The sequence below is a fragment of the Mucilaginibacter lutimaris genome, from assembly GCF_042676625.1.
Taxonomy (GTDB): Bacteria; Bacteroidota; Bacteroidia; order Sphingobacteriales; family Sphingobacteriaceae; genus Mucilaginibacter; species Mucilaginibacter lutimaris.
The window spans coordinates 1-426,818 of the sequence record NZ_JBHTIA010000013.1 but is presented as its reverse complement, the minus strand read 5'-3'; the positions used below and the strand labels follow the sequence as shown (position 1 = coordinate 426,818).

Sequence of the window (426,818 nt, the reverse complement as noted above, 5' to 3'; positions counted from 1 at the left end):
TAGGGCGAATATAACCCGTGAGTCAATCGCCCTAAACAGGCTGGCTAACGCCGCCTTAAGAAATCTAAAGTAAAACTTTATTTCATTCTTAACACAGAATCTTTCTTTTGAGAGAAAAGAAAGTGACAACCACAGGCTTGGCAACCTGACACTATCCATTCCTAATGAAACACTAACAAATATGAAGGTTACTCGCTACTTCTCTACAACAGCTTTTAGCCTTATCATTTCAGCGCCTCTATTCGCTCTAACGCAAACTGTAGCTGCTGCTCGGGTGTAAGGTTGGTATTATCGAGTATTACGGCATCTTCGGCACGCACAAGCGGGCTTTCGGCGCGGGTAGTGTCCTGGTAATCGCGGTGTGCTATGTTCTCAAAAATATCCTCTAATGTAACCTCAGGGTTTTTAAGGTGTATCTCGTCGTAACGGCGCTGGGCGCGTACGGATGGGTCGGCGGTCATAAAGAGCTTGAGCGAAGCATGCGGGAACACGGCAGTACCAATATCGCGGCCATCCATTACAATGTTTTTTGATTTGCCCATGCGCTGTTGCTGCTTCACCATTTCGCGCCGAACCTCTTTCAGGGCAGCTACTTCGCTCACCTTTTCGGATACGGGCATCTGGCGGATCTCTTCAGAAACCTCCTCATCGTTTAGGGTAATGTGCGTTTCATAATCGCGCGAGTGAAAGTTTAAGTGAATATTTTTAAGGGCCTCTTCAATCTGCGCGTGATCGCTCATGTCAATGTTGTTCCTTAAAAAATAAAGGGCTACCGCACGGTACATGGCGCCGCTATCAACATAAATATAATGTAGTTTTTTGGCTAATGCCTTGGCTAGTGTGCTTTTACCGCATGATGAGTAGCCGTCAATAGCTACTATAATATTGTTGCTCATTTGGGGGCGAAGTTAAGGTTTTTTGGTGAATGGTGGATAGTTGGTTTGGTGGGTAGTTGTAATACGGACAATAAATTTTTAATAAAAAGCAACCACTCACTATCTTTAGCCATGAATTTAAATAAGGCCGACCTGCAACGCGAAATTTCTTACAAAACATCGCGCAGCGGGGGCAAGGGCGGGCAAAACGTAAATAAAGTATCAACCAAGGTAGAGCTGCTTTTTTCTATTGATGACAGTGCCTTGTTTACCGATGAGGAAAAGCAATTACTGAACGAAAAGCTACTAACCCGTTTTAACAAGGATGGGCTTGTACAGGTAATATGCGACGAGGAGCGCAGCCAGTACTTGAATAAAGAGATAGCGGTAGAACGGCTTGTTGTGTTACTCACCACTGCCCTGCACAAACCTAAAGTGCGCAAACAAAGCAAAGTGAGCCGCGCGGCAAAACTGGCCCGCCTGGGCAATAAAAGAATACAATCGGCCAAAAAGGCCGACCGTAAAAAAAAATTTGATTATTAATTGAACCTATACAACACCGTTACCGATCCCCACTGATGGGTGCTTTTAACCTGCTGTTTAACTTCACGGGTATTAATAACAGCGCCAACATCAAACACGAAGCGGCTGGTGGTAAGCGCCACCCCTAATTGGTTGCTAAACACAAGGTGGTTAATATCGCCAACAATTTCTTGCGTGCCGGATTCGGGGTGGTCTTTAAAGATATTGCCTTGTACGGTAGCGTCATAAATCACCGCGTTAATTTGTGGTTTATAATAAAAGAAAAATTCGTTTTTATGCAGCAAGGTGTTGTTGTTTTTGCTAACTGTACTTTGTGTACTTACCGATTGGAATAACTGGTTAAAATTACCCAAACGTACCATTGGCCCAAGGGCGGCGCCATTGAAGCCTGTACCCGCGTTTAAATAGCCCGAATAGCTAATATCAGCCCATGAACCACGGGCCAAAAGTTTATTTACCTCAAAACTAAGGTTTAACTGCGGCGCATTACGCACCTGGTATTGCCAGGTGTTAAGTTCATAAAAACCGAAAGTATTGTGAATGAATTTTTGTATAGCATAGCCGCCGGCCGCGGGGCCTACTACACCAATTTTTGCAGATAACTTGAGTGAGGTTTCATTTTTATAAATGATGTTTCCTGATAGCCCCAGGTACAGATACCCCGCAACAGGCCTGTCAATTAAGTTTGCCGAAGCTAATTGGCCCGACTGGGCATTATATATTTTTTGGCCTATCTCAAAACCGGCAACATAATTTGCTATTTCATGGTGGTCTTTCATCTTACTGAAATCTATAGCCTTGTTATATTTTATAAAAAAACCGTTGGTATAGTACCTGTCTGAGCCCTGGCCAAGGAAAGAATCGTTATCCGACTGGAAGCCTATTTCGTTTGCGCGGTTTTGCGCGTATGAGTTAGCGACTGCTAAAATGCAAAGTGCTAAAAGGAAAAGTATCTTCTTCATTATGAGATTTAAGGGTGCGCTAATGTAAAAAAAGCAAGGATATTATCCCTGCTTTTTATGTCATTTAAAACGAGTAGCCAAAACTTACATACGGCCACCAGGGGAGGAACCTGTCTTGTGTGAAAACCGGGCTTACGCCGGTGCGAAACGCGAAACCGCCATCAAGCGGCTGGTAGCGATACCCAAAGTTTAGTGTGCCAAGTACGCCATTATGATTTTTCTCCTTAACGTAATATCCTCCGTTAGGGTCTATAACCTCGTAGTACCTGTTATCAAAAAAAACATCGTTAGTGTTAACATTATAATAGGTAATACCCGCGCCTACCTCAAAATATTTGCCGTGTTTCCCGGCAAGATAATTTACCACAAGCGGGGCGGTAAATAAATGTTCGCCGCTTTCTGAGTAGTAACTTAACCCGATACGGCCTCCCCAGCCATCAGGGCGTTTGGCAAAACGTGTATCGTAGTTAACAGAATAAACAGCACCCGGGCCAAGCAACTCAAAAAACACGGTTTTACCCTGTTTATTGGCATATACTTTATTAAGGGAATCTTGTTTGGCGAGGTATTGGTTTTGAGCGGAAGCGGTAAGAGAGCAAGCGAAAACTAAAGCGCATGCTGCGAGGCTTAGTTGTAAAGTTTTAATCATATAAGGTTTAAATCAACCCGAAGATAAACCAATTTATATAAAAGCTAAATTATGAGTTATCTTTTTTACTATAAAGATATTAAACGCAAAAATGGAAAAATAGCCTGTAGCTTGTATTTATTTCCCCTCTTGAGAGGGGGCGCGTAGGGCTGCGAAATGGGAGGGGTGTGTTCACAAACTTTAAAAGCTGGCGAACACACCCCTAACCCCTCTCAAGAGGGGAACTATTTTGTTCGGCCTCTTGAGAGCAGGTGGACGAATGTTGTGTTAAGTAAGCTGCATTAATTTCACTTCTTGAGATGAGGCATCATAAGGTTGCAAAATAGAAAGGGTGTGTTCACAAACTTTAAAAGCTGGCGAACACACCCCTAACCCCTCTCAAGAGGGGAACTATTTTTTGTCCGGCCAGGTGAACGAATGTTGTATTAAGTAAGCTGCATCAATTTCCCCTCCTGAGATAAGGCATAAGGTCGCAAAATAGAAAAGGTGTGTTCACAAACTTTAAAAGCTGGCGAACACACCCCCAACCCCTCTCAAGAGGGGGAACTATTTTCATCAGTATTAATTCACAACCTTCACTTCTTTCTCTTTCACCGTTAAATCAAGCGGCTCGGGTACCAGTTCGGTAAGGAGGGCAAGGTTAATTACCTCGCGCATATCCGTGACGTAATGGAATTTGAGGTCGGTAATGTAATCTTCTTTTATTTCCAGGATGTCTTTCTGGTTCGATTTACAAAGGATGATCTCTTTGATATTGGCGCGTTTGGCAGCCAGTATCTTTTCTTTGATACCACCCACAGGTAACACACGCCCACGCAGGGTTATCTCACCCGTCATGGCCAGGTGTGGTTTTATTTTACGCTGGGTAAATGCTGATACCAACGCGGTAAGCATCGTAACGCCTGCTGATGGACCATCTTTAGGGGTAGCGCCTGCTGGTACGTGTACATGGATGTCCCATTGCTCAAACAGTTTTGGGTTGATGTTAAAGTAACCAGCATGCGCGCGCAGATATGCCAGCGCTATGGTAACCGATTCCTTCATCACATCGCCAAGGCTGCCTGTTAGGGTTAACTTGCCGTTACCGGGGCTAAGGCTGGCCTCAATAAACAGTATATCGCCGCCAACGGATGTCCAGGCCAGGCCTGTTACTACGCCAGCGGTATCGTTGTTTTCATAAAGATCTTTATCGTAAAATGGGGCGCCAAGTATCTTTTCAACCTCTTTTTTGCTTACCAATACATTATATGGTTCTTCCATAGCAATGTTTTTGGCAACGCCGCGTATTACAGAACCTATTCTTTTTTCCAGCGTACGCACGCCCGATTCGCGGGTATAATCTTCTACCAGTTTCTCCAACACATCAGCCTTTACCACAACATCTTTAAGTGTTAAGCCGTGGGCCTCGCGTTGTTTTGGTAGCAGGTGCTTCTTGGCTATTTCAATCTTTTCTTCGATAGTGTAACCGTTCACTTCTATGATCTCCATCCTGTCGAGCAGGGCAGGCTGTATCGTACTCAGTGAGTTTGCCGTAGCGATGAACATCACGTTCGACAGGTCGAAATCCATCTCCACGTAATTATCATAAAAAGTGCTGTTCTGCTCGGGGTCAAGCACCTCTAAAAGGGCTGATGACGGGTCGCCACGGAAATCTATGCTTACCTTATCAATCTCGTCCAGTATAAATACCGGGTTTGCTGCACCGGCCTTTTTAACCGACTGGATGATCCTGCCCGGCATAGCGCCGATGTAGGTTTTACGATGCCCGCGAATTTCGGCCTCGTCCCTTACGCCACCTAAAGCCATGCGTACATATTTGCGACCCAGGGCTTTTGCTATTGATTTACCCAACGATGTTTTACCAACCCCGGGAGGGCCAACCAGACAAAGGATTGGCGCCTTCATATTGTGTTTCAGCTTCAATACTGCCAAATATTCAATAATACGCTGTTTTACCTTGTCAAGGCCAAAATGGTCTTTGTCCAATACCTTTTGCGCCCTTTTAAGGTCGAAATTGTCTTTTGTAAATTCGTTCCACGGCAAGTCAAGTAATAGCTCGAGGTAGTTTATCTGCACCGAGTAGTCTGCCGCGGCAGGGTTGGTGCGGGTGAGTTTTTCAAGTTCCTTGGCAAAGTGGGTTTTAACCTCTTTGTCCCATTTCTTTTTCAGGGCGCGCTGGCGCAGGTTCTCAATCTCCAGGTCGGGAGAGGTGCCGCCAAGTTCTTCCTGTATGGTTTTTAGCTGTTGGTTCAGGAAGTAATCGCGTTGCTGCTTATCCAGATCCACACGTACTTTGGTTTGGATCTGATTTTTCAGCTCCAGCATTTGCAGATCGAGCGTTAAATGCTCAAGCACCATATTTATCCTGTCGCGCAGGCTGGCAGTTTGCAGTAATGCCTGCTTAGCCGCCATATCCGCGTTCATATTTGATGATATGAAGTTGATAAGGAAGGATGTGCTTTCGATATTACGGATAGCGATACCTGCTTCGCTCGGGATATTTGGCGAAAGCTGTATGATGTTCATGGCCATGTCTTTAACAGACGATACCATGGCTTTAAACTCTTTATCCTCTTTTGCCTTTATCTCCTTAAATGGGTCAATAGTGGCTTTTATGTATGGCTCGCTTTGCACCTCTTCCCTTAGCGTAAAACGCTTTTTACCCTGTAGTATCACAGTGGTGTTACCATCGGGCATTTGCAGCATTTTAATGATAAGGGCAATGGTACCAACCTTGTTAAGTTGGTCAAAAGTAGGGTCTTCAATACTTACATCCTGCTGGGCAACAACACCAATGAGGCGGCTGCCTTTGTTGGCGTCGCGTATTAGTTTGATAGATTTATCGCGGCCAACGGTGATGGGGATAACAACACCCGGAAATAATACGGTATTGCGTAAAGGCAGTATAGAAATAATATCGGGTACCTCTTCATTGTTCATTTCTGCCTCATCCTCTGACGACATCAGCGGGAAAAATTCAGAATCTTCATTAATGGAAGGCATGGTATTCTTAAAATCGAACGGATCAAAACTCATTAATCACCTTATTATGTATGGTAACAACGTCATAATGGCAGGTACGGAAACCCCGGCCTTGCAAATACGGGCTATTTACCAATTGTTATATATTCAAATATACAGTTTCAAGAGCTATGCCAATGTATCTTAATTACAGCGGCTAAATGCCATTCAATTGTAATTGATTGATTTTTTGCGATTTGCGTGGATTTAATAAGTGAAGGGAAATTACAACCGCGTTTAAAGAAAGTGGAAAAAAAGTCAGCCCATTATGAGGTTAATTAGAAGGAGATGTAGCAACATAAATTACTGCGCAAAGAGGGTGAGAAAAAAACTTTCAATTTAATTCCGGAAGTTATGGCTACACCCGTGCTTCTTCAACCACTCCTTTATTAGTTTTGCCGGCTTCCAGCTCCTCAAAATATTTTTTCCTTACTACGCTGGTCATTTTATGGTCGCCTGTATGGCTCCAGCCGGGTGGCATAAAAATATACATCACTTTATTTTTGATGCCCGGGGCACGGTAAACATCTTTGGCCAATGCCACAATTTCGCCGAAATAAGCATCCAGGAAACTGTTCTTGATCATGGGGCGGCTTATACCATACTCAATGGGGATGCTGCGGTCTTCGGGGTAGTAGGTGCCAAATACTTTGTCCCAAATGTTAAGCAGGTTGCAAAAGTTGGTATCCATATATACCACATTACGGGCATGATGTACCCTGTGGTGTGATGGGGTAAGGATGATATTATTTAAGAAACCCAGACGGCCATCCTTAATAATGTTTTCGCCAACGTGTATCATGGCACCCCAGGTACCATCAACAAACATAATAACAAACAGCATTGCCGGGTTTACGCCAAGCAAAATACAAATACTGGTGCGGATGAGGTCGGCATAAGGCGCTTCTAAAAAGAAGTGTGCGTAGGTGACCGATAGGTTCATGTCTTCGGGCGCATGGTGGGTAGAATGAAGGCACCACAGCAGGCGCACCTTATGCGCCAGATAATGGTATATAAAGTGCGCGAACTCCCATATCACATAGCCGTAAATGAACCAATACCAGGTAAAGGTGGTTTTAAAAATGGCGACAGGTAAAAACCATTTGATGCAAAGCCCCACCATGGCAAACGAAATTACCCTGCCTACAAAAGAGTTTAAAACATAGGTGAAGAAAGAGATCTTATAATTAATGACGTGGAATTTTTTGTAGAATGCCGCCCTGATAATCTCGAGCAATAACACCAGCGGCGTAAGCGGAACCAGCAAAGAAACGATGCCCTCATAAGTTAAAAACTTATTGTAATTACCGGATCTTATAATATCAAGGAAACCACCCAGGTTCCAAAAGCCTGTAAATTCATTTGCTATTGCCTTTAAAAAATCCATAGGTATAAAACAGATTAAGATATTACGTTATGCAAGTTAAGGTTGTGAAGGGTATAAATCAAGTTTTTGAGCCGAAAATGTGGTTCTGAGGTTCTTAATTAATTGCTCGATTTAAGCTTTAAGAGTAGCTCTGCATGACCTTTTATTAAGATAACTTGCACGCAATTCTAAAATTATTAACAATTTGCAGGCATGGTATAATAAATTAACACATATATAGTTTATGTATTGTTATTGGATAATACCCGCTAATTAAATATGAGGCTGTCGGCTATAATTTCCTTTTTCATTCTAAGCTCGCTCGAAACAGCGTCGGCACAAAACGCCTACGTAAAAATGGGGCAGCAGGCTTTTATGGACGGCAATTTTAAAGCCGCCGTAAAGCAGTTGGAAAAGGCCTGTATAATAGATAGCACCAATGCCAATGCTTACTGGATGCTGGGCTATTCTTATTACCATAGCGAAAACTATCGCAAATCAATTGCTGCATACACCAAAGTTATTTTTATAAACCCTATAGATGCTACGGCGTATTATTACCGCGCACGTGCAAAAGGCTATATGGGTAAAGATACCTTTCTGTCGCCGGCCGAGCGTGAGAAATACCTCTTGGGAGCGATATTCGACTTAACTAAAGCTCTTGCCATTGACCCAAACGATCATGGTAAATGCTTCCAGACCCGCGGTATAGCTTACCGCGAGTATGGGGTGTTTAAACTACAGCCCGGCGCTACTTATGATAAAGTTCGTGGTATTAATTCGTTAAAAGCTTCTATTACCGATCTGGAAAAAGTACTGGCCGATAACCCCGGTAGGGCTGATATATCTTCGCTTATCGAGCTATCTAAAGAGAAACTGGCAACCGCTACCGGGCATCATTAATTAATAAAGCTGCCCTTTATGTGGTAGTTATTTGCACCCATTATTTTAACCCGTTGCATCTTTTCAATTAAATAATACGCTTTGGGGGCGTAAATCAATCTCTCGGTAGTATTGTAAAGGATGTTGTGGGTTCTGTTTACAATGGCTATTTGGGTAACCTGTCCCGCCTTTTTACGGATCACTATCTCGCGTGTTTTTAACTCCGGGAATTTGGCCTTGTAAACAGTGCTGTCGTTATTGCTTTGTACATCGTAGCTTTGTTTCCAGGCAGGTTTGTTAATGTCGCTTTCTATAAACAGGTTTAATTCTTTTTTCCAGCTGCTTATGTGTACGTTTTTGCTTTCGGTAGCGCCGTTATGGTTAACCGTTTTGTTTACGTCGGGGTTTTGTTGGGTAAGCAGGGTATCCTGTTTGCCAAAGTAACCTTTCAGGTCAAAGTATTGCAGTTCGGCGCCGGTCTCTTTTATTTCGGGTTTATTACAAGCGTAGCCGCTGCCTAAAAGCAACAGCACGCCTGCATAAATCGTATATTTTTGGAATGGTTTAAACCAATACATTACCGGTCATTTCTTCGGGGATGGGTACGCCTAAAATTTTAAGGATGGTAGGGGCAATGTCGCCAAGTTTACCGTCTTTAACCTCTTTAACATCATTATCTATAATAATGCAAGGTACCAGGTTGGTGGTATGCGCGGTATTTGGCGAGCCATCTTCGTTTATCATGTAATCGGCGTTGCCGTGGTCGGCAATAATGATGAATGAGTAGCCATTTTTTAAACCAGCCTCTACAACAGCTTTTGTGCAGGCATCAGCGGTTTCGGCGGCCTTAACTACCGCGCTGAACACGCCTGTATGGCCAACCATATCGGTATTGGCAAAGTTTAAACAAACAAAATCGGGCCAGCCGGCTTCCAGTTCGGGGATGATGGCATCGCGGATGCCTTCGGCGCTCATTTCGGGCTGCAGGTCGTAAGTAGCAACCTTTGGCGATGGTACTAAAAGGCGTTTTTCATCTTTAAACTCCGTTTCGCGGCCGCCCGAGAAGAAGAACGTTACGTGAGGGTATTTCTCGGTTTCGGCAATGCGAATCTGTTTTTTACCGGCACTTTCTAAAACCTCGCCCAATGTTTTGCTCAGGTCATCCTTCCGGAAAACAACTTTCACATTTTTAAAGGTCTCGTCGTACGAGGTCATGGTTACGTAGAAGATATCCAGCGGCCTCATGCCATATTCCGGGAACTCCTTTTGAGTAAGCGCCTGCGAAATTTCACGGCCCCTGTCTGTACGGAAGTTAAAGCATATCACCACATCGCCATCCTTTATAACGGCTACTGGTTCGCCATTCTCGTCAACCTTAACAATAGGTTTTATAAATTCATCGGTAACACCTTCGGCGTACGATCTTTCTATCGAGGCTAAAATATTATCGGTAGCATCGCCTTCGCCTTTAACCATCAGGTCGTAAGCCAGCTTTACGCGTTCCCAGCGGTTGTCGCGGTCCATGGCGTAATAGCGGCCAATGGCTGATGCCAGGCGCACAGGCGAATCGGCAATGTGGTTTTCAAGCTCGGTGATAAACTTTAAGCCCGAGTTTGGGTCGGTATCGCGACCATCTAAAAAGGCATGCACAAACACTTTCTCCAGCCCTAATGCCTTTGTAGCATCGGCCAAACCTTTTAAGTGGGTAATGTGCGCGTGTACGCCGCCATCGCTCACCAGGCCAATAAAATGCAGGTCCCTATCGTTCTCCTTGGCATATTTAAATGCATCAAGTATGGTTTCATTCTGTACAAATTCGTTATCAATAACGGCTTTGTTAATACGGCCAAGCTCCTGGTAAACCACACGGCCTGCGCCGAGGTTCATATGGCCAACTTCCGAGTTGCCCATCTGCCCTTCGGGCAAACCAACGGCAAGGCCCGATGCCTCCAGCTTAGAATTTGGATACTGCGCTATCATCGAATCGAAAAACGGCGTATTTGCCGCCACAATAGCGTTTGATTGATCGTTACGGCCATAGCCCCAGCCGTCGAGTATAATTAGAGCAACTTTTTTTTCGTTTTCCACAATGCAAATATAAAAGCAACGTTTATACATTGTAGTTTAAACACGGTTTATTTTTAATAAGTGCAACAATTACTTAGTTTAGTGGTCATATATAACAATGAGACTAAAACATCTGCCTTTACTAACCTTACTTTTTTTGCTGCCCCGCGTAGCAAACGCAGATGTTATTGATAAAATTGCCGACCTGTTAAAAAATGCCAACGCTTCGGAAATTGCCGCATACTTTGGTAGCAATGTAGAAATCAGCATCAGCGATGAGAGTAACACCTACTCTAAAGCGCAGGCAAAAATGATACTCGATAAGTTTTTTAAGGATAACAAGCCTCACTCAGCAAAACTGCTGCACCGTGTAAGCTCTAACCCTAATTATAACTTTGGTGTATATATCTTAACTACCGAGAAGGGTAGGTTCAGGGTATCGTGCACGCTTAAGGAGATAAATAAGGTGATGCAAATCATGGAGTTGCGAATTGAAACGGAAAAACCTAATTAATGCGCAATTGTTCTTACTTTTGAAACTCAAAAAACAAAGGTTTGGACAAAGAAATTATACACAAATTCATCGTAAATGCTTTAAGTGAAGATGTTGGCGACGGCGACCACACATCACTATCAACCATAGAGGCAGGTACGCAAGGCAAAGCAAAGTTATTAGTTAAAGATACCGGCATACTTGCGGGTGTTGAACTGGCTTTAGAGATATTCCGCGAGGTTGACCCTAACCTTAAGGTTACCGTATTTTTAAATGATGGCGCCGAAGTTAAGCCCAAAGACATTGCCCTTGAAGTAGAAGGCGACGCGCAGGCTATATTAAAGGCAGAGCGCCTGGTGCTTAACTGCATGCAGCGCATGAGCGGTATTGCCACCACAACCCACCAAATTGTAGACCTGTTAAAGGGTACCAACACAAAAGTTTTAGATACCCGCAAAACCACCCCGGGCTTGCGCTATCTTGAAAAATGGGCGGTACGCATTGGCGGCGGCGTAAACCACCGCTTTGGGCTGTATGATATGATCCTGATTAAAGACAACCATGTTGATTACTCGGGCGGTATACGCCAGGCAATAGAAAATGCCAATAAATACCTTGCAGATACAGGTAAAAAACTGGCGATTGAAATTGAGGTGAGAAACCTGGAAGAATTGGAGCAGGTTTTGCAAACAGGTAATGTAAACCGTATTTTAATAGATAACTTTAATTTTGACCAACTAAGGCAAGCCGTAGCTATGATACAGGGCCGCTACATTACCGAAGCATCCGGCGGTATCACTATTGATAACATACGCGATTATGCCGACTGTGGTGTTGATTATGTTTCGGTAGGTGCTTTAACACATTCGGTAAAAAGCCTCGACCTAAGTTTAAAAGCGGTAAAATTATAGTTATATATTGCGGTATATAACATCAAATTAATAATATTGCAGGCAGATGCTATCAGTCTACTCGATTTCGGCTCTTATTGCGGCTTATCTTTTCGGATCAATTCCTACTGCAGTATGGATAGGGCAGGCCTTCTACCATATCGACGTTAGAGAATATGGCAGCGGTAACGCCGGTGCTACAAATACATTCAGGGTACTGGGTAAAAAAGCCGGCATCCCCGTAATGCTGCTCGATATTTTAAAGGGGTGGACAGCAACCAACCTGGCTTATATTGTAGGCACAAGTACTACGGGGCCATTCAATTCGGTAGCGTTTGTTAATTTACAGCTTGCCTTAGGTATAGCTGCTGTAATGGGCCATTTGTTCCCGGTTTTTGCGGGTTTTAGGGGCGGTAAAGGTATAGCCACACTTTTTGGAATGATATTAGCTATAAACTTGCCGGCTGCTTTACTTTGCGTAGTTGTTTTTATTACAACGTTGCTAATAACGCGTTATGTATCGCTTTCATCAATTTTAGCCGGTTTTATTTATCCCATCGGGATCACATTTGTTTTCCATGTGAGTGTTAAATCGGTCATTATTTATGGGATGTGTATATTTATACTGGTATTGGTAACGCACCAAAAAAATATAGAACGATTGCTAAAGGGTAAGGAGTCGAAAGTTAATTTATTTAAAAAGAAAACCACCTGACTTACCATGAAGAGAATTAAACCCCTGTTGGCTCTGGCTGTAATAGCCATTGCCGCCTATGCTTGTTCTACTGTACCGCTTACAGGCCGTTCACAACTTAGTTTAGTAAGCGACGACCAGATAAACCCCGCGGCGGCGCAAAGCTACCGCCAGCTTTTATCAGACCCCAGCACAAAAGTTATCAGCACTGGTACCGATGCCCAGCGTGTAAAACGTATTGGCAGCCAGCTTGCAACAGCCATTGATAGTTACTTAAAGGCTAATGGATACGGCAGCCAGTACAACTACCAATGGGAATTTAACCTCATACAAAGCAAAGAAATAAACGCGTGGTGTATGCCGGGCGGTAAAGTTGCTGTGTATAGCGGCATTTTACCGGTTACCGCCACCGATGCCGGCCTTGCAACCGTTATGGGCCACGAAATTGGTCATGCCATTGCCCACCACTCTGCCGAAGCGCTTTCGCAGCAAATGGCTGTACAGGCGGGCGGCGCCGCGGTTGGTGCGGCTACAGGCAATAAATCGCAGGCTACGCAAGCTGTTATTGGCACACTTTACGGCGTAGGCGGCCAGTTGGCTACCTTAAAATACTCGCGCGATAAAGAGAACGAGGCCGATAGGCTGGGCCTGACTTTTATGGCTATGGCCGGGTACGACCCACGCCAGGCTGTTAGCTTTTGGCAACGCATGGCCGCCCAAAACCAGGGCGCGCCGCCGGAATTTTTAAGCACCCACCCAAGCGATGCTACCCGTATAGCCAATATCCAAAAGCTAATACCCGAGGCTATGAAATATTATAAGGGTAAATAAACCATCTGTTTACCACAGAGGGCACAAAGATTTCCACAGGGGTCACAAAGAGTTTTTTCTTTGTGACCTTTTTAGTTTTACGATTTACTCACCCGGTCGTTGGGCTCACTCAAACCCTCTCCAAAGGAAAGGACTTGAAAATACCCTCTTTGCAAAGCAGAGAAGGTCGACCAGCGAAGCGTCGTCGGGGTGAGTAAACTACGCGATAGACTTCTGACAAACAATCACAAATATCTTCCGTTCTACCATCATGGCTACGTCTAAATCCCGCTTCCTTACTGCCCAGTGGCGCAACCTGGTGATGCTCAATTACGAGGTTGACCCCGAAATACTGAAACCTTACCTCCCCGCCGCTACCGAAATTGACCTTTGGGAAGGCAAGGCGCTTGTAAGTATGGTAGGGTTTATGTTTAAGGACACCCGGGTGCTGGGTATTAAATGGCCCTTTCATGTGAACTTCGAGGAAGTAAACCTGCGGTTTTATGTGCGCCATTTTGATGGTAAGCAATGGAAACGGGGGGCGGTTTTTGTGAGCGAAATAGTGCCTAAAAGTATCATCGTTTTGATAGCAAATAACCTTTATAAAGAGCATTACCGTGCGTTGCCAATGCGGCATTCGGTTACCAAATCCGGTGTTAACCATACCCAGTTTTTGTATGAATGGAAGCTAAAAGGCAAATGGAATAAGCTTGGTGCTACTGTACGTAATAGTCTTACGCAAATTGAAGCGGGCAGCCCCGAAGAATTTATTTTTGAACATTACTGGGGCTACAACCGCTTAACCGACCATAAGACCATGCAATACGAGGTTGAGCACATTTCATGGCAAATTGCGGAAGTGAAAGATTTTGTATTTGAAGCCGATATTAAAGAATTGTATGGAGATGCCTTTGTGCCCTACCTTAGCGCAAGGCCTGTATCCGCTTTTTGGGCTAATGGCTCGGAGATAGCGGTCAGGATAGCTGATAAGCTGTTGCTGGACGCGGTTTTACCGGGTTAAGCATTACAGGTCATCTGTGAAATGCCTTTTCTCTTTTTCGTTGCTAAACTTTCGGCTATTGTAATCGGCCGATTTGTTTTTGGGGATAGACAATGATTGCCATTCGGCATCCTTTAACATCTTTGCTATATATACGATCTGGCCCACGTGATACGGGTAATGAGCGAGTTGGCGGTTAATAGCTTCTGTTACGGTATGCCCGTCGTTACGTATAAAAATGATTTTTTCGAGGTCATCTTCAGTTAAGCTACTTAGCGCGTTTATTAAACATTGCCATGCATCGTTCCATTTTTGCAAAAGTTGCTCGTGGCCTTCGGCCGGTGCTTCAAATTCGTTATCTCGGTTACGCCAGGGCTTTTCACCGTCGCTTGTCAAAAAGTCGGTAAAACGGCTCAGCATGTTACCAGCTATATGGTTCATAATAACGGCTATGCTGTTGCTTTCAGGTGCAGGCTGCCAATATAACTTCTCGTTGTTTAACTGGGCAATAGCTCTTTCTGCTAACAACTTATAATACTCAAACTGCTTTATACTGCTTTGCAGGAAACTGTTTTTCATATCTTAACATTTGTTCCTAAAACTTCTAATATGGCCTTTGCTTTCAATAAACATTCATTGTACTCGGCTTCGGCGCCGGCGTGGTAAGTAATAGCGCTGCCAACATGAAACGACAGATATTTTTTAGCGCTATTATATAGCAAAGTACGTATCACCACGTTAAAATCAAAATCGCCATCCGCGCTAAAGTAGCCTACGGCGCCGGAGTATACGCCGCGTTTGCTGCGTTCGTACCGCTCCATCAATTGCATGGCGCTTATTTTGGGCGCGCCCGTCATGCTGCCCATCGGGAAGGTGTTTTTGATGGCTTCCACGGCCGATACATCATCGCGCAGTTCACAAACCACGGTTGATACCATTTGGTGCACCTGCTTAAAACTTTGAATGCCATAAAGTTCCTCTGTTTTTACGGTGCCGGGCACGGCCGAATGAGTGAGGTCGTTCCGCACCAGGTCTACTATCATTACGTTTTCCTGGAGCTCTTTTGGGTGATTGCGTAACTCTTCTATAATGGTCTTATCTATAGCTTCATCAGCGTCCCGCCTTGCGGTACCTTTAATGGGCTGCGAAATGAGTTTATTACCACGCTTAGCCAAAAAACGTTCGGGCGAGGCACACATAATGTAGTTGCCTTTCCATTTAAAAAATGTAGAGAATGGTGTAGGCGATACGCCGTTCAGATTTTGAAAAATCGATAGCGGATCTATCTCAGTATCCTCCGCATAAAACTCCTGACAAAAATTGGTTACATAGATGTCGCCTCTAACAATATGCTGCTGAATTTTTTCTACGGTTTCCACATACTCAGCTCTGCTGAACCTTGGTTGCAAATGTACAGGATTAGTTCGAGTACCCGGTACGAGTTCGAATCTCGTAATTTGCTCAAATATATTCGCTGCATTATCTCCAATTATCTCAATCGCATTTCCTTTGATGCGGATCAATGTTTCGGGCGCAAAAAAGTACAGGTCAGGGAAGTTGAGGTGGTGCGGATTTGTAGAGTGGAGGTGCTCTATTTCGTTTTTCAAATCGTAACTAAAGAAGCCCGTGATCCAGCCGGGGTAGGCGTTCTTAAATTCAGACAGCCGGGCGAACGCTTCGCCAGCATTGGCTGTTAGTTCAGCTTTGGCACCAATGGCGATTATGGTATCAAACTTCCCGTACGGGTCGTTAAAACTATTGCTATCAAGGTAGCATAACGTATCGGATTTCGCCGCCCAGGCAAGCGCTTTTTGTTTAAATAATGCTACGTTGGTTACCTCGGTTATCACATGGCAAATGTAATAGTTATAAACCTTCTTTCTCTTTCATCCAAGTGTCAAAACCCTTTTTTTGATTGTGAAGGGTGATGGTTATAAATATTGCAGGCAGTAAACCTAAAGAAAAGTTGAAGAGGATAAATAATACAAATAATAACATAACACCGTATAAACAATAACCAAGACGTTTACGGTCTTCATCATACAATTCATACCCCGAGAGTTTGATCCCTAAAAAAGAGCAGTAAAGTAGTAATGCCCACGATATAAGCATTAAGTAAATTTGATAGCCATTATTATATGTTAAAGTAAACAAGAGTAATAAGACACCTAACAAACAACATACTAAAGAAATGTATGAAGCAATTTTAAGCGTAGACGGTTTAAACATGATGGTTGGTTTAGCTTTTAAATATAGTAGATTTTTAGTCAAAAGGCCCCGTTTATAGGGGCCTTTTAAATGTTTAATTTTATGCTGATTAGTGCAATACCAAAGTTTGCTTCCTGTCCGGTCCTACAGACAACCATTTGATAGGTACTTGCAGCTCCGCTTCCAAAAACTCTATATATGATTGCAATTTAGCCGGGATCTCGTTCAATTCGTCAATGCCGGTGATGTCCTCGGCCCAGCCGTTAATCTCTTTTAATACCGGTACGGCATCAACCGAGCAAATATCGTACGGCATGTAGTCAATTTGTTCGCCCAAGTAGTTGTAGTGCGTACAAGCATAAATTTTATCAAAACCGCTCAATACATCAGCCTTGGTCATTACCATTTGGGTAACGCCGTTTAGCATAATGGCATATTTAAGAGCCGGCAGGTCTATCCAGCCACAACGGCGTGGGCGACCAGTGGTAGCACCAAATTCGTGACCAATGCGGCGCAGTTCTTCGCCTGTTTCGTCATGCAATTCGGTAGGGAAGGGGCCGCCGCCAACACGGGTACAGTAAGCTTTAAAAATACCGATAACATCGCCAATTTTACTTGGGGCAATACCTAAACCGGTACAAGCGCCTGCGGCTGTAGTGTTTGATGAAGTAACAAAAGGATAAGAACCAAAATCAATGTCAAGCATAGCACCCTGCGCGCCTTCGGCTAATACTTTCTTGCCCTCTTTAATGTAGTTGTTTACCAGGTGCTCGCTATCAACCAGCGGGAATTGTTTAATGTACTCTATAGCTTCAAAAAAAGCTGCCTCACGCTCACTAAAGTCGGCCACCTCGCCGTACATAGCCTGCAGCATAGAGGTATGTTTATCAACCAGTTTCTGGTATTTATCTTTAAAATCAGCCAGGGTTATATCGCCAATACGCAAACCGTTACGGCCGGTTTTATCCATATAAGTTGGGCCGATACCTTTTAAGGTCGAACCAATTTTACCGTCGCCCATTTTCTTTTCAGAAGCGGCATCAAGCAATTGGTGGGTTGGCAGAATAAGGTGCGCCTTTTTGGCTATCATCAAATTCTTTTTAGCCAGCAGGTCGTGGCCTGCATCCTTTAATTTATCAAGCTCTTTTTTTAGAGTGATAGGGTCTATCACAACGCCGTTACCTATCAGGTTCATAGTATTGTCGAAGAAAATGCCCGAAGGGATGGTGTTCAATACAAATTTTTTGCCTTCAAACTCTAAGGTGTGGCCGGCATTAGGGCCGCCCTGGAAACGCGCAATAAGGTCGTAACCTGCGCTTAGTACATCAACAATTTTACCTTTACCTTCGTCGCCCCACTGGAGGCCTAATAATACGTCAACAGCCATTAATTTATCTTTTGAATATATTTATTGAATTTTTTTGTGATCTCTTTTTTTATATGATCCCATTTTAATTTCTTAAAACAGATAGGGTCTGGTTGCATGTCTGCCTCAATAAAATAGGGCACAGACTTAATAACCATCATCAGCGAGTTGTTAGGATACCTTGTTTGATAAAAAGACAACATCTGCTCAAATGAAAAATGGTTTAGTAATTCATATAAGTCCCAAAAGTCTTTTTTCGCACCGCGCCCGGCTATAGCATTAAGTTTCAAAGCTATAATTTCTTCAACAGATGCGAACCTAATATTTTCCACAGAAGGATAGTCGTAGCTAAACTTTTCAAAGGTTTGTACAAAATCAACCTTTACGTTATTGATATATGTAAAAAACAAACGTGGGCTCTTTATTTCTTCGAAACTGAATGTGGGAAAATTATTGGCAATTTTGTCTATTATTTGTTCTCTTTCAAACGGTTGATCAGAGAACAAGTCAAGGTCTACCGAGGCGCGATGACCATATAGTAAAGATAATGCTGTACCCCCAACCAGTCTGAATTGTTTCAGTTCTTCAAAGTTCATCAATTCTGTCAGTAAACCCAAAGTTGCGGGTTCAACTGTTTCTTTATATAACATTTAAAGTCTGTAGGTTCGAGTTTAAATACCGAGCAGCAAAAATAAATTTCCTTATCGCCTATCCAATTTGCATTTACTATTTCTTTTCGGATCTTATTATCACCGTAAAAGTTTCTTATTGATTTAAAGTCCTCAAAAGAGCCTCTATCTATTACCTTTTCAATTACATACAGCGCATTTTTTGTGTAATCGATACTGTTCATATCAACATCCCAAAATGCTTGTTTGCTTAAAATAGGTTTATTCATTTTATTACGATACTTTCCTGTCGCAAAAGCCTTCGCGCAGTTTGGTGCAGTTACCGTAAAGGTTTAAGGAGTGGTGTTTAATATCGAACTTTAAAATATCGCCCATCATGCTCTGGATCTGCTGAATACGCGGGTCGCAAAACTCCACTACCTTACCGCAATCGATGCAAATGATATGATCGTGCTGTTTGTAGCCGTATGATTTTTCGAACTGGGCCATGTTTTTACCAAACTGATGTTTGGTAACCAGATCGCATGATACAAGCAATTCGAGGGTGTTATAAACCGTAGCGCGGCTTACGCGGTATTTTTTGTTCTTCATGTGGATGTATAACGATTCCACATCAAAATGGTCTGTCCTTGAATAGATCTCTTCAAGTATGGCGAAGCGCTCCGGGGTCTTCCTCAGGCTTTTGTTTTCGAGGTAGGCCTCAAAAATCTTTTTCACCAACGCAATGGTTTCCTGTACAGGCATAATGTTAAATTAACATGGCAAAGGTATTAATTATTTTGGAGAATAGAGCCAGGAATCAAGAAGTCAGGAGCTAGGATATAGGTGCTTTTTGTGAACAATCCTTCTATCTTGGCTCTTGACTCTAAATGTCTTGCCTCTTTATTAAGACGCTTTTTCAACCACCGAATCAAACCTGATAACGGATGTGATGCCTTTTACCTGGTTCAGTTTTTTGATCAGGTTATCCAGGTGCTCTGTATCGTTCACATAAACCATTATCGAGCCTTCAAAAATGCCGTTATCGCTATCAACCGTAATAGAACGGATGTTTACCTTAAAGTCGTTTGATATAACGGTGGTAAGTTTGTTGATCAAACCAACATCGTCAATCCCGCGGATGCGTAACCCGGTAAGGAAAGCCAGCTCCAGCTGTTTGGTCCATTTGGCTTTTACAATGCGGTAACCATAATTGGCCATTAGCTTAGCGGCGTTAGGGCAATTGGTACGATGTATCTTAATGCCGTCGCTAACGGTAACAAAGCCAAACACATCATCGCCGGGTATGGGGTTACAGCAATTGGCCAGTTTGTAGTCTATCTTTTGCAGGTCCTCGCCAAAAAGCAGTACGTCGGTATCTTTGGTTTTAATATTTCGTACAATGCTCTGTAGCTGTTCGCTTTCAATTTTATCCTGCGGTTTGTTTTCAATTACTTTTTCTGATGCCTGGTACTCCTTCAGGTCCTTCATATCAATAAGGCCTTTGGCTACATTGTAAAACAGGTCCTGTGTTGAGGGCAGCTTGAAGTAGTAACTTAGTTTATGAATGTTTTCGGAATTATAGGTGATCTTAAGCGATTTCATCTTACGCTCCAAGATCTCCTTACCATCATCGGCAATCTTACGTTTCTCTTCCTTAAGTGCCGATTTAATTTTGGCTTTGGCCTTAGCCGTAACCACAAAGTTTAACCAATCCTCTTTTGGTACCTGCTTGCCCGACGTAATGATCTCTACCTGGTCGCCATTCTGCAGCTTGTAACTAAGCGGTACCAGTTTATGGTTCACCTTAGCGCCAATACAGCTCGCGCCAACATCGGTATGTATCTCAAAGGCAAAATCCAGCGCGGTAGCGTTAAGCGGCAATTGTATTAAAGCACCTTTGGGGGTAAAGATGAAGATCTCGTCGCTAAAAAGGTTCATCTTAAAATCATCCAGGAAGTCCAGCGCGTTAGAGTCGGGGTTCTTTAACATGTCCCTAACCTTTTGCACCCATTGGTCTAAACCGCTGTCGGTAGATGATTCTTTATATTTCCAGTGCGCCGCGAAGCCTTTTTCGGCAATCTCGTTCATGCGCTTGGTGCGTATCTGCACCTCTACCCATTGCCCGCGTGGCCCCATAACCGTGGTATGCAACGATTCGTAACCGTTTGCCTTGGGCGATGAGATCCAGTCGCGCAGCCTGTCGGGGTTTGGCCTGTACAGGTCGGTAACTATCGAGTATGCTTTCCAGCAATCGGCCTTCTCATTTTCGGGCGTGCTGTCTAATATGATCCGGATGGCGAAAAGGTCATAAACTTCCTCAAAAGGGATGGCCTTTTTTTTCATCTTGTTCCAGATGGAATGGATGGATTTTGGGCGGCCAAACAGTTCGCCATGCAGATCCTGCCCTTCGAGCACTTTTTGCACCGGCTCAATAAAATCGCGGATAAACTTTTCGCGCTCTGTCTTTTTCTCGTTCAGTTTATTTTTGATGAACTGGTAAGTTTCGCGCTCCATGTATTTCATGGACAGGTCTTCCAGTTCGGACTTTATGGCGTATAAGCCCAGGCGGTGGGCCAGCGGCGCATACAGGTAAACCGTTTCTGAAGATAGTTTAAGCTGCTTATCGCGCGGCATAAACTCCATGGTGCGCATGTTGTGCAGCCTGTCGGCAAGTTTTATCAGTATCACCCTCACATCATCGGCAAGGGTAAGCAGCATCTTACGGAAGTTTTCGGCCTGTAAAGAGCTGTTGGTATCAAACACGCCCGATATTTTGGTTAGGCCATCAATAATTTTGGCCACTTTTTTACCAAATTCCAGCTCAATATCTTCCAGCGTAACATCGGTATCTTCTACAACATCGTGCAGCAGGGCGCATACAATGGATGTGGTACCCAAACCTATCTCTTCGGCAGCTATCTGGGCTACCGCTATGGGGTGGTATATATAAGGCTCGCCGCTTTTACGGCGCATATCTTTATGGCTTTCCAAAGCCATCTCAAAGGCCTTGCGTATCATGCGTTTATCGCCCTTTTGCAGGGTAGATTTACTGGCGCGCAGCAATGCCCGGTATCTTTTCAGGATCTCTTTTTTCTCGGCTTCCAGGTCAATCACTAAATCTTTCATGTATCAGTATGGCGGTATTACTATATTTAACCCGCAAACATTAAATTTTATTGCAGGTTTGTATAAAATAACAAAATAAAATGCGTTAATTTTGTATCAAGTAAAAATATGAAATTTATTGTTTCTCTGTTGATGTTTTGTTGCGCGCTTGGGAGCTTAAAAGCCCAGGACGAGAAACCCGCGCCACCTGTAACGTTAGGCAAAAATGATACCATTAAGGTATACATGACTAAGCTTGACGGTGAACTGGTTCCATGGATAGTTGCGCGCGAAGTACGCATTGTTGATACACGTATTTTTGCCAGCGAGCAGGACAGGCTTAACTACCTGCGTTTACGCTATAACGTGAACAAGGTAATGCCTTACGCGCGCTTTGCCGGCCAACGCTATCGCCAGTTACAACGGGACCTTGCCCTTACCGGCGATAAAAAGAAGCAGAAGGAATTGATGAAGGCCTGCGAAAGTGACGTTAAAGCGTTGTTTAATAAGGAAATTAAAAATCTGACAATTAGTCAGGGTGAGGTGCTTATAAAATTGGTTAGCCGCGAAACGGGCAACTCGAGCTTTGCCCTGGCCAAAGAACTTAAAGGTGGTTTTAACGCCTTCCTCTTCCAATCGGTAGCCCGCATATTTGGGCATAACCTTAAAGAAACGTACGACCCGATCGAGCAGCGCGACATTGAACAGATACTGCGCGACGCCGGATACGTTTCGAGCTATAACTAAATGAATAACGACAGCATTTACCAGTTTACAGTTGAGAAACTGAATGGCGAGCATATAGGCCTCGCCGACTATCGCGATAAAGTTTTAATGATCGTGAATATCGCATCGCAATGCGGTTTTACCCCGCAATTGAATGATCTGGCCGAACTTAAGAAAGAGTTTTCCGGTGAAGACTTTGATATACTGGCCTTCCCATCAAACGATTTTGGAGGACAAGAGCCTTTACAAGGTGAGGAGATCGCGGCTTTTTGCCACAACTATGGCAGCGATTTTACCATTTTTGAAAAGAGCAGGCTGCGCGGTGAGTTTGCCATACCGCTTTATAAGTACTTAGCAAAAACATCAAAACCCCGCTGGAATTTTCACAAATACCTTATTGACAGGAACGGTAAGGTTGTTGATTTCTTTTACCCCTTTACTAAACCAACCTCATCTAAAATAAAGAAAAAGATACAGCGCCTGCTGGCCGCTGTATCTAAATAGCGTTCTGTTTATGAAATTAGATATTTTAGTTTTACCTGTACATCCCGACGATGCCGAACTGGGCTGCGCGGGAACCATATTAAAGCATATTAGCCTTGGCCATAAAGTTGGTATTGTTGACCTTACCCGAGGCGAACTGGGCACCCGCGGCACCGCCGAGATCCGCGATAAGGAAGCCGCCAAAGCCGCCGAAATTTTAGGCCTTACCGTGCGTGAAAATCTTGCACTACCCGATGGCTTTTTTACTAATACCCAGGAGTATCAGCTGAAGGTTATTGCCGCTATACGCAAGTTTAAACCCGAAATTGTGATCACCAATGCCTACCACGACCGCCACCCCGACCATGGCCGGGCCAACGAGTTGGTAGAGGCTTCGGCATTTTTATCGGGCCTGCGCCGGATAGAAACTTTAGATGCTGATGGCAACGCGCAAGAACCCTGGAGGCCAAAGCAATTGCTGCATTTTATACAAGACAGGTATATTAAACCGGATATTATTGTTGATGTTACCGGTTTTTGGGATAAGAAGATAGAAAGCGTTTACGCCTACAGCTCGCAATTCCACAGTTTGGAATATAACGAAGATGAGCCTCAAACCTACATCTCATCCCCCGAGTTTATTGACCAGATAAATGGCCGCGGCCGCGAGTTTGGCAAAAGCATCGAAGCCAAATACGGCGAAGGTTTTACATCAAGAAAGATCTTAGGGGTAGATAATTTAATGGAATTGAGGTGAAATTGCCTGTCGGTCTGACCTTATCGAAGGTCTCTACGTGCGACCAATGGTTTGACAGGCTGATCATGACAACAGCAAAGAACAAAGGATATTACACAACAAAGGCCGCTCTCTCAAGCGGCCTTTCTCTTTTTCCATTCAACCTTTAAACGCCAACATATTCAAAACGGTTGTTCTCGTTGCTTCGTTCGCGCTTTAGACGGTTCTCTTTGGCAAGCTTTAGCAGAATGCCCGATAATTCAGATGTTTTAAAATCCGAATCGAATTTTTCTTTGCAGTACTCTGCAATTGAAGATATTGAATGCGGTGTTTTAAAATAATCGCTGTTTAGCAACTGGTTTAACACCTTTGTAGCTCCTGGTTTTTTACGGCCGTGGTCCTCATTTAACTCGTTCTCTCTTGCCGTTCTGCGTCCTCTTCTATTGAAAATTTCAGATCCTTCCGCATCCCCCCGCTCTGTTTCCATAATCTCGTCTAAAAGCCTGTCAACCACTCTCACTTGTACAGCTTCAGACTGGAAAGAATTAACAACCTCAGCGATCTCTGTAAGCTGTTTTTTTAATTTTTCAATTTGTCTGTTCATCCTATTTCGTGTCCTAAAAGTATTTCAATAACGTGTTTTATATGTTACGTATACAGGCCTCCATTAATAACAACAGCGGCCCAATTATTTATATAAATATTATAATAACGCTATTTCGCAATTATAGTATTTGATAAATAAAAAAAGCGCCTGTTTGTGTCAAAACAGGCGCTCGTAGCAATATTATTACAGTAGAGTTATAGTTGCGGCAATATCTTTTCAAGCATATGCATGCCTTCGTCAATATGGCTGTTATCCATAATAAGCGCCGGTCTGAAACGGATGCTGCGCTTGCCACAGCCCAGGTACATGATATTATTTTGCAAGCCAATATTAATAAAGGTGTTGCGGGTGTTGGCATCGGGGAAATCGAAGGCAGTTAAAAGGCCTTTACCACGCACGTTGCTTACCATGTTATTTTTTGAAGCGATATTTTTTAAGCAGGTTTGCAGGTATTCGCCCGTTTTAGCGGCTTTTTCGCAAAGGCCGTCTTCTTCTATGATCTCCATAATTTTAGATGAGCGTACCATATCCACCAAACTGCCTCCCCAGGTAGAGTTGATGCGCGATGATACGTTGAACACATTATTCTCCACCTCATCAACCTTTTCGCCGGCCAGTATGCCGCAAACCTGCATTTTTTTACCGAAGGCCAAAATATCGGGGCGGGCGTTTTCGCCAAAGTGCTGGTGCAGCCAATACTTACCGCTAAGCCCAACACCGGTTTGCACCTCATCATAAATAAGCATCACATCGTTCTCATCGGCAAGCAGGCGCAATTGCTCTAAAAACTCCTGCCGCACATGTTTGTCTCCACCTTCCGATAACACGGGCTCTATGATAATAGCGCATACATCATCCGGGTTATCTGCAAAGGCCTGTTTAATTTGTGCTATCGACTTTGCTTCGCGGGCTTTCAAATCTTCAATATTTGCATCCGTTAGCGGGAAATGGATCTCAGGCAACGATATCCTTGGCCAATCGAACTTGGCAAACCACTTGGTTTTAACAGGTTGGGTATTGGTTAAGCTTAGGGTGTAACCCGAGCGGCCATGAAAAGCATTTTCGAAATGGATCACCTTAAAGCCCTTTTCGGTAGTGTGGCCTTTAGCAAAGTTTTTTTGAACCTTCCAGTCCATGGCTACCTTAAGCGCGTTCTCAATTGCTAACGACCCGCCGGCAATAAAAAAAGCGTGCGGCAAATATTCGGGTATGCCAACGCGGCTAAAGGTATCTACAAACTGGGCGTACTGCTCTGTATAAATATCTGAGTTTGATGGGTTGGTTAATGCTGCCAGCATCAGGTTTTTTTTAAAGCCTTCGTCGTTAAGCATTTTAGGGTGGTTGTAGCCCAACGGAACGGATGCAAAGCAGGTGAAAAAGTCTAACAGTGTACGGTTGTTTTTAGCGTCATAAATATGAACGCCCCGGCTCTTTTCCATATCAAAGGTAAGGTCGAAACCATCGGCCAGAATATGTTTGCTAAGGGTAGCCTGAACGTTCTGCGGAGTTACTTGCAATTGGTACATAAAGTAGATTAGTTGGTTACACAAATCTAACAAAATGGCCTAAATAACAATATTTTAAAGGTTTTTATACCAATTACCCCAAAAGTAACTTTAAATGAACTAAACCTATTTTTTGTACCCGACATGCTTTTGGTATGCGATGTTTTTTGTGTTGGATGACAGAAAAAGCATCTGAATGTGATGTGATTTAGGGGGTGTAAGCGAGCACTTGTTAAATGAAGAAGGCTAACCTTAGTGGGTTAGCCTTTCTATTTTCTTTAGCAGCTCATCCATTTCAAATGGCTTGGCCAGGAAATCGTCGGCGCCGGCGGCCAGGGCCGATGAGGCAATATCATGACTGGCAGATATCATGATAACCGGTATATTTTTAGTAAGGGTTTCTGATTTTAATTTGCGGCATATATCGCGGCCATCTTCGCCGCTCATCCAAATATCAAGCAGCAGCAGGTCGGGCAGTTCTTGTTTCATATCAAGCACTGTGGCACCGTCAACGGTGGTAGTTACGCTATAACCCTCAAACTCCAGGATCATCTCAACCGCGTCTACTATACCCGGGTCATCATCAGCTATCATTATTTTCTTAGACATCGGCTTATCTGCTATATTAATTTGAGCAATAAATGATATAGTGGTTTAACTGTTTGTTAAATTTTTATTTCGTATCACTTATATCAACAGGAAGTGAGAAGCAAAAAGTAGACCCTTTTCCTTCAACGCTGTTTACCCACATTTTACCGCCTTCGCGCCTGATTATCTCGTTTGAGATGTACAATCCCAACCCCAAACCGGGGAAAGTATGCTGCTTACTGCCACTTACCCTGTAAAACTGTTCAAATACTTTTCCGCACTTATCATCAGGGATGCCAATCCCAAAATCTTCTACACAAACGGTTACCATTTTGTCATCGCGCTCGGTACTTATGATAATGCGGTTGCTTTGCGGCGAGTATTTAATGGCGTTTGAAACCAGGTTGGTTATCACCTGCCCAATGCGCTCTTTATCAGAATAGATGTTACCGGTATCTTTAAAATCCATTACCAATATGTGCCTGTTGGTGGTATGCTGCAGGTCCTGTATGCAATCCTCAACAGCCTGGTTAAAATCAAACCAGGTTTTATTGAACATTATGCGGCCCGAATTTATTTTGGTTACATCCAGCAGGTCGCCAATTAAATTGGTAAGGCGGTTAAGTTGAGCATCCATTTTCATAACCATGGCGGCCTTTTTCTCTTCACCCTCTTTACTTAGCATCGCGCCAAGTACCTGCGCGTAGGCCTTTACGCTGGTTACCGGGGTTTTTAACTCGTGGCTGGCAATACCCAAAAAGTCGTCTTTTTGGCGCTGCATTTCTTTTTGATCGTGTATATCGGTATTGGTACCAAACCAACGCACAATTTCGCCATCTATAATAAATGGCAGCGCACGCGCCAGGTGCCATCTGTAGTTCCCTGCTTTATCGCGCAGCCTAAACTCGTATTGGTAGATCCTGCCGGTAGCTATCGCGTCCTGCCAGGTGGCAAGGCAGCCTTCGCGGTCGTCGGGGTGCAGTTTATTGGGCCATTTGTCGCCCGTAATATCCTCCATCGGAGTGCCAAAGAAATCAAGCGCCTGCTGGTTCACATAATCAAGTTCGCCGTCGGGTTTGGCCATCCACAACTGCACCGGCATAAAATTGGTAACAAATTCAAACTGCTTTATCTGGTCGTTAAGTTCGGTGTTTTTGTGTTGTAACTCAATTTCTGTTGTGGTTTTTTCGGTAACATCGGTACAGGCGCCTATGTATCCTTTAAATACGCCGTTATGGTTGTATTGCGGGTTGCCTGTAACTATGCACCAGCGCACGCTGCCATCCTTATGCCTTATCCTGAAATCGACCTCGTAGGGCCGCTGTGCCTTTAAGTCCTCAACAAATTTTTCGGAGGCGCGGTCGCGGTCTTCACCTAAAATAAATTTGAGCCAGCCGCGGCCTAACAGTTCATTGTTGGGCTGCCCTGTCCAATCGGTCCAGGTTTTATTGGCGTATATGATGCTGCCATTATGGTCAGACATCCAAAGCGCCGTTGGCGACGCGCTTGTAATATTTTGCAGTAAATGTTCGCTATCTACAAGTGCCTGTTTACTTGCTATCTCGCCCCGCAGGTCGCGCGCAATTGAAGCGCGCCCCTGTGGCTTGCCGGCCCTGTCATATATCAGCATAGAGGTTGCATGAACAGGGATAGATTCGCCGGTTTTAAAATTACGATAACAAACCTCGCCGCTCCAGGTTTTATATGTATTAATGGCTATATCGATAGCGTTTAGTTTATCCTGTTCGCCCGGCATTATAAATTCCCGGTAGTTTGGTAAATTGACGGTATCATCTAATCCCAGCATTTTGCGGCCAACAGCATTTACATACGTAACATTGCCATCAGTATCACACAAACTGATAATATCTGACGTGTTGTCTATCAGCGTCATTAGCTTGCGCTGTTCCTCTTTATCGTGTATGTCGCAGGTAATATCCTGGGTGGTGCCCGCAAAGCGGATGCAGGTGCCGTTATCATCAAAGTAAGCCTTACCCTTGCTGCGCAACCACTTCACTTCTCCCGTGGTGTTGTTTATGGTACGATAAGTTTGGTCGTAAGAACCGTCACTATTTGAGTCGAGCGATTTAGCAACGTTTTTATTGATATTATCCAGATCATCGGGGTGAATGTTTTTTAAAACATCCTTATAAACGGCCACTTCTCCATTTTTGAAACCATGCAGGCTATTGCAGCGTTCATCCCAGGTTATACGCTCGTTAACCGGGTCCATATCCCAGGCCCCAAGTTCGGCAGAGTTAAGGGCGAAGCGGGAGCGCTCTTCGGCTTCGGCCAGCTTTTTACGGGTTAGTACCAGTTCGGTCACATCTTCGGCCGTGTTAAGGATGCCAAAAACCTCGCCCTGCTCGTTCTTTATGGGCTGGTAAATAAAATTGAAGTAAAAGGTTTGTAACTGACCGCCTACAAGCAGGTCTACATGCGCTGCCTTAGCCTCGTAGGGTATGCCTGTGGCGTAAACCTCATCAAGTATGTCAAAAAAGGGCTGGCCCTCCAGTTCGGGCAGGGCCTGCCTAAAAGTTTTACCAATTACGCTCCTGTCCCTGTCCCAAACCTTTAGTATGGCATCATTAACCAGCGTAATGGTCATATCCTTACCCACATACAGCCCAACCGGCGACGGCGATTGGTCTATAATGAGTTTAAAGATATTTTGGGTTTGGGTGCTCACATCATCTTTATTTTTCATTCTCGAGGGTAGAAAACTATTGGTTAAGGGCAAGTTTATCGGCTAAAAAGCTGCCGGGCAATGTTATTACAATATTAATTTTTTTCTTTTTTATTACAGCCACGGTACTATTATAAATTTTGCCTTATAAAATAAACGATAGCATGGTACAAGCCTTACAACCATCAGCTATACTTTTAAATTGAATGTTAAAGTTTTTATTTATTGGTTATGGTTTTTAGGTGCATCGTAAATAAAATAGTATAAATCAAACAATTACAATTCCTTTAAGTTGAAATTTCATGTTTTTTACGCTGGCATCATTAATATTTAGTATAGCTTAACAGCATAAATGGTACCCATGCTAATGCAGTGTTTTGCTTACTAAGGGATAATTTATACTTTTATGACAATTACTGAACAATATTAATACGATGAGTAAAACTCAAAGGAAAAAAGAGCCTAACATTTACGGAACGCTGCCAAAGGCGTTAACCGGTATTACCGGGCTCGATGAAATAACAGGCGGAGGCTTACCATTGGGCCGCCCAACATTAATTTGTGGTGAGGCCGGTTCCGGCAAAACCTTAATGTCGATAGAATTTATTGTACGCGGGGCTGTAAATTACAACGAACCCGGCGTTTTTGTAGCATTCGAAGAAAAGTCTGAAGAACTTGCTACCAATGTAGCTTCCTTAGGTTTCGACCTGAAGACACTGCAAGCCGAAAAGAAAATAAAGATAGACCATATACATATTGACCGGAGCGAGATAGAAGAAACCGGCGAATATGATTTGGAAGGCTTATTCATTCGCCTTGGTTATGCTATAGATAGTATCAAAGCCAAAAGGGTAGTGCTTGATACGCTGGAGAACCTGTTTTCGGGCCTTGATAACCAGGCTGTGCTGCGTACCGAGTTGCGCAGGCTTTTTACCTGGCTTAAAGAAAAAGGCGTTACAGCCATTATAACCGGCGAGCGTGGCGAGGGATCTTTAACCAGGCAGGGGTTAGAGGAGTATGTGAGCGATTGTGTTATCCTTTTAGATAACCGCGTTACTAACCAGATAACTACCCGCCGCTTGCGTGTAATAAAATACCGCGGCACGGTGCATGGTACTAACGAATATCCCTTCCTAATAGATGAAGAAGGTATATCGGTTTTACCGGTAACGTCATTAAAAATGGCCAACCAGGTATCATCAGAACGAATTTCTACCGGGATCAAAGCTTTAGACGTTATGTTGGGTGGCAAAGGCTTGTTCCGTGGCGGCAGCGTGCTGGTATCGGGCACGGCAGGCACGGGTAAAACAAGTTTGGCGGCATCATTCGCTAACGAAACCTGTAACCGTGGCGAGAAGTGCGTTTATTTTGCGATGGAAGAGTCGCCCAGCCAGATCATCCGCAACATGCGTTCTATAGGGGTCGACCTTAAAAAGCATGTAGATAGCGGTCTGCTTGTTTTTAATGCCTCAAGGCCAAATCTTTACGGCTTAGAGATGCACCTGGTGGCCATGCATAAGCAAATAAAGAATAACAAACCAAGCGTTGTTATTATTGATCCTATTACCAACTTTATCAATATAGGTTCGGTAAGCGAGGTGAAAAATATGTTGGTGCGACTGATAGATTTTTTACAGGAGGAGCAGATCTCGGTAATGTTTACAGCCTTATCGTTAAATACCATTGTAAACGAACAAACCGACGAGGGCGTATCGTCATTAGTGGATGCCTGGTTTTTGGTACGTGATATTGAATTTAACGGCGAGCGTAACCGTGGCCTTTATGTTATGAAATCGCGCGGAATGAAACACTCTAACCAGGTACGTGAATTTGTAATTACAAATAACGGGCTCGACCTGATAGACGTTTACCTTGGCCCGGATGGTATCCTTACAGGCTCGGCCCGCGAACAGCAAATGCTACTTGAAAGAACCGGCGAAGCTATTCGTACCAACGCGGTTGGCCGTAAAGACCGTGAAATATTGCGCAAGCGCCAGGTGCTTGAAGCTAAAATTGCCAGCCTTAACAGTGAGTTTGAATCGGTTGAGGAGGAACTTAATAAGGTTTATATGGAAGAAGAACTGAAAAAACAAATATTAGAAAAGAACCGCGAAGAAGTTACCAGGCTAAGGAGAGGAGAGCAGGCGGAAGAAGAATCAAAAACATCCCGCAAAAAATAATGGTAAAAGTTGATAAGAAATGGGAGCTTAGGCTATATGTAGCGGGTAAAACGCCAAAAAGTGTTACCGCGCTAAGCAACCTAAAAAAATATTGTGAAGAGCACTTAAAAGGACAGTACCGTATAGAGGTTATTGACCTGTTAGAGCAACCTCAGCTGGCCGAGGGCGACCAGATATTGGCCATACCAACGCTGGTGCGCAAGGTACCTGAGCCCATACGCAAGATCATAGGTGACCTTTCTAACGAAGAAAAGGTGCTTGTTGGATTAAACATTCGGCCTGCCTAATTGTATTAACTGTAAGTTATGGCCGATCAGGACGAGAGTTTAGAAACATACGATGACAATACCGGGGCGGAGCCTTATGTATTGCGTTTATTTATCATAGGGGCATCCCCCAACTCTATCCGCGCGGTAGAAAATGTAAAATCTATTTGCGATGAATATCTTAAAGATGGTTACGAACTCGAGATCATTGATATTCATCAGCAACCACAACTTGCCGAGGGCGAGGATGTTATAGCAGTGCCATTGATGATCAAGAAATCACCCTATCCCGAGCGCAGGATGATTGGCGATATGAGCGATACCCAACGCGTATTAAAAGGTCTTGGCCTTGCCAACAACAGTTAAATTATGGAGCAGCAGAAACAACTCTTAGAAGAAATTCGGGAACTGCGCTTTCAACTGGAAGAAGCGCAGGAAACCATTAACGCTATACGTACCGGGCAGGTTGATGCCCTGGTTGTAAAAGATACCGACGGCCACCAGCTTTACACCTTAAAAACCGCCGACCAAACTTACCGCGTTTTTATTGAACGCATGAGCGAAGGCGCGGTTACTATAAACCGGGAAGGCATTGTTTTGTACTGTAATACCCGCTTTGCCGAAATGGTTAGTACCCCTCTTGAAAAAGCAATAGGGGGGCATTTAAGATCCTTTGTACCCGAAGAATCGCAGGAAGTGCTTGAACATGTTATCAGCAGTAGCTGGGAGGAAGATTGCCGCCAGGAAATATTGCTTAAAGATGGCCACGGGGCAGATATGCATTGCCTTTTCTCCTGCAATACTATCGAGTTAGATAGCGGCACGGCGTTAAGCATTATTATAACCGACCTGAGCGTACTGAAAGAAACCGAAAGACAGCTTCAGGTAAGAAACGAACAGTTAGAGGAGTCGCGCGCCAATACCGAAAAGTTGAACGACTCGTTAGAAGCTATTGTAAGGGAACGCACGCACGACCTGCTGATAAGCCGCGAGCACTTTAAGCTGCTTACCAACAATATTGTACAAATGACCTGGACCAACCTGCCCGATGGCCGCATAAATTCTTATAACCAGCGTTGGTACGATTATACCGGTTTGGATTTTGAAAATACAGGCGGTGGTTTTGGATGGAAAGAACTTGTACACCCCGATGACCTGGACGAAACGCTGACCAGGTATAACACATCGTTAAAAACCGGAGAGATGTTTGAGGTTGAGAACCGCTACCGCCGGCACGATGGCGTATATCGGTGGCACTTGAACCGCTCAAGGCCATTAAGGAACGATGCCGGGGAAATAATTTACTGGGTTGGTACGGCTACTGATATTGAGGACCAGAAACGCGAAATGGACCGCAAGGATGAGTTTATTGGTATTGCCAGCCACGAGCTTAAAACGCCTTTGACCAGCCTTAAAGGTTATTTGCAATTGATAGATAGCTATAAGCGTGAGGAACTGCCGCCAATTGTTAAGCAGTATATTGGTAAGGCCGGCGTCTCTATTAATAAACTACAAACCTTAATAAACGACCTGCTTGATGTAAGCAAAATTAAGGCGGGCCGTTTGGAGTATGCGTTTGAGAATGTAAACATTACCGAGCTGATAAACCAAAGTACGGATAACTCACTGCACGTATACCCCTCATATATTTTCATAAACAACGCTGATGGGGTGTATTATGTAAAAGGTAATTCCGAACGCTTAGAACAGGTTTTCATGAACTTTATAAGCAACGCCGTAAAATATTCTCAAACCAATAAAACCGTCATAATCAATACCGAAAAGCGCGGCAATAATGTACGTGTATCTGTTACGGATAACGGCATAGGTTTATCAAAAGACCAAAGCAGCCGCATATTTGAGCGCTTTTACCGGGTAGAAGATAAAAAGAACATGACGAGCGGCCTGGGCATGGGCTTATACATTTCGCACCAGATCATTACAAACCATAACGGCATTATAGGGGTTGATAGCGAACCGGGCAAAGGTTCAACCTTTTACTTTGAATTGCCGCTGGCATAGCTTTTTAGCCATTTGTTTAGAGGCTGTAATTTGCAGGTACGCATAAAATGCGGATATTGCGGGGTATTTATATTAGCTGCATGATCACAGATAGCAACAACGGAAACGTAATATCTATAACAACAGCCGAGGGCGTAACTACCATAGGCTTTTACCATCCTGCCCAAAACTCGTTACCTGCCATTTTGCTGCAGGAACTTACCAATAAAATAAACGAAGCAAGCGCCAACCCTCAAACCAAAATAATTGTATTGCAAAGCGCAGGCGAACGTACATTTTGCGCGGGTGCCAGTTTTGACGAACTGCTGCAAATAAAAGATAAAGAAGCCGGGGCTAAATTCTTCTCCGGCTTTGCCAATGTAATTAATGCCTGCCGTACATCGCCCAAAATTGTGATAGCCCGCGTACAGGGTAAAGCCGTTGGCGGGGGCGTAGGCCTTGCTGCCGCTGCTGATTACTGCCTGGCTACCAGCGCGGCTTCTATAAAACTAAGCGAACTGGCCATAGGTATTGGTCCGTTTGTTATATCACCGGCCGTTATTCGTAAAATAGGGTTGCCTGCTTTCTCGCAGTTAACCATTCGCGCGGTCGATTTTCAATCTGCACAATGGGCAATGGAAAAGGGATTGTATAACGAGGTGTATGAAGATACCAAAGCTTTAGATGAAGCTTTATCACTACTAACTCAAAGGCTTGCATCTTACCACCCCGAAGCCCTCTTAGGCCTCAAAAAAATACTTTGGGAGGGTACCGAAGATTGGGATAAGCTGTTAACAGAACGTGCTGCAATAAGCGGAGAACTGGTGCTATCCGAGTTTACACAAGCCGCGCTTAATGGTTTTTTAAAGAGATAAGATACTCCTCGCCATGCGCTAAACTACAGCAAGCTGTACTAAAACAAAGGATCGGCCTTGCCCGAATTAGGGATTAATATCTTGCTTAAGTTATATTCCCTTTCCGGTTCATCGTCACCTTTTATCAGGCCTTTGTTAAATAAGCCTTCTAATACTTCGCGTGTTTGCTGCAAGTGGGTGGCTTTGTCGGTTTGTGGTTCAAGCTCATCCAGTTTTGCGGCTACATGCGGCGCGGTAGCGTACTCTAACTGCGCGAGGGCAAAAACTACATTATCCTGCAAAGATGCCCCGGCATCGTACTTATGCGGTACGTGCAGGGGTTTGTAATCTTTCAAAAAGTCCTGATCGGGGCTGTCCATAATTAGGCTACTTGTTTATAAGTGTCGCGTAAGGCTTTAATAGCATCGTGTGCTATTTTTAAACCATTTAAATGGTTGTTAAGAAGGGCCACCACTTTTTCATCTTCCCAAATTAATTCTTTATCATCCAATGCTTTGCGGTAGGCGCTTTTTGCAACGTCCTCGCCATACTCGCAATCAGAAAGCACCGAGTGGTTATCTTTTTTTACAAACGCCGATTTTACGTCCATCCAGGCATGATAAAATTTGCCTGAGAGTGTAGTACCATCTGTTGGCGAACCACCCAGCAGGTGAATATAATCATTTAATTCGTTAACGTAACCGCGGCTTTGATCAGCATATCCTTCAAAAACCGTTTTTAATGAAGCGTCTTCCGTTGCTTCAATGCCTTTTTGATAACCCGCTATGCGGTCGTTATTTATTTTTATCAGATCGTTCAATGCCGAGATCTGGTGTTGTATATGTTGTAATGTTCCCATGTAAGTAGATGTTTATACAAGTTTGAACATATTGCTCAAGTTAAATGTTTTACGTTTGTGGAAAATAAATGTTGGCGCTGTAAAAAGAAAATTGTCATGCTGAACGTAGTGAAGCATCTACTCGCCGCCATGTATTGCTGTTGCACAGTTCAATATAAAATACTTCGCTATCGCTCAGGATGACAAGTTGTTTAATGCACACTGAGGCCATTACTCAAACAACTCCTGCTCCCCGGTATAATATGTCTTCCGCGATTTTTCATCAATAAGAATTGGCGCGCCTTTGGGGCTATGCTTTTTCTTCGAGTTGTGTATCAGCATAAAATCGCGCACTTCGCCGGCAATAATATCCGGGTTAGCTTTTATGATCTCTTTTTCGGCATTCTTCAGTACATCATGAATGGACTTTACCAGGTCTTTAACTTTATCCTCCGGGATCTTGTTACTTACCGAAAAGGGCGAAATGCCCGCATCCCACAGTATTTCATCAGCATAGGCGTTGCCAATGCCGCGTATTATTTTTTGGTCTAACAGTACAGTTTTAACATTGGTTTTCTTTTTGCCCAGGATGCCTTTCAGGTAATTTAACCCTGCATCTTCAGATAGCGCGTCTGGCGCTTCTTTAGCTTCGGGGTTAAGGGTAGGGGCGGCAATCCCCTGGAAATCGGTTAGCACCAACCCCGTATCATCGGTAAATAAAAGTTCTATTATGGGGTATTTGTTATCGCTTTTGCCTTCAAACAAAAACAGCTTGCCGTGCAGCATCAGGTGCAGGCCAAGCACATCGCCCTTGCTAAATTTAAAAAAGAGCTCTTTGCCATCGCGGTAAACCGATGATAGCTTTTGGCCGTGCAAGGTATCCTGCAAAACTTTATGGGTAACATTTAGCTTTGGCGCCTTGTGTACAATAACTTCTTTAAGGGTTTTACCGCTTAGGTTCTTATGCAGGTTTTGGCTAAAAACTTGCAGATCGGGTAGTTCGGGCATGGCGTTGTTGTTTGAGATGCTAATGTAAAAGCTTAGTGGCAAATAAAACAATAGTGTTTATTAAAAGTTGTCAACCAAAGCCGGTTTTAAAACGTAACTCTTATAAAGCTTTACCAAAATAAAATGCCACATATATCAGCAGTATCTAAAATAGATTTACCGGATAAAACAAAGCAACAGGATGTAAAGGAGCAGGCAAGCCAGATGTTCAGCGCTAATTTCCCCCAGGCCCACCGCCTGATGCCCGCGTTTGATAATACAGGCATTGTTACCCGCAATTTTGTAAAACCCTTAAGCTACTACGCCGAAACTACTACATTTAAGCAGCGTAACGATGAATATATCAGGCTCTCGGTGCAATATGCTGTACAAGCGGTTGAGGATGTGATAACCAAAGCCGATATCAGCAAAGACGATATTACAGACCTGATCTTTATATCTACCACAGGGTTAGCTACCCCGAGTATTGATGCGCTTATAATTAACCAAATGCACTTAAACCCGCACATTAACCGTACGCCGGTTTGGGGTTTGGGCTGCGCGGGCGGCGTAGCGGGTGTGGCTAAAGCAAATATGGCAGCAAAGGCAAACCCCAAAGCGGTGGTGCTTTTGGTAGCTGTAGAGCTTTGCTCGCTCACACTCATTAAAAACGACTACAGTAAAAGCAATTTTATAGGGTCGAGTTTATTCTCCGACGGAGTGGTAGCCTGTATTGTAAAAGGCGATGATCATCAATTGGCCGGGCAGCAGCTGAGTATCAAAGCTGCAAGCAGTAAACTTTATTATGATTCGCTTGATGTGATGGGCTGGGATTTTAGCGAGGAAGGTTTTAAGGTGGTGTTCTCTAAAGACATCCCTACATTCATCCACCAGAATATAAACGCGGACGTAAATGAATTTTTAGATAGACAGGGTTTAAAGCTGAGCGATATTAAAAACTTCATCTTTCACCCGGGCGGTACGAAGGTGCTGGATGCTTATACCGATGCCCTGCAAATACCCGGCGATTTCCTAAATAACACCCGCCAGGTAATGACCGATAACGGCAACATGAGCAGCGTTACGGTACTGTATGTACTGGAAAAATTCCTTACAACTGGCTTTGAAGACGGTTACGGCCTAATGCTGGCGATGGGCCCGGGCTTTAGCAGCGAAATGGTATTATTAGATATGAAAAACTAAACCGATGGTATTTATTGTATTTATCCTGTTCCTGATATTACAGCGCCTGGCCGAGCTTTACGTATCATCTAAAAATGAAAAGTGGCTGTTGAAGAATGGTGCGGTAGAGTATGGTAAAGAACATTACCCGTTTATGGTAAGCATGCACACGCTTTTTATTATATCCGTAATAGCAGAATACATCTGGCGGGATGATACCATTGCAAGCTACCCGCTTATTATATTATTCTTTGTATTGATCGTTATAAAAGTAATTGTAATATCTACCCTCGGCCATTACTGGAACACCAAAATTTATAAAGTGCCCGGCACAATACCTGTTGCAACAGGTATTTACAAATATGTTAAGCACCCCAATTATATAATAGTTGTATTAGAGATAGCCATTATCCCGCTGGCATTTGGATTGTATTACACCGCCATGATTTTTAGCCTGCTTAATGCGGCCATGCTTTATGTGCGCATTAAAAAGGAGAATGAAGTTTTGGCGATGTGAATTTTCGTTTAGAAGATTAACCACCACGAAAAATATTTGATATGTTTGTGTAACAAAGCGATAACTCGTCCATCCAAACAAACACAAACTAAATAAAATGAAACTAAAAGTATTAACCGCGGTAGCAGCAACCGTTTTTCTATCTGCCTTTACCATTTCAACTTCCGAAAAAGACCTTGTTGGTTCATGGAAAATTGACGATTCGAGCGTGAACAAAGTAGTGAAGCTGGTAATTGAAAAAGCCGTTGAAGCTAACCCGGCCGTTGAAGACCAGATCAACGCGCAAAAGGACATGATAGTAACGATGATAAAAGGCGTAAGGCTAAACATCAAAGCCGACCATACTTACGAAACCGTTAGCCCGCAAGGTACCAAAACCGGCAAGTGGACTTTGGCTGCCGATGGTAAAGCGATAGATTTCACCAAAGAGGACGGCTCTATACGTAAAGATGCTGTACTGGAGTCATCAGCAACCCGCCTTAAAGTAATTAACGGCGACATGAAAGATACCGTAGTTTACGTACACCCTTAAGCGCAAACTACACTACCAAAAAAGCCTCCTGTAATTAAATTGCAGGAGGCTTTTTTGCTTTCGGCTTTAGTCTTTCAGCTTTTCGCTTCTAAGCTTAATTTTGGCCCAATATAGGGGCAAATTTGCTTTCGTAATCTTTTAGCTGTGCATCAAGCTTATTGCTAACATCTGTTTGTTTAGCTGTTTTGGCATAGTCGCTCATACCGTTTATTACCTGCATGCCAATTTGCACATCGCGGGTGTTTACCCTGTTAACGTCGTCTTTTAGCAGGTGGTAGTTGTAATCTAACTGGTCTACCAAAAATTTATCTACGTTGTTTACAAATTTGTTGCCCAGCTTCACATCGCCCAACTGGTAGGCCAGCTGCGCTAAAAACATTTTGCGGGCAGTAACATCAATGTACGGATACAGGTCCTCGGGCAATTCGTCGTCGCATTTATGTAGAACTTTCAATGCCATATCGGGGTGGCCTTCTTTAACCAGGTTTTGTGCAAGGTCTAAAAACGTGGTCATCATTACCGGGAAAAACATATTGGTCGACTCATGATCCAGGTATTTAGCCTTTTTAAAGTTGCCGTATTTAAACTTGTTCATCATGTTATCGTACATCACCAGGCTGTTGGTTTTGCTTAACTGATCATGATTGGCGGTGTCGGCCTTTAAGGGTAACAAACGGTAAGTAAAACCCTCTTTGTAAAGGTATTGCTGTAGCCCTATCAGGTTACTGTTACCAATAGTGGTGGTAAAGCAAATAGGCCTTTTCCAGTTATTATGCGCTAAAATATCCAGCAAGGCAAGGTTGTCTTTGGTAACATAGTTAGAGGTATATTTCCATGTTATCGCATCGGCAAGCCGGCTTTTTTGTTCAGGTGTAATTACCTTGTTCTTCATCACATCATCGGGGTTAACCGTGATCTTGAAGTTTTTAGTGGGCAGGTAATTAGCATAGTTGCCGGCCTGGTTTTGCCCCTGCATATTCTTATCGTCAGATGTCAGGAAATCAAAAACCTCTTTCAGTTCAACAGGGTCTTTGATATTGCCATCGTTGTAATAAATTACATCCCGCACACCATCCTTATATTTATCGTAAGGCATGGTAATAGGCAATGGTTCCGAATCGTTCATTTTCTTCTGCATCTGGCGGATGTACCAGTCGCCGCTAAACAGGCTCAGGTTAACAATGCGCACATCAGGGCGTATGCCCTCAACTTCCTGGTCGTACCATAACGAATAGGTGTCATTATCGCCATAAGTAAACAAAATAGCGTTTGGCGGGCAGGAGATAAGGTAATTGTAAGCCATATCATGCGGCGTCATCTTGGTAGAGCGGTCGTGACCGGGCCATTCTTTAAACGCCATTAGCACCGGTACAGCCAGTAAACAAATACCGGTAGCGATGTAAGCGGCTGTGCGGACCTTAACCTTGCGGCTTATACCGTCGGCAAGGGCAATAACGCCAAGGCCTATCCATATGGCAAAGGCGTAAAACGAGCCTACATACGAGTAGTCGCGCTCGCGCGGCTGCACGCTTGGCTGGTTTACATAAAGCACCACCGCAAGGCCTGTAAAAAACCAAAGCAAGGCAATAATAAGCGCGTCTTTCTTTTTACGCTCAAAATGGTAAATCATCCCAATTACACCTAAAATGAAGGGTAAGGCGTAAAGCGGGGTATAGGTTGGGCTATCTACAACAGATTTTGGCAGATGCCTGCCGCCGTCAAGAATGCCGCTGGTCCAGTTACCGTCAATGCTTTCGGTACTTTGCTGGCCGTCCTGGTCGTTATAGCGGCCTACATAGTTCCATAAAAAGTAACGGAAGTACATCTGGTAAATTTGCCAGCTTGCCATCCATTTAATATTATCTACAAAGGTTGGTTTTTGTCCCTCGGGCAGTTGCAGCCAGCCGCGGTAAAAGCCCACATCGCTTGGATCGGTGCTGTACATGCGGGGCAAAAAGGTGGTATGGTCGTAATCATAGGTCATACGCTTACCTGCAATCTCATATTTGGTAGCGCCTTTGCGGTAAATGGTGCTGCCCTCGTGCTGGTCGGTAATTTGAGCGTCGAAATATGGGCCGCTTAACAGCGGGTTTTCGCCGTACTGAATGCGGTTAAGGTAACCGTATAGGATAAAGGCATTATCGGGGTGCGAGTTATTTAAATTGGTGTTTGCCGTAGCTCTGATAGGGATGTAAGCGAATGAACCATAACCAAAATAAATAAACGCGATACACAGGAACGCCAGGTTTAAAGTAGGCTTGTTTTTGCGGATGCTATATATAATGCCCGCCACAATGCAGGCTATCAACAATATAAAAAAGAAGAATGCGCCGCTGCCAAAACCAAGGCCAAGGGTATTTACAAAAAACAGATCAAAAAAGGCGGCGAACTTAATAGTGTACCCCCTGATGCCGTACTGCACAAAACCAAGTATGGCTATGCTGATAAAGAATGCTATGAACGCGCTTTTAGTAGTTACGTTTTTATACCTGCGGAAGTAATATACCAGCGCGATAGCGGGGATAGTTAACAGGTTTAGCAAGTGGATACCAATAGAAAGCCCCATTACGTAAGCGATAAAAACTATCCATTTATCGGCGCCGGGTTCATCTGCATGGGCATCCCACTTTAATATCGCCCAAAATACTACCGATATACAAAGCTGCGACAGCGCGAATACAATGGTTTCAACAGCCGAGTACCAAAAAGTATCGGTATAGGTAAAGGCCAGAGCGCCAACAAGGCCGGCCCCCATAATAACGGTAGTTTGCGCATCGCCAAAAGATTTTTCGCGGCCGGCAAGCAGCTTTTTGGCAATGGCGGTTATGGTCCAAAATAAAAACATGACCGATGCCCCGCTTGCAATGGCCGAGCCCATATTGGTAAAATAAGGCACTTTGGTATTATCGCCCAGCGATAGCAGCGAAAAAACCTTGCCCAGCATGGCAAACAACGGGTAACCCGGCTGGTGCGATACCTGTAGCCTGTAAGCGCACGAAATAAATTCGCCGCAATCCCAAAAACTTACTGATGGCTCTAATGTTAAGATGTAGGTTGCTGAAGCTATAACAAAGCAAAGCCAGCCCAAAAGGTTATTAATTTTATTGTATTGCATTCCTGAAAAGGTAAAATTAAGCGGGGCAAATATCTGTATTTTTTTGTAGCCTGATAATTTATAACACATAGGCAACAACAATTTAACAGAAATTAACGGTTTAAACCTGTCATCGGCTGCTTAAAAGCAGGGGGTGCAACGGATTTAATGCTTTATTCTATGGAGTTGGGACGGGTGAGCGGGAATTTAACGTTTTAGATTTTAAATAAATAACACTTATTTTGCTACGTATGCAAAAAAACTATACTAAGCTGGCGGGTAAAGTTGCTTTACTGTTGTGCGCATTTGGCTTAACGGCCACGGCAGTTAAGGCCCAATCGGTTTATTTACCGCAATCTTACCAACTATACCAAAAGTTTAATGCCGATGTATATTCAAAAGGCAACAGCATGCACACCTCGCTGCGCCCATTCCTGATAGATAGCACCCTGCAGGGCCGTTATAACCAATTAATGAATGTTGGGGTTGACAGCAGCCGCAAAAATTGGTTCCTGCGCAAAATAATTAACGAGCACCTTATTGATGTTAAAGCCAAAGACTACACCTTTTACGGCGATATCCTGTTAGAGAACACCTTTGGGCACGATTTTAACGATAAAACAAACCAAAAGGTAAACTTTAAGCCCATTGGCTTTGGGCCAAACGCAAAAATTGGCTTAAACACGCGCGGTTTCCAGTTTGGCGGTACAGTGGGTACAAAGTTCTCCTTTTATACTAGTGGGTATGAGAACCAGGCGGCCTTCCCTAATTATTATACCGACTATGTTAAGCTAACCGGTTTTGTGCCGGGACAGGCTTATGACCGTTCAGCCACTAAAAGCTATCGCGATTTCTCGTATGCCACCGCCATACTATCATACACGCCGTCAAAATATTTGAACTTTACGCTGGGGCAGGATAAAACCTTTATTGGCGATGGTTACCGGTCGATATTGCTGTCAGATTACTCTGCACCCGCGCCGTTGCTGCGTGTAACCGCCAACATTGGCAGGGTGCAATACATGATGATGTGGACTTACATGCAGGATATCACCCTGCCCCAGTTTGATACCTTTGGCAGTAACCGCCGCAAATGGGGCTTGTTCCACTATTTAGACTGGAATGTGACCAACAGCTTATCGCTCGGTTTCTTTAATGCTTACATTGTTCCCGAAGCCGATGATAATGGCAACCGCCGTGGTTTCGACGTAAACTTTATTAACCCCGTACTTTTCTCGAGCAGCCTGGGCCCATCCTCGCAGCCCGGCAACGCGTTGGTAGGCTTTACCGGTAAATATAAAATATTTGACAAGACAGCCCTGTATGGCCAGTTTTTGATAGATCGTTTTAAGGCAAGCAGCTTTTTTGATAGCAAAGGCGGCGAAAATACTAACGGTGTGCAACTGGGTATCCGTGGGGCCGATATTTTGGGGGTTAAAGATCTAAACTACCTGTTAGAATATAATGCCGTTAAACCTTATACCGGCTTCACCAATAGCGTAATAAGCAATTACAGTTATTACAGCCAGCCCCTGGGCGACCCATTCGGGGCGAATTTTAGGGAGGTAACAGGTTTGCTTAACTATACTAAGGGCAGGTTCGATTTTCAGGGACAGTTGATGTATGCCAGGTATGGCTCAGATGGACTAAATCAAAACTTTGGTAAAGATATTATGAAACCCATCCCGCCCGGGCCTATTACCACCAACATAGGGCAAGGCATCACCAGCAACCTGTATTACGCCGAAGGTACGGTATCGTTCCTCATTAACCCAAAATACAATATGCGTTTTGAACTGAGCGGCCTGTATCGCCAGGAAAAGAACGATTTTACCAATAAAAAAGCGGCTATCATTTCCTTCGGGTTAAGAAGCAGCTTTAGGAATTTATATCACGATTTTTAGGCCTCACCCTCCCCTCTCCAAAGGAGAGGGTTCTATCAGATGATTTTTATAGTTTTTTAAGTTCTCTCCTTGGAGAGGGCAGAAGAGAGTTCTTTTTTGTCCTCATAGGTCTTCTGAAAGAGACCCTCCGTACGCAAAGTTTACCCATTATGAAAGCTACTGTAACAGTACTGTCTCTGCTTTCCCCTTAAAAGGGGAAGACCACTGCCGGTAAGTTTAGCATAACCGTTGATAAGGGGTAAAATCTACATGACAAACATTTTTGAAACCTTTACTTAGGAGAGGCATGGAGGTTCTTGATTTCCTTAGATCCTCTCCCTTGGAGAGGATTTAGGTGAGGCTACTATGGCAGAAAGGCCCTTAACTTTCTTAAGTCCTCTCCCTTGGAGAGGATTTAGGTGAGGCCTCTATGGCAGCGAGAGGCTATTTTCCCTATCTTTGATATTCATTAATTATTTATGGCTACAGAAGTTAAGTGCCCAAGCTGCGGACATGGTTTCCCTATTGAGGAGGTTATGGCCGAGGAGTATAAAAAGCAGTTAAGGCTTAAAATGCAGGATTATACCCGCCAAAAAGAAGAAGAGTTTCAGCGTAAAGAGGCGGAATTTACAAACCGGGAAAAAAAGCAGCAGGAGGCATTTGACCATCGCCTTGCCGAAGAAAAGAAGGCCCTGCAGTTGGCTTTGGAAAGTAACCTGCGCAAATCTATCGCCAGCGATTACGAGCATGAGATGAAGGTGCTTCAGGATTCGATCAACAGCACGGCCGAAAAGCTAAAGGTATCGCGCCAGAAAGAACTGGAATTTTTACAGCGCGAGCAATCCCTTAAACAAAAAGAAGAAGAGATGGAACTCGCCCTGCAACGCAAATTGCAGGAGCAGCGTGCCGAACTAAGTGAGCAGATCCGCAAACAGGAGAACGAAAAGCACAGCATAAAAGATACCGAGTACCAATTAAAGGTAAAAGAGCTTGAAAAGCAGCTTGACGACCAGAAAAAGCTTGCCGAAGAGATGAAACGCAAGGCCGAGCAAGGCTCGATGCAGTTACAGGGCGAGGTGCAGGAACTGATATTGGAAGAGCAGCTGCGCAGCTACTTTCCGTTTGATATTATAAGCGAGGTGGGCAAGGGCGTGCGCGGGGCCGATTGTGTGCAGACCGTGCGCAACCAGTTTGGGCAGGAATGTGGCCGTATCATTTACGAAAGTAAACGCACAACCGCGTTCGGCGGCGATTGGATAGACAAGCTTAAAAAAGATATGCGCGCCCAGGGCGTTGATGTAGCCGTGATAGTTACGCAATGCTACCCTAAAGGGATGGACTGCTTTGGCGAAAAGGACGGTGTTTGGATCTGTAGTTTTGATGAATTGAAAGCCGTATCATACATCCTGCGCGATGGCGTTGTAAAGCTGGCCAACATGGCTAAGGCCCAGGATAATAAAGGCGATAAGATGCATCTGCTGTACGATTACCTTACCAGCAGCGAGTTTTCCGAACAATGGAAAGCCATTCGCGAAGGGTATATGAGCATGCGCCTCTCCATCGTAAAAGAGCGCGACGCGATGGAACGCCTATGGAAATCGCGCGAGAAACAACTGGATAAAGTATTATTGAACGCAGCCGGCATTAAAGGATCGATAGAAGGTATAGCGGGTAACGATGTGATACAACTAAGCCTTGATGATGACGATGAGCAGTTTTTAATTGAGTGATCTTGAATCCGTGTGTAAGTGCTTAGTATGGTAAGCATTTGTAAGCTATTGAATGATTTAAGTGAATATCTAAAAGTGTAAATGCAATTCAGGATCACACACATGGAAAGCTAATTTGTGTAAACCTATTTTAGTACTTAACTTTAAAGTGTAAATCAACCCCAGTATTAACAACCAATAGTGTAAACTTTTTTCAGGACGGGTCAATAAATAGGGTGTCCCATTCCGTCCCGTTTTTAAACAAGTGGGACACCCTGTAAAATTCATAACAATATAATAATCAAATATTTATATTTTTTATTTGACTATTTTTAGTCATTGGTCAAAATGTTAAATAGCTGGTATTTAACATTTTGTGTATTTGTTTCTCGTTTGTGTTATAAATAGTGGGACACCTGTGGTTATTTAAATAGAGTCTGCGGTTTGTAGGCCTCTGTTACGAACCCTCCTGTAGCTACATTCCTTTGCTACCTTACACCAAAAGCATTACTTTTGCCGTTCACTATCTGCGTAATATTCGCAATATCATATGGCCGATATATCAGCATTATCGCAACTGGCTTTACAGCTTTTGCAGCAATTGATCTCAATACAATCTTTCAGTAAAGAAGAAGACCGCACCGCCGACCTGATAGACCAGGTTTTACAGCAGCATGGTGTTAAAACCCACCGCAAACTCAACAACATCTGGGCGTGGAACAGGCATTTTGACGAGAGCAAGCCAACTATTTTACTTAACTCGCACCACGATACTGTAAAGCCCAACAGCGGCTACACCCGCGACCCATACGACGCCAAAATCGAAGATGGTAAACTTTACGGTTTAGGCAGTAACGACGCAGGCGGTTGCCTTGTGTCGCTCATAGCTGTATTTTTGTATTATCACGATCAGGAGAACCTCAAATATAACTTTTGCCTGGCCACCACTGCCGAAGAAGAGATCTCGGGTATAAACGGCCTCGAACTTATTATACCCGAGCTTGGCAAACTGGACTTTGGCATTGTTGGCGAACCCACCTTAATGGACCTTGCCATTGCCGAACGCGGACTGATGGTATTAGACTGCACAGCCTATGGCAAAGCAGGCCACGCCGCCCGCGAGGAAGGCGACAATGCCATTTACAAAGCTTTGGCCGATATTGAATGGTTCCGTAACTTTAAGTTCCCTAAGGAATCTGAAGTGTTTGGGCCGATAAAAATGTCGGTAACCATTATTAATGCAGGTTCGCAGCACAATGTGGTGCCCGCCACCTGCACTTTTACGGTTGATGTACGTGTAACTGACGCCTACCGCAACGAGGAGGTGCTCGAGATCATCCGCCAGCATGTAAGCTGCGAAGTAAAACCGCGCAGCATCCGCCTAAAACCATCATCGATAGATAAGAACCACCCATTTGTACAGGCAGGTGTGTCGCTTGGCCGCAAAACCTACGGCTCACCAACCACGTCAGACCAATCGTTGCTGGATATTTCGTCTATCAAGGTTGGTCCCGGCGATTCCGCCCGCTCCCACATGGCCGACGAGTTTATCTATGTTGATGAAATAGGCGAGGGGATAGAGTTGTATATTGAAATGCTATCGAAGATAGTGTAATATCAACCGCTTCAGGGAGCGTGGCTAAACTTATTGAGGGTTTCTTTGTTAAACCATCATAACCCGATACAATTATGAAAACGATTAAAATTGACGGCAACCCTGCAGACCTTACAGCTGTTATGGTACCCCAAACCGACGAATATCACGACCACGAAACCGTACGACTCGAATCATCTATCGATGGTGCATCTGTAGAGAAAACTATTTTCCGCGTGGTTGATGGCGGCGAAGATCAATGGGAGTTGCAGTTTGAGTAACAACATTTTGCCATGATGAGCTTGTAAGGCCATCTGCTCCTACAAGCTCATCATTAACAATTACTTCTCTTCTTTTACAAACACATATTGCCCGCCGCCTTGTTTTAAGGTAAATTCACCTTTATCCGGCCTAAATTCCATTACAATTCCGGCGGCATCAAACTCAAACGTGTCAGCAGCTTTTGCGGCATCTAACGGGAATGCCGATTGCCCTGTTGCCTGCGCCAATAACGTTCCGCCATCTTTGGTGATAGTAATTTTAATAGGTATCTGTTTACTGGCGTAAACACCTACATATTTATCAAGCCCTTTTACATCCGCGAAGCTGGGGATGGTGTACGGCTCGTTAAAACAAATGCTTAATACACCATCCATAATTTTAGCTGGATCGTAACTGCCGCCGTTAGCTGTATAGCTAATGGCCAGCGTCTGGGCGGGGAAGAATTTCAGTTCCGACCGGTAGGCGTCAATTGCACCACCATGACCATAACTGTTTCTACCTTTAAATGACGTCATGAACATAGCCGTTCCATAATCGTCCTTTATGGTTTTCATTAACTCAAGGGTAGCCGGTTTAACCAGTTTACCCGCAAATAATGCTTCAATAAACCTATCCAGATCGGCCGGGGTTGATACCATAGATCCGGCACCTGTCGGGATGCTCATATCAGTTTCTAAAAACTTTTTCCACTTGCCATCATATCTGTATGACAACGCCTCGTTATTGGCCGTGTTGGTTTTAACGCCGTAGTAAGTATCCTTTAATCCAATTTTATTTATAACGCGTTGTTTTACCAGGTCGGCATATGGTATGTTAGTAACCTTTTCAATAATATAGCTTAACAGAACAAAGTTTGTGTTGCTGTACTGGCCTTTGGTGCCCGGTTCAATATCCGGTTTCATGGCCGCTATCCTCGCCAGCATTTGCTCGTGTGTTTGAGGGGAAAGCATGTAGGTCATATACGCCGGGTCGTTGGTGAAATTATGCAGGCCGCTATGGTGGCTCAGCATCATACCTATATTTATTTTAGCCGCGTTTGGTACTTGGGGGTAAAATTTATCAAGCGTGGTTTCTAAGGTAAGCTTGCCCTCCTCTACCAATTGCATTACCATAACCCCTGTAAACATTTTGCTGATAGAGCCTATACGGTATTTGGTTTTAGCCGATGCCGGAATGGTTGCCGGGCTATCAATAGCCGCGTAACCAATGCTTTTTTGATAAACAATTTTCCCGTTTTGCGATATGGCCAAACTGCCCATGCTTTTGTTATGAGCGGCAAGAACATTCAGCAGGCTATCTAAACGCGGTTTGTTAATATTTTGGGCATGAATGGATGTTGCAACACCAGTTGACAGTATGGCCAGTAAAAGTATTTTTTTGATCATGGGTAATGGGTTTGGATATTTGAGTGACTATTCCGCAAGATGTTACAATTATCAGATCATTAATCTCTTACAAGGTTGCTAATTCTCCAGTATTTCCGCTATCTCATCAAATCCCTTTTCGCGGGCCAGGTCGGAGGGGAGTTTGCCGCCTTCCATCCGGATGTCTACCCGGGCGCCTTTCTCCAATAATAATATGATCAGCTCGAGGTTACCGTTTTGCGCGGCAAAGTGCAGCGGCGTGGAGCCCTTTTGCTGCTTTACATTGACATCGGCACCATTTTCTATCAGCATAGTAGCTGTACTTGTAAAATTGCCGGCAATGGCCGAATGCAGGGGATAAACGTTAAAACCATTGTCGCTTGGGCGGTTTACATCAGCACCTTTTAGCACCAAATATCTTGCAATATCATAACGGCCAAAGTAGCAGGCAAGGCCCAAAGCGGTAAAGCCATCGTCGGCATAAAAATCAATCCGTTCGGGGTGTGTGGCAATTTGGTAGGCCACATCATCAAAACGGTCGGCAGCGGCGGCTTCAAAAAGGCTGAGGCCATGGGTATATTTTAACAGGAGCCTTGTAACATCCGGCTTATTATAATAGCACGAGAGCATTAAGGGAGATACGTTAAGACTTGTTTTTTCGCCGGCCAGTTCGGGGTTGCGGGCAAGCAAAGCCTCTAAAGCCGCGGTATCGGCATTCGCGATATATTCTTCCAGATCGTTTAGGCTCATTTAAGGTGAAAATACAAAAAATAAATAGAAGTTGTTGAATAACACTCCGGCTATTCAACATTCAAATAACTTTTGTTAAATAAAGTTAAAAGGGTTAAATAACGTTAAAAAGGGCATAATCAGAGCAATTTTTTAAGCCGGTAGCGTTTGTAGCTACATCAAACATAAAACAAATGATGAAAACAAAAACAAAACTCCTCGCAGTAGCTTTAACGGCTTTTATTTTATTTATCGGTGTAAATGCAAACGCGCAATCGTTCCAGAAAGGCAAACTACGTTTCGGTATCGGGGCCGACGGCTTGATTCCTGTCGGTAACTTTAGCAAGAGCGCAAATTTCGGGCTGGGCATAACCCCACGTTTGCAATACGGGCTTTCAAAAAAAGTTGCACTCACGTTTACTACCGGCTTCTATCACTTTTTCCCAAAAGACCAGGTGTATAACGATGGTACATTATCGTATAAATACAAGTGGGATCTGGACCTCATCCCGGTAAAGGCGGGGTTTAAAGCATTTGTAACATCAAATATTTATATTGGTGCAGAGGCAGGGATAGGTTTCCAGGTGGATAACGGCGGGGGCGATTCAAAATTCATGGCTTCGGGCGGCGCCGGCTACGTAACCAAACACTGGGATTTTGGCGTCCGCTACGAAAACTTCGCGGGCAACGGTTACCGGAATGGCCTCATCGGGCTGCGTGTAGCTTATGGTTTTGGGTTGTAGGCGAAACGTTTAATAAATATAAACCCCGCACGATTACGTGCGGGGTTTATATTTAAACCACCTTAATATTCTAACTTCCTGACTTGCGCGGTATACTATATTCCTAAAAAATTAAAAAATATCTCTTTAATCTAATAACTTTATATTTGCAATTAAACGTGTAATTTTCAGGAATGCCGATCAAAGGAAACCAGTTCAAATCAAATAGTTTTAGGGAAGAGCCACAGGCAGGGAAATCTGGTTCAAGATCTTCGCAGGGCAGCGCTAAACAAGAGCGTGAAAGGCCTGTAAAACAACTGGCCGAGCGCATGCCATTATTTGATCTTCGCGACGGAAGGATCATCAAAATAGCGGGCCTGTTTTGCCTGGTATTATCCGTGTTCTTCCTTATAGCGTTTACCTCATACCTTTTCACCTGGCAGCAGGACCAAAGCTACGTATCTAAAGCTAATGGCGGCTGGGGCAACCTGTTCAAAACCAGTAAAGAATTGTTAGAGAATGGTGTTAACAACCCCATGGTTGATAACTGGCTGGGCAAATTTGGCGCGTTGCTTTCTAACCAATTCATCTTTGAATGGTTCGGCGTGGCGTCGTTCCTGTTCGTGTTTGTGTTCTTCATAATTGGCTACCGTTTGTTGTTTAAAATAAAGCTGTTTTCGGTTAGCAAAATGCTGGCCTACACCCTGTTTTCCATTGTGTTTTTATCGGTAACGCTGGGCTTTTTTCACGCTTTTATATTAGACTATCCACACTATTTGGAGGGCCAGTTCGGCTTTTGGACCAACCGCCTTTTGGTTGCGCAGATAGGCCAGTCGGGCACCGGTTTCGGGCTTATATTTTTGGCGCTTACCGTTCTTGTAATTGCCTACAATATCGACTTTAAACTTCCCGAACGCAAACCAAAGCCCGAGCCTGTTATTGCCGGAGATGAAACCCAGGCGGAGCCGGTTGAGTTGATACAAGAAGAGATCTCGTTACCTGTAGAATGGCCGCGAAATGACGGCAACCGCGTTAAAGATATTCTTGCGGCGCAAGGTGCAGCCGCGGCGGCCGAGCCAATGCAGCAGGAACGTTTGCAGCAAACACCGCTACAGCAAACCCCTGTTTTTCATGAGCCGGTAGTGCTTAAGCCAGAGGTTAGCCACGAACCCGAAGAAGAAACTGAAATACCGCTTACCATTGATGTAGAGCGCCCAATGCCAATCCTCAACATCGAAAAAACCGACGATGATAAAGCTAAAAGCCTGGTTGACCAGTTTGGCACCTACGACCACAAGCTGGACCTGGCTACCTATAAATACCCAACTATCGACCTGTTAGAAAACTACGGTTCGGCCAAAATAGCGGTAAACTCTGAGGAGTTAGAGGCCAACAAAAACAAAATTGTTGAGACGCTGAACCATTATAATATTGAGATAGATAAGATAAAGGCTACCATTGGCCCAACGGTTACGCTGTACGAAATTATCCCCGCGCCGGGTGTGCGCATCTCCAAGATCAAAAACCTGGAGGATGACATCGCGCTAAGCCTTGCGGCTTTGGGTATCCGTATCATTGCCCCTATGCCGGGCAAGGGTACCATTGGTATTGAGGTACCGAACCAAAACCCCGAGATGGTTTCCATGCGCTCAATACTGGCTACCGAAAAATGGCAGAACAACGCCATGGACCTGCCTATCGCTTTGGGTAAAACCATTTCTAACGAGGTATTTATTGCCGACCTTGCCAAGATGCCCCACTTACTTGTGGCGGGTGCTACCGGTCAGGGTAAATCTGTTGGTATCAACTCCATCCTGGTGTCGTTGCTTTACAAAAAGCACCCTGCCGAGCTTAAATTTGTATTGGTGGACCCTAAAAAGGTGGAGCTTACACTGTTCCGCAAGATAGAGCGGCACTTTTTGGCTAAACTGCCCGATGAGGCCGACGCCATTATCACCGATACCAAAAAGGTGGTGAACACGCTTAACTCTCTGTGTATTGAGATGGACCAGCGCTACGACCTGCTGAAAGACGCGCAGGTGCGTAACCTAAAAGAATACAACACCAAATTTGTTAACCGCAAAATAAGCGACCCCGAGAAACACCGCTACCTGCCATTCATTGTATTGGTGATTGATGAGTTTGCCGATTTGATGATGACCGCCGGTAAAGAGGTGGAACAACCTATTGCCCGTATAGCACAGCTTGCCCGTGCGGTGGGCATCCACCTGGTTATTGCTACGCAAAGGCCATCGGTAAACGTTATAACGGGTACTATTAAAGCCAACTTCCCGGCTCGTTTAGCGTTCAGGGTTTTATCTAAAATAGATTCGCGTACCATATTGGATGCCGGCGGTGCCGACCAGTTAATTGGCCGTGGTGATATGCTGCTTTCTACAGGCAGCGATCTGATACGCCTGCAGTGTGCCTTTGTGGATACTCCAGAAGTTGAGCGCATATCCGATTATATTGGCAACCAGCGCGGCTATCCATCAGCCATGTTCCTGCCGGAGTATGTTGGCGAAGGTGAAGCAGGCAGTAGCCCCAAGGATTTTGACCCGGACGACCGCGACCCAATGTTTGAGGATGCTGCACGTTTAATTGTATTACATCAGCAAGGTTCTACATCGCTCATTCAGCGCAAAATGAAGTTGGGTTACAATCGTGCAGGGCGCATTATTGACCAGTTGGAGGCCGCAGGTATTGTTGGACCTTTTGAGGGTAGCAAAGCTCGCGATGTACTTTACCCCGACGAGTACAGCCTGGAACGCGCACTGGAAGAGCTGCAAAAGCCACGCGATTAAACTAATTTAGTTCACAACACTCTAAACCATTATAGGCCATAATGGTTATTGCCTGTGAGCTTTAAAATCGACCCAAAACATGAAAAGATTATTTTTATACCTGATATTATCTGCAACTACCATAAGTGCTGTATTTGCCCAAAAAGATAACGACGCTAAGTTGATCTTGAATAAGCTTAGCAAGCAATACCGCAGCTATGATGCTGTAAAAACAGACTATTCGTTAACCATAGATAACCAGCAAGCCAACGTCAAGGAAACTTACACAGGCACGCTTATCACCAGGTCAAAAACCAACAAATACAAAGTGATCGCTTATGCTGCAGGTACCAAAAAAGTAATGCAGGACATCATCAGTGATGGTAAAAACCAGTGGACATACCTTAAGGATGCCAACGAAGTGCAGTTAAGCGCTGCCGATAACAGCGAGGAGGGCTTTAACCCCGCCAAGATCTTTACGCTTTACGAAAAAGGATACAAGTACATTTACACTGGCCAACAAAAACTTGCAGGCAAAACTTACCAGGTGATAGACCTTACACCCGAAGACAGTAAGAAAACATTCTTTAAAGTGCGCCTGATGATAGACAAATTAAAGAACCAGCTGTACAGCGCCCAGATATTTGATAAGAACGGCAGCAAATACACCTACACTCTGCGCGCCTTTACGCCCAACTATAAAGTAGCAGAAAGCGCCTTTATTTTCGATAAGAAAGCGTATCCGGGTGTTGAGGTAGTGGATTTGAGGTAGGGGTGGAAAATAAGTACTGTCATTTCGAACGACGTACGAGGAGAAATCTTGTTCGTTAAGCGAAGTCGCTATTTATTTCGAACAAGATTTCTCGTCGCTGCGCTTCCCTCGAAATGACAGCGTATAAAGAAAGAGCGACGCTGGTTAGCATCGCTCTTTCTTTTACCTCCCTCTCCTTTGGAGAGGGCCGGGGTGAGGCCCTACACCCTTATATATATTCTTTTATTATCCAACACTTTACCCACGCTCCAGCATACCAGCATATAACTTATGGCGAAAAGCAGGGAGCCAATTGCACCGGGGGCTATTTTTTGATAAAGTACATCATTTATCCAGCCATAAAAGTTTTTATCACCAACCTTTATCATCCAGAAAGCGATCACCAAAATCTCCGACAGGATGTAAATAGCCAGGGGGTTTTTACCTACGGTGGTGAAGAACGACGTCCAGTTATATTTGTTCCAGGCGCGCACCTCTACTACATAAATAAAGGCCGATATCAGCACCATATCTATTCCGGTTGTAAGCAGGGTAAACGGGCTGCTCCATAGTTTTTTACCTATCGGGAAGCTAATATTCCAGGTTAATGCCACAAAAATGAATACGCAACCCATTAGCGCAAGTCGGGCAATGGTCTCGTAACCTTTACCTTTTTCCTGAATGAATTTACCGGCGTAATATCCAACAATAACATTCACAATGGCAGGCAGGGTACTCAGGATACCCTCGGGATCAAAAGCAACGCCCTCGCCGTGGTAAAGGTGACTATCTCCTAACAAAAATTTATCTAAGTAAGTGCCGGCATTCGTAAGCATGGCATACGGGGCAGATGGGTCGCCAAAAGCCAGTAATATAACCTGGTAGCCAACTAACATCAGTACACTTAATACCACAACCGCTGTTTTATTGCGTACAAAATAGATGATAAGCGATGCAAAAATATAGCAAAGGCCAATACGCTGCAGCACGCCCATAATACGTGTACCACTTATTGGGCGCAGCACCCAACCTGCATCGGTATGGTCTACAAACGGGAACCAATACATTAAATACCCTATCAAAAATATAAGCAAACCGCGTTTAAGAATACGGTACACAACCGCGCCGCTGCTTAGCCCGTCGAACTTTGCCATGGTAAAGCTCATGGCATTACCAACGGCGAACAGGAATGAAGGGAAAACAAGATCGGTAGGTGTAAACCCAAACCAGGCGGCATGCTCAAGCGGTGCAAAAGGCTGCGCGCCGCTGCCGGGTGTGTTTACAATGATCATAAAACAAATGGTTAGTCCGCGAAAGACATCAAGCGACAGGAACCGTTCGGCTTTTTGGTTCATAATGGGTACAATTGGTTATAATTATTATGGAGATTGAGAGCACCAATATAGTAATTTAAGAATGTGAAATGCAATAGCTTGCTTAACTTTATAAATTATTTTAAGAAGTTTTAATGTATGGATAACAGAAATCTATTTACAACATTTTAACGCCTTAATGTTAAATGTTACTATTTTTGAAAGATGCTCACCATGACCAATCATACGCTCGAAAAATTGGAGCTGCTGCTTAAAGCGGCCGGTTACCGGGTTAGGTATGAAAAAGGTAATTTTAAAACAGGTGCTTGTATGCTGCTAAGCAGCCGGGTAATAGTTGTTAATAAATTTGCCAATCTGGAGAGTAAAATAGCCGCCGTTGCCGAACTGGCCCGCACGGTTGATATAGATTATAACCTGCTTGATGATAAACAGGCTGCATTTTTGCATCAGCTTAAACAAACAACACTGCAGCTGTGACCATAACATTTTTAGGAACCGGGACCTCGCAGGGCGTGCCTGTTATTGCATGCACCTGCCCTGTTTGCTTATCAACCGACAAGCACGACAAGCGCCTGCGCACTTCTATTTTAATTGAGGGAGAGGAGAAAGTTATCGTTATTGATTCGGGGCCCGATTTTAGGTACCAGATGCTGCGCGAAAAAGTAATGCACCTGGATGCTATAGTTTTTACCCACGAGCATAAAGACCATGTTGCCGGCATGGATGATATACGCGCATTTAACTACAAACAGCAGGCCCCCGTGGATATTTATGCCGACGAGCGTGTGCAAACTGCACTACGCCGCGAATTTCCATACATTTTTGATAATAAGGGCTATCCGGGCATCCCGCAGGTTAACCTTCATACTGTTACGTTAGCGCCGTTTAATATTGGCGATGTACACTTTACTCCAATAGAGGTAATGCATTACAGGCTACCCGTAAAAGGTTACCGTATAAAAGATTTTACCTATATCACTGATGCCAAAACACTATCTGAGGTAGAAAAGGACAAGATCCGCGGGACGAAAATATTGGTAATAAACGCCCTGCAGAAAGAAAAACATATTTCGCACTTTACTTTAGCCGAGGCCATAGCATTTGCCCGCGAGATAGGGGCTGATAAAACTTACCTTACACACATTAGCCACCGCCTTGGCAAACATGCCGATGTTTCTAAGGAACTACCCGAAGGTATAGAACTGGCATATGACGGGCTTAAGCTAAAAGTTTAATATTCTTATTTTGTTTATTTAAACGAATAACTTTATCTTAAAAGTAAATTGCATACATTGCAGATGTTAAATATCTGCATGAAAAATATTGTTTACCTAAGTACCGCCGTAACGTTGTTAAATGATGATCAATTGATCGATATTTTAACGTCTGCCAGAAAAAATAATGCTGAGCGCAATGTGTCGGGAATGTTGTTGTATAGCGAAGGCACATTCATACAAGTACTTGAAGGTGAAGATACCCAAGTAGATGCCATTTTCGCTAAGATTGAAACTGACCCCAGGCATAAAAATCTCATAACGCTAATCAATGGCAGTATTGTTCACAAAAATTTTGCAGAATGGGCTATGGGCTTTACAACTGTTAATACTGCAAAAGTGGCCGATTTATTAGGGTACTTAAAATCTATGGATAGCGTGCATGAAAAAAGCGACAACAACGCGGCTATTATCACGCTTAAAACTTTTATCGAAACCAATAAACTGGTTATAAGATCCTAATCCAACTCCAGGTAGCTTACCTGGTTAATGGTTGCGCGGTAAGTGTTTTTATGCCCTTTCTTTTGTAGTTCTACACGGCCGCGTATGGTCATTTTACGGTTGTTTATTTTGTTGTACTCCCCGTCTTCAGTCTCGAACAGGCCGGTGTGTTTGCCTGTAAGATACAACGGGCAATCCTGCGTAAAATTCACCCATAAAGAGCGACTGTTGCCATGGTCGGTAAAAGTGCTGTCGTTAACTAAAGCCGACTGATTTTTTCCTTCGATATACTTACCGGTCACCTCTACATTTTGCTTGTCATAATACTTAATGCTATCAATAAGGTGGCTAAAACTTACCTTTTTAAACGTTACATCTACATCGCACTCGCTGGTATATATCTTGCGCTTTTTTGTATTACACGCCATAAGGGCCAGTGTAATTAAAAGTATAATATGTACCCTGCTTTGCGCCATAAATAAATGTACGTGTTTTAACATACTTAATTATTGTGGCACAACAATTTTACGAAACGGATACAACTCCAACATTAATATTATCTACACGGCATGTTAACCTTAAATCTGTATTTTTAGCCATCAAAATATAGCATGAAAAAACTAAGCGTACTGCTGCTTATTATACTGTCCATATCATTTAAAAGTTTTAGCCAGGATACCACCCAGCATATTGTCCCCAACCGTAAAAACAGCGCGGCGCAGCAAAATAAGCCCTATGTAATTTTAATTTCTGCCGATGGTTTCCGGTACGATTTTGCTAAACGCTATAACGCGCAAAACCTGCTGAGGCTGGCTAAGGAAGGCGTGAGCGCGCCTTACATGATGCCTTCTTACCCCTCGGTAACCTTTCCAAATCATTACGCTATGGTGAGCGGTTTGTATCCGTCGCACTCTGGTTTGGTGAATAACACCTATTACGACCGTGAACGTAACGACAAATACTCGATGAGTAACAAAGCCAAGGTTGCAGATAGCAGCTGGTATGGGGGCGCCCCGCTTTGGGTACGTGCCGAGCAGCAAAAAATGCTTTCGGCAAGCTTTTATTGGGTGGCATCAGAAGCGGCCATACAGGGTGTACGGCCAACCTATTATTACATCTACAACGAAAAAATTGACATGCATAACCGCATTGCCGCCGTTGTTAACTGGCTTAAGCTACCACCCGCTCAACGTCCCCACCTCATAACTTTTTACCTGCCCCAGGTTGACCACGAAGCACATCTTAACGGCCCCGAATCGCCCGAGGCTGAAAAGGCAGTACACTTTATAGACTCGACAGTTAACGAACTGCAAAAGGCGGTTAAAACAACCGGCTTAAAGAACGTCAACTTCATTTTTGTATCAGACCATGGCATGACCAGGGTTGATAACAAAAACCCAATTGGTATCCCGGCGGCTATAGATACATCTAAGTATGTAATATCCGGCGACGGCATCCTGGTTGAGCTATATGCCAAAGAGGGTGCTGATGTACAAAGCACTTATACCGAACTTAAAAAAGAAGCTAATGGCTACAATGTTTATCTAAAAAGCAACGTACCTGCCCACATGCACTATGGCACTGCCGACGACTGGCACAACCACATTGGCGATATTTTACTGATACCACATTACCCAAAAGTGTTTAACCTTTGGAACAGCAAGAAAATAAATCCCGGCTGGCACGGATATGACCCAACCGTTATTGCAGATATGCGCGCAAGCTTTGCGGCATGGGGCCCTGCCTTTAAAAAGCATTTAGTTGTAACTCCTTTTCAGAATGTTTCGGTTTTTAATTTAATTAGTGAGATATTGGGCATTAAACACACCGACAAGATTGACGGCACTAACCAGTTGGCCAATAAGATCCTGGTAAAAAAACACTTAAAAAATAAACAATGAAATTAGCCCTTAAAGTACTTGTCCTTTTTATACTTCCTGTTTCTGCTTTTGCGCAAAACCCGACTGTTGTAAAACAACAGGCGACTGTAGTTGCCAACGCCCTGCTAAAAAGCGACTACAAAACCGTTGTAGACCATACTTACCCTAAAGCCGTTGCTATGGCAGGCGGTAAACAAAAAATGCTGCAAATGATAACTGCGGGCATTAACCAAATGAAAGCGCAAGGTTTTGTATTTGAGAAGGCCACAATAGGCGAGGCCGGTAATTTTTATAAAGCCGGTAACGAGATACACTGTTTAATACCCGAAGCCATTGTAATGAAAACCCCTCAGGGGCGCTTTGCTTCAAAAAACAACCTCCTTTGCGTAAGCGCCGATGGCGGCAAAAACTGGAGTTTTCTTGATTTGAACCAGGGTACTATTAATTCTGTTAGAACCTTATTCCCCAATTTTAACAGCAACCTTATTATTCCAACCCCGCAGGCGCCTGTAAAGCTTTGATAACAATTTTTTCAGCAAAATCACGTTAAAAGCTACCAACACATAATAGGCTCACCTTTCTAATTGATGCACTGTTTTAAGAGATACATCCTGTTTTTATTTATCATACCATTTACCGTTGTAGCGCAGGATACAACTTTAGTTAAAAAACAGGCTACCCGTTTTGCAAAGGCAAGTTTTAACGGCGATTATAAAACTGTTATAGACCTTACCTACCCTAAATTGGTAGAATACTCGGGCGGCAGAGATACCATGCAGAAACTTATTAGCAGCCGCATAGAGGGGCTAAAAAAGCAGGGCGTTATCGCGTTTGACGGTTATGTTGATTCGCCGGGTAAAATACACGATGCCGGCGGGCAGCTCCATTGCATTATACCCGAAGTTATTACCATGAAAGTGTTTAACGGGCGCTATGTTAACCGCACCTACCTGTTGGCCATCAGCGATAATAACGGCAAAAACTGGACGTTTATGGATGTTGGTAAAATGCCTTTAAGCCTATTGCAAAGGCTTGTTCCTAAATATAATCTGGGTCTGAATATACCCTCCGCCGGCAAACCGATGTTCTTTGCAGATAAGCTTTAACAGCATTGTTAACCGTATAAAATATCTGCCCTATTCGCCTTGTTATAAAAACATATAAAACGTTTATCTTTACAGCGTTATGCCAACTCCCATCCCCAAAAAAATATTTAGCCGCCGGCACGAGATCTTTGCCGACTTCCTGAAAGAAGTTGACAAGCACCTTGATGATATTATGCACGAGCGCGTTACCGAAATGTTCGAGATCAGGGACATCGCGGGGATCCTGCACATTCACCCCACCCATTTAACCAATACCATTAAGCAAACCACGGGCAAATCGCCCTGCTTTTATTTCGAGGAAAAAATAATGCTGCTGGCTAAGGAAATGCTGCAACAAAATGTTTCTATTAAACAAATAGCTTTTAAACTCACTTTCGACCCATCCAACTTCACTAAGTTTTTTAAACGTTTTGAAGGTGTAACACCTAAAGAGTACAGGGAAAAGATATTATCTGATTCGGAATTAATAGAATTAGAAAATTAACAGAATATTAATCACTATTATCTTAATCAACTTATTATAAAGCATTAATGAGCGTTGGCCCAAACGTCAAAGTGGGCGGGCCGGGTGTATGGCGGGAATGACGGTTTAGCGTCGAAGTCTGCGTATGCGGCGAGAAAGCGTTAAGAACCGGCAGGGCGCGCGGAAGCTTCGCTTTGACTTGGCCTTTTCTTGGTTCGTTTTCTTTGTGGCTAAGACAAAGAAAATGAACATCCACAGGCTTGACCCTTGCCTACTGCCGATCCTTATTAAGAACTGACCGCCTGCTTTATACAGCAAAGAATTGCTCCTCACCACCTATGACAGTTTAATAAAATACTGTAACTGTCACCATTTTATCTGTACCTGTCACCTTTTTTTAGCAACGTTTCGCCCTCATCTTTGTATTGTATTAAACACATAACAACATGAGCACAAATAAAATAGCATTGATAACAGGCGGAAGCAGGGGCCTTGGTAAAAACGCTGCCTTAAAAATTGCCGGCAAGGGTATAGACGTAATTGTAACCTACCGTACTAAAAAAGATGAAGCCGATGAGGTAGTGAACCAAATAGAGCTGGCCGGCCAAACTGCCGCCGCCCTACAGCTGGATACTTCAAAATCAAACACGTTTGCCGAGTTTAAAGAACAGCTCACCGCTGTGTTAAAAGAAAAATGGGGCCGCGACAGCTTCGACTTTTTGGTGAATAATGCCGGTATTGACGCGGCATCTCCATTTGGACAAACCACCGAAGAAGATTTCGACAACCTGTTTAATGTGCACTTTAAAGGGGTTTACTTTTTAACCCAAACATTGGTGAATACCATTGCCGATGGTGGCCGCATCATCAACTTATCTACCGGTTTAACCCGCTTTGCCACCCCCGGTTACGCGGCTTACGCCTCTATGAAGGGTGCCATTGAGGTATTTACAAAGTACTTAGCTAAAGAATTAGGCAGCCGTGGGATTGCAGCCAACCTGGTTGCGCCGGGTATAGTGGAGACCGATTTTACCAAACGCGCGTTTGAAAGCCACCCTAAAATGCACGAATTTATTTCAGGCATTACAGCGTTAGGCAGGCCAGGCCAGCCGGATGATATTGGTGGTGTAATAGCATTCCTTTGTACTGAAGATGCGCGTTGGATAAATGCCCAACGTATAGAGGCATCAGGCGGGATGTTTTTGTAGGTTGATGAATAGAGCGTGGAGTAGTTGCCTCTCTCCTAAAATAAAAGCGGGATAGTTCGATATGAACCGTCCCGCTTTTTATTGGGCTATTTGCTATCTTGCTGCCTAATATAATTGATATGGAATTTGGCCGCGTAGCTGATCATGAATTGCCTTTGGTAGATTTTACACTGCCACCCGACCCCGCTTTTACCCTCCAAACACTTGCCGCTGCCAACAACAAACAGCCTTTGGAGGTGCATGTAGGCTGCGCAAAATGGGGGCGCAAGGAATGGGTAGGCCAGATCTATCCGCCTAAAACTAAAGACGCGAATTTTCTGGATGAATATGTAAAGCATTTTGACTGTATTGAGCTAAATGCCACCTTTTACCAGGTTTATGGCCCCGATACCATTGCCAAGTGGAAACAAAAAGCGGAGGCTAATCCTAATTTTAAATTTTGTCCCAAATTTTCGCAAAGCATCAGCCATATCCGCAGGTTAAAGAATGCTGAGGATATTACCACTACCTATTACGAGGGCATCATGGCCTTCGGCGATAAACTGGGGCCGGTATTTTTGCAGCTAAGCGATAATTTTACACCCAAAAGCCTGCCCGAACTTACTGCCTACCTGGAACAGCTACCAACCGATGTACCCGTTTATGTAGAACTAAGGCATAAGGATTGGTTTGCCGTGCCTGAAAACAAAGAGGCCGCTTTTAGCCTGTTTAAGCGATTAAATATCGGATCGATAATAACAGATGCTACGGGCCGCCGCGATTGTGTGCACATGATGCTACCTACCCCTCATGCGTTCATCCGCTTTGTGGGCAATGGATTGCACCCTACCGACTATGCCCGCTGCGATGAATGGGTTGACCGCATTGCCAGTTGGAAAGACCAGGGGCTGCAATCTGTTTGGTTTTTTATGCACCAGCACGATGAACGCTACTCGCCCGAGTTATGCGATTATGTGATAGATAAACTAAACAAAAAGCTTGACATGAACATTCACCGCCCGCAATTTATTGGCAAAGAGAAAGGGTTGTTTGATTAGTAAGTGGAGTAAACTTTCAACTTACGCAAACTCGTTAAAAAGCTATGTCATTTCGAACGCGCGATAGCAAGGAGAAATCTTGTTATAATAAAAGTCTGCGACTTAGTGCTTCGTTAGGTTCGGCATTAAGTTAAGTTTAGCCTGTGGATGTTCATTTTCTTTGCCTTAGCCGCAAAGAAAACGAACCAAAAGAAAAGGCCAAGTCAAAGCGAAGCTTCCGCCCGCCCTGCCGGTTCTTAACGCTTTCTCGCCGCATCCGCGGACTTCGAAAGCTAAACCGTCATTCCCGCCAACTGCCGGCCCGCCCGCTTTGACATTTAGGCCACCGCTCGTTTTGATAACGCTGAAAATTTAAATCAATTTTTTAACTATATAAATTTATAGATACCAAGCTGTGGCGCTGTTTTGTTGGTACTAAAAAAATGCAAATTGCCGAAACGCTAACCTACATATCCAGCGCGCGTGAGCGTTTGCGCTTCACAAAATTGCGGATATCCAGCACTATGCCCGCGAAAAAGTAGAATATAAGCGGGAAGCCAACAGCAAGGAATGATGAGTAGATAAAAAACAGCCTGATCTTGGCAATAGAAATATTAAAACGTTCGCCCAGGTAGGTGCATACCCCAAAAGAGTAGCGCTCGAAAAAGGTGATGATCCGTTGTAACATATCAGCTGGGTTTTAATATTTTAATACCAACGCCGCATTGCAGGCATTTCTTATAATCGCAATAACTATTTTTAAGTTCCAGCAGCGCCTGCGACTCAAAAGCGGTTTTTATATCTACTCCTAAGTTAGCAAAATCTGCGGTAATATTGTTTTGCTCTGCCGGGATATTCTCCAGCAATTTTAATGCCCGGCTTACAAAGTGCTGCAATTTCATATGCCTGCCATAACTAAACAGAAACAATACTACAGTATTAAGCAATATGGTATCGATAGACCCGCTACCCAAATTTTTGCCCGCCGGGGCCGATTCTTTATCAAACCGGTAATGCGTTTCCCAATATGAGTTAACCCTAATGTTCGCGAAAAGTTCGCGCAGGTGCTTTACATCCTGTATGTCTAATATTTTGGAGAATAAGTGGTTGGACTGCACCACCAGTGATGCGAATTGCGCCAGCCTTATGGTAGGGAAATTCTGCGGTCGCATCCGCATGAACTTCCACAGATGGTTCTCAATAGGTTGCAGCGAATATTTTTTAGCAAGGTAATTGTACTCTTTTTTCAGCAACCGCGGATAATCGTCCTGCAATTCATCCGTCAGGAAACCCGCCTGCCCAAATATGAGTGCCTCTATTTGCATGGCGTTATTCTTATTTTTGGCCAGGATGCTTTGCGGCAGCGACTTCGCCATCAACTCAAACGGGAGGGCATTCGTTTTAAAGCCAAAGTTTGCCGCCAGGAATTGGTAAAAGGTTTCTTCCCAGTCGCCACGGTTAAGGGCTAAAGCCCCGATAACCGCTTCAGAACGCTTTTCCAAACGTTCTACCAAAATCCTCGTAAGCCAGTTTTGCATGGTTAGGCCGTCCACAGTAGCAATAGTTCCCTCGCAGGGAATAATTTGCTGGTTGCCAAAAACCAGGTTATGGTAACGGTTGTAAAGCTCTGCCGAAATGCGGTCTTTCAATTCCAGCGTCGGTACGCGTTTACCATCAGTACGGATAAGCGGTTCATCGTCGCGGTAAACTACATGTAGTATTACGTTATCGTAAGCGTTATCTGTAGTATGGCCGTGCTTATGCCAGTCAGAAGAGGAGATGTGCAGTTCAGCATTCCCCGCCCAGGTAGTTTCGCCTATGCGGATGCGCGCGTTTTGAAAATCGGCACCTGCATGGCTGTTATGGATACCCACCGAATATATCTCCAGTTCCTCACCCTCGGTAGTACGCAGGTTTATCCTGTCGAACAGTCGGAACTTCCAGATGTAATGTAAAAAGTCTTCGGTGATAAGCATAGGGGAAGGTAAGAAATTTATACCTGGATTGAACAAATTTTTCGATTTTGGGTCTGTAGTCTTTTTCATTGTCAGCAGAACAGCTTCGTCCGAAATCGGGAATAACAATGGTGGCCTTGTGCGCGGTATGGGCATTGGAAACTTTTGCAGTGGGATGGATTTAGCGCAAGGGCAAAAGATTTCCGGCCCGCGGTTATGAGCGATTTGCGGGGCAGGGTTTGTGCGGCAAAGAAGCCTTTTTGCTGACTTGATTTTTGGTTACTTTGTGTCAAGACAAAGTAACAGCCCTCCGCGGCAATTGAGCTGGCTGGCGTTGATAGATGCACACAAAAATCAAAAGCACATCACCAGCATAACACACCCCTAACCCCTCTCAAGAGGGGAACTATCTTGTTAATTTCATTATCTTGCACTAAATCCAACTACATGAACAGCACTACTATCATCCAACCTGTTACAACCCAAAGCCGCGTTTGGTCTATCATTGGCGGTTCGCTGGGTAATTTGGTGGAATGGTACGATTGGTATGTTTACTCCGCGTTTTCATTATATTTTGCAGGCTCATTTTTCCCGAAGGGTAATTTAACCGCGCAGCTTTTAAACACGGCAGGCATCTTTGCTATCGGCTTTTTAATGCGCCCTATTGGTGGCTGGCTGATGGGCACTTACGCCGATAAACATGGCCGTAAAAAGGCGCTCACGGTTTCGGTATTGCTGATGAGTGCCGGGTCGCTGATAATAGCCATTACGCCAAGCTACAAATACATCGGCATCGCCGCGCCTATCTTACTTGTACTTGCACGCATCATCCAGGGGTTAAGTGTTGGCGGCGAATATGGTACCAGCGCCACTTACCTCAGCGAAATGGCCACCAAAAAAGACCGCGGCTTTTACTCCAGCTTCCAATACGTAACCTTAATAATGGGGCAGTTAGTAGCCCTGGGTGTGCTGATATTGCTGCAAAGAGCGTTCCTTACCGAAGAGCAACTGCATTCCTGGGGGTGGCGCATTCCGTTTGGCATAGGCGCAATGCTGGCCATTATTGTTATGTATTTACGCCATAGTTTGCAGGAATCTGCTACGTTAAATAATAAGGAGGAAGGGGTTAGTAAACACGCCCGCGGATCGTTACGTGCGCTGGCCGAACACCCTAAAGCGGTGTTTACCGTTATTGGCCTTACCATGGGTGGCACAGTTGCCTTTTACACGTTTACTACGTATATGCAAAAGTTTTTGGTGAACACAAATGGGTTCACCAAAAACGAAGCTACACTCATATCCAGCCTTACACTTTTTGTTTTTATGCTGATACAGCCGGTTTACGGCTTAGTATCCGATAGGATAGGCCGTAAGCCCATGCTTACCGCTTTTGGCGTATTGGGTACGCTAACAACTATACCCATATTCACTTATTTAAGCGTAACGCATAGCTTTTGGGTTGCATTCGGCCTCATCATGTTCGCGCTGCTTGTAGTAAGTAATTATACCGCTATAAACGCGGTAGTAAAAGCCGAATTGTTCCCGGCGCACATCCGCGCTTTAGGGGTAGGTTTCCCTTATGCCATAGCGGTATCTATTTTCGGCGGCTCGGCAGAGTATATTGCCCTGAGCTTTAAAGAGCACGGTCATGAAAATTGGTTTTACTGGTATGTAACGGGTTGTATAGTGGTATCGCTGGTGGTTTACGCAACTATGAATGATACAAGGAAGCATTCGAAGATAGAAGAGTAAATAGATGATGGGTTATCCCTTTTTGTGATGTTGAGCGATAGCGAAACATCTGTTAGCCACCATTCACTCTGCGATTGCAACGTTCAATAATAGATCTTTCGCTATCGCTCAAGATGACAAAGCTATAAACGAAAGGGCTTCTATTTCGACACTAACCCCGATATTACATTAATACTTAGGGCAACTATAGCCGTATTAAAGGCGAATGCGATCAACCCGTGCATCCACGCCAGGCGGCGGATCTGCTTGGACGAGATCTCCACGTCCGACACCTGAAAGGTCATGCCGATAACGAAGGAGAAATACACAAAATCGAGATAGTCGGGCTCCTTTTCATCTCCCGGAAATTCGAGCCCACCAGCAGGCGTTTTGCGGCCACCAGGTGTAGAATAGTAAAGGTGCGCATAGCGCATGGTAAATACCGTATGCACCAGCCACCACGATACAACCACAGCGGCCATTGCCAGTAAAACATATCCGGCAACAGTATCATCCGGCTGGTTCTTGGCTGATTTTAACAACAAGTACATTGCTATTAAACTTGCCAGCGACGCCACCATTACAAATAGAAATATCATGGCGCGGCTGCTGTCCTCTAAACTTGCAAGCCTGCGGATGTCTTTAGGGTGAGCCGATAGTATGGCAATCCAATCCAGTATAATAATGCTCATGGCAACAGATATCCAGACCACCAGAGCCATAGCCGGTACAGATTGCATTTGCCTCGTCGCGAAAAAAGCGGCAATGCCAATAAGCAATGCAACATACAGTTTGTAGTGCGCATCCATCCGCAACAGGAAATATTTTCTGGGTTCGTTGACCATTATTTATGTTGATATAATTATGTTTAGCTGCTGAAACTAATCCTCTTCAACTATCTCCGCCACCCGGCCTATCTGCCCGTCTTTCAGCCGCACTTTAATACCGCGCGAATGATAAGAGGCACTTGTAAGCAAATCTTTCACTACGCCGCGGGTAAGTTTACCACTGCGCTGATCTTTCTTCAGGATGATGTCTACTTCAAGTCCGGGATATATGTCTGCTCTGTTTTGTCCGTTCATTGTTTTAATCGATATCTAAATCTGTTGGTAATATCCAAAGAGAATTTTTAATTGGATTATGATTTGCAACTTTAAACTGGTCTAAGTCTTTTTCAAATAAAATTAAAACTCTACCGTTGTAAGTTTCATCGCTTATTATTTCTCCTTTTTGGCCAATCAATTTCCAATAGTCATTGTAAGGCTCAACATTCTTTCCTGGAATTAAGGTTCCTGAAAAAGATTTCAATCTAACGACGATGCCTTTTTTAATCTCCATTGCTCCTTACTTCACCAACCAACTAATAGCATCCTCAACTTTTTTAAAGTCAAAATTGCTAATCACTTTATCCATTGCTTCGGTTATCTGCTGGTTTTGCAGGTTGCCAATGCTGCCTTCGTGTGTATGGTTAACGGTTTTATCCGGGTTAAAGCTGCCTGCCTCAATATCCAAACCTATTTGCTTGTAAGCATCGCGGAACGGCGTGCCGTTCAGTACTGATCTGTTCACTTCCTCTACACTGAACAGGTAGGTATATTTAGGATCTTCGATTATATTTTTATTTACGCTGATGTTTTGCAGCATAAAGGTTGCCATTTGCAGGCAGTCTATCAGGTCGGTAAACGCCGGGAACAGCAGTTCTTTAAGCAATTGCAATTCGCGGTGATAGCCCGATGGCAGGTTGGTGGTCATCATGGCCACATCGTTCGGCAGGGCTTGCAGGCGGTTACATTTACCGCGCATAATTTCCCATACATCCGGGTTCTTTTTATGCGGCATAATGCTGCTACCTGTGGTAAGGTTTTCGGGATAACTTACAAAAGCGAAGTTTTGGCTCAGGTACAGGCACTGGTCCATAGCCATTTTAGCTAAAGTTGCTGCTATAGATGATAAAGCCTGCGCAATAACCCGTTCGGTTTTGCCACGGCCCATTTGGGCGTAAACTACATTGTGGGCTAAACTTTCGAAACCCAGCAAATTGGTGGTCATCGTCCTGTTTAGCGGGAACGACGAGCCGTACCCCGCGGCCGAGCCCAATGGGTTTTTATTGGTGATCTTCCAGGCGGCCAAAACCATTTCCAGGTCGTCAACCAAACCCTCGGCGTAAGCGCCAAACCACAACCCGAACGACGATGGCATAGCTACCTGCAAATGCGTATAGCCCGGTAAAAGCACATCTTTATGCTCTTCGCTCAATTGTATCAGCTGGCGGAAAAGCGTATCGGTTTCTGTAACTACCTGTTGCAATTGGTGGCGGAAGAAAAGTTTCAGGTCAACCAAAACCTGGTCGTTACGCGACCGGCCGCTGTGAATTTTTTTGCCAGCTTCGCCAATGCGCCGGGTAAGCAGCATTTCTACCTGAGAGTGTACGTCCTCTACATCAGGCTCGATATCAAAATTATTGTTCTCTATTTCGATGTACAGGTTTTTCAATTCCTGTTGGACCAGCATCAGGTCGGCGGCATCCATCAAACCAATGGATTCTAACATCTTGGTATGAGCAAGCGAACCCAACACATCAAAAGCCGCCATTTGCCTGTCCAGCTCGCGGTCGCGGCCAACGGTAAAGTTTTCTACCAGCTTATCAACGTTTGTGGTTTTCTGCCATAATTTGCTCATGGCACAAATATAAAATTAAATGTGTTTTGAACCGGGATTGAACAGATTTTTAGAATTTATATGATCTCTAATATTGATCGTAGATGAAGATCCTGCCGTGGTGGGGCACGGTTATTCATATTTTTCCTGGCACAACTCGCAATAAAAGCTCGCCCGCCTGGATTTGCCGGTATCTTTTACCTTAACGGGCACATGGTTACGCGGGCATTCTTTTTTATGATAAATTTGCCAGTGCTTTTTTAGCGTACCCGCCTTTCGTTGTTCAAAAAATTCGAAGCTGTATTTTATAGCTTCATTTATCATTTCTTTAACCTTTTTTGGCGGCATGGCGGCAACCACACTTTCGGGGTGGATGCGGGCGCGAAACAAAACCTCGTTCTTAATAATATTCCCCACGCCCGAAAATATCTGCTGATCCATCAGGGCATCGCAGGCTAATAACTCAGGCTCGGCTTTCATCTTTTTGATGGCATGTTTAGTATCCCATGCCTCGCTCATGATGTCGGCTTTCCAATCGTACACTTGGTTGAGCGGTTCGGTTATTAATTTTAGCTGGCAGGCATAAAAGTTTAATTCGCCATCCTCAAATTGCAGGTGCAGGCGCGGAGGCTTTTCGGTATGTTCGTTTATGCGGTAGGTGCCAAACATCATCATATGGATGCGTACGGTAAACTTGGGGAAGCAGATCAAAAAATGCTTTCCCCAACTTTTAAAGCCGGTAATAGTTTGGTCAACTAAAATATCTGTATCAAGGGTTTTGTTGTTACAACTCGCGGCAATTACTTTATCGCCCTTAAATTGCTGTACCTTTTCTTTCAGTATAAGTATGCTCGGCCCTTCAGGCATGGTAATCGGTTTAAGGGCAGAATGCAAAGATTGAGCCAAGGCTTGAGGGAGTAGCGAGTATTTAGCAATTACGAAGTGTTGCGAGGCGTGGAGAGAAGCGTAAGACTCTAATTTGGTATCAATTTTTTATGCTCTTGTGGTAATAGGTAAATTCTTGTGTATAACAAGCTTTATCTGTTTTAAATATACCTTTCTCGAAGGCCTCCTTATGTAAATTTGGTAGCTTCCTGAATTTTTTCATTCGAAGTTTATCTACTCTGTTTGGAGGCATAAAATCATAACTACCGCTTAACATCATTATAACTTCTACGTCGTTACATTCATCCTCTATTTTGATAGTTGCTGGTTCTAATCCAACCGTCCTTAATGTAATTTTTTTAACTGAAACGGGAATATCGATTTTAAAGAAGCCATCTAAAGCTGTTTTACCAACTTTGATGGTGTCACTTATGAAAATTGAAACGAATGGTAAAGTTTCTAAATTATCATCGATAACTTTTCCTTTAATTGTTTTATTCTGAGCATAAAGGATGCTTGTTGAAAAACATACTACACTAAAAATGATAAATAATTTCTTCATCCTTTGTCTTATATTCCCTTGACTATTATAGTTGAAATCATATTCAAGTGACTTTATTGGGGCTAAAGTTTTTAAAAGCAGCTGCTAATGCCCTTTTTTCCTTTTCAATAACCCGCCCGTAGTATCATCTACACTTTGTTGTACAATAAAGGCCGAAGGGTCTATCCTCAGGATCTCTTTCTTAAGTAATGGCACTTCAAGGCGGGTTGCCACCGTAAAAATGATCTCTCGCGGGTCGTTAATGTGGCCGTCTTTACCGTATCCGCTCTTGCCCTGGTAAACCGTAACGCCTCGGCCAAGTTTTTGGGTGATGGCTATCCTTATTTGTTCGCCCTTAACAGATACGATGGTCATGCCGGTGTATTGCTCCAATCCGTTTAAAATAAAATCAATCATTTTAGATGCGGCAAGGTAGGTAAGTATAGAGTATAAAGCCTTTTCGACACCAAGCTGAAATACCGCCGCGCCAAAAATGATGACATTAAGTATTAGTATAACATCGCTTACACGCACTACCTGCGTTTTTTTACTTACTAATAACGCCGCTATTTCGGTACCATCAAGTACGGCACCGCCACGGATGGCCATACCTATACCCGCGCCAATAAATACCCCGCCAAATACCGCGGTGAGTAGCTTATCCGGCGTAACATCGGGGAAGTGCATAAATGCCAGAGCCAGCGACAAGCCCGCTATGGCTGAGGCGCTTTTAACTGCAAAGCGTAAACCAAGCTTGCGGTAACCCAAAAACAGGAACGGTACATTTATAATAAAGATGAGTACAGAGAGCGGTAAGCCGGTAGCATCGGCCACTAATATAGATACACCGGTAACACCGCCATCAATAAAATGGCTGGGTAACAAAAAACCTTTTAATCCCATCCCGGCAGAAAGGATGCCCAAAATAATAAGTAATGAATCGATAACGATGCCTTTGAATTTCATAGTGCTATTAACAGTAACCATAGATGTGCGGTTAAGATAGCAAAATTTAAGGAAAAGCAGGTTTTACCACCCGCTTTTCAGCCCTTCTTTCAAGGCAGCCTGGTAGTTTTCCAGGTCGAAAGAGTAGAGGTAGGGGGCTTTGTGGGCACCGCCCTTGCGTGTTTCATCAAGCTTATTTAGAATGCCAAATCCCAGCATACGGCGTTGAAAGTTGCGGCGGTCCAGCTTTTTATCCAAAATGGTTTCGTAAAGCTTTTGCAGCTCGGGCATAGTAAATTCTTTGGGCATCAAGTTATAACCAATGGGCTGGTAGTTTAGTTGCAGGCGCAGGGTATCCAAAGCGGTGCGGAATATCAGTTCATGGTCTAACTGAAATTTCGGCAAGTCGTTAAGGTCGCGCCAGGTACATACTTCCGAAAAATCGTCGGGTGTAGGTGTTACGTTAAAAAAATCCACCAAAGCGTAGTAACCTATTGAAATAAAGCGCTGCTCAAAAAAGTTTTGTTGCTGCGGCAGCATATCCTTATACATTTCGTTATGGATCTTTGAGCGGTCGGGGTCGCCAAAAACATGAAACTGCTTTAAAAAGATCTCATCAATACCGGTGCGCTCTTTTAATATACGGTCGGCAGCATTTTCTATGGGTTCCTGCTTATGCACAAAGCCGCCGGGCAGGTACCAGGCGTCCTCATTATTGCTTTTTAGCATTAACACCTTCATTTGTCCCTCATGAAAACCAAATACCACACAGTCTATAGATATATGGTTAAGATATACCTTCCCGGCCTCGGCCCAAAACTCTTCCAGCTGCTGTTTAGTTAACATTTATATACGTTGATAAAAAATACTTTGATTGTTTAAATTTAATATCTACAATTGTGTACCAATTACACCATGTATTAAGCCTGTTTAAAAACCAATTATAACTAATAAGTTTTACAGTAATTTAATATTGATAAAATTAACACAAATTAAATGGTGGTAGTTTTACACCTCTAAACATATCCTTAATGAAAAAATATTTCACAAACAGGCCTTTTGTCATACTCAGCGCAGCCGCGTTATTTTGTATGCCGCTGAATAAAGCTGTGGCCCAAAAGCAAACCGAAGCCGCGAAAATGAATGCTTTTGTGAGCGCCTTAATGAAAAAGATGACCGTTGACGAAAAGATAGGGCAGCTTAACCTGGTAACAGGTGGTATGGCCATCACCGGCTCGGTTACCAATAATGGTATTGCCGATGGGGTAAAGAAGGGTAGCATAGGCGGTATCTTTGGTTTATATGGTACCGATAACGTTCGCAAAATGCAGGAAGCCGCTGTTAAGGGTACGCGCCTGCACATACCTTTAATATTTGGATTAGATGTTATACATGGCCATCGTACCATATTCCCTATCCCGTTGGGGATGTCGGCAACGTGGGATATGGCAATTATTGAACATGCAGCGCACATTGCCGCTAAGGAAGCAACTGCCGAAGGTTTGAACTGGGTATTTTCGCCAATGGTTGATATTGCGCGTGATGCACGTTGGGGCCGCATTTCTGAAGGTGGGGGAGAAGACCCATACCTTGGTGGCAAAATTGCCGCCGCTATGATAAGAGGATATCAGGGCACCAGTATGAAAAATGCTGACGCCGTAATGGCCTGCGTAAAACACTTTGCCCTTTATGGCGCCGCCGAAGCCGGTCGCGAATATAATACTGTTGATATGAGCAAAATTGCCATGTACAATTACTACCTGCCGCCATATAAAGCGGCGCTTGATGCGGGCGCGGGCAGTTTTATGAGTTCGTTCAACGTAGTGGATGGTATACCGGCTACCACCAATAAATGGTTACTAACCGATCTGCTGCGCAAGCAATGGGGTTTTAATGGTTTTGTAGTGTCAGATTATACTTCGCTTAACGAGACCGTTAACCATGGCATGGGTAATCTGCAGGAAGTATCGGCGCTGGCATTAAAAGCCGGGCTGGACATGGATATGGTAGGCGAAGGCTTTTTAAAAACACTTAAAACATCGTTAAAGCAAGGCAAAGTAAGCCAGGCCGATATTGACCTGGCATGCCGCCGTGTGCTGGAAGCTAAATATAAACTGGGTTTATTTGATAACCCCTACAAATCTTTAGACCCTCAGCGCGAAAAAACGGAGATCATGACGGATGCCAACCGTAAGGCGGCCCGTGTTACTGCCAAGCATTCTTTTGTGTTACTTAAAAACGCAAACCAGATCCTTCCTTTGAAGAAATCGGGTGGTAGTATAGCATTAGTTGGCCCGTTGGCCGATAATAAACGCGACATGCTGGGTACCTGGGTAATTGGCGGCGAGTGGGAAAAATCGGTAAGTGTTATGGAGGGTATTAAGCACATTGTAGGTAACGATGTGAAAATAAACTACGCAAAAGGTAGCAACATTACCGATGATACCACCTTTATGAAACGCCTTAACTTTGGCCCGGGAATGGTGTCGTTAGATAAGCAATCGCCCGATGATATGATAGAGGACGCGGTTAAAGCCGCAAAGAAATCGGATATTATTGTCGCGGTTGTTGGCGAATCGCAAAGCATGAGCGGCGAATCATCAAGCCGGTCAGATATCAGCATCCCAGAGAGCCAGCAGTTGATGCTTAAAGCGCTTGCCAAATTGGGCAAGCCTATTGTTATTGTATTATTTAACGGGCGCCCGTTAACCCTAACCTGGGAAAACGAACATGCCGCTGCTATATTAGATGTATGGGCACCTGGTACCGAGGCAGGCAATGCCATTGCCGAGGTATTATTTGGAAACTACAACCCATCCGGTAAATTAACTGCAACGTTCCCACGCTCGGTTGGGCAGATCCCAGTTTATTATAATCATTTAAATACCGGCCGCCCATATTCAACCGGGCCAACTAAATTTAAATCGAATTATTTAGATATCAGTAACGATCCGCTTTATCCGTTTGGTTACGGTTTAAGCTACAGTAATTTTACCTACAGCGATCTTAAACTTAGTAAAGCCAAACTAAAAGGTAACGAAACGCTAACCGCTACAGTTACCGTAACAAATAACGGCCCGTACGCAGGCGAAGAAGTTGTACAACTATATATTGGCGACCCTGTTGCCAGCATCAGCCGCCCGGTAAAAGAGTTAAAGGGTTTTAGAAAGATTAGCCTGCAAAATGGAGAAAAGAAAGAAGTTAGTTTTCCTATCACCACAAACCAGCTGAAATTTTATAATAGCCAGTTAAAATACGATTGGGAGCCCGGCGAATTTGTGATACAGGTTGGAACAAACTCGGCTGATGTTAAAACAGCGAAAGTACAATGGATTAAATAGCTTATATGCCAATAAATCTAAGTTGATAGGTTTATATAAATTTCAATGCAAAATGCCCTGGTAATATTACCAGGGCATTTTATTTTTATATTACTGTTCTATTTAATGTTTAAATCACTTGGTGTAAAACATCCATAAAAAAGTATAGCAATTTAGTGGAATAACTGTAAAATTAACAGGAATTTAACAATCTGTTTAATTGTTAACAGGTACTTATTAAAAAAATAAAAGAAGTTTTTGATTTATTTAAAAGCGAATGCCTGTTTAGGTTTTTAAAAAAGAGTAAAGGGTATTTTTAAACGATAAAAGGCACTCATATCAAAAATTTTACATTGTAATATTGTTAATTTAAATATTCAATTTTTAAGATGCGTTTAATAAAAGGTTTTAAAATTGAAATATTGAAATGATTTGCGCTATGTAAAATAAATAATTTGTAATTCGTATATAGCTGCTTGTGTAACCTATACACTCTATTTATATTAGAGCATTACCAATTATAAACCTTTCTTTTTAAAGTAAGGCAAACGCAATTTAACGAACAAACAGAAATGATGAGCATTATATATCGCACAGCATCTGTTGAACCGAATAAAATTTTTAACAGGATAGTGTAACTATATGATTAAATTTTTACAAAATCTACGTACTGCTAATTATACTCCGGCCAGGGGCGCCCCATAATCAAAAATCTTTTTTGAGTTGGTCACTTTTGTTATCTCACCTAACGTACGTGCCACACTCAATTAATACGATCTTAAATCAAATATATTAATCAACTAAATCTCAATCTCATGTTTAAAAGTTTACTCCTTAAGGGAAGAACATTATGCCTGCTACTATGCTGCATGGTGTCTTCATTGGTAGTTAATGCTCAAACAAAACACACAGGTAAAGTTACCGGCAGCGACGACAAGCTGCCAGTAGTAGGAGCCAGTGTGCGCGTTAAAGGCTCTACCATCGGTACACAAACTGATGTTAACGGACAGTTTAGCATCAATGTTAACCCGGGTGACGTATTGGTCATCTCATACCTGGGTTATCAAACAAATGAAGTTACTGTAGGCGCGAGCGACAACATTACCGTTGTATTGCAAGCCGGCAGTAACGCGTTGAACGAAGTAGTAGTAACAGGCTACACTACGCAACGTAAAAAAGACATTTCGGGTTCGGTTACTACAGTAAACGTTACCGCTGCCAAGTCTGTTCCATCTGTAAGTACCGAAAGTTTACTGCAAGGCCAGGCTGCCGGTGTCAACGTTGTTACAGCGGGTGCTCCGGGTGCTGGTGCGCAGGTTACCATTCGTGGTTTAAGTAACTTCGGTAGTTCATCTCCGCTATATGTTGTAGATGGTTTACAAACAGGTGGCATCTCAAACATCAACCCTAATGATATCGAATCTATTTCTGTACTAAAAGATGCCGGTGCCGCTGCTATATACGGTGTAAGCGGTGGTAATGGTGTTGTTGTTGTTACTACTAAAAAAGGTAAACAAGGTAAAGCAACAATTTCTTATGATGCATTTTACGGCACTACACAACCATTGAGCGGTAACGTATTTAATACCTTAAATGCTGACCAGTATGAGCAGTTATTACTTAAAGCTGATCCGAAAAATGCATTATTACTTAATGGCAAAATTGCTGATTACGGTTACCAGGCTGGATCTGGCGCCAGGGGTGTATTTAACCAGGCAACCGCTGCTAATTTCTTGCCAAATTACCACCTGGATAATGATCCTGCACAGGATTACCTGATCCAAAAATTTGTTAAAGGCGCAGGTACCGATTGGTTCCACGAGATCTTCAAAAGTGCGCCGCTTCAACAACACTCTTTAAGCGCAAGTGGTGCAAGCGACAAGAGCAACTATTACATGTCTTTAGGTTATACTAACCAACAAGGTACGCTTATTAATACTTATTTTAAAAGATACCAGGCCCGTGTTAATACCACCTTTAGTGTTAAAGATCATATCAGGTTAGGCGAAAACATGAGCTTTCACTATATCAGTTCACCAAATGGTGGTGGTGGTTTAGTTGGCGGTGGTAACTTAAATGAGGGTAACCCTATTTCTGAAACCTACCGCGCGCTTCCTATTATACCTGTACGTGATATTGCAGGCAACTTAGGCGGTACCTACGCCGGCCCTGCCGCGTTAGGTAACGCGCTTAACCCGGTTGGTATGCAAGAGCGTCAAAAAACCACTAAGACCAATGAATATGGTTTGCAAGGTACTGTGTTTGCAGAGGCAGACTTCTTAAAACACTTTACTGCACGTACAGCTTACAGTGCAAGCATTTACAACCGTTACTACTACAACATAGGTTACCGCCAGTATGACAGCGGTGAGGCACATGGGGGTAACAACAGCTACAACGAAGGTTCATCTTACGATAGCAACTTTAACTGGAGCAATACCTTAAATTACAAACAAGTATTTGGCAAACATAGCATTGCTGTATTAGCCGGTTTCGAGCAAAGAGGACGCACAAACCGATCTTTAAGCGCGACAGCTAAAAATCTTTTTTCTCTTGATCCATTCTATGCGAATATTTCTAACGGCCAGGCCGGTCAAACTACCGCAAACAGCGGTTTTGGTAACGATGCGAATGGTTTAAGCAGAATCATGTCGTTTTTCGGCAGGTTAGATTACACTTACAACGACAGGTACATCATTGGTGCAACCGTACGTCGTGATGGTAGTTCGTTATTTTCTCCGGGTAACAAGTGGGGTACATTCCCTGCAGTATCTGCGGCATGGCGCGCATCTCAGGAAGAGTTCCTTAAAGGCAATGCCTGGTTAAATGACTTAAAGATCCGTGGTAGCTACGGTACATCAGGTTACAATGGTAACGTTGGTGTCAACAGCGCTTTCGCTGCATTTGGCGGTGGAGCAGGTTCATCATCTTACCCAATCGATGGTTCGTCGAACTCTGTTATCCCGGGTTACTTAGCAAGTTCATTGGGTAACCCTAATACAACATGGGAAACAGATAAGGTATTAAACGTAGGTTTTGATGCATCATTATTCAATCATTTTGATGTTACTGTTGAATACTACAAAAAAACCATTACAGATCTTCTTGTATCGGTACCACTTCCTGGTACGGTTGGTGGATCTGATGCTGCTATACCAACTGTTAATAACGGTAGTGTAGTTAATAAAGGTTTTGATATCAGCGCTAATTACCATGGTGCTACTAATGGTTTTACCTACTCAATTGGTGCCAATATTACTACAATTAAAAATGAGATCACTCAAATTGGTGCTCCGTTTTTCACAGCAGACGTTCGTGGCGGTAACGTAGTTTACAACCAATTAGGCGGTAGCATTGGCCAGTTCTATGGTTACAAAGTACAGGGTTATTGGAATAGCCAAGCCGAGATTGATGCACTTGATGCACAACAAAAGCCAGATTTATTCGGTCAAAAACCCGTATACCAAGATAAAGCAGCTCCGGGCCGCTTCCGTTATGCTGATGTAAATGGCGATGGCCGTATTACTGATGCTGACCGTACCAAAATTGGTAGCGCAATCCCCGACTTTACTTACGGTGTTAACTTAAACCTTGGTTACAAAGGTTTTGACATGAGCGCTGTATTCTACGGTTCGCAAGGTAACGATGCTTACAACACCGTAAAATATTGGACTAATTTTTACGGTTCACAAACCGGTAACAAAAGTTTAGACCTGCTAAACAACTCATGGACTCCAACCAACTTAAATGCTAAGACACCAATTATTGAGGCTACAACCAACTTTAGTACAGCTGACGCGATCAATTCATATTACGTAGAGAATGCGTCATTCTTAAAATTGCGTTCGGTACAAATTGGTTACACATTTTCACCAAGTGTGCTTAAAAGCGTTGGCGTAGATAAATTACGTGCTTATGTACAAGGTACAAACCTGTTCACTGCTACAAAATACACCGGTCTTGATCCCGAGATCCAGGCTTATGACGGTCGTAACAGCCAAGGTATCGATAGAGGTAACTACCCTAACAATGAGCGCAGATTTATATTCGGCGTAAACCTTAGTTTCTAATAATAACTAACATAATTTATAAATAGAATAGTTATGAAAAAAAGTTTAAAGTTAAAAGTCCTTATACCGGCAACACTTGTGTTGCTTGGAGGCTCTTATTCATGTAAGAAGTATCTTGATCAGGCACCTATTAGTGCGCTGATCCCGGAAGTAATTGCAACACGTACAGGTGTTGACGGTATTTTAATTGGTGCGTATTCACTTGTTGATGGCGTATTTCAAGGCCAGGCAGGTAGCCCTTGGGAAACTGGTACAGATAACTGGGTATACGGTAGTGTGGTAGCGGGCGATGCCTTTAAAGGCTCTAACCCTGGTGATCAACCGGCAGCAGCTAACCTTGAGGCGTTTAGCGCAACCGGTGCTAACGACTACTTAGACCATAAATGGCGTGTTTGTTACGCCGGTGTGCAACGTGCAAACGATGTGTTAAGATTATTGGCACAGGTTAAAGATGGTTCCATTACGGCCGACCAAACCAAGCAATATATTGCAGAAGCTCGTTTCCTACGCGGTTTTTACCATTTGGAAGCTGCCAAGCTTTGGAAAAACGTGCCATATATTGACGAAACAATCACATACACTGCTAACAATTATAACGTACCAAATGATGGTCCAATTTGGGGTAAAATAATAGACGATTTTAAAGCTGCTGCTGCTGACCTTCCTGAAACTCAACAACAAATAGGCCGGGCAAATAAATGGGCAGCTTTAGCATTTGAAGCTAAAACATTGATGTTTGATCACAAATATGCCGACGCATACAAGATTTTGACTGATCCTACGACGGGCGTTATTCCTAACGGTAAAACAAGTTCCGGCGCTAAATATGCTTTAGGTAAGTTTGCCAATAACTTTAATCCTTCTACCAAAAATGGCCCTGAAGGCGTGTTTGTTGTACAAACATCAGTTAAAGATGGTGCAAACGGCTTAAACGGTAATGCTGGCCAGGTGTTAAACTTCCCTTCTGGTGGTCCTGCAGGATGCTGCGGTTTCTTCCAGCCAACGTTTGATTTTGTTAACTCGTTTAAAGTTGATGCCAACGGTTTACCATTAATTGATACTTACCAAAACGATTACATTACAAACGACCAGGGTGTAACTGCCGAACAAATTTTCACTCCTGGCGACGAATTACTTGATGCAAGGTTAGATTGGTCTGTAGGCCGTCGTGGTATCCCTTACTTAGACTGGGGTATTTGTCCGGGTGCTGCCTGGGCACGTGACCAGCCAAACGGTGGTCCTTACCTGCCAATCAAAAACGTTTATTATAAAGCCGCGCAATCAACCACTTCTGAATCTTATGATGGTTGGGCTGCTAACCAGGCAACATCAAACAGCTACAACGCTATACGTTATGCCGATGTGTTACTTTGGGCTGCAGAATGTGCTGTAGAAGCTAACCAATTGGCTGCTGCCGAAGGTTATGTTAACCAGGTGCGTGCACGTGCTGCCGACCAAAGCGGTTGGGTTAAAGGTAAGTTAACAGGTTATACCGGTGGCGATGCTACCAAACCAATTGTTGATAACAGCCAGTTTGCTGCAAACTACAAAGTAGGTTTATACACCGGACAGTTTGCCTTGAATGGCCAGGCTTATGCACGTAAAGCTGTTTACTTTGAGCGCAAGCTTGAGTTAGGTATGGAAGGTCACCGTTTCTTCGACTTATCTCGTTGGGATGCTGTTAACGGCGGCCCTGCAGGTAATATCATGTCAACAGAAATTGAGAAATTCCTGAAAAATACTCGTGACTTTGGTGATAAATTTACCTCTGCGGTTATAAAAGTTGCTAAGTTCACTTCAAACAAAAACGAGCTTTACCCGATCCCTCAAAACCAGATAGATATCTCTAACGGTTCGTTAAAACAAAACAAGGGTTATTAATACTTAATGGCCTGTAAAAGAGGGGGAGATATTATATCTCTCCCTCTTTTTTTTGAACAAAATTTCTTAATATCGTTGAATGAAGCCCCTTAAATACCTGCTATTTATTATTGTGCCGTTTTTCGTTTTTTCATGTAAAAAGGCTACCATGTTTGAGCGCATATCCTCATCACACTCGGGTATCACATTTAATAATTTAATTGTAGAAAATGATACGCTTAACCCGTTAGATAAATTAAATATTTATAATGGTGGTGGTGTTGGCATCGGCGATTTTAACAACGATGGCTTGCAGGATATTTACTTTGTGGGTAATGCCGTATCAAACCGGTTATACCTAAACAAAGGCGACTTTAAGTTTGATGATGTTACCGCCAAAGCCGGCGTTGGCGGTAAAGGCGGCTGGGGCCGTGGCGTGGCTGTTGTTGATATAAACAACGATGGCCTTAAAGATATATATGTATGTAATACGCTGCTAAACGATTCTGTTAAAAGGCTAAACCTGCTATACATTAACCAGGGGCCTGATAAAGATGGCGTACCGATATTTAAGGAGCAGGCAAAGGAGTATGGCCTTAATATAAATGTACACTCCACCATGGCATCGTTTTTTGATTATGATAACGATGGCGACCTTGATATGTACCTAACTGTTAACGAGGCACAATCAACAGACAATACCAGCGCCTTTAGGCCGCTTATTAAGGATGGTAGCAGCCGCAACACGGGCAGGCTTTATCGTAACGACTTCAACCCCGCGCTTAAACATCCGGTATACACCAATGTATCTAAGCAGGCGGGTATATTGGTTGAAGGCTACGGCCATGCAACCAGTATTGTAGATATTAACCGCGATGGCTGGAAGGATATTTACGTAACCAATGATTTTTTACCAAACAACATCCTGTACATTAACAACCACGACGGTACATTTACCGACCGTACACAGGAATATTTTAAACATACTGCAACCAGTGCCATGGGCCAGGATGTGCAGGATATTAATAACGATGGCCTTGCCGATGTTTTTGAGCTTGATATGGATCCGGAAGATAACTATCGCAAAAAAATGTTTATGCCGGGTACATCTTACCAGTTATACCAAAACTTTGACTTTTACGGATACCAATATCAATATAACCATAATACGTTACAGCTAAACCAGGGCCCGCGCCTTGGGCAGAACGATTCGGTAGGTGCGCCCGCGTTTGCTGAAGTTGCTTTTATGAGCGGCGTTGCACAAACAGACTGGAGCTGGGGGCCTATGATAACCGATTTTGATAATGATGGATTTAGGGATATTGTGGTTACCAACGGTTACCCGCGCGATGTTACCGATCATGATTTTATTGCCTTTAGGGACGAATCATTTGCGATAGCAAGTAAAACACAGATCCTGAAACAGATCCCCATTGTAAAGATCGCCAACTACGCGTTTCGTAATAACGGCAACCTGCAATTTGAGGATGTTACCAAAACCTGGGGAATGGATGTTCCATCGTTCTCTAATGGCGCGGCCTACGCCGACCTGGATAATGATGGTACATTGGATATGATCATCAATAATATCGACGACGAAGCTTTTATATACAAGAACAACTCCCGCGAAAACGATAAAGCCAATAACCATTACCTGCAAGTGCAGTTTATAGGTAACGGGCAAAATAAAGATGGTATAGGAGCCTGGGCCGATATTTATTACGGCCACGGCAAACACCAGGTGTATGAAAATACTCCATTTAGGGGCTATCTTTCAACTATCCAAAACATCGCGCACTTTGGCTTGGGTAATATAACCAATGTGGACTCGGTGGTTATTAAATGGCAAAATGGCAGGCAGCAAACACTTACCAATGTTAAAGCCGATCAAACCTTAAAGGTTGATATCAACAATGCTAAATCTCCCTATAGTTTCGATCAGCCCCAAATAAACACACAAGCATTATTTACCGAAGTTACCAAAGCAGTAGGCATTAATTACAAACACAATGATGTTGACTTTGCCGATTTTAACGTGCAGAAACTGTTGCCGCATAAATTATCGGAATATGCGCCGGCTATAGCCGTGGGCGATGTTGATGGCAACGGGTTTGATGATATGGTTGTGGGCGGTACGTCAAAATACCCGGCGCAACTATTTTTGCAGCAGGCCGGTGGCAAGTTTACCCAGCGTAACCTGCTGGCATCGGCACAAAACCTAACTGATAAGTATAAAGATGAGGGCTTACTGCTTTTTGATGCTGATGGCGATGGCGACCTTGACCTGTACGCCGCCAGTGGGGGCTATGAGGATGCGCCCGGCTCAAAATCATATCAGGATAGGGTATATGCAAATGATGGTAAGGGTAACTTTACCCTGCAGGCAGGCGCTTTACCGGCCAATTTTACAAGCAAGCTTTGCGTAAAGGCGGTAGATTATAATAAAGATGGTTCGCTGGATCTGTTTGTATCGGGCAGGGTTGACCCCTGGAATTACCCAAAGCCGGTATCGAGCTTTATATTGCGTAACGATAGTAAAAAAGGCCAGATCAAATTTACTGATGCTACCTCAACGGCGGCAAAAGGTTTAAATAATTTAGGCCTGGTATGTGATGCGTCTTTTACGGATTATGATAACGATGGCTGGCCCGACCTGGTGATAACAGGCGAGTGGATGCCATTGACCTTTATGAAAAACGACCATGGCGTGTTTAAAAATGTTACTGCAAATACCGGCCTCGCAGATAAACTGGGTTGGTGGAACACTATTGCCGGTGGCGATTTTGACCATGACGGTGATATTGATTACATAGTTGGCAACACCGGTTTGAATACGTTTTATAAAGCTACCGACCAGTACCCGGCATACATTACAGCTAAAGATTTTGACAATAACGATAGTTATGATGCTATTCCATCGGTATTCCTGAAGGACAGGGATGGGGTAATGAAGGAGTTTCCGGCGCATACGCGCGACGATATTGTGAAACAGATCATTAGTATGAGGGTGAAGTTTCAGAACTATAAATTGTACGCAGTAGCTACAATGGATAGTGTAATAACACCCGAGATGCGCAAGGGTGCTATTCGCTTAAAAGCGAACGAACTTAGATCATGCTATTTGCGTAACGACGGGAACGGTAAGTTTACAATAATACCACTGCCTATAGAAGCGCAAATGTCGCAACTGGCGGGTATTATAATTGATGACTTTGACGGCGATGGAAACCTTGATGTAGCACTGAGCGGTAACGATTACGGTACCGAGGTTAGTACCGGGCGCTACGATGCCTTTAATGGCTTGCTGCTAAAGGGCGATGGTAAAGGCGGCTTTAAGCCTTTAACCATTATGCAAAGCGGCATCTACATCCCTGGCGATGGTAAGGCTTTGGTAAAGCTGCGTAGCGCCAAAGGCGGCTACCTGCTGGCCGCCAGCCAATATAAAGGCGCCATGAAGGTTTTTGAACTTAGGAAGCCTGTTCGTACGGTTAGCCTGCAACCGCTGGATATGTTTGCAACCATTAGATATAAAAATGGTAAAACAACCAAACAAGAATTTTATAATGGAGGGTCATTCTTGTCACAATCCGGAAGGTTTATTAATATAGACCCTTCAATGGCATCGGTTACCATAACTAATAATACCGGCCAAACCAGAGACATTACCCTAAATTAATTAGAGCCGAAACCATGAGATATTATAATTTTTTAGTTGCAGCCGCATTTTGCCTTTTGGCAGTAAGCTGTAAGCAAAAACAAAAAATAGCGCTTAAAAGTGATGCAGATGTATTACATGAAAATGTAGACCAACTTACACAGGTAATTATATACGATGCATTTAGTCCACCAGTGGCCAGCCGTATTTACGGTTACACCAGCCTTGCGCAATATGAGGCCATGCGTTACCAGGACCCTAAATATAATTCGATAACTAACCAATTGCATGGTTTTAAGCAAATGCCTGTGCCTGTAAAAGGGCTTAAGTATAATTTTGCGCTGGCAGCTACAAAAGCGTTTTTTACGGTAGCGCATAAGGTAACCTTCTCGGTAGATACGTTAAAAAAATACGAGGATAAGGTATTTGCCATGTACGCAAGTAACCTGGATGACTCCACCTATGCCCGGTCCGTTGCTTTTGGCGATAGCGTTGGTAAAACTATACTGGCCCGTGCAAAAAACGATAATTATGCTAAAACACGCGGCAAGCCAAGGTTTTTGGGTAGCAGCGATAATGGTAAATGGCACCCAACCGCTCCTGATTATTTAGACGGGGTAGAATTTTGCTGGGGTACAATGCAAACTTTCGCGGTAAAATCATCGTCAGATTTTGCATTGCCGCCGCCGCCGCCATATAGCGAGGATAAGAATAGCGAATACTTTAAGCAAAACCTTGCCGTATACGAAAAAAGTAAGACGCTTACACCCGAGGAGATAACTATTGCCAAATTTTGGGACGATAACCCCTTTGTTATCCAGCATAACGGGCACATGATGTTTGTAAATAAAAAAATAACACCCGGTGGCCACTGGATAGGTATTACCGCAATTGCCTGTAAAAAAACAAAGGCCGACGCTATTAAAACCGCCCAGGCTTACGCCTTAACATCTATAGCCTTGTACGATGCCTTTATATGTGGCTGGCAGGTTAAATACACTACCGAGTATATTAGGCCCGTTACCGTAATTAACGATAAAATTGACCATACCTGGTTACCACTTTTGCAAACCCCGCCTTTTCCCGAATACCCAAGCGGCCATAGCGACATTAGTGGTGCATCGGCAGTAATATTAACACACCTTTTTGGCGATAATTTTGAATATATGGATACCAGCGACCTGCGGTATATTGGTATGCAGCGCCACTTCGATTCGTTTTTAAAAGCGGCTGATGAAACCTCTATAAGCCGGTTTTACGGGGGTATCCATTATAAAAACAGCGTGGATCAGGGTGCTATACAGGGCCGCCAGATAGGAGAGTACATCTGGAATAATTTAAAACTACAAAACTAATAGCGGCATTAGCCATACACATGAAACTAAAGCGAACATTCGTATTTACTTCTCTTATATTATCCGGGGTTGCATTATTATCGTTAAGCACGATATTAGAGGGGTGCAAAAGCAAAACAAACGCGCCGTATAAGCTTACAGGAAACGTTATTGCAGATGGCGAACACCTTGTAAAGATCCATTGTACCAAATGCCACTCGCTTGTACCAGCCGAGGCACTTACTAAGGATGTTTGGCGCATGCATACTATGCCATCAATGGCGCATTATTTTGGTATAGGCACTTATGGGCAATCTTTTTATAAGCAAACCGGTAAAGAAACCGCGGATACTACACTGATGACTATTGTAGAATGGCAGGCAATGGTGGATTATTATCAAAAAATTGCACCCGATACGTTAACACCTGCTAAAAAGCCAAGCCCGTTATTAAATGATTGGGCTGGTTTTACCCTGAAAAGATCTGCCGCCACTAATGATATTGCTTTTACAACCATGGTAGCTGCCAACCCATCTACCGGTAACATTTATACCAGCGAACTGGTGTCAAATACCCTTACTGAGTGGGATAGCCAATTAAAAGTAAAGACTGTAACCAGTCTTCCTTCTGCGGCTGTGCATGCCAATTTTATAAAAGATGCAAACGGTGCCGATAAAGCCATGCTATCGTGCATTGGCCGGATAGACCCGGTAGATTTTGCCAGCGGCAAAATATATAGCGCAAATCTTACCGGTAAATTAAGCACCGATGAGGTAGCCATAGATTTGCCGAGGCCTGTGCAAACCTTAAGTGCAGATTTTGATAAAGACGGAAAGAACGAGTTAATTGTATTAGGGCAAGGCTTTACAAAAGGCGGTGTTTACATGGTGAAGCTGGGCGCTAACGGTAAAGCCGAAAAACAATTTACCGTTACCGATAGGCCCGGCGCGGTACAAGCCGTAGCACAGGATTTTAATAAGGATGGCTATCCCGACCTGATGGTATTGTTTGGTATAGCCGATGAAGGGTTGTCGTTATTTTTAAATGATAAAAAAGGCGGGTTTAAAAGCCGGGAACTATTGCATTTCCCACCTGTGAATGGTTCAACAAGTTTCCAGTTGGAAGATATTGACCATGATGGTAACCCCGATCTGATCTATACCTGCGGTTATAACTTTCGCGATTCGCGTATCCTGAAACCTTACCATGGCCTGTACATCTATAAAAACACAGGCGACTTTAATTTTAAGCAAAGCTGGTTTTATCCTATTAATGGTGCAACTAAAGCTATAGCCGCAGATTTTGATAAGGACGGCGACCTGGATATTGCAACCATAGCCTTTTTTGCTGATATGAAAAACAACCCTGCCGAAGAGTTTATTTATTTTGAACAGACCAAAGCTATGGAGTTTAAAGCCCATGCCGTGCCTGTAAGTAAGTATGGCCGTTGGATGAATATGGATGTTAGCGATATAAATAAAGATGGTAAACCCGATATAATATTAGGGAACTACGCGAGCGGTTTTCTTTTTCAGCCAAATTTTTCACCAAACTGGGATGAGCATCAGCCATTTATTGTGTTGCAGAACGGCATTAATAAGTAACTAAATCTATAAATACACTTAATGATGCTATAAACGTTCAGCGTTTATAAGCATCATTTTTGTTTTAGGTAGGCTGCTATTTTAGTTATGCTATCCGGGTAGATGCCAATATGGTGGCTATGTATCATTACCGATTGATTATTATTGATAATAGCCTTAGAAGGCAAAGCCGGCATATGGCATGAGATGCATTTAGCCTGTAAAACCGCAGCACTAAGCTTGCCGGTTAATTTGCACAGGTTATGATCCTGGGCCTTATGGCAGGTTTGGCACTTACTGGCGAAAAGAAGCGTATTTCCACGTTCGTTTTGATGTGTATTGTGGCAGGTATTGCAATCCATTTTACTGCTGATGTAGCACTTGCTGGTTTTTAGCATATCCAGCTGGTCGCCGTGTACATCCATATGGGCAAGATCTAAAGGCCCGGCAGATGGGGCATGTATCTTAAAGTCTTTTAATTTATCTCCCGGTTTAAAATCAAAGATAGATCTCGCGTTTTGTGTTTGCGTACCAGAATGGCAGGTGCCGCAAAGATCAACTTTTTGCTCACGTGTTAGCTGGCTTATCCGGGTAATGTATTTGGCCGTTTTAACCGCAGGGTTAGCCGTTTGGAAATCAACATGCTGCTTCGCGCCGCCATGGCAGCGTTCGCAATCAATGCTTAAAATAATGGAGTTTTTATCAAAACCGATGGTCTCGCCACCAAAACTGGGTGCTTTACCAGGTTCTGTTTTGGCGTACGAAGCGTGGCACTCCATACAGCGGATGTTAATGATCCTGTCAAAACTGGCCATGGTAGTATCATAGCCCGGGCTCATTATCCAACGGTTATTGGTGTTGTCAAAAGATACGGGTAGCTGAAATAACTCATTCTCTTTCCAATACAGGTAGCTTTCGCCTTTTACGCCACCCATGGCAATGGCCATACGCTCGCTTGCTACTTTTTCACCGTTTATCAAACTGGTTTGAAAAAGCCCGCTATCGGTTTTGGTCATTAACAGTTTAGTATGGTCGTTATAGGTAAGGCTATTTCGGCCTGCCGCAAAACTACCGTGTACGCTGTTAACCGATGCCCATGATGACGCGATACTATGTGCCATATGTGGGTAGGTATTGGCAATATTACTATGGCAGCTGATGCAGGCTTTAGCGCCGGCATATGCCTCGCCACGCGGGTCTGCCACTTCTTTCTTAGTACTTAAGCACTGCGATAGCATTATTACCAGTGGAAAAAGGAACATAGGTAATATAAGCAGTTTCTTGGTCGACATCTCCGGCAGATATGGTTGTATTGAGTGTTAGCATTATACGCGCTAACAGTGCGTAAGATAGGTTATTAATGTTATTGGACAGGGATGATTTTGTAATTTGTTGGAGACAAAAGAAAGAAACATAAAATAAATTAGTACTATGTATTGCATGGTATTATGTAATGTTTATATTTGTATGATAAATTGAAAAAATAATGAAAAAGATAACCAAAACAGTAGGTAACATAGCTATGGCGCTTATTATGCTTGCAGCCAGTAGCGCATGCGATTGGGGCAAGTCAACAACCATTGTAAACAAAACCGATAACTTGTATCAAAAGATAAAGTATTCGGGCAGGGTAGTATTTGCAGAAAATAACAAAGGCATAGAGCGTATTACCGACAATGGCTACCTGGAGTTTGAACAAAACGGCCGCACGTTTAAGGCAAAGGATAACGGCCATGGCAAAATTAGCTACGAATTTGACGGTGGCAGCCCGGTTACGGAATTAGATATTCATCAAAAAGAATTTGTAGCAGAAGCCGTAACAGAAATAGTTAAGGCACGCGGTAAAATGAAAAATTAATGTAATACCGGCAAAAGCTCAATATTAATTTATAGTTCCGCTAACATATCCAACGTCAATTTATCTAATCCGCTTACTACAATTTGTGCTTTAGTAAGTATATCTATAGACCCAATGCCAACGGTTTTCATACCGCCATTTATGGCGGCTTCTATCCCGGCAACGGCATCTTCAAAAACTACACAATGGGCAGGGGCAACGCCCACGGCTTCCGCGCCTTTTAAAAATACCTCGGGATCGGGTTTGGGAGCGCTAACGCTGTTGCCATCTATAATAGCATCAAACAGTTGGGTAAGTTCCAGTTTATTAAGAATGGTAGGGGTGTTTTTACTGGCCGAGCCTATCGCGGTTTTTAATCCTGCGTCGCGGCAGATTTGTACAAACTCACGGGCGCCCGGCAGGATCTCGGCAGGCGTCAGCTGGTTTATCATTTCGATATACCACATGTTTTTCTGCGTAGCCAAAGCGTCTTTTTCCTCGCTGGTTTTGTTGGTGATATTGCCCCAGCCCAGTATCAGGTCTAATGATGCCATGCGGCTTACACCTTTAAGCTGCTCGTTCTGACGTTCGGTGAAGTCAAAGCCCATTTCATTTGCAAGGCGTTTCCATGCTTTGTAATGGTACACAGCAGTATCAACAATCACACCATCCAGGTCAAAAATACAGGCTTTAATATTCATATCAGTAAAGGTATAAGTTGCCTTGTTAATAATCATTATAAATAATTGTTCCACATTATTTGGATTAATTATAAATAATGATTTCATTTGTAGTGTCGAAATGGTTACAACTTTAACAACTCCGCAAAATAATACCTGGGCAGGCGTATTTGCCACCACCAAAGGTGCTGTTTATCAAAGTGATGCAGAGCGTTGCTGGTATATTGATTTCGCCGGAAAAGTTGCCAGATTTGATTACCGATGCTTACTTAAACTTAAGAAAGCGGTTTACAACGTTAACATCGAGGCCAAGCTTTTAAATGCCAAAGACCCGGATGTGGAAATAATTTTCATTTGTGCTTGCGACCACACCTACATCCTTACCCTCATACAAATAATTGCCCTTAAGGAGCTTTTGGAAGGTACATTTGTAATGCTGCAACTGAACCAAATCTTGCAAGACCGCTTGTATCGTATTGCAGTTTAGTAATTTAGACTGAATTCATATTGCTTTTATTTTCGTTAAACCCCATCTTATAGCTATATTATTGTATTAACTATTTAACACGGCACGCTTGTTGTTTTACTAAATAGTTCTAAAAACAGTAATAACATGAAAGATCTTATCCGCATAAAAAGTCTGATCTCTGCTGATGTAGAGGCGCTTTTAAATCAGCAAGTTAAAAAAGAAGCTACATCATCATCTATATATTTAGCCATGGCATCATGGTGTAACCGCAATGGTTTCGATTACTCTTCTGAATACTTTTTTAAACAAGCCGAAGAGGAAAGAGAGCATCAGCTTAAATTTTATAAATACATCCTTGATATGGGCGGTAACGCTATATCACCCGAGGTGACCAGTATTAAACAGGAATATAATTCGTTCCGCGAAGTTTTTGAGGACGCGCTCGACCAGGAAGTTAGCGTAACCCAGTCTATCAAAAACATTTATGCCCGTTGTTTAGCCGAGCAGGATTATGTAACCAACGAATTTTTAAACTGGTTCCTGAGAGAGCAGCGCGAAGAAGAGTACAAAGCCCGCCGCGCGCTTGAATTATTCGAGATCATTGGCGAAGAAGGCACCGGCTCATGGGAAATTGACAAGCACGTTGGTAAAATTAAATACGACAGTGAGGCTTAATCTTTAGCCAGTAACAGCTTTAAAACATCTTTTTCCGAGTATTCCTTTAACCAGATATTACCCGGGGAGAAAGTACAGACCGGTGCCCAATCGCACCGGTCTGTACATTCTATACGTATCACTTCAATATCCTCACTGGCAGATTTAGCGTACCTTTTCGCCGTTTTAAACATATCCTTGCCACCCCGTTTAGCGCATTTGCTTCCTGTACATACAAACAACACTTTATCAGGTACAGTAAATTTTCCCATTAATTCTTTATTTATAATAACTTACAAATATCATGTTTATTTTTGATAGGCGTATCGTTATAAACCATTAACAAGCAAAACCGATAGTTGTATGCAATTTATATCTATAATTTCCATCCCGGTTACCGACCAGCAAGTGGCAAAGGCCTTTTACATAAAGTTTGGCTTTGAGCTGATGATAGAAAATCCTTTTCAAGGCGAATCAAAATGGATCCAGCTTAGCCTCCCCGGTGCGCAAACATCTGTTACGCTGGTAAACTGGTTTCCTGATCTTAAACCCGGCAGCATACAAGGATTCGTTATAAAATGCGACGACCTGGACGCTACAATAGCTGAATTACAAGCTAAAGGCATTACCGTAGGCAATGCCGATAAAACACCCTGGGGCAGGTTTGCTACCGTAAAGGACCCTGACGGCAACAGCTGGAGCCTGCACGGAAAATAATGTGGTGAAAAATAAGCGACGAGGTTTGTAAATGAAAAGTTACATAACCATTCGGCACGCTAAGGGCCCATTTATAATAAATTTGGATATGTACCGAAGCCTTATTCTTTTTTTCCTTTTCATTCCCGCGTCAGCATTTGCGCAAATAACTATTACCGGTAGAGTACTTATCCAGGGGAGTAAAACGCCTGTTGCTGATGCTACCATATTTTTAAGCCAAACCCGTTCGGGCACCAAAACTGACAAGGACGGAGTGTTTGCCCTTTACTCCGTAAAAGCAGGGAAGTACGATGTGGTAATATCCTGTATTGGCTACGAGCCATATTTTGGCGAAGTGTCAATTAAGTACAGCGATGTAAAATTGCCGGATATTAAGTTAGTGCCACGCGTAAACCAACTGGCAGAAGTGAAGATACGCCCAACGAAAAAGATAAAACGCGACTGGAAACGCGAGAATCAGATACGCACTTTTACCGATGAGTTTCTGGGCCATACGTCTAACGCTTCTGAATGTAAAATATTAAATACTCAATTGCTCATTTTTGAGGAGAATGAAGCCGAGCAAAAACTTACTGCTAAAACGAATGACTTTTTGATCATCGAGAATAAAGCCCTAGGGTATCGTATAAAATATCTGGTAAATTCTTTTTTGGTTGACGGGCTAAACGGTATCATTTCTTACACCGGATCGTCAGTTTTTGAGGATTTGCCCGGCAACCCAAACCAACAGGCGGCCTGGAAAGTGAATAGGGAGAATACCTATCGTACCTCCTCCATGAAGTTCTTTCGCTCCTGCATTGCCGACCTCTTACCCCAAAGCGATTTTTATGTTTTTAAATTGATACGTGTGCCAACAAGCCGTTTGCCGGATAGTATAATCAACCTTAAGTTGCGGCAAATGGCAAATTTGCGAAACGATTCGGTGAAGTTTTACAATAATGAATTAAAAATGCCCAAGTATGAGCAAACATCCATACCTAAGCCATTGCCAACCACAGAATTTATTAAACTTACTGGCGAACGCGGCATTTTTGATCTGAATTACCTTGATGGTGAACCGTTGATGATAAGTTACAGAAGCAAAACTGGTGCATCCAACAAGTACACCTCATTCATAACATTTGTGAAGCCCGATGTTTACTTTGATAGCAACGGCATAGTGTTTACACCAAAGAATGCTATTATTGAAGGCTACTGGGCCAAGTTGCGTGTGGGCGACTTATTGCCGGTAGATTACGAGGTGGGCAAATAGCATTTCTTGTTATCTTCGCCCCATGCTCAAAAAGTCCATTCTGTTTTGTCTTTTTATTTTTGTCCTGGCGTTTAGTTGCAACAGGAACGAAATGCTTTACAGGGTGGTGGGCGTAAAGGATGGCGACACCGTGGTGCTGCTATCGCCAGATAACCAAAGCATTACGGTTAGGCTTGCCGAAGTGGACGCGCCCGAGAAAAGCCAGGCCTTTGGGCAAGCGGCCAAACAGTTCACGTCCAACCTTTGCTTTGGCAAAAAAGTAAAGTTGATAGGAAATGACAAAGACCGATATGGCCGTACGGTAGCGCAGATAGAGTTGGAGAACGGTATCAACGTAAACCACGAGATTGTAAAGCAGGGTTATGCCTGGCAGTATCGCGCCTATTCAAAAAGTATGGAGCTTGCCATGCTGGAACAGCACGCCCGCGAAACCCGCCTCGGCCTGTGGCAGGATGCCAACCCAACGCCACCCTGGAATTTCCGTAAGGAAGCCAAAACCCAACGCATTGAAAAGAAGCAAACCAAACCCAAGAGGCCCTACAAAAAGCGCAAACCCCGCAAAAAACGCGACACGGTTGAATTTTAGATTTGCTTACTTATCCGTAACTTGCCTGTAAATATTAGTGGGTTCGGTGATAAGAAATCACTAAATCTATAATTCACTAAATCACTAATTAAAATACATGAAAGTATTTAAGGCGATTTTTTCTATTGTAATTACAGGCGTACTTATCTGGGCGCTCCAAACTAAGTTTGGTGATATACCTCCACTTGGCGGATTTTTAAACCCGTCTACCGGTTTTTGGCAAAATGCCGAAAGCAAGAATATCATCCACGCCGAAACACTTTCTCTTAAAGGTCTGCGGGGTAAGGTTACCGTTAAATTTGATGAGAACATGGTGCCGCATATTTTCGCGCAAAACGACCATGATCTGTACTACGTGCAAGGCTACTTAACCGCCAAAGCCCGCCTTTGGCAAATGGATATCCAAACCCGCAGCGCGGCAGGCAGACTTTCAGAAGTGGTAGGCCCCAAAGCTTTAGAGCTCGACCGTTATCACCGCCGCATGGGCATGACCTATGGTGCCGAACATACCCTGCAAGGCATCATGAAAGACCTTGTAATGAGCCAGGTTATAACCGCTTACAGCGATGGGGTGAACGCCTACATTAAACAACTAAAACCGGGCGGTTACCCTATAGAGTTTAAGCTTTTGAATTACGCGCCCGAGGAATGGAAACCCATAAATTCGGCATACTTATTAAAGCTGATGAGCGAAACACTGGCAGGCGGCTCAAACGAATTGGCCATGACCAATGTACTGGATAAATTTGGCGCGAAAATAACTAATGACCTGTTTCCCGATTATCCCACGCACGAAGACCCTATTATTCCGGTGGGCACTAAATGGGACTTTAAACCTTTGCCCGTACCACAGCCACCTGCCGCTTTTAAAGCGCAGATGCTGGCCAGTATGAAGGATAAGGAAAAAATAGAAGGGATAGGCAGTAATAACTGGGCGGTTAGCGGCAGCAAAACAGCAAGCGGCTACCCAATATTAGCTAACGACCCTCACCTTAATTTAACCCTGCCATCCATTTGGTACCAGATGCAAATGACCGCGCCTGGTGTAAACGTTTACGGCGTTACGTTGCCTGGTGCGCCTTGTGTGGTTATTGGTTACAACCAAAAAGTGAGCTGGGGCGTTACTAATGTAGATGCAGATATTTTGGATTGGTATCAGGTAAAGTTTAAAGATGCCGGCCGAAACGAATATTGGTATAATAACAAGTGGAATAAAGTTGAACGCAAGATAGATACGATCAAGATCCTGGGTCAATCGCCATTGATAGATACGGTTTTGTACACACACCACGGCCCTGTAGTTTACGACAATGCCGCTATGGCTAAAAAAGGCCGCGTAAATGTACCCGTAGGTAACGCGCTACGCTGGATAGCCCATGATGAAAGCGACGAGTTTAAAACCTTTTACCTGCTTAACCGCGCAAGCAACTATGCCGATTACCGCAAAGCGTTAATCTATTACACCGCCCCGGCGCAAAATTTCATCTTTGCATCCGCGGATAATGATATAGCGATAACCCCGAATGGCAAGTTGCCTTTGAAGTATAAAGACCAGGGTAAATTTATTATGGATGGCAGCAACCCGGCTAACGATTGGCAGGGGTGGATCCCATACGAGCAAAACCCAACCATGAAGAACCCGCCGCGGGGATTTGTTAGCTCGGCCAATCAATCCTCAACAGATCAAACCTACCCGTATTACATCAACTGGAAGTTTGAGGGTTATGAACGTGGTAAACGTATTAACGACCGCCTTGGTGCCATGAGCAAAGCCACTGTCGATAGTATGCGTATGCTGCAAATGGATGATTATAGCATCCGCGCGCAGGACATATTGCCAACCATGCTCAAATATTTGGATGCATCTAAATTGGATGAAACCCAGTTAGCCGCTTTAGACACCCTGAAGAAGTGGGATAAATATTATAAAGCGAATTCTGTTGGTGCCAGCATTTTCAACAGTTGGTGGGTTAAATTTTACAACTTTACCTGGCGCGATAATTTTGAAGATAAGAAAAAGCTGCTGTACTTCCCAACTATGGACAGGACAAAAACGCTGCTCACAAAAGAGCCAAACTCTATTTGGTTTGATAATAAACGTACGCCGGTAACCGAAACCGCGCCGGATGTTATTATGGCGTCATTCACAGCAGCAGTTAATGAGTTGGTAAAAGAGCATGGTAATATTGGCAAAACGTGGCAATGGGGCAACGTAAATCAATTTGAGGTTGCCCACCTGGGCCGCGTACCGGGCCTCGGTTCGGGCAATTTTGCATCGGGCGGTAGCGGTTCAACCGTTAACGCGTTGATAGATGGGCACGGCCCATCATGGCGAATGGTGGTGCAACTTGGTCCGCAGGTAAAGGGTTACGGCATCATTCCCGGCGGACAATCGGGCAATCCCGGCAGCTTCTTTTATGACGATATGCTAAAAACCTGGCAAGCCGGTAAATTAAAAGAACTGTTGTTCCTGCAATCGGCTAACGAAAACTCCAACAGAATTAAACGCACTTTAACCTTAAGCAAATAGTATGTTATTCCCGGTTATATTATTACTCTCGTTTATTTGCGGTTACCTGTTCCCATGGTGGGTGGGCTGTATCATGGCATTTGGTGCGGCCATCATCTTCGGCAAAAGATCAAGCTGGGCATTCTGGAGCGGCTTCTGCGGCATTTCACTGGCATGGATAGCCCTGGCATTATTAAAAAGTTTCCCGAATGAACATATCCTGGCAACCCGCGTGGCGCATGTTTTCCACCTGCCCAACTGGGGTTTGTTACTGACAGTTACCGCTTTAATCGGTGGTTTGGCAGGGGGGATGTCGGCGTTATCAGGGTTATTGGTGAAGCAGGCTTTTGAGAAGGGGTGATTAGAAAAGTAATGAAAAACTATGTTCCGAAAGATAAATTTGATTTTGAGGCGGCTGAAATTCTCAAATCACTTCCCTTTGAGACTATAAAATCAGATGTGCCACAACTATTAGAGTGGCTGCAGGATATGAATTGGCCTGTTGCTAGTGAAGTCAGAAATTATTTCATCCCGCATATCAACAAGATCAAAACGAACTGATTGGCATCATGAATAGTGATGATAGTATGTGGAAGTATTGGATTATTTTACTAATAAACATGTCACCTAATAAACCAGTTCCAGAATTAATGTCCGCAATAAAGAGGATTTCTGAATATCCTACAAAAATTGAAGTTGAAGATGGAGTTGACGAAATGGCTGAAGATACTCTTAATAAGTTTTCTGAATGACTTTCCCCATTGGCCGAAGTTTCAACTTCATCTCTAAAATGTATGAGTTTCCAGTTAACAAAAAGCCCCAACCGATCGGTTAGGGCTTCAATTACAATATTATCGTTTATTTATAAAGCGGCTAAAGCAGCTTTTAAACCGGTAACGGCAGGTGTTTTGTCTGCCGCCCTTGCAAAAATGTCTGCAGATGCGGTGGCTTCGCCATAGTAGGCTTCGTTAGCGCTTTTGTTAATAGCCAGGTTTGAGCCGTTGATGCTGATGCCAGCAAATAAACCTTTGCTGCGCGAGTACGAGTAAACTTCGGCTTGCAGCTTATAATCGGTACTGGCAGTGCTGCTGCGGCCAACAGGGCCTGCTGCTGCAGATACGTCGCCACCAATGGTAAAGTCGCCGCTTTCTACCTTAGCCAAAACACCCTTGTTACGGAAAACCAAAACCATATCAACCGATTGTACACCTATCTGGAAGCCTATGCTGCCGCCTGTAAGGGTGATGAATACCGGGTCGCTCCACTTGCCATCGGCCATTTTAACCATGGCAACGCCTTGGCCGCGTTTACCGCCAATACCAAAACCCGCGTTAATCAGTTTCGGGATGATGACGATGCCCTCATATTCTTCTATCAGTTCATGCGGTATACTTTCCTTCATCTTACTGAACTCTTTGATAACCTTAGTGGCATCATTAATTTTTGCGGTGCCTTTTTCGTCGGCAGGTTTGGCAGATGCCATTATAAAAAATGCGCTTAGCAATAATGGTAAGCTTAAAAATTTTAATGTTTTCATGATAGTATCTGTTGTTGAATTTATGTTTCTATAACTCTAATTTAGAATATTTGTTGTAGATGTTTAAGCATAACCAGTCAAAATAATGACATTCAATTGCATATTTAAATATCCGCTCATCGGCCTATTCGCCTTATCTTTGCCGCAGCATGATAAAGCCCGGTAAATCGCAGATATTCGGTATAAACAATAAGGATAGTTTTAATGAAACCGCCCTGCAGGTATTTCAATACCAGGCAGCAAATTGTGGCGTTTATAAGGCGTTTATTAGTGGTTTAAATATTGATCCTGCCGATGTAAAACAGGTTGATCAGATTCCATTCCTGCCGGTAGAGTTTTTTAAAGCGCATAAGGTGACCACATCAATAGGGCCGGCTGACGTGATTTTTACCAGTTCGGGTACCACCGGGATGATCACCAGCAGCCACCATGTAACAGATGTAAGCTGGTACGAAGAAAGTTTTCGCCGGGCATTCCAATTATTTTATGGGGATATAAGGGATTATACGGTGCTCGCCCTGCTGCCGGCCTATCTCGAACGTGAGGGCTCATCGCTGATATACATGGCGCAGGATCTTATTAAGGGATCCGGCAATACCGATAGTGGCTTTTACCTTTATAATCACCAGGAATTATACACCAAACTACAGCAGCAAAAGCAACAAGGCAAACCTACATTATTGATAGGCGTAACATTTGCGCTATTAGATTTTATTGATACCTACCAGATTAATTTCCCGAAACTGATTGTAATGGAAACCGGTGGGATGAAAGGCCGCCGCAAAGAAATGATCCGTGAGGAATTGCATGCATCCCTTTCCGCAGGTTTCGGGGTAGATGCTATTCACTCCGAATATGGGATGACAGAACTTTTATCACAAGCGTACTCAAAAGGAGAGGGGATATTCAATTGTCCGCCATGGATGAAGATCGTTACCCGTGATACTAACGACCCTTTTACGTTGTTAGGCAGGGATAAAACAGGCGGGGTAAACATCATCGACCTTGCTAACATCAATTCATGTTCGTTCATAGCTACGCAGGATTTGGGTAGGGTATATGCCGATGGCTCTTTTGAAATATTAGGGCGGTTTGATAACTCGGACATCCGTGGTTGTAATTTGCTGATCGCTTAAATCTAAATTTACAAGGGTTATATAAATATTCTTATTTTTACCACAATCAAGACATCAATATCATGATAGATAAATTCTTACGCGACGAACAAGACCCTAAAGCCGTTGAAAAAGTATACAGCCGTTTGGTTGACCTGCTTACTACCGGCGAGGAAATTATATACATTGCAGTACAAAAAAAGCCCATTGTAAACCTTTTTCCTGATTGCATCGCTATCACCAATAAACGTATCCTGTTCTTTACTCCGGCAAACCTTGGCTTGTCCATAAAGTTTGTTGATTTTGTATGGAAAGATATTGTTGATGTTTACACAAAAGAGGAAATAATTGGCGCTGTATTTAGTGCCAAAACCACCATTGGTACCGAAATGGGTGTAGATTACCTGCCTAAAGTGCAGGCCCGTAAACTATACCAATACGCACAGGAGCGCAAAGAGGCCGAACGTGAAGCCCGCCGCCTACGCGAGTTGGAAGAAAAACGTGCCGAATCGGGCTCGGTAAATATTGATCATGCAGCGCATACCCCTTACCAGCCACCGGTAGCGCAGCAACCGGCTGTTGCCCCAATGCCTCCTCCAGCACCTGTAGCACCGGTAGAAGAGCCTAAGAAAGATGAGTTAACCGAAAAACTGAAAAGATTAAAAACTCTTTTTGAGAGCGGCCTGATCTCACAGGAAGAATATAACCACAAGAAACTCGAATTGCTAAGCGATTTTTAATTGTTAGAGATTGGAGAGCGGCGATTAGAGATTAGTAAAATAACAGAACTAATCTCTGATCTTTATTAACTAATCTCTTTCTACAAAAGCCTATCATCAAAGCTAAAAGGGTGAGTATTAATAATGCTCACTTTTTTTATGTCGGGGTGCCAGGGGTTAAGCAGGTAGTTATATTCCTCAGGCACAACAGACGATGGTACTTTCATCATCAGGTATTTGGTTTCGCGGATAAACTGGTTGCCCAGGGTTTTCAGTTCTGCGGGTGGTACCGCGTCTTTCCAATTTTCGGGTAAGGTTGTGGCGTCAAGTGTTAATACGCTGTTTTCGGGCACTTTTATTTCGGCAACGCAAAAATTATCGGGCAGTAAAAGCGGCGGTAGGTGTACCAATACTTCCAGCACAGCTAACGCCCGCGATGATGCTAAATAAACCATTGATTTTCCCTCACTGTTCCAGCGTCCACCATACAAGCGTGCGCCGGTGCCGGTAAGGTCTTTAATGTAATTACAGTTAGCAATCCGGTAGAGTATCATTTACGCGAATACACCGTGCTCTATGCGGCCAAGTTCTTTAAAAACCATGTCAAAACCTGCAGAGGTATCTAAAAAATTAACCGGGGCCTCGCCGTTAAACATTAAGCCAGGGGTTTTCATCCAAAGCTTAAATTTATCTATCGAGCCAAAAACCTCTTCGCCGCGGGTGTACAGGCGCACAAGCTCAACGGCCTTTTCGGCATACTCGGTTTTGATGATGGCATCATCCTCGTAACGTTGCAGCGTACGTTCTGATATATGCAGGATGTTGGCCAGCTCCTGAATGCTTAAAGATATTTTTTTAGCCAAAGCAAGCAAAGCCTTTTTAGGGAAACCCTGGCGTGCCAGTTTAATGATGTCAAAATCTGAAGAGGTGGCAGCAGTTTTTGCGCCTCCTAACAAATTATAAAACGGGGTTGATGATGCCTGTGTAATATACATTGCCATAGGTTCATTAACCTCGTTTTTTGCAGTATGTTTTACTTTGTACGACATTTATACAAATGTAATTACCTTTTGTCGGATATTCAAATTATTCAACAACAATTAAAAAATAATTTTTCTTGCCTTTTTGTGCTACTAAGTATTTGTTGTTGATGAGTTTAGCAGTTGCGTAAACATCATCGGCTGTATTCACTTTTTCTTTATTGATGGCTACTCCACCACCCTGTATCATTTTCTTAGCTTCCCCTTTTGACGGGAATACGGTAGTTTTTACAGCTAACAGATCTGATACGTTTATACCTGCCTCCAACTCACTTTTAGCTACGGTAAAGTTGGGCACGCCACTAAATATAGCTAAAAGTTCCTCATCATTCAGTTCGCTTAAAAACTCAATGCCGGTATTGCCAAATAAAAACTCGGTAGATTTGATGGCTTTCTCAAAACCGGCCTCGCCATGTACACGCAGGGTAATATCTTTTGCCAAAGCTTTTTGTAATACACGAGTATGTGGCGCGGCATCATGCTCGGTTTCCATCGCTTCAATGGTTTCGCGGCCAAATAAAGTAAATATACGGATGTAAGCCTTCGCATCAACATCGGTGGTATTTAACCAAAACTGGTAAAACTGGTATGGCGATGTACGGGCAGGGTCAAGCCAAACTGCGCCGCTTTCGGTTTTACCGAATTTGGTACCATCGGCCTTTTTAATCAATTGAGTAGTTAAGGCATATGCTTCGCCCTGGTCCTTGCGGCGAATCAGTTCGGTACCTGTAACAATATTACCCCATTGGTCGCTGCCGCCCATTTGCAGCACGCAGTTGTTATGTTTCCACAAGTAGTAAAAATCGTAACCCTGTACCAATTGGTAAGTAAACTCGGTGAACGACATGCCGGTATCGCCCTCAAGGCGTTTCTTAACCGAATCCTTAGCCATCATATAATTAACGGTAAGGTGCTTGCCCACATCGCGGATAAAATCCAGGAAGGTGAAGTTTTTGAACCAATCGTAATTATTAACCATTTGGGCGCTATTGTCGCCGCTGTTGAAATCAAGAAATTTTTCGAGTTGTGCCTGTACCGATTTGAGATTGTGATTCAACACATCCTCGCTCAACAAATTACGCTCGGCAGATTTGCCCGACGGATCCCCAACCATACCGGTAGCGCCGCCAACCAAAGCATAAGGCTTATGGCCCGCGCGCTGAAAGTGTATCAGCGTCATGATCTGGGTAAGGTGGCCAACGTGCAGCGAATCGGCAGTTGGGTCGAAACCAATATATCCCGAAGCCATGCCTTTATTCAACAGTTCTTCGGTGCCGGGCATAATATCATGCAGCATGCCTCTCCAGCGTAATTCTTCAACAAAATTCATCTTATATATTTTAAAACCGATTTCATCGGGATGGCAAAGATAATAGAATAATTATTTGGTAGAACGGTTGTTAAAATTGAGTTACCAAACCGTCATGATATTATAATTTCTGCGGCGTGGCTGCATTCTTTAGCCCGGTTTTTGTATTTTGTTCAAAATGCACATAAGTGTGGCTTGTATCGTATGAATTTTTTATCGCATTATTATTTCGACCGGGACACCACCAATTGCTACTTTACCTTGGGTACAGTACTCCCCGATCTTTTAAAAAATGCCGATAAAACCATTATTCTTCATCCAGAAAAACTGGTACACCAAAACCCGCAGGTTAATTCTATAATCCAGGGCTGGAATAAACACTTGCTGGTAGATAGGTATTTCCACTCTGCCGATTTTTTCCTTACACATTCGCATACTTTAAAGAATCTGCTGGCACCTGTAATTACCCAATCTCCGGTAAAGCCATTCTTTTTAGGACACATAGCCATTGAACTGATATTAGATAACCTGCTCATCACCACAAATGAAATAAGCGTAAGCCAATTTTATGACCATCTGGATAGCTGCGAAGAGCCGGTTATTCGCGAGTTCCTGCTATTTGCAGGGATGGATAATCCCGACGTATTCTTCAGGTTCTTCGCCGAGTTTAAACGCAGCCGGTACTTAAACACCTATGTTAATATAGAGCAGATAACCTATGCGCTTAAACGGATATGTATGCGGGTTTGGCCTAACCCTTTTACGCCGCAGCAAGAAGCAGATATGACCACTATCCTGTTAACTTATCGACTGGGTCTTATACCCAACTTTATGAGTATTTTTAATGAGATAGGAGAGAAGCTTAATTAACCGTTAATTTAGGTCTTTTCGCAACGTCTATCTTGCAAATAATCAATACTATACCTCTCGCCGCAGGCGGTCATAAAGAAATTCTTAATATTTTTCAATAAAAGTGCTTAAAAGTCAACAATTAACACTAAAAATATTTTTTTGTCTGATAAATATATCCGTACCTTTGCAGTCCCAAACGAGTGTTGGGAAAAAGGAGTAAAATTTATTAATGGCAAAAAAACAAGAAGCAGAAAAAGAATTAAAAGCAAAGGAAGCTGAGCTGGGTACAGTTACGGCAACCGCTGAGAAAGAAACAATTGAGTCAGAAGCTGATTCAATATCAATCGAGGAGATTAAATCTCAGATCGCTGCAACACCTGATCAGGATTTTGACTGGGATGCAGACGACAAAAAATTTGGTAATTACAGCGATAGCGACCGTGAGAAATTAGAGAAACTTTACGACGGAACATTCAGTTCAATCACTAAAGGCGAGATCATCACCGGTACAGTTGTAAATATCAACAACAAAGATGTGGTATTAAACATTGGATTTAAATCTGACGGTTTGGTATCTGTTTCTGAGTTCCGTGATACACCAGACCTTAAAGTTGGTGACACAGTTGAAGTATTTGTAGAGTCGCAGGAAGATGCTAACGGTCAGTTAGTATTGTCTCGCAAACGTGCAAAAACTCAAAAATCATGGGAGCGCATTAATTCTGCACTGGATAACGATGAGATCATTACAGGTTTTGTTAAGAGCAGAACTAAAGGTGGTTTAATTGTAGATATCATGGGCGTTGAAGCCTTCTTACCAGGTTCACAGATCGACATCAAGCCTATCCGTGATTACGACGTGTACGTTGGTAAAACAATGGAATTTAAAGTTGTTAAGATAAACCACGAGTTTAAAAACGTTGTGGTATCGCACAAAGTGCTTATCGAAGACGATCTGGAAAACCAAAAAACTGAAATTGTGGCCAAACTTGAAAAAGGCCAGGTATTGGAAGGTACCGTTAAAAACATTACCGACTTTGGTGTATTTATTGACCTTGGTGGTGTTGACGGTTTACTACACATTACAGACATATCTTGGGGCCGTATCGAGCATCCGAGAGAAGTTCTTGCATTGGATCAAAAGATCAACGTTGTTGTGCTTGATTTTGATGACGAGAAAAAACGTATTGCTTTAGGTTTAAAACAACTTACCCCGCACCCTTGGCAGTCATTAGATGAAAATCTACAGATCGGTTCAAAAGTTAAAGGTAAAATTGTAACCGTTGCAGATTACGGCGCGTTCTTAGAAATTATCCCGGGTGTTGAAGGTTTGATCCACGTGTCAGAAATGTCATGGTCTCAAAACTTACGTAACCCTCAGGAATTCCTGAAAGTTGGCGACGAAGTTGAAGCTCAGGTATTAACCTTAGACCGTGACGAGCGTAAAATGAGCTTAGGTATCAAACAATTGACTCCTGACCCATGGCAAAACGCAGGCGAGAAATACGCCATTGGCACTCAGCACGTTGCTACAGTTAAAAATATGACCAACTTTGGTGTATTTGTTGAACTGGAAGACGGTATTGACGGCTTGATCCACATCAGCGACCTATCATGGTCTAAAAAAGTAAACCACCCTAACGAATTTACTAAGGTTGGCGAAAAATTAGACGTAGTAGTTCTTGAGCTGGATATTGATAACCGCAAACTTAGCTTAGGCCACAAACAGCTTGAAGAAAACCCTTGGGATACTTTTGAAACTATCTTCACTATTGATTCGATCCATGAAGGTACTGTGTTAAAAGTAACTGATAAAGGTGCTATCGTAGCTTTACCTTACGGTGTTGAAGGCTTCTGCCCAACCAAACACCTGGTTAAAGAAGACGGTAAATCTATAAAAGCTGAAGAAACAGCCGAATTTAAAATTATCGAGTTCAACAAAGAGAACAAACGTATCGTTATTTCACACTCACGTATCTGGGAAGAAGCTCGTACCGACGCCCGTGTGCAAGAGTTCGAAAACCGTAAGAAAGAAGCAAAATCTGCTAACAGCGCGGTTAAGAAAGTGAAAGAATCAGTAGAGAAATCAACTTTAGGTGACCTTAGCGTTCTTGCTCAGTTAAAAGAGCAGATGGAAGGTGCAGAAAGCAAAGCCGCTAAAAAACCAGCTGCCCCTGCTGCTAAAGCTGAACCGGAAGCCGATGCTCCAGCTGCTGAAGAAACCGAAGAAGTTTAATCTTTTAAGTTTTATATACAAAAGCCTCCCGATTTATCGGGAGGCTTTTTTTGTGGATTGTATTTTCGACAAACTTAATTTACCGGCTTACTCTCCACCTTTACTTTAATCGTTTGAGCCCCAAACCGCCCTTGTAAATCGGTGCCCTCAATGTTTACAGTATAGGTTGACGGTTTGTCTGCAGCGTAAAAGGATAGGGTCGCTTTACCATTCTCGTCGGTTACCAAATTGGGTTCCCAATGTATGGTTGAGCGGTTTACACTTGCATCATAAGTACTGTTAACCAGGTAGCGTGGTTTATAAAATTGCCGTGCTTTATACAGTGGTTCCGGGCGGTACACATAAATCCCGCCTGGCGATTGCGTTGAAGGCCCGGCACCGCTACGTGTTTGGATAACCAAGTAAGATAGCACGTCTCCCATTTGTCTGTCCCAAACATGATAGATCACCATTTGCTTTACATCAGCGGCTAAAAGCCCGGTCAAGTATGATTTTAGAAAATTAAAATGGGCATTAGGTGCCTGACTCATCATGTTAAACCGGTTGACATTGACACCGTCTATTAATATAGCTAACATCGGGTTGCCATCCATCAAAAAATTGCTATTAGGATTTCCGCGATACCCACTCATTACTTTAAATCCTTTTTTTGTGAGTAAAAGATCATATAATGTTTGGCGGCCTGCTTTTATTAATTGCTTTTCATCAAGGAGTAGGTCGGTATAGTCAATATCGTTACCCTCTTCATCTTTTAAAGTTGTTTTGCGCTTATCGCGGATGGTTACTTCGCTCAGTAGTTTGCCTTTAACATCGGCGAGGTTTATCTTTTCAATCGCCTGTTTGCTGTTGGTGTTTTTGGTGTAATAGGTTAAAAGCGCGTTATCCGTATTTACAAACCAGGGCATCAGGCTGTTGGGGTATGGGGGCATGGTTTTAGCGGGTTTTATCTCATCAACCTCCACCTCACCACCAAAGGTAGATCCTTTTTTATTATTCACTTTTACCGTATATATCGCAGAATCAAGATAGGGGATATTATCAAATATAAATCTCCCATCCTTACCGCTTAATGTATCCATTATCATTGCATTTTCGCGGTTTTGCAATAGCAAAGTTACTTTTGCATTTGGAGCCGGTTTTTTAAACATTCGGGTAAGTTTGCCGCTTAAACTATTGCCAGTTTCCGGCAAAAATTTGGGCTCTTTGCGGGGCTTTAACAAGTTATCCCAATCAAAGCCTGTCCAACCCTGGGTAAGCAGCAGGTCATCGAGCGCTTTGGGGGCATCGGGGTTGCCGGAGGCAAAATACCAGCCGGGTTCTTCAATGGTTCCTTTAAGTTCGGATGCCAGCAGCATGCCACTTAAAATATTATTGCTATAGGGCGATGTTTTTACCTGAGCGTCATCTGTTACCGTTGCCGCGAAGCTCCCGGTAACCGGGTTCCCGTTGGTGTTAGTTACGGCAATTTCAAGAGCGATGCTGTCTTTTGGCTGATAGCTAAGTTTGCCGATAACCGCGCTTATTTTCAGGTTGTCATGATGGTTTATAAATATCTTACGCTCATTCAGGGTATTGCCTGCGTCATCAAGTAATGTGAAATTTACAATACCTGTGGCAAACCTGCTTTTTGGGATACTAAGGTTATAAAAGCCATTGTCGATTTTAAATGATGAGCCGAAATAAACCGTATCAACCCCCTGGCTGATAAGCGAATAGCCTTTATTTTTATCATAAATGTTTGCGCTGATATAAATTTTAAGGCTATCGGGCTGCGAAACGTTATCTATTCTAAGCACTAAGCCCGCTGGTTTAACCGGCGGAAGGGGTATGGTTTTTAAACTGCCGGCATATTTAATTTGAGCCTTGTACATCTCATTAGCCGAAGGCACCATCCTAAAGTTGCCCATGCCGTTATGTGCCGATCTAAATGTAGCAACTTCCTGATTTTTAGTATTGATAATTACTCCACTTACATCAATGCCAAGCCCGTCATCGCCAATGGCTTTAAAGGCTATTTTATTAAGTAACCCGGCCACCATATAGCCGCCTTCGGGCATAAACTGCACATCAATATTTTGTGCCTCCCCGCCGGGATAAAATGGGAAGCTTTGCCTGTTCTTTTTATTGGCACCATCCTGCAAAACCAGTTTAAGGTTACGGGTATCCGCTTTGGCAGGTAATATCCATTTGGTGTTGAATGTGCCCTGGTCTGAGGTAACGAATGTTTTTTTAAATATGGTTTTATTGCCGTTTAGCAACTGCATCTGCACATCGCGGTAGGTAACTAAGGTGTTATCCGGGTTGCTTAAACGTACAGCAAGGTCAACCTCGCGGCCTTCGGCTGTAGATTTTATAGTGTGTTGCTCGCTGATCAACCAGTTGTTTTTACTATCGTCGCCAATGTAAAAACGCTTGTGAAAAAACGCATTCTCGCCAAAATTCTGCATCCAGTTGGTATACGCGCGTAAGGTATATGCCCCATCATTATACCGGGAAGGGCTAAGTGTAAAATCTCCTGTACCCATGCCGTTTTGTGTTGGCATAACCAAGCGGTCTACAACACGGCTGCTATCGTTAAGTAGTTCTACATAAATTTTGGCGCTTATATACGATGGTTTTTTGTTGCCGCTGTTAACAAGGTGAACTTTAAACCAAATGGTATCGCCTGTAAAGTAATTAGGTTTATCGGTAAGCAGGTATAGCTTTTCCTGAGGCATACGGGTGTTTTGCTCCTGTATGCGGGTAACCATTTCTTTTACCCCTCCGGGCTTTATACTTTGTGCATATGCAACAGGTGATACCAGGCAGTTTAAAGTAAATAAAAGGAGAAGTATTTTTATTATGTGGCGCATGGTATAGGTTAGCTGTGTGCTTTAAATTTAGCATTTTGAGATGTGTTTTTCAAGTAAAATATCATGGGTATTCCACAAATCAGCAAAAAAATTTACCTTTGCCCAAATCCACCCTTACGATGCAAAACTTAACGCTGCTCGACGGTCAGAAATTCCAAATTACAATTCAGCGTTTATGTCGTCAGTTAATTGAAAATCATAACGATTTTTCAGGCTCTGTTTTAATTGGCATACAACCCCGCGGTATTTACCTGGCTAAACGCGTAGCCGACGAATTAAGAAAGATCTTACCCGATAGTAATATACAGCAGGGCGACCTGGATATTACCTTTTACCGCGACGATTTCCGCCGCCAGGGTTCGCCATTGGTGCCTAATCAAACCAAGATAGATTTTATTATAGAAGGTAAAAAGGTAATTATGATGGACGATGTACTGTGGACAGGCCGTACCATTCGTGCTGCTATGGATGCCATGCAGGCATTTGGGAGGCCGGAGAAGGTTGAGCTGCTGGCTTTGGTAGACAGAAGGTACTCGCGCCATATCCCGGTATCGGCAGATTATGTGGGTATCGAAGTAGATTCCATCGCATCGCAAAAAGTTGTAGTAAGCTGGAAAGAAACCGATGGCGAGGACAGGATTGTGCTTGTATCGGAAGTAAAAGAATAAAATAGAATATAATCATTGCGGAGAGCTTCGATGAAGTGATCTCGTGGCAATGTATAAACGCTTAACATGCAACGTGATTGCCACGCTATCGCTCGCAATGACATAGCTAAATAAATTTCATAAACAGTATAATGGCAGGACTAAGCACACGTCACTTACTCGGAATAAAAGATTTGAACAGGTCGGATATCGAACTGATATTTGAAACCGCCGATAATTTTAAAACGGTGCTGAACAGGCCTATCAAGAAGGTGCCGTCGCTGCGGGATGTAACTATCGCGAACATCTTTTTTGAGAACTCCACCCGTACCCGTTTATCATTTGAACTTGCCGAAAAAAGGCTTTCTGCCGATGTAGTGAATTTTGCAGCGTCATCATCAAGTGTAAGTAAAGGCGAAACGCTGATAGATACTGTGAACAACATCCTGGCCATGAAGGTTGATATGGTAGTAATGCGCCACCCTTACGCAGGCGCGGGCATCTTTCTGCAAAAACACGTTAAAGCCCAGATAGTAAATGCCGGCGACGGCGCGCATGAACACCCTACACAAGCGCTGCTCGATGCCTTTTCTATCCGCGAACGTTACGGTGACGTGGCCGGTAAAAAAGTGGTAATAGTAGGGGATATTCTGCACTCGCGCGTTGCATTATCAAACATCCTTTGCCTGAAACAATTAGGTGCCGAGGTGATGGTTTGCGGGCCAACAACGCTGATCCCTAAATACATTGGTTCGCTTGGTGTTAAGGTTGAGCATAACCTGGTTAAAGCCCTAAACTGGTGCGATGTTGCCAATATGCTGCGCATTCAGTTAGAACGCCAGGATATTAAATATTTCCCAAGCTTGCGCGAATACACCATGATGTTTGGCCTTAATAAACAAATATTAGATAGCCTGGATAAAGAGATAACTGTAATGCATCCCGGACCCATTAACCGGGGTGTTGAAATAACCAGCGATGTAGCCGACAGCAAGCAATCCATCATCCTGGACCAGGTGGAGAACGGTGTGGCTATCCGTATGGCGGTGCTGTACTTATTGGCAGGGCAGGCGCCTTTGTAAATGATCCGTTAAACTCCAATTCTTTATAATTGATCCCAACTAATTGTGGCATTCATGTTCTCTTGCCCCCAAAAAGTTATGGTACGCAGCGTATTATCTATTGAAATAGACCATAGGTAACGGGTGCCCTTTACATTGAATTGTTTAACGATGTTGCCTTTGCTATCATACGCTACTACGCAAATAAAAAAATCATTGCTTTTATTATCAAATGCCCAATAAGTATGGTCGTTATAAACTAATACAAGAACGTTGTTTTTTTCGTCGTGGCTGTTTGGGCCATATGTCCATTTGTTGCTTAAACCGGCCGGCATAGTTATGGCTTTAACAGGCATCGTTATAAGTCGTGGCTGTATGTATTTCCTTAGGCTGCTATGGTTAGGATCAGTGTCATCAAGTTTAAGGTCGCGCCAGTTAACAGTTGCTTTGGCGCCCGACTGACCCGTAAATGTAACTTGTTTATTGGCATCATCTAATGTCATCTGGTCTATGTACCTCGCTCCGCGTACCTCCCAATCCTTAACAATTGTACCATCTTTATCAAAAGCTATAATGGCGAAAGCAAGGCGGTTATCCGGGTAGATATAGGTAACGTATTTATAATTTTCCCAAAGCAATACAGGTACATCATGGCCTGGGTTAGCGGGGTTGCCGGTCTGTCCGTTTCTCCACAAACCGGCAGGGGTGGGTGGTACCTGCGCCGATGACAAAATCTTTATAACAGGCGGTGGGTTGATACTATCGTCCTGCTTTTTTGAAATGCATAATTCCTGGAGTTTAACAGTGTCGCTTGCACCACCTTGCCCAAAAAAAGTAACGGTTTTTTTTGCAGCATCTATTTCAATATCCCATATATAACGCACCCGCTGCAAGTTCCAACGTTTTACCATCTCCCAATGGTAATTGTAAGCTACAATGGCTGCCTGGCCATTATGCACAAAATCAAACACCCAATAAACATATTCGCCCCAGGCAATAACTTGCGCCCTGTCTTGTTGGTTAGTTGTGTGTGGGCCTGCATAAAAACCAATTACTGCGTCACTCGGTCTCGAGCGCGGCGTTTCCTGTAATGGGAATAATTCAATGTGAGGCTGCATAATTGCGACAGGTTAATTTACAGCAATATAAGAGCCTGCTTTTTGAGGTACAAGTTATTTTCAGCTTTTTATTAACCTTTTTTACACTTTATTTATTATCCTGTTTGCTGCCTCCAACCCACTGCTCAAAGCGGCTTCTACTGTGCCCATAGCGTTACCATCATACAAATACTCTCCTGCAAAGAAAATGGTATCCTCAACAGGGTTATTTAAAACTTTGCGTGCTTTAGGTGTTTGAACGGTGTCATAAGCATACGACCCGCGGGTAAAAGGATCTGCCGACCAGTTCATGACCCGGTAGACTATCAGTTTACCTTTCAATTCCTCAAAATCGCGGTTAAATATCACGGCCAGTGAGCAAAGGCCTTGCTCCATAATTTCAGTATCAGGCAATGCGGCTTTGTCGGCCGCCGCGGGGCCGCCTATCCAGCCGGTAAGCACGGTAGAATGTTCCGGCACCTGTGTCCACCAGGTAGGGATCTCTTCCTCGCTAAAGAGGTAGCCCATCGCCTCAACGTTTTTACCAGCCATGGCGCGTGTTTTCTCATCCAGCCAAAAAGCGGTATCAAACTCAAATAATAGCTTAATTACCGAACCAAACCCCATTTGTTGAATGGCTTCGCTATGGCTTTTTATAGGTGGGTTAAAAGTAATTGCACCTGTTTCACCTATTTTCGCTTTAAGGACGCCCAAAGGCATGGCTATCAATAATTGCGAAGCTTCGTAAATTGTACCATCCTCAGTTATGGCTTTTACTTGCCCCGCTTTCCACTCGATGTTTTTGACTACAGCGTTTAAAAATACCTGTCCGCTTTTGCGTTTGCATTCCGAGGCGAGGTAGTTTATCATGCTGCAATAACCGCACCTAAGCCTGTGTTGTGCCCCCATGTCTTCGTGTTCCCATTCCTTACGCAGGGCAAATGTGCTGGCATCCCGCGGGTCGGCTGTATCATAACCGGAAACATATTCCCAAACAGAATTGCGTAACTCCGCATATTTATCCCCCGGAAATTCCTTTAATAAAAAATCCCAGATGTTAGTGTCCTGTTCCAATTCGTCAAAGCGTTCTATCAGCAAGTCCCACTCCTCAATAACCATGCTGTTCTCTTCGAATTTACCATCGCGATAGCGCCACATTTCGGCGTTGGCGCTATGATATTCAATGCCTGCTTCGTTTAACAAATTGAGGGTAACGGGGAGATCGCCATGTACAAACTCGGCACCAAGCTCGGTATGCTTAAAAAATAATTCGTCGCTTAAACTGTGGATGCGCCCACCCGTACGGTTACGTGCCTCAAGTACGGTTACCTGCCTGCCAGCGTTGCTAAGGGTACGCGCGGCCATCAAACCGGCGGCGCCTGCCCCAATAATTAAGATGTTATTTTTCATACGATAGGTAAGGCAAGGTAAAAGTTATGGGCGGAAGATGCAAGTGGCCTGATCTGCGGGGACAGGTTTACCGGGTTATTTTACTCACCCCGACATCACTTCGTTTGTCGACCCTCTCTTCGCTACGCGGAAAGAGAGCTTAAAAGAATTTTCACCCTCTCTGCGAAGCAGAGAGGGTCGCGCACGAAGTGCCGCGGGGTGAGTGAACTTTCACCAGCATGCTCAACCGCATATCCCTGTGCTTTGGAGAGTGCCGGATACGGGCCGTGTAATTTATACACCTAATTATCCATGTTTCTCTTATTTTAGCGAAAACTATGCAGCCATGCTGTACCCATTAACATGAAACAATATTTTAAGGTTAACGAGTGGAAGATCATTGAAGAAGGGTTCGACCCCTCCTATAACAAGGTTACCGAAAGCGTTTTTAGTTTGGGGAACGGCCGTATGGGGCAACGCGCCAATTTTGAAGAAGCCTATAGCGGCGAAACCCTGCAGGGCAATTACGTGGCGGGCGTTTACTATCCGGACAAAACCCGCGTAGGCTGGTGGAAGAACGGCTATCCAGAGTACTTTGCCAAGGTGTTGAATGCTGCCAACTGGATAGGCATCGACGTTTGGATAGGAGATGAGCAGCTTGACCTGGCCAAATGGGAAGTGATAGATTTTAAGCGCGAACTGAATATGAAGGAGGGCTATCTGCACCGCAATACGCTGGTAAAAAGCCCTCAAGGAAAGATGGTGCGGATAGAAAGCACCCGTTTTTGCAGCATTGTTGACGATGAGATGGGGGCTATCGCTTACACGGTTACCTGTACAAATTATTCCGGCGGAATAAGGCTGATACCTTATATAGATGGCGACATTATTAACGCCGATTCCAACTATGGTGAAAAGTTTTGGGGCGAGGTGAGCAAAGAAATAAGTAACGATACGGGCGTTATACAACTACGCACTAAAAAGACCGGATTTGAAGTGGCTACCGCCATGAAAATAAGGCTATCCCAAGGCGGCAAACCGGTTGATTTTATATCTGAACAAATACAAAAGGAAAAATACATAGGCGCGGAAATAACCGTGAACGCTGTATCGGGACAACCAGTAACGCTTAAAAAATATGTGGTGAACCTTTCATCGCAAAACCACAAAACCGACGAACTTTCTACAAAGGCACTTGCCGAAGTTGAGCGTATAAGTGAAAAAGATTTTGCTCTATTGCTGAATGAACAGCGCCTTGCCTGGGCCGAAAAATGGAAACACAACGATATTATTATAGAGGGCGATGCCGTGGCGCAGCAGGGCATCCGCTTTAACATATTTCAGCTTAACCAAACCTATACGGGCGAGGACGACCGGCTTAATATTGGCCCCAAAGGCTTTACCGGTGAGAAATACGGAGGCTCCACCTATTGGGATACCGAAGCTTATTGTGTGCCATTTTATTTGGCAACAGCCGATCAAAAGGTAGCACGAAACCTGCTGCTGTACCGCTACAAGCAATTGGGTAAGGCAATTGATAATGCCAAACTATTAGGCTTTAAAGACGGAGCGGCACTTTACCCTATGGTTACTATGGATGGCACCGAATGCCATAACGAATGGGAGATAACCTTTGAGGAGATCCACCGTAACGGGGCTATAGCGTTTGCTATTTTCAATTACGTGCGCTACACCGGCGATGAAGCTTATCTGACCGATTACGGCTTAGAAGTGCTCATTGCTATTTCGCGTTTTTGGGCGCAGCGTATCACGTGGTCGGCAGAGCGGCAGCAGTATGTGATGCTGGGCGTAACCGGGCCAAACGAGTATGAAAACAATGTAAACAACAACTGGTACACCAGCACCATTGCGGTTTGGTGTTTAAAATATACTATTGAAGCTATTGGCAAAGTTAAACAGGCCAATCAACATAAGTACAATGATTTGATAACCAAGATCAGTTTCCGCGAGGAATATGAGTGTGAGAAATTCGCGGATATTATTGGCAAGATGTACCTGGGGTATGATGCTCAACTGGGCATATTTTTGCAGCAGGACGGCTTTTTGGATAAGGAACAAATCCTGGTTAAAGATCTGCCTAAGTCGGAATTACCGCTTGTAAAGAAATGGAGCTGGGACAGAATACTGCGATCGGTTTACATTAAGCAGGCTGATGTATTACAAGGACTATACTTTTTTGAGGATGACTATAATTTAGAAACCATCCGCCGTAATTATGATTTTTATGAACCGCGCACGGTGCATGAGTCCTCGCTGTCACCCTGCGTACACGCCATATTAGCCGCTAAGTTAGGCGATATTGACCGGGCTTACCAGTTTTACCTCCGAACCTCAAGGTTGGATATAGACGACTATAACGACGATACCGACGATGGCTGCCACATCACCTCCATGGCCGGTACCTGGATGGCTGTAGTAGAAGGTTTTGGCGGTATGCGGGTGAGGGATGGTAAATTGTCGTTTAACCCTTTATTGCCTGCGGAGTGGAAAGCGCTGTCGTTTAAGGTTGGTTTTAGGGGAATATCACTAAACGTTCGGATAAGCAAAGACGGAGCGGCCATTACTAATTATTCTGATAAAAGTATTACGGTTAAAGTGTATAATGAAGAGTACGCGATAGACGCAAATTCTGAAAAGCAAATCAAAATAAAGTAAACACCTTGTCATGCTGAGGGACGAAGCATCTATTGGCCGATATGCACAGCACATTTGCATAGTCGTTAATAGATCCTTCACTCCGTTCAGGATGACAAACTCTATAAGTATTTAAATGCCCAACAATAAACTGATCATTTACCAACTGCTGCCTCGCCTGTTCGGAAATAAAATCACCAGTAATAAATTCTACGGCTCGGTAGAAGAGAACGGCGTTGGCAAGCTGAATGACATTACCGATAAGGCCCTCGTAGAGATAAAAGCGATGGGCTTTAGCCACGTATGGTACACCGGCATAATTGAACACGCCACCATGACGGATTATTCCTCCATAGGCATTAAGGCCGACGATCCCGATGTGGTGAAAGGCCGTGCCGGTTCACCTTATGCCATTAAGGATTACTACGATATCACTACCGACCTTGCTGTAGATCCGGAGTTCCGTATCTCGGAGTTTAAGGAATTGGTTGGCCGTTCGCACAAGAATGGGTTAAAAGTTATTATTGATTTTGTACCCAACCATGTCGCCCGAACCTACGCTTCGGATGTAAAGCCCGACGGCGTACGCGATTTTGGTGAGGATGACGATACCAGCCTGCACTTTTCGCCCGATAACGATTTTTACTACATTCCCGGGCAGCCGTTTGTGGTACCCGGCGGTTATAATCCTGGTGGCGATGATTTTACTTCGCCGATGAAAGATGGCAAGTTTGATGAGTTTCCGGCGAAGGCCACGGGCAACGATGTGTTTAACCCCGCGCCCTCCATCAACGATTGGTTCGAAACCATCAAGCTAAACTACGGTATCTATTACTTAGATGGTAAGAAAAGCTATTTCGACCACATTCCGCCGCTATGGCACAAAATGTTGCATATTCTAACATATTGGGCTGATATGGCTGTGGATGGTTTCCGTTGCGATATGATAGAGATGGTGCCGGTAGAATTTTGGGCATGGCTTATCCCTCAGTTAAAGGCTAAGTTCACGGGTCTGGTGTTCATCGGCGAAGCATACGATAAAAACCAATACAACAACTATATCCATAACGGCGGGTTCGATTATCTGTACGATAAGGTGGGCCTGTATGATGCTATCCGCAAGTTAACCTGTGCCGAACCCGGCGCATCAACCTGGGAAATAAACGCCGTTTGGAACAACCATTGTAAGGGCATTGATCAGCACATGCTGCGCTTTATGGAAAACCATGATGAACAGCGCATAGCGGGTAAACATTTCGCGGGTGATGCTATGCTTGCCATACCGGGAATGATTGTAAGTGCTACCCTGGCAACCGGTCCGGTAATGATCTATAGCGGACAGGAGGTAGGTGAAGCTGCCGAAGGTGCCTGCGGGTTTAGCGGCGATGATAGCCGTACCACTATTTTCGATTACTGGGGCATACCCGCGCACCAGCAATGGATGAATAACGGGGCGTTTGACGGGGCAGGGTTATCGGCACAACAGCAGGAATTACGTGCATTTTACAGCAAGCTATTGAATGTGTTGAAAAATAGCGATGCCCTAAGCAACGGCGCGTTTTACGAACTGATGATAGCCAATGAGCACCAGCCCGGGTTTGATACCATGCTGTACATTTACATGCGCTATACGGCCACTCAAAAAGTATTGGTAATTGCCAACTTTAACCGTGCCGAACGCGCCATAAACATCCGGATACCTGTGGAATTGCTTACACAGTTTGGCCTTACCGGTGAGGTGGTTTTTACGGATTTGTTAAGCGGCAGCACATTTACCACAGCCGATGTTGCCACCGGTGTACCTGTGGTTGTAGGTGCAAGCAGTGGTTTATTGCTAAATTTGTAATTCTTGCTTTAAAATTAAGGTACAGCGCCTTTTGGCGTAATTATAGCTTGAAACTTTAATGGAATAATCGTTTATTAGCTGTTACCAAAATTAATTAGCTGATATATTAATCGCGCTTTGCAAGCCTTTAGCTGCAGGGCTATTGACTAAAAATAGAACATGGCAGAAAATGTACCTGACCCCAACCCCGAACTGTTAACGGCGAAATTGCTGCAGGTGGAGGATATGATTGTTGATGAAGAAGAATTTCACCATTTAAATAACCCCGCCGACGGCATAAAACCTATTGTAAAGAAGTACCTGGGCATCCCCACGCACGCAGAGCAAGCAGGCAATAAAATATTTTTTACCGATGGCGATGCCAAAGTAGAAGTTACCGTAGTAACCAACGAGATCATTCGGATACGTTTAGCGCCACACAGTGTTTTTTTAGAAGAATTTTCATACGCTGTGCCAAAGCTGCCTCAAAAAGCCGTTAAGTTTACTTTGGTAGAAAATGAACAAGAGTTTCGCGTATCAACTTCTGAAGTTAACTGCCACATCCGCAAACAGGATTTCTTTATCTCTTTTTCAGACAAGAACGACCATGTAACCAGTGCTGACGCCGCACCCATGCATTGGGAAGAAAACACCCAGTTTGGCGGTTACTATGTATTTTGTACCAAAACCTGCGAGCCGCAAGAAAGCTTTTTTGGCCTTGGCGATAAAGCTACCGAGTTTAACCTGCGTGGTAAACGCTTAAAAAACTGGAATACCGATGCCTATTCGTTCGGCTTTAACCAGGATCCGCTTTACCGCTCCATTCCTTTTTACATCAGCGTAAGCGATAATATCGCCCACGGGATATTTTTTGATAACACCTTTAAGGCACACTTCGATTTTGGCGCCGAGGATTCAACCAAAACGAGTTTTTGGGCAGATGGCGGCGAGTTGCAATACTATTATATCCACGGCCCGCACATGATGGATGTGGTGAAGAATTACCACCTGCTTACCGGTACACACCCCATGCCACCGCTTTGGGCGCTGGGCTATCACCAATGTCGCTGGAGTTATTATCCCGAAAATAAGGTAAGGGTAATCGCCAATGGTTTTCGCCAGAACCGCATCCCTTGCGATGGAATTTATCTGGATATTGACTACATGGACGGCTACCGCTGTTTTACATGGAGCCCTAAATATTTCCCTAACCCTAAAAAAATGATTGCCGATCTGGCTGCCAATGGATTTAAAACAGTGGTGATCATAGATCCGGGTATCCGCGTAGATGATAACTATTCGGTGTTTAAAGAGGGGAAAGAGAAGAAATATTTTTGTCGCCGTTGCGACGATTACTTTATGGAGGGCCACGTTTGGCCGGGCCGCTGTCAGTTTCCCGATTTCACCAACCCCGAGGTTCGCGAATGGTGGGGCGACCTCTTCGACGATTTGGTTGAAACAGGCGTTGCCGGTGTTTGGAATGATATGAACGAGCCTGCTGTGTTCGGCTCGGGTACCTTTCCGGATGATGTACGCCACCAATATGATGGCTACCGTGGGTCGCACCGTAAGGCGCACAACGTTTATGGCATGCAAATGGTGCGCGCTACCTACGAAGGTTTGCGCAAGCAAATGAAAAACAAGCGTCCGTTCACCATTACCCGGGCGGGTTACTCAGGCGTGCAGCGCTATTCATCTGTTTGGACGGGAGACAACGTAGCATCGTGGGAGCATTTAAAGCTGGGTAACATACAGTTGCAAAGGCTTTCGGTATCGGGTATCTCATTCTGTGGTACAGATATTGGCGGTTTTAGCGGCGAGCCCGATGGCGAACTGTTTACCCGCTGGATTCAGATGGGTACCTTCTCGCCGTTTATGCGTGCACACTCTGCGGGCGATACCAAGGAGCGCGAGCCGTGGAGCTTCGGCGAGCCTTTTACATCTATCAACCGTAAATTTATAGAGCTGCGTTACAGGCTTATACCATATCTGTACTCGGCATTCTGGGAGCATCACCGTTATGGTTTTCCAATATTAAGGCCTGTGGTAATGCAGGAGCAGGAAGTAGCATCAAACCATTTCCGCCAGGATGAATTTACCTACGGCGATAAAATATTGATATGCCCGGTACTGGAGCCGGGGCAAAAAAGCCGTAAGGTGTACCTGCCAAAGGGTACCTGGTACGATTTCTGGAACCTGGAAACCATTGAAGGCGGTCGTGAGATAACGGTACCCACACCACTGGATCAGTTGCCGATATTTGTGAAAGCAGGTTCGGTAATTCCAGAATATCCGGTAATGCAATACACCGGTGAAAAGGAAATTGAAGAAGTAAAGCTAAATATCTATTACAGCGATTACGAAGTGAATTCGTTCCTGTTTGAAGATTATGGCGAAACCTTTGCCTACGAGCAGGATATTTATCTCGAGAAAAAATTTGTTGTAAAAGGTGATGCCGATAAGCTAGCCATCAAACAAACAATGGAGGGGTTATACACCCCGCGTTACGAGGGCTATCACATTAAATTGAACGGTTTGCCGTTTAAACCAACAAAGATAATAGCCGACGGCAAAGAGATCCCGACCATTAACTCTAACCCCGATAAAACTTACGAATTTAAATTCAGTAAGAACTTTAAGCAGATAGAAATCTTCAAATAATAAGGCTTATGATCAGTTACCCCCCCCCTGCTAATTTGGGGTGGTAACTGATTTAACATTTGTCTTAGAATACTGCCATCCCTTTACATAACCATGACAGGAAGGCGCATTTTGTTTTAACTTATTGACATTCAATTTACACTGTTTGTAACAGTTGTGCTTATCTTTGTACGTTAAAGATTTTTAGAATTCCTTTCTTCCGCAGGCATCAGCAATCCGCTGTTAATATTAGAGAATCAATCTGCTACTCGCGCTTTCTAAGGTCATTAATCTTTAGCATTCATTTAAAAAATATAGTAAAGATGAGGCAACTTAAAATTAGTGAATCGATCACCAATCGGGAGACAGCGTCGTTGAATCAATATTTGTCAGACATTGCCAAGATTCCGATGGTTACTCCACAAGAAGAAGTGATTTTAACACAGAAAATCAGGGAGGGCGACCAGGCAGCGTTAGAGAGGTTGACAACTGCTAACCTGCGCTTTGTGGTTTCTGTTGCAAAACAATATCAAAACTCGGGCCTTACGCTCGGCGACCTGATCAACGAGGGTAACCTTGGCCTGGTAAAGGCTGCGAAACGTTTCGACGAAACAAAAGGATTTAAATTTATATCATATGCGGTTTGGTGGATCCGTCAATCTATACTGGCAGCCATTGGCGAGCAGTCGCGCATGGTTCGTTTACCCCTAAACCAGGTAGGCGATCTGTCAAAAATATCTAAAGCTGCATCTAAGCTGGAGCAGGTATATGAAAGGCCCGCAACGCCCGAAGAATTGGCAGACGATTTAGAGATAAGCGTAGAAAAGGTAACAAACTCTATGGCTAACGCTAAACGCCATGTGTCTTATGATACCCCGTTCTCGGCCGAAGAGGATAGTACCCTGCTTGATGTTCTGCAAAGCGCCGAGCCGGGAACAGATACCGAAGTAATGCACCAATCGTTAAGCATCGAGGTATCTGATAATATGCGGATACTTGGCGAAAAGGAAAGGGAGATCCTGGAACTGTTTTTTGGCCTGAAAAACCAGCATGCACACAGCCTGGAAGAAATTGGAGAAAAGTACCACCTTACCCGCGAACGTGTAAGGCAAATAAAAGACAAGGCGCTTAACCGGTTGCGTGTTAGCTCACGCGCACCTTCGCTCAGGGCGTACCTTAATTAAAATTAAAAAAGCATCGTTAGATGCTTTTTTTTTGGCCCCTGCTTTTGGTTACTTATACTTAGGGTTTTGCAGGTTATGCCGCATCTTAAACCCCCAATAATTTGTTTAATAATAAACATCTGCTGCTATTGTATGTTCAATAATGATATATTTGGTACATCAGGCATAAATTACCTGTAACCAGTGTTACTTACCAACGGCTACCTACTATGGCGAAAAAAACTTTGAATCCCGACACCCAGCTAAAAGAATCTAAACCTGTAAAAACGGTTAAAGAAACCAAGCCAAAAGCCGCTAAAGAAACCTGGCCCGAATCTGATGAGATCTCGGTTTCAAAAAAAACTACTGCCAAAAAAGCTACAGAGAAAGCGTCTCCTACTAAAGCTGCGTCGTCTAAAAGATCAAAGCCGCTCCAGATTATCGAGAATAACGAACTTAAAGCCGTTGAACCATATAGTCGTTTTACCGATTTTGATATTGATCTGTTTAAATCGGGCAAGCATTTTAAACTGTACGAAAAACTGGGTTCGCATGTTGCAGAATACAAGGGTGTTGTGGGTACTTACTTTGCCGTATGGGCGCCAAACGCGCAGTATGTAGCCGTAATTGGTAATTTTAACGGATGGAACAAGGGCTCGCACTCTCTTAATTATCGTTGGGATGCATCCGGCATTTGGGAAGGTTTTATCCCAAACATCGGTGTTGGCGAAACCTATAAATATTTTATCAAATCTTCTACAGGCGAAGACCTGGAGAAAAGCGACCCGTTTGCCTTGCGCTGGGAACTGCCTCCGCGCACCGCATCAATAGTAGCCGATACTTTTTACGAATGGAAAGACCGGGACTGGATGGCCAACCGCCACCAGCATAATGCTTTAGATAAGCCCTATTCGGTATACGAAATGCACCTTGGCTCGTGGGCACGCAGCCCCGAAAGCCCCGAGGAATTTTTAAGCTACCGCCAGGTTGCCGAAACTTTGGTGCCTTACGTTAAGGAAATGGGCTTTACACACGTAGAGTTTATGCCTTTAATGGAGCACCCTTATTACCCAAGCTGGGGTTACCAAATTACGGGCTTCTTCGCGGCATCGTGCCGTTACGGTACCCCGCAGGATCTGATGTTTCTGGTAGAGGAACTCCACAAAGCGGGTATTGGCGTAATACTGGATTGGGTACCTTCGCACTTCCCGGGCGATGTACATGGACTGTACAATTTTGACGGTACGCATCTCTACGAGCATGCCGATCTTAAAAAAGGATTTCACCCGGATTGGAAATCGTACATATTTAACTACGGCCGTAACGAGGTACGCGCGTTTCTAATAAGCAACGCACTGTTTTGGCTGGACCGTTACCACATAGATGGTTTGCGCGTAGATGCGGTGGCATCCATGCTTTACCTTGATTATTCGCGCAACCACGGCGAGTGGGAACCTAACGAATTTGGCGGTAACCATAACCTCGACGCAATCTCCTTCCTGAAAGAGTTTAACGCTACCGTTTACAGCAACTTCCCCGATGTGCAAACTATTGCAGAAGAATCTACATCGTTTGCAGGGGTTAGTCGCCCGGTTTATACCGGCGGGCTTGGCTTTGGCATGAAATGGATGATGGGCTGGATGCACGATACGTTGGATTATTTCGCGCATGACCCTATCCATCGCAAATACCATCAAAACCAGCTTACCTTTAGCATGGTTTATGCCTTTACCGAGAACTTTATGCTGCCATTCTCGCACGATGAAGTTGTTTACGGCAAGGGCTCGATGCTGAACAAAATGCCGGGCGACGACTGGCAAAAATTTGCTAACCTGCGTTTGCTTTACAGCTTTATGTACACACATCCAGGCACTAAACTAATGTTTATGGGCAGCGAGTTTGGGCAGGTTGGCGAGTGGGACTACAAAAAATCGTTGGACTGGCACCTGCTGGAGCATACCAGCCATAATGGTATAAAGGAGGCTGTTAAGGCTATCAATAAACTTTATAAGAGCGAGCCCGCGCTGTATGAAAAAGCTTTCGACTGGAATGGCTTTGAATGGATAGACGCAAGTAATTTGGACGATTCTGTTATTGTTTACATGCGTAAAGGGGTAGTTAGGGATAATGATTTGGTGATTGTATTGAACATGACCCCGGTTGTACACCACAATTATCGCATAGGCGTGCCGGCGGCGGGGCAGTGGCAGGAAATATTTAATTCGGACGAAGAAAGATTTTGGGGTAGCGGGATCGTCAACTTCGATCCTATTACTTCCGAAGAGAAATACTGGCACGGTAAGGATTATTCTATTATAGTGAAGACGCCACCATTAGGTGCCGCGATATTTAAACGTGTTACAGTACCTGCATCAACCCCAACCAAAAAATCTAAAAAGCTTAAATAACATGGCCGGTAAGTTTTTTTATTTATACCTGGTAGGTGGCAGCGTTGCCCTTGCCTTATTGATTTACAGTATTATTGCCGCCTATCCGGATTTTAACGGTAAGGGTGCATTTTTTTATGCAATACCAACCCTGCTTCTTTACTATATGGCCTATAAAACATGGCATGTAAAGAATGATGGAGAGTTGATGTAACCTACTGTCATGCTGAGCGATAACGAAGCATCTAATCGCCGATATACGAGTTGTACATTAGATCCTTCGCTATCGCTCAGGACGACAATTTCCTTAATACCTTTACACTATGTCCGTTTTAACTGCTACCGAAAATTATAAAATACGGAGTTATCCGCTGGTAACTATCAATGGCGGGGAACCCACCATGATAGAGGTGCATGAGGCAAACGGCGTCGATGTGATCATAGAAGATGCATTTCTGCTACCGCACCGTAAAGACTACTATTTTTTCGCCTTTATTGAGCAGGGCGACAGCCGCCACTGGATAGATTTTACTTCGTACACGGTAAAGCCCGGCCATTTTTATTTCACAGTTCCTCAGCAAATTCATTTAAAGGAAGAAAGCAAGCCTGTTAAAGGCTATATAGCAGGCTTTACCGAAGAGTTTTTACTACTTGAGGAGAACCGTATGCTGCGCCGGTTACCCATTATCCAAAACCCGGCAGGCGCGCACGAAATAGTTTTAAGCGCCGAAGAGATCATTTACATAGAGGATGTAATGCGAAAAATGACGCATGAATACAAAACCGGCGGCACCTGGCAAAACCAAATGCTGGCATCGTGGCTGCGGGTGCTTATTATTTACCTTAGCAGAATATACACAGAGCAATTTGGAGAAAGCAGGATCACACAAAACCACTGCCTGCTCAAAAACTTTCAGGAGCTGATAGGGGAGAACCATACCCAACTGCACGATGTAGCGGCTTATGCAAACCTGCTTAACCTTACACCCGGCTACCTCAACGATATAGTGAAACAGCAAAGCGGCAAAACGGCCATCAGCCACATTCATAACCGTTTAGTGGTTGAGGCAAAACGAAAGCTGCTGCATACCGATCTTTCGGTTAAACAAATAGCCGACGAGCTGGGTTTTGAGGATGCTGCTTACTTTAATCGTTTTTTTAAACGCCTGACAGAGAGCACCCCCGCGGCATTCCGCCAGCAAATCCGTGAAATGTACAGTTAATGCCTTGCTATGTGCAATGGTATAGTATTTGCGGCACCGTAGTTTTGCTTTATGGAAAAACAGACAGTATTAATTACCGGCGCCAATAAAGGTATTGGCCTGGAAACCGCCCGCCAACTGGCAAACGCAGGCTACCATGTGTTTTTGGGCTGCCGCGATAAGCAACGTGGCGATGAAGCAGTATCGCTATTACATAGCGAGGGTTTAAAAGATGTTGAATTAATCGTGATAGATGTTGTTAGCGATGAGTCGGTGCAGCAGGCATATAACAATTTATCACAAAAGATCGATTACCTTGATGTGCTGATCAATAACGCGGGTATCCCCGGCAGCATCCCACAGCCGGTTTTAGAAACCCCTATTGAAACGTACAAGCAGGTATATGAGGTTAACGTATTTGGAGTTGCACGTGTAACAAAAGCTTTTGTGCCATTAATGCAAAAAGCACCAAACCCCAGAATAGTGAATGTAACATCAGACCTGGGTTCGCTTGGGCTGCATACAGATAGAAGCTGGAGGCACTATGATGTTAAAACCGCTGCCTACGGCCCGTCAAAAAGCGCGCTTAACGGCTATACCATCGCGCTGGCTTACGAGTTGAAAAACTTTAAAGTGAATGCCGTAAACCCGGGTTATACCAAAACAGATTTTAATAATAACACGGGTTACAAAACCGTAGAGGAAGGTGCGGAGCCAATTGTAAAATATGCTATGATAGACAAGGACGGCCCAACCGCCGGTTACTTTAGCGATTACGGTGTAACGCCCTGGTAAAAAGCTGCCATTGCAAAAAGTAATAATACCGTAGCGGTATAGTAGCTGTGCTTATATATAGACGAAGCCCTCAAACAACAAGTTTGAGGGCTTCGTTATAAAGTATAAGTCTTAATTACCAGATCCTTACCCGCTCGTTTTCTGCTTTGTAATTTTTATCGCCGGGTTTAATGTCGAAGGCCTTATAAAAAGGAGCAAAATTCATTAACGGCCCGTTTACCCGCCACATGGCAGGCGAATGCGGGTTAGTGTTTACATAGGTGCGCAAGAAGGCATCTCGTGTTTTAACCCGCCAGATCCTGGCAATTGACAAGAAGAAGCGCTGATCTGGCGTGAAGCCATCAATCTTTTCATTGCTTTTGCCTTGTTCGGTCATTTTAAACGCGTCGTAAGCTATAGCCACTCCGCCATTGTCTGCTGTATTTTCGCCTAATGTTAGCGGACCTTTAACATGCACCGTATCTAAAACGGTAAATGAACTATATAAGTTAGAAAGCTGTGTGGTTTTTTCTTTAAACTTCTTCAAATCCTCCTTGGTCCACCAGTTTTTTACGTTACCATCTTTATCGTATTGCGCGCCTTGGTCGTCAAAAGCATGCGTCATTTCATGGCCTATAACCATGCCTATGCCGCCATAGTTAATAGCATCATCAGCCGTGAAATCAAAGTAGGGGTATTGCAGGATGCCTGCCGGGAACACAATTTCGTTAACAGGCGGGTTATAGTAGGCTGTAACTGTCGACGGCGTTGTTCCCCATTCTGTTTTATCAACAGGCTTGTTCAGTTTTGCCAGTTCGTACCGGTAACTGTTTTTGTTGAGCGACTGTACATTCTCAAAAAATTTGGTCCTGCTGATCTGCACTTTATCGTAGTCGCGCCATTTATCGGGGTAACCAATTTTTTTGGTGAATGTATATAACTTCTCTATCGCCTTTTTCTTTGTGCTGTCGCTCATCCAGTCCAGTTGGTTTATCCTGTTCTCAAAAGCCTTTTGCAGGTTATTCACCAATGCCAATACGCGCTTTTTGGCATCTTCGTTAAAATAGCGTTTTACATAAAGTTGGCCTAAAGCCTGGCCTAACTGACCATCGACGATCGCCGTCATGACCTGCCTGCGGGATTTTTGTTTGTCCTCGCCGGATAAAACCTTATTGAATGCAAACGACGCATTGATAAACGGCTGGCTAAGCCCGTCGGCATAGTTCTGTAATGTGGAGGCTTTTAAATATGCCTTCCAATTATTGATGCTTACTGATCTGAGCATCGTATTAAACTTATCGTAATAAGCGGGCTGGGCCATATCGATGGAATCTGTAGTGGCACCCAATCTGGCAAGTAAAGCCGGCCATCCTATGTTAGGCTGTGTTTTAGTTATAGAGGCAACTGCCATTTTGTTGAAGTTGGCGTTTACGTCCCTTAGTTCTACATTGGTTTTACTGCCGTTAGCCAATTGCTTTTCTATACTGTAGGCGGCGTCGGCATTTTTCATGGCTGCTGCACGGGTGCTTCCGGTTAACTGAAACAGGGTAGTAAGGTAGGCCTTATAGGCCCGTTGAACATGAAGTGTGGCCGAATCGGTTTTAAAATAGTAACCTTTCTCCGGTAAGCCTATACCACCCTGGTAAACGTGTGCTATGTTGATAGAACTGTTTTTATTGTCCGGCGAGATGCCGAAGCTTATCACCGAGCGGTTGCCGGTAACGGTTTCTTCAGCTATGAATTTAAGCAGTGTAGGCAAGCTATTTATAGCATCAATACGTGCCAATATGGGTTTAACGGGTTCATAACCTCTGCGGTTAATAGTAGCCATATCCATACCGGAAGCATAAAAATCGCCTACCTTTTGTTCTATACTCCCCGCAGTATTTTTGGCTTTTGAGACGCTATCTAAAATATTTTGCAGCAGGCGCTTTTGCGGGATATTTAAAAACGAGTAGGAGCCAACACCTGCCTGGTCGTTATCGATCTTTACGGTGTCGTACCAGCGGCCGTTAACGTACCGAAAAAAGTTGTCGCCCGGTTTTGTGGCAGGATCAAGGCCGTTTACATCTACAAAACTCCTGTGCTGGGCAAAGGCATTTTGGCCCGCGCTAAACAGCGCCACCGATAAACATAACGTAAATAATTTTCTCATAAAAAAGGTTTGTTTAAAGGTAATAATTGTAGTTGAGAGCCCAAATAATAGCTTACAACAAAAAACCCTCCCAACAATTGTTGGGAGGGTTTTAATACCAGGATTAGCTTAACTTACAGTTTGCCAACTTCCTGAACAAGGTCAATCAGTTTGTTTGAGTAACCCCACTCGTTATCGTACCAAGATACAACCTTAACAAAAGTGTCGCTTAAAGCAATACCTGCTTTTGCATCAAAAATAGATGTACGTGCATCGCCTTTAAAGTCTTCAGATACAACCTCATCTTCAGTGTAACCTAAAATGCCTTTCAATTCGCCTTCAGATGCTTCTTTCATAGCAGCTTTAATTTGCTCGTAAGTAGCAGGAGTTTTAAGGCGCGCTGTTAAGTCAACTACTGAAACGTCGGCAACCGGAACACGGAAGCTCATACCTGTTAATTTACCTTTTAACTGAGGTAATACTAAACCTACAGCTTTAGCAGCACCTGTTGATGAAGGAATGATGTTCTGGTAAGCGCCACGGCCGCCTCTCCAATCTTTAGCCGACGGGCCGTCAACTGTTTTTTGGGTAGCAGTTACCGCGTGGATGGTGCTCATTAAACCTTCTTCGATACCAAATTTATCATCTAACACTTTAGCGATTGGTGCTAAACAGTTAGTAGTACATGACGCGTTTGATACGATAGTTTGCTCGGCTTTTAACTGTTTGTGGTTTACACCCATTACAAATGTAGGGGTATCATCCTTTGCAGGTGCGCTCATAACCACTTTTTTAGCGCCGGCATCAATATGTTTTTGTGCAGTATCTATGGTTAAAAATAAACCGGTAGACTCAATAATAACTTCTGCACCTACTTCATTCCATTTAAGGTTTGCAGGGTCTTTCTCGGCAGTTACGCGGATAGTTTTACCGTTTACTACCAGGTGACCGCCTTCTACAGCTATGGTGCCTTTGAACTGGCCGTGGGTAGAGTCGTATTTTAACATGTAAGCCATGTAATCAGGCTCAACTAAATCGTTAATACCTACAACTTCAACATCTGGTCTTTCAATTGCGGCCCTAAAAGCTAAGCGACCGATACGGCCAAAGCCGTTGATTCCTATTTTCATGATTTTCTAATTTTTGTTTGAATAATACGTCAATAAATGGTTTATGGGTTCTTTTATAATATCCGCTATAGTAATGCCGGTGCCTTCGGCTGTTTCGTAAAGATAATCCTGAAAGTTGGCAGCTACCGATCCGGCAAAGTGTACAGAAGCTCCCGGGTGCTGTTTATTCAGAGGTACCAGGTAAGTTTGTATCAGTTTGCTAAAGCCTGTAGTTATAACGTTTTTTATATAAGGGTCTTGTTTATTCTCCAGAAAAAATTCGCTGAACGAGCTCAGGAACAAGGCCGGCTGCTTTTGGCGATACACCTTTTCAAGGAGTGTCTTACGGTCGGCATCGTATTTCTGCACAAATTTTTTGCGGATGTTTGCCGGCAGCGTTTCGTTCATAAAGCCTTTTATCAATTGCCTGCCCAGCCAGTTGCCAGATCCTTCGTCGGCAAGTATGTATCCTAAACCATAATTGTTAGGTGTTACTTTTTTGCCGTCGTACCAGGCGGCGTTGCTTCCGCTTCCGCAGATGCTTACTATGCCTGGTGTGTTGCGGCAGCAGGCTATGGCCGCGGCTTCAATATCGTGCCCAACGGTAATTTTAGCGAATTTAAAAAAAGCAGCGAACGCGTTATAAACAACCTGCTTCAACTCGTCAGACGATGCGCCCGCGCCAAAAAAGTAGATGCGTTTTATCCCTTCGGCGTGGTGTATAAGGTTTATGTTTTTATTGAGTAGTTGTAATATGTGCTTTTCGTCGTTAAAATAGGGATTAATAGCGTTGGTATTGAACGAGGCAACCGTTCTTCCCTTATCGGCTAATCGCCAGCCGGCATTATTAGATCCACTATAAACAACTGCAATCATTAAATTGATAATATATCTGCCATCTGCATCAGGTCGTCCTCTAACTTAAACTGATGCTGGGTTAAGGCCTCTTCAAGGCTTGTTAATTTTATATGGTTAGCTTCAAGCCCCACCATTTTTTGTGTTTCGCCATTAATCATGGCGTTAACAGCTGCAAAACCTAAACGGCTTCCCAAAATACGGTCAAATGCCGATGGGCTTCCGCCGCGCTGCAAGTGGCCTAATATAGTAACTTTTATATCGTAAAACTTTATCTGTTTTCTAACAACTTCGGCAAGGTCATAAGCGCCGCCGCTCTTATCGCCCTCGGCCACTATCACAATGCTTGATGATTTTTTATTATACTGGCCCGCCTTCAGGTTTTCAATCAGGTGCTCAATAGCGGTATCGCGCTCGGGCAGTAAAATAGCCTCGGCACCGCAAGAGATACCGGCACGCAGTGCAATAGCGCCCGAATCGCGGCCCATAACTTCTATAAAGAACAGCCGGTCGTGCGCATCGGCAGTATCGCGTATCTTATCAATAGCCTCTATAACGGTATTGGTAGCGGTATCAAAACCTAAAGTGTAGGTTGAGCCGTAAAGGTCGTTATCAATAGTGCCGGGTACGCCAATAACGGCTATATCCGGGTATTTTTTAGAGAAGCGCAGCGCACCGGTAAATGTACCATCGCCACCAATAACCACAAGCCCGTCTATACCGGCTGCTTTTGCATTTTGGTAAGCTATCTCCATGCCCTCATCGGTACGGAAGGGTAAACAACGTGCTGTTTTAAGTATGGTACCACCAAGGTTTAAAATATTACTAACCGAGCGGGTGTTCATATCATACATATTGTTATCAATAAGCCCCTGGTAGCCCTGGCGTATCCCTGCAACCTGCAGGCCATTATATATTGCGGTACGTACAACAGCCCTTATACACGGGTTCATGCCTGGCGCATCGCCGCCCGAAGTAAGAACTGCTATCTTAGAAATTTTTTGCATTATTTACTTAGGTAAATTTGTAGGTGCGAATATAGTGTGTCAAATTTACACCATTAAATTTATTTATTTATTTTTACATTAAAAATTTAGCAATATATTTAAGCACAATTAACCTAAATACATTTTTCCCTTGGAAGTAAAGTTACCTACATTTAACTCAGTTTTTTCTATAGACTGTGTCATATTTGGTTTTGAAGCCGGTGAGCTTAAGATATTATTAATAGAAAGAAACGAAGAACCTTTTAAGGATTGGCTTGCACTGCCCGGATATATTGTTGAGCAAGATGAGAGTATTGACGACGCTGCAGAGCGTATCTTATATGAGCTAACGGGCCTGCGCGACTTGCACATGCAGCAGTTTCATACCTTTGGCGAAGTTGACCGCCACCCCCAGGGCCGCGTTATTACGGTTGCCTACTACGCGTTGATACGTATTAATGGCCAAAAGGAAGTAAAACCCGTTACACAATATGCCAAAAGCGCTTTTTGGCACCCCGTAAACGAATTGCCTAAACTTGCGTTTGACCACAGCGAAATATTTGAAACAGGCTTTAACAAAATTCGCCGCAGGCTAAACTACCAGCCCATAGCTTTTGAACTTTTGCCCGAGAAATTTACGCTTACCCAACTACAGTCGCTTTATGAAGCGGTGCTGAATAAAAAGCTGGACAAACGTAACTTTCGCAAGAAAATGCTGAGCTACGGATTTTTGAAAGAGCTGGATGAAAAACAAAAGGGCGTATCGTACCGCGCTGCCAAACTGTATAAATTCGACCGTAGAAAGTACACGAAGATCTTCCAGAACGATCTTAACCTTGACAAGTAATAAAGGATTCAGGAGATTAAGAATCAGGAATCAAGATAAAAAAATGTGAATGCACAAAAAAAGCCCTATCGTTTTCGATAGGGCTTTGTAATTACAATAAGTCTTGATTCTTATGTCTTGACTTCTTTACTCTCTTACAATTGGCTTGGCGCCAACTCTAAGTGGTACTTAACCAGGTTGTCTATAGGCGAGCGGATAATGTTGCCAACCGTCATGCCATTTTCGGTACAAACTTCTTCCAGCACATTGCGGAAGTTGTAACCTACAGAGCCTATACAGTTAAAGGTATATTTTTGATAATCGGGGTAATGCGTAACCAGGTTCTTAAAGAAATCTTCGAACGAGGTACGTACCAGATTGCGTGAATACTCGATGTTTACAATGTTGTCATAAACAAATTTGCTAAAGCTTGCGCAGAAACGGTTTGCACGTGGTTGCGTGTAAACAATTTCGTTAATGTCATCGGGCGTAAGCTTAAAAGTATCCCAAAAGTTTTTGCGTACGGCCTCCGGCATGTAACCACGCAGGTAATCAACCAATAATTTTTTACCAATATGGCAACCACTGCCTTCATCACCAAGGATGTAAGCACCCGAGTCGATATTGTTTACCACTTCTTTACCATCGTAAAGGCAGGTATTGGTACCCGTGCCTAAAATAGCTGCAAAACCCTCGTTGTTGCCAAGCAGGGCGCGGGCTGCAGCAAGCAGGTCGTGGCCAATGTAAACTTTAGATTTTGTAAATACTGCCGACATGGCATCCTCTACGATCTTGCGCATCTCGGGGGTAGAACAGCCTGCGCCGTAATAATTTACCTCGGTAATATTGTCTTTCTCAAGATCGGTAGGCAGGCTCTCGTTCAACGATTGAATGATGTAATCTGTGCCTGAAAAATATGGGTTGTAGCCCTCGGTGTTAAAATACACCTTTTTACCATCTTCGGTAACTAAACACCAGTTTGTTTTGGTGGAGCCACCGTCAGCAATTATGATCATAAAATAAGTTTTAGAAAAAAAATTGGTTAAAAGTATGATTAACTTATTGTAAAAAAAACACTTCCTAACTTTAAAAAGTAAAATCGTTGTAAATGCAAAGTTAAATATGTGTATATGTGTACAATACTTAGCATTTTTACCAAAAAAATAATTCGGGCAAAAATGCTAATTAATAAGTTAAATCATAAAATATTACGTGTCAGTTTAACATATAATGCACTATATTATTAGTTCAGCATAGGTTTATAACTGAATGCAATTATATGTAATATTTTAACAAAAAATAATGAGTGGTGTTTTTTGTGACAATAAAATATAATTAATGATCATATTAAGGTTATGCCTGCCGGAAGTACTGCAAATTAAGACCTGTATAAATTGGATACGGACAGGTGACTTAATTAGGCGTGTAATGTTAATGAAGGGCGGCAGATACATAGTTTTGAATTTAACTATTGCCTTTTCAAACCATTTTTAGCATATTTGCACCGCGAAAAATACGCGATGGTCTCATAGCTCAGCTGGATAGAGCAACAGATTTCTAATCTGTCGGTCTCAGGTTCGAATCCTGATGAGATCACAAGCTAAAAAGCCTTCAAGTGCATAACCTTGAAGGCTTTTTTATTGTCTGAATTTAGGCTTTGTTTACTTCATTTATGGTCGCTGGTTATTTCAACCCATAGTTAAGGTAGCCACCGTCGGCAACTAATTCGGTACCGGTAATAAAACTTGCATCGTCAGATGCCAGGAACAATACTGTTTTAGCAATTTCATCGGCATCGCCCAATCGTTGTAAAGCGGTGGCAGAAGCTAAATAGGCTTTTGCTTCGGCAGGTACGGCGTATTCTAAACCGGGTGTTTGTACAGGGCCCGGGCTAACAATGTTAACGCGTATCTTTCTTTCTGCCAATTCATTAGCCGCTATCTGTGCAACCTTATTTAACGCGCCTTTAGTGGCAGAGTACACACTTGTACCCAGGTTTGAAGCTGTTGCCACTGTTGAAGAAGTGAACAATACTGATGAACCATTTACCAAATACGGCAGCAGTTTTTGTAGCGTAAAAAAGTGGCCTTTTACATTAGTGTTAAATTGTGCGTCGAAATCGGCCTCGGTTACCTGTTCAATTGGCGCAAATACCGCTATGCCCGCATTCAGGAACAATACATCTAACTTGCTGCCGCTTTCGGCAATTGCCTTTTCCAAAACAGCAATGCCTGCCAAATTTGATGTATCAGATACCACTGGTTTTAAATTGGGGTTGTTGATCTCTGCCGATGCCTTATCTAAATTTTCGGCTTTGCGGCCTGTTATCCAAACGGTTGCACCCGAGTTTATAAATGCTTTTGCTGTAGCTAACCCAATGCCTGTGGTCCCGCCCGTGATAACTACGTTTTTGTTTTTAAAATCCATTTTGATATATTTTATTTAATGCAAAATTAGAGATGTATATTTATTTTAGTTACTTTGTAACAAAAAGTAACAGTAACTTTTGGGTAACAAAGTAACTTATGGCTAACAACGCGTGTGTTGCAGAACACAAAAAGGAATTACTGGCCGTGCATGACGCAATGGACGTGCTGAGCGGCAAATGGAAAATAAATATTATCTCCTCTATCTGCTATAATAACAAAAGGAGGTTTTCGGACATTTTGAATGATGTAAACGGCATTTCAAATAAAATGCTGAGCAAAGAGTTAAAGGAACTGGAAACTAACAAGCTAATAAAGCGCACAGTTTTGGATACGCAGCCCGTATCTGTTCATTACCAGTTAACCGAGTACGGCAAAACCTTACAAACCATTATCAGCAACCTTGCCGAATGGGGAATTAAGCACCGGCAAGCATTTAAAGATGATTTTAAATAATATGTACAAAAGGCCCTTCTTTTAAATGCTTTACACGGCCATTTTTTGCACCTGCCTGCGTTGCATAATTTTTTGCACCAGTACTTTTAGTTTGTTATTATAGTCTTCTATCAGCCAGTCGCGGTAGTTTTTGGTTACTTTGCCAAGGCATTTAGTGTATTGTTTAACCCGCCAGACGATCTCTTTTTGCAGTTCTTCGGTAAGCTCCATGGCTTCGGTAACCGAGGTCGCGTTTTCTACACACATATGTACGTGTTGTTTAATAGAATCGCGCATAACAGTTTTAGCTTTTTGCCCGTTCGCGATAGCATCATCATAGGCTTGCTGCACATCAAAGGCAATTTCGAGGCTGTTAGGGAATTTCGCGCGCGAATCAGACGGCATACTGTGCGCCTCTTGCGTGGCCCTTGCGCTAAATACCTCATAAAACGCTTCCGGATGGTGAAATACTTCATCCCAGGCAACAGGCGCATGCCATTCGCCAAAGCGGTCGGTATTATTACCCAGGTCAATAATAGAAAAGGTTTTCTTTTGCGGCAGCCTCCTCGATCCGCGGCCTATCATTTGATGATATAGGGTGAGGGAGGTGGTAGCCCTGTTTAAAATAACAGTTTGCACGGTTGGCTCGTCAAAGCCGGTGGTAAGGATAGATACCGAGCTAAGTATGGCACCTTTGGTCTGTTTAAACCATTTTAAAATAGCAAGGCGTTCGGCAAGCGGGGTTTGGTTATCCAGGTGGCGCGCAGGGTAGCCTGCATCTTCAAACAATTTGCAAACGTTGCGCGAGGTAAATATGCCGTTATTAAATATCAGTGTTTTTTTGTTTTTGGAATGCGCTTCGTAAGCATGCAACAATAGGTCGAGCATGGCAGGGGAGGAGTACAACTCGTCTGAAGTACTTACCGTAAAATCGCCGTGGATGCCCGTTTTTAGTGTATTCAATTCTACATCGTAACGCCAGTTGGTAGGTTTGGCCAAATATCCCTGGCTTATGAGGTCGCTAATGCTTTCGCCGGTAATAAGTTCATTATAAAACTTGCGCATAGGCAGGTTAATGTCCGAGCTAAGGGGAGTAGCCGTAACCCCAATAACGCGCGCGTGTTGAAACTTACTAAGCAGTTTCTGAAAGGAATTGTGATGCGCCTCGTCAATTATAACCAAACCAATATCTTCTGTACGAATGAGTCCGTCGCGGATTCGGTTCTTCAAAGTTTCTACCATGGCCACATAGCAGTTTTGCCCGGTGTTACGTGCTATCTTTTTTACCGTACTGTTAATTACCTTGTTGTTAATGCCAAGCTTTTTTAACGTAAGCGAAGTTTGGGTACAAAGCTCCAGCCGGTGGGTTAGTACAATAACCTTTTTATGATAAGTTTTCAAAAAACGATCGGCAATGGCCGAAAATACCCTTGTTTTACCCCCGCCGGTGGGCAGTTGGTATAGCAAGCGGTAGTTGGGCTCCGCATCTTTAAGTTTATCAAATATGTTGTTCAGGTCGCGTTCCTGGTAGTGGTATAAGTTATAATCCATTATTTGTATAACCAACAGGAACCACTATTGTTGCGAAATAAAATATATTAGTAATTAACAAAATTATAAAGGTTTTTTTTCTTCGCTAATTATTAAGCCTTCATAAACCTTTAAATATTACAAACAGGATAACAAGGAATGCGTTGTAAAATAAACCGTTACAAGTAAATGTATAGCCATTTAGGTGAGGTGAAATGACTTTAACAAGTATTGTATGAAAAAGATATTAGTATTCGCTGCACTATGCTTAATAGCCTTTGCTTTGCATGCGCAGACTAAGCAGGAAGTTTTAAAGATATTTTGGCCAACGGAATACCATTGGAAAATTGGCTCTAACCAGCAAACGGCTACCCAGCAAATGGTAGAGATAATCCCCGCGAACCAAACTTTGCAAAACTGGTCTATCATAGGGTCGATGCTGGTGCTAAAGGGTGCAAAGAAGCCGCTTGCCCAAATACCTCCGGTACTTCTGGCTCAAATGAAAAAGCGTGCTAAAGATGCCAAACTGATGGTTATTGAACAAAGCCAGACCAACGGTTACAACTGGATCATGTTTAAGATCCAGTCGCCGTCATTTATAGATAGTACTAAGCCCGAGTCGCAACTCTATTATGTAATACAGGGTAGGTCGGCATTGTTTATAAACTTTGTGGCTATTAAAGAGGCAGCATTGTCGCCTTTGTTCTTAGAAAAATGGGCCGTAATTTTTAAACGAAGTAAAATAACATTGAAGTAAGCATGCGCTTGGTAACCGGTAACGCTAAACCGCAATTTGCAGGTCGTCCAGGTAGGGTAATACAAAAAGGGTATGTTCAAAAGCGCGGAAATGTGTAATGAGGTGGCTGCGGTCGTCAAAAAAAACTTCCACATAAAAGTTGTCGAGGTTATAAAGCCTGATGTAATGATGATCGTTAAGGCGGTCGGCTAAAAATGTACCGTTTAAAACAGCTTCTGTTTTTTCGTGGTATCCTAAAGCGTTAAATTTATCCGAGGTCATCATTGCTGCAATCTTTTATAGTCCGTTCATGGTGAGGATAATACAAAATGCGTGCCTTGTTTATAAATAAACAAATGGGTTTTTAAATAGTTATAAACACATGGAAAGTTATCAGATAGCGGTTACAAAAGATACTGAAACACATCAATTCGAAATTGGGGAATATCCGCACCATGAAGACGGGCGATGCAAGTACCGGGTATTTGAAAATGGCGTTTATGTAGCCAGTTTTGAACCTGATGCACACCACCTTCTGCACATTTGCCAAAACCCCGGCCATGTGGAAGAGGAGATTCTACACTTACTGGCCGATAAAATTGAAGCATATCATCCAAGAACTACATCGGATGATTGAGCGGCGAGTATTTTGTACTTTAATAAGGTGATTTTTTTTGCAGTTGATTATATTTATAAGGTCTAATCTGAACCTTTATGTTTCGCCTCTTTATATCTGTTTTATTAATAATGGCAGTTTATGCCAGCGCTTTTGGGCACTCGTTAACAAAACACGAGCGTAGACATCATCTTAAAATAAAGATCCCATCTAACTGGATCAAAAAAGTTCAACGATATAATTTTAAGGATAACAATGCGATTTTGCTAAGAGAGTTTGACGGATTTTTAAAACCAGATTCTTTATTTATCCCCGATTTTGATGAGAAGATAAATAAGACAGCGTCTGGTTTCTTTAGCCCTCTCTTTGCGGACTTAGATAGTGATGGGACGAGCGAATTGATATGTCTGTTAGCCTGGGACGAAAATTATCCTTCAATAGCTGTTATTAAAAAAATTGGGCCCACCTGGTATTTACTTTACCTCGAAGATTTCTATATGTTCTATTCAAGCCCGGAACTTTATGTAGGGAATAGCTCTTCAAAAAATAAAACATTTTGTGTTAGAAAGGTGTATAACCGTGGTTCGGGCGTTTACGAGGATGGGTATAGCTTTTATAAATTAATTAACAACACAGTGTATCCCTGCCTCGATATTGTAAACGATGCGCATATAGTAGGTTGGGGGTTAAATCTTAATCAAACGGTATCATCCAAATTTAGTTTTAGAGGAGGGAGGAATGATGATATTTGGGTTATGTATAATTATAATTTTTTTGCCGGCCCCATAAACAACGGCGATTGCGGTTGGTGTTCAAATGAAGAGGTTTCAATAGTAAAGGGTGAAAAAGGTGTAAATTACATTTGGGACAATAAACTCCATAAATACAAAAGGGAGGTGTCCAGCTATAGGACATCACTTGAAGATTTAAGCGATCAAAAGATAGCTTGTTTTAGCGATATGGGTAACGATAAGCTTTTTGTACGGGCATTCCGTGATGAAATAAATGAAACACTCAAAAAAGGAACGCGGGAACAGAGAGCAATAACGCGCAAATATCTTTCAATAGTAAAACGGGAAGTTAGGCATAATCAAAAAAGTAAACCAAATAATTAATTATTCCCCTTTTCAGGTGGCAATTCATCCGGTATTTCATCAGGGCTTTCTTCGGGCACTTCCGGCGTTTTCGGGTCGTTTGGTTGTTGTATTTCAGGAGCATCCTTTTTAACCGGCATTTCCTCCGGCTCGTTGGGGATGGTTTGGTGTTTCTTGCTCATAGAGCATTAACATTCCCACACATGGCTTTGTTTGGATTTACCCGGCCCCGCTTACTCAAAATACTTACTTTTGAGCGTGCCTGTTAAAAAGAAAACCACCTCAACTGTTAAGCGGAAACCTGTAGCCAGGAAAAAGAAAAGCAAGGCGCCTTCGCGTTCAAAATATTACCTCATTGCATTGGCTTCTTTGTTGCTTTTATCTCCGTTTTACTATCCTTACATCATTAAAACCATATCGTACACATGGCGGTGGGTAAAAGATATTGGGCAGGATAATAACTACCGCACCTATAAAAATTTCGGCATTAAAATACCATCAAATTACGAGGTTCACGGCATTGATGTATCCTACGCCCAGGGTAAAATAAACTGGCCAAAAGTAGCTGCCATGGAAGAGGATGGCGTGCGCATCCGTTTCGCGTTCATCAAAGCTACCGAGGGCCTGCTTACTGTGGACCCATACTTTAAACGTAACTGGAAAGAGGCTAAGAACGCGGGTATCGCCTGTGGCGCGTATCATTTCTTCCGCCCTAAAAAAAGCGGATTATGGCAGGGGAGGTTCTTCGTTCAAAATTCGTCTATTGAAAGCGGGGGCCTGCCACCAGTTGCAGATGTAGAGAGGCTGGATGGCAAAACACCGGCAGCCATGCGTAAAGAGTTGCAGGAGTTTTTACTTTACGTAGAGAACAAGACGGGCGAAACGCCCATTATTTACACCGGCATCAGCTTTTACAGGGATTACCTGGCCGGATATTTTGACGATTACCCGCTGTGGATAGCACACTATAACCGCGATAAGCTGGATGTTAGCCCGCGCACCAACTGGAAGTTCTGGCAGCACTCGGAAACGGGACGGGTAAACGGCATAAATCATACAGTAGATTTTGATATTTTTAAAGGTGATAGCCTGGCGTTTAAACGCTTTATTACTGGCGGCAATCGCTAATGTGGTTACATATATACTAATACCTATATTGCACCGTATTATATACAATTAAAAACCCCATAATAAATGAAATACGTAGCATCGCGCCTGTCGGAAGGTAACAAGATATTCCCGGCAGAGATCATAACCGAAGAGAACGGCATTACCATTAAAATACCCGGCCTGTTTAGCGGCGACACCACTACCATCGCTTACGACAGCATATCGGCAGTGGAGATTGATACACCGCTTATAGGTTACTCAACCATCAGGTTTTATCACAGCGGTAACAAGGTAGAAGCACATGGCTTCAGCAAAAGCGATGTGAAAGAAATTAAAGCCTTTATTGAGCAGGGGCGGAATCGCTCGAGAGCATAACACAAAGCCCCTTAGTTGATGCTAAGGGGCTTTGTGTTAAAATAACCTATATCTTATCAGCAGGTAGCTCAAACCAAAAGGTAGTGCCTTCGCCAACCTTGCTCTCAAACCCTATTTCTCCTTTATTTTGGTTTACCATATCCTTGCAGAGTATCAAGCCGAGATGGTTGCCCTTTTCGCCTTGGGTGCCGGTGCTTAGAATGTGGCCCAGGTTAAACAGTTTCTCGCCCTCCTCGGCGCTTATGCCGGGGCCATTATCTGTAATGGTTACTATAGTGCGGTTGCCTTTTACTGCTGCATTAAAGGTGATTTTATCGCCAACGTTGCAAAATTTAATACTGTTAGATAGCAGGTTACGGATGATCAAATTGATCATATCCCTATCCGCGTAAGCCATCACATCGGCAGGGGCCAGGTTGCTTACCATAAGTTGTTTTAACGCGATGTTGCTTTTAAACAGGTTGATATTTTGGTTAATGCTATTGCTTATATCAAACTTAACTGGGTTTACCTGCATGCCGTCCAACTGGTTTTTAGACCATTCTAACAAGTTATCTAAAAATTCGCCGGTTGTGAGAATGGTATCCTCCAGCCTTACCAGTAATTCGCCAAGTTCTTTTTCGCCAATATCACCCTCGCGGTAAATACCCAGCAGGTTTTGCAGTGTGCTTAACGGGCTGCGCAGGTCATGCGATATGATGGAGAAGAATTTATTTTTAACATTGTTAAGCCTTTCCAACTCAATATTCTGCGCGGTAGATAACTCCATTTGCGCGTTTATTTCCTTGTTAAGCATAGCCAGTTCCTGATTTATGGCGGCTATTTCTTCTTTTTGTTTAACAAGCAATCGGTTAGTGGCCTGTTTGCTTTTATTACGGCGGTACAGGATCCATAAAAATAATATAGCAGATAGCAGTATAACCGAGGTGGCAATAATTACGGCGGTGTACTTGTTTAATCTTACCAGGTAATCAGAATTTTGTGCCGATATGTCCTGGTTGCTTTTTTCCAGTCCCGCGTTTTCGCTCCGCACCCGGCTCATCTCTATCAGGGTAATGTCCTTTAAGGTTTTTTCTTCCTGCAGGCTATCTTTAGTAAGCACATATTGGGTTTGATACTCGAGGGCGTTTTTAAGGTCGCCTTTATTTTTGTAGGAAATCACCAGTTTTTCCATCGCTTCGTTGGCAACGCCCTTAGCTTTTATAGTGCGGGCTAAGACAAGAGCTTGCAAGGCGTTATCAATGGCTTTATCATATTGTTTGCTGCCGTTGTAAGCATCGGCGATAGAGTTTAACACGTTTGCTTCGATGTATTTATCGCCAAGCACACGCATATTTGCCAATGCACTATCAAGATTGGTCAAGGCGTCGGTATACTTCATTTGTTGTGTAAACGCCCTGCCAAGTCCCATGCGGGCAAGGCCTATACCATTCAGGTCCCCAAGTTTTTGGCGAATGGCCAGGCTGCGATTAAAATGAACAATAGCCTCTTCGTTTTTATGTTCGGCCAGGTAACAGTTGCCTACTGAGTATACTGCAGAGGCAATGCCCATTTCATTTTTACTGATGATATAGCCAGATAGTGCCTGGTTAAAATAAGTGCGGGCAATATCGGTACGGTCCATATCATAATAGATAGAGCCGATGTTAGTGTAGCATTGATTAGCGCCAAGCGGATATTTTTTCTCTTTATAAATAGCCAACGCTTTAAAGTAATTATTTATAGCCTCGCGCGGGTCACCTAACCGGTTATAAGCAAACCCTATATTTGCCATAGCACGGGCGGCGGTTAACTTACATTCATATTTTTGGGCATGATCGTACCCCAGGTTAAAGTAATAAAGTGCACTGTCTATTTTACTGCGGATGCCATATGAGATCCCCATTTGCACATAGGCATCGGCAACAAGTTCCTGGTTGTTTAACTTTTGGGCGAGTGTTTTATAAACATTCGCGTAGTAGAATTTTTTTTGAGGATCGACGCTGGAGTACGCGCTTGCAAGTTTTACAAGTAAGCTTAAGCGCGCTGTATCCGGCATGGTTTGTTTAAGCCGTGCTTGCAACTCATTTACTTTGGTTATTTGAGCAACAGATAGCTTTGCGGAGAGCAACAGCGCCAATAAAACCAGTTTTGCAAGCCTGTTTGTACTTAAAAGGTCAGGCATCAAGATGTAGTTTAATAATTTCAGGTAAATAACAGAGCAGTTACCACTAATTGCTATATTATCATAAGGTAAATATAGTTAAATGCGCATCAACTAACAATACATTCTCATAATTGCATACACATAACCGTAGAGTTTTCAAACTTTATATATGCGGCATTGTAATTATTGATATATATTGTAGCATGAAAAAAATATTCATTCTTTTTGTTGTTTTAGCTGCTTTCTCGCTTAAAACATCAGCGCAAACCTTTAGTGCCGAAGAGTTTAAAGCTAACCTCGGTAAAACTAAAACCTTGTGTGATGTTGTATCATCTGTAAAAATATTTAGCGATACACTAACGCTTATTAATATGGGTGGCAATTATCCAAACCAAAAGTACACCATTGCCGTAAAAGGCAATAAAATAACGTTAGACTGGGCTAATTTGAAGGGAAAGACCATGTGTGTTACCGGCGTTTTCGAGATGCACAAAAACCGCCCCGAAATAGTTGCGGCCCAGCCCGGGCAAATTGAGTTTAAGCCATAAACATCCCTGCGGTTTTTATGTAAATTTTGGCTGTGGCAAATTGTTGCGGATAGGTTTTAACATGCCTGCAAAGTGCGGTTTCATATAAATAGCTGTTGTTTGCCTTAAATGCATCTTGTTAACCATGTGTTATGCGGAATTAGTTGCCAGGCAATAATTAAACCTATGTTTAAATGAGTTTTAGGTGAATTTTTTGCTTAGAGTTGTTAACCTAAAGGATAGAAATTTATATCTTAAAGCCGGGAAAAACGGTATAAATTAGAAAGAGGTTATCGGTAAAGATAGACCTACGAATAAAGTTTAATGGATATTCTTACTGATAATAAGTACAATGATATTAAAGCAGATGATGTGTTTATTCATCATTTGTTTGAGTTGCAGGCATTACATCATCCTGATTCCATCGCGGTGGAATTTGGTTCTGATCAAATCACTTATGCCGGGCTTAATGCCAAAGCCGATGCACTGGCAAATGCCATTGTCGCCTCCTCACCAAACTCTTTGGTTATCGGTGTAAGCGCCACCCGTTCTATTGATACTATAGCGAGTTTGCTTGCTGTTTTTAAAACAGGTAAGGCTTATTTGCCTTTTGATCCAACCTTCCCAACAGAACGCTTACAGGATATTGTTGCCGATTGTGGGATGGATACCATCCTTTCGCCCGCTAAGGACGAGGTTGTTTTTGGCGCGATAGTTCCCAACGTTATTATATCAGATAAACCTGTTGATGCCCCCGCCCGCACCGGCGACTGGCTCAAAACAATGGTTGCTTATATTATTTATACCTCCGGCTCCACCGGTAAGCCAAAGGGTGTTTGTGTGGGCCATTTGGGGGTGATAAACCTTATTAAGTGGCATAACCGAATTTCACCGTATTTGGGTGTGGGCCATAAAACCCTGCAGTTTTCTCCGCTCATCTTTGATGCATCCGTGATGGAGATTTTTTGTACGCTGTGCATAGGCGGTACGCTGGTTTTGGTTGAGGATGAGACCCGCATCGACCCTTTGAAATTATTGAAATATGTGGATGAGCATAGGGTGAATCGTATCAACGTGCCCTTTGTTGCCCTGCAATATTTTACCGAGGCTGCCGATGCTGAGCAGTACTTCCCGCAATCGTTACAGGAAGTGATAAGCGCCGGCGAGCAGTTGAAAATTACACCGCAGGTTTTGCGGTTTTTCCAGGCGCTGCAGGGTTGCGTATTCTACAATATGTACGGCCCAACTGAGGCAAGCGTGTGCAGCACCGCCCTAAAAATGGAAGGCCCCGCCGTAAACTGGCCGCTGCTGCCAACCATTGGCAAAGCCATGGATAACGTAACCATCCATATGCTGGATGAGCAACTAAAAGAAGTTGCCTACGGCGAGCAGGGCGAACTTTGCATCAGCGGCATTAACCTCGCTTACGGCTACCTGAACCGCCCCGATCTTACCGACGAGAAATTCCTGAACTGGACGGATGCCAAAGGCACCCCAATCCGCATATACCGCAGCGGCGATCTTGGCCGCTACCTGCCCGATGGCAATATAGAATACCTTGGTCGTAGAGACACACAGGTGAAAATTCGTGGGAACAGGGTGGAGGTTGGCGAGATAGAAGTGCTGCTGAGTCAATTGGAAGGCATCCAGCAATCTGTAGTGGTTGCCCGCGAGGACGTGCCGGGGCAAAAGCGTTTGGTGGCTTACTTGGTGTCATCGGGTGTGAAGAAGGATATCGCCTCTTTGCGTGATGCCATAGAACAAAAACTGCCCGACTATATGATGCCATCGGCATTTGTTTGGGTGGATGGTTTTGCCAAAACTACCAGCGGCAAGATTGATCGTAATGCACTGCCAGCACCGGATACCCAAAGACCCGAACTATCGGTGCTCTACAAAGCCCCCGTTACCACTGCAGAAAAACACATCGCCCCGCTTTGGGCCGAGCTATTGCAACTAGACAAGGTGGGCATATACGACAACTTTTTTGAGTTGGGCGGTAACTCCATCCTCGCATTAAAAACGGTAGCGGCGCTAAAAAAGCTGCACAACTACCGCTTGCCCATAACCAAGCTTTACCAATATCCAACGGTGAACGGTATCGCCGCGTTTTTAGAGGGCAACAAAGTGGCAGCCAAGATCGCTACGAAAAAGAAAACCAGTAATCAGAATAACGATATAGCCGTAATAGGCATGGCCGCCCGTTTCCCGGGAGCGAACACTATTACCGAACTTTGGGAAGTACTGACCGAAGGCCGCGAAACGACATCCTTTTTTACGGATGAAGAGATAGATCCAAGCGTGCCATATGTAGTAAAGACGGCCCCTAATTATGTAAAGGCCCGGGGTATTGTAGAAAATACCGAAGGTTTCGACGCAGCGTTCTTTGGTGTTAACCCAAAGGTTGCCGAACTGATGGACCCGCAGCACCGCGTGTTTTTAGAACTGGCCTGGGAAGCACTGGAAACAAGCGGCCACCTGCCCGGTAAATATGATGGTACTGTCGGCGTTTTCGCGGGTGTGGGCAACAATACCTATTACACCAACAACGTCATATCCAACACAGATAAAATTGAAAATATCGGCCGTTTTATGACGGCTACCATAAATGAAAAGGATTACGTAGCTACGCGCACTTCTTATGAGCTTAACCTCACAGGCCCTGCTGTAAGTGTTCACTCTGCCTGTTCAACATCACTGCTGGCGATTGCGCAGGCGGCGGATAGCATCCGCAACGGGCAATGTACCGTGGCTTTGGCGGGCGGTGCATCAATTAGTTCGCCTATCAAAAGCGGGCATCTGTACCAGCAAGGCACCATGCTCAGCGCCGATGGCCATTGCCGCTCGTTTGATGCCGATGCCGATGGCACCGTGTTTAGCGATGGGGCAGGTGTTGTGGTGCTTAAAAGTCTGGAAGAAGCCGAGCGCGACGGCGATACTATTTACGCCGTTTTAAAAGGCGTTGGCTTAAATAATGATGGTGGCGGCAAAGGCAGTTTTACTGCCCCAAGTGCCGCAGGCCAGGCAGGTGCAATCGCCATGGCTATCGCCGATGCGGACATTGACCCGGCAAGTATAAGTTATGTGGAAGCCCACGGCACGGCGACTTCCTTAGGCGACCCGATAGAAATTGAGGGATTGAACATCGCCTTTGGCAACCAAGATAAAAAGCAATACTGCGCCCTGGGTTCTATAAAAAGTAACATGGGCCATTTGGTGGCCGCGGCAGGTGTGGCGGGTTTCATAAAAACTACGTTAGCGCTTTACCATAAGCAGATCCCGGCTACGCTGCATTTTAAAAAGGCTAACCCGAATATCGATTTTGAGGATAGTCCGTTTTTTGTGAATACCCAACTTGCCGATTGGCAGAGCGAAGGCAAGCGCAGGGCGGGGGTAAGTTCGTTTGGCGTAGGCGGTACCAACGTCCACGTGGTGCTGGAAGAATATGCATCCGCAAAAAAAGAAACCGCTGAGAGCAAGCCGGTAAGTTTAATTAATTGGTCGGCAAAAACGGCTACCAGTGCATCTAAATGGGCGGATAGGTTGTATTACTATTTACAGGCAAACCTGGATACTAACATAGCCGACATAGCCTTCACCCTGCAAACCACCCGTACAGATTTCAAAGAGCGCAACTTTATACTGGCGACCGACACTGCCGACCTGCTCGAAAAGCTAACCAAATTTAAACGCGATCCATCCAACTCAAAAACGCTTAAAGAAGGGGCAAGCGAGATCGTCTTTATGTTCCCCGGCCAGGGCGCGCAGTATCTGAACATGGGCCGTGAGCTTTATGCGCAGGAGCCTGTGTTTGCGGGTGCGGTGAATGAGTGTATCGCCCTGCTAACAGGCACCGGGCATCAGGATCTGCTTGAAGCAATTTACGCCGATGCATCCGCGGAAGCGACAGAAAAATTAAAGAATACATTTTATACTCAACCCGCAATTTTCATCACCTCTTATGCCATGGCTAAGCTATGGATGAGTTGGGGTGTAGAGCCGTCGGTGTTTGTGGGGCATAGCATTGGCGAGTTTGTGGCCGCGCACTTCGCAGGCATAATTAGCCTTGCCGATGCCATCAAACTGATAACCGAGCGCGCGAGATTAGTAAGCGGGGTTGCCGAGGGCGATATGCTTTCGGTACGCACCAATGCTGCCGAACTGGAGAAGATGCTGCCGGATAATTTATCCCTCGCCGTGGTCAACAGCAACAAGCTTTCTGTTGTAGCGGGCGAGAAAAGCGCCGTTGCCGATTTTGCGAAAGTGTTGGAAGAGAAAGGCATCCCCGGCAGGTTGTTGCAAACCAGCCACGCCTTCCACTCCGCCATGATGGATGATATTGTAGCGCCGTTTGAGGAGATCGTGAAAACAGTCAAACTTAACGCGCCGGTTAAACCTATCGTATCAACCGCCACAGGCAACTGGCTAAGCGCCGCTGAAGCTACCGACCCTGCTTACTGGGCCGCGCACCTGCGTAAAACGGTTCGCTTTGCGGATGCTATTGACACCCTGGCACAGGAAGATGGCAGGCTTTATTTAGAGGTTGGTCCGGGCCGTACGCTGGCAACCCTCGCCGCGCAACAAACTGCAGATAACCCTGTGGCTACCGTTGTAGGTATTGATGTGGCTAATGATCAGCCCGAATATCAATCGGTAATAAAAGCCCTTGGGCAGCTTTGGCTTAACGGGATAGAGCCAAATTGGAAGGCTATTTATAATGGCGAACGTAACAGTTTAAACCTGCCTGCCTACGCCTTTGATCATAAAAAATATTGGGTAGAACCTGTGGTATATAATCAGACAGGAACCGTAAATTACCAACCGGAAGAAATTATGCCGGATGAACCAGAACCAAACACAGCCGAAAATATTATACAGAATAACCTAATGAGAAAAGATTTGCTGGCCGAAAAACTCTACGGGATCTTTGAAGATGCCTCGGGCATTGAAATTGGTAAAGATGCCGCCGACCTGAGCTTCCCCGAAATTGGTTTCGACTCGCTATTGTTAACGCAGATAGCTACCAACATCAAAAAAACGTTTAACGTACCGGTTACCTTCAGGAAACTTTTTGAGGAGTACAATTCTATCAACCTGTTGTCTGATTTCCTGGATAAAAACCTGCCTGCCGGTGTGTTTGAACCAGTTGCCGCAGCGCCGCAACCAAAACCCACTCAGCAATCCGTTTACAACGCGACAATTCCGCAGCCTGTGCCTATGCAGGGTATGTCCTTCGCTCCAACAGGTGGCAGCGAAATGGCACTGAATATGATCAGTCAGCAATTACAATTGTTAGCCACCCAGATAGCGCACTTGCAGGGTGGAGAAGTAAGAACAAAACAGGTTGTTCTACAACCGCCGCCTATACCAAACGGTTTCTCGCCTAACCAGTTAAAAGGCGAAACCGTTGCCCCGCCTGCATTAGCCCAGGAGCCTGACATCAGCCCTGAGGAGTTGGTGGAGATCAAAAAGCCGTTTGGTGCCACAGCCCGTATAGAACGTAAGGTGCAGGAGCTTGATGATAAACAGATGGCGTTTTTGGTTCAACTTACAAAAGATTATAACGAAAAAACTAAAAAAAGCAAGGAGCAAACCCAGCAGCACCGATCATACATGGCCGACCCAAGGGTGGTGAGCGGCTTTAGGCCGTTGACTAAAGAAGTTGTTTACCCTATTGTGATCAACCGTTCTAAGGGCAGCCGCCTATGGGATGTGGATGGCAATGAATACATCGACGCGCTGAATGGTTTTGGCTCTAACATGTTAGGCTATCAGCCGGATATTTTAAAGGAAGCCGTTATCAAACAGATAGATCTGGGTTATGAGATAGGCCCGCAGCATGAGCTTGCCGGCGAGGTTTGTAAAATGATGTGCGAGTTCACCAATCATGATCGCGCCGCGCTTTGTAATACAGGTTCTGAAGCGGTGTTGGGCGCTATGCGCGTTGCCCGTACGGTTACCGGTCGCTCGCTTATAGTAGCGTTCAGCGGCTCGTACCATGGGATTATGGATGAGGTGATCGTCCGCGGGACTAAAAAATTAAAAACCGTGCCTGCTGCCTCAGGGATTTTGCCCGAAAATGTGCAGAGCATGCTGATACTGGACTACGGTACGGATGAAGCCCTGCGCATTATCCAGGAACGCGCGGACGAGATCGCGGCCATATTGGTAGAACCCGTGCAAAGCCGCAGGCCGGAGTTCCAGCCGATAGAGTTTTTGAAGAAATTAAGGGGCGTTACCGAGGATGCCAAAATCTGTTTGGTGTTTGATGAGGTGATCAGCGGGTTCCGGTTCCACCCCGGTGGAACGCAGGCCATCTTCGGCATTAAGGCCGACTTGGGTACATACGGTAAGGTTATTGGCGGTGGCATGCCTGTAGGCGCCATCTGCGGCAAAGCCGAGTATATGGACGCGCTTGATGGTGGTTTCTGGGAGTATGGTGATGAATCGGTGCCCGAAGTTGGGGTAACTTACTTTGCCGGTACCTTTGTGCGCCATCCGCTTGCATTGGCAGCTACCAAAGCATCGCTACAATACATGAAAGACCGTGGCCCGGCGCTTCAGCAAAAACTGGATGGCCTGGCTACCCGTTTAAAAGCCGGCATTGAGGCTACCTGCGCCAAAGAGAACTTGCCGCTTACCGTGGTTGGTTACAGCTCGTTATGGCGTTTGAAGTTCCTTGAAGACATTCCTTACAGCGAGTTGCTGTTCACGCTGATGCGCTGGAGAGGCATCCACATCCTTGATGGTTTCCCTTGTTTTATGACGGATGCCCATACCGAGCAGGATATCGATACCATGATAGCTGCCTTTAACGCCAGCATTGATGATATGATAGCCGCCGGATTTTTCAAAGCGCAAAATGGCACGCCGGTTGTATCTTTAGCTACGCCGGCATCAACGCCATACATCACCAACGCCAGCAACGCGCCTGTTGAAGGTGCTAAACTTGGCCGCGATAAAGATGGCAACCCGGCATGGTTTGTAAAGGACGAAAATAACCCCGGTAGGTACATTCAGATAGATCTCAATATTAAATAGTTGGAGCAAACAGTAACATATATCCCTGAAGTCAACGCTGATGAGTTCGACCCGTTTGCAGGGCCGGAGATACTATTGGTTGCGCCCGCCACCGAGCCGCAGATAGAGATCTGGACATCGTGCTTAATAGGGGGGAATGACGCCAATTGTGCTTATAACGACTCAGCAGCTATTGTTTTGACCGGCGCTTTCGATAAAGCCGCTATGGAAAATGCTTTGCAGGCACTGTCTGACAGGCATGAAGCTTTGCGCACGGTTTTCAGTGCCGATGGCGCCAACATTATTGTTTACAATAACCCCGAGATCAATATAGATTACCACGACCTGTCGGGGCAGGATGATGAGCAGAATAAGCTTTTCATCAAAAATTATAACCGCCAGCTGGCCATCACACCCCTTGACCTGGTGCGTGGCCCGTTGTTCAAGGTTGCAATATTGAAGCTCAATTATGATGAGCACCAGGTGATTATGCTGATGCACCATATCGTGTGCGACGGATGGTCGGTGGGTATCATTATGCAGGATCTGAGTAAACTTTACTCGGCTTTTGCAAAAGGCGAACAGCCCAAACTGCCGCCTGCACCTCAATTTAGTCAGTATGCTATTCAAGAAATTGAGGCATCTTACAGTGCGGAATATAAAGAAACGGAACAGTACTGGTTAGACCAGTTTAAGGGCAGTAACCACCTGCTCGACCTGCCTACGGATAACCCAAGACCATCACCGCGAACCTACAAAAGCACCCGCGCCGATTACAGCCTTGATGCGGATTTGGTAAGCGATTTGAAATTGCTGGCCCGCAAAGCCGGAACAAGTTTTGTCTCCACCGTTATGGCTTCGTTCGAGGTGTTTTTGCACCAGGTAACGGGACAAAACGAGATCATCATCGGTTTGCCGGCCGCGGGGCAATCGGCCACAGGTAACTTTGGTTTAGTTGGGCATTGTGTTAACCTGCTGCCGCTTACGAGTTTCCCGAAAGGTGAGCAATCATTTGTAGAATATCTAAAGGAACGTAAAAGCCCTGTGCTTGATGCCTACGACCATCAGCAATATACTTTTGGCAGTTTGCTTAAAAAGCTGAACATCCCAAGGGACAGCACGCGTTTGCCGCTTATCCCGGTGGTTTTCAATATTGATATCGGGATGGATGATGGTATCAGTTTCCATAACCTGAAGCACCGCTATATCAATAACCCGAGGGAATACGAAACCTTCGAGATCTTCCTAAACATTACCGACCATAAGGGTACATTGACCTTCGAGTGGTCGTACAATACACAGATCTTTGAACCGGAAACCATCAAACGTTTCATGGACGAACTGGAGCACCTGTTGCGCAGCGTAGTGAAAACGCCGGATACCCCGATTGGTAATCTCGAGGTGATGAACGCAGCCGGGATCCGCGAGCAACTCAACAAATGGAACGATACCAAAGTTGATTATCCGAAAGAGAAACCGCTCCACCAGATCATCAGCGAAACGGCTGCTGCTTACCCGAATGCTATAGCGTTAAAGTTTCATAACAAAGAACTTACTTATAACGAGCTTAACCGGCAGGCCAACCAACTGGCGGCTATTTTAATAGAGAACGGAGTAAAGGCAAAAGATAAGGTCGCGGTATCGTTGGATAGGTCGGAGCAATTGGTCGTCGCATTGTTGGCAATCATCAAAGCCGGTGCAACCTATATCCCGCTCGACCCGATTTTCCCCATCAACCGCATCAATTACATGTTGGAAGATTCGGCTGCGGTAGTGCTTTTAACTTCTGAAAATTATCGGGGTAAATACGATTCGAAAGCTAAAGAGCTTATCCTTGATGAGATCTGGGGCAACCTTAATAACTACGCCGATGCAGACCCTGCTGTTGATGTCACAGGTGAGGATCTCATCTATATTCTTTATACCTCGGGCTCAACCGGACAGCCGAAGGGAGTGCAGATAAAGCACCACAACGTGGTGAACTTTTTGTACAGCATGCAAAAGCAGCCGGGTTTAAGCGATACCGATAAACTGCTTGCCGTCACCACCGTCAGTTTTGATATTGCCGGCCTTGAGCTTTGGCTGCCACTGATAACAGGCGCCCAAATTGTACTTGCTGATGCCACTACCGCGAAGGATGGGGTTGCGTTATTGGATCTCATCCGTAAGGAGAAAATCACCGTAATGCAGGCCACTCCGTACACCTGGCGCATTATGTTGGAGGCGGGTTGGAGCGAACGCGAAAAAGTAAAAGTGATTTGCGGGGGCGAAGCCCTGCCGATGGACCTGGCGCAGCGCATCCTTGAAAAGGCCACTTCGCTTTGGAATGTTTACGGCCCTACGGAGACTACCATTTGGTCGACACTTAAAGAAATTACGGCCGACGATGGTTTTATCAGCATTGGTAAACCGATAGATAATACGCAGGTCTATATTTTAGACCAGTACCAGAATCCGCTGATAGCGGGTGCTGCGGGTGAGATTTACATCAGCGGAGAGGGTATTGCCTATGGTTACTTAAACCAGCCCGGACTAACGGCGGAAAAATTCGTTCCAGATCCGTTTTCGGACGAACCGGGGGCGAAAATGTACCGCACAGGTGACCTGGGCACTTTCACCGCGGACGGTAACCTGACGTACCTCTCGAGAATAGACGCGCAGGTAAAGATCCGTGGCTACCGTATCGAGACGGGCGAGATAGAATTTAATCTTGTTAAAGAGGATTTAATAAAACAAGCCGTAGTTGTAGCCCGTGCTGATAACAATGGCGTGGACAAACTGGTCGCCTACATCATTCTCAAAGATGACCTGCCGAAAGACGGCGACCACAGCGAAATGATTCAGCAGTGGCGTAGCAACTTACGTAATTCGGTTCCGGATTATATGGTGCCCGATAACTTTGTTGTGATAGATGCCATGCCGATGACGCCAAACGGAAAGGTGGATAAAAAGGCCCTTGCCGCCCGCGACATCGCGACAGCGGATACCGTTAATTATGTTGCCCCGCGTACCGACGTGGAACAAATGGTAGCCAATATCTGGAAAGAATTTTTAGGCATTGAACAGGTTGGCATCCACGATAACTTTTTTGAGCTTGGCGGCCACTCGCTGATAGCCGTACAGGTAATGGCAAGAATAGAGAAGGAGACCGGCAAACGCCTTCCGCTGGCTATTTTATTTGAAAATTCTACGATAGAAAAGCTCTCGCTAATGCTGGAGCTGGATGGCAAATCCATCACCTGGGATTCGCTGGTGCCTATTAAACCTACCGGGACCAAGATCCCTATTTATATTGTACACGGTGCCGGCCTAAACGTGCTGCTCTTTAATACACTTGCCAAACATATGGACGCCGAGCAGCCTGTTTACGGCCTGCAGGCCAAAGGTTTGAACGGGGTAGATGAACCCCTAAGCAAAATGGAAGACATTGCTGCGCACTACGTATCGGCTATTTTGGCGCAAAATCCAACAGGGCCTTACGCCTTGGCAGGCTACTCGTTTGGTGGGATAATAGCCTATGAAATGACCCGGCAGTTAGAGGCGCTTAATAAAGAGGTTCGCATGCTGGGTATGTTTGATACCTACGCCTATCGTACACCTTATTACGACCCGTGGTTAGTGAAGAATGTAAAACGAGGCCTTTATTTTGGCCGTAAAATATGGCACGCCATGCTTTTTAAAGATGGCTTTACTAAAACTATAACTACACGCGCAAAAGCTGTTGAACGTGGTGCTGTAAGGCTTTTGTGGAAACTAAAATTTGGTACCGAGCAAAAGCAGACCGGCTTTTTTGGTTATGCCAACAAGATAGATGAGATGAACAACCTGGCTCAAAAGCATTACAAAATAATGCCTTATGATGTATCGATAGAGTTGTTCCGCGCGGAAACACGCTCGTTTTACCTGGACGATTATATTTATATGGGATGGAAGCCTTACGCTTTAAAGGGCGTTAATATTCATAATGTACCGGGCGAGCATAACACCATATTTAAGGAGCCTAATGATAAGGAATTTGCCCGCATATTGCAGGAATGCCTTAACAAGATTAACTATTAAGCTTTGGGGACTGTCACTAATCGGTTTTTAGAGGGTGTAAGTTGGGAGGGCACTACAGATGCTTTAGCCATAAGCGGCGCCGAAGTGCATATATTTCGCATTAACATCAGCCAAAGCATAAATCGCTTAGCATATTTTGAAACCCTGCTTTCGTCTGATGAAAAACTGCGTGCCGGTAAGTACAGGCAGCAAAAAGACACCCACAGATTTATTGTGAGCCGCGGGGCCCAGCGCATTATTTTAGGGCGGTATTTGAACCATCCGCCTGCGGAGTTAGAATTTGTTTTGGGGGATAATAAGAAACCTTACCTGATGAGCAGAACTGGTGAGGCAATTCGTTACAATCTATCGCATTCCGGGGATTGGATCGTACTTGCAGCGGCAGCAATGCCGGTTGGTGCGGATGTGGAGCAAATAGATCACGCGTTTCCCTTTCAGGATATTTTGGCTGATAATTTTAGCGGTGAAGAAGCCAAATTTATTGGTACCTCGCCAGAGAGGTTCTTTATGCTATGGACCCGTAAAGAAGCCATTCTTAAAGCTACCGGTCAGGGCCTCGGCGATCATTTATCACTTACCCCGGCGATAGATGGCCAACATTCTCTTGATGCATCGCTCACTGGCGCGCAAAAAAACTGGCAACTAAATAGTTTCGAATTAGCCGATGGTTATATAGCTACCATTGTAGTTGAGGGAGATGGGCAGCGATTTATGTTTTTTGAGGCAGATTTGTAAATAAATGCTTGCAACTCATATAAGCTGTTGGTTCTGAGCCAAACTTATTCAGACAACGTTGGCGATTTTGCAGTGTCTTTCGGCATGGGCTTGTATTGGGCAATCTCCTTTACGCGCAGGCTGTTCTCGGGCCACTTCTTTAAGTCTTTTCTGCTCAGTAAAGTGCTATCGGCTGTGCTGTAAAAATCGAGGATATTTTTTTTAAGCTGCGGGGTAACATTCTTATATTGCTGTTGCTGCAGTTGCTCAAGCAACTTGTCAAATGCTTTATCAGCGAGTTTATATTCGCCCCAGCGGGTGGGGTTACCGGTGTCAAAATCAATATCGGGCAATACCAGTTTGTTTTTACCAACCTGCTCTACAGCTATCTGAAAGTTTTTCAAAATGGCCTCAAAGCTTAAAGCGAAAAGTTTTTGGCCCTGCTCGCCCGGCGATTTAAACTTCAGGGTTTTTAACGGACCTATTTTAGGCAGTATTTTTATCATAAATACGGCGACTTTGGCGAAGAACTTAGACTCATGTCGCTGCTTGCCAAACTCCAGGTTAAAAGCCCGTTTGCTCATTTTATACTGAAACTTACGGGCGGTAATACCGGGGTTCATCTTTTCTATCTCTGCCTTATTTTGTTTGTATGCCGATTTGGTAAGCACCGGGAATAAGTTGCGCACGCCCCAACGCATGGTGTTGATAGATGAGTTGATGTTTGAAAATATCGACCCTAATTCCTGCCCATAAGTTTCATAAAAGGCCTTTTCTAAAACCGGTACAGCAATGTTAAAGCCTATAAAATCATGATAGCCTTCGGATGTGTATCCCTTTAGGCCTATCTGCATTACATCGTAGGCAAATTCCATGCGGCTATGCGAGGTATGGTCGTCGTGATAAGTAACCACGTTGCCAAATTTCTCTTTAAGCTTTGGGTAAACAATGGGCACATTTAAATTAGTAGACATGGAATGCCCGTATTTATCGGCCATGTAATGCGATAGCGCACCCAGTGCAAAGGCATATTCGTTCAGATTTTCTGCACGGGCAATTAATGCTTCAATAAAGTCGCCGCTGCGTACGTAATGCACCAGGTCGGTGAAAAGGCCGTTACCAAAGGGCATATAACCCATATCGGCCACTATACTGCCACCATAAGCGTAGGAATGCGCCAGCTTTATCTGTTCCCCGGTAATGCCGGGATATTTTTGTTTTAGCAAAGGCAACAAACTGGGCTTCCATGAGGCATCAATGATGGCCTCATGAGCCAATATAGAGTAAGCTTTAGACGTAAAGCCAGCGAAGGTAAAGAGCGCAGAGATCAGTAAATATTTTAAAACGGAACGGGAACTGGCTAACATTATAAAACAAAATCAGGATAATTCTGCTCAAACAACGGAAATATACCTTCAATGGTTTTATAATATGGTTTTATAGGTGTAATTGTTACGAAAGGGAGAACCCAAACTTTCTCCTTTGGAGAAGGTTTAAGTATATAGCAAGGTGTTCCCTACCTTCTCTCATTATAAACCCCAAATTCCGCAATAGAAACCTGCCCGGCCGCCTTATCAATGGTTAACCGTAGCTTAGTGCCCCAGACACGGTTAAAGCGGTGGATCTTGACACGGGATGCGGTGCTGCCTTCCAGTAAAGGTTTCCAAACGCCGTTTTGCAGGTACTCTAAATGGTAAGCACTGATGTTAGCTTTTGGCTCGGTTAGGGCAATGGTATTAAATTCGGTATCGTGGCCAAAATCAATTTCGTACCATGGCGTTTTAACCGCGGTGTTTGATGTCCACGAAGTGGTAAAATCATCATCATTGGCAAAATCCATAATGTTCATGTCATCGCTCCAACTGGCGTTGGCCGGCTTGTTTTTAGCCAGGTTGCTTGATATAATAGGCGCACCTGTTGCTGCCGGTTTTAGTGCAGGGCCGTCGTTTTTCCATAGTTTGCCAATCTCTTTTAATGCGGCTAAAGCGTTGTCGTCAAATAAGCCGTCGCGGTTTGGCGCAACGTTTAGGATAAAGTTACAGCCGGCCTGGTTTAATGTATTTAACTGGGCAACCATTTTAGCAGGCTCTTTTACAGGTGTGGTTGGGAAGTTGGATTTCCAGAACCAGCTGCTTTGTAAAGGCAAACAAGCCAATGATGGCATCACATTATCTTTTGTTGAGAGGCGCTGGCCAGCGCCCATCTCGTAAGTTTTAATATCGCTGTAGAAAAGGCCCTCGGCTGGGTATTTGGCGCCATTCAGGTCCATCAGCACACAATCCGGCTGGATAGATTTGATAAGGTGATAAACATCCTCAAAATTAATATCATCATAACTTATCCTCGACCAAGGCGCATCCCAGCCATCGATGATAATGGCCTCAATCTTGCCGTATTTGGTCAGCAGCTCGGTTAGCTGCGCCTTCACCATTTCGAAATGTTTTTGGGTGATTTGATGCGGGCGGAGTTTATGATGCGTATCCAGGATACTGTAATAAAGCATCACCTTCAGGTCGTTCTTACGAAAGGCATCCACATACTCCTTCACCACATCGCGTTTCAGCGGACTGTTCATCACATTATAATCGGTGGTTTTGGTATCCCAGATGCAAAAGCCGCTATGGTGTTTGGTGGTGAGGCATCCGTAGGTCATGTTGGCGGTTTTAGCTGCTTTGGCCCACTGGTCGGCGTTTAGTTTTTTAGGGCTGAATGCAGATGCAGGCGTTTCCGGATCAGGCCAGTCGGCATCCATGTAGGTAGGGATATTAAAGTGAATGAACATCCCGAACTTAAGGTCCACAAATTTTTGCTGTAGGGCGGTGTAGTTAGCTGTGTTTGCATCCACCTCGTTGTTTTGTGCTGATACTTTAAACAGGATACAAGTAAGCAGGAATGCGACCGTAAGTAATTTCTTCATTGGAGTAAACGCTGTTGTTAAACCCAAAGTAAGCAATTATATCAGTAAGAAAAATTAAGGCTAATTGTTAAGGTATTCAGGGAAATTGGCACTCTCCCCAGCCTTCTCTGAACGAGCGGGGAATGCACGACGACAAAAATAGCCATTAGTTATTTTACTCACCCCGACTTCGCTTCGCTGGTTCACCCTCTCTGCTTTGCGAAGAGGTTGAGAACAACAAAGAGTTAACCCTCTTTCCGCTTGCGGAGAGAGGGTCGACCAGCGAAGCGAAGTCGGGGTGAGTGAATCTGTAGCTACTTCTCCCTTGCTTCCAATACCTCATCTATCATTCCAAATTCCCGGGCTTCGGCGGCTATCATCCAATGGTCGCGGTCGGAGAGACGGTAAACGGTTTCGTAATCCTGCCCGGTGTGTTTAGCGGTTATATCGGCAAGTTCCTGTTTCATTTTAGCGATCTGCAGGGCGGCTATCTCAATATCTGAAGCCATACCCTGCGCACCTCCCGATGGCTGGTGCATCATAACGCGGGAGTGGGGCAGGGCGGCGCGTTTGCCTTTTGTGCCTGCGCATAATAATACCTGCGCCATTGATGCCGCCATACCGGTGCAAATGGTTGCCACATCGGGCGAGATGAATTGCATGGTATCGTATATGCCCAGGCCGGCATAAACCGAACCACCTGGTGAGTTGATATAGATCTGGATATCTTTTTTAGCATCGGTAGATTGCAGGAAAAGCAGCTGCGCCTGGATAATGTTGGCCACATGATCGTCTACCGCGGTGCCCAGAAAAATAATGCGGTCCATCATCAGGCGCGAGAATACGTCCATTTGCGTTATGTTCATCTGGCGCTCTTCCATAATGGCGGGCGTCATGCTGGCGGTAACGCGGTGGTTTACCTGCGCTATGTACCTGTCTACATGCAAACTTTGGACATGGCGGTGCCTTACCGCATATTTGCGGAACTCATTTGTGTTCATAAATTAAAATTTAAAGTTTAGCGTTCGAAGAAGCGCAATATTTTTTGCCGGAAACTCAGATCTTCGGGCATGTTAAAAAGCTTTTGATGTACAGCTTCTATTTCGGCACGCAGTTGCTTGCGGCTGTACTGCTGCACCATACCATGAGCTTGTTTGTGCCAGTAAATGTCCTCATGCAGCGCGGGGTTTAAGATAAGATGCGCATCCAGCAACAACTTATCCTGCGGGGTGGCAAGGCCGAGCAAATGGTCGTCCACCAGTTTCAAGTTATTCAATGAAGTCTGCATAGCTTAAGGATTGTTGTTTAACGGCATCGCGTACTTTCTCCAGGCATTTGTATTTTTGTACGGTAACCGAGCGTTCGCCGGAGTAACCAAATTGCTCTGCAACATCTTTCATGCGTTGTTTGTGGTAATAAAATGCGCTCAACAGTTCCATACAGCGTTTGCCCGCGGTTTCGAGGTAGCGGAGTACTTTGTTCGACGAGATCTGGTCTTCAGCTACGTCTGCCATGTTCAGCACATCATCTTGTAATGGCTCAGTGGTATGCTCATCTCTATACTTTCTGAACCAAAGGTTTTTGGCGATGCCCAGTAAATAAGCTTTGTTATTTTCTGCGGATAATTGCCCGGTTACAGTTTTTTCATAATATATAACCAGCGCGTCCTGGAAAACGTCCTTGGCATCATCAAAAGAGCCACCTAAGCGGGCGACGTATTTAGCCACCGCCGGGAAGGCGCTTTTATAAAGCTCCATTAGCATTTGTTGCCTATCTATTGTTTTTGCCATGATAACCGCGTTTTACTATAAGTGTAAGGAATGTGGGAAATATCACCGGAAAAATAGAAAAAAGTTTCTTTAATGGATAATCGTCATTGCGAGCGTAGCGTGGCAATCCCCAACTTGCAGAGCCGATATGTAAATAGGGGATTGCCACGTCGCTATCGCTCCTCGCAATGACGTATTTCATCAAACAAAAAAGGCCTGCCGAAGCAAACCTTTTATTTATTCTGAAAATCCCGGTCTATTTCAACAGGTCCGCTTTTACGGTATCAAGTATCTTGAAAGATTCGGCAGTGGTTGGAGCCTCGGCGTAAACGCGCAATACAGGCTCGGTACCCGATGGACGGATCATTACCCAGGTCTCGTCTTCAAAGAAGAATTTGAAGCCATCCATGTCTTCGGTTTTAGCTACTTTTAGGTTACCAAACGCCTCAACGCCACCTTTACAACGGCTGATGATAGCTTGTTTTTTCTCTTCGGTAACGTGCAGGTCGTAACGCTCAACGGCAAATTTGCCTACAACGTCGTAAATTTCCTGTACCAGTTCTTTCAGGCTACGGCCGCTCTTTGCCATAAACTCCCAAATCATCAGTCCTATCCAAACGCCATCGCGCTCGGGGATGTGGCCGTTAACCGCGATACCGCCAGATTCCTCGCCGCCCACCATAAATGGTTTGCCGCTGTTCACAATAAGGTCGCAAATGTATTTAAAACCGATTTTTGTAACGGTGTTGTTCAAGCCGTATGCATCACAAAGTTTTTGAATTTTACTGGTACAAGAGAAGGTTGAATAAACCTCGCCTGTTTCGCCTTTAACTTTGTGCATGTAATGGATAAGCAATAACAATATATGGTGCGAATCTACAAAGTTGCCATCGCCGTCGTAAAGGCCTATACGGTCGGCATCACCGTCGGTAACCAAACCAGATGCAATTTCACCTTCCGATAGTTTGATTAGTTGCTCAAATTCCTGCAGGTTACGCTGGATAGGCTCAGGTGCCTGGCCGTCAAAGCTCGGGTTATAATCTGCATGCAGGAAAGTAATATCCGGGAACAGGCGGCGCATAACGTTTTGGCCGGCACCGTACATGGCATCGTAAGCCCACTGTAGGCCGCTGTCGCGAATGGCAGGGATGTCGAAGCTGTTTTCGGCATGCTCTACGTACATATCCTCAAGGTTTACGTACTCTACCAAACCATCGGTAACGTAATCGGTAACAGATTTTAGTTCGAGGCTGATGGTATCCGGGATCTGCGATTCTACTTTTTCAATATCGTCCGGGGTAGCAGGGCCACCGTAATGCGCTTTTATTTTGTATCCGTTGTAAGCAGGAGGGTTGTGACTGGCGGTGATGATGATACCTGCCGATGTTTTTAAACGTACGGTACCCAACGAGATCATGGGCGTTGACACGAAAGTATTTTCGGCACGGAATACTTTAATACCCTGCGATGCCAATACGGCGGCGGTGGTATCTGCAAACAGTGGTCCGGCAAAACGCGGGTCGCAGCCTACCAAAGCCGATGGGTTCTCAAAGTTTTGTTTTAGCCACAATGCGGTTGCATAGGCCACTCGTTTTACGTTCTCAACGGTAAAGTCATCGGCAATGATCGCTCTCCAGCCATCTGTTCCAAATTTTATTTTGCTCATTTTAGATATAAGTAGTTTAAAATCCTATTTTTAGCGCCTCAATATTCATACAAGAATATTAATGTTTTATGGTAAACGGAAACAATTAATGAAAGTTTTAAAATTTGGCGGAACATCGGTTGGTAGTGCCGCCCGTATGCAGAAGCTGCTGGACATTGTAAACCCGCAGGAAAGGCAAATTGTTGTGTTATCGGCCATGTCGGGCACTACAAACAATTTAGTGGAAATAGGCCAGGCCTACCTTGCTAACGACAAGGCCAGGGCGGCAAATTTAATAGCGATATTAAAGGATAAGTACAACGCTGTAATAAAGGAACTTTTAAAGAAGCCCGAAACATTTGAACAGGGTAAAGAGGTTATTGATTACCACTTTAGATTGTTAAGCAGCTTTGCCAACGACCTGTTTACCCCTATAGAAGATAAGGTTATTTTGGCGCAGGGCGAATTGCTGTCTACCACGCTATATCATATATATTTAAAAGAAATTGGCGTGCCATCGGTATTATTACCAGCATTGGAATTTATGAAAACCGATGAAGATAATGAGCCCATTGTAGACCATATCACCGCCGAGCTTACGCCCTTGCTGGATGAACACCCGGATGTGAACCTGTTCATCACCCAGGGTTTTATTTGCCGTAACGCGTTTGGCGAGATCGACAACCTGCGCCGCGGCGGCAGCGATTACACCGCGTCGTTAATAGGCGCAGGTATTCGTAGCGAAGAAGTGCAGATATGGACAGATATTGACGGCATGCACAACAACGATCCCCGTATTGTTAGCAATACTAAACCAATTGCACAGCTTTCATTTGATGAGGCTGCCGAACTGGCTTATTTTGGCGCGAAGATATTGCACCCTCAAAGTGTCTTCCCGGCACAAAAGTATAAGATCCCGGTACGCCTGTTAAACACGATGGACCCGCAGGCAGCAGGTACATTGATAACAAACACCAGCGAGAAGGATAAAATTAAATCGATAGCCGCTAAGGATGGTATTACGGCTATTAAGATCCAGAGCAGCCGTATGCTGCTGGCGCATGGCTTTTTACGCCGCGTATTTGAGGTGTTTGAGCGCTACCGCACATCTATAGATATGATCACTACATCTGAAGTGGCTGTTTCATTAACTATAGACGATACTACTTACCTGGGCGAAATAACCGCCGAACTGGGCGCTTATGGCTCGGTTGAGATTGATGTTAACCATACCATTGTATGTGTGGTTGGCGACTTTGGTGCCGAGAAACATGGCTACGCAGCCCGCGTGCTCGAAGCTATTAAACACGTGCCTGTAAGGATGATATCATACGGCGGTAGCGACCACAATATGTCGGTACTGGTAAAAACAGAAGATAAGGTAGAGGTATTGAGGAGCTTGCATAGCAGGTTGTTTTAGGAGGCCTCACCCAACCCTCTCCGAAGGAGAGGGCTTTAAAAAGTTGAGCGAGAATCCTCTCATTTGGAGAGGGCAGGGTGAGGCTTTTGACTTTTGACTTTTTAATTTTGACTTAACATCATGTTCAACAACAATACAATACAGCGCTTTAACAATACAGAAACACCATTTTATTATTATGATATGGATGTTTTGCGCAATACTTTAGATGCCTGCAGGGATGCATCATCAAAATACGGTTTTCATGTGCATTACGCCATGAAGGCTAACTTTAATACCAAAGTGGTTGATGCCATACAATCATACGGCTTTGGTGCCGACTGCGTGAGCGGTAACGAAGTCAGATCGGCCATTGAACATGGTTTCGATAAAGGTAAAGTGGTTTTTGCCGGCGTTGGCAAATCTGATAAGGAAATAAACGCCGCGCTGGATGCCGATATCTTCTGCTTTAATGTAGAATCCATTCAGGAGCTGGAGATCATTAACGAGTTGGCCGCCGCCAAAGGCAAGGTGGCCGGTATCGCTATCCGCATCAACCCAAATGTAGATGCCCATACGCATCATTTTATAACAACCGGGCTCGATGAAAATAAGTTCGGTATCAACACCTGGCAATTAAATGATGTAGCTGAAACGCTGCGTAAATGCGCCAGTCTGAAATTTTTAGGAATCCATTTCCACGTTGGGTCGCAAATTACAGATATGGAGGTTTACCGCAACCTGTGTAACCGTATCAACGAAATGCAGGATTGGTTTGAAGACCACGGCTTCACCGTGAAAATATTAAACACCGGCGGCGGACTGGGGGTAGATTACTATAATCCCGACACTAATGGCATAGCCGACTTTGAAAGCTATTTTAAAGTTTTCAGCAAGTTCCTGAATGTAAAACCGGGGCAGGAGGTTCATTTTGAATTGGGCCGTGCTATGGTTGCGCAATCTGCCTCGCTTATATCAAGGGTATTATATGTCAAGAACGGTCAGAAGAAAAATTTTCTCATCCTCGATGCCGGCATGACGGAGTTGATGCGCCCTATGCTTTACCAGGCATATCATGCTATTGAGAATTTAAGTCAAAATTCAAAATTCAAAATTCAAAAGTTAGAAGAGAACCAATCCGAAATCGTAAATCCGAAATCCGAAATTAAATATGATGTTGTCGGCCCTATTTGCGAAAGTACGGATTGCTTTAGAAAAGATGTTGACCTGCCGCAATCTTACCGCGGCGACCTGATAGCTATACGTACGGCGGGCGCTTATGGCGAAGTTATGGCATCTAACTATAACCTGCGCGATGCTGTGCAATCTGTTTATTCAGAATAAGTTAGCATCCCGGCAAACCATCTGTATCTTTTAAGCGTATATTCAATAAATAATAGCGTTGCTTGATAATAAGATGTAGTCTTATATATAAAGTGGCTAAATAATTAATGTGGCTTTTGTGGTTATAAGCTGTATTAAGGTATTTAGTAAGCTCCGTTGGTGAAAAACTTTCGGGGCTTTTTTATATTGATATTCGTTATAACTGCAAACCTTGCAGGCAGCAATTCCGTATTTTATTTACCCTTGCTAAAATAAATGTACAACAAACGCTTTACTCCGAACAAAATGGTTCATTTAATGTATTATGTAATCGTAAGTTATTAATTACCTGCTATATCTATTCGTATCATAATGAATTACAACGAGCAACAACGCCTTACCGCTGTAGAAAGGTTTAAAAACCTCGATGAAGGCATTGCTACAGATCTTAACGACATTGTTGCCCTCGTATCTCAAATATGCGGAACACCGGTAGCACTTGTTACCCTGCTTGATAACGAAATACAATGGTTTAAGGCAGCCGTAGGTACCGATATTACCAATACACCCGTAGGCATATCTTTTTGTACCACAACCATTCAACAGGATGGGATAAACATTATAAAAGATATGGAGAAGGATGAGCGCCACAGCCAAAACCCCCTTGTTACCGGCAATCCAAATGTTCGGTTTTACGCGGGGGCACCCCTGATTACAAAAGATGGTTACGCCGTTGGCAGCTTGTGTGTAGTTGATATGCAACCGCGAGACTTAAGCCAACATCAGCAAAAAGCCCTGCAGGTGATGTCTAAACAAGTGGTGAACCTGATGGAGCTTAACTGGGGCCTAAAGGTAATGGAAGACCAGCGAAACAAAGAGTTGGAACAGGCAGAAGCCATTGCAGAGTCGGAATTAAAGTTAAAGGCTATATTTGACAGTAGTAAGGATACCCACTTACTTATCGATAAAAACTTTGAGGTGATGGCATTTAATAAATCAGCCTCATCTTTCATACATACAACCTATGGCCATGTATTAATGAATGGCGACAACCTTTTAGACTATTCTGATCCCAAAATTGTAGGGCAGTTAAAAAAGTACTGCAAGGCCGCTATGAATGGCAGATCGGTAAAGCGCGAATGGCATATAATGGCAGGAACCCCTTATTCCTGCTGGATGAACACCACTTTTGTGCCCGTAAGGAACAAAACGGGAGAGGTTATAGGTGTGGCGTTAAACTCTACCGATATTACCCACCATAAAAAGCAGGAAGCTTACATAAACGTGCAAAACGAAGCGCTTAACCGCATTGCCATTATACAATCGCATGAGTTGCGCAGGCCGGTTGCATCGTTACTTGGTATTATGGACCTGATAAAGATGGAAAATGTAGACTTTAATTATTTTGATATGATGGAGCTTACCGTTAATGAACTTGACGAGAAGATACGCGGAATAGTTAAAGATTCGGAGAATACGCTGCATGGCCGCCACCTCGCTGTAGTAGCATAGTAAGCTTTATAGCATTGTTATGACTTGCTTTTATGTAGCATTTGCACTTATGTGGATAATTATGCCTACCTTGCGCACTTTAATAAATAAAATAATGCAAAAAGAAGGAACAGTAAAATTTTTCAATGAGACAAAAGGTTTTGGATTTATCACACCTGATGGTGGTGGTGCCGACGTATTTGTTCATTCAACAGGTCTGATCGACGAGATTCGTGAAAACGATAAAGTTGAGTTCGAAGTAGAAAACGGTAGAAAAGGCTTAAACGCAGTAAACGTAAAAGTTGTTTAATTATATATTAATCTGCTAAATGTTACAGAAAACATCCGCTCCCAAAGGGGCGGATGTTTTTTTTGCGGCCAGATTTTTTGATCAGCAACCTGGGTGTCCCATTCCGTCCCGTTTTTTTAAAAGTGGGACACCTTGTATTTAACTTAATTACCTTAAATCTGATATTTAATATTTTTGTTTGACTATTTATTTAAAATGGTCAACAATGTAAAGTAGTGATTGACAGTATTTTGATATAAATTTCTCACTACTGTAATAATTAGTGGGACAGTAAACCTATAACAGGTTTAACCTAATCATTTCCGCTCATCCAGAATGCCACGGGATGCCAGGGCTATCAAACCCATTAAAACAGGTATAAGTGTATCAAATAAGTGGCGCAATAGCCGGTGCCCGGCATGTTCTTTTCTGTCGAAAGTGGGGAAGAGTTTATATTTAAGTACAATAAGTATAGCTACCAGTACAACGGTTATTAAATAAAATACTTTTCTAAAGTGGCCCGACTTTAATAAATCTGTTGATATTTCCCAGGTTATACTAACCTTAACGCTATAGCCCTTGCTTTGTGTGATGATTACACGCGGATTGCTATTACATTAAACTTAATACGAAAAGTTTAAACACTGCGGCATGGCATTTGTTACTTAAGTACAAAAACATCTACTTAAAAGTAAATTATATGAAAGACCAAGCAAAAATTATAGCAGCACTTTTAGTGGGTGCTGCAGCAGGCGCCGCATTAGGTTTATTGTTGGCACCTGAAAAAGGTGAAGACTTAAGAGGCGATATTGCTGATTATGTGAACGACCTTGTTGACAAAGCAAAAAACAAAGCGCAAAGTACTGCCGATAATGTTAAAGAATACGCCAGCAACACGGTAGATTCTGTAAAATCTCGTTTCAGCGGTGCTGTTAGCGATGCAGAAGGCGCTTATGATAACGCAAAATCAAAAGCTACAGACTATGCTGAAAACGGTGTTGATAGCGCGAAATCAAAAGTGAAAAGTACCGCTAACGACTGGAACAACTCTATCCAGAACGCATAATTCGGTATTAATATACAATAGCAAAGCCCTGCAGACTATAGTCGGCAGGGCTTTCTTATTTGTAATGGCGGTAAGCGATAGCCAACGGAGGGATTTAATATTGATTTGTCATTTAGAACGAGCTATAGCGAGGAGAAATCCTGTTCTTCCATGCAGGTAGGCGACTTGCATGTCTAACAAGATTTCTCCTCGTTCCTCGTTCGAAATGACATTTCAGTATTATTTGATTGTAATATTTACTTCCCCTTAGGCGACCAGGTATTATCCTTGGTATTAGCATCCATGTAAATGCCGTTATCCAACGTGATAGATTTTAGGCTTTTGCCACGGTCATTCGTAAAAGTAACCAACGTTTGTTTTTGGTTTGCTTCCCAAACCGCAGGCGTTTTATGGATGGTTTTTGTTGTGCCGTCGGTATAGGTAACCACAACATCAAACGGTATCGCAAAGCCACCTATGTTTGCTACTGTAATGGTGTAACCATCTTTACCGGTTACGGCGGTTTTTATAGCCAGGTCGGTATAGTAATTGGTAAAGAACCAGTTGTTAAAGAACCAGTTTAAGTTACGGCCCGATACATTGCTCATGGAGTTAAAGTAATCCCATGGTATAGGGTGTTTTCCGTGCCACCTGTCCATGTAACCGTGCAGGGCTTTCTTAAATAATTCATCGCCCAGCATATCTTTTAATGCTAAATAACTTAACGATGGTTTGCCGTAGGCATTGTTACCGTAGCCGGTGGTCAGCTCGCTGGTTTGTGTAATTACCGGGATGTCCTGGTTGCTCGAGCGGTTATTGATCCAGCCATTGATGCGGAACTGCTTGTAAAACTCATCGGCCTTGGCTTTGCCTTTTTCGGCAGTGCCAATTAAGTATTCTAAGGTTGTAGCCCAGCCCTCATCCATAAACGCGTAGCGGGTTTCGTTGATACCCATATAAAACGGAAACCAGGTGTGCGCTATTTCGTGATCCTGCACAAGTTGTGCAAAGCCCGGGTCGCCCATTTGGCTGTCGTTCACCATCATGGGGTACTCCATATCGGCAAAGCCTTGGAAGGCTGTCATCTTGGGGAACGGATAAGGTACTCCCGGCCAGTTATGGCTAAACCAACCCAAGGCGTTGCGACCGTATTGTACAGAGTTCTTAAAATCAGTACCGCTTACAGAATAAGCAGCCTGCATGCTGGAGCGCCTGCCGGTTTTGCTATCGACAATCACGCTGCCCGCGTCCCAAATGTAGTGGTCGCTTATGCCAACGGCTACGTCGCTAATGTCGGTAGCGGTCCAGGTCCAGGTGTTGCCGCCTTTTTGGTTAGTTACCTTATTGCCGGTAACCTCTTCAAGGGTAGCAACATGAATGGTGCTATCGCTTGTGAATGATTTTTGCAAACGATCAGAATATTCCTTTTGTAAAACTTCGGTTGGGTTTTGCAGGGTACCTGTAGCCCAAACAATAAAGTTTTTAGGCACAGTTACATTTAGGGTATAGTCGTTAAAGTCGTTATAAAATTCTTGGGCGTCTGTAAATGCCACACGGTCCCAACCGTTGTAATCATCATATACAGAAACACGCGGGTAAAAATAAGCAAGGTAATAGCTGGTGCTGTCTATCTGCCCTTCGCGGCCACTTTGTTTAGATGCATCAAAATGCCAGGCGATGTTTAGCTTGACAGAATCATGCGGCATTAACGGTTTTGGCAACGCTACCAGTTGGTTAGTAGATGATGCCTGGTCGTTGTTCCACGCCCTTTTTTGGCCGGCAATCATAAAAGTGTCTATCTGCACGCCCGAGGTCAGGTAATCAGGGCTCGCGTCACCCATCCGTGCCGAACCGGGGCGGTGTATGTTCAGGATCAGCTTCATGTTCAGCCTTTTTAGGGTATCGGGGCTGTTGTTGATATAGGTTATTGTTTCGGTACCCTTTACGGTGGTTAACGGCGGCGCGGCAGTAATGTGAATGTTGTAGCGTGCGCGGTTTTGCCAGTATTTTGCACCGGGTTTACCGTCGGGGCTACGGGTGCCGTTATCATACGCTTTTTTAATATCGCGCGGCATGTAAAGGCTTTGGGCCTGCAATTGTAACAGCGCTATGCTGCAGGTTGCAGTTAACAGGATCTTTTTAAACATAATAAATGATTGGTTTTTGTAAAAACACGTAACAAATGTAGAATTTATATAGGCAAATCTTTGAGTATTCAGGTAAACGAATTGTTACAATACTCACTTGTTTGCCGAGATTAAATTATATTCCTTTGTAACAAGTTATTTTAGTAGGGGTATTAAATAACTATACAAAGCCGGACTTTTGGGTCCGGTTTTGTTATTTTATAACGTTATGGTTTGTTTTAATCCGTAATGTATTCCTTTGCTATCAGCGTAAACAACTTATCGTTATCTGCCGACTCATCAAAGTTCTCGGTAAGTAACTGCTTCACTTTATCGTACTTCAATAATTTGGCTATCATAATAAGCATGCGGTAAGATGTTATATTGATATGCTCCAATACTTGCAGGTAAAGCATTAGGTCAAGGTCATTTAATAGCGGGATAGTTTGTTCATGATCCAGGCAAAACTCATCTTTAACAATAGATCTGATGGGGTTACAAACCTCCGGCGAGGGTTTCTCGCCAATCAGTTCATAAATTTCTTCCATCCGTTCTATCTGGTTTTTAACATCGCCGCCAAATTCGCTTACAGCAAGCTCAAGCGCTTTAAACGATGCCAGTTTAATAAGGTCATCGGTACGCTGTTGTAAAAAACGCTTGCCGTTGTATATGCGGGTTAAATGGTGTAGAAAGATCTGCTTTAAAAATGCATCATCGGGGGCGGGGGGAGTATTTGGGGCCATGGCTAATATTAAACTGTGAAAGGGAAAAAACAAATTTAAATAAAAGAACTGTTAATATACATTTAGAGTTTAATTGACAGTACAACTATCATTTTTAGGCCTTTGCTGCTTATTATTGTACCATGAGATATAAGTTAGGGGATTTTGTACGCTTTGTTGACGAGAAACTGGAAGGATACGTAACACGTATTATTGATGAACAGATGATTGGTGTTACCGTTGAAGACGATTTTGAGATCCCGGTTTTGGCCAGCAAAGTAACCTATGTACATGGCCACGGCGCCGAAAGCCACGATGAGGAATACATTGCCGATGTAAAACCTATAGGCGAGTTTAAAAGCAAGGGCGTGCACATTGCCGTTGTTGCAGATGCCAAAGCGCAGGCACTGGTACATTTATACGTTATAAACGAAACCTCATACCAATTGCTTGCAAGTGTAACCGCGCAGCAGCAAAAGGATTTTAAAGGCGAATTTGCCGGTGTTATTGATCCCAACGGTGTGGCAAAGGTATATTCGGCTAAACTGTCTGACCTGCAATTGTGGCCGAAGCTCATCTTCCAGGTATTATTCTTTACTAAGCAAAATCAGCCATCGGTTGCCCCTTTAAATGTTACAGAGCAATTTAAAGCCAAGGACTTTTCGGGAGCTAAGAAGATAGTGCCCTATATTAAACAGCAAGGCTGGATGATACAATTGGACGAGCCTGAGCTGATCATAGATGCCGAAAAACTAAAAGAAAGTTTTTTTAAACCCGCCGAAGAAAAGGCGCAAACCGTTGCCAAACCTGTAAGCGAGCTTGACCTGCATATTGAAAAGCTGCGTGACGACTACCAGTTTTTAAGCAGCAGCGAGATCCTGAACATCCAAACCGACCATTTTAAAAAAGCATTGGACGCTGCCATTGTACACCAAATGCCAGATATAACTTTTATACATGGTACAGGTAACGGCATCCTAAAGCACGAACTGCACAAATTGCTTAGCAAGCACCCTAAAGTGCAAACTTTTATGGATGCCCGTAAAGAAAAATTTGGTTATGGAGCTACAAAGGTAGTTTTGAAGTAAGCTTTAAATTTTTGGAAATGAAATAATTTATTGGTTTATAATAATTAATCGTAATATTGCGATTGATATGGGTGTTACAAAAACAGATATTTTTACCGATGGACAAAACAAGCTGGCTATGCAATTAAAAGCAATTGCACACCCTGCGCGTATCGCTATTCTGCAACACATCATTAAAGCCAATGCCTGTATTTGCGGCGATCTGGTAGATGAGTTGGGCCTGGCACAAGCAACTATATCTCAGCATTTAAAAGAATTAAAAAATGCCGGTCTTATACAGGGTACTATAGAGGGAGTAAGCATATGCTATTGCATCGAACCAATTGCCTGGAAAAACTTACAGAATGAGGTAAATGCCATGTTCGCATCCTACAAAGCTGTGAATACTTGCTGTTAAAAATTTTTTGCTTAAATCAATCGTAATATTGCGATAATAAATCATGGATATGGAAACTTTAAAATGGAACAACTTTAAGCAAATACTGCAGGCAAACCCGCAGTTGACTTTACAATTTCAATACGCTGAAGATAAATGGGTGGATGCATCTTACCACATCACCGAGATTAAGCAGGCGCCTATAACATCGGTTGATTGTGGCGGCGTAATGAATAAATGGACAGAGGTAATTGTACAGCTTTGGGAACCGCAAGATGAGGAAAAGGAAAGTGCTATGCAGGTAAGCAAAGCTTTGTCTATTGTTAACCTTGTTGAAAAAACCTTACCCTTAGATGCCGACGCTATGGTTAAAATTGAATTTGGCAACCCGCAATTTGACACCCGCCAAATGCTTATCAAAGACGTTGTCATAGACGACGATAACCTGGTAGTTGATCTACGCCCGGATGCTGTGCAATGTAAAGCTATAAACCGTGGTGGTAGTTGTGGTACTGATAATAAGGGCGAAGAATGCTGCACGCCGGTAGCAGAAGTTAAACCAAAATTACAAATTAAAAATCTGGCTGCCGAAGCACCTTGCTGCACCCCGGCATCAGGCTGCTGTTAATACAATGAAGAATATTTTAGTACTATGTACCGGCAATAGCTGCCGCAGCCAAATAGCAGAAGGTTATATACGCCATTATGTGGGCCATAAAGCAACAGTTTACAGCGCTGGGATAGAAACCCATGGTGTTAACCCCAAAGCCATCCATGTAATGGCAGATGATGGAGTAGATATTTCGGCACACACCTCTAATAATGTAAGTGAGTATTTGAATATCCCGTTTGATTATGTAATTACGGTATGCGATAATGCAAATGAGGCTTGTCCGTACTTTCCGGGAGATGTAAGACGGTTTCATCATAACTTTCCCGACCCTGCAAAGGCTACAGGAACGCCGGAAGAAGTGATGGCTGAATTTACGCGCGTACGTGATATGATCAAAATATACGCTCATGATTTTGTAAAACAACATATTCTATAATATGACGGCCAACAATTGCGCCCCGGCAGCCAATCGCAAAAAGCTTGGCTTTTTAGACAGATACCTTACCTTATGGATCTTTACGGCTATGGCATTAGGTGTAGCTATAGGCTACTTTATACCTTCTGCACCTGCTTTTATTAGTTCATACTCCAGCGGCACCACGAACATCCCTTTAGCCGTTGGGTTGATATTGATGATGTATCCGCCTTTGGCGAAAGTAAAGTACGAGGATCTTGGCGAGGTTTTTCGAAACACTAAAGTGCTAAGCCTATCACTATTTCTGAATTGGATTGCGGGGCCTATATTGATGTTTGCGTTAGCTCTCATTTTTCTGTACGATAAGCCCGACTACATGATAGGCCTTATTTTAATAGGCCTTGCCCGATGCATAGCGATGGTTATTGTATGGAACGAACTTGCCGAAGGTAATCGCGAGTATGCCGCGGGATTGGTGGCTTTGAACAGTATTTTCCAGGTGTTGCTTTATAGTGTTTACGCCTACGTTTTTATTACGGTGCTGCTGCCCCTTTTTGGCGTAAAGGGCGCAGTTGTGAACATCACCATCGGCCAGATAGCAAGATCGGTAGGCATTTATCTTGGGGTACCGTTTGCAGCAGGCATTTTGAGCAGGTACGCGTTAATTAAATTAAAGGGAGAGGCATGGTTTGGTCAACAATTCCTGCCTGTAATATCACCCATAACACTTGTAGCCCTACTATTCACCATAATTGTAATGTTCAGCCTGAAAGGACAGCTCATCATTCAGATCCCGCTGGATGTAGTACGTATTGCTATTCCACTTATTATCTATTTTGCAATTATGTTCATGGTAAGTTTTTTTGCCGGCAAATATATGGGCGCCGATTATTCAAAGAACGCGTCTATAGCTTTTACTGCTGCGGGTAATAATTTTGAACTGGCCATTGCCGTAGCAATAGGGGTTTTCGGTATTAATTCGGGCGAGGCCTTTGCCGGTGTTATCGGCCCGCTAGTAGAAGTGCCGGCTTTAATTGTACTGGTAAAAGTTGCAATGTGGCTTCGAGATAAATATTATTATAAAATTTAAATGTCCTGATTATCGTTTATCGGCATGGTAATTGTTTTATAGTTAATAGTTATAAACCATTAAATAATATATACCATGAAAAAGATAAGTTTAATAATGGCGACGGCCTTCGCAGCACTTGCTATTAATGCCACTGCCAAAACTCATACCACACCGGCCCATAAGGCATTATTGTTAACAGGCAATTTAACTGCCCAGCAGGATACTGTGCCTAAAAAACAAAAAACAAAAACTACTACACCAACACGTAGCACAACGCCTACCACGCCAATGAGCCCAACCAGCCCAATGACGCCAACAAACCCTACTAACCCAAGTTACCCTACAACACCAACAAACCCTACGGTTCCAACCAGCCCAACTAATCCTACTGTACCAACAGCGCCGGTACCAACCATGCCATCGCCAACAGTACCATCTACAAGTCCAACAAGTCCTACGGTGCCAACACAAAGCCCAACTGTACCAACGCAAAGCCCAACAGTGCCAAGCAGTACATCGCCAACAGCGCCACGTACTACTTCGCCATCAACAACACCGGGCAATACATCACCTGGTAGCACAAGCCCATCGTCTACAGGTACGCCACGTACAACAGGCAGGTAATACATATTATATATAAATGCGAGGAAGGCCGGTAAAGCGAAAGTTCTACCGGCCTTTTTTATAGTTATGGATAAATGTTAAGCTTCCTTCTCTACAAAATTTTTAAGGCTGATACCAAGTATATGGTTCCAGCCTTTTGTAAAGCTATCCACACCAAAATCCGGCCCGTTTTGGGTAAAGCTGTCTAAGCCGGTATGTGTTATGCGCACCAGCGTTTTATCCCCTTCAGGGAACAATTCAAAACTTACTTCAGAGCTTCCGGGAAAACCATCATAAGCCCAGGTATAACTTAGTTTCTTCTCCGGCTCTACAGCGGTAATGCGGCAGTTGTGCGTAAACTTTTCGCCTGTGCTGCCTTGTCCGGCAAAGCTAAATTCAAAACCAATGCGTGGTTCAAAGCTTTCCAGTTTAAAATACCATTGTTTCATTTTCTCGTTATCGGTAAGGGCCTGCCATACTTGGCTAACGGGTGCGTTAAGCGTGCGCTCAACTACTAAAGGTTGGTTTTGCATAATTATGTAGTTTTTGGTTCGTTGTTTAAAAAATCTTCAAGCGCATCCAGTTTGCCGGTCCAAAAGGCGCGGTATTGTTCGGCCCATTTAGCAACCTGCTCCAGTTTTTTAAGGTTGGCATGGCAGTAACGTTCGCGGCCCTGTTGTTTAATGGTAATAAGGCCGCACTCCGTCAGGATCTTTATGTGCTTACTTATGGCCGGTCTGCTAATTTCAAACTTGTCTGCAACAGCGTTTAAATTAAGTTCACGGTGTGCAAGCAAGTTAATAATATCGCGGCGGGTAGGGTCGGCAATGGCCTGGAATACATCTCTTCTCATATTACGTAACCTAATGGTTACGCAAATATATATGTCACCACTCGGTTACGCAAATTTTAATTAAGATTTTTTTGGAAACCATTGTTTACCCGTAATGTTAAAATAACATAACACCAATTAATTCTACCATGGCAGATATAGCTAAACGCTTTCCACAAAACCCGTTAATATCCCCTAAAAATTTACAACCAAGCGCCGAAGGCCTGCACATAGCATGCCTGTTAAACCCCGGCGTATTTAGGTTTGATGGAAAAGTATGGCTGTTGGTGCGTGTTGCCGAGCGGCCCCAGCAAAGCGAGGTACATGTTTCTTTCCCGATACTTACAGCCACCGGCGAAACGACTATCATGGAGATAGCACTTGATGACAGCGACCTGATAGCTACTGATGCCCGTGTGGTGCGGTATAAGGGTGTCGATTATCTGACGACGCTTTCGCACCTGCGTTTGCTTTGCAGCGATGATGGCGTGAGCTTTTATGAACCCGAAGGCTATAAAAAAATGTTTGGAATTGGCCCCCTGCAAACCTTCGGGATAGAGGATTGCCGGGTAACGCGTTTAGAAGATAAATTTTACCTCACCTTTACCGCCGTGAGCGATAGCGGGGTAGGTGTAGGCATGCGTACCACTACCGACTGGAAAACTTTTGAAGCTCATGGTATGATACTGCCACCACACAATAAGGATGTAGCCATTTTTGAAGAAAAAATAAACGGTAAGTTTTATGCCTTGCATCGCCCAAGCAGCGTGGATATAGGCGGCAACTACATCTGGATAGCCGAATCTCCGGATGGCGAGCACTGGGGAAACCATAAATGTATTGTTAAAACGCGCGAAGGTATGTGGGATAGCGCCCGCGTTGGCGCAGGCGCGGCACCCATTAAAACAGATAAAGGCTGGCTGGAAATTTACCATGGTGCCACCAAAGAGCACAGGTATTGTCTGGGTGCCATATTGCTGGACCTTAACGACCCCTCAAAAGTTGTTGCCCGCACTACTGACCCAATTATGGAGCCAACCGAAGCTTACGAAACCACAGGTTTTTTTGGCCACGTAGTATTTACCAACGGCCATGTGGTTGATGGTGATACTGTTACTATATATTATGGTGCTGCCGATGAATTTGTTTGCGGTGCAACATTTTCTATAGCACAAATGCTGGCCGCTATGGGCGTATAACTAAAACGTTTGCGTGCTTTGCAAAAAAATGTATTAAACATTTTTAATACATTGCCTTTTTATTAGCCAATTATGAAGAGCTTTTTAGATGAGGACTTTTTGCTGCATTCTGATACCGCACGCGATCTGTATCACAACCACGCGAAAGACCTCCCCATTATAGATTACCACTGCCACCTGCCGCCCGATCAAATTGCCGGGAATATTAATTTTGCCAGCATAACCCAGGCATGGTTGCAGGGCGACCATTATAAATGGCGCGCTATGCGTGCCAACGGTATAGATGAAGCTTACATTACCGGCAGCAAGCCCGATAGAGAGAAATTTCAGCAATGGGCGGATACCGTCCCTTATACCCTGCGCAACCCGCTATATCACTGGACACATCTTGAGTTACAGCGGTATTTTGGCATAACATCACGCCTGATGCCGGGCACTGCCGATTTTATATACGACGATTGTTCTGATAAGCTGCAAAGCCCGGAGTTTTCGGTACAGCAGCTCATCAAAAAAATGAATGTAGAGGTCATATGCACTACCGATGACCCACTTGATGACCTTAGCCACCACGATCAAATTAAAAGGGATGGAGCAACTTCAAAAGTTTTCCCGGCGTTCCGGCCGGATAGGGCGATGTACATTGAGGATGTGGTAGTGCTAAACGCTTACATCAACAGGCTCGAGGAAGTATCTAATACCAGCATCAATACCTTTGAAGATTATTTGTACGCGCTAAAAAACCGGCACCATTATTTTGCCGCTAATGGCTGTACGGTGGCCGACCACGGTGTTGAGCACATGTATGCCGAGGAATATACAGATGAGGAAATGCGCGACATTTTTGAGAAGGTGCGTACCGAAAAGAAGGTCACTAATACTGAAAAGGTAAAGTTTAAATCGGCCATGTTGTACAACTTCGCGGTATGGAACCAGGAGAAGGATTGGGTACAGCAGTTCCATTTAGGGGCTTTGCGTAACAACAACAGCCGCCTGCTTAGCCAGCTTGGGCCTGACACAGGTTTTGACTCTATGGGCGATTTTAGCCAGGCCCGGCCGCTTGCAAAGTTTTTGAATAAACTGGATAAGGACGAACGCCTTGCCAAAACCATTATTTACAACCTTAACCCGGCTGATAATGAAATGATGGCCGCCATGATAGGTAACTTTAACGATGGCTCTGTTGCAGGTAAAATTCAATATGGGTCGGCGTGGTGGTTTCAGGATCAGAAGGATGGCATGATCCGGCAGATCAACGCCCTCTCTAACATGGGGCTGCTGAGCCGTTTTATAGGTATGCTTACCGATTCGCGCAGCTTCCTGTCGTTTCCCCGCCACGAATATTTCAGGCGCATACTTTGTAACCTGTTTGCTGATGATATTGTGAATGGCGAACTGCCAAACGACATTGAATGGACAGGTAAAGTGATACAGGATATCTGCTACTACAATGCAAAAAACTATTTTAAATTTAAGCTTTAAGCGGGATATATATCGCCACAAGCGTGCCCTTGTTCTGGTCGGATGATATATCAACCGTACCTTTTAGATAGCTTACACGGGTGATGATATTTTTAAGGCCTATGCCCTCAAATTTCATCTTATCCTGTGTGTTAAAGCCAATACCGTTATCTTCAATGGTTACCGAAATATTATCAGCCTCGCGGGTTAGGTTAATATCCAGGCGGTTTGCTTTAGCATGTTTTATAACATTATTAACACACTCCTGCACAACCCGGTAAAGTACTATCTCAACGTTATTGTCAAGGCGTTCTTCCAGCCCGTAGGCCTCCAGGTTTACTTTTAAGTGCTGCGAATCTATCTTGTTCACAAAGTCTTTAATGGCCGATGCCAGACCTATCTTCAACAGGATATTCGGCATCATCTGGTGGGCTATGGTGCGTACTTCCTTACAGCTTTCATCAACCATGGCAAGGGTTTTTTCGGCAAGGGCCTGCTCATCGGCATTCACTAAAACTACGCGGTCCATCAGACTGCTCAGGTTCATACGCACCGCCGAAAACAACTGCCCCACACCATCATGCAGATCGGCTGCTATCCGTTTGCGTTCCTTTTCTTCGGCTTGTATTATACCCTTGGTGGCCATGTCCTGCTGATACAAAACCGCCGCCTGTAAAACGCCGGCTTGTTTCAATTTGTAGCTACGGTAAGCTTGTGTGCCTATAATAATAGCCACCACAAATAATGCCGCTATAATGGCTATGGTAGTATTTCGGCGGGTTATCTCAAACTGTTGCAGCTGTATCAGCTTCTGTTTGCGTTCGGTCTCAAATTTTACGTTCAGTTCCGATAGCTGCCGGGTACTTTCAACATTGATAAATTTGTCTTTAGTGGTGGCATAAAGCTTATGGTAGTTAAAAGCATTTTTATAATCGCCGGCTTTGGCAGCAGCATCGGCCATACTTTCGTAGGCTGCCTCAACAATTTCAATGGCATTTATTTTTTTTGCTATAGCGATGCTTTTGTTGCAGTAAGTAAGCGCGTTTTTATATTCTCCCATTTCGCCATACAGGTTGCCAATGTTGTTATAAGTGGCCGCCATCATCCATTTGTCGCCCGTTTTTTCTGATAGCTTTAAGGCCCTTAAATTATACTCAAGCGAAGAACCGTAATTCTTTTGAAATTTATAAACTATGGCTACATTACTTAGCGCCATAGAGATCTTTGCAGTGATGTTTTTTCGGGTATAAACGTCAAGTGCGTTCTTGTAAGCAACAATGGCTTTATCGTACTTTAACTGCTGCTCGTAAACGGTGCCTTTGTTGTTCTGGCAATCGGCAACCAGTTCTTCATTGTTAATTTCGCGGGCAATAGTTTCGGCCTTTTCATAGTAACTAAGGGCGTCATCAAACTTTTTCCAGCTAATGTATAGCGCGCCAATGTGTTTGTAGATATGAGCTACCAGATCCTTATCATTTATTTGTTCGGCTTTTGTGAAGGCTTGCTGATAATTGCCCAGGGCTTTAATATTTTCGCCCTTATCGGCGTTTATGCGGCCGAGGTTTATGCGGGCTTCAATGTAATCTTTGGCGTTATCGGATTTGTTTGCCAGAATAGCCACCTCTGCAAACAGGATCTGCGCGGTGTCTATATTGCCACTTTTAAGCTGCGCGTTAGCAAGTTTGAGGCGTAGGGTTATGTTGTCCGGAAATTTTTTCAACTCGGCAGCGAGGGTGTCGGTATGACCGGGCTGCGCGATTATCCTGATAGGGGACATCAACAACAAAAGCGCTAAAAATTTAAAAAACGCGGTTGGTTTAAACTGGATTTGGCTTTTATACATATCAATAGGTGTAGGATCGCATCTGCATTCACAAAAGCGGGGGCAGTTTGGCGTAATGCAAATGATGTATTAAAGTTGTACAAAGCCAAGTGCAACCCATATACCGCAAATCACGCATTTTTATGTACGGAAAGTTAGCGGGCATAATATTGGGGCTTTGCGATTCCCTCCCACGGAAGGGTGCAGGGAGGGGTTTCGCCGGCGTTTAATTCGAACTTACCCCTCCCTGCTATCACTCTGGCTCCGCGCCCCTCCCCAAGGAGTGAATAGAAGGACGCGTTAAAAAACTTTTGCAAATTCTTTAAAAAGTATCTTATATTTAAAAAGCAATTATTAACCCGTGCCGGTGGCCTTTGCCGGTTTGTTCACACCCTATCATTCATTATTAAATGACCGAAAAAAAAGCCGAAGAAATTTCTGCATCTGATGGTGTTAATACATCGCCGTTTACCTACGAGCGCCTTTACTCGCTTGATGCCCTACGCGGCTTCGATATGTTTTGGATATTGGGTGGCGAAGAAATTTTTCATACGCTTGCCAAAGCAACTGGCTCGCCTTTCTGGAAAACCATCGCCAACCAGTTTACCCATCCCGACTGGAACGGCTTCCATCTGTACGACCTCATCTTCCCGCTGTTTTTGTTCCTGGCGGGAGTGGCAACGCCTTATTCAACCGGTCGAGAGTTAGAAAAGGGCGCAACCAAAGGTCAGCTGGTTATGCGGGTAATGAAACGCGCGGCCATTTTGGTGCTGCTTGGCCTGCTGGTAAACAACGGGCTGAAAACATTGAAACCTTTCGAAGAGATCCGCTTCGCATCGGTTCTTGGCCGCATAGGTATCGCTTATATGTTCGCCAATATTATTTACCTGTACGCCAACCGCAAATGGCAAATGGCGTTTTTCTGGTTCTTTATAATCGGCTACTACCTGCTTTTAAAATTTACATCCGCTCCCGGTTTTGCCCCCGGCGATCTGACCATGCAGGGTAACTTTGCCTCTTATATGGACAGGCTGATACTGCCGGGCAAACTTTACCTCGGCATTCATGATCCTGAAGGGTTGTTCTCTACCATTCCCGCCATTAGTACGGGATTATTGGGAGTGTTGGCCGGGAGCTTATTAAAAACCGGGCACCAGCATAAAGGCCGCAAAGCGTTTATTTTGGCTGTTGTGGGGATAGTATTTTTGGTGCTGGCGCAAATCTGGAATCTGGATTTCCCGATCAATAAGAACCTGTGGACAAGCTCGTTTGTGCTGCACGTGGGCGGTTTAAGCCTGTTATTGCTTGCGCTGTTTTACTATGTGATAGATGTGTTGGGCTACAAAGCCTGGGCATTTTACTTCAAGGTAATTGGCATGAATTCCATACTTATTTACATTTCCAGCAAATTCATCAATTGGAATTATGCCACAAACGGTTTCTTTGGCTGGCTGGGCGAACTGGTTGGCGAGCCGTACAATATTGTAGTGATGGCCATCTGTTTTGTGATGGTGAAATGGATGTTCTTATACTTCCTCTACCGCAAAAAAACCTTCTTAAAAGTATAATCTACCTGTTATGAAAAATATAAAATACTTGTTCTGTTTACTATTATCTATTGGGCTTTTACAAACCGCATTGGCACAAATGTCTATCCAGATCTTGCCGAAACTGTTGCTGCGTTTGGACGACATCGGCATGAACCATTCTGTAAACATGGCCATGAAAAAAATGGCGGATACCAAAATGCCGTTCTCAGCCTCGGTGCAGTTTGCCTGCCCCTGGTACCAGGAAGCAGTAGAGATATTGAAGAAAAACCCGCAGATAAGCGTTGGCGTACACCTCACCCTAACCTCCGAGTGGAAGAATTATCGTTGGGGGGCAGTTACAGGCCGCGAAGCGGTGCCAAGCCTGGTTGATAAGAATGGCTACTTTTATCAAAGTACTGAGGCATTTGCTAAAAGCGGGTATAAGATAGAAGAGGTTGAAAAGGAATTATCGGCACAAATAGAACGTGCCCTGGCATCCGGCTTAAAAATATCTTATATAGACCCGCACATGGGCATCGCTTTGTCGACCCCGGCATTGAGGGCATTAACCGAAAAGCTGGCAAAAAAATATAAACTGGGTATATCTACCCTAAGCGAACAGGTGTACTTTGGCGAAACCTATAAGGAAATGTGGGGTGAGCCTGTCGCCACAAAAAAGAAAGCGTTTTTAGCTTATATAACCAACAAGTTAAGCAAGACCAGGCCCAACCTTGTAGTGATACATGTTGCCCTGCAAGACCCAGAAATGAACGCCTTGTTTGACATGAACAGCAGTATGATGAACACCAAAGCAGGAAAGCCGCTTACCGCCCTGCACCGCCAAACAGAACTGAACATGCTGCTATCTCCGGAGTTTAAGAAGCTGGTGGGACTAAAATTTGAACTGACCAACTATACCGAACTGATAAAGGAGCGTGGCCTGGATGCCATGAAGCTTGAAACCGTAAAAAACTAACCATGGAACGTAGGTTGTTTGTAAAATTATCAGCCTTCACGGCAATTGCGCTTACGCTGCCTTTTGCTGAAAGCTGTAATAGCGGGTCAAAGGAAATGGCTATAGCGCAACCGCTATTGTTTTCACACTTGGTGGATGCTAAAACCATAAAGGAGGCGGGGGCGGATTACCTGAAAACACATGCCACAGAAAACGACCGGGAAAAATTAGCTCAACTGCTAATGGGTGGCAAAGATGTGGCTAAACTTAGTAAGGATGAGATCCAAACACTGCTTGATAAACAAGTAACCGCCGATTTTAAGACCGGAAGGGTGCTGCAGGTAAGCGGTTGGGTAATGTCGCAAACCGAAGCAAGGCAGTGTGCACTTTATACTTTACTTAAAGCTTAAGCCATGCATATCGACGCGAGAAATATCGAAAATAACAGCATCATCGAGGGCGATATCTGCATTGTTGGTTCCGGGGCGGCGGGCATTAGCGCGGCACTGGAATTTTTGAATACGCCGTATAAAGTCATCCTGCTTGAGGGCGGCGGCTTTGAGTATGAAAAGCAAATGCAGGACCTATACAAAGGTAAAACTACCGGGCAACGATATTACCCGCTCGAGTCGGCAAGGCTGCATTACTTTGGGGGTACTACGGGGCATTGGTCGGGCTTTTGTTCCACCTTTGACGCTATCGATTTTAAGGAACGCGAATGGGTACCGCATAGTGGGTGGCCAATTACGCGCGAAGACCTGGATCCATATTATCCGCGTGCCCACAAAAACCTCGACCTTGGCCCGTACGAATATGATGTAAAATACTGGCAGGGTAAAGACCCTGAGTTAAAATCGCTCCCCTTTGATGGCGATGCGGTTTATAACAAGATGTGGCAATTTAGTAAGCCCACACGCTTTGGTACCAAGTACCGCGATACCATTGTGAAAGCGCCTAACATACACCTGTATACCTACGCCAATGTAACGGATATTACAGCTAATGAAAATGCATCAGCGGTAACGCAGGTAACCGTAAAGAACCTGGCAGGTAAACAGCATACCGTTAAGGCCAAACAGTTTATTATTGCCTGCTGCTCTATACAGAACGCGCGCCTGCTGCTGGCCTCAAATAAGCAAATGCCAAAAGGCCTGGGTAATCAGCATGATAATGTGGGCCGATATTTTATGGAACACCTCGAGATAAAATCAGCAGAGCTATGGCTTGCTAAACCCGATGTATTGAAGCTGTATCATTGGGAGTGGGAGATAACCAAGGCCCGTGCCGAACTGGCAATTAGCGAGAAAATGCAGCGCAAGTATAAAATTTTGAATGGCACGGCATCACTTACACCATTGGATATCGCCAAAAACCAACCCGCTTTTATTGATATGTGGACGGCCGATACCGCCCAAACTAAAAAGAACTTTGCCAAACTTGACCAGGCCAACAAGGATGGCGCGAAAAAAGAAGGACATAGGTCATACCAGCTATTTACACGTTTAGAGCAGGCGCCAAACCCCAATAGCCGCGTTACCTTAGATGTTGAAAAAGATGCACTTGGTGTTCCCCGCGCCATGCTGCACTGGGAACTCACCCCGTTAGAGAAACATAGCCTGCGAGGCATCTATAAAATTATCGGCGAGCAAATTGGCATCACCAACGGCGGGCGCGTTAGGCTGATGGATTACCTGCGCGATGAGAACGATAATACCTGGCCCGAATTTACCGGCGGCGGCTGGCATCACATGGGCACAACCCGCATGGCGGCCGACCCTACAAAAGGTGTGGTAGACGCTAATTGCAAGGTGCATGGTATAGCCAACCTGTATATGGCCGGCGCATCTTGTTACGCTACTGCCGCCGCGCCGAACCCAACGCTTACGTTGGTAGCGCTAACCATTAGGCTGGCAGACCATATTAAACGAAAGGTAAAGGCTGTTTAAAAGCTTATTGTTTAGGCTGCTTTTACTTTCTCTTTACTCATCATCACAATGCCAATAGCTATTACTCCCCATAGCAGCATTTGCCAGGTGCTCATGTTCCATTCACCAAGTTTCCAGCTAAGCAGGCCAAAGTATGTGCCTGCCGAGCCACCAATGAAATAGGTGGTCATATAAATGGTATTTAAGCGGCTGTGTGCATGCTCATCCAGCGCGTAGATGCGGGCAAAGTTGGTTATTTGTGTAGCTTGTACGCCAATGTCTAAAAAGAAAATGGCTACTACAAGTGCAACGATCGAATAAGGGAATATCTTTAAAAGAATAACACTTGCTATGACCATCCCTACAGAAATGAGCAGCGAGCGGTGTGTATTGCCTTTATCGGCCAGTTTACCAAACCATGGGGCAACCAGCGCCCCGCCAATAGCTATAAACCCAAACAACCCAATGGTGCTTGCCGAAAAATTAAGCGGCGCATTGCTGAGGTGAAAAGTGAGGGTGGTCCAAAAGGAGCAAAAGATGCCGAAGGTGAAAAAGCCAAGCAATGCCGCCTGCCTCAATATTTTAAACTCGCCTACTAATGATAGCGCCGACTTCAGTAAACCCACATAGTTACCCTTAAACTTCGGCGGAACGTTGGGCAGGTAAAGTTTAAGTAATATGGCCATGATGAACACCATTCCCGCCGATATACCGTAAACAAAACGCCAGCCCAGCCAGCCGGCAATTAATCCACTAATTACGCGTGCGCCCAATATCCCCACCAGAATGCCGCTAAATACTTTGCCAACCGTTTTGCCCCGGTTAACGCTATCTAAAGTGGCGGCCATAGGCATTAATATTTGGGCGGATGTAGCCAGCAGCCCAACCAGCAAGCTCAGTGCATACACCTGATAAAGTTGTGTGGCAAAACTAAAACCTGCAAGGGCTATCATCAGTAATGTGCTTAATAACAGGATAAGGTTTTTGCGGTTTACCTTATCGCCAAGGGGGATGAGAAAAAACATCCCCAGGCCGTAACCCAATTGTGCGAACATCGATACCTTGCCAATTTCGGCCCCCGAGGCATGTACCGATTGGCCTATATCATTAAGAATGGGTTGGTTATAATATATATTAGCTACCGTAACACCTGCCGCAACGGCCATTAGCGGGATAATTGCCGGGTGTAACTTGCTGGTAGTGTTATTTGTCATGCGGCAAACCTAAGCAAATGGGGTTTGCTATCAAATGCAAACATGTTTTATATAGGTTACAATGTATATTTGTGAAAGTAAATTGACAAATGGGCTCAACCGCCATTATTAAATACTAAATAATGATCAGGATCTGTGTTGTAGAAGACGAGGAAAAGGTTTCATCATTTATAAAAAAGGGGCTGAACGAGCACGGCTACGAGGTGGATATTGCCGACACCGGCGAAACCGCGTTAGAAATGGTATGTGCACAGCGATATAACTTAGTGATATTGGATGTTATGCTGCCCGATATGAGCGGTATAGAAATTTGCAGGCAGGTACGTAAACATCAGCCACAATTGCCAATATTGATGTTAAGCGCCCTTGGTACTATAGATGATAAGGTAAGCGGCCTGCACTCCGGTGCTGATGATTACCTGGTTAAGCCATTCCATTTTAACGAATTGCTGGCAAGGATAGAAGCCCTGCTGCGCCGCAAAAAGTTGGCCGATGATGAAGACCATATCTTAAGTTTTGGCGGGTTAAAGCTAAATACCTGGGACAAAACTGCCGAGCGGGAGGGCAAACAAATAAATCTTACCGCCAAAGAGTATAGCTTATTGGAACTGCTGATGAATAACCCCGGCAAGCTTCTATCGCGCGAGTATATTATGGAGCGGGTATGGGGGATAAACTTTGATACGGGTACCAACATGGTGGATGTATATGTAAATTATCTACGCAACAAAATTCAAAAGGGGTTTGATAAAAAGCTGATCCATACGGTAATAGGGATGGGGTATATCTTAAAAGACTAATGAAATTCAATAAATCGCTAATTCAATAAATCACTAATTGAAAATAAAGACCCGGTTATCGTTATACTTTACGCTCATTAGTTCGGGGGCACTGCTGCTGGTATTGGTGGCATTGTATATAGCAGTGTATTCTTTTTTTACTGCCGATTTTTATAGCCGCCTTACCGATCGTACCAACCTGGCTTCGCAACTATATTTAAAAGCCGATGAGTTGGCGGCAGACAGCATGCTGCAAATTCAGCAAAAATACCTCGAGAAACTGCCGGATGAGGTGATCAGGATCTACGACCAAAATAACCTTTCGGCCTTTAAAATGAATCACAATATTTATTGGACGAGGGCAATAATTGACCAGGTACGCCGCGAAGGTTATATGGAGTATGAAGAGGGCGACCGAAAAGTTGTAGGTAAGTTTTATAAAGATAACCAGGGCGATTTTGTGATACTGGCATCTGCGGTTGATGAAAACTCGGCACGGCGTTTAATGATGCTTGGGAAGATCACCGTTATACTGTTCATCATTTTTGGAACAGGGTTGTTTTTTGCCGGGCGGATGTTCGCGCAAAAGGCCCTGTCGCCGGTAGATAAGATCATTGCGCAGATCAGGAACATCCGGTCCAGCAATCTGCACATGCGGGTAAGCCAGGTCAAAAGCCGCGATGAGATTGCCGAATTGATAGACAATTTTAATAGCCTGCTGGCCCATCTACAAAACGCTTTTGAATTGCAGCAAACCTTTGTTGCCAACGCCTCGCACGAGTTGCGCACACCGTTAACCAGTATTATTGGCGAGGTAGAGTTGGCGTTGGAGAAAGAACGCGACCAAAGCGAATATAAACGCATCCTGGCCTCAATAGCTATTGATGGCGCACGCCTGCAGGAAACCATCACCAGTTTGATGGAGCTGGCTCAGGTTGACCTTAACTACACCCAGGCTAAACTAAGCCCGGTAAGGGTCGACGAACTGGTTTGGGAACTGGAGGAGCAATGGTCGGCAAGGAAAGGGGTGGGCATGCTTAAAATTCAGTTAGCCACCCTGCCCGATGATGAAGAGGTATTAACCATACCGGCCAATAAATCAATGCTTTACATCGCCCTTAACAACATTATTGATAACGCCTTTAAATATTCAGAACCATCCCCTGTTACGTTAAGTTTTGAGGCTAATGAATCGCACATCAAAATTGCCGTGAGCGATAACGGCCCGGGCATTAGTAAAGAAAACGCGGAGAAGGTCTTCACCCCGTTTTTCCGCGCCAATCGCGATAAAAACATCCCCGGCAGCGGTATAGGCCTCTACATCACCAGCAAGATCATCGAACTTTTTAAGGGAACGATAAGGGTGGAATCAGACGGCAAATCGGGGAGTAGCTTTGTGGTAGAGTTTTTGAAAAACTGATCTTCACAACGTTTTTAAAGCTGTTTTGATAGCGGCCAGAAACCTTATAATAGTCGTCACTCGGCAAGAGCCGGGCGACTGCGTAAGGAATGCCTGAAATTCATATTCTGTTAATTCTCAAATTCTGGTCAGACAATTCTAATTGTATTCTAATTCACCTTTAATGTGTCTCTAATATGGGTGCGATAGTTTTGGTACTATCAAACAAGCACTAATGTTACGCACGTATTATAAAATTCTAATGCTTTTTGCCCTGGCAGTTATTTGCGGGCATCAAGCTTCGGCCCAAACCGATACGCTCAGGGTGAACTTTAAAGATGCAGAAAAATTATTCCTGCAAAATAACCTGAGTTTAATTGCCCAAAAGTATAACGTAGATGCCACCCAGGCATTGGTTATACAAGCCAAACTTTGGGATAACCCAACCCTAAGCACCGACCAAAATATTACCGATGCCAATAAGAAGTTTTTTGACCATAGCAATGGCAACGGACAGATATTGGTGCAGCTTAGCCAGGTTTTTAAAACAGCAGGTAAGCGCGGCAAGCAGGTGCAAATTGCCAACGATGATGTGCATATACAACAGGCCCAGTTTAACGATCTGCTACGTAATTTGCACTACAATCTCCTGTTAGATTTTAGCCAGGTAGCCAACCTTATCAATCAGCGCAGGGTGTACCAAACCGAGATAGCAGCCGCTACCAATATGGTTAACGCTACTGATAAATCATACCAGGCGGGTAATAACTCCCTAAAAGATCTGATCCGTTTAAAAGCCCTTTTGTTTGGTTTGCAGAATGACCTGGTGGAAATTGACCGCCAGATAAACGACCTGCAAAGCGAATTAAAGACGCTTTTGGTTGCAGACGCTAACCAATTTATATCGCCACAAATTACATTTAACAACAACGGCACTACTTTTAATGCAACAGAGTTAGCAGAACTGGCAAAGGCTAACCGCGGCGATTATCTTGCTAATAGATACACCCTGGAGCAGAGCAACCACAACCTTTCCTTGCAAAAGGCATTGGCCGTGCCGGATGTTACTATTGGTAGCACTTATGACCAAAACAGCAGCTACGCCCGCAATTTTGTTGGATTAGAAATTAGTTTACCCCTGCCCATTTTTAACCGTAACCAGGGCAATATCAAAAATGCCAAACTTGCCGCCCAAAGCCAGGAATACACGCTTAAGAATAGTGAATTGCAAGTAAAGAATGATGTGTATTCGGCCGTGCAGCAGTATAAGCTAAGCCAGCAATTATTAGGCACGCATGAGAACGATTTTTACAGCAAGTACGATCAGCTGTTCAGGGGGATGAGTAAAGCTTACCAGCTGAAACAGATAAACCTGCAGGAGTATGTAGACTTTTTCGACTCGTACCGCGAAACCAAGATAAAGATCTTACAGCAGCAGTTAAACCTGCAAAAAGCCATAGCAGACTTAAACTTCGCGGTGGGTACAACGGTGGTGACGCCTTTGTAAGAAAGCCTCAACCCAGCCCTCTCCGAAGGAGAGGGAGCTAAAAAACAATATAACACCTAACAATACAGCAATAGCACAATAGATTAATGAAAAAGCATATTATATACTTAGGCCTTGGGTTAATTGGCCTTAGCGCTTGCCAGGATAAAAAAACCGGCACCATGGAAACCAAACAGGTTTGCATAAGCGATTCGCTGCAAAAAATGATAAAAATTGATACCGCCAAAAGCACACCCATGAAGGATGAGCTTACCCTATCCGGCGAGGTGTCGTTCGATGAAAATAAGGTGGTAAAGGTATTCCCCTTTTCAAGCGGGCAGGTAATGGAGGTTAAGGTTTCCCTTGGCGATAAGGTAACCAAGGGCCAAACGCTTGCAATTATCCGCAGCGCGGATGTTGCCGGCAGTTATACTGACCTAAGCGCAACCAAATCTGACCTGGCCATTAACAAGCGCCAGTTAGAGCAAGCCGAGTATCTGTACAAGAACGGGATCTCCAGCGAGCGTGATTACACAGAAGCAAAAGAAAATTATAATAAAGCGGTTGCCGCCAATAGCAAAGTCCGCGACCAGATTGCTATTAATGGCGGTGGCAATACCAGCGCCAGCGGCTCGCTTATTATTAAAGCGCCGGGCAGTGGTTATATCGTCGAGAAAAATATTTCTGCCGGTAACTTTATCAGGCCAGACAATAGCAGCAGTTTGTTCACCATATCAGATATGAAGGATGTGTGGATCTGGGCAAACGTTTTCGAAACCGACATCGCCAAAGTTAAAAAAGGGTATGATGCCAAAATTACCACCCTGGCCTATCCCGATAAAGTGTTTAACGGTAAAATAGACGAGATAAGTTCGGTACTTGACCCTGATAATAAGGTAATGAAAGTGCGTGTGGCCTTAAGCAATGCCGATATGCTCTTGAAACCCGAGATGTTTACGAACGTACTTATCACCAATAAAGAGGGCTCAAGCTCGGTAGCCATCCCGGCTGCTGCAGTGATATTTGACAGCAGCAAGAACTATGTGGTGGTTTACAACAGCAAGTGCGATTTGCAGGTGCGCCCGGTTAATGTGATTAAAACGGTTGATGATGTTACTTACATCGCGTCGGGCTTAAAGGCGGGTGATAAGGTAGTCTCCAAGAGTCAGTTGCTGCTTTACAACGCATTGACGGAAGACTAAGAAAGAGAATCAAGATAACAAGAATCAAGATTCAAGAAAAAAATCAAATGAAATTATAGTATAGAAATCAGGAAACCAAGGCAAGAATGAGATGAATGATCTCAGCATTTCTTGACTCTTGAATTCCTGGTTCTTGACTCTCTGCAAAATGAATAAGCTAATTAAAAATATCATATACTTCTCGCTCAGGCACCGGGCGATGGTATTCTTTTTGACTGCGGTGCTGGCTGTATTGGGCGTCTGGAGCTACTTGAATACCCCTATAGAGACGTTTCCGGACGTTACCAATACGCAAATCATTGTAATTGCCCAATGGCCCGGCCGCAGTGCCGAAGAGGTGGAGAAAATGATCACCATACCGATGGAGACGGTGCTTAACTCGGTACAAAAAAAGGTTAACCTGCGTACAACTTCGTCTTTCGGGTTATCATACCTGCGCATCATTTTTGATGATGATGTAGATGATGCCTTTGCACGCCAGCAGGTGTTAAGCCGCTTGCAAAATGCCGACCTGCCCGATGGTGTTAAGCCCGAGGTAGAGCCGCCTTACGGGCCAACAGGCGAGATCTATCGTTATACGCTTAAAAGCAAAACCGCCTCAATTCATGATCTTACCGCAATACAAGATTGGATATTGGACCGCCAGTTTAAATCCATCCAGGGCGTTGCCGACGTGAACAGCTTTGGCGGCGAAGAAAAAACTTACGAGGTAAGCGTTAACCCGCAATTATTGCAAAAATACGGGCTGACATCATTAGATGTTTACAACGCCATTAACCGCAGCAACATTAACGTGGGTGGCGATGTGATTGAAAAGAACGACCAGGCCTTTGTGGTGCGTGGTATCGGATTGATCAATAACATCAGCGAGATCCAGAACATTATCATCAAAAATGTAAATAACGTTCCCATACTTGCCCGCAATGTGGCCGATATTAAGGAAAGCGGTTTGCCGCGCCTTGGCCAGGTAAGCCGCGACAGGCAAAAGGACGTGATAGAAGGTATCATTGTAATGCGCAAGGGCGAGAACCCGGCGCTGGTGCTTGATAAGATCCGCGATAAGGTAAAGGACCTTAATGAGAACGTACTGCCGAAAGATGTTAAGATAGACACCTTTTACGACCGTACCAACCTGATGGATTTTTGTACCGAAACGGTGATCCATAACCTGTTAGAAGGTATTGTGCTGGTAACCGTTATCGTGTTCCTGTTTATGGCGGATTGGAGGACTACCTTAACCGTAGCTATTATTATTCCGCTGGCGTTGCTCTTCGCGTTTATTTGTATGCGCATAAAGGGCATGACGGCCAACCTGCTATCGATGGGGGCGGTAGATTTTGGTATCATCATAGATGGGGCAGTGGTGATGGTAGAGGGCATCTTTGTAGCGCTGGATCATCGCGCTAAGGATCTGGGTATGGAGAAATTCAACAAAATAGCCAAACTTGGTTTATTTAAGAATGTTGGTGCCGAAATGGGTAAAGCCATATTCTTCTCTAAACTTATCATCATCACTTGTTTGATCCCCATTTTCGCATTCCAAAAAGTAGAAGGTAAAATGTTTTCTCCGCTGGCATACACCTTAGGTTTTGCCTTGTTGGGCGCATTGATATTCACGCTTACGCTTGTTCCCGCATTATCCAGCATCTTGCTTAAAAAGAACGTTAAAGAGAAACATAATGTAGTGGTACTGTTCTTTGAGAATGGTATCCGCAGGATGTTTGGCTTTACCTATAAAAACCAAAAGCTGAGCCTCATCATCGCGCTTGTGTTTATGGCTTTAACTTTCTTTTCGGCTAAGTTTTTAGGGACAGAATTCCTGCCCGATTTGAACGAGGGCGCCCTTTGGGTGGAAGCCGAGCTGCCGATGAGCGTATCGCTTAACCAGGCCGAGAACATCAACCAGAAGATGATGCAGATATTGGAGAAATTCCCCGAGGTAAAGCAAACGCTTGCCCAGGTGGGCCGTACCAATGACGGTACCGACCCTAAGGGTTTCTTTAACGTACAGATCCAGGTGGACCTTAAAAATAAAAAAGAATGGCCAAAAGGCTTATCCGAAGAAGCTTTAATTGATCAGATGGACCAGCAATTGCGTAAACTGCCTGGCATTGTGTTTAACTACTCGCAGCCTATTCGCGACAACGTGGACGAGGCTGTAGCCGGTGTTAACGCCAGTATGGCCGTGAAGATCTTTGGCTCCGATTTCGAGACGCTTGATCACAAGGCCGACGCGGTAATGAAAGTGCTGAAAGATGTTAAAGGTGTAGATGATTTAGGCGTACTGCGCAACCTTGGCCAACCCGAGTTTAGGATAGAATTAAACCAGCAAAAAATGGCGCTGTATGGTGTTGCTACTGCCGATGCAAACTCGGTTATAGAAATGGCCATTGGTGGTAAAGCTGCTACGCAACTGTATGAGGGCGAGCGTAAGTTCGACATCCGCCTGCGTTATCAGAAACAGTTCCGCGATACCGAAGAGAAAATAGAGAACCTGATGGTACCTACCATGAACGGCTCAAAAATATCCATCAAGGAAATATCAACAATTAAACAGCTGACCGGTCCGGCGTTTATCTTCAGGGATAATAACACGCGCTACATCGCAGTCAAATTTAGTGTGCGTGGCCGCGACCTGGGCAGTACTATTGCCGAGGCGCAGCAAAAAGTGAACGCCGCTGTTAAGTTAGATAAAGGTTACGCCTTTACGTGGAACGGCGAGTTCGAGAACCAGATACGTGCATCAAATACACTTGCACGTGTAGTGCCGATTTGTTTGTTGGTTATCTTCCTGATATTATACATCACCTTCGGTAACGCCAAAGATGCCATGCTAACCATCATGAACGTGCCTTTCGCGCTTATAGGCGGAATACTTGCGCTGCATATTACGCATACCAACTTCAGCATTAGTGCTGGTATTGGCTTTATTGCCCTGTTTGGTGTTTGTATCCAAAATGGTGTGATATTGATCTCTGTGTTCCGCAAGAACCTGGAAGAGCACATGCCGCTTGATATGGCCATACTTGAAGGTGTGATATCGCGCGTGCGCCCGGTGGTGATGACCGCCCTGATGGCCGCCATAGGCCTTATGCCTGCCGCGCTGTCAACCGGTATAGGCTCCGAAACCCAAAAACCCTTAGCCATAGTGGTGATAGGGGGCCTGGTTACCTCAACTATTCTTACCCTTTTAATATTACCGGTTATTTATGCTATGGTTTATAAGTTGATCCACAGGCGCGAAAACCGGAAATTATTAAAAAGGATGGGTGTAGTTAGTGCTTAGTTTATTGTTTGAAACATTGCGCCCTAAGATGAGCCGCGAGGGTTTATCTTAGGGAGCGCAATGTTATTTCAATTTTATTTAAGAAGATAGGTTTACACGCCCGATTTAAATATCATCCTGAAAGATTGATCGCGGCTTAGATAGGCTACCGCCCAGTTATAAAGCGTACGTAATTTATTACGATAATTAACCAGTGAAATAAGGTGGATGAACAGCCACATAAATAGCGCTATAATTCCGCCAAAGTGCACTTTGTGTTTAAATAAGTCTACCACTGCGCTGTTGCGGCCAATAATAGCCATATCGCCCTTATCAAAATATTTGAAAGGTTTTAGTGGCCTGGCTTTGGCCATAGCTATAAAATTAGCTGCAAGGGTTTTGCCCTGCTGTATGGCAACCTGTGCAATTTGCGGGTGCCCCTTAGGGTAGGCGCCATCAGTAGTTTGAATGGATGCATCGCCTATAGCATATACATCCTCTAAACCTTGTACCTTGTTATGCTCATCGGTTATCATGCGCCTGCCAATGCCAAGGCTGGTTACAGGGATGCCCTCAAAAGTGTTTGCGGTTATACCCGCCGCCCAAATAAGGGTATTAGATTCTATCACCTCGCCGTTAGATAGCAGTATCTTGCCGTCAACAAAATCGTTAACATGCAGGTTAAGCTTTACCTTAACACCAAGCCCGGTAAGTACTTTATAGGCTTCCTGATGCGTTTTCTCGCTCATGGCGCCAAGCAGTTCCGAGCCACCGTCAACTATGTATATGCCGCCGGGTTGGTTAATCAGTTCAGGGTAATCTTTGGCGAAGATATACTTCTTCATTTCGGCCAACATGCCTGATACTTCCACGCCGGTTGGCCCGCCCCCCGCAACTACTATGGTTAGCAGTTTTTTGCGCTCTGCAGGGTCTTTGGTAATGGTAGCACGCTCGAGGGTTTGCAGTAAAGCGTTACGCATGCGCAGGCCATCATCAATACTTTTCATGGGAATGGCATTCTGCTCGATATTGGTGTTCCCGAAAAAGTTTGTTTTAGCCCCGGATGCAAACACAAGGTAATCATATGTTAGCTCGCCATCTTTTAAGTAAACTATTTTAGATGCGGGGTCAACTTTCACAGGTTCACCCATTCGGAACCGTATGTTATCCTTGCGAAACAATTTACGGAAAGGGTAGCTGATGCTTGATGGTTCAAGGAAACTGGTTGATACCTGGTAAAGCAGGGGAGGGAAATAATTGTAGTTGTTTTTATCTACCAAAGTAACCTGGTAGTTTTTGTTTTTCGCCACGTTTTGTGCAAAGTTTACACCGGCAAAACCGCCCCCAATAACCACAACTTTTTTTGCCCCTACAGGGTTGTACCCCACCTGGGCCGGGTTAGAAAGATCGCTCATTTCTTAAGTTTTTTGTTTGTCACCGTTATAAATGACTATGTAAATATACGCAAAGTGTATAGTGTACACTAATGCGGAATCGGAAATTTACACGGTGTTGATGATGCATATTTACACAAATAACAGGCCACAAAAAAACCGCTTTAAACGTGTTAAAAGCGGTTTATATTCTGCCGGTTTGGGCGGCTACAAGTATGATTGCAGCGCGCCGCTACGCGATGATTGTTTAATGCGTTGCAGGGCTTTATCCTTTATCTGGCGAACACGTTCGCGGGTAAGCACAAATTTTTCACCTATTTCTTCTAAGGTATGGGTATGGTTATCACCAAGTCCGTAAAATAACATCAGTACTTCGCGGTCGCGTTCACCTAATTTTGATAGCGAACGGCTAAGTTCGGTAGCTAACGAATCGTGTATCAAACCACTATCGGTGGTAGGGTCGTCGTTATGCATAACATCAAGCAGGGTACCTTCTTCTCCCTGTTGAAAAGGGGCGTCCATAGATACCTGCCGGCCAGAGTTACGTAACGAATCGGCAATTTTTTCGACCGTTGTTTCCAGGCATTCGGCCAGTTCTTCGGGCGTTGCCTCGCGTTCCAGCTGTTGCTCAAGCGATGATTGTGTTTTGCGGATCTTGCTCAACGTACCTATCTGGTTCAAAGGTAAACGTACCGAACGGGATTGGTCTGATATGGCCGAGATAATAGATTGACGGATCCACCAAACGGCGTATGATATAAATTTAAAACCTTTGGTTTCGTCGAAACGGCGGGCTGCCTTAATAAGGCCAAGGTTACCTTCATTAATAAGATCGCCAAGGGTAATGCCCTGGTTTTGATATTGTTTTGCTACAGACACTACAAAACGAAGATTGGCTTTGGTAAGTCGCTCTAAAGCGGCCTGGTCGCCTTCGCGTATTTTTTGTGCCAGTATAACTTCTTCCTGGGCGCTAATGAGGTCTACTTTACCAATCTCTGTTAAGTATTTATCCAGCGATTGGGTTTCGCGGTTGGTAATGGATTGACTTATCTTAAGTTGTCTCATTTAATAGGGATATGCGGCACGTTAGCCGGCAATTAAATAATAAAATAACTTTAAAAGAGCGTGGGGGTCGGGCGTTTTAAATGCCCTCAAAAAAAATAAAAAGCATCCGTATGGTTAACGGATGCTTCACGATTATTAATATAGTGTATTAAGCTACTTTAACTTTTACCGCGTTGGGGCCTTTTTTGCCTTCTTCTACTTCATACTCTACGGTATCGTTCTCGCGGATGCGGTCAACTAAACCAGATGAGTGAACAAACACTTCTTTGCCACCATTTGAAGGGACGATGAAACCAAAGCCCTTTTCTTCATTAAAAAATTTTACTGTTCCTTGTTGCATTATATTGATTTAAATAGTTACAAATGTACCTTTAATTATTCATTAAATGGTATTAATAATTAATTGATACCTTTTACTTATGATTATAGGTTGTTTTATAGGTAAAACACGAGAATTTTTTTTTGGTGATGTTTAAAATTGATTTGTCATGTGCATATCACAATTGTAACAACGTAACGGTTTGTAGCACTTTTTAAGGCAAATCGAAAATACTTACAACCATTTTTTACGTTAGTTAAGCAACACGGTAAAGCGTGTACATTTAAATTATTTATGAAGAAGATAAGCATCCACATCGTATTATTATTGTTAGCGGGTTTCAGCGCCATGGCAGGTTCGCCGACTAAAGCTGTTGCAGATAAAATTAAATTAGATACTGCCACATTCGCCACCGGCTGCTTTTGGTGTACCGAAGCCAAGTTTCAGCAACTTAAGGGGGTTAAAAAGGTTGTATCAGGTTTTAGCGGTGGTAACATAGCTAACCCAACGTATAAGCAGGTTTGTACAGGTACCACAGGGCACGCTGAGGCATGTAATATTATTTACGACCCCAAGGAGATCACTTACGACGAATTGCTTGAGGCATTTTTTGTAGCGCATGATCCCACCCAGCTTAACCGACAGGGTAATGATGTAGGTACGCAATACCGTTCGGCTATATTTTACCATAACGCCGCCCAAAAGCAAAAGGCCGATTACTACATTGGTAAGCTAAATGCCGAAAAAGCCTACAAAAGCAAAATTGTTACCCAGGTTAGCCCTTACAAGGCTTTTTACAAAGCCGAAGACTATCATCAGAATTATTTTAACCAAAACAAAGGCAGCAACCCATATTGTAAATATGTGATACAGCCGGAGTTGGACAAATTCAAAAAAGTATTTAAAAACAAATTAAAGAGCTAATGAAAGCCATATATATCACCGCCCTGATTATGCTGAGTGCCGTTTGCACATTTGCGCAGCACCTTAAAAGCGATAAGGGCCACGAGAACAATCCGTATTATTCTAATACCGATACCCGCCCATTGAAAGTAACTGATGCCCAGTGGAAAAAGATATTGCCGCCGGCACTTTACGCCACCGCCCGCGAACAGGCTACCGAGCGCCCTTTTACCGGCCAGTTTTGGAACAAAAGCGCTAAGGGCACTTACTTTTGCGCCGTTTGCGGTAACAAGCTTTTTCGTTCTGATGCCAAGTTTGCAAGCGATTGCGGCTGGCCCAGCTTTTATGAACCTTCGCGCAAAAACGCTGTATTGTATAAGCAGGATAACTCTGTTGGTATGCAGCGTACCGAGGTGTTATGTGCCCGTTGCCAATCGCACCTGGGGCATATATTTGATGACGGCCCGGCGCCCACCTACAAAAGGTTTTGTATGAACTCCGTATCGCTGGATTTCCAGCCCGACGGATTTAATAAATAATTTGGAATACAAAAATGCCCCGCCAGTTACAAGCGGGGCATTTTTGTGCGGATTAATTAAGCTTTGTAAGCGCGTGCGAATATGTTGGTGGCAAATTCATCCAGTTTGGTTTTGCTGTGGGTTGGTATATGTTTGTCGTAATCTTCAAACAAAATGCCTTTACGCACTGCAGACCCCATTTCTACGTAATTGCGTGCAATTTCCGGCGGCAACCCTGCCTGCAACAAACCTTGCAATGCCTGCTCATCGTCAAAATTAACCCATTTCAGATCTGGTTTGCCAATGGCCCGGCCAAGCGTAGCGGCTATCTCATCGGTGGTGCGCTCGTCTGATGCAATGTAGCGCACGCTGGTGCCTGTAAATTCGCTTTCCAGTTCCTGCGCGGCAACTTCTGCAATATCACCGGGGTACACCAATACCAGGCGGGCGTGTTCACCATAGTTGGAGCCGATAAAGCCCAGGTGTTTGATCATATCGATATTACCTAAAAGATTGGTGTAGAAAAAGCCGGGACGGAGATGTTTGATAGCTACCCCCTCCAATTGCTTGTAGGTTTCTTCCAAATCGTGGATGCCGGAGATTGGGCCGGTGCCACCATTAATATGCGCGCCTATGCTGCTTAAATTAATAACCTTTTTTACGCCGGAGGCTCTGATAGCTTCGGCGTAGTTTTTACCTATTCCGCCAATAAACTCGCGATAGTTGGTGGCGGCGAAGTTATTTGGTACCATCGTATAAATGGCGTCTGCGCCGGTAAATGCCCTGGTTAAAAATTTAACGTCGTCTACTGAACCAATTGCAGGTATAGCGCCAAGCTTTTCAATTTCGGCGGTTTTATCTGCGCTGCTGCTAATAAGTGTTACAGTATGTCCTGCTTGTACTAATTTAATTGCCAGTGGTTTACTTATGTTTCCCAATGAGCCTGTTAATGTGATTTTCATGATTGTTTATATTTTTTGTTTTTGTTGATGACAAAGGTATATTTGCACTTACTTTTATACAAGTACTTACCCTAAAGTATGTATCTATGATAGCTATTAAAGAAAGCTCCACCCGAAATGAGAATAAGGAAATGGCGATCAACGCCTGCCCTGTAAGTTATGTAATGAGCAAAATTGGCGGGCATTGGAAGCCCATTATATTATATCAGCTTATGAGCGGCCCCAAACGTTATAACGAACTAAAAAGGGCTATACCTACAATTACCGAAAAGATGCTGATACAACACTTGAAACAGTTACAGGCCGATGATTTGGTCACACGCAAATCTGAACCGGTGGTGCCACCGCATGTAACTTACGAATTGAGCAAAACCGGCCAGAGTTTAGTGCCGGTTATAGATGCCATTGCAACATGGGGCTACAAATTCATTGGCAAAAACTAAAAAAAAGCGTTAAAAAAATGTTATAACAAGTATTTGGTTTTTAGCTGGTTGCGGTGCTAATTATACAGAAACGCCATCAGTTTTTTCTTGCCTGTTAAACAATTTTCGTTTTTTGTGCGTTATAGTTGGCAGTTATCCACTTAAAACAAACACTACGATATAGAAAAACTGATACGCTTTAACCAATATTATTAATTGAATTACAAACATGATTAGCATGAAAAGATCCATTTTAATGGTTGGCGCTTTAGTTTTAAGTTTAACAGCCACCAACGTATTTGCACAGGTTCAGGATACCACCAAGAAAACAACCACTACTACCACAACAACGGCACCTGCAGATGGCGCAAGTGATGTAGTTGGCGCATTAGCCAGCAATGCGGATTATTCTACCGCCCTTGCCGATGTAAAAGCGGCCGGACTTGATGCCACTCTTAAAACAGGCGGCCCATATACTATATTCGCGCCAAATAATGCTGCGTTTAGCGCCTTGCCACAGGCCAAACAAGACAGCTTAGCAAAAGATCCTGCCAAACTTGCCACCATTCTTAAAGGGCATGTGGTAACCGGTAAATATGCAAAAGCGGATATTATAAAAGCTTTAAACGCAGGTAAAGGTAAAGCTACCTTAACTACTATTGACGGGCAAACCCTAACGCTATCAGTTACTGCCGATAAAAAATTACAACTGGCAAATGCCGCCGGTAATACTGCACAGGTTATTTTATATGACCTGGTAGGCGCAAACGGTGTAGTGAATGGCCTTAATGGCGTATTGGCACCAACTAAGTAATTTTAATATTTTCACACAGCAAAAACCCTTAACGTAAGTTAGGGGTTTTTTGCTTAGATCAATCCGGACGATATTTTGAAGTATTTTAAAAGATTAAATGCCGGCGTTCGTCTTTGTTAATAGAAAGCACATTAGCTTTCTATAATCAGATGAACAATATCAGATCGAAAAATATAGCCATTATAGGTGCCGGCCCGGGTGGGTTAACGTTGGCAAGGCTTTTACAAATGAATGGCCTTAATGTTAAGGTTTATGAGCGCGATGCCGATAAAGACGCCCGCCCAAAAGGCGCGACGCTTGACCTGCACGACGAGTCGGGCCTGGCTGCCATTCGCGCCGCAGGTTTATGGGATGCCTTTATGCAGAACTACCGCCCCGGTGCAGACAGGTTGCGCATTGTAGATAAGCATACCAAAATATGGCATGAAGATGATGCCGAACGCAATGATGAATTTTGGCGCCCCGAGATTGACAGGGGGCCTTTGCAAAAAATATTGCTCGACTCCTTATTGCCCGGTACCGTAGTTTGGGATAGGCAATTTGCAGCCCTAACGCCCGATGGGGAAGGCTGGACTATAGCGTTTAAAAACGGGCTGACAGAACCGGCCGACATTGTAATTGCGGCAGATGGCGCAAACTCCAAGCTGCGCCCGTATCTAACGGATATTAAACCGTTCTTCGTGGGGATAACCGCTATAGAAGCTTCAGTTTATAACGCTGAAGTAAATGCCCCAAATATGCACAAACTGCTTAATGGGGGTAAAATATTCGCGCTGGATGATAGCAAAAGCCTTATAGTAAGCTCTAAAGGAGATGGCAGCCTGGTGTATTACCCCGGCTTTAAAACCAACGAAAACTGGGTGCAGGAATGTGGTATAGATTTTAGCGATAAGATGCAGGTGCTTGCCTGGTTTAAACAGGAATATAAAGGATGGGATGATGCCTGGGACGAACTTTTTGAGAATACTACCGGCAACTTTATCCCGCGCCCGCAATACTGTATGCCGCTTAACCAAACCTGGGAAGCTAAACCCAACCTTACCATGCTTGGCGATGCCGCGCACCTGATGCCGCCCTACGCAGGCGAAGGTGTAAATATGGCTATGCTGGATGCGCTGGAATTAAGCCGCCATCTGTTAAACCACTACCATCCGGATACGTTATCAGCTATTGCATCATACGAAACCCAGATGAGGAAACGTGCATCAGAAATGGCCGGCTTTACACTCCAAAATACTGACGCCTTGCACGCTGATGGTGCGCTACAATTTATGGTGAGCATGATGCAGGGCGGATAAAGAGAGGAAGTGTGGCGAACATTTGCCGCAATTCACCCGCTGATTTGTCTTAAATAAGGGTTTTAATGTTGGTTACCTGGCCTTACCTTTACTTATCAATTATAAAACTATGAGGGTAAACAGAGTACAGTACACCACCACCGCGGCATTCGCGCCGGTAAACAGCGCTAATATTGCAGCCATTATGTTAGAGGTAAAACAGCTTAACATACCGGGCATTAAATGCAGTTGCTGGCTGCTGCCTGATGGCAAAACGTTTATGCATTTAGACCAATTTGTAGATGATGCGGCGCATGACGTGTTGCTTTCTCTGGCATCTTTTAAAAAGTTTGATTCCGAACTCTGGGCAAGCGGTTTAGAAGTGGATCCGGTTATGATAAACCCAACGCTGGTAGCATCTACACAAGATTATTTTTAACGGCAATAAGTAAAGCTAAACTTCTTTAACCATCGCCATAATATTGCCGTTTTTTTGCTTGCGTATGAGGTGTGCGGTTATAGTTACGCTAATAAGGTTGCCATCTTTTTTGATTTGTTGCCAAGTGCCGCTATCATTCATTCCGGGCTGTAAATGGCGCACTGCGGCGTGCACAGAGGCAAGGTCTTGCGGAGCGCTCAGGTTGAGTAGATTCATATTAAGGAATTCCTCGCGGCTGTAACCGTAAAAAACTATAGCAGCTTCATTCACCGCGGTAAATGCCAGCGTGCGCAGGTCAATTATCCACATAGGGCTGGGGTTATCGTCAAAATAACTGCGGTAGCGTAGTTCGCTTTCGGAGATGCGGCGGGTATGTAATTTTATAAGCTGATAAAGGAATACACCAGTCAACAATACATAACCTATGCCCTTTATACTGCTAAGGAATAATACAAATTCAAGGTCGAAATGATTTTGCATGGCAAGCAAAAGCTTGTCGCTAAGCGTTATCCACAGCACACCTGCAATAACATAAATAGCCGCAATTTTTAAAGCCCCTGCCTTCATCTAATCCGAATATAGGCAATTTGATTTGTAATGCACCTGCTTGCAACACTAAAACAACCTCACCTGTTCGGTTTCCGGCCCTTGCTGGTAAATGCGGATAAGGGTAATAATATCCGCCCCGTGCTGGTTAGCCTTTAGCGGCCCCACACCTTTAATCCCGCTCAGGTTTTTTAGTGTTGCCGGTAGTTTTTCGGCAATAGCGGCTAATGTTTTTTCGGTGAACACCATGCCCGGCATTACTTTTTGATGAGCAGCCGTTCTTTCGCGCCAGGCAAGCAACTCGTTGTAAAGTTCTTCGTTGGGTATGGCGTTCAAGGCTTTAAGGTAATTTCGCTCGTGCGTGATCACTTTATTTTTAACCTGATCGAGGTAAACAGACGTTGCAAACGGGTTGGCCGAAAAGTATTGCAACAGTCTTATCCTGTTCATCAGCCAAATCATGAGCTCATCTGCTTTGGCGGCCTTTTCTTTGGAGCGGTCTATCAGGAATGGCAGGTTATTGTGTAAGGTTTCTACCGAGGCGGTAAGTTTCTCTAAAAAATAGGCCGAAGCTTGCCGGCTGCGTTCAATGTTCAGCTGTCGGTTAAACTTTTCGGCAACGCTAATGATGTCTTTTTCAAGATCGGGCAGCAGGCTGGTAAATTCCTTCAGCTTGGTTTGCAAAGGAACAAAGTTAAACAACTCACTCAACAGGTATTGCCGGTACAGGAACCTGTCGTGTTCGAGCCGTTTTTCGTCAGGTGCTATCTGTGCCGATTGCTCATTAAAGCGGCTGACTGCCGGGTCGCCAATAATGTTGCGTGCAGTAATGGGGTTACGTAAAACCATGCCCGCAAGGCTGCGGCAACGGCTTAGTGCAACATACGCCTGCCCGTGCGCAAACGATTCAGAAACATCTATTATAGCCTTATCGAAACTTAGCCCCTGGCTTTTATGGATAGTGATAGACCAGGCCAGCTTCAGCGGGATCTGCGCGAAACTACCAGAGTTAGTTTCGTTTATCTCATCTCCCTCCATCTGGTATTTAATGTTTGTCCACTCAAGCGCCTCAACTGCAATTTCTTTAGTATCAGTACCGCACTGTACATATACTGTTTGCTCATCAAGGTTGGTGACGGTACCTATTTTGCCATTGTAATACAGCTTTTCGGCCGAGGTATCATTCTTTACAAACATCACCTGCGCTCCAATTTTTAGTTTCAGGCTAACGTCGGTAGGGTAGGCGTCCCTCGGGAAATCGCCGCTTATGGTAGCGGTATATTCTACCTCGCGGGCGTTAAGGGCTTCCAGGTATTCACTGTTTATTTTTTGGGCGATGCTGTTATGGGTTGTAAGGGTAATATAAGGTTCGTTGGCAGTGGGTTTAAACCCGGGCACATGCCTTCCGTTTAAAATGTCAAGGCTTTCGGGACTGATGGTGTTGTTACGCACCTCATTCAAAATATCAACAAAGGCCTGTTCTTTTTGCCTGAAAACGTGGTTAAGTTCTATGCGTACATATGGCGCTTTTTGCATAACCCTGCTGCTAAAAAAGTAGGGGGTGTTGTAATAGGGCCTAAGTATTGCCCATTCATCATCTTTAATAATTGGGCTAAGTTGCGAAAGATCGCCAATGAGCAGCAGTTGCACCCCGCCAAACGGGTGCTGCGATCCTTTGATATTACGCAGTATAAGGTCTATTTGGTCCAGCACATCGGGGCGCACCATACTTACCTCGTCAATAACAAGTAGTTCGAGGTTTGCAAGCAGGTCTTTTTTTTCGGTGTTGAAATGTATTTCAGGCCTTTCGGTACCCGATGGAATAATAGGCCCAAACCCAAGTTGAAAAAATGAGTGAATGGTCATTCCCCCGGCATTAATGGAAGCCACGCCTGTGGGGGCCACTACGGCGAGCTTTTTTTGAGAAGTTTGCCGCAGGTTCTGCAGAAAAGTGGTTTTACCGGTGCCTGCCTTGCCTGTTAAAAAAACGATGGTATTGGTGCTTTCTAAATAATCGTAAGCCAGTTGCATTACCGGGTTCATCTCTGCCATGGGATGCAAAAATATAATTCTATTTTGCTAAAAATGTAAGCATGAAAGAAATTTTACTAAAAATCTTCGGGTATCTCAAAGTTTACCAATTGTTTGGTTTGAGGGTGAATGAATTGAAGGTACGCTGCATGAAGGTAGAGCCTTTCGGCGGCCGTGCCATATAAATCATCGCCAACAATAGGCGCGTTAAGCCCCTGCTCGTGTGCTGAATGCATCCTTAGCTGATGGGTGCGCCCGGTAAACGGCCAAAAATGGATCTTAGTTGTGTGCTCATCCCTTCCAATTACTTTCCATTTGGTAACAGCCTTTTTGCCGTTTTCAAAACAAACCAGTTGCCTTGGCCTGTTCAGCAGATCGGGGCATAGGGGAAGGCTTATCTCACCCTCGGTTTTAGCAATAACTTTAGAAAGTAACGCGGTATAACGTTTGGTAACGGTGCGTTTTAAAAACTGGGCTTGTATAAATTTATGAGCATCTTTTGTTTTGGCAACAACCAACAAGCCCGAGGTGCCCATATCAAGCCGGTGAATAATTAATGGCTCAATATTGCCAAACTTCGTTTTTAGGCGACTAAACACCGAATCCTGAACGTTAACACCAGGCACAGATCGCAGCCCAACGGGTTTGTTAACTAATACAAAGCAATCGTCCTCGTAAACAATATCTATGTCGTCGCTTTCTGTGGGGTTGTCTATAAGCGGATCGTCGTCTACAGGCATGCCCTGCAGCATGTGGGCCAAAATGGGTTTGCATTTGCCTGTGCAAGCAGGGTAAAAATGCTTGTGCTGCCGTATTTCAGATTTGGGTGCCGCGCCCCACCAAAACTCGGCCATGGCAAGCGGTTTGTAACCATGCTTAAAAGCGTATTGTAATAGTTTAGGTGTAGCACATTCGCCGGCAGCCGCAGGTGGTTTGCCAAAAACGGTGGCGCTGAAGATGTCTTGTAAACTTTTCTCCTTGTTATCTTTATTCAAGAAAACGTATTGTTCAAATAACTGCTGCTGCAACGCGGCAGAACGTTCCCTGCGCTCTTGTTTTAAGCTTTCTATTTTATCCTCAAATTTAGCTATGCTCAATTGCAGTTCTGCCACATGTTTTTCCCACCTGGCAGATAGTACATTCAGTTCATGCTTGTCGCGCAGGCTTTGTTTGATCAGATCTGCTTCAAATGCCTCATAGTCCTGTACATTTAAAAGATCTTTTTGCGCTTCGCGAAGTTGTTTGCGGGCGTTTTTATTGCTTTTTATGCGTTTTTTTAAGTCGGTTATTTCTATCTGTGAGAGGGTGACCGCCTGTTCTAATTCCTGTTTTATACGGATATAATTTGCATCAGCCTCAATGTTTTTTACCTGTTGGTTTATGGTGTTGATGATATCTTGCCCCTTCAAAAAAAAGCTATCTTCTAACAGCATATCAAAAACAGGGGGTACAAACCTGGAGTGGCTATTCGTGCCTGCCATCTTTCCGGAGAAGGCCGACAGGTAACCTAACTGTCCTTCATTATCCTGCACTACCAATACCCCAAACATTTTGCCTATAACAGGTCCATTATATTTATCATCCAACCCGAAATTATGATCCAGATCAGTTTGGGTTTGTAGGTATTGCTGTAATTCGGCAACGGCTATTTCGGTTAGCGGCTGCGGCTTGTAATAGAATGGAAAGGTGAATTTTTCGGGTAACGGTATGCCTTTAATTGCATCGTCAGTAAAATAAGAAATATAAGATTGCCCGTTGTTTGCCATTTGCGGCTGCAAAAGTAGATGTTATAATTCGGATATTTAGTTGTTACATAGTTTAATCATCTTTTTGTTAAAAGTAACCGGGGTCATTAAAATCAGCATATGAAATTCGTATATTTCACAATCAAGTGATCTAAGCCAATTTTAATAAAAAATCTTCTTAAAAAATGGAAAACGAATCAAACGACATCAGTAAGTGCCCGTTCCTGAACGGAGGCATGAAAGAGAATGTTGCCGGAGGCGGCACCCGTAATACCGATTGGTGGCCCAACCAGTTAAAGTTAGGGGTATTGCGCCAAAACTCATCATTATCAAATCCAATGGGCAGCGATTTTGATTATGCTAAAGAGTTTAACAGCCTCGATCTGGAAGCCGTTAAGCAAGACCTGCATGCGCTTATGACCGACTCACAGGATTGGTGGCCGGCAGATTTTGGGCATTATGGCGGTTTATTTATAAGAATGGCCTGGCATAGTGCAGGTACTTACCGTATTACTGATGGGCGGGGCGGCGGTGGCGCGGGCCTGCAGCGCTTTGCACCGCTTAACAGCTGGCCCGATAACGTTAGCCTTGATAAAGCGCGCAGGTTGCTTTGGCCAATCAAACAAAAGTATGGCCGTAAAATTTCATGGGCCGACCTAATGATACTTACAGGTAACATTGCCCTTGAATCAATGGGTTTTAAAACATTTGGTTTTGCCGGTGGCCGGGCAGATGTTTGGGAGGCAGATGAATCTGTTTATTGGGGTGCCGAAACTACCTGGCTTGGTAACGATAAGCGCTATGCAGACGGATCGCCGGGTGTAGCTAATCGTGGTGTGCTGGTATCTGACGAAGATGCCGATGGCAATAAACACTCCCGCAACCTCGAGAAACCGCTTGCTGCGGCGCATATGGGTTTAATTTATGTAAACCCCGAAGGCCCTGATGGCAACCCCGACCCCATTGCCGCTGCAAGGGACATTCGTGATACCTTTGGCCGTATGGCTATGAACGATGAAGAGACCGTTGCGTTAATAGCAGGGGGGCATAGCTTTGGTAAAACACACGGTGCCGCGCCTTCAGATAATGTAGGCAAAGAACCCGAAGCCGCCGATGTAGAACAACAGGGCTTTGGCTGGGCCAATAAATTTGGAACCGGCAAAGGGCCTGATACCATAACCAGCGGCCTGGAAGTAACCTGGACAACCACCCCAACCAAATGGAGCAACAACTTTTTTGAAAACCTTTTTGGTTTTGAGTGGGAGCTTACTAAAAGCCCCGGAGGCGCGCACCAATGGGTGGCAAAAAATGCAGGTGATATTATCCCCGATGCTTATGATAGTTCTAAGAAGCATAAACCCACCATGCTTACTACCGACCTTGCTTTAAGGTTAGATCCGGTATATGAAAAAATATCAAGGCGCTTTTTAGAAGACCATGAAGCGTTTAGTGATGCCTTTGCACGTGCATGGTTTAAACTAACCCACCGTGACATGGGCCCACGTGCACGTTACCTTGGCCCCGATGTACCACAGGAAGTATTGCTTTGGCAAGATCCTATCCCGGCTGTTGACCACGAATTAATTGGTGAGGAGGACATTGCTACATTAAAAGCAAAAGTGCTGGCCTCGGGCTTAAGCGTTTCTGAATTGGTTACTACAGCATGGGCTTCCGCCTCAACCTTCCGTGGGTCTGATAAGCGCGGTGGCGCTAATGGTGCGCGCATTCGTTTAGCCCCTCAAAAATATTGGCAAGCCAACAACCCTGCGCAGCTGCAAAAGGTACTGAATGTGCTGGAGGGTATACAAGTTGAATTTAATAACAGCGGAAAGAGGATTTCTTTGGCCGATCTGATCGTGTTAGCAGGAAGCGCCGCGGTTGAAAAAGCCGCTAAGGATGCAGGCCATAATGTTGCTGTACCGTTTGCACCGGGCCGTATGGATGCCTCGCAAGAGCAAACAGATGTGGAAGCAATGACCTACCTGGAGCCTGCAGCAGATGGCTTCCGTAACTACCGCAATACAAAAAGCCCGGCAGCAACAGAGGCCTTATTGATAGATAAAGCACAATTGCTTACGCTTACAGCGCCCGAGTTAACCGTGTTAGTTGGCGGTTTGCGCGTATTGGGTGCAAATTTTGATGGCTCAAAACATGGTGTTTTTACGCAGCGCCCGGGCCTGCTTACCAACGATTTTTTTGTGAACCTGCTTGATATGGGCACCGCCTGGAAAGCTGCCGGTAACCGCGAAATTTACGAAGGTGTAAACAGAAGCACCGGCGAGTTTAAATGGACCGCTACCCGTGCCGATCTTGTATTTGGCTCAAACTCGGAATTGCGTGCCGTTGCCGAAGTTTATGGTAGTGCCGATGCGCAAGAAAAATTTGTTGCAGACTTTATAGCCGCATGGGTAAAAGTAATGAATCTGGACAGGTTTGATCTGGCGTAACCGCTTATAACCATCATATTAAACAGGCACCGTACCAGGTGCCTGTTTTGTTTAACGCATTAATGAAAAAAGCCCCGGTTTACCGGGGCTTTAAGTATATTAATCAGGCGGTTTGCCTGTAAAAGTGTTAAGTTATGATGACGCTGTATTATGACGCGTTTGCTAATACGTACATTGGGGCATTTTGTTTTTCCACTACAATTGGGCGGGTTTTTGGCTCCGAATCAATTTTAGTGTACTTTGCCTTAAGCTTATTAAGCATTTCAAAACTGAATGCATCTGCCAGCGGCATATGGTAATCCCCAACAGTTTTAGAATGTAGAACCAGGCTATCCGCGGGGACGCTGAGGTTCTCATGATTTATATGAGTTAAGCCTGTTACCTTATCGGTATCAAAAATTACGAAAGTGTCTATCTGCCTGCCATCCCTATCCGTGTAGACTACCGAGGCGTTTGCTTTGAAGTTTGTCATCGGTAATACTATTCCAAAATGTATGCCACAGAATAGTTAAGTATAAACTTACAATTTATAAACTACTGATGTATTTTTAATTAGACAATAAGTGCCTTATTTGCACGTCAGGAGGGTTTTATCGCTTAAGTGTATAGGTGATGCAATGCATCAGCGTAGTTATAATTTTATTACGAATGCCCTCAGTTCGCACATCTTACCTTCTCTGAAACGCCATACATCACAATAGGCATAATCATTCATTTGACCTTCTTCGTCCTTCATGCTGATCTTACCAATCGCGGTGACGTATTCATCAGCCTCAATCAAATTTTCAACGTCAAACTTAGGCGGTTCCACATAAGTTAAGTTCATATATTCCCTAACAGCCTCTTTGCCCGTTAAAGTTTTATCCCCAACAAATTCCCATTTTACATCATCCGTACACCACAATAAAAAGCCCTCGTTGTCTCCTTCGATAACGCAGGCATTTGCTTTTAACAGTACGCTCTTATTACTTAAATTCATGGTATTTAAACATCAATCAGTCAATAAAGTTCAATAAAAATCATAGGAAGGAGTCATAAAAAGTTGATAAATATGGTTGTAAAAAAGCCCTATAAATAAAATATTTACAGGGCCTTTGTGTATTGAAGCAATTTGCCGCTTCTAATCATGGGAACTTAACGCTGCGATAGGCAGATACGCTTGCCAATGGAATTTTTGAGTTGTATTGCTTATTAATAGCTTTTATAAACTCGTTAGCCACAATAGCATATCCGCGTGGGGTTAAATGCACGCCATCTAAAGAGAAAAGGCCGCCGCTGATAAAATTAGAGTTTAGGTTAACACCATCTACAAGTAATCCGTGGGCCTTTATATCATTTAAAAACGTGTACATATCGTTTACAGCTATCCCTTTTGCATTTGCTACAGATACAATTGTGCTGTTATATGCCTTAACATAATCTTTAGTAAGGGTTACCTCGTTATTATCAAGCACATACTGGTTCTCTATAGGGGCGTAAGGGGTAAGCCCGTACGGTACCATCCCGGCAGGCGAAGAAACAGGTGTGCCGATCTTAGCAGTAGGGAAAGTCAATACTACCAGATCTTGCGCCGTAGCCACTCTTGGGGCATATGTGGTATTAGTAACATCGGCGTTTGATTTTGCGTTGATATACAGTGCCTGTACCGTTGGGTTTGCTTTTTGCACACCAGCAAGTATAGCGCCTACAGTAACGGTATTAAAGTAAGGTATCGCGGTTACATCAGGTATGGTTGCTACCGCGCCTTTTTGCCCGGCGGCGGTAAGTTTATTCATTACACCATTGTATAAAGCCGCAAAGGTAGCCTTATCTGTAAGTACGTCGCCTGCACCGCCGGATGTGGCGTAACCCAATGCATCGTTATTGCCAAGCCAGTTGGTAAAAAATGTGAACGGCTTGCTTGTAGCAAAATCCAGATAGGATGTGGTGTGTGTACCCTCGGCACCCGGTAATAACCTTTCATAAAAACCGTTTAGGTTGCCATAACTTGCTAAGGTTACATGTAAAAGTTTAATACCTGGTACGCCATAATTGTTAAGCTCGGTACCCGCGTATTTGCTGTAGGTAGTAACATTGCCAAAGCCGGGTATATTAGTAACGCCTGTTACGGCTGTGTTATTAGTTTCGGTAGCTGTTATCGGCGATCCTGTTTGTGAAAAGCCTGTCAGCTTTAAATAACCCGACCCATTTGCCTGTGCTTCGCTAAATAGCGGTTGTGTAAAGCTCCCGCCGCCAACTATCTGCATTTGCTTGGCGATTATTGACGGATAAGAGTTTTGCTGCCCTTCGAGGTATAAACCGCCATCGGCATAACCCGCGGTAAGGGAGTTTCCTAGAGAAATATATTTAGAGAAATCTGCAATGCTTGTGTTCGACTGCGGTTTCTCGAACGAAGGCTTGCAGGCAGCAAGGCTTGCCACCAGCAGTATGGTAAAATATAGTTTTAAATTTTTCATCTGATTTAATGGTTAGGTACTACCAGTGATAAGCTAATGAGATACCGGGGATGTAAACGTTTGTTTTGAATGTGCCCGACAGGTTAGATTCGATATTTGTTTGCGTACGTGCAAGTACTCTTTCGTATTCGAAAGAAAGATCCAGATCGAGGTGCTTGGTGATACTATAGCCTAAACCGCCTGTAAGGTAATAACGGTTTGCATCAGGTGCTTCGGGTGTAACATATCCGTCGCGCACGGGCGTAATGCCGTAACCTCCACCAAACCTTAAGAAAAGGTTATCTTTAGCTTTGTATTGCGCGCCGGCCCTAAAGGCAGCGCCGTTTTTATAGTTTCGGGGCGAGTGAGTATCCTGTAGTAAAGATGTGTTGGTACCATAATCAAACGAAAGTACTTTATATACACTCCAGTGTACGTAATTTACATCTAAGGCCAGTGTCCATTTGTTGTTAGGCGTATATCCAAAACCGACAGAACTTGTTGAAGGCAGCGGCAAACTCGCGGTGAATGTATTAGGTTGCGGGAAGTTGGCCTCCATCGATTTTGCCACTTTAAATATCGCGTCGCCATTTTTGATAGTAGTATTTACCTGCGAGCGGTAATTTAAACCGATAGTAAATTTATCACTGGCTTTAATAAACGCGCCGGCATTCCAACCTAAACCATGGCCGCTTCCGTTTAATTGGGCCTGCCCATCAGCACCGCTGGCATCTGCAAGCGGAATGGCCCTCTTAAGATCTACAATGCCGTGGTTATAAACAAAACCACCGCCTATGCTTAAATAGTTGGTAAGCTTATAACTTATAGTAGGCTGTATGTAAATGGCTTTAAGGTCTAAACTTTCTAAAGCGTATTTTCCCTGCCAATCGTTACCCCAGTCTGTTAAGCCGCCAAATGGGGTGTACACGCCAAGGCCAAATTTGAATTTGCTTTGTTTGGGGCCCCAAACACCATAAAAGGTAAAAGGGGTAGCCAGTTTGCTTTTGGTGTAGTAGCTGGCTGTGGTACCGGTTGGGTTAAAGCCGGATTTGAAAATTAGAGGGCTTATCCCGGCCTGAATGTAATTTTCAGGCAGCATGGCAAGCGCGCCCGGGTTAAATAGAACGGATGCGCCATCCTGTAATAGCCCTGTACCTGTGTGGCCCATGCCAATTTGTTTTTGCCCATGCAGGTTTACCTGAAAACCTTGCGCGAATGCCATTACGGGCAGGCATGCCAGAAGTAATAGTATTACTTTTCTCATAAATAAAAATTAAAGGTTAAGCCTTGGTTGCTTATAATTGGTCGCGAAAATAACGCTTTCATAAAAGTAACCGGCTTATAAACTAAAAAAAGGGTTGAATTGCGGATATATTAGTCAAAAAGTCGGAGTTTCGATTACTATACGTATTTATTGGATTTTAACCGCGTTTTAAGCAAATTGCCAATTAATGCAATTTTGTTACAGTTTAACCAGAACAAATTTTGCACCACTTTAACATTTATGTCAAAAAAAATAGCCCAGTTGAGTTTCCCTAAGTTTGTAGACCTGTATGCAGATAATTCTATAGGGGCTGATTTTTTTGTTACAGAAGAAAAGCATCTCCTGGCACTAAGCGAATATCCGTATCGGTCTGCAGGCTATATTATTGGGATATGTACACGAGGAACAGCCAAAGTAGAAGTTAACCTGCAGGTATATGATGCACGCCCCGATGCTATGCTGCTGGCCACGCCTTTTCATGTTTTAAGGATATATGACAGCAGCGAAGACTTTTTATGCCGTTTTGTGGTGTTCTCTAAATCGTTTTTAACAGAAAATAATATTAACAGCCATTTTATAGAATCCTTTAGCTATTTTAAAAGTTCCTCAATCCCGGTTATTTATCCCGATCATGAAAAGGCGAAATACATTTTAGAAGTGTTTGTGCTTATTCAAAACAAACTACTGCGCGAAGATACCCCATACCGTACAGAAATTTGCCGGAGCATGCTATCCATACTTTTATATGAGGTAGCGGCCGTCTACGAGTATTTAAATGTAATTATTAAAAACAAGCAAACACGCAAACAAGAGCTAAATATACTTTTCCAGGACTTGGTATTCCATCATTATAAGAAGCACCGTAACGTACAGTTTTATGCCGATGAGTTATGCATCTCTCCCAAACATTTAACAGAAAGCATTAAAGAAGTAACAGGTAAAACCGCGGGCGAATGGATAGATGACGCTGTTATTTTAGAAGCAAAGGTGCTTTTAAGAAATTATGAAATAAGTGTAGCCCAAATAGCCGAGCAAATACATTTCCCCGATCAATCATCGTTTGGCAAATACTTTAAAAAGCAAACAGGTTTATCCCCCTCAGAATACCGGCTTAAAACCAATAGCTAACCTGTGTACTCGGCAAACTTACCGCTTGGTTAACATCTCATCCCGATTTTTTGACTAATATATCCGCAATACGGCCCTTTTTTGGCATGTAATACGCTATAAATTTGACTTTCGAAATGGTTGCCCTGTCCGGAAGGTCCTTCTTCCCGGGGCATACGCTACCAATAAACCTATTTAAATGAAAGTATTAGTTTGTATTAGCCAGGTGCCTGATACGGTTACCAAAGTTGTATTAAAAAACAATAATACCGCTATTGAAGAGAGTGGTGTTACCTATATTATTAACCCTTATGATGAATGGTACGCGCTTATACGCGCTTTAGAATTAAAGGAAGCGGGCATTGCCGATGTCGTGCATCTTATTACCGTAGGGCGTGCCAATACCGAACCTGTTATTAGAAAAGCGCTTGCCCTTGGCGGCGATGAAGCTATTAGGATAGATGCCGATAGTAACGACGCTTTTGTTACTGCCAATTACATTGCCGGATACGCGAAAAACGAAAACTATGACCTGTTACTTTGCGGTAAAGAATCTATTGATTACGCCAATGGCGCGGTCGGCCCTATGCTGGCCGAATTGCTTGATGTTGATTTTGTGGGTTTTGCGGCGGATATTAAACCGGATGGCCAAGCAGTAACTATAAAACGGGAAATAGACGGAGGTGAAGAAACCGACAGCGTAAACCTGCCTGTGGTGATATCCTGCCAGAAAGGTGTTGCCGAGGCCCGCATCCCCAATATGCGGGGCATTATGGCGGCACGTACCAAGCCGTTGAAAACCATTACGCCAGAAGCTATCTCATCAGTAACTAATGTGGCATATTATGAATTGCCGGCTGCTAAATCGGGAGTGAAGATGATTGCACCCGACCAGATGGACGAATTGGTAAACCTGTTACATGCAGAAGCTAAAGTTATTTAATTAACCCTAACCGTTAAAAGAAATGTCAGTAATTGTTTTAGTAGAACATACAGAAGGTATCATTAAAAAAAAGAGTTTCGAAGCTGTACAATACGCTTCGGTTATCGCAAAAAAAACAGGTACAACCACAGCTGCGGTAGTTGCAGGTAACGTTGCTGAAAGCGAAATGCAGGCCCTGGGAAATTATGGTGCAGATAAAGTATTGCATGTAACCAACTATAAGATAAACTCATCGCAGCACCGTGCATTTGCCCGCATATTAGTAACCGCTGCCAAGCAGGAAAACAGCGCTGTAATTGTAACCCTGCATGACGTAAATGGCCGTGCCATTGCGCCACGTGTAGCAGTAGTGTTAAAAGCAGGCTTAGTTTCGGGCGCATTATCCTTGCCAGATACCGATAAGGGCTTTGTAGTTAAAAAATCAGCCTTTTCGGGTAAAGCTTTCGCTTTTGTAAATGTAACAAGCGACATAAAAGTAGTTATGTTAATACCCAATACTTTCCCGTTAGTAAAAACCGAGGGCACCGCCGCCATAGAAAAGTTAGACGTAAGTTTTGAAGATAAGGATTTTGGTGTAAAAGTGGTATCTGTTGATAAGATAACCGGCGAGATCCCACTGTCTGACGCGGAGCTGGTAGTATCCGGCGGGCGTGGGTTAAAAGGCCCCGAAAATTGGGGGCTGATAGAAGACCTGGCCAAAGAGCTTGGCGCCGCAACGGCTTGTTCGCGCCCGGTGGCAGATGCACACTGGAGGCCGCATCACGAGCATGTTGGCCAAACCGGCGGTACCATTCGCCCTCACCTTTATATCGCGGCGGGTATTTCCGGTGCAATTCAGCACTTGGCCGGTGTAAGCGGGTCTAAAACAATTGTTGTGATTAATAAAGACCCCGAAGCGCCATTTTTTAAGGCCGCTAATTATGGCGTTGTTGGCGATGTAATGGAAGTGTTGCCGCGCCTTACTGAAGCGGTACGGAAATTTAAATCTCAACAACACTAATATGGTAAATGTATTTTACGAAGGCCAGGTGTTGTGGTCGCAGATTGATGCGAACCAGCACATGCGGCACTCGGCCTACGCCGATGTTGCCGCACAGTCGCGTTTAAATATGTTGGGTTTGGTAGGGCTTAGCCCTGCCAGGCTTTTTGAATTTAAGGTTGGCCCCGTACTTTTTAAAGAAGAGTTGTTTTACCTGCGCGAGGTGGGCTTAGGCGATGTTATTAAGGTCACCTGCGCGGTTAGCCGTTCAAGGGCCGATGGTTCGAGGTGGTCTATCCGTCATGAAATTTACCGGGCAGACGGTGTAAAGGCGGCTATAATTAACGCGGATGGGGCCTGGATAGATATGGATAAACGCAAGCTTACCCTCTTGCCGCCAAAGCTTGAAGGTATGTTTTTAAATGCCCCACTAACCGATGATTACGTAGAAGACATAGCCAAAGAAAAAGAATAGTACATTTAATACCATTATACACTTATGAGTTTAACAGAAAAATTTGAAGCAGCTGTGGCCGATAGTAAACAACTTACAAAAAGGCCCGATAACGACACGTTATTAAAGTTATACAGCCTGTATAAACAGGCGACAGCCGGGGATATGCCTGCCGATACACCGGCACCCGGAATGTTCGATTTTGTTAATAAAGCCAAACACGATGCATGGAAGGGCCTGAGTGGTATGGGTGCTGATACCGCGATGGAGCAATATATAGATACCGTAACCGAATTAAAAAGCGTTTAAGTACGGGCTTTTTGCAATAACCGAACTTTTGACAAATCATTCCGAGATATAGCCCTTTATTATAGCTGCGGATTGTTGATATTTGATATACAAACCAACCAATTATTCACCGCCTGCGGTTGAGCTTTCTTTTAATTTTTTAACAGTTACAGCGCAGTAACTCATGTTGCTATGCTTTACAAGTAATTTAAAGATCACTTATCTGCCGGTTTAACATCTTAACCATGCTTGTATTTAGTAAGTATTTAACCCGTTTAACAATAATGCTGCTTACAGTGGCTTCGATTAGCTTTGCGGCAAAGGCGCAAAACCATAAAGACCAGATAGAAGGCCTGTGGTATAATCACGAAAAAACCGGAAAAGTAGAAATAACCAAAGCTGCCGATGGCAAGTTTTACGGAAAGGTGGTGTGGTTAAAGGAGCCTTTAAAAAACGGTAAACCCAAGGTAGATGAATTAAACAGCGATGAAAAGCTGCGCAGCAGGCCAAGGCTTGGTCTGCCGGTGTTAAACGGCTTCGAAAAAGATGGCGATAACAAATACACAGGCGGTACCATTTACGACCCCAATAACGGTAAAACCTATAGCTGTAAAATGACCTATAAAGGCAAAACGCTTGATATAAGAGGGTATATTGGTATATCTATGTTTGGCCGTACCACCACGTTTACAAGGGCCGAATAATTAAATAACTTTAAAATTAAGTATAGCATAATGAGTGCAAAACGAATAATTAAAAAAGTTGCTGTACTTGGCTCCGGTGTAATGGGTAGCAGGATAGCCTGCCACTTTGCAAACATTGGTGTACAGGTGTTGTTGCTTGATATTGTACCTAAAGACGCGGCTGCCGATAAAAGATCAAGAAATAAGCTGGTAGACGACGCGCTTGCAGCGGCTTTAAAATCGTCACCTTCTCCTATATATTTAAAATCGTTTGCGCAGAGGATAAATACCGGGAATTTTGAGGATGACATGCCCAAAATTGCCGATTGCGACTGGGTAATAGAGGTGGTTGTAGAGCGTTTGGATATTAAACAAACGGTATTTGAAAATGTAGAAAAATTTCGCAAGCAGGGTACGCTTATTACGTCCAACACCTCGGGCATTCCCATTCATTTAATGGCCGAAGGCCGCAGCGACGACTTTAAGAAGCACTTTTGCGGAAGCCATTTTTTTAACCCACCACGCTATTTAAAACTATTTGAAGTTATCCCAACGGCAGATACTTTGCCCGAAGTAACCGACTTTTTGCTGAGCTATGGAGAAAAGTTTCTGGGTAAAACCACTGTGCTTGCAAAAGATACGCCCGCCTTTATAGGCAACCGAATAGGGGTTTTCAGCATCATGAGCATCCTGCATTACGCGGATAAAACAGGCATCAGTGTAGAAGAGATAGATAAGCTTACCGGGCCGGTAATAGGGCACCCTAAATCGGCCACGTTCCGCACAAGCGATGTGGTTGGTATAGATACCATGGTACACGTAGCCAATGGGCTAAGCGCGAATGTACCCGATGATGAAGCGAAAGACTTGTTCGTGGTTCCGGGATTTGTAAGTAAAATGGTTGCAAATAACTGGCTGGGAAGTAAAAGCGGCCAGGGTTTTTATAAAAAGGAAAAGGTTGATGGTGTTAACCAATTTTATGCCCTCGACCTTAAAACACTGGAGTACAAGTCATCGCAAAAGGTAAAGTTCCCATCGCTTGAAACTACCAAAACAATTGACAAACTAAGCGACCGCATGAAAGTGCTGTTTGCCGCTCAAGATAAAGCCGGCGATTTTTACCGGGCTATATTTTACCAGCTATTCGCATATGCAAGCAATCGCATCCCCGAAATTTCTGATCAGCTTTATAAGATAGATGCTGCCATGAATGCCGGTTTTGGCTGGGAAACGGGCCCGTTTGAAAAATGGGATGCCCTGGGGGTAGAAGATACTGTTAAAGCTATAGAAGCCGAAGGCTATAAACCCGCGCAGTGGGTTTACGATATGCTGCAGAGTGGTGCGGCAAGCTTTTATAAGGTGGAGAATGGTAAGCGCCTGTATTACGACATTGCGTCAAAATCGTATAAGATCATCCCCGGTACTGAAGATTTTATCCAGTTAGATAACGTCCGTACTACCAATACCATATGGAAAAATAGCGGTACTACCATTACTGATATTGGCGATGGCATTATTAACCTCGAGTTCCATACTAAAATGAACACCATTGGCGGCGAGGTAATAGAGGGTATCAACAAGGCCATCACCCTTGCCGAACAAAGCTACAAAGGCCTTGTAATATCTAACGAAGGCGCCAACTTTAGCGCGGGTGCCAATGTGGGTATGATATTTATGATGGCCGTTGAGCAAGAGTTTGACGAGCTGAATATGGTGATCAAAGCATTTCAAAATACTATAATGCGCATCAGGTATTCATCCATTCCCGTTATTGCAGCGCCGCATCAAATGGCTTTGGGTGGCGGTTGCGAGCTATGCCTGCATGCCGATAAAGTGGTGGCACATGCCGAGCTATATATGGGCCTTGTGGAGTTTGGCGTTGGGCTTATCCCCGGCGGTGGCGGCACCAAAGAATTTGCCCTGCGCCTGTCGGACGAGTTACAGGAAGGCGATATAGAATTAAATAACTTTAGGGACAGGTTCCTCACCATTGGTCAGGCCAAAGTTTCTACTTCGGCATACGAAGCGTTTGAACTTGGCTACCTTAAAAAAGGTCGCGATATGGTAGTAGTATCCCGCAACAGGGTATTAGCAGAAGCTAAAAAGCAATGCCTGTTAATGGCCGAAGAAGGATATGTGCAGCCCGTTAAACGTACGGATATACGTGTGCTTGGTAAACAGGCGCTTGGCCTGGGCTATGTGGGTGCCAATTCTATGCTTAGCGGCAATTACATTAGCGAGCACGATGTAAAGATCTCTCAAAAGCTGGCTTATGTACTCTCCGGTGCCGACCTCTCGCAGCCAACACTGGTAAGCGAAGATTATCTGCTGAATTTGGAGCGTGAAGCTTTTTTACAGCTGTGTGCGGAGCGTAAAACGCTCGAACGTATCCAGTCTATTTTAAAAGGCGGAAAAGTATTAAGGAACTAATTAAAGGAGCAAACTAAAATGAACGCATATATAGTAGCGGCTTGCCGCAGTGCAGTGGGCAAAGCAAATCGTGGTGGATTTAGGTTTACAAGGCCCGATACGCTGGCTGCCGATGTGATCAAACACCTTGTAGCATCGGTACCTAATGTGGATAAAGACCAGATAGATGATGTGATAGTAGGCAATGCCACGCCCGAAGCCGAGCAAGGGTTAAACGTTGCCCGCCTTATATCTTTAATGGCTTTAGATACCGATAAGGTACCGGGCATGACGGTGAACCGTTATTGCGCATCGGGGCTGGAAACCATTGCCATTGCATCCGCAAAAATAAACAGCGGTATTGCCGACTGTATTATAGCGGGCGGGGTAGAAAGCATGAGCCTGCTACCTATGGGCGGTTGGAAAGTTGTACCTAACCTGGAAGTGGCCATGGCACACCCCGATTATTACTGGGGTATGGGCCTAACCGCCGAAGCCGTAGCACGTGAGTATAACATCAACCGCGATGAACAGGACGAATTTGCATATAACTCGCACCAAAAAGCCATTACTGCAATTAAAGAGGGCCGTTTTAAAGATCAGATAGTGCCGGTTAGTGTATCTGAAACCTATGTTGATGAAGGCGGTAAAAGAAAAACCAGGGACTTTATCGTAGATACCGACGAAGGCCCGCGTGCCGATACCTCTATAGAAGCATTGGCTAAACTTAAACCTGTATTTGACGCGAGGGGGATGGTTACGGCAGGTAACTCATCACAAACAAGCGATGGTGCCGCCTTTGTAATGGTGGTTAGCGAACGTTTTATGAAAGAAAATAATTTAACCCCTATTGCGCGTATGGTTAATTATGCTGTGGTAGGCGTGCCACCGCGCATTATGGGAATAGGTCCGCTTTACGCCATACCCGAGGTGTTAAAGAAAGCAGGCATGAAACAAGCCGATATGGACCTGTTTGAACTGAATGAAGCATTTGCATCACAGTCGTTGGCAATTATTAAAGGCTTGAATATGGATCCCAACATCGTAAATGTGAACGGCGGGGCCATAGCATTGGGCCACCCGCTGGGGTGTACTGGCGGTAAATTATCCGTTCAGCTTTTTGATGAACTAAGAAAGCGCGATAAAAAATACGGAATGGTTACCATGTGCGTTGGCACGGGCCAGGGCGCAGCCGGCATATTCGAATTATTAAATTAAATATCAAATTTCAACAATATACAGCCATGAGCACAGCAACAGATAATAAACACCTAAAGGGCGGCGAGTTTTTGATTAAGGAAACATCGGCAGAGGATGTTTTTATTCCCGAGAATTGGGACGAAGAGCAACTGATGATCGCGCAAACCTGCCAGGATTTTGTTGAGCAGAATGTAGTTCCCGTTTTAGACCGTATTGACAACCAGGAGGAATGCCTAATGGTAAGCCTGGTAGAAAAAGCCGGCGAACTCGGCATCCTGAGCGTATCATTACCCGAGGAGTATGGCGGCTTTGGTAAAGATTTCCCAACTGCGATGCTCATTAGTGAAAAAACCGGCCCCGGCGCTTCGTTTTCTGTAGCGGTAATGGCGCATACAGGTATAGGTACATTGCCTATTCTTTACTATGGTAACAACGAGCAAAAGAATAAATATATACCTAAACTGGGTAGCGGTGAATGGAAGGGCGCTTATTGCCTAACAGAGCCGGGTGCAGGATCGGATGCGAACTCGGGGAAAACCCGCGCAACGCTATCTGCTGATGGTAAACATTATATCATCAACGGCCAGAAAATGTGGATCACCAATGCAGGTTTCGCAGATGTGTTCACGGTGTTCGCCAAGATAGATAATGATGAAAACCTCAGCGCCTTTATCGTTGAAAAAGGCTACGAAGGTTTATCCCTCAACCCCGAAGAACATAAGATGGGTATCAAAGGTAGCTCTACCCGCCAGGTGTTTTTTAACGATTGCAAGGTGCCGGTAGAGAACTTACTGTCAGAAAGAGGTAATGGCTTTAAAATAGCCGTGAACATTCTTAACCTGGGCCGTATTAAGTTAGGCGGCGCTGCTTTGGGCGCTTCAAAATCGGTTATTACTACTGCAGTGCGTTACGCCAACGAGCGCGAGCAGTTCGGTCGCCCTATTTCAAAATATGGCGCTATTCGCTACAAATTAGGTGAACAGGTAATACGTACTTACGCAACAGAAGCGGCCATGTATCGCGCCAGCCAGAATATAGAAGATGCTACCCATAACCTGATCGAGGGTGGGATGGAAGCCTCTAAAGCAAAATTAAAAGGTACCGAGTTGTTTGCTATTGAGGCAGCTATAATAAAGGTACATGCTTCCGAGTCGTTAGATTATGTAGTTGACGAGGGGGTGCAGATATATGGTGGTATGGGGTACAGCGCCGAAGCGCCGATGGACCGCGCTTACCGCGATAGCCGTATCAACCGCATTTTTGAAGGTACCAACGAAATTAACCGTATGCTAACGGTTGACATGATGCTTAAGCGTGCCATGAAAGGTGAACTTGACCTGATGGGACCTGCGCAGGATGTTGTTAATGAACTAATGGCTATCCCCGATTTCAACACCGAAGAAGAGGATCTTTTCACTAAAGAGCATAAATACATTAAAAACTTTAAGAAGGCGGTTTTACTGGCTGCCGGCGCTGCCGTTCAAAAGCTAATGATGAACATTGCCAAGGAGCAGGAAGTGCTGATGTACCTTGCCGATATGCTTATAGAAACCTATGTAAGCGAATCAACTTTATTAAGGGTTGAGAAACTGGCGTCCCAACGTGGTGAAGATGCCGTTAAAGACCAGATAGATATTATGCAGGTGTATATCAGGGACGCGGCTGATAAGATTTTTAAAGCCGGTAAAGAAGCGCTTAACTCATTTGCCGAAGGCGATGAGCGCCGTATGATGATGACCGGCTTAAAACGTTTTACTAAAACCGAGGATATTAACACCACGGCAGCACGCAGGCGCATTGCAGCAAAATTAATTGCAGAAAATAAATACTGCTTTTAAGTAACAAACTTCATTTAAACATCTATAACAGGTACCAGCATGAAGCTTGCAGCACGATTATTTGATTGCTTAAACATACAGGCGCAAAACCCGCAGCCCGATCTGCTGAATGCGAAAGTGAACGGTGAGTGGAAAGCGTTTAGTACGGCAGATGTGCATAAGAAAATTTATCAGCTTGCTGCTGCATTACTTGCCATGGGTATCTCTGCAGGTGATGGTACTACGGAGGGCAGGGATAAGGTTGGCCTTATAAGTAGTGGCCGGCCCGAATGGCTGATAGTAGATCTGGCAGTGCAATTAACGGGTGCGGTACTGGTGCCGCTGTATCCCAATACCAGCCTTAAAGAAATTGAGCAGATATTGATTGAGGCCGAAGTGAAGTGCATATTTGTTAGCGATGCCGAGCTTTGCGGCAAAGTTACTGCCGTAAAGCATAATTTGCCTCTGCTACAATCTATCTACTCGTTCGATCAAATTTCGGGTTGTAATAATTGGGCAGAGATCCTTAAACCCCTAAACGACACATCGCTTGCACATATCAAAGCCATTAGTGATAAAATAACTGAGGATGTTGTAACTACCATTATTTTTACATCGGGTACAACAGGGCGGCCTAAAGGGGTGGTGTTAACGCATAAAAATATTGTAAGCAATGTTTACAACTGCAGCCTGGTATTAAACGGTATCCCGCTTGATCATAAGCGCGCCCTCAGCTTTTTACCACTCAACCACATCTTTGAAAAGATGTGCACATACATCTATCTCTTTAACGGTTTCTCCATCTACTACGCCGAAAACATGGACACCATAGGTGTAAATATGAGAGAAGTTAAACCGGATATATTTACAGCGGTGCCAAGGCTGCTTGAGAAGGTTTTTGAAAAGATAGTTATTGAAGGGCAAAAGCTTACCGGCATAAAAAGGAGTATTTTCCTTTGGTCCATTTCGCTTGCCGAGCAGTTTGAGCATACCGGTACAAGCTGGTGGTATAAGTTAAAGCTGGCCATTGCAGATAAACTGGTTTACAGCAAATGGCGCAATGCCATTGGTGGCAATGTAAAGGCAATTGTAGTTGGTAGTTCGGCCTGCCCCATACGGCTCGAAAAGATCTTTACAGCAGCTAAATTAGTTGTACTGGAGGGTTATGGCCTTACCGAAACATCCCCTGTTATATCTGTTAACCAATATGACCCTCACAAGCGCAAGTTTGGCACCGTTGGCCCTTTGATAGAACAGGTGCAGGTTAAGGTTGCCGATGATGGCGAGCTGTTGGCAAAAAGCCCGGGGGTAATGTTGGGATACTATAAAAACCCCGAACTTACAGCAGAAGTGTTAATTGACGGTTGGTTTCATACCGGTGACATTGGCGAGATAGATAAAGTCGGCTTCCTGAAAATTACCGACCGCAAAAAAGAGATCTTTAAAACCTCCGGTGGTAAATATGTGGCGCCTGTGCCTATTGAGAATCGCATGAAAGAGAACGCTTTGATTGAGCAGATGATGGTTATAGGCGCCGAACGGAAGTTTACTTCGGCACTTATTGTGCCATCTTTCCATAACCTTAAGCTTTGGTGCGATCAAAACAAGATCGTTTATTCGACCAATCGCGAAGTGGTCAACAATCCGGCAGTGATAGCCCAGTTTCAATCTATAGTAGATACGTTTAACGCTGAGTTTAACCACGTAGAACAGGTGAAAAAAATCAAGCTTCTTGCTGAAGAGTGGACCATCGACGGCGGCGAACTCACTCCTACAGGTAAAATGAAACGGCGCATCATTATGGAGAGATACAAAAACGAAATAGAGAATATATACTCGGGCGAGCAGGTTGATAGTGCTTCGCCTTCGGCTCATTAATTTTACTGTTTAATTCGGGCATCTTCATGGATACTATACAAATAGCTATAAAAGAAAAGCTGGCCACTATAACGCTTAACCGCGGACGTGCCAATTCTATCAACCTGGAGATGATAGCTGAATTGAATTTGGCTATAAAAAATCTCGGTGCTGACGCGTCTGTGGATGGGCTGATCATAACTGGTAAAGAGGGCTTTTTTTCCGCAGGCATCGATCTTATTGAGGCATACAATTACAATGAGATACAAGGCCGAGAGCTATGGACGGAGTTTTTAACCTTACAAGCCAATCTTGTAGCCTTCCCCAAACCATTTGTTGCCGCGATAGGCGGACATAGCCCCGCGGGTGGTTGTGTAATGGCCTTATGTACCGATTATCGTGTTATGGCATCAGGCAAATTCATCATTGGCTTAAATGAGATCCCCGTAGGTATAATAGTACCCGAAGTTATATTTAACCTCTACGCTTTTTGGATTGGGCATCGCAAGGCTTATCAATACTTGTTAGAGGGTAAACTGCTTACGGTTGACGAGGCCTTGGCAAATTGCTTGGTAGATGAAGTTTGCGAACCTGCTGAGCTGCTTGCCGTTGCCGAAAACAAAGTAAGGTTGTATATGAAACAAAATGCGGTTACCTGGAGCCAAAGTAAACAGAATATGCGCGCAAAACTAATGGAGCAATTCAATGCCGACCTTTCTGCATCTTTAGATACTATGCTGAAACAATGGTGGGCACCCGAAACGCGTAAAGGTTTACAACTGATGATAGAAAATTTAAAATCGGCATCTAATAAATAAGGCCAGGCTATGGATCAACAACCAGCAGATAATAAAGGCACCCTTGGCGGCATGCTGAGGGATGATGCTTTTAAAAGTAAAACCATTGTTATTACAGGCGGGGGTACCGGCCTTGGCAGGGCCATGGGCACCTATTTTTTAAAGCTGGGTGCCAACCTGGTTATCACAAGCCGCAAGCTGGATATTTTACAAAAAACAGCGGTTGAAATGGAGGGCGAAACGGGTGGTAAAGTGTTAGCTGTTTCCTGTGATGTTCGTAATTACGACGAGGTAGAAAACGTGTTGAAAAGTTCTGTTGAAGCTTTTGGCAGGGTTGACGCCCTCGTTAATAACGCGGCAGGCAACTTCATTTCGCCAACAGAGCGGCTTTCGGCAAACGCTTTTTCAACCATTATAGATATTGTATTAAAGGGTACGGTGAATTGCTCGCTGGCTTTGGGGAAGCATTGGATAAAAGAAAAACAGCCGGGAAATATCCTTAATATTATTACTACTTATGCCTTTACAGGCTCGGCATATGTAGTGCCCTCGGCGTGTGCTAAGGGTGGGGTGCTTGCTTTAACAAGGTCGCTGGCTGTTGAATGGGGGCGCCACCAAATACGCACCAACGCCATTGCACCGGGCCCGTTCCCAACCAAAGGCGCGTGGGAACGACTGCTTCCCGGGGATATGGCTCAAAAGTTTAGTTTCGAAAAACGCGTTCCGTTGAAACGTGTAGGGCAACACCAGGAACTGGCAAACCTTGCCGCTTTTCTCATTTCAGATTTTTCGGGTTATATCAATGGGGATGTGATCTCCATAGACGGTGGCGAATGGTTACAAGGGGCCGGACAGTTTAGCGGTTTAGAAATGCTTACCGATGAAATGTGGGACGGTATTGAACAAATAACAAGAAACGTTAAAGGAAGCTAATAATAAATCTTTAAGCCGCCCTGCCAGATCTTCTATTAGCTGCATAGCTCATCATCCTTACCATATTTTTCCTGATCGCGATAGACGGCGCGTACAAATTATCGGCTAACTCTCTCCCAAGGTTTTTACGCATTTTATTGCGCAAGGTAGCACGCATGTGCATCCTCACCTTGCGGCGATGTGTTTCGCCTTGTTCGCTTACTTTATTTAATAATTTTAAAGATGCCAATGCTATTATACCGCCAATAATGAAAAAGTAGTTCCATCCCTGCAGGTCAATGACGCGTAGGCTATGCCCAGCTATATTTAGGTTATACATTAACTGGTGGCTTGCAAAAAAGTCGGCCAATAAACCACCTGCTACCGGAGCAATAGTGGATGAAAAAGCCACTAACATATTTTTAGCAGTTATATAAACTATCGCCTCTTTTTTTGGCGCAAGCTTTAAGCCAATATTGCTTAGGGCCAGGTTGATGCCCGCGGTAGAGAGTCCGCTTAAAATGTGTATGGCAACCAAAATAGCCAAAGCCGTAACTTTAGAACCCGGCAAACCGGTAAAGGCAAATGCCAGGATACAGGTGATATACACCGGTGCGCAAATGTTGATGATAGTTTTGTTGCTAAACCTATCCGAATATTTGCCCCATAATTTAATAAATGCAATGCTACTTAGTTGGCTAATGATACCCAGGCCTATTACGTATGATAGCGGCAACCCGATGTTTTTTATCATAAAAACGGCAAAGAATGGTGTTGCCAGGTTTAACGCAAAAGCCCAAACCGAATTAAATGCCAGTAAGTTACGAAAGTTTTTATCCTTTAATGAGCGACCAAAAAGCTTAAATACATTATCGTTCATTGGTATGGGCTTGGGCTCGGGTGTGCGCAGCAGCAGCACCACACTAAGCATACCCAGTACGCCGCCGGTTAAAAATAACGTTGTGTAAGCGGTTATCTCGTGGGCAGGGTAATATGCCTTAACATGATCTATACCCATGGCCGTTGCCAGGCTAAGCGTTACATTAAGTGTTTGAGCCATACGGCCGCGCCTGCTAAAAAAACTCCCCAGACGTTCGCCCGGTATAAGGTCCTTCATCCAGGCATTCCAGCTGGCACCGGCTATATCACCAAAAATATGCTGAAAAAACAGCAATACCAACAACATCTGTATGGTAGTTGAGCCGGTGAAAAGTAATGGCATAACACCAATGGCTATAAGCGGAAGGCGCGCTAATAGGTTAAAAATAGCTGTCACAGCTTTACGGTTGTTCCACTTTTGCACCAGCCAAATAGACGCCAGTTGAAATATGGTTGTAAAAGTAGGCAGTGCGGCAAATAACCCTAACTGTAGGTTAGTAGCCCCCATGTGGATTGCCATTGCCGTTAAAAAAGTACCGCTGGTAAATACTACCATAGCTTCGGCAGATAAACCGTCTGCTATCACTAACTTAAGACCTGAGTTTAACTGGCCGGTAGTTATTTTTTCTAATGGGCGTAAATTCATACAAAGGTGCCCGCACACAGGCACTATTCATTTTGGATTAATAATAGTTTAATTAACAGGGGCGGGTTATCGCCCGCACAAAATGATATGCAAATGTCCGGCCTCGTTATCTTTAAGGTTAAAAAATATATAAATTATTGATATTCAACATTTTAATTTAAAGTTAAAATTGTTCTTTTGTATTCTGTCTTTCAGATGCGTGGAATAATGAAGTAATCGCTTCCCCAAAATGCGGAATAATTGGAGCAAGAAAACCTACGTATGTTTCGGCAAAACACAAAAAACAAATCTTAAACGAAAAACATTGTTAGGAGAAGTGGACACCATTGTAAGGTTAAACGAACGGTTCGCTTAATGCCAAAAATGAAATTTTTATGAAATTGTTATAAAATGACTTTTATTTCGAAGTAAATTATAAATATTATAACAATATATAATTATTTATAAGTTAAATACATTTTGGCGTTGTTTTGGTTAAGTTAAGGCTGTTCAACACTAACTATGCAAAACAGACTTAAAATATTTACCTGGCATATCCATGGTAGTTACCTCTATTATTTATCGCAAGGTAACTATGATATTTACATCCCAACAAAACCGGAAAAAACCGAGGGCTACTATGGCCGGGGAGAAACATTCCCTTTTGGCAGCAATGTAATTGAAGTGCCTGCCGGCGAAGTTAAAAACATGCAGTTTGATTGTATTGTATTCCAAACCAATCAAAACTACCTGTCCGATCAGTATGAGATACTCTCTGATGAGCAGCGCGCTTTGCCCAGGATCTATATCGAGCATGACCCGCCGCGCCAACATCCTACAGATACCAAACATGTTGTGGGTGATGAGAATATTACTTTGGTGCATGTAACCCACTTTAACCGTTTAATGTGGGATAGTACCAGCACTCCAACCCGTGTTATTGAACATGGTGTAACAGATTCGGGTATCCGGTATAAAGGAGACCTTGATAAAGGGATCGTAGTGATCAATAACCTGCCGGCGCGTGGTCGCCTGTTAGGACACGATATTTTTATGCATGCCCGCAAAAATGTGCCGATGGACCTTGTAGGGATGGGTACGGGCGATCTTGGATTGGGAGAGGTGCTTCACCCGCAGCTACCTGAATTTCAAAGCCGGTACCGTTTCTTTTTTAATCCAATAAGGTACACCAGCCTGGGATTGGCTATCTGCGAAGCAATGATGATGGGCATACCCGTTGTAGGCCTTGCTACGACGGAGCTGTCGGCAGTTATAGAGAATGGAGTATCGGGTTTCATACATACCGATGTTGAATACCTGATAGAAAAAATGAAACTTTTAATTAACGAGCCGCAGCTGGCACGTGAAATTGGCGCCAGGGGCAGGGAGGTTGCTTTAAAGCGCTTTGGCATTAAACGTTTTGCCAATGATTGGGAAAGCTTATTTGCGGAAGTGGTAACAAAAAGTAAAGCAGCTGTTGCAGAAACCGTATGATCATGAAACATCAAAATAGCATTGCATTAATTAGTGAACACGCGTCGCCGCTTGCCGAATTGGGGGGAGTGGATACAGGCGGCCAAAACGTTTATGTTGCCCAATTAGCCAAACACCTGGCTAAAGAGGGCTATAATGTAGATGTATACACCCGCCGCGAAAGCGAAGACCAGCATGAAGTTGTAAACTGGGTAAATGGGGTAAGGGTAATTCATGTAACCGCAGGCCCGGCAAAGGTTGTTATTAAAGAAGAGCTTTTGCCATACATGGATGAGTTTAAGACCAACATGGCGGCGTTTATCATCAACAATAACATTAATTACTCGCTTATACATGCCAATTTTTTCATGTCGGCATTAGTGGCTATGGGTATTAAACAGGAATTGGGTATTCCGTTTGTGGTTACCTTTCATGCATTAGGTCATGTGCGCCGGGTACACCAGGGCGATAGCGATAAATTCCCGGCGGAGCGCCTTTTAATAGAAGAAGAAGCCGTTAAACAGGCAGATCATATTATTGCCGAATGCCCGCAAGATAAACAAGACCTAATGGATCATTACCACGCGCCGGCTCATAAAGTAAGCGTTATACCATGCGGATTTAGCCCACGCGAATTTGTGCCGATAGATAAACAGGCTGCACGCAAAATGTTAGGGCTGCCTCAAAATGAACATATTATTCTGCAACTGGGCCGCATGGTGCCGCGTAAAGGTGTTGATAACGTTATAAGGGCGCTGGGTGACTTGAAAAACATGGATACACCGGTTAAATTATTAATTGTTGGTGGCGAATGTGAGGAACTGGAAGAAGCAACCTGCCCTGAATACGCGCGCCTGCTTGGCGTAGCAAGAGAAAACGGTGTGGTTAATTCCATCATATTTGCGGGACGAAAAAACCGCGATATGCTTAAATACTATTACTCTGCCGCAGATGTATTTATAACTACGCCCTGGTATGAGCCATTTGGTATTACCCCATTAGAGGCTATGGCCTGCGGTACACCGGTTATAGGTTCTAACGTTGGCGGAATTAAATATAGCGTGGCCGATGGAGAAACCGGCGCGTTAGTTGAAGCCAATAACCCTATTAGGCTTGCAGATAAACTACGATGGATGCTAAACAGCCCGGCACTGTTAAACAGGATGGGTGAAAACGCTATTTGGCGGGTTAACCGTTATTTTACATGGGCTAAGGTTGCTGCAAATGTAAGTGATATGTATAAACGGTTGATGCCTCAGGTTACCGAAATAGGGTTAATTCATCAAAAATCACAAGCCGCTTAATGGATAAAGCGATTTTTTTAGATAAAGACGGAACACTGATTCCGGATATTCCTTACAATGTAGATCCGGATAAGATAACACTGAGTAATGATGCTGTTGCAGGCTTGCTAAGCTTGCAAAATGATGGGTATAAATTGATCATCATATCTAACCAATCGGGCGTTGCAAGGGGCTATTTTACCGAAGATAAGTTGCCTGTTGTAAAAGAAAAGATGCGACAGTTATTCGCCGAAAACGGTCTTAGTTTAGATGGGTTTTATTACTGTCCCCACCATCCCGAAGGTACAGTTGCAGGTTATAATATAATGTGCGATTGCCGCAAGCCCTCACCGGGGATGCTATTAAATGCAGCAGATGAACATGAAATTAGTTTAACCAATTCATGGATGATAGGCGATATACTAAATGATGTTGAAGCAGGGAACCGCGCCGGGTGTAAAACGGTTTTAATTGACAACGGTAACGAAACTGAATGGCTGGACGGGGCGTACCGTAAACCCACCATTGTTTGCAAAACCATTAACCAAGCGGCTGAGTTTTTGTTAAATTTTCATAAGCATGAATTGGCTGGGTTGTAAAAATATACTTTGCATACGCCCCGATAACATGGGTGACCTGATCATGACCGTACCTGCCTTTCGTGCATTAAAGGATACTTTTGGTGCGAAAATAACGGTGCTCACTTCATCAATGGCCAAAGGCATCATTAAAAATATTGCCGAAATTGATGACCATATCATATTTGATTTACCCTGGGTAAAAACTGAAGCGCAATCAAAAACTGATGAGTTTTATGAGGTGGTAGCCCAAATTAAAGCCAGGAAGTTTGACGCTGCTGTTATCTTCACTGTTTACAGCCAAAATCCATTGCCAACAGCTATGTTGGCGTACCTGGCAGGTATTCCAAAGATATTGGCTTATAGCCGCGAAAACCCTTATCAGTTACTTACGAACTGGGTGCCCGACAAAGAGCCCTACACCCAATTAAAGCACCAGGTAACCCGCGATCTGGAATTGGTTGCTGCTGTAGGCGCAACATCTAAGGATCATAAGTTGCGCTTAACGGTAAATGAAGTTTGCTGGCAGCCTGTAACAGATAAGCTTACCGGTTTGGGAATTGATCTTAACAGACCCTGGTTGATACTGCATGCCGGTGTTAGCGAAGAGAAACGCCGGTATCCGGTAAAGGAATGGGTAGCTGCTGCCATGCAATTGATTAACGAGGGCCATCAGGTACTATTTACAGGTTCGGCATCAGAAAAACAGCTTACGGATGAATTAGAGCGACTCACGGGAGCAGGTAGTTTTTCAATAGCAGGCATGTTGAATATCGAAGAATTTGTGTGTTTGATTAAGCACGCGCCGGTAATAGTATCTGTAAATACCGGTACGGTACATATTGCTGCAGCTGTGGGCACGCCAGTTGTGGTGCTTTATGCGCAAACCAACCCACAGCATACGCCATGGATGGCGCCTCATAAAGTACTGGAATTTTCGGTTCCGAACCACTTGCGCAGCAAAAACCAAGTTATTGCGTATGTAAATAAAACAATTTACAATACGCATGTCGCTGTACCTGCAGCCAGTAAAGTTATGGCAGCAGTAAATGATCTGCTTAACTTGCCAGGCTCACCAGCTCAACTGTTTCCCGAAATACCTGGTGAAAATCGGGCGACTGCAACCAGTTGATAGTGCGGTGTACGCGTTTATCTAATGGCCCCCAGCGCTGTGGCTCTCCATCCATACTGATAACTATACTTGGTGTTTTAAACGCCGATGCAATATGCGACACGCCTGTACAGTTAGAGATAATCATGGCTGCGTTTTGTATGAGTGCACCCACAGCGCCCATAGATGTTTTGCCCGCGGTATTAATGGGCTCGTAACGCATGTGGCTTATAACAGCATCAATAATATCAGCCTCTTCTTTAGTACCTGTAAGCACAACCTTATAGCCTTGTTCGGCACAATAATCGGCAAGTGCGGCAAAGTATTTAACAGGCCATTGCCGCCATGCCCCCCTCGAACCGGGATGGATGCAAACATACCTTTTGGGTTCAATATCAAGGTGTAGCTCATCTAAAGCATCATAATCTTTAGTGGTTAAAGGGTATTCCAGATCGCTGCCCTGGTTTTGGAGGCCTAAAAACTCCATCAGGCTTATATGCCGGTCAATCTCATGGCCATGATCCGGATAAGACATAAACAAACCATTATCAGGTGCATAGTGGCCTTCCTTAGAATATCCCGCGGTATATTTAGCACCAAAAAGTTCCATCATCGGGTTTATTACCGACCCGTTGCCCTGCAATTGTATCACCAGGTCAAATGCTTCTTCTTGTACTTCGGCTAAAAAAGCGGTAAAAGCCTTAGGCTCTAAATTTTGCTCGGGCAAACCCGGGTAGCCAGGGAACTTTATAAAACCATCAAAATAATCGGGAAACCTTTCTGTTAATGATTTGGCCCACGGCAGGCCAATGAGCGTTATTGTAGCATCGGGATAAGCGTAACGAAGCATTTTAACAGCAGGTATTGCGCAAAGCATATCACCTAACTGTAAAGCCCGGAATATGGCTATCTTTTTGATTTGGGATGAGGGTAATTTCATGGGTATAATTAAATAAATAACACACGGTATTTTAAAGCGCCATACCACTGCCAAAATACTGATATGAAGGGTATTATAAACGAAGTGACAACCATTTCGCCAATATGGCTTACACTCAGTTTAGTGGTGTATAATCTTTTAAAAATAAAATAAAAGGTTAGACCCAACCAGCCCGAAGTGCCTGTTAAGACCATGCTTGGTTGCCTGCTAATTAAGCCGAGCAGCATCATTATAAAGGAGGCTATGATACAGTAGTACAATACAGGTGTTTTCTGGCTTATTTTTTTACGATATAGCGCCGGGTGTTTTTTATAAAGCAAAGCGTTGTACATGGTCTTTTTTTGTTCTTTAATGCTTACGCCCCATGGCGAACTGCGCACCGGATGTACAACTACAGCACTATTAATTCTTTTTATTGGGACATTGTTGTTGATCAGTTTAAATTCAAGGTCGCTATCCTCGCGCCATGCCATACTAAACTGTTCATCAAAACCGCCGGCCTTTATTAAAGCGTTTTTTGTGCAGGCACAGTTAGCGGTTATAAAATCGGCAGTTTGAAGGCCGGCAGTATTAAGTTCAAAATCTGTTGGGCGTTTACCAATAGGTACAATAACTTTTCCGGTTAGCGCAACATCTTCCTGCAGGTTAATATTAGTCACCATTTCGTGCAACCAATATGTATCGGGCAGGCAATCATCATCAGTAAAAGCAATAATGGGCGCCCGGGCATTCAGCCATCCATAATTGCGCGCTGCAGCCGGTCCTTTTTTTTCGGGCAGGGGCATATAACGAATTACGGGGTGTTGGTAGCCCGCCCATGTATCAGCAATTTGTTGTGTTTGCTCGTCGGGTCCATCACTTACAACTATTATCTCAAACTGCCGTTTGTCAAACTTTTGAAGCAGCAACGCTTTAAGGCAATTAATTAAGAGCTTGGGCCTCCGATACGTCGGAACCACTATAGATACCATTATCATCTTCTCTGTTTTTTTCGATTATGAATGAACCTATTATCAATGCATCAAACGGCGACGACCAAAAGCACTCTATCGCATCTCTTGGTGTGCAAACTATGGGCTTGCCAAGCGTGTTGAATGAAGTGTTTACCAACACCGGCACGCCTGTTTTACGCTCAAAGGCTTTTAGCAGGTCATAATAATCTTTATGTTGCTGTTCATTAATAGTTTGGATACGCGCGGTGCCGTCAGTATGTCTTACTGCCGGGATCTTATCGGCCTTATCCTCTTTAACATCATAAATAAAAAGCATAAAAGGCGAATATTCGGCGCCGTTGAACCATTCGTGCGCTTTCTCCTGTAACACTACAGGTGCTACCGGTCTAAAATCCTCACGGTCTTTTACCTCATTAAGCCTTGCCTGCATAGCGGGATTAATAGGCGAGGCCAAAATAGACCGGCTGCCTAAAGCGCGTGGTCCAAACTCCATGCGGCCCTGGTACCAGCCAATGATCTTATCCTGCGCCAAAATCTCGGCTGTTTCCTCTGCAATATTCTGGGCCTTACGGTAAGGTACTTTCCAAAGCTTTAATTGCTTTTCTATTTCAGCATCTGTGTATTGAGGGCCCCAATAGCAGTGGTCCATCACAAATGCTTTTTCATCATTTTTTCGTTCCTGCGCATCTATCCACAGCGCTGCGCCTAAAGCGGTACCATCATCACCTGATGCTGGCTGCACCCAAATGTTTTTAAAGAAGCCTTTATCGCGGATGCGGGCATTAGCAACGCAGTTAAGTGCCACACCACCTGCAAGGCACAGGTTTTCTTCGCCGGTTTCTTGCTGCAGCCAGCCGGTAAGTTCTAACATGGCTTCTTCAAGTACCAGTTGCAGGGAATGCGCGATATTAAAATGATGAGAGGTAAACTCTTCATGGCGAAGGCGTTTAGGCCCAAAACGCCCGGTCAAATCCTGGTTATTGATGGTGTACTGGCCATTGGCGCCCACTTGCACAATATCCCTAAAATCGTTCACAAACTCGGGTTTGCCGTAGGATGCCAGCGCCATTACCTTATATTCGTCTGATGAATGTAAAAAGCCAAGATGTGTGGTAACATCCTCATAAAGCAAACCTAAGGAGTGTGGCATGTTTACCTGCCCTATGCGATCGAGCTGCTGGCCATGGCCAATACTATAAGTAGTTGTGGCTTGTTCGCCGCGGCCGTCAACAGTCATTACGGCTGCTGATTTAAATGGAGAACAGTTGAACGCGCTTGCAGCATGCGCAATATGGTGTTCTACAAAGTGCCATTTTTCCCTGCCTATGTTACAACCATAAAACCGTTGCTGTAAATGATGCGGCCAGCCATCACGTAACTGCCCGGGGGCATTTATAATAGATGATAAAAATAACGGCTCCCATGGGTTGCCAAATTCCTCGTTTAAGTGTGAGTAACCTTCCTCAAATGGGATCTCTATCGTTTCCTTACCTCTATACTTTTCGCCTATGAGTAAATAAGGGTCGAATGAATACGCTACATGATCAATATCATTGATGTGAATACCGGCAACTTTTAAGCAATAATCAATAGCATGATAGGGAAGCTCCCAGGTTGAAAATGGCACAGGGCGTTTACCGTGTTTGAAATGTGTAAAGCGTTCTTCCTCTGTTGCGGCAAGTAAAATGCCATCTTTTACAATACAGGCGGCCGAGTCATGAAAGGCCGCGTTAATACCTAATGTATACATCCGGGTTAAGATTTATAATCAACAATTGAATTAATAAATGCTGCGTCGGATCTGCTTGACTTTAATTAATGGATAGTGTATTATTTACGCAACCTTAATTAAACAGGTAGTATGAGTTATAGTTTTAGGAAAAAAATTATTTATTTAATTAAGCAGTGAGATGGAGAGACGGGCCGCCTTACTATTGGCGTTTGGTGTAATTAATTGTTTTTTTGCCTGCCCAGTTGTTTGTTTAACTCGAGCGCGGCACTTATTAGTGCGAGATGGGTAAACGCTTGAGGAAAATTACCCAAATGTTCACCATTTTTGCTTATCTCTTCACTAAAAAGCCCCAGATGGTTGGCGTACCCCATCATTTTTGCAAAACTTTCTACGGCTTCATCGAGCCGGCCGCTTTTGGCTAAAGCCTCTATATACCAAAATGAACACATGTTAAAGGTGCCTTCTTCGCCATCAAGGCCATCAATACTGTCAAGATTATTTCGATACCGGTAGATGAGCACATCAAGCTTTAAATACTTTTCTATTGCGTTCATCGTTGAAAGCCATCTTGGTTCTAAAGGAGATATGAAATGTGTAAGCGGCATCAATAATACACTGGCATCAACTGTTTTAGCCCCTTTGTACTGCACCCATGCATTGATATCCGCATTCCAATAATTCTCATATATGTCCTTATAGATATCGTCTCTTACCGCCTGCCACTCAGCTTGCGGGTAAGGGAAAGAACGATGCTGGGCTATTTTAATCGCGCGGTCCATTGCAACCCAGCACATTAGTCTTGAGTGCAGAAATTCGCGCTTCTCAGCCCGGATCTCCCAAATGCCGTGGTCCGGCATTCGCCAAGCATCTGCAACGTATTCAATTTGCTTGTAAAGTATCTTCCAAAACTCGTAGGTGATAGGTTTATGCGATTTATTGTAAATATAAATGGTATCGATAAGCTCGCCGAAAATATCAAGCTGAAACTGGTCCGCGGCTTTATTTCCAATCCTAACCGGTTTCGATCTTTTATATCCCTCTAAATGTTTAAGCTCAGTTTCCTGGCCCGGTTTACCCCCGTCAATGCCATATAACAACTGCAGGCCGTCTTTTTTGCATAACTCGGCTATCCAATCCATAAACTTTCCTGCTTCTTCGCCAAAGCCGAGGGCCAAAAAGCCATACATGGTAAAAGCCGCGTCGCGTACCCAGGTAAAACGATAGTCCCAATTCCTGTTCCCACCCAATGTTTCGGGAATGCCGAACGTTGGGGCTGCAACCACTGAGCCAAATTCAGCCGAGGTTAAAAGTTTCAGCGTTATGGCCGAGCGCTGGATATGCTCTGCATAACAACCTTTGTAAGTAGATTTACTTAGCCACTGTCGCCAAAGCTCTACTGTATTTTGATAGCTTGTTTGTGCGTAATCTTTTATATGCACTTTTGTTTTACTGCTTCGCTTATGTGCTATTTCAAGAATAACGTGCGCGTTTTCAGATTCGTTAAGCGAAAATTCACCATACCCGTCTGTACCCGAGAGTTGTAAATCAATATCGCTCAACAGGCGTAGCTGTACATTCCCGTCGTTTACCGAACTGAACAAAATTTCATTATCCTCGCATATTGCCTTATGGTCTGCTGAGGCATAATCAAACCTGGGAGCGCAAAATAATTTAAATTTGATGTTGCCGCGTACCGCTTTTATCTGGCGTATGATGGTTGCAGGAGCTGCTTTTCCGCCATCTGTTAAAGGCATATAGTCAGTCAATTCTGCTATACCTTCGTCAGAAAAAAAGCGTGTTATTAAAATGGCGGTGCCCGGCATATATAGCTGCTTTTGCTTTACGCCCGTCATTTGTGGTTCAATTGAAAAGTAACCACCCTTTTTTGCGTCGAGTAAAGAGGCGAAAATAGTCGGTGAATCAAAACGCGGGAAACACATGAAATCTATAGAGCCTGTTAACGAAACAAGCGCAACTGTTTGCATGTTTCCGATCACTCCGTAATTTTCTATTGGCTGGTATGGGCGTTTATGGTGTATCACCATTGATAAACACATATCAAGATGACGTGTTTGGGCAAAGCGCAGGTATTTGCCCCACAATTTTGTTATCGGCATATAATACTGATATTAGCCATTCGTTTAACGCATAATTGCTTCGTATAGTAAATGCAGTAAGCTGTAGAAACAAATAGAGCTACAACAGATATTCGCCATGAGCCAACATCACGAAACCCTCACCAGCCACCTGAGAAACTTTGCGGCACTTACCGAAAAGGACATTGCCGATGCAAACGCGCTTTGGAAACCCCGAAAGATAAATAAGGGGGATTTCTTTAATATGCAATATGTTGTTTGTAATGATCTTGGGCTTGTTGTAAAAGGCATTTTCAGGATATATTATGTAGACCCCGCCACAAGCGAGGAGAAAAATTTATACTTTTTTTCAGAGAACCAGTTCGTCGTGTCGTTCCGCAGCTTCATCACCCGTAACATTTGTCACTACTTTATTCAGGCCTTAGAAGACTCTGAAATTATTTATATATCACATAAGGATCTTACAAGCCTGTACACCACGCACCCCAACTGGGCTGTTTTTGGCAGGCTGCTGGCTGAGTTATTTTTTACTTATTCACAAAGCCGTACGGAGGAATTGCTATTTATGAGCCATGAAAAACGATATGTAAGGTTAATAAATGAGCACCCCAACATTATTGAACGTATACCGGCCTATCATATATCATCTTATCTCGGCATCACGAACCCTTCGCTGAGCCGGATCAGGAAGCGGATCAACCATTAATATGATGTGCCTTGATCTGGATATAAAGTTAGGGGCTGGCCTATCTGCATAGGCCAGCCCTCTTTATCATAACCCTATATCATAGGCTTACATCCGTCCAGCGAATTTTTTGATAGCTTCTGCGCTAACGGGTGTGAAAAAGTTCACCAGGTTCCCATCCGGGTCACGCAGCAATAATGAACGGTTGCCCCATGGCATAGTAGTAGGCTCATGTACAAGATACGGTTCCAGGTATGCAGAATGCTCCCGGAACATCTGGTCTACATCGCCGGTAATAAATTCGATGATAGCCGTACGGTTCCCGGCTGCTTTTACCACTTCCGGGTTACCGAAGAATTGTAATGTTCTTGTGCTGCCTATGGCCAGTGTGGCATTTGTAGTTTGCAGCTCTGCAAAGTCATCGGTATAACGCACGGCCGGAATTTTGGTTAATTGTTCATAAAATTTCATGAGCTTATCAACATGCTCAGTAATGATCCTGATTGAAACGAGATTCATATTATTTGATTTTGTTTAGAACAAAATTCCGTGCTTTTATGACAGCTGTTTGTCAGGGGTATAAATTTTTTGTTTTTGTTCGAGATAGGAGGCAAGTGTCATCTCGTGTGGTGTAAAGGTGACTTCAGTTGCTTTGAGCGACATGATACGGTCGAGCCTGAACATCCTGAAACCGTTTCTTAACCGGCAAAAGGCAATAACCAGCCAACTCTCTTCCAGGCTATAGTAAAGGGCGAAGGGCTCTATCTCGCGCTCGGTCAAATCTTCACTATTATCTGCTCTATATGTTATCTTCAAAACCTTAAAGCCCGTCAATGCAGATTGTATTTGTGCGAGCGAATTACTGGGCCGGTCGTCAGTAAATGCGGGGCTTACAGCAATTCGCTGTGATAAAAGGGCTACCTTTTCTTTTGTGCCTGCCCGAAGCACAGCTTTGATCTTATCTACCGCTGTGCCGTATTCTGCTATTAATGATGTATCTCTTGTTTTTTTGATCAGGTGTTCGGCTGTGATGAGCGCGTTTGCCTCATGTTCTGTAAACGTCACAGGCGGCAGTTTATATCCTTCCATTAAACTGTAACCCTTCCCCTCCCGGGTGTAGATCGGGACCCCGGCCAGTTCCAATGTCTTCATATCCCTGTAAATGGTGCGTACGCTCACTGCAAAGGTATCCGCCAATTGGTTTGCTGTTACAAGCTTTCCACTTTGCAAGCGTGTGAGTATGGCTGTTAACCTTGCTATTCTTGTCGCGTCGTAAAATTCCATTTTCTCAGATCCGTTCTGTAAAATTAACTAAAGCACTGCAAGTTTGTATTTATTGCTTTAAACGGAAGCCAATTTTAGTAAGCATCGTATCGCATTGGCATTCTCGGCAGATATTATCAATGAGTAGATAAACGGAATAGAGTCAATAATTTTTGGTACAACGATATAACGCTGGTATGCAACGATGGCCTACGATATTTCGTGGGACTTTTAAGGCTGAATTAAAATTTGGCAATTCTGAACTCAAAAATTTCATTTATTTATTGGCAGTATTTATGAGTATCTTGCTGTTGTTATGTTTAAACAAACATATAAAGTAGCCTTTATCTTATTCCTTCTACTTGCAGTAACTGCCCAAAGCTTCTGCCAGGTAACGTCGTCGCGCGAAATAGATAGCCTGCGTTTTGTGCTACAAAAAACCAACGATACTAAAATCCGATTAAAGACTCTTCATGAATTAGGCGCGCTTTTTCTTGAACGCCAATCGCGCAGGTTAGGGCCGGATCTCGACACCGCCTTAACTTATTTTAACACCGCATACGGTTTAACCGCTAACCGAAATATAGAGGAACATTTTGGCAGATTAGAAACGCTTTGCCGTTTAGGGGAAGTTACAATTGCTAAACGCGATTTTGAAAAAGGTAAAGGTTACTTTAAAAATGTTTTGGCATACTACAAAAAGAGTAATCAACAACAAAAATTAGCGCAAACGTGGACCAGAATGGGCAACGCATTAGTTAACGCCGGTATTGGTGATTTGCCGGATGATTACGGAACACATGTGTTTAACTGCTTTCAACAGGCGCTTAACATCTATACGCATCTTGGAAATAAGGCAAACGAAATCAGCGCCTTTAGCAATTTGGCCAATGCGTATTACATGATGAGCGACAATGAATCTGCAGAACAGGTTTGTTCGAGTGCTATAAAAAAATATGGGGCGGGTAATCATTTTGAAATGACTCCCGTGTATTCATTACTTGCGCATGTACAACGGTACAGAGGTAATTTAAATAAGGCCCTGGAAAATATATTGGAAGCAATAAGGGTATTTGATAACGGACCTGACCTTAACAAAGATTTTGTACACTCCAGTTTATATGGAGAACTTGGCGAAATTTATGATGCTTTGGGCCAAACATCCAATTGCTTGATTTGGTATAAAAAAACCCTGGCGCTACGCGAAAACATGCCCATCCCACTGGAATATAAATATGGCGTGGCCGGTATGATCGTAAGAAACTTATTGAAGCAAAAAAAATATGCTGAAGCACTTAATATTGCCTTGGGTATAGAGAAAAGGCACCCGGCTTCTGCAAACTATGAAAGGGCGTCAATTACACTTGTAAAAGCAGATTGCTACGACGCGCTTAAGCAATATGCAAGGGCAGAAGAGTTGTACGTAACGGGAGTTGCTTATTATAAAGGTGTAGGCGCCAGTGAAATGGTATCAATAGCCAGATATAAGGCTGCCCGATTTTTTATAAAACAAAAAAAGTTCGACAAAGCGGCCATCTATTTAAATGTGGGGGTCCATTCAGCTGCTCCGGTAACACAATCCATGGACTATCATTTGATGATGTCTGAAATTGATTCTGCAAAAGGGGATTATTTGGCATCGCTTCGTCATTACCAGCTTTATAAAGTGCTTAATGATTCCATTTTCAACATTGAAAAAAGCAATCAACTGCAACAACTGCAGGTTCAGTTTGAAACAGCGCAAAAGGAAAAGGATATTCAGCTGTTAAGAAAGGATAGCAAGCTTGCACGTGAAAAAGAAGTAACGGCTACAAACACGCGTAACCTTATTCTTACGGTAGCTATATTGCTCATTTTCGCTGTAGGGCTTATCTACAATGGTTACAGGCGTAAACAGCGCAGTAACGTTGCGTTAAACAAACTGGTTCAGGAGAAAGATGATTTGATATTAGACAAGGAGTGGCTGCTGAAAGAGATCCACCACCGGGTAAAAAATAACTTGCAAATAGCCATGGGCTTATTGCAACGGCAGTCGGCTTATATTGATAACGATGATGCGTTGGCCGCCATACATAGCAGCGAAAACCGTATGCGTGCCATCGCGCTTATTCATCAGAAACTTTACCAGGCGGATAACCTGAACCTTATTTTTATGCCCGAGTACATCGAAGAAATGATCAGCTATTTAAAAGACAGCTGTGGGTTGGATAACAGGATATTCTTTGAACGGCACCTGGACAATATTTACCTGGACGTGGCGCAGGCCGTACCGCTGGGGCTTATCATGAATGAGGCCATAACCAACGCGGTGAAATATGCATATGCGTCGGACGCCGAAGGTAAGATCTACATCACGCTGCTACAAGAAAGTCAATATGTACATCTCACCCTTGCTGATGATGGGCCCGGATTACCTGCGCACCTCGACCTTGAGCAAGTGCAGTCGCTTGGAATAAATCTAATGAGGGGATTAACAAAACAGCTTGGCGGCACCTTTAATATTAGCAGTAACGAGGGTTGTATGATAGAGATAAGCTTTAAAGCGGAGGTGTTTAAACGGGATACAGCAGAAAGTAAATACCTGTAAACTTAAAGATATGAACGGTAAAAAAATACTTATTGTAGAAGATGAGTTTATAATAGCAGATGTACTGGCCGGCATTTTAAAAACTGCCGGTTACCGGGCGGGCGGCATAGCAGGCAGCGTACATGAAGCCCTGGAAATGATCGCTAATGATAAGCCTGATTTTGTTTTGCTTGATATTTACCTTAAAGGTAAACTTACCGGTATTAACCTCGCGCACATGCTTGGGGAGATGAATATTCCATTCATTTATATCTCGGCCAACTCCAACCAAAAAGTATTGGAAGACGCCAAAGTTACCAACCCATACGGCTTTGTTATTAAGCCATTCAGGGAGAAGGATGTTCTCATTGCTCTGGACATAGCCATCTATCGTCACGAAAACCGGTTAGAGAGCGGCGAGCGGCAGAACGCCCTCATTCAAAAGAAAACAGCCGAGATATTAACAGGGGCGGATAGTTGGGAACAAAAGATGCTGCAAATGGCTAAAACGCTGCAGCCATACCTAACGTTTGAACTTTTTACCGCGGGATTAAGGCAGGATGAAGACGGTGACTTTTACGAAATATGTTTTTCGAGGATAGGTTTTGATGAATACCAGGTTATTGGCGCTGCCGGCTTGATGGTGATTACCAACCGGAAACTGCACGAACTAAAAAAACTAAAAACTGCTACCCAAGTCGATCAAATCGCCACATGGTATGATGAAAACGAATTTATCAGGATGCAGAATGCCTCACCATTGAAAAAGCTTTTTGCGGAAACTTACGGGCTAAGGTCGCACCTTGCATGGCCTGTAAAATTGGGTGACGGACAGGTGTGTGACCTTAATTTTTACAGCCGGCGCCCGGATGCTTACCATGCCGATCACCTTACACATTGTAACCGACTGCAGCAAACCATTGCCGATTTTATACAAGGCATGATGCGTTTAGCTGGTAGTCCGCTGTTAAGTAAAATAAATGATTTTGTGGTTAATCATGAAGTTTCACCTCCTGACCAAGCCAATCCGTTCAGTGGCATTGTTGGCAGCAGCCACTTGCTTTTAACTGTTTTTGACCAGGTGATGCAGGTTGCCCGCGCCAGTTCGTCGGTATTGATACTGGGCGAAAGCGGAACGGGTAAGGAAAAGATAGCGGAGCGAATCCACGCCTTATCCACAAGAAATGATAAACCTTTTGTGCGCATCAATTGTGCCGCGTTACCTACTTCGTTGATAGATTCGGAGCTATTCGGGCATGAGAAGGGCTCGTTCACAGGCGCTATCGATAAAAAAATAGGCCGGTTTGAGCAGGCCCATACCGGCACCATATTTTTAGATGAGATAGGGGAGTTGCCGCTGGAATCGCAATCGAAGCTGCTACGCGTATTGCAGGAAAAGGAGATAGAGCGCATAGGCGGCCGCAACACCATCAAAACAGATGTTCGCATAATAGCCGCTACCAACCGTAATCTGGAAAAAGAGGTCGCCGAAGGCCGTTTCCGCCTGGATCTTTTTTACCGCATCAACGTTTTCCCAATTGTGATGCCCGCCCTGCGTGACCGGAAAGAGGACATTCCCGATCTGGCGAAACATTTTTTAAAGATCTATTCCCGGAAAACCGGTAAAGCTGTGCATGGCATTACGCCGCAAGTGTTAGAGAGTATGATGCGCTACCACTGGCCCGGCAACATCCGTGAGTTAGAGAACCTGATAGAACGCAACGTATTGCTAACGCGCGATGACATGATAACCAATATGGCTTTGCCAACGCAATTGGAGCAGCCGGAGGTAACACAACCCACCGCAACAGGCGCGGTTACCATGCAGGATGGGGAGCGTGCTCACATTCTTGCAGCGTTAAAAAAATGCAACGGTAAAATTTGGGGAGAGGGCGGTGCGGCAAGTTTGCTCAACCTGCCACCGACAACGCTAAATTCAAAAATGAAAAAGTTGGGGATCCGTAAAGATTACGGCGTTTAGTGATCACTTAAAATCTTAATGTAACTGTGCTGCCTGTCATCAGAATATCCTTGCCCGGGCCTGCCTGTTTTAAAAAATCTCCCGAGTGGAACCAGGTTAGCTCTTGCCTAAACGATAAATATTTGCTCACCAGGTAACTCAGTTCGCCGCCCAATTGCCTGCCTATTTGTTTGGATGTGCCTGCTGTTGATGGATAAAGCAACCTCCCGTTCACCGCGTATAGGCCGTCGTTACGGTTCATGCGCCAGAACAGGTCATAGTCTATAGCCAGGTCCAGCCGCTTTGCCAATTTAAGTTGCACGTAAGGATGCGCATCCAGTAAATTGTATGGGCCGATGAGTGCTGCAAGGCCAAAATAAGCGCCTTTAGGAAATAGCGGATTAAAAGTATTCAGCACACCATCGCCGTGGTTTTTATCGCCGCTGATAGCCTCTGTTTTAATGCCTATTTGCGGCTCAAACCGTGTTTGTTTAAAAGTGTAGGATAAGTTTGCAGATAGCGTCCAGGCGGAAATGTCGCTTTCTGCAAAATCCCCGAACTGATAAACGCCTTCGATATCATACTGCAAAGGGGTAGTACTGTTCCATAGCCGTGCACCTAAAGAGTGTCGCCTTTCGGCGCCTTTTCCTTCATCAAAAGTACTTGATCGTTTATAGAGCCCGAGGTAATAAATATCCACATTTTGTATAATAGGCACATGATTAAACACCGTGTATATACCCCAAAGCCTGGTGCTTTTGTTAAAGCTATCGTCAAATACACCCGGTTTGGCCAGCACGTAGTTTGAATAGAAAATGTCCAGCTTTATATCCTTATTGGCATACATCACTTTTGCCGCATCAAACGACTGGCGGTTGTTGGGCAACTCCCGCACGGCTACCAAACGCTGCGAACCATATGATAATTCCTGCCGGCCAACTCTAAAAGTTAAGCGTGCGGTATTTAGCAAAGTGCTGTAATCAGCAAATGCCTGGTGAAGGTCGAGTGGGTTTTGGTCCACGGGCGACGGCGTATCCAGCTGTCCATCGGCCAGGCTGCCTTGTAACTGCACGAACGTGTGGAAGTGTCTGCCCGCGTGGAGATCGGCATGCGCTAAAAAACGGCTCAGTACAAATCCGTCGTTATCTACAGGGGCCTCACCCCAATCCTGGTTTTTAAAGTGGAAATATTGGTAGCGTGCTTCGCCACCGAAACTCAGGTAAGTGGTCTTACTCCGGTTAAGCGGATCAAATTTTAACCTGTGGTACCAATCAACGGTAGTATCCTTAGCAAGGAAGTTGTAATTCTCGTCGTAACGTAAAGGTTTAAATGAGGCGTCCTGCGCCATACAGGTGCAGGATGCCAGGAGCGTGATAAAGGTGATCAGGTTTTTCACAGTGTTGCAGAGTTGTGTTTCACAACCTACACCAACTTTATGCCTTAGCCCTAATTAGCTTTAAACAAATGCGGCCAAGCCTTTTTAGTTACTACATATCGAAGTTTACCACGCTGTTTAACGAAATAGCGTTGCGGCACTCTACGAAAACTACGATTGCTCATATTTAAAAGGTCTGGAATGGTGCTTGCAAATGCGGCAGAAAACTATTGCCATGAACCAAAATCCAACAAAAAAGCTTAACAGTTCGCTTACCCGGCATGTCATCAACCTGCATCAACTGGGTTACTGCCATGATTTTATGCCTGCGGATAGGCACTGCATTCTATGCCTGCAAAGCGGCGAGTGTTTCAAAATGCACACCGTGCATATATGCCTTATTAACTGTGTGTACGATCATCTTAAGCATACCTACCAATACATCCACACTATTGATACCGAAGTTGGTAGCCGTGGCTTGCTCATCACCAACGGCATAATGCTATTGAGGCCTTTTAAAGAATGTACGAACAACTAAATGTCGTTGCGGGCTTAGCAGTAGCAACGAAATATAGCAAAGTAAAAAGAATATATAATTCATAATAACTTGATAACTAAATAATTAAGTATGTGGTCGTTGCTTTGCTATCTTCTTTTCAAACAAACTCACAACCATGAAAGCCTCATCAGCCAAAACCATAGTTTTTATAACCGGTGCCTTTGTAAGCAGCGATTGCTGGAACGAATGGAAAACTTATTTTGAAGCGCGCGGGTACCGTACACTTGCACCCGCATGGCCTTATAAGGATGCACCTGCCTGCACACTGCGGCAGCGCCACCCTGATGCAGATGTAGCCAGTCAGCGCCTTGTAAAACTTACTGCCTACTTCGCGGCCATTGTTTCCGCCCAGCCAGAGAAACCTATCCTGATAGGCCATTCTATGGGCGGGCTTATTTCTCAAATATTGGTTCAAAAACATCTCGCCTCGGCGGCGGTAGCTATTCATTCCCTGCAGCCGCAGGGCATATTTACGTTCAAGTTTTCTTTTTACCGTGCGGGATGGAAGGCACTTGGCTTTTTCACCGATCCGCATAAAACCTACCTGATGTCGTTCCCAGAATGGCAGTACGCTTTCACCAATGGCATGCCTTACGATCTGCAAAAGGATGCCTATTATAATTTATTAGTGCCGGAGTCTAAATTATTGGTAAGAGATGCCACCACGCCTGCCGCTAAAATAGATTTTGCCAGTCCGCATGTGCCGTTGTTGTTCATTGCCGGTAGTACAGATCACTTCATTCCCGCATCGCTCAATTATACCAACTACAAAAAGTATTCGCACAAGGGGTCTGTAACAACATTCAGGGAGTTTTCGGGCCGTAACCACTTTGTCCTTGGGCAGCCCGGCTGGGAAGAGATAGCTGATTATATTTTAGAATGGCTCTCAAAACACTAAACCTATCATCACATGAAAACCTTATCACTTATTTACAGATCATTACTAATGCTGCTCGCTGTAGGTGTTGCCCTTAGTGCATCCGCCCAGCAAAAGGCCGACCTCATTATTTACAACGGAAAAGTGGCCACTATGGCCAAACCCGGCGAGTTTAAGCAAGCCATAGCCGTACAAAACGGACTGGTGCTGGCTACCGGCGCATCGCAACAAATTTTAAAACAGTACAAAGGCGCAGCAACAAAAATGGTTGATGCAAGCGGCAAAACCGTTATTCCCGGGTTAAATGACAGCCATATGCATGCCATACGCGAGGGCTTAAACTTTAACATGGAGTTGCGTTGGGATGGCGTGAAAACGCTCAAACGCGCTATGGAAATGCTTAAAGAACAAGCCGCCCGAACACCGCCAGGTGCCTGGGTAAAAGTAGTTGGTGGCTGGAATGAGTTTCAGTTTGCAGAGAAACGCCAGCCTACTATCGACGAAATAAACGCCGCCGTGCCCGATAAACCTGTATTTATTACTTACCTGTACGGCAAAGCTTTTTTGAACAAAAAAGGTATAGAAGTGCTTGGCTATGATAAAAACACCAGCTACCCCGGCAGTTTGATAGAATTGGATAAAGATGGTAAACCTACCGGCCTGTTATATGCCAAGGAAACGCCAATGGCTATTTACCGCACGCTGGCCTTAACCGGCAAGCTCACGCCCGCAGAAAGGATAAACAGTTCCGAACATTTTTACCGCGAGATAAACAGCTTTGGCATCACCAGCGTGGTTGACGCGGCGGGGGGCTCACAGAACTATGATGCCGATTACCAGGCCTCGCTTGCTTTGGCTAAGGCCGGCAAATTATCCGTACGCACAGCTTACTACTTGTTCGCGCAGCAAAAAGGCAAGGAACTGGCCGATTATGAAAAATGGATCTCCCAAACTTATCCTAATAAAAACGATCACTTGCTGATGGCCAACGGCTACGCTATGGAGGGCGCGGGCGAAAACCTGATAGCTACCGGTGCCGATTTTGAGAATTTCTTAGAGCCGCGCATCAACCTGTCGCCCCAAATGGAAACAGACCTGGAGCCTGTTATCCGTCTGCTGGTTAAAAACCGCTGGCCATTCCGCCTGCACGCTACTTACGGTGAATCTATCGACCGTATGCTGAACGTGTTTGAAAAGGTAAATGAAGACACACCCTTTAACGGCCTGCGCTGGTTTTTTGACCATGCCGAAACCATTACAGATGCTGAGCTTGCCCGGGTGAAGGCGCTTGGAGGTGGCATAGCCGTACAGTTCAGGATGTATTACCAGGGCGAACTTTATACCAAAATGTATGGGCAGCCAAAAACGCAGTTGCCGCCTATCAAAAAAATGCTGGCAATGGGTATCCCTGTTGGTATGGGTACCGATGCGCCGCGCATCTCCACTTACAACCCATGGATGGCCTTGCACTGGTTGTTGACGGGCAAAACCATTGGCGGTTTGCAGTTTTGGCCGAAGGAGCAGGTGTTGGATAAGTTTACCGCTCTCCAATTATACACGTCCGGAAGTGCCTGGTGCTCGGGCGAGCAAAACGTTAAGGGGAAATTGGTGCAAGGCATGTACGCCGATATGGCCATACTGTCTGACGATTACTTCTCTGCCGATGCAGAAAAAGTGAAGCAAATAACCTCTTTAATGACCATAGTGAACGGCAAGGTGGTTTACGCCGCCGGAAAGTATTCAGCCCTGTGCCCGCCGATTGCTGAGCCGATTCCATCCTGGTCGCCGGTAAAGTATTATGGCGGCTATCAAAAATAATTTCTTAAACCTCAAATCCATCCATAAAATGAAAACCTTAAAATCAAGATTGCCCGGCATTTTTATAATGCTCTTATGCCTGGGGAAAGTGGCATACGCGCAGATGCCCATGCCCCCAATCGTGCCTATTTGGGATGCCAACAAAGTAACGCTCGCCTTGCAAAAGATCAGTAAGGATGTTTACGCAATACTGCCCACTACCGCAAATATCGAAACAACAAAGGGCATCCCACAAGCAACTACCGGGGGCTTTATAGTAGGCGAGAAAGGTGTATTGCTGATAGAGGTGATGCTAAGCAAGCGTTTGTACGATCAGGAGATAAAACTCATTCGCTCGGTTACAGACAAGCCCATTATTTACGCGGTAAACACCAGCGACCATGGCGACCATTGCTTCAGCAATTATTTACTGCCGGCATCTACTACCATTATTCAGAATGAGTTTGCCAAAGAAAACCTTGCTAAAAATTATGAAGGCATTAAGCAATTTATGGTAACGCTGTTTGGCGCGGGCAGGGGTATCGAAAGCAGTGTTTACCGCCCTGCGGATCTTACCATCCCCAAAAACGGTAAGCTGAGTATTGATATGGGCGGCGGCAAAATAGTAGAGCTGATGAACATTTCGCCCGCGCAATCCATGGCCGATCTTTTTGTGTGGATGCCAAACCAAAAGGTTTTTTGGGCAGGCAACCCCTTCATCGCCGAAAGCCCAACCATTCCCTGGCTGTTTGATGGTTTCTTTTTGGAGCCTGTGGCTAACCTCAAAAAAGTTTACGATATGCTGCCTGATGATGCTATTATCATTCCCGGACATGGCCGCGTTACCAACAAGGCCGGCATTAAATATACCCTCGATTATGTAGACGAACTGCAAAAACAGGTAGAAGCGTCCATTACTAAAGGTCTTACGCTTGAGCAAACCAAAGAAGCCGTTAAGATGAAGGATTTTGACAAGGGTTATGTGCTGTTCAACTGGCTGCACTACAATTTTAACCTGCCAAATGCTTACAAGGATATCAGCAAAAACATCAATAAATAAATTCAACTAAATCTCAAAAACAAAAAATGAAAACAATGATGAAAATTAAACAACTGCTTTTAACACTTGCCATGGCGGTGTTAATGAGCAACACTTGGGCGGCTACTTTACCGGCTAACCCTCCGGCCAATTTTAAACATGGTTACGCGATGGTAAACGGCGTAAAAATGCACTACGTGATAGGTGGCAAAGGTGAGCCGCTTTTACTGGTACACGGCTTTGGCCAAAACTGGTATATGTGGAACCGCCTGCTGCCCGAGCTTTCTAAACACTTTACCGTGATAGCACCCGATATGCGTGGAGTAGGAGAGTCTGGCAAACCGGCAACCGGTTACGATAAAAAGAATATGGCCGTTGATATGCACGAACTGATGAAGAAGCTGGGCTACAAACACATTAACATTGCCGGCCACGATATAGGCCTGATGGTGGCGTATGCCTATGCCGCGCAATTCCCTGCTGAAGTAAAAAAGCTGGCTTTGATGGATGCTTTGCTGCCGGGTATTGAGCCGGTGTGGAGCCAGGTAAAATCGCAGGCATGGTGGTTCGGTTTTTTTGCACAGCCACATTCTGGCGAACTGGTTGCAGGTAAAGTAGGTGTTTTCCTGACAGATTTTTGGCCGGTAGTAGGCTTTAAAAATCAGTCGTTCACCAAGGCAGAGCGAGCAGAATTTATCAGGGCGTACTCGGTTCCCGGCGCTACAACGGGCGCTTTCCATTGGTTTGGTGAGTTTAACCACGATGCGAAGGACAACGTTGAATTGGCTAAAAAGAAACTACAAATGCCAGTATTAGCCATGGGGTCAGATCATTTCGCGGGAGCATTCCTGGCCGCGCATACCAGGTTGGTTGCCGATAACGTGAAAGAATCTATCATAAAAGATTCGGGCCATTGGGTTGTGCAGGAAAACACCGCGCAGGTGCAAAAAGATTTGATGGATTTTTTTCTGAATTAAAATCAATATCAAAGATCAGCGCCCGGGTTACAGGGCGTTGATCTTTACATCACCTAAACCTACCACAATGAACCTCATTTACGCGCTTACACATGCAGTAATGTGCATCTGCATCATTTGTATCGTAATTGTACCACTTGAAATAGACGGAACGATTGTTCGCGTTAGTAAAGGTGCAAAGTTGCAAATTATCACAACTATCAATGATCTGCATAGCCTCATCTATTTCATACTAACGATTGCATATGCAGGTTTTGCAAGAAATTGGCGGTAATGCAATAATGTTAAAATCGGTTCCATGCGGGTTTAAATTAATTTGATCCTAATGCAACAAAAAGCCCTCAAACGTTAGCGTTTGAGGGCTTAGGCTTTAACACCTGATCTTTACGCCTTTTATCCATAATTCCGCAGTATAGTCCGAACAATTTTATCGCTACTATCATGCAAATGCAATAAGAAGACTAGATATAGTACCGTGCCGATAATCTAAAGTAAAAAGCGCTTCAAGTGTATAAATGATCAATTTTTTATCATTCTCACTTGGAAAATCAATGTAAGCCCTTATTAATGATATGGGCAATTAGAATATCTGGCTGTTGGGAGTTAAGTAAAAAAGGCGTTTGATAACTTATTGTAAGATTATAAATTAAGACGTCCATGAATTGAATTAAGAACAGGGCGGTATTAGAAAAATCATTACATTATTAATAGCAGCGGGTAAGCTGGATGGGCAGGATGTCGTCGTCGATAATGAGTACTTCTTACTTTTTAAACGATGATAAAATTTCAACTTTTGTCTGGCTTAATACGGGAATTGAAGGGTGAAATTCTGCAGATATTATTTTAAGATATGCTTCCTAAACCTTAACGAATAAGTCTTTATTTCATCATTAGTACACAATTGATTTAATCAGCAACAAATTCATGTGAAACATCGTAAACGGATAAAAATTATCTGTCGGTATGAAGCGTGTTATTTTGTTTTTAATAATCACATGTTTATTAAGTTGTAAAAAGAATGAGGTTTCGGCACCCGAAAATCAAAATATTTCAATTGTTCCTAAAGATGAAAATAACGAGTTGGATGATAATAAGGACAAGGTATCTTTAATACCATCAGGGATACCCAACCATATAGCTTTTGGTACAGAAGGAGATATTTCTCAAAAAGATCATTTTATAAAAGATGCCGAATATCAATATCAATATTTGGCCGGGGATATTTTTTCTAATGGTTGGACAACCTGGAACTATCCAACAGGTCAGTTTGCCCGCTCTTTTCTGAACGGAGTTGGGCAAATTGGTAAAATACCGGTTTTTACTTATTATAATATTGTACCTGCTAAAGGACGTTACGAAGACCCCGGCTTTACTAATTTGCATGATGCGGAAGTGATGAATAAATATTTCGCAGACTGGAAGCTTTTACTTCAAATATGTAAAGAATATGGTCACACTGTTATTATCCACTATGAACCAGATCTATTCGGCTATATGCAGATGTTCAAAGCAGACAAAGCAAAAAATGTGATTATGGTGGCGGGAAGCAATAACGAAGATGTAAAAGGCTTTGAAAATAATGCGGAAGGCCTTGCGAAAGCAATTGTTGCCATGCGTGATAAATATGCGCCAAACGTGTTGTTAGGATGGCATGCTTCAACCTGGGCCACGGGCATTGATCTGATAAAAGGCAAAGGCAACCCCGAACAATTGGCATTAGAAACGGCTAACTATTATAAATCGTTGAATGCCGGCTTTGATCTGTTTTTTTCGGAGTTTTCTGACAGAGATTCCGGATATGATCAGGTCATAAATGGTAGGCAGAACGCCGCGTGGTCTACTATCGGTGATAATAAAGGTATAAGTGATTTTGATCGCTTTCAACGTTATTTAAAGAAGTTGAATCAAGAAACGAAGCGTAAGATCATACTTTGGCAAATACCTGTTGGTAATGGCGTTACAAAAACCTGTAATAATACTACCGGGCATTATAAGGATAACAAAGCGGAATTTTTTCTGCAACCGTTATTGGATAAGAAGGAGAGTACCAGAATAGCTAATTATGGACAGGCAGGGGTAATTGCATTTTTGTTTGGTCGTGGCGCCAGTAATTGTACTGGTTTTATGGATAATCAAATTGACGGAGTAACGAGTGTGGGGGAGGCCATTGATGACGACGGAGGATATTTGAGAAGAGGCATTCATGCTTATTATACTAAGGGAGCAATATCCTTACCTTGAGCACGATTATAAACTTTAAACACTTTACCATTTGATCCTGAGCGAATCAAATGGATAAATAACCACCTGCCATTGATAGCACATTTATTGATTAAAAGCAGTATGATGGTAAGTAGGGTATAAGTGACCTTATTTGCGAAAAAATCAAAGTATCCACAATTAAACAAATTATCATTATTTGTAATGGATAAATTGACTGGCTTAAAAACTTTTTTAGGCGAATTGATAAGCTATTGTACAAAACGCCTTATAATGCTATAAATAAGCTGATTGCTTTACTACATATTCAGAAAAAAGCAAAGAAAATTTCTTTGAGTCTACGGGTTTCATTATATAATCGATAATAGCCGGATGGTTTTGAGCTTTGACAATGTCTGTATAAGCAATAGACGATGTTACTAAGTATATAGATGGTGTTTTTTTAAAGTTAGCCTGTATACTTTCAAAAGCTTCAATAAAGCCCCAGCCATCCATAGTCGGCATATCAATGTCTAAAAATATGAGGTCAGGCAGCTTATTAGCATTTATTGGATTCTTTAAAAAATCGATAGCATGAATTCCGCTACCAAAATCAACTACTTCCGGACATAAGCCCTTCATTTCTACAAATTTGCGAAACGCATATCTATAGACAGCATCGTCATCAACAATCCAAACCCTATTTATGTAATTAGGCTCCATAACTACTTTTACGGATAATTGCTAATATGGTTACAAATAAATTAAGTTAACCTTATAATAAATCTGGTTCCTGAATTTAATACGCTTTCTACCCGGATGCTTCCTCCTAATGCCTCAATTTGGTTGCGTGTAATATAAAGCCCAATGCCTTGCGCGTCCTCATTTTCATGGAATGTTTGGTACATGCCAAAAATTTTATCACCATATTTTTCCATATCGATACCCACACCGTTATCTTCGAAAACTAAATATACATGCCCATTTTCAATTTTGCTTTCTATTTTGATGACCGGGTTGCGATCCGGATGGCGATATTTTAGAGAATTAGATAGTAAATTATGAAAAATACTTTCAAGATAGGCGGGAAGATATTGTACAGATCTGCACTTTGTGAAATCCGCTTTAACAATCGCTCCGGCATGTTGAACATTTGCTTGTAAAGCATTAAATATATTTTTAAAGAGCAAGTCAAATTCGATCAGCGTTTTTTCACTGGTTTTTTCTTTGTCAATTTTAACAATTTCATTTAAGTGCTGTATCATGGTGCTTAGGGTACCACTTACAGTTTTTATATGACCAAATATCTCGGTCTTGTCTTCAATGTTTTCTGCTTCTTCGTGCAAGTTGACCATGATCTCCAAATTACCTACATACGACCGCAAATTATGAGAGACGATGTAAGCGAAATTTTGCAACCGTTTATTTTCGGCGTTGACATTAGTAAGTGATGATTTTAATTGGTGTTCATTTTTTTTACTTACATCAATATCTTGTATTACACCTTTTATAGATATGCATTTACCATAATGATCAATTGTGGCAATGGCTTTTATTTTGCTCCATATGGTATTATTACCTGCAGTTATCAACTTAAAATCTAAATCGAATGGACGGCAGCTTTTGATACATGTTTCTAAAGCTGTCCTAAGTTTTTGCCGGCTTTGCAGATCAAAAAAAGATATGAATTGTTCTATGTCAACGTCATTAATATCTGTAGCTATATCTAAAATTTCAAGTGCCTCTTTACTTAAAGTTATTTTATTTGTAGTAACATCAAAATCCCACCTACCCATTTTAATTAGTTTACTGTTCTCTTTAATCAGTTGATTGTCTATAGCCAATTGCAGCTGGGATATTTTAAAATGGTGTATGTTGACGAACGTCCCTACGATATTGCCGGCAGTGTCATCTTTTTGAAAATCGCACTGAAACCATCGGTAGCCTTTTTTTGTGAGTAAGCGGACATCTATTGCATCGCCACTGGAAGTCCATACATTGTTCAGGGACTTTAGAAATTTATCATGATCTTCATAATAAAGCACTTCTTCAAGAAAGCTGTTGTAAGAGCATTGAATTTCTCCAGGCTGGTAACCGAGCATTTTATAAAACCCCAATGACCAAATCGATTTTTTATCATCGGTCTTAAGTTGCCATATTCCAGCTGATGCTATATTTAATATTTCAGCGAGATTTGAATTTCCATTGCCAAAAAGGTAACTCTCAAATATCGGTGATTCAACATCGTTATTGGGTGATGACATCTCTATTTTTTAAACCTCAAATAAAAATCAAACGAAATTACTTGCTAACAAAACACAAATAAATTGGTTTCGTATTGAAAAGTGCATTTCCTTGTAAATTGTTGTTATATGCAAACTCATAACCGGTTGCATAATAGTAAAATAATAAACTTGTGCATTGTGAAATTAACTATAGGTAAATGTATTGAACATCATTTAGCGATTTGAAAACATTCCAATGCTATTGATGCCGCAATTTGCAAAAAATCATATAAATATATGATAACATTTTCACTTAAATGAAAACGTTGAAGTATATTTGTTGAAATATTTAGATTATTAAATTGGATAGTAACGCTCTTTGTTTATGACTTCATAATACGCTCATATTAATTATCTTAATATAATATTGTTTACTATTCTACAAGTAGTTATTGCCTTAATGTTTAAAACAAAACTTTCCATGCGTCCCAAACCCTTAAAAAGCGTTGTCATTTATTTAGCCTTATCATTTATTTTCTTATGCTCTTGCAGCTCTTATAAGAAAATACCTTATTTCCAGGACTTGAATACTGCCGCTCCCTCACAGGAGATGGTTAATAATTATTCTCCGCTTATAATTCAGCCTGCCGATATATTAGCTGTGAACGTAAACAGCAGGACGCCTGAGTCATCTAATATTTTCAATTATAATCTGAATAGGGTTAACGGTAGCAATTTTGACAACTCTCCCGGAAACCCCGTTACCGGTTACCAGGTTGATAATGATGGTAACATACAACTGCCTTTGCTTGGTAATTTTAAGGCAGCGGGGCTAACCACTTCACAACTTGCTATTAAATTGCGTGATAAACTTGTTGATTTTTATAAAGATCCGGTTGTTAACGTACGGATGGTGAATTTTAAAGTTGCTATATACGGTGATGTTCAGCGTCCGAATATCTACACGCTTCAAAATGAAAGGACGACCATAACACAGGCATTGAGTTTGGCCGGAGATTTAAATATAACCGCGCTGCGTAACATCTTCTTGATTCGCGAGCAGGATGGTAAACGCCAATTTATCCCAATAGACCTTACCTCTAAAAAGCTTTTTGAATCTCCGTATTATTACCTTAAAAATAACGATGAGATTTTTGTTCAGGCAGATAAAACGAAATATGCCGCTGTAAACAGAAATTACCCTACCTGGTCTCTTATTTTATCAGGTTTGTCTATTATAGCTATCGTGCTTTCGAACATTTACAGAAGGTAAGTATGAGTACACAGGAAGCACAGTTAACCACTTTGGTTATAAATGCCAGGAGCAAACCGTCTAATGATCTCAAAAGCGTCCTGAATAAATATTTATACCATTGGCCTTTATTTTTATTCATCTTAATTATAGCGGTATTATTAGCAACGGTATACATCAAATTTGCAAAGCCAACTTATGAGATCAAGGCCACTATACTGATAAAGGATAACGGTAAAGAACAGGATGCTAAACAAGATCTTACTGACCAGATCGGCATAACAACGCCTAATAACGGTGTGGAAAACGAAATGGAGATCATTAAATCTAAAAATCTTATCGGGCAAGTTGTTACTGATCTGCAGCTGTGGGCTACTTATAAAAAGGTGGAGGGGTTATTTTCGATAGATGTTTATAACGAGAAGCCTGTGAATTTAGAATTGCTTAACCCCAATGGTAGATTGAGTAATAAGCAAATTGAGATTGTTGTTAAAGATGCTAAAACTTTTTTTTTCAAATCGCCTGATGGGCAACAGCAGGAATACCAATTCGGAAAGCAGTATACTTCAGATTTCGGCACCTGGAAAATTGAACCAACCGCAACGGTTAACCAATTCAAAGGTTCAGAAATTAAAATTATTTTAAACGACCCCGATAAAGCTACGCTGGATTACCAAAAGTTGATAGATGCCAGTTTAGCAAATAAGTTGGCTACCTCGGTTAATTTAACAATTACTGATAAGGTGCCCCAAAGGGGAAAAGATATTCTCAATGATTTGATCCGTAATTATAACTTATGGTCAAGCAACGAAAAAAACAAAGAGGCTAAAAGCACTTTGCAGTTTTTGGATGAGCGCATAGCTTCTTTAACAGGCGAATTGTCTGAGTCAGAGAAAGGCATCGAAGGGTTTAAAAGTAGCCGGGGATTGACCGATCTGTCTTCAGATTCCAAGGTGAGGCTTGAAAACTTGCAGGCAAACGATGCCAATTTAAATGATGTTAATATCAAATTAAATGTTATTGATGGTATAGAGAGGTACATTAATGCCAATCAGAATACGGAGAAAGCACCTGCAACGCTTGGTATTGTAGACCCGGCTCTGAGTAACTCCATTGAGAAACTTGCACAGTTACAGTTACAACATGATAAAATGGCGGCAACACTTCCATTGACAAATCCTGATTTTGACCCCATTAATAATCAGATAAGGACTGCGAAAATTGCTATCAGGGAAAATGTAAAGAATATTAAAGAAGCGTTGTTAACTACTAAGCGTAACCTGCAATCTTATAACAATAAGTTTGAGAGTTCTGTTAAAAGTATGCCCTCAGAAGAGCGCCAATACATCAGTATAAAAAGGCAGCAAATGAGCAAAGAAAGTTTGTACACTTTTTTACTGCAAAAGCGGGAAGAGGTGGCTGTTAAATACGCATCTACATTACAAAACAACCGGGTGGTGGATCAATCATATGCCAATGAACCCAAGAGCCCGGTTATCCCCGCATACTTTATGGCATTATTGTGCGGACTGTGCTTGCCCGCCGGAATCATATACGGGAGGCAACGGGTTAATAATAAAATTACAGATGTAAAAGAAATTACCGATATCGTTAAAATACCTGTAATCGCTGAGATTCCATTCGAACGGACTTTAAATAGCCTATCTATAAACGATGAAGATGTATCTGCGGTTAGTGAGCAAATAAGAGGCCTGCGAATGAGGCTGTTTTACTTACATAATGAACGCGAGACTGGCCGGGTAACACTAATTACCTCCAGTGTGCCAAATGAAGGAAAAAGTTTTGTAAGTGTAAACTTAAGTTCTGCGCTGGCTTTTTCATTCAGGAAGACGATAATATTGGAACTTGATTTGCGCAAGCCTCAAATTTCACAATCATTTAATTTAAGCAAAGAACATAAGGGCATTACCGATTTTTTAAACGGTAAGGCAAGTGTAGCGGAAATTATCCGTCCGTCCGGAACTGTGGAAAATTTGAGAGTTATTAGCTGCGGATCTTTGGTAAATAACCCTTCTGAGTTGTTGGAAAAAAAGGAACTCAAAGATCTGATAAGTCTGTTAAGGGAGGAGTATGATGACATTATTATAGACAGTCCGCCTGTGCATTTAGTGCCGGATGCAACTGTGCTATCACGTATTGCAGACGTAACCCTTTACGTGATACGACAGGGTGTAACTGAAAAGGCTGAATTGAGTTATATCAATGAAATGGTAGCGCTACGCCAATTACAACACGTTAACATCGTTTTTAATGGTATAGACAGATTGAAGTACGGTTACGGTTACCGTTTTGATAATAACTATTATAATAAGGCAAAAAAAGGGAAAGCTACGTCAATCTTCAGCGACTTTAAGAATAGATTCTAAATCTTTTCAATACAAATTACCATAAGTAACAGGCTTCCGAAATTCACAATAATAAAAGTTTGAGCCATAAAAAAAAAGCTATAACAAGCATGGGCGCTTTAGTTGGCGTTCAAATACTGAATTACATCCTACCGCTAATTGCTATTCCGGTTATCGTCAGGATCATTGGCCCGGAAAAATTCGGTATTATAAACTATGTTAGTTCTATTACAAGTTACCTCATCCTGCTGATCGGCTTTAGTTTTGAATTATCCGCGTCAAGGGTAATCGCGATGAACCAGGACGACCACGAGAAATTGAATAGTATTTTTAACAAAGTATTCTTCGCAAAAGCTTTCCTTTTTGCTGCGTCAGTAGTTATTTACACAGCCATTTTTTTCAGTTCGGAAACTTTACAGCAAGACAAGCCCGTAGCAATATTTAGCTTCCTGATCTGTATAGCTTATATATTCGATTGCAATTATTTGTATCTGGCAAAGCAGGATTTGAAGCAAACAGCCATGTTCAATCTTATCACAAAGGTTGCGCTAAATTTATGCCTGTTAATTTTTATAAGAGAAAAGGGCGATTACATATACCAGCCACTAATTATAAGCCTGGCGCAAATTGTAGTAGGAGTAGGGGCCTTTTTTTGGGCAATACGGCGTTATACTCTATCTATCACTTTTCCCGGGTTAAAAGCGGTTTGGGATATTATATGGCGAGACAAGATCTTGTTTTTTCACTCATTTGCGCATACCGTTTATACTACGCTCAATATCATTATGCTGGGCTATTTTAAGGGGATAACTGAGGTCGGATTTTATTCTGCCGGTTGGAAACTGATCATTTTGATACAGGCCCTTTTAATTTCGCCGCTTGGTATGGTTCTATTTCCAATCATTGGGCAAGCTTTTGGCAAAAGTAAAGAGGAAGGTATAGCTATTGTTCAAAAAATGCTTCCTGTAGTTTTCTTTTCAACGTTGATCATCGCGGTAGGCATTTTAACAGTAGGCGGCGTGTTTATCAATATTTTTTACGGCGCGAAATTTCTTGAAAGTGTAGTTATTTTTAAGATTTTGGCTTTCATGCCTATGATGCTGGCCCTCAATATGTTATTTGGGATTCAAACTATGGTTAATCTTAAGATGGATAAGTATTTTTTTAGTATAACACTCTCTGCCGCTTTTTTAAATATCCTGTTAAATTTAGTTTTGATTCATTTTTGGGGATCAGAGGGTGCGGCGATATCCTGGTTTATAACCGAGACGTACTGTGCAGTTGCTATGTATGCGCTGATAAAACGTCGTAAGATAGAGTTGCTAAATTTAAAATATTTTAGTTTTTCCATTGTTAAAGCCACGTTAGAACCAATCGTTTCTAAGTTTAAGGAGCGCATAAAAAAAAGCGCTGCTTAATGCATCAAAATAAAAGGACATCAGCATGAAGCCTGTTTTACTATTCCTGGTATTAATACTCGCATTTATTTGTGGCGATAATGTGCTGGAATTGTTAGGATATCATCACCGGGATTTTTCTTCGTCCCCTGTCTTCAGGCTACATCCGCTTTCTTATTTAGCCTTTGCAATAGTGGTGGTTTATTTAATAAATGGTAAGATTGGGATGGCTGAACTTGTAGGTAAAATGAAAACTGAGGCCATATTTTTGCTCGGAGCCATTCTTATTTTGTGCTATTTGCAAATAACAGGTAACTTAAATGCTATAGCATTTTTTATAGATGCGCTTATACTCCCCGTATTACTATCCATGTTGTTGAAAATAACATCGGTCTCAGTTCTATATAAATTCCGTAACTGGGTCTACCTTCTTTTCTTCGCTAATGCAGGTATAGCAGTAATAGAGAAACTAAGAGGAGCATTCTTGATTGCTCGTGAGTCTGCCTGGCTTTTCGACTACTTTCGGTCCTCGGCAATTTTCGGTCACCCTTTAAATAACGCGCTTATTATGTCGGTGCTTACCATAACATTATTCTTGGCCGCGCAAAATACCTGGCTTAAACTTTCGGTGCTATTTGCAGGCATGGTATCAATATTTTGTTTTGGCGCCAGAGGTGCCCTTATAGGCGTTTTCATTGGCATTATGCTCCATATGTTTTTAGGTGCTACAGGCGGATCAAAAACTGATAAAAAGGAGGCTGTAAACGGATTGGTTTACTTAATGGCCTTTGCCGGTATAATCTTAATAGTGATAAATTTCACAAGTTTTGGCGACCGCATAACCGCACTGTCGCATGTTGATGGAAGCGCCGAGGCACGTGTAGATTCCTTTAATATTATTAGCCAGATCAACTTCAGCGATTTAATCTGGAAAGGGACAAGTACGCAGGAAATGGAAAGGATACAAAATGCATCGGGCGTAGAGATCATAGAAAATTTTTATCTGATCTGGTTGTTACGGTTTGGACTGATTGTTACTGCGCTGCTTATATGGGGCTTAGCGCGTTTTTTGCTTGATGTAACCAAAACATCGCCTGCGGACATCAAGTTTCCGATTTTGCTGGCTTTTATATTTGTTTCATCAACAAATAATTCGCTATCTACAAGCACACTGGTTATCTCGAACATGATCTTAGCCTACTATATTCTGCTTAGTTTTAAAGTAGTAAGAGAAGATGAATTCACCATTAAACCCATCAACTATGAGAGTTTGCCATATTAGTTTTTCGTTTTTAATAGGTGGGATAGAAAATATGGTTGTTGATATTTTAAATGAACAATCAAAAACCATCGATACGCATCTAGTTATAGTAAATGATACCTACAACCAGGAGATCATTGACCGGATATCCGCTAAGGTCCACGTTCATTTTATTAACCGGCCGCAAGGCAATCCCAACCCGTTTTATATTTTTAAGCTGTGGTATTTATTGTTTAAGCTGAGGGTACAGGTGATACATTGCCATAGCCCAAAACTTATTATGTTTTTGCTGCCTTTTAAAAATAAGTGTATTTATACAGTGCATAACATTGGCATATCGTTAAAGAACCTAAACCGGTATAAAAAATTGTTCGCCATTTCACACGCAGTAAAGGAAGATTTGAGCAAGAGGGGTAATTTGAAATCGGAACTGGTTTACAATGGGATCCATTTCGACAGATTTGAAAAACGTAGTGATTATAATTTACAGCATGGTGAAGTATTTAAGATAGTTCAAGTCAGCAGACTTTTACATGAACAAAAAGGTCAGGACATCTTGATCAAAGCGCTTGAAGAACTCCGGTTGCAAAATCACCTTCCTGAAGTTGAACTGCATATTATTGGTGATGGCCCTTCTGAGGGTTATTTGTCAGATCTAATTGCGAAACATAACCTTGGCAACACCATAACCTTAACAGGACCGAAGGATCGGTCATGGATATATTCTGATCTTAAAAACTATCATCTGCTGGTGCAACCCTCCCGATTTGAAGGGTTCGGCCTTACGGTGCTCGAAGCAGTTGCTGCAGGGATACCTGTGGTAGCTTCTGATATAGATGGCCCTGCGGAAATAGTAAAAAATATGCCTGGCGCCTGGTTATTTGAAAACGAAAATGTATCTCAGCTAACAAAAGCTATTAAGGAAGTAATAACGCACTATCAGGACGATAAAATAGCATCAATGTGCCTTAATGATATAGCCGAAGCTAAACACAAATTTAGTGTTGTTGCTACCGCTGAGAACTATTTGAAACATTACCAATTAATTAACTACAATAAGTGAAAAAGAGAATACGATACCTGCTGTCCTGGTTTATTTCATGTGTACTGATAACTTTAGGATTTGTAAGAAGGGCAAAAAAAAGAGCTTTAAAGGGTGAATATATTTTATCACTTTATTATCATGCGCCGGGCAAAGAGCTATTTGAATTTTGCGTATTGTGGTTAAAGAAGAATAATTTCAAGGTTATTGGACAGGAGGATATATTGGCAATAGTGAAAACAGAAGCGCCTATCCCTAACGGCGCGGCGATAATTACAGTCGACGATGGTTGGTCCAGTAATTATGAGAACGTAGCAGGTATTGCTCATAAGTACAATGTGCCGGTAACAATATTTGTTTCAACAGAACCTATTGAAAATGGTAATTATTGGTGGCCATACGTAAATGCGGCTATCAGTAAAAACCTTACTAATGAAACAATAGAATCTTTAAAGTTACTTCCGAATAATGAGCGTGAAAAAATAATAACGCAAATAAAGCAGCAAGTAACACTGGAAAGACAAGCAATGACAGTAGATCAGGTTAAAGAAATTGCTAAAACTGGCTTGGTTACCATTGGCGGGCATACAATTACCCACCCTATCCTTCCAAAATGTGATTCGGGCACAGCTTATCAAGAAATTAAACTATCCAAAAATATCATCGAGGCCTGGCTTGAGAAAGAAATAATAACCTTCGCTTACCCCAATGGTGATTACACACAAAGAGAAATTACGTTTCTGGAGCAAAGTGGTTTTCAATTAGCCTATACCACAAAGCCCTTTTTGTTAAATAAAGAGGCTTTAAAAAGCCCATTCACACTTCCCAGACATGCTATTATTGAAAATATATCACACGCGGAAGCCATTTGCAGGATGTGTGGTGTATGGCAGCGTTTTTTTTAACAGGCAATGGTAAGCTTTACTCAATCATGTATTTGTTAACGCGAACACAATTTAAACCTATAGCGAAAAATAATATAGCTTAAAGGAGTTTTTTACGTAACCTTTATCTACAGGAACCGTAAAAGAGGCTATGGTAAAACAAAGAGCTTTTGGAGGATCAATATTCAGATCAAAATCAGCGGTGCTGGCTATTTTTATATTGGGAAACTTGATGGTCATCGGGCTTTTAGTGCTGATGTGCATCGTGCTGTAACGAACTTATTTTCCCACCTCATCGTATTTAAACGCTATTATTAAAATCCCCGCCTTTGACTACAGGGGGGCTTGCAATACTATTCTTTGCAACATTTAGTATCCGGTACACGGCGTACAAAATTAAATCGAATTTATGCGTAATATTATACCTGTATTACAATCGATAACAAATAAGCCATTGATGTTTAAGTTGGTGTTTCTTTCTTTCGTGCAGTTTATGGTCTTTAGTTGTAAAAAGGATATTGTTAGTATCAATAATAACGCCAATAAAGTAACTGACCAGGTAAATGGCGTTACGTTAAATGGCAGTGATATAGCACAGGTAAAGGACGCTGTTGTGCTGACAGCAGGAACTGACGGTGGCGACAAAACAGCACTGATACAGTCAGCTTTCAATACCGGAAAGCCCGTTATCCTGAAAAAAGGGATTTATTTGATTAAAAAGCCTATAGTTAGAAATTCCGGTAATTTAAGTTTGACAGGAGAAGACGCAGTTATTTTGCTTGATCCATCGTTTCCGGCTATAGGAAAATATACAGCCGCATTCGTGTTATCCAATTTATCTGCCTTGAGTGTACAGGGCATAGCCGTTGATGGCAACCGCGGTAAATTGAGTAATGCCGGTAGTGACTGGACAAATTATATAATGGCCTTTAATATAACCAATAGCGCTAATATTAATCTTATTAATTGCCATAGCCTTAATGCATCTTCAATATCTTATAACCTGGAGAATTGTAAAGCTATTGACATTAATAGTTGTAGTTCAGTTAACGCGATGTATCATGGAATCAGTTTGCAGTATTGTTCCAATGCCAAAGTATCTAATTGTAAAATTACAGGGATTGGCAATCAGGGCGTAAATATTAATAAAGGAGGTATAGGTATCTTGGCCACAGGGGGAGATAATATAACAATCAATAATAATTTTATTGAGAATATGTCAGACACTGGCACTAAAACAGAGGGATGTAACTATGTAACCTGGGTAGGGAACACCGTAAACAATTCTGGTAAAGACGGTTTAAAGTTTCAAAATCTTGTTGGCGCTGACCAGGTACATGGTAATCATCCGCAGATTAAAACTGTTTATCATGCAAAAATTTATAACAATACCATAAACAAGATTTTTAATGGAAGAAACGATGGTAGCGCACTTATCCAGGTTATGGGGGCAGAAGATGTTGCTGTTTTAAATAATAAGATTACCGGTGGTGGTAAAAAAGGACAGGAAGATGGCATAAGCGTGGTTACTAATACAAATATTAATGCTAAGAAAGTTTTAATTCAAAATAACAGTATACTCAACACAAACCGATTTATATACTTAAGTTCTACAAGCTATGTAAACGTTTCAAATAATATTTGTACAAATGCAATTACACCATTAACACCTTATAATGGTTTCACAGCCGAAAATTCAGATCAAACCGCTGTAAAAAATAACACCTTTCAAAGAAGCAGCACAGGGTCTATTGATGGCTTTGCGGCTTCGTTTTATGATTGCTCCAACTTTTCTCTTATAAATAATAAATTGCTGAATGCATTTACGGGATTGAGCGCAAGATTGGTGAGTGCCAGAGCCGACACTATAGCGAATAACCAGATGAATAACTTTGGGAGTTACGGCGTTTCTATTTACTCAGCGAAACCCGGTACTATAATTAGTAATTTACTGATTACTAATAACATCATTACCAAAATGGGTATGAAGGGCGGCCTTGGCTGGATGTTTAAAATAGATCCGGCAAACATGATTATAGATAAGCTTGACCTATCAGGTACGAAAGTTTTGGGTAACGGCAATAATGGGGATTGGGCAATAAGTATAAAAGGTGCCCAAAATATAAAAGATTTGATCCTTACAGATTTCTATAGCGATGGAAATGCAGCCTATCCGTCACAAGGAGTTATTGCAGCAGCTATTAATATCATTGGTTGGAAAAGCAGTGCAAAACCTTCAACCGGCTACTGGGCATTAAACACAATTGTGTATAATACAAATCTTACTTCGCCGATATTGGGATGGAAATGTACAAAGGCAGGTACTCCCGGCACTTGGATAGAATTGATGAGATGATTAACTTACCCTGTGGTACTAACTGGTTAGCTATTATTAAGAAAATCGCTTATTGAATCTAAAAGTTGTTTTGAGGCATGTTTATTTATTTTATGAAGCGGTTTAAGATCACCGCTTAGTACTTTAAGTACTTTGCTTTCCAGTTCAGTTTCATCATATGCTACATGTACATAGTTTAATTTTTCCAGTTTACGTGCTGTTGAAATTTGATGATCTGTAGTTAATTCCCCGTATTTCTTCAGTCGCGGCATAACTATAATCGGGCGTTCACTTTCCAGGGCAGACAAAATAGTCCCCATGCCCGCGTGGCTGATGATCAGAGAGGCATTTTGAAAGTAATTTTCAAACTCGGCCGGCTTCACATAGGCATGAGATTCCATATTTTCAACCTCGTGACCGGTTTTTGACACCTGAGCTATAACTTGCATACCATTTAACTTAGGTGCAATGCGGTCCATTTCCCTGATGAGCCTGTCAAAAGAGAACTGAAAGCCAATTGTGAGGAAGATCATTATGATAAAATATTACCGTCAAACATGAATTTAGAATTTGCCAGATGCGGCCACTGTGTGTAAACGCGATTGGCGAACCGGGAAGCAATGCTGCCACTCATAGACACCTTGTCCACATTCGCTATGCTATCGACCCAAATCGTTTTTGCCCCTAAAAATTTACCCGCAATAATAGCCATTAATCCCGGAGCGGCCCCGGTGGTAATAATAACAGATGGTTTGATTTTACGGATAAGTTTAATCAATTGAAAAAAAGTACCCAGCAAACTTAGCTTGCTGTCCCGGTTACCGTCATCAACGCAGTAAAATTCGGCACCTTTAACAGTTTCCGCAAGGTCTTGATTTGTAGAAATGTATATGACTTCATGCCCTGAAAAGGCCGGGATCAATCTCAATAACTGAACCCAATGCCCGCCCTTAGAGGCTACTGCCAATATTTTCATAATAATGGTTTAAGTTCTTTTTCTTAAAAGTTTAGCCGGAACTCCACCGACAATGCTATTTTGCTCTACGTTTTTTGTTACAACTGCACCTGCACCTACAATGCTTCCGGAACCAATCCTTATTCCCGGCATGATAACCACATTGCGGCCTATCCAAACATTGTCCTCAATAATACATGCTTCTTCGGTAGTTTTACCCTGAAGTACCATGGGTATATTTATATCTTCAAATACATGTGTAGAAGCATATATGGCAACGTTTGGGGCAATCATAACGTAATCGCCAATTACAGCCTTTTGGATGTATACGTTTTCATTGATCATACAATGGTTACCAATCTCAATATCGTTACCATCGCCAAAATTAACCCGGGGTTGTATCTTGCAATTGTGGCCAACTTTTAAAAAGTTACCCGCCAATGATGTCCTGCACTTGTTAAACACCGCACCCATTGGGAAAAAGCTGGATGGAAGCCTGTTTGCCAGGAAATAATATAATAATAAACTAATTTTTTTTTTCACGTTAATTACTTTGCTAATGACCGGTAAAGTTCATAAACCTTTGAACACACTGACTGCTGGTCAAACCCGAGCAATGATAACTTGTGTTTTCCGTTGGTAATTCTTTGTTGTGGTTCTAATGCGGTCAATTTCATAATCTCATCAATGTAATCTCCCGGATCGTAGGTGTTGATCACACAACAATTTTCCACATCACTTATTACAAGTTCAACATCACCTACATTTGCAGATATGATAGGGACACCTCCCGCCATCGCCTCCTTTATAATTTGAGGTGAACCTTCGCTGTGAGAGGTCATTAATAAACAATCCAGCCTGCTAAGGTTTAAAGCGACCTCAGCTCTGGTCATATTATGAAATTCCACTGTTTCCACCTGCACTCCACGGGCCGCTACACTTGTAACTATTTCACGAAAAAGCGGGTAATTTTTAACCTCACGGTCTTTATTTCCGGGGAAACCAATTACAAATTTTTTCCCATCATTTATTCTTTCCGAATCAAACTGATCGATATTTATTCCGCAGGGGATCTTTACCAATTTTTCACGTTGAGATGAAAGCTTTGAAAGCATTTTGTCATTCAAAATGATAACCCGGTCTACAAGCGGGATGATCATTTTAGTTACAAGTCTCATTAAACCGAAATGTTTTGGGGAATTAATATCGCTTCCATGTATAGTAAGTACTACAGGCGTTTTAAGGAATGGATTGACAAGAAGGAATAAGCCGGACAAACCGAAATGCACGTGTACTACGTCATAATCGGTTTTTTTTATTAAATGATTCGCCCGGAATATACTTTTAAAATAGTTTATTTTAGAATGACCGCCGTCAATAAAATAAATATCTTTTTCAAGCGGGTAATTTTTAGTAAGGTAGTCAATTTGTTCTTTAACATGGATGCCGTTATAAGTATAACTGGCAGAAGGATACATGTTGGTAACGTACAATATTTTCATTTGTTGTATTTTAATAAAGTGAAGTTAATAAGCTTGCTCTTCACCTTTGAAAATATTGATCACCGTCATGAACATAATCCGGATATCCAGCATTAACGACCAATTTTCCATGTACCATATGTCATGTTCCACACGTTTTTCCATTAGTCTTGTTTCTTTGGTCTCGCCCCTAAAACCATTCACCTGTGCCCAGCCGCTTATGCCCGGTTTTAAGAATTGACGAATCATATACTTATCTATTATAGCTCTATATTGTTCAGTATGCGCAAGCATGTGTGGCCTTGGGCCAATAAGGCTCATGTATCCAAACAGTACATTGAAAAATTGTGGAAACTCATCCAGGCTGGATTTTCGTAGAAAACGCCCTATTGGAGTAACCCGCTCATCATTTTTACCCGCCTGCCTACGCCCGCTTTCATCGTTCATCCGCATACTTCGGAACTTATAACACCAAAACGGTAAATTGTTACGGCCTGATCGTTGCTGTTTAAAAATTACCGGTCCGGGGCTTTGTATTTTTATAATGATAGCAAGTATAGGGTACAACCAGCTTAAAATAAATAATATAACAAATGAACTTACTATCACATCGAAAGCGCGCTTTTTAAAACGGTTGTGCATAGATTCCAAAGGTTCATTCCGGGCCGATAGTACCATGAAATTTCCTCGTGTGTCAAATCTAAAATCGTGCTGATAGTCTGTGAAATTTGGTACAAAGTTCAATCGTACACAATGCTTTTCACCTTCGGAAATCAAATCCTTTAAGTCGCCCATCTTGTCAGTATCAACACATACATATAACTCGTTGATGCCGGAATTTACCGCCTTTTTTATTTGTTGGGTGGAAGACGACATTACCAGTGTTCCATCTTCGCTGATCATAGCCGGTTCTTCCTCTAAAAAACCTTTAAAGTTTAGCGTCGACTGATTGGAAAGATACTCTGCAAGCCTAACGCCGCCGCTGTTCATACCCATAACCGCTACTGACTTTCTTAACTCGAAATTCTTATTAAGTAAATTTTGAAAGGCTGTACCGGTGAAACGGCTAAGAATGAAGCTTGCTATTGTCAATATATAAAATGAAACAAAAAACGCTTTCGGAAAATCAAACGTGTTTGTAAAAAACATATATCCCAGAAAGAGACATATATGCAGCGCTACGCTTCTCCATGTTCCTTTAAAGATGGCCTCTATGCTATTAATAGTACTTAATGTGTACATGCGCATTAAGCCTGTGCAAATTACCCATATTAAGTTACAAACTATTACATTGCTTTTGTATGTAGAAGGGTCTATCGGGCGGTAATACTTGTTAGTTAAGTAGAAACCTAAGAAAAAACAAAAATTTATTAAAATGATATCCGTTAGCGCAAGTGTGAAACGTAATAGATATAGATACCTCGACTCCATATAACAGTTAGTTAAGTCACCTAATATGTTTGAGTAAGCTTAATTGCTTCAAACGTTAGTACTTCTTGTACTTATGACACTCTTTGATTGCAATTATCGTACTACATTAACTGTTTAATTAACATAAGTATACATTAACGGTATTGTAACTTGCTCATAGATAATATCAATTGTTTGTAGAAAACTCGTTTCAACAAACTATCAATACTATTTAAGGGCGTAATAAATTTATTTAATAAGTAAAAAAGTTTTATACTGCCTAAAAATATTGTATCATATATTTTACTGAGATTCTATGATTAACATCTTAACAAAGAAAATAATAATAATTTAAACCATTGAAATATAAAACATAGTGTGGAAAAATGGGTAATAATATCTACATAATGTGAAATATTTTACACACTCTCTTAAATATGAATTTTAAAAGAATTAGGTTTATCTATAATTTTCGTTTTTTTTGTAACCAAAACGAAATATTATTTAAACTCGTAAGCACCAATATCGGGGCGTGTATCCTGTCTTAAAAAAAGGTTAAAATCTGATGAAGATTTCCACTGAGTATTACCACGATCGATCGCGGTACTTCCGCGCAAAAGTCTAAAATCTGCCAACAGACTTTTATCTGGTTTTACAAAAAATGGGGTGGCATATATACAGGTAGCCGAGGTAACATTGATAATTGCTTTAGAAGGCACGGTAACATTATAGTGTAGGTTATTTTCATAGGTTAAGTTGGTGTTGGAGTAATTGGAATTAAGAGGCACATTGGCATCGGAGACTAAAATGTTATTGACGATCTTATTATCGTCACCCATCCCTGAAAGTATCTGCCCGGCCTTAAGTCCGCCGCCTTGCGAATTGCAATATGCCGTATTGTTAATAATATCCACATGATCGCTCTGAAAAGTGTGTATACCAGTGCCACCATTATACCAGCATATATTGTTTTCAATGAGTGTTCTTGATTCGTACCTGCCAAGCCTCGAACCATTTTGCCTGTTTCTAAAGTCATCAATAATAATCCCGTTACCATCATTTATTTCACAGGTTTTAAACCAGGGTACAAAGGAGTTATTATTAAAACATTTATTTCTCCTTATAAAATTATGATATCCTTTTGCATGGTCGTAATTTTTGAATTGGTAAAAAGAAATTCCGCTTGTACCGAACAGGCTGTACCATGAATTATTATAAACTAAGTTATCTTCAACAGTGATGTAATCAGCATGTACCGCGCCGATTCCACCGCCGCCACAATCATGTACTTTGTTATTACTGATTAGGATATGATGAGAGTATTTGTTAGTTTTTCCCTCTATAGTAATGCCATTCCCATTAAACCTGGGGTCAAAATTACTTTTCTTACTTTTACAATTGCCAGGCTGCTGGAGTGCCTGCTTAAGTGTAATCTTACTATTGTTTCCTATAATTTCGAAGCCCGTAATGGCTACATAACTCACGCCGGAAAGTATGGAAATTCCCGCCCAACCGTTAAAAGAAATTACAGGTTTATGCCCCGGATAATTTTTAAAAGTTATGAATTTATTTTTCTTTCCACTTTTATTCACCTCCAATACATTACAGGTTTCACAATCATTTGTGTAAGTGCCGTTCATTACAAAAACAGTATCACCCGGGTGGGTAAGTGATGCCGCTTCCTGTATTGTTTTCTTTGGTTTTGCCGGGTTGGTACCTTTATTTCGCCGGTCACCTTTAGTGGAGCTTACGTAATAATTTTTAGATTGTGCACTAACGCAACTTATAAATACAAGTACTAAAGAAATAAAAAGCTTCATAATATATGTAAGGGTACCAAGCTAATAAATATTTTGTTTGTGGGTTCTAAGAGAATCGATTGCTTACTGGTTCTTTAACTGCATAATGCAGATCAGCCCTTCGTGGCATTAATGTTGATAAAGGTTAAGATTATTGTACAAATCGGATCACGCGCAAACTTATTACAATTTCACATGTCTTCACATTCGAGATATCAATTGCATAACTTATTTATCAAAATCTATTAACGTAATTTATGAACATTACATCTATCAAACCTAAATTTTTTATTCTGACCATTGCCTGCTTTACTGTGCTGTTTAGTCAGTCATCATGTAATTCCTACAAAAAAATCCCTTATTTTGAGGATGTAAACATGGCGCAGGTATCTACTGAAGATATTAACAATTATACAGATTTTACTATTCAGCCCCACACACAGCTTTCTATAAGCGTTACCAGCAAAAATCCGGAAGCAGATGCTGTATTTAGTAATAACCTTCAAAATGCTGCTGCAAATGCTACAAACGCAAATTATGGCTACACTGTAAATCAAAAGGGCGAGGTAAAGTTACCTTTACTTGGTTTTGTAAAAGTTTCAGGTTTAACTTCTCAACAACTTGCGGAGCAATTAGAGCGTCAGCTTTCACCTTACTTGGCCAAACCTTCTGTTACAGTAACGGTTATGAACTTTAAGGTTGCGGTAATTGGGGATGTACTACGCCCTAATGTATATACAAGCCCAAGTGAACGGTTAACTATTCCAGAAGCATTGGGCTTAGCAGGAGATATGAATATTACAGGTATAAGGAACAGGGTGATTCTTGTACGGGAAATAAGCGGTAAAAGGCAATATATTCCAATTGACCTTACCTCAAAAACCCTTTTTCAATCCCCATATTTTTATCTAAAGGCTAACGATCTTATTTATGTAACACCAAGCAAAGCAAAATTATCTACGGTAAGTGATAAGGGATACCAAAACGCGAGCCTTATAATTTCTGCATTATCTGTATTGGCCATAACCATTTCTTTATTTAAGCGTTAAGCATTAGTGACTAAAAATAATTTGAACAGGCGGGAAGACGACCACAGGTTTACTGACATCAGGGTTCTTTTAACAAAATATCTATTCCATTGGCCGCTGTTTCTGACGGGGCTAACGCTGGCCTTTTTGTTAGCATTTATATACATTAAAACGGTAAACCCGGTTTATCAGGTCGGTGCATCTATATTGGTTAAGGATGAGAAAAAAGTTCCTGGTGAGAAAAATGCTTTGCAAGAGCTTGATCAGTCCAACACTCCTAAAAATGCAGAGACGGAAATACAGATCCTGAAATCGTCTGCATTGATCAATAAGGTTGTAAAAGATCTCAATTTATGGGTGAGTTATAAAACTGATGAGTTTTGGAATGCCGATGATCTTTATTTAACCTCGCCGGTTAAGATGCTAACCCTTAAAGAGCCTGCGCTTAAAAGCCCTGTAACTTTGACTGTAATTATTGAAGACCAAACGAGATTTCAGATAAAGGACGGTCGCGGAAATGTTACTACTCATAAGTTTGACCAGGTAATTGATAACGAATTTGGAAAATGGACCTTAAGATCCACGGAATTTGTCAATAAATACAAAGGCCGTAAAATTAAGATCACCTTAAACTCGCCCGATAAGGTAACTAATGATTATGTTAAGGCTTTAGACGCTCATTTATTAGATAAAGCCACTCCAACTATTGGCATATATCTAAACGATGAGCTTCCTGAACGGGGCAAGCTTATCGTAAATTATTTGATAAAAACTTATAACGAAGCCACCTTTTCGGAGGAAAAGAGAGTAACGGAATCGACCCTGAAATTCATTAATGATCGTCTTGCTTCGTTAACAGGTGAATTGAATTTGGCAGAAGATGATGTAGAAGGATACAGAAGCAGCCAGGGTTTAACTGACATCGATTCGCAGTCGAAGGTTTATTTAGAGAATGTTCAATCAAACGATAGTAAGCTAAATGAGGTAAATGTGCAGCTTAACATTATCGATGGGATAGAGCGATATGTAAATTCTACCTCCAACAACGAAAATCCACCTGCTACAGTAGGAATAAATGATCCTGCTTTAAATAGTTTGATTGATAAGGTCGCCCAATTGCAATTAAAAAAATCTGCTCTCCTGGCAACCACCCCCAGCGCCAACCCGCTTTTTGAGCCATTAGACAGGCAGATCAGTACCACAAAAGTAGCCATCAAGCAAAACATTGCTAGTATTAAATCATCCCTTTTGGCGGCAAAGAAAGAGTTGCTATCCTTCAATAACAAGTTTGAATCATCCATTAAAAATATCCCTGGTCAGGAACGTCAGTTTCTTGGCAAAAAGCGTCAGCAATCTATTAAAGAGAATTTATATGTATACCTGCTTCAAAAGAAAGAGGAGGTATCCCTTAGGTACGCATCTACGCTGGCTGATGCAAGGATAGTTGACCATGCAAACGTTGAGGATACTGTTTGGCCTAAAACACCGCTTATTGCTATAATTGCTTTGTTGATAGGAGCCGGCGTGCCTTTCCTGATCGTATTTTTAAGGTCGGCCATTAAAAACAAAGTAACCGACCGCAGGCAGATTGAATCATATATTGGATTAAAGATTCTCGGCGAGTTTTCTAACCATACAGAAGAATCTAATATTTTCGATCATAAGAATCATGTAGTTGGCGAGCAGTTCAAATATCTTAGATCTAACCTGCATTTTTTACATGAAAACAGAAAGGGCCGGGGACGGGTTACCTTACTTACATCAAGCGTATCAAACGAAGGGAAAAGCTTCATCAGCGCCAATCTTGCCATATCGCTTGCCAATTCGGGCCGTAAAACTGCTGTACTGGAAATGGATCTTAGGAAGCCGAAAATATCGGCATTGTTTAATATAAAGAATGATAGCCACGGAATAAGTGAATATCTGGCATCTGATATCGACCCCGTACAGATAATTCATTCATCAGGCGTAGAAAATTTATGGGTGTTAAATAGCGGTCAGACACCGCCGAACCCTTCCGAATTACTGGAGAAGGACCGTTTGGAGCATTTGATAACCAGGTTAAGGGAAGATTTCGACGATATTATTATTGATAGCCCTCCTTTGCACCTCGTAACAGACGCCATTATTATTGCCAGGGTAGCGGATGTAACGTTATACGTGATCAGACAAGGTGTTACAAATAAGTCTGAACTGTCATTTATCCTGGATATATGTGACGATCAGAAGTTACCGAAAATTAATTTGATATTTAACGGAGTTACTACAGGCAAATATGGTTATGGATACAGTTACGATACAAGTTATTATACAACTGACGGCAAAAAAGTACCTTTTGCAAAAAAGTGGAAGCTGTTTCTAAGTCGTTTTTAGATCTGTTTACTGCTGATAGGAATACTTAGAAATGTTTAACAACCTTATTTACATTTTACCTGTAATAACGCTTTTCTTATTTTTTGTTTATATATTTTTTAAAAGTAATAGTGTACAGTCGGTAATAATATTTGTGTTGCTGTTTTTGCCTTTAATGAATTTGAAGGTTACAACAGAGGCATGGGGAGGTTGGAAAACATTTGATGTTATTACTTATTTTTGCCTTTTTACCTTATTGAAGGACTTTCTGGTTATTGACAGGCTGAATAAAACTAATTTTTACTTTGTATTATTTATTCTCTTCGCCGTTATCGTTATCATTAGTGGTTTGGCGTCGGAGTTCCCGGATCAGGCGTTTTTAAACCTTTTTAAAATTTTACCTGTATTTATATTTGCAAGATATTTTGTAAAAGAGTGTCATATCAATCCATCTTTTATAACCCGGGCAGTAAAGGCACTTAAAATTAGCTACTCAATAGCTCTGGTATTTATTTTCATACAGTGGGTAGTAGGATTAAGGTTTACGTTCTACCCTGAACTTGGCCCGAACACGTTTGACGCCAGTCTCAATTTAATTAGGTACCCAGGTGTTTTTTACGATTCACAAGCCAGCGGCCAATATTTAGCTATGGGTAGTTTCGTTTATTTGTATAACTCAAAAAAAGCATCACGGCGAACGCTTATTATCAACTATTCACTTTTTGCACTTTCTTTAGCCGGGATATTTTTGGCCGGCAGCCGGGCAGCCTTCGGTGGTTTTGTTGCGGGGCTTTTGATCATTTTTTTTATAACCGCCAACAGGTTTCGGATATACGGTATAGTCCTGTTCTTGGCTTTATTTTTAACTTATACCTTCGTGTCTCCCAACAAAGGTGTTTTTGCACGTACCGGCAGCCTGTCAGAAGATTATTTGTTTAGAAGATCTATATGGCAGAAAGCTATTGATATATCTAAGGAGCATCCTTACCTGGGCATAGGCCCCGAGAATTACCAGAAGTACGTTATGCGCCATGCGCAAGACCAGTACCTTGAAATAAACGAGGGTGAATTGCTGTATTTCAATCAGCCGGAAAACGGCTATTTAAAAATAATGGTTGAGTTAGGCTTTACCGGTTTTTTTATATTCATGATGTTTTTGATCACACCAGCTCTCCGTGGCGTTTATTATAAACTAAAAGGTTGGGCAGACTTTAGGATATCCTTTTTTGTGGCTTCATTGGTTTGCTTTCTTGTTGAATTTAATACCGTCTATTCTATTTGGGATATCCGGATACTTTTAGTGGTTGTCAGTATGATCGTAATGATCATATCTTATCCGTTGTCTTCAATTGATAATGAGAACTCAAATCAGACCTTAATGCAAGAGTGATGAAAATGTTGTCAATTATCGTCCCGGTATACAATAAAGAAAAATACATCGATGAATGTATCCAATCTTTGCTGGCGCAAACTTATACCGAATTTGAGCTGATAATTGTTAATGATGGCTCTACAGATGAAAGCCTCCTGAAATGTATAGAGTACGCCCAAAAAGATAGCCGTATCAGGTTGATTGACCAGCAAAATCAAGGTGTTTCGGCAGCAAGAAACAAAGGCCTGGAGGCTGCTACCGGAAGTTATATTGGTTTTATTGACAGTGATGACACCATTGCGCCAGATATGTACGAGATACTGATTAAAAATGCTCTTGAACAAAATGCTGACATTTCAGTATGCGGAATGGACGTTATCATGCCGAATAAGCCTATAACAACATTGAAATATTCAGAAAAAATTAGCTATACACACCGTGATGCCCTATATATGTTCTTGAAGGGCACATTTAATTACAGTGCCAATAATAAAATCGTCAGATCTGATATCATAAAACAAATTCGTTTCGAAGGTGCTATTTACGAAGATATTCTTTTCATGTGCAAAGTGTTTTTAGCGGCAGATGTTGTTACATTCGACCCAATAGTTGGTTACTATTACAGGGTAAGGAATAACTCTACGAGTATGAGTCGTTTTGGGGAGCCATATTTTGAAACGATAAAGGTATCTTCTCAAATTGTTGAACTGGTTAACCGGGAAGATAGCGAAGTTATTGCTGCCGCAAAGGCTTTTGATGTCATGGCAAATATATCCCTGCTTAATTTGTTGCTTATTGCACGTAAAAATAAGTTTTCATCAACATATATAAAGGTGTGTAGCCATCTGAATAAGCTTAAGACCTTTATTAAAGATGATCCTCACGTTGCCAAAAAACATAAGTATGCTTTTTTACTTCATAACTTATCACCATCATTATATTCATTAATCATGTATTTATACTGTTTGATAACTCGATCTGAAGTTATTACAAGGACAAGAAGTTAATGATTTATGCTTACAGAATTATGCAAATGACGGATACCTTTAGTCCTAAAATACTATAATATGCAAAGTAAAAGGGTTTTAATAAGTATTCCGAGTAAAAGCCATGTAGAGATAGCTCTTGATGAGTTAACCGGCCTTGAGGAGTTAGGGTACATTTGCAAACCATTTGCTTACACGGCAAAAGATGGATATAACTCCGTTATTAAACGGTTATTGGTGATTTATCAAAATGCTTATCAATTAGCAAAGCTTGCCAAATCATTTAATCCCGATATTATTTACTTTAATTCGAGACTTGAAAAGCTTGCTGGGATCAGGGATTTTTTAACAATCTGCATCGTTAAAGCCTTATACAGAAAGAAGGTTTTATTTGTCATCAAATCCCATGGGTCGGATCTCAGTGTTGTACAAAATAACAGCAGTGTGTTTAAGAACACCATACTCGCGTTTTTAAAAAGGAACGTATCTGCCTGGCTTTTTTTATCATCTGAGGAGAGAAGCAAATTAATTGAGCTGGACTTTTTTGACCGACAAAAAATGTTTGTTGTTAAAAATATCGTAAGGCATTTCCAGTTTAAGAGGGACGAAAATTTTAGAGTTGGCTTAGGCATCCCGCCAAATCATAAAATTCTGTTGTTTACAGGAAGGTTAATAGCAGAGAAGGGAATAATTGAAGTTGTTGAAGCCTTTACAATAATGAATAACAAATATCCGCTAACATTAATAGTGGTAGGAGATGGAGAAGCGGTTAGCCGTTTAAAAGAGATCATTGCACAAAATGATTTGATTAACCATGTCATTCTCACAGGGTTTATACCTGAACACGCCGTGATTCCATACTACGCTAATAGCGATATATTGGTTTTTCCAACGTATTTTCCTGAGGGTTTCCCTATGGCCTTGTTTAATTCGATAGGAGCTGGCCTGGCGGTTATAACAACCAAAATTAGAGCAGCGAAGGATTATTTAAAAGAGCCTGATAATTGTTTATGGGTAAATCCTCAAGATACCAAAAGTGTAACACAAGCAATTGAGCGTTTATTAGCGTCCGAAGCATTGATTAGCCGCATGCGGGAAGAAAATAAGGCACTCTCGCTTATGTTCAGTAAAGAGCAAATAGCTATAGAGCTGTCCGGCATTTTCGAACAACTTACCAGGCATAAGTAGCTATCATTGCCCGGATAGGGATTATTTTTCAAAAGTTTTGTTAATGACCAAAGCGTCTTGAACGGACGATATATTGTTAACATTGTTTGGGTTGGAGGCGATCAATATTAGTGATGAATAGGGGCCAAGTGTAACCGTTTTTGCATATTGTTTATTTTGTACATCAACATAACTGGAATCAAGCGTAAGCGTTTTAACTTCGGCACTGGCGTTAAATTCAAATCTGATATGGCCATTTTCAGACTGGATTTTAGTAATAGCAGAAGCTACCTGCGGTTCCTTCTGCATTACGCCTTTTAAAACTTTAGCCTTAGAGGGTATTCTTGCCGCACAGTATATATTGCTATCAATCTTGCCGAATGATTTTATATCGTTTTGGTTAGTTGTAAACTTTGCGGCGGCTTGCTGTATACTCGCAGAAAAGAATGTATTCCTTTTTATATTATTGTTCCTGATATATTTGCTGGAGGCAAGGTAGTGATCCTGCTCTAACCTTAACTGAATTCCATTGTTGAAAACGGTGTTATTATAAACATCAATATCCTTGGCATTATGAAGCTTTATCCCATTATTGGAGCATAAGGATACGGTATTGTCGAGTATCGATACACTTTCTGTATTATCGTCGATATAAATTCCCTCCGCTTGTAACGACTTTTCATGGTCAGTACCCTTTCCGTTACCAATACCATGAAGTATAATGTTCCCTTCAACTTTTTTATTGAAAGTTTTAGACCAGTCCCCAAGATAAATTCCTGCGCCGTCATCTTTTGTTAAACAAAAGAAAGAAATATAATTATTCTTTGCTATAGCCGAGTTACCACCGAAATAAATGCCATTGTAACCCACACTATCAATCCTGTTTTTTTCAATTACTGTATTGTCACCAAATGAAGTGATAGCCTCATAAGTACCGGTACCACTTTTACCCATACCTGCAAATAAGCCGGTATTCAAAATTTTGTTTTTATGTATAACGGCATTTGTACATCCTGCATCTAAATTCAGTCCACCGCTCAATGAATTACTGATGGTGCAGGATTCAATCATTAAATACGGGCTGTAAGAGGCGAGTACCGCCTCAGAACCTGAGTTATTAATGTTACAGTTTTTAATAGAAATGCCTTTAGACTGAACAATGTTAAAAGCACATTGACCGGCACCGGTGAAGCTGATGTTTTCAAATGACAGATAGTTGAATTTTTGTATATCCACAACATGTTTGAAGGCACTTGTTGTTACAGATACCGATGAAGGCTTAATTTTACCAAAGTAAACATACATGGCTTTTTTAGTTTTGTCATAAAACCACTCTCCTGGTCTATCCAGGGTTTTGATGTCATTTTGAATAAAATAGCCATAACCTTTTTTTGCAATATTTTTATTCCCTTCAAAAGTCAAAGAATTACTTGTTTGCGAAATAATGGGGCTGCGGTCTATTATCCATCTGGTTTTCCTGATCACCACTTCCGCGCCTGAATGGTAAGTGCTTACGGGCAACTGTGGGCCGTAGATTTGATTATTTCCGGAGGTGGATTGAATAGTAAGGTACCCGGTATTCGGATATCTGCCAATTTGTTGTTGTTGGCTGTTTATAATGAGATTTGTTCCGGTGGACTCACTTTCACTTACATAAATTCCATTTTTTACTTCTTTCCAGGAACTGATATTCACCAAACCGCTTATTTCAGGGCTTGTGCCGGTTCCGTAAGCCCCGAAATAAATTGGTGCGAAATAAGAACCAGATTTAGAAGGTATGATTACTCCCGGAAAAACGTCTCCGCGTTTAAATAATACGGTATCGCCACCTTTAAGATACTTAAAAAATGAATTAACCTTATCAATGCTTTTCCAGGGCGTACGCTGTTCCCGTGCCTGGCTGCTCTGGTAACTGTCATTACCCGAGCTGGAAGACACATAATAAGTTGCAGCAAAACTGATGTTAGATGATACTGCAAGCATAAAACACATAAATGCAAATAACCCGTTAGCTTTTAGCATTTTGAAATAATAGGCTTTATTCATTCCTGCAGTTTTGAGTATGCTGTTATTCACTTTAATCATTTGATGTTCGCATGAATGTCGAGGTATACGCCTGTACATCAGGAAAGGTTACAAAACGCGACAATTAACCGGATGTAACAATTGAGAAGTGCATCGATATGCTGTAGATGCTCAGAAAGTAAAAAGTAATAAGTCCATCTTGCCTTACGCTAAGTGTGCATAATGGTATTTGGTATAGTTATTGTAAACAATGCTGTGTTAGCGTTTTGTAAATGATCAATATACCAGTTGCTTTTTCAGGGTATTCAATTTTTGACGGAGATGTTCGGCAAATAAGTTTAAAGAACAAATTTGTTCTCAACACGATCAATCAGTTTTCCTACACTATAGCAGAAAAGGATGCTGCGTTTAAAAAAGCTTTACAGGAATCGGATATTCTACTTCCCGATGGAGTGGGTATCACTCTTGCGGTACGGTTGCTTAACAGGAAAGTTATTCATAAGATCGCGGGTAATGATATACACCAACACTTATTGCAGAAGCTCAATGAGACAGGTGGGCGATGTTTCTACCTGGGCTCCAGCGAAACAACTTTGAAACTTATCCAAATAAGAATTGCCAGAGAATTCCCGAATATAACTGTAGGAAGTTTTTCACCACCTTTTAAAAAGAATTTCTCAGATCAGGATAATAATCACATGATCAAAGCTATCAATAGATTTAAACCTGATGTTTTGTTTGTGGGAATGACCGCTCCAAAACAGGAAAAATGGATCTATGAACATAAAAATGCTATACACAGCAATATTATTTGTGCTATAGGTGCAGTGTTTGATTTTTACGCCGGAACTGTCTTACGTCCGTCAAAATATTGGCGGTCAATGGGTATGGAATGGTTAGGCCGATTGATAAATGAGCCAAGGAGAATGTATAAGCGCTATTTATACTACGGACCCATATTTTTGATGAAGTTACTGAAATTAAAATTTTATGATCGTGCATCTACATAGGGATCTCCCGCTGCAATTAACAGAAACGCAAACCTGTGATAATCTAATTAAAGTCGATTGACTACTCAATATTTATTCTAATGATTTTTGTAACTACCGGAACTCAGGAACCCTTTGACAGGCTTTTAAAAGCTGTAGATGTTATTGCTTCCAAATTAAATAACGTTCCCTTTCATGTGCAGGCATTTTCCAAAAACTATAAAGCAACGCATGTTAAAATATCTGAGTTTATGACGCCGGATGATTTTGACCAGAATATCAAGAATGCTACATTGATCATAAGCCATGCAGGGATGGGTACGATTATTTCTGCGTTGGTAAAGGCAAAGCCCATTGTTATTATGCCAAGGCTTTTAAAATATAATGAACACCGGAATGAGCATCAGTTAGCTACAGCAAAAAAACTTGATGATTTAAAGTTTGTGCATGTAGCATATGACGAGGATGAACTTATAGCAAAAATCCTGGAGATCTGGCCTGATAAAATTGAGTCCTTGCATCAGGTTGGGGAACAAGCCTCAACCGAATTATTGGCTTCATTGGGAAATTATATTAAAAAGTAAATTAAGCTCCCTTTATTCACTAACCGATCTTATCACTTATATGAATACACAGTTTACACCAAAACCAACTTCTTTGGTGCCCGAAAAAAATACTTCTCAGAGGTTAAAGGGCATCATCAATATGTATTTATTTCATTGGCCGTTATTTGTAGTTTGCTTATTAATAACTTTAGTTCCGGCTATAATATATATATCGTACGCTAAGCCATTGTATGAAGTAAAAGCTACCTTGATTATTAAGGATGACTCTAAGGAACCCGATCAGCAACGTTCTGCTTTACATGAGATCGATTTGTCGGATGTTTCTAAAAAAATCGAAAATGAGGTAGAGGTATTAAAATCGAAGCAGCTCATAGGCAAAGTTATTCACGATCTTGACCTTTCGGTAAATTACTTTATTACAAAAGGCATTTCAAAACATGATTTGTATAAAGAAACTCCTGTAAGACTTGCTTTCACAGGAGATATTAATTATCCGGATAATTATAATAAGGTAAACCTCACTATCAAGGATAGTAAATCCGGTACTTTTAAAGATTCTGATGGTTCTGAAAAGAACATTACATTCGGCCAGCCTTTTAAATCCTTATTTGGTGAGACCACCATCCAGTCTACGCCTTTATTAAAAGATTATATAGGCAGGGAGATTGGAATAATTGTTAGTGATCCGGAAGATTTGGCGCTTTATTACCAGAAAGAAATACAGGTAAGTACGCCAAATAAACTATCAACGGCTGTTTCGTTATCTCTAAAAGATAGTAATCCGGGAAGAGGTAAAGATATTCTCAACCGACTGATCATCAATTATAACCTCGCCGGAACCGTCGAAAAAAACCGCGAAACAAAAAGCACATTGGATTTTATTGACGAGCGGCTTTCTTCCCTTACGGGTGAGTTGAATGATGCCGAGAAAGGGATTGAGACCTTCAAAAGCTCCAGAGGACTAACAGACATCAGTGCAGATTCTAAGATCAGCCTGGAAAACATGCAATCTAATGATGCAAAGTTGAACGAAATAAATGTTCAATTGAACACGATTAATGGCATTGAACGCTATGTTAACTCTTCTCTAAACTCAGGTAAGGCACCTACTACGCTGGGTATCACAGATCCAACCTTGATCAGTCTGGTGGAAAAATTGAATGATCTACAGTTACAGCGCGAAAGATTACTGGCGACCACGCCGGAAACTAACCCGGATTTTGAGCCTATAAACAGACAACTCAGTATTACTAAAGCAGCTATAAAAGAAAGTGTGCGCAACATTAAATCTTCTTTATCCAGCACGCTTTCTCAACTTCAATCATTCAACAATCGTTTTGAAACTTCTATAAAGGATATTCCCAAACAGGAAAGGCAGTATATTAGCATCAAGCGTCAGCAAGCTATAAAAGAAAGCCTTTATACTTATTTGTTGCAAAAGAAAGAAGAAGTATCTGTTAGATACGCAGCTACGCTTACAGATGATCGTGTTGTTGATAAGGCGTATGCTGCAAAAGCACGTAATCCCTTAAAAATGGTTGCACTGGCAGCTGCATTTATCTTCGGCTTTTGTATTCCCATAGGCATCATACGTGGCCGCAATAGTCTTACAAATAAAATAACAGATGTTGAGGATATCAAAGAAAAAACGGGCTTGCAGGTAATAAGCCAATTTCCATATCAGTCTGAAGAAAACTTTTTGATTTTTGAATCCAAAGAAGTAAGCGCAATTACCGAACAATTTAGGGCTCTACGCACAAAACTACATTCTTTGCTACCGGAAAAAAATAATGCGCGAACCTTAATGGTTACATCAAGCATCCCGGGAGAGGGTAAAAGTTTTACTACCGTAAACCTGGCTTCGTCACTGGCAATTTCGGGGAAAAAGACTATTTTGATAGAACTTGATATGCGCCGGCCAAAATTGGGAACGGTGATAAACCAGCCTAACGTTACGCCCGGCATCAGTGAGTACCTGGGTGGTAAGGCTGAATTTGAAGATATTATAAAGCCGTCTGCCATACGGCAGGGGCTTGATGTGATTTTCAGCGGGGTAGTACCAGAAAATCCGTCAGAGATGCTGGAAGGGACAAAGTTGACCGAACTCATTTCCAAATTAGAGCAACTATATGACTTTATATTACTTGATACACCGCCAGTTCATCTTGTTCCCGACGCCCTGATTGTATCGCATTTCGCTGATTTAACTTTGTATCTGATGAGACAGGGTGTAACCGGTAAAGCGGAGTTGGAATTTTTAAGAGAAACAGTAAGCGAGAATAATTTATCTAATGTCCAGGTGATTTTTAATGGTGTGCAAAGTGCAAAGTTTGGTAGTGGTTATGAGTATACCGATACTTATTATACATCAAAAAAGCGGTCATGGATTGCAAATGTATTTAGCAACTTTTCTAATCGTTTTTAACTACATACTTAATGATACGCATAAGCGGGCAGGGCAAAATCGCATTTTCGGTTATTTATAATCGTTTAAAGGCAGTATTATGAAGCTGGAACACTTACTTGCCGCAGCCGGCATATTATTGTTTTTAAGCGCACTTGTATTTTATCAATTTTCTAAGAGGGCTTATTTATTATCGGTTTTGTTTCTTCTACCGGTAATGGATCTGGCTATTACCCCGGTAGAGTGGGGGAGATTTAAAGTCTTCGACGTAATAAGTTATATCATTTGCATCCTTTTCTTTAAAGATTTTATGTTAAAAAAGGAAAAGAACAGATATAGTATCTACTATATTTTGTTTTTTTTATTGATAACAAGTGCCTTTTTAGGTAGCCTTAATTCCCAATTTTTGAGAAACTCTATATTGAGTTTTTTCTCGCTATTTCCGGTATTTATATTTGGTAAGGCATTATTGATGGAGTGTTCATCAGATAGTGAATTTCAGTTGGAAGTAATCAGAATATTAAAATTGAGCGTTTTAATATCTATAGCGTTCTTGACAGTTCAGGTCATCTTTGGGCTTGGTTTTACATTTTATCAGTCACTTAACAGGAACACGCTCATGTATGGCGATCCCCGTTATCCGAGTTTCTTTCACGACCCCCAAAAGTATGGGCAATTCTTGGTAATGTTGGGCTTTCTATTCCTAATAGATTTTAAAAGCATTGATAGTCCCGGATGGAAAAATTATGTTCTTTTTTTGCTGGTAATAATAGCGCTTATTAAAACCGGCGGAAGAACCGCCCTTTTCGGCGTGTTCACCGGTATGGTGATACTTTTATTCAAGTTAGGAATCCGGTACCGCATTGCGTTTCTTTCATTAACCGTGGCAGCGTCTATCTTGCTTGTTTTCTTTTCAGAAACCTTCGTGGTATTCGACAGGGCAAAAGAACTTAGTGCCGATTACATTTTTCGCGCCGCGCTATGGGATGAAGCACTGGGCTGGTATAGCATACATCCAATTTTGGGATTGGGAATTGGTAATTACGGTAGTTATGCAATGGCCTTTTCAAATAACTATTACATAGACATCGATAAGAATGTAATATTCTTTGACCAACCCGAAAGCGGGTATCTAATGATCTTGACAGAACTTGGCCTAACAGGTTTCATAACTTTTTGTTTACTGATCTTAACGCCTATATATAGTAGCATTAAGGCATACCTTGGTGGAAGCAAAAATCAAATCATCTTTTTTATAATTGCGGGTCTTTCCGGCTGGATGGTCACATTCGCCTCTGTTTACTCTATTAGCGACAAAAGGATTCTTATTGTGCTTATCACTTTGCTGACGTTGTTGATCGCTGAACGCGAAAAATCAAAAAAAATATACAATTAATATGGGCTTTTTTAAGAAATCTGGTTTGATTAACAATAGTTTATGGGGGTTGGTATCAACCATCTTGCAGACATTGTTCCTAAGCCTATTTTTTGTGATCGTTTCGCGTCATTATCCAATCAAGGACTTTTCAAATTTCCTGATCGCAAATACTGTTTATCAATTGATTGTTGGTTTTTCATCTATGGGGCTGGGGCATTGGTTTATTCGCGAATATGGGCAGGAAAAACAAGAGTCTTCAGAACTGGTATACAGGTTCATTAAAATTCAAACCTTGTTAGGTATCGTATTTTATGTGATTAACATTGGCTTAACCTTCGTTATATATTCAAATGAGCAAATACGGTTGTTATCCTTCATATTAGGGACGAATATAATTTTTGATAATCTCATCTACGCGCTTAAGAACTTAAATATCGCCCAGTTTCAACAGCGAAAATCTGCTGTAATAATGGCGGTCGATGGTTTTTTACGGCTTCTTGCAGGTTGTGTGCTTTTCCTCTGGCCCGTATCATTAATTTATCTATCAGTTTTATTAGTTGCGGTGCGGTTGTTCACAGTGAATTTGTTTATATACATTGGTACCGGAGGGGCTATCAAAATTGGCACCCTCTTGAAATTCAAAATCACACTTCCAGACCTGAAAAAAAACGTTTTCGCAAACTGGCGATTTATACTTATCGTAGGCTCCTCTATAATTTTTTGGAGGAGTGCCACTATTATTATATCCAAGTATCTTACAGCGGTAGATGTAGCTAACTACGAGGTCTCTTACAAGATATTCTCCATGTTCACTATCGTTGCTGTAGTTGCATCTACAACGGTCTATCCAAAATTTGTAAAATTGATACATGCTAAAAACACCCATGCGGTGCAGGGATTTTATCAACTTGTTTTTTTAGGGTATACCATTTTTGCAGTTACATCTTTCGCGTTCATTCAATCCTTTTCAGATACTATCATCCCGTTTATCTTCGGGCAAAAATTTGCCTTAGCTTCGGGGTGCATGCAGCAGATGTTTCTAACATTGCTTGTATTCCCAACCGTACTGTTGCAGGCAAATGTAATTGTAGCTAAAAACATGGAAAGGATAGACATGATCCTTAATTTCATCGTACTGCTAATCAACCTCTTCTCCAGTCTTATCGGATTACATTTTTATAAGTCTTTATCAGTCATCAACTATTCAATCTTTGGGGCTTTCGCAATATTTCACATCATGCAAAGTGTTGTACTCATCAGGTTGAAAGTGGGTACTGTGAAAAATTCGGCCTTATTTTATGTTTTGATCCTGGCATTTGTTTTTTCATATAAGTATTTAGGGACCCTGTTTCATCCGGTGTTGGTATTTACCTTATTTCTGGTTGTAGGTGTCGCTCCACTGTTATATGTGTTATGGAAAAAGATCCAGCTCTACTTAAACACCACACGAAATTTGCCGGGATAATATAATTCAAAATGAAAAAAAAAATACTGCTTTACATACAGGTACCATTTATGGATATCAATCTCGAGATGATCAATTTGATTAAAGGAGAGTTTGATATCCATGTGCTCATAGAATTGCCGCAAACCATGTTACATGCTAACATATTTGATTTAAATGCAAATTTGAACGAATATGATTCATTAACATCTTTCTGGCCGGTAGCTGGCAAATGGCAACTGGAGTATTTAGAAGAATACTTCAGTGGATGTGAATCAGTTCACTTCGTGATTTACAAGCCTGGCAGCAAATTGGATCTCATTAAAACCACCTATAAGGTTCTGAAATTTATAAATAAACACAAATTTGATTACCTCCAATTTGATGATTTTTCTGCGCGGCAGGCTTTTTTGCTTCCTTTTTTAAAACTAAATAAAAGACTGATTCTGAGTATCCATGACCCTATTCCACATGGTGGTGAATTTGAATGGAAAAGGTCGGTCATAAAAAAAATGTTTTACGGCAAGGCGAAAGCTTTTATAACGTATTCAAGTTTTAGCAAAGACCTGCTTAGAAAGACACTGGGTTTAGATAAGCAGGTTGTCAATCTTAACCTGCTTCCTTATACTGTATTTCGTAAGTTCTTAACACATCATACTGTTGAGCAAGAGAGAGGTTATATTTCATTTGTAGGCAGGCTTTCTCAATATAAGGGAATCGATTTGTTTATCGAGGCCTTACCTACAATCTTAAAAGAATTTCCGGATCAAAAGTTTATGATAGCCGGCCGCCCTGCGTTTGGTTACGCTGTTGATAGTAGTAAGCTTGCTAACATGGCAAGTTCTGTTTCAGTGATGGAGAGGCACCTCAGTAATCAGGAAATAGTAGATGTGATCTCCAAGTCGAAATTAATTGTTTGCCCTTATCTTGAAGCTACGCAGAGCGGTGTAGTCATGACAGCTTATGCGCTTGGGTGTCCTGTGTTAGTGACGAACACAGGTGGACTGGCTGAATCTGTTTTAGATAACTATACAGGTATGGTTGCTAAGGCGATATCCAGTGACGCGATTGCAGCTAAGATATTGGATTTTTTAAAACTTAACTTATACCAGGATATGCATGCCCATATAACCGGTGATCAATTAGTCTCAAAACTTAGCAGTTCTAACCTCGAAACATTGAGCCAGATTTATATTTAATTTCTAACCGATGGTGATCCACTATCATGATGGAAATAACGCTATTTATTAAGATGATTTGTTCTTTAGTTAGACACTACGATAGGTACCGGATTTGATTGAATAGTATCGCCTGATAAATTTATAACGGCAATATATGCAACGGTAGCCCGAACTTCTGATACAACCGTAGGTGTATTAACTGGTTTTAAAGCGGGTTTGCCCACAAAATCAGAATTTTTATTACAAGCACTTAAACCAATTGCTAATAAAGATATGATTAACAGCTTCTTGATCATTTTAATTTAAATAATAGGGAGTATTTTTTATTTTTTTCGAGTTGCACTTTAGTTTCAGAAACTAATGGCCTAAAATTTCCTGCTGAGTCTGAACCGATATATAAGATAAATGCCGACGAAGGCACCGTTTGGGATGCTGTAAAAGTTGCTGTGTAGGAGTCATCCTTATTTTTTATTACCTTTAAAGTGTTAGGCTCAATAGGCAAAACTTTAACGTCTCCGGGGGCTACATCTTCATATTTCGCTAAATTATTCCCAACCCGCACATCGTCAAGGTAATAACTTCGTTCTTTTGAAGTTGATATTGTCTTCGTATTATTCCATTCCCATTTGTAAATCCCAAGCTTAAGATAAGGATATAGCAAATCATTGTAACCTATTGGTTTACCGATTCTCTCAATAATTATTTTGCCATTTAGCCAAACCTGAATGACTCCCGAATTATAGCCCCATTTAATGTGAAAGACCCAATCATTCCATTGATTGTGTGTTACCGGGCCAAGATCAAGGTAATCTATAGCGGTATTTGAAGCGTCGTTAACTACAGCTGACGCCCATCTGATCGCCAGTTTATACCGGTCACTTTTGATCTCTAATCCTAATGGCGGGCTCCTCCAGTTCTCTCCTCGCGATAGATCGGGCATAGCTTGCCACTGAGCAATGATTTCAGTTGCAGGGTCACTTGCATACGTTCCGGGAAAATAATTCGAGAAACCGTACCAAAACTCTCCGTTACCTTGAGCTTTCATTCCAAGTTCTGCCCTTGGCCCGTTTAAAAGGTCTTTTCCTCGTACCAAATCAAACTTTATAGCACTTTTTCCACTTCGCACTTTGTCTGTGACAATTGTTGCCGACCACGGCTGAAAGAGACTTTGTTCGTACCAGCTGGCTATATCGGCTTTGCTTTCAAAAGTCGATTGAAAAATGAGATTTTTCCGTTGTGCTACTACAGGGGTTGAAAATGTTAATGATAACACTATTATGTTGAACGTGTTGATCAACATTAGCTTTGTAAAATTCATAATCAATAGTTCTTAAAAGCCTTAGGGGCATTTCTGTTGCTTATACGCCGCATAGGCGATTATGTTGCATTTTTTCTTTACAATCTGAAATAGCGAACATGATATTCGTTAAACAAAAAGGCACATCGGCTTAATTATTGCGTTCAATATACAAAATTTAATGTGCGGTGTATGTGTAAACTTGTGATGATTGACGATAATCCCCTTGAACATTTAATAATGAAAAAGATTTTTGCCCGGCATCATCTTTTTAATGAGGCTGTTCATTCGATAGATAGTAAATTGATCATCGATTTTTTGACCGAAAAATGCAATGACGCTTTAGTGCTGCCAGACCTGATCTTTTTAGACCTTGATATGCCAGGCTTTAGCGGATGGGATTTTTTAGAAAGCTTCGCAAAGCTTTTACCTTGTTTGGCAAAGCAAATCACAATCTATATCATATCTTCTTCGGTTGACCAGAATGATATGTTAAGAGCCAGAAATTTTTCCTTTGTAAAAGAATTTATCTCAAAACCGGTTGAAATTGAAAAGTTAGAAGAAATTCATTTCTTTCATAAAAGATTGTCTGCTTAATTATTTCTGCGAACCAATTGCTTTAATATCAGCTATTTTACTCTTTAAATATTTCATCATCAAGTTGTTGTTGTATATTTGAGTATATTTGAATGTTATCATTCAACATGCGATATTTCCTGGATCATATTAAAAAACTGGTTTTTTGTATTGTTTATTTTTCGCTGAGCACTTACTCTCTGATTGCTCAAACTCTACCCATTAGAAGTTATTCTATCCAAAACGGTCTTCCCGAATCACGCGTTTATGCCATTTATCTTGATCGTTCGGGATATTTGTGGACAGGCACGCAAAGCGGTGTCTGCTCATTCGACGGCCTCAAATTCCGCATCTACGATTCGCTTTCGGGCCTTCCTGATAACCACGTGACATCTATCTGCGGAGGCAATGATAAACAAATCTGGTTTGGGCACCGTTCCGGAAAGATTTCTTGCTTTCAGGATGGCCGTATAAAGGTTTTAAAAAATGCCGCATTTGAAAATACAGCAGGTATTAACCAGGTACTTTGGCAAAACCAAAGCCTTTTTATAGCGACCGATGGAGATGGTGTGTACGTTTTTACTAAAATTAACAAGGATTGGGAAGTGCAGCATTTTCTGACGTCCTCTGGTCTTGCAGACAACGTGGTGAATAAGCTTTGCATTAAAAATAAGGACGAAATTTGGGTCGCAACAAACAAAGGCCTTAATATTTTAAATGCAAGGAAAAGAGAAATTTTGTCTGCTGTTGAAACATTCACAGGAAAGGTATCAGCGGTCGCCCAACGGGGAGACAGCCTTTTTTGCGGTACTGAAAAAGGCCTGCTGGTGGTTGAAAAAGGTTCGATCAGGCGTTTTCCGCCGTTATCGAATCTTAAATTTAATCACATCATCAACGCTATCTTTATTGGCCGCGATGGCGAATTATGGCTGGCTACAAATGAGGGTGCTATACAGGTTAAAGGGCAGAATGTTAAAACGTTTGGGAGAATAAACGGATTATTAAGCGATATTATTTACGACATCGGCGAAGATCGCGAACACAGCATTTGGCTTGCTCAGGATGATGGTATTTCCAGTTTTCGTAGGTCCCCCTTTGAACTTTTTAACACCAAAGACGGGCTGATCTACAATGAAAGCTATTCCATTGAACAAGACGCAAAGGAAAACTTTTGGGTCGGAACGCGCAGAGGAATCAGCATTTTCAGAAGCAATTCTCAAGGCATCCAACCGGTCCGTAATCTCACCAGGAAAGATGGTCTACCCGATGATTTTGTCTATGACCTTTTTTGTGACAGCCACAACAATATGTGGATAGCCTGCGCAAAAAAAGGCGCTGCATGCTATATAACCTCTAAAAATAAAATAATCACTTTCGGTCATCAAACCGGCCTGGCTGGTAGGCAGGTGGTGAGTATCAATGAAGATAAGAAGGGCAGGATTTGGCTTGCAACGCTCGATAGCGGTTTAGCCGTTTACGATTATTCTACCCAGAAAATGAGAAGCTTAACAAAAGGCAAAGGCTTTGTTAGTAATGGAGTATGGGATATTCATCGGGATAAAGATGGTTATCTTTGGTTTGGAACCCGCGACCATGGATTAATTAAACATGATCCATTGACTGATGCTTTTAGTGTGATAGATATTCCCGGAAAAACGGTAAATTATGATTTTGCATCTATAACATCTGATAAAATGGGCCATATATGGATTGGCACCATAGGGGACGGCGTTCTAAAATACGATGGCCACCGATTTGAAAAATATGGTTTTCGTAACGGGTTAAAATCAAATAACCCTTACTTTGTTTATTGTGATCGGGAGGGACAGATTTGGGTTGGCAATAACCTTGGGCTTGATAATTTTAACCCATATACAAAAAGCACAATCAATTATCTTGAAAATGATGGTTTTTTAGGTATTGAAACAAACCAAAATGCAATTTATGAATCTGGTAACGGGGATTTATGGATAGGTACAGTTAAAGGACTGATGCATTACAAAAGGCAAAGCGAACGGTCCAGATCTGTCGCGCCATTGGTTCATATCTCAAAAAAGCAGGTCTTTTTTAAAGATGACAGCTTTCAAAATACTGTATTAAAGCATAATCAAAACTATATCACCTTTGAATATACCGGGGTTTCCTTAAATAACGCTGAAAAAATAATATATAAATATAAACTCGCCGGATTGAGCGATAAATGGTCACCGGGTATTTCGGATGCTCGTGTCAGCTACGCAAACCTGTCGCCTGGAGACTATGTATTTATGGTCAAGGCAGGTTTTCCAAATGGTAACTGGAGTTCGCCCGCTTCCTACTCTTTTAAAATTATTTCTCCCTTTTACAGAACGTGGTGGTTTATCGTACTGTCGGCTACGTTACTTTACCTTATTGGTTGTTGGATATACCAGTATAGAGTAGAGCAATTGTTAAAATTTCAAACAATGCGAAATAAAATTGCCAGTGATTTACATGATGATATGGGTTCTGCCTTAACCAGCATTTCTATTTTAAGCGAAGTTGCCGATCAGCAACTTAAGAGAGAAGGTATTCAGGATACGCGTGAAATTATAGGGCATATAGCAAATCATTCACGAACTATGCTGGAGGCTATGGAAGATATTGTGTGGGCAGTCGATCCCAGGAATGATCAGTTTAATGACCTGTTTATTAGAATGCGCGAATATGCCATACCTTTATTAGAAGCCCGAAATATTGACTTTAATATAGATATGGATAGCGGGGTAGAAGATGTTCCTTTGTTAATGGCGCACAGGAGAAATATATATTTGATCTTTAAAGAAGCAATCAATAATATCTTGAAACACGCAAATTGTTCAAAGCTTGAAGCTACCGTTAAGAAAGAGGGTAAAAAAATTATTATGACTATTGCCGATAACGGAAGAGGTTTCGATAGCTCAGTTCGAAACAAAAGGAACGGCCTTAAAAACCTTAAAAAACGGGCTGCAGAGATGAATGCACAATTGGATGTCATTTCAACTAAGGGCGAAGGAACTCTGATCAAATTACTTATTAATATATTATAAATACTTTTGTTAAAACCTTAATTTTGTTTTAAAATCCCGACGTGAATCTACGAGTTGCCGTATACGATGATAGCGATGCCCTGCGCGAAAGTTTAGAGTTTCTGATTGGCAGTGCTCCCGGAATTACTTTGGCCGGTCTTTATGCCGGTTGTGAAAATATCATAAGCGACCTGGCAGAAAATAATGCCGACGTAGTACTTATGGACATTGACATGCCAGGAATTAACGGTATACAAGCTACGGCTTTAGTTAAAAGTCATTACCCGGATGTTAATGTGTTGATTTTAACTGCTTTTGATGACAGCGCGAAGATTTTTGAAGCTTTGCATTCGGGTGCTACCGGTTACTTGTTGAAAAAGACCCCGCCAGCCAAAATATTAGAGGCCATTGCCGAAATAAGCAATGGCGGTGCGCCCATGACAGCCAATATAGCCAGGAAGGTTCTTGACTTTTTTTCAACAAAAAAAACAGAACCAGCTAACTCTTATGACCTTTCCAGTCGTGAAAAAGAGGTGCTGAGCTGTTTGGTTAAAGGCGAAAGTTACAAGATGATAACGGTTTCATGTGCCATAAGTATCGGTACAGTTTGCACTCATATCTCCAACATTTATAAAAAGCTTCACGTAAATTCAAAATCTGAAGCAGTGGCCAAAGCCATTATGGAAAATTTGACCGATCATTGATTTCTTCTCAATTCGTCGGTATAACTACAATAGGCCAAGTCATATAATCCTATTATTGACAGCGATAATTTTTCTTAGCAGATTTGTGATAAGAGTTTAAGGCCTGATCAATTTAGATGTATCTGTAAATTTTGTAACATTTTCTGAAAAAAATCGTAAAGGTCAGAATGATTACGAAAGAACGGAGAACACAATCGCTGATAATGTTCAAAAGCACAAAAACGATTGGTCTGATGATCATTGCCAATCTCTTGGCAATCCTCTTACTAACACTATTATGGATACTAATGTAGTGTGGTAAAAGTTCTACATTTTGTGGAAATATTTACCGTGGAATTTAATGCAGTCAGTTTTTAGCCTTTAGTAAAACTTTTATTTAAAAAAATTTCTAAAAATTATCATAAGAGTATATGATTAAATAAGTTGGCGATTATTTTAATTAATAACATCTTGATAAATCCCCACATCTGGAAGTATTTGTTCGCGCCAATGCTAACAATGGTAAGTTCCTACTTTGTTTAACTTATTTAGTCAGAATAAGGTATTAATTGGTAATAATCACTTGATCAATCAACGGATTTATAAAGTTTTCGATGCTTTACTTGGTGCAGTATTTGAACACATCAAGCGCGCTATGGAAAATACATACCTCTACTTATATCGTATTGTTCTGGGTATTACTGACTTAATTATCATTAATCTTTGTTTTTATTTAGGTAGTACAATATCTGGGAGGTATTTAGGACTTCCAATTCAAATAACTTTAACAGGATTTGAGGTTGCATGCAATATCATCTGGGTTATCCTTGCCATAATTTTCCAGTTATACCATTTACCAATCGTAAACAAATTGAACGATTTTTATAAAGCAACCTTCAAAGTTTGCGTTTCCCATTTTGTTATTTCCTTTTTGTACTTTTCTTGCATTGCTCGGATACAGCATGGTACGATCTTAATGATTTCATTTTATGGATTATTATTTTTTAGTTTCGCAATGAGCCGCTTTACCGGCGGGGCTTTGCTATCCGTAATCTTTCCTTCAGACCATGATCATGATGCCTGACAATGTAAGATTAACTAACTCCTTAATTTCAATTCTGCCTATAATTGTCTGGCCCGACCAGATATGCCATTTCCGCTCGCTCTCATAGACACTTACCTACGATATATGATTAATAGTTGGAAAGTGTAATTCAGATTTGCTACAATATTTAAAAAACAAACCAATGGGTGACGGTTCATACCACACACTTCGCATAGTGTGGGTATGTTTTAACAAATTATATTAACTTTTACGATGTTAGAAATTAAAATAATTATTATTGGTTATTTATCGCATTGATAATTAACCAATAATATATTTACTTAATGCAGTATTAAAACAAGTGCTGTTTTTTTTCGTTTGATAAGCGATGACAATAAATAAAAGACCAGCCACAGTTTATGTTATTGATGATGAACCCTTGGATAACATGATTGTTAAGATGTTGATCAAAAGGGTTGATACCGCGATAAATGTTAACACACTAAGCAATGGGCGAAAAGCAATTGAGCAACTAGCAATGGTATTGCAAACCTCTCCCGAATCTCTACCTGATTATATTTTTTTGGATATTAATATGCCAGGTATGGATGGATGGCAGTTTCTGAAAGCTTATGCAGCTTTGAAGATCAGAAAAGTCAAAGCAATACCTATTTATATCATATCATCTTCAATCGATTCCAAGGACATCAATAGGTCTAAATCGAATCCTTTGGTTGCGGATTTCATGAATAAACCGCTGAATGTGGAAAACCTCAGAACTATATTTACAGCTGCCTGATCCAGTCTATTAGGTGCATTACAGAATTATGAAAAAGAAAATCCTGATCATAGAAGATGATAATGATATACTTGATATAACAACACTGGTATTAAATATGGCCGACTATGAAGTTATTGGAAGTAATGGAACGGATGATATAATTGCCCTTGTTAAAACGCATCAACCTGATTTGGTTCTTACAGATTATATGCTTCCCGGCCTAACCGGTGGTCAAATTTGCAAACTCATCAAAAATCATAAAGATACCGCTAAGATACCTGTAATACTGATGTCTGCATATCAAAGGCAGGCTATAGATGTTGGGAATTTTGATTATGACGCTTATATCAAAAAGCCTTATAACGTCGGCCATTTGGTTAGTGTAATGAATAAGTTCACAGCCAATTAAAGGAAAAATTTATTTTTTTAAATAAATTTTTGATGTACGGGCATGAGTCTGATACTTGATCAAATATAGCTTAGATTGTTTATAAAAGCATCCGATGACCCCAAATTCACTGATAAAACGGTGAACAATTTGCTTAACACGGATATCATTGATCTTATATTTCCATTTCATAAGTCTTGCGTGTGCTTTAGCGTCGTTTCATACCAGGTAACTGTCGCAGGAGCAAATTCCTCATTCACCAAGACCGCTACTTTACGGTTATGTTCCTTAAATACGTCAACCAGCATAATCGGCTTTTTAGTTTTACCCAGAAACCGGTTTTTGTTTTTTTCCGCTGTTAGCTCTTTACCACAGTCCTTTAAGTAGCGGATCATATCATTAATCTTTAGTTCGACATCACTGAGGGCAAGTTTAGTTTGTAGACCGCCTTGGCTTTGCCCTTATCCCTTTCTTCACTGGGATTCCATGCTTCAACTGAATTTTTTGCCCGGTTGCCAGTTCGGCACGCTGTCCATCGCAGGTAATCCGTACATAAACCCTAACAATTTTTTGATCATAAAAGCTGTTAAAAAGTTGAACAAATTTACCTTTACATGTACTCGTCAGAATACTCGCTAAAATGGCCGTTCAACGGTGAAAAAATGACATCAAAGTGCAACAAAAAGCCCTCAAACGCTAACGTTTGAGGGCTTAGGCTTTAACACCTTTTTCGTGGAGTCGGAGGGATTCGAACCCTCGTCCAAACATGGTATAAGTAAAGCTTTCTACATGTTTAGCTGTTATTTAATTGTAGGGACTATGGAAGGTTAACCGCTTACCTGTACCTTAATCCTTAGGTGCTTTGTTTCGCTTGCTTTCCACACCTTAAAGCAGGCTATTTCCGTTTTTCGATGCCCCGATTGCCGATCCAACAGAACAGAAAACCGGCGGGACAAAAGCTATGCTAATTCTAAATTAGGCAGCTAAGGCGTAGTTATTTTCGCCATTTGTAAGTTTGAGCGTTCAGATTTAAGCGCTAATTCACCCAACGCGCTACATGCTTACTTAGTTATCTCCATCCTGTCAATTCCGGTCGACCCCATTTGAGTTCGCCCACTATAGCTGTTAAGCTATTTGCAGTGGCAAATAATCAACCACAAATATACAGTTTAGTTTTTACCGAATGATAATAGAAATAAACATTACGGTGTAAAGTAATTAGGCTAAATTACTACATTTATGCAACCCGATAAACTATTGATGACCCGATGACTAAAACCACAACCCAGAAAGAAGTAAAGTTAAAAAAGGTTTTAGGTATTGTTTTTGGAATATCAATAGTTGTTGGCAGTACCATCGGGGCAGGTATTTTACGCACCCCGGGCAGCATTGCCGCTCTGTTACCCAATAAGCTGCTTATTCTTGCCTGCTGGCTTATAACAGGCTTATATATTTTATTGTGTGCCAGTTCGTATGCCGAATTAACCACAATGATGCCCAAGGCCGGCGGTTCATTCAATTACATTAAAAGGGCTTTTGGCACTTTTGCAGGGTTTGCTGCCGGATGGTTCGATTTTATATTGAATGTTAGCGCCCCCGCGTTTTTTTGTATTGTGCTGGGCGAATACACCTCATTGATTTTTTTGCAATTGGCAGGGCATGATAAAGTTGTAGGTATTGGGTATTTGACCATTTTCACGCTGCTTAACCTGCCCGGAATAAAAACAAGCAGCGCCGCCCAAAAAGTAACAAGTATTTTAAAGGTTATTTTGTTGTTAGTTTTAGTGACAGGTTGCTTTTTTGCGAAGCCGCAAATACCAACCGTTGCCATAGTTACAAAGCCTACTATATTAAACGGAGCGTTAATTATAGCTTTCTTTAAAGCCATGCAATTAATTTTAAGCACTTTCGATGGTTGGATGGCTGTTTCCTTTTTTGCAGAAGAGGATGAAAACCCCGGTAAAAACATACCACGGTCTTATTTTATTGGCGCTCTTACAATTATTACGCTTTACCTGCTAATTAACGGTGCCATTTTATACGTGCTTCCGCTAACGACAATTACTAATTCTCCTTTGGCTGCTTCTGCCGCTGCCTCGGTGGCTTTTGGCAACTGGAGTTCTACAATGATCAACATAATAGCCATATTTACGGTGATCAGTATTTTAAACGCGTATATGCTAATACCCTCGCGAATACTTTTCGGCTTAAGCCGCGAAGGCTTTTTTATAAAACAAGCAACCTTAGTGAACAAGGGCGGCACGCCGTATGTTTCTTTATTGGTTTGTTACGTACTAACCTTTATATTTATGGTGTACAATACTTACGAGCAAATTTTTTCACTTGCAGCAGTTATGCTGACGGTTGTTACAGCTTCGTCTTTTGCATCATTATTAATGCTGAGGAAAAAGGAGCCGAGCCTCTATCGGCCTTATAAAGTTTGGGGCTATCCTTACATGACCATTCTGGCGCTTACGGTTACATTAGTGTTGTTTGTTGGTTTTGCCATAAGCGATACCCGTAGCTTTATAATTGTAGCGGTGCTCTTCCTGGTATCCTATCCGTTTTATAGGTTGATAATTAGAGCAAATGGTCTAAGTGATTAAGCAAGATCAATTATCCTGAGACATACTTTAGTATAGGTATTTTGCTTAGAATATATATTAGGAGCCATGCAATAACCAAACAGGCCAAAGCAATAAGGGGTATGCTTAGAGCCGGATTGAAAATGGAATAATTAATACCAGATAACTCAAAACCATTAAGTACTAATGCATGGCTGAGGTAAATGCCCAGCGTGTATTTACCAGCATTATTCAATATGTTATTTACTGGTGGCTTAAGCTTTACTGTGATATGCTTAGCTATTAGGAACGCGCTTGAGGATAGTACAAGCACAAAGGGGCCAATGGGTTCGTAAAAGAAAGTACTTAAACCCTTGCCTTGCACTTCATAGTAGTATGTCCCTGCGGCGATGACAGCTGCAAAGGCCACAAATATAATTGTGACAATAAACAGAAATCCTTTTATAGGTATTTGTTTGTAAGCAAGGTAATGCCCAAGTACGAGGTAACCTATATAACCTGTAAAATTATGCAGGTCTACAGCACTGTTAAACCTTGTGAGATAGGGCTTGCCAATAAGCATAGTTATCAACCATATGGCCAGGAAATACAGGATCTCTTTTTCGGTGGCGTGGCGTACAAAGCTGCTTAAAATAGGAATGAACAGATAGAGACCAAATAACAGGTACACATACCACAGGTGATAATAGCTGCCCATCTTAAGATCATGCAGAACCATGCGAATATTGATCCATGCGTTACCGGTAAAATAAAACTCTTCATTATTCCACCGGTAGGCGATGTATATCATGCTCCAGAATAGAAAGGGGATGATAAGCCTGCCGACTCGCTTCTTTAAAAAATCTGTTAACTCGTATTTACGGTGAAGCAGTAGCGCGCCTGTTATCATCACAAAAACCGGTACCGCAAAACGGACTATAGCATTGTAAACATCCGCAGCCATCCACCAGCTTAGCGGGCTGCCAGCATATTTAAATAGCAGAGGCGATGCTGTATGCAGTACTATAACCGCAAACATAGCTATCAGCCTCAGATTATTTATCCAGCTAATGTTTTGCGTACCGCCTTTTGCTATGGTTTCGCTGAATTTCAAATGTGATGAAAGTTATAATGCTATAAATGATATACAAAGCAAAAACGCCAGGCACACAAATGTCGCTTGGCGTTTCAGGTTATTTATTTGCCTGCTGCAAACAATAACAATCAATTATACTCTGCCAGGATATTGCTTTAACCCCTCGGCTAAACACTCCATGGCTTTGTTAAGGTCGTCGTTATTGAGTACATATGCCATGCGTACTTCGTTGGTGCCGGCGCCGGGTGTGCTGTAAAAGCCGGTGGCAGGCGCCATCATTACGGTTTGGTTATTATGGCTAAAGCTTTCCAGCATCCACTGGCAAAATTTATCTGCATTATCAATCGGGAATTTTGCGACAACGTAAAAAGCGCCACCCGGGTTAGGGCAAAAAACACCGTCAATTTTATTAAGGGCGTTAACAAGGGTATCGCGGCGTTTAGTGTATTCTTTATTTACAGCGGTAAAGTATTCGTCGGGGGTATCCACGGCGGCTTCCCCGGCAATTTGCTCAACCATACCTGCCGATAAACGAGCCTGCGCGAATTTTAATCCCGCGGTTAAAACCTCTTTATTTTTGGTGATCAAACAGCCTAAGCGGGCGCCACATGCGCTGTAACGCTTGCTTACGGTATCCATCACAATCACATTATCATCCAAGCCACTCAGGTGCATGGGCGATATAAATTGACGGCCATCATAGCAAAACTCGCGGTAAGCCTCATCGCTAAAAATATAAAGATCATATTTTATAGCAAGCTCTTTTAGGGCGTCAAGTTCTTCTTGCGAGTATAAGTAACCGGTAGGGTTATTAGGGTTGCATATAATGATAGCCTTGGTTTTGTCGGTTATCAATTTCTCAAATTCGCTTATAGGCGGCAGCGCGAAGCCGTTATCGATATACGATAAGATCGGTTTTACCACAATATCGCTCTGGTTGGCAAAACCGTTGTAATTAGCGTAAAAAGGCTCGGGGATGATCACCTCGTCGCCGGGGTCAAGACAGGCCATCATACCAATAGTGATCGCTTCAGACCCGCCTGTGGTAACAATGATATTTTCGGGCGTAATATTATAGCCCAGCTTGTTGTAGTATTCGGTTAATTTTTTGCGGTAGCTCAATGTACCTTCAGAAGGGGTGTAGGCCCATACCTTAAAATCAATATTTTTAATAGCGTTAAGCATACCTTCCGGTGTTTCAATATCCGGCTGGCCGATGTTAAGGTGGTAAACCTTTTTACCATCAAGTTTGGCTTTATCGGCAAAAGGCGTTAATTTACGAATAGGCGATGCGGGCATACGCTGCCCTTTTTGAGAGATACTTGGCATGAGGCAAAATTAGTAAAAAGTAGCAATACACCCTTTGTAAAATCTATGCATACATAATAAGGTTATCATTTAAACCATCTTCCTTGGAGAGATTAGGGAGAGGCCACAAAAAAGGCACCCATAAATGGATGCCTTTAAATTTTTTAACTCCCTCTCCTTTGCGGAGGGCCGTGTAGAGGCTTTACCTGCTGTTAGCCGGTGCTTTCGCAACCACCTCGCCCACAATATTTAAATATTTTGTTGGTGTTTTAGCGTTTGATGTTACCACAATGGTTTTGTTAAAAGCAGAAGCAACAGCTGCATTGTAAGTAATTTTGATAGAGCCTTTGCCGCCCGGTGCTACAGGGGTTTTAGTGTAATCGGCGATGGTACAGCCACAGGTAGGTTTTACCTCGGTTAAAATAAGGGGCTCTTTACCAACGTTGGTAAATTCAAACACCGTGGTTACCGGTGTACCTTGAGCAATTTTACCAAAGTCGTGTTTCTCTTCGTTAAATTTAAATTCGGCTTTTGTGTCGGCTTGGGCCGATGCATTAAAGGCAAAGCCTAAAACCACCGCGCATATTAATAATATTTTTTTCATGATCGCATGTTTGATTATCACAAATATAAAAGGTTTAATGTAAAAACAATACTGTTCAATATTTTTATCAGTTGTGATGCAGGGATGAATCTTTCTGAAATTTATAATCGAACAATAGGCCAGCTATTATGGTTAAGGGCACAAATAAACTTACTGAGACAACGGACATATAATGCGAAACAGGATCCTTTGAACCCCATCCGGCGGCACCATAAAAGCCAAACATTGCTAATGATGTAAGAATGATCATTGCCAAACGCATCCCTTTGGAATCAGGAAACAACCGGTACAACGCTTGTGGTGCATAATTGAACACAAAGTGCATCAATATCATAACAAATGGAATCCCCAGACAAATTAATATAAACCATGGCGAACAGTTAAAGCCTTTACATACGGTGTGCATGTCGCCGCTGTAGGCAAAGGTTCTTACAGGTACATAATCTATCAGGTTGCCAACGCTCGTTACACAAAGCCAGTAAAAGAATAATGTTAAAACGCGGGATGTATTCTTCTTGCTAAATTTGAAACCAAGCAGGCTTAACGGATAGGTGAGCAAAAGGTTGCCAATCAGCAAACCTGCCAAAGCAACTAAACCTGCTTGTTGCCCATGGCCGGTGGCAAATATTGGTTTATAGTTAACATTCTCATCTATATCAAATTGCGCCAAAACATTACTTAGCGTTAATTGCCCATAGTTTAAAGCAAACGGATTGGTTTTCCAGCCTAAAAGCCATGCCGTAAACGAATGAGAGTACTCATGCGCAAAAAGCGCAATTGCATGAGTAACCCACATCATAATGATGTTAAGTAAGAAAAAAGTTAGCCAGTTCCTGCCAGGAAGCCAGCCTGGACGGTGATGATCTGAGATTTCCATTTTGTTGGTAAACCTACACTTTTAAATAATTTGAGGTGTTACCCACTGTTATTGACAGGCAGGTAATTATACCATTGCCAATACCAAACTATTGTAAAAACTCTGTGTTTTACACTAACCAATATAAATAACAGAATAGAATTTCCTAATTTTACCGCCTAAACAAAATTTTATATGCCCGAAACTGTAATACACACAGGCAACACGCAAACTGCTGCCGAACTCAGTTTTGACGATTTTAGAAAAATTGTAATTGATGATTACCGTGTTGGCTTCGAGAGCCGCCAGGCAAGTATTATTGGCAGGCGCGAAGTGCTAACCGGTAAGGCAAAGTTTGGTATTTTTGGCGATGGTAAAGAAGTTGCCCAACTTGCTATGGCTAAGGCCTTTAAAAAGGGCGATTGGCGCGCAGGGTATTACCGCGACCAAACTTTTATGTTTGCCACGGGCATGAGCAACCTTAAAGAGTTTTTTGCCCAGCTATACGCCAATCCCGATATTGAGAAAGACCCTGCATCTGCCGGAAGGCAAATGAATTGCCATTATGCTACACGCTATGTTGATGCCGACGGTAACTGGACAAACCAGGCCGAAACCATGAACTGCGCGGCAGATATATCTACCACCGGTGGCCACATGCCGCGCCTGCTTGGCTTGGCCTATGCCTCTAAGTTATACCGACAGAATAAAGAACTTGAGTATCTTAAAAATTTCTCTGTAAACGGTAACGAGGTTGCTTTTGGCACTATTGGTAACGGCTCAACATCCGAAGGCTTATTTTTTGAGGCCTTTAATGCTGCCGGTGTATTACAGGTACCTATGGCTATTTCCATATGGGATGATGCCTACGCCATATCTGTACCGGCAAGGCTGCAAACCACAAAAGAAGATATATCTGAAGTGCTTAAAGGCTTTCAGCGTGATGCTAAAGGCAACGGTTACGAAATATTTAAGGTGCGCGGATGGGACTATGTGGCCCTTTGCGAAACTTACGAACGCGCCATAAAAATTTGCCGGGAAGAGCATGTGCCCGTGCTGATCCACGTAGTTGAAATGACGCAGCCCCAAGGCCACTCTACATCGGGCAGCCACGAGCGTTATAAATCTAAGGACCGTTTGGGCTGGGAAGAAGAACACGACTGCTTGCTGCAAATGCGTAAATGGATGATAGAGACAGCCATTGCTACCGTTGAAGAGGTAGACGCTTTAGAAGCAGAAGCCAAAAAGCATGTGCGTAACTGCCAGCGCGAAGCCTGGAGCGAGTTAGAGAATGAAATTAAAGCGGAAATGGCCGAGGCTGTTGAGCTGATTGACAAAGTTGCGCAGCAGTCTGCACAGCGGGATGAATTACTGGGATTAATGTCGGGCCTGCAAACCTGTATCGACCCTGGCCGCAGGGATACTATCGCGTGCATCCGTAAGGTTTTGCGTTTAACTGTAAAAGAAAACAGCGATGCCCGACAAAACTTAGTAAATTATTTAGCTGCCGAAAAAGACAAAAACACCGAACGCTTTAATTCTAAGCTGTTTACCAATACCCCAAAATCGCCTTTGTATGTGCCGGTTATAGCACCTGCCTATGATGAGGATGCGAAAGTAATGGATGGCCGCGAGGTATTAAACGCTTGTTTTGATGCTAACTTTGAACGTGATAAGGCAATTGTTGCTTTTGGTGAAGATGTTGGTGCCATTGGAGATGTGAACCAGGGTTTTGCCGGCTTGCAATCTAAATACACCGACCTGCGTATTACCGACACGGGTATTCGCGAAGCAACCATTATTGGGCAGGGGATGGGGTTAGCCATGCGAGGTTTAAGGCCTATTGCCGAGATCCAGTACCTTGATTACCTATTATACTCCATCACTGTTTTAAGTGATGATTTGGCAAGCCTTAGCTACCGCACCCGTGGGGGGCAGCGCGCGCCACTTATTGTGCGTACACGCGGCCACCGTTTAGAGGGTATCTGGCACTCGGGGTCGCCACTTGGGTTGATACTTAATGCTATGCGTGGTATGCATATTTGCGTTCCGCGCGATATGACGCAGGCTGCAGGCATGTACAATACCCTGCTGCGTGGCGATGAGCCTGCTTTGGTTATTGAGAGCCTTAATGGTTACCGGTTAAAAGAAAAATTACCAACTAACATTGGCGAATTTACGGTGCCATTAGGTAAGGCCGAAATATTAAAAGAGGGAAGCGATGTTACCGTTGTTAGCTATGGCTCAACCTTGCGTATTGTAATGGAAGCTGCCGAAGAATTGAGCAAAATGGGAATCAATATCGAAGTGATAGACCCGCAAACGCTTTACCCATTTGATACCGAAAATATTTGCGGCAAATCATTACAAAAAACTAATAAGCTTTTGGTGATCGATGAAGATCTGCCGGGAGGAGGCTCCGCATTTATCCTACAGAAGATAATTGAACAGCAAAACGGTTATTACTCGTTAGATGCCCAGCCTAAAACGCTTAGCGGTGCCGAGCACAGGCCACCATATGGTTCTGATGGCGACTACTTCAGCAAACCATCAACCGATGATGTTATCGAAGCCGTTTATAAAATGATGAACGAAGCAAATCCTGGTAAATATCCGGGAATGTTTTAGGGAGAATACTTAATTTTGATTATGGAAACATTGATTGTACAGCCAAGAACAAAAGAACAACTCGCTGCGCTTAAAGCTTTTATAAAAGCTTTAAAAATTGATTTCAAGTCAGAAAAAAGTCCCTATAATCCAGAGTTTGTCGAGAAAATACTTCAAGGTAAAGAAGATATAAAAAACGGAAAAGGCGTTAAGATAACGACCAAAGATCTATGGAAGTAATCTATAGCCCTAAAGCTGTTGAAGATCTAAAATATTGGAAGAAATCTGGTAATAAGGTAATCCAGCGAAAAATAATTACTTTAATAGAAGCTATTCAACTAAATCCTTACGAAGGAATTGGCAACCGGAACCTCTAAAATACGAGTTGTCGGGTACTTGGTCCAGAAGAATTGATAAAGAACATCGTTTAGTTTATGAGATAACTGATTATCAAGAGCTACTTATTCTCAATATTCTTTCTTTAAAAGGGCATTATATGTAATAATACTTTAATCGCTTTAAGCAACACGAACTTACAATATCTCAATTATGAAGAACCTACTCGTTACAATTGTAGTTACTTTATTTACAGCCAGCGCTCTTGCTCAACAAAGTAAACAAATGGTGAGGCTTGCAAAAATACAGGTAGATCCTCTTCAGCTAAAGCAATACAATGCGGCCTTGACACTACAGATGAAAACAGCCGTTAAACTTGAACCGGGTGTGCTTACTTACTACGCCGTTGCCGATAAAAAGGACGCCTCGCATATCACCATCCTCGAAATTTATGCTGACACGGCCGCTTATAAGGCGCACACATTAACCCCGCACTTTAAGAAATACAAAGCCACCGTACAAAACATGGTGAAATCGTTAGAGTTAGTGGATGTTGGCCTGATTGGCAAGGCTGTAAAGCCCTAATTATACTGTGCCTCCTTTGCCCCGGCAAACCTGTTGATAACCATCGCGGCAGCTGTATCTCCGGTGGCGTTTAGCAATGTAGCTACCGGATCTATTAAAGTGCCAATGATAATAGCTGGTGGTAAAGCTTCGGGTGGGAAGCCGTAAGCTGAGATGAACAGCAGTTCGCCGATGTAGCCGCCATTGGGGATGCCGCCTTCAACAATACTGACCAGAACCGTCATACCCAGCGCGAGTATAATTACCTCAGCGCTGTCAAAGCCCCTACCAAACATGGCAAACACTACTGATATTTTTAGGATAGATGATATGCTGGAACCATCCTTATGTAAGGTGCCCATTAAGGGAATAGTGATACCCGCAATAGCGTCGGTTATGCCCATTTTTTTCGCAGCATCTAAATTTGCGGGTATAGTGGCAATGCTGCTGCACGTACCAACGGCGGTAGCCGAGGGGATGATATTGTTTTCCCAATAGCGTTTAATTCCCTTTATGCCGCCTGCAATAAAAGCGTATATGCTATAAAATACAGCGTAATAAAACAAGCTTACACCGTAACCTATACCCAACACATGCGCATAAGTACCAAACAATGATGGGCCAAACACTGCTACCTGATAAGCGAAGTAAGCGCCCAGGCCAATTGGACCGGCCTTCATAATAATACTAAAAACGTGTTTAAAAACCTCGTTACCTGCGTTTAAAAATTGAACAAAGGCTTTACCCTTTTCTGCTGCGCTGCGTGCGCCAAAACCAACCAGCAGGGCAAAGATGATCATGGCCAGCATGTTTTTACGAGATAAGAGGTTGAAAAACTCGCTGGTTGTAAATAGCTGGGTTATTTGGTCGCCTGATAGATTTTTGCCTGTTTCCACAGGTGTAGCACCGGCCGCTGCAAATGAGGTTTGTCCAATAGGGAAAAGCCATAATGCAACAATAGTTAATAATGCTGCCATGATAAGCGTCCCCAAAAAAACTGCGGACATAACGCCCATTATACGGCCAATTTTTTGTGAGCCCTGTAAATTGGCAATGGCCGATGATATTGCGAAAAACACTAATGGTATTACAGCTACAAACAGCAGGTTTAAAAATATATCGCCGATAGGTTTTAGCACTTCGGCACGTGGGCCAAGTACAATACCGGCTACGCTGCCTGCAATTATACCGGCTATAAGCCATATCATCCCGCTATAATTTTTTATCCAGTTGCTCATCTATTATAATTAAAGCCATAAAACTAAACGGCTTAGAAAGGTAAATAATATCCCTCTCAAATTGTGTATTCATGTAACTTATTTCTCTATTTTTGCCCTCGCCTAAAAGGCATTTATATTTTACCACTATGGATACTACATTTTCAGCAATTGCAAATAATATTAAGGCACGCCGTACCATTAAACCATCTACCATGAATGGTAATAAGATCCCCAACGGTCATATAGCGTCTATACTTGAACTTGCCGATTGGGCGCCAAACCATGGTAATACCGAACCATGGGGTTTCATTGTTTTTGAAGACCCTAAAGTTTACTGCGAACAGCATGCCGAATTGTATAAAGCCGCCAACCCCGGCGAAAGCTTTAACCCTACGGTTTATACCAATTTCCAGAATCAGGCTAATAATGCATCGCATGTTGTTATAGCTTATCAAAAACGTGGCGACCTGCCAAAAATACCTCAGTTTGAAGAGATAATTGCGGCATCTTGTGCGGTGCAAAACCTTTTATTGGGTGCTACTGCTTTAAATATAGGCGCATTCTGGAGTACCGGCGGTATGGTTTTAAAACCTGCTTATGCCGAACATTTTGGTTTGGGCGCCGAAGATAGCGTACTTGGCGTATTGTTTTTAGGCTATACAGATGTACAGCCGGAGGGCAAAAGGAAAACACCAATAGAAGAAAAAATCATTTGGAATAAATGATATTCGTTTGTAAATTAGTTTTCTACAAGGCTACTCTATTTAACTTTTAGATATTGTTTTTTCTTAAAAGTGTATAATTAGACTGCTGTGACAATGTATTTTGCTTTTATTCGTATATTTGTTCTAACAAATCAACTAATAGTGCATACTATTTTCATTTGTTACACCAAATTAAACTAAACGATTAAACCCAATATTTATGAGAAAACACTTGTGGTGGATCATTGGCGCTTTATTGTTATTTTCTATCTCGGTTATCAGTTGGAAACCGACAAGCGCTACCAAGAAGAACGGAATTATAGCTAAAACATTTGGTGCTAAAGAATACTTTGCCCAGTATGTTAATAATATTTATACAGCAGCTAACCTGCAGCAAACAGGTATGAATGCTGCTGTTTTCCAAAAGGCGATTACAGGCTATTTGAACCTTAAGCTGGCGAATAAATTAGCCCCAAACAGTAATATCATTACCGTTGTCGATTTCAATAAATCGAGCCGCGAGAAACGTATGTGGATTATTGACGTAGTAAATAAAACGTTGGTTTTAAATACATGGGTTGCTCACGGGCAGGGTAGTGGCGATGATATGGCCAACCGCTTTTCAAATAATAACGAGTCGCACCAAAGCAGCCTTGGTTTTTATTTGGCAAACGAAGTTTACATGGGTAAGCACGGCCGCTCATTAAAGCTTGATGGTTTGGATGCAGGTATTAATAGTGCTGCACGTGCACGCGGAATTGTTATACACGCGGCGGATTACGTATCTCAAAATACTATTAACCAAATTGGCCGTTTAGGCCGTAGCTTTGGTTGCCCTGCAGTATCACCGGCAGTTTCAGACCAGGTTATTAATACAATCAAAGGTGGCTCTATGCTGTTTGTGAATGGCAATGATAGCAATTATACATCTAAATTATTAGATGAAACAGCACCGTCCAACTCTATTACACCGGATACGACCGGTGCGGCTACTATTGCTAAACTGTAAGACAAACTAACCAACTATAACAAGAAGCCCGGCCGCAGTAATGCAGCCGGGCTTTGTTTTTTTATTTATGGGATTAAATAAGATTACGATAAGAACTAATCTCTATTCTCCAATCTCTAATAACTACAATGCAGCTATCTGATTTGTATTAGCTAAAAACTTTTGTAGATGGCCATATAATACAACATCTAAACCATAAACATCCGGGCGGTATTGCAGGGTGTTTGTGCTATCTGCCCAGCAGGTAACATAAGTAATGTACACAGGCAATTTCTTAGGTACTGCAATGGTTGTTGGTTCGGGATTATCTTCGTCCATGGCTTTAGCAATTTTCTCATATGTTGAGCCATCGCCAAATACTGCCTTTGCTAAGGCTTTGGGGTCACCAAGGCGAACACAACCATGACTCAAAGCACGCATGGCCTGGCTAAATGCACTTTTTGCAGGCGTATCATGCAGGTAAACACTACTGTTATTGTTAAACAGGAATTTTATTTTACCTAAAGCATTATCGTCGCTTGGGCGTTGTTTAAATTCATACTTATCCTTTGGTGCGTTTGCCCAGTTAATGGTTTCGGGGTCCTCAACCTTTTTGCCATTTTCGTAAACATCTATGCCTTTGTTAGAAATATAGTAAGGGTCTTTGGCGGCCTCAACCATTATCTCTTTACTGGCAATACTTTGTGGTATATTCCAAACCGGGTTTACCTGTACGCTGTGTATCATACTGTTCAGTTGCGGCGTTTCACGGCTAAACGGACGGTCAATTTTATCGCTCTCGTCATACTCCACAAGGCTAATATTATTATCGGTATTACGGCCTTCGCCAACTACAACCTTCATATTCAGGATAGATTTTCCGTTTTCCATAACATCTAAGCGGTAATCGGGGATATTAACTATCACATACTTTTGCTGGGTTGGTTTGTTTTTCCACCTAAGGCGCTCCATGTTAACCACAAGGTAGCGGGTAGTTTCCTCTTTGGTCATTCCCTGAGCGGTACCACCTGCCATTAATGCTTTTTGCAGTAGCAGATATTGCGGGTCTTTAGGTTGAATGCTGTCCAGATAGGTTTTTAGGTTAGCAGCATTTAAGGCCTGCATCATTGATGAACTGTCGGGGCGTTTAGTGGCCGTGAAATAGCGGGAATAGATCTTTCTTGGGCTGATCATCCCAAACTGCAGCGCGCTTGAATAAGTAATTAAAGAATTTGCCATTAATATTTCCAGGTCGGCAATATCATGGTAGGCTTCATCAAGATTTTTGATGCCCTTTTTATCTTTAAACTTTGCAACTAACTGTTTTATTTGGTCGGCCTTAAACATTTTAGGGTCTAAACCATGCTGGCTGGCTTTTTCAAAGTAATTAGCGGTAATGTCAACATCGCCGTTAAAAATGTGGTCCATTACAAAAATAGGGTCATAATCGTTTTTTTCGTAAAAGGCAGTTATTAGTTTAGGGTTATCCATTTTGCCTTTATTGGTTGCTAAAACTTGTTTAAAAACTTCTGCAAGACCCTCGGGAGTGGCTTCTCTAAATACCTTGTTCTTCGTTTTTTTGTAAAGTTCGGCGCCCATATCTGAACGGCTTTTTTTCTTACAGCTTTGGATGGACAAGGCAAACACGCAAAATAGCATCAATAATACGGGCAGTGCAGTTTTTTTTATAGTAGATATTGTCATAGTATAATTGTTTAGTTGCTGCTATGCAATTGCTATACCACAAAGCCGCATGCTTATTATTTACTTTGTGCTGATAAGCAACCAAAAAGCATTGTTATATATTTGGCTATGGCGAATAATAAACTCCCCGAGGTTTGGCTGCGGGGCCCTTTACATGACATGCCCGCTATGGTACAGCCGGTTGCACATGCATTGCTACAGGCCCGCGAGGAATTGGCCGGATTGATGGCGGGTTTCCCAAACGAATTGCTTTGGGATAAAGTAGCGGGAATGGCATCACCGGGTTTTCATTTACAGCACCTGACTGGCGTTTTAGAAAGGCTTTTTACCTATGCAAGGGGTGAAATGTTGACTGAAAAGCAATTAAGCTATTTATCTACCGAAGGCAAACCGTCTAATAAAACATACACAGTTAGCCAATTAGTAGAGAATTTCAATAATCAGGTTGATGCATCTTTAACGCAACTAAGCGCAACAAATGAAACAACCTTGACAGATATTAGGTACGTAGGCCGTGCGCAACTACCATCAACCGTGATGGGTTTATACACCCATAGTGCAGAACATACCATGCGGCATTTGGGGCAATTGATAGTAACAGTGGCAGTTTTAAGGGGGTAAATTCACTATCTAAAACCGACTTCTTTCACTCTAAAAACGGATATGATTCGCCTTGTACTTTCGTTGATGAGCAGGGTGTTGCATAGTGGGATTATTTCATTACAATCTCCGCCACGTCCTTATAATCGCGGGCATGGTAAGTTACATTTTCATTTGTATACCTGCCTTCCGGGTCGAAGAGGAATGTTTCTACGCCCAACTCCTGTGCTGCTTTTATTTCAGATTCCAGGTCATCTCCAATTACTAAAACTTCTTCTTTAGTGTAGCCCTTATCCTTCATTATACGCTGGAAGATGTCATTCTTGGTAAGGTCACTTTGATCGGGATCTACGATATATACCTTTTTAAAGTCACCAGCAATGTTCAGCATGTCTACCTTGCTTTGCTGCAATTTAGTAAAACCTTTTGTCACCAGGTATTTGTCAATCGGCACCTCGCGAAGTTGGCTGTATGCTTTGTATGGCGTAACGGGTACCTCCACCCTGGCGTTGCGCAGTATCTTTAAACCTTTTTCGGTAAGATCATCACTAAAGCCAAATTCATCAGCAATTTGTTGAAAAGGGCGGCGGGTAAGTTCGCGCTTTGCTTTCTCTGCCGACGAAATATCGGTTTGTCCGAGTTCCTCATCAATGAGGTTAAACAGCTCTGTAAAAAGAACATCAGCAAGTGAGTCTGCCGGGTAAATGGTATTATCGAGGTCTAAAAATAAAGCACGTTTCATAGTATATTTAAGCGTTCAGAACGAGATTTGTTTGGACACTCTTATATGTTTTTGTGCAACTTTTTATGCAGCAACCAAAGACCCACCGCCACCAATATGCTTAATGCAAATAAAACATACCACAGTAATTTAAAACCGCCTGCTGCTATTACCTGCCCGCCTACAACAGGCGCTATTACCTGCGCTGCTGACCATGACATGGCGTATAACCCCGCATATTGCCCGCTGTTATGCTGCCCTGCACGCGTAGTCCAAAACGAGTTCATGAAAGGCATGCTCATCATTTCGCCAAAGGTTACAATAAGCACCACCAGTATGCCTGCAACAGGCCTCGGGAGCAAAAGGTTTAGCAGAGCAAAGCCGGTCCCGGTTATTAGTACACCATATATTATATAGATCAAAGCCGGTCTGCGGCCTTCAAGATAGTTAATCATGATAAGCTCCACCAACGCTATAACCATCCCGTTTAACGCCAGCAGAAATCCAATAAAACGCAAGCTGAATTTCCATTCGGTCTCCAGGAAAACCGGCTCCATTATAAAAAACTGGTAAAAGCAAACGTTAAATAGTGTTACCAATGCAATGAAAGCCAGGTAAGGCTTGTCGCGATATGCAGAAATTGATTTTACAGTTTCTACAATATTTTTTACCGGTTTAATATAGGTTGATCTCGGAATAAGCCATAACAACATCAACGCCGCAAAGATGTTGGTGCAGCCATCAACCCAAAATAATAATTTGTAATTTATTGATGCTATAAACCCGCCAAAGGCAGCCCCAAAAGCCCACCCTAAATTGGTAGCCAGCCGATGTAGGGAGTAGGAGCGCGTTTTGTTTTGCGGCGCGCTATAATAGGCTATTGCTGACGAATTTGCCGGGCGGAAAGCCTCGTTGCAAAAACTTAATACAAATGCTCCAATACACATGCTGATGAACGTGTGCTGATAGCCTAATACAATAAACATGGTGCCACCAAGCAGGAGCGTACCCACTTGCATATCGTAAAAGCCGGTATGGTCTGATAACCATCCGCCTACATAATTACCCAGTATTGCGCCCGCGCCGAACAGCGCCAGCACATAACCCGCCTGCGCAACGCTAAAATGTAATTGATTAATGCAATACAGGATCATGTAAGGTACAACCATTGTACCGCTGCGATTGATGAACATAACGATGCTCAGATACCAGTTGTTGCGGGCAAGGCCACTGTAGGCGTTTTTATAGAGTTGGAGAAGCGACACGGGTAAGGAATAGTGTTAAATACAAAAGTACGGATTGCGTTTGCCTGAAAAAATTAAATGAAAAAGATATTAATTTTAGTATCAAATTATTGCACCATGAACGTTAACGAAATTATGGGCGAACTGCAGGCAAAGGGCAGCGAAAGCATAAAAAGGACGCTATTGAAACACGGCGTTAAGGAGCCTTTTTTTGGTGTGAAAATAGAATACCTAAAACCCATACAAAAAAAGATAAAGAAGGACTACCAGCTTGCCAAGGATCTGTTTGCCACCGGCAATGCGGATGCCATGTACCTTGCGGGTTTAATTGCTGATGATGAGAAAATGACGAAAGCCGACCTTCAAAACTGGGTTGAACATGCTACATCTAATAATGTAAGCGAGTACACGGTGCCCTGGGTAACCGCAGGAAACCCGCATGGGTTTGAACTGGCTTTGGAATGGATAGATAGCCCGGTAACGCACATAGCCGCCAGTGGATGGTCGGCACTGAGCAATATTGTAGCGCTTAGGCCCGATAGCGAACTGGATATGCAAAAGCTGCAAGACCTGTTAGAACGGGCTGAGAAGAACGTACATACAAGCGAGAGCCGGGTAAGCTACCACATGAATAATTTTATTATTTCGGTAGGGGCGTATGTAGCTGCCCTCGCCCATGAGGCAATGACAATAGCCAATAAAATAGGCGCGGTTACCATTGATATGAACGGCACGGCATGCAAAGTGCCTGTAGCTACAGATTACATCAAAAAAGTTTGGGACAAACGGGGAGGTGTAGCACCTAAGAAAAAGGATGTGAAGTGTTAGCTTACAACTTCGATACCCTGTTCCTCAACCAATGATCCGCCAATACCAACGCGGCCATGGCCTCCACAATAGGCACGGCACGGGGTACTACACACGGGTCGTGGCGGCCTTTGCCGGTAATTTCGGCGGCGTTGCCTTCACCATCTATGGTTTGCTGGTTGTGCATTATGGTGGCTACGGGTTTAAAGGCAACCTTAAACTCGATAGGCATACCGTTGCTGATTCCGCCTTGGATGCCACCCGAAAAATTGGTACGGGTAGCCACGCTACCGTCGGCGTTTTTTATGAAAATGTCGTTATGCTCAGAGCCGCGCATTTCGCTGCCACTAAAGCCCGAACCAAATTCAAAGCCGTGCACGGCATTAATGCTCAGCATGGCTTTGCCCAGGTCGGCATGCAGCTTATCGAAAACCGGGTCGCCAAGGCCTACGGGTGCGCCAATAATGTGGCAACTTACTTTACCGCCAACCGTATCACCATCCTTGCGGACGCTGTCTATAAACTCGATCATCTCTACAGCAGTTGCCGGGTCGGCACAACGGACGATGTTTTTCTCACGGGTTTCTAAAAAATCGGCAGCGCTTTCAATAAACACATTCGGTGCATTAATTGTGCCTACGCTGCTTACATGTGCCAGCACCTCTATGCCCTGAGTTTTTAATAACAATTTGGCCAAAGCACCCGCAGCTACACGTGCGGCAGTTTCGCGGGCGGACGAGCGGCCACCACCACGATGGTCGCGAATACCATATTTGGTAGCATAAGTATAATCGGCATGTGATGGGCGGAACACATCTACGTTGTGGCCGTAATCTTTAGAACGCTGGTCCTCATTCGGGATGATCATAGCGATGGGTGTGCCTGTAGTTTTACCCTCGAATGTTCCCGAAAGGATCTTTACTACATCGCTTTCCTTACGTTGAGTAGTGATCTTTGATTGCCCCGGTTTGCGCTTATCCAACTCGCCCTGGATGTAATCCAAGTCCACATCGAGCCCGGCCGGGCAGCCATCTATAATGACACCTATTGCCTCGCCATGCGATTCGCCAAATGTTGTTATCCTGAATAATTGACCAAATGAATTACCTGCCATTGAATTTTAAATGTGCGATTTTTAGATTCTTAATTACTCTTCAAGCGTCATTGCGAGGTACGGAGCAATCTCTTTGCTATACAGAGCGCCTCTGTAAGTAGGGGATTGCCACGCTACGCTCGCAATGACGATTTGGTTGTTATTGTATTACCGGGGTTACTTCAAACCCTACCTTTATTAAGTCTTTCCAAAACGCCGGGTATGATTTTTCTACCACGTCGGCATCTTCAACTTCCAGTTTTGGTATCAAGATGGCCAACGGCGCGAACGCCATTGCCATGCGGTGATCGTCGTAGGTGTTTACAAACATACGCTGCGGAATTTGTTTTTCGCTGCAATCCAGTTTATAAACCTGTCCTTTTTCTATTAGTTTAACGCCAATTTTAGCCAGTTCGGTTTGCAGGGCCAGGATACGGTCGGTTTCTTTGATCTTTAAAGTCTCCAGGCCTGTAAAGCTTGCCTCATGTCCTAATGCCGCGCATACTACAATAACAGTTTGAGCCAGGTCGGGGCATTCTTTCAAGTCGAAGATCTTACGCTGAACAGGTTTTGGTTCTTTTGTTAAATATACACCGCCATCCTTAAATACAGATGTGATGCCAAAGTTTGCCATCAGTTCGGTGATAACGCTATCGCCTTGTAAGCTGTAAGATGTTAATCCCGGCAGAAAAAGCTCCGCTTCATCGCTTAAGGCAGCTATGGAATACCAGTATGACGCTGCGCTCCAATCGGGTTCAACTAATAAAGCTGTTTCTGCAAAAATCTGGTTGGCTATAGTGATAGTATTGGCATCCCAAGTATGTTGGATGCCTGCCTGCCGAAGCATAGCTAACGTCATTTCCACATACGGGCGCGAGGTTAACTCACCTTCGATCTCCAGCGTTAAACCTTGCGGCAGACTTGAAGCGATAAGCAGCAACGCGGTAATGTACTGGCTGCTAATATCCCCTTTAATGCTGATGCGGTTGGTCTGCTGCGCAAAACCCTCGTGGATTTTGATAGGCGGGAAGCCCTCGTTCTTCACGTATTCGATGTTAGAGCCTAATTTACGCATGGCATCAACCAAAACACCGATAGGGCGCTGCTGCATCCGCTCGGAGCCGGTTAGCGTAATAGTTTTGTTTAGCAAAGGCAAGTACGCCGTTAAAAAGCGCATTGCCGTACCTGCAGGGCCGATGTTTATCTCGTGGCTAACAGTTCTGCCTTGTGTGATAGTAGGACCATTGCTTTTAATGATCGCGCCATGCTCATCTACCACTTGTGTGTTGACCATAAGCGGCGGCACGCCCTGTTCCTGAAGATCGAGTATCGTTTTTAAAGTTACAGCATCCGCCGCGTCAGACATGTTCTCGACCTTAACTTTTCCTTTACTCAACGCACCTATAACCAGCGCACGGTTGCACTCACTTTTAGAACCTGTAAGTTGTATAGTGCCTTTTACCGTTTTACCTTGTTTGGTAAGTATGATGTTATGTTTTGCCATAATTCAAAAAGCCTCACCCCAACCCCTCTCCAAAGGAGAGAGGCTTAGGGAGACTTGTATTTTAACACCCTTGTTTTTGAAAAGGGTATGGTGAGATAAATTATATGATTGAATAATTAATTGTTATCGCAATAAATGCACGCGATTACTAATCTCTAATCAACAATTCATTAATCTCTAATTATGCATGCGTTAATTTTTCTGCCGGTGCAGTTTCCTGGCCCGCGTTCATGATCTCGGTTTGTTTACGGATAGATTCGCTGTGCATCAGTTCCAGTAATTTCTCAGTAAACTCGGTGCTTAATTTTAATGCTTTAGCGTAGTTGGTACGTTTCTGTAAGATCTCGTCCCAGCGGTTTACCTGTAAAATGGTAACATTATTATCCTTTTTGTAGTTACCAATCTTCTCAACAATCTTCATACGCTCGGCCATTTTCTGGATCACTAGGTCGTCAATTTTATCGATCTGGTTGCGCAGTTCGGCAAGTTTGTCGTTCAGTTCAGCGCCTTTAACTTCCGGTTTACGTAAAGCCAGGTGGTCGATAATTTCAGATAGGGCAGCAGGGGTAACCTGTTGCGCGGCATCTGTCCAGGCAACTGTAGGGTCAATGTGCGATTCTATCATCAAACCCTGCATATCCAGGTCAAGCGCTTTTTGAGAAACGTAACCAATCAGGTCGCGGTTACCGGTAATGTGGCTTGGGTCGTTGATGATGGGCAGGTTTGGTACAAGCGTTTTTAAAGCGATAGCCAAATCCCACATCGGTTCGTTACGGAAGGCCGATTTTTCGTATGATGAGAACCCTCGGTGAATAGCAGCTAGTTTGGTGATACCTGCATTATTGATACGCTCTAAAGCGCCAACCCAAAGGGAAAGGTCAGGGTTAACAGGGTTTTTTACCATTACAGGCACATCAACGCCTTTAAGGGCGTCGGCAATTTCCTGCACGGTGAAAGGGTTAACGGTACTGCGCGCGCCAACCCAGAGAATATCTACACCTGCTTTTAAAGCTTCTTCTACGTGTTTGGCGGTAGCAACCTCAACAGCAGTTGGCAAGCCGGTTTCTTCTTTAGCGCGGTTTAACCATTCTAAACCAATGCTGCCAATACCTTCAAACTCTCCCGGGCGGGTACGTGGTTTCCAGATACCTGCACGCAGGGCGCTGATTTTACCTGTTTTTGCCAACAAGTGCGCGGTGGCTACTAACTGGTCTTCGGTTTCGGCGCTGCATGGGCCGGCAATTACCAACGGTTCTTTACCTGATTTATTGATCCAGGAATTAAGGGGCTGTATATTTAAGTTGTGTTTCATGATCTTGTTCGTTAGTCCGGCGTCCGAATGTCGGCAAGTCCGGAAGATTTTTGTTTATGTTGTTGTTACCTGTTTGTTAAATGTTTTATTTCTTTCGGACTTTCCGACCTCAGACTTCCGACTCTGTTATTCTTTCGGACTTTCCGGCTGAGGACTTCCGACTTTTTTCACGCTAATATATCGTTTCGTTTTCTCAGCCTTCAGAGGTTTTGGCGGTTCGCTTTCGTAGCGCTGATACTCGCCGAGTATGTTAAAGTTGTGCGTGTATTTCAGGATCTGGCGAATGGCGTTATCATATTGTTTGTTTTCTTTCCACTCTATGTCTACGTAAAAATTGTATTCGTTACGCTTGCCCAAAACCGGCATACTCTGTATTTTGCTCATGTTTACATCTTCCTGGGCAAAAATATTAAGCACTTTGGCCAATGCGCCAACCTGGTTAGTTACCTGGAAGCATAGTGATGCTTTGTTCGGGTTGCCCTTCTTTTTGGCGTTCTCGTGCGTGGTCAGGATCAGGAAGCGGGTAAAGTTTAACTTGTTCGATTCGATGCGGCGTTCCAAAACATCCAATCCATAAAGCTGTGCGGCCAGTGTGTTGGCTATGGCAACGGTATCTGTCAGTTGCTCATCCCGGATGCGTTTGGCACAGGCAGCGGTATCGTTGCTTTCTACAATTTTAAGGTGGGGGTATTCGTCAAAAAAATCAATACACTGCCGAATGGCAATAGGGTGCGAGGTTACATACTTAATATTCTCGAACCTTACCCCAGGCAGCGCCATCAAATGAAGCTGAATAGGCACATATACCTCACCAACAACCGGGAAGCTGTAACTCATCATTAACGAGTAATTGGGTAAAATGCTCCCTGCAATGCTGTTCTCAATTGCCATTACTACGTAATCGGCCTCATTATTTTGCAAGGCTTCAAACGTTTGTTTAAAAGAGTTACACTCAATAGTCTCAATATCCTGCCCAAAATATTTGAATGCGGCCTCCTCGTGGAACGAGGCACGGATCCCCTGTATAGCAACTCTTGGTTTCTCGGTTTTCATAAAGATTATTAAGCAAAAAAGTCCCGGCTTTTAGGGCCGGGACTTTTTAGTTTTTTGTATGTTTTGTTAGTACATATCAGTCCCGGCTCTTACTGCTAAAGTAAAAGTAGAAACCATAAAAATATGCACGTTGTGTTGTCATTGTTTTTGTTATGCTGTAAATGTACAAGTAAAAATTAATTTGTCAATAGATAATTTTATTTTTCTTAAAATAATTAATGCGAACAGAATTTTATTGGGTAAAAAGGTTTTTTGGCAATTGGAGGAATTTTAAAATCTGTATGGTTGTAAATCGGCTTGTAATAAAAGTAAGAAGCCCGGCTAAACCGGGCTTAACTTGCGCAATGGGTGGGAATCGAACCCCAAACATCGGACCCTATTTTTAGTAATTGACGCTTATTAAACAACAACGTATTAAATCTTTCAACCCATTGCGGTCGATTCAACACACACATTGGACATTAATAAATGATGCTCAACTGATGCCATAAATAATGATACACCAAAATGAACTATTGTATACAGCATTATATTTTTCATAGAATTAAAATTTATTTTTTTTAAAATCGAAATTAATTTTTCCAACTTGTGACAATTGGGCAATGTTTTCAAAACGAATTCTGAAAATAATACTGTTAAAAATGCGTCAATAAACTTAAAAACAAAGAACAGATGTTTTGCCGGACCTTATGATGAACTAATCACTATCAGCTTTTTTACAAAACTAATGTTTTGTCCAATAAGTTGATAGTTAATTTGCAAACTTGCGTTGTTAACGAAAGTTATTTAGAAGGCTTATTGTTTCGGAGAAAGCTCTCCACCGCTCATTAGTAAATTCGCCGACTTTGTAATCTTAATATCGAATTTTTGTAGTAAGCGAGGCATATGTTATTGTCTCCCTAAATTAGAATTTTTATACTCCCTCTGCAACACCCTTGCCGTTTGCGTACTGCCATCATGGCTCCAGCCGGGGGGATTAAACAGGTATTTGAGTTTGTTACCGATGCCGGGGGCGCGTTTTACGTCGGCAATGAGGGCTTTCCACTCATGGAAGAGTACGTTTACAGGGCCCATGTTTTTGGGCTGATGGGTGAGGCCATATTTAACAGGTTCGTTATCGTCCTCGTCATGAAAGGTGCCAAACATTCTGTCCCAAAGTATCAGTACCATACCCATATTTTTATCCAGGTAAGGAATGTTTGACGCATGGTGCACGCGATGGTGCGCCGGTGTAACAAAGATCCACCCATACCATTTTGGTAGCGGGATGCGGTACTGGGTATGCACCATGTTGCCGTAAAGCTGGGTTACCAGATAAGCGTATAAAATATCTATCGCGTTAAAACCAAACAGGGCAAGCGGCAGGTAAAAGAACGTGCGGTAAAGCGGCTCAAAAACGGTAGAGCGGAAACCCGTTGTGAAATTAAAATGTTCCGACGAGTGGTGCGTAACATGCATGGCCCAAAACAAGCGGCAGTAATGCCCCGTATAGTGCAGCACCCAATATAAAAAGTCCTGCATTACAACCAGCACAAACCAATATGCAAACCCGTTCTTGATTTCAAAAAAACGGTATTTGTATGTAAAGTTTAGCAACACAAACATACTGCCGTTAACCGCAAGGTTAAGCAAAAATGCAAGCGTTGTTAAGTAGATATTGGTGAGGGTATCGCGCTTTTCGTAATAGTGCCTGTTCTCGCGGTAGCTAAACCACATCTCTAAAAGGGTAAGCAGCACAAGCAGGCTCACCAATATGATCACAGCTTCGGAACGGGGATTTAAAGGAAGCATTTTATAACGACGCGTAATATCTTAAGCTATCGCAAAGTTCGTCCTCTGTGCAGATATTATCAATACTGTATTCACCAATATGTTTCAGCAGCGTGCAATTTATTTGACCGTTTTGGTTCTTTTTGTCCTTTTGCATGTGCTCTAAAAGGGTAGGGAAACTGTCTTCCTGTACTTTATAGCGTTTGTAAAGGTGGCTCAGCACTTCGGTGATTTCTAATAACTGGCTATCAGGCAGGCCAATTTTTTTGTTAGATAACCAGGCTTCGCATATCATACCTATGGCAATGGCCTCACCGTGCGATAGCGGGTCGGCATCATTCATCAGCGACCAGGTTTCCACCGCATGCCCAACGGTGTGGCCAAAATTTAAGGCTTTGCGGATGCCTTTCTCTTGAGGGTCTTCAATAACAACCTCGTTTTTGATCTCAACCGAGCGGTGTACCAACTCTTCAGCCGGCAGGCTCAGGTCGCTAACTTTTAGCTGGTCCCAATATTTGGCATCTACAATAAGGCCATGTTTCAGCATTTCGGCAAGGCCGGAAAGGATTTGCCTTGGCGGAAGGGTTTCTAAAAAACCTACATACATAAATACCGCCTTTGGCTGTGTAAAAGTGCCAATAATGTTTTTAACGGCATCCATATCAACCCCCGTTTTACCGCCAACAGATGCATCAACCTGCGATAACAGGGTGGTGGGTACCTGTACAAAATCTATCCCGCGTTTATAGGTAGAGGCCACAAAGCCACCCATATCGGTAATAACTCCCCCGCCAAGGTTTATCATCAGCGCTTTGCGGTCGGCTCCAAAATCTATCAGGGTTTTCCAGATGCCGATACAAAAATCAATGTTTTTACTTTCTTCGCCGGCGTTAACCTCTATAAGGTCAAAGTTATCCAGTTCGTCTAAATATTGTTTAACTACAGGCAGGCAATATTCAGTAGTGTGTTCGTCGGTAAGGATAAATACCCTTGAGTAGTTGCCCTGTTCTACAAAGTTGCGCAGTTCGGTTAAGCTATCATTAAAATAAACGGTGTAGCTGTCGCTCTGTATGTTATTCATTATATTATCTTGATCTTTTGGCCCCTGAATTCAACCAGGTCGCCTTGTTTTACTTTGAGGCGTTTGCGGTAATCTACCTCACCGTTGTAAGTAACTTCGCCGTGTTCAACAACTATCTGCGCTTCGCCGCCGGTTTGCACCAAACCCGCCGCTTTTAATAATTGTATCATGGGTATATAGTCGCCTTCAACTTTAAATTCTATCATAGCGGTCAAAATTAAACTATTCGTGTGATAATGAGTTATCATTTTATAATTTTGCGCAATACTTCGTATAGATCATAGTTAATAGTTGATGGTTCATATAAATACTTTTGTTTGCCATGAACTATGAACAATGATCCATGAATTAAAATAAAACATGACTCCAAACGATAGATTATCATTCGAAAATACCGAGATTGCTTTCCGCCATTCTACCAATACCGACCTTAACCGTGCTTACTGGCTGTTTAAGGTTATCAACGTAAACTTTTTAGTTAAGATAGGCCCGCCCATAACCAACTTAGCCATTAAAATAGGCCTGCCAATAAAGGGATTAATAAAGGCAACCATTTTTAAACATTTTTGCGGCGGCGAAACTATTGCCGAGTGTACCCAAACCATTAAAAACCTTGCTGATGGCGGGGTGGGTACTATTCTTGATTATTCGATAGAAGGCGAGGATGACGAATCTGTTTTTGATAACACCCGCGACGAGATCATCCGCACTATTATTACCGCGTCGAAAAGTAAAAGCATCCCGCTTACTGTTTTTAAAGTTACAGGCGTGGGGCGTTTTGGCTTGCTGGAGAAACTGGACGAAGGCCTAAAGCTTAGTGTCGACGAGCAAATTGAATGGCAAACCGTACAAGACAGGGTACTTGCTATTTGTGAGATGGCTCATTCTGAGGGTGTGCCAGTTATGATAGATGCCGAAGAAAGCTGGATCCAGAAAACTATAGATAACCTTGCGCTGAACATGATGCGCTTTTTTAATAAGGAAAGAGCCATTGTTTATAATACCTACCAATTGTACCGGCACGATAAACTGGCATCATTAATACATGACCACGCTGTTGCCGAAACCGAAGGCTTTATAATGGGGGCCAAAATAGTACGAGGTGCTTATATGGAAAAAGAGCGTAAACGTGCCGAAGAAAAAGGTTACCCATCGCCCATACAGCCCGACAAAGCCGCTACCGACCGGGACTACAACGACGCCCTAATATATTGTGCCGATAATATAACCAATATTGCCATTGTTGCAGGTACACATAACGAGGAAAGTTGCCGCCTGCTTGCCGACCTTTTGAACGAAAAGAAAATAGATCATAAAAACCAGCATGTGTTTTTCTCGCAGCTTTTAGGTATGAGCGATAACCTGAGCTTTAACCTGGCCAATGCTAATTACAACGTAGCTAAATACGTGCCTTATGGGCCTATAAAGGCAGTGTTACCTTACCTGTTCCGCCGTGCGCAGGAAAACACCGCCATTGCGGGGCAAATGAGCCGCGAATTAAGTCTGATCGTTAAAGAAAAGAAGAGAAGGAAGATATAAAAGGAAGCTGCGACTTTCCTATCTGCATTCTGTTATTGATGCAGATGCTTACCCCAATCTTTTGCTATTGTAAGATCGAAGTATTATGTGGTGATAGTAGCCGTTGCGTTTTTCCGGAACGCTGAGGGTGAGATCGCCGCTTTTTTTTTGAAGAACGATGTGAAGGCCGCCTGTCCCGAAAAGCCCAGGCCATCACTTATCTCGTTGATGCCCCAGTCGGTTTGTACCAGCAGGGATTTGGCCTCATGTAATAAACGGTCCTGAATATGCTCCCTTAATGTTTTACCGGTATGGTTCCTCACCAGGGAATTCAGATAATTTGGATGGATATAAAGCTGATCGGCAAATTCTGCAGCGGTTTTTAGTTTAACCAGAGAATCGCGCTCCTTTACCTGAAAAGATGTTTCGAGCAGGGACAAGAACCGGTAAATATACCTGTAACCCTCTGAAACGGGGGTTGTAACCCGGTTTTTACCTGCCCGCTGGCTTTCCAGCAGTAACAATTGTAACTGTAAAAGAATAGCCTGCTTCTTATCTCCGGAGGTGCCGCGATCTTCCCGGTACATGTTTTCGAAATAACCTTTAATAGCCGCCGATTGGGCATCGGTAAGTTGAATTACTGATTTATCAGTTTCAAAACTTGGGTATTGCTTAAACAGGTTTAAAAGATGCTCGGCATCGTGCCCGAAATAGGCGGGATGGATTAAACAAAAGTGGCCACCCGTTTCTGCCGATGTTGTTTGCCATGACATGATCTCATCCGGATGCAGGAAAGCTATTTCGTTAGGGCCCATCTCATACCGGTGGAGGCCTATGGTAAGGATACCTGTACCCGCTGTCATGTGGAAAATTTTATAGAATTTACGACGGTGGGGCGATATATAATCCTTTACAGGGTACTCATCACGATTATGGATCACAAAATAGCTGGAATTGACAGGGTAATGCTGCACATCCAGCAAAGGTACTTTGTAACCCTCATTGGCGAATGTCTCAAGTTCCAGGCGGGGTATTGTTGAGTTTTCCATATTGATCGTGAGAGGATTAGATGGCATTAAGTGCAATGGCAAACAAATTTAAATTAAAATATGCGAGGCAGCAAAAGCATTTAAGCCGTTACTGGTTCTACACGTTTAATGGCGGCTTGTAAAATAACCCGTGTGTACTAACCCATACTTTCAGCCTTATTTAGTTCCGAAAAGCTGCCGGGGTAATTGAAGTATGCTTTTTAAAGAAATTTGAGAAATGCGATATATCATCATATCCTAATACGTAAGAAACATCCCCTATGCTCCAGTCGGTTTGCTTCAGTAAAATTTTGGCCTCCTGAATTACGCGTTCGCTGATAAGTTGTGTAGTTGTGCGGCCGGTTGCTTCCTTTAAAATCTTGTTCAGGTGATTAACATGAACCGCTAAACGGTCAGCGTAGTCTTTAGCGCTGCGGAGGCCAAGCCGTTGATAAGTGTCAAGTGGGAATTGCCTTTCCAGCAATTCTATGAACAAGGCAGAGATACGTTCTGATGCGTTTTGCACCGGGTATTGCGCCTGAACCGGCTGAAGCTTTTGGCCGTAATGGATCAATTCCATAACCAGGTTGCGCAGCAGGTCGTACTTGTACGGATAATCCGTATCTATCTCCTTATACATTTTATTAAAAATGTATTGTATCTCTTTTATTTCATCATCATTTAATTGAAAAACGGGTATGTGCCCCGGTTGAAATATAGGCAGGTCATCTAAGCTAAAGGCAGCTTTGCCTGGTACAATAAACTCAGCGGTAAAAATGCAAAACATGCCTGTTTGGTTACCGTCTTCGGGTATCCAATGGTAGGGTATCTTTGGCGTAGCAAACAGCAGGGCGCTTTCCTGCACATCTATAACTTTATCAGCATATTCAGCCCGGCTTTTACCCCTTAGCCAGCTTATCTTGTAATAATCTCTGCGGCTGTAAGGCATTACCCTGGCCCCGGTTTTTTTATCAAAAAGTTTTTCAGCATCAAAAATGTTGAAATGGCCTATCTCCCGGGCAATCCCCTCCGGAAGGGCAGCTCCGTTTCTATGATAAAAATCGTTGAGTGAGGTATGTGTGATCATATTGCCGCGTGTTTTGTTATAACCACTTTAGTAATAATAACGTTTTAAAAATAGTATCATACAGGCGAAGACTATTCGCCTGTATGTAGGTTTATAACTGCAGCCCGCCCGATACTTCGATACGTTGGCCGGTTACCCACCCCGCGTCATCTGTACACAGGAATGCAACCACGCCGCCAATATCATCAGCCACAGCGGGCCTGCCAAGGGCAGTAACCGAACTGATGGCTTTTTGTGATTCTTCGCTGTTACGCAGGTGGGCGCCGCCAAAATCTGTCATCACTGCACCGGGGGCGATGGTATTAGCCCGTATGCCCCGGTCACCAAACTCTTTAGCCACATATCTGGTAAACACCTCTACCGCGCCCTTCATTGCCGCATAAGCAGACGATTTTGGATAAGTGATGCGCGTTAACCCGCTTGATACGTTTATAACGCCGCCGCCATCATTCATTACAGGCAGCAATTGCTGTGTTAAAAAATACACGCCTTTGAAATGGATGTTTAATAATTCGTCAAAAAACTCCTCTGTAACCTCGCTAATGAGTTTGTAACCCCCGATGCCGGCATTATTTACCAGGAAGTCGATACGGTCGGTATTAAATTGTTCCTTCAGCGTGGTTATCAACTGATCGGTAAAGGCCGCGAAGTTCTTTATTTCGCCGGTGTTAAGTTGCAGTGCTTCCGCCTTCCTGCCAGATCGGCGAATCTGGTCAACCACCTTTGCGGCTTCATCTGCATTAGTGTTATAAGTTATAATAATATCCAGCCCCTTTTCGGCTGTTTTTAATGCCATGTCTTTGCCTAAACCGCGGCTGCCGCCGGTTATAAGAGCTATTTTACTTTTGTTTTCCATGTATTTATAATTTATACAAAGATGTGCGAAAACGAGGGTAAGTGTTTGAATGATTCAATCCATTATTTGCGAAATTCAATCATTAGTATCAATAACAAAATCGGCTTAAGCTATATGTTTCAATTGCGCTTCCAGCTATTTTGCAACAACGGCCCAATTAATTCATTGAGGGGTGGCCGGCCGGTACAAGTTGCGTGTTAGTTCGTGGCATGGTTTGCGGTAATTATATGCCCGCCCAGCCAACAGTAACAGCATCTGAATGTGTAACAATATAGCTTGTTTTTTATCGGGATGATTGCCGGTAAGTTCCTGTCGCATCATTTTAAAAACCATGCCTATTGCTACCGCATGTTGGTAGGTTAAAACGATTAGGGCGTTTGAAGGGTGGAACTGGGGATACTGGCGGAATAACCTGGTCAGGTACTCCCGTTCGCCCAGGTATTGCGGGTGGATCTCGCAGTGGTGGACAACGGAGCTTTCTCTCAGTTGCCATAGTACTTTGGTATCGGGATGTAGAAACACCAGGTCTCCGGTACGCAGCAGATACATGTAAGGACCGATACTGGCAAAGCCCCCGCCGGAGATGATCTGGACCATTTGATACGCCATATTGCCCCGTGTACTTTTCAATGCAGCTACATTGCTATAGCAACTCACGCTAAATTGCAGGTGGTTGTTCATCTGCGGTATTTCCATACAATATGTAAATCTCTTAAAATAACAACCGGCAACATATACCCGTTGTTAAACAAACAGATAGCATGTTGCCGGTATATTTATCAGATTAAAAATCTGTTGATTTGCTGATATTTTCAAACGCGGCCAGATCATGTTGAACGGCCTGGATCTTACCATTGGCCATACCAAATGAGTCGGAGCCGAGGAAGAGGTGCAATGGGCGTTCTTCCAGTTCGGCAATATGAATAAAGGCGGCGGCAGCCTTCTCAGGGTCGCCGGGTTGGTTGCCTATGATCTGTTCGTTGTGGATCACTTCCAGGTCGCGGGCCTCTTTATATTCAGCTATAGGGTTGGCCGCGGTATTAAGCGAGCCTTCTAACAAGAAGTTAGTTTTAAAATAACCCGGGTAAACGATGGTTGCAGAAATCCCCATTGATTTGATCTCGGCTGAAAGCGCTTCTGTAAAACCGGCAACCGCGAATTTAGTAGCGTTGTATATACCCCAGCCGGGGAATGTGCCCAGGAAGCCGGCGATAGAGGAAATATTGAAAAATGCGCCCGATCTTTTTTCCCTGAAAACCGGCATTACATTACGGATCACATTCAGCGAGCCGAAAACATTCACGTCAAAATTTTTGCGTGCTTCCTCATCGGTCAATTCTTCTAATGTACCCAGCTGGCCGTATCCGGCATTGTTAACCACTACGTCAATAGTGCCAAATTTAGCAAGTATTCCGGCTACGGTAGTTGCTACACTTTCGTTGCTGGTAAGGTTAACGCTAAGGGGTAGAAATTCGTCGCCGGTGTGGCCAACTTCTTCGCGTAAAGCATCAATGTTTCTTGAAGTCGCCGCTACCTTATAGCCTTCGCTTAGCAGGCGTTTTACCAATGATAATCCTAATCCTTTTGAGGCTCCTGTTACGAACCATACTTTTTGTGTTTTCATTTTGCAATCATTTAAATTTATACTACAAAGTTGCTCACAATAAGCCCGGTAAGCCTTATTTGAATAGCAGGGAAATTTGCGAGTTTCAAAGATTTGTATTGGCATATACACTTTTACAGAGATAAGGCCATGTAACAGCCCTGGTAGTAAAGCCATAATTGTATTATTTACTGCTACAATTACTTATTGTAATAATATATTTGGCTGCGCTAATACCGATAGTGGTATTAGCCGCTATGCTTTATAAAATCAGCAGAGATACGGATATTGAGAAATAACAATTTGCTACCTGCCATTCAAATACAAAAATGAGATATTTAAAAAACACACGCTTTACCGGCAAATTAAAAGCTTCGATACTTATAATATTCTTTTTGGCTTTTGTTGCCGGCAACGTTTCGGCGCAAAATTTAGTTAATCGTCTTTTTTCTAAAACTGATACAGCATCCGTCCCTAAAGAAATTGAAGACCCGGAATGTGTGGGTATTAATAAAGAAGCGCATCATGCTACGTTAATGCCTTACGGGTCGTTAAAAGAAGCCCTCGCGGCAAACAGGCATGCTTCATCTTACGCCCGGACGCTAAATGGTAGCTGGAAATTCTCGTGGGTAGACTGGCCGCAAAAACGGCCCGTTAACTTCTACAAAACAGATTATGATGTGTCTGGCTGGAAAGATATAAAAGTGCCATCAAACTGGCAGGTTGAAGGTTATGGCACGCCTTATTACAGCAACTATAACTATATCTTTCAAAAAGATTTTCCGCGTGTTATGAGCACGCCGCCGGTAAATTTTACCGCATACCAGGAGCGTAACCCGGTAGGCAGCTACCGCCGTAACTTTGAGTTGCCGGCAAACTGGAAAGACCGCCGCGTTTTTGTAACCTTTGACGGTGTTGACGCCGGATTTTTTTTATGGGTAAACGGCAAAAAGGTAGGTTACAGCGTAAACAGCCGCAATGCCGCCGAGTTTGATATTACAAAATATGTTAACCCCGGTAATAATATGATCGCTGTTGAAGTTTACCGTTTCACTACGGGCAGCTACCTGGAAGACCAGGACATGTTCAGGCTAAGTGGAATCTTTCGCAATGTAACGTTATGGAGCTCGCCAACGCAACATATCCGCGATTATTTTATTAAAACAACTTTCGACGCTCAATATCACAACGCTGTTTTACAGGTTAGCACCAAGGTTAAAAATTACGGAACTATAGCAACAACCCCGCGAAAACTTAACATCAAGCTTTATAATGGCAGCCAACCCGTTGCAGGGGCAATGGCCGAGCAGCAGGTACCGGTACTGAAACCCGGCGAAGAGGTCACGATCAGTGCCAACATCCCGGTAACATCTCCCGAAAAATGGACCGCCGAGACACCCAAATTGTACACAACGGTACTTTCCCTTTATGATGGACTGGCGGCTGTTGAACATGTATCAGCGAAAACGGGTTTCAGGCAAATTGAGATAAAGGGAAGGGTATTTATGCTGAACGGCGTGCCGGTAAAACTTAAGGGTGTAAACCGGCATGAAAACTGGCCTGATGATGGCCACGCGGTTACAGAGCAACAAATGATCCGCGATATTGAACTGATAAAGCAGGCTAACTGTAACCATGTGCGTACCTGTCATTATTCTGACGACCCGCGCTGGTACGAACTGTGTGATGAATACGGTATTTATCTTGTGGCAGAAGCTAATCTCGAATCTCACGGAGCGTGGGATGAGTTTAACGAAGACCCGCGTATTAAAGCGGCCATTATAGATCGTAATGTGGCCAATATAGAGAACTTTAAAAATCACCCCTCGGTTTTGATCTGGTCGCTGGGTAATGAATGCGGATCGGGCGGTTCTAATTTCAGGGCGGCCTTAAACACCATTAAAGCTATTGACCCGACCCGCCCCTCGCACTACGAGGGCTTTGGTATAGGCCAGGATAACCCTGCAGATATTGACAGCAGGATGTACACATCGATAGAGGAGGTAGAAAAGAACGCCAAAAGTAATACACTTACAAAGCCCTTTTACCTTTGCGAATACGCGCATGCGATGTTCAATTCTATGGGTTCGGTAGATTTATATAACGACCTTTTTGACGAATACCCCACCTTGCTTGGCGGCGCTATTTGGGAGTGGCAGGACCAGGGTATTTATAATAACCGCGACCCGCTTCACCCAATTACTGCCTACGGTGGCGGCTTTGGCGAGTACCCTAACGATAAGTACTTTATCCATAAAGGGGTGGTTTTCTCAAACCGTAGTTTAAAGCCACACTACCCCGAACTGAAACACGCTTACCAGTGGGTTACTATAAAAGCTGTTGACGCGCGTAAAGGCATTTTCCTGTTAAAAAGCCGTTACCAGTTCACCAACTTAACTCACTTTGCAGGCAAGTGGGCCTTGATTGAAAATGGTGACCAAATTGCCGCTGGTGTGTTCAATACAGGGAATGTTGCGCCAGGGTTAGAAAAGGAAATACGTATTCCTTACTCCTTTATAGCTAAACCGGGCAGCGAATATTTTATCCGGCTTTCCCTTGTTTTAAGTACCGAAGAAAAATGGGCTCCAAAAGGCTACGAAGTTGCATCACAGCAATTAGAAGTCCCCAATTTAATAACTGCCCCTACGGTAAAACCAGTTAAAGGCGCATTGAGCATCTTAACCGAAGGGCAACAGATAACCATAAACGGAGCGGATTTTACCACAACCTTTGATAAACTACAAGGTACATTTACAACCATTGCAAAGAACGGGCACAACCTGCTTACCAAAGACGGTGGGCCGCGATTGCATTTATGGCGGGCCCCTCATCAAATAGATGATATGTGGGCTTACCGTGATTGGGAAAGAAAAGGAATAACAGAGTTGAAATGGAAAGTGGATGCGGTAGATTATAAAAAACTGACCAACGGCAGCGTACAGATCATTGCTAACCTTAGCGGCTACGGGCGGCAAAACTTTAAGGTTGACCATAAAGCCATTTACACCGTTAATGCAAACGGACAGGTACTTTCGCAAAACGAAGTTAGCGCCAGCGATTCTACGGTAGCGCTTGCCCGCATGGGGGTTCGTTTAATGCTTAATAATGAATTGAATCAGTTTGATTACTATGGCAGGGGCCCGTTTGAAAACTATGCCGACCGAAAGCGTGGATCTGATATAGGCCATTATACAAGTACAGTAGCTAACCAGCTTACACCTTACGAAAAACCCATGGAATGCGGCAACCACGAAGATGTAAGATGGGCCAACCTTAAAGCGGCCGGCGGCCTGAAATTTAACGTGAAAGCGGATGGTTCCTTTATGCAGGTTTCGGCACTGCCTTATACCGATGAAGAGATGGCGCCCGTAGAATATAAAATTGACCTGCCAAAAAGCGAACACACGGTATTAACTATTAGCCATAAAACTTTAGGTGTAGGCTCTAACGGCTGCGGACCTAAACCATTGCAGCAGTACCGCGTGTATGGCAAAAAAACAAGTTTTAATTACCAGATCAATCTATAAATTGATCTGGTATTCTTGTTTCATTAGCTCAGCGACTTGGTTCGTTGCGCTTAAATTTATTTATCGCCAACCCAATGCGGGGGCAACATGCTCCAAAATTGCGGATACCACGTGGATATTATAATCGACACCTAAGGTGTTTGGTATGGTAAGTAGCAGTGTATCGGCTTCTTTTATTGCTTCGTCTTGCGCCAATTCTTTAATAAGCACATCGGGCTCCGCGGCATAGCTCTTTCCAAATACCGCGCGTTTGTCGGCTTCAATGTATCCAAAACTGTCGGCTCCTTTGGCCTGCCCAAAGTATAGCCTGTCCTGGTCATTAACCAATGCAAAAATAGACCGGCTTACCGAAACCCTTGGTTCGCGCTGGTGTCCGGCTTTTTTCCACGCCTCTTTATATAGCCTTATCTGTTCTGCCTGCTGGATGTGGAAAGGTTTACCGCTTTCGTCGAATTTTAATGTAGAGCTTTGCAAGTTCATGCCGTTTTCGGCCGCCCAAACAGCAGTAGCGTTTGATGCAGCGCCCCACCAGATGCGTTCAAGTAATCCTTCCGAGTGGGGTTCGAGGCGCAACAATCCAGGCGGGTTTGGGAACATAGGGTAGGGGTTGGGCTCAGCAAACCCTTTTCCTTTTAATTTATCTAAGAAATCTAAAGCCTTTTTTCTTCCCATATCCGCATCGGTCTCACCCTCAGTAGGTTCATATCCAAAATAGCGCCAGCCCTCAATTACCTGCTCCGGCGAACCACGGCTAATGCCCAATTGCAAGCGACCGCCCGAGATCAGATCTGCCGCTCCGGCATCTTCAACCATGTACATCGGGTTTTCGTAACGCATATCTATAACACCGGTCCCAATTTCTATTTTACTGGTTTTAGCGCCAATGGCCGATAGCAGGGGAAATGGAGAAGCCAGTTGTCGCGCAAAATGATGCACCCGAAAATAGGCGCCATCCAAACCTATCTCTTCTGCCGCAACAGCCAGGTCAATGGACTGTAGCAATGTATCTGCCGCGGTACGGGTTTGATATGCGGGATGATCTGACCAATGCCCGAATGATAAAAATCCTATTTTCTTCATCAGATATTTAATATCAATTTTAAGTAAACGTCTGCCATGCCGGCTTTGATGCTGCAAAGTTAATTTGATTTACACAAGAAACATGTCACTTTTCACGGTTTTCCTGTAACTTTTGAGGAAAAATCTATTAAGATGGGAGTGAGCGGGCGGGGCGGGTTACTGTATATTTAGTGAATTTTTTACTTACTTAAGATCTTCCTGGTTACAAATTCATTAAAAAAATGATCCCTGTAAATGTTACCGATAGGTATTTCGTTCTCGCCTATGTACACCGTATTGTTATCTACAGAATCTATGTTGTTTACATTGATGATGTATGATTTGCTGACCCTTACAAATAAGCTTTTTGGAAGCAACTCATGAATAGTTTTAATATTCATAAGGGTTATCACTTTTTGCGCTTCTAAATAAATGATCACATAATCCTTTAAGCCCTCAATATAAAGTATATCGCTAAAATAAACTTTAAATATTCTCCGTTCCGACCGTACAAAAATGTAATCAGTGGTTATATTTTCTATATTACTGTTCGTAACATCAGCATGAAATAACTTACAATATGTGTTTGCCTTTTCAACAGCTTTTTGAAAGCGCTCCGGTTTTACAGGTTTTATCAAATAGTCAATAGCATCTACGTCGTAACTTTCTGAAGCAAATTCATGAAAAGCCGTGGTAAAAACTACAAGGGTTTTCTTAGGGATAGTTCTGGCAAATTCAATTCCATTCACTCCCGGCATTTGAATATCGAGAAATATGAGGTCTACGGCGTTTGTTGCCAGAAAAGCTTTTGTAGCATCTGCCCCGTTAAATGAAGCTATAGCATTTAAGTTTTCTGTTTGATAAACCAGTTTTTCAATCGCTTTCCTGGCTAATGGTTCATCATCTACTATAATGCAGTTCATGTTATAATTTTAAAGTTAATGTAGTGCAATATGTGTCGGGATTGTCTTCTATTCTCAGATCATGCAAAGAAGGAAACAAAAGTTCTAACCTTCTCTTAATATTATCAAGGCCTAATCCTCCGGTTTTATTAACCGCCCTTACCGCGGGTTTTGAGTTCATGCATTTGAAAAAAAGCTCGGAATGGCGAACATCAAAAAATAAATTTACATATGATGGTTTGGTTGAGTCGTTATTGTGTTTTACAGCATTCTCTACAAATGAAATGAACAATAAAGGCGGCACCTGAACACCGCTCAGTTCACCCTCTTTGGATATTAAAAAATTAAAATTATCCCGTCTTACTTTTTCCAGGTTTAAAAAATCTTCCAAAAAATGTATTTCTGAAGTTAATAATACCTTATCTCTCGAGCTATCATAAAGCTGATAACGAAGCAGGTCGCTTAATTTCATCAAAACCTGCGAAGCTTTTTTTGGATCATCTTCAATTAACACATTAGCGTTGTTGAGCATATTAAAAAGGAAATGCGGATTGATCTGATTCTTAAGCTGGTCAAGTTCGGCATTGGTATTTACAAGTTCCAGGTCATGTATCAGCTGCGCGTCAGCAATCCACTGCTGGAATAATTTTATAGCTGATGATGCGATTATAAGCACCAGGATCATAAAGGAAAAGGTAAAGAAATTAATACTATCGTTTTGGTAAGGCAGTGAATCGGGCTTAAAATAAAATGCAAAAAATTCATGCATGTAAAATAAAATGATAATGCTTAAAAGGACAAAAAAACCATAGCTCAGGTATCTTTTTTTAAACAAAAATTTAGGTACAAAAAAATACATATTACTGTAGGCCAATAAGAGTATCTGAAAGAAAATAGCCAGGCGGTTATAAGTTTCGAAAGGCTCTACATAGTCCGGCGGACTGTAATATAAAACAACGATACAAAACGCGATAATTGATAAATGGCGCTGAACCCTGTATTCTCCTGAGATGATCAGCTGAAGCATCCAATTAGTATCTATTGTTTTCCTGTGTAAAGTTCTATTCATAAGCTATTCAAATTTCGAGCAAATGTAGCAACCTGCAAACAACACAAATTTTTACTATACAAAAGCTCATTAAAAATATACCAAAACAAATTTGTTTGGGTTAAGCATTGTTTAGAGAGCTAACTAATGACTCAAAAGCAAAAATTTTAACATACTTGGCTTTTAAAACAGTAGTATTATTTCATTGCTTATTCTAAAAAGCGTCGCTCGGGTTGTTTGTGTAGGAATGCCGCTGGCTCCTTAAATTATCCTGCAGCTCTGCAATCGCCTTCTTTTTATTTTTTTCTATTTTCTCCAACAATGTTTTAGGACCGCCGTTCGGGTTGTATCTGGAGCCCCAATTAAGAAATTCCACCATAAAGGGCACCAGTTCAATACCCTTCTCTGTTAGCATATACAAAAATTTCGAGGCATTTTTTGGAGAGGTTATTTTGGTAACAATTCCTTCGTTCAAAAGTGTATTCAGCTTCTCGGTAAGTACAGCCGATGATATCTTTTCGTCTGATGCCTTAAACTCAAGAAAGGAATTTTTGCCATTAAACATTAAATCCCGCAAGAGTAGCAGCATCCATTTATCACCAAAAATTTCTACGGAATAATTAATAGGGCAGGTTGACCTTCTCTCAATTGTTTTCATAATGTCAAAAATAAAAAGCAGTTTATTTTTAAAACTACTTTTGATATATTTGTAGTTCATAAAACAGACTACAAAAATAATTAAAATTTAACTATGGACTTTACAAATAAAAACGTTGTTATTACAGGCGGAACCACAGGCATAGGCCTGGCAACAGCAAAAGTATTTATTGCCGCAGGTGCAAATGTATGGATAACAGGCAGGAACGCCGAAAATTTGCAAAAAGCAAAAGCAGAGATAAACAACTCTAAATTATTTACCGTGGTATCAGACACTTCAAAGTTCGAAGGCATTTCGATCCTGGAAAAAGCAGTTGCAGATAGCGGGAATAAATTAGACGTTCTGTTTTTGAATGCCGGGATTGGCGTATTTGAGCCGTTAGAAAATGTAACAGAAGCAAACTTTGATTCGCAATTTAACACCAACGTTAAGGGGCATTTCTTTACGTTGCAAAAGTTAATTCCTCACCTGGCAGACGGAGCGGCAGTACTGTTCACATCATCTACGGCTGCCACCGCCGCTAATATAGGATCAATTGTTTATTCGGCAACCAAAGGAGCCTTAAACAAAATTGCCCAAATTGCCGCGAATGAATTGGCCGGTAGAAAGATACGGGTTAATATTATTAGCCCGGGGCCTGTAGACACCCCCGGATTAGATACCGTGATACCTGCCGAAGTAAAAGGGTCTTTAGCTGGCGTTACAGCTTTGCAACGGTTGGGTGATCCAAATGAAATTGCCAAAACAGTGTTGTTCCTGGCTTCTGATGCCGCAAGTTTTATAACCGGAACTGAGATAGTTGCCGATGGCGGTTACCTTAATTACTCGTTAAAATAATGATCAATATAATTGGTAGGCATTCGTGTCCTTATCTTATTATCACCTCATTCCGGTAACCGGTTGCATTGGTTTCCAATTGCCTTAGAGGGTTATCATAAAAAAGGAGTTCGGCTTTCGAACTCCTTTTTTATTTGGGATATATGCCATTAAGTGCATCCTGTCGCAAATTTAGGCTTCTAATAAATCTCCGAAAGCTTTACTAATTATTTCGTTGATGTTAGGCCTGGCCCCTTTAGCTAAATTGTAAGGCACATATTTTTTACTATATATAAAAGGTGCTTTAATATATAAAAAAACGCGTTTGGTATATATAAAAATTGCGGGGTCTGCAAAAATATAGTTTAGCGGAAAAATATTGCATTTAACTCTAAACTCCCATAAATGAAAAGCAGAATCTTATCCGTTTTAGCACTCTTTTTTGCCACCGTTTTCCATGCATATTCGCAGCAAAAAGTTACCCTTAGCGGCACCATAACCAACAAGACCAACACCGAAACACTAATTGGCGTAAGTATCTACATTCCCGAAGCCAAAGTAGGTATTACCACAAATTCTTACGGGTTTTATTCCACCACACTGCCAAAAGGTACTTACACCATTATCATAAGCCACCTGGGTTTTGATAATATAAGAGACACGGTAACCCTCACAGAAAACACAAAGAGAAACTTTGGAATGACAGAATATAGCAAAGCATTGGGCGAGGTTGTAATCAAATCAAATACATCGCAGGCTACAAACATTCAAAAACCCGAAATGAGCACCAATAAGCTGTCTATAGCCACTATAAAAAAGATGCCGGCAGTTTTGGGCGAAGTTGATGTCCTGAAATCCATTTTACAACTTCCCGGAGTTTCCAATGCCCAGGAAGGCGCGTCGGGGTTCAATGTAAGGGGAGGCTCTGTTGACGGAAACCTGGTATTGCTTGATGAAGCCGTGGTTTATAATACCTCGCATTTATTTGGGTTCTTTTCTGTTTTCAATGCCGATGTAATTAAAGACCTGAAGCTTTACAAAGGGGGCATCCCCGCTAATTTTGGGGGGCGTGTGTCATCGGTACTGGATATTTATCAAAAAGAGGGTAACAACCAGGAATTTCATGTTAACGGAGGGATAGGATTGGTATCAAGCCGGCTGCTTGTTGAGGGCCCTATCGTTAAAGATAAAAGCTCTTTCGTTGTTGCGGGAAGGGGCTCGTATGCGCATCTTTTCCTGAAATTGGCAAATGAGCCCAATTCGGCCTATTTCTACGATCTGAACACAAAGTTCAATTACAAATTCAATGATAAGAACAATGTATTTGTATCTGGCTATTTTGGTAACGACAACCTGAACTTTAATAATAGCTTTATAAACACCTACGGTAACAAACTTTTTAACCTGCGGTGGAACCATATATTCTCTAATAAGATCTTCTCTAACGCATCTGCCATTTACAGTGATTATGACTACCGGATCAAAGTAAAAGTCGCCGGTCTTGACTGGCAAGCAGAGGTGAAAAATTACAATTTTAAGTATGATTTTAAACATTATGTTTCAAATAACCTGACCCTGAATTATGGTGTAAATTCAATTTATTACAATTTCAATCCGGGAACGATCAGGCCGTTCGGAACGATCTCAACAGTAAATCCAGACCAGTTAGCCAAAAAGTATGCTTATGAAAATGCCGCGTATATCAGTGCTGAACAGAAGCTCTCTGATAAATTATCTCTGAATTATGGGCTCCGCTACAGTAATTTTCAAAGAGTTGGCGCGCAGGAAGTATATACCTATGCCAATAATCAGCCGGTTGTTTACAATAAGGAGCTTCATATTTATGAAGAGGCAACTCCAACGGGAACAATAAACTACGCAAAAAATAAAAAAATAGCAGGTTTTGACAATCTGGAGCCAAGGCTTGCAATAGCTTATTCGCTAAACAATGATCAATCTATCAAGGCCAGTTACAATAGAATGAGCCAATATGTTCATCTCATTTCCAATACTGCTTCTGCAAGCCCGCTTGACATATGGGCGCCTACTGACCAATATCTTAAACCAGAGATCTTAGATCAGGTAGCGCTGGGGTACTTCCGCAATTTTACAGACGGTAAATATTCTTTGGAAACTGAAACTTTTTATAAAAAAGTGAAAAACAAAGCAGATTATATTGACGGCGCAGATCTATTGGGCATCGATGCTGTAGAAAGGGTGCTTTTGAACGGCGAGGGAAGGGCATACGGCCTGGAAATGATGTTGAAAAAAAACACCGGAAAGCTTACAGGATGGATCTCTTATACCCTTTCTAAGGCCCAGCAAAGAACACCGGGCCGAAATGCAGATGAACCGGGCATAAACAACGGAAAATGGTACAGGGCTAATTACGATAAATTGCACAATCTATCGGTAACGGGCGCTTATGCTATAAGTCCGAAATGGTCATTGGGGGCTATATTAACTTACCAGAGCGGTAAAGCGGCTACGTTTCCTAATGGAAAGTATCAATATCAGGAAGTTACTGTTGCAAGTTACGGTGCAAGAAATGAAAACTCTTTATCTGCATACCACCGTTTAGATGTATCAGCAACTTATACCCCTAAACCATACAAGAAAAAGGGGTGGCAGGGTGAATGGAATTTTAGCATCTACAATCTTTACAACCGGAATAACGCGGCATCGTATTCTTTCAGACAGAATGAAGATACGGGAACAAGCGAGACAAGAAGAGTGTCCATTTTCGGTATTGTTCCCAGTGTAGCCTACAACGTAAAATTTTAATATAACTCACCTATTTATAAAAGACAAAAAATGAAACTACTAAAAAAAATTATAGCTATAAATGTTGCACTATCCATTGGACTATTTATGACAGGGTGCGAGAAAACTATTAATGTGCCTTTAAAGACAGCATCACCAAGGTTGGTTGTAGATGCGTCTATAGATTGGATTAAAAATACAGCGGGCAACGAACAAAAGATCGTATTGTCAACCACAACAGGTTATTACAGCCCCGAGTTTCCGGGCGTTTCAGGAGCATTGATTACGGTAACAAACGCGTCGAATACAGTTTTTAACTTTTTAGAAAAGCCCGGAACGGGGCAATACATTTGCAATAACTTCCGTCCTGTTATAGGCGAGACCTATAGTTTAAAGATCGTTTTGAACGGAGAAACCTATACTGCATCAGAAACATTTACCACTGTTCCAAAAATTGAAGATAATGTCGATCAGAACAACAAAGGAGGTGAAATGGGTGATGAGATCGAAACGACATTTTACTATAAGGATGATGCAAATCAGGAAAATTTTTATCTGAACAGTATAAGACAGCCGTACTCTCCGTTCCCTGAGCTTGAAGTTGAAGATGACGAACACACCAATGGTAATTTAAACCAGGAATCCTATTCGCACGAAAAATTAAAGCCCGGAGATCAGGTAGACTTTAAACTTTACGGAATTTCAAAAAGCTATTATAATTACATGTATAAATTGATAGTTGCTTCCGGTAACGATGGTAACCCTTTCCCTACCATACCAAGTGCTGTACGCGGAAACATTGTCAACCAAACCAACAACAATAATTTTGCTTTTGGCTATTTCAGGCTGGCAGAAGTGGCTACTAAGAGCTATACTATTAAATAATAGTTTGTTCTCCGAATAAAATTCAAATCATCTGATACGTTTATGCCTAATTACTCTATTTACTTTGTAAAGGGATAGTTATATGTAAAAGGAGAAGATAAAACAAAACCCTTCTAAATTAATTAGAGGGGTTTTGTTTTATTCCAGGAGCACATCCTTTATGACATATTTTAACCAGTCCACAACTTTACTATCCGGACGATAATCATCTCTGTATGCCTTAATTGAAAGAGCGCCTGAAATCCAAAGGCGATACATTGGTTTTAAGTTTGAAAAGTTTACTAAAAGACTGGGGATGTTCAAATCCTAAATCATACGCTATCTCGCTTATAGAGGCCGGGCTGGTTGATAACTGCTCCTTTGCTTTTTCAATAAGGTGGTTATGTATGTGTTGTTGTGCATTTTGCCCGGTAAGGGATCGCAGCATATCTCCTAAATAACTGGCACTTACGTTTAACTGATCTGAAAGAAACTGAACAGTTGGAAGCCCATGCTTTTTGGTGTGTGGTGACTGAAAGTAGGTATGTAAAATATCTTCGACCTTTTGAAGCAGATCGCTGCTTACCGCCTTGCGGGTGATGAATTGCCGGCTATAAAACCGGTTGGCATAATTTAACAGCAATTCGATCTGAGATATTACAACGTCCTGGCTAAAGTTATCAATTCTGTCTTTTAATTCTTCTTCAATATTTTCAAAAACAGTTATGATCGTGGCTTTTTCTTTTTCTGACAGGTGCAGCGCTTCACGGGCAGAGTAGGAAAAAAAACCAAATTCTTTGATCTTCCTGGCGAGTTCGTAACCCAATAAAAAATCCGGGTGGAAAAGCAGCGTATAGCCGGATTGGTCACTGATCGGTTCATGGGCTCCCGTGATCTGGTTCGGCGAAACAAAAAACATTCCCCCCTCGTCAAAATCGTAGTAATGCTGCCCGTATTTGAACTTTCCGTGGAAATTCATCTTATAGGAGATCTTATAAAAATTCAAAATATGCGGACTGGGCAGTTTTTCCAGCGGAATGGCCCCGTCAGCATTATTTATTAAACTCACCAATGGGTGCATAGGTGCCGGTATGTCCAGCGCCTTATGCAACCTTGATAATGAATTGAACCGATGGTTCGACAATTCGTCCTTCATATCGCCTGTTGTTACTTACTTTCAATACTGCCTAATGCACCCTCTACACCGTTAAGGGTTCTCTTAGCGTCTTCCCAACTTGTATCGGTAGGGTCGAATGTACTCCGAATATAAGCAAGAATGCTTTCACATACAAAGGCAACACGCTCGGGGTTTTCATCACTCGTTTCGCGGGCATCATATCCTGATATGCCGCCAAAGATGTGCTCGGCGCCAAACACGGTCAGCAGGTCTTTAGGGCCGGGGCTCTGGTAATAAGCGTCGGCACGCCAATTGTCTACATCAGAGAACATGAGGTTAATGTCTTTATCTCCATTAACAACAAGTGCCGGCAAGGCCATGGTGCCGAAATTGCCGGCCCCCAATACCGGATAGTGCTCTCTGTTTACGCCGTTAAATCCTTCGGGGCCGCCGCTCACGCCGATCAGCACCTGGGCTGTTATACGCGGCTCTGTTAAATTCACTATTTTACCGGTTGCGGGGTCCGTAACCTCCATCCCGGCCAGCATGGCAACCGTATGCCCGCCCATGGAATGGCCGATGGCTGCCACTTTTGATTTATCGACCCTGCCGGTTAACCCGGGGACGGTAGAGATGATTTCGTCTAAATGATCAAGGATGAATTTCATGTCAGTTGCCCGTGAACTCCAAAACAATGGCGCTTCAGGAAGGGATGCGGGAAGCGCAAGCGCCCTGGAGTTTTGGTGGGTGGGCTGGATGACAACAAACCCTGCTGCGGCAAAAAAATCTACAATGGGGCCATAGCCTTTGTAAGAAGAGAGAAAGTTAGAGGGGCCATGTCCATGCGACAGAAGAATAACGGGCAGGTTGTTCCCGGTTGCAGGGGCGGTTACTTTCATTTCAAGGCCTACGTGACGGCCGGCAACAGGTAATACAACGGGACTAAAACTGATGATGGGTGTTTGTGACTGTTTCATTTTTTTTATTGTTTAAATTTTGATAAGTCAAAGTTCATCAGATTCCGGGCCGCCGGCGTAGTGAAATCGGGGTATTACTTAGCCAAACTCCAGTTGGGGTGGCGATTAGAATGTTACAGACATAGGAATGGGAGTTACCGGTGGTGTTGCCAAAAACAATAACACCCCTTAGAAATATATCTAAGAGGTGCTTTCAGTGCGCCCACCTGGGCTCGAACCAGGGACCAAAAGATTATGAGTCTTCTACTCTAACCAACTGAGCTATAGGCGCAGAAAATATTACTATTTTCGAGGCCGCAATATTACATATTTGCAGGCAATTACAAAAGCTAAAAATGAAAAATATTAAAAACATAATATTCGATTACGGCAACGTTATCTTCGCTATTGACTTTCGCAGGGCGCAACAGGCATTTAAGGAATTGGGTATCAGTAATCCCGACGAATTTTTTGGTCACCGCCAGCAAGACCAGATATTTGATAAATTTGACAGGGGTGAAGTTACTGCTCATGAGTTTAGGGCGTACGTAAGGGGTGTAATTGGCAATCCTGCTATTACCGACCAGCAAATTACTGACGCCTGGAACAGCCTTTTGCTGGGCATAGCGCCCGGAAACCACGACTTGTTATTAAAATTTAAGGCTAAGTACCGCACGTTTTTGCTCAGTAACATCAACGATATTCATTATACCTATATTATGAACTATCTGAAAACCGATTTTGGTTTTGACGGTAATGATCATTTGTTCGAGGGGACATACTATTCGCATCTGGTTGGTAAACGCAAACCTCAAATAGATTTTTTTGAGCAGGTATTAGCCGAGAATAATTTAAAGCCGGAGGAAACCCTGTTTATCGACGATAGTCCACAGCATTTAGAAGCTGCTAAAACGCTGGGCATCCAAACATTTTTAATGACCGCGCCAGATACCCTTGCCGCTTTTGCCGCACGCGAACATTTGGTTTAATGGTTAGGAATGCTGCGTTGATACACCCGGTAAGGAGAAACTAAATGTGCTGCCTTCGCCAATGGCGCTTTCAACCCAAATGCGTCCGTTCTGTGCTTCAATAAAGTCTTTTGATATGGCTAAGCCAAGCCCCGAACCCGATTTGTTCTGGCCATCGGTAGGCACCTGAAAGTAGCGTTCAAACAGGCGTTTTTGGTATTGTTCGTCAATACCCTTGCCCGTATCTTTTACAGAAAAAACAAGTTCGTTACTGCGCTTAACTATACTGATCAACACTTTTGACCTTGCGGGGCTATACCGCAGCGCGTTTGATAGAAAGTTAACCAGCACCCACGCGGTTTTTTCTACATCAACATTCACCATTGGTAAGTTATCGGCCTTTATTACTTCCAGTTTTACATCCTTTTGTTCGGCCTGGAAACTTATGGATGATATGGCGTAATCTACTATCTGGCCAGGTTCAACACTTACAAAGTTCAATTGAATGTTCCCGGTTTCTACCTGCGAAAGTTTAAGCAGCTCGCTTGTAATATTCAATAATCTGTCAGCATCATCTTTTATATGTTCCAGTAGTTGTTTCTGCTCGGTATTCATATCACCAATGCGCTCATCATTTATCAGTTTTAAGCTCATTTTAATAGACGAGATGGGGGTTTTAAGTTCGTGCGATATAGTTGCTATAAAATTGGTTTTAGCTTCGTCGCGCTCTTTAAATTCGGTTATATTTTTAAGAATGTAGACCTTACCGGCCGAGCGGTTTGCCAATTGCAATGGGCCGTTACTTTGTTGCGTATTAGGTACTACAATATCGCTGCTTTGCAGCTGGAAGTACATCTCGCGGCTATTCATCACTATCTTAAAGGGCTTTAAACCGGCATCATCCTGCAATATCGATTTTAACAGATCGTTGCTTTTTACAAGGTTACCGGTGTTTTGGCCAATAATTTTATCATCAGTAACGTTAAGCGTTTTGCGCGCGGCATCGTTTATAAACAGTACTTCCTGGTTTTCGTTCACGCCGATGATGGCATCCTGCATCTGTTCAATAATGGTTTCGATGCGGCGCTTTTCGGATATTACAGTGGCCAGGTTACTATTCTCCCAATCGTTAAGCCGGCCGGCCATCTGGTTAAATGCATTGGCTACCTCAGCAAACTCATTATTCTCTTTAAAGTGCAGGCGTTTGCTGTAATTACCCTCGCCAATTTCGCGGATACCATCCAGCAGCGCCCGTAGGGGATCTGCTATATAACCCGGAAAGTTTACACTAAAGCTAAACAGCACCAGGAATGTAAAGGTGCCCACCAGGCCCAAAAACAAAGTGGCCCTGCTTACCGATGCCCGCGCGTTATTGTCTTTACGTACAATTGCCTGCATATTTAGCCGCTCTATATCATTTAACGCCTGCCTGGTATATAAAACAGCTTCTTTTTGATCAGCAACGCTTGCTTTGCCGCCATGCATCAACATTTTTAACCCGATACGGGCTTTGCGGGTAGCATACGCTTCCCCGGGTTCTGTAACATTTCGTTCTTGTTGAGCCAGATATATGTTAAAATCGTTTATAGCATGGTTATTAAGTGGTAAGTCGTTGTTATCTAAAACACTGCGCATCCCACGTGTAAAACTCAGCGATTCGTAATTATTCTTGAGGATCACCTTAGAGTTTTCAGAGATATCGCGGATATAAAACAGCGCGGTTGCGCCGAAGAACAGCACCACTAAAAATAAAAAGCCGAAGCCCAACCGGAGTTTAGTTCTTACTTTCATGATAATATAACCAGATCTGTTTCTGTTAGCGCAATCTTGTTTAGTAACTCGTTAAATATAGCCGTTCTTAAAATAACCTGCCATAAGTTTAAATGTGGTTTGCCGATACAAATAGTAGTAATATCGCGTTCTTCAGCAATTTTCATAATTGTTTGTGTAACCTGGTCGCTTTTTAGTTTAATTACTTCTGCGCCCAGTTCTGTTGCCAGTTTAAAGTTATTAATTAAATGGCGCTGCTTATCCAGCTTTATTTTATCCAGGCTCTCATTACTGCTTTGCACGTACAGCACTATCCACGGCGAACGATAATACGATGCCAGCCTGGCTGTTTTTCGTATCACAATTTTTGCCGTGTCGGCATTGGATGAAATGCAGGCCAGGAAACGTTCGGGCCGCAGTTTAATTTGTTTGGGCACCTCGATATCTATCTTGCGCTCCAGATGGTGGGCAACTTCTTTTAGGGCTATTTCGCGTAGCTGTAAGATCTTGTCATTCTGAAAAAAGTTTTGCAGTGCCCTTTCTATTTTGCTTTTATCATAGATCTTTCCTGCTTTCAACCGGTCTATCAATTCATCGGCTGTAAGGTCGATGTTTACGATCTCATCTGCCATTCCCAACACCTGGTCGGGTATGCGCTCGGTTATGGCAACGCCTGTTATTTCCTCTATTTCTTCGTTAAGGCTCTCAAGGTGCTGAATGTTTACCGCGGTAATTACGCTAATGCCTGCCTCCAGAATATCCAATACATCCTGCCACCTTTTAGCATTCTTGCTGCCTTCGATATTGCTGTGTGCCAGCTCATCAACAATAACAACTTCGGGATGTTGGTTCAGGATTGCCTGAAGGTCCATTTCTTCCAGTTGCTTGCCTTTGTAAAATATTTTTCGTCTGATAATAATCTGCAGGCCGGCCAGCAATGCATGGGTCTCGGTACGGTTATGGGTTTCAATATAGCCTATCCGTATATCGATACCATTATTTTGCAGGGCGTGCGCCTCCTGTAACATACGGTAAGTTTTACCTACACCGGCGCTCATGCCAATATAAATTTTGAGCTTGCCCCGCCGCGACCTTTTAACCAGGTCTATAAAGTTTTTTACCGTATTGTTTTTATCCTCTGTCATCTTAATTTTTATAGCCGCCCGTATTAACCGGACGGCTATTTGGTTTGTTTAACTATAGTAGCTCCGTTACATTTTTAGAATGCATACACCGCGGCCAGCGAAAACTGGGAGGCCGATTTGGTTAACGCATTGTTGCTGTTTGTAAAGATCTCTTCAGACCCATTATCCAACCTTAATTCAGGGATAAAAGTTAGCGGGCCGCTTTTTAGGTTTGCCGTAAGTGTAAGAGCAGTAACCGAATCGCCGGGTTTAGGGCCAACAACGTTTGTTGCGCCGTAAGTGCCCGCTTTGTTTTTAAAATACTCGCCCCTTAGGCCTAAAGTTACAGCTTTTGATACTGCTAACTGCGGATATAATGCAACGCCCGAAAACCCTCCGGTTAAATTATTGGCAGCCGAAAAATCTGCAGCATTTAGCCCCAGTTTAAACGCGCTTGTAATTTGGTAAGCTGTGGTAAGGTCAACCTCGGTGCCTTTTAGCGGGCTGCTCAGTAGGTTAAGGTAAGCGGTTAAGCCTTTTACCGGGGTTACCATCAACTGCGCGCCAAAACTGTTTACATGGCCTGCCGAGGTATAAACATTCCAGTCATCGTTAAAAGCACCTGCCATAAGGCTTATCTTATCAGTAAACGCATATGTAAATTTTATACCGGCGTTTTGGAAAGGGCCATTTGTAAACAAGTAAGAGGTGGAATAGTTAAAATTGCCGGTAGGGGCTATTACTTCATAACCAATAAAGGTTGCCATATAACCCGCGGTTACATTCAGCTTACTGGTTATATCATAACCTACATACAGGTTTTGTATATGGAACGATTGTCCGTTTGTACCTGCATTAGGGATAGATTGCGCTTCGCCGCGGGGGCCGAAAGATAATTCGCCTACAAACGAGGCTTTGTTCACTTTCTTTTTTAAACCGAGATCTATCATCCCTATCGATACCGAATTTTGGTCGGTAGCGAAGCTGGTGCCAATGTTGTTATGGCCCGAGAAATCGTATTTATAATAAGTATCTACAGAACCATAAATTACCAGCGGCGGATCGGCAGGTTTATCTTGCGCATGTACGGTTATAGCAATACCGGTTAATAGTAACAGAAATATTTTTTTCATCATTTTTAGTATTTGAGGTTTCCCCGATAGGGGGAGTTGTTATTTTAATTGATCTAAAGCAACATTCAGTTTTAACACATTTACAGTTGCCGGGCCAAACAGGCCTAATAAAGGTGCTTGTGTATGGGTTGACACCAGTTGGGTCACTTGTTGTTCGTTAATTTTACGGTATTGCGCAACACGCTTTATTTGTATGCGGGCAGCCTCTGGCGAAATATCGGGGTCTAAGCCACTGCCCGATGCGGTAACCAAATCGGCAGGTATCCCGCTTCTTTTTAAACCGGGATGATATTTTAGCAGTGTATCAATACGGTTGTTAACGTCCTTTAAATAGTCGGGGTTACTTGGTCCCTTGTTTGAACCGGCAGAACCGGCTGCATTATAACCCACAGCAGATGGACGGCCCCAAAAATATTGTGGCTTATCAAACTTTTGCCCAATTGCGGCGTAGCCAACCACCTTGCCGTTCACAATTATCTTTTCGCCGTCGCCCTTGCCCTTTGATAATTTACCGGCAAAGGCAATAACAACCGGGTATATGATGCATAGGAGTACTGTAAGTACTAAAGTTAATCTTATAGCTTGTACAAGCGTTTTCATGTCGTTTTATATTAAAATTGAGATAACTAAATCAATTAATTTGATGCCTATAAATGGGGCTATTACACCACCCAGGCCATATATGAGCAAGTTGCGGCGTAATAGCGCGCTGGCGCCGATAGGTTTATATTCCACGCCTTTTAAGGCCAGCGGTATAAGCATAGGTATAATAATGGCATTGAATATCACGGCAGATAGTATGGCGCTTTCCGGGCTATGCAAACGCATGATATTAATGGCCTGCAATGCCGGAATAGACGCGATAAATAATGCCGGTACAATGGCAAAATACTTGGCCACATCGTTAGCTATAGAAAAAGTAGTGAGCGTGCCACGTGTAATAAGCAACTGCTTGCCAATTTCTACGATCTCGATCAGTTTGGTTGGGTCGTTATCCAGGTCAACCATGTTGCCTGCTTCTTTTGCTGCCTGTGTGCCGCTGTTCATGGCAACGCCAACATCTGCCTGGGCAAGAGCGGGGGCGTCGTTTGTACCGTCGCCCATCATGGCTACCAGCTTGCCTGCAGCTTGCTCATTCTTAATATAGGTCATCTTATCTTCGGGCCGGGCCTCGGCAATAAAATCATCTACACCTGCTTTTTGTGCAATAAACTTGGCGGTTAGCGGGTTGTCGCCGGTTACCATTACGGTTTTGATACCCATTTTGCGTAAACGTTCAAAACGTTCGGCTATGCCGGGTTTAATAATATCCTGTAGTTCAATCACACCCAATACCTGCTCGTTCCCGGCAACCACCAGAGGGGTACCGCCGTTTGATGATATGGCTTTTACGCGCTCTTCAACGTAAGCATCAAATTTATGCCCGGCTTTAATGGTAAGGTTACGGATAGCATCGAAAGCCCCCTTACGGATGCGCTTGCCATCGGGCGTATCAATACCGCTTGAGCGGGTTTCGGCAGAGAATTTAATAAACGCCGATCCTTGCGGCGCGTTTAATGATAACCTGGTACCGATTTGCTGGGCCAACTCTATAATAGATTTACCTTCGGGGGTTTCATCAGCCAGTGATGCCAATACGCAGGCTTTAACCAGTTCATCCTCCGATACACCATTGGCAGGCCAAAATTTGGTTGCCTTGCGGTTACCAATGGTAATAGTGCCTGTTTTATCTAACAGCAGCACATCAATATCGCCCGCTGTTTCAACCGCCTTGCCCGATTTGGTGATCACATTTGCGCGTAGCGCCCTGTCCATACCGGCAATGCCTATGGCCGATAGCAGGCCGCCTATAGTTGTAGGGATAAGGCACACAAATAAGGAAATTAGTGCGGCTATGGTAATAGGGGTGTTAGCATAGTCGGCAAAGGGTTTAAGCGTAACACATACGATGATGAACACCAATGTAAAGCTCGCTAATAAAATAGTAAGGGCTATTTCGTTAGGGGTTTTTTGGCGCGATGCACCTTCAACCAGTGCTATCATTTTATCCAAAAAGCTTTCGCCGGGTTGTGTAGTTACTTCTACTTTAATCCTATCCGACAGTACTTTTGTGCCGCCTGTTACTGATGATTTATCGCCACCTGCTTCACGAATAACCGGGGCAGATTCTCCTGTTATGGCCGATTCATCAATAGTGGCTAAACCCTCAATGATCTCGCCATCGGTAGGTATAGTATCGCCGGCTTCGCAAATAAATACATCGCCTTTTAACAACTGGTTTGATGAGCGCGAAACAACCGAGCCGTCTTCCAATAAAACTTTGGCAGGGGTGTCTTCCCTGGTCTTGCGCAGGCTGTCGGCCTGTGCCTTACCACGTGCTTCGGCAATAGCTTCGGCAAAATTGGCAAATAACAGCGTTAGTAACAGTATAATAAAGATACTGAGGTTGTATATGAACGAACCCTGGCCTGCATGTGTTAAACTGTAAAAAGTTACATAGGCCATAACCACCGTGCCAACCTCTACCGTAAACATTACGGGGTTGCGCAGCATGGTTTTTGGGTTTAGCTTAATGAACGACTCTTTGAGTGCGGTTTGCACTAAAGCGGCTTCAAATAATTTATTAGATTGAGTTTTCATTTTTTGTCTTGAAAGTCCCTCGCTTTCGGAGAGGGATATAGGGTGAGGCTTTTATTTAAGCATGGAAAAATACTCGGCAATTGGCCCTAAGACCAGTGCAGGGAAGTATGATAATGCGTTAAGAACTATTATTACGGCAAAGGTCATGGCGCCAAAAGTTACCGTGTCTACCTTAAGCGTACCTGCCGACTCGGGGATGTATTTCTTTTTGGCAAGCAGCCCTGCAATAGCAATCGGGCCAATAATGGGCAGGAAACGGCCGATGATAAGTATCACACCGGTAACAACGTTCCAAAAAATGTTGTTGTCGCCCAGGCCCTCAAAGCCCGAGCCGTTATTGGCGTTTGCCGAGGTGTTTTCGTAAAGCATTTCCGAAAAGCCATGATAGCCGGGATTATTCAACCATGCAGACGGTTTTACAGCCCAATCGGCATTGCCAAAGTTGGTAAACACATAGCTGGATAAGGCTGTACCCGCCAATATTAAAAACGGACTAAGCAAGGTTATAATAGCGGCTATCTTAACTTCGCGCGCTTCAACCTTATGACCCATAAACTCGGGCGTGCGGCCAACCATTAAGCCTGATATAAATACCGCTATAATTAAATAGATAAGATAATTAAGTATACCTACACCGCAACCTCCAAAAAAGGAGTTGATCATCATACCAAGCAACTGCCATAAGCCGGTTAAAGGCATGGTACTATCGTGCATCCCGTTCACAGACCCGGTAGATACAATGGTGGTGAGCGTGCTCCAGTAAGCGGTAGCCATAGGCCCAAACCTTACTTCTTTCCCTTCCATTGCGCCCGTATGTTGGGTGATGCCCATTTTGGCAATGGCAGGGTTGCCGCCCAGTTCGCTGCTGATGGTTGGTATCATGAGCAGGAGCATACCAACGGTCATCACACCAAAAATTACCCACCCCAGTTTTTTACGACGGATGAAATACCCAAACGCCAGTATCATGGCTATAGGGATGATCATTTGCGAAATAATCTCTACCATATTGGTTAGGTAGCCGGGATTTTCGAGCGGGTGTGACGAGTTGGCGCCAAACCAACCGCCGCCATTGGTACCCAGGTGTTTTATGGCGATGAATTGTGCCGCCGGGCCGCGCGATACATTAACTGTATCGCCCTGTAAAGAAATAAACTTATCCTTACCGGCGTAGCTGGCAGGGGTACCACTAAAAGTAAGTATCAGTGCAACTACTACCGAAAGCGGCAGCAATAAACGGGTAATAGCTCTTATAAAGAAATTCCAAAAGTTACCCAGGTTTTCGGTTGTTTTATCTCTGAAAGCTTTAAACATAGCTACCGCTGCGGCTATGCCGGTTGCAGCGCTTGTAAATTGCAAAAACATCAATATAAACTGCTGCGTTAAATAGCTAACACCGGTTTCGCCTGAGTAGTGCTGTAGGTTACAGTTAACCACAAAGCTAATGATGGTGTTAAAGGCAAGGTCTGGCGTCATGCCGGGGTTGCCATCGGGGTTAAGGGGCAGCTTATCCTGGTAAATTAGTACAAAAAAGCCGTAAACCAACCATACCGAATTGATCATTAGCATGGCTTTTAAAAACTGTTTCCAGTTCATGGGCTCGTTTTGGTTAATGCCCGATAGTTTATAAATGCCGTTTTCCAGCGGTTTTATAAAGTCGGTCCAAACTTTTTCGCCTGCAAACATTTTGGCGAGGTACTTACCCAGCGGGATGCCTATAAGCAGGGTAATAATAAAGGAAGCTAAAATTCCAAGTAGTTCCGTGTTCATCTTTAGTTAAAATTTTTCGGGTTTAAGCAGTACATATACCATGTATATGAATACCGCGATTGAAATGATAAATAGTGCGATCATGGCGATTAAATTTTTTCGAACCAGTTGATAGATTTAAAGAATAGCCAGCAACAGATGAGGATGGCCAGGAATAGGATTATGGTGTTCATTTTACAATGTTTTCACCACCATTGGCAAAGCCAGTTCCAGTAATTGATAATGTTATATAAAGCATTGATAATTAAATATTTATAATATTATTGACTGTGCCAAAAATATTTTAAAACAAAAAACCCTTCCAAAATGGAAGGGTTCATTTTTATTATGAATATGTTTTTTAGCTAAGCTTATAATCGTCCAGCTTGCGGTAAAGCGTGGTTAGGCCAATGCCCAGCAGGCGGGCGGTTTCGGTTTTGTTGCCGTTGGTATGAGCAAGCACCTTTTGAATGTGCTGCCTTTCTATATTGGCCAGGTCGAGGGCGCTATGGTCAACGCTTTCATATTTAAAGTCCACAGGCAGCAGGTCGGTTGTTAAATTATCATCAGCCAGTATTACTACCCGCTCAATCACATTTTTTAACTCGCGTATATTGCCCTTCCATTGGTGCCTGTTAAGCAAGCTTAAGAATGCCTCGTTCATTTTGAGCATCGGTTTGCCCGTTTTAGCTGCAAAATCCTTTAAATAATAATTGGCCAACAGTTCAATATCGGCCTTGCGATTATTAAGCGATGGCAGCGAAATGGTAAACACAGATAAACGATAGTATAGATCTAACCTGAAGTGGCCCGCCTCAGCTTCTTTCTTAAGGTCGCGGTTTGTAGCGGCTATGATGCGTACGCTTACCCGGGTGGTTTGCGTATCGCCCACTTTAATAAATGTTTTATTTTCCAGTACCCGTAATAATTTGGCTTGCAGTTCGGGGCTCATTTCACCTATCTCATCTAAAAATATGGTGCCGTGCTGGGCTTCTTCAAATAAGCCTTTCTTATCTTTAAGCGCACCGGTAAAGGCCCCGGCTTTATAGCCAAATAATTCGCTTTCTAATAACTCTGCCGAAAAGCTGCTGCAGTTTATAGCTACAAAAGGCATAAGGCGCCGTTCACTTTCATAATGTATTGCCGAAGCGAATACTTCTTTGCCTGTGCCGGTTTCTCCCAAGAGCAATACTGTGGTGTCTGTAGCGGCCACTCTTCGGGCCAACGATATAGCCTCTACAATAGCCTTGGAGTTGCCAATTATATTGTTAAAACTGAATTTGCCAATAGTTCTCTTTTCGGCCTTGTAAATGTGCCATTGGCGTAAGGCCTTATCCATAGCATGGTTAACCAACGGGATTATCCTGTCGTTATCATCACCTTTGGTTATATAATTAAAGGCACCGTTTTGCATGGCCTTTACACCATCGGCAATAGTGCCGTATGCGGTTAGGTTAATTACCTCAACATAGGGCTTTTTTTCTTTAATGGTTTTTACCAGATCAATGCCGTTTACATCGGGTAACTTCACATCACTTATTACCAGTAATACATCTTCCTGTTGCAACAGCTTAAGGCCCTCTTTACCTGTAAAGGCCTGCAATACACGAAACCCCTCTAAACCAATTATGCGCGATAGCAGATCATTTAGCTTTTTTTCGTCATCTATGATCAAAATGGTGTTTTGCATACGTTGGTTATTTGGAATGAGGCATAATTAATTATGCAATATTATAGCTTTATTCATTCTAATAAACATCGGGCGCACAATTTTTTTGGGGGTAGATTTAATCCCATTGGGGTTACCGATAACTAACCCGGGGTTAAATTTCTTTGTACAACACCATTCCGGCGTGATATAAAATGCCATCCTTAAATTCCCCGTCGGCGGTAAAGCCGGTATCATCAAGATAATCAATGTGGTTCCCGGTAATAGTATAACTGCCGCGATACGCGCTTATGCGGGAGCCTCTGCCTTCATCATATCTGTTGCCGGGCAATAATTTATGCCTGATGTAACCGTCGGCAGTTACCCAGGTGCCAATGTATTCTTTGGTGTCTTCAACTATTTGTATTGTGCTCATTTTTTTAATGTTTAACGTTACAAAGGTCGAACGTTATGCAAAATTGAAGATAGCGAGTATCAAATAATAAATTGTAAATATCAAACAAAGCTGCTGCCCGCAAAGGAGTTGTACATTAAGCCGAATAATTTACATTACTCTAAGTAGCGGTCGGGGCTTCAATTATAAGCCGACCTGAATTGGATAGGGGATACCCGGGTTTTTATTTTAAATAACCTGCTGAACGACTGCGGGTGTTCGAACCCTAACTGATAGGCGACTTCGCTTATGGTTAAGTTGGTTGTAGATATTAGTTCCTTCGATCTTTCTATCAGCTTTTGGTGAATATGCTGTTGCGCGTTGAGGCCCGTGAGAGATCGCAGCATATCACTTAAATAGTTAGGCGTGTAGTTCAATTGCTCTGCCAGGTACTGCACAGTTGGCAAACCCTGTTTTACCGGCTTATCTTCCTCAAAATAGGTGTTCAGTACATCTTCCAGCTGTTGCACCAGGCCATTTGTAACTACCTGGCGGGTTAAAAACTGCCGTTTATAAAAACGTTTGGCATAGCTCAGCAGCAACTCTATCTGTGAAATAATTACCTCGTGGCTAAAGTCATCTATCCGGCTGTTAAGTTCATCGCGTATAATGGTGTAAATGGCAAGCATAGTTGCCCTTTCCTGCTCCGACAGGTGCAGCGCTTCGTTTATAGAATAGGAGAAGAATCCGTATTTTTTGATCTTTGCAGCTAAGGGATAACCCAGCAAAAAATCCGGATGAATGATTAACGAATAACCTTTGTTGCCATTATATCTTTTAGCACCGCCCACTACCTGGTTAGGCGCGGTAAACAAAAGGCTCCCTTCATCAAAATCATAATAGCCCTGGCCATACCTGAATTTACCGGCCACTTTTATAATAAAAGAAATTTTATAAAAGCTTGTTACATAAGTATCCGGTAGCTTACTCATATCAATTTGCCCGTTAGTAGCATCTAACAAACTAATTAACGGGTGTAACGGCCCTGGTATACCCAACCTGCGGTGTAGTTCGGGTATTGATTCCATTTTGCCTTTTTTGGGCGTTTCGGTTTTCATTTTTTTTGAAGTTAGCAATAAAGCCGTATAAATATAAGCGATGACGGTAATGCCACCGCTTATATTCATTTTACTAATTATATTACCAGGGCATTGGGCCAGTGGGCCCTGTGAAAGTAGCGGTTGGGCCATCAGTCTCCAGCGCCACACGTACAGGTTCGCGCGAGCCTACTTCAAGTGAATCGGTTCCCTGGAAATTGTTTAGGGCTGTAGCCGTAAAACCGGGGCTTGTAGCATTTACCTTAATGTTTTCTTTTTCCAGTTCAAGCGCAAAGGCTACTGTAACCGCATTTAAGGCTGTTTTTGATGCGGCATACACTACATTAAAGTGCTCCCTTGCCCAGCAGTCGGGGCCGGTGATCCAGGTAAGCGAGCCTAACCCGCTGGATACATTTACAATGCGGGCGGCTGTAGATTTGCGCAGCAAAGGCAGCATAGCCTGGGTAACCGCAATTACACCAAATACGTTGGTTTCCCATACGGCGCGTACTTCATCAAGCGAGGCGGTTGTGGCATGGCCATCAGCCAATACTTCTTCTAAAGTGCGGCCGGGTTTACCTGCATGAGATATTCCCGCGTTATTTACCAGCAGATCCAGCCTGCCATTTTCCTCTTCTATACGTTGTGCAGCGGCGGTAATTGATGCTTGCTGGGTAACATCCAATTGAATTGCACGCGCGTTGGCGCCAATTTCGGCAGCCGCTTTTTCGCCGTTGCTTAAGTTACGCGAGCCTACGTAAACAATATATCTGTTGGCAGCAAGCGCTTTAGCTATTTCATTGCCAACACCCTGGTTAGCACCTGTAACCAAGGCTACAGGCTGGTTGTTTGTTGATGATTGCATTTGATTTTCCATAAGATTTGTTGTTTGTAATGAATAAACAAATATCATGCTCCCGTAGCAAACCATATTAACCAAACCAAGGATGGTTGTAACCAAAATGCCTCCTATACATTTATAGATTCGTTACCAGGCCAAATAAAGACCTGCTAATGACAAAAAAGGCTTGCATACCAGTATGCAAGCCTAACTTCATTTTAACAGTATGTTAAATCAAATAAGCGATTTGAAGTATTTATAGCCCAGTTCAAACGGCCTGATGTTGTAATCAGTTTTGCCGTCAATGGCCATATCGGCTATGATGCTTCCAAGCAAGGGGATAAATTTGGCTGCCCAGCCTGTTCCGTAAATAACTATGTTTTCGTGATTATGTACATAAGGAGGGGCGAAGTCCAACACCAGTTCCTTGTCTTTTATCTTGCTCAAAGCAATAAGGCAGGTAGAAGTATAAAGCGGTATAGGTTCGAGCCCTGTCATGTGGTTTTTAACCCATTCTGTAGTGTATTCAAGTTCCTGCTTGTTAGGTATGCCCGTTCGCTGAGAAGGGTTTGCCAGCTCTTTAATAACAAAGTCGGGAGCAACACGTATGTATCCCGGGTGGTCCCATTCAACTTCGGGGAAGCCGTAAAACTGGTTGCCGTTATCGCCTATATTATTCTGGAACACAAACCATGTTGGATATTGGATTTTGGGATCTACCTTCTTAAAATACGCCGATGACATTTCCCAGTACGTAACCTTTATATCAAACTTTAACAGGTTTAATACATCATTTATGTAAGGCCCCGGCGTTATAACAACCTTAGCTGCCTGGTAAGTACCTTTAGGCGTGGTTACGTAAAATATCTTATTTTTTTCCTGTATGCGCGTTACGGGCGCGTTTTCTTCGAGGTGTACGGTGGGGTGGGCAATGTTCAGTTCCAGCATCGTTTTTAAGGTTAGCGCAAGGTCTATACTCGCGCCATCCTTTTGAAATATGCCCGTATAATTATCCGGCAGGCCTTTAAAGCGGTATTTTTCTTCCACCTGGGCCGAGGTTAGGGTATCGTACTTTACACCAAGGCTATCCATAGCCAGTTTTGCCTGCCCAATGTTACCTTCGGTAGAGTGCACGTTGGGGTCGCCAAACCAAAGGGTCCCCACTTTATCCATCAGCGGTTTGGGGGTGCTTTCCTGCAGCTTGTCCCAGTAGGGCATGGTATCTAAAGCCATTTGCACCATATACTTATCAGGATAGGGCACCCTGTACTGACGCGATATTCCCGCCGAGCTTCCGCGCTGATTTAAAAAACTGAACCGCTCCAGCACCAGCACCGAAGATTTTCGTTTACCCGCCTCGTTTGCTGCCGATAAACCAATGGCCCCGCCACCAATAACGATGACATCATAAGTTCTTTTCATTTTTGATGTGTTTGTTTACCAGCCTAAATAATATTTTTCTGAAAGCCACTCCGGCAGGTTAAATGAAAAATGATCGCGAAGTATTTTCTCTGCTTCGCAAAAAGCACCTTCTACCCATCCCTGCTGGTCGGAGTAGGCCTCGCCGCAGATGTATATTTGCTCGGCTTTGCCGGGGTTGCGCATATATTTCATGGTTTCCTCTATATTATAAGCCGCTTTCCATGCATGGTATCCGGCACCATATGGGTCGTCTGCCCAGTCTTTATACAGCGCAACGTAAGGCTCGGGTATTTGCATAGCGCCATGTAATTCCCGTACTTGGCTCATGGCTTCGGCTACCATTAGTTTAGATGCTTTATCTTTTAGCGGTGTTAAAGTCTTCAGTTTTGTAAATTGGGTTGCATGTGGTTCAAAGTCCTCGTGGTTATCATCAAGGGCTTTCCAAAAGGTAACTGTACGCATATCGTTATAACTCGATAAAAAAAGAGAGTGAGAATTATCGGGGTCGGTGCCAAAGTAGTAGCATTGCCTCATGGGCAGGTCGGTAATGGAATGGCCGGAATCGGTCCCCAGCATACTTTTCCACCAGGGGTATTCAAAGCCCATCAATAGTTTAAATGATGGCTCCATAATAACCGATTCCAGGTGATAGTTAAAGTCTTTATCGGTAAAGGGCAGCCCGGTTTGGTCGAGCAGTTCAAGCGAACGGCGCGGCATAGCCAGCATAACCTTATCGGCAAATACGTTGTATTCCTGGCCGCTTTCGATATTTAAAAACCTTAGCGTGTACCGCCTTTTACCGTTCGTTGAGTGCTTAACCGAGAGCAACTTGTTTTTTGCCCATATTTCGGCGCCGGAACTTTGTAGGTAATGCTGCGCCAGTGCGTAGGCTATCAGGTCATACCCACCCTCAATGGTTTTATAGGTTACATCTGCGTTCGAGAAATCGCCCACCATGTAGGGGAATGCTTCGGCGGCGTTCCAGTTAATGGTGTTAGAGAAGTATCCGCCTGCTTCGTCAAGAAAAGTGTATCCTTCTTCGGATATCTGATCTTTAACCAAATTCCAAAAGCCAATATCATTCACTTTTTTGCCTTTGTAAGGCCCCTCAAAGCAATAAGTTAGGTTAGGCTTAATATCATCCCACTGCCTGGCATCTATGGTAAAGTTGTAAGTATAGTAACCGGTTTGACTAACTGTACTGCCATATTTTTTCACAAACCATGGGTCGGCCGTTAATACTTCGTAAATCACTTTATTAAACAGCTGGTCGGCACTAAAGCCCTGGTCATCATCATTTAAATAATACCGGGTTTGGAAAGTTGTGCCGTTATCCTGCGCTTTTTGCCAGGCGTTTGCCCTAAACCTTTGTTTGCGTAAGTAAAACAACAGATTAGCAGCTTCGCCCATGCTAAACTTTACCGGCGTTAATTCGTCTGCAAAAACCTTTTCTATAAGTTGGGTAACAATTTGTTGAGAGGAAAGGTACCTCATGCCACCCAATTCGCCCGAAATGGTCATGCCGGGCAATACTACAGACTCCAGCCTGCCGCCAATGCGGTCGCCCATTTCAAAGATCTGCACTTTTTGGGGCGGTTGCGCCTTGCCGTGAGTTGTGCCGGTGCGTAAACGATAAGCCGAGTAGAGGCCGGACAAGCCGGCCCCTACTATAGCTACATCCAACTCTGCATCCTTTTTAAAGCCTGTATTAAGCTTTATCCTTCTTAAATTATTGATAGTATCTTTCATAACTGTGATATGAAAAGGTTAGATGGTTTTATTATGCCTGTTATTATAATTTATAGCTGCGGAACGCCGGGTGTTTCTGTTGTGCTTTCTGCAGATACTTCTGCCGAGAACTTCACGGCACTTTGGGTAACTATTTGTGGCATACGTTTTAAGGTGCTAACGGTTATGTGTGGCCAAATAATTGGCTCTACTGTACCGGCAGCCGGGAATACCAGGTTTATGGTTTGCGAATACTGCAAAAGTTCGGTTTCGCTGCCACCGGTTATATTCTCTATCCAAAATATCGCGTCCATAGAGGTTGCGGTAACATTGGTTTGAATGAACGGGATGTTAAGAATCCCGCCGGTAGCGTCGGGGTGCTTGGTAGACATATCCAAAACCGTCATATCGGTTATAGATCCGCTGCCAACAATGCCATCTAAAGTTGTTTTCAGGAAGCTATTAGGGTCGGATTGCGCAAACTCAGGGAACTGCGGCACACCAATGATCTTGTCATTATATCCTAATGCTGTAATTGGACTGCCATCCAGGTGAACGCATTCGGCAGATATATTTTGAAAGAAGTTAGTGCCCGGTGATTGTACATCTATCGACCTGCCCAGCGCCAAAACAGCGTTACCATGCGGTATGGTGCCTAAGCGGGCAATGTTGAAGCCACCATTAAAATTGGTAACAAAAAGTATCAGGCCTGTTTCGGCGTGTATTACCTGGCCATTACCAAAACCCCTTGTGTTGCAAAAATCGGTATCGCAAACGCTTATGATCTGCTGCTCGTAAAACAAGCCGAATATCTGCTGGTCAAACTGGTTGCCGTTAATAACAGGACCACGGTTACCTGCACTAACAGCTACGGTAGAAAATTTAAGGTTTTCTTTATAAGGGATCACCTCAAAAATAAACCCACCCGGGCCGGGTACCGATATTACATTCCATCCGCTTGGGGTGGTGCCGCCGGTGGCCGTATTTATTACTACGCTTTCCCATTCGCCTACCAATTGTTTCAAAGGCCCAAGTTCCGACTCGCCAAGTGTGTCTGCAGGTACAAATTGTGCACCCATGCCAAAACGTTTTAATTGTTCGCTCATTTTGTGTAAAGTTTAGGTTGTTATTTATTGATGATATTTTGATAGTCAAGCGAATGGGCGGCGTCGCGGCGGCGTAGGCTAAGGTTTTCATGCGATGCTTTGTTAACAAGCGCGATGATCTGTTTCTGAATGGTAGGATGGTACAAGCCACCCGCACCTTTTTGTGGTAGGGGATTTTTCATGATTACAGTTTAGGTTTTTAAATGTAACCATTAGTATAATCATTCGTATTAATTATATGAAAAACAGGTATTTATACGTGGTTTTGCAGGGTGATTTTACCCTTTTGAGAGGGGTGGGAACGCTCTACGAATAGAGATGTAGGCTTGCCGGATAGAATGCTAATGAACTATACCAGACAGTTAAAAAGAATTACCTGCCCTCGCGTTCACGATGAGGTATTTATAATGGTTTTGTTACCGACTGAATTTCAGTAATATAACATCTGAAAGGTGTTTGGCTAAGGTTATAGACCCTTTAACCCCGATTTGATGCGGTTGCGTTTCTTTTGAAGGTAATCTTTGGCTTGGTCTGTTAACTCACCGGTTGCAGCATCTATTTCGCTCTTATTGCGTTTATAAAAATACCTGGCGGCGCCTGCTACCAAAGCGCCAAGGGCTACCCCAATTAAAAGGCCCTTTTTACTTTCTTTTTTGAATGGATTTTGCATAACCTAACTTTAACGATATATACTTACAGCTTTAAGGCATAGCAAATTAGCTGTTTATATAGTTAAATACAACCGTTAAACTTAATTGTTTAGGGCGTGTGGGGTTACTTTAAAAAATCATTCATGTATGCAAACAGGGTTTTGGTTTGCTCCATTAAACCTACATGGCTTTGGGCAGGCACAATAGCCAGTCGCGACTTAGGCATGGGAGCCATGTCGGCAGACACGCCACCACCCAGTAGCTGGTAGGTTTTCATTAGCTCCACCTTGTCCAGGCCGTCGTTATCACCTGCTATGAGCAATACCGGTGAGCTTATTTTAGCGATGTTATCGTCGCCCATGTCGAATGGCTGGCCTGCGAACACGATCATCTGTTCAATAAAGTTTTTCCATTTGGTTTTGTCGGGTGCCACGGCGTTGTATGCGGTGTGCATGGGGCTGTTGTCGAAAATTTCGGGGGTGAATGATTTAAACGCGGTGGCTATCTGCGGTAACCAGCCGGTGCTTTTATAGGTAGAAGAAATAATGACCAACTTTTTAACCCTTTTTGGATATTGTATAGCAAACTGGTAAGCTACCGAGCCGCCCATGCTATAACCCGCTACATCGGCGCTGTCAATTTTCAGGTAGTCCATAATGCCGGCTACATCGGTTGCTAAATTAAGGTGGGTTAGTTTCCTGTCCGAGTATGGCGTATGCCCGTGTCCCTGCATTTCAATGGCTATCACCTTGCGGGTTTTTGACAGTTGGGGGATCATCTCTGCCCAGTTGCCCGCTATGGTCATGAATGCGCCGTGCAGTAAAACCAGCGGTTTGCCCTGCCCATACACCTCATAGTAAAGTTTAATGCCGTTAACCGGCGCGTAGCCACCGGCCACAGGTTTGCTTTGCTGCGCGTTAGCCTGCATTGCTGTAAAAAGTATAGCCGCTAGCAGCACAAGTGTGGAGGCGTAAGATGCTTTAAATATTTTCATGTTTAGATGGATTTGTTTGAGATACAAACATGCAAGATATTTACGCATTCCCGCGCTGTGTAAAAGCGACGAAATAGGGGTGAATTGCGACAGGGGGGATGGTAATGTGTTAATGTCGCTAGAAGCAGTATGTAATATAATTGTTTAATCAGTGTATCCTAACTCTTTTAAATCTTTTTTTTTCATATTGCGAAGAAGTAGTTCTTTAGGATTTGTCGGAAATAAATGCAATTTGTCTCTGAAAAAAATAAGGAATAATTTATTTATCACATAACCAGTCGTGTTGAAATTAGACTTCCATATACCAAAATCCCTTTTTGATATTTGTTTTGATTTAACAGATTCCATATTAGATTGAAAATAGTTTGGAGTTTCTGCATGTATGTGTTTCGAAAACATCTTCCAATTACTAGTAATTTCTGTAATGAGATTGTTTGCAGTTTCTGTTTTTAAATTAGGATGTTTTTTCAAATAGTTTGTTAAATCCTCATGTTTGATTCTAAAATCGCCATTTCGCCATTGAAAATATTCTATCTCGTGTTGGTAAAAATATATAAGTTGTAAGGACAGCTCAATTACACTTCTAAGATGCATATGAGCGGACCGATAATGTCCAAAATATGAATGGAAAAAAGACGCATTAATATCTTCGTGAATTTCCTTTAGAATTCCATCTAAATTTTTTATGCCTATATTATTTAAGGAGAGTAACCAATTTTTAAATATTAACGTTACAGCATAACAGTTCGTCAATTCTTTTTCATCATATTCTGAGGTTGTAGAGTCCCAAAAAGCTTTAAAATCTTTAAAATATAGTGGGATGTCTCTTTTTGCCTTTAATAACAGTTGTGCGTCCATTTAAATATTTTTTATTATATCAGCCCATTTGCTAAAGGTTTCGGCACTTATTATTTGTTGCTTGGATTTGCTGGTTCTACTTGAATGAATCATTTCATTTCTAATAGACAGGACTGCTGACTTTAGCTGCTCTTTAAGATCAGGTTTTGATTTTATTCTAGATATAATTCTTGATATTGTAGTTTTTCGCGATTCTTTTTGATCTTTAAAATCTAATTGCAAACGTGAATTGGCGAAATCAATAACTTCGATAATGGTAGGGAACGCTTTTTTATCTTCCAAGAACGACTGTATTATTTCCAATTTCTTGTCAAATGTTAAATCTTCAGAAAATAACTTAGTTTGGCTATTTATTTTGATAAATTGCTTGTAGTTTTTTATAAATATTTTAAGCGAGGAAGTGTCCAAGCCCTTTTTTTCTAACTCGCTAAGCTCAGCAAGAGCTTCTTCAAGTTTTTTTAGCGCTTCGTTTTCCATTACTCTTCAATTTTCCGAATTATTTCCTTTACTAAATTCCTATAAGATTCCACACCACTACAGTGCGGAAAAACTATTGTTGCTGGCTTGCTTTGTGCTACAGCTTTACTAACTTGGGTGTTTTGCGGAATTACCGTAGAAAAACAATGTATTATTTTTTTTCTACGCAAAGCATCCATTTGTTCTGCGTGAATTGTATATCTGCGATCAACTTTGGTAAATATAATCCCCAAAAACTCAACGTTACAATCTCGGAAACTTTTTTTCCATTTTCTAACACGGTTAACTAATAAAGGCAATCCAATTGCTGGGAAAATTTCGGGGACAACCGGCACTATAATGTAATCACTAATAATTAAGGCATTTTGAGGTGCCAAAGTTAAATTTGGAGGGCAGTCAATCAGTATAAAGTCATATTGCAGATTTGCTTTATCAAGTTGATTTTTTAATACACTTTCTCTCGCAGGCACTGGGCCCAAATCTAAATCTAAAAAAGTAAGTTCCAAGTGTGATGGGATCAAATCCAAATTTTTAATGCCGCCGGCGTTGCTAATGATAGCGTCATTAATATCAAAATCTTCTTCCCGGGATGATGAGCCTCTATTCATTCCAAGGACGTCCGCTATTGTTGCCGTGTCTTTTATTTTCTCCCATTGATCAAGAGTTATGAAAGATAAGGTCGCGTTTGTTTGCGGGTCTAGGTCTATGACTAAAACCTTTTTACGATGTTCTTTAACTAAAAGGGCAGCAATCTCCACAACTGACGTTGTTTTGCCTACCCCTCCCTTCATATTAATAAATGAAATTGTTGTCATGTGATATAGGTTTAATTGGTGGTCTATATTAAACATAATAATTGACTATCTTCTAAAGATTTACAAAATTCAGAAGAATTAGTCTTTCCTATATTTAACAATACAAATACTTGTATTCAAAGCATACTCAATTCCCCCTCAGCTGGCGCAGGCGTGCCGCGTATGCCATAATTCAATTTTATTACCCCCTCCCCCTTATTTATTTAATAACACGCCCCTAACATTCCTGTTATACTAAGCCCGTAGCTTTATATTGTTAAACATAAAACAAATGGAAATGGGATATTCATCGCTCGATCTGGCAATGCTACTTATTGCGGCATTTGTAATATGGGCCGCCTCGCGCGTACCGGTAAAACGTACCCACGAACAAAAGAGGCTGATGAGGCCGCGGCTAAAACACAAGAACCAGCACTCGCATTCGCTGTAGCAGTGGGGGAGTTGGTAGCAGGATTTATTGTGAAAAGGAGAAGCCTTGAAAAAAATTAAGGTCGCGTTTTTTGCCGATATACTGGTAGAAGATTTTGACGGCGCGGTGCGCACCATATACCAGCTTATAAAACGGATAGATACCACCCGGTTTGAGTGCCTGTTTATTTACGGCGCCGGGCCCGATAAGATCTTAGCGTTCGATGGTATCAGGGTACCCAAAGTATCTGTCCCGCTTAATGCAAGCTATTCGGTAGCTTTGCCGGTGCTAGCCCAAAAGAAACTGAATGCCAAACTACAGGCTTTCGGTGCCGATATTGTTCACCTTTCTACGCCATCTTTCCTGGGTAATTTCGGGCTTAGCTATGCCAACCGCAACGGTTTGCCGGTCATCAGCATTTACCACACCCATTTTATATCTTACGTAGATTATTACTTTAAATATGCCCCTATACTCATTAATGGCGTAAAAAAACGCATAACCAAAGGCCACAAAAGTTTTTATAACCGGTGCGATAAGGTTTACGTACCCTCAGAGAGTATTAAGGGCGAGCTTTGCGAAATGGGCATCGACCCCGCCCGGATGAAGATCTGGAAACGGGGGATGGATATCCGCCTGTTCTCGCCATACAAGCGCGGTCGTAACCTTATCAAACGTTTAACGGGTAACAGCAACCCCACTATTATTTTCGCGAGCCGACTGGTTTGGGAAAAAAACCTCGAAACCCTTTTTAATATTTACGACTTGATACAGGAGCGGGGCACGCCTGTTAATTTTTTAATTGTAGGTGATGGCATAGCGCGCCAGGCCTGCCAGGAACGCATGCCTAAAGCAACCTTTACCGGTAAGATAGACCACCAATACCTGTCTATACTGTACGCCTCTGCAGATGTGTTTGTGTTCCCTTCGGTTTCCGAAACCTATGGCAATGTGGTGGTAGAGGCCATGGCATCGGGCCTGCCTTGTGTAATTGCCGATGGCGGCGGGTCTAAAGATTTCATCGAGCAGGGCATCAACGGTTTTAAGTGCAGCCCCTATAATGCTGCCGATTACGTAGAAAAGATTGAACTGATCCTCAATAACAAGATCATCAGCATACAGCTATCTGCCGAAGGCTTAAAAATAAGCAGGCAGTTAAGCTGGGAGCAATTGGCGCATACCTATTTTGAGGATGTAAGTAACCTGGTATGGAAACGGAGCGAGCCGCGGCTAAACGCCGGGCCGGATAGTGGTAGCGGCGCTTTAGATATCAGCGAGGGTTCCAGGCTGAAAGCATACGCGCCGCGCGCCATTGCTTAACATTAACTTAATATTGAAACGGTTAATTTGTTAAGGTTTGCTAACCGTTAACAAATGGCTAAACGTTTATTCCTGCTTTTGTTTTTATTTGGCGTATGTGTCACGTGCATTACCCGCGCGCAAGATAAGGAGTTGCTATCTACCCGTTCGCTCAGCCAAAAACATCCCGATTCGGCACTTATCATCCTCAAAAAACTGCACGCGCAGGCCATTGACAGGAACGACCCGCTTACCGAAGGCGTATGCCTGCAGCAAATGGGGCAAATTTGTTATAACCAGGGCCACTACGCCCAGGCACTGGAGTTTTATTTACATGCCGATAAGATCTTCAGCGCCGGCAAAAACCCGGACAGGCTGGCCGCCAATACCGGCGAGATAGGGGTGTTGTACTACTATAACAAACAACTGGACAGGTCGCGCGCCATGTATAACAAGGCGCTAGCCATTTACCGGCAAACCAACAACCTTAAGGGCCGGGCACAAATATTGGGTAACATAGGCCACCTTTACGAGAAAAGTAAGCAGTACGATAGTGCTTTTTACTACCAAAACCTCGCGCTCAAAAACTTCACCAAAGCCAATTACAAACAAGGCGCCGCCAAAATTTACGAGAACCTGGGCAGCATTTACGAGGACCTGGCTAAGTACGATTCGGCCTATGTTAATTTCAACCGTTCGCTGCGCCTGTACCAGGAAGAGCATAACGATATTGGCACCATTGAGGTCATCAATAATCTGGGCGACATCCTGCGTAAAACGGGTAAGTATGCAGAAAGTATTGTAGAGTCGCGCAAGGCGATGGCCATGGCGCAGCAAACAGGCAACGTTTACCAGCTGGCATCGTGCAGTAAAGACCTGGGCAAGGCCTACGAACTAATGAACCGGATGGATAGCGCCTACCACTATGCCGAACTAAGCCGCAAGTATTCGCTTGAGGTGTATTCAAAAGACGGGGTTAACCAAACAGCGTTTTTACAGGTGCTGTATGATATAAATAAAAAGAGCGACGAGATAAACCGCCTTAATAACATCCGTAAAATAAACCGCATTATTACGGTGGCTGTGGTTGTAGTGGTGGTTTTGTTAGTGATACTGGCACTGGTAATATTTAGCCGCCAGCGTTTTAAAATAAAAGACCAGCTTGCGCTTGCCAAACAAAAAGAAGCCGAGCACGAACTGATGCAATTGGAGTTAAAGAACCAGCATTTAGAAGAAGAAAGTTTGAAGCAGCAGCTGGATGTTAAAAGCCGGGAGCTATCTACCCATACGCTTAACCTCATTAAAAACAACCAGTTTTTAGAACACCTTCGCGGCAGCCTGCAGGCTATGGTAAAAGATGATAAGCGCGACCAGAAGAAGCAAATGCAGCAGCTTATCATGCAGATAAACGAGAGCTTTAACCACGAACAGCACTGGAAGGAGTTTACCACCGCTTTTGAACAGGTTCACCAGCAATTTTTTGATAATATTAAAAAATACAGCAGCGAACTTACTTCCGCCGATATGCGCCTGATTGCCCTGCTGCGCATCAACCTCGATTCTAACGATATAGCCACTCTGTTGGGCATCTCTACCGATAGCCTGCGTGTGTCGCGCTACAGGCTGCGTAAAAAATTGAACATTCCGCAAGGCGATAATTTGACGGCATTTATACAGGCGTTGTAGGCCTCACCTAAATCTTCTCCAAAGGAGAGGACTTTTCAAAATGTTATTTAGAACCCTCTCCTTTGGAGAGGGCAGGGTGAGGCTACCGTTACAAGACGCTCCCTCGAAGCTGTTTTTTTAGTCCTTTCACCCGCTTAACATTTTGTTAATGTAACGGTAATGAAATCATAACGGCGTTTTTAAAACACCATATATAGTTGATAATCATGATATTAGTAACGATTGTTGCTTTTTAATATACGGGTGATGTAACGGTGTTGCCTTTCGGTAACGCCGTAAATTTTTTTTGTGATGGGATGTAACACACCTTTGCGGCGTCAAAAATAAATAAGGACGTTATCACACAACAATGAATAAATTTTTACAGATCCTGTTACCGCTGCTATTTTGTGCTACTATAGCCGGCGCGGCAAAAATTAAAGGCCATGTTTATGATAAACATTCGGGAGAGGCCCTTGTAGGTGCTACCGTTGTTTTAGAAGGCACCGGCAAAGCCACCAGCACCGGGCTGGATGGCTCGTTCGAGATAAAGGGGGTAGCCACAGGGGCAGCAACTCTCCGCGTTAGCTACATTACTTATAAAACCGTTACCACACAAATTACCGTGCAGGAAAAGGACAACGACCATGTAAAGATCTACATGGAAAGTGCCGCGAAAGACCTGGGCGAAGTTACCATTCGTGCCACGGCAAGCGGCTCTAACGAGCGCGATGCCCGCCGTATTGAACAAAACGCCACACAGGTAATGAATATCGTATCGGGCCGTGCCATTGAGGTTTCGCCTGATCTGACCGTTGCCAATGTGATGCAGCGTGTATCGGGCGTATCTATAGAACGTAACAGCAACGGCGACGGTCAGTACGCCATCCTTCGTGGTATGGATAAACGCTATAACTATACCCTGGTTAACGGCGTAAAAATTCCAAGCCCCGATAACAGGTACCGTTATGTGCCACTCGATCTTTTCCCGTCGGACCTTTTAGACCGGTTGGAAGTATATAAAACCCTTACCCCAAACCTTGAGGGCGACGCGATAGGCGGTGCTGTAAACATGGTGATGAAGAACGCCCCCGATCATTTCCAGATCAATGCCAACATCGCCACAGGTTACAGCCAGTTATTCTTCGACCGTGATTTTACCAGCTACCATGCATCGGGCATCAACCATAAATCGCCTTATGATATAAACGGCAGCAAGTACAAAGCAACCCAGGCGGATTTTTCTAAGGGTACTTTTGACTACACCTCTAAAAAGCCCGCGCCCAATATGATAGGTAGCATGTCTATAGGCCAGCGTTTTTTTAACAGTAAGCTGGGCGTTGTTTTGGCAGGTAGCTATCAAAATACCTATCGCGGCAGCAACAGTACATTCTATAACTCGGAAGTTGTTGGTACCGATGATTATGCCAAAGTTACCAGCAAAAGCTACCGCGAATATTCTGAACAGCAAAAGCGTTTAGGCTTGCATGGCAAATTAGATTACGTGTTCGACAGCAATAACAAGATAAGCTTATACAATGTATATGTCGATCTTAAGAACCAGCAATTGCGCGACCAGGTTAATACCACCTATAATGGTGTTTACAGCGGCAGTAACGGCAACAATGCCGAGTTGGTTTACAGCACCCGCAGCCGGTTAACCGAGCAACAGATCTACAATAGTACCCTGCATGGCGATCATAAGTTGTTTGATGGTAAGTTTAAGATCCAATGGTCGGGTGTGTATTCATCCGCTAAAAACGATGTGCCCGATAATGCAACGGTAAATCTTAACGCTTTAAAAACAGGCGACCAGATAACTAAGTTATCCTTAGTGAACACCAACCCTATCGAAAGGCGCTGGGAGCGTAATACAGACGAAGATAAGGCCGGTTACTTAGATCTTACATACACCGTTAAAGCAGCCAATGATAACAAGATTGATTTCATGGCTGGAGGTTTATATCGCGATAAACAAAGAAGCAGCTATTTAAACAAATACAACCTTTACGCGAAGCAGGTACCCGTACCGGGTTCGGCTACAGGCGAAATGAGATCGCCGCTGTACGGTGTGGATTTTGCGAATTACACCGACCTTAACCTAGAGGTGAGCAACCCACAGGGTGGCGTAAATAACCCGCTTACCTATGATGCGTTTGAGAAAACAAGCGCCGGATACGGTATGTTCAAATTTACATCTAACAAATTTGAGGTTATTGCCGGTGCAAGGGTAGAGCACACCAACCAGGGGTACAACCTGCTGTTTACACAAGGCGAAACAAGGCCCGTAGGTAGCCAGGTTTATACAGATGTGTTGCCAAGCGCCAACTTAAAATACCATTTAACAGACAAGGCACAGTTACATGCATCGTATTATAAGGCATTGAACCGCCCGGGTTTTTACGAGATAGTACCAAGCAAAATTGTTAACGAAGAGTACGAAGAACGCGGTAACCCCGATCTTAAACGTGCTCATGCCGATAATTACGACCTGCGCTACGAGCTTTTCCCGGGTGCATCAGAGCAATTGCTAGTAGGCGCGTTCTACAAAAGGATAAAAGACCCTATAGAGTTTACCTTCCAGTCGGACGCGACACGCCCGCAGGATATTTTTTATACCCCGGGTAACTTTGGTACAGCCAATAACTACGGTGCCGAGATCGATTACATCAAATTCTTTAACAAATTTGGTATCAAGGCAAATTATACCTACACCCATTCGCGCATTACCACGCCAAAAAAATCAAGAAGGATAAATGAGACCACGGGCAACCCCGAGCCATTTTTGGTTGACCAAACCCGCCCGCTTTACGGGCAGTCGGCACACGTTGGTAACCTGTCGTTATTGTATAAAGATACCAAGCACGGCTGGGATGTACAGTTAGCAGGTGCTTACACCGGCGAACGTATCAACACCGTATCGCAATTCCTTAACAACGACCTGTGGCAAAAAGCATTTGTGCAGGTGGATGCATCGGCCGAGAAACGTTTTAAAAATAACATCAGCGTATTTGTAAAAGCTGGTAACATCGTAAATACCCCAACCAAACTTTACATAAAGGGCACCAATGCCGCTAATAACGATATTAAAGAGAACCTGGTATCAAACGGCCAAACGCTTATCCGTAACGACAAGTATGGCCAAAGCTACCTGATAGGTGTAAGGTATAAATTCAATTAAGCTAATAACAAGATATTCAAACATAACGAGATGAAATTAAAACAGATTTTAGCAGCTTTAGCCGTAAGCGCACTGGCGTTTACAGGTTGCCAAAAGGCTAATGAAGGCGTAGATACTTCGCCAACGAATGGCTCGGCCATAGGCGAGGTATCGGGCGTGTGGACAAAGGGCAGTGTACACGAAATAAAGGGCGATATTATTATCCCGGCAGGGCAAAGCCTTACCATTGAAGAAGGCGTAACCGTGTTAATGGATGTAACGGCTAAACCCGAGATTGTGGTGCAAGGTAACCTGTATTCGTTAGGTACGGCAGATAATCCTGTAAAATTCACCGTAAGTGATGTTTACCGTACCGCCGAAAATAAGTTTGGTAAATTGTGGGGTGGCATTTTAGCGGGCCCAACCTGTGCCGAACTGGTGCTTGACCATACCATATTAGAGTACGGTGGTGCAACAACATCAGATGCTTCAACATCTGTAAAATTAAAACTTTATAAACAAGTAGCTGGTGAAAACCTGCCGGCGCTTTGGTTCTCAAACGTAAACGGTAAACTGATCGTTCAAAACAGCATCATCCGTAACTTTCAGGAAGATTGTACTTACATTGAAGGTGGTAAAAGCATTTTTGCCAATAACATATTTTACACAACCGGTTTAAGCGGCGGCGAGGCCATGAACTTTAAATCGGGCTGTTTGGCCGATGTTGCCTTTAACCTGGTTTTCAGCACCAATACCAACGCCCTAAAACTATCAAACGCGGGCGACCGTACCCCACAAGCCTACATTGTAGCTTATAATAATACAATGGTGAATACCGGCTGGAGAAGGCCGACCGCTAAGGGTGGCTCGGTTTGGTTAGAGTCTTCGGTACATGCCGACCTGTATAACAACCTTTTTGCTAATACACGTTTCGGTATCAAACGCGACCCTAAAAAGTTGGAGGATAACCGTTCTAAAAACGATTATAACTGGTACTACGGTTTTGATCAGGCAACTGTAGATCAATTTCAATTGGGTAAAAATGACATTGTACCCGGCGGGGCAAACGACGTTAGGGGGACTAAAGCAGGTGATAATGATCCTAAGTTTGTAAACTATCCACTAAACAATTCATTAACAAGCCCCGATTTTAATACCGCATGGGATTTTCATTTACAGGGTAACTCACCTGCTTTAACCAAAGGTACCACCAACTTTTTCCGTAACCATAAGGCCGGTATAACCACATCTAACGGTTTTACTTATGTATCGCCCGAGCCTGCTACTTATATGGGTGCTTACGGTATTAAATTGTAAATATGAAGAGACGTAATTTATATTCTTTTGCGCCCCTGGCCCTGCTTACCTTAATGGGTTGCAAGCCGGCGGTTGATACCAATGCCATAAAGCCGGTTATTGTTACCGAAGCCGTTAAGTACGATACAGACGACCCTGCTATTTGGGTTAACAAAGCCGATCCGGCCAAAAGCCTTATTATCGGTACAGATAAAGATGCAGACGGCGCCTTGTATGTATTTGATTTGCAAGGTAAGATAGTAAAAGATAAAGTAGTGCGCGGCCTGCAGCGCCCAAACAATGTAGACCTTGCTTACGGTTTAATGCTTAACGGCAAACCAACAGATATTGCTATAATTACCGAACGCATCAGCCATAAGCTGCGCATCTATTCCCTGCCGGATATGAAGCCGGTTGATAAGGGCGGCATTGATATGTTTGTTGGCGAAACAGGGATGGAGTACCGCGATCTGATGGGTATATCTATTTATACCGCAAAGGATGGTAAAATGTACGCCATAGTAGGCCGTAAAAACGGCCCCAAAACAGGCGGGTACATCTGGCAGTATTTACTGGCCGATGATGGTACCGGCAACGTAAAAGCTACGTTGGTACGCAAGTTTGGCGAGTACAGTGGAAAAAAAGAGATCGAATCTATTGCGGTTGATAACGAGTTGGGTTACATCTACTACTCCGACGAGCAAACCGGGGTGCGCCAATACTATGCCGACCCTGAAAAGGGCAATCAGCAATTGTCCATATTTGGCACCACAGGCTTTAAGGCCGATCATGAAGGCATCTCTATTTATAAACTAACGGATAGTACGGGTTATATTTTGGTGTCCGACCAGGGGGCAAACCGTTTTCAGATCTTCAGCAGAGAGGGTACCAAACAAAACCCGTTTGAGCATAAGCTGTTAAAAATGGCCAACGTGCAAGCCACACAAAGCGATGGCTCTGAAGTGGTAAACGTGCCTTTAAACGACACCTTTAAACACGGCCTTTTTGTCGTGATGAGCGACGACCGCACCTTTCATTATTACCGCTGGGAAGATATTGCCGGCAAGGAGTTGAAGATTAAATAGTATTTAGTCTGAAGTTCTAAGTCTGAAGTCGAAAGTCTTTGGCTTTAAGTTGGTGTTTGGTGGATGCCGAATCAAACTTAAAGTTAAAGACTTTTTTGCTTATACGTGAGATCGACTAAAGACTTCGAACTTCAGACTTTTCACCATCCGGTTTCTGCTGGAAACTCCACACTAAATAAAACAAGGCGGGCAGGATGAACAAACTACCAACTAATAAGGCTATACCAAGTGCAGTGATGGCTTTTTCTGCGCCCTGATGCTCAATAAGGGAAAGATGGCCGCCATTTTTCAGGATGATGATATTGGGGTAGTGCTTATAAGTGGTGGTGAGCAATATCATGGTCATCTGGAAACCGGCCAGTACACGGATAATAAACCGTTTACCTTTGGCGATAAGGTACCATAACGCCACCAACGAAATAGTTGCCGCGCTAACCGCGGCCACACCAATAATGTTACCAAACACCCATTGCACCAGCGGAATGTTCTCTTTTACCGAAGCTATAAACACTACCGAGCCTGCTACAACCGCGGCAATATTCATAAGCCTTGCCTTGCGGATAAACCTGTTGCGCTCTTCCTCGTCATTGGTTTCGCCAATAAGGTATATAGCTGCTAAAAAACCGCACAACGCCACCGTGAAAAAGCCGATAGCAACCGAAAACCAGTTAAGCCAGCTGTAAATGTAGGCATCCATAAAGTTGGTGGCGTTAGGATCAACTCTGCCGGATACCGCGCTGCCTGCTATGATGCCCAAAAACAAAGGCGTTATAAAGCTGGAGTACACAAAGATCTTGTTATAAACCTTCTGCATGTTATCATGCACGGCATCATAATTCCTGAATGTTAGGGCGGTACCCCGGGCAATAATGCCCATCAGCATCACCGTAAGTGGGATATGCAGGTAGGTAGACATGGTGGCATATATCACCGGGAAACCTACAAAAAGTATCACGATAGCGATGATGAGCCACATGTGGTTTGCCTCCCAAATAGGGCCAATGGCATTGTACATGATGCGCCGCGTACGCGATTTATTTTTATCAGACGTGAACATTTCAATAATGCCCGCCCCGAAATCGGCCCCGCCCATAACCAGGTAAAGCAGCAGCGCCACCCATAAAAATACTATTACAACGTATATCATGCTAAATATCATTAATTATCTGTTTCTGCTCCCCTCTTGAGAGGGGCAGGGGTGTGTCTCTACATGCGACTAACAGACCCCTGCCAACACACATTCCCTTGCTCACCCTCTCGAGAGGGGATTGTCTTGCTTGTTTATCGAAATCTCCCCTCTTGAGAGGGGTAAGGGGTGTGTCTCTACATGCGACAAACACACCCCTCCAACACACGTTCCACTGCGCCCCCTATCAGAGGGGATTGTCTTGCTTGTTTATCGAAATCTCCCCTCTTGAGAGGGGTAAGGGGTGTGTCTCTACATGCGACAAACACACCCCTCAAACACACGTTCACTGCGCCCCCTCTCAAGAGGGGAACTAAAATTAAACCGCTTTATCGTATATCTCGGGCACCATTTTAATCTGCCTGTACAATAAAAAAATCACCGCCAGGCTCAGCGTAAAGTAAACCGCCGTAAACAGATAAAACGAATAGCTGATGCCCGGCATTGGCGTTACGGCATCTGCAGTGCGCATAACGCCCTGTATTATCCATGGCTGGCGGCCAACTTCGGTAACCGTCCACCCGGCCTCTACGGCTATAAAACCTATGGGTGTTGCCCAAATAAAAAGCCTCAAAAACCAATGCTTCTCAAACCAGCTTTTCTTTTTCCAAAGGGCAATTAAATAGATTACCCCAAGCCCCATCATTATCATGCCTAGGGCCACCATTATCTGGAAGGCATAATGCGTTACCGCGATAGGCGGCTGGTCGGCTGCCGGGATCTGGTCGAGGCCCTTCACGGGCGCCTTAAAATCGTCATAAACCATAAAGCTCAGCATGCCGGGCAGTTCAATAGCATAATCTACTTTCTTATTTTTTACATCGGGTATACCGCCAATAATAAGGGGCGAATAGGGTTTGGTTTCAAAATGCGCTTCCATGGCGGCAAGCTTGGCGGGCTGCCTTTTGGCCACCATCTTGGCCGATATATCGCCGCTTAAGGGCTGTAATATGGCTGCCACCACCCCAAATATGGCTGCAATTTTAAATGCCCGCATGTGGAAGTTTACGTTTTGTTTGCGTAATATCATTAGGGCATGCACGCCCGCAACAGCAAAGCCTGTTGCCGCGAATGCCGCTACCGACATGTGCAGCGCCTGCGAGAACCAGGCCGGGTTAAACATGGCTTTTATGGGGTCGATGTTGATGTAATTGCCGTTCACCAGGTCGAAACCCGCGGGGCTGTTCATCCAGGCATTGGCGGCTACCACCAGTATGCCCGATGTTAAGCCACTAATGCCTACTACAACGCCGGTAAACCAGTGGAACCAGCGGTTAAACCTGTTCCAACCGTAAAGGAAAAACCCTAAGGCTATGGCTTCAATAAAAAAGGCTGTTCCTTCCAACGAAAAGGGCATCCCGAAGATAGGGCCGGCATGTTTCATAAAAGTTGGCCAAAGCAGGCCCAGTTCAAAAGAAAGCACTGTACCAGATACCGCGCCCGTGGCGAAAAATATGGCAACGCCCTTGCTCCAGGCCTTGGTTACGTTTTGATAGACAGGGTTGCCTGTACGCAGCCACAAAAAGTGCGATACTGCCATAAAGAATGGCATAACCATGCCTATGCACGAAAATATGATGTGAAAGCCCAGGGACAATGCCATTTGCGACCTGGCGGCCATAAAATTATCCATAGTGCAAGTTTAAGTACTATGCAAACGGTAATGCGCATAAATTGCACACTTTTAGCAATTTAGAACGAATAATAATTAAATATTATTTAAGCTTGTTATTGATATTTTAATATTTAATGAGTATCGATTGATGGGGATCCTGATGAACGATCAGGAATGCGTACTTAATTTTTTAATTAAGTCGTTTGACGCCGCATCGGCAGAAATCCCGTAGCCATTTACCAGCGTGCCTTTAATGTCATCTTTGGTTGATGATATAGCATAAAGCACCGCCTCATCATCGGGGTTGGATTCTCCCTCAAAACGGAATACGCCGTCTATTTCAAAATCATCCGGAGATAATTGGGTGTTGTTGGTATGGCATACCAACAGATCGTCCTGGATGTTGAAATCTAAGGTGTAGCCTTCTTCTTTTAGTCCGTTAATGGTTTGCGATAGGGTGCCGTAGTCTGTTTTCATGGTGTATGATGTTTGAGGCTAATATCGGCATTTAGACTGATTATCGGTTGGGTAGAGATAAAACCCTGTTCAATGAAATAGGCCCCGAGCCGATGAACGCGAACATAACCAGCAGCACACAGGCGAAAATAGACAGCCATAAGTCGGAATTGAGGGTGGTTTTAAAAATATTGATAAAGAACACGGCCCCGATCACAATGGGTAATTGCAGGATCGAAGACAAACGTGTAAGTAAACCGAGGGTTATAAGGATGCCACCTGCCAGGTGCATAAATGTGATATAGTACATCAAAATTTCTAATGCCGCAGGCGAGAGGTTTATAAGGTTTTGCTCCTGAATAGTATATTCCAGGAATGCCATGTTATGAAAAAAACCGTAGCCTTTTAAAAATAAAAAGATGCCTAATGTTATCCGCAACAGGTCCAAAATGGCCGGGTGGTGGGTATCGCCCCAATGCTCAATTTTGTGTATCGCATTCATAATTGGTATTTTAATTAAATAATTAAGACTGGGTATAGCAGCCTGGCAGCTGTTGATTTTGCCCTTTTATAAAGGTAAGGATGTTTGAGGGAGATATGCAAGAGTGGGCTTATGAAATAAGGCACACGTGGCATGCGTGCGCCAGCAAGGAGCAATCTCTTTGCTATACAGTGCTGATAATTAGTTTTTCATTAGGCGCGGCAGTGTAAGTTTCTGAGATTGTGGATGTTCATTTCTTTTCTCTCAAAAGAAACGAACCAAAGAAAAGTCGCGACTGCGCCACCTTCTGTGAAGGTTAGTGCTGCTGCAATGCCTGTACTACCCGAATGTGACAAGGTCGCCTTATAGATGACGTTCCGTCTGTTCATTTTTCTTACACAAATTTCAGAATGCAAGAATAGTGGTGGGTTTTACACCCATCGCTACTTTTCCGCCGTTGTTGTATTGCCACCAAAAATCGTATCCATAATAGACAGGGAGGAGAAGATTCCCCTCATACTAACGCACAGTACGTACTTTGTTCGTCCAACTGACAATGTTCTCGGTAGTATTTTGCCTGAGAAGGGTGAAGATTTAAATCAAAGCACGGGAATACCAAGTGTAAACTTAATTAAGGATTAGCCAATATGGGGTGTCCCATTCCGTCCCGTTTTTTACAAAATGGGACACCCTCGTAAAAATACATATGTTATTTATTATTAATCAGTTAAGGTGATTTTAGACAAGTGTTACTTAAACTAAAATTGAAAACTGAAATTCTATAATATTTTGATTATCAATAATTTGTGTTTTTGTCTCGCGCAGTGTCATAAATAGTGGGACAGTACGGGACAACGGGTTAAAAACAAAGCCGCCCTCCTGGCGGAAACCAGAAGAAGCGGCTTATCACTCATCACTCATCAATGGGTATTTTTATTTCCAGCCACCGCCCAATGAGCGGTAAAGATTGGATACGGCGCTGAGCTGCGCACGTTTGATGGAAGCCAGTTCCAGTTCGCTTTGTAGTACGTTACCTTGCGCGGTTATCACCTCCAGGTAAGTTGCCAAACCATTTCTGAACAACATATTGGCATTGCCTGTTGCCTGCTGCAGGGTAGTAACCCTGTTAGCTGCTATGGTTTGCTGTGCTTTTAGTTTTTCGATAGATACCAGCGCGTCAGACACTTCGCCAACGGCATTTAATACAGACTGGCGGAATTGTAATACGGTTCTTTCGCGCTCTACTTTGGCAACTTCGTATTGCGTTCTTAATCTTTTTTTGTTGAACAGGGGCTGTGTTAAACCACCTGCAACAGTACCAAACAACGAGGCGGGGATATTAAACCAATTGCTGGATTTAAAGCTGTTGACACCACCACTGGCAGTAATGGTTAACGATGGATACATATTTGCTTTCGCTATACCTACCTGTGCATTGGCATAAGTTAATTGTAACTCCGCGCTTTTAACATCGGGCCTGCGGCTCACAATAGCCGATGGTAAGCCTGATGGCAGGTTATCTGCAATTTGCAGGTTACTAAGGGTATTGCTGCGTTCAATTCTATCCGGCAGGGCGCCTGTTAAAATACGCAGGGCATTTTCTTGTATGGTAATATTTTGCTCAAACTGTGGTACCAGCTGTGCCGCTGCCTGGCGTTGTGCTTCGGCTTGTTGCACGGCTAATGAAGTTACCTGGCCTGCATCAAACTGTAAACGTATAATGCGCAGGGTACTGTCGTTAAGTTTCACATTTTTTTGAGCGATGGTTAATTGCTCGTCAAGCATCAGCAGGTTATAGTAACCTTGCGATACACCTGCAACGATATTAGTTTGAATAGCCTTTTTGGCTTCGTTAGTTTGTAAATAAGTTACCAAAGCGGCTTTGCTCTGGTTACGGATCTTGCCCCAAATATCAGCCTCCCATGATAGGCCAAGGTTTGCCGAGTAATCTTCGATGTGCTTGGTACCTACGCCAAATGCGCCAAGGCTCAAACCGTTAAGGCTGTTATCGCTCGGGCGATTGGTGCTGGCTGTAACATTTAGGTTGACGGTAGGGGTATAGTTCCACTTAACTTGTTTAAAAAGCAATTCTGCCGCTTCTATGTTCTTTACCGCTATTTGCATGTCGTAATTGTTGGCAATAGCGCTGTCGATCAATTTTTGCAGGGTAGGCTCGGTAAAAAAGTTTTTCCACTGTATATCGGCAATACTGGTAGTATCGGTGTTTTGCGCCGCATCTCTAAAGGCTACAGGCAGCGCGGGTTTAGGCGTTTCAATATCTTTTGAAACTTTACATGCGCTTAATGCCAGTAGCAGCATAAAGGCGAATGTATTTATATGTTTTTTCATTGTCTTATATTTAAAATCTCTTGTTATCAATTGGCGATTTACTCACCCGGTCATCGGCCTCACCCAAACCCTCTCCAAAGAAGAGGGCTTAAATTTTTTACCTTCTTTGCGAAGCAGAGAGGGTCGACCAGCGAAGCGTAGTCGGGGTGAGTAAACTCTTAGTGTGCTTCTATCGCTTGCGCAGGCTGGGCATCGGGGTTGTAATTTTTATCCAGGTGCCTTGATAGCGGTGTACCACTAACCTTTTCCTGCAAGTGTTGGAATATCACGAACAGTACCGGGATGATCAGTAAACCTAATATTACACCAGACACCATACCGCCGGCAGCACCAATACTGATAGAGTGGTTACCCTGTGCAGACGGGCCGGTGGCAATACTCATCGGGAACAAGCCAAATACGAAGGCCAGCGATGTCATCACAATTGGGCGGATCCTTAGCCTTGCAGCTTCAATAGCCGAATTAACCAGGCTCATACCGGTGCGGCGTTTCTGCACCGCGAACTCTACAATAAGGATGGCATTCTTAGCCAGCAAACCGATGAGCATGATAAGCGCTACCTGTACGTAAATGTTGTTTTCTATACCGGTTAAGCCAAGTACGGCAAACACACCAAATAAACCTGTTGGGATAGAAAGGATAACCGCCAATGGCAGGATGTAGCTTTCGTACTGTGCCGATAGCAGGAAGTAAACGAAAACCAAACATAACAGGAACACTACAGTAGACTGCCCGCCCGAAGCGATCTCCTCGCGGGTTTGGCCCGAAAACTCGTAAGCAAAGCCCGAAGGTAATTCCTCTTTAGCGGTTTCCTCTATAGCCTTAATGGCATCACCCGAGCTGTAACCCGGTTTGGGAATAGCATTCACCTCAATAGAGTTGAACAGGTTGTAACGGGATGCTGTTTCTGAACCATACACACGGGTTAATTTAACCAGGGTGTTGATAGGTACGGTTTCACCTGCTTTATTCTTCACAAATACACGATCGATAGTTGTAGGGTCGGTACGGTCGGCAATATCGGCCTGTACAACCACGCGGTAATACTTACCAAAGCGGTTAAAGTCCGAAGCCTGCGCGGTACCAAAATACGCCTGCATGGTAGATAAGATGTCCTTAACATTTACACCAAGCTGGTTAGCCTTTTCGTCGTCTATTTCTAATTGTAATTGAGGGTAATCGGCTTTGTATGATGTAAAGGCGTAGGCAACTGCCGGTTTTTGCATCAATTTAGCAATAAAGTTATTGGCAACGCCGCTAAACTTATCAAGCTTGCCGTTGGTTTTATCCTGCAGCATAACATCCAATGCCTCTACGTTACTAAACCCGGGTACGGTTGGGAAACTGAACACAAAGAATGTTCCGCCCGGTACAGCACCTAATTTACCACGTACAATGTTTTGAATCTCATCAATGTTCTTTACATCGCCACGCTCATGCGTAGGTTTCAATAACAGGAATATAACACCTGCCGAAGGGCTGCTTGATTGTGTTAAGAAGTTGAAACCCGATAGCGCGGTTACGAACCTTGCTGATGGCAGCGATTTCAACTGATCTTCCGCTTGTTTAAAGATCTTGTTAGTACCGGCCAGCGATGTACCAGATGGGGTGGATACCGCTATGGCCACAAAGCCCTGGTCTTCGGTGGGGATAAAGCCGGTTTTGGTACGGTTCACCATAAATATGGTAGCAACAATAACTAACCCAAGGCCAGCCATGCTTATCCATTTATTTTTAATAAGCAATTGTAATCCACCAACATACCTGTTGGTAATGTAGTTGAAACTGCCGTTGAAGCCTGCATAAAATTTTTGCACAAAGCCTTGTTTGGGTGCATCGTGCCCACCTTCTGTGTGCTTGTTTTTTAAGAATAAGGCTGCAAGCGCCGGGCTTAAAGTTAAAGCGTTAACAGCCGAGATAATAATGGCTATAGCCATTGTTAACGCAAACTGTTTGTAAAATATACCGGCAGAACCACTCATGAAACTTACCGGCAGGAATACCGCCGCCATAACCAGTGTAATGGATATGATGGCGCCGGTTATTTCGTGCATAGCTTCGTTGGTAGCTTTTTTAGGGCTAAGGCTTGGGTCATGCTCCATTTTGGCGTGCACAGCCTCTACCACCACAATGGCATCATCTACCACAATACCGATGGCAAGTACCAGCGCAAAGAGGGTTAATAAGTTAATGGAGAACCCAAACAACTGCATAAAGAAGAACGTACCCACAATAGCCACCGGAACGGCTATAGCAGGGATAAGCGTAGACCTGAAATCTTGCAGGAATATAAATACCACTATAAATACAAGTACAAAAGCCTCTATCAGCGTATGCTCAACTTGTTTAATAGATTCATCAAGGTCTGTTTTGGTGCGATAGAACTGGTTGTATTTGATGCCAACCGGGAAGCTTTTTGAAGCCTTCTCCATCAGCTTATCGATCTCTATCTGGATCTCGTTAGCGTTAGAGCCCGATAACTGGATAATACCGATGATAACACCATCTTTACCGTTAAGGTTGCTATAACTGTTGTAAGAGTATGCGCCTAACTCAACACGCGCTACATCTTTTAGATGTAATACAGAACCATCTGCATTGGCGCGGATAGCTATGTTTTGGTATTCTTCGGGTTTTGTGAGTTTACCTTTGTATTTTATTACATATTCAAAAGATTGATCGCTGCGCTCGCCAAAACGGCCTGGTGCAGCTTCAATGTTTTTATCCTGTATGGCCGCCATAACCTCGGCAGGGGTAATTTTGTATGCAGCCATTTGCGAAGGGTTTAACCAAACACGCATGCTGTAATCCTTAACCCCGCCAAATACCTGTGCCGAACCTACACCCGGGATACGTTTAATCTCGGGTACGATGTTGATCTGCGCGTAGTTGGCAACAAAGGTAGCATCATACTTTTTAGGGTCGTCGGTGTAAATGGCCATCGCGCCAATAAAGCTGTTTTGCTGTTTGGTTGTGGTAATACCATACTGTACAACCTCGGCAGGTAACTGGCTGGTAGCCTGCGAAACGCGGTTTTGTACGTTTACAGCTGCCTGGTCGGGGTTGGTACCTTGTTTAAAGTAAACGGTTATACCAAGCGAACCATCGTTACTTGCGGTAGAGGTCATGTAGGTCATGCCTTCTACACCGTTAATTGCTTCTTCCAGAGAAGGTGTTACCGAACGCAGGATGGTTTCGGCATTTGCGCCCGGGTAAACCGCGGTTACCAACACGGCCGGAGGGGCAATGTTAGGGAAACGCTCTAAGGGCAGTTTTGTTAAGCCAAGTACCCCAACTATCACCAGTAATATGGAGATAACTGTAGAGAGTACCGGCCTTTCTATGAATTTCTTAAACATGATCTTTTATTTAGAGAGCCAGGATATAAGGAAGCAGGAACCAAGACACCATTCAGCATCGTCCAATTTCCTCATATCTTGTTTCGTGATTCTTAAATTCTTGTGTCTTTGTCAGGGATTAGTTTTTTGCTACAGCTACCGCTTTATCGGCCTGTTTTTGCGGGGCAATTACAGAACCTTCCTGCAATTTATCCATGCCGCTTAAAACTATTTGGTCGCCGGCTTTTATGCCATCTTTAACCAGGTAGTTCTCGCCACTTGTACCAATAATGGTTATTGGCAATTTTTTAACCTTGTTACTATCGGCAAGGGCGTAAACAAATACTTTATCCTGCATTTCAACAGTTGCAGATTGCGGCACTATTAAGGCGTTGGTATGCTCCATGCTCAGGCGTACTTTACCGGTGTTACCAGAACGTAACAAGCCATTAGGGTTTGCAAAGGTTGCCCTTACTGTAATAGCACCAGTGTTTTTATCAAACTGGCCGTCAATTACATCAATTTTACCCTGTTTATTGTATTCGGTTCCATCTGCCAATAGTAACCCTACTGATGGTACGCGTTTAAGCTTATCTTTTAAAGTTTCGCCCGGATATTGTTCTTTAAAGTTTACAAAGTCCTTTTCGCCCAGGGAAAAGTAAACGTGTACATCGTGCACGTCAGATAATTGCGTAAGCGCTTCAACATCCTGTGGGCTAACAAGGCTACCTTGTTTTTTTAACAGACGGCCAATATAACCGCTAACAGGTGCTTTTATTAAGGTATAACCTAAGTTGATCTGCGCGGTTGCCACGTTAGCCTTTGCCGATTCTATATTGGCTTTTGCTACCTGGTAAGCCGCTTTAGCTGTTTTTAGCTGATATTCCGATACTACTTTGTTGGCAACCAGCGGTGTTAATTTGTCTACCTCTATCTGCGCGTTGCCCTGTGCTGCTTCGGCCGCGTGTAAGCTTGCTAAAGCATTGTTTAATGCTGCACGGTAAGGCTGGTCGTTTATTTTAAATATTGGAGAGCCGGCAGCCACAAAAGCGCCTTCGTCTACAAATACCTTGTCTAAAGTACCGCTAACCTGCGGGCGAACTTCAACATTTACAGTGCCTTCTATAGATGCAGGATATTCCTGGTAAGTTGTTTGGTTGCCTGTTGTTACTGCAGCTACCGGTAATGCCGGTGGCGGCGGTGCCTGCTGCGCCTGCTGTTTGGGCCCGCAGCTGAATAGTGATATGGCGATAATTGCCGCTAAGATAATTTTCATGATGATTAGTTTTGATGGTGAGTTAATAGGAGTGAGCGCAGCCCTAAGACTGTTGATATATATGGTGTCGGTTGTTTTCGTTGTATTGTGCATTGCTTGTATGTATTGTTGTATTCGATATTTAGATGTTTGAGTTTTTGCTTAATTATCACCTTAGCTAACCACAACAATAAGAAGTTATTAACATTGGTAGATTATTTAACACTGTTAAATAACGGAGTGAAGAAGTGATTACAGTTTTCATGAGCTTTGAGTTTAACTTTTAAATAACACTTTGAGCAGTACTGTTATTGTTTGTAAGCAGCACTTAAGATATATACGATATTAAGGTGTGATAGACCTGATGATACCGGTAATAGCATCCCTTAATACCTGCCTGTTAATTTTATCAGAGTCGCCACGGTCTAACAAGTTTATAGAAACCAAACCATGCACTACCGACCAAAAAGTATAATACTTGGTACAAATAATGTCCGACTCCAGGTCTTCGATATTCATCAACTCGCTGATAGAACCGGTAATAATATCCCATGGCAATTCGGCCTCGGGCAAATCATTCACCATTTTACAGGCACAACTGGTTGTAATACCAAACATGCCCTGGTAAAGTTCTTTATTAGCAAAAGCGAAGTTCCAGTAAGCAAGCCACATTTCTTCTAACTGGTTTCCCGGCGAGGTATGCTTATCTTTAGCTTCCTGCAATTGCTTTGCAAGTTTTAAATAACCCTGGCGATAAAGTTCTAATAATATAGCCTCTTTGTTGGCAAAGTACTCGTAAATGATTGGTGCGGTGTATTCAATAACATCCGCTATTTTACGCATACTTAAAGCCTGCCATCCCTCTGCTTTAACAATTTGTAAAGCGGCATCCAGGATGTTCACCCTGGTTTCCTCTTTCAATCGTAATATCCTATCCTTGCTGGCCATTTTATTTTACCCTATTAGATTATTTAACAGTGTTAAGCAAATGTACAACGGTAAATAACAAACCGTTTCATCCTAATGTCATTTACTTAAGCGTTTTAAACTTTTTTTATTATTTTTATTCTATGCAGTTATTGTCTTCATGAAACTTTACAAGCTTCAGCATAACTTCAATAGCAATTTCGTAATTTTTAGTACCTGCAACCTTTTTATATTGGTTTTCGAGAGCGGCGACCTGGTCTTTTAGGTTGTGATAAAAAGCTTCGCCCTCAGTTGTAAAATATAACATTACCACACGGGCATCATCGGCGCTTTTCTCGCTGCGCACCATATTAATAGCTTCCAGCTCTTTAACCATTTTACTGGTAGCCTGCTTGCTAACATTCATTTTAGCGGCCAGTTCGTTATTAGAGATGCCTGTTTTACCAATGCTCATAAATAACGGCAAATGCGCGCTGTTAAATCCCGGCTGGTCTATAAGGCAAAGTTTTTTATTCATCCACTCGTCCAAAAGGCGTTTAAGCAGGTATATCAGCTTAGGGGCAACCTTTTTGGTTTCTTCGGTTATTACACAAGTTTCTGCCATAATAGTATTACTAACAATTAAAAGTCAACCAGGTTTACGAATATAAATTAAAAGTCGAATTTCACAAAGAACCGTACACCGTATCTTGGTGCGCCCGGGTTATCCAGGTAAGTAAACCTCTTTACAAAATCTACACGTAGTAATTTAAATATGTTACCTATACCAACGCTACCCTCAACATATGGTGTGCTGCCCAGTGCATAAGTACCGGCGCCGCCATTCAGTGCACCCGGGAAACGTAGTAGCGATGGGTCGTTATTTGGGTTGTTTTCGCTGCGCACACCACCCCATAAGCTTTTTACATCTATTATTTCGCGTAATTTCAATTTCTTTAACAACGGAATGCGGTTAAACAAAAAGCCGTTAAAGTTATGATCAATAGCGATGCTGGCGTAATGGTCGCTCACAAACTCCTGGAAGTTCATTAAGTTATATGATTGCAGCTGAAAAGCATAGGTTTGGTTGGCATGGTGTATATCTAATAACGGGAAAGGCACCTTACCAAACACAACTCCACCCTCGGTAGTAACATCGGTAAAACCTAACTGCGACAGGTAGAAACGTTTGCTGATGTTACCCATCACGTTTTGGTAATTGTATTCGCCGCCAAATAAACCTTTAATACCTTGTGTATAGTTTAAGGTAAAAATGGGGTACTTATCTGGTATAGGGGTGCGGTATAGTTTGCCCTGATAAAATTTTTCGTGCGGTGCCCAACGGATCTGTGCCGATAATTCGGTGGTTTGGATCAGGTTAACATTATTTAAAGCGCCGCTTGGCAAAATGTTTTGGTATTGTAAAGCGCCTGCTGGTGTTTGGTTCCATTTTTTGAAACCCAAAGTGTACGATAAGTGATTGATAAATTCGTGCACATAATCAAACCTAAAGATGTCGTTATACAACCATATATCATTGGCACCTCGTTTAAATGATAACAGGAAGTTGCTTTCCTGAACAAACTGTAATTCCTGGCCCGGTATTTTAGTATCGTGCTGGAAGCTTGCCCTGATGTAGTTTTGCGGGAACGAGTAAATAGATTTATTGTTAAGCGAGTAGGTACTGCTTAAAAAGTATTTAAATTTTTCATCGCGTACACCGTAGGCGCCATAAGTTTCAAAATAGTAGCGTTTGCTTAGGGTAGGAGTGGTACGGCCACCCAAGCGAACACGGAAACCTTCTACGGGATTAAAGCTGTAGAATGTGTTGGCCGGGCCAACCTCAAAGGTGCCAAAGTTTTTATAACCGGCTAATACCAGCGTAGCAATATCCATTGTTTTTTTGAAAGAAGGGATGGTTTGCAGGCTATCGATGTTTTTATAAATTCCGGCAGATACCGCGTCTAATGTATCGGGACGGGTCATTTGCCAGTAGGTATCATCTTTGTCTTCGGCATTAAGGGCTACAACCTGTGCCGGGCCTTTATATGTATCGTTTGTGCGGGCGTTATTTATAACAAAATTGTTTATTGTAACCAAACGCTCACCGTAAATACCGCCGCCTTTTTCTTTGTTTATACCAAACTCAATTTTAAGGTCGCTTTGGTTAAGGTGGTAACGGCCATCGTTGTTTTTCTCAAAAGAAAGGTCGGCCTGCATTTGCCTTACAAAATTAAGGTTGATGTTTTTGTTTACCGTTAAATGCGCGTTTTGAACGGCATAATTGCCATCCATGGTAATGTATATTTTACCTTCAAATAAAAGGTTGTTGGTATTGCGGGGAGTAAAGCTTAGCTCAATAAGGTTTGGCTGTACATCCTTCAAGGTATCGGTAATAAAAAACTTGTAAAAATCGGGCGAGCTGTTGGCAATTGGGCTTAACAGTTGGTTGCTTAACAGCGATACGTTGTTATCATAAATGTTAATATCCTGGTACATACGGTTAAAGTATGCGGTAAGGCCTTGGTTGTCTACAAAGTTCTCGTCGTATTTTACCTGTTTGTTGGCAGTAATTATCTGCTTTTTAGCGTAAGGTGCCTTGCGGAAATAGTTATCAGATGTTTTTTCTTCCTGGTACATCGGTAACAATATTTTACCACCTATAGCGGTAGAATCCTGCTCGCGGAACAAGAACTGATAATTTTTAAAGATCTTTTTATTACGGAATTTTTCACTCAGGTTACTTAACGAGAAATTCATGCGCTCGTATTGTTTATACTCGGCATAATTATAATTCTCAACCTGGTTTTGCGCCTTGTGGGCAATTACCTGGCGTATAAGTTCAACGGCGGGGTTGTTCTTGTTGGTGTATTTCTTTTTCTTGCCAGACCTTACAATTACTTCGCTTAACGAATGATTATCTTCGGTTAGGGCAATGTTTATAGTTTGATCCTGACCCGGTGTAATATTATGTGTTACCGAACGGTAACCCACAAATGACACCCTGATCTGGTTAATGCTGTTATCATTAGTTGTTACTGTAAAACGGCCCTGGGCATTTGTACCTGCCGCGCCTTGTGTAGTACCGGCAAAAGTTACCGTAACGTACGACATGGGTTGCTTGGTTTTTGCATCGGTAACCACACCACGCACAATAGTTTGTGCATGTAGCGCCGTAACCGACGAAAGCAGTACCAACAGTAGTACCGCAATTTTATTGACTATTTGAGTAAAAAGTGTTTTCATTGCTGAGGTGTGTGATTAGATAGAGGTTTGGTTGATGTTTTGATGACTGGCTGGTTTATGTACCATTTTACGTATGGCTTTAACCGTTGACGTTGCATAACTGCGAACAGTAAGGGTTAAAAACTCCATGTTAATATCAGCACCTAAAAAGTTTTGTTTAAAGCCTTCTCCCAACGCGCCAATAATATACTCGCTTGCAGACATACTTTTTTTAGCGTTGCCTGATGTTGAGATACATACATTGGTTTTTGAGTCAGCGGTATGGTCAGTATTTCTTTTGAAAAGATTGCTGATGTTTGGCTGAGGTAGAGTTAACGTTTTCATTGCTGTGATAAATAACACTGCAAATGTAAACCAAGTTGACTAATATCGTCAACCAAATTTACTATTTAACTTTATGATGACAAAAGTCAGCCGTGGAGAAGGTGGTATGACAAAAGCGCCCCGTTTAGCTATAAACGGGGCGCTTTGCAAATAGTGTAAATTATACACCTATATGGCGATATTTATTGCGGATATTGATGAATATGCAATATTAAATTCTAAAGTTTAGTGATACATATGGGTACCAGCCCTCTGTTGAATGGCCGGCCAATACCTGTAGAATAGTTAGGCCACCCGGTGAAAAATATAGGCCGCCGCCTACGCCCTGGTGCCATTTGTCAGATTGGTCATTCTCTACCCAAACGCGGCCTGTATCATAAAAGCCGCTTACGCCCAATTGGCCGGGGAGGATATAACTCGCGATGTTAAATAATTTAACACGTGCCTGCAGGTTGTTATAAACCATGTGTTTACCCGCGAAACGGTATTGCAGGTAACCCAACAAATTGCCTTGCCCACCCAAAAACATCGATTGATAAAAGGCCGGTTTACCCAAAGTTACACCACCGCCAATACGGTCTGACAATACTACCGACGCATTTTTAGTTAGCTTTTGGTAAAAAGTAAACTCGGGCATTATCTGTAAAAAATCTTTGGAGTAGGTGTTGGCACCTTTGTAGCCTTGCAGCGTTACGTTAAAATAGTAACCGCCTCTTGGTAAAATGCCTCCAACACGTTGGTTGCTGTTAAAGTTTACCACCAACCCAACATGGGCTTTATCGCGGTCTACTATCAGGCTATCGTAAGAGCCAATGAGCGAACTGTTGGTAATTAGCCTGCCCTTGTTGTCATCTTTATCCAGATGAAAATACTGGAAGGATGGGCCGGCGCTTAACGTAGCGTATTGGCTGGTGTGCCAGCGCAGGGACGGGTTAACCTCATAAGTATCGTACCTTGTACGGTAAAACCTGCGGTACATGGGCTGGTTTTTATTAAGTGTGGTGTTATTACCCAGGCCAAAAAAGTTAACGGTATTATCCGGCGCTTGTGCTGCGGCCTGCAAAACAAAGTCGGCTTTACCAACAGCCTGTATCCACTCGCCGGTGTATTTAACGCGGTAGGCTTCGGTAGCAAAGGCGTGCGTTAATGTAAAACTTTGCGAACTGGTGTACGGTAACTTACGGAAACCATCATTTTTAATATACTTAAATCCCGCGCCAATAAGTAAGCCGTCATCGGCATTCACTGCACCGGTTACAAGCGGCATCCATACATTATAAGGGTTGGTGCGTACAAAGTGGGTGTTGCTGGTATCGGCAGATATATGCTTGCCCAAACGGTCTTGCATCCCCTCAAATTTGGCAGTAGGGGTATCATACACGCGCACCTTGTTGGCAGATTGTACTACATTGTACACCTTGTTCCCCTCCGAGCCTATAACCCTTAATTTAATAGGGGAGGTGGTATTGTTAATGATAATGTTATCATCGCCGCCGGATGCGTAAAGCCGTATCTCTTTGGTGTATTTGGGGCTGTAAACAACATCCATTAAAACGTCTTTTACCTCGCCGTCTTTATTAATTTTATTAACTACTATTTGCAGGCTGCTATCGGGTAAGCCGGTTACCGCTATCTTTTCATTTTTATCGCTCAGGCGGATGTCTGCAATGCGGTAAATGAAACGGTAGTACTTATCCATCGTAGCAGGTATAAGCGCCCGGCGGGCCTTTAGTTTAGCCAATAAAACATCGTGACCCATTTTATAGGTATCGCCCGGCAGCAGGCGCAGGCTTTTTTCAAAAACCTCGTCCGTTTCTGCCGCTACAAACTCATTCGCAATTTTCATCCATTGCTCATGTGTCATTTGCGCGTTAGGGCAGGCATTTATAAAGCGGGTTTTGTAAACGCCAAACTTATAGTTAGGCTTATAGGTAAAATCTCCTAAAGCGGGGTTTATATAAGGTAAGGCAGCTATATCCGGAAACAAACCCTCTTCGAGGTGAAAAACCTGGTCGCGGTCGCGGGGGACGCCTACGTATGCTTTTCCCTTATCTTTCTTTGTTTCGGCCCAGCGCCATTGGTCCTCGTGGCGGTCCCAGTCACCTATCAGCAGGTCGAGCATCCGGGCACGTAAAAAACTTTCGCCATCAAAGCTGTTGTCGTTATCCTTTACAAGGTTTTCGAGCATTTTAAAAGTATTGTCAGATTCGCCGGCGGGTTCGCGCTCTTCCAGTAAACAAACCAGGTTGGCAAATATTTTACGGTATTCGCCAAGTGCAGGGTCATCTGCTATAACGCCAATTACCGGGTTGGCGTGGGGGATATTGACCGCGTCGGCCAATGGCGGCACTACTAAGGCCGAGAAAGGATGCTGACCGCTTAAGGCATCGTCGAGCCAATCAACCGCAAAGGTTTCTCTTAAGCCTTCAGGCACAAGTTTATCGGGCGTTTTCTCTACACTGCGTATCACCCACTCCTTGCCACTTTTATCTTTAAGCCGCAGCGATTTTGATTGCATGCCACCGCCTTCTTTCTCGGGTGTTAAGCCGCCGTATATTTCTGATATACGTATTACAGGGAGTTTTACCGCTGTGGCCCATTCTTTACGGTAGTTTTTACCAAAGAACCAGCGATGGATGCCGCCAACCTGGTTGTATTTAGGATGTACCTTTACAACTACACTATCGCGAAAGATGGCTTTTGGCATTGGTGCCTTTTGCGCGTTGCTGTATGATAATGCCGCGGGCACCACCATGGCGGTTATAAGTAATTTTTTAATCATGTGGGGTAGGTTTAGTATGCGGTATCGGCTTTATTAAGTTTTGGGTTTAAACATCAGTATGTTACCTGCGGTAATTTTATCGCCTTCGTTAGATATATACAGATTGCCATTGCTATCAAAAGCCATTCCTTCGGGCTGTAAAAAGGTTTTCCCGCTAATTGGGTAGGCCTGTAAAACGTTCCATTGGGCATCAAGCACAACTATTAATTTATTTACAGATGACAGTACATACCATTGTTTAGTTAGCGGGTTTTTAGCCAGGGCCGATGGGTGGAACTTAAGCTTGCTTTTGCCTATCAACGCTGCTATTTTTTGTACATCTATCGTGAAATTACCGCTTTTGGTTACGTTACCATCGCCGGCTACATCAAATATATAGCCATTGCATTCTTTGTTATGATCTTTACCGGCGCATTGTTTGCACAGCGCGTAAAGCTTACCGCCATCGGCATGTAAGCCCTCGTATTCGCCTGCCGGTAATATTTTTTTAAATTCTTTAACGCTGTTTATTTTGCCTGACTCAACCTCACTTAGCGGAAAGGTGAACAGCGACCCATCGCTGCGCAATATAGCGGCCTGGTTGTTTAATACGGCAACATCTTCGTAATCGCCGGGTTTGCCAAAGGTAGCCTGGTTAACCTTGCTATCGCCGGGGCTGAATGAAAAGATCTTTCCTTCCTCGTCCTGTTCGGCATAAATGGTGCTTGCGTCTCCGTTGTTAAAAGCTATACCCGAAATTTCGAGCAGGTCGCTCTGCATATCGTATTTTACAGGGTTGCTAAAATCGTAGGGTGCCGAAGCGTTATTGCTGGCCGTAGCGGTAATAGCGTCTTTTTTATTGGCCTTATGCGATTTTTTTTTATCCTGGCTGCACGATGAGCCGATGATACTGATCAGTAAAAGGGAAACTATAGCTGCTACTTTCATGTTATTCTGCTTTTAAATAATGATAAATTTCCTGCTGCGATTGTATCTGTTCGCCCGTTATATGAGGTTTGGCCTGGTTAAGGTTGGCATCTATTTCAACGGCCTGTACATTATCGTTCAGTTGTAAATTAACCATCGCGGTTAGTTGTTGTTTGATATGCGCATCATAAACAGGAAAGCAAACCTCTATGCGGTGATAGATATTACGGTTCATCCAGTCTGCCGACCCCATAAAAACTTCGGGGTTATCATTATTGTTAAATATAAAAATACGGCCATGCTCCAGGTAACGGTCAACGATCCGTTTTATGCTAATGTTTTCGCTCATATCTGCAACGCCCGGTACCAGGCAGCAAATCCCCCTGATAATAAGCCTAATGTTAACACCCGCCTGCGATGCTTCGTAGAGTTTATCTATCATTACCCGCTCTTCCAGGTTATTCATTTTAATAATGATGGAGGCGGGTTTGCCTTGTTTGGCAAATGCTATCTCACGGTCTATTAGGCTTAAAAACCCTTTTTGCAGGTTAAAGCCCGCCACAAACAACTGCTTAAAGTTTATCTGGTTGTCCTCTTTTGGTTTTACTCGTTTGGCCAGGAAAATAAACAGTAACTCAACCTCGCGCAGTATATCCGGGTTGGCGGTAAGCAAGATATGGTCGGTATAAAACCGGGCAGTGCCTTCGTTTAAATTACCTGTAGCCAAAAGGCCCGAGTAGTAAACGCGGTCGCCTTTACGGGTTTTTACCAGGGCAATTTTAGCATGCACCTTTAAAGCGGTTACGCTATATATGATACTTGCGCCGGCGTTTTTAAGTTTTTTGGCCCATTTTAGATTATTAGCCTCATCAAACCGGGCTTTTAACTCTACCACAACATTTACCCTTTTGCCATTTTTTGCCGCGCTTATAAGTGCGTTAACAATTTTTGAGTCGCTTGCTACACGGTATAGCGTAACATTTATTTCTTCAACATCGGGGTTGTTGGCTGCCTCGTTAAAAAAGCGCAATATGGTGTTGTACGATTGATATGGCGCGTTTACCAGCAAATCCTGCTTTTCAATAGCGTTTACCAAGGGTTGGTTGTTTGATATGGGCAGGTTTAGCGCCGGCCATTTATGGTAAAGCATTGCCGGGTTATTTACCGGGAAACTATAAAGATCCTTAAGGTTATGGTACCTGCCTCCCTGCACATTGCTCGCGTTTTCCAAACCCAGGTGCTGTACAATTAGTTGCAATATGCGCAGGGGCATATTTGCGGGATGTAAATAGCGCGTAGCAAGGCCATTATCGCGCTTTTGCAGTTGTTTTTCTATCTGTTCAGACAATTCGCCGGGGTACTCATCTTTGAGGTCGAGCTCGGCATCGCGGGTTATTTTAATGCTGTAGCAACCCACTATAGCCTGGGTTTTGAATAGCTTATCCAGATTAAACCGGATAATATCATCCAGAAAACAAATAAACTGCTCACCATCACATTGGGTAGAAAAGAAACGCGGCAGGTCATCTGATGGGATATTCAGCAGTACTAATTTTTCGCCATCAGCGTCGTTTAGCTGTATTACAAAGTAAAGTTTGTTATTCCCGGGGAAGAATGTTGTATCCTTGTTTAAAGCAACAGGCTGTAAAAAGGCTAAAACCTCCGACAAGAAATAGTCTGAAACCTCTTTTTCCAAACTTAACGGTAACTCCTCATTGTAAAGGAGTTTTATTTTGTTGGCTTTTAACTCAGGAATAAGTTGGGTGGTTAATATCTCGCCAAAGTGCTTTTGCTGCGTTAATACAGTGGCCATAGCCTCTTGCAGAATGGTTTCCTGTTCACCGGCGTTAATATCATTATCTTTTTTTTGGCCGATGTTTTTTAAAGCCCGAAGTACAGGCATGCGTACGCGGTAAAACTCATCCAAATTTGATGAGTATATGGACAGAAACCTGATGCGTTCTACAAGTGGAACAGTAGCAGAGGCGGCTTCATCAAGCACGCGGCCGTTAAAACTAAGCCAGCTTAAATCCCTGTTAAAGTATTTGGGGGTGGGCATGCTTATTTATGGTTGTTGTTATAAATAACCGATGCAATAATAAACGCAAATACGGCGGCAATTAAACCAAACATGAATATATTGTAGGCTATGCGCAGCAAGCGGTATTTTTTACCAAGCACTAAACCCTGGAAATACACATCCTTAATAAGGCTGCCATATAAAAACTCTTTGTCTTCCATCATTTTTACCATGCCGTAGTTGTAATCATCTAAAGGCATTTTATAAAAATTGCCAAAGAAGAGCAGGTTAACTTTTTTCTCATCCACATCGCTGCGCTGAAAGATACCTTCGGGAATAGAGGGGCGGGTAGCCAGTATAGAAAACGTCATGGCTAATAAGCTTATAGAAAGCAGTATAAAGGTTGGTATGGCTAAATACTCGTATTCGGTAAGTTTACGCAGCAATAAACTAATAACAGCCGACAGAATGATGGAATTAACTGTTATCATAATATGGGCTTTATTGTCCGCCATGTCGCTCAGTCGCTGATGATTGCTCGAGCTGATCCTGAACATGGTTTCTATACCTTTTTCAGGGCGTTCCTGTTTCTTCTTCTTTTTTTCTTCGGTTTCTACAGGTGCCGCTTTATCGTTCAGTTGCAGGGTGCGGTTAAATTTTTCGGTTTCCTTTTCGCTTTTTTCAACCACCTTGCTTTCATCGGCCGCTATTTTTTCTTGTAGGGCTTTAATATTGGCCAGCTTGCCATCATTTAATAACAATTGGGCGTAATCGGTATGGTAGTGATGTTCCTGTAAAAATTTAAGGCTTTTTTTACGCCATTCCTGTTTAGTTAGGTCGGGTTTGTATAACATTCTTACCTCTTTTAAAAGGCGTTTGTCGTTTTTGGCAAAATCATCGCTGCCCAAATGGAAAAGGTCGGCATCGCAAATGATCTTGTCTAAAAGGGTTGCCGGGCTTTGCGGCATCTTGGTAGCCATAATACACCCTTTTATATCGGCAATATCTGCTTCGGGCACATTGTGCTTTTGCAAAAAGTTTTCGGCCAGTACAGCGCTTTGGGCTTCGTGGTGCTGCATATCAACCATGTAACCCAGGTCGTGGAACCAGGCGGTAGCCTGCACTATAAAAAAGTCGCGGTCGTTAAGCTGGTAATGGTTGCCAATTTGCATGGCGGCCGCCACCATACCTTCTGTATGTTGTTTATCGTGATAAATTAGTTTATCATCGCCATGTGTTTTATAGTATGATAAAGCGTATTCCCTAATCTGGTGCAGTAACTCGGGGTAATTCATGATGTATGTTTAGATGTACGTTTTGTTAGGCTAACACATTTTTATTACCTGTGTTTTACCTATTACAGAGTAAATATTATTTACTTTGGTAAATATAAAATTAAATTTTTAGCTGTGCGCTCATGAGGTTCATCTGTAATAAATACTTTCTACCTGTATTTGTTGTTATTCAGTTTATTACAGTATTGGGGTGCAGTAATTTATGCCATGCCCAGAACCAAATTCAACAGTTTGATGACAGAATAATGCTTGACCTGCAGGCGAACCGCACACCCGCGCAAACAGATGTGATGCTGTTCTTGTCGCGCACCTATAAATATGGTGATGTGGGTGTACCGGCCGCCTTATTGGTAGGTGGCATTATTACCAACGACAGTAAAATGCGCCAAAACTCGCTGTACATTGCAAGCAGCACGGCCATTTCTTACGGGGTAATGCTCTTATTAAAGCACCTGGTGAAACGCCCGCGGCCATTTGTGCAAAATATAAATATTGTACCTGTTTACAGGGCCAGCAGTACATCGTTCCCATCGGGGCATGCGGCAAGTACATTTTCTACCGCAATGGCACTATCAAATGCGTATCCCAAATGGTATGTTATAGCGCCTTCTTTTTTGTGGGCGGGATCGGTAAGTTATTCGCGCAGTTACCTTGGGGTACATTACCCTACCGATGTTACTGCCGGTGCATCTCTTGGGGTAGGCACAGCCTTGTTATTACAGGGCATAAAGCATTAGCCATTATAAGGTAATGTTATACAGGTACTTTCGGTATAAAGTCATAAAGAACAATTTGTAAGTTTAACCAGTTAATATATTAGTTAAATTTGCTTTAAATTTTGGCGCGGTTTTAACGCCGTTTACGCATACATGAATCTTAAACCCTTTGCAGATAGTCCGTTCCAGATCCGAATATCATTCCACGCGTTGATAGACCGGTTAAAAGAACAAGCCGCTTTAAATAACGGGGCGCGGTCTGCACTTGCGCAAGAAATACTGAACGAGGTTGCGCCCTATCCCGAACTTATAGAGGGAATGACCGATGCGGCACAGATAGAAGCACATGCTGGTCTTATTAAACGCCTCACTGCAGATATTTTCCCCGAGGTATTAACCAACAACGAAATAAAAGCTATTACCGTTCCTTTTCAGGAACTGCTTTTTAACCAAAGCGCGCGCCTGCAAAAAATATTGGAAGAAGCGGGGGACGCTTTTGATATAACCATAAGGGATTTTACCGATCACCAGATATATGTTAACAGCTGCTGTATTGTCCTGAATGAGTTTTATGGTACCAGCTTCAATTTTTCGCGCCCATGGTTTTATGACATCCCCGATGCCCGCGGCGTTATGAAATATTACCGCATATTGTACAATGCGGATTTTATGGATATTGAGCCAACACCGGATGCGCCTGTGCTTACACCTGCTGATATTGAACTGCTGCGCGATAATTATAATGACCTGGCCCTTTGGAAGAAATATTTCCCCGAAGGCAGCTGGATATTGAAGGGCTTTGCTATCATAAACCTGTTTGACGCTACTGTAGAGAACGCTGTATCGTCATTAAAGGGTACGCTGTTGGGCGCCGGTTATGGCGCCGACCTGAGAACCACGGTTATTGAAGTTTTCCGGTCTATTTATAAGTTGCCCGAGCTTAGGGTGGGCTTTACGTCCTTTAACGATTCAGAGAACACATTTTCTAAAGCTACCTTTAACCCCGAAATAAAAAGCTTTTTGCTGGCCGACGATACAGAGGAGCAATGCTTTGATGATATTTGTGTGCGCTGGCTGGTACAACTGGTAGAAGAACGCACCTATTTCGCCGTATCAGATATTCCTAAGTTTTTACAAGAGGAGCCCGAGAATATCATGGCACAGCGCTTTGTGAACCAGGGTATACAGAGTATGATACTGGCACCTGTTGTTAAGAACGGGCACCTGTTAGGCATTATCGAACTGGTATCAAGCCATGTAGGCGAATTAAACAGCATCAATGCAAATCAGTTAGAGATTGTGATGCCGTACATTACCGATACTATTGATAAGCAATACACCAATATGCAAAACCAGGTGCAGGCACTTATACAGGACGAGTATACCACCATACACCCAAGTGTTTACTGGAAATTTAAAAAGGAAGCGATAAAATACCTTAACAGCAGGGCGCAGAAAAAGACTTATACCTTGAAGGAGGTAAGTTTTCATGATGTTTACCCGCTTTATGGCCAAATAGATATCAAGGGTTCGTCAGATACCCGTAATTTCAGCGTGCAACTCGATCTGCAGGAACAACTGACCGCGCTTATCCCTATTGTGGAGCACTTGAAAGGCCAGATCAATGATAGCAACCTGGAGCAAAATATTAGGAACCTGCAGGAATTGGTGATGGATGTACAAAGCTCGCTCCGTGCCGATACCGAGCAGCATATCCAAAACTACCTCGAAACCCATATTAATCCTTTATTACGGGAAGCATGCGACCTGCCTGTAAGGGACAAGGCTGCCATAGACAGATATTTTGCACGTACCGACAAACAGGGCGATTTTCACCAGCACCGCCGCAAGTACGAAACAACGGTATCGCTAATAAACGAAAAGATGGCCCACTTGCTGGACCGGGCGCAGTTACAGGCACAAGAGGCTTACCCTCATTATTTTGAGCGCTTTAAAACCGATGGGATAGAGCATAATTTATACATTGGCGCATCTATAGCGCCGGGTAAGCCTTTTGATATTAATTACTTATATAATTTGCGCTTATGGCAAATACAGGTGCTTTGCGAAATGGAGTTAGAGCACCGTTTTATGCGCGATAGCTTGCCATACCCGCTTGATGTAACCTCGATGATATTGGTGTTTAACCTGCCAATGTCTATCCGCTTCCGTATGGATGAAAAGCGTTTTGATGTGGATGGTACCTACAACGCCCGTTTCGAGATAGTTAAAAAACGTATAGATAAGGCCTTTGTTAAAGGCACTACCGACCGCTTAACTACCGTTGGTAAACTGACCATTGTTTACTCCAACCACGATGAAGAAGTAGAGTATCTTAACTATATACGTTTTCTGCAAACCAAAAATATGCTCGAGAGCGAAGTGGAATTGGTTGACGTTGAAGACTTGCAGGGGGTATCGGGCTTAAAAGCGATACGCGTTAAAATTTGTTACAATACCAGCCTGCCTGTCCGTAAGTTTTATACCTATACCGAACTGGTGCAGGAAGGTACTACCCTTGCAATGTAGTTTTCTTACCCTCCGTAAGTTTTAATTTATACTTTTGCGTTGTGAAACTGCTTTGCATCTTATTTTCATTTGTAATTGTACTGCTATCTGTTAAGCCCTGCTGTACCGATAGTAATTGCGATGCGGCAGCAAAAAAGGAATTGCCCGGCAAAGCTAAGGCTAACGATTGCGGGGGCTGTTCGCCATTTTTTTCATGCGGTACCTGCGCGGGTTTTACCATTAACAAAACAACCGCTATTATTTTGGCTGTAAACCCAATAAAAGCGGCCCGCGCATATCCGGTTTACCGGCAGCCAAATGTTAAAGATGTGGTACTTGCTATTTGGCAACCCCCTAAATTAGGTTAATACACTATTGGCCTCCCCGGCCTTAAGCAAAGTATTAATCCTAATCACCAAACATGAAAAAACTTATTGTGCTTTTTACGGCACTTCTTTATACTGCTACGGCTTATTCTCAAAATATATTTAAAGCCATTTTAAAAGATGCGGCTACCAACCAACCATTAATTGGCGCCACAGCCATGCTAAAAGGTACTGCTGTTGCCGGAGCTACCGATACCTCGGGCCTTGTTACGCTAACTGATATCCCCAATGGCAAACAGGTGGTTGTTTTTGCATACGTGGGTTACGCTAACCGGGTAGATACGCTGTTTTTCCCCCTTATACAGCAGCAGCCTATGCAGGTATCCCTAAAAGCCGAAGAGAACGAATTGAACGAGGTTGTGGTTGCGGCAACCCGGAGCAGCCGTACCATTGCCAATATACCTACCAGGGTTGAGGTGATATCCGGCGAGGAACTGGATGAAAAAAGCAACATGAAACCCGGCGATATCCGCATGGTGCTGGCAGAGAGTACAGGCATACAAACACAGCAAACATCTGCTACAAGTGGTAACTCAAGCATCCGCATACAGGGGCTTGATGGTAAATACACGCAGATCATCCGCGATGGGTTTCCATTATACTCCGGTTTTTCGGGCGGCCTTGGGCTTTTGCAGATTGCACCGTTAGACCTTAAGCAGGTAGAGGTTATTAAAGGCTCGTCGTCTACCTTATATGGTGGTGGTGCCATTGCCGGGTTGGTTAACCTGGTATCTAAAACGCCCACACCAGAGCGCCAGCTAAACTTACTGCTTAACGGTACATCAGCTCTAGGTTTGGATGCCAGTATATTTTACGCCGAAAGGTTTAAAAAGACCGGCGCAACAGTTTACGCGGCTTATAATCACGGTACGGCTTATGACCCGTCAGGCACCGATCTTACAGCTATTCCCAAATTCAACAGATACACACTTAATCCAAAGCTGTTCTTTTATTTTAATCATAAAACCACGCTTACGGCCGGTGTAAACGCCACCATAGAGAACCGCATAGGCGGAGATCTGCATTACATACAAGGCGACAACGACCCCGCGCACTCGTATTTCGAAGAAAACAAAACCGGCCGTTACAGCACACAGGCTGAGTTGGTGCATAACATGACCGCCAATCAAAAATTGGTTTTAAAAAACAGCGTAAGCTTTTATGACCGTACCATTAACCTTCCCGGCTATCGTTTTTCGGGTGATCAGCTATCTACCTACTCTGAGGCGAACTATGTGGTCAATAATGATAGAACCGACTGGGTGTTTGGACTAAATTTGCTGACGGATAAATTTAACGAGGACCGTAACAGTAACTTTCCGCTGCGCAGTTATCAAAACAATACCGTGGGCGGCTTTATTCAAAACACCTGGAATGTAAGTAAAGCGTTCACGCTCGAAACCGGCATCCGCGGCGATTATCATAACCAATACGGTTTTATGTTTTTGCCCAAACTGTCCGGCTTGTGGAAGATCAATTCCAATTTTTCTACCCGTTTAGGCGGCGGCCTGGGATACAAAGGTCCGAATGTATTTACAGAGGATGCCGAACGTATTCAGTTTCGTAACGTGTTGCCCTTAAACGTAGCCGGCACAAAAGCCGAGCGCTCGTACGGTGCCAACTACGATATTAACTACCGCACAGCTATATTAGATAATAAAGGCAGTTTTAGCATTAACCAGCTGTTCTTTTACACCCGTATCGATCGCCCTATACTGCTTACCGCATTAGCAAACGGTAACCTGCAGTACCAACAGCCATCCGGTGATTTAAATACCAAGGGTATGGAAACCAATGTGAAAATAACATATGCCAACTTTAAATTATTTGTAGGTTATACATACGCCGATGTTACGCAACATACGGGCAACACAATTAGCGGCTATACGCTTGTATCAAAACACCGTCTTAACAATGTACTGATGTATGAAATAGAAGATAAATGGAAGATAGGGGCAGAGGCATATTATTTTAGTCCGCAAAGGTTAAACGATGGCAAAACCGGCAAAGCCTACTGGACAACAGGCTTAATGGCAGAGCGGATATGGAAACGCTTTTCGGTTTTTATTAATTTTGAGAACCTAACAGATACCCGCCAAACCAGGTTTGATACTATTTACACCGGCAGCATCAATAACCCCGTGTTCAGGGATATTTACGCCCCACTGGACGGTTTTGTAGTGAATGGCGGGATTAAGCTGAAACTTTAAACTTTTGTATTAAAATGATGTTTGAAAATATAAAGTTTTATTTCTGCGTTATGTTATTAAGCCGTAAGTTTTCCCCGTAATGATTAATTCACCCACCCGTTTAAGCAGCGAAGAGTTATTGGATATTTTATCCCTATCTGAAAACGCCACGGCAATTTATACTTCCGAAGATATTATTATCCAGAGCGCTAACGATGCCATGCTCCGTTTTTGGGGTAAAGACAAAAGCGTAATAGGCCTCCCTCTGTTAAAAGCGGTACCCGTGTTAGAAGGGCAGCAGTTTATTGATATGCTGAAAAGGGTTTGGCTAACCGGTAGTACCATAGAAGGGGTTGATGCCCCGGCCGAACTGGATATAGATGGTGAAGTGAGGACATCATATTATGATTTTGCATATCGCGCTATCTTAAACCCCGACGGTAGCACGCGCTGTATATTACACACCGCTACGGATGTTACCGACAGGTTTTTAAGCCAGCAGCGTGTTGCCGAGATGAACGAAGAGGTGGCTGCTGTAAACCAGGCACTATCTGACACTAACCAGCAGCTGGTAGAAACAAATCACGAACTGGCCGAATCGCAGGAAACACTTATACTTTTAAATAATAACCTTACCGAGAGCGAAACCCAACTGCAATTTGCAATCGATGCCGCCAGCCTTGGTACCTGGGACCTTGACCCGAGAACTAACAAATTTTCGGGAAACGACAGGCTTAAATTGTGGTTTGGCTTAAAACCCGAAGACCAGATACCCTTAACAAAAGCTACTGATGTAATTGCCTCTAACGACAGGTTAAGGGTGATAGCCGCGATACAGCAGGCCATGCAATATTCATCTGGCGGTGGGTACGATATTGAATACACCATTATTAACCCTATAACACAAATACCACGTGTTGTAAAAGCAAAAGGTAAAGCGCTTTTTAATATAGATAGCGAGGTGATACGCTTTAGCGGCACATTGCAGGATATTACCGATGAGCGCCACGCCCGCGAACAACTTATAGATACCAACCAGCGGTTGGAGCTTGCATTAGATGCGGGTAAATTTGGCTCTTATGACCTGGAGCTGGAAACCGGCATTATGTTTTGCACCGCGCAGTGTAAGCAAAATTTTGGCTGGCCTTTAGATAAGCCGTTCAACTTCCCCGATTTAATGACGGTGATACTGCCCGAATGCCGAAAATATGTAGAGCAGCAGGTTGGTAATGCTATAACGCACAACTCTGTTTACAATGCCGAGTACCAGATAGCCCTGCCCGATGGTACCAGGCGCTGGATAGCGGCCGCCGGCAAACCACGTTATAACGAGCAGGGCAAGCCTGTTAGAATGGTAGGGGTAACTTACGATATTACCGAAAATAAAACCAACGAACAGCGTAAGGATGATTTCATAAGCATTGCAAGCCACGAGCTTAAAACGCCCATAACAAGTTTAAAAGCAGCGTTACAATTGCTTGATAAGATGAAAGAGAACCCATCTCCTAAAATGTTACCCAAACTTATTGAACAAAGCAACCGAAGTATGGATAAAATAAGCAGCCTGATTGAGGACCTGCTTAACGTAAGCCGTATGAACGAGGGGCAATTACACCTTAACAAATCAATTTTTAACCTGGCCGATATGCTAAACCACTGTTGTAACGACGTTAGGGCGACCGGCAAGTACGATCTGATATTTGAGGGTAACACAGATTTGGAGGTTTTTGCCGATGAACACAGGATAGACCAGGTGGTAATAAACCTTGTAAATAACGCGGTTAAATATGCCCCAAATTCCCGCGAAATTTATTTGATCGTTTCTAAAGAAGGCGCGATGGCAAAAATATCAGTTAAAGACAAGGGGCCCGGTATCGCACCGGAAAAATTACCTCATTTATTTGACCGTTATTATCGTGCCGATTACTCCGGCATCCAGTACTCGGGCCTTGGCCTTGGCTTGTATATTTGTTCGGAAATTGTGCGTAAACATAAAGGGCAAATTGGCGCCGAAAGCGAGCTGGGTAAAGGGAGTACGTTTTGGTTTACATTACCACTCTGAGTTTTATAAAAATTTATAACTATAATAGTTGTGGGCCGTATAATTGGCGAAATTTTTGTTTGAGTTTTTTGATTAAATTTTTGAAAAACATTAAACGTTGCACATTTTTAGATGATACATAATTAATGATTTATCCGAGCCAATTTAGCAGCGACCAACTGCTGGAAATACTGACCCAGGCAAAAACAGCCACTGCCATACATAGTACAGATGAAATGATCATTGAAACAGCTAATGATGCAATGATCGCGATTTGGGGTAAAGACAAATCTGTAATAGGTAAACCTATTGAAGAGGCACTGCCGGAATTAAAAGGCCAGCCATTTTTAGGCATGTTGCAAAGCGTGCTGCATACAGGGCAAACCATATCGGGCAGCGATACCCGTGCCGACCTGGTTGTAAATGGGCAACTACAACCTTTTTATTTTGATTTTGAATATAAAGCTATTACCAACGCCGAAGGCCAGGTAATTTGTGTTTTACATACCGCTGTTGATGTTACTGAGCGATACCTGGGCCGCCAGCGCGAAATGGAACTGGAAGCCGAACTACAGGCTGCAAATGAAGAGTTGGCATCAACCAATGAGGAGTTAGCCGCCTCTAACGAGGAGCTTGGCGCATCTAATGAAGAACTGGCCTCAACTATAGAAGAACTTACGGTTACAAATGAAGAGCTTGCCGAATCTCAGGCGGTGTTGCAGTCCATGAACATCTCTCTGGCCGAAAGCGAGTCGAGGTTCAGGAACATGATAGCCCAGGCGCCGGTTGGTATTTGTATTGTCCGCGCCGGCGATTTAATGATACAGGAGGTGAATAATGCCTATCTGGAACTGGTTGGCAGGCAGCGCGCGGATATGGAGAACCGCACCATTTGGGAGGCCATGCCACAAGCGGCACCGGTTTACGCGCCTGTCATGAACGAAGTAATAAATTCCGGTATAGCTTTTCATGCCAGCGAACACGAATTTACCTTTACACGTAATGGCCAAACCGAACAGGTATTTGTAAATTTTGTATACGAACCGGTAACATATGCCGATGGTGTAATGAAAGCGATTATGGTTATAGCCTTTGAGGTTACCGACCAGGTTTTGGCCCGCCGTAAAATAGAGCAAAGCGAAAACAGGCTAAATAGCATGGTAATGACGGCGCCAATTGGTATGACCGTTTTACGGGGGCGCGACCTGATCATTGAGATCGCCAATGACCCCATGTATGAGATATGGGGCCGCACACCGCAACAGGTTTTAGGTAAAAAACTGATGGACGTGTTTCCTGAAATTGCCGACCAGCCCTTCCCCAAAATGCTGCAGGATGTATTTACAACCCGCAAGCGCTTAGCTATACCCGAAATGGCTGTAAAGTTAATGACACCGCTTGGTGAGGTAAATTATATAATTGACTTTGCGTACGATCCCTTATTTGACTTAGATGGAAATGTAGAAGCTATTTTAACAACGGTTACAAACATTACCGACCAGGTGAACGCCCGCGAAGAACTGCAAAAAGCGCGGGATACGTTAAAACAAGCTATAGATTCTGCCGAAATGGGTACATGGTCGGTACAGTTAAGTACCGACGAGCTGACAGTGTCTGAACAAGGCAGAAAAATGCACGGACTTACAAATGATGCCAAATTAACGCTGAAAGAATCTTTAAAGCTAATAGCGCCAGAGCATTTAGACAGGGTAAAAAATGCCATACAAATGGCTATTGAAACCAACCAAAGCTTTGATGTGGAATATATAATAAACCCTGCGGATGGAAGCAAATCGAGATGGCTAAAGTCCACAGGTAAGGCTTATTACAGCGACGATAATAGGCCCGAAAGTATTGCCGGTACCATGATAGATATTACCGAAAGCAAAGCCTACGACCAGCAAAAAGACGATTTTATCAGTATTGCCAGCCATGAACTTAAAACGCCAGTTACCAGCCTTAAGGCAGCACTACAGCTGATGGACAGAATGAAAGAAAAGGAAGATCTTTCAACTCAGATAATGGCTAAGCTAATTGAGCAATGCAACCGCAGCATGGATAAGATAAGTACCCTTATTGAGGACCTGCTTAACCTTAGCCGGATGAACGAAGGACAACTAAAACTCGATAAATCAAATTTTAACATTGCCGATCTGTTGGCAAATTGTTGCAACCATGTGCGTGCTTCAGGTAAGCACGAGCTAATTACTACAGGGGATAAAAGTTTAAACGTTTTTGCCGATGAACACCGTGTAGACCAGGTTATTGTTAATATGGTAAACAACGCTGTTAAATACGCACCAAATTCCAAAGAGATAGTATTTAAAATAGAAAAAAAAGGTACGGCGGTTAAAATATCTGTTAAAGATACCGGACCGGGTATTTCCCCAGAAAAACTTTCGCACTTGTTTGAGCGTTATTACCGTACAGATGCGTCGGGTTATCAAAATTCTGGTTTGGGTTTAGGCCTGTACATCAGCGCCGAAATTGTACGCAAGCACGGTGGCGAGATTGGGGTAGACAGTGAATTAGGAAAAGGGAGTACATTTTGGTTTACATTACCATTAAAATAACCCCGGCATATAAGATGACTCTTCCAATACCATTTAGTATATTTTAGTGGTTACATTTATATCTTTATAATTAAATATTTGAGCAGCACCTTTTCATACCCGATACCCGAGAACGAAACCGAACGGTTGGCTTCTTTAGCTTCTTATAACTTACTTGATACCAGCCCCGAAGAAGACTTTGACGAACTGACATTACTGGCATCAGAAATTTGCCAAACGCCTATAGCCTTAATAAGTTTAATTGACGGGAGGCGGCAATGGTTTAAATCTAAATATGGTGTAGAGTTAAGCGAAACACCAAAGGAATTTGCCTTTTGCACGCACACCATAGTTAATAAAAAAGATATCCTGGTTGTGAAAGATGCCCGTAAAGACGAGCGTTTTGCAACTAACCCATTGGTTACAGGTGATGAAAATGTAGTGTTTTATGCCGGTGTGCCTCTGGTTAACGAAGATGGCTACGCATTAGGTTCGTTGTGTGTAATCGATCATAAACCCAAACATCTTAATGATAAGCAACTAAAAGCTTTACATGTAATTGGCAAGCAGGTTTTAAACCAAATGGAGTTGCGCCGTAAAATAGCTAAACTGCAAAAAAGTAATGAGGACCTGCTCGAAGCTAATATGTTCATTCAAAAATTTGCTTCTACCGCGGCACATGATATTAAAAACCCGCTCAGCAGTATTTTACTTACTTCGCAGGCCTTACAACTACGTCTGCAAAATACCGGCGATCATAAAAGCCGCAGCCTTGCAGGCTTAACAATCAACGCGTCTAAACGCCTGCTTACATTGCTTGATGGTATGCTCAACTATTCAACACAGCCATCTACATTGCTATCAAAGCAGGAGACTTTAAAGCTGAATGTGCTTTTAAAAAACGTAGTTGAACTGGTTGATGTGCCCGCAAATATCACTGTAAACCTGCCCCGTAACGAACACGAGCTAACCTGCTCAGCTGTAGCGCTTGAACAGATATTTTTGAATCTGCTTACCAATGCCGTTAGGTATAACGATAAACAAGCCGGAATTGTAAGCATTCTGTTTAAAGAGGATAATAATACTTATCATTTTAAAGTTTCTGATAACGGTATGGGTATTGCCGAGAAAGATCTTACTAAGATCTTCGAGAAAGATGTTACCCTGAATACTTTAGATCGTTTCAACAAAAAAGGTAACGGACTTGGCCTTTATACCGTAAAGCTACTGGTAGAAAAACTCGGCGGTACTATTTATGCAGAGTCAAAGGTAGGCGAGGGGGCTGTGTTTGTGTTCTCTGTCAAAAAATATATGCTGGCAGATATTGGCGATACAGTTAGCCTTTCAAACCGGCAATAACCTCATCCAACAGTTTATTGAATGCATTTGGGTTTTCTACCATTGGGAAATGGCCGGTATCATGCACTATCAATAGTTTAAAGGGAATCTTTTTAGCCACAAGCCCGGTAGTATCTGTAGGCTGGTAATCGCTATTGATGAGGTATAGCTTCTTTTTAGCTTTTAAAAGGGCTGTAACATCATTAAAGTTATCCCATTCCTGAGTAGCGATGGCAACGGCAGAGTCGGTATGGGTAACATCATTTAAGATCCTGTTCCTGATGGCCTGGCTGGTGGTCTTATAAAACAACCCCTGGTTAAACCAATCTATTGCAACTTTTTTGAAATCTTTCTTCATGGCGGCTATGGCTTTGGCATACTCCTGTTTGTCTTTCACACTATCTGCAGAAGCTATCCCAACCGATTTAAAGTTATCAACGCCTACAAGTGCAAGCACATGCCCGGGTTCATCAACACAGCCTTGTAAAACAATGTTCCCGGCCATAGAGTGCCCAACCAATACTACATTTTTAAGCCCAAGCTGGTTTATAACATTTTTAATATCCTGCCCGTAAGCCACGGTGTTCCATTTGGTCCTGTTCTTACCCGATTTGCCAAAGCCGGGCAAATCAATAGTAACCACCCTATACTTTTTGCTAAAATAGGCCACCTGGTTTGCCCAGTAAGTTTTATTAATTGCCCAGCCATGTACAAAAAGCAGTGTGGTATCGCCTTTGCCGGTGTCTGTATAATCTATTCTTACGCCATTGCTCACCAGGCTAACATTTGAGGTGAGGTTGATCTTTTTCTGCGGTGAATTACAAGCAAAAATAAAAGCGAATAAAAATGCTAAAGGTAGCAGGTGTAAAGTTTTCATCGTGTAGGCTTTGTGTAATACAACGTTAGCGCAAAAAAATCAAAATAGTTACTACACGGCTATCGTTTAACTTATTTTAACATTTTAGTCCCACACGATGTACCACTTACCTTCGTCGTTTTTGGCGTAGCTTAAGCCATCGCTCATCTGGTAAACATCACGCCCTTCGGTAGGGTTAAAATAATTTTTACGTTCGTATATCCTTATGCCGCCGTTTTCGTGTTGTAAAAACACAAGCAGCGCGTTCATAGACGGGCCTATCTCGTGCAGCCACTGGGCGTCGCCCTCTTTTACAAATGCAGAACTCATAATACTTTATTTTAATTGTTTATAACACTTTCCATGCCGAAAACCTGTTAAATGCTATAGATGGAACAGCTAAGTTTTTTTGATGGGGGAGGGCAGGCCCCGAAACTTCCTTCCGAACTGATGGATTATCGCCCTGGCTTTTTTACCCGGGATGAAAGTGATGACCTGATGCAGAGGTTAAAGGCCACTATACAATGGAAGCAGGAAACCATCCAGATGTATGGCCGGTTGCTTAACACCCCAAGGCTAACGGCATGGTATGGCGATAATAGCAAGACATATGCCTTTAGCGGCAAAAAATACGACCCGTATCCCTGGACACCCGAATTACTGTTGATTAAGCAAAGAGTTGATGAAGCCGCCGGTATAACGTTTAACAGCGTTCTGCTGAACGATTATCGTAATGGCAATGATTCGGTAGCCTGGCATGCCGATGATGAGCCTGAACTCGGTTTAAACCCAATTATAGCATCGGTAAGTTTTGGGCAGGTGCGCCGGTTTGACGTAAGGCATAAACAAAACCATAAGCTCAAATATTCGGTTGAACTGGAGCATGGTTCACTGCTGATCATGAAAGGCGACCTTCAGCATAACTGGGAGCATCAGGTGCCAAAATCTACCAAAGCGATAAAAGAAAGAATCAACCTTACATTCAGGGTAATTAGTTAACAGTGACATATTGACAGCGGTTTTAAACTGTGATTTTGTATTAACTATTAAGTAAATTAGTAGCTTAACAAATTTATATTCAGAAACTAACGAAGTTTGACTAAATAATTAGTGCATCAATTGATCATTAATGAGCACCCAGTAATTTTAAAATAAAATTCTATTTTTGTGAGAGATATACCTTAATAAACCTGATATGAAGAAATTGATCCTGTTAGCAATTTGCCTTAGCTTTAGCGCCATTACATTTGCACAAAGCACTATTAAACCTGCAGGTGCAGGTGTTACCTATGGTAAAACGGTTACAGCAGACAATGCGGTAACTACCGAAGCGCTTAATACCACCCTTAGCACCGATAGTGTTTACAATGGTAAAATTACCGGTACTGTAGTGGAGGTTTGTAAAAAGAAAGGCTGCTTTATGAAATTACAGCAAGCCAATGGTACACCTATAATGGTGCAGTTTACAGACTACGCTTACTTTATGCCGCAAAATATTGTAGGTAAAACCGTAGTGGTAGAAGGTAAGGCCAAAGTGAAAGAAACTTCGGTTGAGCGTTTAAAGCACTATGCTGCAGATGCAGGTAAAACCAAAGAAGAGATAGCCATGATTAACACACCCAAGAAAGATATCGCTATTATGGCGGATGGTGTGCTGGTAGTTAAATAGTGAAACCTTATTTATATTAAAAGCCTGTAAGAAATTACAGGCTTTTTGCTTTATGGCCTTTTATGTATAATTTCATCTAACCAACTGGTATTAAACAGCTAAAACAATGAGTAAAAAGGAAAAAGTATTGGATGCTATTTTGTCGCAAGGTATGCTGCCATTGTTTTTTTATGAGGATGCTGAGGTAAGCCTCGAGATCATCCGTACTATGTATAATGCGGGGGTAAGGGTCATAGAATATACAAACAGGGGCATAGAGGCGCTGAGCAACCTGTATAGTATCAAACAAAGGGTTTCAGTAGATATGCCCGGACTTTACCTGGGTATAGGTACCATTAAAACAGGTTTAGAAGCCGAAGCTTTTGTAGATGCCGGGGCAGATTTTATAGTATCGCCAATAATTGATAGCGAAGTTGCGCTGGTAGCCAACAATTACGACCTGCTGTACATCCCGGGATGTATGACACCCACCGAGATCCACGTGGCGCAACAATACAACACCAGGCTTATTAAGATCTTCCCGGCTAATATACTTGGCCCGGCTTTCATATCGTCCATTAGAGAGCTGTTTCCGGGGCAATTGTTTATACCAACCGGCGGGGTGGAATTAGAAGCCGCGAATATCGCCGAATGGTTCCGCGCAGGGGTGTGTGCGGTAGGTATGGGAAGCAAATTAATAAGCCGTAATGTTTTAGACAACAGACTGTACAGCCAGCTATATAACGATACCCTTAAAGCCCTCGAACTGGTGCAGCTAAGCAAATAAAAGAATTACCTTTGCCATATGGAGCATCAATCAAAAGACCCGCTACACGGCAAAACATTAGAAGCTATCCTGAAAGCTTTGGTAGCCCACCTGGGCTGGGCCGAAATGGGGTACCGCATCCGCATCAATTGTTTTTTAGATAACCCAAGCATCAACTCAAGCCTTAAGTTTCTGCGCAAAACGCCATGGGCACGTACCAAGGTTGAGGACTTATACATCGAATTTCACAAAGAGATGAAGGGGTAATTTCCCGGGTGTCCCACAAATTATGACGCAGTGCGGGAGGGATACTTAATTAACTGTATATTAAGGATTTATATAATACGAGCATTCAATCGTAATTAAAGTAAAGCTTTTGCTATAATTAATTAATAATTTGTAAATTAATTATTTATAATTTTTATTGAGGTGTCCCACTTTTTAAAAAACGGGACGGAATGGGACACCTGTTTACGGCTCGTCCTCAAATAAGTTTACAGTATTGGTTGTTACGCTATTTCGCCATTGTTGGTGTTGTCACCAACAATCACATTTTCACCATTTCGCCATTGTTGTTGTTGTTACCAACAATTACATAGATTAATATAAATAACGTATAGTTTTTGGTGACAACACCGACAACGGCGGTTAAAACTTTCGCTATTGTTGGAGTTGTACTCAACAATTACATGGGTTAATGAATAACTTATAGTTGTTGGTGACAACACCAACAACGGCGGTTAAAGTTTGGCATGACCATTACTTAGTTACGCTACCCATGCTTTTTTTTCATGTTCATTTTGGCCTTGGTTCCTGAGCTGTAGTTGTACGTTTTCGAATTCTCAGGTTTCTTCTCATGGAAAGCCTCACCCGGTACGTATTGGTTAGGGTCGGGTTTGATATGCTTTTTAGCCTTGGCCTGTTCTTTTTCTTCTTCCTTCTGCTTGCGGTCTTTCTCTATCACCAGGTCTTCGGGCAGTTCGGCCCTTTGCATTTTTTGCCCGGTGGCCTGTTCAATGCGGCGCACCTGGTCAAGTTCGAGATCGGTCGCGAAGGTTAAAGCTAAGGTTTCATCATCCGCGTCAATATTATGGTTTTCAATGTGCTGTATGTAAATTTCTTTTTCGGCAGGCAGGTCAAGATGGATAATGAACGGGATACCCGTAACATCACTTTCTGCCCCGCTTTCATTCGCTACAATTAACACACGCAGGCTGCCATCAATCTTAAATTCTTCAATGTTATTAACCTTATTGTATTCGAATGATAGCGGGTTTATCATCACCACAGCTTTACGCAATTTGTTAGACAGGCTTTTGTAAACCGTTTCGGCAGTAAGGCGGGTATTGGTGAACACTACCGTTTTGGTGATCAACTCTTCATCATGTAAGAACAGGTTCAGCAGGTTTAGCTTGGTGCCAAAGTTGGGTACATGGTAAAGCATTTGAGGGTGAACCGGCAGTTGTTCATCGGGCATTTCCTCAACCTCAATAGTTGCGGGCTGCAGCATAAAGGGTGCTATCATCTTTTCCAGCCTGGCGTGCATTACCTCGGTAAATATCAAACGCTGGGCGCGGCCAATGCTGTTAGCCAGTTCTACGACAGGCAGTTGCAAGCCTTTCTTAACTATAAGCTGCGCGTCGTCCACCGCAAAAAAATCAACTTTGTTAAGGTTCAATCCAAGCTTAAGGTAAATGGCACGGGCCCTGTCGGGGGTAGCCACCACAATGTCGGCACCTTCTGCAAGGTCATCCATATTTTGCTCGGTAGTTTGGCCGGGGTGCAGGCTTACCAGGCGGATGGTTTTGTTACGGTTCAGCCTGTCGAACTGTGCCAGTAGCTCAAATACCTTCTCCTGATCGGGGGCAAGTATAAGCGCTTTGGGTACGCCATCGGCGCTGTGTTTGAAACGGTTTAGGGTAGCCAAAACCAACACAGTTGTTTTACCGCAGCCTTCGGCCCCAATAGCAACCACATCCTGCCCGCCAATAATGCGGTTAAGTGTTTTTAACTGTATTTCTTTAGGGGTGTTAAACCCTGCTTCTAATACCGATTTTATTAATTGCTTATTCAGCTTAAATTTTTCTGCCCACGCCATTTCAAAAATATAAAGAGCGCAAAGATACCAAAACCATCCCGCTTTAGGGAATTGCTTCATCTGTAGATTACACAGTTGAAGTTTGGAACGGAATTAAAATAAAAAGATATATATTCAGCCCACCAATTACTCAAAAAATAATACCATTCAATGTCTAAAGACAAAAGCTTAGCAGCTGTAGCGCTTATCACCTCTTTGTTTTTTCTCTGGGGTTTCGCCCTTAACTTAAATCCTATACTTATACCGCACCTTAAAAAGGCCTGTCAGCTAACAGATTTCCAATCCTCGCTTATAGATTCCGCATCATACGTAGCTTACTTTCTGTTGCCTATCCCGGCGGCGCAATTCATGAAAAAGTATGGGTATAAAGGCGGTATCATATTAGGCTTGCTGTTGTTTTCGGTAGGGGCCATGTTGTTTTACCCGGCTGCCGCTGTGCGTAATTACGCGTTCTTTTTAGGGGCTTTGTTTGTGGTTTTTTCGGGAATGGCATTTTTAGAAACAGCCGCCAACCCGCTCATCACCTTAATTGGCGATCCCAAAAGTTCAACCATTCGCATTAATCTGGCGCAAACGTTCAATGGCATGGCAGCGGCATTCGCGCCCTATATTGGCGGCACGTTCATTCTATCAGGTACGGTTTTAACAGATGCACAGGAAAAAGCTATGCCTCCTGCCCAGCTCGAAGCCTACTTGAACCACGAGGCTTCATCTGTACAAATTCCTTTTGTAGTTATCAGCATAGCGGTACTACTGGTTGCCATTTTGGTTTGGCGTACGGCATTCCCGGTTATTAAAGAAGAATCGCCGGAGGTAAGCGCCATAGAGAACAAACCTTTATTTGGAAGGATAAAAAACCTCATCAAAAACAAGCACCTCATGTCGGGCGTATTAGCCGAGTTCTTTTACGTGGGCGGGCAGGCTTGTGTAACCAGCTTCTTTATCCGCTACAGCGAGCATGTTGCCGGCTTTGGCGAACACCGCGCGGCAACGCTATTAAGCGTCGCATTATTGCTGTTTATGTTGGGCCGCTTATCGGGTACCGCGTTAATGCTGGTGTTTAACCCGGTAAAGCTTTTGGTAACATATTCCATTATCAACATAGGGCTTATTGCCGCTGCGGTAACCTTACATGGTGCAGGCGTTGTTTATGTACTGATGGCGGTGTTATTTTTTATGTCTATCATGTTCCCAACCATATTTTCGTTAAGCATAAAGGGCTTAGGGCCACAAACTAAGCTGGGTTCATCTTTAGTAATTATGGGGATTGTAGGCGGCGCTGTATTGCCGCCAATAATGGGCCGTATTTCTGATGCTACCAACATCCAGATCGCCTACATCGTTCCGGGCGTATCCTTCGTTATGATCCTCTGGTTCGCATTGAGGAATTTGAAGGTGAAGAAGGTGGAAATGGTGGCGGGGCATTAATAGGTATCATTAATAAGAACGTTGCGAGGTACGAAGCAATCTTTTTAGGATAATTCGCCTATTAGTTTTTCATTAGGATTGTGCTGTTCTAAGTTGTATGGCCTGTGGATGTTCATTTCTTTTCTCTCAAAAGAAACGAACCAAAGAAAAGTCGCGGCTGGTGCCACCTTCTTTGAAAGTTAATGCTGCTGCAAGGCCAATGCTATCCGAATGTGCCAAGGCCGCATTAAGGACGGTGTCGTTGGGTTTATCAAACTCTAATTACAATCAAATAAACTAATTCACAGGACAAGTATTGAGGAGCGGTGGGCCGACAAAAAACCGGGGCCGATGGGTAAAGGCCTGTGGGGGAAGGATTTTTTTGTCTTGATTTTTTGCTTCCTTTTGTATCAAGACAAAATAAGTAGCCCCTGCGGCAATGAGCAGACTGACGGTCAAAAAAGCACTACCCTGTCAACATGCAATTGCTTTGTATCTCAATGACGCGCAAAATAAGAAGCTTTTCTTCAATAAACTACTAACCTACAATATCCCCTTCATCACTTCCCATACATTATTGGCCAAAATTTTAGCGCCGGCTGCCGTTGGGTGGATGCCATCTTTTTGGTTTAAGCTACGCACGCCTCCAACACCTTGCAGCAGGAAAGGAACCAGTGTCATATTATTTTTTGTTGCCAGCCTGGGGAACATTTCTTTAAAATCGGTAGCGTAAGTAGCGCCCATGTTTGGCGGTACTTGCATGCCCAGCATTACCAGTTTGGCTTTAGGATATTTCGCTTTTACGTGGTCAATAATAGTTTGCAGGTTTTGCTCAGTCTCTTTTACCGGGATGCCGCGCAGGCCATCGTTGGCGCCAAGTTCGAGCACAAATACGTCTATATGTTGTTTTAGCAGCCAGTCTATACGGCCTTTGCCGCCTGCAGATGTTTCGCCGCTAAGGCCGCCGTTGATGATCGTATAAGGCAACTTTGCCGAATCTATCTTGGTTTGCAGTACACTCGGGTACGATTCTGACGGGTCATCCAGTCCATAGCCTGCCGACAAGCTATCGCCAAAAACTAAAATGCTTTTGGTTGATGTAGCAGCCGTGGCGGTTTTGGTGGTGTCGGTTGCCGTGGCATCGGTTGATGTTGATTTGCTGCCGCAACTTGCAAGGGTTATGGAAAGCGCTAGGGCTGAAGTTATTTTAAGTTTATTAATCATATTATAGTTCTTATGAATTAGACCGCAGAATTTCCAACGGTGGTTTGTTAAGGATGCCACGGCTATTGAGCAGGCCTATGATAACCGTTAACAAAGTAATAATAAAAAAGATGGCCACCACCGGTAAAAAGTTAACGGCGTAGGGCATGTCAAAAGTGTATTTTGCCAAAAGCCAGCTGCCACCAATGGCAATTACGATGCCGGTAAGGGCAGATAGCGCGCCAAGGAACAGATATTCTAATGCTGTTATGGCGAAGATCTGCCTGCGGCTGCCACCAAGGGTGCGCAGCAAAACGCTCTCCTGTATGCGCTGGTATTTGCTGATACGAACAGATGATATGAGCACAATGATACCCGTAATGATGCTAAAGCCACTCATAAACTTAATAACATAGCCGATCTTGCCAAGCAATTCATCAAGCACATTTAGTATCAACCCAAGGTCGATAATAGATACATTGGGAAACTGCTTAACAACCACCTGCTGATATTTTGCAGAAACGGCATTGTTGGGCACGTGGGTAAGCAATACGTGGATCTGTGGGGCGTCTTCCAAAACCCCGGTAGGGAATACCACCTGAAAGTTTGTTGAAACCTTGTTCCAATTTACCTTACGTATACTGCTGATATAAGTGTTCATCATAACACCCTGAACGTTAAAGACTAATTTATCGCCAACTTTAGCGTTGATGCGTTGGGCAAAACGTTCTTCGGCAGATACGGGGATATCTTTGCCGGGGTCGGCTTTGCCTTCCCATTTACCCGCGGTTATTTTCTCCGAATTGGTTGTGGAGTCGCGATAGGTAACGCGGTACTCGTAGGTAAAGGCCCGTTCGGCAATGTGCAGTGTGCTATCCTTTTTTGCATCAGCGGCAGTTTTGCCGTTCACTTTCTCCAGCCGCATGGTAATGATGGGGACTTGCGATAGTACCGGCAGGCCTTGCTTAAGGGTAAGGTCGGCAACGGCTTTTTGTTGCGAACCCTGAATGTCAAACAAGATCATATTAGATTGATTATCGCCGGTTGACAGCGTTACCTGCCCTATAAGCAACTGTTGTATAAGAAACAGTGTAGCAATGAATGCCGTGCTTAAACCAATAGAAACTGTTAAGATGATAGTTTGGTTATTGGGCCTGTACAAATTGGCAAAACCCTGCCGCCAGATGTAACTCCAACCGCTCATGACCAATACCCGGGTAAAACGGATAAGCAGCCACGCAATGGCGGTAAGGACAAGAAAGGCGACAGCAATACCAATAGTGAAGAATACTGCACCCATCCAGTTGCCAATTTGCAGGTAAGAGAATGAAGTAATAAATAACACCACCAAAATATAAACCAACCAGCGGAACGGATCGCGGATAGTGGTGGTATCATCAAACGAAAGCCTTAAGGTGTTTAGCGGCGATATATTGCGGATAGAGATCAGTGGGAGTAGGGCGAACAGGATAGAAATGATCAACCCCAGTAAAATGCCCTGCCCGATAGCCAGCCAGGAGATACTTACCGATATGGTGATAGGCAGAAAATCTTTAAGCACCAAGGGCAGCAAATGCTGGATAGCCGTACCCAGGATAGCCCCGGCTACCGAGCCAATGAGCCCAATGCCTGTAATCTGTATCAGATAGATCAAAAATGCTTCAGAAGCTTTAACGCCCATGCAGCGCATAATGGCAATTGAGCGGATCTTCTCGCGGATGTAGATATTGATGGCGCTTGCCACACCCACACAGCCCAGCAGCAGGGCTATAAAACCCACTAACGACAAGAACCTCGACAGGTCGCCGAACGAGCGACTGGTGCCTTCCTTTTTACCTTCTACGGTATCGTAATTAAAACCGGCCTTATCCAGTTGGGTTTCCATTCCCTTGGCCAGTTTTTCTACATTGGTTTTGTTGTTGAATTTGTAATAGTAGCTATAGTTGATACGGCTGCCTACCGTGATCAAGCCTGTTTTGCCCAGGTACTGCATGGGGATATAAACCAAGGGCGCAACACTTGCCGCGATGCCGGTTTGCCCTGGCGCTTTATTAAGCACACCTGCAATGGCAAAGGTTTCGTTACCAACTTTAATAGAATCGCCCACCGTGGCATTAAATTGCAACATCAGCGTTTTATCGACCAGGGCATATTTACCGGTTTTAAATGAGCGGCCTGCCTGCACAGGCGTGGTTTCAAGATCGCCGTAGTAGGGGAAATTGCCTTCCAAAGCCTTTACCTGCACCAACCTTGTTGACGAACTTTTAGGGAAAAGCACCATTGATGGAAAACTACGCTCCTGCGAACGGTCGTCGCCCAGTTTTTCTAATACCTTTTGCAGCTTATCGTCAGGTTCTTTATTACCGCTAATGGTAAGGTCGGCACCAATCAAAGTTGCCGCTTGTTGGTTAATATCATTCTGGATGTTGTACCTGAACGAATAAATGGCCACCAAAGCCGCTATACCAAACACTATTGATGAGATGAATAGCAACAGGCGCGAGCGGTTTCGGCGGCTATCGCGCACAGCCATTTTAAAAAGCCAGGCAAAGTTTATCTTCCTTTTAAAATTTACGTTATCCATGGGTGCGTTATTCATTACCGGTCCTGTCATCGGCAACTAACTTGCCACCCTTAATTTTAATGATGCGTTGTGTTTTGGCCGCCAGTTCCAGGTCGTGCGTTACTAACACAAGGGTTGTGCCCGCCTCGCGGTTCAGGTCGAAGATGAGTTTAACTACCTTTTCGCTGGTTTCGGCATCTAAATTCCCGGTAGGTTCATCGGCAAACAGGATCTTAGGCGAGTTGGAGAATGCCCTTGCCAACGATACGCGCTGCTGCTCGCCGCCCGATAGCTGGGCAGGGTAATGGTACCCGCGGTCGGCAAGGCCAACCTTGTCCAGCAGGTCCAGCGAGCGCGCTTTGATGTTTTTCTCGCCTCGTAGCTCCAAGGGCACCATCACGTTCTCTAAAGCGGTGAGCGTTGGCAACAGTTGAAAGTTCTGGAAAATGAAGCCTACATATTGGTTACGTACCTGCGCCCGTTTGTCTTCGCTCAGGTTGGTAAAGCTTATTCCGCTTAGCTCAACAATGCCGCTGGTGGCGCTGTCAAGCCCGGCGCAAAGCCCAAGCAGCGTAGTTTTACCACTTCCAGATGGGCCGACGATGGCATTGGTAGAGCCCGCGCCAATGCTGAAATTGATGTTATCTAAAACAGTCAGTTCGCGGCCCGCGCTTTTATAGGTTTTGTTAAGGTTGACTATGTTTAGTATGGTTTCCAAGGCAGTTGAGTTGTATGATTAATCAGTAAATAACAAAGAATAATTTGTAACAATAGTTTGTAAAGTAATTACTTACACAAGCATTACATTCGTTTACAGTTTTTTAAACGCCAAATATTTTTTACACTTGCATAATAACATATGCACATGCAACAATATCCCGGGCAGCAACGCATTTTAGCAGCTGTGGACTGTATTATATTTGGTTTTGATGGCTGGAACATCAAATTGTTACTGGTAGAACGCGATCTTGACCCTGAAAAAGGAAAATGGAGCTTAATGGGCGGTTTCATCCACTCGTCAGAAAGTCCGGAAGATGCTGCCAACCGCGTTTTGGAAGAGCGCACAGGCCTTAAAAATGTTTACATGGAGCAGTTTAGGGTGTTTGGTAAACCCGACCGCGACCCGGTAGAGCGTACCCTATCTATCGCTTATTTTGCCTTGATAGATATTCAACAATACGAAAAACAGCTTACTGACGCTAACCACCCCGAGTGGTTTTTGCTCGACGAAATGCCCGACCTGGTGTTTGACCACGCCGAAATGGTAGCCATAGCCAAGAAGCAGCTGCGTTACAAAGCGGCGCTGCACCCCATATTATTCCAGTTATTGCCAGAGCGGTTTACTATACCGCAACTGCAAGCCCTGTACGAAGGCGTTTACCAAACCGATTTTGACGACCGTAACTTTAGCCGCAAGCTACTATCTACAGGCCTGCTGGTTAAACTTGCTGAAAAGGACAAGCAATCATCAAAAAAAGGGGCGTTTTATTACCAATTAGACCAATCTAACTACGAGAAGAAGTTTGAGAAGTTTTTGAACCTGGTGCCAAACCCCGATAAATTCTTTTAGTACCCTAACGGCCAATTTACAAACATAACAATCAGATATATTCGGGTTTACAATAAAACTGCTTACATTTAAAGCACTTGTGTGCAATATTTATACAGGTACACATAAACCGGTTTAAGTTGAATAGTGTAAAGGCATTTTGTGTTTTATTAACATCCTTATTGGTTTGTTGCAGTGTTTTAGGTTTCGCCCAAAATACAACCAGCCAGGGTAAGGAGTTCTGGACCGCCTATATGTCGCACCAGGAAGATGCCGGGCCCAGCAAAATGGCGCTTTATATTACAAGTGACGAGGCCACAACCGTAAAGGTAGAAATAGCCGATAATAGTTTCCCGGCTATTGAGCAGGATGTTAACCCACACCAGATAACCATTATAGAGGTTCCCAAGGTCGCGTTTCTAAAATCTGCCGGGCAATATTTACAAGGCATACACATAACGTCACCAAAAAATATAGCCGTTTTCGCGCATATTTACGCTAACGCGGTATCGGGTGCTACACTTTTATTACCTGTATCGGTTTTGGGTAAAAATTATTTTTCTATTAACTATACCCAAAAATCAAACGCCCCGTCAAGCTCGGCCTTTATGATAGTTGCCACAGAAGACGAAACCACTGTAGAAATAAATTCACCTGTATTTATACGTGGCTTGGGCAGGCCTAACGTTGCGCATACTATAAAGTTAAAAAAAGGAGAGGTTTACCAGGCTTTATCAACAGATGATCTAACCAATACCAAGATCAGAAGTGTAAGCTCGGTAAATGGGGTGTGTAAAAAAATAGCGGTATTTTCCGGTAGTACCAAAATTGGGATAGGTTGCGATGCCGTTCCTTCCGTTCAATTTAGTTCTGATAACCTTTTCCAGCAGGTTTACCCAACAACATCCTGGGGGAAGCAATATATTACGGTGCCTTTAAAAAATCGTAATTATGATATATTCAGGGTGTTTTTAAGCGAACCTAATACTACCATTACTGTAAATGGCAGTGTAGTGCCCCCTGCCGAGATCAAAAGCAACAATGTGTACGAATTTTCTTCTAATGCCACAAATGTTATATCAGCTAATAAACCTATACAGGTAGTGCAGTACGCCGTTACCCAGGGGCGAACAATGAACAGCTGCGAATTAAACCAGTTTGATGTTGGCGACCCGGAGATGATATACCTTAACCCGCTCGAACAAACTCTTAACCATGTTACCCTTTACTCGGCCGATGCTTATAAGATAACCCGAAATTATATAAATGTTGTTATAAAGGCAGATAAGGCAGCTACGTTTAAACTCGATGGTATAACTTACGGCGATTTTGCAATTATTCCCAACAGTAACGGTTACGCGTACGCGCAGATAGAAGTTGGGGCCGGCACACATTATATAAGCGCCGATGATGGTTTTAACGCCATTGCCTATGGTTTTGGCGACCATGAATCATACGGATATTCGGCAGGGGCAAACCTTAAAAATTTAAACGAGTATATCAGTTTTATTGATCCTGCTACAAATACAAGCCAGCTTAATGGGTGTGCCGGCATACCTTACAAGTTACAACTGGTGCTGCCCTATCAAACCACCCAAATAAAATGGGATTTTAAAGATGGCACCGCAGTGCAAACATTTGATAGCCCGGTTGGCATCCCTTTTCAAAAGGATGGTGTTACACTCTACCGCTACGATTATCCCGGTAATAAGCTGTACACAAAAGGCAGGTATAGCTATACCGCTACGGTTATTAACCCACTTGCTGATGAATGCGGTACATCAAAGGATGTGGATTTTGATTTTGGCATTGCCGATTTTGCCCAGGCAGCCTTTAGTATCAGCGGAAACTTATGCAGCGCGACAGAAATAACCCTGCACGACGAATCTGTTGCAGACCCCGGGAGTATAACCAAAATAAAGGTTTGGTGGGATTATGTTAACCACCCTGATATTTATGAAGTGTACAACAGCGGCGACCTGGCTGCAGATAATAACTATCATCATACATATGATTATTCGGCAACATCAACCTTTTACACCGTAAAAATGGTTGTTTACACCGGAGAGGGAGGTTTGTGTGATAATGGGGTTGAACACCAGGTGGAAATAAAAGGCAGCCCAATGGTGACTATGGGTACAATAGCCCCCATGTGTATAGATGCCGGTAAAATACAAATAGTAGTGAATAGCCACGGATTTGCAGGGACGGGCCGGTTTAGCGGCCCGGGTGTTAATCCTATCACAGGGTTGTTTGATCCGGTTGCATCCGGCGCCGGCAAATTTACTATTGCATACCGTTTTGTGGCACCAAATGGCTGCGATGCTTTGGTTACGCAAGATATTGTAGTAAACCCTTTACCAACAGCTGATATTGGCGACATTAACCTGCTGGAGGGTGAGAGCGTTGTATTAAAACCCAGGGTTTCCGGTACAGGGCTTACTTATCAATGGGTGCCATCAACCGGTTTAGATAACCCAAATACCCTAAATCCTATGTGCTCTGCAACTGAAGATGTTACATACCGGCTAACCGTTACTACAGCCGCCGGTTGTTCGGTTTATGACGATGTTTTTGTAAATGTGCTTAAAAAACCAATAGTTGTAAATGCCTTTACACCCAATGGCGACGGTATAAATGATACCTGGGGAATTAAATATTTAGATACTTACCCGGGAAATACAGTTGATATATACAACAGACAGGGAGAAAAGGTATATTCGTCTGTTGGTTACGCAACACCATGGGATGGCCGGTACCGTGGTAATGTACTGCCAACCGGAACCTATTACTATATCATAAACCCCAAAAATGGCCGTAAGGTTATTTCGGGAAGTGTTACCATACTTAAATAATGTTGAAGAAACCTTTACTCTTGATCGCGATATTTTTTTGCCTCGGCAGTGTAACCTATGCCCAGCAAAAGCCACAGTATACGCAATACATTTTTAATAACTATTTGCTTAACCCTGCTGTTGCCGGTATTGAGAACTATACCGATGTAAAGCTGGGATACCGAAGCCAGTGGACAGGCTTGGAGGGGGCACCTACTACAGCATATTTTAGTATTAACGCTCCCATAGGTACGGCTTTTACTCAAGGCGACGCCTCTTCTTTTCCATCCGGTGGCGATAGCCCTTACAGCAGGCTATACACGCAGGAGTACCGTGCTGCCGAACCACACCACGGTATAGGTTTTATGCTGGTTACCGATAAGGCCGGCCCAATAGATCAAACAAATATAGCTGCTACCTATGCGTATCATTTAGGTATCAGCGAAAAACTGAATTTAGCGGTAGGTGTATCTGCCGGGTTTAATCACCTGCATTTAAACACATCTATGATAACCTTAGAGAACCAGAACGACCCTGTTTTAAATAACATAAACGGCAACCAATGGAAGCCCGATGCGAGCGTAGGTATCTGGGCCTATTCATCAACATATTACTTTGGGGTATCTGCCCAGCAAATATTACCTCAAAACCAGTACATAACAACCGGGAGTGGGTCAAATCTCAGCAAAACCGTGCCGCACTATTTTGCCACAGCAGGGTACAAATTTTACCTGTCTGATGATGTGAGCTTTTTGCCATCGGCCCTAATTAAGTTTATACAGCCTGCGCCAACCTCATTCGATATTAATGCCAAGCTATCTTTCCGCGACAGGTTTTGGTTTGGCGGGTCGTACCGTAAAGATGATTCTTTTGGAATACTGGCAGGCTTTAACCTAAACTCGTTCATTAACGTTAGTTACTCCTACGATGCAACCACATCTGCCCTGCGTACGGTAAGCAACGGCTCACACGAAATAGTGTTAGGCATAATGCTCAACAACGTATATAAGCTAACCAGCCCGCAGCATGGATGGTAGCGTTTGGTTCATAGTTGATGGTTCATAGCTCATAGTAATACGAAATAGTTATATGGCATTTAGGTTTGAAGATTTGCAGGTTTGGCAGATAGCACTGGAACTTGGTGAAGATATAAATCAACTCACTAAACTATTCCCTAAAGAAGAAATTTACGTTATTACTTCCCAAATAAAAAGAGCTGCGGATTCCGTGGTGCTAAACATTGCTGAAGGTTCCACCGGACAAAGCAAAGCGGTATTTAAAGTTTTCTTGGGCTATTCATTACGATCAGCAATTGAGGTGGTAAGTTGTCTTTTTGTCATTAGAAAAAGAGGATATATTTCTAATGATGATTTCGCAAGGCTTTACTCAGAGTATGAGACCTTGGTAAAAATGATAACAGCTTTGAGAAATTCTCTCAAGTAAGTCCATTTTGAGGAGCCACCATGAAACCATGAACTATCAACCATAACCTGTCTTATAACTCCTTCCTCAACCTTGCCACCGGGATATTCATTTGTTCGCGGTATTTGGCAACGGTACGGCGGGCTATATTGTAGCCAGCCTCTTTCAGTATTTCGGTCAATTTTTCGTCGGCAAGGGGATGGCGCTTGTCTTCTTTGCCAATATGCTCTTCCAGTATTTTCTTAACCTCTTTGTTAGACACCTCTTCGCCGCTTTCGGTTTGTATAGCTTCGCTAAAGAAAGATTTGAGCAGAAAGGTGCCAAACTCGGTTTGTACATACTTAGAGTTGGCCACACGCGATACGGTAGATATATCCATTCCAATGCGGTCGGCAATATCTTTCAATATCATCGGTTTCAGATTTTTGTCATCGCCGGTTAAAAAGAAATCGTACTGGTACTGCATAATGGCGTTCATAGTTTTAAGCAGGGTTTGCTGGCGCTGCTTAATAGCATCAATAAACCATTTTGCCGAATCTAATTTTTGCTTAACAAACTGTACTGCCTCTTTCAGCTTTTTATCTTTTTGAGATGCCTTATCGTAATGCTGAAACATCTCCTGGTAAGAACGGCTCACCTTTAATTCGGGCGCGTTTTTAGAGTTTAAGGTAAGTATCAGCACACCATCGTTATTCTTAATATGAAAATCGGGTATCACCTGCATTTGTTTGGTGCTTACCTCGTTACTGTCGCCCGGTTTTGGGTTAAGCTTCAATATCTCGTTCACCACACCCCGCAGCTCAATGGAAGTAAGGTTTAACGATTTCTCCAGTTTATCGTAGTGTTTGCGGGTAAACTCATCCAGGTAATTTTCAACCACCAGTATTGCTTTGCGGATAATTGGGTCGTTAGGGTCTTTTTTGCGGAGTTGTATTAGCAGGCATTCCTGCAGGCTGCGCGCGCCAACACCAGGGGGGTCAAAGCTTTGGATCACTTTCAGCATATCCTCAACCTCTTCATCCTCGGCTATAACATTTTGCGAGAATGCCAGGTCATCGGTTAACGACATGATAGGCCTGCGCAGGTAGCCGTCATCATCTAAACTGCCTATAATTTGTTTGCCAATGGCAAAGTCTTTATCAGATACGGGTAAAAGATCCAGCTGTGCCTGCAGGCTCTCAAAAAATGAGCTTTGTACAGCAATAGGTATTTCTTTACGTTCGTCTTCGTCGTCGCCATTCTGATCGTAACGGCTGCCATAATCGTTTACGTTATCATCCTGTAAATAATCGTCGATGTTAAATTCATCCATCGGGCCCTGCTCGTCATCGCTGTTATAGGTGTCTTCGTCGGGGTCGCGGTCGGGGTATTGTTCTTCGGGTTCGCTAATGGTTAAACTAAGGTCTTCAAGCGCGGGATTCTCTTCCAGTTCTTCTTTAATACGTGTATCAAGCGATACGGTAGGTACCTGCAGCAATTTTATAAATTGTATTTGCTGTGGCGATAATTTTTGTAAGAGTTTTTGTTGAAGGTTCTGTTTAAGCATAGTAGTAGACGAAGCCAAAAATACACCAATTACATTAAAGTTTATAAATTACTTATAAAGGGCATATTTACGTTCTAAAATGCTTTTGCGGGAATTTTGTTTGGACATGCGGCAGTTTTTTTGGTAACTTTAATTACACACAACAATTAAAATTATGGGATTTGTAAAAGAGTTTAAAGAGTTTGCGGTAAAAGGTAATGTATTGGACCTGGCTATTGCGGTAGTTATAGGTGGAGCGTTTAGTAAAATAGTGAGCTCGCTGGTAGAGGATATTATTACCCCGGCTGTGCTTACCCCGGCTTTAAAGGCCGCCAACCTATCAAACTTAAGCCAGCTGGTAGTACCCGGTACAGCTATAAAATACGGTAACTTTTTATCACAGGTGATTTCTTTTATCATCATTGCGCTATCGCTGTTTATCATTATTACAGCCATTAACAGGTTTAAAAAGAAAGAAGAGGTGGCGCCAACCGTTGCCCCGCCTGCACCATCGAAAGAGGAAGTTTTATTGGGTGAGATAAGGGATATATTGGCTGCCAAGAACGTTTAGGTTTTGGCAGCAACAGATGATTTACGGACGATAGCCCTGTCTTTTCCTGAAGCCACCGAGGAGTTACACTTTGAGAAAACATCTTTTAGGGTAAATAAAAAGATTTTTGCTACCGCGATGCCGGGGCAGGATAGGGCTACCGTAAAACTATCTGCCACTGATCAGGACGCGTTTTGTACCTTCGATAGTAATGTAATTTATCCTGTGCCCAACAAGTGGGGTAAACAAGGCTGGACACATATCAACCTTAAAACCATTCAACCCGAAATGCTTACCGGCATCCTTAAGGCCGCCTATTACGAAGTAGCGCCCAAGCATCTTGCCGCGCAAATACTTTTCTAATAACACCAAACAATTCAACAATCAAGCAATTTTTCACTAAATCACTAAATCACTAAATCTACTCAAACGTCTTGGCCAGCTTGGGATTTGTTAATATTACATAGTCGCCCAGTTTGGCAAACTTGCTCCAGTCGGGGTTATCAAAGCTCTCATCCGCATACGCTTGTATATTGATGATGCGTACTTTAGGCAAATACTTTTTTAACTGTGCCGCAGTGCCCAGCTTTTCCTCGCTGTGGAAACCACCATTCACCTGGAATACCTTATAGCCGCTATGCGCCTTAAGAAATTGCGCGATGTTCCAGCCCATGGTAGCATCCCATACGTTTTGCGATTGATAGATCTTTAAATTGCCCATCGCATTGTGCCCACCCATAATGGTCACAAACTTTTCGTAATAAACGCCGGTAGCTGTATCAATAGGCAACGGGGCCAGCCAGCCTTTAGCGGTTGGGCTAAGTTTATCGAGGCTGCTTAAGCTGTTGCGGGTAACCATATTGGTGTAGCGGGTTGGGGCATTGGCCGCAATTACCGGCAAATGTGCTGCCTTGGCTGTTTCTACCATAGGGCGGTAGTCTTTATAGTTCTTCCAGGCGCGGCCCTCGCTAATTAAGTTCTTTTCGCGGATCAGGTCGGCCAAGTACTCGTTAAGTATCGTCTGGCAATCGGTTTGAAACATCTCCATAGACAATGCTGCCTTCCCAGGGTATTTATCGGCAATTTTTTTAAAAAGCAGGCTTTCTAAATAATGGCCCGTACTATCATTGTGTTCTTCGCCAAAAAATAGTACGTCGGCCTTGTCAAGGTCAGCAATAATTTCGTCGGCGGTTGCTAAGCGCTGTTTAGCAGTGTTATATATTTTGTAGTTTTGCGCCATCGGGTCCTGGCAAAAAGCAAAAGTGGGAATCAAAAGCAGGAATAAAAGGGCTGTAAATTTCATATTGTAATGAGGTATGTTAATAAGTTGATAAATATCGATTATCAAATTACAACATTACTATTTGAAAAAACTAAAAAAAAGGCTACATTTGCGCTCTTGTTTTTAAAAGGACGATAAGAATAATAGATTAATATATCATGAAAAGAACGTTTCAGCCCTCACAAAGGAAAAGAAGAAATAAACACGGTTTCCGTGAGCGTATGTCAACTGCTAACGGCAGAAGGGTATTGGCAGCAAGAAGAGCCAAAGGCAGAAAAAGATTAACTGTATCTGACGAGCGCAGCCACAAAGCATAATTCTGGTTGTTTACTCCTTGTAAAAGGGGCTGACCCGCTTGTGTAAACATATTTTCGGTTCAGCATCAACAACTATGTATACTTTTAAAAAAGAAGAACGGTTATGTAACAAAAGGCTTATCGACGGGCTTTTTCATAACGGTTCTTCTTTTTTATGTTACCCTTTTAAAGCTTCCTGGATGCTTACCACCGGTGAGCAGCAATTCCCCGTGCAGATCGTTTTTTCTGTAGCCAAGAAGCGCTATAAACGCGCGGTAGACCGTAACCTGGTTAAACGCCGCATGCGCGAGGCCTATCGCCTCCACAAACAATCCTTACTTTACGATGCGCTAAATATATCCGAAAAAAAGCTTGTACTTTCCATCAGCTACATTGGTAAAGAAATATCATCCTACGATTTTTTTGAAAAGAAAATGATCAGGCTGTTGAACCAGCTTGCAGGGGAGGCTATTAAATGAAAACTTTGTGGGAGGTAAATAAGCGGATCTTTAGCGCGTTATTTTTACTGCTGATAAAAATATACCAGTACCTTATTTCGCCCATTTTACCAAATTCGTGCCGGTACACACCTACCTGTTCGCAATATGGCATCGAGGCTATTAAAAAGCACGGCCCGTTCAAAGGTGGTTGGCTTACTCTTAAACGTATCGGCCGCTGCAACCCATGGGGTGGCCACGGCCATGATCCGGTACCTGATTAAGCCAAAAGTTTAAAGTGGAAAGTCAAAAAATGGTCAATCTGTTAATGCTATTCGCTTTTTAATTTTGACTTTTTAATTTTGACTTAGAATGATATTACAGATAGAAACAGCAACAACATCGTGCTCGGTAGCATTAGCTAACCGGGGGCAGGTGTTGGCATTTAAAGAGGTTGACCAGCGGAATATACACGCGGAGGTTATTACTGTTTATATAGACCAGATACTGGCGCAAAGCAACGTTACTTATGCCCAGCTTGATGCGATTGCGGTTAGCTGCGGCCCGGGTTCATACACCGGGTTGCGTATAGGTGTATCTACTGCCAAAGGCTTGTGCTTTGCGTTAGATAAACCCTTAATAGCTGTAGATACTTTAGCCGCTATGGCAAGAGGTTTAGTAGCTAATAATGAAACTGAAGGCGATGTATTGCTATGCCCAATGATAGATGCCCGCCGTATGGAGGTCTACACGGCCATACTTAACCAGGCAGGTGACGTTATACAGCCTACCGCGGCCGAAATTATTGATGCCAATAGCTTTGCCGATATCCTTTCAGAAAATAAAGTGCTTTTTTTTGGCGATGGCGCCGATAAGTGTAAGGATGTTTTAGGCGATAACCCTAACGCGCAATTCCTGCCAAACTTCGCAAATTCGGCAAAGCATCTCACTTCCATCGCTTTAGAGAAATTCAACCACGCTGATTTTGTTGACGTGGCTTACTTTGAACCTTACTACCTTAAAGATTTTATTGCCGGTAAGAAGGCGGGAGCTTAACTGCCGTCGTCTCTTTTTGGGTGGAATACGCTATCCCATAAGCGTTTCAGGAAGCCCGGCCTTTCGCCCATTGGTATAAAGCTGGCATTCATTGGGTGTTCAATTACGTTGCCGAATTTAAGCGAGAAGCCCAGGAAGAAATCGGCCCCCGTGAATGAGCCCGACTTGTTAATTTGCGAATCACTTTTGCCAACGCCCGCCCTAAATAAATTAGCCGACTGTACAACCCTGTCGCTGCCTATATAAAACTCCACATTAGGGGTTTTTACCATAAACTGCAAGCCTGCATTAAAAAGCCCAAAGTTATTGTATGAAGTTGTTAACGTGCCTACAAGGTTATTGTATTGGAGGGGGTTAACCAAAGCGGCGGTGTACCCATCATAAAACACTTCTTTTTGAAGGACGATGGTTGGCGAATATTTAAAGCGCTTGTCGTAATCAAGCCAGTAAGATTTATTGGCGCTTAGCTCAAGTTTGCCATTTGTTGGGGTAACATAAGAACCCTGCGTATCTCCCGAACGAATGATGTCGAAAGTGTTGGCATATAAATTATCCTCCCTTCGTGGGCCGCTTATGTTTTGAATAGTGCGGGTGGTGTTAAAATTACTGGTGATAGATTTTTTGTACCAGTGTATAAAGCCAAGATCCTTAACGTTAAGCTGAATGTTAAAATTATCGCGTGTGCGGATGGTTGAACCAAGGCTTATTGATGCACCCGGACTCCTGAAGTTTGGCAAAATATCACGGGCGGCAAATTCGCCGGGTGTAAAGTTGATGCGGTATCTGCCCTGCAGGCTAAGGTCGGCCCTGTCATTAACCCTGTCAAAATCAATCCTGGACCGGTCTATTTGTAACTGCTGATATTGTATACCCAGCAAAGCACTCAGTTTAATACCAAATGCAAAGTTCTTAGTCACTTGTTCGCGATACGTTGCGCTAAACTGGTGGTAAGTTTGGTAGGTGTAGCTGTTGTTAAAAATATTGTCGTAAGATCGGTCGGTAAAAGGGCCGGTATTGTTTAGCAAAAGCAAACTTTCATCAGTAAAAATGCCACGCCCATCTGCCCGGGTTTGTACCGAAAAGCCTATCTCCTGGTTACCGTCTAAACTTCTGAAAGATTTAAACATTAACGAATAAACGTTTGCGCTTACGTTTGCCCGGCTAAACCTGCCTTGGTTAAGGGTTAATCCGGCACCCGCGTATTTGCCTAAAAAAGCGCGGCTTTTTAATGGTGCCTGGCCGTTGCCGGTTACATAAACGTTGCTGTTGAAATTTGGTATGAACAGGTTAAAAGCATATTGCCTGCTGCTATCCGGAATAAACGAGGCCCGGGAGGGGTTCTCGAACGAATCGAATAATGTACCTGTGTTATACTGGGAAAACTGCTGGCCAAAAGATGCAAGGGATATAAGTAGAAAACAAAAAGCCAGTAAAATATTCTTCATACACATTCGCAATGCCATGGGTTGTATCTGCTTGTTATAGCCGTTTACCCCGTAGCTAATAATAGGGTATTTAACGTAAATATGGCGTTTTTGGTTGTGTTTTAATCTCTTTTTTTACTAACAGTAGTATCCGGCATGTTTTGTAACAGGCAAAAGTTGGTGTAAAAATTTTTATCGGTTGCGGCAAATTGATAAGACGCGCCGTAAAAGTTCCTAAGAGATAATGAATTGTTTTTATAAGCAAGATAAAACCCATCTTTTAAACCATCCTTTAATATTTGCTGGGCATTTTTAAAGTGAATAAAAAAGGCTACGTTGCTTTTTTCGGCCAATAAATTATCAAACTTTACATACTGCTCTGTTTTATTCAGGAACTTACGGTTAAGATACGTATCGTTATAACTCGCCAGTTCGTTGGCGGTGTTAGCCAGTATCAGATAATTATCAATAATACGGAAGTAAGGTTTTTTAAAAGCGTTAAAAGCATCACCCAATAAGAAATAGGGTAGTTTGCTATAGTTAAACTGCCCAACATCATCACTTGTCATGTTGCTGATGTTGGTCATGAACGGCCTAAGCTTTGTGCCGTTCTTAACTGTTACAATAGCGAATTTCTCCTGGTAACGGGTGGTTATCACCGCAAACTCGTTACCCAAAAGCTTGTTAAATTCGGTGTTAAGGTTTATGCCTGTCTCCGTTTTAATTTTTGTGAATAACGCGTCCTTTTCTTTTTGCAGGCCCGCTTTATTATGAAAGTCTGAAAGATCGGCGGCAAACCCGGCAGCATCAGATACGGCCAAGTTAGTTGCATACGCGGTTGTGGCCGGGTATATGTCGCGCAATTGGTTGGCAACAGGTTGCTGGTTGGTAAATATATTTAAGTATGTGCCCGGCCTTTGTGTTTCAATATTTGTGTAGCCGCTAAACATCACGGCATCGTTTTTAAAATTCAGGTTTAACGCGGCCAGGGCTGGTAGCAACCTAAAAGGTTTAAAAATATCGGTATTGCTGTTTTTAAATAGTTGGTTAAACAAGGGGCCAAGGGCCTCATAATTTATATAAAGATTGGCCAGCGAGTTTGAGTTTTGCTGATCGGGCAGCAGCATAAAAGCGCGCCTGTTTTTGTCAGGCTGGTAATTAGCCGCTTGGGTGATCAACTCTTTAGAAAAACTGCCCGTGTAGATATTGGCGTCTATATTAATAAGGTAGAACCGTTTCTTTAACGCGTTAAAAAAGATATTATACCCGCGCTTTTCGCCAATTTTTAAGGGTGTTATCAGCATGCCGGTTTTTTGCTGCCTGGCAAGTTTATCATACTCTGCAGGGTCAATATCTTTTGAGGTAGATGAGGTCAGCAGCAGGTCTACCTGCGTGCTTTGCGGCGGGAATATCGACACAAACACATTGCGCCCCGTAAAAAACGAACTTAAGGCAGTATTATTAAATAGTACCTTTCGAACAGTATCCAGGTCGGCCAGTTTTTCTTCGCCAATAAGGTTTTGCAGCAGGGTATTACCGGTGTATATATCGTAAAAGCTTTTTTCGTTGGGAAATTCAAATACCAGTGAGGCACCATCCGGAATTGTACGCATAATGTTACCGGCATGTACACCCGATGTATTTAAGTTTTTAAAATACTTAACGGTTATATATGCCGTAGCGGCAATTAAAATTAAAGTAAAAGCTATCAGTCTTTTCATTCCGTGTTTGCGTGCGCAATTTATGTTTAATTAGTGATTTAGATTAGTGATTTAGCGATTTATTGAATTAGTGATTTATTGAATTAGTGATTTGATGATAT

General features: G+C 43.1%; 365 protein-coding genes, 2 tRNA genes, 1 other RNA gene and 4 pseudogenes. 197 read left to right on the top strand and 175 right to left on the bottom strand.

The annotated features are described in order from the left end of the window. Window positions 1-224: 224 nt before the first annotated feature. Entirely contained in the window at window positions 225-896 is a 672-nt protein-coding gene (cmk, locus tag ACFQZI_RS19815; protein ID WP_377145606.1) for a (d)CMP kinase, read from the bottom strand. 111 nt (window positions 897-1,007) lie between these two features. On the opposite strand from cmk, the gene arfB reads away from it, so the two are divergent. Continuing rightward, window positions 1,008-1,418 carry an alternative ribosome rescue aminoacyl-tRNA hydrolase ArfB gene (arfB, locus tag ACFQZI_RS19810; RefSeq protein ID WP_377145605.1) on the top strand — a complete coding sequence of 137 codons (411 nt, stop codon included), beginning with the start codon at window positions 1,008-1,010 and terminating at the stop codon, window positions 1,416-1,418. Here arfB and ACFQZI_RS19805 read toward each other — a convergent pair. The 4 genes from ACFQZI_RS19805 to ACFQZI_RS19790 all read right to left on the bottom strand — a co-directional run bounded on the left by ACFQZI_RS19805 (window position 1,415) and on the right by ACFQZI_RS19790 (window position 7,437). Next, complete coding sequence (locus tag ACFQZI_RS19805) at window positions 1,415-2,380, bottom strand: lipid A deacylase LpxR family protein (RefSeq protein ID WP_377145603.1); 966 nt, start codon at window positions 2,378-2,380, stop codon at window positions 1,415-1,417. The genes arfB and ACFQZI_RS19805 overlap by 4 nt on opposite strands. A gap of 64 nt (window positions 2,381-2,444) precedes the next feature. Beyond that, window positions 2,445-3,029, bottom strand: coding sequence for a hypothetical protein (locus ACFQZI_RS19800; RefSeq protein WP_377145602.1), 585 nt, complete (start codon window positions 3,027-3,029; stop codon window positions 2,445-2,447). A gap of 561 nt (window positions 3,030-3,590) precedes the next feature. After that, window positions 3,591-6,065 (bottom strand): endopeptidase La, encoded by a 2,475-nt coding sequence (lon, locus tag ACFQZI_RS19795; RefSeq protein WP_377145600.1) that lies wholly within the window; start codon window positions 6,063-6,065, stop codon window positions 3,591-3,593. A gap of 343 nt (window positions 6,066-6,408) precedes the next feature. Further along, window positions 6,409-7,437 (bottom strand): sterol desaturase family protein, encoded by a 1,029-nt coding sequence (locus tag ACFQZI_RS19790; protein WP_377145598.1) that lies wholly within the window; start codon window positions 7,435-7,437, stop codon window positions 6,409-6,411. A 258-nt stretch (window positions 7,438-7,695) separates the two neighbouring features. On the opposite strand from ACFQZI_RS19790, the gene ACFQZI_RS19785 reads away from it, so the two are divergent. Continuing rightward, window positions 7,696-8,319: a tetratricopeptide repeat protein gene (locus tag ACFQZI_RS19785; protein ID WP_377145597.1), complete on the top strand. Its 624-nt coding sequence runs from the start codon at window positions 7,696-7,698 to the stop codon at window positions 8,317-8,319. On the opposite strand, the gene ACFQZI_RS19780 is transcribed toward ACFQZI_RS19785, so the two are convergent. Next, window positions 8,316-8,876, bottom strand: coding sequence for a hypothetical protein (locus ACFQZI_RS19780; RefSeq protein WP_377145595.1), 561 nt, complete (start codon window positions 8,874-8,876; stop codon window positions 8,316-8,318). The two genes, ACFQZI_RS19785 and ACFQZI_RS19780, sit on opposite strands and share 4 nt — an antisense overlap. Then, window positions 8,863-10,416: a 2,3-bisphosphoglycerate-independent phosphoglycerate mutase gene (gene gpmI / locus ACFQZI_RS19775; protein ID WP_377145594.1), complete on the bottom strand. Its 1,554-nt coding sequence runs from the start codon at window positions 10,414-10,416 to the stop codon at window positions 8,863-8,865. The genes ACFQZI_RS19780 and gpmI overlap by 14 nt, the downstream gene beginning before the upstream one ends. Window positions 10,417-10,483: 67 nt before the next feature. Between gpmI and ACFQZI_RS19770 the strand changes: the two genes are divergently transcribed. The 5 genes from ACFQZI_RS19770 (at window position 10,484) to ACFQZI_RS19750 (ending at window position 14,273) form a co-directional block, all read left to right on the top strand. Continuing rightward, on the top strand, window positions 10,484-10,879 hold the full coding sequence (locus ACFQZI_RS19770) for a DUF4783 domain-containing protein (protein WP_377145593.1): 396 nt from the start codon (window positions 10,484-10,486) through the stop codon (window positions 10,877-10,879). Window positions 10,880-10,920: 41 nt separating this feature from the next. Further along, window positions 10,921-11,769: a carboxylating nicotinate-nucleotide diphosphorylase gene (gene nadC, locus ACFQZI_RS19765; RefSeq protein ID WP_377145591.1), complete on the top strand. Its 849-nt coding sequence runs from the start codon at window positions 10,921-10,923 to the stop codon at window positions 11,767-11,769. Between the two features lie 46 nt (window positions 11,770-11,815). Further along, window positions 11,816-12,463, top strand: coding sequence for a glycerol-3-phosphate 1-O-acyltransferase PlsY (gene plsY / locus ACFQZI_RS19760; protein ID WP_377145590.1), 648 nt, complete (start codon window positions 11,816-11,818; stop codon window positions 12,461-12,463). A gap of 6 nt (window positions 12,464-12,469) precedes the next feature. Further along, entirely contained in the window at window positions 12,470-13,273 is an 804-nt protein-coding gene (locus ACFQZI_RS19755; protein WP_377145588.1) for a M48 family metallopeptidase, read from the top strand. A gap of 250 nt (window positions 13,274-13,523) precedes the next feature. After that, window positions 13,524-14,273 (top strand): YqjF family protein, encoded by a 750-nt coding sequence (locus ACFQZI_RS19750; RefSeq protein WP_377145586.1) that lies wholly within the window; start codon window positions 13,524-13,526, stop codon window positions 14,271-14,273. Between the two features lie 3 nt (window positions 14,274-14,276). Here the strand turns inward: ACFQZI_RS19750 and ACFQZI_RS19745 are convergent, their stop codons facing one another. The 8 genes from ACFQZI_RS19745 to ACFQZI_RS19710 form a co-directional block, all read right to left on the bottom strand. After that, on the bottom strand, window positions 14,277-14,831 hold the full coding sequence (locus ACFQZI_RS19745; RefSeq protein ID WP_377145584.1) for a DUF1572 family protein: 555 nt from the start codon (window positions 14,829-14,831) through the stop codon (window positions 14,277-14,279). After that, entirely contained in the window at window positions 14,828-16,102 is a 1,275-nt protein-coding gene (locus ACFQZI_RS19740; RefSeq protein ID WP_377145582.1) for an anthranilate synthase component I family protein, read from the bottom strand. Before ACFQZI_RS19740 ends, ACFQZI_RS19745 begins: the two co-directional genes overlap by 4 nt. Window positions 16,103-16,118: 16 nt before the next feature. Beyond that, complete coding sequence (locus ACFQZI_RS19735; RefSeq protein WP_377145580.1) at window positions 16,119-16,481, bottom strand: hypothetical protein; 363 nt, start codon at window positions 16,479-16,481, stop codon at window positions 16,119-16,121. A gap of 88 nt (window positions 16,482-16,569) precedes the next feature. Next, a complete protein-coding gene (locus tag ACFQZI_RS19730; RefSeq protein WP_377145579.1) occupies window positions 16,570-17,847 on the bottom strand; it encodes an adenylosuccinate synthase in 1,278 nt (425 codons plus the stop codon). After that, window positions 17,847-18,476, bottom strand: coding sequence for a nucleotidyl transferase AbiEii/AbiGii toxin family protein (locus ACFQZI_RS19725; RefSeq protein WP_377145577.1), 630 nt, complete (start codon window positions 18,474-18,476; stop codon window positions 17,847-17,849). Before ACFQZI_RS19725 ends, ACFQZI_RS19730 begins: the two co-directional genes overlap by 1 nt. Continuing rightward, entirely contained in the window at window positions 18,431-18,724 is a 294-nt protein-coding gene (locus ACFQZI_RS19720) for a DUF6922 domain-containing protein (RefSeq protein ID WP_377145575.1), read from the bottom strand. The genes ACFQZI_RS19725 and ACFQZI_RS19720 overlap by 46 nt, the downstream gene beginning before the upstream one ends. 4 nt (window positions 18,725-18,728) lie before the next feature. Next, a complete protein-coding gene (locus ACFQZI_RS19715) occupies window positions 18,729-19,199 on the bottom strand; it encodes a Fur family transcriptional regulator (protein ID WP_121246969.1) in 471 nt (156 codons plus the stop codon). A 141-nt stretch (window positions 19,200-19,340) separates the two neighbouring features. Beyond that, on the bottom strand, window positions 19,341-21,563 hold the full coding sequence (locus tag ACFQZI_RS19710) for a RelA/SpoT family protein (RefSeq protein WP_377145573.1): 2,223 nt from the start codon (window positions 21,561-21,563) through the stop codon (window positions 19,341-19,343). A gap of 108 nt (window positions 21,564-21,671) precedes the next feature. Here ACFQZI_RS19710 and ACFQZI_RS19705 point away from each other — a divergent pair, with 108 nt between their 5' ends. The 3 genes from ACFQZI_RS19705 to bshB1 are packed head-to-tail and all read left to right on the top strand — an operon-like array spanning window position 21,672 to window position 23,508. Continuing rightward, entirely contained in the window at window positions 21,672-22,289 is a 618-nt protein-coding gene (locus ACFQZI_RS19705; RefSeq protein ID WP_377145572.1) for a DUF4294 domain-containing protein, read from the top strand. After that, the gene (locus ACFQZI_RS19700) at window positions 22,290-22,772 is read left to right on the top strand and encodes a glutathione peroxidase (RefSeq protein ID WP_377145570.1); all 483 of its coding nucleotides are present in this window, start codon (window positions 22,290-22,292) and stop codon (window positions 22,770-22,772) included. A gap of 10 nt (window positions 22,773-22,782) precedes the next feature. After that, window positions 22,783-23,508, top strand: coding sequence for a bacillithiol biosynthesis deacetylase BshB1 (bshB1, locus tag ACFQZI_RS19695; protein WP_377145568.1), 726 nt, complete (start codon window positions 22,783-22,785; stop codon window positions 23,506-23,508). A gap of 145 nt (window positions 23,509-23,653) precedes the next feature. On the opposite strand, the gene ACFQZI_RS19690 is transcribed toward bshB1, so the two are convergent. The 4 genes from ACFQZI_RS19690 to ACFQZI_RS19675 form a co-directional block, all read right to left on the bottom strand. Then, the gene (locus ACFQZI_RS19690; RefSeq protein ID WP_377145567.1) at window positions 23,654-24,091 is read right to left on the bottom strand and encodes a hypothetical protein; all 438 of its coding nucleotides are present in this window, start codon (window positions 24,089-24,091) and stop codon (window positions 23,654-23,656) included. Between the two features lie 197 nt (window positions 24,092-24,288). Next, window positions 24,289-25,620 (bottom strand): L-lysine 6-transaminase, encoded by a 1,332-nt coding sequence (lat, locus tag ACFQZI_RS19685; protein WP_377145565.1) that lies wholly within the window; start codon window positions 25,618-25,620, stop codon window positions 24,289-24,291. Between the two features lie 231 nt (window positions 25,621-25,851). Beyond that, window positions 25,852-26,208 carry a response regulator transcription factor gene (locus ACFQZI_RS19680; RefSeq protein ID WP_377145563.1) on the bottom strand — a complete coding sequence of 119 codons (357 nt, stop codon included), beginning with the start codon at window positions 26,206-26,208 and terminating at the stop codon, window positions 25,852-25,854. Between the two features lie 64 nt (window positions 26,209-26,272). Then, a complete protein-coding gene (locus tag ACFQZI_RS19675) occupies window positions 26,273-28,894 on the bottom strand; it encodes a PAS domain S-box protein (RefSeq protein ID WP_377145561.1) in 2,622 nt (873 codons plus the stop codon). A gap of 413 nt (window positions 28,895-29,307) precedes the next feature. On the opposite strand from ACFQZI_RS19675, the gene kaiC reads away from it, so the two are divergent. The 5 genes from kaiC to ACFQZI_RS19650 all read left to right on the top strand — a co-directional run bounded on the left by kaiC (window position 29,308) and on the right by ACFQZI_RS19650 (window position 34,195). Next, window positions 29,308-31,053, top strand: coding sequence for a circadian clock protein KaiC (gene kaiC / locus ACFQZI_RS19670; RefSeq protein WP_377145559.1), 1,746 nt, complete (start codon window positions 29,308-29,310; stop codon window positions 31,051-31,053). Continuing rightward, a complete protein-coding gene (locus tag ACFQZI_RS19665) occupies window positions 31,053-31,340 on the top strand; it encodes a circadian clock KaiB family protein (RefSeq protein ID WP_121247137.1) in 288 nt (95 codons plus the stop codon). The genes kaiC and ACFQZI_RS19665 overlap by 1 nt, the downstream gene beginning before the upstream one ends. 18 nt (window positions 31,341-31,358) lie before the next feature. Next, on the top strand, window positions 31,359-31,685 hold the full coding sequence (locus tag ACFQZI_RS19660) for a circadian clock KaiB family protein (protein WP_377145557.1): 327 nt from the start codon (window positions 31,359-31,361) through the stop codon (window positions 31,683-31,685). A gap of 3 nt (window positions 31,686-31,688) precedes the next feature. Then, entirely contained in the window at window positions 31,689-33,341 is a 1,653-nt protein-coding gene (locus tag ACFQZI_RS19655) for a PAS domain-containing sensor histidine kinase (RefSeq protein ID WP_377145555.1), read from the top strand. A gap of 80 nt (window positions 33,342-33,421) precedes the next feature. Next, window positions 33,422-34,195 carry an enoyl-CoA hydratase/isomerase family protein gene (locus ACFQZI_RS19650; protein WP_377145553.1) on the top strand — a complete coding sequence of 258 codons (774 nt, stop codon included), beginning with the start codon at window positions 33,422-33,424 and terminating at the stop codon, window positions 34,193-34,195. A gap of 38 nt (window positions 34,196-34,233) precedes the next feature. Here ACFQZI_RS19650 and ACFQZI_RS19645 read toward each other — a convergent pair whose 3' ends face one another. The 3 genes from ACFQZI_RS19645 to ACFQZI_RS19635 form a co-directional block, all read right to left on the bottom strand. Beyond that, window positions 34,234-34,554: a hypothetical protein gene (locus ACFQZI_RS19645; protein WP_377145551.1), complete on the bottom strand. Its 321-nt coding sequence runs from the start codon at window positions 34,552-34,554 to the stop codon at window positions 34,234-34,236. 2 nt (window positions 34,555-34,556) lie between these two features. Beyond that, window positions 34,557-35,033 carry a ferritin-like domain-containing protein gene (locus ACFQZI_RS19640; protein WP_377145550.1) on the bottom strand — a complete coding sequence of 159 codons (477 nt, stop codon included), beginning with the start codon at window positions 35,031-35,033 and terminating at the stop codon, window positions 34,557-34,559. Window positions 35,034-35,243: 210 nt separating this feature from the next. Then, on the bottom strand, window positions 35,244-36,020 hold the full coding sequence (locus ACFQZI_RS19635; RefSeq protein WP_377145548.1) for a DNA-formamidopyrimidine glycosylase family protein: 777 nt from the start codon (window positions 36,018-36,020) through the stop codon (window positions 35,244-35,246). Window positions 36,021-36,143: 123 nt separating this feature from the next. Between ACFQZI_RS19635 and ACFQZI_RS19630 the strand changes: the two genes are divergently transcribed. The 3 genes from ACFQZI_RS19630 (at window position 36,144) to ACFQZI_RS19620 (ending at window position 38,230) form a co-directional block, all read left to right on the top strand. Continuing rightward, entirely contained in the window at window positions 36,144-37,202 is a 1,059-nt protein-coding gene (locus ACFQZI_RS19630) for a type III polyketide synthase (protein WP_377145546.1), read from the top strand. Window positions 37,203-37,206: 4 nt separating this feature from the next. Then, a complete protein-coding gene (locus ACFQZI_RS19625; protein ID WP_377145544.1) occupies window positions 37,207-37,698 on the top strand; it encodes an isoprenylcysteine carboxyl methyltransferase family protein in 492 nt (163 codons plus the stop codon). A 97-nt stretch (window positions 37,699-37,795) separates the two neighbouring features. Beyond that, window positions 37,796-38,230, top strand: a complete 435-nt coding sequence (locus ACFQZI_RS19620) for a hypothetical protein (RefSeq protein WP_377145542.1) — start codon at window positions 37,796-37,798, stop codon at window positions 38,228-38,230. 94 nt (window positions 38,231-38,324) lie between these two features. Here the strand turns inward: ACFQZI_RS19620 and ACFQZI_RS19615 are convergent, their stop codons facing one another. Continuing rightward, window positions 38,325-41,345 (bottom strand): glycosyltransferase family 117 protein, encoded by a 3,021-nt coding sequence (locus tag ACFQZI_RS19615; protein ID WP_377145540.1) that lies wholly within the window; start codon window positions 41,343-41,345, stop codon window positions 38,325-38,327. Window positions 41,346-41,575: 230 nt separating this feature from the next. Here ACFQZI_RS19615 and ACFQZI_RS19610 point away from each other — a divergent pair, with 230 nt between their 5' ends. The 4 genes from ACFQZI_RS19610 to ACFQZI_RS19595 all read left to right on the top strand — a co-directional run bounded on the left by ACFQZI_RS19610 (window position 41,576) and on the right by ACFQZI_RS19595 (window position 46,791). Then, window positions 41,576-43,228, top strand: coding sequence for a gliding motility protein RemB (locus ACFQZI_RS19610; RefSeq protein WP_377145539.1), 1,653 nt, complete (start codon window positions 41,576-41,578; stop codon window positions 43,226-43,228). Between the two features lie 458 nt (window positions 43,229-43,686). Then, on the top strand, window positions 43,687-44,937 hold the full coding sequence (locus tag ACFQZI_RS19605) for a DUF2130 domain-containing protein (protein WP_377145537.1): 1,251 nt from the start codon (window positions 43,687-43,689) through the stop codon (window positions 44,935-44,937). Window positions 44,938-45,466: 529 nt separating this feature from the next. Beyond that, complete coding sequence (locus tag ACFQZI_RS19600) at window positions 45,467-46,531, top strand: M20 family metallo-hydrolase (RefSeq protein ID WP_377145535.1); 1,065 nt, start codon at window positions 45,467-45,469, stop codon at window positions 46,529-46,531. Between the two features lie 74 nt (window positions 46,532-46,605). Further along, a complete protein-coding gene (locus tag ACFQZI_RS19595; RefSeq protein WP_377145533.1) occupies window positions 46,606-46,791 on the top strand; it encodes a hypothetical protein in 186 nt (61 codons plus the stop codon). A 60-nt stretch (window positions 46,792-46,851) separates the two neighbouring features. On the opposite strand, the gene ACFQZI_RS19590 is transcribed toward ACFQZI_RS19595, so the two are convergent. Continuing rightward, entirely contained in the window at window positions 46,852-48,177 is a 1,326-nt protein-coding gene (locus tag ACFQZI_RS19590) for a serine hydrolase domain-containing protein (protein ID WP_377145532.1), read from the bottom strand. A 78-nt stretch (window positions 48,178-48,255) separates the two neighbouring features. Then, window positions 48,256-48,906 (bottom strand): ankyrin repeat domain-containing protein, encoded by a 651-nt coding sequence (locus ACFQZI_RS19585; protein WP_377145530.1) that lies wholly within the window; start codon window positions 48,904-48,906, stop codon window positions 48,256-48,258. 173 nt (window positions 48,907-49,079) lie between these two features. Here ACFQZI_RS19585 and ACFQZI_RS19580 point away from each other — a divergent pair, with 173 nt between their 5' ends. The 3 genes from ACFQZI_RS19580 (at window position 49,080) to ACFQZI_RS19570 (ending at window position 53,162) form a co-directional block, all read left to right on the top strand. After that, on the top strand, window positions 49,080-49,628 hold the full coding sequence (locus ACFQZI_RS19580) for a hypothetical protein (protein WP_377145528.1): 549 nt from the start codon (window positions 49,080-49,082) through the stop codon (window positions 49,626-49,628). 173 nt (window positions 49,629-49,801) lie between these two features. After that, entirely contained in the window at window positions 49,802-52,411 is a 2,610-nt protein-coding gene (locus tag ACFQZI_RS19575; RefSeq protein ID WP_377145526.1) for an FtsK/SpoIIIE family DNA translocase, read from the top strand. A 79-nt stretch (window positions 52,412-52,490) separates the two neighbouring features. After that, window positions 52,491-53,162 (top strand): LolA family protein, encoded by a 672-nt coding sequence (locus tag ACFQZI_RS19570; protein WP_377145524.1) that lies wholly within the window; start codon window positions 52,491-52,493, stop codon window positions 53,160-53,162. Window positions 53,163-53,362: 200 nt separating this feature from the next. On the opposite strand, the gene ACFQZI_RS19565 is transcribed toward ACFQZI_RS19570, so the two are convergent. Further along, window positions 53,363-54,496: an acyltransferase family protein gene (locus ACFQZI_RS19565; protein ID WP_377145523.1), complete on the bottom strand. Its 1,134-nt coding sequence runs from the start codon at window positions 54,494-54,496 to the stop codon at window positions 53,363-53,365. Window positions 54,497-54,679: 183 nt separating this feature from the next. On the opposite strand from ACFQZI_RS19565, the gene ACFQZI_RS19560 reads away from it, so the two are divergent. The 3 genes from ACFQZI_RS19560 (at window position 54,680) to ACFQZI_RS19550 (ending at window position 56,211) form a co-directional block, all read left to right on the top strand. Further along, entirely contained in the window at window positions 54,680-54,952 is a 273-nt protein-coding gene (locus tag ACFQZI_RS19560) for a hypothetical protein (protein WP_377145521.1), read from the top strand. Then, window positions 54,949-55,710, top strand: a complete 762-nt coding sequence (locus tag ACFQZI_RS19555; protein ID WP_377145519.1) for an MBL fold metallo-hydrolase — start codon at window positions 54,949-54,951, stop codon at window positions 55,708-55,710. The genes ACFQZI_RS19560 and ACFQZI_RS19555 overlap by 4 nt, the downstream gene beginning before the upstream one ends. 78 nt (window positions 55,711-55,788) lie before the next feature. Continuing rightward, window positions 55,789-56,211, top strand: a complete 423-nt coding sequence (locus ACFQZI_RS19550; RefSeq protein WP_377145517.1) for a BLUF domain-containing protein — start codon at window positions 55,789-55,791, stop codon at window positions 56,209-56,211. Here ACFQZI_RS19550 and ACFQZI_RS19545 read toward each other — a convergent pair. Further along, on the bottom strand, window positions 56,208-56,690 hold the full coding sequence (locus ACFQZI_RS19545; protein WP_377145515.1) for a hypothetical protein: 483 nt from the start codon (window positions 56,688-56,690) through the stop codon (window positions 56,208-56,210). The two genes, ACFQZI_RS19550 and ACFQZI_RS19545, sit on opposite strands and share 4 nt — an antisense overlap. Before the next feature lie 111 nt (window positions 56,691-56,801). On the opposite strand from ACFQZI_RS19545, the gene ACFQZI_RS19540 reads away from it, so the two are divergent. From ACFQZI_RS19540 to ACFQZI_RS19515, 6 genes are all read left to right on the top strand, one after another. Further along, window positions 56,802-58,091 (top strand): alkaline phosphatase family protein, encoded by a 1,290-nt coding sequence (locus ACFQZI_RS19540; protein ID WP_377145513.1) that lies wholly within the window; start codon window positions 56,802-56,804, stop codon window positions 58,089-58,091. Then, on the top strand, window positions 58,088-58,591 hold the full coding sequence (locus tag ACFQZI_RS19535) for a hypothetical protein (protein ID WP_377145512.1): 504 nt from the start codon (window positions 58,088-58,090) through the stop codon (window positions 58,589-58,591). The genes ACFQZI_RS19540 and ACFQZI_RS19535 overlap by 4 nt, the downstream gene beginning before the upstream one ends. A gap of 66 nt (window positions 58,592-58,657) precedes the next feature. After that, a complete protein-coding gene (locus ACFQZI_RS19530) occupies window positions 58,658-59,176 on the top strand; it encodes a hypothetical protein (RefSeq protein WP_377145510.1) in 519 nt (172 codons plus the stop codon). 79 nt (window positions 59,177-59,255) lie between these two features. Beyond that, the gene (locus ACFQZI_RS19525; protein ID WP_377145508.1) at window positions 59,256-59,660 is read left to right on the top strand and encodes a helix-turn-helix domain-containing protein; all 405 of its coding nucleotides are present in this window, start codon (window positions 59,256-59,258) and stop codon (window positions 59,658-59,660) included. Between the two features lie 425 nt (window positions 59,661-60,085). Beyond that, complete coding sequence (locus ACFQZI_RS19520; RefSeq protein ID WP_377145506.1) at window positions 60,086-60,847, top strand: SDR family oxidoreductase; 762 nt, start codon at window positions 60,086-60,088, stop codon at window positions 60,845-60,847. A gap of 119 nt (window positions 60,848-60,966) precedes the next feature. Then, window positions 60,967-61,884: a DUF72 domain-containing protein gene (locus ACFQZI_RS19515; protein WP_377145504.1), complete on the top strand. Its 918-nt coding sequence runs from the start codon at window positions 60,967-60,969 to the stop codon at window positions 61,882-61,884. Between the two features lie 445 nt (window positions 61,885-62,329). Here ACFQZI_RS19515 and ACFQZI_RS19510 read toward each other — a convergent pair whose 3' ends face one another. Both ACFQZI_RS19510 and ACFQZI_RS19505 read right to left on the bottom strand, forming a co-directional pair. Then, window positions 62,330-62,551 carry a PspC domain-containing protein gene (locus tag ACFQZI_RS19510; protein ID WP_377145502.1) on the bottom strand — a complete coding sequence of 74 codons (222 nt, stop codon included), beginning with the start codon at window positions 62,549-62,551 and terminating at the stop codon, window positions 62,330-62,332. Between the two features lies 1 nt (window position 62,552). Next, the gene (locus ACFQZI_RS19505; RefSeq protein WP_377145500.1) at window positions 62,553-63,839 is read right to left on the bottom strand and encodes a DUF2851 family protein; all 1,287 of its coding nucleotides are present in this window, start codon (window positions 63,837-63,839) and stop codon (window positions 62,553-62,555) included. A 426-nt stretch (window positions 63,840-64,265) separates the two neighbouring features. Between ACFQZI_RS19505 and ACFQZI_RS19500 the strand changes: the two genes are divergently transcribed. Further along, window positions 64,266-65,570, top strand: a complete 1,305-nt coding sequence (locus ACFQZI_RS19500) for an MFS transporter (RefSeq protein ID WP_377145498.1) — start codon at window positions 64,266-64,268, stop codon at window positions 65,568-65,570. 140 nt (window positions 65,571-65,710) lie between these two features. Here ACFQZI_RS19500 and ACFQZI_RS19495 read toward each other — a convergent pair whose 3' ends face one another. The 8 genes from ACFQZI_RS19495 to ACFQZI_RS19460 form a co-directional block, all read right to left on the bottom strand. Then, entirely contained in the window at window positions 65,711-66,394 is a 684-nt protein-coding gene (locus ACFQZI_RS19495; protein WP_377145496.1) for a DUF1345 domain-containing protein, read from the bottom strand. Window positions 66,395-66,430: 36 nt separating this feature from the next. Beyond that, window positions 66,431-66,631 carry a YwbE family protein gene (locus ACFQZI_RS19490; protein WP_377145494.1) on the bottom strand — a complete coding sequence of 67 codons (201 nt, stop codon included), beginning with the start codon at window positions 66,629-66,631 and terminating at the stop codon, window positions 66,431-66,433. 4 nt (window positions 66,632-66,635) lie between these two features. Then, the gene (locus tag ACFQZI_RS19485; protein WP_377145492.1) at window positions 66,636-66,887 is read right to left on the bottom strand and encodes a hypothetical protein; all 252 of its coding nucleotides are present in this window, start codon (window positions 66,885-66,887) and stop codon (window positions 66,636-66,638) included. Between the two features lie 6 nt (window positions 66,888-66,893). Continuing rightward, window positions 66,894-68,228 (bottom strand): argininosuccinate lyase, encoded by a 1,335-nt coding sequence (argH, locus tag ACFQZI_RS19480; protein ID WP_377145491.1) that lies wholly within the window; start codon window positions 68,226-68,228, stop codon window positions 66,894-66,896. Window positions 68,229-68,339: 111 nt separating this feature from the next. Beyond that, complete coding sequence (locus ACFQZI_RS19475) at window positions 68,340-69,074, bottom strand: DNA-formamidopyrimidine glycosylase family protein (protein WP_377145489.1); 735 nt, start codon at window positions 69,072-69,074, stop codon at window positions 68,340-68,342. A gap of 118 nt (window positions 69,075-69,192) precedes the next feature. Continuing rightward, window positions 69,193-69,654 carry a carboxypeptidase-like regulatory domain-containing protein gene (locus tag ACFQZI_RS19470; protein ID WP_377145487.1) on the bottom strand — a complete coding sequence of 154 codons (462 nt, stop codon included), beginning with the start codon at window positions 69,652-69,654 and terminating at the stop codon, window positions 69,193-69,195. Window positions 69,655-69,738: 84 nt separating this feature from the next. After that, window positions 69,739-70,620, bottom strand: a complete 882-nt coding sequence (locus ACFQZI_RS19465) for a YitT family protein (protein WP_377145486.1) — start codon at window positions 70,618-70,620, stop codon at window positions 69,739-69,741. Between the two features lie 42 nt (window positions 70,621-70,662). After that, a complete protein-coding gene (locus ACFQZI_RS19460) occupies window positions 70,663-71,424 on the bottom strand; it encodes an NUDIX hydrolase (protein WP_377145483.1) in 762 nt (253 codons plus the stop codon). Window positions 71,425-71,609: 185 nt separating this feature from the next. Here ACFQZI_RS19460 and bglX point away from each other — a divergent pair, with 185 nt between their 5' ends. The 6 genes from bglX to ACFQZI_RS19430 all read left to right on the top strand — a co-directional run bounded on the left by bglX (window position 71,610) and on the right by ACFQZI_RS19430 (window position 86,421). Continuing rightward, the gene (gene bglX / locus ACFQZI_RS19455) at window positions 71,610-73,919 is read left to right on the top strand and encodes a beta-glucosidase BglX (RefSeq protein WP_377145481.1); all 2,310 of its coding nucleotides are present in this window, start codon (window positions 71,610-71,612) and stop codon (window positions 73,917-73,919) included. A gap of 794 nt (window positions 73,920-74,713) precedes the next feature. Next, entirely contained in the window at window positions 74,714-77,968 is a 3,255-nt protein-coding gene (locus tag ACFQZI_RS19450; protein WP_377145480.1) for a SusC/RagA family TonB-linked outer membrane protein, read from the top strand. A 33-nt stretch (window positions 77,969-78,001) separates the two neighbouring features. Beyond that, a complete protein-coding gene (locus ACFQZI_RS19445) occupies window positions 78,002-79,849 on the top strand; it encodes a RagB/SusD family nutrient uptake outer membrane protein (RefSeq protein WP_377145478.1) in 1,848 nt (615 codons plus the stop codon). 79 nt (window positions 79,850-79,928) lie between these two features. Then, the gene (locus ACFQZI_RS19440) at window positions 79,929-83,504 is read left to right on the top strand and encodes a VCBS repeat-containing protein (protein WP_377145476.1); all 3,576 of its coding nucleotides are present in this window, start codon (window positions 79,929-79,931) and stop codon (window positions 83,502-83,504) included. Window positions 83,505-83,518: 14 nt separating this feature from the next. After that, window positions 83,519-84,838, top strand: a complete 1,320-nt coding sequence (locus ACFQZI_RS19435; protein ID WP_377145474.1) for a vanadium-dependent haloperoxidase — start codon at window positions 83,519-83,521, stop codon at window positions 84,836-84,838. Between the two features lie 20 nt (window positions 84,839-84,858). After that, complete coding sequence (locus tag ACFQZI_RS19430) at window positions 84,859-86,421, top strand: FG-GAP repeat domain-containing protein (RefSeq protein WP_377145472.1); 1,563 nt, start codon at window positions 84,859-84,861, stop codon at window positions 86,419-86,421. A 53-nt stretch (window positions 86,422-86,474) separates the two neighbouring features. Here ACFQZI_RS19430 and ACFQZI_RS19425 read toward each other — a convergent pair whose 3' ends face one another. Then, window positions 86,475-87,692: a hypothetical protein gene (locus ACFQZI_RS19425; protein ID WP_377145470.1), complete on the bottom strand. Its 1,218-nt coding sequence runs from the start codon at window positions 87,690-87,692 to the stop codon at window positions 86,475-86,477. A 194-nt stretch (window positions 87,693-87,886) separates the two neighbouring features. Here ACFQZI_RS19425 and ACFQZI_RS19420 point away from each other — a divergent pair, with 194 nt between their 5' ends. After that, window positions 87,887-88,258: a hypothetical protein gene (locus tag ACFQZI_RS19420; RefSeq protein WP_377145469.1), complete on the top strand. Its 372-nt coding sequence runs from the start codon at window positions 87,887-87,889 to the stop codon at window positions 88,256-88,258. Window positions 88,259-88,287: 29 nt separating this feature from the next. On the opposite strand, the gene pgmB is transcribed toward ACFQZI_RS19420, so the two are convergent. Beyond that, on the bottom strand, window positions 88,288-88,938 hold the full coding sequence (pgmB, locus tag ACFQZI_RS19415; protein WP_377145467.1) for a beta-phosphoglucomutase: 651 nt from the start codon (window positions 88,936-88,938) through the stop codon (window positions 88,288-88,290). 100 nt (window positions 88,939-89,038) lie between these two features. Here pgmB and ACFQZI_RS19410 point away from each other — a divergent pair, with 100 nt between their 5' ends. Together ACFQZI_RS19410 and ACFQZI_RS19405 are read left to right on the top strand one after the other, a co-directional pair. After that, window positions 89,039-89,404, top strand: coding sequence for a hypothetical protein (locus tag ACFQZI_RS19410; protein WP_377145465.1), 366 nt, complete (start codon window positions 89,039-89,041; stop codon window positions 89,402-89,404). Between the two features lie 126 nt (window positions 89,405-89,530). Continuing rightward, window positions 89,531-90,061, top strand: a complete 531-nt coding sequence (locus ACFQZI_RS19405; protein WP_377145464.1) for a ferritin — start codon at window positions 89,531-89,533, stop codon at window positions 90,059-90,061. Here the strand turns inward: ACFQZI_RS19405 and ACFQZI_RS19400 are convergent. Next, a complete protein-coding gene (locus ACFQZI_RS19400; protein WP_377145462.1) occupies window positions 90,058-90,312 on the bottom strand; it encodes a (2Fe-2S) ferredoxin domain-containing protein in 255 nt (84 codons plus the stop codon). The genes ACFQZI_RS19405 and ACFQZI_RS19400 overlap by 4 nt on opposite strands. A 91-nt stretch (window positions 90,313-90,403) precedes the next feature. Between ACFQZI_RS19400 and ACFQZI_RS19395 the strand changes: the two genes are divergently transcribed. The 6 genes and pseudogenes from ACFQZI_RS19395 (at window position 90,404) to ACFQZI_RS19370 (ending at window position 95,856) form a co-directional block, all read left to right on the top strand. After that, the gene (locus ACFQZI_RS19395; RefSeq protein ID WP_377145460.1) at window positions 90,404-90,757 is read left to right on the top strand and encodes a VOC family protein; all 354 of its coding nucleotides are present in this window, start codon (window positions 90,404-90,406) and stop codon (window positions 90,755-90,757) included. An 88-nt stretch (window positions 90,758-90,845) separates the two neighbouring features. Beyond that, the gene (locus tag ACFQZI_RS19390) at window positions 90,846-92,009 is read left to right on the top strand and encodes a carboxypeptidase-like regulatory domain-containing protein (RefSeq protein ID WP_377145459.1); all 1,164 of its coding nucleotides are present in this window, start codon (window positions 90,846-90,848) and stop codon (window positions 92,007-92,009) included. Window positions 92,010-92,100: 91 nt separating this feature from the next. Beyond that, the gene (locus ACFQZI_RS19385) at window positions 92,101-92,595 is read left to right on the top strand and encodes a thermonuclease family protein (RefSeq protein ID WP_377145457.1); all 495 of its coding nucleotides are present in this window, start codon (window positions 92,101-92,103) and stop codon (window positions 92,593-92,595) included. 97 nt (window positions 92,596-92,692) lie between these two features. Next, window positions 92,693-95,125, top strand: coding sequence for a penicillin acylase family protein (locus ACFQZI_RS19380; RefSeq protein WP_377145455.1), 2,433 nt, complete (start codon window positions 92,693-92,695; stop codon window positions 95,123-95,125). 1 nt (window position 95,126) lies between these two features. Continuing rightward, window positions 95,127-95,465: a hypothetical protein gene (locus tag ACFQZI_RS19375; RefSeq protein WP_377145454.1), complete on the top strand. Its 339-nt coding sequence runs from the start codon at window positions 95,127-95,129 to the stop codon at window positions 95,463-95,465. A gap of 11 nt (window positions 95,466-95,476) precedes the next feature. Further along, a pseudogene (locus tag ACFQZI_RS19370) lies at window positions 95,477-95,856 on the top strand (DUF5071 domain-containing protein). A 110-nt stretch (window positions 95,857-95,966) separates the two neighbouring features. Here ACFQZI_RS19370 and ACFQZI_RS19365 read toward each other — a convergent pair. After that, entirely contained in the window at window positions 95,967-96,641 is a 675-nt protein-coding gene (locus ACFQZI_RS19365; RefSeq protein ID WP_377145452.1) for a lipid-binding SYLF domain-containing protein, read from the bottom strand. 149 nt (window positions 96,642-96,790) lie between these two features. Between ACFQZI_RS19365 and ACFQZI_RS19360 the strand changes: the two genes are divergently transcribed. Together ACFQZI_RS19360 and ACFQZI_RS19355 are read left to right on the top strand one after the other, a co-directional pair. Further along, complete coding sequence (locus tag ACFQZI_RS19360) at window positions 96,791-97,777, top strand: acyl transferase (RefSeq protein WP_377145451.1); 987 nt, start codon at window positions 96,791-96,793, stop codon at window positions 97,775-97,777. 62 nt (window positions 97,778-97,839) lie between these two features. Then, window positions 97,840-98,496, top strand: coding sequence for a PH domain-containing protein (locus tag ACFQZI_RS19355; protein WP_377145449.1), 657 nt, complete (start codon window positions 97,840-97,842; stop codon window positions 98,494-98,496). Between the two features lie 80 nt (window positions 98,497-98,576). Here the strand turns inward: ACFQZI_RS19355 and ACFQZI_RS19350 are convergent, their stop codons facing one another. From ACFQZI_RS19350 to tyrS, 3 genes are read right to left on the bottom strand one after another with little or no spacing between them, the layout of a single operon-like run. Continuing rightward, complete coding sequence (locus ACFQZI_RS19350; RefSeq protein ID WP_377145447.1) at window positions 98,577-99,029, bottom strand: RES family NAD+ phosphorylase; 453 nt, start codon at window positions 99,027-99,029, stop codon at window positions 98,577-98,579. Next, the gene (parS, locus tag ACFQZI_RS19345; protein ID WP_377145445.1) at window positions 99,030-99,524 is read right to left on the bottom strand and encodes a type II RES/Xre toxin-antitoxin system antitoxin; all 495 of its coding nucleotides are present in this window, start codon (window positions 99,522-99,524) and stop codon (window positions 99,030-99,032) included. It lies immediately after the preceding gene. Window positions 99,525-99,561: 37 nt separating this feature from the next. Beyond that, a complete protein-coding gene (gene tyrS, locus ACFQZI_RS19340) occupies window positions 99,562-100,845 on the bottom strand; it encodes a tyrosine--tRNA ligase (protein ID WP_377145443.1) in 1,284 nt (427 codons plus the stop codon). Between the two features lie 183 nt (window positions 100,846-101,028). Between tyrS and ACFQZI_RS19335 the strand changes: the two genes are divergently transcribed. Next, entirely contained in the window at window positions 101,029-101,694 is a 666-nt protein-coding gene (locus tag ACFQZI_RS19335; protein ID WP_377145441.1) for a hypothetical protein, read from the top strand. A 211-nt stretch (window positions 101,695-101,905) separates the two neighbouring features. Beyond that, window positions 101,906-103,909 carry a 30S ribosomal protein S1 gene (gene rpsA / locus ACFQZI_RS19330; protein WP_377145439.1) on the top strand — a complete coding sequence of 668 codons (2,004 nt, stop codon included), beginning with the start codon at window positions 101,906-101,908 and terminating at the stop codon, window positions 103,907-103,909. A gap of 74 nt (window positions 103,910-103,983) precedes the next feature. Here the strand turns inward: rpsA and ACFQZI_RS19325 are convergent, their stop codons facing one another. Then, window positions 103,984-106,761 carry a hypothetical protein gene (locus tag ACFQZI_RS19325; RefSeq protein ID WP_377145437.1) on the bottom strand — a complete coding sequence of 926 codons (2,778 nt, stop codon included), beginning with the start codon at window positions 106,759-106,761 and terminating at the stop codon, window positions 103,984-103,986. A gap of 119 nt (window positions 106,762-106,880) precedes the next feature. Here ACFQZI_RS19325 and pyrR point away from each other — a divergent pair, with 119 nt between their 5' ends. Both pyrR and ACFQZI_RS19315 read left to right on the top strand, forming a co-directional pair. Further along, entirely contained in the window at window positions 106,881-107,429 is a 549-nt protein-coding gene (gene pyrR / locus ACFQZI_RS19320; RefSeq protein ID WP_377145435.1) for a bifunctional pyr operon transcriptional regulator/uracil phosphoribosyltransferase PyrR, read from the top strand. A 131-nt stretch (window positions 107,430-107,560) separates the two neighbouring features. Beyond that, on the top strand, window positions 107,561-108,490 hold the full coding sequence (locus ACFQZI_RS19315; protein WP_377145434.1) for an aspartate carbamoyltransferase catalytic subunit: 930 nt from the start codon (window positions 107,561-107,563) through the stop codon (window positions 108,488-108,490). A gap of 23 nt (window positions 108,491-108,513) precedes the next feature. Here the strand turns inward: ACFQZI_RS19315 and ACFQZI_RS19310 are convergent, their stop codons facing one another. Further along, complete coding sequence (locus ACFQZI_RS19310; protein ID WP_377145433.1) at window positions 108,514-109,587, bottom strand: hypothetical protein; 1,074 nt, start codon at window positions 109,585-109,587, stop codon at window positions 108,514-108,516. Between the two features lie 81 nt (window positions 109,588-109,668). Continuing rightward, the gene (locus ACFQZI_RS19305) at window positions 109,669-110,976 is read right to left on the bottom strand and encodes a flavin monoamine oxidase family protein (protein WP_377145430.1); all 1,308 of its coding nucleotides are present in this window, start codon (window positions 110,974-110,976) and stop codon (window positions 109,669-109,671) included. 342 nt (window positions 110,977-111,318) lie between these two features. Between ACFQZI_RS19305 and ACFQZI_RS19300 the strand changes: the two genes are divergently transcribed. The 8 genes from ACFQZI_RS19300 (at window position 111,319) to ACFQZI_RS19265 (ending at window position 123,622) form a co-directional block, all read left to right on the top strand. Further along, on the top strand, window positions 111,319-113,631 hold the full coding sequence (locus tag ACFQZI_RS19300; RefSeq protein ID WP_377145429.1) for a family 65 glycosyl hydrolase domain-containing protein: 2,313 nt from the start codon (window positions 111,319-111,321) through the stop codon (window positions 113,629-113,631). Between the two features lie 115 nt (window positions 113,632-113,746). Next, window positions 113,747-115,456 carry an alpha-amylase family glycosyl hydrolase gene (locus tag ACFQZI_RS19295; RefSeq protein ID WP_377145427.1) on the top strand — a complete coding sequence of 570 codons (1,710 nt, stop codon included), beginning with the start codon at window positions 113,747-113,749 and terminating at the stop codon, window positions 115,454-115,456. A 225-nt stretch (window positions 115,457-115,681) separates the two neighbouring features. Further along, window positions 115,682-118,096, top strand: coding sequence for a glycoside hydrolase family 31 protein (locus ACFQZI_RS19290; protein ID WP_377145612.1), 2,415 nt, complete (start codon window positions 115,682-115,684; stop codon window positions 118,094-118,096). A gap of 302 nt (window positions 118,097-118,398) precedes the next feature. Continuing rightward, entirely contained in the window at window positions 118,399-119,259 is an 861-nt protein-coding gene (locus tag ACFQZI_RS19285) for a sigma-70 family RNA polymerase sigma factor (RefSeq protein ID WP_377145426.1), read from the top strand. A gap of 209 nt (window positions 119,260-119,468) precedes the next feature. Further along, window positions 119,469-121,646, top strand: a complete 2,178-nt coding sequence (glgB, locus tag ACFQZI_RS19280; RefSeq protein ID WP_377145424.1) for a 1,4-alpha-glucan branching protein GlgB — start codon at window positions 119,469-119,471, stop codon at window positions 121,644-121,646. Window position 121,647: 1 nt separating this feature from the next. Beyond that, window positions 121,648-121,839 carry a hypothetical protein gene (locus ACFQZI_RS19275; RefSeq protein WP_377145422.1) on the top strand — a complete coding sequence of 64 codons (192 nt, stop codon included), beginning with the start codon at window positions 121,648-121,650 and terminating at the stop codon, window positions 121,837-121,839. Window positions 121,840-121,948: 109 nt separating this feature from the next. Then, entirely contained in the window at window positions 121,949-122,848 is a 900-nt protein-coding gene (locus ACFQZI_RS19270; RefSeq protein WP_377145420.1) for a helix-turn-helix domain-containing protein, read from the top strand. A gap of 51 nt (window positions 122,849-122,899) precedes the next feature. Beyond that, on the top strand, window positions 122,900-123,622 hold the full coding sequence (locus ACFQZI_RS19265) for an SDR family oxidoreductase (RefSeq protein WP_377145419.1): 723 nt from the start codon (window positions 122,900-122,902) through the stop codon (window positions 123,620-123,622). A gap of 115 nt (window positions 123,623-123,737) precedes the next feature. Here ACFQZI_RS19265 and ACFQZI_RS19260 read toward each other — a convergent pair whose 3' ends face one another. From ACFQZI_RS19260 to pfkA, 4 genes are all read right to left on the bottom strand, one after another. Then, entirely contained in the window at window positions 123,738-125,756 is a 2,019-nt protein-coding gene (locus ACFQZI_RS19260) for a M13 family metallopeptidase (RefSeq protein WP_377145417.1), read from the bottom strand. Window positions 125,757-125,869: 113 nt separating this feature from the next. Next, window positions 125,870-126,865, bottom strand: coding sequence for a type I glyceraldehyde-3-phosphate dehydrogenase (gene gap / locus ACFQZI_RS19255; protein WP_377145415.1), 996 nt, complete (start codon window positions 126,863-126,865; stop codon window positions 125,870-125,872). A 6-nt stretch (window positions 126,866-126,871) separates the two neighbouring features. After that, window positions 126,872-127,720 carry a hypothetical protein gene (locus ACFQZI_RS19250; protein ID WP_377145414.1) on the bottom strand — a complete coding sequence of 283 codons (849 nt, stop codon included), beginning with the start codon at window positions 127,718-127,720 and terminating at the stop codon, window positions 126,872-126,874. Then, a complete protein-coding gene (gene pfkA / locus ACFQZI_RS19245; RefSeq protein ID WP_377145412.1) occupies window positions 127,720-128,706 on the bottom strand; it encodes a 6-phosphofructokinase in 987 nt (328 codons plus the stop codon). Before pfkA ends, ACFQZI_RS19250 begins: the two co-directional genes overlap by 1 nt. Before the next feature lie 130 nt (window positions 128,707-128,836). Between pfkA and ACFQZI_RS19240 the strand changes: the two genes are divergently transcribed. Beyond that, window positions 128,837-129,532, top strand: a complete 696-nt coding sequence (locus ACFQZI_RS19240; protein WP_377145411.1) for an NUDIX hydrolase — start codon at window positions 128,837-128,839, stop codon at window positions 129,530-129,532. A 134-nt stretch (window positions 129,533-129,666) separates the two neighbouring features. Here the strand turns inward: ACFQZI_RS19240 and ACFQZI_RS19235 are convergent, their stop codons facing one another. Continuing rightward, the gene (locus ACFQZI_RS19235; RefSeq protein WP_377145410.1) at window positions 129,667-130,527 is read right to left on the bottom strand and encodes an N-acetylglucosamine kinase; all 861 of its coding nucleotides are present in this window, start codon (window positions 130,525-130,527) and stop codon (window positions 129,667-129,669) included. 506 nt (window positions 130,528-131,033) lie between these two features. Between ACFQZI_RS19235 and ACFQZI_RS19230 the strand changes: the two genes are divergently transcribed. Beyond that, window positions 131,034-131,107 (top strand) — tRNA-Arg (locus ACFQZI_RS19230). Between the two features lie 87 nt (window positions 131,108-131,194). On the opposite strand, the gene ACFQZI_RS19225 is transcribed toward ACFQZI_RS19230, so the two are convergent. After that, complete coding sequence (locus ACFQZI_RS19225; protein ID WP_377145408.1) at window positions 131,195-131,938, bottom strand: SDR family oxidoreductase; 744 nt, start codon at window positions 131,936-131,938, stop codon at window positions 131,195-131,197. Between the two features lie 98 nt (window positions 131,939-132,036). Between ACFQZI_RS19225 and ACFQZI_RS19220 the strand changes: the two genes are divergently transcribed. Next, window positions 132,037-132,393 (top strand): winged helix-turn-helix transcriptional regulator, encoded by a 357-nt coding sequence (locus ACFQZI_RS19220; protein ID WP_377145406.1) that lies wholly within the window; start codon window positions 132,037-132,039, stop codon window positions 132,391-132,393. Between the two features lie 30 nt (window positions 132,394-132,423). Here the strand turns inward: ACFQZI_RS19220 and ACFQZI_RS19215 are convergent, their stop codons facing one another. Continuing rightward, window positions 132,424-133,923, bottom strand: a complete 1,500-nt coding sequence (locus ACFQZI_RS19215; RefSeq protein WP_377145405.1) for a DEAD/DEAH box helicase — start codon at window positions 133,921-133,923, stop codon at window positions 132,424-132,426. 214 nt (window positions 133,924-134,137) lie between these two features. On the opposite strand from ACFQZI_RS19215, the gene ACFQZI_RS19210 reads away from it, so the two are divergent. Continuing rightward, window positions 134,138-134,659, top strand: a complete 522-nt coding sequence (locus ACFQZI_RS19210; protein WP_377145403.1) for a hypothetical protein — start codon at window positions 134,138-134,140, stop codon at window positions 134,657-134,659. A gap of 24 nt (window positions 134,660-134,683) precedes the next feature. On the opposite strand, the gene ACFQZI_RS19205 is transcribed toward ACFQZI_RS19210, so the two are convergent. After that, window positions 134,684-134,923, bottom strand: a complete 240-nt coding sequence (locus ACFQZI_RS19205) for a hypothetical protein (protein WP_377145401.1) — start codon at window positions 134,921-134,923, stop codon at window positions 134,684-134,686. A gap of 97 nt (window positions 134,924-135,020) precedes the next feature. Between ACFQZI_RS19205 and ACFQZI_RS19200 the strand changes: the two genes are divergently transcribed. Then, window positions 135,021-135,275: a hypothetical protein gene (locus ACFQZI_RS19200; RefSeq protein WP_377145399.1), complete on the top strand. Its 255-nt coding sequence runs from the start codon at window positions 135,021-135,023 to the stop codon at window positions 135,273-135,275. Between the two features lie 242 nt (window positions 135,276-135,517). Then, window positions 135,518-136,369 carry a hypothetical protein gene (locus tag ACFQZI_RS19195; protein ID WP_377145397.1) on the top strand — a complete coding sequence of 284 codons (852 nt, stop codon included), beginning with the start codon at window positions 135,518-135,520 and terminating at the stop codon, window positions 136,367-136,369. Here ACFQZI_RS19195 and ACFQZI_RS19190 read toward each other — a convergent pair. Further along, entirely contained in the window at window positions 136,366-136,530 is a 165-nt protein-coding gene (locus ACFQZI_RS19190; RefSeq protein ID WP_377145395.1) for a hypothetical protein, read from the bottom strand. The two genes, ACFQZI_RS19195 and ACFQZI_RS19190, sit on opposite strands and share 4 nt — an antisense overlap. 76 nt (window positions 136,531-136,606) lie before the next feature. On the opposite strand from ACFQZI_RS19190, the gene ACFQZI_RS19185 reads away from it, so the two are divergent. Then, the gene (locus ACFQZI_RS19185) at window positions 136,607-137,476 is read left to right on the top strand and encodes a glycoside hydrolase family 25 protein (protein WP_377145393.1); all 870 of its coding nucleotides are present in this window, start codon (window positions 136,607-136,609) and stop codon (window positions 137,474-137,476) included. 66 nt (window positions 137,477-137,542) lie between these two features. Then, window positions 137,543-137,833, top strand: coding sequence for a hypothetical protein (locus ACFQZI_RS19180; RefSeq protein WP_377145392.1), 291 nt, complete (start codon window positions 137,543-137,545; stop codon window positions 137,831-137,833). A 46-nt stretch (window positions 137,834-137,879) separates the two neighbouring features. Here ACFQZI_RS19180 and ACFQZI_RS19175 read toward each other — a convergent pair whose 3' ends face one another. Continuing rightward, entirely contained in the window at window positions 137,880-139,997 is a 2,118-nt protein-coding gene (locus ACFQZI_RS19175) for a tetratricopeptide repeat-containing sensor histidine kinase (protein WP_377145390.1), read from the bottom strand. A gap of 185 nt (window positions 139,998-140,182) precedes the next feature. Between ACFQZI_RS19175 and ACFQZI_RS19170 the strand changes: the two genes are divergently transcribed. The 4 genes from ACFQZI_RS19170 to ACFQZI_RS19155 all read left to right on the top strand — a co-directional run bounded on the left by ACFQZI_RS19170 (window position 140,183) and on the right by ACFQZI_RS19155 (window position 152,320). Beyond that, window positions 140,183-140,527 (top strand): hypothetical protein, encoded by a 345-nt coding sequence (locus ACFQZI_RS19170; protein ID WP_377145389.1) that lies wholly within the window; start codon window positions 140,183-140,185, stop codon window positions 140,525-140,527. A gap of 303 nt (window positions 140,528-140,830) precedes the next feature. Next, the gene (locus tag ACFQZI_RS19165; RefSeq protein WP_377145387.1) at window positions 140,831-147,547 is read left to right on the top strand and encodes an amino acid adenylation domain-containing protein; all 6,717 of its coding nucleotides are present in this window, start codon (window positions 140,831-140,833) and stop codon (window positions 147,545-147,547) included. After that, window positions 147,548-151,585, top strand: coding sequence for a non-ribosomal peptide synthetase (locus ACFQZI_RS19160; protein ID WP_377145385.1), 4,038 nt, complete (start codon window positions 147,548-147,550; stop codon window positions 151,583-151,585). A gap of 3 nt (window positions 151,586-151,588) precedes the next feature. Then, window positions 151,589-152,320, top strand: coding sequence for a 4'-phosphopantetheinyl transferase family protein (locus ACFQZI_RS19155; RefSeq protein WP_377145384.1), 732 nt, complete (start codon window positions 151,589-151,591; stop codon window positions 152,318-152,320). Window positions 152,321-152,364: 44 nt separating this feature from the next. On the opposite strand, the gene ACFQZI_RS19150 is transcribed toward ACFQZI_RS19155, so the two are convergent. From ACFQZI_RS19150 to ACFQZI_RS19125, 6 genes are all read right to left on the bottom strand, one after another. Further along, on the bottom strand, window positions 152,365-153,666 hold the full coding sequence (locus ACFQZI_RS19150) for a zinc dependent phospholipase C family protein (protein WP_377145382.1): 1,302 nt from the start codon (window positions 153,664-153,666) through the stop codon (window positions 152,365-152,367). A 149-nt stretch (window positions 153,667-153,815) separates the two neighbouring features. Further along, window positions 153,816-155,216 carry an alpha-L-fucosidase gene (locus ACFQZI_RS19145; RefSeq protein ID WP_377145380.1) on the bottom strand — a complete coding sequence of 467 codons (1,401 nt, stop codon included), beginning with the start codon at window positions 155,214-155,216 and terminating at the stop codon, window positions 153,816-153,818. Window positions 155,217-155,509: 293 nt separating this feature from the next. Continuing rightward, window positions 155,510-156,196, bottom strand: a complete 687-nt coding sequence (locus tag ACFQZI_RS19140; RefSeq protein WP_377145378.1) for a ClpP family protease — start codon at window positions 156,194-156,196, stop codon at window positions 155,510-155,512. 17 nt (window positions 156,197-156,213) lie between these two features. After that, window positions 156,214-156,483, bottom strand: coding sequence for a hypothetical protein (locus tag ACFQZI_RS19135; protein ID WP_377145376.1), 270 nt, complete (start codon window positions 156,481-156,483; stop codon window positions 156,214-156,216). Next, the gene (locus tag ACFQZI_RS19130; protein WP_377145374.1) at window positions 156,464-156,985 is read right to left on the bottom strand and encodes an RNA polymerase sigma factor; all 522 of its coding nucleotides are present in this window, start codon (window positions 156,983-156,985) and stop codon (window positions 156,464-156,466) included. The genes ACFQZI_RS19135 and ACFQZI_RS19130 overlap by 20 nt, the downstream gene beginning before the upstream one ends. Before the next feature lie 235 nt (window positions 156,986-157,220). Continuing rightward, on the bottom strand, window positions 157,221-158,630 hold the full coding sequence (locus ACFQZI_RS19125) for a phosphoglucomutase/phosphomannomutase family protein (RefSeq protein ID WP_377145372.1): 1,410 nt from the start codon (window positions 158,628-158,630) through the stop codon (window positions 157,221-157,223). Between the two features lie 88 nt (window positions 158,631-158,718). Between ACFQZI_RS19125 and ACFQZI_RS19120 the strand changes: the two genes are divergently transcribed. The 5 genes from ACFQZI_RS19120 (at window position 158,719) to ACFQZI_RS19100 (ending at window position 164,177) form a co-directional block, all read left to right on the top strand. Beyond that, the gene (locus ACFQZI_RS19120; RefSeq protein ID WP_377145371.1) at window positions 158,719-160,029 is read left to right on the top strand and encodes an aspartate kinase; all 1,311 of its coding nucleotides are present in this window, start codon (window positions 158,719-158,721) and stop codon (window positions 160,027-160,029) included. Window positions 160,030-160,149: 120 nt separating this feature from the next. Continuing rightward, window positions 160,150-161,352: a diaminopimelate decarboxylase gene (gene lysA / locus ACFQZI_RS19115; protein WP_377145369.1), complete on the top strand. Its 1,203-nt coding sequence runs from the start codon at window positions 160,150-160,152 to the stop codon at window positions 161,350-161,352. A 351-nt stretch (window positions 161,353-161,703) separates the two neighbouring features. Then, window positions 161,704-162,843 carry a GAF domain-containing protein gene (locus tag ACFQZI_RS19110; RefSeq protein WP_377145368.1) on the top strand — a complete coding sequence of 380 codons (1,140 nt, stop codon included), beginning with the start codon at window positions 161,704-161,706 and terminating at the stop codon, window positions 162,841-162,843. A gap of 94 nt (window positions 162,844-162,937) precedes the next feature. Further along, window positions 162,938-163,132, top strand: a complete 195-nt coding sequence (locus tag ACFQZI_RS19105; protein ID WP_067057762.1) for a cold-shock protein — start codon at window positions 162,938-162,940, stop codon at window positions 163,130-163,132. Between the two features lie 679 nt (window positions 163,133-163,811). Then, on the top strand, window positions 163,812-164,177 hold the full coding sequence (locus ACFQZI_RS19100; RefSeq protein WP_377145366.1) for a YtxH domain-containing protein: 366 nt from the start codon (window positions 163,812-163,814) through the stop codon (window positions 164,175-164,177). Window positions 164,178-164,413: 236 nt separating this feature from the next. On the opposite strand, the gene ACFQZI_RS19095 is transcribed toward ACFQZI_RS19100, so the two are convergent. Continuing rightward, window positions 164,414-166,303 (bottom strand): M1 family metallopeptidase, encoded by a 1,890-nt coding sequence (locus ACFQZI_RS19095; RefSeq protein ID WP_377145364.1) that lies wholly within the window; start codon window positions 166,301-166,303, stop codon window positions 164,414-164,416. 218 nt (window positions 166,304-166,521) lie between these two features. After that, entirely contained in the window at window positions 166,522-167,025 is a 504-nt protein-coding gene (locus tag ACFQZI_RS19090; protein WP_377145362.1) for a DUF892 family protein, read from the bottom strand. A 122-nt stretch (window positions 167,026-167,147) separates the two neighbouring features. Here ACFQZI_RS19090 and ACFQZI_RS19085 point away from each other — a divergent pair, with 122 nt between their 5' ends. The 6 genes from ACFQZI_RS19085 (at window position 167,148) to ACFQZI_RS19060 (ending at window position 171,192) form a co-directional block, all read left to right on the top strand. After that, complete coding sequence (locus ACFQZI_RS19085) at window positions 167,148-168,092, top strand: Smr/MutS family protein (RefSeq protein WP_377145360.1); 945 nt, start codon at window positions 167,148-167,150, stop codon at window positions 168,090-168,092. Between the two features lie 67 nt (window positions 168,093-168,159). Further along, a complete protein-coding gene (locus ACFQZI_RS19080; RefSeq protein WP_377145358.1) occupies window positions 168,160-168,489 on the top strand; it encodes an ArsR/SmtB family transcription factor in 330 nt (109 codons plus the stop codon). Between the two features lie 49 nt (window positions 168,490-168,538). Beyond that, window positions 168,539-169,096 carry a DUF6428 family protein gene (locus ACFQZI_RS19075; protein WP_377145356.1) on the top strand — a complete coding sequence of 186 codons (558 nt, stop codon included), beginning with the start codon at window positions 168,539-168,541 and terminating at the stop codon, window positions 169,094-169,096. A gap of 4 nt (window positions 169,097-169,100) precedes the next feature. Then, the gene (locus ACFQZI_RS19070; protein WP_377145354.1) at window positions 169,101-169,517 is read left to right on the top strand and encodes an arsenate reductase ArsC; all 417 of its coding nucleotides are present in this window, start codon (window positions 169,101-169,103) and stop codon (window positions 169,515-169,517) included. A gap of 1 nt (window position 169,518) precedes the next feature. Beyond that, complete coding sequence (gene arsB / locus ACFQZI_RS19065; protein WP_377145352.1) at window positions 169,519-170,586, top strand: ACR3 family arsenite efflux transporter; 1,068 nt, start codon at window positions 169,519-169,521, stop codon at window positions 170,584-170,586. Between the two features lie 75 nt (window positions 170,587-170,661). Continuing rightward, complete coding sequence (locus tag ACFQZI_RS19060) at window positions 170,662-171,192, top strand: hypothetical protein (RefSeq protein WP_377145351.1); 531 nt, start codon at window positions 170,662-170,664, stop codon at window positions 171,190-171,192. A gap of 77 nt (window positions 171,193-171,269) precedes the next feature. Here ACFQZI_RS19060 and ACFQZI_RS19055 read toward each other — a convergent pair whose 3' ends face one another. After that, the gene (locus ACFQZI_RS19055) at window positions 171,270-171,704 is read right to left on the bottom strand and encodes an SRPBCC family protein (RefSeq protein WP_377145349.1); all 435 of its coding nucleotides are present in this window, start codon (window positions 171,702-171,704) and stop codon (window positions 171,270-171,272) included. A 2-nt stretch (window positions 171,705-171,706) separates the two neighbouring features. Further along, on the bottom strand, window positions 171,707-172,024 hold the full coding sequence (locus ACFQZI_RS19050; RefSeq protein ID WP_377145347.1) for an ArsR/SmtB family transcription factor: 318 nt from the start codon (window positions 172,022-172,024) through the stop codon (window positions 171,707-171,709). Window positions 172,025-172,152: 128 nt separating this feature from the next. Between ACFQZI_RS19050 and ACFQZI_RS19045 the strand changes: the two genes are divergently transcribed. After that, window positions 172,153-173,202 (top strand): glycoside hydrolase family 130 protein, encoded by a 1,050-nt coding sequence (locus ACFQZI_RS19045; protein ID WP_377145345.1) that lies wholly within the window; start codon window positions 172,153-172,155, stop codon window positions 173,200-173,202. Between the two features lie 72 nt (window positions 173,203-173,274). Then, window positions 173,275-174,681, top strand: coding sequence for a glucuronate isomerase (uxaC, locus tag ACFQZI_RS19040; RefSeq protein WP_377145343.1), 1,407 nt, complete (start codon window positions 173,275-173,277; stop codon window positions 174,679-174,681). Here the strand turns inward: uxaC and ACFQZI_RS19035 are convergent. Beyond that, window positions 174,671-176,503, bottom strand: a complete 1,833-nt coding sequence (locus tag ACFQZI_RS19035; protein ID WP_377145341.1) for a tetratricopeptide repeat-containing sensor histidine kinase — start codon at window positions 176,501-176,503, stop codon at window positions 174,671-174,673. The genes uxaC and ACFQZI_RS19035 overlap by 11 nt on opposite strands. Before the next feature lie 389 nt (window positions 176,504-176,892). Between ACFQZI_RS19035 and ACFQZI_RS19030 the strand changes: the two genes are divergently transcribed. From ACFQZI_RS19030 to ACFQZI_RS19015, 4 genes are read left to right on the top strand one after another with little or no spacing between them, the layout of a single operon-like run. Beyond that, the gene (locus ACFQZI_RS19030) at window positions 176,893-178,050 is read left to right on the top strand and encodes an acyltransferase family protein (RefSeq protein WP_377145339.1); all 1,158 of its coding nucleotides are present in this window, start codon (window positions 176,893-176,895) and stop codon (window positions 178,048-178,050) included. A gap of 10 nt (window positions 178,051-178,060) precedes the next feature. Beyond that, window positions 178,061-178,987 (top strand): ChbG/HpnK family deacetylase, encoded by a 927-nt coding sequence (locus tag ACFQZI_RS19025; RefSeq protein WP_377145338.1) that lies wholly within the window; start codon window positions 178,061-178,063, stop codon window positions 178,985-178,987. A gap of 2 nt (window positions 178,988-178,989) precedes the next feature. Then, window positions 178,990-179,376, top strand: a complete 387-nt coding sequence (locus ACFQZI_RS19020) for a hypothetical protein (protein WP_377145336.1) — start codon at window positions 178,990-178,992, stop codon at window positions 179,374-179,376. A 3-nt stretch (window positions 179,377-179,379) separates the two neighbouring features. Continuing rightward, window positions 179,380-180,912 (top strand): FAD-dependent oxidoreductase, encoded by a 1,533-nt coding sequence (locus tag ACFQZI_RS19015; RefSeq protein ID WP_377145334.1) that lies wholly within the window; start codon window positions 179,380-179,382, stop codon window positions 180,910-180,912. 11 nt (window positions 180,913-180,923) lie between these two features. Here ACFQZI_RS19015 and ACFQZI_RS19010 read toward each other — a convergent pair whose 3' ends face one another. Continuing rightward, the gene (locus ACFQZI_RS19010) at window positions 180,924-182,105 is read right to left on the bottom strand and encodes an MFS transporter (RefSeq protein WP_377145332.1); all 1,182 of its coding nucleotides are present in this window, start codon (window positions 182,103-182,105) and stop codon (window positions 180,924-180,926) included. A gap of 122 nt (window positions 182,106-182,227) precedes the next feature. Here ACFQZI_RS19010 and ACFQZI_RS19005 point away from each other — a divergent pair, with 122 nt between their 5' ends. The 5 genes from ACFQZI_RS19005 (at window position 182,228) to ACFQZI_RS18985 (ending at window position 190,257) form a co-directional block, all read left to right on the top strand. Then, complete coding sequence (locus ACFQZI_RS19005) at window positions 182,228-182,905, top strand: response regulator transcription factor (RefSeq protein ID WP_377145330.1); 678 nt, start codon at window positions 182,228-182,230, stop codon at window positions 182,903-182,905. A 37-nt stretch (window positions 182,906-182,942) separates the two neighbouring features. Continuing rightward, window positions 182,943-184,304, top strand: coding sequence for a sensor histidine kinase (locus tag ACFQZI_RS19000; RefSeq protein WP_377145327.1), 1,362 nt, complete (start codon window positions 182,943-182,945; stop codon window positions 184,302-184,304). Between the two features lie 214 nt (window positions 184,305-184,518). Then, window positions 184,519-185,790, top strand: a complete 1,272-nt coding sequence (locus tag ACFQZI_RS18995; RefSeq protein ID WP_377145324.1) for a TolC family protein — start codon at window positions 184,519-184,521, stop codon at window positions 185,788-185,790. A gap of 86 nt (window positions 185,791-185,876) precedes the next feature. Further along, window positions 185,877-186,971: an efflux RND transporter periplasmic adaptor subunit gene (locus tag ACFQZI_RS18990; RefSeq protein ID WP_377145323.1), complete on the top strand. Its 1,095-nt coding sequence runs from the start codon at window positions 185,877-185,879 to the stop codon at window positions 186,969-186,971. Between the two features lie 148 nt (window positions 186,972-187,119). Then, window positions 187,120-190,257, top strand: coding sequence for an efflux RND transporter permease subunit (locus ACFQZI_RS18985; protein WP_377145321.1), 3,138 nt, complete (start codon window positions 187,120-187,122; stop codon window positions 190,255-190,257). 92 nt (window positions 190,258-190,349) lie between these two features. On the opposite strand, the gene ACFQZI_RS18980 is transcribed toward ACFQZI_RS18985, so the two are convergent. The 3 genes from ACFQZI_RS18980 to ACFQZI_RS18970 all read right to left on the bottom strand — a co-directional run bounded on the left by ACFQZI_RS18980 (window position 190,350) and on the right by ACFQZI_RS18970 (window position 193,035). Further along, window positions 190,350-191,651, bottom strand: a complete 1,302-nt coding sequence (locus ACFQZI_RS18980; protein WP_377145320.1) for an NAD(P)/FAD-dependent oxidoreductase — start codon at window positions 191,649-191,651, stop codon at window positions 190,350-190,352. 186 nt (window positions 191,652-191,837) lie between these two features. Further along, window positions 191,838-192,695 carry a sigma-70 family RNA polymerase sigma factor gene (locus tag ACFQZI_RS18975; RefSeq protein WP_377145318.1) on the bottom strand — a complete coding sequence of 286 codons (858 nt, stop codon included), beginning with the start codon at window positions 192,693-192,695 and terminating at the stop codon, window positions 191,838-191,840. Between the two features lie 148 nt (window positions 192,696-192,843). Beyond that, window positions 192,844-193,035 (bottom strand): cold-shock protein, encoded by a 192-nt coding sequence (locus ACFQZI_RS18970; protein WP_377145317.1) that lies wholly within the window; start codon window positions 193,033-193,035, stop codon window positions 192,844-192,846. Between the two features lie 273 nt (window positions 193,036-193,308). Between ACFQZI_RS18970 and msrA the strand changes: the two genes are divergently transcribed. Then, complete coding sequence (msrA, locus tag ACFQZI_RS18965; RefSeq protein WP_377145316.1) at window positions 193,309-193,938, top strand: peptide-methionine (S)-S-oxide reductase MsrA; 630 nt, start codon at window positions 193,309-193,311, stop codon at window positions 193,936-193,938. After that, window positions 193,938-194,456, top strand: coding sequence for a peptide-methionine (R)-S-oxide reductase MsrB (msrB, locus tag ACFQZI_RS18960; RefSeq protein ID WP_377145314.1), 519 nt, complete (start codon window positions 193,938-193,940; stop codon window positions 194,454-194,456). The genes msrA and msrB overlap by 1 nt, the downstream gene beginning before the upstream one ends. Before the next feature lie 56 nt (window positions 194,457-194,512). On the opposite strand, the gene ACFQZI_RS18955 is transcribed toward msrB, so the two are convergent. Further along, window positions 194,513-195,397 (bottom strand): NAD(P)H-binding protein, encoded by an 885-nt coding sequence (locus ACFQZI_RS18955; RefSeq protein WP_377145313.1) that lies wholly within the window; start codon window positions 195,395-195,397, stop codon window positions 194,513-194,515. 2 nt (window positions 195,398-195,399) lie between these two features. Between ACFQZI_RS18955 and ACFQZI_RS18950 the strand changes: the two genes are divergently transcribed. The 4 genes from ACFQZI_RS18950 (at window position 195,400) to ACFQZI_RS18935 (ending at window position 198,349) form a co-directional block, all read left to right on the top strand. Further along, on the top strand, window positions 195,400-195,840 hold the full coding sequence (locus tag ACFQZI_RS18950) for a winged helix-turn-helix transcriptional regulator (RefSeq protein ID WP_377145311.1): 441 nt from the start codon (window positions 195,400-195,402) through the stop codon (window positions 195,838-195,840). 217 nt (window positions 195,841-196,057) lie between these two features. Then, window positions 196,058-196,633 carry a fasciclin domain-containing protein gene (locus ACFQZI_RS18945; protein ID WP_377145309.1) on the top strand — a complete coding sequence of 192 codons (576 nt, stop codon included), beginning with the start codon at window positions 196,058-196,060 and terminating at the stop codon, window positions 196,631-196,633. Window positions 196,634-196,782: 149 nt separating this feature from the next. After that, the gene (locus ACFQZI_RS18940) at window positions 196,783-197,931 is read left to right on the top strand and encodes an FAD-dependent oxidoreductase (protein WP_377145307.1); all 1,149 of its coding nucleotides are present in this window, start codon (window positions 196,783-196,785) and stop codon (window positions 197,929-197,931) included. 109 nt (window positions 197,932-198,040) lie between these two features. Continuing rightward, window positions 198,041-198,349, top strand: coding sequence for a hypothetical protein (locus ACFQZI_RS18935; RefSeq protein ID WP_377145305.1), 309 nt, complete (start codon window positions 198,041-198,043; stop codon window positions 198,347-198,349). Window positions 198,350-198,364: 15 nt separating this feature from the next. Here the strand turns inward: ACFQZI_RS18935 and ACFQZI_RS18930 are convergent, their stop codons facing one another. The 3 genes from ACFQZI_RS18930 to ACFQZI_RS18920 are packed head-to-tail and all read right to left on the bottom strand — an operon-like array spanning window position 198,365 to window position 202,692. Then, complete coding sequence (locus ACFQZI_RS18930) at window positions 198,365-198,916, bottom strand: PAS domain S-box protein (protein ID WP_377145304.1); 552 nt, start codon at window positions 198,914-198,916, stop codon at window positions 198,365-198,367. Between the two features lie 48 nt (window positions 198,917-198,964). Continuing rightward, on the bottom strand, window positions 198,965-200,947 hold the full coding sequence (locus tag ACFQZI_RS18925) for an HRDC domain-containing protein (RefSeq protein ID WP_377145302.1): 1,983 nt from the start codon (window positions 200,945-200,947) through the stop codon (window positions 198,965-198,967). Between the two features lie 56 nt (window positions 200,948-201,003). Beyond that, window positions 201,004-202,692 carry an RluA family pseudouridine synthase gene (locus ACFQZI_RS18920; protein WP_377145300.1) on the bottom strand — a complete coding sequence of 563 codons (1,689 nt, stop codon included), beginning with the start codon at window positions 202,690-202,692 and terminating at the stop codon, window positions 201,004-201,006. Between the two features lie 164 nt (window positions 202,693-202,856). Between ACFQZI_RS18920 and katG the strand changes: the two genes are divergently transcribed. Next, on the top strand, window positions 202,857-205,118 hold the full coding sequence (katG, locus tag ACFQZI_RS18915) for a catalase/peroxidase HPI (protein ID WP_377145298.1): 2,262 nt from the start codon (window positions 202,857-202,859) through the stop codon (window positions 205,116-205,118). Between the two features lie 148 nt (window positions 205,119-205,266). Here the strand turns inward: katG and ACFQZI_RS18910 are convergent, their stop codons facing one another. The 4 genes from ACFQZI_RS18910 to ACFQZI_RS18895 all read right to left on the bottom strand — a co-directional run bounded on the left by ACFQZI_RS18910 (window position 205,267) and on the right by ACFQZI_RS18895 (window position 208,817). Beyond that, on the bottom strand, window positions 205,267-205,590 hold the full coding sequence (locus ACFQZI_RS18910; RefSeq protein WP_377145296.1) for a hypothetical protein: 324 nt from the start codon (window positions 205,588-205,590) through the stop codon (window positions 205,267-205,269). 159 nt (window positions 205,591-205,749) lie between these two features. Further along, window positions 205,750-206,097, bottom strand: coding sequence for a nuclear transport factor 2 family protein (locus ACFQZI_RS18905; RefSeq protein ID WP_377145294.1), 348 nt, complete (start codon window positions 206,095-206,097; stop codon window positions 205,750-205,752). Between the two features lie 145 nt (window positions 206,098-206,242). Beyond that, window positions 206,243-207,574 (bottom strand): G-D-S-L family lipolytic protein, encoded by a 1,332-nt coding sequence (locus ACFQZI_RS18900; RefSeq protein WP_377145292.1) that lies wholly within the window; start codon window positions 207,572-207,574, stop codon window positions 206,243-206,245. 19 nt (window positions 207,575-207,593) lie between these two features. Next, the gene (locus ACFQZI_RS18895) at window positions 207,594-208,817 is read right to left on the bottom strand and encodes an OmpP1/FadL family transporter (protein ID WP_377145291.1); all 1,224 of its coding nucleotides are present in this window, start codon (window positions 208,815-208,817) and stop codon (window positions 207,594-207,596) included. A gap of 240 nt (window positions 208,818-209,057) precedes the next feature. Here ACFQZI_RS18895 and ACFQZI_RS18890 point away from each other — a divergent pair, with 240 nt between their 5' ends. From ACFQZI_RS18890 to ACFQZI_RS18835, 12 genes are all read left to right on the top strand, one after another. Continuing rightward, window positions 209,058-209,945, top strand: a complete 888-nt coding sequence (locus ACFQZI_RS18890) for a helix-turn-helix domain-containing protein (RefSeq protein WP_377145289.1) — start codon at window positions 209,058-209,060, stop codon at window positions 209,943-209,945. Between the two features lie 178 nt (window positions 209,946-210,123). Beyond that, entirely contained in the window at window positions 210,124-210,867 is a 744-nt protein-coding gene (locus ACFQZI_RS18885) for an electron transfer flavoprotein subunit beta/FixA family protein (protein WP_377145287.1), read from the top strand. Window positions 210,868-210,889: 22 nt separating this feature from the next. After that, on the top strand, window positions 210,890-211,867 hold the full coding sequence (locus ACFQZI_RS18880; protein ID WP_377145286.1) for an electron transfer flavoprotein subunit alpha/FixB family protein: 978 nt from the start codon (window positions 210,890-210,892) through the stop codon (window positions 211,865-211,867). A gap of 1 nt (window position 211,868) precedes the next feature. After that, window positions 211,869-212,321 (top strand): acyl-CoA thioesterase, encoded by a 453-nt coding sequence (locus tag ACFQZI_RS18875; protein WP_377145284.1) that lies wholly within the window; start codon window positions 211,869-211,871, stop codon window positions 212,319-212,321. A 24-nt stretch (window positions 212,322-212,345) separates the two neighbouring features. Then, window positions 212,346-212,609 carry an acyl-CoA-binding protein gene (locus ACFQZI_RS18870; protein WP_377145283.1) on the top strand — a complete coding sequence of 88 codons (264 nt, stop codon included), beginning with the start codon at window positions 212,346-212,348 and terminating at the stop codon, window positions 212,607-212,609. 224 nt (window positions 212,610-212,833) lie between these two features. After that, a complete protein-coding gene (locus ACFQZI_RS18865) occupies window positions 212,834-213,292 on the top strand; it encodes a DUF2147 domain-containing protein (RefSeq protein ID WP_377145281.1) in 459 nt (152 codons plus the stop codon). Window positions 213,293-213,322: 30 nt separating this feature from the next. Beyond that, on the top strand, window positions 213,323-215,701 hold the full coding sequence (locus tag ACFQZI_RS18860; RefSeq protein WP_377145279.1) for a 3-hydroxyacyl-CoA dehydrogenase/enoyl-CoA hydratase family protein: 2,379 nt from the start codon (window positions 213,323-213,325) through the stop codon (window positions 215,699-215,701). An 18-nt stretch (window positions 215,702-215,719) separates the two neighbouring features. Next, window positions 215,720-216,898: an acetyl-CoA C-acyltransferase gene (locus tag ACFQZI_RS18855; protein WP_377145277.1), complete on the top strand. Its 1,179-nt coding sequence runs from the start codon at window positions 215,720-215,722 to the stop codon at window positions 216,896-216,898. A 26-nt stretch (window positions 216,899-216,924) separates the two neighbouring features. Further along, window positions 216,925-218,718 carry an acyl-CoA dehydrogenase family protein gene (locus tag ACFQZI_RS18850; protein WP_377145275.1) on the top strand — a complete coding sequence of 598 codons (1,794 nt, stop codon included), beginning with the start codon at window positions 216,925-216,927 and terminating at the stop codon, window positions 218,716-218,718. 39 nt (window positions 218,719-218,757) lie between these two features. After that, the gene (locus ACFQZI_RS18845) at window positions 218,758-220,575 is read left to right on the top strand and encodes an AMP-dependent synthetase/ligase (RefSeq protein WP_377145274.1); all 1,818 of its coding nucleotides are present in this window, start codon (window positions 218,758-218,760) and stop codon (window positions 220,573-220,575) included. Window positions 220,576-220,601: 26 nt separating this feature from the next. Beyond that, a complete protein-coding gene (locus tag ACFQZI_RS18840) occupies window positions 220,602-221,372 on the top strand; it encodes an enoyl-CoA hydratase/isomerase family protein (protein WP_377145272.1) in 771 nt (256 codons plus the stop codon). A 9-nt stretch (window positions 221,373-221,381) separates the two neighbouring features. After that, window positions 221,382-222,284, top strand: coding sequence for an SDR family oxidoreductase (locus ACFQZI_RS18835; protein ID WP_377145270.1), 903 nt, complete (start codon window positions 221,382-221,384; stop codon window positions 222,282-222,284). 10 nt (window positions 222,285-222,294) lie between these two features. Here the strand turns inward: ACFQZI_RS18835 and ACFQZI_RS18830 are convergent, their stop codons facing one another. Continuing rightward, window positions 222,295-223,788, bottom strand: a complete 1,494-nt coding sequence (locus tag ACFQZI_RS18830; RefSeq protein WP_377145268.1) for an MFS transporter — start codon at window positions 223,786-223,788, stop codon at window positions 222,295-222,297. A gap of 501 nt (window positions 223,789-224,289) precedes the next feature. Between ACFQZI_RS18830 and ACFQZI_RS18825 the strand changes: the two genes are divergently transcribed. Genes ACFQZI_RS18825 through ACFQZI_RS18810 form a run of 4 tightly spaced genes read left to right on the top strand, consistent with a single transcriptional unit; the run spans window position 224,290 to window position 228,233 of the window. Next, window positions 224,290-225,261 carry a glycosyltransferase gene (locus tag ACFQZI_RS18825; RefSeq protein ID WP_377145267.1) on the top strand — a complete coding sequence of 324 codons (972 nt, stop codon included), beginning with the start codon at window positions 224,290-224,292 and terminating at the stop codon, window positions 225,259-225,261. A gap of 2 nt (window positions 225,262-225,263) precedes the next feature. Continuing rightward, on the top strand, window positions 225,264-226,544 hold the full coding sequence (locus ACFQZI_RS18820) for a glycosyltransferase family 4 protein (RefSeq protein ID WP_377145266.1): 1,281 nt from the start codon (window positions 225,264-225,266) through the stop codon (window positions 226,542-226,544). After that, on the top strand, window positions 226,544-227,122 hold the full coding sequence (locus ACFQZI_RS18815) for a D-glycero-alpha-D-manno-heptose-1,7-bisphosphate 7-phosphatase (protein WP_377145264.1): 579 nt from the start codon (window positions 226,544-226,546) through the stop codon (window positions 227,120-227,122). Before ACFQZI_RS18820 ends, ACFQZI_RS18815 begins: the two co-directional genes overlap by 1 nt. Then, entirely contained in the window at window positions 227,103-228,233 is a 1,131-nt protein-coding gene (locus ACFQZI_RS18810; RefSeq protein WP_377145262.1) for a glycosyltransferase family 9 protein, read from the top strand. The genes ACFQZI_RS18815 and ACFQZI_RS18810 overlap by 20 nt, the downstream gene beginning before the upstream one ends. Here the strand turns inward: ACFQZI_RS18810 and ACFQZI_RS18805 are convergent. From ACFQZI_RS18805 to ACFQZI_RS18790, 4 genes are all read right to left on the bottom strand, one after another. After that, complete coding sequence (locus ACFQZI_RS18805) at window positions 228,160-229,152, bottom strand: glycosyltransferase family 9 protein (RefSeq protein WP_377145261.1); 993 nt, start codon at window positions 229,150-229,152, stop codon at window positions 228,160-228,162. The two genes, ACFQZI_RS18810 and ACFQZI_RS18805, sit on opposite strands and share 74 nt — an antisense overlap. A gap of 8 nt (window positions 229,153-229,160) precedes the next feature. Beyond that, complete coding sequence (locus ACFQZI_RS18800) at window positions 229,161-230,060, bottom strand: glycosyltransferase (protein WP_377145260.1); 900 nt, start codon at window positions 230,058-230,060, stop codon at window positions 229,161-229,163. Between the two features lie 13 nt (window positions 230,061-230,073). After that, window positions 230,074-231,855 carry a carbamoyltransferase family protein gene (locus ACFQZI_RS18795; protein ID WP_377145258.1) on the bottom strand — a complete coding sequence of 594 codons (1,782 nt, stop codon included), beginning with the start codon at window positions 231,853-231,855 and terminating at the stop codon, window positions 230,074-230,076. Window positions 231,856-232,055: 200 nt separating this feature from the next. Then, window positions 232,056-233,954, bottom strand: a complete 1,899-nt coding sequence (locus ACFQZI_RS18790; RefSeq protein ID WP_377145256.1) for a glycoside hydrolase family 15 protein — start codon at window positions 233,952-233,954, stop codon at window positions 232,056-232,058. A 97-nt stretch (window positions 233,955-234,051) separates the two neighbouring features. Here ACFQZI_RS18790 and ACFQZI_RS18785 point away from each other — a divergent pair, with 97 nt between their 5' ends. After that, the gene (locus tag ACFQZI_RS18785; protein WP_377145255.1) at window positions 234,052-234,639 is read left to right on the top strand and encodes a Crp/Fnr family transcriptional regulator; all 588 of its coding nucleotides are present in this window, start codon (window positions 234,052-234,054) and stop codon (window positions 234,637-234,639) included. A gap of 87 nt (window positions 234,640-234,726) precedes the next feature. Here the strand turns inward: ACFQZI_RS18785 and ACFQZI_RS18780 are convergent, their stop codons facing one another. Together ACFQZI_RS18780 and ACFQZI_RS18775 are read right to left on the bottom strand one after the other, a co-directional pair. After that, window positions 234,727-235,137: a VOC family protein gene (locus tag ACFQZI_RS18780; protein ID WP_377145253.1), complete on the bottom strand. Its 411-nt coding sequence runs from the start codon at window positions 235,135-235,137 to the stop codon at window positions 234,727-234,729. A gap of 36 nt (window positions 235,138-235,173) precedes the next feature. Then, on the bottom strand, window positions 235,174-235,902 hold the full coding sequence (locus ACFQZI_RS18775; RefSeq protein ID WP_377145251.1) for a helix-turn-helix transcriptional regulator: 729 nt from the start codon (window positions 235,900-235,902) through the stop codon (window positions 235,174-235,176). Between the two features lie 295 nt (window positions 235,903-236,197). Here ACFQZI_RS18775 and ACFQZI_RS18770 point away from each other — a divergent pair, with 295 nt between their 5' ends. Together ACFQZI_RS18770 and ACFQZI_RS18765 are read left to right on the top strand one after the other, a co-directional pair. After that, window positions 236,198-238,468 (top strand): tetratricopeptide repeat-containing sensor histidine kinase, encoded by a 2,271-nt coding sequence (locus tag ACFQZI_RS18770; RefSeq protein ID WP_377145249.1) that lies wholly within the window; start codon window positions 236,198-236,200, stop codon window positions 238,466-238,468. A 10-nt stretch (window positions 238,469-238,478) separates the two neighbouring features. Next, complete coding sequence (locus ACFQZI_RS18765; protein WP_377145247.1) at window positions 238,479-240,428, top strand: sigma 54-interacting transcriptional regulator; 1,950 nt, start codon at window positions 238,479-238,481, stop codon at window positions 240,426-240,428. A 7-nt stretch (window positions 240,429-240,435) separates the two neighbouring features. Here ACFQZI_RS18765 and ACFQZI_RS18760 read toward each other — a convergent pair whose 3' ends face one another. Continuing rightward, entirely contained in the window at window positions 240,436-241,803 is a 1,368-nt protein-coding gene (locus tag ACFQZI_RS18760) for an alginate export family protein (protein ID WP_377145245.1), read from the bottom strand. Window positions 241,804-242,017: 214 nt separating this feature from the next. On the opposite strand from ACFQZI_RS18760, the gene ACFQZI_RS18755 reads away from it, so the two are divergent. The 6 genes from ACFQZI_RS18755 to ACFQZI_RS18730 all read left to right on the top strand — a co-directional run bounded on the left by ACFQZI_RS18755 (window position 242,018) and on the right by ACFQZI_RS18730 (window position 249,272). Then, a complete protein-coding gene (locus ACFQZI_RS18755) occupies window positions 242,018-242,320 on the top strand; it encodes a hypothetical protein (protein ID WP_377145242.1) in 303 nt (100 codons plus the stop codon). 136 nt (window positions 242,321-242,456) lie between these two features. Beyond that, on the top strand, window positions 242,457-243,239 hold the full coding sequence (locus ACFQZI_RS18750) for an alpha/beta hydrolase (RefSeq protein ID WP_377145240.1): 783 nt from the start codon (window positions 242,457-242,459) through the stop codon (window positions 243,237-243,239). Window positions 243,240-243,251: 12 nt separating this feature from the next. Next, window positions 243,252-245,036 (top strand): amidohydrolase, encoded by a 1,785-nt coding sequence (locus ACFQZI_RS18745; protein ID WP_377145238.1) that lies wholly within the window; start codon window positions 243,252-243,254, stop codon window positions 245,034-245,036. 28 nt (window positions 245,037-245,064) lie between these two features. Further along, window positions 245,065-246,075: an MBL fold metallo-hydrolase gene (locus tag ACFQZI_RS18740; protein ID WP_377145236.1), complete on the top strand. Its 1,011-nt coding sequence runs from the start codon at window positions 245,065-245,067 to the stop codon at window positions 246,073-246,075. A 35-nt stretch (window positions 246,076-246,110) separates the two neighbouring features. Beyond that, window positions 246,111-247,031, top strand: coding sequence for an alpha/beta fold hydrolase (locus tag ACFQZI_RS18735; RefSeq protein WP_377145234.1), 921 nt, complete (start codon window positions 246,111-246,113; stop codon window positions 247,029-247,031). 963 nt (window positions 247,032-247,994) lie between these two features. Then, a complete protein-coding gene (locus tag ACFQZI_RS18730; RefSeq protein WP_377145232.1) occupies window positions 247,995-249,272 on the top strand; it encodes a hypothetical protein in 1,278 nt (425 codons plus the stop codon). Between the two features lie 255 nt (window positions 249,273-249,527). Here the strand turns inward: ACFQZI_RS18730 and ACFQZI_RS18725 are convergent, their stop codons facing one another. Then, on the bottom strand, window positions 249,528-249,953 hold the full coding sequence (locus ACFQZI_RS18725) for a response regulator (RefSeq protein ID WP_377145230.1): 426 nt from the start codon (window positions 249,951-249,953) through the stop codon (window positions 249,528-249,530). A 41-nt stretch (window positions 249,954-249,994) separates the two neighbouring features. Continuing rightward, the gene (locus tag ACFQZI_RS18720; RefSeq protein ID WP_377145228.1) at window positions 249,995-251,494 is read right to left on the bottom strand and encodes a PAS domain-containing sensor histidine kinase; all 1,500 of its coding nucleotides are present in this window, start codon (window positions 251,492-251,494) and stop codon (window positions 249,995-249,997) included. Window positions 251,495-252,038: 544 nt separating this feature from the next. Here ACFQZI_RS18720 and ACFQZI_RS18715 point away from each other — a divergent pair. Genes ACFQZI_RS18715 through ACFQZI_RS18690 form a run of 6 tightly spaced genes read left to right on the top strand, consistent with a single transcriptional unit; the run spans window position 252,039 to window position 259,678 of the window. Next, complete coding sequence (locus ACFQZI_RS18715; protein WP_377145226.1) at window positions 252,039-252,728, top strand: polysaccharide biosynthesis/export family protein; 690 nt, start codon at window positions 252,039-252,041, stop codon at window positions 252,726-252,728. Window positions 252,729-252,730: 2 nt separating this feature from the next. Then, window positions 252,731-255,094 (top strand): GumC family protein, encoded by a 2,364-nt coding sequence (locus ACFQZI_RS18710; protein ID WP_377145224.1) that lies wholly within the window; start codon window positions 252,731-252,733, stop codon window positions 255,092-255,094. Window positions 255,095-255,153: 59 nt separating this feature from the next. Beyond that, complete coding sequence (locus ACFQZI_RS18705; RefSeq protein ID WP_377145221.1) at window positions 255,154-256,491, top strand: oligosaccharide flippase family protein; 1,338 nt, start codon at window positions 255,154-255,156, stop codon at window positions 256,489-256,491. Between the two features lie 25 nt (window positions 256,492-256,516). Then, entirely contained in the window at window positions 256,517-257,752 is a 1,236-nt protein-coding gene (locus ACFQZI_RS18700; RefSeq protein ID WP_377145219.1) for a VpsF family polysaccharide biosynthesis protein, read from the top strand. After that, window positions 257,706-258,794 carry a glycosyltransferase gene (locus ACFQZI_RS18695; protein ID WP_377145217.1) on the top strand — a complete coding sequence of 363 codons (1,089 nt, stop codon included), beginning with the start codon at window positions 257,706-257,708 and terminating at the stop codon, window positions 258,792-258,794. The genes ACFQZI_RS18700 and ACFQZI_RS18695 overlap by 47 nt, the downstream gene beginning before the upstream one ends. Further along, window positions 258,791-259,678 carry a polysaccharide deacetylase family protein gene (locus ACFQZI_RS18690; protein WP_377145215.1) on the top strand — a complete coding sequence of 296 codons (888 nt, stop codon included), beginning with the start codon at window positions 258,791-258,793 and terminating at the stop codon, window positions 259,676-259,678. Before ACFQZI_RS18695 ends, ACFQZI_RS18690 begins: the two co-directional genes overlap by 4 nt. Window positions 259,679-259,735: 57 nt before the next feature. Here ACFQZI_RS18690 and ACFQZI_RS18685 read toward each other — a convergent pair whose 3' ends face one another. Continuing rightward, a complete protein-coding gene (locus ACFQZI_RS18685) occupies window positions 259,736-259,897 on the bottom strand; it encodes a hypothetical protein (protein ID WP_377145213.1) in 162 nt (53 codons plus the stop codon). Window positions 259,898-260,066: 169 nt separating this feature from the next. Between ACFQZI_RS18685 and ACFQZI_RS18680 the strand changes: the two genes are divergently transcribed. Continuing rightward, window positions 260,067-262,013, top strand: coding sequence for a right-handed parallel beta-helix repeat-containing protein (locus ACFQZI_RS18680; protein WP_377145212.1), 1,947 nt, complete (start codon window positions 260,067-260,069; stop codon window positions 262,011-262,013). A gap of 26 nt (window positions 262,014-262,039) precedes the next feature. Here ACFQZI_RS18680 and ACFQZI_RS18675 read toward each other — a convergent pair whose 3' ends face one another. The 7 genes and pseudogenes from ACFQZI_RS18675 to ACFQZI_RS18645 form a co-directional block, all read right to left on the bottom strand. After that, a complete protein-coding gene (locus ACFQZI_RS18675; RefSeq protein WP_377145210.1) occupies window positions 262,040-262,525 on the bottom strand; it encodes a glycosyltransferase in 486 nt (161 codons plus the stop codon). Further along, window positions 262,525-262,968, bottom strand: coding sequence for a glycosyltransferase (locus ACFQZI_RS18670; RefSeq protein WP_377145208.1), 444 nt, complete (start codon window positions 262,966-262,968; stop codon window positions 262,525-262,527). The genes ACFQZI_RS18675 and ACFQZI_RS18670 overlap by 1 nt, the downstream gene beginning before the upstream one ends. A 15-nt stretch (window positions 262,969-262,983) precedes the next feature. Further along, a pseudogene (locus ACFQZI_RS18665) lies at window positions 262,984-263,139 on the bottom strand (DapH/DapD/GlmU-related protein); the annotation flags it as partial. Between the two features lie 90 nt (window positions 263,140-263,229). Next, window positions 263,230-263,421 (bottom strand): annotated as a pseudogene (locus tag ACFQZI_RS18660) (acyltransferase); the annotation flags it as partial. A 74-nt stretch (window positions 263,422-263,495) separates the two neighbouring features. Next, window positions 263,496-264,425, bottom strand: coding sequence for a glycosyltransferase family 4 protein (locus ACFQZI_RS18655; protein WP_377145206.1), 930 nt, complete (start codon window positions 264,423-264,425; stop codon window positions 263,496-263,498). Between the two features lie 48 nt (window positions 264,426-264,473). Further along, on the bottom strand, window positions 264,474-265,859 hold the full coding sequence (locus tag ACFQZI_RS18650; RefSeq protein WP_377145204.1) for an undecaprenyl-phosphate glucose phosphotransferase: 1,386 nt from the start codon (window positions 265,857-265,859) through the stop codon (window positions 264,474-264,476). A 479-nt stretch (window positions 265,860-266,338) separates the two neighbouring features. Further along, window positions 266,339-267,478: a choice-of-anchor Q domain-containing protein gene (locus tag ACFQZI_RS18645; protein ID WP_377145202.1), complete on the bottom strand. Its 1,140-nt coding sequence runs from the start codon at window positions 267,476-267,478 to the stop codon at window positions 266,339-266,341. Window positions 267,479-267,894: 416 nt separating this feature from the next. Between ACFQZI_RS18645 and ACFQZI_RS18640 the strand changes: the two genes are divergently transcribed. From ACFQZI_RS18640 to ACFQZI_RS18620, 5 genes are all read left to right on the top strand, one after another. After that, window positions 267,895-268,686, top strand: a complete 792-nt coding sequence (locus ACFQZI_RS18640; RefSeq protein ID WP_377145200.1) for a polysaccharide biosynthesis/export family protein — start codon at window positions 267,895-267,897, stop codon at window positions 268,684-268,686. Window positions 268,687-268,692: 6 nt separating this feature from the next. After that, a complete protein-coding gene (locus ACFQZI_RS18635) occupies window positions 268,693-271,038 on the top strand; it encodes a GumC family protein (RefSeq protein WP_377145199.1) in 2,346 nt (781 codons plus the stop codon). A gap of 154 nt (window positions 271,039-271,192) precedes the next feature. Beyond that, entirely contained in the window at window positions 271,193-272,407 is a 1,215-nt protein-coding gene (locus tag ACFQZI_RS18630) for an O-antigen ligase family protein (protein WP_377145197.1), read from the top strand. Continuing rightward, entirely contained in the window at window positions 272,407-273,396 is a 990-nt protein-coding gene (locus tag ACFQZI_RS18625; RefSeq protein WP_377145195.1) for a glycosyltransferase, read from the top strand. Before ACFQZI_RS18630 ends, ACFQZI_RS18625 begins: the two co-directional genes overlap by 1 nt. A gap of 60 nt (window positions 273,397-273,456) precedes the next feature. Further along, window positions 273,457-274,563: a glycosyltransferase family 4 protein gene (locus tag ACFQZI_RS18620; protein WP_377145194.1), complete on the top strand. Its 1,107-nt coding sequence runs from the start codon at window positions 273,457-273,459 to the stop codon at window positions 274,561-274,563. Window positions 274,564-274,584: 21 nt separating this feature from the next. Here ACFQZI_RS18620 and ACFQZI_RS18615 read toward each other — a convergent pair whose 3' ends face one another. After that, window positions 274,585-276,237 (bottom strand): right-handed parallel beta-helix repeat-containing protein, encoded by a 1,653-nt coding sequence (locus ACFQZI_RS18615; protein ID WP_377145192.1) that lies wholly within the window; start codon window positions 276,235-276,237, stop codon window positions 274,585-274,587. Between the two features lie 602 nt (window positions 276,238-276,839). On the opposite strand from ACFQZI_RS18615, the gene ACFQZI_RS18610 reads away from it, so the two are divergent. The 6 genes from ACFQZI_RS18610 to ACFQZI_RS18585 all read left to right on the top strand — a co-directional run bounded on the left by ACFQZI_RS18610 (window position 276,840) and on the right by ACFQZI_RS18585 (window position 284,547). Next, the gene (locus tag ACFQZI_RS18610; RefSeq protein WP_377145190.1) at window positions 276,840-277,577 is read left to right on the top strand and encodes a WecB/TagA/CpsF family glycosyltransferase; all 738 of its coding nucleotides are present in this window, start codon (window positions 276,840-276,842) and stop codon (window positions 277,575-277,577) included. Window positions 277,578-277,657: 80 nt separating this feature from the next. Beyond that, window positions 277,658-278,140, top strand: a complete 483-nt coding sequence (locus tag ACFQZI_RS18605) for a glycosyltransferase (RefSeq protein WP_377145188.1) — start codon at window positions 277,658-277,660, stop codon at window positions 278,138-278,140. A 40-nt stretch (window positions 278,141-278,180) separates the two neighbouring features. Then, window positions 278,181-280,547, top strand: coding sequence for a GumC family protein (locus ACFQZI_RS18600; protein WP_377145186.1), 2,367 nt, complete (start codon window positions 278,181-278,183; stop codon window positions 280,545-280,547). Between the two features lie 79 nt (window positions 280,548-280,626). Continuing rightward, window positions 280,627-281,922: an O-antigen ligase family protein gene (locus ACFQZI_RS18595; protein ID WP_377145185.1), complete on the top strand. Its 1,296-nt coding sequence runs from the start codon at window positions 280,627-280,629 to the stop codon at window positions 281,920-281,922. 1 nt (window position 281,923) lies between these two features. Then, window positions 281,924-283,369 (top strand): oligosaccharide flippase family protein, encoded by a 1,446-nt coding sequence (locus tag ACFQZI_RS18590; protein WP_377145183.1) that lies wholly within the window; start codon window positions 281,924-281,926, stop codon window positions 283,367-283,369. A gap of 50 nt (window positions 283,370-283,419) precedes the next feature. Continuing rightward, window positions 283,420-284,547 carry a glycosyltransferase family 4 protein gene (locus ACFQZI_RS18585; RefSeq protein WP_377145181.1) on the top strand — a complete coding sequence of 376 codons (1,128 nt, stop codon included), beginning with the start codon at window positions 283,420-283,422 and terminating at the stop codon, window positions 284,545-284,547. Window positions 284,548-284,612: 65 nt separating this feature from the next. On the opposite strand, the gene ACFQZI_RS18580 is transcribed toward ACFQZI_RS18585, so the two are convergent. Next, on the bottom strand, window positions 284,613-284,825 hold the full coding sequence (locus ACFQZI_RS18580) for a hypothetical protein (RefSeq protein ID WP_377145179.1): 213 nt from the start codon (window positions 284,823-284,825) through the stop codon (window positions 284,613-284,615). Next, window positions 284,822-285,847 carry a polysaccharide lyase gene (locus ACFQZI_RS18575; protein ID WP_377145177.1) on the bottom strand — a complete coding sequence of 342 codons (1,026 nt, stop codon included), beginning with the start codon at window positions 285,845-285,847 and terminating at the stop codon, window positions 284,822-284,824. The genes ACFQZI_RS18580 and ACFQZI_RS18575 overlap by 4 nt, the downstream gene beginning before the upstream one ends. Window positions 285,848-286,018: 171 nt before the next feature. On the opposite strand from ACFQZI_RS18575, the gene ACFQZI_RS18570 reads away from it, so the two are divergent. The 6 genes from ACFQZI_RS18570 (at window position 286,019) to ACFQZI_RS18545 (ending at window position 292,346) form a co-directional block, all read left to right on the top strand. After that, window positions 286,019-286,423 (top strand): response regulator, encoded by a 405-nt coding sequence (locus ACFQZI_RS18570; protein ID WP_377145175.1) that lies wholly within the window; start codon window positions 286,019-286,021, stop codon window positions 286,421-286,423. Window positions 286,424-286,530: 107 nt separating this feature from the next. Then, complete coding sequence (locus ACFQZI_RS18565) at window positions 286,531-289,449, top strand: ligand-binding sensor domain-containing protein (RefSeq protein WP_377145173.1); 2,919 nt, start codon at window positions 286,531-286,533, stop codon at window positions 289,447-289,449. A gap of 41 nt (window positions 289,450-289,490) precedes the next feature. After that, complete coding sequence (locus ACFQZI_RS18560; RefSeq protein ID WP_377145171.1) at window positions 289,491-290,132, top strand: response regulator transcription factor; 642 nt, start codon at window positions 289,491-289,493, stop codon at window positions 290,130-290,132. A 562-nt stretch (window positions 290,133-290,694) separates the two neighbouring features. Continuing rightward, window positions 290,695-291,195, top strand: coding sequence for a hypothetical protein (locus ACFQZI_RS18555; protein WP_377145169.1), 501 nt, complete (start codon window positions 290,695-290,697; stop codon window positions 291,193-291,195). A 349-nt stretch (window positions 291,196-291,544) separates the two neighbouring features. Next, window positions 291,545-291,955, top strand: a complete 411-nt coding sequence (locus ACFQZI_RS18550) for a response regulator transcription factor (RefSeq protein ID WP_377145168.1) — start codon at window positions 291,545-291,547, stop codon at window positions 291,953-291,955. Between the two features lie 28 nt (window positions 291,956-291,983). Next, window positions 291,984-292,346, top strand: a complete 363-nt coding sequence (locus tag ACFQZI_RS18545; protein ID WP_377145166.1) for a response regulator — start codon at window positions 291,984-291,986, stop codon at window positions 292,344-292,346. Window positions 292,347-292,513: 167 nt separating this feature from the next. On the opposite strand, the gene ACFQZI_RS18540 is transcribed toward ACFQZI_RS18545, so the two are convergent. Then, a complete protein-coding gene (locus ACFQZI_RS18540; protein WP_377145164.1) occupies window positions 292,514-292,720 on the bottom strand; it encodes a hypothetical protein in 207 nt (68 codons plus the stop codon). Window positions 292,721-293,055: 335 nt separating this feature from the next. After that, window positions 293,056-293,426, bottom strand: a transfer-messenger RNA (tmRNA) gene (gene ssrA, locus ACFQZI_RS18535). A gap of 167 nt (window positions 293,427-293,593) precedes the next feature. Here ssrA and ACFQZI_RS18530 point away from each other — a divergent pair. After that, a complete protein-coding gene (locus ACFQZI_RS18530) occupies window positions 293,594-294,931 on the top strand; it encodes an APC family permease (protein WP_377145162.1) in 1,338 nt (445 codons plus the stop codon). 10 nt (window positions 294,932-294,941) lie between these two features. On the opposite strand, the gene ACFQZI_RS18525 is transcribed toward ACFQZI_RS18530, so the two are convergent. The 4 genes from ACFQZI_RS18525 to ACFQZI_RS18510 all read right to left on the bottom strand — a co-directional run bounded on the left by ACFQZI_RS18525 (window position 294,942) and on the right by ACFQZI_RS18510 (window position 298,774). After that, window positions 294,942-296,003, bottom strand: coding sequence for an acyltransferase (locus tag ACFQZI_RS18525; RefSeq protein ID WP_377145160.1), 1,062 nt, complete (start codon window positions 296,001-296,003; stop codon window positions 294,942-294,944). A gap of 114 nt (window positions 296,004-296,117) precedes the next feature. Next, window positions 296,118-297,314 (bottom strand): pyridoxal phosphate-dependent aminotransferase, encoded by a 1,197-nt coding sequence (locus tag ACFQZI_RS18520; protein ID WP_377145159.1) that lies wholly within the window; start codon window positions 297,312-297,314, stop codon window positions 296,118-296,120. 181 nt (window positions 297,315-297,495) lie between these two features. Further along, window positions 297,496-297,897, bottom strand: a complete 402-nt coding sequence (locus tag ACFQZI_RS18515; RefSeq protein ID WP_377145157.1) for a DUF1573 domain-containing protein — start codon at window positions 297,895-297,897, stop codon at window positions 297,496-297,498. 67 nt (window positions 297,898-297,964) lie between these two features. Beyond that, window positions 297,965-298,774: a hypothetical protein gene (locus tag ACFQZI_RS18510; protein WP_377145155.1), complete on the bottom strand. Its 810-nt coding sequence runs from the start codon at window positions 298,772-298,774 to the stop codon at window positions 297,965-297,967. 174 nt (window positions 298,775-298,948) lie between these two features. On the opposite strand from ACFQZI_RS18510, the gene ACFQZI_RS18505 reads away from it, so the two are divergent. From ACFQZI_RS18505 to ACFQZI_RS18490, 4 genes and pseudogenes are all read left to right on the top strand, one after another. Then, entirely contained in the window at window positions 298,949-301,381 is a 2,433-nt protein-coding gene (locus ACFQZI_RS18505; protein ID WP_377145153.1) for an alpha-ketoacid dehydrogenase subunit alpha/beta, read from the top strand. 21 nt (window positions 301,382-301,402) lie between these two features. Then, window positions 301,403-301,600 carry a DUF2683 family protein gene (locus ACFQZI_RS18500; RefSeq protein ID WP_377145151.1) on the top strand — a complete coding sequence of 66 codons (198 nt, stop codon included), beginning with the start codon at window positions 301,403-301,405 and terminating at the stop codon, window positions 301,598-301,600. Continuing rightward, window positions 301,591-301,862: pseudogene (locus tag ACFQZI_RS18495) on the top strand (Txe/YoeB family addiction module toxin). Before ACFQZI_RS18500 ends, ACFQZI_RS18495 begins: the two are co-directional and overlap by 10 nt. Window positions 301,863-301,909: 47 nt before the next feature. Further along, the gene (locus tag ACFQZI_RS18490) at window positions 301,910-302,281 is read left to right on the top strand and encodes a putative quinol monooxygenase (protein WP_377145149.1); all 372 of its coding nucleotides are present in this window, start codon (window positions 301,910-301,912) and stop codon (window positions 302,279-302,281) included. Here the strand turns inward: ACFQZI_RS18490 and ACFQZI_RS18485 are convergent. Beyond that, window positions 302,278-303,498 carry a dicarboxylate/amino acid:cation symporter gene (locus ACFQZI_RS18485; protein ID WP_377145147.1) on the bottom strand — a complete coding sequence of 407 codons (1,221 nt, stop codon included), beginning with the start codon at window positions 303,496-303,498 and terminating at the stop codon, window positions 302,278-302,280. The two genes, ACFQZI_RS18490 and ACFQZI_RS18485, sit on opposite strands and share 4 nt — an antisense overlap. 128 nt (window positions 303,499-303,626) lie before the next feature. Here ACFQZI_RS18485 and ACFQZI_RS18480 point away from each other — a divergent pair, with 128 nt between their 5' ends. Then, a complete protein-coding gene (locus tag ACFQZI_RS18480; RefSeq protein ID WP_377145145.1) occupies window positions 303,627-304,205 on the top strand; it encodes a nitroreductase family protein in 579 nt (192 codons plus the stop codon). A 199-nt stretch (window positions 304,206-304,404) separates the two neighbouring features. Then, entirely contained in the window at window positions 304,405-305,193 is a 789-nt protein-coding gene (locus ACFQZI_RS18475) for a murein L,D-transpeptidase catalytic domain family protein (RefSeq protein ID WP_377145143.1), read from the top strand. 123 nt (window positions 305,194-305,316) lie between these two features. On the opposite strand, the gene ACFQZI_RS18470 is transcribed toward ACFQZI_RS18475, so the two are convergent. Further along, entirely contained in the window at window positions 305,317-306,876 is a 1,560-nt protein-coding gene (locus ACFQZI_RS18470) for a L,D-transpeptidase family protein (RefSeq protein WP_377145141.1), read from the bottom strand. A 108-nt stretch (window positions 306,877-306,984) separates the two neighbouring features. On the opposite strand from ACFQZI_RS18470, the gene ACFQZI_RS18465 reads away from it, so the two are divergent. Beyond that, on the top strand, window positions 306,985-307,497 hold the full coding sequence (locus tag ACFQZI_RS18465; RefSeq protein ID WP_377145139.1) for a DinB family protein: 513 nt from the start codon (window positions 306,985-306,987) through the stop codon (window positions 307,495-307,497). 91 nt (window positions 307,498-307,588) lie between these two features. Here ACFQZI_RS18465 and ACFQZI_RS18460 read toward each other — a convergent pair whose 3' ends face one another. Next, on the bottom strand, window positions 307,589-308,218 hold the full coding sequence (locus tag ACFQZI_RS18460; protein ID WP_377145137.1) for an HAD family hydrolase: 630 nt from the start codon (window positions 308,216-308,218) through the stop codon (window positions 307,589-307,591). A gap of 41 nt (window positions 308,219-308,259) precedes the next feature. Then, window positions 308,260-309,462: an MFS transporter gene (locus ACFQZI_RS18455; RefSeq protein WP_377145135.1), complete on the bottom strand. Its 1,203-nt coding sequence runs from the start codon at window positions 309,460-309,462 to the stop codon at window positions 308,260-308,262. A 57-nt stretch (window positions 309,463-309,519) separates the two neighbouring features. On the opposite strand from ACFQZI_RS18455, the gene ACFQZI_RS18450 reads away from it, so the two are divergent. Continuing rightward, window positions 309,520-310,269, top strand: coding sequence for a DNA alkylation repair protein (locus tag ACFQZI_RS18450; RefSeq protein WP_377145134.1), 750 nt, complete (start codon window positions 309,520-309,522; stop codon window positions 310,267-310,269). Between the two features lies 1 nt (window position 310,270). On the opposite strand, the gene aroC is transcribed toward ACFQZI_RS18450, so the two are convergent. The 7 genes from aroC to ACFQZI_RS18415 all read right to left on the bottom strand — a co-directional run bounded on the left by aroC (window position 310,271) and on the right by ACFQZI_RS18415 (window position 318,267). Continuing rightward, window positions 310,271-311,362 carry a chorismate synthase gene (gene aroC, locus ACFQZI_RS18445; protein WP_377145132.1) on the bottom strand — a complete coding sequence of 364 codons (1,092 nt, stop codon included), beginning with the start codon at window positions 311,360-311,362 and terminating at the stop codon, window positions 310,271-310,273. 139 nt (window positions 311,363-311,501) lie between these two features. Continuing rightward, window positions 311,502-312,845 carry a 3-phosphoshikimate 1-carboxyvinyltransferase gene (gene aroA, locus ACFQZI_RS18440; RefSeq protein WP_377145130.1) on the bottom strand — a complete coding sequence of 448 codons (1,344 nt, stop codon included), beginning with the start codon at window positions 312,843-312,845 and terminating at the stop codon, window positions 311,502-311,504. Window positions 312,846-313,026: 181 nt separating this feature from the next. Beyond that, window positions 313,027-314,157, bottom strand: coding sequence for a chorismate mutase (locus ACFQZI_RS18435; RefSeq protein ID WP_377145128.1), 1,131 nt, complete (start codon window positions 314,155-314,157; stop codon window positions 313,027-313,029). A 126-nt stretch (window positions 314,158-314,283) separates the two neighbouring features. Beyond that, the gene (locus ACFQZI_RS18430; protein ID WP_377145127.1) at window positions 314,284-315,210 is read right to left on the bottom strand and encodes a prephenate dehydratase; all 927 of its coding nucleotides are present in this window, start codon (window positions 315,208-315,210) and stop codon (window positions 314,284-314,286) included. A gap of 888 nt (window positions 315,211-316,098) precedes the next feature. Then, window positions 316,099-317,001, bottom strand: a complete 903-nt coding sequence (locus tag ACFQZI_RS18425; RefSeq protein WP_377145125.1) for a sterol desaturase family protein — start codon at window positions 316,999-317,001, stop codon at window positions 316,099-316,101. A 1-nt stretch (window position 317,002) separates the two neighbouring features. Then, the gene (gene aroB / locus ACFQZI_RS18420) at window positions 317,003-318,061 is read right to left on the bottom strand and encodes a 3-dehydroquinate synthase (RefSeq protein WP_377145123.1); all 1,059 of its coding nucleotides are present in this window, start codon (window positions 318,059-318,061) and stop codon (window positions 317,003-317,005) included. Further along, window positions 318,061-318,267: an RNA-binding S4 domain-containing protein gene (locus tag ACFQZI_RS18415; RefSeq protein ID WP_377145122.1), complete on the bottom strand. Its 207-nt coding sequence runs from the start codon at window positions 318,265-318,267 to the stop codon at window positions 318,061-318,063. The genes aroB and ACFQZI_RS18415 overlap by 1 nt, the downstream gene beginning before the upstream one ends. A gap of 154 nt (window positions 318,268-318,421) precedes the next feature. Here ACFQZI_RS18415 and ACFQZI_RS18410 point away from each other — a divergent pair, with 154 nt between their 5' ends. Beyond that, window positions 318,422-319,600, top strand: a complete 1,179-nt coding sequence (locus ACFQZI_RS18410) for a proline dehydrogenase family protein (protein WP_377145121.1) — start codon at window positions 318,422-318,424, stop codon at window positions 319,598-319,600. 83 nt (window positions 319,601-319,683) lie between these two features. On the opposite strand, the gene ACFQZI_RS18405 is transcribed toward ACFQZI_RS18410, so the two are convergent. The 5 genes from ACFQZI_RS18405 to ACFQZI_RS18385 all read right to left on the bottom strand — a co-directional run bounded on the left by ACFQZI_RS18405 (window position 319,684) and on the right by ACFQZI_RS18385 (window position 324,174). Continuing rightward, window positions 319,684-320,628 (bottom strand): AraC family transcriptional regulator, encoded by a 945-nt coding sequence (locus ACFQZI_RS18405; RefSeq protein WP_377145119.1) that lies wholly within the window; start codon window positions 320,626-320,628, stop codon window positions 319,684-319,686. Between the two features lie 160 nt (window positions 320,629-320,788). Beyond that, window positions 320,789-321,694, bottom strand: coding sequence for a helix-turn-helix domain-containing protein (locus ACFQZI_RS18400; protein ID WP_377145117.1), 906 nt, complete (start codon window positions 321,692-321,694; stop codon window positions 320,789-320,791). Window positions 321,695-321,785: 91 nt separating this feature from the next. After that, the gene (locus ACFQZI_RS18395) at window positions 321,786-322,550 is read right to left on the bottom strand and encodes an SDR family NAD(P)-dependent oxidoreductase (RefSeq protein WP_377145115.1); all 765 of its coding nucleotides are present in this window, start codon (window positions 322,548-322,550) and stop codon (window positions 321,786-321,788) included. A gap of 162 nt (window positions 322,551-322,712) precedes the next feature. Next, window positions 322,713-323,246 carry a hypothetical protein gene (locus ACFQZI_RS18390; RefSeq protein ID WP_377145113.1) on the bottom strand — a complete coding sequence of 178 codons (534 nt, stop codon included), beginning with the start codon at window positions 323,244-323,246 and terminating at the stop codon, window positions 322,713-322,715. Window positions 323,247-323,334: 88 nt separating this feature from the next. Then, entirely contained in the window at window positions 323,335-324,174 is an 840-nt protein-coding gene (locus ACFQZI_RS18385) for an SDR family NAD(P)-dependent oxidoreductase (protein ID WP_377145111.1), read from the bottom strand. Window positions 324,175-324,482: 308 nt separating this feature from the next. On the opposite strand from ACFQZI_RS18385, the gene ACFQZI_RS18380 reads away from it, so the two are divergent. After that, entirely contained in the window at window positions 324,483-327,680 is a 3,198-nt protein-coding gene (locus ACFQZI_RS18380; RefSeq protein WP_377145109.1) for a glycoside hydrolase family 2 TIM barrel-domain containing protein, read from the top strand. 60 nt (window positions 327,681-327,740) lie between these two features. Here ACFQZI_RS18380 and ACFQZI_RS18375 read toward each other — a convergent pair whose 3' ends face one another. The 4 genes from ACFQZI_RS18375 to ACFQZI_RS18360 form a co-directional block, all read right to left on the bottom strand. Then, window positions 327,741-328,760, bottom strand: a complete 1,020-nt coding sequence (locus ACFQZI_RS18375; RefSeq protein WP_377145107.1) for an LLM class flavin-dependent oxidoreductase — start codon at window positions 328,758-328,760, stop codon at window positions 327,741-327,743. A gap of 179 nt (window positions 328,761-328,939) precedes the next feature. Beyond that, entirely contained in the window at window positions 328,940-329,662 is a 723-nt protein-coding gene (locus tag ACFQZI_RS18370; RefSeq protein WP_377145105.1) for a LytR/AlgR family response regulator transcription factor, read from the bottom strand. Between the two features lies 1 nt (window position 329,663). Continuing rightward, window positions 329,664-330,710, bottom strand: a complete 1,047-nt coding sequence (locus ACFQZI_RS18365) for a sensor histidine kinase (RefSeq protein WP_377145103.1) — start codon at window positions 330,708-330,710, stop codon at window positions 329,664-329,666. Window positions 330,711-330,903: 193 nt separating this feature from the next. Further along, entirely contained in the window at window positions 330,904-331,347 is a 444-nt protein-coding gene (locus ACFQZI_RS18360; RefSeq protein ID WP_377145101.1) for a winged helix-turn-helix transcriptional regulator, read from the bottom strand. A gap of 93 nt (window positions 331,348-331,440) precedes the next feature. Here ACFQZI_RS18360 and ACFQZI_RS18355 point away from each other — a divergent pair, with 93 nt between their 5' ends. From ACFQZI_RS18355 to ACFQZI_RS18345, 3 genes are all read left to right on the top strand, one after another. After that, a complete protein-coding gene (locus ACFQZI_RS18355) occupies window positions 331,441-332,184 on the top strand; it encodes an SDR family oxidoreductase (RefSeq protein WP_377145100.1) in 744 nt (247 codons plus the stop codon). A 384-nt stretch (window positions 332,185-332,568) separates the two neighbouring features. Continuing rightward, a complete protein-coding gene (locus ACFQZI_RS18350) occupies window positions 332,569-334,947 on the top strand; it encodes a TonB-dependent receptor (protein ID WP_377145098.1) in 2,379 nt (792 codons plus the stop codon). Between the two features lie 30 nt (window positions 334,948-334,977). Continuing rightward, window positions 334,978-335,811: a DUF4249 domain-containing protein gene (locus ACFQZI_RS18345; protein ID WP_377145096.1), complete on the top strand. Its 834-nt coding sequence runs from the start codon at window positions 334,978-334,980 to the stop codon at window positions 335,809-335,811. Window positions 335,812-336,031: 220 nt separating this feature from the next. On the opposite strand, the gene ACFQZI_RS18340 is transcribed toward ACFQZI_RS18345, so the two are convergent. From ACFQZI_RS18340 to ACFQZI_RS18330, 3 genes are all read right to left on the bottom strand, one after another. Beyond that, window positions 336,032-336,946 (bottom strand): helix-turn-helix domain-containing protein, encoded by a 915-nt coding sequence (locus ACFQZI_RS18340; protein ID WP_377145094.1) that lies wholly within the window; start codon window positions 336,944-336,946, stop codon window positions 336,032-336,034. 11 nt (window positions 336,947-336,957) lie between these two features. Continuing rightward, the gene (locus tag ACFQZI_RS18335; RefSeq protein ID WP_377145093.1) at window positions 336,958-337,884 is read right to left on the bottom strand and encodes an alpha/beta hydrolase family protein; all 927 of its coding nucleotides are present in this window, start codon (window positions 337,882-337,884) and stop codon (window positions 336,958-336,960) included. 197 nt (window positions 337,885-338,081) lie between these two features. Continuing rightward, window positions 338,082-338,155, bottom strand: a tRNA-Ile gene (locus tag ACFQZI_RS18330). Between the two features lie 64 nt (window positions 338,156-338,219). Between ACFQZI_RS18330 and ACFQZI_RS18325 the strand changes: the two genes are divergently transcribed. Beyond that, window positions 338,220-338,852, top strand: coding sequence for an HAD family hydrolase (locus ACFQZI_RS18325; RefSeq protein ID WP_377145091.1), 633 nt, complete (start codon window positions 338,220-338,222; stop codon window positions 338,850-338,852). A 3-nt stretch (window positions 338,853-338,855) separates the two neighbouring features. Here ACFQZI_RS18325 and ACFQZI_RS18320 read toward each other — a convergent pair whose 3' ends face one another. The 20 genes from ACFQZI_RS18320 to ACFQZI_RS18225 all read right to left on the bottom strand — a co-directional run bounded on the left by ACFQZI_RS18320 (window position 338,856) and on the right by ACFQZI_RS18225 (window position 359,277). Continuing rightward, window positions 338,856-340,622, bottom strand: a complete 1,767-nt coding sequence (locus ACFQZI_RS18320) for an ATP-binding protein (RefSeq protein ID WP_377145089.1) — start codon at window positions 340,620-340,622, stop codon at window positions 338,856-338,858. Continuing rightward, the gene (locus ACFQZI_RS18315; RefSeq protein WP_377145087.1) at window positions 340,619-341,746 is read right to left on the bottom strand and encodes a sensor protein KdpD; all 1,128 of its coding nucleotides are present in this window, start codon (window positions 341,744-341,746) and stop codon (window positions 340,619-340,621) included. The genes ACFQZI_RS18320 and ACFQZI_RS18315 overlap by 4 nt, the downstream gene beginning before the upstream one ends. Before the next feature lie 74 nt (window positions 341,747-341,820). Next, window positions 341,821-342,858 (bottom strand): porin, encoded by a 1,038-nt coding sequence (locus tag ACFQZI_RS18310; RefSeq protein WP_377145085.1) that lies wholly within the window; start codon window positions 342,856-342,858, stop codon window positions 341,821-341,823. A 39-nt stretch (window positions 342,859-342,897) separates the two neighbouring features. Further along, the gene (locus ACFQZI_RS18305; protein ID WP_377145083.1) at window positions 342,898-343,458 is read right to left on the bottom strand and encodes a K(+)-transporting ATPase subunit C; all 561 of its coding nucleotides are present in this window, start codon (window positions 343,456-343,458) and stop codon (window positions 342,898-342,900) included. A 6-nt stretch (window positions 343,459-343,464) separates the two neighbouring features. Continuing rightward, window positions 343,465-345,498, bottom strand: coding sequence for a potassium-transporting ATPase subunit KdpB (kdpB, locus tag ACFQZI_RS18300; RefSeq protein WP_377145082.1), 2,034 nt, complete (start codon window positions 345,496-345,498; stop codon window positions 343,465-343,467). A gap of 51 nt (window positions 345,499-345,549) precedes the next feature. Beyond that, complete coding sequence (gene kdpA, locus ACFQZI_RS18295) at window positions 345,550-347,268, bottom strand: potassium-transporting ATPase subunit KdpA (RefSeq protein WP_377145080.1); 1,719 nt, start codon at window positions 347,266-347,268, stop codon at window positions 345,550-345,552. A 6-nt stretch (window positions 347,269-347,274) separates the two neighbouring features. Next, complete coding sequence (gene kdpF, locus ACFQZI_RS18290; protein WP_377145610.1) at window positions 347,275-347,352, bottom strand: K(+)-transporting ATPase subunit F; 78 nt, start codon at window positions 347,350-347,352, stop codon at window positions 347,275-347,277. A 256-nt stretch (window positions 347,353-347,608) separates the two neighbouring features. Continuing rightward, the gene (locus ACFQZI_RS18285; protein ID WP_377145079.1) at window positions 347,609-348,937 is read right to left on the bottom strand and encodes a sigma-54-dependent transcriptional regulator; all 1,329 of its coding nucleotides are present in this window, start codon (window positions 348,935-348,937) and stop codon (window positions 347,609-347,611) included. A 133-nt stretch (window positions 348,938-349,070) separates the two neighbouring features. After that, complete coding sequence (locus ACFQZI_RS18280) at window positions 349,071-349,331, bottom strand: Atu4866 domain-containing protein (protein ID WP_377145078.1); 261 nt, start codon at window positions 349,329-349,331, stop codon at window positions 349,071-349,073. Between the two features lie 158 nt (window positions 349,332-349,489). Beyond that, window positions 349,490-350,407, bottom strand: a complete 918-nt coding sequence (locus ACFQZI_RS18275; RefSeq protein WP_377145608.1) for a helix-turn-helix domain-containing protein — start codon at window positions 350,405-350,407, stop codon at window positions 349,490-349,492. A gap of 82 nt (window positions 350,408-350,489) precedes the next feature. Then, window positions 350,490-351,263 (bottom strand): SDR family NAD(P)-dependent oxidoreductase, encoded by a 774-nt coding sequence (locus ACFQZI_RS18270; protein ID WP_377145076.1) that lies wholly within the window; start codon window positions 351,261-351,263, stop codon window positions 350,490-350,492. Between the two features lie 198 nt (window positions 351,264-351,461). Beyond that, window positions 351,462-352,649: an FAD-dependent oxidoreductase gene (locus ACFQZI_RS18265; protein ID WP_377145074.1), complete on the bottom strand. Its 1,188-nt coding sequence runs from the start codon at window positions 352,647-352,649 to the stop codon at window positions 351,462-351,464. Window positions 352,650-352,664: 15 nt separating this feature from the next. Beyond that, window positions 352,665-354,398, bottom strand: a complete 1,734-nt coding sequence (locus tag ACFQZI_RS18260) for a flavin monoamine oxidase family protein (RefSeq protein ID WP_377145073.1) — start codon at window positions 354,396-354,398, stop codon at window positions 352,665-352,667. 50 nt (window positions 354,399-354,448) lie between these two features. After that, the gene (locus ACFQZI_RS18255) at window positions 354,449-355,483 is read right to left on the bottom strand and encodes a heme-binding protein (RefSeq protein WP_377145071.1); all 1,035 of its coding nucleotides are present in this window, start codon (window positions 355,481-355,483) and stop codon (window positions 354,449-354,451) included. Between the two features lie 20 nt (window positions 355,484-355,503). Further along, entirely contained in the window at window positions 355,504-355,665 is a 162-nt protein-coding gene (locus ACFQZI_RS18250) for a hypothetical protein (protein WP_377145069.1), read from the bottom strand. A 284-nt stretch (window positions 355,666-355,949) separates the two neighbouring features. Beyond that, a complete protein-coding gene (locus ACFQZI_RS18245; RefSeq protein ID WP_377145067.1) occupies window positions 355,950-356,153 on the bottom strand; it encodes a hypothetical protein in 204 nt (67 codons plus the stop codon). Window positions 356,154-356,257: 104 nt separating this feature from the next. After that, window positions 356,258-357,127: an alpha/beta fold hydrolase gene (locus tag ACFQZI_RS18240; protein ID WP_377145065.1), complete on the bottom strand. Its 870-nt coding sequence runs from the start codon at window positions 357,125-357,127 to the stop codon at window positions 356,258-356,260. 144 nt (window positions 357,128-357,271) lie between these two features. Continuing rightward, a complete protein-coding gene (locus ACFQZI_RS18235; protein WP_377145064.1) occupies window positions 357,272-357,985 on the bottom strand; it encodes a hypothetical protein in 714 nt (237 codons plus the stop codon). Next, on the bottom strand, window positions 357,986-358,462 hold the full coding sequence (locus ACFQZI_RS18230; RefSeq protein ID WP_377145063.1) for a hypothetical protein: 477 nt from the start codon (window positions 358,460-358,462) through the stop codon (window positions 357,986-357,988). Beyond that, a complete protein-coding gene (locus ACFQZI_RS18225) occupies window positions 358,462-359,277 on the bottom strand; it encodes a ParA family protein (protein WP_377145061.1) in 816 nt (271 codons plus the stop codon). Before ACFQZI_RS18225 ends, ACFQZI_RS18230 begins: the two co-directional genes overlap by 1 nt. 277 nt (window positions 359,278-359,554) lie before the next feature. On the opposite strand from ACFQZI_RS18225, the gene ACFQZI_RS18220 reads away from it, so the two are divergent. The 6 genes from ACFQZI_RS18220 to ACFQZI_RS18195 all read left to right on the top strand — a co-directional run bounded on the left by ACFQZI_RS18220 (window position 359,555) and on the right by ACFQZI_RS18195 (window position 368,191). Then, the gene (locus ACFQZI_RS18220; RefSeq protein WP_377145059.1) at window positions 359,555-359,707 is read left to right on the top strand and encodes a hypothetical protein; all 153 of its coding nucleotides are present in this window, start codon (window positions 359,555-359,557) and stop codon (window positions 359,705-359,707) included. 45 nt (window positions 359,708-359,752) lie between these two features. Then, window positions 359,753-361,006: a glycosyltransferase gene (locus ACFQZI_RS18215; protein WP_377145058.1), complete on the top strand. Its 1,254-nt coding sequence runs from the start codon at window positions 359,753-359,755 to the stop codon at window positions 361,004-361,006. A 54-nt stretch (window positions 361,007-361,060) separates the two neighbouring features. Beyond that, entirely contained in the window at window positions 361,061-362,671 is a 1,611-nt protein-coding gene (locus ACFQZI_RS18210; protein WP_377145056.1) for a tetratricopeptide repeat protein, read from the top strand. Window positions 362,672-363,020: 349 nt separating this feature from the next. Continuing rightward, window positions 363,021-365,831 (top strand): TonB-dependent receptor, encoded by a 2,811-nt coding sequence (locus ACFQZI_RS18205; protein ID WP_377145054.1) that lies wholly within the window; start codon window positions 363,021-363,023, stop codon window positions 365,829-365,831. A gap of 30 nt (window positions 365,832-365,861) precedes the next feature. Beyond that, window positions 365,862-367,127, top strand: a complete 1,266-nt coding sequence (locus ACFQZI_RS18200) for a right-handed parallel beta-helix repeat-containing protein (protein WP_377145053.1) — start codon at window positions 365,862-365,864, stop codon at window positions 367,125-367,127. Window positions 367,128-367,129: 2 nt separating this feature from the next. Further along, window positions 367,130-368,191, top strand: a complete 1,062-nt coding sequence (locus ACFQZI_RS18195; RefSeq protein ID WP_377145051.1) for a phytase — start codon at window positions 367,130-367,132, stop codon at window positions 368,189-368,191. Between the two features lie 115 nt (window positions 368,192-368,306). On the opposite strand, the gene ACFQZI_RS18190 is transcribed toward ACFQZI_RS18195, so the two are convergent. From ACFQZI_RS18190 to ACFQZI_RS18120, 15 genes are all read right to left on the bottom strand, one after another. After that, on the bottom strand, window positions 368,307-369,338 hold the full coding sequence (locus ACFQZI_RS18190) for a cytochrome d ubiquinol oxidase subunit II (RefSeq protein WP_377145049.1): 1,032 nt from the start codon (window positions 369,336-369,338) through the stop codon (window positions 368,307-368,309). A gap of 358 nt (window positions 369,339-369,696) precedes the next feature. Next, window positions 369,697-371,010 (bottom strand): cytochrome ubiquinol oxidase subunit I, encoded by a 1,314-nt coding sequence (locus ACFQZI_RS18185; RefSeq protein WP_377145047.1) that lies wholly within the window; start codon window positions 371,008-371,010, stop codon window positions 369,697-369,699. A 150-nt stretch (window positions 371,011-371,160) separates the two neighbouring features. Further along, entirely contained in the window at window positions 371,161-371,469 is a 309-nt protein-coding gene (locus ACFQZI_RS18180) for a phosphoribosylpyrophosphate synthetase (RefSeq protein ID WP_377145046.1), read from the bottom strand. 40 nt (window positions 371,470-371,509) lie between these two features. After that, window positions 371,510-371,950 carry a DoxX family protein gene (locus ACFQZI_RS18175; protein WP_377145044.1) on the bottom strand — a complete coding sequence of 147 codons (441 nt, stop codon included), beginning with the start codon at window positions 371,948-371,950 and terminating at the stop codon, window positions 371,510-371,512. A 912-nt stretch (window positions 371,951-372,862) separates the two neighbouring features. After that, the gene (locus ACFQZI_RS18170) at window positions 372,863-374,278 is read right to left on the bottom strand and encodes a TolC family protein (protein ID WP_377145042.1); all 1,416 of its coding nucleotides are present in this window, start codon (window positions 374,276-374,278) and stop codon (window positions 372,863-372,865) included. 158 nt (window positions 374,279-374,436) lie between these two features. Further along, window positions 374,437-377,637, bottom strand: a complete 3,201-nt coding sequence (locus ACFQZI_RS18165; protein ID WP_377145040.1) for an efflux RND transporter permease subunit — start codon at window positions 377,635-377,637, stop codon at window positions 374,437-374,439. 118 nt (window positions 377,638-377,755) lie between these two features. Then, on the bottom strand, window positions 377,756-378,892 hold the full coding sequence (locus tag ACFQZI_RS18160) for an efflux RND transporter periplasmic adaptor subunit (protein ID WP_377145038.1): 1,137 nt from the start codon (window positions 378,890-378,892) through the stop codon (window positions 377,756-377,758). Window positions 378,893-379,216: 324 nt separating this feature from the next. Then, a complete protein-coding gene (locus tag ACFQZI_RS18155; protein WP_377145036.1) occupies window positions 379,217-379,819 on the bottom strand; it encodes a TetR/AcrR family transcriptional regulator in 603 nt (200 codons plus the stop codon). Between the two features lie 115 nt (window positions 379,820-379,934). Next, window positions 379,935-380,402, bottom strand: coding sequence for a MarR family winged helix-turn-helix transcriptional regulator (locus tag ACFQZI_RS18150; protein ID WP_377145034.1), 468 nt, complete (start codon window positions 380,400-380,402; stop codon window positions 379,935-379,937). Between the two features lie 47 nt (window positions 380,403-380,449). Next, window positions 380,450-383,023 carry a DUF5686 and carboxypeptidase-like regulatory domain-containing protein gene (locus tag ACFQZI_RS18145; RefSeq protein ID WP_377145032.1) on the bottom strand — a complete coding sequence of 858 codons (2,574 nt, stop codon included), beginning with the start codon at window positions 383,021-383,023 and terminating at the stop codon, window positions 380,450-380,452. Between the two features lie 15 nt (window positions 383,024-383,038). After that, complete coding sequence (locus tag ACFQZI_RS18140; protein WP_377145030.1) at window positions 383,039-383,347, bottom strand: hypothetical protein; 309 nt, start codon at window positions 383,345-383,347, stop codon at window positions 383,039-383,041. 211 nt (window positions 383,348-383,558) lie between these two features. Continuing rightward, entirely contained in the window at window positions 383,559-386,129 is a 2,571-nt protein-coding gene (locus ACFQZI_RS18135; protein WP_377145028.1) for a BamA/TamA family outer membrane protein, read from the bottom strand. Between the two features lie 33 nt (window positions 386,130-386,162). Next, the gene (locus ACFQZI_RS18130) at window positions 386,163-387,056 is read right to left on the bottom strand and encodes an SdiA-regulated domain-containing protein (RefSeq protein WP_377145026.1); all 894 of its coding nucleotides are present in this window, start codon (window positions 387,054-387,056) and stop codon (window positions 386,163-386,165) included. A gap of 1 nt (window position 387,057) precedes the next feature. Beyond that, a complete protein-coding gene (ppk1, locus tag ACFQZI_RS18125; protein ID WP_377145024.1) occupies window positions 387,058-389,094 on the bottom strand; it encodes a polyphosphate kinase 1 in 2,037 nt (678 codons plus the stop codon). A gap of 2 nt (window positions 389,095-389,096) precedes the next feature. Next, window positions 389,097-390,350: a Pycsar system effector family protein gene (locus tag ACFQZI_RS18120; RefSeq protein ID WP_377145023.1), complete on the bottom strand. Its 1,254-nt coding sequence runs from the start codon at window positions 390,348-390,350 to the stop codon at window positions 389,097-389,099. Between the two features lie 122 nt (window positions 390,351-390,472). Here ACFQZI_RS18120 and ACFQZI_RS18115 point away from each other — a divergent pair, with 122 nt between their 5' ends. The 7 genes from ACFQZI_RS18115 to ACFQZI_RS18085 all read left to right on the top strand — a co-directional run bounded on the left by ACFQZI_RS18115 (window position 390,473) and on the right by ACFQZI_RS18085 (window position 402,101). After that, window positions 390,473-391,087 carry a phosphatase PAP2 family protein gene (locus tag ACFQZI_RS18115; protein ID WP_377145021.1) on the top strand — a complete coding sequence of 205 codons (615 nt, stop codon included), beginning with the start codon at window positions 390,473-390,475 and terminating at the stop codon, window positions 391,085-391,087. A gap of 132 nt (window positions 391,088-391,219) precedes the next feature. Continuing rightward, window positions 391,220-393,595, top strand: coding sequence for a GAF domain-containing protein (locus tag ACFQZI_RS18110; protein ID WP_377145019.1), 2,376 nt, complete (start codon window positions 391,220-391,222; stop codon window positions 393,593-393,595). A gap of 41 nt (window positions 393,596-393,636) precedes the next feature. Further along, a complete protein-coding gene (locus tag ACFQZI_RS18105; protein WP_377145017.1) occupies window positions 393,637-393,942 on the top strand; it encodes a DUF6660 family protein in 306 nt (101 codons plus the stop codon). Between the two features lie 53 nt (window positions 393,943-393,995). Next, a complete protein-coding gene (locus ACFQZI_RS18100) occupies window positions 393,996-396,170 on the top strand; it encodes a TonB-dependent receptor (RefSeq protein WP_377145015.1) in 2,175 nt (724 codons plus the stop codon). A gap of 79 nt (window positions 396,171-396,249) precedes the next feature. Further along, a complete protein-coding gene (locus tag ACFQZI_RS18095) occupies window positions 396,250-398,211 on the top strand; it encodes an ATP-binding protein (RefSeq protein WP_377145014.1) in 1,962 nt (653 codons plus the stop codon). 125 nt (window positions 398,212-398,336) lie between these two features. Then, window positions 398,337-400,763 (top strand): PAS domain S-box protein, encoded by a 2,427-nt coding sequence (locus ACFQZI_RS18090; protein WP_377145012.1) that lies wholly within the window; start codon window positions 398,337-398,339, stop codon window positions 400,761-400,763. 78 nt (window positions 400,764-400,841) lie between these two features. Beyond that, window positions 400,842-402,101: a sensor histidine kinase gene (locus ACFQZI_RS18085; RefSeq protein WP_377145010.1), complete on the top strand. Its 1,260-nt coding sequence runs from the start codon at window positions 400,842-400,844 to the stop codon at window positions 402,099-402,101. On the opposite strand, the gene ACFQZI_RS18080 is transcribed toward ACFQZI_RS18085, so the two are convergent. Together ACFQZI_RS18080 and ACFQZI_RS18075 are read right to left on the bottom strand one after the other, a co-directional pair. Continuing rightward, window positions 402,079-402,957, bottom strand: coding sequence for an alpha/beta fold hydrolase (locus ACFQZI_RS18080; protein WP_377145008.1), 879 nt, complete (start codon window positions 402,955-402,957; stop codon window positions 402,079-402,081). The genes ACFQZI_RS18085 and ACFQZI_RS18080 overlap by 23 nt on opposite strands. A gap of 84 nt (window positions 402,958-403,041) precedes the next feature. Further along, entirely contained in the window at window positions 403,042-403,266 is a 225-nt protein-coding gene (locus ACFQZI_RS18075) for a hypothetical protein (RefSeq protein WP_377145006.1), read from the bottom strand. Window positions 403,267-403,326: 60 nt separating this feature from the next. Between ACFQZI_RS18075 and ACFQZI_RS18070 the strand changes: the two genes are divergently transcribed. From ACFQZI_RS18070 to ACFQZI_RS18055, 4 genes are all read left to right on the top strand, one after another. Further along, window positions 403,327-403,935: an alpha-ketoglutarate-dependent dioxygenase AlkB family protein gene (locus ACFQZI_RS18070; RefSeq protein WP_377145004.1), complete on the top strand. Its 609-nt coding sequence runs from the start codon at window positions 403,327-403,329 to the stop codon at window positions 403,933-403,935. Between the two features lie 196 nt (window positions 403,936-404,131). Beyond that, complete coding sequence (locus tag ACFQZI_RS18065) at window positions 404,132-404,605, top strand: DUF4920 domain-containing protein (protein ID WP_377145002.1); 474 nt, start codon at window positions 404,132-404,134, stop codon at window positions 404,603-404,605. Between the two features lie 106 nt (window positions 404,606-404,711). Next, entirely contained in the window at window positions 404,712-405,371 is a 660-nt protein-coding gene (locus ACFQZI_RS18060) for a bifunctional 4-hydroxy-2-oxoglutarate aldolase/2-dehydro-3-deoxy-phosphogluconate aldolase (RefSeq protein ID WP_377145000.1), read from the top strand. A gap of 18 nt (window positions 405,372-405,389) precedes the next feature. Beyond that, window positions 405,390-405,617, top strand: coding sequence for a VF530 family protein (locus ACFQZI_RS18055; protein ID WP_377144999.1), 228 nt, complete (start codon window positions 405,390-405,392; stop codon window positions 405,615-405,617). Between the two features lie 505 nt (window positions 405,618-406,122). Here the strand turns inward: ACFQZI_RS18055 and ACFQZI_RS18050 are convergent. After that, window positions 406,123-407,448: a DEAD/DEAH box helicase gene (locus tag ACFQZI_RS18050; RefSeq protein WP_377144997.1), complete on the bottom strand. Its 1,326-nt coding sequence runs from the start codon at window positions 407,446-407,448 to the stop codon at window positions 406,123-406,125. A 150-nt stretch (window positions 407,449-407,598) separates the two neighbouring features. Here ACFQZI_RS18050 and fucP point away from each other — a divergent pair, with 150 nt between their 5' ends. Next, on the top strand, window positions 407,599-408,876 hold the full coding sequence (gene fucP, locus ACFQZI_RS18045) for an L-fucose:H+ symporter permease (RefSeq protein ID WP_377144995.1): 1,278 nt from the start codon (window positions 407,599-407,601) through the stop codon (window positions 408,874-408,876). Window positions 408,877-409,398: 522 nt separating this feature from the next. On the opposite strand, the gene ACFQZI_RS18040 is transcribed toward fucP, so the two are convergent. Genes ACFQZI_RS18040 through ACFQZI_RS18030 form a run of 3 tightly spaced genes read right to left on the bottom strand, consistent with a single transcriptional unit; the run spans window position 409,399 to window position 413,339 of the window. Beyond that, window positions 409,399-410,079, bottom strand: a complete 681-nt coding sequence (locus ACFQZI_RS18040) for an arylesterase (protein ID WP_377144994.1) — start codon at window positions 410,077-410,079, stop codon at window positions 409,399-409,401. A gap of 10 nt (window positions 410,080-410,089) precedes the next feature. Beyond that, window positions 410,090-412,657, bottom strand: a complete 2,568-nt coding sequence (locus ACFQZI_RS18035; RefSeq protein ID WP_377144992.1) for an ABC transporter permease — start codon at window positions 412,655-412,657, stop codon at window positions 410,090-410,092. Next, a complete protein-coding gene (locus ACFQZI_RS18030) occupies window positions 412,650-413,339 on the bottom strand; it encodes an ABC transporter ATP-binding protein (RefSeq protein WP_377144991.1) in 690 nt (229 codons plus the stop codon). The genes ACFQZI_RS18035 and ACFQZI_RS18030 overlap by 8 nt, the downstream gene beginning before the upstream one ends. A 147-nt stretch (window positions 413,340-413,486) precedes the next feature. Here ACFQZI_RS18030 and ACFQZI_RS18025 point away from each other — a divergent pair, with 147 nt between their 5' ends. From ACFQZI_RS18025 to ACFQZI_RS18010, 4 genes are all read left to right on the top strand, one after another. Further along, entirely contained in the window at window positions 413,487-414,191 is a 705-nt protein-coding gene (locus tag ACFQZI_RS18025) for an NUDIX hydrolase (RefSeq protein WP_377144989.1), read from the top strand. A gap of 119 nt (window positions 414,192-414,310) precedes the next feature. Next, window positions 414,311-417,025, top strand: coding sequence for a gliding motility-associated C-terminal domain-containing protein (locus ACFQZI_RS18020; protein WP_377144987.1), 2,715 nt, complete (start codon window positions 414,311-414,313; stop codon window positions 417,023-417,025). Continuing rightward, entirely contained in the window at window positions 417,025-418,041 is a 1,017-nt protein-coding gene (locus ACFQZI_RS18015; protein ID WP_377144985.1) for a PorP/SprF family type IX secretion system membrane protein, read from the top strand. The genes ACFQZI_RS18020 and ACFQZI_RS18015 overlap by 1 nt, the downstream gene beginning before the upstream one ends. 52 nt (window positions 418,042-418,093) lie before the next feature. After that, complete coding sequence (locus ACFQZI_RS18010) at window positions 418,094-418,447, top strand: four helix bundle protein (protein WP_377144983.1); 354 nt, start codon at window positions 418,094-418,096, stop codon at window positions 418,445-418,447. A gap of 52 nt (window positions 418,448-418,499) precedes the next feature. Here ACFQZI_RS18010 and rpoN read toward each other — a convergent pair whose 3' ends face one another. Then, on the bottom strand, window positions 418,500-419,972 hold the full coding sequence (gene rpoN / locus ACFQZI_RS18005; protein WP_377144981.1) for an RNA polymerase factor sigma-54: 1,473 nt from the start codon (window positions 419,970-419,972) through the stop codon (window positions 418,500-418,502). A gap of 154 nt (window positions 419,973-420,126) precedes the next feature. Between rpoN and mscL the strand changes: the two genes are divergently transcribed. Both mscL and ACFQZI_RS17995 read left to right on the top strand, forming a co-directional pair. Continuing rightward, window positions 420,127-420,522, top strand: coding sequence for a large conductance mechanosensitive channel protein MscL (gene mscL, locus ACFQZI_RS18000; RefSeq protein ID WP_377144979.1), 396 nt, complete (start codon window positions 420,127-420,129; stop codon window positions 420,520-420,522). Window positions 420,523-420,525: 3 nt separating this feature from the next. Continuing rightward, entirely contained in the window at window positions 420,526-420,864 is a 339-nt protein-coding gene (locus ACFQZI_RS17995) for an MmcQ/YjbR family DNA-binding protein (RefSeq protein WP_377144977.1), read from the top strand. 58 nt (window positions 420,865-420,922) lie between these two features. On the opposite strand, the gene ACFQZI_RS17990 is transcribed toward ACFQZI_RS17995, so the two are convergent. After that, window positions 420,923-421,804 carry a ChaN family lipoprotein gene (locus ACFQZI_RS17990; RefSeq protein ID WP_377144975.1) on the bottom strand — a complete coding sequence of 294 codons (882 nt, stop codon included), beginning with the start codon at window positions 421,802-421,804 and terminating at the stop codon, window positions 420,923-420,925. A gap of 137 nt (window positions 421,805-421,941) precedes the next feature. On the opposite strand from ACFQZI_RS17990, the gene rpmH reads away from it, so the two are divergent. From rpmH to tsaB, 4 genes are all read left to right on the top strand, one after another. Further along, a complete protein-coding gene (gene rpmH / locus ACFQZI_RS17985; protein ID WP_377144974.1) occupies window positions 421,942-422,100 on the top strand; it encodes a 50S ribosomal protein L34 in 159 nt (52 codons plus the stop codon). Window positions 422,101-422,174: 74 nt separating this feature from the next. Beyond that, window positions 422,175-422,558, top strand: a complete 384-nt coding sequence (locus ACFQZI_RS17980) for a ribonuclease P protein component (protein ID WP_377144972.1) — start codon at window positions 422,175-422,177, stop codon at window positions 422,556-422,558. Next, a complete protein-coding gene (gene yidD / locus ACFQZI_RS17975) occupies window positions 422,555-422,800 on the top strand; it encodes a membrane protein insertion efficiency factor YidD (protein ID WP_377144970.1) in 246 nt (81 codons plus the stop codon). The genes ACFQZI_RS17980 and yidD overlap by 4 nt, the downstream gene beginning before the upstream one ends. A gap of 88 nt (window positions 422,801-422,888) precedes the next feature. After that, a complete protein-coding gene (tsaB, locus tag ACFQZI_RS17970) occupies window positions 422,889-423,572 on the top strand; it encodes a tRNA (adenosine(37)-N6)-threonylcarbamoyltransferase complex dimerization subunit type 1 TsaB (protein WP_377144968.1) in 684 nt (227 codons plus the stop codon). Here the strand turns inward: tsaB and ACFQZI_RS17965 are convergent. Both ACFQZI_RS17965 and ACFQZI_RS17960 read right to left on the bottom strand, forming a co-directional pair. Next, window positions 423,569-425,017 carry a DUF5723 family protein gene (locus ACFQZI_RS17965; protein ID WP_377144966.1) on the bottom strand — a complete coding sequence of 483 codons (1,449 nt, stop codon included), beginning with the start codon at window positions 425,015-425,017 and terminating at the stop codon, window positions 423,569-423,571. The genes tsaB and ACFQZI_RS17965 overlap by 4 nt on opposite strands. A 101-nt stretch (window positions 425,018-425,118) precedes the next feature. Then, entirely contained in the window at window positions 425,119-426,717 is a 1,599-nt protein-coding gene (locus ACFQZI_RS17960; protein ID WP_377144964.1) for a hypothetical protein, read from the bottom strand. Between the last annotated feature and the right edge of the window lie 101 nt (window positions 426,718-426,818).

Excerpts from the sequence above, each read along its gene's own strand:
- cmk (WP_377145606.1), bottom strand. The coding sequence starts at position 896 with ATGAGCAACAATATTATAGTAGCTATTGACGGCTACTCATCATGCGGT.
- arfB (WP_377145605.1), top strand. The coding sequence starts at position 1,008 with ATGAATTTAAATAAGGCCGACCTGCAACGCGAAATTTCTTACAAAACA.
- ACFQZI_RS19805 (WP_377145603.1), bottom strand. The coding sequence starts at position 2,380 with ATGAAGAAGATACTTTTCCTTTTAGCACTTTGCATTTTAGCAGTCGCT.
- ACFQZI_RS19800 (WP_377145602.1), bottom strand. The coding sequence starts at position 3,029 with ATGATTAAAACTTTACAACTAAGCCTCGCAGCATGCGCTTTAGTTTTC.
- lon (WP_377145600.1), bottom strand. The coding sequence starts at position 6,065 with ATGAGTTTTGATCCGTTCGATTTTAAGAATACCATGCCTTCCATTAAT.
- ACFQZI_RS19790 (WP_377145598.1), bottom strand. The coding sequence starts at position 7,437 with ATGGATTTTTTAAAGGCAATAGCAAATGAATTTACAGGCTTTTGGAAC.
- ACFQZI_RS19785 (WP_377145597.1), top strand. The coding sequence starts at position 7,696 with ATGAGGCTGTCGGCTATAATTTCCTTTTTCATTCTAAGCTCGCTCGAA.
- ACFQZI_RS19780 (WP_377145595.1), bottom strand. The coding sequence starts at position 8,876 with ATGTATTGGTTTAAACCATTCCAAAAATATACGATTTATGCAGGCGTG.
- gpmI (WP_377145594.1), bottom strand. The coding sequence starts at position 10,416 with ATGTATAAACGTTGCTTTTATATTTGCATTGTGGAAAACGAAAAAAAA.
- ACFQZI_RS19770 (WP_377145593.1), top strand. The coding sequence starts at position 10,484 with ATGAGACTAAAACATCTGCCTTTACTAACCTTACTTTTTTTGCTGCCC.
- plsY (WP_377145590.1), top strand. The coding sequence starts at position 11,816 with ATGCTATCAGTCTACTCGATTTCGGCTCTTATTGCGGCTTATCTTTTC.
- ACFQZI_RS19755 (WP_377145588.1), top strand. The coding sequence starts at position 12,470 with ATGAAGAGAATTAAACCCCTGTTGGCTCTGGCTGTAATAGCCATTGCC.
- ACFQZI_RS19750 (WP_377145586.1), top strand. The coding sequence starts at position 13,524 with ATGGCTACGTCTAAATCCCGCTTCCTTACTGCCCAGTGGCGCAACCTG.
- ACFQZI_RS19745 (WP_377145584.1), bottom strand. The coding sequence starts at position 14,831 with ATGAAAAACAGTTTCCTGCAAAGCAGTATAAAGCAGTTTGAGTATTAT.
- ACFQZI_RS19735 (WP_377145580.1), bottom strand. The coding sequence starts at position 16,481 with ATGTTTAAACCGTCTACGCTTAAAATTGCTTCATACATTTCTTTAGTA.
- ACFQZI_RS19730 (WP_377145579.1), bottom strand. The coding sequence starts at position 17,847 with ATGGCTGTTGACGTATTATTAGGCCTCCAGTGGGGCGACGAAGGTAAA.
- ACFQZI_RS19725 (WP_377145577.1), bottom strand. The coding sequence starts at position 18,476 with ATGTTATATAAAGAAACAGTTGAACCCGCAACTTTGGGTTTACTGACA.
- ACFQZI_RS19720 (WP_377145575.1), bottom strand. The coding sequence starts at position 18,724 with ATGAATAAACCTATTTTAAGCAAACAAGCATTTTGGGATGTTGATATG.
- ACFQZI_RS19715 (WP_121246969.1), bottom strand. The coding sequence starts at position 19,199 with ATGCCTGTACAGGAAACCATTGCGTTGGTGAAAAAGATTTTTGAGGCC.
- ACFQZI_RS19710 (WP_377145573.1), bottom strand. The coding sequence starts at position 21,563 with ATGAAAGATTTAGTGATTGACCTGGAAGCCGAGAAAAAAGAGATCCTG.
- ACFQZI_RS19705 (WP_377145572.1), top strand. The coding sequence starts at position 21,672 with ATGAAATTTATTGTTTCTCTGTTGATGTTTTGTTGCGCGCTTGGGAGC.
- ACFQZI_RS19700 (WP_377145570.1), top strand. The coding sequence starts at position 22,290 with ATGAATAACGACAGCATTTACCAGTTTACAGTTGAGAAACTGAATGGC.
- bshB1 (WP_377145568.1), top strand. The coding sequence starts at position 22,783 with ATGAAATTAGATATTTTAGTTTTACCTGTACATCCCGACGATGCCGAA.
- ACFQZI_RS19690 (WP_377145567.1), bottom strand. The coding sequence starts at position 24,091 with ATGAACAGACAAATTGAAAAATTAAAAAAACAGCTTACAGAGATCGCT.
- lat (WP_377145565.1), bottom strand. The coding sequence starts at position 25,620 with ATGTACCAATTGCAAGTAACTCCGCAGAACGTTCAGGCTACCCTTAGC.
- ACFQZI_RS19680 (WP_377145563.1), bottom strand. The coding sequence starts at position 26,208 with ATGTCTAAGAAAATAATGATAGCTGATGATGACCCGGGTATAGTAGAC.
- ACFQZI_RS19675 (WP_377145561.1), bottom strand. The coding sequence starts at position 28,894 with ATGAAAAATAAAGATGATGTGAGCACCCAAACCCAAAATATCTTTAAA.
- kaiC (WP_377145559.1), top strand. The coding sequence starts at position 29,308 with ATGAGTAAAACTCAAAGGAAAAAAGAGCCTAACATTTACGGAACGCTG.
- ACFQZI_RS19665 (WP_121247137.1), top strand. The coding sequence starts at position 31,053 with ATGGTAAAAGTTGATAAGAAATGGGAGCTTAGGCTATATGTAGCGGGT.
- ACFQZI_RS19660 (WP_377145557.1), top strand. The coding sequence starts at position 31,359 with ATGGCCGATCAGGACGAGAGTTTAGAAACATACGATGACAATACCGGG.
- ACFQZI_RS19655 (WP_377145555.1), top strand. The coding sequence starts at position 31,689 with ATGGAGCAGCAGAAACAACTCTTAGAAGAAATTCGGGAACTGCGCTTT.
- ACFQZI_RS19650 (WP_377145553.1), top strand. The coding sequence starts at position 33,422 with ATGATCACAGATAGCAACAACGGAAACGTAATATCTATAACAACAGCC.
- ACFQZI_RS19645 (WP_377145551.1), bottom strand. The coding sequence starts at position 34,554 with ATGGACAGCCCCGATCAGGACTTTTTGAAAGATTACAAACCCCTGCAC.
- ACFQZI_RS19640 (WP_377145550.1), bottom strand. The coding sequence starts at position 35,033 with ATGGGAACATTACAACATATACAACACCAGATCTCGGCATTGAACGAT.
- ACFQZI_RS19635 (WP_377145548.1), bottom strand. The coding sequence starts at position 36,020 with ATGCCCGAACTACCCGATCTGCAAGTTTTTAGCCAAAACCTGCATAAG.
- ACFQZI_RS19630 (WP_377145546.1), top strand. The coding sequence starts at position 36,144 with ATGCCACATATATCAGCAGTATCTAAAATAGATTTACCGGATAAAACA.
- ACFQZI_RS19625 (WP_377145544.1), top strand. The coding sequence starts at position 37,207 with ATGGTATTTATTGTATTTATCCTGTTCCTGATATTACAGCGCCTGGCC.
- ACFQZI_RS19620 (WP_377145542.1), top strand. The coding sequence starts at position 37,796 with ATGAAACTAAAAGTATTAACCGCGGTAGCAGCAACCGTTTTTCTATCT.
- ACFQZI_RS19615 (WP_377145540.1), bottom strand. The coding sequence starts at position 41,345 with ATGCAATACAATAAAATTAATAACCTTTTGGGCTGGCTTTGCTTTGTT.
- ACFQZI_RS19610 (WP_377145539.1), top strand. The coding sequence starts at position 41,576 with ATGCAAAAAAACTATACTAAGCTGGCGGGTAAAGTTGCTTTACTGTTG.
- ACFQZI_RS19605 (WP_377145537.1), top strand. The coding sequence starts at position 43,687 with ATGGCTACAGAAGTTAAGTGCCCAAGCTGCGGACATGGTTTCCCTATT.
- ACFQZI_RS19600 (WP_377145535.1), top strand. The coding sequence starts at position 45,467 with ATGGCCGATATATCAGCATTATCGCAACTGGCTTTACAGCTTTTGCAG.
- ACFQZI_RS19595 (WP_377145533.1), top strand. The coding sequence starts at position 46,606 with ATGAAAACGATTAAAATTGACGGCAACCCTGCAGACCTTACAGCTGTT.
- ACFQZI_RS19590 (WP_377145532.1), bottom strand. The coding sequence starts at position 48,177 with ATGATCAAAAAAATACTTTTACTGGCCATACTGTCAACTGGTGTTGCA.
- ACFQZI_RS19585 (WP_377145530.1), bottom strand. The coding sequence starts at position 48,906 with ATGAGCCTAAACGATCTGGAAGAATATATCGCGAATGCCGATACCGCG.
- ACFQZI_RS19580 (WP_377145528.1), top strand. The coding sequence starts at position 49,080 with ATGATGAAAACAAAAACAAAACTCCTCGCAGTAGCTTTAACGGCTTTT.
- ACFQZI_RS19575 (WP_377145526.1), top strand. The coding sequence starts at position 49,802 with ATGCCGATCAAAGGAAACCAGTTCAAATCAAATAGTTTTAGGGAAGAG.
- ACFQZI_RS19570 (WP_377145524.1), top strand. The coding sequence starts at position 52,491 with ATGAAAAGATTATTTTTATACCTGATATTATCTGCAACTACCATAAGT.
- ACFQZI_RS19565 (WP_377145523.1), bottom strand. The coding sequence starts at position 54,496 with ATGAACCAAAAAGCCGAACGGTTCCTGTCGCTTGATGTCTTTCGCGGA.
- ACFQZI_RS19560 (WP_377145521.1), top strand. The coding sequence starts at position 54,680 with ATGCTCACCATGACCAATCATACGCTCGAAAAATTGGAGCTGCTGCTT.
- ACFQZI_RS19550 (WP_377145517.1), top strand. The coding sequence starts at position 55,789 with ATGAAAAATATTGTTTACCTAAGTACCGCCGTAACGTTGTTAAATGAT.
- ACFQZI_RS19545 (WP_377145515.1), bottom strand. The coding sequence starts at position 56,690 with ATGTTAAAACACGTACATTTATTTATGGCGCAAAGCAGGGTACATATT.
- ACFQZI_RS19540 (WP_377145513.1), top strand. The coding sequence starts at position 56,802 with ATGAAAAAACTAAGCGTACTGCTGCTTATTATACTGTCCATATCATTT.
- ACFQZI_RS19535 (WP_377145512.1), top strand. The coding sequence starts at position 58,088 with ATGAAATTAGCCCTTAAAGTACTTGTCCTTTTTATACTTCCTGTTTCT.
- ACFQZI_RS19530 (WP_377145510.1), top strand. The coding sequence starts at position 58,658 with ATGCACTGTTTTAAGAGATACATCCTGTTTTTATTTATCATACCATTT.
- ACFQZI_RS19525 (WP_377145508.1), top strand. The coding sequence starts at position 59,256 with ATGCCAACTCCCATCCCCAAAAAAATATTTAGCCGCCGGCACGAGATC.
- ACFQZI_RS19520 (WP_377145506.1), top strand. The coding sequence starts at position 60,086 with ATGAGCACAAATAAAATAGCATTGATAACAGGCGGAAGCAGGGGCCTT.
- ACFQZI_RS19515 (WP_377145504.1), top strand. The coding sequence starts at position 60,967 with ATGGAATTTGGCCGCGTAGCTGATCATGAATTGCCTTTGGTAGATTTT.
- ACFQZI_RS19510 (WP_377145502.1), bottom strand. The coding sequence starts at position 62,551 with ATGTTACAACGGATCATCACCTTTTTCGAGCGCTACTCTTTTGGGGTA.
- ACFQZI_RS19505 (WP_377145500.1), bottom strand. The coding sequence starts at position 63,839 with ATGCTTATCACCGAAGACTTTTTACATTACATCTGGAAGTTCCGACTG.
- ACFQZI_RS19500 (WP_377145498.1), top strand. The coding sequence starts at position 64,266 with ATGAACAGCACTACTATCATCCAACCTGTTACAACCCAAAGCCGCGTT.
- ACFQZI_RS19495 (WP_377145496.1), bottom strand. The coding sequence starts at position 66,394 with ATGGTCAACGAACCCAGAAAATATTTCCTGTTGCGGATGGATGCGCAC.
- ACFQZI_RS19490 (WP_377145494.1), bottom strand. The coding sequence starts at position 66,631 with ATGAACGGACAAAACAGAGCAGACATATATCCCGGACTTGAAGTAGAC.
- ACFQZI_RS19485 (WP_377145492.1), bottom strand. The coding sequence starts at position 66,887 with ATGGAGATTAAAAAAGGCATCGTCGTTAGATTGAAATCTTTTTCAGGA.
- argH (WP_377145491.1), bottom strand. The coding sequence starts at position 68,228 with ATGAGCAAATTATGGCAGAAAACCACAAACGTTGATAAGCTGGTAGAA.
- ACFQZI_RS19475 (WP_377145489.1), bottom strand. The coding sequence starts at position 69,074 with ATGCCTGAAGGGCCGAGCATACTTATACTGAAAGAAAAGGTACAGCAA.
- ACFQZI_RS19470 (WP_377145487.1), bottom strand. The coding sequence starts at position 69,654 with ATGAAGAAATTATTTATCATTTTTAGTGTAGTATGTTTTTCAACAAGC.
- ACFQZI_RS19465 (WP_377145486.1), bottom strand. The coding sequence starts at position 70,620 with ATGGTTACTGTTAATAGCACTATGAAATTCAAAGGCATCGTTATCGAT.
- ACFQZI_RS19460 (WP_377145483.1), bottom strand. The coding sequence starts at position 71,424 with ATGTTAACTAAACAGCAGCTGGAAGAGTTTTGGGCCGAGGCCGGGAAG.
- bglX (WP_377145481.1), top strand. The coding sequence starts at position 71,610 with ATGAAAAAATATTTCACAAACAGGCCTTTTGTCATACTCAGCGCAGCC.
- ACFQZI_RS19450 (WP_377145480.1), top strand. The coding sequence starts at position 74,714 with ATGTTTAAAAGTTTACTCCTTAAGGGAAGAACATTATGCCTGCTACTA.
- ACFQZI_RS19445 (WP_377145478.1), top strand. The coding sequence starts at position 78,002 with ATGAAAAAAAGTTTAAAGTTAAAAGTCCTTATACCGGCAACACTTGTG.
- ACFQZI_RS19440 (WP_377145476.1), top strand. The coding sequence starts at position 79,929 with ATGAAGCCCCTTAAATACCTGCTATTTATTATTGTGCCGTTTTTCGTT.
- ACFQZI_RS19435 (WP_377145474.1), top strand. The coding sequence starts at position 83,519 with ATGAGATATTATAATTTTTTAGTTGCAGCCGCATTTTGCCTTTTGGCA.
- ACFQZI_RS19430 (WP_377145472.1), top strand. The coding sequence starts at position 84,859 with ATGAAACTAAAGCGAACATTCGTATTTACTTCTCTTATATTATCCGGG.
- ACFQZI_RS19425 (WP_377145470.1), bottom strand. The coding sequence starts at position 87,692 with ATGTCGACCAAGAAACTGCTTATATTACCTATGTTCCTTTTTCCACTG.
- ACFQZI_RS19420 (WP_377145469.1), top strand. The coding sequence starts at position 87,887 with ATGAAAAAGATAACCAAAACAGTAGGTAACATAGCTATGGCGCTTATT.
- pgmB (WP_377145467.1), bottom strand. The coding sequence starts at position 88,938 with ATGAATATTAAAGCCTGTATTTTTGACCTGGATGGTGTGATTGTTGAT.
- ACFQZI_RS19410 (WP_377145465.1), top strand. The coding sequence starts at position 89,039 with ATGGTTACAACTTTAACAACTCCGCAAAATAATACCTGGGCAGGCGTA.
- ACFQZI_RS19405 (WP_377145464.1), top strand. The coding sequence starts at position 89,531 with ATGAAAGATCTTATCCGCATAAAAAGTCTGATCTCTGCTGATGTAGAG.
- ACFQZI_RS19400 (WP_377145462.1), bottom strand. The coding sequence starts at position 90,312 with ATGGGAAAATTTACTGTACCTGATAAAGTGTTGTTTGTATGTACAGGA.
- ACFQZI_RS19395 (WP_377145460.1), top strand. The coding sequence starts at position 90,404 with ATGCAATTTATATCTATAATTTCCATCCCGGTTACCGACCAGCAAGTG.
- ACFQZI_RS19390 (WP_377145459.1), top strand. The coding sequence starts at position 90,846 with ATGTACCGAAGCCTTATTCTTTTTTTCCTTTTCATTCCCGCGTCAGCA.
- ACFQZI_RS19385 (WP_377145457.1), top strand. The coding sequence starts at position 92,101 with ATGCTTTACAGGGTGGTGGGCGTAAAGGATGGCGACACCGTGGTGCTG.
- ACFQZI_RS19380 (WP_377145455.1), top strand. The coding sequence starts at position 92,693 with ATGAAAGTATTTAAGGCGATTTTTTCTATTGTAATTACAGGCGTACTT.
- ACFQZI_RS19375 (WP_377145454.1), top strand. The coding sequence starts at position 95,127 with ATGTTATTCCCGGTTATATTATTACTCTCGTTTATTTGCGGTTACCTG.
- ACFQZI_RS19365 (WP_377145452.1), bottom strand. The coding sequence starts at position 96,641 with ATGAAAACATTAAAATTTTTAAGCTTACCATTATTGCTAAGCGCATTT.
- ACFQZI_RS19360 (WP_377145451.1), top strand. The coding sequence starts at position 96,791 with ATGATAAAGCCCGGTAAATCGCAGATATTCGGTATAAACAATAAGGAT.
- ACFQZI_RS19355 (WP_377145449.1), top strand. The coding sequence starts at position 97,840 with ATGATAGATAAATTCTTACGCGACGAACAAGACCCTAAAGCCGTTGAA.
- ACFQZI_RS19350 (WP_377145447.1), bottom strand. The coding sequence starts at position 99,029 with ATGATACTCTACCGGATTGCTAACTGTAATTACATTAAAGACCTTACC.
- parS (WP_377145445.1), bottom strand. The coding sequence starts at position 99,524 with ATGTCGTACAAAGTAAAACATACTGCAAAAAACGAGGTTAATGAACCT.
- tyrS (WP_377145443.1), bottom strand. The coding sequence starts at position 100,845 with ATGAATTTTGTTGAAGAATTACGCTGGAGAGGCATGCTGCATGATATT.
- ACFQZI_RS19335 (WP_377145441.1), top strand. The coding sequence starts at position 101,029 with ATGAATTTTTTATCGCATTATTATTTCGACCGGGACACCACCAATTGC.
- rpsA (WP_377145439.1), top strand. The coding sequence starts at position 101,906 with ATGGCAAAAAAACAAGAAGCAGAAAAAGAATTAAAAGCAAAGGAAGCT.
- ACFQZI_RS19325 (WP_377145437.1), bottom strand. The coding sequence starts at position 106,761 with ATGCGCCACATAATAAAAATACTTCTCCTTTTATTTACTTTAAACTGC.
- pyrR (WP_377145435.1), top strand. The coding sequence starts at position 106,881 with ATGCAAAACTTAACGCTGCTCGACGGTCAGAAATTCCAAATTACAATT.
- ACFQZI_RS19315 (WP_377145434.1), top strand. The coding sequence starts at position 107,561 with ATGGCAGGACTAAGCACACGTCACTTACTCGGAATAAAAGATTTGAAC.
- ACFQZI_RS19310 (WP_377145433.1), bottom strand. The coding sequence starts at position 109,587 with ATGCAGCCTCACATTGAATTATTCCCATTACAGGAAACGCCGCGCTCG.
- ACFQZI_RS19305 (WP_377145430.1), bottom strand. The coding sequence starts at position 110,976 with ATGAAAAATAACATCTTAATTATTGGGGCAGGCGCCGCCGGTTTGATG.
- ACFQZI_RS19300 (WP_377145429.1), top strand. The coding sequence starts at position 111,319 with ATGAAACAATATTTTAAGGTTAACGAGTGGAAGATCATTGAAGAAGGG.
- ACFQZI_RS19295 (WP_377145427.1), top strand. The coding sequence starts at position 113,747 with ATGCCCAACAATAAACTGATCATTTACCAACTGCTGCCTCGCCTGTTC.
- ACFQZI_RS19290 (WP_377145612.1), top strand. The coding sequence starts at position 115,682 with ATGATTGTTGATGAAGAAGAATTTCACCATTTAAATAACCCCGCCGAC.
- ACFQZI_RS19285 (WP_377145426.1), top strand. The coding sequence starts at position 118,399 with ATGAGGCAACTTAAAATTAGTGAATCGATCACCAATCGGGAGACAGCG.
- glgB (WP_377145424.1), top strand. The coding sequence starts at position 119,469 with ATGGCGAAAAAAACTTTGAATCCCGACACCCAGCTAAAAGAATCTAAA.
- ACFQZI_RS19275 (WP_377145422.1), top strand. The coding sequence starts at position 121,648 with ATGGCCGGTAAGTTTTTTTATTTATACCTGGTAGGTGGCAGCGTTGCC.
- ACFQZI_RS19270 (WP_377145420.1), top strand. The coding sequence starts at position 121,949 with ATGTCCGTTTTAACTGCTACCGAAAATTATAAAATACGGAGTTATCCG.
- ACFQZI_RS19265 (WP_377145419.1), top strand. The coding sequence starts at position 122,900 with ATGGAAAAACAGACAGTATTAATTACCGGCGCCAATAAAGGTATTGGC.
- ACFQZI_RS19260 (WP_377145417.1), bottom strand. The coding sequence starts at position 125,756 with ATGAGAAAATTATTTACGTTATGTTTATCGGTGGCGCTGTTTAGCGCG.
- gap (WP_377145415.1), bottom strand. The coding sequence starts at position 126,865 with ATGAAAATAGGAATCAACGGCTTTGGCCGTATCGGTCGCTTAGCTTTT.
- ACFQZI_RS19250 (WP_377145414.1), bottom strand. The coding sequence starts at position 127,720 with ATGATTGCAGTTGTTTATAGTGGATCTAATAATGCCGGCTGGCGATTA.
- pfkA (WP_377145412.1), bottom strand. The coding sequence starts at position 128,706 with ATGCAAAAAATTTCTAAGATAGCAGTTCTTACTTCGGGCGGCGATGCG.
- ACFQZI_RS19235 (WP_377145410.1), bottom strand. The coding sequence starts at position 130,527 with ATGATCATAATTGCTGACGGTGGCTCCACCAAAACAAACTGGTGTTTA.
- ACFQZI_RS19225 (WP_377145408.1), bottom strand. The coding sequence starts at position 131,938 with ATGGATTTTAAAAACAAAAACGTAGTTATCACGGGCGGGACCACAGGC.
- ACFQZI_RS19220 (WP_377145406.1), top strand. The coding sequence starts at position 132,037 with ATGGCTAACAACGCGTGTGTTGCAGAACACAAAAAGGAATTACTGGCC.
- ACFQZI_RS19215 (WP_377145405.1), bottom strand. The coding sequence starts at position 133,923 with ATGGATTATAACTTATACCACTACCAGGAACGCGACCTGAACAACATA.
- ACFQZI_RS19210 (WP_377145403.1), top strand. The coding sequence starts at position 134,138 with ATGAAAAAGATATTAGTATTCGCTGCACTATGCTTAATAGCCTTTGCT.
- ACFQZI_RS19205 (WP_377145401.1), bottom strand. The coding sequence starts at position 134,923 with ATGATGACCTCGGATAAATTTAACGCTTTAGGATACCACGAAAAAACA.
- ACFQZI_RS19200 (WP_377145399.1), top strand. The coding sequence starts at position 135,021 with ATGGAAAGTTATCAGATAGCGGTTACAAAAGATACTGAAACACATCAA.
- ACFQZI_RS19190 (WP_377145395.1), bottom strand. The coding sequence starts at position 136,530 with ATGAGCAAGAAACACCAAACCATCCCCAACGAGCCGGAGGAAATGCCG.
- ACFQZI_RS19180 (WP_377145392.1), top strand. The coding sequence starts at position 137,543 with ATGAAATACGTAGCATCGCGCCTGTCGGAAGGTAACAAGATATTCCCG.
- ACFQZI_RS19175 (WP_377145390.1), bottom strand. The coding sequence starts at position 139,997 with ATGCCTGACCTTTTAAGTACAAACAGGCTTGCAAAACTGGTTTTATTG.
- ACFQZI_RS19170 (WP_377145389.1), top strand. The coding sequence starts at position 140,183 with ATGAAAAAAATATTCATTCTTTTTGTTGTTTTAGCTGCTTTCTCGCTT.
- ACFQZI_RS19165 (WP_377145387.1), top strand. The coding sequence starts at position 140,831 with ATGGATATTCTTACTGATAATAAGTACAATGATATTAAAGCAGATGAT.
- ACFQZI_RS19150 (WP_377145382.1), bottom strand. The coding sequence starts at position 153,666 with ATGTTAGCCAGTTCCCGTTCCGTTTTAAAATATTTACTGATCTCTGCG.
- ACFQZI_RS19145 (WP_377145380.1), bottom strand. The coding sequence starts at position 155,216 with ATGAAGAAATTACTTACGGTCGCATTCCTGCTTACTTGTATCCTGTTT.
- ACFQZI_RS19140 (WP_377145378.1), bottom strand. The coding sequence starts at position 156,196 with ATGAACACAAATGAGTTCCGCAAATATGCGGTAAGGCACCGCCATGTC.
- ACFQZI_RS19135 (WP_377145376.1), bottom strand. The coding sequence starts at position 156,483 with ATGCAGACTTCATTGAATAACTTGAAACTGGTGGACGACCATTTGCTC.
- ACFQZI_RS19130 (WP_377145374.1), bottom strand. The coding sequence starts at position 156,985 with ATGGCAAAAACAATAGATAGGCAACAAATGCTAATGGAGCTTTATAAA.
- ACFQZI_RS19125 (WP_377145372.1), bottom strand. The coding sequence starts at position 158,630 with ATGAGCAAAATAAAATTTGGAACAGATGGCTGGAGAGCGATCATTGCC.
- ACFQZI_RS19120 (WP_377145371.1), top strand. The coding sequence starts at position 158,719 with ATGAAAGTTTTAAAATTTGGCGGAACATCGGTTGGTAGTGCCGCCCGT.
- lysA (WP_377145369.1), top strand. The coding sequence starts at position 160,150 with ATGTTCAACAACAATACAATACAGCGCTTTAACAATACAGAAACACCA.
- ACFQZI_RS19110 (WP_377145368.1), top strand. The coding sequence starts at position 161,704 with ATGAATTACAACGAGCAACAACGCCTTACCGCTGTAGAAAGGTTTAAA.
- ACFQZI_RS19105 (WP_067057762.1), top strand. The coding sequence starts at position 162,938 with ATGCAAAAAGAAGGAACAGTAAAATTTTTCAATGAGACAAAAGGTTTT.
- ACFQZI_RS19100 (WP_377145366.1), top strand. The coding sequence starts at position 163,812 with ATGAAAGACCAAGCAAAAATTATAGCAGCACTTTTAGTGGGTGCTGCA.
- ACFQZI_RS19095 (WP_377145364.1), bottom strand. The coding sequence starts at position 166,303 with ATGTTTAAAAAGATCCTGTTAACTGCAACCTGCAGCATAGCGCTGTTA.
- ACFQZI_RS19090 (WP_377145362.1), bottom strand. The coding sequence starts at position 167,025 with ATGGCCCCAAATACTCCCCCCGCCCCCGATGATGCATTTTTAAAGCAG.
- ACFQZI_RS19085 (WP_377145360.1), top strand. The coding sequence starts at position 167,148 with ATGAGATATAAGTTAGGGGATTTTGTACGCTTTGTTGACGAGAAACTG.
- ACFQZI_RS19080 (WP_377145358.1), top strand. The coding sequence starts at position 168,160 with ATGGGTGTTACAAAAACAGATATTTTTACCGATGGACAAAACAAGCTG.
- ACFQZI_RS19075 (WP_377145356.1), top strand. The coding sequence starts at position 168,539 with ATGGAAACTTTAAAATGGAACAACTTTAAGCAAATACTGCAGGCAAAC.
- ACFQZI_RS19070 (WP_377145354.1), top strand. The coding sequence starts at position 169,101 with ATGAAGAATATTTTAGTACTATGTACCGGCAATAGCTGCCGCAGCCAA.
- arsB (WP_377145352.1), top strand. The coding sequence starts at position 169,519 with ATGACGGCCAACAATTGCGCCCCGGCAGCCAATCGCAAAAAGCTTGGC.
- ACFQZI_RS19060 (WP_377145351.1), top strand. The coding sequence starts at position 170,662 with ATGAAAAAGATAAGTTTAATAATGGCGACGGCCTTCGCAGCACTTGCT.
- ACFQZI_RS19055 (WP_377145349.1), bottom strand. The coding sequence starts at position 171,704 with ATGCAAAACCAACCTTTAGTAGTTGAGCGCACGCTTAACGCACCCGTT.
- ACFQZI_RS19050 (WP_377145347.1), bottom strand. The coding sequence starts at position 172,024 with ATGAGAAGAGATGTATTCCAGGCCATTGCCGACCCTACCCGCCGCGAT.
- ACFQZI_RS19045 (WP_377145345.1), top strand. The coding sequence starts at position 172,153 with ATGGCAGATATAGCTAAACGCTTTCCACAAAACCCGTTAATATCCCCT.
- uxaC (WP_377145343.1), top strand. The coding sequence starts at position 173,275 with ATGAAGAGCTTTTTAGATGAGGACTTTTTGCTGCATTCTGATACCGCA.
- ACFQZI_RS19035 (WP_377145341.1), bottom strand. The coding sequence starts at position 176,503 with ATGTATAAAAGCCAAATCCAGTTTAAACCAACCGCGTTTTTTAAATTT.
- ACFQZI_RS19030 (WP_377145339.1), top strand. The coding sequence starts at position 176,893 with ATGACCGAAAAAAAAGCCGAAGAAATTTCTGCATCTGATGGTGTTAAT.
- ACFQZI_RS19025 (WP_377145338.1), top strand. The coding sequence starts at position 178,061 with ATGAAAAATATAAAATACTTGTTCTGTTTACTATTATCTATTGGGCTT.
- ACFQZI_RS19020 (WP_377145336.1), top strand. The coding sequence starts at position 178,990 with ATGGAACGTAGGTTGTTTGTAAAATTATCAGCCTTCACGGCAATTGCG.
- ACFQZI_RS19015 (WP_377145334.1), top strand. The coding sequence starts at position 179,380 with ATGCATATCGACGCGAGAAATATCGAAAATAACAGCATCATCGAGGGC.
- ACFQZI_RS19010 (WP_377145332.1), bottom strand. The coding sequence starts at position 182,105 with ATGACAAATAACACTACCAGCAAGTTACACCCGGCAATTATCCCGCTA.
- ACFQZI_RS19005 (WP_377145330.1), top strand. The coding sequence starts at position 182,228 with ATGATCAGGATCTGTGTTGTAGAAGACGAGGAAAAGGTTTCATCATTT.
- ACFQZI_RS18995 (WP_377145324.1), top strand. The coding sequence starts at position 184,519 with ATGTTACGCACGTATTATAAAATTCTAATGCTTTTTGCCCTGGCAGTT.
- ACFQZI_RS18990 (WP_377145323.1), top strand. The coding sequence starts at position 185,877 with ATGAAAAAGCATATTATATACTTAGGCCTTGGGTTAATTGGCCTTAGC.
- ACFQZI_RS18985 (WP_377145321.1), top strand. The coding sequence starts at position 187,120 with ATGAATAAGCTAATTAAAAATATCATATACTTCTCGCTCAGGCACCGG.
- ACFQZI_RS18980 (WP_377145320.1), bottom strand. The coding sequence starts at position 191,651 with ATGAGCGATCTTTCTAACCCGGCCCAGGTGGGGTACAACCCTGTAGGG.
- ACFQZI_RS18975 (WP_377145318.1), bottom strand. The coding sequence starts at position 192,695 with ATGAGACAACTTAAGATAAGTCAATCCATTACCAACCGCGAAACCCAA.
- ACFQZI_RS18970 (WP_377145317.1), bottom strand. The coding sequence starts at position 193,035 with ATGCAACAAGGAACAGTAAAATTTTTTAATGAAGAAAAGGGCTTTGGT.
- msrA (WP_377145316.1), top strand. The coding sequence starts at position 193,309 with ATGAAGAAGATAAGCATCCACATCGTATTATTATTGTTAGCGGGTTTC.
- msrB (WP_377145314.1), top strand. The coding sequence starts at position 193,938 with ATGAAAGCCATATATATCACCGCCCTGATTATGCTGAGTGCCGTTTGC.
- ACFQZI_RS18955 (WP_377145313.1), bottom strand. The coding sequence starts at position 195,397 with ATGAAAATCACATTAACAGGCTCATTGGGAAACATAAGTAAACCACTG.
- ACFQZI_RS18945 (WP_377145309.1), top strand. The coding sequence starts at position 196,058 with ATGAAAAGATCCATTTTAATGGTTGGCGCTTTAGTTTTAAGTTTAACA.
- ACFQZI_RS18940 (WP_377145307.1), top strand. The coding sequence starts at position 196,783 with ATGAACAATATCAGATCGAAAAATATAGCCATTATAGGTGCCGGCCCG.
- ACFQZI_RS18935 (WP_377145305.1), top strand. The coding sequence starts at position 198,041 with ATGAGGGTAAACAGAGTACAGTACACCACCACCGCGGCATTCGCGCCG.
- ACFQZI_RS18930 (WP_377145304.1), bottom strand. The coding sequence starts at position 198,916 with ATGAAGGCAGGGGCTTTAAAAATTGCGGCTATTTATGTTATTGCAGGT.
- ACFQZI_RS18925 (WP_377145302.1), bottom strand. The coding sequence starts at position 200,947 with ATGGCAGAGATGAACCCGGTAATGCAACTGGCTTACGATTATTTAGAA.
- ACFQZI_RS18920 (WP_377145300.1), bottom strand. The coding sequence starts at position 202,692 with ATGGCAAACAACGGGCAATCTTATATTTCTTATTTTACTGACGATGCA.
- katG (WP_377145298.1), top strand. The coding sequence starts at position 202,857 with ATGGAAAACGAATCAAACGACATCAGTAAGTGCCCGTTCCTGAACGGA.
- ACFQZI_RS18910 (WP_377145296.1), bottom strand. The coding sequence starts at position 205,590 with ATGACAAACTTCAAAGCAAACGCCTCGGTAGTCTACACGGATAGGGAT.
- ACFQZI_RS18905 (WP_377145294.1), bottom strand. The coding sequence starts at position 206,097 with ATGAATTTAAGTAATAAGAGCGTACTGTTAAAAGCAAATGCCTGCGTT.
- ACFQZI_RS18900 (WP_377145292.1), bottom strand. The coding sequence starts at position 207,574 with ATGAAAAATTTAAAACTATATTTTACCATACTGCTGGTGGCAAGCCTT.
- ACFQZI_RS18895 (WP_377145291.1), bottom strand. The coding sequence starts at position 208,817 with ATGAGAAAAGTAATACTATTACTTCTGGCATGCCTGCCCGTAATGGCA.
- ACFQZI_RS18890 (WP_377145289.1), top strand. The coding sequence starts at position 209,058 with ATGTCAAAAAAAATAGCCCAGTTGAGTTTCCCTAAGTTTGTAGACCTG.
- ACFQZI_RS18885 (WP_377145287.1), top strand. The coding sequence starts at position 210,124 with ATGAAAGTATTAGTTTGTATTAGCCAGGTGCCTGATACGGTTACCAAA.
- ACFQZI_RS18880 (WP_377145286.1), top strand. The coding sequence starts at position 210,890 with ATGTCAGTAATTGTTTTAGTAGAACATACAGAAGGTATCATTAAAAAA.
- ACFQZI_RS18875 (WP_377145284.1), top strand. The coding sequence starts at position 211,869 with ATGGTAAATGTATTTTACGAAGGCCAGGTGTTGTGGTCGCAGATTGAT.
- ACFQZI_RS18870 (WP_377145283.1), top strand. The coding sequence starts at position 212,346 with ATGAGTTTAACAGAAAAATTTGAAGCAGCTGTGGCCGATAGTAAACAA.
- ACFQZI_RS18865 (WP_377145281.1), top strand. The coding sequence starts at position 212,834 with ATGCTTGTATTTAGTAAGTATTTAACCCGTTTAACAATAATGCTGCTT.
- ACFQZI_RS18860 (WP_377145279.1), top strand. The coding sequence starts at position 213,323 with ATGAGTGCAAAACGAATAATTAAAAAAGTTGCTGTACTTGGCTCCGGT.
- ACFQZI_RS18855 (WP_377145277.1), top strand. The coding sequence starts at position 215,720 with ATGAACGCATATATAGTAGCGGCTTGCCGCAGTGCAGTGGGCAAAGCA.
- ACFQZI_RS18850 (WP_377145275.1), top strand. The coding sequence starts at position 216,925 with ATGAGCACAGCAACAGATAATAAACACCTAAAGGGCGGCGAGTTTTTG.
- ACFQZI_RS18845 (WP_377145274.1), top strand. The coding sequence starts at position 218,758 with ATGAAGCTTGCAGCACGATTATTTGATTGCTTAAACATACAGGCGCAA.
- ACFQZI_RS18840 (WP_377145272.1), top strand. The coding sequence starts at position 220,602 with ATGGATACTATACAAATAGCTATAAAAGAAAAGCTGGCCACTATAACG.
- ACFQZI_RS18835 (WP_377145270.1), top strand. The coding sequence starts at position 221,382 with ATGGATCAACAACCAGCAGATAATAAAGGCACCCTTGGCGGCATGCTG.
- ACFQZI_RS18830 (WP_377145268.1), bottom strand. The coding sequence starts at position 223,788 with ATGAATTTACGCCCATTAGAAAAAATAACTACCGGCCAGTTAAACTCA.
- ACFQZI_RS18825 (WP_377145267.1), top strand. The coding sequence starts at position 224,290 with ATGCAAAACAGACTTAAAATATTTACCTGGCATATCCATGGTAGTTAC.
- ACFQZI_RS18820 (WP_377145266.1), top strand. The coding sequence starts at position 225,264 with ATGAAACATCAAAATAGCATTGCATTAATTAGTGAACACGCGTCGCCG.
- ACFQZI_RS18815 (WP_377145264.1), top strand. The coding sequence starts at position 226,544 with ATGGATAAAGCGATTTTTTTAGATAAAGACGGAACACTGATTCCGGAT.
- ACFQZI_RS18810 (WP_377145262.1), top strand. The coding sequence starts at position 227,103 with ATGAATTGGCTGGGTTGTAAAAATATACTTTGCATACGCCCCGATAAC.
- ACFQZI_RS18805 (WP_377145261.1), bottom strand. The coding sequence starts at position 229,152 with ATGAAATTACCCTCATCCCAAATCAAAAAGATAGCCATATTCCGGGCT.
- ACFQZI_RS18795 (WP_377145258.1), bottom strand. The coding sequence starts at position 231,855 with ATGTATACATTAGGTATTAACGCGGCCTTTCATGACTCGGCCGCCTGT.
- ACFQZI_RS18790 (WP_377145256.1), bottom strand. The coding sequence starts at position 233,954 with ATGCCGATAACAAAATTGTGGGGCAAATACCTGCGCTTTGCCCAAACA.
- ACFQZI_RS18785 (WP_377145255.1), top strand. The coding sequence starts at position 234,052 with ATGAGCCAACATCACGAAACCCTCACCAGCCACCTGAGAAACTTTGCG.
- ACFQZI_RS18780 (WP_377145253.1), bottom strand. The coding sequence starts at position 235,137 with ATGAATCTCGTTTCAATCAGGATCATTACTGAGCATGTTGATAAGCTC.
- ACFQZI_RS18775 (WP_377145251.1), bottom strand. The coding sequence starts at position 235,902 with ATGGAATTTTACGACGCGACAAGAATAGCAAGGTTAACAGCCATACTC.
- ACFQZI_RS18770 (WP_377145249.1), top strand. The coding sequence starts at position 236,198 with ATGTTTAAACAAACATATAAAGTAGCCTTTATCTTATTCCTTCTACTT.
- ACFQZI_RS18765 (WP_377145247.1), top strand. The coding sequence starts at position 238,479 with ATGAACGGTAAAAAAATACTTATTGTAGAAGATGAGTTTATAATAGCA.
- ACFQZI_RS18755 (WP_377145242.1), top strand. The coding sequence starts at position 242,018 with ATGAACCAAAATCCAACAAAAAAGCTTAACAGTTCGCTTACCCGGCAT.
- ACFQZI_RS18750 (WP_377145240.1), top strand. The coding sequence starts at position 242,457 with ATGAAAGCCTCATCAGCCAAAACCATAGTTTTTATAACCGGTGCCTTT.
- ACFQZI_RS18745 (WP_377145238.1), top strand. The coding sequence starts at position 243,252 with ATGAAAACCTTATCACTTATTTACAGATCATTACTAATGCTGCTCGCT.
- ACFQZI_RS18740 (WP_377145236.1), top strand. The coding sequence starts at position 245,065 with ATGAAAACCTTAAAATCAAGATTGCCCGGCATTTTTATAATGCTCTTA.
- ACFQZI_RS18735 (WP_377145234.1), top strand. The coding sequence starts at position 246,111 with ATGATGAAAATTAAACAACTGCTTTTAACACTTGCCATGGCGGTGTTA.
- ACFQZI_RS18730 (WP_377145232.1), top strand. The coding sequence starts at position 247,995 with ATGAAGCGTGTTATTTTGTTTTTAATAATCACATGTTTATTAAGTTGT.
- ACFQZI_RS18725 (WP_377145230.1), bottom strand. The coding sequence starts at position 249,953 with ATGGAGCCTAATTACATAAATAGGGTTTGGATTGTTGATGACGATGCT.
- ACFQZI_RS18720 (WP_377145228.1), bottom strand. The coding sequence starts at position 251,494 with ATGTCATCACCCAATAACGATGTTGAATCACCGATATTTGAGAGTTAC.
- ACFQZI_RS18710 (WP_377145224.1), top strand. The coding sequence starts at position 252,731 with ATGAGTACACAGGAAGCACAGTTAACCACTTTGGTTATAAATGCCAGG.
- ACFQZI_RS18700 (WP_377145219.1), top strand. The coding sequence starts at position 256,517 with ATGAAGCCTGTTTTACTATTCCTGGTATTAATACTCGCATTTATTTGT.
- ACFQZI_RS18695 (WP_377145217.1), top strand. The coding sequence starts at position 257,706 with ATGAATTCACCATTAAACCCATCAACTATGAGAGTTTGCCATATTAGT.
- ACFQZI_RS18685 (WP_377145213.1), bottom strand. The coding sequence starts at position 259,897 with ATGACCATCAAGTTTCCCAATATAAAAATAGCCAGCACCGCTGATTTT.
- ACFQZI_RS18680 (WP_377145212.1), top strand. The coding sequence starts at position 260,067 with ATGCGTAATATTATACCTGTATTACAATCGATAACAAATAAGCCATTG.
- ACFQZI_RS18675 (WP_377145210.1), bottom strand. The coding sequence starts at position 262,525 with ATGATCTTCCTCACAATTGGCTTTCAGTTCTCTTTTGACAGGCTCATC.
- ACFQZI_RS18670 (WP_377145208.1), bottom strand. The coding sequence starts at position 262,968 with ATGAAAATATTGGCAGTAGCCTCTAAGGGCGGGCATTGGGTTCAGTTA.
- ACFQZI_RS18655 (WP_377145206.1), bottom strand. The coding sequence starts at position 264,425 with ATGTATCCTTCTGCCAGTTATACTTATAACGGCATCCATGTTAAAGAA.
- ACFQZI_RS18650 (WP_377145204.1), bottom strand. The coding sequence starts at position 265,859 with ATGGAGTCGAGGTATCTATATCTATTACGTTTCACACTTGCGCTAACG.
- ACFQZI_RS18645 (WP_377145202.1), bottom strand. The coding sequence starts at position 267,478 with ATGAACGGCACTTACACAAATGATTGTGAAACCTGTAATGTATTGGAG.
- ACFQZI_RS18640 (WP_377145200.1), top strand. The coding sequence starts at position 267,895 with ATGAACATTACATCTATCAAACCTAAATTTTTTATTCTGACCATTGCC.
- ACFQZI_RS18630 (WP_377145197.1), top strand. The coding sequence starts at position 271,193 with ATGAATTTGAAGGTTACAACAGAGGCATGGGGAGGTTGGAAAACATTT.
- ACFQZI_RS18625 (WP_377145195.1), top strand. The coding sequence starts at position 272,407 with ATGAAAATGTTGTCAATTATCGTCCCGGTATACAATAAAGAAAAATAC.
- ACFQZI_RS18620 (WP_377145194.1), top strand. The coding sequence starts at position 273,457 with ATGCAAAGTAAAAGGGTTTTAATAAGTATTCCGAGTAAAAGCCATGTA.
- ACFQZI_RS18610 (WP_377145190.1), top strand. The coding sequence starts at position 276,840 with ATGATCAATATACCAGTTGCTTTTTCAGGGTATTCAATTTTTGACGGA.
- ACFQZI_RS18605 (WP_377145188.1), top strand. The coding sequence starts at position 277,658 with ATGATTTTTGTAACTACCGGAACTCAGGAACCCTTTGACAGGCTTTTA.
- ACFQZI_RS18600 (WP_377145186.1), top strand. The coding sequence starts at position 278,181 with ATGAATACACAGTTTACACCAAAACCAACTTCTTTGGTGCCCGAAAAA.
- ACFQZI_RS18595 (WP_377145185.1), top strand. The coding sequence starts at position 280,627 with ATGAAGCTGGAACACTTACTTGCCGCAGCCGGCATATTATTGTTTTTA.
- ACFQZI_RS18590 (WP_377145183.1), top strand. The coding sequence starts at position 281,924 with ATGGGCTTTTTTAAGAAATCTGGTTTGATTAACAATAGTTTATGGGGG.
- ACFQZI_RS18585 (WP_377145181.1), top strand. The coding sequence starts at position 283,420 with ATGGATATCAATCTCGAGATGATCAATTTGATTAAAGGAGAGTTTGAT.
- ACFQZI_RS18580 (WP_377145179.1), bottom strand. The coding sequence starts at position 284,825 with ATGATCAAGAAGCTGTTAATCATATCTTTATTAGCAATTGGTTTAAGT.
- ACFQZI_RS18575 (WP_377145177.1), bottom strand. The coding sequence starts at position 285,847 with ATGAATTTTACAAAGCTAATGTTGATCAACACGTTCAACATAATAGTG.
- ACFQZI_RS18570 (WP_377145175.1), top strand. The coding sequence starts at position 286,019 with ATGTGTAAACTTGTGATGATTGACGATAATCCCCTTGAACATTTAATA.
- ACFQZI_RS18565 (WP_377145173.1), top strand. The coding sequence starts at position 286,531 with ATGCGATATTTCCTGGATCATATTAAAAAACTGGTTTTTTGTATTGTT.
- ACFQZI_RS18550 (WP_377145168.1), top strand. The coding sequence starts at position 291,545 with ATGACAATAAATAAAAGACCAGCCACAGTTTATGTTATTGATGATGAA.
- ACFQZI_RS18545 (WP_377145166.1), top strand. The coding sequence starts at position 291,984 with ATGAAAAAGAAAATCCTGATCATAGAAGATGATAATGATATACTTGAT.
- ACFQZI_RS18540 (WP_377145164.1), bottom strand. The coding sequence starts at position 292,720 with ATGATCCGCTACTTAAAGGACTGTGGTAAAGAGCTAACAGCGGAAAAA.
- ACFQZI_RS18530 (WP_377145162.1), top strand. The coding sequence starts at position 293,594 with ATGACTAAAACCACAACCCAGAAAGAAGTAAAGTTAAAAAAGGTTTTA.
- ACFQZI_RS18520 (WP_377145159.1), bottom strand. The coding sequence starts at position 297,314 with ATGCCAAGTATCTCTCAAAAAGGGCAGCGTATGCCCGCATCGCCTATT.
- ACFQZI_RS18515 (WP_377145157.1), bottom strand. The coding sequence starts at position 297,897 with ATGAAAAAAATATTATTAATATGCGCGGTGGTTTTAGGCTTTGCCTTT.
- ACFQZI_RS18510 (WP_377145155.1), bottom strand. The coding sequence starts at position 298,774 with ATGGAAATCTCAGATCATCACCGTCCAGGCTGGCTTCCTGGCAGGAAC.
- ACFQZI_RS18505 (WP_377145153.1), top strand. The coding sequence starts at position 298,949 with ATGCCCGAAACTGTAATACACACAGGCAACACGCAAACTGCTGCCGAA.
- ACFQZI_RS18500 (WP_377145151.1), top strand. The coding sequence starts at position 301,403 with ATGGAAACATTGATTGTACAGCCAAGAACAAAAGAACAACTCGCTGCG.
- ACFQZI_RS18490 (WP_377145149.1), top strand. The coding sequence starts at position 301,910 with ATGAAGAACCTACTCGTTACAATTGTAGTTACTTTATTTACAGCCAGC.
- ACFQZI_RS18485 (WP_377145147.1), bottom strand. The coding sequence starts at position 303,498 with ATGAGCAACTGGATAAAAAATTATAGCGGGATGATATGGCTTATAGCC.
- ACFQZI_RS18480 (WP_377145145.1), top strand. The coding sequence starts at position 303,627 with ATGGATACTACATTTTCAGCAATTGCAAATAATATTAAGGCACGCCGT.
- ACFQZI_RS18475 (WP_377145143.1), top strand. The coding sequence starts at position 304,405 with ATGAGAAAACACTTGTGGTGGATCATTGGCGCTTTATTGTTATTTTCT.
- ACFQZI_RS18470 (WP_377145141.1), bottom strand. The coding sequence starts at position 306,876 with ATGACAATATCTACTATAAAAAAAACTGCACTGCCCGTATTATTGATG.
- ACFQZI_RS18465 (WP_377145139.1), top strand. The coding sequence starts at position 306,985 with ATGGCGAATAATAAACTCCCCGAGGTTTGGCTGCGGGGCCCTTTACAT.
- ACFQZI_RS18460 (WP_377145137.1), bottom strand. The coding sequence starts at position 308,218 with ATGAAACGTGCTTTATTTTTAGACCTCGATAATACCATTTACCCGGCA.
- ACFQZI_RS18450 (WP_377145134.1), top strand. The coding sequence starts at position 309,520 with ATGAAAAAGATATTAATTTTAGTATCAAATTATTGCACCATGAACGTT.
- aroC (WP_377145132.1), bottom strand. The coding sequence starts at position 311,362 with ATGGCAGGTAATTCATTTGGTCAATTATTCAGGATAACAACATTTGGC.
- aroA (WP_377145130.1), bottom strand. The coding sequence starts at position 312,845 with ATGGCAAAACATAACATCATACTTACCAAACAAGGTAAAACGGTAAAA.
- ACFQZI_RS18435 (WP_377145128.1), bottom strand. The coding sequence starts at position 314,157 with ATGAAACACAACTTAAATATACAGCCCCTTAATTCCTGGATCAATAAA.
- ACFQZI_RS18430 (WP_377145127.1), bottom strand. The coding sequence starts at position 315,210 with ATGAAAACCGAGAAACCAAGAGTTGCTATACAGGGGATCCGTGCCTCG.
- ACFQZI_RS18425 (WP_377145125.1), bottom strand. The coding sequence starts at position 317,001 with ATGCTTCCTTTAAATCCCCGTTCCGAAGCTGTGATCATATTGGTGAGC.
- aroB (WP_377145123.1), bottom strand. The coding sequence starts at position 318,061 with ATGAATAACATACAGAGCGACAGCTACACCGTTTATTTTAATGATAGC.
- ACFQZI_RS18415 (WP_377145122.1), bottom strand. The coding sequence starts at position 318,267 with ATGATAGAATTTAAAGTTGAAGGCGACTATATACCCATGATACAATTA.
- ACFQZI_RS18410 (WP_377145121.1), top strand. The coding sequence starts at position 318,422 with ATGACTCCAAACGATAGATTATCATTCGAAAATACCGAGATTGCTTTC.
- ACFQZI_RS18405 (WP_377145119.1), bottom strand. The coding sequence starts at position 320,628 with ATGGAAAACTCAACAATACCCCGCCTGGAACTTGAGACATTCGCCAAT.
- ACFQZI_RS18400 (WP_377145117.1), bottom strand. The coding sequence starts at position 321,694 with ATGATCACACATACCTCACTCAACGATTTTTATCATAGAAACGGAGCT.
- ACFQZI_RS18395 (WP_377145115.1), bottom strand. The coding sequence starts at position 322,550 with ATGGAAAACAAAAGTAAAATAGCTCTTATAACCGGCGGCAGCCGCGGT.
- ACFQZI_RS18390 (WP_377145113.1), bottom strand. The coding sequence starts at position 323,246 with ATGGAAATACCGCAGATGAACAACCACCTGCAATTTAGCGTGAGTTGC.
- ACFQZI_RS18385 (WP_377145111.1), bottom strand. The coding sequence starts at position 324,174 with ATGAAAACACAAAAAGTATGGTTCGTAACAGGAGCCTCAAAAGGATTA.
- ACFQZI_RS18380 (WP_377145109.1), top strand. The coding sequence starts at position 324,483 with ATGAGATATTTAAAAAACACACGCTTTACCGGCAAATTAAAAGCTTCG.
- ACFQZI_RS18375 (WP_377145107.1), bottom strand. The coding sequence starts at position 328,760 with ATGAAGAAAATAGGATTTTTATCATTCGGGCATTGGTCAGATCATCCC.
- ACFQZI_RS18370 (WP_377145105.1), bottom strand. The coding sequence starts at position 329,662 with ATGAACTGCATTATAGTAGATGATGAACCATTAGCCAGGAAAGCGATT.
- ACFQZI_RS18365 (WP_377145103.1), bottom strand. The coding sequence starts at position 330,710 with ATGAATAGAACTTTACACAGGAAAACAATAGATACTAATTGGATGCTT.
- ACFQZI_RS18360 (WP_377145101.1), bottom strand. The coding sequence starts at position 331,347 with ATGAAAACAATTGAGAGAAGGTCAACCTGCCCTATTAATTATTCCGTA.
- ACFQZI_RS18355 (WP_377145100.1), top strand. The coding sequence starts at position 331,441 with ATGGACTTTACAAATAAAAACGTTGTTATTACAGGCGGAACCACAGGC.
- ACFQZI_RS18350 (WP_377145098.1), top strand. The coding sequence starts at position 332,569 with ATGAAAAGCAGAATCTTATCCGTTTTAGCACTCTTTTTTGCCACCGTT.
- ACFQZI_RS18345 (WP_377145096.1), top strand. The coding sequence starts at position 334,978 with ATGAAACTACTAAAAAAAATTATAGCTATAAATGTTGCACTATCCATT.
- ACFQZI_RS18340 (WP_377145094.1), bottom strand. The coding sequence starts at position 336,946 with ATGAAGGACGAATTGTCGAACCATCGGTTCAATTCATTATCAAGGTTG.
- ACFQZI_RS18335 (WP_377145093.1), bottom strand. The coding sequence starts at position 337,884 with ATGAAACAGTCACAAACACCCATCATCAGTTTTAGTCCCGTTGTATTA.
- ACFQZI_RS18325 (WP_377145091.1), top strand. The coding sequence starts at position 338,220 with ATGAAAAATATTAAAAACATAATATTCGATTACGGCAACGTTATCTTC.
- ACFQZI_RS18320 (WP_377145089.1), bottom strand. The coding sequence starts at position 340,622 with ATGAAAGTAAGAACTAAACTCCGGTTGGGCTTCGGCTTTTTATTTTTA.
- ACFQZI_RS18315 (WP_377145087.1), bottom strand. The coding sequence starts at position 341,746 with ATGACAGAGGATAAAAACAATACGGTAAAAAACTTTATAGACCTGGTT.
- ACFQZI_RS18310 (WP_377145085.1), bottom strand. The coding sequence starts at position 342,858 with ATGAAAAAAATATTTCTGTTACTATTAACCGGTATTGCTATAACCGTA.
- ACFQZI_RS18305 (WP_377145083.1), bottom strand. The coding sequence starts at position 343,458 with ATGAAAACGCTTGTACAAGCTATAAGATTAACTTTAGTACTTACAGTA.
- kdpB (WP_377145082.1), bottom strand. The coding sequence starts at position 345,498 with ATGAAAACTCAATCTAATAAATTATTTGAAGCCGCTTTAGTGCAAACC.
- kdpA (WP_377145080.1), bottom strand. The coding sequence starts at position 347,268 with ATGAACACGGAACTACTTGGAATTTTAGCTTCCTTTATTATTACCCTG.
- kdpF (WP_377145610.1), bottom strand. The coding sequence starts at position 347,352 with ATGATCGCACTATTTATCATTTCAATCGCGGTATTCATATACATGGTA.
- ACFQZI_RS18285 (WP_377145079.1), bottom strand. The coding sequence starts at position 348,937 with ATGCAAAACACCATTTTGATCATAGATGACGAAAAAAAGCTAAATGAT.
- ACFQZI_RS18280 (WP_377145078.1), bottom strand. The coding sequence starts at position 349,331 with ATGAGCACAATACAAATAGTTGAAGACACCAAAGAATACATTGGCACC.
- ACFQZI_RS18275 (WP_377145608.1), bottom strand. The coding sequence starts at position 350,407 with ATGAAAACCGAAACGCCCAAAAAAGGCAAAATGGAATCAATACCCGAA.
- ACFQZI_RS18270 (WP_377145076.1), bottom strand. The coding sequence starts at position 351,263 with ATGGAAAATCAAATGCAATCATCAACAAACAACCAGCCTGTAGCCTTG.
- ACFQZI_RS18265 (WP_377145074.1), bottom strand. The coding sequence starts at position 352,649 with ATGAAAAGAACTTATGATGTCATCGTTATTGGTGGCGGGGCCATTGGT.
- ACFQZI_RS18260 (WP_377145073.1), bottom strand. The coding sequence starts at position 354,398 with ATGAAAGATACTATCAATAATTTAAGAAGGATAAAGCTTAATACAGGC.
- ACFQZI_RS18255 (WP_377145071.1), bottom strand. The coding sequence starts at position 355,483 with ATGAGCGAACAATTAAAACGTTTTGGCATGGGTGCACAATTTGTACCT.
- ACFQZI_RS18250 (WP_377145069.1), bottom strand. The coding sequence starts at position 355,665 with ATGAAAAATCCCCTACCACAAAAAGGTGCGGGTGGCTTGTACCATCCT.
- ACFQZI_RS18245 (WP_377145067.1), bottom strand. The coding sequence starts at position 356,153 with ATGCAAAATCCATTCAAAAAAGAAAGTAAAAAGGGCCTTTTAATTGGG.
- ACFQZI_RS18240 (WP_377145065.1), bottom strand. The coding sequence starts at position 357,127 with ATGAAAATATTTAAAGCATCTTACGCCTCCACACTTGTGCTGCTAGCG.
- ACFQZI_RS18235 (WP_377145064.1), bottom strand. The coding sequence starts at position 357,985 with ATGGACGCACAACTGTTATTAAAGGCAAAAAGAGACATCCCACTATAT.
- ACFQZI_RS18230 (WP_377145063.1), bottom strand. The coding sequence starts at position 358,462 with ATGGAAAACGAAGCGCTAAAAAAACTTGAAGAAGCTCTTGCTGAGCTT.
- ACFQZI_RS18225 (WP_377145061.1), bottom strand. The coding sequence starts at position 359,277 with ATGACAACAATTTCATTTATTAATATGAAGGGAGGGGTAGGCAAAACA.
- ACFQZI_RS18220 (WP_377145059.1), top strand. The coding sequence starts at position 359,555 with ATGGGATATTCATCGCTCGATCTGGCAATGCTACTTATTGCGGCATTT.
- ACFQZI_RS18210 (WP_377145056.1), top strand. The coding sequence starts at position 361,061 with ATGGCTAAACGTTTATTCCTGCTTTTGTTTTTATTTGGCGTATGTGTC.
- ACFQZI_RS18205 (WP_377145054.1), top strand. The coding sequence starts at position 363,021 with ATGAATAAATTTTTACAGATCCTGTTACCGCTGCTATTTTGTGCTACT.
- ACFQZI_RS18200 (WP_377145053.1), top strand. The coding sequence starts at position 365,862 with ATGAAATTAAAACAGATTTTAGCAGCTTTAGCCGTAAGCGCACTGGCG.
- ACFQZI_RS18195 (WP_377145051.1), top strand. The coding sequence starts at position 367,130 with ATGAAGAGACGTAATTTATATTCTTTTGCGCCCCTGGCCCTGCTTACC.
- ACFQZI_RS18190 (WP_377145049.1), bottom strand. The coding sequence starts at position 369,338 with ATGATATACGTTGTAATAGTATTTTTATGGGTGGCGCTGCTGCTTTAC.
- ACFQZI_RS18185 (WP_377145047.1), bottom strand. The coding sequence starts at position 371,010 with ATGGATAATTTTATGGCCGCCAGGTCGCAAATGGCATTGTCCCTGGGC.
- ACFQZI_RS18180 (WP_377145046.1), bottom strand. The coding sequence starts at position 371,469 with ATGAAAACAGACTACGGCACCCTATCGCAAACCATTAACGGACTAAAA.
- ACFQZI_RS18175 (WP_377145044.1), bottom strand. The coding sequence starts at position 371,950 with ATGAATGCGATACACAAAATTGAGCATTGGGGCGATACCCACCACCCG.
- ACFQZI_RS18170 (WP_377145042.1), bottom strand. The coding sequence starts at position 374,278 with ATGAAAAAACATATAAATACATTCGCCTTTATGCTGCTACTGGCATTA.
- ACFQZI_RS18165 (WP_377145040.1), bottom strand. The coding sequence starts at position 377,637 with ATGTTTAAGAAATTCATAGAAAGGCCGGTACTCTCTACAGTTATCTCC.
- ACFQZI_RS18160 (WP_377145038.1), bottom strand. The coding sequence starts at position 378,892 with ATGAAAATTATCTTAGCGGCAATTATCGCCATATCACTATTCAGCTGC.
- ACFQZI_RS18155 (WP_377145036.1), bottom strand. The coding sequence starts at position 379,819 with ATGGCCAGCAAGGATAGGATATTACGATTGAAAGAGGAAACCAGGGTG.
- ACFQZI_RS18150 (WP_377145034.1), bottom strand. The coding sequence starts at position 380,402 with ATGGCAGAAACTTGTGTAATAACCGAAGAAACCAAAAAGGTTGCCCCT.
- ACFQZI_RS18145 (WP_377145032.1), bottom strand. The coding sequence starts at position 383,023 with ATGAAAACACTTTTTACTCAAATAGTCAATAAAATTGCGGTACTACTG.
- ACFQZI_RS18140 (WP_377145030.1), bottom strand. The coding sequence starts at position 383,347 with ATGAAAACGTTAACTCTACCTCAGCCAAACATCAGCAATCTTTTCAAA.
- ACFQZI_RS18135 (WP_377145028.1), bottom strand. The coding sequence starts at position 386,129 with ATGATTAAAAAATTACTTATAACCGCCATGGTGGTGCCCGCGGCATTA.
- ACFQZI_RS18130 (WP_377145026.1), bottom strand. The coding sequence starts at position 387,056 with ATGAAAGTAGCAGCTATAGTTTCCCTTTTACTGATCAGTATCATCGGC.
- ppk1 (WP_377145024.1), bottom strand. The coding sequence starts at position 389,094 with ATGCCCACCCCCAAATACTTTAACAGGGATTTAAGCTGGCTTAGTTTT.
- ACFQZI_RS18120 (WP_377145023.1), bottom strand. The coding sequence starts at position 390,350 with ATGAATTACCCCGAGTTACTGCACCAGATTAGGGAATACGCTTTATCA.
- ACFQZI_RS18115 (WP_377145021.1), top strand. The coding sequence starts at position 390,473 with ATGAGGTTCATCTGTAATAAATACTTTCTACCTGTATTTGTTGTTATT.
- ACFQZI_RS18110 (WP_377145019.1), top strand. The coding sequence starts at position 391,220 with ATGAATCTTAAACCCTTTGCAGATAGTCCGTTCCAGATCCGAATATCA.
- ACFQZI_RS18100 (WP_377145015.1), top strand. The coding sequence starts at position 393,996 with ATGAAAAAACTTATTGTGCTTTTTACGGCACTTCTTTATACTGCTACG.
- ACFQZI_RS18095 (WP_377145014.1), top strand. The coding sequence starts at position 396,250 with ATGATTAATTCACCCACCCGTTTAAGCAGCGAAGAGTTATTGGATATT.
- ACFQZI_RS18090 (WP_377145012.1), top strand. The coding sequence starts at position 398,337 with ATGATTTATCCGAGCCAATTTAGCAGCGACCAACTGCTGGAAATACTG.
- ACFQZI_RS18080 (WP_377145008.1), bottom strand. The coding sequence starts at position 402,957 with ATGAAAACTTTACACCTGCTACCTTTAGCATTTTTATTCGCTTTTATT.
- ACFQZI_RS18075 (WP_377145006.1), bottom strand. The coding sequence starts at position 403,266 with ATGAGTTCTGCATTTGTAAAAGAGGGCGACGCCCAGTGGCTGCACGAG.
- ACFQZI_RS18070 (WP_377145004.1), top strand. The coding sequence starts at position 403,327 with ATGGAACAGCTAAGTTTTTTTGATGGGGGAGGGCAGGCCCCGAAACTT.
- ACFQZI_RS18065 (WP_377145002.1), top strand. The coding sequence starts at position 404,132 with ATGAAGAAATTGATCCTGTTAGCAATTTGCCTTAGCTTTAGCGCCATT.
- ACFQZI_RS18060 (WP_377145000.1), top strand. The coding sequence starts at position 404,712 with ATGAGTAAAAAGGAAAAAGTATTGGATGCTATTTTGTCGCAAGGTATG.
- ACFQZI_RS18055 (WP_377144999.1), top strand. The coding sequence starts at position 405,390 with ATGGAGCATCAATCAAAAGACCCGCTACACGGCAAAACATTAGAAGCT.
- ACFQZI_RS18050 (WP_377144997.1), bottom strand. The coding sequence starts at position 407,448 with ATGGCGTGGGCAGAAAAATTTAAGCTGAATAAGCAATTAATAAAATCG.
- fucP (WP_377144995.1), top strand. The coding sequence starts at position 407,599 with ATGTCTAAAGACAAAAGCTTAGCAGCTGTAGCGCTTATCACCTCTTTG.
- ACFQZI_RS18040 (WP_377144994.1), bottom strand. The coding sequence starts at position 410,079 with ATGATTAATAAACTTAAAATAACTTCAGCCCTAGCGCTTTCCATAACC.
- ACFQZI_RS18035 (WP_377144992.1), bottom strand. The coding sequence starts at position 412,657 with ATGAATAACGCACCCATGGATAACGTAAATTTTAAAAGGAAGATAAAC.
- ACFQZI_RS18025 (WP_377144989.1), top strand. The coding sequence starts at position 413,487 with ATGCAACAATATCCCGGGCAGCAACGCATTTTAGCAGCTGTGGACTGT.
- ACFQZI_RS18015 (WP_377144985.1), top strand. The coding sequence starts at position 417,025 with ATGTTGAAGAAACCTTTACTCTTGATCGCGATATTTTTTTGCCTCGGC.
- ACFQZI_RS18010 (WP_377144983.1), top strand. The coding sequence starts at position 418,094 with ATGGCATTTAGGTTTGAAGATTTGCAGGTTTGGCAGATAGCACTGGAA.
- rpoN (WP_377144981.1), bottom strand. The coding sequence starts at position 419,972 with ATGCTTAAACAGAACCTTCAACAAAAACTCTTACAAAAATTATCGCCA.
- mscL (WP_377144979.1), top strand. The coding sequence starts at position 420,127 with ATGGGATTTGTAAAAGAGTTTAAAGAGTTTGCGGTAAAAGGTAATGTA.
- ACFQZI_RS17990 (WP_377144975.1), bottom strand. The coding sequence starts at position 421,804 with ATGAAATTTACAGCCCTTTTATTCCTGCTTTTGATTCCCACTTTTGCT.
- rpmH (WP_377144974.1), top strand. The coding sequence starts at position 421,942 with ATGAAAAGAACGTTTCAGCCCTCACAAAGGAAAAGAAGAAATAAACAC.
- ACFQZI_RS17980 (WP_377144972.1), top strand. The coding sequence starts at position 422,175 with ATGTATACTTTTAAAAAAGAAGAACGGTTATGTAACAAAAGGCTTATC.
- yidD (WP_377144970.1), top strand. The coding sequence starts at position 422,555 with ATGAAAACTTTGTGGGAGGTAAATAAGCGGATCTTTAGCGCGTTATTT.
- tsaB (WP_377144968.1), top strand. The coding sequence starts at position 422,889 with ATGATATTACAGATAGAAACAGCAACAACATCGTGCTCGGTAGCATTA.
- ACFQZI_RS17965 (WP_377144966.1), bottom strand. The coding sequence starts at position 425,017 with ATGAAGAATATTTTACTGGCTTTTTGTTTTCTACTTATATCCCTTGCA.
- ACFQZI_RS17960 (WP_377144964.1), bottom strand. The coding sequence starts at position 426,717 with ATGAAAAGACTGATAGCTTTTACTTTAATTTTAATTGCCGCTACGGCA.